The organism is Hyphomicrobium album (assembly GCF_009708035.1).
Lineage (GTDB): Bacteria > Pseudomonadota > Alphaproteobacteria > Rhizobiales > Hyphomicrobiaceae > Hyphomicrobium_A > Hyphomicrobium_A album.
In genome coordinates this window covers 1,282,778-1,735,977 of record NZ_WMBQ01000001.1, presented here as the reverse complement: position 1 = coordinate 1,735,977, position 453,200 = coordinate 1,282,778, and the positions used below count along the sequence as shown (strand labels likewise).

At 65.0% G+C, this 453,200-nt stretch carries 419 protein-coding genes, 7 tRNA genes, 1 other RNA gene and 1 pseudogene (1 of these 428 cut by a window edge); 227 read left to right on the top strand and 201 right to left on the bottom strand.

Annotation, left to right across the window (positions count from 1 at the left end; all coding sequences use genetic code 11):
• Together GIW81_RS08390 and GIW81_RS08385 are read left to right on the top strand one after the other, a co-directional pair.
• A protein-coding gene (locus tag GIW81_RS08390; protein ID WP_154738784.1) for a hypothetical protein crosses the window boundary here: on the top strand, window positions 1-1,649 show its 3' portion. The gene continues 691 nt to the left of window position 1, outside the view; 1,649 of the gene's 2,340 nt are visible here — the last part of the coding sequence; its start codon lies beyond the left edge, outside the window; its stop codon occupies window positions 1,647-1,649.
• A gap of 57 nt (window positions 1,650-1,706) precedes the next feature.
• Entirely contained in the window at window positions 1,707-4,016 is a 2,310-nt protein-coding gene (locus tag GIW81_RS08385; protein ID WP_154738783.1) for a DNA/RNA non-specific endonuclease, read from the top strand.
• Window positions 4,017-4,845: 829 nt separating this feature from the next.
• Here the strand turns inward: GIW81_RS08385 and GIW81_RS08380 are convergent.
• A complete protein-coding gene (locus GIW81_RS08380) occupies window positions 4,846-7,425 on the bottom strand; it encodes a S8 family serine peptidase (RefSeq protein ID WP_154738782.1) in 2,580 nt (859 codons plus the stop codon).
• Window positions 7,412-8,728, bottom strand: coding sequence for an AAA family ATPase (locus GIW81_RS08375; protein ID WP_210251915.1), 1,317 nt, complete (start codon window positions 8,726-8,728; stop codon window positions 7,412-7,414). Before GIW81_RS08375 ends, GIW81_RS08380 begins: the two co-directional genes overlap by 14 nt.
• A 347-nt stretch (window positions 8,729-9,075) precedes the next feature.
• On the opposite strand from GIW81_RS08375, the gene GIW81_RS08370 reads away from it, so the two are divergent.
• The 3 genes and pseudogenes from GIW81_RS08370 to GIW81_RS19040 form a co-directional block, all read left to right on the top strand.
• Window positions 9,076-9,690 (top strand): TRM11 family methyltransferase, encoded by a 615-nt coding sequence (locus tag GIW81_RS08370; protein WP_154738781.1) that lies wholly within the window; start codon window positions 9,076-9,078, stop codon window positions 9,688-9,690.
• Window positions 9,668-10,051, top strand: a complete 384-nt coding sequence (locus tag GIW81_RS08365; protein ID WP_154738780.1) for a tellurite resistance TerB family protein — start codon at window positions 9,668-9,670, stop codon at window positions 10,049-10,051. Before GIW81_RS08370 ends, GIW81_RS08365 begins: the two co-directional genes overlap by 23 nt.
• Window positions 9,990-11,039 (top strand): annotated as a pseudogene (locus GIW81_RS19040) (recombinase family protein); the annotation flags it as partial. The gene GIW81_RS08365 and the pseudogene GIW81_RS19040, both read left to right, overlap by 62 nt.
• Window positions 11,040-11,066: 27 nt before the next feature.
• On the opposite strand, the gene GIW81_RS19035 reads toward GIW81_RS19040, so the two are convergent.
• Window positions 11,067-11,321: a hypothetical protein gene (locus GIW81_RS19035; protein WP_229309118.1), complete on the bottom strand. Its 255-nt coding sequence runs from the start codon at window positions 11,319-11,321 to the stop codon at window positions 11,067-11,069.
• A gap of 271 nt (window positions 11,322-11,592) precedes the next feature.
• Window positions 11,593-11,669, bottom strand: a tRNA-Arg gene (locus GIW81_RS08355).
• Window positions 11,670-11,841: 172 nt separating this feature from the next.
• Between GIW81_RS08355 and polA the strand changes: the two genes are divergently transcribed.
• Window positions 11,842-14,820 (top strand): DNA polymerase I, encoded by a 2,979-nt coding sequence (gene polA, locus GIW81_RS08350; RefSeq protein WP_154738779.1) that lies wholly within the window; start codon window positions 11,842-11,844, stop codon window positions 14,818-14,820.
• Between the two features lie 140 nt (window positions 14,821-14,960).
• Window positions 14,961-15,050, top strand: coding sequence for a pyrroloquinoline quinone precursor peptide PqqA (pqqA, locus tag GIW81_RS08345; RefSeq protein ID WP_068459450.1), 90 nt, complete (start codon window positions 14,961-14,963; stop codon window positions 15,048-15,050).
• A 37-nt stretch (window positions 15,051-15,087) separates the two neighbouring features.
• Here pqqA (GIW81_RS08345) and GIW81_RS08340 read toward each other — a convergent pair whose 3' ends face one another.
• Window positions 15,088-15,474, bottom strand: a complete 387-nt coding sequence (locus GIW81_RS08340) for a c-type cytochrome (protein ID WP_195930471.1) — start codon at window positions 15,472-15,474, stop codon at window positions 15,088-15,090.
• A gap of 59 nt (window positions 15,475-15,533) precedes the next feature.
• Complete coding sequence (locus tag GIW81_RS08335; RefSeq protein WP_154738778.1) at window positions 15,534-16,841, bottom strand: polyhydroxyalkanoate depolymerase; 1,308 nt, start codon at window positions 16,839-16,841, stop codon at window positions 15,534-15,536.
• Between the two features lie 312 nt (window positions 16,842-17,153).
• On the opposite strand from GIW81_RS08335, the gene GIW81_RS08330 reads away from it, so the two are divergent.
• The 4 genes from GIW81_RS08330 to GIW81_RS08315 all read left to right on the top strand — a co-directional run bounded on the left by GIW81_RS08330 (window position 17,154) and on the right by GIW81_RS08315 (window position 22,335).
• Window positions 17,154-19,415, top strand: coding sequence for an AsmA family protein (locus GIW81_RS08330; RefSeq protein ID WP_154738777.1), 2,262 nt, complete (start codon window positions 17,154-17,156; stop codon window positions 19,413-19,415).
• A 253-nt stretch (window positions 19,416-19,668) separates the two neighbouring features.
• Window positions 19,669-20,229: an adenosylmethionine decarboxylase gene (gene speD / locus GIW81_RS08325; protein WP_154738776.1), complete on the top strand. Its 561-nt coding sequence runs from the start codon at window positions 19,669-19,671 to the stop codon at window positions 20,227-20,229.
• A gap of 75 nt (window positions 20,230-20,304) precedes the next feature.
• Entirely contained in the window at window positions 20,305-21,705 is a 1,401-nt protein-coding gene (locus GIW81_RS08320) for an SGNH/GDSL hydrolase family protein (RefSeq protein ID WP_195930470.1), read from the top strand.
• 126 nt (window positions 21,706-21,831) lie between these two features.
• Window positions 21,832-22,335: a cupredoxin domain-containing protein gene (locus tag GIW81_RS08315; RefSeq protein ID WP_154738774.1), complete on the top strand. Its 504-nt coding sequence runs from the start codon at window positions 21,832-21,834 to the stop codon at window positions 22,333-22,335.
• Window positions 22,336-22,400: 65 nt separating this feature from the next.
• On the opposite strand, the gene GIW81_RS08310 is transcribed toward GIW81_RS08315, so the two are convergent.
• The 3 genes from GIW81_RS08310 to GIW81_RS08300 all read right to left on the bottom strand — a co-directional run bounded on the left by GIW81_RS08310 (window position 22,401) and on the right by GIW81_RS08300 (window position 29,515).
• A complete protein-coding gene (locus tag GIW81_RS08310; protein WP_154738773.1) occupies window positions 22,401-23,846 on the bottom strand; it encodes a glutamate synthase subunit beta in 1,446 nt (481 codons plus the stop codon).
• Between the two features lie 81 nt (window positions 23,847-23,927).
• On the bottom strand, window positions 23,928-28,649 hold the full coding sequence (gene gltB, locus GIW81_RS08305) for a glutamate synthase large subunit (RefSeq protein WP_407658168.1): 4,722 nt from the start codon (window positions 28,647-28,649) through the stop codon (window positions 23,928-23,930).
• Window positions 28,650-29,068: 419 nt separating this feature from the next.
• Complete coding sequence (locus tag GIW81_RS08300) at window positions 29,069-29,515, bottom strand: Hsp20 family protein (protein ID WP_195930469.1); 447 nt, start codon at window positions 29,513-29,515, stop codon at window positions 29,069-29,071.
• A 272-nt stretch (window positions 29,516-29,787) separates the two neighbouring features.
• Here GIW81_RS08300 and GIW81_RS08295 point away from each other — a divergent pair, with 272 nt between their 5' ends.
• Both GIW81_RS08295 and GIW81_RS08290 read left to right on the top strand, forming a co-directional pair.
• A complete protein-coding gene (locus tag GIW81_RS08295; protein ID WP_154738771.1) occupies window positions 29,788-30,228 on the top strand; it encodes a hypothetical protein in 441 nt (146 codons plus the stop codon).
• Between the two features lie 93 nt (window positions 30,229-30,321).
• Entirely contained in the window at window positions 30,322-31,281 is a 960-nt protein-coding gene (locus tag GIW81_RS08290; RefSeq protein ID WP_154738770.1) for an alpha/beta fold hydrolase, read from the top strand.
• Window positions 31,282-31,287: 6 nt separating this feature from the next.
• Here GIW81_RS08290 and hisN read toward each other — a convergent pair whose 3' ends face one another.
• Window positions 31,288-32,091, bottom strand: coding sequence for a histidinol-phosphatase (gene hisN / locus GIW81_RS08285; RefSeq protein WP_324614937.1), 804 nt, complete (start codon window positions 32,089-32,091; stop codon window positions 31,288-31,290).
• Window positions 32,092-32,734: 643 nt separating this feature from the next.
• Complete coding sequence (locus GIW81_RS08280) at window positions 32,735-33,634, bottom strand: N-formylglutamate amidohydrolase (RefSeq protein ID WP_154738769.1); 900 nt, start codon at window positions 33,632-33,634, stop codon at window positions 32,735-32,737.
• A 318-nt stretch (window positions 33,635-33,952) separates the two neighbouring features.
• Between GIW81_RS08280 and cpdR the strand changes: the two genes are divergently transcribed.
• From cpdR to GIW81_RS08260, 4 genes are all read left to right on the top strand, one after another.
• Window positions 33,953-34,339 (top strand): cell cycle two-component system response regulator CpdR, encoded by a 387-nt coding sequence (gene cpdR, locus GIW81_RS08275; RefSeq protein WP_154738768.1) that lies wholly within the window; start codon window positions 33,953-33,955, stop codon window positions 34,337-34,339.
• A 72-nt stretch (window positions 34,340-34,411) separates the two neighbouring features.
• Window positions 34,412-34,486: transfer RNA gene (locus GIW81_RS08270), tRNA-Val, on the top strand.
• A 22-nt stretch (window positions 34,487-34,508) separates the two neighbouring features.
• Window positions 34,509-34,634 (top strand): type B 50S ribosomal protein L36, encoded by a 126-nt coding sequence (ykgO, locus tag GIW81_RS08265; protein WP_072369121.1) that lies wholly within the window; start codon window positions 34,509-34,511, stop codon window positions 34,632-34,634.
• A gap of 64 nt (window positions 34,635-34,698) precedes the next feature.
• Entirely contained in the window at window positions 34,699-35,409 is a 711-nt protein-coding gene (locus GIW81_RS08260) for a tetratricopeptide repeat protein (protein WP_195930468.1), read from the top strand.
• 3 nt (window positions 35,410-35,412) lie between these two features.
• Here GIW81_RS08260 and pyk read toward each other — a convergent pair whose 3' ends face one another.
• Window positions 35,413-36,858 (bottom strand): pyruvate kinase, encoded by a 1,446-nt coding sequence (gene pyk, locus GIW81_RS08255; protein WP_154738766.1) that lies wholly within the window; start codon window positions 36,856-36,858, stop codon window positions 35,413-35,415.
• Complete coding sequence (locus tag GIW81_RS08250; protein ID WP_407658167.1) at window positions 36,855-37,313, bottom strand: DUF1036 domain-containing protein; 459 nt, start codon at window positions 37,311-37,313, stop codon at window positions 36,855-36,857. Before GIW81_RS08250 ends, pyk begins: the two co-directional genes overlap by 4 nt.
• Window positions 37,314-37,661: 348 nt before the next feature.
• Here GIW81_RS08250 and GIW81_RS08245 point away from each other — a divergent pair, with 348 nt between their 5' ends.
• From GIW81_RS08245 to GIW81_RS08235, 3 genes are all read left to right on the top strand, one after another.
• Window positions 37,662-38,543, top strand: coding sequence for an N-formylglutamate amidohydrolase (locus GIW81_RS08245; protein WP_154738765.1), 882 nt, complete (start codon window positions 37,662-37,664; stop codon window positions 38,541-38,543).
• Window positions 38,540-38,854, top strand: a complete 315-nt coding sequence (locus tag GIW81_RS08240; RefSeq protein WP_154738764.1) for a DUF1244 domain-containing protein — start codon at window positions 38,540-38,542, stop codon at window positions 38,852-38,854. The genes GIW81_RS08245 and GIW81_RS08240 overlap by 4 nt, the downstream gene beginning before the upstream one ends.
• A gap of 129 nt (window positions 38,855-38,983) precedes the next feature.
• Entirely contained in the window at window positions 38,984-39,286 is a 303-nt protein-coding gene (locus tag GIW81_RS08235; RefSeq protein ID WP_154738763.1) for a DUF2312 domain-containing protein, read from the top strand.
• A gap of 18 nt (window positions 39,287-39,304) precedes the next feature.
• On the opposite strand, the gene GIW81_RS08230 is transcribed toward GIW81_RS08235, so the two are convergent.
• Together GIW81_RS08230 and GIW81_RS08225 are read right to left on the bottom strand one after the other, a co-directional pair.
• Window positions 39,305-39,700 carry a hypothetical protein gene (locus GIW81_RS08230; protein ID WP_154738762.1) on the bottom strand — a complete coding sequence of 132 codons (396 nt, stop codon included), beginning with the start codon at window positions 39,698-39,700 and terminating at the stop codon, window positions 39,305-39,307.
• A 24-nt stretch (window positions 39,701-39,724) separates the two neighbouring features.
• A complete protein-coding gene (locus tag GIW81_RS08225) occupies window positions 39,725-40,276 on the bottom strand; it encodes a bactofilin family protein (RefSeq protein ID WP_195930467.1) in 552 nt (183 codons plus the stop codon).
• Window positions 40,277-40,459: 183 nt separating this feature from the next.
• On the opposite strand from GIW81_RS08225, the gene GIW81_RS08220 reads away from it, so the two are divergent.
• The gene (locus GIW81_RS08220; RefSeq protein WP_154738760.1) at window positions 40,460-40,708 is read left to right on the top strand and encodes a hypothetical protein; all 249 of its coding nucleotides are present in this window, start codon (window positions 40,460-40,462) and stop codon (window positions 40,706-40,708) included.
• A 99-nt stretch (window positions 40,709-40,807) separates the two neighbouring features.
• The gene (locus GIW81_RS08215) at window positions 40,808-41,194 is read left to right on the top strand and encodes a hypothetical protein (RefSeq protein ID WP_154738759.1); all 387 of its coding nucleotides are present in this window, start codon (window positions 40,808-40,810) and stop codon (window positions 41,192-41,194) included.
• A 51-nt stretch (window positions 41,195-41,245) separates the two neighbouring features.
• Here GIW81_RS08215 and GIW81_RS08210 read toward each other — a convergent pair whose 3' ends face one another.
• Entirely contained in the window at window positions 41,246-41,602 is a 357-nt protein-coding gene (locus GIW81_RS08210; protein WP_154738758.1) for a hypothetical protein, read from the bottom strand.
• Between the two features lie 281 nt (window positions 41,603-41,883).
• On the opposite strand from GIW81_RS08210, the gene GIW81_RS19215 reads away from it, so the two are divergent.
• Both GIW81_RS19215 and GIW81_RS08205 read left to right on the top strand, forming a co-directional pair.
• Window positions 41,884-42,006 carry a hypothetical protein gene (locus tag GIW81_RS19215; protein WP_267873815.1) on the top strand — a complete coding sequence of 41 codons (123 nt, stop codon included), beginning with the start codon at window positions 41,884-41,886 and terminating at the stop codon, window positions 42,004-42,006.
• A 287-nt stretch (window positions 42,007-42,293) separates the two neighbouring features.
• On the top strand, window positions 42,294-42,575 hold the full coding sequence (locus GIW81_RS08205; RefSeq protein WP_154738757.1) for a hypothetical protein: 282 nt from the start codon (window positions 42,294-42,296) through the stop codon (window positions 42,573-42,575).
• 81 nt (window positions 42,576-42,656) lie between these two features.
• Here the strand turns inward: GIW81_RS08205 and pqqA (GIW81_RS08200) are convergent, their stop codons facing one another.
• The 6 genes from pqqA (GIW81_RS08200) to GIW81_RS08175 form a co-directional block, all read right to left on the bottom strand.
• Complete coding sequence (gene pqqA / locus GIW81_RS08200) at window positions 42,657-42,746, bottom strand: pyrroloquinoline quinone precursor peptide PqqA (protein ID WP_154738756.1); 90 nt, start codon at window positions 42,744-42,746, stop codon at window positions 42,657-42,659.
• A 186-nt stretch (window positions 42,747-42,932) separates the two neighbouring features.
• Window positions 42,933-43,373, bottom strand: a complete 441-nt coding sequence (locus GIW81_RS08195) for a hypothetical protein (protein ID WP_154738755.1) — start codon at window positions 43,371-43,373, stop codon at window positions 42,933-42,935.
• 67 nt (window positions 43,374-43,440) lie between these two features.
• A complete protein-coding gene (gene lspA, locus GIW81_RS08190; protein WP_154738754.1) occupies window positions 43,441-43,965 on the bottom strand; it encodes a signal peptidase II in 525 nt (174 codons plus the stop codon).
• Window positions 43,962-46,925, bottom strand: a complete 2,964-nt coding sequence (gene ileS / locus GIW81_RS08185; RefSeq protein WP_407658195.1) for an isoleucine--tRNA ligase — start codon at window positions 46,923-46,925, stop codon at window positions 43,962-43,964. The genes lspA and ileS overlap by 4 nt, the downstream gene beginning before the upstream one ends.
• Before the next feature lie 263 nt (window positions 46,926-47,188).
• Window positions 47,189-48,115: a bifunctional riboflavin kinase/FAD synthetase gene (locus GIW81_RS08180; protein ID WP_154738752.1), complete on the bottom strand. Its 927-nt coding sequence runs from the start codon at window positions 48,113-48,115 to the stop codon at window positions 47,189-47,191.
• Window positions 48,116-48,169: 54 nt separating this feature from the next.
• Window positions 48,170-48,604, bottom strand: a complete 435-nt coding sequence (locus GIW81_RS08175; protein WP_154738751.1) for a MaoC family dehydratase — start codon at window positions 48,602-48,604, stop codon at window positions 48,170-48,172.
• A 220-nt stretch (window positions 48,605-48,824) separates the two neighbouring features.
• Here GIW81_RS08175 and GIW81_RS08170 point away from each other — a divergent pair, with 220 nt between their 5' ends.
• Window positions 48,825-49,574, top strand: a complete 750-nt coding sequence (locus GIW81_RS08170) for a DUF1013 domain-containing protein (protein WP_154738750.1) — start codon at window positions 48,825-48,827, stop codon at window positions 49,572-49,574.
• Between the two features lie 402 nt (window positions 49,575-49,976).
• On the top strand, window positions 49,977-51,605 hold the full coding sequence (locus tag GIW81_RS08165; RefSeq protein ID WP_154738749.1) for an acyl-CoA synthetase: 1,629 nt from the start codon (window positions 49,977-49,979) through the stop codon (window positions 51,603-51,605).
• 105 nt (window positions 51,606-51,710) lie between these two features.
• Here the strand turns inward: GIW81_RS08165 and GIW81_RS08160 are convergent, their stop codons facing one another.
• On the bottom strand, window positions 51,711-51,893 hold the full coding sequence (locus GIW81_RS08160; protein ID WP_324614936.1) for a YdcH family protein: 183 nt from the start codon (window positions 51,891-51,893) through the stop codon (window positions 51,711-51,713).
• A 245-nt stretch (window positions 51,894-52,138) separates the two neighbouring features.
• On the opposite strand from GIW81_RS08160, the gene GIW81_RS08155 reads away from it, so the two are divergent.
• Window positions 52,139-52,360: a YdcH family protein gene (locus tag GIW81_RS08155; RefSeq protein ID WP_407658166.1), complete on the top strand. Its 222-nt coding sequence runs from the start codon at window positions 52,139-52,141 to the stop codon at window positions 52,358-52,360.
• Here the strand turns inward: GIW81_RS08155 and GIW81_RS08150 are convergent.
• Window positions 52,333-53,691, bottom strand: a complete 1,359-nt coding sequence (locus tag GIW81_RS08150; protein WP_195930466.1) for an MFS transporter — start codon at window positions 53,689-53,691, stop codon at window positions 52,333-52,335. The genes GIW81_RS08155 and GIW81_RS08150 overlap by 28 nt on opposite strands.
• A 158-nt stretch (window positions 53,692-53,849) precedes the next feature.
• On the opposite strand from GIW81_RS08150, the gene purE reads away from it, so the two are divergent.
• From purE to rpsU, 3 genes are all read left to right on the top strand, one after another.
• The gene (purE, locus tag GIW81_RS08145; RefSeq protein WP_154738746.1) at window positions 53,850-54,344 is read left to right on the top strand and encodes a 5-(carboxyamino)imidazole ribonucleotide mutase; all 495 of its coding nucleotides are present in this window, start codon (window positions 53,850-53,852) and stop codon (window positions 54,342-54,344) included.
• The gene (locus GIW81_RS08140; RefSeq protein ID WP_154738745.1) at window positions 54,337-55,425 is read left to right on the top strand and encodes a 5-(carboxyamino)imidazole ribonucleotide synthase; all 1,089 of its coding nucleotides are present in this window, start codon (window positions 54,337-54,339) and stop codon (window positions 55,423-55,425) included. The genes purE and GIW81_RS08140 overlap by 8 nt, the downstream gene beginning before the upstream one ends.
• Before the next feature lie 150 nt (window positions 55,426-55,575).
• Window positions 55,576-55,830: a 30S ribosomal protein S21 gene (gene rpsU / locus GIW81_RS08135; protein ID WP_154738744.1), complete on the top strand. Its 255-nt coding sequence runs from the start codon at window positions 55,576-55,578 to the stop codon at window positions 55,828-55,830.
• Between the two features lie 56 nt (window positions 55,831-55,886).
• Here the strand turns inward: rpsU and GIW81_RS08130 are convergent, their stop codons facing one another.
• Together GIW81_RS08130 and ald are read right to left on the bottom strand one after the other, a co-directional pair.
• Entirely contained in the window at window positions 55,887-56,741 is an 855-nt protein-coding gene (locus GIW81_RS08130; RefSeq protein WP_154738743.1) for an alpha/beta hydrolase, read from the bottom strand.
• A 188-nt stretch (window positions 56,742-56,929) separates the two neighbouring features.
• Window positions 56,930-58,048 carry an alanine dehydrogenase gene (gene ald, locus GIW81_RS08125; protein ID WP_154738742.1) on the bottom strand — a complete coding sequence of 373 codons (1,119 nt, stop codon included), beginning with the start codon at window positions 58,046-58,048 and terminating at the stop codon, window positions 56,930-56,932.
• A gap of 332 nt (window positions 58,049-58,380) precedes the next feature.
• Here ald and GIW81_RS08120 point away from each other — a divergent pair, with 332 nt between their 5' ends.
• Together GIW81_RS08120 and GIW81_RS08115 are read left to right on the top strand one after the other, a co-directional pair.
• Entirely contained in the window at window positions 58,381-59,118 is a 738-nt protein-coding gene (locus tag GIW81_RS08120; RefSeq protein WP_195930464.1) for an HAD family hydrolase, read from the top strand.
• A 133-nt stretch (window positions 59,119-59,251) separates the two neighbouring features.
• Entirely contained in the window at window positions 59,252-60,067 is an 816-nt protein-coding gene (locus GIW81_RS08115; RefSeq protein ID WP_154738740.1) for a hypothetical protein, read from the top strand.
• Window positions 60,068-60,073: 6 nt separating this feature from the next.
• Here GIW81_RS08115 and GIW81_RS08110 read toward each other — a convergent pair whose 3' ends face one another.
• The 4 genes from GIW81_RS08110 to GIW81_RS08095 all read right to left on the bottom strand — a co-directional run bounded on the left by GIW81_RS08110 (window position 60,074) and on the right by GIW81_RS08095 (window position 62,722).
• Window positions 60,074-60,361: a hypothetical protein gene (locus GIW81_RS08110; protein ID WP_154738739.1), complete on the bottom strand. Its 288-nt coding sequence runs from the start codon at window positions 60,359-60,361 to the stop codon at window positions 60,074-60,076.
• A gap of 115 nt (window positions 60,362-60,476) precedes the next feature.
• Window positions 60,477-61,580 (bottom strand): WD40/YVTN/BNR-like repeat-containing protein, encoded by a 1,104-nt coding sequence (locus GIW81_RS08105; protein WP_154738738.1) that lies wholly within the window; start codon window positions 61,578-61,580, stop codon window positions 60,477-60,479.
• 31 nt (window positions 61,581-61,611) lie between these two features.
• Window positions 61,612-61,881, bottom strand: a complete 270-nt coding sequence (locus GIW81_RS08100; RefSeq protein ID WP_154738737.1) for a MoaD/ThiS family protein — start codon at window positions 61,879-61,881, stop codon at window positions 61,612-61,614.
• A 16-nt stretch (window positions 61,882-61,897) separates the two neighbouring features.
• Window positions 61,898-62,722, bottom strand: coding sequence for a S1 family peptidase (locus GIW81_RS08095; protein ID WP_324615010.1), 825 nt, complete (start codon window positions 62,720-62,722; stop codon window positions 61,898-61,900).
• Window positions 62,723-62,931: 209 nt separating this feature from the next.
• On the opposite strand from GIW81_RS08095, the gene GIW81_RS08090 reads away from it, so the two are divergent.
• Window positions 62,932-64,116: a GGDEF domain-containing protein gene (locus GIW81_RS08090; protein ID WP_154738735.1), complete on the top strand. Its 1,185-nt coding sequence runs from the start codon at window positions 62,932-62,934 to the stop codon at window positions 64,114-64,116.
• A gap of 3 nt (window positions 64,117-64,119) precedes the next feature.
• Here the strand turns inward: GIW81_RS08090 and GIW81_RS08085 are convergent, their stop codons facing one another.
• The 9 genes from GIW81_RS08085 to GIW81_RS08045 all read right to left on the bottom strand — a co-directional run bounded on the left by GIW81_RS08085 (window position 64,120) and on the right by GIW81_RS08045 (window position 74,774).
• Window positions 64,120-64,860 carry a haloacid dehalogenase type II gene (locus tag GIW81_RS08085; protein WP_154738734.1) on the bottom strand — a complete coding sequence of 247 codons (741 nt, stop codon included), beginning with the start codon at window positions 64,858-64,860 and terminating at the stop codon, window positions 64,120-64,122.
• 140 nt (window positions 64,861-65,000) lie between these two features.
• Window positions 65,001-66,404 carry an NAD(P)(+) transhydrogenase (Re/Si-specific) subunit beta gene (locus GIW81_RS08080; RefSeq protein ID WP_154739584.1) on the bottom strand — a complete coding sequence of 468 codons (1,404 nt, stop codon included), beginning with the start codon at window positions 66,402-66,404 and terminating at the stop codon, window positions 65,001-65,003.
• A 37-nt stretch (window positions 66,405-66,441) separates the two neighbouring features.
• Window positions 66,442-66,849 carry a proton-translocating transhydrogenase family protein gene (locus GIW81_RS08075; RefSeq protein WP_154738733.1) on the bottom strand — a complete coding sequence of 136 codons (408 nt, stop codon included), beginning with the start codon at window positions 66,847-66,849 and terminating at the stop codon, window positions 66,442-66,444.
• Window positions 66,849-67,985, bottom strand: a complete 1,137-nt coding sequence (locus GIW81_RS08070; protein WP_154738732.1) for a Re/Si-specific NAD(P)(+) transhydrogenase subunit alpha — start codon at window positions 67,983-67,985, stop codon at window positions 66,849-66,851. Before GIW81_RS08070 ends, GIW81_RS08075 begins: the two co-directional genes overlap by 1 nt.
• Before the next feature lie 90 nt (window positions 67,986-68,075).
• On the bottom strand, window positions 68,076-68,219 hold the full coding sequence (locus GIW81_RS08065; RefSeq protein ID WP_324614935.1) for an aa3-type cytochrome c oxidase subunit IV: 144 nt from the start codon (window positions 68,217-68,219) through the stop codon (window positions 68,076-68,078).
• A gap of 132 nt (window positions 68,220-68,351) precedes the next feature.
• The gene (locus GIW81_RS08060) at window positions 68,352-69,194 is read right to left on the bottom strand and encodes a VHL beta domain-containing protein (protein ID WP_154738731.1); all 843 of its coding nucleotides are present in this window, start codon (window positions 69,192-69,194) and stop codon (window positions 68,352-68,354) included.
• 173 nt (window positions 69,195-69,367) lie between these two features.
• The gene (locus GIW81_RS08055) at window positions 69,368-70,726 is read right to left on the bottom strand and encodes an ABC1 kinase family protein (RefSeq protein WP_154738730.1); all 1,359 of its coding nucleotides are present in this window, start codon (window positions 70,724-70,726) and stop codon (window positions 69,368-69,370) included.
• Between the two features lie 54 nt (window positions 70,727-70,780).
• The gene (locus GIW81_RS08050) at window positions 70,781-72,694 is read right to left on the bottom strand and encodes a potassium transporter Kup (protein ID WP_407658165.1); all 1,914 of its coding nucleotides are present in this window, start codon (window positions 72,692-72,694) and stop codon (window positions 70,781-70,783) included.
• A 217-nt stretch (window positions 72,695-72,911) separates the two neighbouring features.
• Complete coding sequence (locus GIW81_RS08045; RefSeq protein WP_154738729.1) at window positions 72,912-74,774, bottom strand: M3 family oligoendopeptidase; 1,863 nt, start codon at window positions 74,772-74,774, stop codon at window positions 72,912-72,914.
• Between the two features lie 246 nt (window positions 74,775-75,020).
• Here GIW81_RS08045 and GIW81_RS08040 point away from each other — a divergent pair, with 246 nt between their 5' ends.
• From GIW81_RS08040 to GIW81_RS08030, 3 genes are all read left to right on the top strand, one after another.
• Entirely contained in the window at window positions 75,021-76,526 is a 1,506-nt protein-coding gene (locus GIW81_RS08040) for a sigma-54-dependent transcriptional regulator (RefSeq protein ID WP_154738728.1), read from the top strand.
• A gap of 302 nt (window positions 76,527-76,828) precedes the next feature.
• Window positions 76,829-78,619 (top strand): L,D-transpeptidase family protein, encoded by a 1,791-nt coding sequence (locus GIW81_RS08035; RefSeq protein ID WP_154738727.1) that lies wholly within the window; start codon window positions 76,829-76,831, stop codon window positions 78,617-78,619.
• A gap of 238 nt (window positions 78,620-78,857) precedes the next feature.
• On the top strand, window positions 78,858-80,405 hold the full coding sequence (locus GIW81_RS08030; RefSeq protein ID WP_229309117.1) for a DUF882 domain-containing protein: 1,548 nt from the start codon (window positions 78,858-78,860) through the stop codon (window positions 80,403-80,405).
• On the opposite strand, the gene GIW81_RS08025 is transcribed toward GIW81_RS08030, so the two are convergent.
• Window positions 80,386-81,348 (bottom strand): LysR substrate-binding domain-containing protein, encoded by a 963-nt coding sequence (locus GIW81_RS08025; protein WP_154738725.1) that lies wholly within the window; start codon window positions 81,346-81,348, stop codon window positions 80,386-80,388. The genes GIW81_RS08030 and GIW81_RS08025 overlap by 20 nt on opposite strands.
• Window positions 81,349-81,722: 374 nt before the next feature.
• On the opposite strand from GIW81_RS08025, the gene GIW81_RS08020 reads away from it, so the two are divergent.
• Together GIW81_RS08020 and GIW81_RS08015 are read left to right on the top strand one after the other, a co-directional pair.
• Window positions 81,723-82,103, top strand: a complete 381-nt coding sequence (locus tag GIW81_RS08020; RefSeq protein ID WP_154738724.1) for a hypothetical protein — start codon at window positions 81,723-81,725, stop codon at window positions 82,101-82,103.
• Window positions 82,104-82,206: 103 nt separating this feature from the next.
• Entirely contained in the window at window positions 82,207-82,458 is a 252-nt protein-coding gene (locus GIW81_RS08015; protein WP_154738723.1) for a hypothetical protein, read from the top strand.
• Window positions 82,459-82,559: 101 nt separating this feature from the next.
• On the opposite strand, the gene GIW81_RS08010 is transcribed toward GIW81_RS08015, so the two are convergent.
• Both GIW81_RS08010 and GIW81_RS08005 read right to left on the bottom strand, forming a co-directional pair.
• A tRNA-Ala gene (locus GIW81_RS08010) sits at window positions 82,560-82,635 on the bottom strand.
• A gap of 158 nt (window positions 82,636-82,793) precedes the next feature.
• A complete protein-coding gene (locus tag GIW81_RS08005; protein ID WP_154738722.1) occupies window positions 82,794-83,174 on the bottom strand; it encodes a TIGR02300 family protein in 381 nt (126 codons plus the stop codon).
• A 185-nt stretch (window positions 83,175-83,359) separates the two neighbouring features.
• On the opposite strand from GIW81_RS08005, the gene aroA reads away from it, so the two are divergent.
• The 12 genes from aroA (at window position 83,360) to GIW81_RS07945 (ending at window position 96,269) form a co-directional block, all read left to right on the top strand.
• Window positions 83,360-84,712, top strand: coding sequence for a 3-phosphoshikimate 1-carboxyvinyltransferase (aroA, locus tag GIW81_RS08000; RefSeq protein WP_229309116.1), 1,353 nt, complete (start codon window positions 83,360-83,362; stop codon window positions 84,710-84,712).
• The gene (locus tag GIW81_RS07995) at window positions 84,709-85,335 is read left to right on the top strand and encodes a (d)CMP kinase (protein WP_154738720.1); all 627 of its coding nucleotides are present in this window, start codon (window positions 84,709-84,711) and stop codon (window positions 85,333-85,335) included. The genes aroA and GIW81_RS07995 overlap by 4 nt, the downstream gene beginning before the upstream one ends.
• A gap of 186 nt (window positions 85,336-85,521) precedes the next feature.
• A complete protein-coding gene (gene rpsA / locus GIW81_RS07990; RefSeq protein ID WP_154738719.1) occupies window positions 85,522-87,252 on the top strand; it encodes a 30S ribosomal protein S1 in 1,731 nt (576 codons plus the stop codon).
• Between the two features lie 334 nt (window positions 87,253-87,586).
• Complete coding sequence (gene sppA, locus GIW81_RS07985; RefSeq protein ID WP_154738718.1) at window positions 87,587-88,546, top strand: signal peptide peptidase SppA; 960 nt, start codon at window positions 87,587-87,589, stop codon at window positions 88,544-88,546.
• Window positions 88,547-88,578: 32 nt separating this feature from the next.
• Complete coding sequence (gene ihfB / locus GIW81_RS07980) at window positions 88,579-88,872, top strand: integration host factor subunit beta (RefSeq protein ID WP_154738717.1); 294 nt, start codon at window positions 88,579-88,581, stop codon at window positions 88,870-88,872.
• A 20-nt stretch (window positions 88,873-88,892) separates the two neighbouring features.
• Entirely contained in the window at window positions 88,893-89,258 is a 366-nt protein-coding gene (locus tag GIW81_RS07975) for a hypothetical protein (protein ID WP_324614934.1), read from the top strand.
• 105 nt (window positions 89,259-89,363) lie between these two features.
• Window positions 89,364-90,017, top strand: coding sequence for a phosphoribosylanthranilate isomerase (locus tag GIW81_RS07970; RefSeq protein ID WP_154738716.1), 654 nt, complete (start codon window positions 89,364-89,366; stop codon window positions 90,015-90,017).
• A gap of 38 nt (window positions 90,018-90,055) precedes the next feature.
• Window positions 90,056-91,297: a tryptophan synthase subunit beta gene (gene trpB / locus GIW81_RS07965; RefSeq protein WP_154738715.1), complete on the top strand. Its 1,242-nt coding sequence runs from the start codon at window positions 90,056-90,058 to the stop codon at window positions 91,295-91,297.
• Between the two features lie 8 nt (window positions 91,298-91,305).
• Window positions 91,306-92,133, top strand: coding sequence for a tryptophan synthase subunit alpha (trpA, locus tag GIW81_RS07960; RefSeq protein ID WP_154738714.1), 828 nt, complete (start codon window positions 91,306-91,308; stop codon window positions 92,131-92,133).
• A gap of 167 nt (window positions 92,134-92,300) precedes the next feature.
• A complete protein-coding gene (accD, locus tag GIW81_RS07955) occupies window positions 92,301-93,389 on the top strand; it encodes an acetyl-CoA carboxylase, carboxyltransferase subunit beta (RefSeq protein ID WP_324614933.1) in 1,089 nt (362 codons plus the stop codon).
• Between the two features lie 101 nt (window positions 93,390-93,490).
• Window positions 93,491-94,834 carry a bifunctional folylpolyglutamate synthase/dihydrofolate synthase gene (locus tag GIW81_RS07950; protein WP_229309115.1) on the top strand — a complete coding sequence of 448 codons (1,344 nt, stop codon included), beginning with the start codon at window positions 93,491-93,493 and terminating at the stop codon, window positions 94,832-94,834.
• A gap of 115 nt (window positions 94,835-94,949) precedes the next feature.
• Window positions 94,950-96,269 (top strand): tetratricopeptide repeat protein, encoded by a 1,320-nt coding sequence (locus tag GIW81_RS07945; protein ID WP_195930458.1) that lies wholly within the window; start codon window positions 94,950-94,952, stop codon window positions 96,267-96,269.
• A 1-nt stretch (window position 96,270) separates the two neighbouring features.
• On the opposite strand, the gene GIW81_RS07940 is transcribed toward GIW81_RS07945, so the two are convergent.
• On the bottom strand, window positions 96,271-98,727 hold the full coding sequence (locus GIW81_RS07940) for an ATP-dependent helicase (protein ID WP_407658194.1): 2,457 nt from the start codon (window positions 98,725-98,727) through the stop codon (window positions 96,271-96,273).
• A gap of 441 nt (window positions 98,728-99,168) precedes the next feature.
• On the opposite strand from GIW81_RS07940, the gene GIW81_RS07935 reads away from it, so the two are divergent.
• On the top strand, window positions 99,169-103,128 hold the full coding sequence (locus GIW81_RS07935; protein WP_154738711.1) for an AsmA family protein: 3,960 nt from the start codon (window positions 99,169-99,171) through the stop codon (window positions 103,126-103,128).
• 16 nt (window positions 103,129-103,144) lie between these two features.
• On the opposite strand, the gene GIW81_RS07930 is transcribed toward GIW81_RS07935, so the two are convergent.
• From GIW81_RS07930 to fumC, 5 genes are all read right to left on the bottom strand, one after another.
• Window positions 103,145-103,411 carry a ribbon-helix-helix domain-containing protein gene (locus GIW81_RS07930; protein ID WP_229309114.1) on the bottom strand — a complete coding sequence of 89 codons (267 nt, stop codon included), beginning with the start codon at window positions 103,409-103,411 and terminating at the stop codon, window positions 103,145-103,147.
• Between the two features lie 2 nt (window positions 103,412-103,413).
• Entirely contained in the window at window positions 103,414-103,614 is a 201-nt protein-coding gene (locus tag GIW81_RS07925; RefSeq protein ID WP_154738710.1) for a DUF4169 family protein, read from the bottom strand.
• 3 nt (window positions 103,615-103,617) lie between these two features.
• On the bottom strand, window positions 103,618-103,935 hold the full coding sequence (locus tag GIW81_RS07920) for a CcdB family protein (protein WP_195930456.1): 318 nt from the start codon (window positions 103,933-103,935) through the stop codon (window positions 103,618-103,620).
• Window positions 103,935-104,174 carry a type II toxin-antitoxin system CcdA family antitoxin gene (locus GIW81_RS07915; protein WP_154738708.1) on the bottom strand — a complete coding sequence of 80 codons (240 nt, stop codon included), beginning with the start codon at window positions 104,172-104,174 and terminating at the stop codon, window positions 103,935-103,937. Before GIW81_RS07915 ends, GIW81_RS07920 begins: the two co-directional genes overlap by 1 nt.
• Before the next feature lie 77 nt (window positions 104,175-104,251).
• Entirely contained in the window at window positions 104,252-105,649 is a 1,398-nt protein-coding gene (gene fumC, locus GIW81_RS07910) for a class II fumarate hydratase (RefSeq protein WP_154738707.1), read from the bottom strand.
• 264 nt (window positions 105,650-105,913) lie between these two features.
• On the opposite strand from fumC, the gene GIW81_RS07905 reads away from it, so the two are divergent.
• The 3 genes from GIW81_RS07905 to GIW81_RS07895 all read left to right on the top strand — a co-directional run bounded on the left by GIW81_RS07905 (window position 105,914) and on the right by GIW81_RS07895 (window position 109,549).
• Window positions 105,914-107,722, top strand: coding sequence for a putative bifunctional diguanylate cyclase/phosphodiesterase (locus GIW81_RS07905; protein WP_154738706.1), 1,809 nt, complete (start codon window positions 105,914-105,916; stop codon window positions 107,720-107,722).
• Between the two features lie 156 nt (window positions 107,723-107,878).
• The gene (locus GIW81_RS07900) at window positions 107,879-108,298 is read left to right on the top strand and encodes a CopG family transcriptional regulator (protein ID WP_154738705.1); all 420 of its coding nucleotides are present in this window, start codon (window positions 107,879-107,881) and stop codon (window positions 108,296-108,298) included.
• A 57-nt stretch (window positions 108,299-108,355) separates the two neighbouring features.
• Window positions 108,356-109,549: an extracellular catalytic domain type 1 short-chain-length polyhydroxyalkanoate depolymerase gene (locus GIW81_RS07895; RefSeq protein ID WP_154738704.1), complete on the top strand. Its 1,194-nt coding sequence runs from the start codon at window positions 108,356-108,358 to the stop codon at window positions 109,547-109,549.
• A 1-nt stretch (window position 109,550) separates the two neighbouring features.
• Here the strand turns inward: GIW81_RS07895 and GIW81_RS07890 are convergent, their stop codons facing one another.
• Entirely contained in the window at window positions 109,551-109,859 is a 309-nt protein-coding gene (locus tag GIW81_RS07890; protein ID WP_154738703.1) for a YkgJ family cysteine cluster protein, read from the bottom strand.
• Window positions 109,859-110,065 carry a hypothetical protein gene (locus GIW81_RS07885; RefSeq protein ID WP_154739577.1) on the bottom strand — a complete coding sequence of 69 codons (207 nt, stop codon included), beginning with the start codon at window positions 110,063-110,065 and terminating at the stop codon, window positions 109,859-109,861. The genes GIW81_RS07890 and GIW81_RS07885 overlap by 1 nt, the downstream gene beginning before the upstream one ends.
• A gap of 192 nt (window positions 110,066-110,257) precedes the next feature.
• On the opposite strand from GIW81_RS07885, the gene GIW81_RS07880 reads away from it, so the two are divergent.
• From GIW81_RS07880 to GIW81_RS07850, 7 genes are all read left to right on the top strand, one after another.
• Window positions 110,258-111,187 carry an alpha/beta fold hydrolase gene (locus GIW81_RS07880; protein WP_229309113.1) on the top strand — a complete coding sequence of 310 codons (930 nt, stop codon included), beginning with the start codon at window positions 110,258-110,260 and terminating at the stop codon, window positions 111,185-111,187.
• 593 nt (window positions 111,188-111,780) lie between these two features.
• Entirely contained in the window at window positions 111,781-112,425 is a 645-nt protein-coding gene (locus tag GIW81_RS07875) for a dihydrofolate reductase family protein (RefSeq protein WP_154738702.1), read from the top strand.
• Complete coding sequence (locus GIW81_RS07870; RefSeq protein WP_195930454.1) at window positions 112,425-113,084, top strand: glutathione S-transferase family protein; 660 nt, start codon at window positions 112,425-112,427, stop codon at window positions 113,082-113,084. Before GIW81_RS07875 ends, GIW81_RS07870 begins: the two co-directional genes overlap by 1 nt.
• 71 nt (window positions 113,085-113,155) lie before the next feature.
• Window positions 113,156-113,608 (top strand): SRPBCC family protein, encoded by a 453-nt coding sequence (locus GIW81_RS07865; RefSeq protein WP_154738701.1) that lies wholly within the window; start codon window positions 113,156-113,158, stop codon window positions 113,606-113,608.
• Entirely contained in the window at window positions 113,589-113,936 is a 348-nt protein-coding gene (locus tag GIW81_RS07860; RefSeq protein ID WP_154738700.1) for an ArsR/SmtB family transcription factor, read from the top strand. The genes GIW81_RS07865 and GIW81_RS07860 overlap by 20 nt, the downstream gene beginning before the upstream one ends.
• A 106-nt stretch (window positions 113,937-114,042) precedes the next feature.
• Window positions 114,043-114,507 carry a (2Fe-2S)-binding protein gene (locus GIW81_RS07855; RefSeq protein WP_154738699.1) on the top strand — a complete coding sequence of 155 codons (465 nt, stop codon included), beginning with the start codon at window positions 114,043-114,045 and terminating at the stop codon, window positions 114,505-114,507.
• A gap of 11 nt (window positions 114,508-114,518) precedes the next feature.
• A complete protein-coding gene (locus tag GIW81_RS07850; RefSeq protein WP_154738698.1) occupies window positions 114,519-116,693 on the top strand; it encodes a xanthine dehydrogenase family protein molybdopterin-binding subunit in 2,175 nt (724 codons plus the stop codon).
• 47 nt (window positions 116,694-116,740) lie between these two features.
• Here GIW81_RS07850 and GIW81_RS07845 read toward each other — a convergent pair whose 3' ends face one another.
• Entirely contained in the window at window positions 116,741-117,025 is a 285-nt protein-coding gene (locus GIW81_RS07845; protein ID WP_154738697.1) for a hypothetical protein, read from the bottom strand.
• 141 nt (window positions 117,026-117,166) lie between these two features.
• Complete coding sequence (locus tag GIW81_RS07840) at window positions 117,167-117,919, bottom strand: hypothetical protein (RefSeq protein WP_195930453.1); 753 nt, start codon at window positions 117,917-117,919, stop codon at window positions 117,167-117,169.
• Between the two features lie 63 nt (window positions 117,920-117,982).
• On the opposite strand from GIW81_RS07840, the gene GIW81_RS07835 reads away from it, so the two are divergent.
• Window positions 117,983-118,717, top strand: a complete 735-nt coding sequence (locus GIW81_RS07835; RefSeq protein WP_195930452.1) for a DUF4241 domain-containing protein — start codon at window positions 117,983-117,985, stop codon at window positions 118,715-118,717.
• A gap of 110 nt (window positions 118,718-118,827) precedes the next feature.
• On the top strand, window positions 118,828-119,331 hold the full coding sequence (locus GIW81_RS07830; RefSeq protein WP_154738694.1) for a DUF302 domain-containing protein: 504 nt from the start codon (window positions 118,828-118,830) through the stop codon (window positions 119,329-119,331).
• A 5-nt stretch (window positions 119,332-119,336) separates the two neighbouring features.
• Here the strand turns inward: GIW81_RS07830 and GIW81_RS07825 are convergent, their stop codons facing one another.
• Together GIW81_RS07825 and ssrA are read right to left on the bottom strand one after the other, a co-directional pair.
• The gene (locus tag GIW81_RS07825) at window positions 119,337-120,041 is read right to left on the bottom strand and encodes an SspB family protein (protein WP_154738693.1); all 705 of its coding nucleotides are present in this window, start codon (window positions 120,039-120,041) and stop codon (window positions 119,337-119,339) included.
• 61 nt (window positions 120,042-120,102) lie between these two features.
• Window positions 120,103-120,475, bottom strand: a transfer-messenger RNA (tmRNA) gene (gene ssrA, locus GIW81_RS07820).
• Window positions 120,476-120,769: 294 nt separating this feature from the next.
• Here ssrA and GIW81_RS07815 point away from each other — a divergent pair.
• The 9 genes from GIW81_RS07815 to pssA all read left to right on the top strand — a co-directional run bounded on the left by GIW81_RS07815 (window position 120,770) and on the right by pssA (window position 128,504).
• On the top strand, window positions 120,770-121,453 hold the full coding sequence (locus tag GIW81_RS07815) for a CPBP family intramembrane glutamic endopeptidase (protein WP_154738692.1): 684 nt from the start codon (window positions 120,770-120,772) through the stop codon (window positions 121,451-121,453).
• Between the two features lie 31 nt (window positions 121,454-121,484).
• Window positions 121,485-122,279, top strand: a complete 795-nt coding sequence (locus GIW81_RS07810; RefSeq protein WP_154738691.1) for a thymidylate synthase — start codon at window positions 121,485-121,487, stop codon at window positions 122,277-122,279.
• 9 nt (window positions 122,280-122,288) lie between these two features.
• Complete coding sequence (locus tag GIW81_RS07805) at window positions 122,289-122,792, top strand: dihydrofolate reductase (protein ID WP_154738690.1); 504 nt, start codon at window positions 122,289-122,291, stop codon at window positions 122,790-122,792.
• 219 nt (window positions 122,793-123,011) lie between these two features.
• Complete coding sequence (gene hflK, locus GIW81_RS07800; protein WP_154738689.1) at window positions 123,012-124,133, top strand: FtsH protease activity modulator HflK; 1,122 nt, start codon at window positions 123,012-123,014, stop codon at window positions 124,131-124,133.
• 2 nt (window positions 124,134-124,135) lie between these two features.
• A complete protein-coding gene (gene hflC, locus GIW81_RS07795) occupies window positions 124,136-125,038 on the top strand; it encodes a protease modulator HflC (protein WP_154738688.1) in 903 nt (300 codons plus the stop codon).
• Window positions 125,035-125,220 (top strand): DUF2065 domain-containing protein, encoded by a 186-nt coding sequence (locus GIW81_RS07790; RefSeq protein WP_154738687.1) that lies wholly within the window; start codon window positions 125,035-125,037, stop codon window positions 125,218-125,220. The genes hflC and GIW81_RS07790 overlap by 4 nt, the downstream gene beginning before the upstream one ends.
• 130 nt (window positions 125,221-125,350) lie before the next feature.
• Window positions 125,351-126,805 (top strand): Do family serine endopeptidase, encoded by a 1,455-nt coding sequence (locus tag GIW81_RS07785; protein WP_154738686.1) that lies wholly within the window; start codon window positions 125,351-125,353, stop codon window positions 126,803-126,805.
• Window positions 126,806-126,849: 44 nt separating this feature from the next.
• Complete coding sequence (locus tag GIW81_RS07780; RefSeq protein WP_324614932.1) at window positions 126,850-127,563, top strand: phosphatidylserine decarboxylase; 714 nt, start codon at window positions 126,850-126,852, stop codon at window positions 127,561-127,563.
• A gap of 56 nt (window positions 127,564-127,619) precedes the next feature.
• The gene (gene pssA, locus GIW81_RS07775) at window positions 127,620-128,504 is read left to right on the top strand and encodes a CDP-diacylglycerol--serine O-phosphatidyltransferase (protein ID WP_154739574.1); all 885 of its coding nucleotides are present in this window, start codon (window positions 127,620-127,622) and stop codon (window positions 128,502-128,504) included.
• 13 nt (window positions 128,505-128,517) lie between these two features.
• On the opposite strand, the gene GIW81_RS07770 is transcribed toward pssA, so the two are convergent.
• The 6 genes from GIW81_RS07770 to GIW81_RS07745 all read right to left on the bottom strand — a co-directional run bounded on the left by GIW81_RS07770 (window position 128,518) and on the right by GIW81_RS07745 (window position 133,847).
• Window positions 128,518-130,509 (bottom strand): ATP-binding protein, encoded by a 1,992-nt coding sequence (locus GIW81_RS07770; RefSeq protein ID WP_324614931.1) that lies wholly within the window; start codon window positions 130,507-130,509, stop codon window positions 128,518-128,520.
• Entirely contained in the window at window positions 130,506-131,333 is an 828-nt protein-coding gene (locus tag GIW81_RS07765; RefSeq protein ID WP_229309111.1) for a sensor histidine kinase, read from the bottom strand. The genes GIW81_RS07770 and GIW81_RS07765 overlap by 4 nt, the downstream gene beginning before the upstream one ends.
• A 182-nt stretch (window positions 131,334-131,515) precedes the next feature.
• Window positions 131,516-132,223 carry a TonB family protein gene (locus GIW81_RS07760; protein WP_154738683.1) on the bottom strand — a complete coding sequence of 236 codons (708 nt, stop codon included), beginning with the start codon at window positions 132,221-132,223 and terminating at the stop codon, window positions 131,516-131,518.
• Between the two features lie 11 nt (window positions 132,224-132,234).
• On the bottom strand, window positions 132,235-132,690 hold the full coding sequence (locus GIW81_RS07755; RefSeq protein WP_154738682.1) for an ExbD/TolR family protein: 456 nt from the start codon (window positions 132,688-132,690) through the stop codon (window positions 132,235-132,237).
• A complete protein-coding gene (locus GIW81_RS07750) occupies window positions 132,690-133,334 on the bottom strand; it encodes a MotA/TolQ/ExbB proton channel family protein (protein WP_154739572.1) in 645 nt (214 codons plus the stop codon). The genes GIW81_RS07755 and GIW81_RS07750 overlap by 1 nt, the downstream gene beginning before the upstream one ends.
• Window positions 133,335-133,394: 60 nt before the next feature.
• Window positions 133,395-133,847, bottom strand: a complete 453-nt coding sequence (locus GIW81_RS07745) for a hypothetical protein (protein WP_154738681.1) — start codon at window positions 133,845-133,847, stop codon at window positions 133,395-133,397.
• Window positions 133,848-134,466: 619 nt separating this feature from the next.
• On the opposite strand from GIW81_RS07745, the gene GIW81_RS07740 reads away from it, so the two are divergent.
• Window positions 134,467-136,917, top strand: a complete 2,451-nt coding sequence (locus GIW81_RS07740; protein WP_154738680.1) for a TonB-dependent receptor — start codon at window positions 134,467-134,469, stop codon at window positions 136,915-136,917.
• Between the two features lie 338 nt (window positions 136,918-137,255).
• On the top strand, window positions 137,256-139,961 hold the full coding sequence (locus tag GIW81_RS07735) for a TonB-dependent receptor (RefSeq protein ID WP_154738679.1): 2,706 nt from the start codon (window positions 137,256-137,258) through the stop codon (window positions 139,959-139,961).
• Window positions 139,962-140,035: 74 nt separating this feature from the next.
• Here the strand turns inward: GIW81_RS07735 and GIW81_RS07730 are convergent, their stop codons facing one another.
• On the bottom strand, window positions 140,036-140,401 hold the full coding sequence (locus tag GIW81_RS07730) for a hypothetical protein (RefSeq protein WP_154738678.1): 366 nt from the start codon (window positions 140,399-140,401) through the stop codon (window positions 140,036-140,038).
• 207 nt (window positions 140,402-140,608) lie between these two features.
• Here GIW81_RS07730 and GIW81_RS07725 point away from each other — a divergent pair, with 207 nt between their 5' ends.
• Together GIW81_RS07725 and GIW81_RS07720 are read left to right on the top strand one after the other, a co-directional pair.
• Window positions 140,609-141,577 carry a 2-hydroxyacid dehydrogenase gene (locus GIW81_RS07725; protein WP_154738677.1) on the top strand — a complete coding sequence of 323 codons (969 nt, stop codon included), beginning with the start codon at window positions 140,609-140,611 and terminating at the stop codon, window positions 141,575-141,577.
• Window positions 141,578-141,584: 7 nt separating this feature from the next.
• The gene (locus tag GIW81_RS07720; protein ID WP_154738676.1) at window positions 141,585-141,956 is read left to right on the top strand and encodes a VOC family protein; all 372 of its coding nucleotides are present in this window, start codon (window positions 141,585-141,587) and stop codon (window positions 141,954-141,956) included.
• Here the strand turns inward: GIW81_RS07720 and GIW81_RS07715 are convergent.
• From GIW81_RS07715 to GIW81_RS07705, 3 genes are all read right to left on the bottom strand, one after another.
• Complete coding sequence (locus GIW81_RS07715) at window positions 141,953-142,402, bottom strand: YeeE/YedE family protein (RefSeq protein ID WP_154738675.1); 450 nt, start codon at window positions 142,400-142,402, stop codon at window positions 141,953-141,955. The two genes, GIW81_RS07720 and GIW81_RS07715, sit on opposite strands and share 4 nt — an antisense overlap.
• Before the next feature lie 3 nt (window positions 142,403-142,405).
• Window positions 142,406-142,846, bottom strand: coding sequence for a YeeE/YedE family protein (locus tag GIW81_RS07710; RefSeq protein ID WP_154738674.1), 441 nt, complete (start codon window positions 142,844-142,846; stop codon window positions 142,406-142,408).
• 122 nt (window positions 142,847-142,968) lie between these two features.
• Window positions 142,969-144,225 (bottom strand): glyoxalase superfamily protein, encoded by a 1,257-nt coding sequence (locus GIW81_RS07705; RefSeq protein ID WP_154738673.1) that lies wholly within the window; start codon window positions 144,223-144,225, stop codon window positions 142,969-142,971.
• A 291-nt stretch (window positions 144,226-144,516) separates the two neighbouring features.
• Here GIW81_RS07705 and GIW81_RS07700 point away from each other — a divergent pair, with 291 nt between their 5' ends.
• A complete protein-coding gene (locus GIW81_RS07700; RefSeq protein ID WP_154738672.1) occupies window positions 144,517-144,819 on the top strand; it encodes a DUF4389 domain-containing protein in 303 nt (100 codons plus the stop codon).
• A 602-nt stretch (window positions 144,820-145,421) separates the two neighbouring features.
• On the opposite strand, the gene GIW81_RS07695 is transcribed toward GIW81_RS07700, so the two are convergent.
• Window positions 145,422-146,759 (bottom strand): amidase, encoded by a 1,338-nt coding sequence (locus GIW81_RS07695; RefSeq protein WP_154738671.1) that lies wholly within the window; start codon window positions 146,757-146,759, stop codon window positions 145,422-145,424.
• Between the two features lie 285 nt (window positions 146,760-147,044).
• Between GIW81_RS07695 and GIW81_RS07690 the strand changes: the two genes are divergently transcribed.
• Window positions 147,045-148,238, top strand: coding sequence for a pyridoxal-phosphate-dependent aminotransferase family protein (locus GIW81_RS07690; protein ID WP_154738670.1), 1,194 nt, complete (start codon window positions 147,045-147,047; stop codon window positions 148,236-148,238).
• 21 nt (window positions 148,239-148,259) lie between these two features.
• Here the strand turns inward: GIW81_RS07690 and GIW81_RS18815 are convergent, their stop codons facing one another.
• The 4 genes from GIW81_RS18815 to GIW81_RS07670 form a co-directional block, all read right to left on the bottom strand.
• On the bottom strand, window positions 148,260-148,601 hold the full coding sequence (locus tag GIW81_RS18815; RefSeq protein WP_195930451.1) for a hypothetical protein: 342 nt from the start codon (window positions 148,599-148,601) through the stop codon (window positions 148,260-148,262).
• Between the two features lie 154 nt (window positions 148,602-148,755).
• Window positions 148,756-149,121 (bottom strand): response regulator, encoded by a 366-nt coding sequence (locus tag GIW81_RS07680; RefSeq protein ID WP_195930450.1) that lies wholly within the window; start codon window positions 149,119-149,121, stop codon window positions 148,756-148,758.
• A gap of 179 nt (window positions 149,122-149,300) precedes the next feature.
• On the bottom strand, window positions 149,301-150,344 hold the full coding sequence (locus tag GIW81_RS07675) for a twin-arginine translocation signal domain-containing protein (protein WP_154739571.1): 1,044 nt from the start codon (window positions 150,342-150,344) through the stop codon (window positions 149,301-149,303).
• A 123-nt stretch (window positions 150,345-150,467) separates the two neighbouring features.
• Window positions 150,468-151,166 carry a DUF1007 family protein gene (locus GIW81_RS07670; protein WP_195930449.1) on the bottom strand — a complete coding sequence of 233 codons (699 nt, stop codon included), beginning with the start codon at window positions 151,164-151,166 and terminating at the stop codon, window positions 150,468-150,470.
• Between the two features lie 129 nt (window positions 151,167-151,295).
• Between GIW81_RS07670 and GIW81_RS07665 the strand changes: the two genes are divergently transcribed.
• On the top strand, window positions 151,296-152,273 hold the full coding sequence (locus tag GIW81_RS07665) for a zinc ABC transporter substrate-binding protein (RefSeq protein ID WP_154738667.1): 978 nt from the start codon (window positions 151,296-151,298) through the stop codon (window positions 152,271-152,273).
• Window positions 152,274-152,345: 72 nt separating this feature from the next.
• Here GIW81_RS07665 and GIW81_RS19030 read toward each other — a convergent pair whose 3' ends face one another.
• Entirely contained in the window at window positions 152,346-153,371 is a 1,026-nt protein-coding gene (locus GIW81_RS19030) for a L,D-transpeptidase (protein ID WP_229309110.1), read from the bottom strand.
• A gap of 623 nt (window positions 153,372-153,994) precedes the next feature.
• Here GIW81_RS19030 and GIW81_RS07655 point away from each other — a divergent pair.
• The 3 genes from GIW81_RS07655 to GIW81_RS07645 are packed head-to-tail and all read left to right on the top strand — an operon-like array spanning window position 153,995 to window position 160,115.
• Complete coding sequence (locus GIW81_RS07655; protein WP_154738666.1) at window positions 153,995-154,831, top strand: ImuA family protein; 837 nt, start codon at window positions 153,995-153,997, stop codon at window positions 154,829-154,831.
• Window positions 154,749-156,290, top strand: a complete 1,542-nt coding sequence (locus GIW81_RS07650) for a Y-family DNA polymerase (protein WP_154738665.1) — start codon at window positions 154,749-154,751, stop codon at window positions 156,288-156,290. Before GIW81_RS07655 ends, GIW81_RS07650 begins: the two co-directional genes overlap by 83 nt.
• A 3-nt stretch (window positions 156,291-156,293) precedes the next feature.
• Window positions 156,294-160,115 carry an error-prone DNA polymerase gene (locus GIW81_RS07645; RefSeq protein ID WP_154738664.1) on the top strand — a complete coding sequence of 1,274 codons (3,822 nt, stop codon included), beginning with the start codon at window positions 156,294-156,296 and terminating at the stop codon, window positions 160,113-160,115.
• On the opposite strand, the gene GIW81_RS07640 is transcribed toward GIW81_RS07645, so the two are convergent.
• Window positions 160,109-160,561 (bottom strand): cupin domain-containing protein, encoded by a 453-nt coding sequence (locus GIW81_RS07640; RefSeq protein ID WP_154738663.1) that lies wholly within the window; start codon window positions 160,559-160,561, stop codon window positions 160,109-160,111. The two genes, GIW81_RS07645 and GIW81_RS07640, sit on opposite strands and share 7 nt — an antisense overlap.
• An 81-nt stretch (window positions 160,562-160,642) precedes the next feature.
• Between GIW81_RS07640 and ggt the strand changes: the two genes are divergently transcribed.
• The 10 genes from ggt to GIW81_RS07590 all read left to right on the top strand — a co-directional run bounded on the left by ggt (window position 160,643) and on the right by GIW81_RS07590 (window position 169,526).
• On the top strand, window positions 160,643-162,403 hold the full coding sequence (ggt, locus tag GIW81_RS07635; RefSeq protein WP_154738662.1) for a gamma-glutamyltransferase: 1,761 nt from the start codon (window positions 160,643-160,645) through the stop codon (window positions 162,401-162,403).
• 56 nt (window positions 162,404-162,459) lie between these two features.
• Entirely contained in the window at window positions 162,460-163,467 is a 1,008-nt protein-coding gene (locus GIW81_RS07630) for an FAD-dependent oxidoreductase (protein ID WP_154738661.1), read from the top strand.
• Between the two features lie 68 nt (window positions 163,468-163,535).
• Window positions 163,536-163,760 carry a sulfur carrier protein ThiS gene (thiS, locus tag GIW81_RS07625; RefSeq protein ID WP_267873814.1) on the top strand — a complete coding sequence of 75 codons (225 nt, stop codon included), beginning with the start codon at window positions 163,536-163,538 and terminating at the stop codon, window positions 163,758-163,760.
• 10 nt (window positions 163,761-163,770) lie between these two features.
• Window positions 163,771-164,592 carry a thiazole synthase gene (locus GIW81_RS07620; RefSeq protein WP_154738660.1) on the top strand — a complete coding sequence of 274 codons (822 nt, stop codon included), beginning with the start codon at window positions 163,771-163,773 and terminating at the stop codon, window positions 164,590-164,592.
• Window positions 164,589-165,221 carry a thiamine phosphate synthase gene (locus GIW81_RS07615; protein WP_154738659.1) on the top strand — a complete coding sequence of 211 codons (633 nt, stop codon included), beginning with the start codon at window positions 164,589-164,591 and terminating at the stop codon, window positions 165,219-165,221. The genes GIW81_RS07620 and GIW81_RS07615 overlap by 4 nt, the downstream gene beginning before the upstream one ends.
• A gap of 52 nt (window positions 165,222-165,273) precedes the next feature.
• Entirely contained in the window at window positions 165,274-166,329 is a 1,056-nt protein-coding gene (locus GIW81_RS07610) for a CHAD domain-containing protein (protein WP_210251914.1), read from the top strand.
• Between the two features lie 73 nt (window positions 166,330-166,402).
• Window positions 166,403-167,464 (top strand): ferrochelatase, encoded by a 1,062-nt coding sequence (gene hemH, locus GIW81_RS07605; RefSeq protein ID WP_407658164.1) that lies wholly within the window; start codon window positions 166,403-166,405, stop codon window positions 167,462-167,464.
• 148 nt (window positions 167,465-167,612) lie between these two features.
• Window positions 167,613-168,605 (top strand): SPFH domain-containing protein, encoded by a 993-nt coding sequence (locus tag GIW81_RS07600; protein ID WP_154738657.1) that lies wholly within the window; start codon window positions 167,613-167,615, stop codon window positions 168,603-168,605.
• A gap of 59 nt (window positions 168,606-168,664) precedes the next feature.
• A complete protein-coding gene (locus GIW81_RS07595; protein WP_154738656.1) occupies window positions 168,665-169,120 on the top strand; it encodes an NfeD family protein in 456 nt (151 codons plus the stop codon).
• 43 nt (window positions 169,121-169,163) lie between these two features.
• Complete coding sequence (locus tag GIW81_RS07590) at window positions 169,164-169,526, top strand: NfeD family protein (protein ID WP_195930448.1); 363 nt, start codon at window positions 169,164-169,166, stop codon at window positions 169,524-169,526.
• 16 nt (window positions 169,527-169,542) lie between these two features.
• On the opposite strand, the gene GIW81_RS07585 is transcribed toward GIW81_RS07590, so the two are convergent.
• Window positions 169,543-170,568 carry a KpsF/GutQ family sugar-phosphate isomerase gene (locus GIW81_RS07585; RefSeq protein WP_154738654.1) on the bottom strand — a complete coding sequence of 342 codons (1,026 nt, stop codon included), beginning with the start codon at window positions 170,566-170,568 and terminating at the stop codon, window positions 169,543-169,545.
• Window positions 170,569-170,762: 194 nt separating this feature from the next.
• Between GIW81_RS07585 and GIW81_RS07580 the strand changes: the two genes are divergently transcribed.
• Window positions 170,763-172,517 (top strand): outer membrane beta-barrel protein, encoded by a 1,755-nt coding sequence (locus tag GIW81_RS07580; RefSeq protein WP_154738653.1) that lies wholly within the window; start codon window positions 170,763-170,765, stop codon window positions 172,515-172,517.
• A gap of 3 nt (window positions 172,518-172,520) precedes the next feature.
• Here GIW81_RS07580 and galU read toward each other — a convergent pair whose 3' ends face one another.
• The gene (gene galU, locus GIW81_RS07575) at window positions 172,521-173,402 is read right to left on the bottom strand and encodes a UTP--glucose-1-phosphate uridylyltransferase GalU (RefSeq protein ID WP_154738652.1); all 882 of its coding nucleotides are present in this window, start codon (window positions 173,400-173,402) and stop codon (window positions 172,521-172,523) included.
• Between the two features lie 167 nt (window positions 173,403-173,569).
• Between galU and galE the strand changes: the two genes are divergently transcribed.
• The 3 genes from galE (at window position 173,570) to speE (ending at window position 176,978) form a co-directional block, all read left to right on the top strand.
• A complete protein-coding gene (galE, locus tag GIW81_RS07570; protein WP_154738651.1) occupies window positions 173,570-174,562 on the top strand; it encodes a UDP-glucose 4-epimerase GalE in 993 nt (330 codons plus the stop codon).
• Between the two features lie 114 nt (window positions 174,563-174,676).
• A complete protein-coding gene (locus tag GIW81_RS07565) occupies window positions 174,677-175,951 on the top strand; it encodes a lytic murein transglycosylase (protein WP_324614929.1) in 1,275 nt (424 codons plus the stop codon).
• Between the two features lie 100 nt (window positions 175,952-176,051).
• Window positions 176,052-176,978 carry a polyamine aminopropyltransferase gene (gene speE, locus GIW81_RS07560; RefSeq protein WP_154738650.1) on the top strand — a complete coding sequence of 309 codons (927 nt, stop codon included), beginning with the start codon at window positions 176,052-176,054 and terminating at the stop codon, window positions 176,976-176,978.
• Window positions 176,979-176,981: 3 nt separating this feature from the next.
• Here the strand turns inward: speE and GIW81_RS07555 are convergent, their stop codons facing one another.
• Complete coding sequence (locus GIW81_RS07555; protein WP_324614928.1) at window positions 176,982-178,172, bottom strand: glycosyltransferase family 4 protein; 1,191 nt, start codon at window positions 178,170-178,172, stop codon at window positions 176,982-176,984.
• Window positions 178,173-178,206: 34 nt separating this feature from the next.
• Between GIW81_RS07555 and GIW81_RS07550 the strand changes: the two genes are divergently transcribed.
• From GIW81_RS07550 to GIW81_RS07535, 4 genes are all read left to right on the top strand, one after another.
• Window positions 178,207-179,001 carry an alpha/beta hydrolase gene (locus tag GIW81_RS07550; RefSeq protein WP_195930547.1) on the top strand — a complete coding sequence of 265 codons (795 nt, stop codon included), beginning with the start codon at window positions 178,207-178,209 and terminating at the stop codon, window positions 178,999-179,001.
• A 79-nt stretch (window positions 179,002-179,080) separates the two neighbouring features.
• Complete coding sequence (locus tag GIW81_RS07545; protein ID WP_154738647.1) at window positions 179,081-179,368, top strand: hypothetical protein; 288 nt, start codon at window positions 179,081-179,083, stop codon at window positions 179,366-179,368.
• Window positions 179,369-179,574: 206 nt separating this feature from the next.
• Window positions 179,575-180,156 (top strand): HPF/RaiA family ribosome-associated protein, encoded by a 582-nt coding sequence (locus tag GIW81_RS07540; protein WP_154738646.1) that lies wholly within the window; start codon window positions 179,575-179,577, stop codon window positions 180,154-180,156.
• Window positions 180,157-180,228: 72 nt separating this feature from the next.
• A complete protein-coding gene (locus GIW81_RS07535; protein ID WP_154738645.1) occupies window positions 180,229-181,611 on the top strand; it encodes a YiiX/YebB-like N1pC/P60 family cysteine hydrolase in 1,383 nt (460 codons plus the stop codon).
• Here GIW81_RS07535 and GIW81_RS07530 read toward each other — a convergent pair.
• From GIW81_RS07530 to GIW81_RS07515, 4 genes are all read right to left on the bottom strand, one after another.
• Window positions 181,590-183,233: a hypothetical protein gene (locus tag GIW81_RS07530; RefSeq protein WP_154738644.1), complete on the bottom strand. Its 1,644-nt coding sequence runs from the start codon at window positions 183,231-183,233 to the stop codon at window positions 181,590-181,592. The genes GIW81_RS07535 and GIW81_RS07530 overlap by 22 nt on opposite strands.
• A 147-nt stretch (window positions 183,234-183,380) precedes the next feature.
• Window positions 183,381-184,256 (bottom strand): SDR family oxidoreductase, encoded by an 876-nt coding sequence (locus GIW81_RS07525; protein WP_154738643.1) that lies wholly within the window; start codon window positions 184,254-184,256, stop codon window positions 183,381-183,383.
• Window positions 184,253-185,347, bottom strand: coding sequence for a tRNA epoxyqueuosine(34) reductase QueG (gene queG / locus GIW81_RS07520; protein WP_154739567.1), 1,095 nt, complete (start codon window positions 185,345-185,347; stop codon window positions 184,253-184,255). The genes GIW81_RS07525 and queG overlap by 4 nt, the downstream gene beginning before the upstream one ends.
• Before the next feature lie 31 nt (window positions 185,348-185,378).
• Window positions 185,379-186,086, bottom strand: a complete 708-nt coding sequence (locus GIW81_RS07515; protein WP_154738642.1) for a glutathione S-transferase family protein — start codon at window positions 186,084-186,086, stop codon at window positions 185,379-185,381.
• A gap of 172 nt (window positions 186,087-186,258) precedes the next feature.
• On the opposite strand from GIW81_RS07515, the gene GIW81_RS07510 reads away from it, so the two are divergent.
• Window positions 186,259-187,083, top strand: coding sequence for an undecaprenyl-diphosphate phosphatase (locus tag GIW81_RS07510; protein ID WP_154738641.1), 825 nt, complete (start codon window positions 186,259-186,261; stop codon window positions 187,081-187,083).
• Between the two features lie 11 nt (window positions 187,084-187,094).
• On the opposite strand, the gene GIW81_RS07505 is transcribed toward GIW81_RS07510, so the two are convergent.
• From GIW81_RS07505 to GIW81_RS07485, 5 genes are all read right to left on the bottom strand, one after another.
• Entirely contained in the window at window positions 187,095-187,559 is a 465-nt protein-coding gene (locus GIW81_RS07505; RefSeq protein WP_154738640.1) for a PTS sugar transporter subunit IIA, read from the bottom strand.
• Between the two features lie 490 nt (window positions 187,560-188,049).
• On the bottom strand, window positions 188,050-189,588 hold the full coding sequence (gene rpoN / locus GIW81_RS07500) for an RNA polymerase factor sigma-54 (protein WP_154738639.1): 1,539 nt from the start codon (window positions 189,586-189,588) through the stop codon (window positions 188,050-188,052).
• A gap of 42 nt (window positions 189,589-189,630) precedes the next feature.
• On the bottom strand, window positions 189,631-190,482 hold the full coding sequence (gene lptB, locus GIW81_RS07495) for an LPS export ABC transporter ATP-binding protein (RefSeq protein ID WP_154739566.1): 852 nt from the start codon (window positions 190,480-190,482) through the stop codon (window positions 189,631-189,633).
• 99 nt (window positions 190,483-190,581) lie between these two features.
• Entirely contained in the window at window positions 190,582-192,561 is a 1,980-nt protein-coding gene (lptC, locus tag GIW81_RS07490; RefSeq protein WP_154738638.1) for an LPS export ABC transporter periplasmic protein LptC, read from the bottom strand.
• A gap of 146 nt (window positions 192,562-192,707) precedes the next feature.
• Window positions 192,708-193,328, bottom strand: coding sequence for a ribonuclease D (locus GIW81_RS07485; protein ID WP_154738637.1), 621 nt, complete (start codon window positions 193,326-193,328; stop codon window positions 192,708-192,710).
• Window positions 193,329-193,584: 256 nt separating this feature from the next.
• Here GIW81_RS07485 and GIW81_RS07480 point away from each other — a divergent pair, with 256 nt between their 5' ends.
• Window positions 193,585-194,016, top strand: a complete 432-nt coding sequence (locus tag GIW81_RS07480) for a hypothetical protein (RefSeq protein WP_154738636.1) — start codon at window positions 193,585-193,587, stop codon at window positions 194,014-194,016.
• A gap of 69 nt (window positions 194,017-194,085) precedes the next feature.
• Here GIW81_RS07480 and GIW81_RS07475 read toward each other — a convergent pair.
• Window positions 194,086-194,172, bottom strand: a tRNA-Leu gene (locus tag GIW81_RS07475).
• A gap of 124 nt (window positions 194,173-194,296) precedes the next feature.
• Between GIW81_RS07475 and GIW81_RS07470 the strand changes: the two genes are divergently transcribed.
• Window positions 194,297-195,280, top strand: a complete 984-nt coding sequence (locus GIW81_RS07470; protein ID WP_154738635.1) for a complex I NDUFA9 subunit family protein — start codon at window positions 194,297-194,299, stop codon at window positions 195,278-195,280.
• Window positions 195,281-195,391: 111 nt separating this feature from the next.
• Here GIW81_RS07470 and GIW81_RS07465 read toward each other — a convergent pair whose 3' ends face one another.
• Entirely contained in the window at window positions 195,392-195,661 is a 270-nt protein-coding gene (locus tag GIW81_RS07465) for a BQ00720 family protein (protein ID WP_229309109.1), read from the bottom strand.
• Window positions 195,662-195,793: 132 nt separating this feature from the next.
• Window positions 195,794-196,222, bottom strand: a complete 429-nt coding sequence (locus tag GIW81_RS07460; RefSeq protein ID WP_154738634.1) for an Hsp20 family protein — start codon at window positions 196,220-196,222, stop codon at window positions 195,794-195,796.
• 323 nt (window positions 196,223-196,545) lie between these two features.
• Between GIW81_RS07460 and GIW81_RS07455 the strand changes: the two genes are divergently transcribed.
• Complete coding sequence (locus tag GIW81_RS07455; protein ID WP_154738633.1) at window positions 196,546-197,946, top strand: M16 family metallopeptidase; 1,401 nt, start codon at window positions 196,546-196,548, stop codon at window positions 197,944-197,946.
• Window positions 197,947-197,972: 26 nt separating this feature from the next.
• A complete protein-coding gene (locus GIW81_RS07450; protein WP_154738632.1) occupies window positions 197,973-199,355 on the top strand; it encodes a M16 family metallopeptidase in 1,383 nt (460 codons plus the stop codon).
• Between the two features lie 12 nt (window positions 199,356-199,367).
• Here GIW81_RS07450 and ppa read toward each other — a convergent pair whose 3' ends face one another.
• Window positions 199,368-199,904: an inorganic diphosphatase gene (gene ppa, locus GIW81_RS07445; protein WP_154738631.1), complete on the bottom strand. Its 537-nt coding sequence runs from the start codon at window positions 199,902-199,904 to the stop codon at window positions 199,368-199,370.
• 238 nt (window positions 199,905-200,142) lie between these two features.
• Here ppa and mutL point away from each other — a divergent pair, with 238 nt between their 5' ends.
• Window positions 200,143-201,933 (top strand): DNA mismatch repair endonuclease MutL, encoded by a 1,791-nt coding sequence (gene mutL, locus GIW81_RS07440; protein ID WP_154738630.1) that lies wholly within the window; start codon window positions 200,143-200,145, stop codon window positions 201,931-201,933.
• Window positions 201,934-201,996: 63 nt separating this feature from the next.
• Here mutL and GIW81_RS07435 read toward each other — a convergent pair whose 3' ends face one another.
• Genes GIW81_RS07435 through GIW81_RS07425 form a run of 3 tightly spaced genes read right to left on the bottom strand, consistent with a single transcriptional unit; the run spans window position 201,997 to window position 204,011 of the window.
• Window positions 201,997-202,812 carry a class I SAM-dependent methyltransferase gene (locus GIW81_RS07435; RefSeq protein WP_154738629.1) on the bottom strand — a complete coding sequence of 272 codons (816 nt, stop codon included), beginning with the start codon at window positions 202,810-202,812 and terminating at the stop codon, window positions 201,997-201,999.
• A gap of 18 nt (window positions 202,813-202,830) precedes the next feature.
• Window positions 202,831-203,061: a (2Fe-2S)-binding protein gene (locus GIW81_RS19440; protein ID WP_154738628.1), complete on the bottom strand. Its 231-nt coding sequence runs from the start codon at window positions 203,059-203,061 to the stop codon at window positions 202,831-202,833.
• Window positions 203,058-204,011, bottom strand: coding sequence for a hypothetical protein (locus GIW81_RS07425; protein ID WP_154738627.1), 954 nt, complete (start codon window positions 204,009-204,011; stop codon window positions 203,058-203,060). Before GIW81_RS07425 ends, GIW81_RS19440 begins: the two co-directional genes overlap by 4 nt.
• A 132-nt stretch (window positions 204,012-204,143) precedes the next feature.
• Here GIW81_RS07425 and GIW81_RS07420 point away from each other — a divergent pair, with 132 nt between their 5' ends.
• Window positions 204,144-205,106, top strand: coding sequence for an AraC family transcriptional regulator (locus tag GIW81_RS07420; RefSeq protein WP_154738626.1), 963 nt, complete (start codon window positions 204,144-204,146; stop codon window positions 205,104-205,106).
• A gap of 139 nt (window positions 205,107-205,245) precedes the next feature.
• Here GIW81_RS07420 and GIW81_RS07415 read toward each other — a convergent pair whose 3' ends face one another.
• The 3 genes from GIW81_RS07415 to GIW81_RS07405 form a co-directional block, all read right to left on the bottom strand.
• Window positions 205,246-205,533 (bottom strand): hypothetical protein, encoded by a 288-nt coding sequence (locus tag GIW81_RS07415; RefSeq protein ID WP_154738625.1) that lies wholly within the window; start codon window positions 205,531-205,533, stop codon window positions 205,246-205,248.
• 23 nt (window positions 205,534-205,556) lie between these two features.
• Window positions 205,557-206,582, bottom strand: a complete 1,026-nt coding sequence (locus GIW81_RS07410) for a formylglycine-generating enzyme family protein (RefSeq protein ID WP_229309108.1) — start codon at window positions 206,580-206,582, stop codon at window positions 205,557-205,559.
• Between the two features lie 67 nt (window positions 206,583-206,649).
• Window positions 206,650-208,329: an arylsulfatase gene (locus GIW81_RS07405; RefSeq protein WP_154738623.1), complete on the bottom strand. Its 1,680-nt coding sequence runs from the start codon at window positions 208,327-208,329 to the stop codon at window positions 206,650-206,652.
• Between the two features lie 558 nt (window positions 208,330-208,887).
• On the opposite strand from GIW81_RS07405, the gene GIW81_RS07400 reads away from it, so the two are divergent.
• Together GIW81_RS07400 and GIW81_RS07395 are read left to right on the top strand one after the other, a co-directional pair.
• Entirely contained in the window at window positions 208,888-209,262 is a 375-nt protein-coding gene (locus tag GIW81_RS07400) for a phasin family protein (protein ID WP_154738622.1), read from the top strand.
• 43 nt (window positions 209,263-209,305) lie between these two features.
• Window positions 209,306-210,133: a transglutaminase-like domain-containing protein gene (locus tag GIW81_RS07395; protein ID WP_154738621.1), complete on the top strand. Its 828-nt coding sequence runs from the start codon at window positions 209,306-209,308 to the stop codon at window positions 210,131-210,133.
• 29 nt (window positions 210,134-210,162) lie between these two features.
• Here the strand turns inward: GIW81_RS07395 and rsgA are convergent, their stop codons facing one another.
• The 3 genes from rsgA to GIW81_RS07380 all read right to left on the bottom strand — a co-directional run bounded on the left by rsgA (window position 210,163) and on the right by GIW81_RS07380 (window position 212,709).
• Complete coding sequence (gene rsgA, locus GIW81_RS07390) at window positions 210,163-211,140, bottom strand: ribosome small subunit-dependent GTPase A (RefSeq protein ID WP_154738620.1); 978 nt, start codon at window positions 211,138-211,140, stop codon at window positions 210,163-210,165.
• Between the two features lie 157 nt (window positions 211,141-211,297).
• Entirely contained in the window at window positions 211,298-211,660 is a 363-nt protein-coding gene (locus tag GIW81_RS07385) for a hypothetical protein (RefSeq protein ID WP_154738619.1), read from the bottom strand.
• On the bottom strand, window positions 211,657-212,709 hold the full coding sequence (locus tag GIW81_RS07380) for a fatty acid desaturase (protein ID WP_229309107.1): 1,053 nt from the start codon (window positions 212,707-212,709) through the stop codon (window positions 211,657-211,659). Before GIW81_RS07380 ends, GIW81_RS07385 begins: the two co-directional genes overlap by 4 nt.
• A gap of 507 nt (window positions 212,710-213,216) precedes the next feature.
• Here GIW81_RS07380 and GIW81_RS07375 point away from each other — a divergent pair.
• Window positions 213,217-213,447, top strand: coding sequence for a hypothetical protein (locus GIW81_RS07375; RefSeq protein WP_195930446.1), 231 nt, complete (start codon window positions 213,217-213,219; stop codon window positions 213,445-213,447).
• A gap of 58 nt (window positions 213,448-213,505) precedes the next feature.
• Window positions 213,506-214,840, top strand: coding sequence for a metal-dependent hydrolase family protein (locus GIW81_RS07370; RefSeq protein WP_154738618.1), 1,335 nt, complete (start codon window positions 213,506-213,508; stop codon window positions 214,838-214,840).
• A 45-nt stretch (window positions 214,841-214,885) separates the two neighbouring features.
• Here the strand turns inward: GIW81_RS07370 and GIW81_RS07365 are convergent, their stop codons facing one another.
• From GIW81_RS07365 to adh, 5 genes are all read right to left on the bottom strand, one after another.
• The gene (locus GIW81_RS07365) at window positions 214,886-215,548 is read right to left on the bottom strand and encodes a hypothetical protein (protein WP_210251913.1); all 663 of its coding nucleotides are present in this window, start codon (window positions 215,546-215,548) and stop codon (window positions 214,886-214,888) included.
• 70 nt (window positions 215,549-215,618) lie between these two features.
• A complete protein-coding gene (locus tag GIW81_RS07360) occupies window positions 215,619-218,837 on the bottom strand; it encodes an amino acid permease (RefSeq protein WP_210251912.1) in 3,219 nt (1,072 codons plus the stop codon).
• A gap of 109 nt (window positions 218,838-218,946) precedes the next feature.
• Window positions 218,947-219,354, bottom strand: a complete 408-nt coding sequence (locus GIW81_RS07355) for a DUF779 domain-containing protein (RefSeq protein WP_154738617.1) — start codon at window positions 219,352-219,354, stop codon at window positions 218,947-218,949.
• A 19-nt stretch (window positions 219,355-219,373) separates the two neighbouring features.
• Complete coding sequence (locus GIW81_RS07350) at window positions 219,374-219,976, bottom strand: cysteine hydrolase family protein (protein WP_154738616.1); 603 nt, start codon at window positions 219,974-219,976, stop codon at window positions 219,374-219,376.
• Window positions 219,977-220,050: 74 nt separating this feature from the next.
• The gene (gene adh / locus GIW81_RS07345; protein WP_407658193.1) at window positions 220,051-221,586 is read right to left on the bottom strand and encodes an aldehyde dehydrogenase; all 1,536 of its coding nucleotides are present in this window, start codon (window positions 221,584-221,586) and stop codon (window positions 220,051-220,053) included.
• Between the two features lie 208 nt (window positions 221,587-221,794).
• Here adh and recR point away from each other — a divergent pair, with 208 nt between their 5' ends.
• The 3 genes from recR to GIW81_RS07330 all read left to right on the top strand — a co-directional run bounded on the left by recR (window position 221,795) and on the right by GIW81_RS07330 (window position 225,691).
• Window positions 221,795-222,400 carry a recombination mediator RecR gene (gene recR, locus GIW81_RS07340; protein WP_154738614.1) on the top strand — a complete coding sequence of 202 codons (606 nt, stop codon included), beginning with the start codon at window positions 221,795-221,797 and terminating at the stop codon, window positions 222,398-222,400.
• Between the two features lie 158 nt (window positions 222,401-222,558).
• A complete protein-coding gene (locus tag GIW81_RS07335; RefSeq protein ID WP_195930442.1) occupies window positions 222,559-224,550 on the top strand; it encodes a polysaccharide biosynthesis protein in 1,992 nt (663 codons plus the stop codon).
• A gap of 1 nt (window position 224,551) precedes the next feature.
• On the top strand, window positions 224,552-225,691 hold the full coding sequence (locus tag GIW81_RS07330; RefSeq protein WP_154738612.1) for a glycosyltransferase: 1,140 nt from the start codon (window positions 224,552-224,554) through the stop codon (window positions 225,689-225,691).
• Window positions 225,692-225,697: 6 nt separating this feature from the next.
• Here GIW81_RS07330 and GIW81_RS07325 read toward each other — a convergent pair whose 3' ends face one another.
• Complete coding sequence (locus GIW81_RS07325; protein WP_210251911.1) at window positions 225,698-226,162, bottom strand: ATP-dependent zinc protease family protein; 465 nt, start codon at window positions 226,160-226,162, stop codon at window positions 225,698-225,700.
• 182 nt (window positions 226,163-226,344) lie between these two features.
• On the opposite strand from GIW81_RS07325, the gene GIW81_RS07320 reads away from it, so the two are divergent.
• The 5 genes from GIW81_RS07320 to truA all read left to right on the top strand — a co-directional run bounded on the left by GIW81_RS07320 (window position 226,345) and on the right by truA (window position 229,457).
• Window positions 226,345-226,644 (top strand): hypothetical protein, encoded by a 300-nt coding sequence (locus GIW81_RS07320; protein ID WP_154738610.1) that lies wholly within the window; start codon window positions 226,345-226,347, stop codon window positions 226,642-226,644.
• Window positions 226,645-226,729: 85 nt separating this feature from the next.
• Window positions 226,730-227,242 (top strand): peptide deformylase, encoded by a 513-nt coding sequence (gene def / locus GIW81_RS07315; RefSeq protein ID WP_154738609.1) that lies wholly within the window; start codon window positions 226,730-226,732, stop codon window positions 227,240-227,242.
• Window positions 227,243-227,290: 48 nt separating this feature from the next.
• Window positions 227,291-228,214 (top strand): methionyl-tRNA formyltransferase, encoded by a 924-nt coding sequence (fmt, locus tag GIW81_RS07310; protein WP_154739562.1) that lies wholly within the window; start codon window positions 227,291-227,293, stop codon window positions 228,212-228,214.
• Window positions 228,215-228,334: 120 nt separating this feature from the next.
• Window positions 228,335-228,586 (top strand): hypothetical protein, encoded by a 252-nt coding sequence (locus GIW81_RS07305; RefSeq protein WP_154738608.1) that lies wholly within the window; start codon window positions 228,335-228,337, stop codon window positions 228,584-228,586.
• Window positions 228,587-228,674: 88 nt separating this feature from the next.
• Window positions 228,675-229,457, top strand: coding sequence for a tRNA pseudouridine(38-40) synthase TruA (gene truA, locus GIW81_RS07300; protein WP_154738607.1), 783 nt, complete (start codon window positions 228,675-228,677; stop codon window positions 229,455-229,457).
• A 6-nt stretch (window positions 229,458-229,463) separates the two neighbouring features.
• On the opposite strand, the gene folE is transcribed toward truA, so the two are convergent.
• Complete coding sequence (folE, locus tag GIW81_RS07295) at window positions 229,464-230,069, bottom strand: GTP cyclohydrolase I FolE (protein ID WP_154738606.1); 606 nt, start codon at window positions 230,067-230,069, stop codon at window positions 229,464-229,466.
• Window positions 230,070-230,357: 288 nt separating this feature from the next.
• Here folE and GIW81_RS07290 point away from each other — a divergent pair, with 288 nt between their 5' ends.
• The 4 genes from GIW81_RS07290 to GIW81_RS07275 all read left to right on the top strand — a co-directional run bounded on the left by GIW81_RS07290 (window position 230,358) and on the right by GIW81_RS07275 (window position 231,824).
• Window positions 230,358-230,753, top strand: a complete 396-nt coding sequence (locus GIW81_RS07290; protein ID WP_154738605.1) for a hypothetical protein — start codon at window positions 230,358-230,360, stop codon at window positions 230,751-230,753.
• Between the two features lie 219 nt (window positions 230,754-230,972).
• Entirely contained in the window at window positions 230,973-231,266 is a 294-nt protein-coding gene (locus GIW81_RS07285; protein ID WP_154738604.1) for a hypothetical protein, read from the top strand.
• 180 nt (window positions 231,267-231,446) lie between these two features.
• The gene (locus GIW81_RS07280; RefSeq protein ID WP_154738603.1) at window positions 231,447-231,617 is read left to right on the top strand and encodes a hypothetical protein; all 171 of its coding nucleotides are present in this window, start codon (window positions 231,447-231,449) and stop codon (window positions 231,615-231,617) included.
• Window positions 231,618-231,749: 132 nt separating this feature from the next.
• Window positions 231,750-231,824 (top strand) — tRNA-Thr (locus GIW81_RS07275).
• 126 nt (window positions 231,825-231,950) lie between these two features.
• Here GIW81_RS07275 and GIW81_RS07270 read toward each other — a convergent pair.
• From GIW81_RS07270 to GIW81_RS07260, 3 genes are all read right to left on the bottom strand, one after another.
• Window positions 231,951-233,423 (bottom strand): capsular polysaccharide export protein, LipB/KpsS family, encoded by a 1,473-nt coding sequence (locus GIW81_RS07270; protein WP_154738602.1) that lies wholly within the window; start codon window positions 233,421-233,423, stop codon window positions 231,951-231,953.
• Between the two features lie 469 nt (window positions 233,424-233,892).
• Window positions 233,893-234,333, bottom strand: a complete 441-nt coding sequence (locus tag GIW81_RS07265) for a hypothetical protein (RefSeq protein WP_154738601.1) — start codon at window positions 234,331-234,333, stop codon at window positions 233,893-233,895.
• Between the two features lie 48 nt (window positions 234,334-234,381).
• A complete protein-coding gene (locus GIW81_RS07260; protein WP_154738600.1) occupies window positions 234,382-235,137 on the bottom strand; it encodes an SDR family oxidoreductase in 756 nt (251 codons plus the stop codon).
• Between the two features lie 234 nt (window positions 235,138-235,371).
• Here GIW81_RS07260 and GIW81_RS07255 point away from each other — a divergent pair, with 234 nt between their 5' ends.
• From GIW81_RS07255 to GIW81_RS07215, 9 genes are all read left to right on the top strand, one after another.
• The gene (locus GIW81_RS07255) at window positions 235,372-236,949 is read left to right on the top strand and encodes a winged helix-turn-helix domain-containing tetratricopeptide repeat protein (RefSeq protein ID WP_324614926.1); all 1,578 of its coding nucleotides are present in this window, start codon (window positions 235,372-235,374) and stop codon (window positions 236,947-236,949) included.
• A gap of 270 nt (window positions 236,950-237,219) precedes the next feature.
• Window positions 237,220-238,314: a serine hydrolase domain-containing protein gene (locus tag GIW81_RS07250; RefSeq protein ID WP_195930440.1), complete on the top strand. Its 1,095-nt coding sequence runs from the start codon at window positions 237,220-237,222 to the stop codon at window positions 238,312-238,314.
• 634 nt (window positions 238,315-238,948) lie between these two features.
• Entirely contained in the window at window positions 238,949-240,838 is a 1,890-nt protein-coding gene (locus GIW81_RS07245; RefSeq protein ID WP_229309106.1) for a PQQ-dependent dehydrogenase, methanol/ethanol family, read from the top strand.
• Window positions 240,839-240,946: 108 nt separating this feature from the next.
• A complete protein-coding gene (locus tag GIW81_RS07240) occupies window positions 240,947-242,725 on the top strand; it encodes a quinoprotein dehydrogenase-associated putative ABC transporter substrate-binding protein (RefSeq protein ID WP_154738598.1) in 1,779 nt (592 codons plus the stop codon).
• Window positions 242,726-242,742: 17 nt separating this feature from the next.
• A complete protein-coding gene (locus tag GIW81_RS07235; protein WP_154738597.1) occupies window positions 242,743-243,591 on the top strand; it encodes a hypothetical protein in 849 nt (282 codons plus the stop codon).
• The gene (locus GIW81_RS07230) at window positions 243,588-244,418 is read left to right on the top strand and encodes a hypothetical protein (protein WP_154738596.1); all 831 of its coding nucleotides are present in this window, start codon (window positions 243,588-243,590) and stop codon (window positions 244,416-244,418) included. Before GIW81_RS07235 ends, GIW81_RS07230 begins: the two co-directional genes overlap by 4 nt.
• Window positions 244,419-244,449: 31 nt before the next feature.
• Complete coding sequence (locus GIW81_RS07225; protein WP_154738595.1) at window positions 244,450-245,004, top strand: c-type cytochrome; 555 nt, start codon at window positions 244,450-244,452, stop codon at window positions 245,002-245,004.
• A gap of 130 nt (window positions 245,005-245,134) precedes the next feature.
• The gene (locus tag GIW81_RS07220; protein WP_324614925.1) at window positions 245,135-246,409 is read left to right on the top strand and encodes an ABC transporter substrate-binding protein; all 1,275 of its coding nucleotides are present in this window, start codon (window positions 245,135-245,137) and stop codon (window positions 246,407-246,409) included.
• The gene (locus tag GIW81_RS07215; protein WP_154738593.1) at window positions 246,406-247,374 is read left to right on the top strand and encodes a PQQ-dependent catabolism-associated beta-propeller protein; all 969 of its coding nucleotides are present in this window, start codon (window positions 246,406-246,408) and stop codon (window positions 247,372-247,374) included. Before GIW81_RS07220 ends, GIW81_RS07215 begins: the two co-directional genes overlap by 4 nt.
• Before the next feature lie 56 nt (window positions 247,375-247,430).
• On the opposite strand, the gene GIW81_RS07210 is transcribed toward GIW81_RS07215, so the two are convergent.
• Window positions 247,431-247,940: a DUF3617 domain-containing protein gene (locus GIW81_RS07210; RefSeq protein ID WP_154738592.1), complete on the bottom strand. Its 510-nt coding sequence runs from the start codon at window positions 247,938-247,940 to the stop codon at window positions 247,431-247,433.
• A 251-nt stretch (window positions 247,941-248,191) separates the two neighbouring features.
• Between GIW81_RS07210 and GIW81_RS18810 the strand changes: the two genes are divergently transcribed.
• Window positions 248,192-248,365, top strand: a complete 174-nt coding sequence (locus tag GIW81_RS18810) for a hypothetical protein (protein ID WP_195930438.1) — start codon at window positions 248,192-248,194, stop codon at window positions 248,363-248,365.
• 3 nt (window positions 248,366-248,368) lie between these two features.
• Here GIW81_RS18810 and GIW81_RS07205 read toward each other — a convergent pair whose 3' ends face one another.
• From GIW81_RS07205 to GIW81_RS07195, 3 genes are all read right to left on the bottom strand, one after another.
• Entirely contained in the window at window positions 248,369-248,917 is a 549-nt protein-coding gene (locus GIW81_RS07205; RefSeq protein WP_154738591.1) for a hypothetical protein, read from the bottom strand.
• Complete coding sequence (locus GIW81_RS07200; protein ID WP_154738590.1) at window positions 248,904-249,110, bottom strand: TOBE domain-containing protein; 207 nt, start codon at window positions 249,108-249,110, stop codon at window positions 248,904-248,906. Before GIW81_RS07200 ends, GIW81_RS07205 begins: the two co-directional genes overlap by 14 nt.
• A 66-nt stretch (window positions 249,111-249,176) precedes the next feature.
• A complete protein-coding gene (locus tag GIW81_RS07195; protein WP_154738589.1) occupies window positions 249,177-251,627 on the bottom strand; it encodes a TonB-dependent receptor in 2,451 nt (816 codons plus the stop codon).
• Between the two features lie 141 nt (window positions 251,628-251,768).
• Between GIW81_RS07195 and GIW81_RS07190 the strand changes: the two genes are divergently transcribed.
• Entirely contained in the window at window positions 251,769-252,203 is a 435-nt protein-coding gene (locus GIW81_RS07190) for a winged helix-turn-helix domain-containing protein (RefSeq protein ID WP_154738588.1), read from the top strand.
• A 186-nt stretch (window positions 252,204-252,389) separates the two neighbouring features.
• Window positions 252,390-253,682, top strand: coding sequence for a UDP-N-acetylglucosamine 1-carboxyvinyltransferase (gene murA, locus GIW81_RS07185; protein WP_154738587.1), 1,293 nt, complete (start codon window positions 252,390-252,392; stop codon window positions 253,680-253,682).
• Between the two features lie 449 nt (window positions 253,683-254,131).
• Here the strand turns inward: murA and GIW81_RS07180 are convergent, their stop codons facing one another.
• Complete coding sequence (locus GIW81_RS07180) at window positions 254,132-254,326, bottom strand: DUF6494 family protein (RefSeq protein ID WP_154738586.1); 195 nt, start codon at window positions 254,324-254,326, stop codon at window positions 254,132-254,134.
• A gap of 154 nt (window positions 254,327-254,480) precedes the next feature.
• Here GIW81_RS07180 and GIW81_RS07175 point away from each other — a divergent pair, with 154 nt between their 5' ends.
• Genes GIW81_RS07175 through GIW81_RS07160 form a run of 4 tightly spaced genes read left to right on the top strand, consistent with a single transcriptional unit; the run spans window position 254,481 to window position 257,288 of the window.
• Window positions 254,481-254,921, top strand: a complete 441-nt coding sequence (locus GIW81_RS07175; protein ID WP_154738585.1) for a DUF2948 family protein — start codon at window positions 254,481-254,483, stop codon at window positions 254,919-254,921.
• A 41-nt stretch (window positions 254,922-254,962) separates the two neighbouring features.
• A complete protein-coding gene (hisD, locus tag GIW81_RS07170) occupies window positions 254,963-256,273 on the top strand; it encodes a histidinol dehydrogenase (RefSeq protein WP_154738584.1) in 1,311 nt (436 codons plus the stop codon).
• Window positions 256,270-256,767: a UPF0262 family protein gene (locus tag GIW81_RS07165; protein WP_154738583.1), complete on the top strand. Its 498-nt coding sequence runs from the start codon at window positions 256,270-256,272 to the stop codon at window positions 256,765-256,767. Before hisD ends, GIW81_RS07165 begins: the two co-directional genes overlap by 4 nt.
• Window positions 256,768-256,772: 5 nt before the next feature.
• A complete protein-coding gene (locus GIW81_RS07160; RefSeq protein WP_154738582.1) occupies window positions 256,773-257,288 on the top strand; it encodes an arsenate-mycothiol transferase ArsC in 516 nt (171 codons plus the stop codon).
• Here GIW81_RS07160 and GIW81_RS07155 read toward each other — a convergent pair.
• Window positions 257,248-258,681, bottom strand: a complete 1,434-nt coding sequence (locus GIW81_RS07155) for an adenylate/guanylate cyclase domain-containing protein (RefSeq protein WP_229309105.1) — start codon at window positions 258,679-258,681, stop codon at window positions 257,248-257,250. The two genes, GIW81_RS07160 and GIW81_RS07155, sit on opposite strands and share 41 nt — an antisense overlap.
• Window positions 258,682-258,683: 2 nt before the next feature.
• Window positions 258,684-259,382 (bottom strand): Crp/Fnr family transcriptional regulator, encoded by a 699-nt coding sequence (locus tag GIW81_RS07150; protein WP_154738581.1) that lies wholly within the window; start codon window positions 259,380-259,382, stop codon window positions 258,684-258,686.
• 242 nt (window positions 259,383-259,624) lie between these two features.
• Between GIW81_RS07150 and GIW81_RS07145 the strand changes: the two genes are divergently transcribed.
• The 3 genes from GIW81_RS07145 (at window position 259,625) to GIW81_RS07135 (ending at window position 260,837) form a co-directional block, all read left to right on the top strand.
• Window positions 259,625-260,368 carry a Maf-like protein gene (locus tag GIW81_RS07145; protein ID WP_154738580.1) on the top strand — a complete coding sequence of 248 codons (744 nt, stop codon included), beginning with the start codon at window positions 259,625-259,627 and terminating at the stop codon, window positions 260,366-260,368.
• 29 nt (window positions 260,369-260,397) lie between these two features.
• The gene (gene yacG / locus GIW81_RS07140; RefSeq protein WP_154738579.1) at window positions 260,398-260,640 is read left to right on the top strand and encodes a DNA gyrase inhibitor YacG; all 243 of its coding nucleotides are present in this window, start codon (window positions 260,398-260,400) and stop codon (window positions 260,638-260,640) included.
• A gap of 121 nt (window positions 260,641-260,761) precedes the next feature.
• Window positions 260,762-260,837, top strand: a tRNA-Phe gene (locus tag GIW81_RS07135).
• Here GIW81_RS07135 and GIW81_RS19025 read toward each other — a convergent pair.
• Window positions 260,800-261,876 carry a metallophosphoesterase gene (locus tag GIW81_RS19025; RefSeq protein WP_324615007.1) on the bottom strand — a complete coding sequence of 359 codons (1,077 nt, stop codon included), beginning with the start codon at window positions 261,874-261,876 and terminating at the stop codon, window positions 260,800-260,802. The two genes, GIW81_RS07135 and GIW81_RS19025, sit on opposite strands and share 38 nt — an antisense overlap.
• On the opposite strand from GIW81_RS19025, the gene GIW81_RS19350 reads away from it, so the two are divergent.
• Window positions 261,760-262,485, top strand: a complete 726-nt coding sequence (locus GIW81_RS19350; RefSeq protein ID WP_324614923.1) for a hypothetical protein — start codon at window positions 261,760-261,762, stop codon at window positions 262,483-262,485. The genes GIW81_RS19025 and GIW81_RS19350 overlap by 117 nt on opposite strands.
• Window positions 262,486-262,823: 338 nt before the next feature.
• The gene (locus GIW81_RS07125) at window positions 262,824-265,643 is read left to right on the top strand and encodes a CHAT domain-containing protein (RefSeq protein WP_154738578.1); all 2,820 of its coding nucleotides are present in this window, start codon (window positions 262,824-262,826) and stop codon (window positions 265,641-265,643) included.
• A 51-nt stretch (window positions 265,644-265,694) separates the two neighbouring features.
• Here GIW81_RS07125 and GIW81_RS07120 read toward each other — a convergent pair whose 3' ends face one another.
• Window positions 265,695-266,240: a LabA-like NYN domain-containing protein gene (locus GIW81_RS07120; RefSeq protein WP_195930436.1), complete on the bottom strand. Its 546-nt coding sequence runs from the start codon at window positions 266,238-266,240 to the stop codon at window positions 265,695-265,697.
• 321 nt (window positions 266,241-266,561) lie between these two features.
• On the opposite strand from GIW81_RS07120, the gene GIW81_RS07115 reads away from it, so the two are divergent.
• Both GIW81_RS07115 and GIW81_RS07110 read left to right on the top strand, forming a co-directional pair.
• On the top strand, window positions 266,562-267,548 hold the full coding sequence (locus tag GIW81_RS07115; RefSeq protein WP_154738576.1) for an IS1595 family transposase: 987 nt from the start codon (window positions 266,562-266,564) through the stop codon (window positions 267,546-267,548).
• Window positions 267,549-268,294: 746 nt separating this feature from the next.
• A complete protein-coding gene (locus GIW81_RS07110; protein WP_154738575.1) occupies window positions 268,295-268,471 on the top strand; it encodes a hypothetical protein in 177 nt (58 codons plus the stop codon).
• A 96-nt stretch (window positions 268,472-268,567) separates the two neighbouring features.
• Here GIW81_RS07110 and GIW81_RS19345 read toward each other — a convergent pair whose 3' ends face one another.
• From GIW81_RS19345 to GIW81_RS07085, 5 genes are all read right to left on the bottom strand, one after another.
• Complete coding sequence (locus GIW81_RS19345) at window positions 268,568-269,335, bottom strand: response regulator transcription factor (RefSeq protein WP_154738574.1); 768 nt, start codon at window positions 269,333-269,335, stop codon at window positions 268,568-268,570.
• A gap of 231 nt (window positions 269,336-269,566) precedes the next feature.
• Window positions 269,567-270,925, bottom strand: coding sequence for an HlyD family type I secretion periplasmic adaptor subunit (locus GIW81_RS07100; protein ID WP_229309104.1), 1,359 nt, complete (start codon window positions 270,923-270,925; stop codon window positions 269,567-269,569).
• Complete coding sequence (locus tag GIW81_RS07095) at window positions 270,922-272,844, bottom strand: type I secretion system permease/ATPase (protein ID WP_229309103.1); 1,923 nt, start codon at window positions 272,842-272,844, stop codon at window positions 270,922-270,924. Before GIW81_RS07095 ends, GIW81_RS07100 begins: the two co-directional genes overlap by 4 nt.
• 3 nt (window positions 272,845-272,847) lie before the next feature.
• Window positions 272,848-273,852 carry a hypothetical protein gene (locus GIW81_RS07090; RefSeq protein ID WP_195930435.1) on the bottom strand — a complete coding sequence of 335 codons (1,005 nt, stop codon included), beginning with the start codon at window positions 273,850-273,852 and terminating at the stop codon, window positions 272,848-272,850.
• Between the two features lie 72 nt (window positions 273,853-273,924).
• Window positions 273,925-274,779 (bottom strand): hypothetical protein, encoded by an 855-nt coding sequence (locus GIW81_RS07085; protein WP_154738572.1) that lies wholly within the window; start codon window positions 274,777-274,779, stop codon window positions 273,925-273,927.
• A 365-nt stretch (window positions 274,780-275,144) separates the two neighbouring features.
• On the opposite strand from GIW81_RS07085, the gene GIW81_RS07080 reads away from it, so the two are divergent.
• A complete protein-coding gene (locus GIW81_RS07080) occupies window positions 275,145-276,260 on the top strand; it encodes a type III polyketide synthase (RefSeq protein WP_154738571.1) in 1,116 nt (371 codons plus the stop codon).
• Window positions 276,261-276,569: 309 nt separating this feature from the next.
• Here the strand turns inward: GIW81_RS07080 and GIW81_RS19205 are convergent, their stop codons facing one another.
• The gene (locus GIW81_RS19205; protein ID WP_267873813.1) at window positions 276,570-276,704 is read right to left on the bottom strand and encodes a hypothetical protein; all 135 of its coding nucleotides are present in this window, start codon (window positions 276,702-276,704) and stop codon (window positions 276,570-276,572) included.
• A 216-nt stretch (window positions 276,705-276,920) separates the two neighbouring features.
• Here GIW81_RS19205 and GIW81_RS07075 point away from each other — a divergent pair, with 216 nt between their 5' ends.
• Together GIW81_RS07075 and GIW81_RS07070 are read left to right on the top strand one after the other, a co-directional pair.
• Window positions 276,921-277,139: a hypothetical protein gene (locus tag GIW81_RS07075; protein ID WP_154738570.1), complete on the top strand. Its 219-nt coding sequence runs from the start codon at window positions 276,921-276,923 to the stop codon at window positions 277,137-277,139.
• Window positions 277,140-277,436: 297 nt separating this feature from the next.
• Complete coding sequence (locus GIW81_RS07070) at window positions 277,437-279,431, top strand: polysaccharide biosynthesis tyrosine autokinase (protein ID WP_195930433.1); 1,995 nt, start codon at window positions 277,437-277,439, stop codon at window positions 279,429-279,431.
• A gap of 43 nt (window positions 279,432-279,474) precedes the next feature.
• On the opposite strand, the gene GIW81_RS07065 is transcribed toward GIW81_RS07070, so the two are convergent.
• Window positions 279,475-280,812 (bottom strand): polysaccharide biosynthesis/export family protein, encoded by a 1,338-nt coding sequence (locus GIW81_RS07065; RefSeq protein ID WP_154738568.1) that lies wholly within the window; start codon window positions 280,810-280,812, stop codon window positions 279,475-279,477.
• Window positions 280,813-281,203: 391 nt separating this feature from the next.
• On the opposite strand from GIW81_RS07065, the gene GIW81_RS07060 reads away from it, so the two are divergent.
• From GIW81_RS07060 to GIW81_RS07045, 4 genes are all read left to right on the top strand, one after another.
• Complete coding sequence (locus tag GIW81_RS07060; RefSeq protein WP_154738567.1) at window positions 281,204-282,424, top strand: glycosyltransferase; 1,221 nt, start codon at window positions 281,204-281,206, stop codon at window positions 282,422-282,424.
• Between the two features lie 239 nt (window positions 282,425-282,663).
• Window positions 282,664-283,647, top strand: a complete 984-nt coding sequence (locus tag GIW81_RS07055; RefSeq protein WP_195930431.1) for an alpha/beta hydrolase — start codon at window positions 282,664-282,666, stop codon at window positions 283,645-283,647.
• Window positions 283,648-283,844: 197 nt separating this feature from the next.
• A complete protein-coding gene (locus GIW81_RS07050) occupies window positions 283,845-284,603 on the top strand; it encodes a response regulator transcription factor (RefSeq protein ID WP_154738565.1) in 759 nt (252 codons plus the stop codon).
• A gap of 373 nt (window positions 284,604-284,976) precedes the next feature.
• Window positions 284,977-285,651: a sugar transferase gene (locus tag GIW81_RS07045; protein WP_195930536.1), complete on the top strand. Its 675-nt coding sequence runs from the start codon at window positions 284,977-284,979 to the stop codon at window positions 285,649-285,651.
• 364 nt (window positions 285,652-286,015) lie between these two features.
• Here GIW81_RS07045 and GIW81_RS07040 read toward each other — a convergent pair whose 3' ends face one another.
• Complete coding sequence (locus GIW81_RS07040; RefSeq protein ID WP_154738564.1) at window positions 286,016-286,948, bottom strand: glycosyltransferase family 2 protein; 933 nt, start codon at window positions 286,946-286,948, stop codon at window positions 286,016-286,018.
• A 532-nt stretch (window positions 286,949-287,480) separates the two neighbouring features.
• On the opposite strand from GIW81_RS07040, the gene GIW81_RS07035 reads away from it, so the two are divergent.
• From GIW81_RS07035 to GIW81_RS07025, 3 genes are all read left to right on the top strand, one after another.
• Window positions 287,481-288,524 (top strand): glycosyltransferase family 4 protein, encoded by a 1,044-nt coding sequence (locus tag GIW81_RS07035; RefSeq protein ID WP_229309101.1) that lies wholly within the window; start codon window positions 287,481-287,483, stop codon window positions 288,522-288,524.
• 8 nt (window positions 288,525-288,532) lie between these two features.
• Complete coding sequence (locus GIW81_RS07030) at window positions 288,533-289,480, top strand: glycosyltransferase family 2 protein (RefSeq protein ID WP_154738562.1); 948 nt, start codon at window positions 288,533-288,535, stop codon at window positions 289,478-289,480.
• A gap of 166 nt (window positions 289,481-289,646) precedes the next feature.
• Window positions 289,647-290,867, top strand: a complete 1,221-nt coding sequence (locus GIW81_RS07025; protein ID WP_154738561.1) for a glycosyl hydrolase — start codon at window positions 289,647-289,649, stop codon at window positions 290,865-290,867.
• Window positions 290,868-290,904: 37 nt separating this feature from the next.
• On the opposite strand, the gene GIW81_RS07020 is transcribed toward GIW81_RS07025, so the two are convergent.
• A complete protein-coding gene (locus tag GIW81_RS07020) occupies window positions 290,905-292,392 on the bottom strand; it encodes an oligosaccharide flippase family protein (protein ID WP_154738560.1) in 1,488 nt (495 codons plus the stop codon).
• Between the two features lie 263 nt (window positions 292,393-292,655).
• Here GIW81_RS07020 and GIW81_RS07015 point away from each other — a divergent pair, with 263 nt between their 5' ends.
• Window positions 292,656-293,942 (top strand): polysaccharide pyruvyl transferase family protein, encoded by a 1,287-nt coding sequence (locus GIW81_RS07015; protein ID WP_154738559.1) that lies wholly within the window; start codon window positions 292,656-292,658, stop codon window positions 293,940-293,942.
• Window positions 293,943-293,961: 19 nt separating this feature from the next.
• Here the strand turns inward: GIW81_RS07015 and GIW81_RS07010 are convergent, their stop codons facing one another.
• Entirely contained in the window at window positions 293,962-294,948 is a 987-nt protein-coding gene (locus tag GIW81_RS07010) for an NAD-dependent epimerase/dehydratase family protein (protein ID WP_154738558.1), read from the bottom strand.
• A 13-nt stretch (window positions 294,949-294,961) separates the two neighbouring features.
• Window positions 294,962-296,701 carry a GMC oxidoreductase gene (locus GIW81_RS07005; RefSeq protein WP_229309100.1) on the bottom strand — a complete coding sequence of 580 codons (1,740 nt, stop codon included), beginning with the start codon at window positions 296,699-296,701 and terminating at the stop codon, window positions 294,962-294,964.
• Between the two features lie 271 nt (window positions 296,702-296,972).
• Between GIW81_RS07005 and GIW81_RS07000 the strand changes: the two genes are divergently transcribed.
• From GIW81_RS07000 to GIW81_RS06985, 4 genes are read left to right on the top strand one after another with little or no spacing between them, the layout of a single operon-like run.
• Entirely contained in the window at window positions 296,973-298,673 is a 1,701-nt protein-coding gene (locus tag GIW81_RS07000) for a GMC oxidoreductase (protein ID WP_154738556.1), read from the top strand.
• Between the two features lie 7 nt (window positions 298,674-298,680).
• Complete coding sequence (locus GIW81_RS06995; RefSeq protein ID WP_195930428.1) at window positions 298,681-299,781, top strand: NAD-dependent epimerase/dehydratase family protein; 1,101 nt, start codon at window positions 298,681-298,683, stop codon at window positions 299,779-299,781.
• Window positions 299,782-299,816: 35 nt separating this feature from the next.
• On the top strand, window positions 299,817-301,127 hold the full coding sequence (locus GIW81_RS06990) for a glycosyltransferase family 4 protein (protein WP_154738554.1): 1,311 nt from the start codon (window positions 299,817-299,819) through the stop codon (window positions 301,125-301,127).
• A 20-nt stretch (window positions 301,128-301,147) separates the two neighbouring features.
• On the top strand, window positions 301,148-301,969 hold the full coding sequence (locus GIW81_RS06985; protein WP_154738553.1) for a phosphatase PAP2 family protein: 822 nt from the start codon (window positions 301,148-301,150) through the stop codon (window positions 301,967-301,969).
• Here GIW81_RS06985 and GIW81_RS06980 read toward each other — a convergent pair.
• The 5 genes from GIW81_RS06980 to GIW81_RS06960 form a co-directional block, all read right to left on the bottom strand.
• Entirely contained in the window at window positions 301,966-303,384 is a 1,419-nt protein-coding gene (locus tag GIW81_RS06980) for a hypothetical protein (RefSeq protein ID WP_154738552.1), read from the bottom strand. The two genes, GIW81_RS06985 and GIW81_RS06980, sit on opposite strands and share 4 nt — an antisense overlap.
• Before the next feature lie 198 nt (window positions 303,385-303,582).
• Entirely contained in the window at window positions 303,583-304,233 is a 651-nt protein-coding gene (locus tag GIW81_RS06975) for a PIG-L deacetylase family protein (RefSeq protein WP_154738551.1), read from the bottom strand.
• Window positions 304,234-304,236: 3 nt separating this feature from the next.
• On the bottom strand, window positions 304,237-305,043 hold the full coding sequence (locus GIW81_RS06970) for a glucose-1-phosphate cytidylyltransferase (RefSeq protein ID WP_154738550.1): 807 nt from the start codon (window positions 305,041-305,043) through the stop codon (window positions 304,237-304,239).
• Window positions 305,040-306,335: a class I SAM-dependent methyltransferase gene (locus GIW81_RS06965; protein WP_154738549.1), complete on the bottom strand. Its 1,296-nt coding sequence runs from the start codon at window positions 306,333-306,335 to the stop codon at window positions 305,040-305,042. Before GIW81_RS06965 ends, GIW81_RS06970 begins: the two co-directional genes overlap by 4 nt.
• 198 nt (window positions 306,336-306,533) lie before the next feature.
• Window positions 306,534-307,874, bottom strand: coding sequence for a glutamate-1-semialdehyde 2,1-aminomutase (locus GIW81_RS06960; RefSeq protein WP_407658163.1), 1,341 nt, complete (start codon window positions 307,872-307,874; stop codon window positions 306,534-306,536).
• 259 nt (window positions 307,875-308,133) lie between these two features.
• Here GIW81_RS06960 and rfbC point away from each other — a divergent pair, with 259 nt between their 5' ends.
• Window positions 308,134-308,685 (top strand): dTDP-4-dehydrorhamnose 3,5-epimerase, encoded by a 552-nt coding sequence (gene rfbC, locus GIW81_RS06955; protein ID WP_154738548.1) that lies wholly within the window; start codon window positions 308,134-308,136, stop codon window positions 308,683-308,685.
• Here rfbC and GIW81_RS06950 read toward each other — a convergent pair.
• Both GIW81_RS06950 and GIW81_RS06945 read right to left on the bottom strand, forming a co-directional pair.
• On the bottom strand, window positions 308,657-309,928 hold the full coding sequence (locus tag GIW81_RS06950; protein ID WP_154739553.1) for a DUF4910 domain-containing protein: 1,272 nt from the start codon (window positions 309,926-309,928) through the stop codon (window positions 308,657-308,659). The genes rfbC and GIW81_RS06950 overlap by 29 nt on opposite strands.
• A gap of 94 nt (window positions 309,929-310,022) precedes the next feature.
• Entirely contained in the window at window positions 310,023-311,066 is a 1,044-nt protein-coding gene (locus tag GIW81_RS06945; protein WP_324614922.1) for an NAD-dependent epimerase/dehydratase family protein, read from the bottom strand.
• 232 nt (window positions 311,067-311,298) lie between these two features.
• Between GIW81_RS06945 and GIW81_RS06940 the strand changes: the two genes are divergently transcribed.
• The gene (locus GIW81_RS06940) at window positions 311,299-312,057 is read left to right on the top strand and encodes a class I SAM-dependent methyltransferase (protein WP_154738546.1); all 759 of its coding nucleotides are present in this window, start codon (window positions 311,299-311,301) and stop codon (window positions 312,055-312,057) included.
• Window positions 312,058-312,078: 21 nt separating this feature from the next.
• On the opposite strand, the gene GIW81_RS06935 is transcribed toward GIW81_RS06940, so the two are convergent.
• The 3 genes from GIW81_RS06935 to GIW81_RS06925 form a co-directional block, all read right to left on the bottom strand.
• Complete coding sequence (locus GIW81_RS06935) at window positions 312,079-312,942, bottom strand: FkbM family methyltransferase (RefSeq protein WP_154738545.1); 864 nt, start codon at window positions 312,940-312,942, stop codon at window positions 312,079-312,081.
• Window positions 312,943-312,998: 56 nt separating this feature from the next.
• Window positions 312,999-313,934: a hypothetical protein gene (locus GIW81_RS06930; protein WP_154738544.1), complete on the bottom strand. Its 936-nt coding sequence runs from the start codon at window positions 313,932-313,934 to the stop codon at window positions 312,999-313,001.
• 165 nt (window positions 313,935-314,099) lie between these two features.
• On the bottom strand, window positions 314,100-315,527 hold the full coding sequence (locus GIW81_RS06925) for a mannose-1-phosphate guanylyltransferase/mannose-6-phosphate isomerase (RefSeq protein WP_154738543.1): 1,428 nt from the start codon (window positions 315,525-315,527) through the stop codon (window positions 314,100-314,102).
• Window positions 315,528-315,903: 376 nt separating this feature from the next.
• Here GIW81_RS06925 and xrtE point away from each other — a divergent pair, with 376 nt between their 5' ends.
• The 9 genes from xrtE to GIW81_RS06885 all read left to right on the top strand — a co-directional run bounded on the left by xrtE (window position 315,904) and on the right by GIW81_RS06885 (window position 325,163).
• Window positions 315,904-317,523, top strand: a complete 1,620-nt coding sequence (xrtE, locus tag GIW81_RS06920; protein WP_154738542.1) for an exosortase E/protease, VPEID-CTERM system — start codon at window positions 315,904-315,906, stop codon at window positions 317,521-317,523.
• Window positions 317,524-317,737: 214 nt separating this feature from the next.
• Complete coding sequence (locus tag GIW81_RS06915) at window positions 317,738-318,562, top strand: outer membrane protein (RefSeq protein WP_195930427.1); 825 nt, start codon at window positions 317,738-317,740, stop codon at window positions 318,560-318,562.
• A gap of 172 nt (window positions 318,563-318,734) precedes the next feature.
• Window positions 318,735-318,923, top strand: coding sequence for a hypothetical protein (locus GIW81_RS06910; protein WP_154738540.1), 189 nt, complete (start codon window positions 318,735-318,737; stop codon window positions 318,921-318,923).
• A 324-nt stretch (window positions 318,924-319,247) separates the two neighbouring features.
• Window positions 319,248-319,421: a hypothetical protein gene (locus GIW81_RS18805; RefSeq protein ID WP_195930425.1), complete on the top strand. Its 174-nt coding sequence runs from the start codon at window positions 319,248-319,250 to the stop codon at window positions 319,419-319,421.
• Between the two features lie 210 nt (window positions 319,422-319,631).
• Window positions 319,632-322,064 (top strand): sensor domain-containing protein, encoded by a 2,433-nt coding sequence (locus GIW81_RS06905; protein WP_195930423.1) that lies wholly within the window; start codon window positions 319,632-319,634, stop codon window positions 322,062-322,064.
• A gap of 105 nt (window positions 322,065-322,169) precedes the next feature.
• Complete coding sequence (cobT, locus tag GIW81_RS06900) at window positions 322,170-323,222, top strand: nicotinate-nucleotide--dimethylbenzimidazole phosphoribosyltransferase (protein WP_407658162.1); 1,053 nt, start codon at window positions 322,170-322,172, stop codon at window positions 323,220-323,222.
• Window positions 323,222-323,818, top strand: a complete 597-nt coding sequence (locus GIW81_RS06895; protein WP_154738537.1) for a histidine phosphatase family protein — start codon at window positions 323,222-323,224, stop codon at window positions 323,816-323,818. The genes cobT and GIW81_RS06895 overlap by 1 nt, the downstream gene beginning before the upstream one ends.
• Complete coding sequence (cobS, locus tag GIW81_RS06890) at window positions 323,815-324,558, top strand: adenosylcobinamide-GDP ribazoletransferase (protein ID WP_154738536.1); 744 nt, start codon at window positions 323,815-323,817, stop codon at window positions 324,556-324,558. The genes GIW81_RS06895 and cobS overlap by 4 nt, the downstream gene beginning before the upstream one ends.
• Before the next feature lie 56 nt (window positions 324,559-324,614).
• Window positions 324,615-325,163, top strand: coding sequence for a hypothetical protein (locus tag GIW81_RS06885; RefSeq protein WP_154738535.1), 549 nt, complete (start codon window positions 324,615-324,617; stop codon window positions 325,161-325,163).
• A 7-nt stretch (window positions 325,164-325,170) separates the two neighbouring features.
• Here the strand turns inward: GIW81_RS06885 and cobU are convergent, their stop codons facing one another.
• A complete protein-coding gene (cobU, locus tag GIW81_RS06880) occupies window positions 325,171-325,686 on the bottom strand; it encodes a bifunctional adenosylcobinamide kinase/adenosylcobinamide-phosphate guanylyltransferase (RefSeq protein ID WP_154738534.1) in 516 nt (171 codons plus the stop codon).
• A gap of 134 nt (window positions 325,687-325,820) precedes the next feature.
• On the opposite strand from cobU, the gene GIW81_RS06875 reads away from it, so the two are divergent.
• Both GIW81_RS06875 and bluB read left to right on the top strand, forming a co-directional pair.
• Window positions 325,821-327,128, top strand: a complete 1,308-nt coding sequence (locus GIW81_RS06875; protein WP_154738533.1) for a cobyrinate a,c-diamide synthase — start codon at window positions 325,821-325,823, stop codon at window positions 327,126-327,128.
• Window positions 327,125-327,781 (top strand): 5,6-dimethylbenzimidazole synthase, encoded by a 657-nt coding sequence (gene bluB, locus GIW81_RS06870; protein ID WP_154738532.1) that lies wholly within the window; start codon window positions 327,125-327,127, stop codon window positions 327,779-327,781. The genes GIW81_RS06875 and bluB overlap by 4 nt, the downstream gene beginning before the upstream one ends.
• Here the strand turns inward: bluB and GIW81_RS06865 are convergent, their stop codons facing one another.
• The 8 genes from GIW81_RS06865 to GIW81_RS06830 form a co-directional block, all read right to left on the bottom strand.
• Window positions 327,782-330,940 carry an efflux RND transporter permease subunit gene (locus tag GIW81_RS06865; protein WP_154738531.1) on the bottom strand — a complete coding sequence of 1,053 codons (3,159 nt, stop codon included), beginning with the start codon at window positions 330,938-330,940 and terminating at the stop codon, window positions 327,782-327,784.
• Between the two features lie 11 nt (window positions 330,941-330,951).
• Window positions 330,952-332,214 (bottom strand): efflux RND transporter periplasmic adaptor subunit, encoded by a 1,263-nt coding sequence (locus GIW81_RS06860; protein ID WP_154738530.1) that lies wholly within the window; start codon window positions 332,212-332,214, stop codon window positions 330,952-330,954.
• Between the two features lie 214 nt (window positions 332,215-332,428).
• Complete coding sequence (locus tag GIW81_RS06855) at window positions 332,429-332,836, bottom strand: DoxX family protein (protein ID WP_154738529.1); 408 nt, start codon at window positions 332,834-332,836, stop codon at window positions 332,429-332,431.
• An 84-nt stretch (window positions 332,837-332,920) separates the two neighbouring features.
• Window positions 332,921-333,559 (bottom strand): NrsF family protein, encoded by a 639-nt coding sequence (locus GIW81_RS06850; RefSeq protein WP_154738528.1) that lies wholly within the window; start codon window positions 333,557-333,559, stop codon window positions 332,921-332,923.
• Window positions 333,556-334,116 carry a sigma-70 family RNA polymerase sigma factor gene (locus GIW81_RS06845; RefSeq protein ID WP_324614921.1) on the bottom strand — a complete coding sequence of 187 codons (561 nt, stop codon included), beginning with the start codon at window positions 334,114-334,116 and terminating at the stop codon, window positions 333,556-333,558. The genes GIW81_RS06850 and GIW81_RS06845 overlap by 4 nt, the downstream gene beginning before the upstream one ends.
• Window positions 334,117-334,254: 138 nt before the next feature.
• Window positions 334,255-337,380 carry an efflux RND transporter permease subunit gene (locus GIW81_RS06840; protein WP_154738527.1) on the bottom strand — a complete coding sequence of 1,042 codons (3,126 nt, stop codon included), beginning with the start codon at window positions 337,378-337,380 and terminating at the stop codon, window positions 334,255-334,257.
• 5 nt (window positions 337,381-337,385) lie between these two features.
• Complete coding sequence (locus tag GIW81_RS06835) at window positions 337,386-340,496, bottom strand: efflux RND transporter permease subunit (protein ID WP_154738526.1); 3,111 nt, start codon at window positions 340,494-340,496, stop codon at window positions 337,386-337,388.
• 10 nt (window positions 340,497-340,506) lie between these two features.
• Entirely contained in the window at window positions 340,507-341,838 is a 1,332-nt protein-coding gene (locus GIW81_RS06830; RefSeq protein ID WP_324614920.1) for an efflux RND transporter periplasmic adaptor subunit, read from the bottom strand.
• Between the two features lie 319 nt (window positions 341,839-342,157).
• On the opposite strand from GIW81_RS06830, the gene GIW81_RS06825 reads away from it, so the two are divergent.
• Complete coding sequence (locus GIW81_RS06825; protein ID WP_154738525.1) at window positions 342,158-342,475, top strand: hypothetical protein; 318 nt, start codon at window positions 342,158-342,160, stop codon at window positions 342,473-342,475.
• Window positions 342,476-342,479: 4 nt separating this feature from the next.
• Here GIW81_RS06825 and GIW81_RS06820 read toward each other — a convergent pair whose 3' ends face one another.
• From GIW81_RS06820 to GIW81_RS19200, 6 genes are all read right to left on the bottom strand, one after another.
• A complete protein-coding gene (locus GIW81_RS06820) occupies window positions 342,480-343,757 on the bottom strand; it encodes an NCS2 family permease (RefSeq protein WP_154738524.1) in 1,278 nt (425 codons plus the stop codon).
• A gap of 88 nt (window positions 343,758-343,845) precedes the next feature.
• Window positions 343,846-344,286: a hypothetical protein gene (locus GIW81_RS06815; protein WP_154738523.1), complete on the bottom strand. Its 441-nt coding sequence runs from the start codon at window positions 344,284-344,286 to the stop codon at window positions 343,846-343,848.
• Window positions 344,287-344,342: 56 nt separating this feature from the next.
• The gene (locus tag GIW81_RS06810) at window positions 344,343-344,657 is read right to left on the bottom strand and encodes a hypothetical protein (RefSeq protein WP_154738522.1); all 315 of its coding nucleotides are present in this window, start codon (window positions 344,655-344,657) and stop codon (window positions 344,343-344,345) included.
• 172 nt (window positions 344,658-344,829) lie between these two features.
• Window positions 344,830-346,104 carry a GGDEF domain-containing protein gene (locus tag GIW81_RS06805; protein WP_154738521.1) on the bottom strand — a complete coding sequence of 425 codons (1,275 nt, stop codon included), beginning with the start codon at window positions 346,102-346,104 and terminating at the stop codon, window positions 344,830-344,832.
• Between the two features lie 154 nt (window positions 346,105-346,258).
• Complete coding sequence (locus GIW81_RS06800; protein ID WP_154739550.1) at window positions 346,259-346,498, bottom strand: GlsB/YeaQ/YmgE family stress response membrane protein; 240 nt, start codon at window positions 346,496-346,498, stop codon at window positions 346,259-346,261.
• A 173-nt stretch (window positions 346,499-346,671) separates the two neighbouring features.
• The gene (locus GIW81_RS19200) at window positions 346,672-346,950 is read right to left on the bottom strand and encodes a phenylacetaldoxime dehydratase family protein (RefSeq protein WP_267873812.1); all 279 of its coding nucleotides are present in this window, start codon (window positions 346,948-346,950) and stop codon (window positions 346,672-346,674) included.
• On the opposite strand from GIW81_RS19200, the gene GIW81_RS19010 reads away from it, so the two are divergent.
• Window positions 346,878-347,033: a hypothetical protein gene (locus tag GIW81_RS19010; protein ID WP_229309097.1), complete on the top strand. Its 156-nt coding sequence runs from the start codon at window positions 346,878-346,880 to the stop codon at window positions 347,031-347,033. The two genes, GIW81_RS19200 and GIW81_RS19010, sit on opposite strands and share 73 nt — an antisense overlap.
• A gap of 6 nt (window positions 347,034-347,039) precedes the next feature.
• Window positions 347,040-347,378 (top strand): hypothetical protein, encoded by a 339-nt coding sequence (locus tag GIW81_RS06790; RefSeq protein WP_195930544.1) that lies wholly within the window; start codon window positions 347,040-347,042, stop codon window positions 347,376-347,378.
• Between the two features lie 125 nt (window positions 347,379-347,503).
• On the opposite strand, the gene GIW81_RS06785 is transcribed toward GIW81_RS06790, so the two are convergent.
• Together GIW81_RS06785 and GIW81_RS06780 are read right to left on the bottom strand one after the other, a co-directional pair.
• A tRNA-Gln gene (locus tag GIW81_RS06785) sits at window positions 347,504-347,577 on the bottom strand.
• A gap of 111 nt (window positions 347,578-347,688) precedes the next feature.
• Window positions 347,689-348,519, bottom strand: coding sequence for a M15 family metallopeptidase (locus tag GIW81_RS06780; protein WP_154738518.1), 831 nt, complete (start codon window positions 348,517-348,519; stop codon window positions 347,689-347,691).
• Between the two features lie 186 nt (window positions 348,520-348,705).
• Here GIW81_RS06780 and GIW81_RS06775 point away from each other — a divergent pair, with 186 nt between their 5' ends.
• Both GIW81_RS06775 and GIW81_RS06770 read left to right on the top strand, forming a co-directional pair.
• A complete protein-coding gene (locus GIW81_RS06775; RefSeq protein ID WP_324614919.1) occupies window positions 348,706-349,920 on the top strand; it encodes a Ppx/GppA phosphatase family protein in 1,215 nt (404 codons plus the stop codon).
• An 11-nt stretch (window positions 349,921-349,931) separates the two neighbouring features.
• Complete coding sequence (locus tag GIW81_RS06770) at window positions 349,932-350,648, top strand: RlmE family RNA methyltransferase (protein WP_154738517.1); 717 nt, start codon at window positions 349,932-349,934, stop codon at window positions 350,646-350,648.
• A 9-nt stretch (window positions 350,649-350,657) separates the two neighbouring features.
• Here the strand turns inward: GIW81_RS06770 and GIW81_RS06765 are convergent, their stop codons facing one another.
• Window positions 350,658-351,344 (bottom strand): cupin domain-containing protein, encoded by a 687-nt coding sequence (locus GIW81_RS06765; RefSeq protein ID WP_229309096.1) that lies wholly within the window; start codon window positions 351,342-351,344, stop codon window positions 350,658-350,660.
• Between the two features lie 171 nt (window positions 351,345-351,515).
• Here GIW81_RS06765 and GIW81_RS06760 point away from each other — a divergent pair, with 171 nt between their 5' ends.
• Together GIW81_RS06760 and GIW81_RS06755 are read left to right on the top strand one after the other, a co-directional pair.
• Window positions 351,516-352,886 (top strand): sensor histidine kinase, encoded by a 1,371-nt coding sequence (locus tag GIW81_RS06760; RefSeq protein ID WP_154738516.1) that lies wholly within the window; start codon window positions 351,516-351,518, stop codon window positions 352,884-352,886.
• Entirely contained in the window at window positions 352,886-353,536 is a 651-nt protein-coding gene (locus GIW81_RS06755) for a response regulator (protein WP_154738515.1), read from the top strand. The genes GIW81_RS06760 and GIW81_RS06755 overlap by 1 nt, the downstream gene beginning before the upstream one ends.
• On the opposite strand, the gene GIW81_RS06750 is transcribed toward GIW81_RS06755, so the two are convergent.
• From GIW81_RS06750 to GIW81_RS06730, 5 genes are all read right to left on the bottom strand, one after another.
• A complete protein-coding gene (locus GIW81_RS06750; protein ID WP_154738514.1) occupies window positions 353,525-354,610 on the bottom strand; it encodes an AI-2E family transporter in 1,086 nt (361 codons plus the stop codon). The genes GIW81_RS06755 and GIW81_RS06750 overlap by 12 nt on opposite strands.
• A 27-nt stretch (window positions 354,611-354,637) precedes the next feature.
• Window positions 354,638-355,858 carry an HlyD family secretion protein gene (locus tag GIW81_RS06745; protein WP_154738513.1) on the bottom strand — a complete coding sequence of 407 codons (1,221 nt, stop codon included), beginning with the start codon at window positions 355,856-355,858 and terminating at the stop codon, window positions 354,638-354,640.
• A gap of 3 nt (window positions 355,859-355,861) precedes the next feature.
• Complete coding sequence (locus GIW81_RS06740; protein WP_154738512.1) at window positions 355,862-356,260, bottom strand: hypothetical protein; 399 nt, start codon at window positions 356,258-356,260, stop codon at window positions 355,862-355,864.
• Window positions 356,261-356,422: 162 nt separating this feature from the next.
• Window positions 356,423-358,723 carry an FdhF/YdeP family oxidoreductase gene (locus tag GIW81_RS06735; RefSeq protein ID WP_154739547.1) on the bottom strand — a complete coding sequence of 767 codons (2,301 nt, stop codon included), beginning with the start codon at window positions 358,721-358,723 and terminating at the stop codon, window positions 356,423-356,425.
• A gap of 281 nt (window positions 358,724-359,004) precedes the next feature.
• Complete coding sequence (locus GIW81_RS06730) at window positions 359,005-360,012, bottom strand: alpha/beta fold hydrolase (protein WP_154738511.1); 1,008 nt, start codon at window positions 360,010-360,012, stop codon at window positions 359,005-359,007.
• A 290-nt stretch (window positions 360,013-360,302) separates the two neighbouring features.
• Between GIW81_RS06730 and GIW81_RS06725 the strand changes: the two genes are divergently transcribed.
• Window positions 360,303-360,734, top strand: a complete 432-nt coding sequence (locus GIW81_RS06725) for a hypothetical protein (protein ID WP_154738510.1) — start codon at window positions 360,303-360,305, stop codon at window positions 360,732-360,734.
• Window positions 360,735-360,769: 35 nt separating this feature from the next.
• Here the strand turns inward: GIW81_RS06725 and GIW81_RS06720 are convergent, their stop codons facing one another.
• The gene (locus GIW81_RS06720) at window positions 360,770-361,591 is read right to left on the bottom strand and encodes an alpha/beta fold hydrolase (protein ID WP_324614918.1); all 822 of its coding nucleotides are present in this window, start codon (window positions 361,589-361,591) and stop codon (window positions 360,770-360,772) included.
• A 249-nt stretch (window positions 361,592-361,840) separates the two neighbouring features.
• Here GIW81_RS06720 and GIW81_RS06715 point away from each other — a divergent pair, with 249 nt between their 5' ends.
• Window positions 361,841-362,743, top strand: a complete 903-nt coding sequence (locus GIW81_RS06715; protein WP_324614917.1) for a LysR family transcriptional regulator — start codon at window positions 361,841-361,843, stop codon at window positions 362,741-362,743.
• Between the two features lie 39 nt (window positions 362,744-362,782).
• Here the strand turns inward: GIW81_RS06715 and GIW81_RS06710 are convergent, their stop codons facing one another.
• Window positions 362,783-363,745 (bottom strand): DUF808 domain-containing protein, encoded by a 963-nt coding sequence (locus GIW81_RS06710; protein ID WP_154738509.1) that lies wholly within the window; start codon window positions 363,743-363,745, stop codon window positions 362,783-362,785.
• Between the two features lie 356 nt (window positions 363,746-364,101).
• Here GIW81_RS06710 and GIW81_RS06705 point away from each other — a divergent pair, with 356 nt between their 5' ends.
• The 3 genes from GIW81_RS06705 to GIW81_RS06695 all read left to right on the top strand — a co-directional run bounded on the left by GIW81_RS06705 (window position 364,102) and on the right by GIW81_RS06695 (window position 367,108).
• Window positions 364,102-366,465, top strand: coding sequence for an EAL domain-containing protein (locus tag GIW81_RS06705; protein ID WP_154738508.1), 2,364 nt, complete (start codon window positions 364,102-364,104; stop codon window positions 366,463-366,465).
• 68 nt (window positions 366,466-366,533) lie between these two features.
• Window positions 366,534-366,734: a hypothetical protein gene (locus tag GIW81_RS06700; RefSeq protein ID WP_154738507.1), complete on the top strand. Its 201-nt coding sequence runs from the start codon at window positions 366,534-366,536 to the stop codon at window positions 366,732-366,734.
• Between the two features lie 164 nt (window positions 366,735-366,898).
• Complete coding sequence (locus GIW81_RS06695; RefSeq protein WP_154738506.1) at window positions 366,899-367,108, top strand: hypothetical protein; 210 nt, start codon at window positions 366,899-366,901, stop codon at window positions 367,106-367,108.
• Here GIW81_RS06695 and GIW81_RS06690 read toward each other — a convergent pair.
• Complete coding sequence (locus GIW81_RS06690) at window positions 367,105-367,344, bottom strand: hypothetical protein (protein ID WP_154738505.1); 240 nt, start codon at window positions 367,342-367,344, stop codon at window positions 367,105-367,107. The two genes, GIW81_RS06695 and GIW81_RS06690, sit on opposite strands and share 4 nt — an antisense overlap.
• 265 nt (window positions 367,345-367,609) lie before the next feature.
• Here GIW81_RS06690 and guaB point away from each other — a divergent pair, with 265 nt between their 5' ends.
• From guaB to GIW81_RS06660, 6 genes are all read left to right on the top strand, one after another.
• Complete coding sequence (guaB, locus tag GIW81_RS06685) at window positions 367,610-369,115, top strand: IMP dehydrogenase (protein ID WP_154738504.1); 1,506 nt, start codon at window positions 367,610-367,612, stop codon at window positions 369,113-369,115.
• An 18-nt stretch (window positions 369,116-369,133) separates the two neighbouring features.
• A complete protein-coding gene (locus tag GIW81_RS06680) occupies window positions 369,134-369,559 on the top strand; it encodes an MAPEG family protein (RefSeq protein ID WP_154738503.1) in 426 nt (141 codons plus the stop codon).
• Between the two features lie 4 nt (window positions 369,560-369,563).
• Entirely contained in the window at window positions 369,564-370,862 is a 1,299-nt protein-coding gene (locus GIW81_RS06675) for an RsmB/NOP family class I SAM-dependent RNA methyltransferase (protein WP_154738502.1), read from the top strand.
• A 185-nt stretch (window positions 370,863-371,047) separates the two neighbouring features.
• The gene (locus tag GIW81_RS06670) at window positions 371,048-372,985 is read left to right on the top strand and encodes a methyltransferase domain-containing protein (protein WP_154738501.1); all 1,938 of its coding nucleotides are present in this window, start codon (window positions 371,048-371,050) and stop codon (window positions 372,983-372,985) included.
• Window positions 372,982-373,434 carry a TspO/MBR family protein gene (locus GIW81_RS06665; protein WP_324614916.1) on the top strand — a complete coding sequence of 151 codons (453 nt, stop codon included), beginning with the start codon at window positions 372,982-372,984 and terminating at the stop codon, window positions 373,432-373,434. Before GIW81_RS06670 ends, GIW81_RS06665 begins: the two co-directional genes overlap by 4 nt.
• A gap of 64 nt (window positions 373,435-373,498) precedes the next feature.
• Entirely contained in the window at window positions 373,499-374,308 is an 810-nt protein-coding gene (locus GIW81_RS06660; RefSeq protein ID WP_154738500.1) for a hypothetical protein, read from the top strand.
• On the opposite strand, the gene GIW81_RS06655 is transcribed toward GIW81_RS06660, so the two are convergent.
• The 6 genes from GIW81_RS06655 to GIW81_RS06630 all read right to left on the bottom strand — a co-directional run bounded on the left by GIW81_RS06655 (window position 374,298) and on the right by GIW81_RS06630 (window position 378,815).
• Window positions 374,298-375,221, bottom strand: coding sequence for a leucyl/phenylalanyl-tRNA--protein transferase (locus GIW81_RS06655; protein WP_229309095.1), 924 nt, complete (start codon window positions 375,219-375,221; stop codon window positions 374,298-374,300). The two genes, GIW81_RS06660 and GIW81_RS06655, sit on opposite strands and share 11 nt — an antisense overlap.
• 141 nt (window positions 375,222-375,362) lie before the next feature.
• Complete coding sequence (locus GIW81_RS06650; RefSeq protein ID WP_324614915.1) at window positions 375,363-376,625, bottom strand: RNA polymerase sigma factor; 1,263 nt, start codon at window positions 376,623-376,625, stop codon at window positions 375,363-375,365.
• Window positions 376,626-376,702: 77 nt separating this feature from the next.
• Window positions 376,703-377,206 (bottom strand): VOC family protein, encoded by a 504-nt coding sequence (locus GIW81_RS06645; RefSeq protein ID WP_154738499.1) that lies wholly within the window; start codon window positions 377,204-377,206, stop codon window positions 376,703-376,705.
• Window positions 377,207-377,304: 98 nt separating this feature from the next.
• Window positions 377,305-377,739 (bottom strand): YciI family protein, encoded by a 435-nt coding sequence (locus GIW81_RS06640; protein WP_195930421.1) that lies wholly within the window; start codon window positions 377,737-377,739, stop codon window positions 377,305-377,307.
• 178 nt (window positions 377,740-377,917) lie between these two features.
• Window positions 377,918-378,307, bottom strand: a complete 390-nt coding sequence (locus GIW81_RS06635; protein ID WP_154738497.1) for a YciI family protein — start codon at window positions 378,305-378,307, stop codon at window positions 377,918-377,920.
• Window positions 378,308-378,404: 97 nt separating this feature from the next.
• Window positions 378,405-378,815, bottom strand: a complete 411-nt coding sequence (locus GIW81_RS06630; RefSeq protein ID WP_154738496.1) for a YciI family protein — start codon at window positions 378,813-378,815, stop codon at window positions 378,405-378,407.
• 206 nt (window positions 378,816-379,021) lie between these two features.
• Here GIW81_RS06630 and guaA point away from each other — a divergent pair, with 206 nt between their 5' ends.
• Window positions 379,022-380,581 (top strand): glutamine-hydrolyzing GMP synthase, encoded by a 1,560-nt coding sequence (gene guaA, locus GIW81_RS06625; protein ID WP_324614914.1) that lies wholly within the window; start codon window positions 379,022-379,024, stop codon window positions 380,579-380,581.
• 18 nt (window positions 380,582-380,599) lie between these two features.
• Here guaA and GIW81_RS06620 read toward each other — a convergent pair whose 3' ends face one another.
• Together GIW81_RS06620 and GIW81_RS06615 are read right to left on the bottom strand one after the other, a co-directional pair.
• Window positions 380,600-381,121 carry an SRPBCC family protein gene (locus tag GIW81_RS06620; RefSeq protein WP_154738495.1) on the bottom strand — a complete coding sequence of 174 codons (522 nt, stop codon included), beginning with the start codon at window positions 381,119-381,121 and terminating at the stop codon, window positions 380,600-380,602.
• On the bottom strand, window positions 381,099-381,464 hold the full coding sequence (locus GIW81_RS06615; protein ID WP_154738494.1) for an ArsR/SmtB family transcription factor: 366 nt from the start codon (window positions 381,462-381,464) through the stop codon (window positions 381,099-381,101). Before GIW81_RS06615 ends, GIW81_RS06620 begins: the two co-directional genes overlap by 23 nt.
• Before the next feature lie 223 nt (window positions 381,465-381,687).
• Here GIW81_RS06615 and GIW81_RS06610 point away from each other — a divergent pair, with 223 nt between their 5' ends.
• Window positions 381,688-382,044, top strand: coding sequence for an ArsC family reductase (locus tag GIW81_RS06610; protein WP_154738493.1), 357 nt, complete (start codon window positions 381,688-381,690; stop codon window positions 382,042-382,044).
• Between the two features lie 3 nt (window positions 382,045-382,047).
• On the opposite strand, the gene GIW81_RS06605 is transcribed toward GIW81_RS06610, so the two are convergent.
• The 4 genes from GIW81_RS06605 to GIW81_RS06590 are packed head-to-tail and all read right to left on the bottom strand — an operon-like array spanning window position 382,048 to window position 384,781.
• Window positions 382,048-383,079, bottom strand: a complete 1,032-nt coding sequence (locus tag GIW81_RS06605) for an LLM class flavin-dependent oxidoreductase (protein WP_154738492.1) — start codon at window positions 383,077-383,079, stop codon at window positions 382,048-382,050.
• A 30-nt stretch (window positions 383,080-383,109) separates the two neighbouring features.
• Entirely contained in the window at window positions 383,110-383,799 is a 690-nt protein-coding gene (locus GIW81_RS06600; protein WP_154738491.1) for a haloacid dehalogenase type II, read from the bottom strand.
• A complete protein-coding gene (ybaK, locus tag GIW81_RS06595) occupies window positions 383,796-384,287 on the bottom strand; it encodes a Cys-tRNA(Pro) deacylase (protein WP_154738490.1) in 492 nt (163 codons plus the stop codon). Before ybaK ends, GIW81_RS06600 begins: the two co-directional genes overlap by 4 nt.
• Before the next feature lie 23 nt (window positions 384,288-384,310).
• Window positions 384,311-384,781, bottom strand: a complete 471-nt coding sequence (locus tag GIW81_RS06590) for a GNAT family N-acetyltransferase (protein WP_154738489.1) — start codon at window positions 384,779-384,781, stop codon at window positions 384,311-384,313.
• A 104-nt stretch (window positions 384,782-384,885) separates the two neighbouring features.
• Between GIW81_RS06590 and GIW81_RS06585 the strand changes: the two genes are divergently transcribed.
• Together GIW81_RS06585 and GIW81_RS06580 are read left to right on the top strand one after the other, a co-directional pair.
• A complete protein-coding gene (locus GIW81_RS06585; protein ID WP_195930420.1) occupies window positions 384,886-385,227 on the top strand; it encodes a DUF4431 domain-containing protein in 342 nt (113 codons plus the stop codon).
• A 172-nt stretch (window positions 385,228-385,399) separates the two neighbouring features.
• Complete coding sequence (locus tag GIW81_RS06580) at window positions 385,400-386,818, top strand: amidase family protein (protein ID WP_229309094.1); 1,419 nt, start codon at window positions 385,400-385,402, stop codon at window positions 386,816-386,818.
• Window positions 386,819-387,018: 200 nt separating this feature from the next.
• On the opposite strand, the gene GIW81_RS06575 is transcribed toward GIW81_RS06580, so the two are convergent.
• The 7 genes from GIW81_RS06575 to GIW81_RS06545 form a co-directional block, all read right to left on the bottom strand.
• Window positions 387,019-387,261 (bottom strand): hypothetical protein, encoded by a 243-nt coding sequence (locus GIW81_RS06575; protein ID WP_154738487.1) that lies wholly within the window; start codon window positions 387,259-387,261, stop codon window positions 387,019-387,021.
• A 158-nt stretch (window positions 387,262-387,419) separates the two neighbouring features.
• Window positions 387,420-388,100, bottom strand: a complete 681-nt coding sequence (gene aat / locus GIW81_RS06570) for a leucyl/phenylalanyl-tRNA--protein transferase (protein WP_154738486.1) — start codon at window positions 388,098-388,100, stop codon at window positions 387,420-387,422.
• A gap of 94 nt (window positions 388,101-388,194) precedes the next feature.
• Window positions 388,195-389,535, bottom strand: a complete 1,341-nt coding sequence (gene accC, locus GIW81_RS06565) for an acetyl-CoA carboxylase biotin carboxylase subunit (RefSeq protein ID WP_154738485.1) — start codon at window positions 389,533-389,535, stop codon at window positions 388,195-388,197.
• Window positions 389,536-389,541: 6 nt separating this feature from the next.
• Window positions 389,542-390,006 (bottom strand): acetyl-CoA carboxylase biotin carboxyl carrier protein, encoded by a 465-nt coding sequence (accB, locus tag GIW81_RS06560; RefSeq protein WP_154738484.1) that lies wholly within the window; start codon window positions 390,004-390,006, stop codon window positions 389,542-389,544.
• 221 nt (window positions 390,007-390,227) lie between these two features.
• Window positions 390,228-390,668 (bottom strand): type II 3-dehydroquinate dehydratase, encoded by a 441-nt coding sequence (gene aroQ / locus GIW81_RS06555; protein ID WP_154738483.1) that lies wholly within the window; start codon window positions 390,666-390,668, stop codon window positions 390,228-390,230.
• Window positions 390,669-390,842: 174 nt separating this feature from the next.
• Entirely contained in the window at window positions 390,843-391,751 is a 909-nt protein-coding gene (locus GIW81_RS06550; protein ID WP_154738482.1) for a DsbA family protein, read from the bottom strand.
• A gap of 50 nt (window positions 391,752-391,801) precedes the next feature.
• Window positions 391,802-393,211, bottom strand: a complete 1,410-nt coding sequence (locus tag GIW81_RS06545; protein ID WP_324614913.1) for a M48 family metalloprotease — start codon at window positions 393,209-393,211, stop codon at window positions 391,802-391,804.
• Between the two features lie 210 nt (window positions 393,212-393,421).
• On the opposite strand from GIW81_RS06545, the gene GIW81_RS06540 reads away from it, so the two are divergent.
• Together GIW81_RS06540 and GIW81_RS06535 are read left to right on the top strand one after the other, a co-directional pair.
• On the top strand, window positions 393,422-394,636 hold the full coding sequence (locus GIW81_RS06540; RefSeq protein ID WP_154738481.1) for a pyridoxal phosphate-dependent aminotransferase: 1,215 nt from the start codon (window positions 393,422-393,424) through the stop codon (window positions 394,634-394,636).
• Window positions 394,637-394,753: 117 nt separating this feature from the next.
• The gene (locus GIW81_RS06535) at window positions 394,754-395,362 is read left to right on the top strand and encodes a Spy/CpxP family protein refolding chaperone (protein ID WP_154738480.1); all 609 of its coding nucleotides are present in this window, start codon (window positions 394,754-394,756) and stop codon (window positions 395,360-395,362) included.
• 75 nt (window positions 395,363-395,437) lie between these two features.
• Here GIW81_RS06535 and GIW81_RS06530 read toward each other — a convergent pair whose 3' ends face one another.
• Window positions 395,438-398,251, bottom strand: a complete 2,814-nt coding sequence (locus tag GIW81_RS06530; protein WP_154738479.1) for an Rne/Rng family ribonuclease — start codon at window positions 398,249-398,251, stop codon at window positions 395,438-395,440.
• Between the two features lie 771 nt (window positions 398,252-399,022).
• Between GIW81_RS06530 and GIW81_RS06525 the strand changes: the two genes are divergently transcribed.
• The 3 genes from GIW81_RS06525 to prfB all read left to right on the top strand — a co-directional run bounded on the left by GIW81_RS06525 (window position 399,023) and on the right by prfB (window position 404,321).
• A complete protein-coding gene (locus GIW81_RS06525) occupies window positions 399,023-400,309 on the top strand; it encodes an N-acetylmuramoyl-L-alanine amidase (protein WP_154738478.1) in 1,287 nt (428 codons plus the stop codon).
• Between the two features lie 167 nt (window positions 400,310-400,476).
• Window positions 400,477-403,059, top strand: coding sequence for a penicillin-binding protein 1A (locus tag GIW81_RS06520; RefSeq protein WP_154738477.1), 2,583 nt, complete (start codon window positions 400,477-400,479; stop codon window positions 403,057-403,059).
• Window positions 403,060-403,189: 130 nt separating this feature from the next.
• A protein-coding gene (gene prfB, locus GIW81_RS06515) for a peptide chain release factor 2 (protein WP_154738476.1) occupies window positions 403,190-404,321 on the top strand; the annotation gives its coding sequence in 2 pieces (ribosomal slippage) (window positions 403,190-403,258 and window positions 403,260-404,321; 1,131 coding nt in all).
• A 58-nt stretch (window positions 404,322-404,379) separates the two neighbouring features.
• On the opposite strand, the gene GIW81_RS06510 is transcribed toward prfB, so the two are convergent.
• Window positions 404,380-404,796 (bottom strand): hypothetical protein, encoded by a 417-nt coding sequence (locus GIW81_RS06510; RefSeq protein ID WP_154738475.1) that lies wholly within the window; start codon window positions 404,794-404,796, stop codon window positions 404,380-404,382.
• A gap of 464 nt (window positions 404,797-405,260) precedes the next feature.
• Between GIW81_RS06510 and GIW81_RS06505 the strand changes: the two genes are divergently transcribed.
• Genes GIW81_RS06505 through GIW81_RS06495 form a run of 3 tightly spaced genes read left to right on the top strand, consistent with a single transcriptional unit; the run spans window position 405,261 to window position 407,957 of the window.
• Window positions 405,261-406,220: a class I SAM-dependent methyltransferase gene (locus GIW81_RS06505; RefSeq protein ID WP_229309093.1), complete on the top strand. Its 960-nt coding sequence runs from the start codon at window positions 405,261-405,263 to the stop codon at window positions 406,218-406,220.
• Window positions 406,217-407,032 (top strand): TrmH family RNA methyltransferase, encoded by an 816-nt coding sequence (locus tag GIW81_RS06500; protein ID WP_154738474.1) that lies wholly within the window; start codon window positions 406,217-406,219, stop codon window positions 407,030-407,032. Before GIW81_RS06505 ends, GIW81_RS06500 begins: the two co-directional genes overlap by 4 nt.
• Before the next feature lie 4 nt (window positions 407,033-407,036).
• A complete protein-coding gene (locus GIW81_RS06495; protein ID WP_154738473.1) occupies window positions 407,037-407,957 on the top strand; it encodes a 50S ribosomal protein L11 methyltransferase in 921 nt (306 codons plus the stop codon).
• Window positions 407,958-407,960: 3 nt separating this feature from the next.
• Here the strand turns inward: GIW81_RS06495 and GIW81_RS06490 are convergent, their stop codons facing one another.
• Window positions 407,961-408,362 (bottom strand): hypothetical protein, encoded by a 402-nt coding sequence (locus GIW81_RS06490; protein WP_154738472.1) that lies wholly within the window; start codon window positions 408,360-408,362, stop codon window positions 407,961-407,963.
• Between the two features lie 285 nt (window positions 408,363-408,647).
• Between GIW81_RS06490 and GIW81_RS06485 the strand changes: the two genes are divergently transcribed.
• Complete coding sequence (locus GIW81_RS06485) at window positions 408,648-409,229, top strand: NnrU family protein (protein ID WP_154738471.1); 582 nt, start codon at window positions 408,648-408,650, stop codon at window positions 409,227-409,229.
• Window positions 409,230-409,393: 164 nt separating this feature from the next.
• Window positions 409,394-409,891 carry an MOSC domain-containing protein gene (locus tag GIW81_RS06480; protein WP_154738470.1) on the top strand — a complete coding sequence of 166 codons (498 nt, stop codon included), beginning with the start codon at window positions 409,394-409,396 and terminating at the stop codon, window positions 409,889-409,891.
• Window positions 409,892-409,916: 25 nt separating this feature from the next.
• Here GIW81_RS06480 and GIW81_RS06475 read toward each other — a convergent pair whose 3' ends face one another.
• The gene (locus tag GIW81_RS06475) at window positions 409,917-411,638 is read right to left on the bottom strand and encodes a L,D-transpeptidase family protein (protein ID WP_154738469.1); all 1,722 of its coding nucleotides are present in this window, start codon (window positions 411,636-411,638) and stop codon (window positions 409,917-409,919) included.
• A 209-nt stretch (window positions 411,639-411,847) separates the two neighbouring features.
• On the opposite strand from GIW81_RS06475, the gene panB reads away from it, so the two are divergent.
• The 11 genes from panB (at window position 411,848) to GIW81_RS06420 (ending at window position 421,292) form a co-directional block, all read left to right on the top strand.
• Window positions 411,848-412,759: a 3-methyl-2-oxobutanoate hydroxymethyltransferase gene (gene panB, locus GIW81_RS06470; protein ID WP_154738468.1), complete on the top strand. Its 912-nt coding sequence runs from the start codon at window positions 411,848-411,850 to the stop codon at window positions 412,757-412,759.
• A gap of 136 nt (window positions 412,760-412,895) precedes the next feature.
• Window positions 412,896-413,669 carry a tetratricopeptide repeat protein gene (locus GIW81_RS06465; protein ID WP_154738467.1) on the top strand — a complete coding sequence of 258 codons (774 nt, stop codon included), beginning with the start codon at window positions 412,896-412,898 and terminating at the stop codon, window positions 413,667-413,669.
• A 35-nt stretch (window positions 413,670-413,704) separates the two neighbouring features.
• Complete coding sequence (locus GIW81_RS06460; protein ID WP_324614912.1) at window positions 413,705-415,051, top strand: outer membrane protein assembly factor BamB family protein; 1,347 nt, start codon at window positions 413,705-413,707, stop codon at window positions 415,049-415,051.
• Window positions 415,052-415,143: 92 nt separating this feature from the next.
• Complete coding sequence (gene der / locus GIW81_RS06455; protein ID WP_154738465.1) at window positions 415,144-416,508, top strand: ribosome biogenesis GTPase Der; 1,365 nt, start codon at window positions 415,144-415,146, stop codon at window positions 416,506-416,508.
• A gap of 211 nt (window positions 416,509-416,719) precedes the next feature.
• The gene (locus GIW81_RS06450; RefSeq protein WP_154738464.1) at window positions 416,720-416,941 is read left to right on the top strand and encodes a hypothetical protein; all 222 of its coding nucleotides are present in this window, start codon (window positions 416,720-416,722) and stop codon (window positions 416,939-416,941) included.
• Between the two features lie 251 nt (window positions 416,942-417,192).
• Entirely contained in the window at window positions 417,193-417,669 is a 477-nt protein-coding gene (locus tag GIW81_RS06445; protein ID WP_154738463.1) for a DNA polymerase III subunit chi, read from the top strand.
• Between the two features lie 247 nt (window positions 417,670-417,916).
• Window positions 417,917-418,792, top strand: coding sequence for a 23S rRNA (adenine(2030)-N(6))-methyltransferase RlmJ (locus GIW81_RS06440; protein WP_154738462.1), 876 nt, complete (start codon window positions 417,917-417,919; stop codon window positions 418,790-418,792).
• 215 nt (window positions 418,793-419,007) lie between these two features.
• The gene (locus tag GIW81_RS06435; protein WP_154738461.1) at window positions 419,008-419,220 is read left to right on the top strand and encodes a cold-shock protein; all 213 of its coding nucleotides are present in this window, start codon (window positions 419,008-419,010) and stop codon (window positions 419,218-419,220) included.
• Window positions 419,221-419,373: 153 nt separating this feature from the next.
• Complete coding sequence (locus GIW81_RS06430; protein ID WP_154738460.1) at window positions 419,374-419,673, top strand: hypothetical protein; 300 nt, start codon at window positions 419,374-419,376, stop codon at window positions 419,671-419,673.
• Between the two features lie 152 nt (window positions 419,674-419,825).
• Entirely contained in the window at window positions 419,826-420,272 is a 447-nt protein-coding gene (locus GIW81_RS06425; RefSeq protein ID WP_154738459.1) for a hypothetical protein, read from the top strand.
• Between the two features lie 132 nt (window positions 420,273-420,404).
• Window positions 420,405-421,292 carry a hypothetical protein gene (locus tag GIW81_RS06420; protein WP_154738458.1) on the top strand — a complete coding sequence of 296 codons (888 nt, stop codon included), beginning with the start codon at window positions 420,405-420,407 and terminating at the stop codon, window positions 421,290-421,292.
• Between the two features lie 84 nt (window positions 421,293-421,376).
• Here the strand turns inward: GIW81_RS06420 and chpT are convergent, their stop codons facing one another.
• A complete protein-coding gene (gene chpT, locus GIW81_RS06415; RefSeq protein ID WP_154738457.1) occupies window positions 421,377-422,018 on the bottom strand; it encodes a histidine phosphotransferase ChpT in 642 nt (213 codons plus the stop codon).
• A gap of 253 nt (window positions 422,019-422,271) precedes the next feature.
• Here chpT and cysQ point away from each other — a divergent pair, with 253 nt between their 5' ends.
• The 3 genes from cysQ to GIW81_RS06400 all read left to right on the top strand — a co-directional run bounded on the left by cysQ (window position 422,272) and on the right by GIW81_RS06400 (window position 425,714).
• Window positions 422,272-423,093: a 3'(2'),5'-bisphosphate nucleotidase CysQ gene (gene cysQ, locus GIW81_RS06410; RefSeq protein WP_154738456.1), complete on the top strand. Its 822-nt coding sequence runs from the start codon at window positions 422,272-422,274 to the stop codon at window positions 423,091-423,093.
• 128 nt (window positions 423,094-423,221) lie between these two features.
• Window positions 423,222-424,079 (top strand): DUF1134 domain-containing protein, encoded by an 858-nt coding sequence (locus tag GIW81_RS06405; protein WP_229309092.1) that lies wholly within the window; start codon window positions 423,222-423,224, stop codon window positions 424,077-424,079.
• A 159-nt stretch (window positions 424,080-424,238) separates the two neighbouring features.
• Complete coding sequence (locus GIW81_RS06400; RefSeq protein ID WP_154738455.1) at window positions 424,239-425,714, top strand: coiled-coil domain-containing protein; 1,476 nt, start codon at window positions 424,239-424,241, stop codon at window positions 425,712-425,714.
• A 6-nt stretch (window positions 425,715-425,720) separates the two neighbouring features.
• Here GIW81_RS06400 and GIW81_RS06395 read toward each other — a convergent pair whose 3' ends face one another.
• Together GIW81_RS06395 and GIW81_RS06390 are read right to left on the bottom strand one after the other, a co-directional pair.
• Complete coding sequence (locus tag GIW81_RS06395; protein WP_195930419.1) at window positions 425,721-426,149, bottom strand: bactofilin family protein; 429 nt, start codon at window positions 426,147-426,149, stop codon at window positions 425,721-425,723.
• Window positions 426,150-426,447: 298 nt separating this feature from the next.
• On the bottom strand, window positions 426,448-426,735 hold the full coding sequence (locus tag GIW81_RS06390; protein ID WP_154738453.1) for a hypothetical protein: 288 nt from the start codon (window positions 426,733-426,735) through the stop codon (window positions 426,448-426,450).
• 278 nt (window positions 426,736-427,013) lie between these two features.
• Here GIW81_RS06390 and GIW81_RS06385 point away from each other — a divergent pair, with 278 nt between their 5' ends.
• The 3 genes from GIW81_RS06385 to GIW81_RS06375 all read left to right on the top strand — a co-directional run bounded on the left by GIW81_RS06385 (window position 427,014) and on the right by GIW81_RS06375 (window position 434,276).
• Window positions 427,014-428,957, top strand: coding sequence for a hypothetical protein (locus tag GIW81_RS06385; RefSeq protein WP_154738452.1), 1,944 nt, complete (start codon window positions 427,014-427,016; stop codon window positions 428,955-428,957).
• Between the two features lie 62 nt (window positions 428,958-429,019).
• Window positions 429,020-430,837 carry a GMC oxidoreductase gene (locus GIW81_RS06380; RefSeq protein WP_195930417.1) on the top strand — a complete coding sequence of 606 codons (1,818 nt, stop codon included), beginning with the start codon at window positions 429,020-429,022 and terminating at the stop codon, window positions 430,835-430,837.
• Between the two features lies 1 nt (window position 430,838).
• Window positions 430,839-434,276 carry an alpha/beta fold hydrolase gene (locus GIW81_RS06375; protein WP_154738450.1) on the top strand — a complete coding sequence of 1,146 codons (3,438 nt, stop codon included), beginning with the start codon at window positions 430,839-430,841 and terminating at the stop codon, window positions 434,274-434,276.
• 21 nt (window positions 434,277-434,297) lie between these two features.
• Here GIW81_RS06375 and GIW81_RS06370 read toward each other — a convergent pair whose 3' ends face one another.
• The 7 genes from GIW81_RS06370 to GIW81_RS06340 all read right to left on the bottom strand — a co-directional run bounded on the left by GIW81_RS06370 (window position 434,298) and on the right by GIW81_RS06340 (window position 442,124).
• Window positions 434,298-434,762 (bottom strand): aminoacyl-tRNA deacylase, encoded by a 465-nt coding sequence (locus GIW81_RS06370; protein ID WP_154738449.1) that lies wholly within the window; start codon window positions 434,760-434,762, stop codon window positions 434,298-434,300.
• Between the two features lie 185 nt (window positions 434,763-434,947).
• Window positions 434,948-435,166 (bottom strand): formate dehydrogenase subunit delta, encoded by a 219-nt coding sequence (locus GIW81_RS06365; protein ID WP_154738448.1) that lies wholly within the window; start codon window positions 435,164-435,166, stop codon window positions 434,948-434,950.
• A gap of 25 nt (window positions 435,167-435,191) precedes the next feature.
• Complete coding sequence (fdhD, locus tag GIW81_RS06360) at window positions 435,192-436,028, bottom strand: formate dehydrogenase accessory sulfurtransferase FdhD (RefSeq protein WP_154738447.1); 837 nt, start codon at window positions 436,026-436,028, stop codon at window positions 435,192-435,194.
• A gap of 55 nt (window positions 436,029-436,083) precedes the next feature.
• Complete coding sequence (gene fdhF, locus GIW81_RS06355; protein WP_229309215.1) at window positions 436,084-439,011, bottom strand: formate dehydrogenase subunit alpha; 2,928 nt, start codon at window positions 439,009-439,011, stop codon at window positions 436,084-436,086.
• 5 nt (window positions 439,012-439,016) lie between these two features.
• A complete protein-coding gene (locus GIW81_RS06350) occupies window positions 439,017-440,570 on the bottom strand; it encodes a formate dehydrogenase beta subunit (RefSeq protein WP_154738446.1) in 1,554 nt (517 codons plus the stop codon).
• Window positions 440,567-441,076, bottom strand: a complete 510-nt coding sequence (locus tag GIW81_RS06345) for a formate dehydrogenase subunit gamma (RefSeq protein WP_154738445.1) — start codon at window positions 441,074-441,076, stop codon at window positions 440,567-440,569. Before GIW81_RS06345 ends, GIW81_RS06350 begins: the two co-directional genes overlap by 4 nt.
• A gap of 127 nt (window positions 441,077-441,203) precedes the next feature.
• Window positions 441,204-442,124 carry a LysR family transcriptional regulator gene (locus GIW81_RS06340; protein WP_154738444.1) on the bottom strand — a complete coding sequence of 307 codons (921 nt, stop codon included), beginning with the start codon at window positions 442,122-442,124 and terminating at the stop codon, window positions 441,204-441,206.
• Between the two features lie 430 nt (window positions 442,125-442,554).
• On the opposite strand from GIW81_RS06340, the gene GIW81_RS06335 reads away from it, so the two are divergent.
• Window positions 442,555-443,313: a hypothetical protein gene (locus GIW81_RS06335; protein WP_154738443.1), complete on the top strand. Its 759-nt coding sequence runs from the start codon at window positions 442,555-442,557 to the stop codon at window positions 443,311-443,313.
• A 5-nt stretch (window positions 443,314-443,318) separates the two neighbouring features.
• Here GIW81_RS06335 and GIW81_RS06330 read toward each other — a convergent pair whose 3' ends face one another.
• The 4 genes from GIW81_RS06330 to GIW81_RS06315 form a co-directional block, all read right to left on the bottom strand.
• On the bottom strand, window positions 443,319-443,969 hold the full coding sequence (locus GIW81_RS06330) for a hypothetical protein (protein ID WP_154738442.1): 651 nt from the start codon (window positions 443,967-443,969) through the stop codon (window positions 443,319-443,321).
• A gap of 3 nt (window positions 443,970-443,972) precedes the next feature.
• A complete protein-coding gene (locus tag GIW81_RS06325) occupies window positions 443,973-445,274 on the bottom strand; it encodes a ParA family protein (protein WP_154738441.1) in 1,302 nt (433 codons plus the stop codon).
• A gap of 201 nt (window positions 445,275-445,475) precedes the next feature.
• Window positions 445,476-447,113, bottom strand: a complete 1,638-nt coding sequence (gene groL, locus GIW81_RS06320; RefSeq protein ID WP_154738440.1) for a chaperonin GroEL — start codon at window positions 447,111-447,113, stop codon at window positions 445,476-445,478.
• Window positions 447,114-447,257: 144 nt separating this feature from the next.
• A complete protein-coding gene (locus GIW81_RS06315; protein ID WP_154738439.1) occupies window positions 447,258-447,548 on the bottom strand; it encodes a co-chaperone GroES in 291 nt (96 codons plus the stop codon).
• 238 nt (window positions 447,549-447,786) lie between these two features.
• Here GIW81_RS06315 and GIW81_RS06310 point away from each other — a divergent pair, with 238 nt between their 5' ends.
• Entirely contained in the window at window positions 447,787-448,914 is a 1,128-nt protein-coding gene (locus GIW81_RS06310) for an FUSC family protein (protein ID WP_229309214.1), read from the top strand.
• A 1-nt stretch (window position 448,915) separates the two neighbouring features.
• On the opposite strand, the gene GIW81_RS06305 is transcribed toward GIW81_RS06310, so the two are convergent.
• A complete protein-coding gene (locus tag GIW81_RS06305) occupies window positions 448,916-449,209 on the bottom strand; it encodes a GYD domain-containing protein (RefSeq protein WP_154738437.1) in 294 nt (97 codons plus the stop codon).
• A 135-nt stretch (window positions 449,210-449,344) separates the two neighbouring features.
• Complete coding sequence (locus GIW81_RS06300; RefSeq protein WP_229309091.1) at window positions 449,345-450,091, bottom strand: SDR family oxidoreductase; 747 nt, start codon at window positions 450,089-450,091, stop codon at window positions 449,345-449,347.
• Window positions 450,092-450,501: 410 nt separating this feature from the next.
• Between GIW81_RS06300 and GIW81_RS19195 the strand changes: the two genes are divergently transcribed.
• On the top strand, window positions 450,502-452,211 hold the full coding sequence (locus GIW81_RS19195; RefSeq protein ID WP_154738436.1) for an EAL domain-containing protein: 1,710 nt from the start codon (window positions 450,502-450,504) through the stop codon (window positions 452,209-452,211).
• A 31-nt stretch (window positions 452,212-452,242) separates the two neighbouring features.
• Window positions 452,243-453,112 (top strand): TIGR01459 family HAD-type hydrolase, encoded by an 870-nt coding sequence (locus tag GIW81_RS06290; RefSeq protein WP_154738435.1) that lies wholly within the window; start codon window positions 452,243-452,245, stop codon window positions 453,110-453,112.
• The last annotated feature ends 88 nt before the right edge of the window (window positions 453,113-453,200 follow it).

Sequence of the window (453,200 nt, the reverse complement as noted above, 5' to 3'; positions counted from 1 at the left end):
GGCACTGGCCGCTGGTCGCCACCGCGGTGGCGCTAGCAGTCCTATTGTCCAGCCTCAATACACGGTTCCATGATGTGCGGGTCTACGAGAGTCCGCACTGGCTGGCTGCGCAACTGGCCGGCGACGCAAAACGCGATCCAGCAGCGGCAAGGCAGGCATTGCTGGCTGAAGCTCTCGACAAGTGGAGAGGCGCCAACGATTGCAAGGCCACAGTCGCCGATTGCCCGCGGGTTATGCTTGTGGCAGCTCAGGGCGGCGCAAGCCGTGCGGCCTTCCTGACGGCAACGGTGCTTGGAGCTCTGTTGGATGCCACCCGGGCTGAGCCATCGAAGTATGGGGACATCGGCCGCAGGATATTTGCGATGTCGGGAGCCTCGGGCGGGTCGGTGGGGCTCGCCCTAACCCGCGCCGCGCTCGCGGAGGGACACGTCGGCCAAACGCCTCCTTGCGGACGCGGCGATCCTATGTGGTTTGCAAACGAAAGCCGGGATCGTGATCCGACCAAGAGCTGGCGCGCATGCCTGCAAGTCCTTGCGGCGGGAGATTTCCTGTCCCCTACCGTCGCCGGCCTTTTCTTGCGAGACAATATCGCCATCCCCTCTCCAGCGGGGCCGGGCACCCTGTATCCTGACCGTGCCGTCTTGCTCGAACATTCACTCGAGCGACACTACAACGGCATCGTCCATGGTGATCCCACCCCATGCGGCGAGCCAAAAGACGAACGAGGGCTCTGCCGGGCCGTCGGCTATCTTGGCGGTCACGAGACCTCCGATTGGCTGCCCCTCTTGTTCCTCAACGCGACCTCCGTCGATACGGGCCGTCCGATCGTCGCGTCGGAGATCGAACTTGGTGATTCCGGCGGGGCGAGCCCGGCCATCGTGCTCTATCCATTTTCGCTGAACGTGTTCGAGTTGCTGAGCGCCAGGGAATTCGACAATCCGGCCGATGAAGTCGGACGCTACATCTACGGACTGGAGCGGGCGCCAGATTTGCGCCTCTCCACCGCTGCAGTGTTGAGTTCAAGGTTTCCTGTTATCTCCCCATCCGGCCAATTGAGACGCGGCCGGGGGCAATTGACCGCGCGGGCCGTTGACGGGGGGTACTACGACAATACCGGCCTGCATACGCTCCAGCCCATCATCGACGTCCTGATCGATCGCGGCTTGCGCGTCAGTGTCGTGTACCTGACCAATGACGCCTGGGACTACGAACCCGGCCTTGAGCGAAGAACGAACAGGGATGCCTACTGGTATCTGCCCGGCCGGCCATGGGCGTCGCTCAACAACAGGGTTGCCAAACTCTCGGAATCGCTTCTCTCGCGCCTGAGTGTCGACCCGTTGCAGACGCTGAATGCCGCGCGCACGGAAAGAGCCGAATTGCTTAAGGACGATCTCTCGACGTCGTTGACGGCCCTCGGTGAGAAGGCGAGCTTTCGCGAAATTCGGGTTTCGCAGCACGTCGTTCTCGATGACGATGATGTTTCCGGGCCCCTCTGCATCGATAAGCCCGGTCCATTGCTGATCGCGGGTAAGATGCCGATGAACTGGTGGCTTTCGCCGGTCGTCCAGCGCCTGCTCGATGCCCAGATGTGTGCAGGCGAGAACGATGTTGCCATACAGGGCATCCTCTCGGATTTGGAGAAGCACTAGCGAGACATTTGAAACAAGCCGTGCGCGGCGATTGCGATCATTCGTAGGAACCAAGCGATGGGACAGTTTGAAAGGTTTAAGGAGGCTCGCCGAGCCGCTCAGCAGGCAGCTCTAGGCCGGTGGATCGAGCGGACTGAGCAGCGCGAGCAGAACAAGCAGCAGGTCGCGGCTGCCGGCATCGGGGCTGCCGACTCACCACAGCGAAACGCGCGCTTTCAACTTCGCGAAGCGACGCTGGCGCAGGCGCGCGAGCTACGGGCGATAGGGCGCCTCCCGATCGGCATAGAACGAAAAATCGGCCCCACGCTTGATATCGTTTCCTTTCCGGAGAACGAAACGGCGCGCAAGGCGGGACGGCCTGTTGCGCGTGTCGTGTTGCTGGGCGGCGATGGCACGCAGGCGGAAGGCATAGCCACGGCGTTTCTGGCGAGCCCGCAGCTGTTGATGACCAATCACCACGTCTTTCCCTCACGTTCTGCCGCGCATGGAACGGGCGCCAACTTCCTGTTCGAACGCTCCGAGCGGGGTATTGAGACGGGTGTCACTTTTGAGATCGATCCCGACGCCTTTTATGTTGCCGATGAGGCGCTGGACGTTGCTCTCGTTGCCGTCAAGCCGCGCAGCGTCGATGGCCACTCCCTATCGGAATATGGGTCGATCACGCTTATCGAAGCGACGTCCAAGATTCTGATCGGCCAGCCCGTCAATATCATTCAACATCCGGAAGGCGGTCCCAAGCAGTATGCCGTCGCTCACAACAGGCTCGTTGATATTCTTGCTGCAGGCTTTCTCCACTACGAGACGGACACGCTTGAGGGATCTTCGGGCTCCCCCGCCTTCAGCAAGAGCTGGGAGCTGGTCGCCCTGCACCACGCTTCCATTCCGGAGTACCGGGACGGGCGCGTTGTCGCTGTCGACGGTGGATTCTGGGAGGAAGGGATGCCTGACGACAAGGTTCATTGGATCGCCAATGAGGGAACTCGCATCAGCGCCATCGTCAAATTCCTCGCCGGCCTGCAACTGGATAACCTGGCTCAGCAGGAAATGTTGGGCGACCTCTTAAAGACCACGACTGATCCCGTGGACGATCTTCTAAGCTTGCAGGGTGCAACCGCCGCGCCTCCACCCAACGTCATTGCATCCGATAGTTTCACCCGACTTGGAGTAAGCACGATGGCTCCCAATCAATTCACCTTCAGCGGCCCAGTAAACATTCATGTATACGCCGCTTCGCAGGCGGCTCCGGTCTCTTCCGTCCAGCAGGTTGCCACCGATGCTCAAAAGCTGATCGCTGTGGAGGCGCCCATCCGCTTTGACCGCGACTATCAGAACCGGGAGGGCTACGACCCGACGTTTCTCGATGCGGACAATCCGGACCTCCAAGTACCGGCGCCTAACGTCGTCAGCGAGCGGCTGGATGAGATCCTGACCGACAGGAAAGGCAAGCCCCTCGTTCTCAAGTATCACCATTTCGAGCTCGCGATGAATGAACGTCGCCGACTGCAGATGTGGTCCGCCGCGAACGTCGACTACGCCCCCGAGCGAAAGCACAAAGGGGACCGCAAATCTTTCGGGTCTGACAAGTGGGTGCCCGACCCCCGCATACCTGCCGCGGCGCAGATTTTTGACAGCGAATTCTACAAGCCAGCAGGCAACATTGATCGTGGGCACATCGTTCGCCGCGAGGACAATGCCTGGGGAGACGACGAGACGGAGATCGAGTTCGCAAATTCCGATACGTTTCATTGGACCAACTGCACACCGCAGCATGAGGCATTCAACCAGTCGAACCCCGCGCGCAACGACGCGGCGTACCGCGGCATGAAAGGCCTGTGGGGCGACTTCGAGAATTACGTCCAGAAGGGCCTAGGAGACGAGGACACAAAAGCCTGCATCTTGGCCGGTCCGGTTCTCGACAAACGTGATCCATCTGCTGACTTCGGCGCCGGAGCCATTCAGTACCCGCTAAATTTCTGGAAGGTCGTCGTCGTTGCCCCGCAAATTGACGGCATGCGCGTGCTTCGCGCCTACGGCTTTCTGCTCAGCCAGGCCGACGTCGTGGAACGCTTCGGCATCGAGGTCTTCCAGCCGGGCCGTTTCAGGCAACATCAGGTCTCCCTGCAACGCCTTACCGAGTTGACGGGCGTGTCCTTCGACGATGCCCTGCACGCTGCCGATCCCCTCAAGGGATCAGGGGAGAGAATCGACATTGTCGATGGAAGTGAAATTCGAGGCGTACGCAGAAAACTTCGGAACGGCAAAGAATCGCTCGGCCGGGCAAATGCGACTCCGCAAGAGTGGCCAAGACAGCAAGATGGCTCGAAGCTTGTTGCCAGCAAAACTGCTAAGGCCGCGGCACCCAAATAGCTTCGCCATACCGCTGCGATGCACAAGGCAAACGCGGGAAATCACGAGCAGGCGGCGGCTACTCCACGTCGAAGTGCGATGGCTGAACTGTGTCCCCTCTCCGGAACATACAGGAAGGTGATAGTGCGTTCCGCAAGATGTGTGCTGTATGACAGCACCATCTTCTTCGTCGGCTGCGGCCTCCTCGGCAAGGGGGCCCGCTGCGCGGCCCCCGTTGCATCCCCCCGGCCAAGCGGGCACCAGAACAAAACGAATCCACAACGGGCACGAATCGGCGCATATGTTCCGTCAAGCGAACTTCGACGGAGATTGATCATGGCCACCAGACGCGGTGAGAGCACGGGAAAGGCCGCTGCTTCAGCGGCATCGCGCACGCTTCGAAGCGCCACGGCAAGCAAGGCCGCCAAGTCCGCCGCGGCATCGGCTCTGACACAAGTGCGCAGCGCCGAGGTGACCGGCGCAAAGGTCGCGTCCAAAGCCGCGCGGACCCTCAGCAGTCCCAACGCCAGCAAAGCCGCCAAGTCTGCGGCTGGCTCCGCCCTCACACAGCGTCCCGGAAAACGGGGTCGCTAGCGTTGCGCCTAGGTGCGATGCCGCGCGTCCTAGACCTGTTCGCCGGGTGCGGGGACCTTTCCCTCGGATTCCAAGCTGCAGGGCAACGATTGCGGCTGCCATTGAGATCGATCCCGACGCCACCTGCTCGCATGAAGGGCCCCAACGCCTCGGCAATCCTGTCGTCGTGGACAATTGTGCTTGGTTTCTCTTGTCAGTGGGCACGTCATTTGCAGAGATCACTGCTTAGGGCGGCAGGCTCAGCTGCTTGACGCGGTCACGCCGCAACTTGGCGGACGCGTGCGGCAACCTGAATGTCAGCGAGGCTTATGCCACGGTTCACAAGGTGATTGCGCATTTCATCATGGACCGGAGCCATGCCTGCAATATCCCGGATCGTCAGCAACGCGGCGAACTTCACTCCTGTCCCCGGGAAAACATCGCCTTTGCGCACGAGCGGTTCGACCACAAGCTTCCAGTCTGAACTTGCCCCCCGGCCCTTTGGCATCGCTGCGTGCAGGCGCTTGACCGGAGACCATTTAACTCCGTTGCGGAGCATCTCCTTTTCGCGCTTGAGCATGCCCTGCAGCGTCGAGGTGCCATCGGCATCAAGCTGACCTGCCCACGAAATCTCGCCCGTATCCGGATCAATCACCTGCTGTCTTAAGTGGGCATCAAGCTCCACCCGCAGCGCCTCGTCGTTAAACGCACGGTCGATTGGGGGCGTGTAAACAACCGTGAGATCGACCGCGCCCCTGCACGCGGCTGCCGGTGTGACAAGGCTCTGGGGCCATGAGAAATCAAACTCGAGGATGCGCCCTGCCGGGAGTACTTGGTCAAAGACGATTGTGATCGCGCTGGGGTCGTCAACAAGCATGGCATCGGCACGCGGCGGAACGCCGTAGCCGACGAATTCGGGGGCGATGTGGGAGAGCTGTTTCCCCGTCAAGGAGTGTTCCCGCCTCGCTTGATGGATCATGAGGGCGTGCAACAATTCTCGGCTTGCGCGCCGAAGCAGGCGCTGATCAAGCGTTGCGAGCGTTACTCCGACGAGCGGCGCAGCGTAGCTGGTTCCAAGGCTATCGCACACCGTGCCATCGGGTGCGAGAGATGACAGGCCAGTGCGGTTGCCGGTGGCAGTATCAGGCGTTACCCCACCGATATGTGCAAGATCGGGCTTACGGGAGTAGCCTGTGCCGGGGCCGCGACGGGTGTATGTTGTGGGCAGAAGGACAGGATGATCGGCAAAACCCGGCGGATTGACGGCTCCGACAGTCAGCCCATGAAACGCTTCGCCGGGCGGGGTAATGGATTGAGGCTGGGATTGCCCGGCCAGCATTTGGACGGCAGCTCCTGCATCGGCAGGCCAAGGAGGGCGCGTATCTGCCCCAGTGAGGTTGCCAGCCGAGATAACGAAAATCACATCGTGCTTGCGGGCGATCGCGTCGAAGCCCTCGGCGTACACGGTATAGCTGCCGGGCTGGGGTCCGCCACAGGCGAAGGAGAAGTTGAAGACCCTGACGCCGTGCTTTGATCGAGCCTTCTCGATGCAGGTATCGAGCTGGTCGAGGAAGGCGTGGTGATCGATATAATACGTGCTTCGCAGATCGCGGCGCGGAAAGATATCAAGATCGTACAGCTTGACGCCTTGCGCCTCGACGTAGTCTGCCAAATGGGGATTGAGCTGGTATGCGCCTGCCGCAAGTCCCGCGATGAAAGTGCCATGGCTCACATTACGTTCGGCCTCCGGGACAAGGCCCAACGTCCCCGCAATCCAAGGGGTAAGGGCGGGCAATGCCGCTATACCGCCGTCGACTACGCCCAAAATTGGGTGATCGAAATCGGCTGCGGGCAATGAAAGGCTTGCTTTCGCCCCGAGGGGAATACTTGGGGAAGTGCCCTCATCGACGACGAATGGCATTTCAATCGAACGGACGAGCGTTTGCTCGGCAAGCGCATTCAGTAGTTTTCGATGCCGGGCCGGGTCCAGATCGGCAGCGGCCTCCGCAGCGGTCAGTTGGATACCTTCGAAAGCAGGCGCACCCGCCTCAGCGATCGCGGCCTCAAGCTCCCTTGGCAATTGAAGCACCCTGCGCGACGGATTGCTCAACAGCCGAACTGACAGTGCAAGCGTAGGCTGGAATAGGCGATCCCTAAGCGGCTCTGGTAGCACGGGCCGAACGATCATGCCGCCCGGTACCGCCGAAAGTGCCCCGAGCAGGGCCCGTATTGTCTTGGTGACTGCCCCGGAGCTCAAGAGCGAAGGATCAAGACGAAAAAGGTCGATAATATAAGAGCCGATCACATTCGGCTGCCGCAGTATTGCGAGCGCCTGATCGGGATCGAATTTTAGACGATCCTCGCGGGTATGCAGCCTCAAGTCGCCGATCGCGCCCAGTTCGCTGCGCACTTCGGATGCCCTCGGCTCTTCACGACCGGTCTTCTTATTGGTGACCATGCGAGGCGTTGACTCCGCCCTCTCTTCGATGAGATCGGATAACTCCTTAAGCGCGCGCGGCGTGCCTTGCACGATGAGCTGACCGTCGGCGTCCCCGCCGACGAGGGTAAACTTATTCGACGCGCTAAAGAGACGATCCAGCGGGCGATGGCTTTTTGCGAGTGCGCTCTCGCGCATGTCAACGTGGACGAAACCGACCGGCTCGCGTCGTTCTTGCAGTGTTTCGGCGAACCCTTCGAGATCCGCGCGGACGCGATTCTTATGCTGAGCGAATCCAACGTCATCTCCCGCAAAGAAGTCCTTGTGGCTGCCACCGGGGGGCCTGTCAGGCGTTTTCAAGAACCGGTCGCCATCGAGAACGACCTGCACCGGGCGAAGGGGTTGGTTATTCGTGTCCATTCGCCTTCTCCTGCTTGGTTCCTTGACGTGGAGACTTGCGTGAGGAACGCGATACGGTGCTCTGGGAAACACCAAGGAACTCGGCGCACTGGATCTGGTTGAGACCTGCAACCTCAAGCGCCGCAGTTAGCGCGGTGCGGGGACCTGTGACCGCACCGACCTGATCCGGAGCAAACTGCCGTGTATTGAGAACTACGAAGCGACGAAGCGCTGCGAGTAATTCGTCCGGGCGCACAGCGCCGTCAGCGCCGTCCGAGTGGAGGGCAAGATGACGCTTTACAGTTCTGGCCATGCCCGCGATGTCAGCTCCGCTTAGTCCCTGCGTGAGCCAAATCAGAAAAACGATCGCTTCCTTGGAGAGATCTAGGGGAGGGAAGAAGCGTGTAATCAGCCTTGCCCGCGCGTCCTCATCCGGTTTCGGGACTTCGATCCGCGCATCGAATCTGCGCCAAACTGCGCTATCGAGCAGGTGCTCGTGATTGGTCGCCGCTAAAGTGAAGCCCTTGCCTTCGCGGTCATCCAGACACTGCAGCAGAGTGTTGACGACGCGCTTGATCTCGCCAAGCTCATGGATATCGTCCCGCGCTTTGGCGATAGCATCAAATTCGTCAAGGAAGAGGACGCAGCGATAGCGATTGGCAAATTCAAACAGCGCCCCGATGTTACGTGCCGTGGTTCCCAGAAACGAAGATACAAGTCCGTCAAGGCGGACCTCCACACAGGGCAGATCGACTTGCCGCGCGATGTACCGCGCGAGTTCCGTCTTACCTACTCCCGGAGGGCCGTAGAGAAGGCATCTCGTGTTTGGGATTGCGCCGTACCGCTGCAATTGATCAAGGCGATTCCATTCATGCAGCAGGTCAGCGATCGCCTCCTGCATCGCTGGAACCAGAACTGGAGCAACTGTGCGAGCCTCGTCGGGGAAGCGAATGCGTACGAGGGGTGCAGACGTTTCCTTGTCGCGCGGAACGGCAGTGTTCTTTGTCAGGATCTCGCCCGGCAGATATCCACGCGCCAATTTGGCGCTCGCGCGCATCTCGTCGATCGAAAGCGGCTCGAGATCCTGCTTACGCTCGGTCGCTGAGAGAAGCCGACTGAGCTTGGCTGCCTGATCCTTATTCGTGGCGGCGATGGCGTCGCGAAGCCGCTCCACCTGATGCGATGCACGCGGACTGCGCGATTCGAGGGCTGCCCGGACGAGGGCAAGAACTATATCGAAATGCTCCATCGCGGCGTGGACCTGAAGGTTGCGTGTCATTGCATGAATATGCACGAGAGAGGTAAAAAATGCAATACACAACATAAATATGCATATTCTGGAAAATGTTATGCTGGGCGTCCCGCTGTCCTTCAGCCAGCGGCGGGCTGTCGTGAACCGGGCCTGCGCTGCGCTTGTCCCGGCCCTTCGGGCTTCCATCCCTGACGCGCAGTGAAGGGATAGGGAGGCGGCCCGCCTCCCTCCCTTGGTACGTCTTCTCCGCGCACTGACAGGGCCGCATCCCGGCGCAGGGCAAGTGTGCCCCGCGCGGATCTGCAGCCCGGTCATGCCGACAAGCCGCACCTACCCAACCTACCTGCTCTCGGCGAGGGCCAAGGGTTCATGCGAACCCCTCTTTCAATTTTGAAAGGGAAGAAGCCGAAGGAGATTTTATGGGCACCACCTTTTATTCCAGAACCAGCCGCCGCGATTACGGCGGCGCATACCGGGCACCCTTTGAGTTTTACCCCACCCCGCCGAGCGCCATCCGGGCCTTGCTGTCCGTCGAGAGCTTCGAGGGCGATATCTGGGAACCCGCCTGCGGTGATGGTGCCATCGCCAAGGAGCTTGTGCGCGCCGGGTACAATGTCATCGCGACCGACATCACCGATTGGGGCTATGGCAATCCCGGCTATGACTTTCTCAAAGCCGAGCGCGTCTACGCCCGCAACATCGTGACCAACCCGCCTTACGGGTCCGGCCTTGCCGACCAGTTTGTACGGCAAGCCCTGCGGTTCACGCGCGAGACGGGCGGGCGCGTGGCCATGCTGTTGAATATCGCCTCGCTCTGCCATCCGAAGCGACATGAAAGCTTTATCCGCAATCCACCCAGCACGATCTACGCCGTGGACGATTGCACGTGCTGGCCCTGCGGAAACCCGGCTCTGGCAACGCGCCGCACAACCGATCACCGCTATGTCTGGGTCATCTGGGATCATGCGCATACCGGGCCGACGGAATTTCGCTGGCTCTCGACCGCGCCGTTTGAAGATCGCACAGCGCACTAACGCTGAAAGCCGGGCGCGCGAACTTGCGCCCGCCTTCCGCCCAATTCCTGCGCGCGCGTCGCGTATCTTCCGCAATATGGAAAAGAATACCGCTGCCACCGTCGATCTCAATCAGTTCCGCCAGTACGTGGAGCACTGCGATCTGAGCGAGGAGGAAAAAACGGCGCTGCTTGAGGATCTCTGGTCCATCGTGCAGAGCTTCGTCGATGAGGCATGGGGGCTTTGCCCGACCCAGCATTTTGCCAATGACAATCAACAAAATACTACCGGCAAGCCGCTGGAAATGCTAGACTATCCGCATGCTGACAATTCGACCGAACCGACCGCTTCGCAAGCGGAGACCGTTACTAAGGAGCGCTGAGAACGACCGCGCCATGAGCGATATTCACCCCTCCAAAGCCGTCATTTACGCCCGCGTCTCCAGCGCTGCGCAGTTGCGCAAGGGCGACGGCCTTGGCTCGCAGGAAACCCGCTGCCGCGATTTCGCGCGCGCCAAGGGCTACGAGATCGCAGAAGTGTTCCGCGATGAAGGCGCTTCGGGCGGCATGATCGAGCGCCCCGGCATGCTGGCCATGCTGACCTTCCTCAAGAAGAACCGGAAAAGCGGCACGCATGTCGTGCTGATCGACGACATCAGCCGTCTTGCGCGTGGCCTGGAGGCGCATTTGCAGCTTCGCACGGCGATCTCCGCCGCAGGCGGCAAGCTGGAAAGCCCCTCCATTGAGTTCGGCGAGGATTCAGACAGCATGCTGGTCGAGAATCTTCTGGCCTCAGTCTCGCAGCACCAGCGCCAGAAGAACGCCGAGCAGACCAAAAACCGCATGCAAGCGCGCGTCGCCAACGGCTATTGGGCGTTCATGCCGCCCGTAGGCTACAGCTTTGGCCGCGTAGCCGGGCATAGCGGCAAGGTTCTCGCTCCCAACGAGCCGCTGGCATCCATTGTGAAGAAGGCGCTGGAGGATTTTGCCAGCGGCAGGATGGAAACGCAGGCCGAAGTGCAGCGCTATTTGCAGGCCGAGCCGCTCTTTCCCAAGAATCGCAACGGTGACGTCCACCCGCAGCGTGTGCCGGACCTGCTCTCGCAGGTTCTCTATGCTGGCTATCTTACGGTACCCCAGTGGGACATCTACCGCGCACCCGCCAAGCACGAGCCGCTCATCAGCTTTGAAACTTTCCTGAAAATCGAAGAGCGGCTTTACGGCGCGCCCAAGGTTGCGCCTTTGCGCGCGGACACCACAGACGACTTCCCCTTGCGCGGCTTCATCACCTGCGCCTGTTGCGAGCGTCCCATGACGGCGGCGTGGGCGAAGGGGAAGATGGGCAAGCACTACGGCTACTACTGGTGCTTCACCAAGGGCTGCACCGAAAGCCGCAAGTCAATCCGCAAGGAACATCTCGAATCGGCGTTCGACACGCTGCTCGACGCCATCAGGCCGACGCAGGAGCTGCTGTTCGCAGCCCAAGCCATGTTCAAGACGAGCTGGCACCAGCGCGAGAGCAACGCCAAGGAACAGGCGGACAAAGCGGCGCGCGAGCTGCAAGGCATCGAACGCAAGATCGAACAGCTTGTGATCCGCGTTGTCGAAACCGACAGCCGCACGCTGATCAACGCCTATGAGGCGCAGCTCCACAAGCTGCAGGACCAGAAGAACCTGCTGGCCGAGAAGGCCGCCTCCGGCAGGCGTTCGCGCAAACCCTTTGAGGAGACATTTCGAACTACCTTCGCCTTCCTCTCAAACCCGCGGATTTTGTGGGATTCCGGACGCATCGAGCATCGCAGGAAGCTCCTCAGACTCGTGTTTGGGGGACGGTTGAAATATGCACGGAATGGAGGACTTCGAACCCTCCAAACCACCACGCTTTTCAAGGCTTTGCAGACGATTTGCGGGGGTAAAAATGGAGTGGCGCACCCGAAGGGATTCGAACCCCTGGCCTCTGCCTTCGGAGGGCAGCGCTCTATCCAGCTGAGCTACGGGTGCTTGGAGCGCGCTTGATAGCGCATCCAGCTAGCCCGGGCAAATGGCCTTCCGTCGGCGGTGCGCCCATTTTCCGCGCGCCCGATCGTCCCCACATCTGTGCAGCGGGCGGGCTGACCCAACAGCACCGAGCGCCTATAGTTCGGCCCCACAGCCGGGGCAACAGATCCAATCCATGAGCGAAACGAAAAGCAAAGCCAAAAAGGCCGCGACCTCGACCGTGCCCGTCGGCGACCCGACGCCGGTCGCCAAGGGCAGCCACGTCTATCTGGTCGACGGATCGGGCTACATTTTCCGAGCCTTCCACGCCCTGCCGCCGCTGACGCGCCCGTCCGACGGGCTGCCGGTGGGCGCCGTGCATGGCTTCTGCGCCATGCTGTGGAAACTGCTGCGCGAGACCAAGGCGGCGGATGCGCCCACGCATTTCGCCGTCATCTTCGACGCCTCGGAGAAGACGTTCCGCAACGAGATCTACCAGGATTACAAAGCCCACCGCCCACCGGCGCCCGAGGAGCTGATCCCGCAATTCCCGCTCATCCGCGACGCGGTGAAGGCGTTCAACGTCGCCTGCATCGAGCAGCTGGGGTTCGAGGCTGACGACCTGATCGCCAGCTATGCTCGCCAAGTGGTCGACGCCGGCGGCGACGTCACGATCGTCTCGTCCGACAAGGACCTGATGCAGCTGGTGCGCCCCGGCGTCGTCATGTTCGACGCGATGAAGGCGAAGAAGATCGGCCGCGACGAGGTGCTCGAGAAGTTCGGGGTTCCCCCCGATAAGGTCGTCGATGTTCAATCTCTCGCGGGCGATTCGACCGACAACGTTCCCGGCGTGCCCGGCATCGGCGTGAAGACGGCGGCCGAGCTGATCAACGAATACGGCGATCTCGACGCGCTCCTGGAGCGAGCGGGCGAGATCAAGCAGCCGAAGCGCCGCGAGAAGCTCATCGAGTTCGCCGAGCAGGCGCGCATCTCCCGCGACCTCGTTCGCCTCAAGGACGACGTGCCGGATATGATTTCGGCCGACGCGCTGGGTGTGCGCGATCCCGAGCCCGCGACGCTGCTCACCTTCCTGCGCGACATGGAGTTCTCGACGCTGACGCGGCGCATATCCGAGGCGCTGGGTGCCGAGCCTCCGGCCCCGACGCCGGCCACGGCCGCCGCACCGGAAAAGGGCGGTAAGGCGCAGACACCGGGCGACAAGGACGCGACAGCCGCCGCCGAGTCTCCAGGCGCGGCAGTAGCCAAGGCCGCAGCGCTCGCCAAGGTGCCGTTCGATCGCACGAAGTACGAGACCGTCACAACCCGCGAGCGGCTCGAGGCGTGGATCACCAAGGCCTACGAGGCCGGCCGCGTCGCCTTCGATACCGAGACGACGTCGATCGACCCGATGGTCGCCGAGCTCGTCGGTTTCTCCATGGCCGTGGCGCCGGGCGAAGCCTGTTACGTGCCGCTCGGCCATCGGGCGAGCTCGGAGGCGTTCGACTTCGGCGCCCACGACGGCATCGTCCAGATCCCCGTCGTCGACGCGCTGGCGCTCTTGAAGCCGCTGCTCGAAGAGCCCGCGGTCCTCAAGATCGGGCAGAACATCAAGTACGACCTCAACGTGCTGGCCCAGCACGGCATCAACGTCGCGCCGATCGACGACACGATGCTGATGTCCTACGCGCTCGACGCGGGTAAGGGCACGCACGGCATGGACGATCTCGCCATGCGCCACCTTGGGCACGCCTGCATGACGTTCGAACAGGTGATCGCCCACGTGCCCGGCAAGAAGAAGTCGGAGCGGACCTTCGGCCAGGCGCCGCTCGACAAGGCGACGGAGTACGCGGCCGAGGATGCCGACGTCACGCTCCGCCTATGGATGGTGCTGAAGCCGCGGCTGACGGCCGAGCGCGTAACCACCGTGTACGAGACGCTGGAGCGGCCGTTGATCCAGGTCATCGCCGACATGGAGCGGTGCGGTATTCGCGTCGACGGCGCGATTCTCTCGCGGTTGTCCTCCACGTTCGCCCAGGGCGTCGCGCGCCTCGAGGAAGAGGTCAACCGCCTCGTCGGCCATAAGTTCAACTTGGGCTCGCCCCGCCAGCTGGGCGAATTGCTGTTCGACCGCCTGCAGCTTCCGGGCGGCAAGCGCACCAAGACCGGACAATGGGAGACGCGCGCCGGCTTGCTCGACGATCTCGCCGCCAACGAGGAGCTGCCCGACGACGCACGCAAGCTCATCAACACCATGCTCGAGTGGCGGCAGCTCACCAAGCTGCGCTCCACCTATACCGACGCGCTGCCGGCCTACGTGCACGGGGGCACCGGGCGCATCCACACGAGCTACGCGCTGGGTGCCACGACGACCGGGCGCCTCGCCTCGTCGGAGCCGAACCTGCAGAACATCCCCATCCGCACCAAGGAGGGGCGCGAGATACGCACGGCCTTCGTCGCCGCACCCGGGAAGAAGTTGATCTCCGCCGACTACAGCCAGATCGAGCTGCGCATTCTCGCCCACATCGCCGACATCCCGCAGCTCCGCAAAGCCTTCGACGAAGGCCTCGACATTCACGCCATGACGGCGTCGGAGATGTTCGGCGTGCCGGTCGACGGCATGCCGGCAGACGTGCGCCGCCGCGCCAAGGCCATCAACTTCGGCATCATCTACGGCATCTCCGCCTTCGGCCTCGCCAACCAGCTCGGCATCTCCAAGGAAGAGGCGGGGACCTACATCAATACCTATTTCGAGCGCTTCCCGGGCATCCGCGCCTACATGGACGTGACGAAGAAGGGCGCGCACGAGCGCGGCTTCGTCGAGACCATCTTCGGCCGCCGCATCCACTATCCGGAGATCAACACCAAGCACCCGTCCGTGCGCGGTAACCTGGAGCGTGCCGCGATCAACGCGCCCATCCAGGGCTCCGCCGCCGACATCATCCGCCGCGCCATGGCGCGTATGCCGGCGGCGCTGGAGGAAGCCGGGCTGAAGACTGCGAAGATGCTGCTGCAGGTGCACGACGAGCTCGTCTTCGAGGTCGCCGAGGCGGAGGTGCCGAGCACGTTGCGGACGGTGAAGAAAGTGATGGAGGGCGCCGCGCTTCCGGTCATCAAGCTCGCGGTTCCGATCCACGTCGACGCCAAGGCCGCCGACAACTGGGAAGCCGCGCACTAGTGCGTTACTGAGCATTGTAACGGCATCAGCGGGGCTTATATCTCACCCAAGAAAACGCGATTGGCACTTATGTAGGCGAGCGCTTACTTAATGGTCACAGGCCGGTCGGTTGTCGCCCGGTCGCTAGAGGAGGAAAAACCATGAAGGTTTGGACCAAGCCGGCAGTGCGCGAGCAGGAAGTTGGCCTCGAGGTCACTTCTTACATGCCTGCCGAGATCGACATCATCTAAGCCGATTTCGTCTTTTGGGACGGGCAAACGGCGGTCCTCACGGGCCGCCGTTTGTTTTTGGTGCCAGCGTCTTCAGGTAGGCGACGATCCGCTTGCGGATGGCCGGGTCGTCGATGCCGCTGTAGGGCGGGCTCATGCCGTTGCCGGGAACTACGGCGCCCGGGTCGGCGATCCACTTGTCGAGCGTCGCTTCATCCCACGTCACGCCGGAATCCTTCATCGACTGGGTGTAGCCGTAGCCGGCCTCGACGCCGGCCTTGCGGCCGACGACACCGTAGAGCGATGGCCCTAGGCGGTTGTCGTCTTTGACGAACGAATGGCACTCGCGGCAGTGATCGTTGAAGGTGATCTCGAGGTCCTCGCCCGATGCGCCCAGTGGCACCAGCACGGCCAACATCGCAGCGATGAGCGCAGGACGTCCCATAGGCGTCTCCCAGCAATTTGCCGGAGAGTGACCGAGAGACCCTAAAGCTCCGCTAAGGGCTAGACCGGCGAGACGGCCACCGCGGGGTGGTGCATGCGCCGCGCCGTGCGGCCCGTCGGGAGGTCGCCGCGCTCGTATTCGATGGTGCGGATGAACTCGCGGATGCGCGGCTGAATCTCAGTGCGCCAGCGGGTGCCGTTGAAGACGCCGTAATGGCCGACGCCCGGCTGCATGTAGTGCACCTTCTGGTCGTCCGGGATGTTGGTGCACAGGTCTTGCGCCGCCTGTGTCTGGCCGATGCCGCAGACGTCATCGCGCTCGCCCTCGACCGTCATCAACGCCGTGTCCTGGATCGCCGAGCAATCGACGCGCACGCCACGGTGCATCATCGTGCCCTTCGGCAGCGCGTGATCCTGAAACACGGTCTTGACCGTCTGCAGGTAGAACTCGGCGGTGAGATCCATCACGGCGAGATACTCGTCGTAGAAGTCCTGGTGCTGCTTGACCGAGTCGCAGTCGCCCTTGACGAGGTTGTTGAACAGGTCGACGTGCGCATTCATGTGCCGCTCGAGGTTCATGGTCATGAACCCGGTGAGCTGCATGAAGCCGGGATAGACGGGGCGCATGAAGCCGGCGTGCGGCAGCGGCACGGTCGAGATGACGTTGTTCTCGAACCACTCGATCGGCTTGCCCTCGGCGAGCTTGTTGACCCCGGTCGGATTGCGGCGCGTGTCGATCGGACCGCCCATGAGGATCATCGATGCCGGCTGACACGGATCGTCGATCGAGGCCATGTGCGCGACGGCGGCGAGCACTGGCACGGCCGGCTGGCAGACACCCATGACGTGGGTGTCGGGTCCGAGCACGCGGATGAACTCGATCACGTGATCGATGAAGTCGTCGAGGTCGAAGCGTCCCATGGCGAGTGGAATGTCGCGGGCGTCGACCCAGTCGGTGACGTAGGTCTCGTGGTCGGGCAGCATTGCCGCGACGGTGCCACGCAGAAGCGTCGCGTAGTGGCCCGACATCGGCGCCACGATCAGAACCTTCGGATCGTAGCGCTTGCCGGTGAGCGCGCTCTCGTCGCGCTTGAAGTGCAGGAGATTGCAGAACGGCGTCGACGCCACGATCTGCTCGCGCACGGCCACTTCGACACCACCGACGCGCGTCGTCTTCAAGCCGAACTGAGGCTTGCCGTAGCGGCGCGTGACGTTCTCGAAGAGCTCGCATGCGGCGGCGAGGTGGCGGCCGAATGGCGTCGCGGCCATGGGATTGCCTGGCCAGTCGAGCATGCTGCGCAGCCCGCTGACACCGAGGCGGAACGGCGACAAAAACGTATGAGCGAATTCATATGCGTAATAGTGCATTCGCCTGCCTTTGCTGCGTTGCAGCAGGGTGGGTAGCGAGCCTGGGAAGGCCAAGCGTCGACTACGAATTACCACACCGCTGTCGGACCCATCCTGCATAATATAAGGAGTTCGTCAGCCTTGCTGTTCCCTTTCGGACACTTCCCGCTGGTGGCTGCGGCTGAGTTGCCGCAACCTACCGAGGCCGGAATTGCCCGCGGATTTGCCGCAATGCACCGAAAATCGGCCTTTAACCTGGACCGCGGTGCCTCCACCTCAGCCTGACGGCGGCTGGTTCCAGCTACCGGGGCAAAGGAGCTATTCGAGTCTCACATGGCCAACACCCGCCCGCCTGCCCGGGGACCCCAGCCGCCGCAACGGCGCGATTCGTCTGCGCCCGGCCGATTGAGTGCCGACCGGCGCTATCCGGAGCCCCCGCATCGCTCGTCGCCGCTGAAGGCCATCCTGCTCTATGGCGGCGTGGCGCTGCTCTGCCTCGCGGTGGGCGCTGGGACCTTCTTCATCATGTCGCCCCCCACCGAGCTCATTCGCCGCGAGATCATCGCCGGCGTTAAGCGCGAGACCGGCCGCGATCTGACCATCGGCGGCGGCGCTTCCTTCACCATCTTTCCAGGGGTCGGCCTGCGCCTCAACGAGGTCAGCCTGTCGGCGCCTCCCGGCATGGGCGGCGAGCCGCTGGTCAAGATGGCGAGTTTCGACGTCGGCGTGCGGCTGATGCCGCTATTGCGCCAAGAGATCGTCATCGACCGGCTGGAGCTGAACGAGCCGGTGTTCTCGCTGCGTGTCGACGGCGACGGACGCCGGAGCTGGGACATGGCCGGCCTCGACCTGCCGATCCGCTTTGCCGGCGCCGAGCGCGGCACCGGCCTCGCCGACTTGATCGTCAGCCCGGCGGCAGCGGCACCACCCGAGGTCGCCGCCATGTCGATCGACGACATCCGCATCGCCAACGGATCGGTGCGCTACAACGACGAGCGCAATGGCGCCTGGGGTCGCTTCGATGGCCTCAACGCACGATTCTCTCTGGCGGCGATGGATCAACCGCTCACCGGCTCGGGCAGTCTCGTGGCCGATGGCGAGACCTTCGAGTTCAAGAGCACATTGACGTCGCCGTCGGACGTTGCCGCGGGACAGGCGGCGAAACTCACTTTCGCGGTCTCGGGAATGCCGCTTACGTTCAGCTACGACGGCACCGTGGGGCCCAACGACGGATCGGGGACGATCTCCGCCAACTCGCCCTCGCTCAGCGCGCTGGCGCACTGGTGGGGCAGCGAGGTGTCGACCGAGGCCGGCGCCGGCGAGGTCGCCTTTACCGCGCGCTTGGACGCAACGCCGGCCAGCGTGCACCTATCCGACATCAATCTGAAGGCGGGCCGCACCGCCGCGAACGGCTCCGTCCAGTTCGAGGAGCGTAAGGGCGAGCGCCCGCACGTGAAAGCCGATCTGAAGATCTCCGGGCTCAATGTTGCGGAGCTGCCGCTCGGAGCCGACCTGCGTGCCGGGCGTGGCGCGAGCCGCGCCGTGCCGGCGCCGTCGCCGCTCAGCCTCGACGCCGCGGAGCCGGCGCCGCAGACCGGCGAGCCCAACTCTATCGAGGATTTGCTCAACCAGCCCGGGCCGCGGGTGAAGGGCTATACGCAGCGCGCCGAGGGGTGGAGCACAGAGCCGATCAACATCAAGGCGCTCGGCCTAGCCGATGTGGACGCGCGCCTGACCCTGACCGACGTTGCGTACGGACGCACGCGCATCGACGCCGCGCAGGTGAACGTCGCCGTGAAGGATCTCGTGGCGAGGATCAACCTCGCCGAGGTGCGCCTCTACGACGGCAGGGGTCAGGGCGCGATCACCCTCGATGCATCCGCAAGTCAGCCGTCTTTCGTGTCCGATATATCGTTGACGGGCATCTCGGCGCGCCCGCTATTGCGCGATGCGGCGCAAGTCGACTGGCTGTCCGGCACCGCCGACGTCGCCTGGAAGGTTAGCGGCGCCGGCGCTACCGAGGCGGCGATCGTCGGCTCGCTCAACGGCAACTCGAAGGTGGCGCTCCGCGACGGGGCGGTGATTGGCTTCGACCTTGGCGGCGCCATGGGCGAGCTATCCGAGGGCAGCATCCCGAAGTTCGAGCACGACCCGGCGAAGCGGACGGACTTCCGTTCGCTGACCGGCACGTTCGCCATCGCCGGCGGGGTCGCTACCAACAACGACCTGAAACTCGACAGCCAGCATCTGCACGCATCCGGCGACGGCTCCGTCGACCTGCCGCAGCGCAGCCTCGACTACACGGTGCGGCCGAAGCTTGTCGCCAATCTCGGCGGCGACGGCGGAGACGCAAGCGCCATCGGCATCGAGGTGCCGGTGCGAATCACCGGCTCGTGGGAGAAGCCCGAAATCGCCCCGGACATCGGCGGTGCGATCAACAACCCCAACACCGTCGACGCGGTGAAGCAGATCGGCAAACAGCTCAAAGGCAAGAATGCCGGCGAGATCGTCAACGACCTCTTCGGCAAAGACGAGAGCGGCGGCCCGTCGAAGGCGGAAAAGCTACTCGAGGGCCTGTTTGGTGGCAAAGAGTAGGCTGCCGTTTTGCGCGCATGTCGCACTTCGCGAAGCGCTGGCGAAACTCGTCAGAAGCGCGTCCGCAAAAGCGTCGCGGGTGCGCTCTGAAATTTTTTGACCCCCGGGGCAAAATTTTTCTTGCGTAGGGGGGGGGTAGGCCTCATATGACCCCTCTCCGTTCGTCCACCTGCCCTTAAGGTCGAGGTTTTCCAGAAACCCCAAAGGTAAGGAGCGGACGGGTCACCTCTATCTGCTGGTTGGGGAGGGTCATATGGCCTTTAATGACACCCTCTTCCAATTGGGGATGGACTTGACTCGTTCAAGCACCGCCCAAGAGGAAGATCGTCGTGTAGCTGCGCATGTGGCGCACGAAGACAGGAAGGACTTCTTCATCGAGCGTGACGGTAAGCGCTACGCAGGCACCCACCTGTTGGTGGACCTGTTCGGGGCTCGTCGCCTTGATGATCTCGAGCACGTCGAAACGACGCTCAAGAGGTGCGTGGAGGCTGCGGGGGCAACCCTGCTGCACGTCCATCTGCACCACTTCACGCCCAATGGTGGCGTGTCGGGCGTCGCAGTACTGGCGGAAAGCCACATCTCCATCCACAGCTGGCCGGAGGCCGACTATGCGGCCCTCGACATCTTCATGTGTGGAGAGGCTCAGCCGCAAAAGTGCATCGAGATCCTGCGCGAAGCTTTCAGCGCCCGTGACGTGTTGGTGAAGACGCACCATCGCGGCTCGGAGCTGCAAGACCTGAAGTGGCAGGCCGCGCGCCCCAAGTTGGCGCCGGTCCGGTTGAAGGGCGAGAAGCGGTCGAAGCGCGCGGCTTAACAAGCCCCGCGGATTGGCCCTCCCCGCCTTTCCGGTCACGTTTCCGCCTTGTCCTTGGGCGACGCAATGGCAACAATGCCGTTGCGTCGCCCGAAGGATTCGGGCGGCCGGGTAACGCAGGGAACGAGCGCATTGGTCCGCGCCCTCATCATGGTTGCTGTCTCGGCCTTGCTGCTGGTGCGGGCAGTGCCCGCTTCCGCGCAGGAGCAGGGGCTCGGCGGCAGTTTCATCACCCCGTTTCCCGATAACGACGTCTATCAGGTGCAAGTCGTCGGCGACTGGCTGGCCGAAGGCCTGCTTAGCGGGCTCGTCGAGGCCTTCACCATCGGCCCGGGCGTCTCGATCTCGCGCAAGCGCTATGACCTCGCCGGCCTGATGCGCAGCGGTGCTCCCAACGACCTCGCCGCGATGGAGCAGACCTTCGGCACCGATCCGAGCCATATCGCCATCGTCATGGTCGGCGCGCAGGATCGCTACAGCCTCAACCGCCGGCGCGCGTCAGAGACCGACGACGCGTGGCGCCCCGAGTACGCCGCCCGAGTCGACCGGCTGATGAAGCTTCTCAAGAAGAACAATCGCGCCGTCTATTGGGTCGGCATGCCCAACATGCGTCGCTGGCAGGACAACGAGCGCGCGCAGCGGATGAACGACGTGATCCGCGAGCGCGCGTACCTCAACGGCGCCCGCTACATCGACGCTTACGCGAGCTTCATCGACGAGAGCGGCGGCTACAGCGACTGGGGCCCCGACATCACCGGCAAGATTAAGCGCCTGCGCGACAGCGACGGCGTGCACTTCACCCAAGCCGGCTACCTCAAGCTCGCCCACTTCGTCGAGCGCGAGCTGAAGCGCGACATTGCCCAGGCGCGCACCGAGCGGTCGATCCCGCTGGCGGGCGACCCGGCAGAGCAATCGCGCGTCAACCCGGACAAAGTCCGGCTGCGCGCGGAGAGCGAGCGCGCCCAGGCGCAAGCCAAGGCGGCCAAGGGCGGCGGCGGTGTCGCCGCACCTGCCGCCACTGCCGCAGACGGCGCCAAGGACCAGAAGCTGGAAACCGGCAAGGTCGACATCCGCGTGCCCGGCGCCGAGGGCACCGAGCAGATCGTCACCGTGGAGATCGTTCGGCCGGCCATTCCCGCCTCCGTCGTGGCGCTCGTCACGCGCAAGCAGAGCAACGATAAGGCGGCGCAAATGGGCGACGTGCTGATCGACCAGATTCCCGGCGGCCTGACGGTGATGAGCTCCATCGTCCCGCCGCGGGGCGCCGATGGCGGTCGCCGGCGCCTGTCGCCGACGCAGAGCCCGTATTTCCGGGTGCTGGAGAAGGGCGAGCGCCTGCCCTCGAAGCCCGGCCGCGCCGACGACTTCACCTGGCCGCGTCCGCAGGCCACCGCCGCAATGCGCGCCGAGCCGCCGCCGATGCCGGCCCCGCAAGGCGACACCGGAAACACCACCGGATCAGCCGAGCGGCGGTGAAGCGACCGCAACTCGCTCGCTCTCCCGCGACAGCTCGAATTGCAGCCCCTGTTACCTAGGGAACAATCGGCTGCTGGCGAGCCGGATAGATGGGGGCCCTCAAAACCTCATCAGCAAGGAGATACCATGCGCAAGTTGATGCTCGTGGCCGGGCTATCCGCCCTGTCGGCGTTCGGCTTTGTCTACTCATACCTTTCCGTCGCGGCGGCCGACGACGTGAAGGCCATCGCCATCGTCAAGAATGACGACGGCAAGTTCGTGTTTTCCGATACGAACGCCAAGATCAAGGAAGGCCAAGCCATCAAATGGGTGGCGGTCGATTCCGACGTTCCGCATCAGCTCGTTCCCGATTCGGAAGGCGACGTTTTGACTGATACCGGTGCATTCGACAGCACCAACCCTCCCAGCCAGAAGTTCGGGGCCGCCGGCACCATCCACTATCACTGCGCCGTTCATCCCAAGAGCATGCGGGGGACGATCACCGTCGCCGCGGCGGAGGCCCCTGCCGGGGAAGCGGCGGGCGCTGCCGAGCCGAAGACGGAGCCCAAGGTGCAGGCGGAAGAGCCGGCTGAAGAGGCCCCCGCTCCGAAGAAGCGGAAGGCCAAGCCCTCGTATGGGTACGGGTATTGATTGATTACGGAGGGAGCCGCGGGATCATCCCGCGCTCCCGCTTCACGGGCGTTCCGGCAGGGAAGTCAGCGCGGCAGCGTGCTCTTGCCCATCAGGAACTTGTCGATCGACTGCGCCGCCTGGCGGCCTTCCCGGATAGCCCACACGACCAGCGACTGGCCGCGGCGGATGTCGCCGGCGGCGAACACCTTCTTCTGGCCCGGCACCTTGTAGTCGCGCTCGTCGGCGTCGACGCCCTTGAACCGGCCGCGCGGCACCACCGGCAGGCCGAGATCCTTGACGACGTCGTCCTCGACCGGCCCCGAGAATCCCATGGCGAACAGCACCAGATCGGCATCGAGCGCCGCGTCCGAACCCGGGATCGGCTGCAGCTTGGAGTCCACCTGCACGTAGTGGAGCTTCTTCACCTTGCCGGCCTCGCCCGAAAAGCCCGTGGTCGATACCGAGTACTCGACCTTGGCGCCCTCGGCCTGGCTCGAGGAGATGCGCAGCTTGAGCGGCCAGTTCGGCCAGGAGAGCTCCTTGTTCTCCTTCTCCGGCGGCATCGGCATGATCTCGAGCTGGGTCACCGACTTGGCGCCCTGGCGGAACGACGTGCCGATGCAGTCCGAGCCGGTGTCGCCGCCGCCGATGACGATGACGTGCTTGTCCTTCGCCAGGATGTCCTTGGCGTCGGTGATCGCCGGCGGCGTCTCGCCGGCCACGCGGCGATTCTGCTGCGGCAGGAAATCCATGGCGTAGTGGATGCCGTCGAGGCCGCGGCCGTCGGACTTGGCGAAGAAGTCGAACGGATACTCCGAGCCGCCGGCAAGCAGCAGCGCGTCGTAGCTGCCCTCGAGCTCCTTCGTGGAGACCGTCTTACCGACGTGGACGTTGCAATGGAACGTAACGCCTTCGGCTTCCATCTGCTTCACGCGCCGGTCGATGATCCCCTTCTCCATCTTGAAGTCGGGGATGCCGTAGCGGAGCAGGCCGCCGGGCTTTGCATGCTTCTCATAGACGTGCACGTCATGGCCGGCGCGCGCCAGCTGCTGGGCGGCGGCGAGACCGGCGGGACCGGAGCCGACGATCGCAATCCGCTTGCCGGTTTTCGTCTCCGGCGGCTCGGGCACGACCCAGTCTTCTTCGAGCGCCCGATCTGCGATGGAGCATTCGATGCTCTTGATGGCGACCGGCACGTCATCGATGTTGAGCGTGCAGGCGGCCTCGCATGGAGCCGGGCAGACGCGGCCGGTCACTTCGGGGAAGTTATTGGTCGAGTGCAGGTTCTGCGCCGCCTGCTTCCAGTCGGCGTGATAGACGAGGTCGTTCCAGTCGGGGATCTGGTTGTTCACCGGGCAGCCGGTGTGACAGTAGGGGATGCCGCAGTCCATGCACCGCGATGCCTGGACCTTCGTCTCCTCCTCGCTCAGCGCTTGCACGAACTCGCGCCAATGCTTCACGCGCTCGGCGACCGGCGCGTACTTGCGCTCGGCGCGCTTGAACTCGAGAAAGCCCGTAACCTTGCCCATAACCATTCCCTATTCGCGGCGCCGGCTCCGTAGCCCCGGTGCCGCTGCCCCGGCCATCATTTCATGGAGAGGCGAAATTCTTCAAGCCTTGGCTGCCTTGAGACCGATCTCGATCCTCTCGAGGCCGTCCTTATCGGCTGCCTGCGCCTTGGCCATCTGGACGAGCGCCTTGCGGTACTCGACCGGCATGACCTTCTTGAATTTCGACATGTACGCCCGCCAGTCGGCGAGGATGGCCTTCGCTTTGGCCGAGTTGGTGTAGTGCGCATGCCGGGCGACGAGCGCGTAGAGCCGCTCGGCGTCGTGCTTGGTCATGTCGCTCATGACCTCCACGAGCCCGTGGCTTTCCAGGTCGCCCTGCTGGCCCATCAGGCGGCGCATGATCTCTTCCTCGGCCTCGACAGGCTCGAGCTCGACCATCGCCATGTTGCACTTGGATTCGAAATCGCCTGTCTCGTCCAACACGTAGGCGATACCGCCCGACATGCCGGCCGCAAAGTTGCGGCCCGTCGGACCGAGCACCACCACGACGCCGCCGGTCATGTACTCGCAGCCGTGATCGCCCGTGCCCTCGACGACCGCCGAGGCGCCCGAGTTGCGCACGGCGAAGCGCTCGCCGGCGATGCCGCGGAAATAGCACTCGCCGTTGATGGCGCCGTACAGCACCGTGTTGCCGACGATGATGCTCTCCTCGGGCTTGATCGAGGAGATGGCGTTCGGACGGACGATGATCTTGCCGCCCGAGAGGCCCTTGCCGACGTAATCGTTGCCTTCTCCGACGAGGTCGAGCGTGACGCCGCGCGCCGTCCAGGCGCCAAAGCTCTGTCCGGCCGTGCCGGTGAGTGTCAGCCAGATCGTGTCCTCGGGCAGGCCGGCATGGCCGTAGCGAGTCGCCACCTCGCCCGACAGCATGGCGCCGGTGCTGCGGTCGACGTTTACGATCGGCAGCTCGGCCTTCACGGGCTTCTTAGCGGTGAGTGCGGGCTGGCAGATCTCGATCAGCTTGTTGTCGAGGATCTTGTCGAGGCCGTGGTCCTGCGCCTCGCAATGATGGGTCGCAACCGACTTCGGCATACGCGGCTTGTAGAAGATCTTCGAGAAGTCGAGCCCCTTCGCCTTCCAGTGCTCGATGGCGCGGTCCTTGTCGAGGATCTCGGTCTGGCCGATCAGCTCGTCGAACGTGCGGAAGCCGAGCGCGGCCATGTACTCGCGCACCTCTTCGGCGACAAAGAAGAAGTAGTTGATGACGTGCTCGGGCTTGCCCTGGAACTTGGCGCGCAGCACCGGGTCCTGCGTCGCGACGCCGACCGGGCAGGTGTTGAGATGGCACTTGCGCATCATGATGCAGCCGGCGGCGATCAGCGGCGCGGTGGAGAAGCCGAACTCGTCCGCGCCTAGAAGCGCGCCGACGATCACGTCACGGCCCGTGCGCACGCCGCCGTCGACCTGTACGGCGATACGGCCGCGCAGGCGGTTCAGCACCAGCGTTTGATGCGTCTCGGCGAGGCCGATCTCCCACGGGGAGCCGGCGTGCTTGATGGAGGTCAGCGGCGAGGCGCCGGTGCCACCCTCGAAACCGGAGATGGTCACGTGATCGGCGCGCGCCTTGGCGACGCCGGTCGCCACGGTGCCGACGCCGACCTCGGAGACGAGCTTCACCGACACCCAGCCCTTCGGGTTGACGTTCTTCAGGTCGAAGATGAGCTGCGCGAGGTCTTCGATCGAGTAGATGTCGTGGTGGGGCGGCGGCGAGATGAGGCCGACGCCCGGCGTCGAGTGCCGGACCTTGGCGATCACCTTATCGACCTTGTGGCCGGGCAGCTGGCCGCCCTCGCCGGGCTTGGCGCCCTGGGCCATCTTGATCTGGATCATGTCGGAGTTGACGAGGTACTCCGTCGTCACGCCGAAGCGGCCCGAGGCGACTTGCTTGATCGCCGAGCGCATCGAATCGCCGTTGGGCAGCGGCTTGAAGCGGTCGACTTCCTCGCCGCCCTCGCCGGTGTTCGACTTGCCACCGATCCGGTTCATGGCGATGGCGAGCGTCGTGTGCGCCTCGCGGCTGATGGAGCCGTAGCTCATCGCGCCGGTGGCGAAACGCTTGACGATCTGGGTTGCCGGCTCGACCTCGTCGAGCGGCACCGGCTTGCGGCCGAGTGACTCCGCCGAGCGGATGCGGAACATGCCGCGCATCGTCATCAGCTGCTCGGACTGGTCGTTCACCTGCTTGGCGAACGAGCGGTACTTGTCGGGGACGTTGCCGCGCACGGCGTGCTGCAGATCCGCGACGACACTGGCGCGCCAGACGTGGGCCTCGCCACGCACGCGGTAGGCGTATTCGCCGCCGACATCGAGCGCGTTTTCGAGCACCGGCACGTTGCCGAAGGCTGCCGTATGGCGGTCGACGGTCTCCTGCGCGATCTCGCGCAGGCCGACGCCCTCGATCTGGGTGTGCGTGCCGGTAAAATACTTCTTCACGAAGCTTGTCCGCAGGCCGACCGCGTCGAAGATCTGGGCGCCGCAGTACGACTGGTAGGTCGAGATGCCCATCTTGGCCATCACCTTGAGGATGGCCTTGCCGATCGCCTTTATGTAGCGCTTCTTGACCTCTTCGGCCGAGATCTCCTCGCCGAGCTCGGGCAGCAACTGCTCGAGCGTCTCGAAGGCGAGGTACGGGTTGATGGCCTCGGCGCCATAGCCGGCGAGCGTGCAGAACTGATGCACCTCGTTCGCTTCGCCCGTTTCGACGACCAGACCGACCGAGGTGCGCAGGCCCTGCTTGATCAGGTGATGGTGCACCGCCGACGTCGCCAGCAGCGACGGAATGGGGATGCGGTCCGGTCCGACGTTACGGTCGGACAGAATGATGATGTTGTAGTCCTTGGAGCGCACGGCCTCCTCGGCCTCGGCGCAGACGCAATCGAGGGCGGGCGCCATGCCGGCCGCGCCTTTCTCGGCCGCGTACGTGATGTCGAGCGTGATGGACGAGAACTCGTTGTCCTTCACCTCGCCGATCTGGCGGATGCGCTCCAGGTCCTCGTTGGTGAGGATCGGCTGATACACCTCAAGGCGCTTCTGCTTGGAGGTGCCTTCCAGGTCGAGGATGTTCGGGCGCGGGCCGATGAACGACACGAGGCTCATGACGAGTTCCTCGCGGATCGAGTCGATCGGCGGGTTCGTCACCTGCGCGAAGTTCTGCTTGAAGTAGGTGTGCAGCAGCTTGGACTTCGACGACAGCGCCGAAATCGGCGTGTCCGTGCCCATCGAGCCGACGGCCTCCTGGCCGCTCTCGGCCATCGGCGTCATCAACAGCTTGATGCTCTCCTGCGTGTAGCCGAACGCCTGCTGCAGATCGAGCACCGAGACGTTCGACTTCTTCGCGGCAGCTCTCTTTTTCGGCAGCGGCAGGTCGGAGACGAGGATTTGGGTGCGCTTCAGCCACGTCTCGTACGGGTTCGACGCGGCGATCTCCGCCTTCAGCTCCTCGTCCGAGACGATGCGGCCCTTCTCCAGGTCGATGAGCAGCATCTTGCCCGGCTGCAGACGCCACTTCTGGACGATCGACTCCTCGGGCATCGGCAGCACGCCGGCTTCCGAGGACATGACCACGAGGCCGTCCTTGGTCACGAAGTAGCGCGCCGGGCGCAGCCCGTTGCGGTCGAGCGTGGCGCCGATCTGCCGGCCGTCGGAGAAGCACATGGCGGCCGGGCCGTCCCACGGCTCCATGAGACAGGCGTGGTACTCGTAGAACGCGCGGCGCTTGCGATCCATGAGCGGATTGCCGGCCCACGCTTCCGGAATGAGCATCATCGCGGCATGGGTGAGCGAGTAGCCGCCCATGACGAGGAACTCGAGCGCGTTGTCGAAGCACGCGGTGTCCGACTGCCCCTCATAGGAGATCGGCCACAGCTTGGAGATATCGTTGCCGTAGAGCGGCGAGGACACGGTCGCCTGGCGCGCCGCCATCCAATTGACGTTGCCGCGCAGCGTGTTGATCTCGCCGTTATGGGCGACGAAGCGATAGGGGTGCGCGAGCTTCCACGACGGGAATGTATTGGTCGAGAAGCGCTGGTGCACCAGCGCCATCGCCGACACGAACCGCGGATCCGACAGGTCGGTGTAGTAGGCCTTCACCTGGTAGGACAGGAACATGCCCTTGTAGACGAGCGTGCGCGACGACAGCGACACGGTGTAATGGCCGATGTCGCGGTTCTTGTAGGCCTGCACGATCGAGTTGGAGACGATCTTGCGCACGAGGAACAGCGCGCGCTCGAAGTCCTCCTGGTCGAGGATCGACGACGGACGGCCAATGAAGATCTGGCGGTGCAGCGGCTCGGTGCCGACCACCATCTCCGACAGCGAGGAGTTGTCGGTCGGCACGGTGCGCCAGCCGAGCAGCTCGAGACCCTCTTCCTTGACAACGCGTGTCCATACGCGCTCGCAGTGCGCGCGCAGACGCTCGTCGCGCGGCATGAAAATGTGGCCGACGGCATAGCGGCCCGGCGGCGGTAGCGAGAAGCCGAGCTTCTTGCACTCGTCCTTCAGGAAGTCGTGCGGAATCTGAATGAGGATGCCGGCGCCGTCGCCCGCAAGCGGATCGGCACCCACGGCACCGCGGTGCTCGAGGTTGGCGAGGATCTTGAGCGCGTCGGAGACGATCTGATGCGACTTGCGGCCGTTGAGGTCGGCGATGAAACCGACGCCACAGGAGTCGCGCTCGTGCGCCGGGTCATAGAGGCCCTGCGCCGGCGGCGGCTCGAAGCTGCCCATCGGCTCGTCTTCGCTCATGTCTTGCGCCTTCGTCATACTGCGACCTCGGGTACGGGACGCTGCAGCCTTCAATTATGCTCGGTTCGGACGGATCGCGGGCCGCGAACGACCGATTGATCGACCTCAGCCTGGGTTAGTCAAGAACGTAGAGGAAGCGGAGCGCTGGTGCCGGGGATATCGCCGCGGGCGGCTGGCGCCGGCCGGAGATGACGGCTGGCTCGCCAATGGGGCGCATCTCTACGAACACCTCGCTCGCTCCCGCCGGTCATGGCCGACGGCCAAGGCGCGAATAGGCGTCCCGGCCGCGATCCATAAAGGACAGGAGTACTGACCTTTCAGCCGAGCTTCGCAGATTTCTGCAGCCTGCACAAGCGTCGCAGCGGGCCGGCAAGAAAAGGCGGCCGCCGTACGTCGGCGACCGCCCGCGCGTGGCTTACGAGGAAGCTTGAAGCGGCTTACGCAGCGGCTTCGATCTGCTTGGGAGAACCAGATCCGATCGAGATCGTGCGCGGCTTCATCCGCTCAGGCAGGTTGCGCACGAGATCGATGTGCAGCAGGCCGTCGCTGAAATCGGCGCCTTTCACCTCGACGTGGTCGGCGAGCTGGAAACGCCGCTCGAACGAGCGCGCGGCAATGCCACGGTGCAGGAAAACGCGCTGCTTGTCGTCCGCGGCCTTCTGGCCGGACACGACGAGGGAGTTCTCCTTCACCTCGATGTTGAACTCGTCCTTGGTGAAGCCGGCGACCGCCATGGTGATGCGGTACTCGTTATCGCCGAGACGCTCGATGTTGTAGGGCGGGTAGCCTTCCGCCTCGAAGCCACCGGCGCTGTCGAGCATCTGGGCCAAACGGTCGAACCCGACGGTCGAGCGATAGAGAGGGGCAAAATCGAACTGTCGCATGAACATATCCTCCATGATTGAGCGACATGCAGTTGCGCCTGCCGGAACGGCCAGGCGGTCTTCTGATGCGCACCCCCGCGGGGCGTGCGCAGCCTTCTATTTAGGTGGAGCCGGAGGGCGTTCAAGCCGCCTCGGGCCGCGTGAGCGAGAGGGCAAGTGACTTTCTCGCAACGGAAAACCGGTCTGCCTTCAGGCGCGGTTCATGTTGGCGGCAGCACCCTGGCGGGGCTTTGGGAAGCAGCCACAACCATCCCGGTTCGAGGAGTTCCGTTATGCCAGCGTACGCCCGTTTCGCCGCGGCAATTGCGCTTGCCGTGTCCACTGCCGTCTTTGCTGCGCCCGCCACCGCAGCCGACCTTTATGAGCCTCCCTACGACGAGTACGGCGAGGGCCCGCCTCCCCCCGATCGCTACGCTGACGTTCCCGACGATTTCGAGCCGCCGTATCCGCCGCCGGCCTATGCCGAGTCGCGCTGCGTCCCGCGTGAGGTCGCCCGCGACCGCCTGCGTGCGGCCGGCTGGCGCGGCTTCCACGCGGTCGAGCCCCGCGACCGCGTCGTCCTTGTCAAGGCCCGGCGCCCGTCGGGCCGCATGTTCGAGCTGACCATCGACCGGTGCAGCGGCGAGGTGGTCGACGCTCGCCCCATCTACGGCCGCTGGGGCCGCTTTGCGGACGGCCCGCGCCGCCACTGGGACCGCCGACCGTACTACTGATACGCGCCCAACAGCGCCCCACAGCACCGTGGCCGCATCTCTTCGCCGCCTGTATGATAGCGGCGAAGAGTCGGCCAACGCTGAGGGGGCGCGATGCAGCTGGTATCGCTCGCTAAGAACCCGGTTCCGAGCGGGGGCGCCGTCGGAGCCTTCAAGGGCTATGACGGCGCGGAGCTGCGCTATGCGCGCTGGGATGCGACGCGACTGCCGCGGCGCGGCACCATCTGCCTGTTCGGCGGCAGGGCCGAGTTCATCGAGAAGTATTTCGAGGTCATCGCGGACTTGCGCCGGCGCGGCTTTGCCGTGGCGACGATGGATTGGCGCGGGCAGGGCGGCTCGCAGCGCATGCTGTCCAACCCGCACAAAGGTCACGTGCGCGGCTTCTGGGAGTACGACCGCGACCTCATCCGCTTCATGAAGGACATCGTCCTTCCGGATTGCCCGCCGCCGTTCGTCGGGCTCGGGCACTCAATGGGCGGTAGCATCCTCCTGCGCAATGCCACGATGCCCGGCCTCTGGTTCGAACGGATCGTCCTCACGGCGCCGATGGTCGCCATCAACGAGGCCTGCCTCGGCACCACGGCGTCGCGCGCGCAGACCTATGCCGAAACCATGTCGCTGTTCGGCATGTCCACCGCCTACGTGGTCGGCGGCTCCGATCAGGTCTACGCGCACCGGAAATTCGAAGGCAACGAGCTGACCTCGGACCCCGAGCGCTGGCAGCGCACGAAGGCGGTGCTCGATCTCGCGCCCGCGCTGGGCCTCGGATCGCCGACCGTCGGCTGGCTCAAGAGTGCCCTGCGCTCCTGCCGGATGCTCAATGCGCCCGATTTTCCGGCGCGCATCAACGTTCCGCTGCTCATGTTCGCCGCCGGCAACGACACCATCGTTTCAACGCGCGCGGTCGAGGACTTCGCCGTGCGCGCCAAGGTGTCATCCTGCATCCTTATGCCGGGATCGAAGCACGAGATCCTGCAGGAGAACGACGCCGTGCGCACCCGCTTCTGGGCGGCGTTCGACGCCTATCTCGGCGTCGAGATGAAGGTCGCCTGACCCGCGTCAGCCGCTCAGCACGGCCATTGCGGCCTCGTGCAGCCGTACGTCACCTGAGGCCACGATGCGTCCACCCGCGGTAGCCGGCTTGCCGTCCCAGGTGGTGACGCGCCCGCCCGCTCGCTCGATGATGGGGATGAGCGCGACAATGTCGTAGGGCTTTAGCCCCGACTCGACGACGAGATCGATGAAACCGGCGGCCAGCAGGCAGTAGCTGTAGCAGTCGCCGCCATAGCGAGTCATGCGCACCTGCGCCTTGAGGCGTCCGAAGGCGTCGGCCTCCTCTCCCGCAGCGAATAGGTCCGGATGTGTCGTCGATAGGATCGCGTCGGCGAGCTGGGCACACGGCCGCGTCGTGATCGTCTGCTCGCCGTCGGGCGTCCGCATGTAAGCGGCGGCCGCGTCCGACCAGTATCGCTCGCGGGTGAAGGGTTGATCCATCAGCCCGAGCACCGGTGTGCCCTCGTCGAGCAGGCCGATCAAAGTGCCCCACATCGGGGCGCCCATGATGAAGGCGCGGGTGCCGTCGATCGGGTCGACGACCCAGCGGTAGCGGGCGTCGGGACGCGTTTCCCCGTGCTCCTCGCCGACGAACCCGTGATCGGGCCAACGCTCGGCGACCGCCGCCGCGATGACCCGCTCGGCCGCTTCATCGGCCGCGGTCACCGGATCGAAGGCGCCTCCGGCGGCCTTGTTGGAAACCGTCAGCGCCGAGCGGAAGTATGGCCGGATGGTTTCTCCGGAGGCGTCCGCCAGGACGTGGGCGAAGGCTACGAGGTCTTGCAGGACGGGCTGCGTCTGTTTTGTCACAGTATTACACCCGACGGCGCGAACTCGTGGCCGAATAGAACTAAGCTCATTTCGGGCATAAGCTGCTTATCTACACCTTGCATGTTTATGACATGTGGCCGAGGATCAATAAGTGTTGCTAGCAGGCGACATTCTATCGGCAATACGCTCCGCCCGCTGTGGGGTTGGTTGATGGCGACTGCGAACAGGCTCATATCTCGATAGCGCGGTGGCGCTGGTCGATCCAGACTACCGTTTGCCCACTTGGGCGTTTCCTCCCTAGACTTGGGCCGTTCGTCCTCCGAACGGCCTTTTTTCATGCCGGGACGCCCGAACCGCACGAGCCCCTGTTTTTGGAAGGGCTGCTCTGCAAAAAATGCATTTGAAATTGCTGCGCCGCACCAGTAGCTTTTGCGATGCGACATCGCGAGCCCGGCTCGTGTGTCGTAGCCCTCCTTGGGCGTTTCCTCCCTAGACTTGGGCCGTTCGTGACCCGAACGGCCCTTTTTTCTTGCCTAGGCTCATCCCGAGCTACCAGGCCGGTCTAGGAAAACCCGACAAGCTCCAGCTTCATTTCCGCATTTGCCTCGCGAAGATCGCGAGAATTTGTGCGATGCAGCATGAAGTATTTGCATAGCTTATCTGAACATTTCAGTTGCGGGCGCTACTCGGCGGCGGCCCGATGCTCCAGCAGCGCCGGCAGGTCGTTGAGGAGCAGCGGCGTGAGGCTCTGCAGATCGTTTTGGAGCTTCGAGAAGCCAGCTGTCGGTCTCAGGGCTAGCTCATCGAGATATAGGCCCCGATTGATCTCGATCTGAACCGCATGGACGTCGCGCGCCGGGCGCCCGTAGTGCTCGGTGATATAGCCGCCTGCGTACGGCCGGTTCATGTGCACCTCGTAGCCAAACGCGGTCAGCGCCTCCTTGAGGAAGCGGGTGATCTTACCGTCGGCCGAGGCGCCGAAGCGGTCGCCGAGCACGATGTCGGGGCGCGGACCGCCAGCCGGCGCCATGGACGCCGACGGCATCGAGTGGCAGTCGATCAAGACGGCATAGCCGAACCGGCGGCGCGTCGTCTCGATGAGCTCCGCTAGCGCCGCGTGGAACGGAATGTAGAGCTGCTCGACGCGCGCCATGCCCCAGGCCAGCGGCAGCTTGTGGTGATAGATTTCCTCACCGTCGGCGACAATGCGCGCAATTGTGCCCAGTCCTCCGGCGACGCGCACCGACTGCGTGTTGGCATAGTCGGGCAGCGGCTCGTGAAAAAGCTCGGGGTCGAGCTCGTAGGGTTCGCGGTTAACGTCGAGGAAGGCGCGGGGAAATCGCGCGGCAATCATCGGCACGCCCGCGCGGGCCACGGGCTGGAACAGGTCGTCGACGAAGCAATCTTCCGATTTGCGCAGCGACAGCGGGCCTAGGCGCGAGAGAGCGACAAAGCTCGGCGGATACGTGCGTCCCGAGTGGGGGGAGCAAAGCACGAAGGGCGCGACCTGGACTTCCGGCGCGCACACGGCGAAGGGCGGCAGGAACTCCGCTGGAATCGGGGGGCCGTCGTGTGTGGGCATGCTTCTTGCGATGTCTCTCTCCGACTGCTCGGACGTTGCAGCCGCTCACATTGACTCGCCTGGCGGCGGCTCGACACCGAAAAATCGCACCGCCGGGACAATGCGTCTCAACAAACACATCACCCTTGCTCACTGTGCCTACGTCGTCTCAATATGTCCACCGGGGGACGGTAATGCTGGACGTCTCGTGCGGGGAGATTTCGAGACGGCTGCGGTGTTGCCGGGGCACGCTTCACCTCCCGTTTACCATAGTCGCACCACAGTCGCGCAGACGCCCGATGCCGGCCAATGCGTCAAACGGATAGTTCCAGAGTAGCCATGACCGCAAAGCCCTCAAGCGTAACGATATCCCGCATCCTCCTCGCCGAAGACGACGACTCGATGCGGGGCTTCCTAGTCCGCGCGCTGAAGAAGGCGGGCTACGATGTCATCGCCTATCCGAATGGCGAGGAGGCGTTCGAGCGGTTGAAATCGGAGCCGTTCACCCTGCTGCTCACCGATATCGTGATGCCCAAGATGGACGGCATCGAGCTGGCACGGCGGGCGAGCGAGCTCGATCCGGACCTCAAGATCATGTTCATCACCGGGTTTGCCGCGGTGATCCTCAACAGCGATTCCGCCGCACCCAAGGACGCGCGGGTGCTTTCCAAGCCGTTCCACCTCAAGGATTTGGTCCGCGAGGTCGACCGGCTTTTGGCCGCCTAAGCGCGGCCTGCGGGGGATCGCTCAATCTACTGTTGACCTTAGCGGGGGCGACCGCATAGAAACCCGCCTCTGGGGCGCGTAGCTCAGCGGTAGAGCACTACGTTGACATCGTAGGGGTCACAGGTTCGATCCCTGTCGCGCCCACCATCATTTGCCATCGGTGTTTGAGATGAAAGTCCGGAACTCGTTGAAATCGTTGCGCGGTCGTCATCGCGCCAACCGCCTCGTCCGTCGCAAGGGCAAGGTGTACATCATCAATAAGGTGCAGAAGCGCTTCAAGGCGCGTCAAGGCTGAGGCGCAAATTTCGCCACGCTTTGACGCTTACCTGACCGCATCCTATGTTTTGGGGATGCGCCCAATGCCACGCCTCGCCCTCCTTGTCGCCACCGCTGGCCTTTTGGCCGTGCCCGGAGCCCTGCTTGCCCAGGAGGCGCCCCCCGCGCCTGCGCCCCTGGAAGGCACCGAGGGCCTGAAGCCGCTTCCCGCGCCTCACAACAACCTTCCACCGATCCCGGCCCCGCCCGGCGCCACCTTCCCCGGCGTCAAGCCGAAGCAGGAATCGGCCAAGCCGCCGGTACCGCAGGACCGCGACTCGCTTCTCGCCGAGCTCTACACGCATCTCGCCCAGTCGCGCGACGCGGCCGACGCGGCGCCCGTTGCCGAGGCGATCGAGGGCATGTGGCTGCAATCGGGTAGCGACACCATCGGCGTGCTCATGGCGCGCTCCGCCAAGGCCATTACCGACCAGAAGAACGACTTGGCCCTGGAGTTCCTCGACGCCGTCGTCGAGTTGGCGCCTGATTACGCCGAGGGCTGGAACCGCCGCGCCTACGTGTACTTCTTGCAGAACAACTACGAGAGCGCGGCTGGCGACTTGCGCCGCGCGCTGGCGCTCGAGCCCAACCACTTCAAGGCGCTTGAGGGGCTCGCCCGCATCCTGCGTGAAACCGGTCAGAAGAAGGCGGCGCTGCAGGCCTACAAGCAGATCCTCAAGATCAATCCCTACCAGGAAGGCGCCAAGGAAGCCGTCGACGAGCTTTCCGTCGAGGTCGAGGGCCAGGGCATCTAGGCCCTAGCGGCCCTCGGCGACTGGCGCGCCGTTTTCATCGACAAATGCGATGCGGATCATGTTGGTCGCGCCAGGCGAGCCGAAAGGCACGCCGGCAGTGATCAGGACGCCGCCGTGCGGTTGCACGAAGCCCTCGTCGAAGGCGATGCGGCAGGCCTTGCTCACCATGTCGGTGAGCGTTGCAGGATCGCCGGTCATCACCGACTGGACACCCCAAACGAGCGATAGCCGCCGCGCCGTGGATTCCACCGGCGTCAGGCCCATGATCGGCAGGTTCGGCCGCTCGCGCGTCACCCGCAGCGCGGTGGAGCCTGTCGCGGTGTAGCAGACGATTGCCGACAGCTTCACCGTGTCGGCGATGGCGTGGGCGGCCGTGGCGATGGCGTCGGCGCCGGTCGGCTGCGGTGGTGTGGTCGTCGCATGGATGATGGCGTCGTAGCTCGGGTCGGCCTCCACCTCGATGGCGATGCGGTCCATCATCTGGATCGCTTCCAGCGGGAACTGGCCAATGGCCGATTCGGCCGAAAGCATCACGGCATCGGCGCCGTCGAACACGGCGGTGGCGACGTCCGAGACCTCGGCGCGCGTCGGCACCGGCGAGGAGATCATGCTTTCGAGCATTTGCGTGGCGACCACCACGGGTTTGCCGGCGGCGCGGGCCTTGCGCGTGATCTGCTTCTGCAGGCCGGGAACGCGCTCGACCGGCAATTCGACGCCCAGGTCGCCGCGCGCCACCATCAGTCCGTCGGAGGCGGCGATGATCGCGTCGAGGTCGACAATAGCCGACGGCTTCTCGATCTTCGCAAGAACGGCGGCGCGATCGCCGACGAGCTTGCGAACCTCGTGGACGTCATCGGCGCGCTGGATGAACGATAGCGCCAGCCAATCGACGCCGATCTTCAACAGATGCCCGAGGTCGGCGCGGTCCTTCTCGGTCAGCGGGCCGATGGGCAGCAGGGTATCGGGAAGGCTGATGCCCTTGCGGCTCGACAGAGCACCGCCGACCAGGACCTCGGCGGCGATCGAGTTGTTCTTCTTCTCGATGACGCGCATGCGCAGCTTGCCGTCGTCGAGCAGCAGCATGTGCCCCGGCTCGACCGCGGCGAAGATCTGCGGGTGCGGCAGGTAGACGGATTCCGAAGAGCCCGGTTTCTCGGTCCGCTCGAAGCGGAAGATGGCGCCGTCGTTGACGAACACGCGGCCGCCGGCGAATTCGCCGACACGGAACTTCGGACCCTGCAGGTCGGCGAGGATGCCGATCGGATGGCGATGGCGCTTGGCGACCCAACGCACGGAATTCTGCAGCGCGCGCGCCGTCTCGTGCGAGGAATGGCTCATGTTTATGCGGAACACGTCGACGCCCGCGAGGAACAGGCGCTCGATCATTTCCGTTGCGGACGAGGCAGGGCCTAAGGTCGCGACGACCTTGACCCGTCTTTTGCGTCTCATTTCTCACTCGCCTCGGGGTCGGTGAGGCGGATGGTCCACTCCTGCGACTCGCCCGTATCTACTTCGAAGAAACCGGTGCGCTTGAAGCCGCGCTGCTGGCAGTCCTGGACTCCGCGGATGGCAAACGACTTGTCGTCGGTGCACATGAAGTTGGTACCGACCCATTCTCCACCGCGGTCGTAATCTAGGGCGTGAACGTAAATAAACCGGCTGGGGACAGGGCCTTTGAGAAGTGTTTCGCACGTCTGAGAGGCAATGTTCCACCATCCTTCGGTGGCCCATCCTGTCGCATCCTGGTAGCCGATGGACACGCCAACGCGGCTGGCGGTCGAATTGCAGAGCTTCAGATCGGCGTGAGCCTCGGCGCCGAGGCTTGCGAGCAGCGGTAGCGCCAGGCAGGCGACGGCACGCAGTCGCCCCCGTCGCCAAAGCCGTTCTGCTCGTTGGGGCAACACGCCGGTTCGCTCCACTCGCCTATGCAAGTCGCTCCGCCCTGAGCAGGCGGCGCTCAAGTCCCGGCCGCGTCGTCTCAGCTGCGCAGGTATGGAATTTCCTAGGCAACTCAGATCGACAGGCGCGCTGGCAAGCCACAGGCCACACCAGCGCAGGCGCGACGTTTGTTTTCCAGGAACTTGGCGGCATTGCGATAGACCGAGCGTATCGTTCTGCCGATCCGCTGGCCCGTGCCCATTTCCCGGTACTACCGTCCCCCGGCGCTGGTTTGCGCAATCGCCCTCCGGCCGTCAAGCGGCGCTCCGACGCGGGTGGTTTTCGGCAGGGGTTTGCGAAGCTATATTCAGGGTATGCCCGATTCCGACGGTTGCGAGCCGTCCGCGCTCGCCGATCCCCTCGTCACAGACAGCTACGAATTGGTCCCGGGACGGCGCGACGCCGGCCTCATCCTGCTGTGCGATCACGCCGTGAACGCCATCCCCGGCGAGTACGGCACGCTCGGTCTGCCCGCCGGCCAGCTCGAGCGCCACATCGCCTACGACATCGGCGCCGCGGCGGTGACCAAGGACATCGCCGGCAGACTGAGCGTGCCCGCCATTTTCACGCGCTTCTCGCGCTTGCTCATCGACCCCAACCGTGGCCTCGACGATCCCACCCTCATCATGCGCATCTCCGACGGCGCGGTGGTGCCCGGGAACCGGCATCTTGACGCCGCCGAGCGCGACCGCCGCGTGGGCCACTACTACACCCCCTATCACCAGCGCATCGACGGCCTGATCGAGAGCTGTGTCGCCGCCGGTGTGCCGCCGGTGCTCCTATCCATCCACAGCTTTACGGAAAGCTGGAAGGACGTGCCGCGCCCCTGGCACGCGGCCATCCTCTGGGACCGCGACTATCGCTTCTCGGTGCCGTTGCTGGATGCTCTGCGCGAGCCGGGCGACATCGTCGTCGGCGAGAACGAGCCCTACGACGGCAAGCTCGCCGGCGACTGCATGTGGCAGCACGGCACGCGTCGCGGTCTCGCCCACACGATCATCGAGGTGCGCCAAGACCTCATCCGCACGCCCGAGGGCCAACGCGCCTGGGCCGAACGCATCGCGACGGCGGTGCAGGAGGTGTTCGCCAAGCCCGAGCTGCGCGAGGCCATGCATAGGGTACAATACTTCGGCTCGCATACCGACACCGAGGGCCCACCGCCCTATTCGAGCCTTGCCGAAAGGAGCCCCGCATGACGAGCATCGATCGCGCCACGGCGACGGAGCTCGAGGCAGCCGCATTCAGGCACCTCCTCGAGCATCTGCGCCAGCGCACCGACGTGCAGAACATCGACCTGATGAATCTCGCCGGCTTCTGCCGCAACTGTCTGTCCAACTGGTACCAGGAGGCAGCGGCCGAGCGCGGCATCGCGCTGTCGAAGGACGAATCGCGCGAGATCGTCTACGGCATGCCCTACAAGGAGTGGCAGAGCCGCTACCAGACCGACGCCCCGCCCGAAGCACAGGCCGCCTTCGCCAAGTCCCAAGCCACGGGGCACAAACCCTGATTGGCCGCGGTGTGACGCGTCTGCCTCAGGCACACAGCAAGAATCCTATGGATGGCTCGGTGCCTCGCCTTGAAGCGGCAAGGCGCCACCGATAGCGTTCGCCTTCATCAGTACGACGGGGAGGACGCGATGACGACGCTACAGGTCTCGGCGCAGAAGCAGCTGCGTCAGCTCGTCGAGCAGATTGAACGGCTCGAGGAAGAGAAGAAGGCGCTCGCCGGCGACATTCGCGACAAGTTCCTCGAGGCCAAGGGCCTCGGCTTCGACGTGAAGGTTCTGCGGCAGGTCGTGCGGCTACGCAAGAAAAGCGCCACCGAGCGCCAGGAAGAGGACGCCGTTCTCGAAGTCTACCTGCACGCGCTCGGCATGCTCGAGCAGATGGGCGGCGCCTCGCACGACGCGGCCATCGAGGCGATGATCGCCGCCGAGTAGAGCTTACTGCCGCGTCGCTCACATGCGGCGCGGCAACTCCGCCAGCTCGCGTCTCGCCAACTGGAACTTGCTTTCTGCATCGACGATGAACTTGGCGGTTATGGCCACCGCCTCATCCACCACGCGTGCGCAGCTCTCGGCGGTGATCCACTCGGTCATTTCCTGCTCGAGCACCAGCCGCATTTGCTGGTCGACCACCCAAGTCCCCACATGTTGGCGCGATGCCGCCCCGTTCTTGGTGTGGGCGACGAGAATCTCGTCGCCCTTTGAGATGAAAAACCAAGTCGGGAGCGGCTCGGCATTGAGGCGCTGCGCAAGTGCCTGCAGCACGGCTCGGCCGACTTCGCGCCTCGTGGCGTTGTCTTCGGCTTCGCGGCGTCTTTTTTCGCGTTCTGTCGTCAGCGCCTCTGCCAAAGTCGTCATGTCGTTCCCACCCTTTCAGTCGCCGCGGTCGCCCAAATGGCTCGGGGCGTCAAAACGGCTGTCCCCATTCACGCGTGCACGCTCGATGGTTTCCGGATCGAGCACCGGCATCAATTCACTGGCGTCCTTCGTCAGCTTCACGCGGCCGTCGAACTCGGCGCCCTCGGCGATCATGAGCTTTTGATGGGTGATGTCGCCCTCGACCTGGGCGCTCGCCTGCAACTTGACGGTCACAGCCCGGATCGAGCCGCGCACGCCGCCGCGCACCTCAATGGCTTCGGCGCAGACCATGCCCACGACCGAGCCTTCCTCGGTGATCACGACCTGCTTGCCGTGCACGTTGCCGCGCACGTCGCCGTCAACCTGCAGTTTGTTGGCGGAAATGATGGTGATCCGGTCACCGAGAATTGTGAGGTCGGTGCCGATGACGGACGTTCCGCTGGTCGAGGCCGTGGATTTCTCAAAAGGAGACGTCGACGGCCGAGCGGGCTGCGCAGCGGCTCCAAGCGGAGCAGGGCCTGGCTTGGGCTGGGGAAGGCCATTCTTGGTGGTATCGGTGTTGAACACGAGGTCACCTCCTACGCATTTGCGCGTCGTCCGCATGAACTTTCTGGTGCATTCCCCGCTGACGCCATTCGCACACACATCCGCGGCGAATTTTTGTCGAGATGGCGTCGGAAGCCGGTCGGCGCGGTCTCACAATTGCCCGGTCCACAGTCGAGCGTGCGTCCCGCAAGTGGAGGAACGCACGTGGACAAACACATCCTGGTCGATGAAACGCTCAGCTCGATCCAGCGCACGGCGCTGAAGATCGCGGCACTGCCGGCGGACGCCAGGGACGAGGCGCTCGACGTCGCGCACCACGCCTACGCCAATGCCATGCACGATATGGCAATGGACAATGTTGCGGCCGGTCGCTGGGTAGAAACGGTGATGACTGCCGTTCGCACGCTCATCAGTGAGATCGATCGCGACGGCGCTCCGGGGGTGCGCGCCTAGTCAAAAAAATGTGCGACGGGGCACGCGCTCCACCAATGCGGCGTTGATTGCGTGCGCGCTTGGGTTCACTATGCTCTCGAGTGAGCGCGGGTAGTGCCAATGCGTCCGCAACGATCGCAAGCCTTCCAATCGGACGCTTCCAGGAAGCTTGATCGGCTTGAGTTGATCGCCGCGCTACTGGAGCGGGACGCCAGCCACCATCGTGCATGGGTCGCCGAGCTCAGCGGTTTAACACCGACACGACCGCGCCGCTCCAAGCGGGCGATGGCCAATTGGGGCAAGTTCGCCGTCGCAGGCATCGCCGGTGCTCGCGCCACGCGGCGCCTTGCGGTCACCATCGTCACAATCGTCACCAGCAAGCGCCTGCGCGTGGCCGTGCGGGAGGCTCACGACTTCATCGTCGACTTTGCGGTTGTCCTCGGCGTAGCCATAACCGGGCTGGTCATCCTCACCGCGGCGCTTCTTCTCGCGGCACCCCCGGGCTGAGAGCCTGGGGGCCTAGGGGCTGCAATTGGTCTTTGAGGCGGGAACGGTTGCCTAGCCGCGCTCGTAGACCGCGGCGCAGATGCGATCATCGTCGAGCTTCTTGGCAAGATCGGTGGCCCCGCCCGGCGCCCGGCCGGCCTGATGATCGATGTGGCGCTGCTCGCACCACTGCCAGCGCGGATCCTCGCGCGAGGTGACAGGCTTCACCGGGTCGGCCTTGTCGATCGATCCGGTTTCGACTTTCGCCGGCTCGCGCTCCTCGTTGCGGGCGACGCTCCTCTCGACCTTGGCGCGGCGGTAGTGCTTCTGCACCGAGCTCGTGCGCATCATGTCCGCGGCACAGCCGGCGAGCACGACGGACGCGAGCGCGCCGAGCGCGATTAGGATCGATCGATTGGTCCCCAGCATGGGCCCGCCTCCAATGAGCTGCCGGCAAAGCCGTGACCGGGCAGCACATCTCCGGCTAACTGACTCGCGGGCCGCCTGACAGGGCGGTGGTACCCTGCGCCAGCGGCCGAACCACATTTGATGTGCAAATCCTGTGGGAATGGCTTCGGCGCAGCATCGCCGCCGCCGCGTTGCATGTGAGCGATTTCGCTGGCGCGGCCTGGGGCAAATCAGCGAAGGTGCAAAACTGCACCATACGGAGGAGTCGTCAGCGCGTGTTGATGGGCGAGGGGGAAAACGCCATGTCACGCAAAAGAACGCAGACACTGGAAGGTCTGACCGACAGTGCTGTCACCTGGTTCTTCGTCGGCCTGATGCTCATCGCCGCCATTGCCGCGGCTTTCGGGCAGGTGGTGAACAGCTGAGGGTGGCCCGTGGCCCGCTCTATTTTGTAGCGAAGGGCCGAACAGCAACCTTGCCGCGAGGCAGCGGCCGAGATTGCGCGTCACAATCACCGGTTGGCGCACTTTGGAATGCGGCGTAACCAATCATTTTTCAACGTGCCGCCCACGCAGCGCGAGCCGGTGACTTTGGCTCGCTCCTTGCGCTGCCGGACCGTTCTTGACGAATTCGATAGTGGTCCGCACTAGGGTCGGCCCGCGGCGCCCCCTGATGAGGCGCCCAACGAATACCGTCAATTGCGGAGAGCGACATGAGCCAGGATCCGATCGTAGACACCAGGAACAAACTCGACGACCTCGGGCAGCGCATACACGCGGCCCGGTCATCGCTTGGTGCACGCGGCGAGATCAGCGACGAGGCGGAGCGCGACTGGAAGATGATGGTCGAGAAGCACAGCGACATCCGCCGCAAGCTCGATGCGCGTCCCGATCATCCGGCAGGTGTCGTCGAGGGCATCGACTTCGACGCCGACATCCTGCGCACGTCGCTCGAGAAGTGGGTCGCAAAGGTCGAAGGCAAGTTCGACAAGTAGGCGCGCTTTACGCACTGGGCAAAAAAACACGGCGGTCGATTGCTCGACCGCCGCATCGTTACCGCAAAAAAATCGACAGCGTTAGATGATGTCGATCTCGGCCGGCATGTAGGAGGTGACCTCAAGGCCAACTTCCTGCTCGCGCACCTGCGGCTTGTTCCAGATCTTCATGGGTAGTTTCCTCCTTGAACGGAGGACGAAACTGGCGCTCCGTCCCCCCGCATGGGGTATAGGTTGCCGCACCCGGGGCCGCAACCGGATTCTTGCGCAATTGGTTATGGATATGGGCATCCGCTCGCTTGGCGAGCCTGCATCGCAGCGCAACAAATTGGCGGTGCAGGACTGAACCGGGAAGCGTTACTGGCTGCCGGTGTCTTCCTCGGCGTTCCACTTCTTGATCGCCGTCAGGACCGACCTACGGCAAGGGCCGAGCGGTCCTTCGACCATCGAGACCTCTTCGCCACGGCGCATCGGATCGTCGTAGTTCTTCTCGCAGTACTCGGCGTGCTGCTTCTCGAGTTCCTCGCGCGACTTTTGCTTGGCGGCGTCGGGATCGTTGATGCCGGCGATCTGTGTGGGGGGCGGTGCCTCTCCGGGTGCCGGCAGGCGATCAAGGGAAGGCGGGACCACCAGCGGCGCGCGCTCGGCGAGCTTGGGATCGCCGGATTTCTTTGCGTCGTTGAGGCCGACGGCGTCGAAGATGCCACCGTTGAGTTGGATATCGTCGGTGCCGCATCCGGCCATCGCCAGCGTAAGGCCGGCGGCAAGGAGCGGCAGAAGACGTGATCTCGGCGGCATGTCGTTCCCCCGTGGCGCCCTTTTCCCGCATCGTCGGTGCGGTAGCGCTCGACCCTAATCCCCTGCGCTACAACGGCTTTGCGGCGTCTTTGCGACTCGGTACCAGCGAGTCATATAGGAGCCCAATAACCCCGGCAACTATGGCCACATCGGCAATGTTGAAGACATACCAGTAGAAGCCGAAGGCGTGCAGGGAAAAGAAGTCGGCCACCCCCCCGAGCACCAGCCGGTCGATGGCATTGCCGATGGCGCCTCCCATGATCAGGCCCAGGGAAACGGCCAGGATCCGGCCCGTAGCCCCCTTGGCCAGCCACACCCACAGGGCCGCGGTGGCTGCCAGGCCGAAGGCTGCCAGCATGACCTGGCCCGCAAAACTCTCCTGGTCGAACAGGCTGTAGCTGATGCCGATGTTCTTCACGTAGACGAGGTCGAGGAAGGGAGCGACGTAGACCCGCCCCTTGCCGGCGATGTCGTAGACGTTGAGCATCCACCACTTGTGGGCCTGGTCGAGGATCAATGTGACCAGGAAGACGGCGAGGCCGAGCCCCGAGTAGGGACCCCACAGCCATCGCGCCGAGGAGTTGGTCGTCATGCGTCACCTTTCGCGCGGGCGTCGAACTCGCGCACCGCTTCGGCATCGCGGGGCGACAGATCTGGATACTCGGGATCGGCACCGACGTCGGGCACGATGCGCCAGGAACGCGCGCACTTCTTGCCTTGCGCCAGCTTCACGACGACACCCACCCCCGCCACATCCGGTAGCGCAAAGGCGCCTTCGGGCGGCGACTTGGCGATGAGACGAGCCGCGCTGGTGATGGAAACTTCCTCCAGCTCGACGCCTTCCAGCGCCCGCAGCAGCTCCTTGTCGGCGACGTAGACCTCGGGCGCCGCCTCGAGGCTCGAGCCGATGCGCTTGGCCGCGCGCTCCAATTCCAGCGCGCCGGTGATGACACGGCGCACGTCGCGTACGCGCTCCCACTTCTTGGCCAGCTCGTCGTCGCGCCACGCCTTCTCGAGCGTGGGGAATGTTTCGAGATGCACCGATCCCTCGCGGCCCGGTACGCGGGCGAGCCAGGCTTCCTCCGCCGTGAACGATAGGATCGGCGCCAGCCAGGCGACGAGGGCCTTGAAGATCTCGTCGATCACCGTCAACGCCGCGCGGCGCTTGGTGCTCGAATAGGGGTCGCAGTAGAGCGCGTCCTTGCGGATGTCGAAGTAGAAGGCCGACAGCTCGGTGTTCATGAACTGCGCCAGCACCGCCACGACCTTGCGATAGTCGTAGGTGTCGTAGGCGGCGCGGACTTCTGCATCGAGCTCGGTCAGGCGATGCAGCATCAGCCGCTCCAGCTCGAACTCGCGCATGTCCTTGAATTTGACGCGCTCGTCGTCGTCCAGGTGCGCCAGCGCGCCGAGCATCCAGCGCAGCGTGTTGCGCAGCTTGCGGTAGGTCTCGACGAAGTTCTTGAGGATGTCGGGGCCGATGCGCAGGTCGTCGGAATAGTCGGACGCGGCGACCCACAGGCGCAGGATGTCGGCGCCGGACTTGCTCATGACGTCCTGCGGGGCGACAACGTTGCCGTCCGACTTCGACATCTTCTGCGCCTTCTCGTCGAGGACGAAGCCGTGCGTCAGGACGATGTCGAAGGGTGCGCGTCCGCGCGTCCCGCACGATTCCAAGAGCGACGACTGGAACCAGCCGCGATGCTGGTCGGAGCCCTCGAGATACATCACGCGGTCCTTACCGCCGTCGCGCACGCGCTTGATGCCGGCGAGCGTCGGGAAGTGCTGCGGGTCCTCCAGCGTGAAGGCGTGCGTCGAGCCGGAATCGAACCACACGTCGAGAATGTCGCGCACCTGCTGCCACTCGTTGGGATTGTCGACGAGACCGTCGAGGAAGCGTTCTTTAGCGCCTTCCTCGAACCACACGTCGGCGCCCTTCTCGGCGAAGGCCGTCGTGACGCGCCCGATCAGCTCCTTCGACTTGCCGAACTTCGCCGACGGGATGACCTCGCCCGTTTCCTTGTTGCGGAACACCGTGATCGGCACGCCCCAGGCGCGCTGGCGCGACACGACCCAGTCGGGGCGCCCCTCGACCATGCCACGGATGCGGTTCTCGCCCGACTGCGGCACCCACTCCGTCTCCTCGATCGCCTTCGCGGCGAGCTGGCGCAGCGTCTGGTTGTTGCTCTTCGGGATGCCCTTCACCGGGCGGTCCATGGCGATGAACCACTGCGGCGTGTTGCGGAAGATCACCGGCTTCTTGGAGCGCCACGAGTGCGGATACTGATGCTTCAGGCGCCCGCGCGCGATGATGTTGCCGGCCTCGGCCAGCGCCTTGATCACCGCATCGTTGGCGTCGCCCTTGTCGCCCTTCTCGTTCAGGACGCGCTTGCCTTCGAAGCCCGGCGCATCCTTGGTGAAAACGCCCTCGGCATCGACGGTGAAGGGGATCGTGGTGTCGACGCCGCTCTCTTTGAGCTTCGCCGCGTTGGCGATCCAGATGCTGTAATCGTCGGCACCGTGGCTGGGCGCGGTGTGCACAAAGCCGGTGCCGGTGTCGTCGGTGACGTGATCGCCGTCGAGCAGGGGCACTTCGAAGCCGTAGCCGAGCTTGGCAAGCGGGTGCGCAGCGACGAGCCCAGCTAGTTGTTCCGACGAAACGTCGGCGCGCTTCTCCCAGGCTTCCACCTTTGCCGCCTTCATGACCTCAGCAGCGAGCTTGTCGGCGAGGATGTACTTGTCGCCAACCTTCGCCCAATTGCCGTCCGGCGCAGCCGTCACCTCGTAGAGGCCATAGCCAATCTTCGAAGAGAACGAGATGGCGCGGTTGCCGGGGAGGGTCCACGGTGTTGTCGTCCAAATGACAATCGAAGCATTCGTAGTAGCGTCGGCTTGCCGCGCCGCCGCGACGGCACTTGTTGCTGCAGGCACAGCCATCGCGTCGACCGGGAACTTCACCCAGATCATGTCCGACTGATAGTCCTGGTACTCGACCTCGGCCTCGGCGAGCGCGGTCTTCTCGACCACCGACCACATCACCGGCTTCGAGCCGCGATAGAGCGTGCCGTTCATCGCGAACTTCATGATCTCGCCGGCGATGATCGACTCCGCCGGATAGTCCATCGTCTTGTAGGGATGCGCCCAGTCGCCGATGACGCCGAGGCGCTTGAACTCCTCGCGCTGTACGTCGATCCAATGCGCCGCGAACTCGCGGCATTCATCGCGGAACTCGTTGATCGGCACCGCGTCCTTGTTGCGGCCCTTGGCGCGATACTTCTCCTCGATCTTCCACTCGATCGGCAGACCGTGGCAGTCCCAGCCCGGCACGTAGTTGGAATCGAAGCCGAGCATGCCCTGCGATTTGACGACGAGATCTTTGAGAATCTTGTTGAGCGCATGCCCGATGTGGATGTTGCCGTTGGCGTAGGGTGGCCCGTCGTGCAGCAGGAACTTCGGCTTGTTGCGGCCCTTCTGGCGCAGCAGCTCGTAAAGTCCCATCTCGCTCCAGCGGGCGAGCAGGCGCGGCTCGAGATCGGGCAGACCGGCGCGCATTGGAAAGTCGGTCTCCGGCAGGAACAGCGTCTTGCTCCAGTCGCGGCCTTCCTCGCCGGCCGGAACCGCCGCCTCGGCCTGCTTTGCCGCGTGCTCAGGTGCTGCCGCCGGGGCATTCGCAGCCGACTTCTGCTTCGCTTTGACGGCGTCTTTGCCGCCGCTGTCCTTCGCCATCGATCAGGTCTTCCCGGTTACAAGCCGGGGTTCTAGCAACATGGCGCCTGTATATCCAGGCGCCCCCTCGCCCCCGCCCATCGGTGAAATTAGTGGTCGGCCAGGATGTCGCGGATGCGTTCGCAGTCCGCCTGCATCTGGCTGATGAGCGCCTCGCTCGAATCGAACTTCCGGTCGCCGCGGATGAAGTCGACGAACTCGACGTCGATCTCGCGCCCATAGAGATCGCCATCGAAGTCGAGCAGGAACACCTCCAGCACCGGCATGCCGTTGTCATAGGTCGGCCGCGTGCCGAGGTAGGCAGCGCCGTCATGATGCTCGCCGGCGAGGTGCACCCGCACGGCGTAGATGCCATGCCCGAGCGCCGTGCCTTTCGGCAGCGGAATATTGGCGGTCGGGAACCCGAGGTCGGTGCCGCGCTTGGCACCGCCCACGACCGTGCCGTCGATCCGCCAATGGCGCCCCAAGAGCCGCGCCGCACCCTTAACGTCGCCCTGCGCGAGGTGCAGGCGGATCGAGCTCGACGAGAACACTTCGCCGTCCTCGGCCACGGGCGGAATGATCGTGACGCCGAAGCCGTACTTGGCGCCCGCGTCCTGCATCGTCTCTGGCGTGCCGCCGCGCTTGCGTCCGAAAAAGAAGTCGTGACCGATGACCACGTGCCGGGCACCGATGCCGTCGACGACGACGAGGGCGACGAAATCTTCCGCCGAGAGCGACGCGAGCTTGGCGTCGAACGGCAGCACGACCGCTAGCGCGAGTCCCGCGCGCTCGAACAGCTCGAGCTTCTGCTTGAGCGTCGTCAGATGGAAATGGGGCTCTTCCGGGTGAAAGAACTCGCGCGGATGCGGCTCGAAGATCAGCGCCCCGGCTGGCACGCCGAGCTCGCGGCCGATCGCTGCCGCCGCGCGCAACAGCGCCTGGTGCCCACGGTGCACGCCGTCGAAATTGCCGATGGCGATCGCGGCGCCGCGCGCCTCCGCCGGCACGTTCTTATAGCCTTGAACGACGAGCATCCCGCCTCCGCCGCGAACGCACGCATGCACGCAACCCCGTGGCCCGGGCCTCGCTCACGCCGGACGCGCCGGCACCATGAGCACTGCCTCGCCTTGCACCACCGGCTTGCCGTTGACGGCGCATACGCACTCGAACTTGGCGCGCTTCTTCTCGGGGACGAGCTCGGCGACCTTTACCGTGGTCACCACCGTGTCGCCGATCTTCACCGGCGCCTTGAAGTTCAGCGTCTGCGAAATGTAGATCGCGCCGGGGCCGGGGAGCTGCATGCCGAACACCGCCGAGATGTAGGCGGCCGACAACATTCCGTGGGCAATCCGCTCTTTGAACATCGTTGTCGCTGCATACTCGGCGTCGACGTGCACGGGGTTGCGGTCGCCCGAGACGTCGGCGAAGGCGCGGATGATGTCCGCCGTCACCGTATTGGAGTGGCTCGCCTCCTGGCCAACGCTAAGGTCTTCGAAATAAACACTCTTTGGCGTATTGCCCATGCTCAAGCCCTTCCCGTGCCCGATCCGCCCCAGCTGGTCGGCGGCGACACTATCCGTGCCTACATTAAGGGGCAACATGGCCCGCTAGTGAGGCTGCAACCATCGACCGAGGCTTGGGTTGCCGCCGGGGAGCGCGCAAGCTATAAGGCGCGCAATTCCCCAGTTGTCAGAAAATACTTGGCCCTGCGGACCGACGCAGGAAGCCGGAGGTTAAGCCCCCATGAGCGATCGCAAGCCCCTGATGCCCAAGGCGACGGCCGTTTGGCTCGTCTCGAACACGTCGCTGACGTTCGAGCAGATCGCCGCTTTCTGCGGCCTGCACGTGCTGGAGGTGAAAGGCATCGCCGACGGCGACGTGGCGCAGGGCATCAAGGGCCTCGACCCGGTCACCTCGGGCCAGTTGACGCGCGAGGCGATCGAGGAAGCCGAGCGCGATCCGTCCCGCGATCTGCACCTCGCCGAGCCGAAGGTGATCGTCCCCGAGACGCCGTCGCGCAAGGGGCCGCGCTACACGCCCGTGTCGCGCCGCCAGGACCGGCCCAACGCCGTGCTCTGGCTCCTGCGCAACCATCCGGAGCTGAAGGACAGCCAGATCATGCGTCTCGTCGGCACCACGAAGCCGACCATCACGCAGATCCGCGAGCGCTCGCACTGGAACGCGCCGAACCTGACGCCGCAGGACCCGGTGACGTTGGGTCTGTGCTCGCAGATCGACCTCGACGCCGAAGTGAAGAAGGCAGCGCGCCGTCTGGAGCGCGACCGCAAGGACAAGCCCGGCATGGAGAAGGCCGGCACGCTGCTGCCGACCGAAGAGACGACGCAGCCGGCGCCCGAGCGCAAGGTCGAGATCATGCAGCCCAAGCATGAGGAGCTGCGCGAGGAGACTGAGAAAGAGGAGCAGGCGCGTGTCTTCGCCAAGCTCAAGGAGCTTTCGGGCGGCGAGCGCACGGACGACGACGACCAGCAGTAACGGCGTCGGGCGCCTTATGCCCTGATGCTGGCGAGTGCCGACTTCACGTGCGCGAAAGGTCGCCCGTTCCTCGCCGGCAGCACGCGCTACTCGCGCGCTATGACACTACTCAAGTGCCCAAGGCACCAAGATCAGCAGCATCAGCAGGATCCACAATGCGATCGACTGCTGCTTCAGCTCGCTCATGGCCATCTCCCATAGCCGACCTGGCGATGCCCTGATGCTAGCGCCTTCCTTTCCGCAGCAAAAGCCGTCTCCAGGCAGAATCTGGAGGATAGGCACCGGCAGGCCGCACACGGATTAGGCAGCCGACATCGGCGTTGCCCGCACAGGCGGCTTTCGCTAGCGTTTTTTCGCCACTACCATTTCGCTGCAGTTCCCTCATCGAGCGCCCGGCCGGACATGCCATCCAACCCGTACAACGAGAATCTCGACAAGAATGCCGCCAACTACCAGCCGCTGACGCCTCTCCAGTTCCTGCAGCGCGCGGCGCTCGTCTACCCGAACCATACGGCGATCATCCACGGCCGACAGCGCTTCACCTACGCCGAGTTCTATGCGCGCTGCCGGCGGCTCGCCTCGGCGCTGAAAGCGCGCGGCATCAAGCCCGGCGACACCGTCTCGGTGATGCTCGCCAACACGCCGCCGATGCTCGAGGCGCACTACGGCGTGCCGATGACCGGCGCCGTCCTGCACACGATCAACACCCGCCTCGACGCGCCGATCGTCGCTTTCCAGCTCGATCACGCCAATTCCAAACTCTTCATCACCGACCGCGAGTTCGCGACCCTCTCCAAGGAGGCGCTGGCACTCGCGAAGGTGAAACCTATGGTCATCGACTACGACGACCCGGAATTTCCGCAGACGGGATGGCGGCTATCGTACGAGGAATACGAGAACTTTATCGCTGCGGGCGATCCGGCATTCGAGTGGCCGATGCCGGCCGACGAATGGGACGCCATCTCGCTCAACTACACGTCTGGCACCACTGGCAACCCGAAGGGCGTGGTGTATCACCACCGTGGCGCGGCGCTGATGTGCTACGCCAACAACCTCGAAGCCGGCATGGGGCAGCACCCGGTGTACCTGTGGACGCTGCCGATGTTTCATTGCAACGGCTGGTGCTTTCCCTGGTCGCTGTCGGCCGTCGCCGGCACGCACGTGTGCCTGCGCTGGGTGCGCGCCAAGGCGATGTACGACGCGATCGTCGAGCACACCGTGACGCACCTTTCCGGCGCGCCGATCGTCATGGCGACGCTGCTCAACGCGGCGCCCGACGAGAAATGCGAGATCCCGCATAAGGTGTCGGTCAATCACGCCGCGGCCCCGCCGCCGCAGTCCGTGCTCGACGCGATGACCGCCGCCGGCTTCCACCTCACCCACCTCTATGGGCTCACCGAAACCTACGGCCCCGCGGTGGCGAACGAGTGGAACCGCGAGTGGAACGAGCTCGATGACGAGGGCCGCGCCCTAAAGCGCACCCGCCAGGGCGTGCGTTACCTGGCGCTGGAAGACCTCACCGTCATGGATCCCATGACGATGGAGCGTGTGCCGGCGGACGGCGAGACCATCGGCGAGGTCATGTTCCGCGGCAACATCGTCATGAAGGGCTACCTCAAGAACCCGTCGGCCACGGATGAGGCATTCGCCGGCGGCTGGTTCCACTCGGGCGATCTCGGCGTGCTGTACCCGGACGGCTACATCCAGCTCAAAGACCGCTCCAAGGACATCATCATCTCGGGCGGCGAGAATATCTCGTCGATCGAGGTCGAGGACGTGCTCTACAAGCATCCGTCTGTCGCCTATTGCGCGGTCGTCGCCAAGCCGGACGAGAAGTGGGGCGAGACGCCTTGCGCGTTCATCGAGCTGCGCCCGGGGATGGCGGCGACGGCGGACGAGCTACTCGGCTGGTGCCGCGACCGGCTGGCGAAATACAAATGCCCGCGACACATCGTGTTCGCGGAGGTGCCGCGCACATCGACCGGAAAGATTCAGAAATTCAAGCTGCGCGAGCTGGCCAAAAACGCGTGAGCACTTAGCGGCCGGAAGGATCATCGGCCGGTGCAACGTTGACCAAAATCGCCGTACTGTGGGGAGGGAAGGCGAGCGGGGCCCGCTCGCCTGCCGCTCAATCGTCTAGTGTCGTGTCTCGCTGCCGCTGAGACGAGCGATCTCGTCCTTTAGCTTCAGCTTCTCCAGCTTCATTCGGTGGATTTCCAGGTCGTCCGAACCGGGGCGGGAGACCGCTTCTTCAATCCTACGCTCGAGAAGTTTGTGCTTCTCTGCTAGCTCCGCGATATGAGCTACAAGCGCCATCATGGTCCTCCATGGATGTTGAAGAGACAGCGTAGCGTGACAGAACATTGTGGCCTTGTCCAATGCCTGCCCTCGGTCGTGATCGCGTAATTTTTGATGAAAATAGCGGCATGAGCCTTAGTCGAACTTATCGCCGCGCGTGTGCAGGCAACCTCTACGAATAATGTACCGCGACGCGCGCGTATGACTTGCCATATACAAGGAACAAGCGGATATTCCGGCCGCTCGCGCGGTGTTTAAGAGGGGCATTGACCGGCCGGCCAATGAAGCGCATCGACGAGAGAGAGCTTCGGGACGAACTCGTCAAGCTCAGGGCGGAGCACCGCGAGCTCGACGACCAGATCATATTGCTCGAGGACCAGGCCTCGGCGGATCAGCTGCTCGTGAAGCGGCTGAAAAAGCGGAAGCTCGCCATCAAGGATCGCATGACCGCGATCGAGGATCAGCTTCTTCCCGATATCATCGCATAGGCAGGGCGCTGCGCCGTCGCCGGTTGGCCGCGGGAGCGCTCGCGTTTGCGGCTGCTGCGCGGATCGACGACGCTGCCCGGCAAGGGCATTCGGTACGTCTCCTTGAACGTCAGCACCGCGACGAAGGCGATGGCGGCGGCGCCCATGATCAGGAACGCCGGGGCGAGGTGATTGCCGCTCTTCTCGACGATCAAGGTCGCAGCGAACGGCGTGAGGCCGCCGAGAATGCCGAGGCAAAGATTGTAGCCGAGGGCCACGGCCGTGCAGCGCACGTGCGCGGGCGTCGCTTCGACGAAGAGCGCCGGCATCACCGCGCTGAACAGCCCGATGAACACGGCTGCTGCGAGCTGGCCCGACAGGACCAGTGCCGGTACCGGCTGGTTCATCAGCCAGAACAGCGGCCAGGCGGTGACGAGACCGAGTGCCGCCGCCGTCAGCATGACGGGTTTGCGGCCATACCGGTCGGACAGCCACGCTCCCAACAGATTGAATGGAATTAGTGCAGCCATGCTCAGACTGTTGATCTTGAGAGCGGTCGCCGGCGCGAAGCCATCGACGATCTGCATCGAGCTCACCAGGAAAACGAACAGCAGATAGAAGGGTACGGCATTGAACGACGCCGCGGCGGCGATGCGGGCGACGAGGCGCCAATGTTCCCGCAACGTCTCGACGATGGGCGCGCGCTCGGCCTTGCGCTCCGGTAGCGTTTCGGCGATGTGCCGGCGAAGGAGGTTGCCCATCAGGCCGATGCCGAGCCCGGCAATGAAAGGCAGGCGCCAGCCCCAGTCGGCGAGCGCTTCCGCCGGCATCACCGCGGCGAGGAGGGCGCCGACGCTCGACCCGAGGAGCAGTCCGGTGACCGCACCGATGCTAGCAAGGCTGCCCATGAGGCCACGACGACCCTCGGGTGCGCGCTCGATCAGGAACACCATCGAGCTTGGATATTCGCCGCCGAGCGACAGCCCCTGCAGCATGCGCAGAACGGTCAGCCCAATGGGTGCCAATACACCGATCGTTTCATAGGCCGGCAGCACGCCGATCAAGAACGTGGGCACGGCCATGGCCGTGATCGACGCGACAAGCGCCGTGCGCCGCCCGAAGTGGTCCGAGACATGCCCGATGAGGACGCCGCCAATGGGGCGCATCAGATAACCGATGGCGAAGATGCCGAACGTCGCCAGCAGCTGCGCGATGGGGCTTTCATTAGAAAAAAACTGGCGCCCGATCTCCACGGCAAAGAAGCCGTAGATGGCGAAGTCGTACCACTCGAGGACGTTGCCGATCATGCCCGCGCCGATGGCGCGACCGGTGGTCTGCTGATGCGTCTGCACTCTGTCCCCGCCGCCTCCGAAGACCGGCCGCGCCGGTCGAAGTGGGGAGACAGCCTGAATGGAGTTCATCTAAGAAAGCGCGAAAGACCACGAGACACTTGTAAACGCCGGTCTGCTCCTGTAAGCCCCCGGCTTTCTTTGGGCCGGACGCAGCAAAAATGAGCACCGGGAAAGCCGTCGTCGGCATCATAATGGGCAGCCAGTCCGACTGGCCGACGATGAAGAACGCGGCGCAGGTCCTCGACGAGCTGAACGTGCCCTATGAGGCGCGCATCGTCTCCGCCCACCGCACCCCGGACCGCCTCTATGAATACGCCAAATCGGCGCAAGAGCGCGGGCTGAAGGTGATCATCGCCGGGGCCGGCGGCGCCGCGCATCTGCCCGGCATGACGGCGTCGCTCACATCGCTGCCCGTGCTCGGCGTGCCGATCTCGACCACCACGCTCGGCGGCGAGGACAGCCTCTATTCGATCGTGCAGATGCCCGCCGGCGTGCCCGTCGGCACCTTGGCCATCGGCGCCATGGGCGCGACCAACGCCGGCCTGCTCGCCGCGCAGATCCTCGCCCTCTCCGACCCTCAGCTCAAGCAGCGGGTCGAGGCGAACCGCGCCGCCCGCACTGCCAAGGTCGCTGAGATTCCCAAGGATGCGTGAGGCACTTCCGCCGGGCTCGACCATCGGCATTTTGGGCGCCGGCCAGCTCGGCCGCATGCTCGCCGCCGCCGCTTCGCAGCTCGGCTTCAAGTGCCGCATCTATAGCGACGTGCCCGGCCCTGCCTCCGATGTCGCCGTGTCGACGACCATCGGCGCCTACGAGGATCTCGACAAGATCGCCAAGTTCGCCGCCGAGACCGACGTCGTCACCTACGAGTTCGAAAACGTGCCGGTTGAAGCGGCCGCCGCCGTGCAACGCGTGCGTCCCGTGCGTCCAGGCCTCAAGGCGTTGGAGGTGGCGCAGGACCGGCTGAAGGAAAAGCAGTTCGTCGCGTCGCTCGGCCTTCCCATCGCGCCGTTTGCCGCCGTGGCTGGCCCCGCAGATTTTGCGGCGGCGATGGCGAGCGTCGGCGTCCCGTCGATCCTCAAGACGCGTCGTATGGGCTACGACGGCAAAGGTCAGGCCTGGCTCCGGACCGACAATTGCCTGCCCCGCGGCTTCGAGATCATCGGCGAGGCGCCCGCAACGCTCGAAGCCCTGGTGCGGTTCAAGTTTGAAGTGTCCGTGCTGCTCGTGCGCAGCATCGATGGAGAGGTGCGGACCTACGACATCCCGCAGAACCACCACGATGGCGGAATCCTTCGCACTTCGACCGTGCCTTGCGTGCTGCCGCCCGCGCATCAGGCCCGTGCCCGCGACATCGCCGGGAAGATTGCCGAGGCGCTGGACTACGTGGGCGTCATCGGGGTGGAGATGTTCTATGTCGGCGAGGGGCCCGAGCCGCTGCTCATCAACGAGTTCGCGCCCCGCGTGCACAACTCCGGCCACTGGACGATGGACGCCTGCGCCGTCGGCCAGTTCGAGAACCACATCCGCGCCGTGGCCGGCTGGCCCCTCGGCCCAACGGACCGGCATTCCGACTGCCAGATGACGAATCTCATCGGTGACGACGTCCACGCCTGGCCGAATCTCGCCGCCGAGGCCAACGCCTGCCTGCACCTCTACGGCAAGCACCAAGCCCGCCCGGGCCGCAAAATGGGGCATGTGAACCGACTTTCCCCTGCCGGAAAGGGCCGCTGAACGGCCGCCCGCTCGTCCGCATGGACAATTTAACCGGCTTTTGCTAGTGATCCCGCCATCCTCAACGGCAAACGGGATGCCGGTGGCTCAGCCGCCGCACTGGATGCCGCGTTTTTCATTGGTCACAGGTCTGGCAAAGGAAGCAACCGCTTGCAGGTTCTCGTCCGCGACAACAACGTCGATCAGGCTCTCAAGGCGCTCAAGAAGAAGATGCAGCGCGAGGGCATTTTCCGGGAGATGAAGCTCCGCAACTATTTCGAGAAGCCCTCCGAGCGTAAGGCTCGCGAGAAGGCCGAGGCCGTCCGCCGCGCCCGCAAGCTCGCTCGTAAGCGTGCTCAGCGCGAAGGTCTGCTGCCCGGCAAGGCTCCGACCACGCCGACCGCTGGCGCCGGTCCGCGCCGCTAAGCCGCCTGTCATCGAGTTGCCGAGTGCGCCCTGAGCCCTGCTCACGGGCGCATTTGCTATTGCGCGGCGCCTTCGATGCGCTCGTCGGCCGCGCGCCTATGCGCTTTTGCCCTGAGGGCCTCGATCCAGCGGAACACCTCCTCGTATGACCCATAGAGGTGATGGTCCGAGTGACCGGCGCGCGTAAAGGTGGCGATCTCCTTCGGCGGGTTTGCCGCGGCGTAGACCGCCTTGCCCATCTCCACCGGGATGACGCGATCATCCTCGCCGTGCAGGACGAGAAGCGGCGCCTTCACCTTCGGTAGGAACCGCATCGTTTCGTAGCGGTCGAGCATGAACGGCCGCACCGGCAAGTAGGGATACGCAAGCGCCGCCACGTCGACGATCGACGTATAGGGCGCATCCAGCACCAGGCCGCCGACTACCACCTGGGCCGCAACCTGCACGGCAACACCCGAACCCAACGATTCCCCGTAGACGATGATGTCGTCTGGATCGATGCCATCCTCGATCAGCACCTGATAGGCGAGGAGCGCATCCGCGACATTGGCACGCTCGCTTGGCGTGCCCGTCGAACCGCCGTAGCTGCGATAGCTCATGAACAGCACACCGTAGCCGCGTGCCACGTAGCGGCGTACGCGCTCCGAGCGGCTGGCGAGGTTCCCGGCGTTGCCGTGGAAGTAGAGCAGCGTCGGTCGTCCCGGAGCAGCGGGCGCATACCAGGCGATCAGTCGCGCACCGTCGGGAGTGTCGATCATCCGTTCCACGACGCCGGGTAGGTTGAAGCTCGCCGGCGAGACGCGCTCGGGGTCGGGGAAGTACATCAGGCGCCGCTGCAACACGAAGGCAGCCACGGCCACCACGGCGTAGACGGCAAAGAGCCAGTACGCGAGCTTGATGATCAGCTGCATGCGGTTTCGATCAGCCCAGCTAAGCCGTCCCTGACGCTCTGCACACCCCGCATCAGCTTAGCCCGGGTGGACCGCTGCCGCGAACGCGACATCTAAACTCGCATAATAGCGTCGCATAACCCTTTGTCGCATCCCGACATTTCTATCGATCCCGCTGCAGGCGGTAACGTCCGCGGACCCCCATGCGTTCATTTGCCCAGTGCTCGGCTTGGGTCGAAGTAGGTGAGGCCCAATGCTTCGGCCACAGCGGGGTGGGTGACCTTCCCCTCATACACGTTGAGCCCCGCAAGCAGATGCGGGTCGGCGCGTAGCGCCCCCGCCGTTCCCTTGTCGGCCAGCGCAAGCACGAAGGGCAGCGTCGCGTTGTTGAGCGCGAACGTGGAGGTGCGGGCCACGGCGCCCGGCATGTTGGCAACGCAATAGTGCACGACGCCATGCGCAACGTAGCTCGGATTGGCATGCGTCGTCGGATGCGATGTCTCGGCGAAGCCGCCCTGATCGATGGAGATGTCGACGATCACCGAGCCGCGCTTCATCGCCTTGACGAGGTCGGTCGTGATCAGCTTTGGCGCCGCCGCCCCCGGCACGAGCACCGCACCGACGACGAGGTCGGCCTGCAGCACGTAGTCCTCGATTGCCTGGCGCGTGGAGAAGATGGTGTTGAGCGAAGCGCCGAACTGCTGATCGAGCGCGTACAGCCGCTCGATGTTGATGTCGATGCAGGTGACGAAGGCTTCGAGTCCCACGGCCATGCGCACGGCGTTGACGCCGGAGACGCCACCGCCGATCACCACGACGTTCGCCGGTGCCACGCCGGCCGAGCCGCCGAGCAGCATGCCGCGGCCGCCCTGCTCCATCTCCAGGCAGTGCGCGCCGGCCTGGATCGACATGCGGCCTGCGACCTCGCTCATGGGTGAGAGCAACGGCAGTCCGCCCCGCGCGCCCGTCACCGTCTCGTAGGCAATCGCCGTCACGCCCGAGCGCATCAGGTCCTCGGCTTGCGCCGGATCGGGCGCCAGATGCAGGTACGTGAAGAGCGTCTGACCCTGGCGCAGCATGGCGCGCTCGGCGGCCAGCGGCTCCTTCACCTTGACGATCAGCTCGCCGGTGGCGAACACATCCTCGGCGGTCGGCAGGATGACGGCGCCGACGCGGCGGTAGTCGTCGTCGCCGATGCCCATGCGCTCGGCCGCGCCGGCCTGCACGAACACCTCATGCCCATGCGCCACCGCCTCGCGCGCGCTCGCCGGCACGAGACCGACACGGTACTCGTGCACCTTCACTTCTTTCGGCACGCCGATGCGCATGCTGCCAGCCTTTCATCGATAAAGTTGTCGGCAGGGTATTGGTGCGGGCTCTAATGACAACGGCGATTGTGCCCCTGTCCCCAGACGTATCACTCACGCAAAAGATTTCGTACTGAGCAAATCCGCTGCGGCGATTTCGCGCCCTAAGAGGCTGCAAAGTATTGCAGATCGCTTACGCATCGTTATCTCTCATTTGGTCGAGTCATCGCCGGATCGTCACATTCAACCGTACGATGGTGTGTGCCGCGAGTGCCGCCGAATTTCGCTGGGCGCCAATGTTGCTGCAGCCTGCGCACGCCGCTGCCAAACATGAACGCTTCGAGGTATGCGTAATGCAGCTTCCCGCGGCACCAATCACGCCGACCGTCGTCTTCGATCTCGACGGCACGCTCGTCCACACGGTGCCGGATATCGCCGAGGCGCTCGACATCGCACTTGCGCCGTATGGCGTCGGCCGCACGACCATTGGTCAAGCCGCCAGCATGATGGGCGACGGTCTGAGTGAATTCTTCTGGAAGGCGATGGTATCCAAGCGCCTCAACCTTTCTGCGGTCGAGGCGGACGCGGCGCGCCGTCTCTTCATCGACACCTACGCCGCGTCACCGGCGACCCTGTCGCACGTCTACCCGGGCGTTCGCCCTTTGCTGCACGAGCTGCGCGAGCGCGGTGTGCACACCGCAGTGTGCACCAACAAGGTCGAGCACATCGGCTCCGACATCCTCGAGCGCTTCGACCTACGCCGCTACTTCGACGCTGTCGTCGGCTCGGGCGGCGACCGGCCGATGAAGCCCGACCCCCGCCCGATCATCGAGGCCGTTTCACGCGCCGGCGGCCGCATGGAGCGCGCCCTGCTCGTAGGCGACACCAGTGCCGACCACGGCGCCGCGATCGCCGCGCGCATTCCGCTGGTGCTGCTCGACTACGGCTACAGCCACGTGCCGATCAACGCGCTCACCTACGGCATCATCGTCGACAACCCGATGAGCCTGCACGACGCGGTGATGAGCTTCGTCGGCATGGAGCACTATCTCGGCCCCGACTCAGACCACCACCACCGCTCCGTCGCCTAGCTGGCCTGTTTCTGCTGTTCACACGGCCAGAACGGCGCCCATTTGCGGCCGCCGCCATCTTTTTGCCGAAAGTTGGTTGGCGCATAGCTCCCCAGCGGGACCGGTATCTCAATAGATATCAGGGGGGTAAGGCATGTTGTTTCCCGCTTGGCGTGCGCGTTCGCGCGCGCCCGTTGCCGATGATTCCGACTTCGACGAAGACGCGTACGCGTTCGAGTTCGAACCGGGTGAACGCATCTGCCCGCCGCGGTCGCATGGCGGCAGCAGCGTGCCCGGCGCCATTCTCATCATTGTTCTGATGCTCGCGGCCGGCTGGGGCTTCATGTATGCGCCAGCCGAATGGCTCGGCAGCTTCGGCGAGCGCGTTGCAGCCGTCGCAACGCTCTTCCGCACCACGCCCAATTCCGCAGTCACGTCCGACCCCTCGACCATCGCCACGGCGGATGCCGTTGTTCCCGCGGCGCCGATGCCCGAGGCGCAGGTGGCGGATGCGCCGCCCGTGTCCGGCGAAGCGGTCCCCAACGCGCCGCCGACGGACGCCGGCAAAGCCGTTGAGACGGGCTCCATCGACCCTGCTTCCGCCGCGCCGCCGGCACCGCTGCCGCCACCGCGCGTCGATCCCGGCGACCCGTACCAGAAGCGCGCGGTCGCCGTTGGCCTGCATCCCGACCTGTCGCGCGTGCTCTTGCGGCGCATGACGTCCACCGACTACCGCAACGCCGGCTATGCGATCGACACCGCCATCGCGAAAACCGCCGACGAGAGCGACTTCATCTGGCCCCGGCAGCGCAAGCCTGAGCAGGCGCTGTTCCGCGTGCACTTCGTGCGCGGCGCTGCGGTCACATGCCGGCGCTACGTGGTCACGGTGACGAAAGATGGATGGACGACCACGGCGCCGCCGATGGAGCGTTGCGGCGCAAAGGTCGCCGCCGGAAACCGGAGCGGATGACGATGGCTATTCGCGCGCGTCGAGCTGGCGCAGGCAGATTTCGCGCCACTTGCTCTTAGTGATGTGCGTGCCCTTGTCCCATGTGTCCATGCACTGGGAGAGCTTTTCATTGCGCGACGCGGTCGTCGTGGTCGTGGTGGTCGTCGTGTCGGTCGCCGTCGTTCCGTCGGCGCGATAGTTGCGCGTCCCCTTGCGCTGTGCCGGCTCGACGAGGGTGCCCGCATCCGGACCATCGGCGCCTAGAGGTGCGGCGAACGCGCCGCCACCGAGTGGTGCGGCCAGAAGAGCAATCATCAGGAATGGTCGGGCGAGAACCATGCTTAATTATAGCATCGCGCCGACGCGGCGGGCAGGCGGTGCGCCATCATGGTGAAGCGAACGGCAAGAACTGCGCCCAAAACGCCACGGCCTAGCCGAAGCGAACCGCGTAAATGGGCGGCAGGTGCTGCGAGACGTACTGCCAGCTGTCCCCTTGGGTTTCCGACACCCACAGGTTGCCGGTCGTGCTGCCGAAAGCGAGGCGGTTGCCGGACGTATCGATATCGAGCGCGTGGCGGAAGACGAGATCGTAGGCGTGGTCCTGCGGCAGTCCATCGCGCAGCGTCTCGAAGCTCTTGCCGCCGTCGCGCGTGCGCGTGACGACCACCTGGCCAGCAACCGGAATGCGCTTTTCGTCCTTGATGGCGGGCACGAACCACGCGGTATCGGCCTCCTCGGGATGCACGACGACGGCGAAGCCAAACACCGACGGTCCGGCCTCGGTGATCTCCTGCCAATGCCCGCCCCCGTCGTCCGAGCGGAAGATGCCGTTGTGGTGCTGCACCCACAGGCGTTCAGGGCGCGCGCGGCACTGCACGAGGCGGTGCGGGTCCTGGATGTCCGGATCGTACTGTTGCTCGGGCGGCATGAAGGCCGCGCGCATGCCTTCGCCCGAACAGTCCCAGGTCGCGCCGCCGTCGGCCGTCGTCCACACGCCGCCGCAGGAGACGCCGAGCTGCACGCGCCGGGCATCCCGCGGGTCGACGCAGATGGAATGGATGCCCGGCAAGTCGGCGCCGCCCCCGAACCACTTTTTGCGCTTGGGGTGATCCCACAGCGAGCGCACCAGCTCCCAGCTGGCGCCGTCGTCGCTCGAGCGGAAGAGCCCGCCGGGGATGGTGCCGCACCACAGCACGCCCGGCTCGTCGGGGCCGCCTGCCTCGAGCGCCCAGACCCTGACTGTCGACCAGGGGATGGGCTTGCCCCACATGTCCTTGTCGTCCTCGCCCTCCGGTTTTTCAGGATAGGTCGGCGTGGCGCATTCCTCCCACGCGCCGTTCCCATTGGAGCGATGCAGCTTCACGCCGAAATGTCCGTGGTCGAGCGCTGCGTAAAGGTGCCCGCTGCGATGATCCGCAAGCATGAGCGAGACATTGTCGGCGAGGAAGTCGGTGCGTTCTATCGACCAGCCGCTGCCCGTGCGGCAAAGCGTGAACAAGCCCTTGCGTGTCCCCACGAAGATGCGGTCGCTCATGGTTCCTCCCGCGTGTTTTTCGTTCGGTTTTTTAGCCGCCCGACAACGCCTGTAGCACGTAAATCTCGCCGTTTTCGCGAACGGGATCGGAAAGCGCGGCGCGATCCTCGATGCGCTTGCCGTCGACGAAGATCACCATGTGCTTGCGCAGCGCCGACTGGTCGTCGAGCACGTAAGCACGGGCACGCGCATTGCCGGCGAATGCGCCCTCGAGCGCCTCGCGCACCGTGGCAGCTTTCACCTCCACTGGAGGACAAGCGATGTGCCGCTGCAGCGTCGGCGTGAAGGTGACCCGCACCATCGATCGCTCCCAAGCGTCAGTTCGTCGGCCGTAGCCCGATGCGCTGCATGATACGCAGAACGGCCTGGCAGGGAACCAGGAAGGAGTGCCAATCACCTTTCTTTGTCGGATCGACGTCGTAGCGAAATCCGTTCTCCGGCGCGGCGGCGCCTTTGACGACGACGCCGACGAGTTCGCCCCGTGCATCGACGACGGGACCGCCAGAGTTGCCGGGGAGCGAATCCACGCTCGCCGCGATGTACATCGACTGGGTTCCGCGGAACTCGGCTTTCCCGAAGCCGACAAACTCGCCTTTGCTCCAACGCTTCATTTCCTGCGACAGCCGCAGCGAGCGGCGCTTGCTGACGCCCGGAAAGCCAATGGCGTAAACTTCCTGGTGCAGGGCGCGCTCGCAGGTGTCGCCGACCGGAAGCGGCGCTCCCGTGCGCAGCGCCCCGGCTGTCACCTTGATGACTGCCAGGTCGTAGGCGTCGTCGACATATACCAGCGCAATATCGCTCAACCGCGGTGGCCGGGCTGCGAGCGTGATGCCATCGCTCTCGAGGCGCGGCTGGTTGATGTTGTCGACGAGGTAGCGGTGCGGTTGCCGACAGTCCTCGATGGCGTGTCCGGCGGTGATGAAGAAGTAGTCCGTGCTCTTGCCGCGGGCCCCGCGCCCGATGAGGAAGGCCGTGGCCGTGTAGGCGTCGCCGCGGCCTTCGCAGACGAAGGCGTAGACGGAGCCCCAGGCGGCGCGCACGGCCGGCGGCCGGTCGTCGGTGAAGAACCCCTCGGCCGACAGGGCGGCGCTGGCCGCCGCCGCCATCAGCATTGCGATTGAGAAACGGGCACCGGCTCTCACGTGCAACCTTGGCTCTTCGTTATTGCGCAGTGGGCAAACGACGCCCGATCCGATCATTGTTCACATACACAACAGCGGGTCTGAACGGGGAAATTCTTAGGGGGACCGCGATAAGAGTGTTGCCGCCGCCCGTGCGGGCATCAGCCGGTCGCGCTCATTCTATCGGTGTCGCAAACCAGTTCTGCAGATTGTCCATCTAGAACTACCCCATGGAAATCGGGCTACCGGCCGCCATCGTCATCGCGGGCTTCACGTTCGCCGCCGCGGCGACGCTCCTGCTGCTTTCCTGGTTTCAGCGTCGCGACCTCGAGGCGCTGGGGGTTTGGGGGTTCGCATTCGCCGTCGGCGCCATTGCCGTCGCGCTCGTCGCTGCGCGCGGCCACATCCCCGACGTGCTGTCGATCATCTTCGCCAATACGCTGCTCGCCCTCGCATACGGCATGATGTGGAGCGGCGCCCGCCTCTTCGAGGGGCGGCAGGCATTTGTCGTCGAGTCGATGCTCGGCGCGCTGGTCTGGCTGATCGCGATGCTCATTCCGTCGCTGTACGGCTGGCCCGAAGCGCGCGCCTCGATCATGGCGACGATCGGCATTTCCTACACGCTGCTCACCGCCTGGGAGCTGTGGCGCGCCCGCGCCGACAAGTTGCATTCGCGTTGGCCGGCGATCGCACTGCTCCTGATGCACGCTGCGGCTCTGCCGACGCGCATCCCCTTGGTGGGGGAGTTGGCAGGTACACGCCCGACCCACACCGGTCTCATCGTGTTCGTGCTGCTTGAATCGATCCTGCTCGCCGTCGCCGGCGCCTACCTCTTCGGCAGCTTGGTGCGAGAGAGGATTGCCGCGCTCTATGAGCATGCCGCGTCGATCGATCCGCTGACCGGCGTCGCCAATCGGCGCGCCTTCCTTCACCAGGGCGCCCGTCTGGTTCAGCGCGCCGCGACCGAGGGGCGCCGGGTGTCGCTGCTGCTCTTCGATCTCGACAGGTTCAAGTCGATTAACGACGAGTACGGGCACGCCGCGGGCGACTCCGTCTTGCGGTCGTTCTGCGCCGTCGCCACGTCCCAGCTCCGCCCAGGCGATCTCTTCGCGCGTATCGGCGGCGAGGAGTTCGCCTGTCTGCTGGTCGACGTCGGGGCTAAGGACGCGCGCATCATCGCCGAGCGCGTGCGCTTCGCCTTTGAGGCGGAGGTGCAGCAAGGCAGCGAGAAGGGGTTCGGCGCCACGGTCAGCGCCGGACTGGCCGTCTCGGCGGCCGAATACTCCGACTTGCCGTCCCTGCTGATCAGCGCCGACCGGGCGCTCTATCTCGCCAAGAAGGCCGGCCGCAACCGCGTGGCCGAAGAGGAGCCGGGGCGCGCCGGCGCCGCCGATGCGGACATTAAGAGCGCCTGAGGGCTACTCGCCAAGCACGAACCGCAGGAGCCCGGCGAAGTCGGTCGACGTCGCATCCGGCGCCAGCCCGAGCTTCTCGGCCGGCAGATTGAAGCGGTTCACCCAATAGGTCGGATAGCCGAAGCTCTTGGCGCCGTAGGCGTCCCAGCCACCGAAGGCGGCGAAGGCGACCTCATCCTTTTTCAGTCCGAGGCGCTCCATGCCGAGTGCGTAGGCGCGCGGGTCGGGCTTGTACGTTTTGTTGACCTCGGTGCTCAGCAGCTCGTCGAAAAGATCGACGATGCCCGCGTGTTCTGCGTTGGCGCGCAGCATGCGCGGCGAGAAGTTGGCGATGGTGATGATGCGCACGCCCGCCGCCCTCAGCTTGCGGAGCCCGTCGACAGCGTCCGGCCACGGTTGCAGTGAGAGATACGCGTTGAGCAGGCGGTCGCGCACGTCCAGTGGCAGCGGCAGTTGCATCGCTTCGGCCGTATAAACGAGCGCGTCCTCGGTGACCTTGAAGAAATCCTCGTGCCGACCGGTAAGCGAGCGCAGAAACCCGTACTCGAACTGCTTGGCGCGCCACGCCTTGGTGAACTCCACACCTTTGCCGGGATAAGCCTTCTCTACCTCGGGCACGACGGAGTTCGGGTTGAAGATCACGAAGTAGTCGAAGGCGACCGCCTTGAAGCGCGGCGCGGCTTGCGCCTCGCTGCCGAGGCAGATGAGCGAAGCAATGAGCAAGGGGAAAATGTGACGGCGCATGAATGACCCGTGCGAAGTGGCATCCCGGCGCGCGGCCCGTGCGGTCATCCGCATGGCCAGCCGGTGCCAAGTATTCGTCCGGCGGCGCGTGTCGTTTCGTCGAAAGTTCGTGTTGAGGTGAGCGCGTGGCGCGCTCGCCACTAATGCGCGAGCGACTTGACGATCTCTTCCGTCATCTTCTTGGCGTCGCCCAGCACCATCACGGTGTTGTCGTTGTAGAACAGCGGATTGTCGATGCCGGCATAGCCCGACGCCAACGAGCGCTTGTTGAACAGCACCGTTCCCGCCTTCCACGCCTGCAGCACCGGCATGCCGTAGATCGGCGAGGTCTTGTCGGTCTCCGCCGCCGGATTGACGACGTCGTTGGCGCCGATGACGTAGACGACGTCCGCCTGCGGCATCTCCGAGTTGATGTCCTCCAGCTCGAACACTTCGTCGTAGGGCACGTTGGCCTCGGCGAGCAGCACGTTCATGTGGCCCGGCATGCGCCCGGCGACCGGATGGATGGCGTACTTGACCTCGACACCGGCCTTCTTGAGCTGATCGCCCATCTCGCGAAGGGCGTGCTGCGCCTGGGCGACGGCCATGCCGTAGCCCGGCACGATGATCACCTTGCTGGCGTTTTTCATCACGTAGGCCGCGTCCTCGGCCGAGCCAAGCTTGACCGGCTTCTGCTCGCCGCCGCCGGCCGGGCCGGCCACCTCGCCGCCGAAGCCGCCGAGAATGACGGAGATGAAGCTGCGGTTCATCCCCTTGCACATGATGTAGGAGAGAATTGCGCCGGACGAGCCGACGAGCGCGCCAGTAATGATCAACGCGATGTTCGACAGCGTGAAGCCGATGCCAGCCGCCGCCCAACCCGAGTAGGAGTTGAGCATCGACACGACGACCGGCATGTCGGCGCCGCCGATGGGGATGATGATCAGCACGCCGAACAGCATCGCCGTGAGCGTGATCGCCCAGAACAGCAGCGGGTCGCCGCCCGACAGGCAGAACAGGTAGATCAGGTAGATCAGCCCGCCAAACAGCGCGAGGTTGATGACGTGGCGTAGCGGCAGGATGATCGGCTTGCCGGACATCTTGCCCGACAGCTTGGCAAACGCGATGACCGAGCCCGTGAAGGTGATGGCGCCGATGGCGACGCCGAGCGACATCTCGATGAGGCTGGCGAAGTGGATGGCGCCGGGCTCGCCGATGCCGAAGGCACTCGGCGCGTAGAGCGCGGCGGCGGCGACGAACACCGCGGCAAGGCCGACCAGCGAGTGGAAGGCGGCGACCAGCTCCGGCATCGCCGTCATGGCGATACGGCGGGCAGTGACGGCTCCGACGAGGCCGCCGATGCCCAGGCCGCCGCCGAGCAGGATCCAGGTGAGCGGCAGCTGCGGGTTGGCCACCGCCAGCGTCGTGCCCATGGCGATGGTCATGCCCAGCATGCCGAAGTAGTTGCCTTGCCGCGACGTGGCGGGGCTCGACAATCCGCGCAGGGCGAGGACGAAGAGGACACCAGAGACGAGGTAGAGGCCGGCGACGAGATTGGGCGTCAGCATTACTCTCTTCCCCCGTGGGCGCGCGCTGTATCGATCACCGCTTGTCGCCCTTCTTCTTGTACATGGCGAGCATGCGCTGGGTGACGAGGAAGCCGCCGAAGATGTTCACGGCGGCCATCGCCAGCGCCAGCACGCCGAACGTCTTGGAAGCGACCGTCGAGCCGCTCATGAAGCCGTCGAGGCCACCGTGCTCCACCGCGACGGCGAGCAGGGCACCGACGACGATCACCGACGAGATGGCGTTGGTCACCGACATCAGCGGCGTGTGCAGCGCCGGCGTGACGCTCCACACCACGTAGTAGCCGACGAAGATCGCCATCACGAACACCATGAGCTCGTAGACGACCGGGTCGATGGCGCCGCCGATCCCCGTCGCGGCGTATGCCGGTGCGGCGGCGGTGAGAGCGGCAACGGCCGCGAGGGCGCGTAGGAATGTTTTCATCAGGTCGCTCCCTGCAGGCTCGGATGGACGATCGCCCCGTCGCGCGCGACGAGCGTGCCCTTGACGATCTCGTCGTCCCAATTGATCGCCAGCTTCTTTTCCTTCTTGTCGATCAGCGTCTCGAGGAAGGCATAGAGGTTCTTGGCGTAGAGGCTCGAGGCGTTGACGGAGATCTCGCCGGCAAGATTGAGTGGCCCATAGATGCGCACGCCGTTGTGCTCGACGATCTCGCCCGCCTTGGTCAGCTCGCAGTTCCCGCCGCGCTCGGCCGCGAGGTCGACGATGATCGACCCGGGCTTCATGCTCTCGACCATGGCGCGCGTAATGAGCCGCGGTGCCGGGCGCCCGGGAATGAGCGCGGTGGTGATGACGATGTCCTGGTTCTTGATGTGGTTGGCGACGAGCTCGGCCTGCTTGGCCTGGTACTCGGCCGACATCGGCTTGGCGTAGCCGGCGGCGGTCTGCGCCTGCTTGAACTCCTCGTCCTCCACGGCGATGAACTTGCCGCCCAGCGAGGCGACCTGCTCCTTGGAGGCGGGGCGGACGTCGGTGGCGGAGACCTGCGCGCCGAGGCGCCGTGCCGTGGCGATGGCCTGTAGGCCGGCGACACCGGCGCCCATGATGAACGCCCTCGCGGCCGGCACCGTGCCCGCCGCGGTCATCATCATCGGCATGGCCTGCTGGAACATCGCCGCCGCATCGACGACGGCCTTGTAGCCGGCGAGGTTCGCCTGGCTGGACAGCACGTCCATCGACTGCGCGCGGGTGATGCGCGGCATGAACTCCATGGTGAAGAGGGATGCTTTGCTGCCTGCCAGCGCCTGCAGCGCGGCGCGGTCGCCGTAAGGGTCGAGCATGGCGATGACGAGCGCGCCAGGCTTCAGCGCCGCAACATCTGCCGCGCTCGGGCGGCGAACTTTCAGGAGGATGTCGGCATCGCGCAAGGCGTCGGCGGCCGTGGGTGCGATCTCCGCCCCCTGGGCGCGCAGCGTCTCGTCGGAGAAGCGCGAGCGCGCACCGGCGCCCGCCTCGACCTTCACCGTCGCGCCGAGCCCGACGAGCTTCTTGACCGTCTCGGGCGAAACCGCAACACGCGGCTCATCCGCAGGCTCGGCCGTAACCGCTATGGTGACCATGCACTCGTCCGATCGCGTGGAGGTTTTCACACCGCCGGAACCGGGCGCCTCAAAACCGGCGCCGTGAACTCCAGCGCGCGGCGGTCTCTTCTAGACCAGGAAGTAGGCCATGCCGGCCATCAGCACCACGAGGAATACGATCGATATCTTCGTCAGCCGGATGAACTGCTTATAGGTCGCTTCGGCTTGCGGGTAGTCCATTTCCGGATTTCCGCCAGATAGATCGATCGCCACAGTGCCCCTCCCTCGGGATTTTTTGAGACTTGGCTCCCTCGTTACCTCAAGGGCGGCCGGCTATCAAGCGGGTACGCCCCGGCAATTAGTCCCCCAAGGTGCCGGTATAGTGGGCCTTTGCGGTCGCCAGCCTTAGCCTCCGGTCTCGTTCGGCTGGCATTGGCCGTAGGGGTTCCGGTACATGCCCGGCGGACAGGCCTTGGTCTTGTTCTTCGTGCCCTGGTCGCGTTGCGCTTTGACCTTTGGCGCACATTTGCCGTTGAGGTAGATCATTCCCATGTCGACGCACGCGGCTTTCGCGCGCTTTTCGACCGTCGCCTTCGACGGCTTGTCGGCGGCCTTTTTCTCAGTCTTCTTGGCGGGCTTTTCGTCGTCGTCCTTTTTCGCGTCCTGCAGCTCCTTCTCGGGGCGCAGACGTGCCACGGACATGGTGCCGTTGGGCAGAAAGAGCTGCCGGCAACTTCCCTCCTGATAGGCCGCGATCCACGGATGCGAGGCGAAGGTATCCTGAGTCATCTCCGCGCCGGGCTGCAACTCTGCGTACTCTTTTAGTGCACCCTTGGAGTCGATCCATTGGATGACGAGGGTCGCTTCCGACTCGTTGACGAAGCGGATCTTCACCGGCTCGTCGGAGCGCCCCGACTTGAGCTTGCCCGCCTGGGTGCAACTCAGCTCCTCCGCCGGCGGCGACGGTGTCGCTGCCTCGACGGGGGCTGGTGACGCGCCGCCCTCGATCTTCTTGAGGTAGGCGCGGGCCAGATCGGCATGAAAGCCCGTCGGGTAGTTGGTGAGGAAGGCGCTCCACGCCTCGGCCGTGCCGAGCTCCTTCGCGGCGTTGAATGCCTTCTCGGTCGCGTCCGGCGCCTGGGCATGTGCGGCCGGCCAGGTCCACGGCCCTGGGGCGCAAATTGGCGCCAACACGACGGCCGCGCCGAGCATGGCCGCACGAACGAAACGGGCCGGTACGGCTGACATGACGTTTCTCCCAGGTGGGTTTGGACGTAAGTCAGCATAACGGTTTTCAGGGTACGGTGGAATGAAAGAGGCCCCGGCCCGCGACAGCGGATCCGAGGCCGGTTCGTCCCTGCGGCCGAAGGGATACTGATGCTTGGGGCTCCGCAGAAAGCCCACGATCACCTGGTCGCCCACTACGTAGGAAGTGGCACGCCGGCTGCGGTGAAGGCCTCGCGCTGGCGCTCGGCGACGGTCGCCAGATCGAAGCCTTCGATCGTCTCGTTGAACAGCCGGTACCAGTTCTGCCGCGCGCCAAGGTGCAGGAACACGCCGCCCAGTCCGATCGCCGCGCGGTCCATGAATACGAACTCGCGTGGCACCTTCACCGGGCCCTTCTCGCGCAGGATGCGATGCACGGTGAAAGCTTCGCGCCGGCCGTACTCGCCCGGTGTCGTGTCTTCGGCGATTGTCCGCTCCCGATCGTCGAGCAACGGCCCATAGATGAAGCGCGCCCAGATGCTGAGCGCGTCGATCAGCTCGGTCGACAGCCCGCCGAACCCCCATGTCTCGTAGGCATGCACGATCAGGTCGCGGTTGCCGGCGAAGAGCCCGCGGTAAAGATCGATGACACCCTGCACGAACGGCACCGGGAAGCTGCGGATGCAGCCGTAGTCCAAGAGGTTGATGCCGGCCGGGCGCCCGCCTTCCTCGATGATCGTGTAATTGCCGAGGTGCGGGTCGCCGTGGATGACGCCGTAGTGACTGAAAGGGAACCACCAGGCGCGGAACATCGCCTGGGCGATGGTGTTCCGGTCCTCCAGCGGCGAGGGTTTGTAGTCGAGCAGCTTGCGGCCATCGAGCCACGTCATGGTCAGTAGCCGCTTGGTCGACAGCTCGGGCAGCACGTCTGGCACGCGGATGCGCTTTTCGTCGGCGAAGATGCCGGCGTACAGGCGCGTGTGACGCGCCTCCAGCTCGTAATCGAGCTCCTCGCGCAGCCGCGCCGAAATTTCCTTCAAAATCTCGCCCGTCTCCACCGCCGGGTTCATGCGGGCGTGGATGGCGAAGATGGCGCGCAGCTGCACTAGGTCGGCCTCGACCGCCGATGGCATGTCCGGGTACTGGAGCTTGATCGCCAGGGCGCGACCGTCGTGCGCCGTGGCGCGATGCACCTGCCCGAGTGAAGCCGACGCGGCTGCATTGAGGTCGAAGGCCGCAAAGCGCCTCGCCCAATCGGGTCCGAGCTCCGCCTGCATGCGGCGCTTGGCGAACGCCGGTCCCATCGGCGGAGCCGCCGACTGCAATTGCGCCAGCTCGCGCGCGTAGTCGGCAGGCAGCGCCTCGGGGATGGTGGAAAGGAGCTGCGCCACCTTCATCAGCGGGCCTTTGAGGGAGCCGAGCGCGGCGGCAAGCTCGGTGGCACCGCGGGCGCGATCATGCTCGACGCCGAACAGGCGCTCACCGGCCATGCGCGCGGCAATGCCACCCACGTTGGCGCCGACCTTCACGTAGCGCGCGGCGCGCGCCGAGAAGCGGTTCTCTTCATTGGCCATGGTGAACGGGATATCGGCATGCCGCGTCGCGGCGGCAAGTCTTGCCGGCGTGCGTCAGACCGCAACCTGCGTCCCGACCTCGACGACGCGGTCGGTCGGGATCTGGAAGTAGGTCGTCGCGTCCTGGGCGCTGCGGGCGAGCGCCACGAACAGCCGGTCCTGCCACGCGGGCATCTCGGATTTCGGCGTCGGCTTCAGGTTGCGGCGCGACAGGAAGAACGAGGTCGCGCTCATGTCGATGTTGAGGTCTTTGCGTCGGCAGACGTCGAGGATCTTCGGCACGCTCGGCGTTTCCATGAAGCCATAGCGGGCGACGACGCGGATGAAGGTGTCGGTGACGCGATCGACCGTGACGCGCTCATAGCGCGGCACACGCGGAATATCCTCGGTCTTGATGGAGAGGATGATGTTGCGCTCGTGCAGGATGCGGTTGTGTTTCAGGTTGTGCATCAGCGCGGTGGGTGCGGCGGTCGGATCGGCCGTGAAGAACACGGCGGTCCCCGGCACGCGGTGCGGGGGCTTGGCTTCCAGCTTGCGCAACAGCCAGTCGAGGTCCGCCTCGTTCTTGCGCGTCTGCTTGGCCAGCAGGCGGGCGCCGCGCACCCACGTCACCATGACGAGGCCGACGCAGGCCGCCATCAGCAGCGGCACCCAGGCGCCCTCGAAGATCTTCAGCATGTTGGCCGCGAAGAACGCCTGCTCGATGAACAGCAGCGGCACGATCAGCAGCGCCGTCTGCCATACGCTCCAGCCCCACAGACGCCAGATGAGGAAGAACGCAATCAGCGAGGTGATCACCATCTCGGCGGTGACGGCGACGCCGTAGGCCGCCGCAAGCGCACTCGAATTTTTGAACAGCAGCACCATGAACAGCACGGCAATGAGCAGCAGCCAGTTCACGCGCGGCATGTAGATTTGCCCGGCCATCGACTCCGACGTATGCGTGATACCGAGGCGCGGCAGCAGCCCCAGCTGGATCGCCTGCCGGGTCAGCGAGAACGCGCCAGTGATCACCGCCTGACTGGCAATGATCGTAGCCGCGGTGGCGAGGATCACCATCGGCACGAGCGCCCACTCCGGATAGAGCAGGTAGAACGGACTCGACAGGGCCGCCGGGTTCGAGAGCACGAGCGCGCCCTGGCCGAAGTAGTTCATCATCAACGCCGGCAGCACGAAATACAGCCACGCCGTCTGGATCGGCTTGCGGCCGAAGTGGCCCAAATCGGCATAGAGCGCTTCGGCGCCGGTGACGGCGAGGAACACTAGGCCAAGCACGGTGAGGCCGACGACCCCATGCTTCAGGATAAACTTCACACCATAGAGCGGGTTCAGCGCGACCAGCACATCAGGGTTGGCCACGACGTGGATGAAACCGCCGATGAACAGGGCGATGAACCACACTACGGTGATCGGGCCGAAGAACGCGGCGACTTGCGCGGTGCCGCGCGACTGGACGATGAAAAGTCCGATGAGGATGACGACTGTAAGCGGTAGCACCCAGTGGTCGAAGGCGGGTGAGACGAGATGCAGGCCCTCTACCGCCGATAGAACCGATATTGCCGGGGTGATGACGGCGTCGCCGTAGAAGAACGCCGCGCCCGCGATGCCGAGACCCATGATGACGGGGGCACTCCGCTTGGCGACGGACTGGCTCAAAGCCATGAGAGCGAAGATGCCGCCCTCCCCGCGGTTGTCGGCGCGCAGCAGGATGAAGACGTACTTCAGGGTCACGATCAGCAGCAGCGCCCAAGTGATCAGCGACAGCACGCCGAACACGGCTTCGCGGCCGGCGAAGCTCGTGGCCTTCGCGGCGTGGATGGCTTCCTTGAAGGCGTAGAGAGGGCTGGTGCCGATGTCGCCGTAAACGACCCCAATCGACCCGATGACGAGCGCCCAATACTTCTCGCCATGCACGGGGTCGGTGGAAGCCGGTTCGGCGCCCTTCGTCACCAACTGCGATTGTGCCACTTCGGCACTCCACGTATGGCTGGCTGCAGCGCAGCAATTGGCCGGCGCTTCTAGCCCCTAATGCGCGCTAAGGGAAACCCTTATTCGCTCGGGTCAACGCTTCATAGCCTTGACAATAGCGCTAGATTCTGAAGTTGGAGCAAAGCTCGCCCCGCGTGCTGCAACAATGTTGCTCTGCGCAAAATTCGCCGCTGGACAGGTAACCGGCCGCCTCCGATCAGCCGGCGGCATCAGCCGCGGCCAGCTCGTCTATCATGCCCTCGATGACTTTCAGGCCCTTGTTCCAGAACTCGGGCTTCGACGCATCGAGCCCGAATGGCGCCAGCAACTCGGAGTGATGCTTGGACCCGCCGGCTTTGAGCATATCGAAGTACTTGTTGACGAAGCCCGGGTGCGCCTCCTCGTAAAGACCGTAGAGCGAGTTCACGAGGCAGTCGCCGAATGCGTACGCATAGACGTAGAACGGCGAGTGCACGAAGTGCGGCACGTACGCCCAGAAGACCTCGTAGCCGGGCTTGAACTCGATCGCCGGACCGAGGCTCTCCGTCTGCGTCTCCAGCCAGATGGCGCCGAGTTGGTCCGGCGTCAGCTCACCCTGCCGGCGCGCCTCATGAAGCTTGCGCTCGAACGTGTAGAACGCGATCTGCCGGACCACCGTGTTGAGCATATCCTCGACCTTGCCGGCGATCAGCGCCTTGCGCTCGCGCGCGTCCTTGGTCTCCTTGAGCAGCGCCTTGAAGGTGAGCATCTCGCCGAACACCGACGCCGTCTCCGCCAGGGTCAATGGTGTCGAGGCGAGCAGCGCGCCCTGCGGACGCGCCAGCATCTGATGCACGCCGTGCCCGAGCTCGTGCGCAAGCGTCATCACGTCCCGCGGCTTGCCGAGATAATTCAACAGCACGTACGGGTGCACCGACGGCACCGTCGCCGCAGCGAACGCACCCGGTGCTTTGCCGGGTCGCGCCGGCGCATCGATCCACTGCTTGTCGAAGAACTCGCGGGCGACGTCCGCCATCTGCGGCGCGAAGTCGTTATAGGCGCCGAGCACCAGCCGCTGCGCCTCCTCCCACGCGAAGGCGCGCTCGGGGCGCTCGGGTAGCGGCGCGTTGCGATCCCAGTGCGACAGGCGCTCCTTGCCGAGCCACTTCGCCTTCATCGTGTAGTAGCGATGCGAAAGGCGCGGATAGGCGGCGCGCACGCTGGCAACCAGCGCATCGACGACCTCCGGCTCGACCTGGTTGGCGAGATGGCGCGCGTCCGCGACATCCTTGAAGCCGCGCCAGCGGTCGGAGATTTCCTTGTCCTTCGCCAGCGTGTTGGTGATCAGCGTGAAGAGCCGGACGTTGTCCTTGAACACCTTGGCGAGCGCTTCCGAGCCGGCTTGGCGCTTCTTCTCGTCGGGGCTCGACAACAGGTTGAGGGTCATCTCCAGCGCGAGCGGCTCGGGCTCGCCGGCAACGGGGAACCGCAGCGCCGCGATCGTCTCGTTGAACAGCCGGTTCCACGCCCCGCTCGACGTCTGCCCCTTCTCGTGGAACAGCCGCTCTAGCTTCTCCTCGAGCTGATACGGCTTTTCCTTGCGGATGTTGGCGATCCACGGCTTGTAACGGGCAAGGCGCGCGTTCTGCAGCGCCTTGTCCATCGTCGCGTCGTCGATCTGGTTGAGCTCGAGCTCGAAGAAAATGATGTCGGCCGCGATCGCGGTGAGCTTCTCGGCGATGTCGCCGTAGAACTTGGCGCGCTCCGGATCAGCCTGGTTGCCGGCGTAGTAGAGCCCGGCGAACGAGCCGAGCCGTCCCGTCAGCTCGACGAAGTGCTCGAATTCCTCGATGGCGAGCGCGAGCACGCCGCCGTCAGCGGCGAGCGACGCCAGCTTGCCGTAATAGGATTCCTTCAAGCGCCGCGCCTCGTCCGCGGCCCGTCCAAGGTCGCGCGCGATCTCCGGCGCCGTCGGCGAGGGGTAGAGGTCCGCCAGGTTCCACTCGGGCATCGGTCCGAGAGCGTCCGCCGCCTTCGCTGCCGCGCCATCGGGCGCATTGAAGGTGCGGGGCAAATCGAAGGCGCTGGCGTCAGATCGCATCATTGGCTCCGGGAAAACGGGGATTTTTGGCGTGTTGGTGCGCCGCTCGCCGCGGCACTTCCGTGACATAGGGGACGCAGCCTGCCCAAAAAAGGCTCAACCTGGGCTCTCTCGCAACAGGTTATTTACCCTTGTTGGGCAGTCTTGACTTGGTTGAGTGAGCTACCGGTGGCCGAGTGTCCAATCCTGAAGCAATTCGGGGGGTCCGACCGGGGCAGTCCGTTCAGGTTCGAGTCCGAGTCCCTCATGGTCAAGAGTCTACTTATCGTCGACGACGATCCCACGCAGCGCCGCATTCTTGAAGAGACGATCAAGCGGCTCGGGTTCGGTACTAAGACCGCCGGCTCGGGCGAGCAAGCCCTGCAAATTCTCGAAGGGCCCGAGCGAGGCGACATCTCCCTCGTGCTCCTCGATCTGGTCATGGGCGGCCTCGATGGCATGGGTGTGCTCGACAAGCTCAGCGGCAGGCCCGGCGTTCCTCCCATCATCGTGCAGACCGCACACGGCTCGATCGATGCCGCGATCAACGCCATGCGCGCCGGAGCCGTCGACTTCGTCGTGAAGCCGGTTTCGCCCGAGCGCCTCGAAGTTTCGATCAAGAGCGCGCTGAAGATCGAGGCCCTGGCTGGCGAGATTACCCGCATCAAGAAAAAGGTCGAGGGCACGCTCTCCTTCGCCGACCTCGTCGTGCGCGGCGAGGGCATGGAACGTGTCGTCGCGCTGGGCAAGCGCGCCGCCGCATCCAACATTCCCGTGCTCATCGAAGGCGAATCCGGCGTCGGCAAGGAGCTGATCGCCCGCGCCATCCAGGGCGAAAGCGAGCGCGCCGGCAAGCCGTTCATCGTCGTCAACTGCGGCGCCATCCCGGAGAACCTCGTCGAGTCGACGCTGTTCGGCCACGAGAAGGGCTCCTTCACCGGCGCCGTCGACAAGCGCATCGGCAAGTTCCAGGAGGCCGACGGCGGCACGCTGTTCCTCGACGAGATCGGCGAGCTGCCCCTCGACGCGCAGGTGAAGCTGTTGCGCGCCCTGCAAGAGGGCGAGATCGACCCGGTCGGCTCCAAGCGGTCGGTCCACGTCAACTTCCGCCTCATCTCGGCGACCAACCGCAACATGATCCAGTTGGTACGCGAGGGTAAGTTCCGCGAGGACCTCTACTACCGGCTCAACGTGTTCCCCATCTGGGTGCCCCCGCTGCGCGAGCGTCTCGGCGATGTTGCCGAGCTGGCCCAGCACTTCATCGCGCGGTTCGCCGCCGAGGAGGGCAAGCGCATCAACGGCATCAGTGAGGACGCACTGCGCCTCTTGAAGAGCTACCCGTGGCCCGGCAACGTGCGCCAGCTCGAGAACGCGGTGTTCCGCGCCATCGTGCTCGCCGACGGCACCGAGCTGACGGTAGCCGAGTTCCCGCAGATCGCCGCCCACGTCACGGGCTTCGATACGGCGGTGCCCGCTGCGCCCGCTCCGGCGCCGAGGGCTGGATCGTTCAAGGGCCCGGCGGTGTTGGGTGCCGAGGACATCATCCCGCAGACGATGGCCATCCGCTCCAACGGCGCTGACAGCGCACTCGGCATCCCGGTGGTCACGGAAGCCGGCGACATCCGTCCGCTCGACGAGATCGAGGCCGACATGATCCGCCTTGCCCTCGGCCGCTACCGCGGGCACATGACGGAAGTGGCCAAGCGTTTGAAGATCGGGCGCTCGACCCTCTACCGCAAAATGCAGGAATACGGCCTCGAGCCGCGCGCTTAGACCTAGGAAGCGCGCAGCTCCCGGCTCGTGAGACGCGCCGCGCGGCCTTCGGGTCGCGCGGCGTTGTCGTTTTTTACCGCCTCCCCCGTGTCGATACTCGCCGGAATCAAAGTCGCGGGGCTACTCACACGCGCCGCAAAGCCACGAAATTGCGGGTGGATGCCAAGATGACAAACGCGTGACGTCGCAATTGCGCAACAGTCATAGCGCAGCTTCGCGCCCTTGCGCCGCAGGCCATCCGCGCCAGTGGCCAGTGCACCGCGGCTCGGGTAGCGTGCCCGCGGGTACAGGTGGAGGCGAAGATGTTGCGTTGGCGTCCGTTGGCTCTGGGCATGGCCTCGAGCCTTCTTTTTGTGGCTGTGGGCGAAGCCCAGCAGGCGAAATCGCCCCGCGTCGCCACCGCCGAGCCGCTCCCCGCCGTAGCTCCGGCAGTCGCGCCCGCGCCCGCCCCGCAAGATCCTCTCGGCATCGCTCTCCAGCAGAAACTCACCGCGCCAGCGAAGGCGCGCGCCGACGAGGGGCAGGCGCGAGACCGCGCCGCGCTCGTCGGATTTTACGCCGCGCGCATCTACGCACCGATCTGGGTGACGACCAGTGGATTTAACGCCAAGGCGACGGCGGTCATCGCCGAGTTCGGCAAGGCCGACGACTGGGGTCTCGCCGCTACCGACTTCCCGCCGCCCGTGATCGTCGCTGCCGCCGGTGATGCGCCGTCACCCGACGCGCTCGCCAATGCCGAATTGGAGCTGTCGCTCGCCGCGCTCAAGTACGCCCGCTACGCGCGGGGCGGTCGTATCATCGATCCGGCGACGCAGCTGTCGTCGTACCTCGACCGCAAGCCGCAGCTGCTCGAACCCAAGGACGTCATCGAGAAGATCGCCGCAGCCGGCGAGGCGGATGCCTATTTGCGCGGACTAAACCCGCAGCACCCCGAGTTCGAGAAGCTGCGCCAAAAATACTTGGAGATGCGCAATGCCACCGCGGCTGCGCAGGTGGTCATGCTGCCGCCGGGCAAGGTGCTGGCACCGGGCAAGAGCGACCCGCAAGTGCCGCTGCTGCGCCAGCGCCTCAAGGTGGCGCTCGCCGATGGGGCCGACCCCAACCTCTATGACGACGTGCTCAAAGCAGCCGTTGTCGCCTATCAGACCGAGCAAGGCACGCGGCCGGACGGCTACGTCGGCAACGCCACGCGCGCGTTGCTCAACGACGTAGAAGAGTTGGGCCCCGAGAAGCTGATCGCCAACATGGAAGAGTGGCGGTGGATGCCGGAGGACCGCGGCGACCTCTACGTTACCGTCAATATCCCCGAGTTCACGCTACGCATCGTCAAGAGCGGCGCGGTCATCCACACCGAGCGCGTCATCACCGGCCTTGTCGACAAGCAGACGCCGGTGTTTTCCGAGACGATGAAGTCGATCGCCTTCCAGCCGCGCTGGAACGTGCCGAACTCGATCAAGGTCAACGAGCTCTATCCGAGCTTGGCGCGCGGCGGCACTTCGTTCCACCGCCAGGGCTTGCGCCTGTCGCGCAACGGCCGTGACGTCGATCCCGAGAGCGTCGACTGGGGCTCGACCGATATCCGCACCTACGACGTCTACCAACCGCCGGGCGCCAGCAACGTGCTGGGCGAGCTGAAATTCAACTTCCCAAACAAGCACACCGTCTACATGCACGACACGAACGCCCGTCAGCTGTTCGAGCAGCCGAGCCGCCCGTTTAGCCACGGCTGCATGCGCGTGCGCGAGCCGCGCCGCATGGCCGAGATCCTGCTCAACGAGGACAAGGGCTGGGACGCGGCGAAGATCGCTGACCTCATCGCCAATGGACCGCCCAACAACGAGGTGCCGATCGACCGCAAGATCGGCGTGCACGTCACCTACTTTACCGCCTGGGTCGACGAGCAAGGCGCGCTGCAGACCGCGCGCGACGTGTACGGGCACGAGCGGCGCATCAGCCAGGCGCTCTCCGGCCAGTGGGCGCAGATCGCCAAGGGGCCGAACCACCTCGCACCCGTGCGCGCGCCGGAGCCGGTCTACAGCGGCGGCTTCGGCAGCGTCGGCGATTTCATCAGCCAAGCGCTCGGCGGTTTCTAAAACTGCGCCAATTCCATTAAGCGCGACAGCGGCTTAAGCACGGGGAGCCTGCCCCGATATTGCCCTTTGAGAGCCGCCTTGCGCCCCCATTCCCCCCTTAGGAGGTTGGTTACCGATCATTAATGGTTGGGGATTAACCCTTAGGGAACGTGAATGCCGGTCGCACACCGGGATGCCCGTAAGCCGCTTTTGCGCAGGGTGGACCGCGACTGGTCAGGAACGGGGTGGCACGTTGGTATTGCGTAAGAAGGCTATCCTCGGCGGCCTGGCCGCTGCCATTTTGGGCATGAGCGCGGGCTCGCCCCACGTCGTCGCCGCCTTCGGCTCGACGCGCACGATCTCGTTCTTCCACATCCACACCAAAGAGACGCTGACCATCACCTACAAGCGTGATGGCAAGTACGATCGCGAGGCGCTGAAGAAGATCGACTGGCTGATGCGCGATTGGCGTCAGAACAAAGCGGTCGAGATGGATCCGCGCACCATCGACCTGCTCTGGGAAATGCACACGGAGCTGGGCAGCAAGGAGCCCATTCACGTCATCTGCGGCCACCGCTCCGAGGCGACGAACGAAATGCTGCGCAAGACCGTCGGCGGTCAGGCGAAGAAGAGCAAGCACATGACGGGGCAGGCAATCGACGCGGCGTTCCCCGATATTCCGCTGAAGCAGCTGCGCTGGTCGGCCGCCATCCGTGAGGTCGGCGGCATCGGCTACTACCCGACCTCCGGCATCCCGTTCGTGCACGTCGACACCGGTCCCGTCCGCGCCTGGCCGCGCCTGCCACGCAGCGAGCTGGCACTGCTGTTCCCCGACGGCCGCACCAAGCACAGCCCCGCCGACGGCGGCTCGCTGACCCGGGACGACGTTCGCAAGGCGCGCGCCAACAAGGATGTGGCGACGCAGGTCGCCGCCTACTTCGAGCTGCGCAATCATCAGAAGTCCGAGACCGAAATTGCCATGGCCGAGACCGGCGTCGCCCCGGATGCGCCGGTGCTGAGGGGTACACCCGCCGAGGCGGTGCGTCCGTCGCCGCCGGTTCGCGTCGCCATGGCCGAGGTCGGCCAATCCGAAACCGAACCACTTATCGCTCCGTCACCGAGGCTGGTGCTAGCTGCGCGTCCCGCCGTACCGCCGCCCTCCGATGTTGACCGGGGTCGTCTCGATCATCTGGTGACGCTCGCCTCGCTCGATCCGACAGACGCGCTCGTGGCGCCGCGCCGCCCGCCGGCGCCTAGCTCCGACGCCGATCGGCTGCGCCTCAACGAGATGGTGAGCACCGCAACGACGCAAGCGGCGCCACCTGCCCAGACACCCGCAGCGCAGGCATCCGCAGCGCAGGCATCCGCAGCTCAGGCACCCGCAGCGCGGGCCGCACCAACGGCAGCGCGCGTGGCGGCCCTCGACGTCGACAACGCCGCTCCGATCGAGCCGGCGAACGACAACAAGGGCCGCTGGGCACCGGCGCCCGAGTTCGACGAAGACCACCCCGAGGAGCTGGCCTACCGGCCGTTTCCGATCGCGCCGCTGCTGACCGAATCCGCCTCTGCCGACGACAAGGCACTGGTGAAGCTCGTGCACCCCGACCTGCAGCGCACGCTCGCGCTGCTCGACGACAAGCAGATCGTGCTGCCGATGCGCCTGCGCCCCGGCGACCAGGTCTCCGAGGTGATGTGGGCGCAGCAGTTCCAGGGACGGGCCGTCGATTTCGCTGCCCATGAGACGGACCAGAAGCGTGCCGCCGCGAGCGGCATCACCTCGCGTGCGGTCAGGACGTCGGCGCGTTGAGCGGACGGGTGTGACGCGGATTCTTCCGGCCCGGTGGAACGCAGCCGCGCGACCACGCAACTTTGATAAGCCGTCCCAACTCGCGGAAATCGCCCGAACGCGGCGACGTCGCCCGCCACGCAAGGCCGACGGTGCGATAGGGTTCGGGCTCGACGAAGCGCGTCACGCCGATATCGCGTCCGCGAATCTCCACGTTGAGGCACATCTCCGGCAGCAGGGTGATGCCGTAGCCGGCCGCCACCATTTCGACGATGGTCGACAGGCTCGACACGCCGAACGTGTTGACGGTCGAGACCTGCTGCAGATTGCAGTAGGTCAATGCCTGGTCGCGCAGGCAGTGCCCTTCCTCGAGCAGCAGCAGTCGCTCGTGCTCGACGAGGTCCTTGGTCGCGCGCACGCGGCTCGACAGCCGGCGCGACTGTGGCAGTGCCAAGAGGAAGCGATCGTCGAACAGCGACAGCGTTTCGAGCTCGGCCTGGACAATCGGCAGAGCGAGCAACAGCACGTCGAGCTTGCCTTCGATCAGTTCCTGCAAGAGCGGCAAAGTCTGCGTCTCCCGCACGTGCAGCTCGAGATTGGGATAGCCGTCGCGCAACAGCGGCAGTAGCGGCGGCAGCATGTAGGGCGCAATCGACGGAATGACGCCCAAGCGCAGCGAGCCCGAGAGGACGTTGCGGCAGTGCTTTGCGAACTCGATCATCTCGTGCACGTCGCCGAGGATGCCGGCGGCGCGGGCGGCGATTTCGCGCCCCTTGTCGGACAGCAGCACGCCGGCGCGCGTGCGCTCGACCAGCATGAGACCGAGCTGCTCCTCGAGCTCGTGAATCTGCATCGAGAGGGCCGGCTGGGTGACAGCGCAGGCCTCGGCCGCGCGTCCGAAATGCTGCTCGCGGGCGAGCGCATCGAAATAGCGGAGCTGCTTGAGCGTCACATGCGGGGGCATAAGAAACTCTGATCCGCGAGAGAACAATATACGATTAGAACTTATGTTGGGGGCTGTCTATATCAAGGCTGCACATTCGGCGCACGCCTGCGTGAGCGGGTCGGCGCGCCTGAAGAACCGGCGGGGCAGAGGCAACTCTTCCCCTCAGCCGCGGGCGCCTCGGCCGAGCGCCGAATCGGGCCGAGGCGCTCTTTTTTCCATCCCCCTGGTACGAGCCGCCGATGCGAAAGAATCCCCGCAGGGGTCGGAACTCCCGACTGGGTTAGCCGTTTGCGCACGACGCCATGACTTGGCCACGCGCTCGCCGCGCTGACGGCCAACGATTCAGTCACGGTATCCGTCACTTAGGGGTGGTAGCTGCATCGGGGGAAAAGATGCTGCTGGATATGATTGCGATCGTCATCCTTGCCGGGATGATGCTGATACCCGTCGTCAATATCTTCGCCGGAGTGATCATCGGGGCCGGATTGGGCGGCGCCGCTGGGGCCTGCGCCGGTCTGTCGCTTGCTCTCATAGTCACCGCAGGGGAGCGGGTGCTGGTCGCCTGGCTTGCCGCCGAGGCAAACGAGCACGGCGCGCGGAACTCTAACGTCGCTCGGGCGCCAAGCCGCATGACCGTCAGGCCCGCGGATGCGGTGCTTGCCACGGCCCAATCGGCAGAAGCGGTGCGGGATGACTATCTGCTGGAAACACCGATGTTCGTCCGCGCTATGGGTCGGGCGCCGCATGGCGCTCCGGCGTCACTTTCGGCTTGAGACCACGGGTGGCTCGTCGCATTCGGCGGCCTACGCCGGCTCGGGCATTGAACAATAGGCGTGCGCGAGCGTTCTGCCTGTTAGCCATGCAAGGAGGCGACGCATGCAGAAGTCGTATCTCGCCCTCGCCGGTGCGTTGCTACTCGGCTTACCGACCGCTGCCTCGGCTGGCGGCGTCACTGAAGGCGCCGAGCTCGAGCATGCCCGGGCCAACGCGCGTGCTGGCGGGCCGGTGAGTGAGCGCGACTATGAGCTGCTCGAGCGCTATGGGTGCTCCAGCGGTACACGCAGCCCGGCCTGCGGCAATTACTATGAGCCGCGACGCTACTACCGGGCACGCCGCCACCGCCGCTAGGCGACGCGCGGTTGGTACCGGCGAGCCCAAGGCGATCGCGACGGATGTCAGCGGTCGCCTAGCTGCGTGTCGCAGTGGGTAGGTCGTTAGATCGAGGAAATTGGTGGAGCCAAGCGGGATCGAACCGCTGACCTCTTGCATGCCATGCAAGCGCTCTCCCAGCTGAGCTATGGCCCCTTAATCGCATCGGCGCAATCGCCTGCCGAGCCGCGAGGAGCGGCTTCATTAGGCTGATCGACCTGAAAACTCAAGCCTCAATTTGGTTGTGAAGGCGGCACGGCAACGGCCCCCGCCGGCCCTCCGGAAACGGGCGCCGGAATGAGGCTGGACGCCGATCAGCGCTCTTCCTCGCCTCCGGCAGGACCGCCGACGATATCGGAGACGTTGCCGTCCTCCTCCTCTTCCTCGAGGAAGGTCTCGTCCGCCTCCGCGCCCGCATCGTCGGCCTCGTCCGTCTCGACATCGACCAGCGCTTCCTCGGTTTCGACCTCTGCGTCGGCTTCGGCCTTCACAGGCTCGAACTCGGGCTTCTTCATCTTGCGCTGCGCCCTCTCCTCCTGCGCGATGGCCGCCGCCGCCGTGGGCGAGTGGGCGATCGCGTACTTGCTGCCACAGATGGGGCAGAGGACCGGGCTGCGATTGAGATCGTAAAAGCGGGCGCCGCAATCGCCGTTCTGGCAGGTGCGCTTGGTCCCGCGGTCTTTATTGGTCGCCATTTGGAGCCAACCTTATTGGTGGTGTGGGGGGATTTTTTCGGGGCATGCCACATGCTTTCCGGCTTGTCAAAAACAAAGCTTGGGCGCCCCGCAGGCTGGCGTTGACAGGGGAAGGTCCCGTCGGCTCTATCGCTCGCGAACCCCGTGCCATCCTGCATTACACGCCAGCGCTGGAGCTTAGCCGCTTGCCCTCCGACACCGCGATCGCCACCCGGCCTCTGGCCGCGCACGCCGCCGGTCCATTAAAGGGCCGCGTCCGCGTCCCGGGCGACAAGTCGATCTCGCACCGGGCTCTGATGCTCGGCGCGCTGGCGACCGGCGTCACACGGCTGACGGGCCTGCTCGAGGCGGAGGACGTGCTCAACACCGCGAAGGCCCTGCAGGCGCTGGGCGCTCCGGTCGAGAAGATTGGCAACGAGTGGCACGTCAGGGGCCGCGGCGTCGGCGGCCTGCGCCAGCCCGAGGGTCCGCTCGACTTCGGCAACTCAGGTACCGGCACGCGGCTTATGCTCGGCATCATCGCCGGTCACGACATGACGGTTGAGATCGTCGGGGACGCTTCCCTCAGCCGCCGCCCGATGGGCCGCGTCCTCGCCCCGCTGATCGAAATGGGCCTAGAGATTGAAGGCGGCCGTGACCGGCTGCCGCTCGTGGCGCGCGGCTCGGCCAATCTCGTCCCGACCGAGTATGTGCTGCCGGTGCCGTCGGCGCAGGTGAAGAGCGCCGTTCTGCTCGCCGGTCTGCACACCGCCGGCGACACCAGCGTCATCGAGAGCGAGGCCACGCGCGATCACACCGAGCGCATGCTGCGAGCGTTCGGCGCCGACGTCCGGGTGCAAGAGCGCGACGGCAAGACGCGCATCACGGTGGCCGGCGAGGCCGAACTGCAGGGGCGCGACTTTGCGGTTCCCGCCGACCCCAGCTCGGCAGCGTTTCTGGCCGCTGCGGCGGCGCTGGTGCCTGGCTCCGACATCGTCATCGAAGGCGTGCTCGTCAACCCAACGCGCGTCGGCTTCTACGAGGTGCTGCGCGAGATGGGCGGCGACGTCACCTTTGTCGATGCGCGCGAGGAGGGTGGTGAGCCCGTCGCCGACATCCGCGTGCGCCATGCGCCACTCAAGGGCGTCTCAGTCGCGGCGCATCGTGCGCCCTCGATGATCGACGAGTACCCAATCCTCGCCGTCGTCGCCGCGTTCGCCGAAGGCGAGACGCGCATGGACGGCCTCGCCGAGCTGAAAGTGAAAGAAAGCGATCGTCTGACTGCCACCGTCGCCGGGTTGACCGCCAACGGCGTCATCGCGCGGGCAGAAGGCGACACCCTCACGGTGCGCGGCGCCCGCGAGGTACGCGGCGGGGGGAGCGTGGCCACTCACCTCGACCACCGCATCGCCATGGCATTTCTGACGATGGGTCTCGCCAGCCGTGACCCCGTCACGGTCGACGATATCGGCATGGTCGCCACCAGCTTCCCGCAGTTCGTCGCGCTGATGGAAAGCATTGGTGCCCGCTTCGGCGCCGGCCCGGGGCGGGCACGATGATCATAGCCATCGACGGGCCCGCGGCATCGGGCAAGGGCACGCTTGCCAAGCGCATCGCCGAGCACTGGGGGCTGCCCTGCCTCGACACCGGGCTGCTTTATCGGGCGGTGGCGCGCGACGTCGTGTTGCTTGGATTCCGCATCGACGACCCCTGGGCGGCGCTCATTGCCGCCCGTAGCCTGCACCCGGCAGAGCTGCTGGACCCGGACCTGCGCACCCCGCAAGCGGGGGACGCCGCCTCCATCGTGGCCCGCATCCCCCAAGTGCGGACCGCGCTCCTCGTCTATCAGCGGGCGTTCGCGACCCAGCCCGGGGGGGCGGTGCTCGACGGGCGGGACATCGGTACGGTCGTCTGCCCGGACGCTGACGCCAAGATCTATGTGACGGCCCGCACCGAAGTGCGCGCCAAACGCCGTTTCCTGGAGTGCCAGGGGCGCGGGGAAGGCGTCACCATTGAAGGAATCCTCGCCGATATACGGCGCCGGGACGAGCGCGACGCCTCGCGGGGCAGCGCCCCCATGCGGCCCGCCGACGACGCCGACTTGCTGGATACGTCAGACTTGGATATAGAGGCCGCATTCGACGCCGCTGTCGGATTGATCAAGAGGAAGATCGGCCAATAGGACGCCCGAAACGGGCCTCCAAATTCATATTGGCAGGGCCAACGGCCCATCACAGCGGCCCCGATCTCAAACACAACCGCCGGCAGGAGACTGTCCCCTCGCGCTCGTCGTGACGGAGGTCATTGCCGCATTCCGCATCCCGGGCCGCTCGCGGTCCCGATCAAACTTTCGAGGAGCTATTAACGCATGGCCGAAACCGCCGTTTCCAAGGACTTCAACCCCTCGCGCGACGAGTTCGCCGCGCTGCTCGCCGAGAGCCTTGCCAAGGAAGACCTGTTCGAAGGCAGCGTCGTCAAAGGCAAGATCGTCGGCATCGAGAAGGATCTCGCCGTCATCGACGTCGGTCTGAAGACCGAAGGCCGCGTGGCGCTGCGCGAATTCTCCGTCGGCGGCAAGGCCGACCTCAAGATCGGCGACGAGGTCGAGGTTTATCTCGAGCGCGTCGAGAACGCGCTGGGCGAAGCGGTGCTGTCGCGTGACAAGGCCCGCCGCGAGGAGAGCTGGACGCGTCTCGAAAAGATGTTCGAGAAGAACGAGAAGGTCTCGGGCGTCATCTTCAACAAGGTCAAGGGCGGCTTCACCGTCGATCTCGACGGCGCGGTGGCCTTCCTTCCGGGCTCGCAGGTCGACATCCGTCCGGTGCGCGACATCGGCCCGCTGATGCACCAGCCGCAGTCCTTCCAGATCCTCAAGATGGATCGCCGCCGCGGCAACATCGTCGTCTCCCGCCGCTCGGTGCTGGAAGAGACGCGTGCCGAGCAGCGCGCCGACATCGTCGCCCGCCTCGAGGAGGGCCAGGTCATCGACGGTCTCGTCAAGAACATCACCGACTACGGTGCGTTCATCGACCTCGGCGGCATCGACGGCCTGCTGCACGTCACCGACATGGCCTGGCGCCGCGTCAATCATCCGTCCGAGATCCTCAACGTCGGCGACACGGTGAAGGTGCAGATCATCCGCATCAACCCGGAGACGCAGCGCATCTCGCTCGGCATGAAGCAGCTGCAGGCCGATCCGTGGCAGTCGATCGAGGCGAAGTACCCGGTCGGCGCCCGCGTCAAGGGCACCGTCACGAACATCGCCGACTACGGCGCGTTCGTGGAGCTGGAGCCGGGCGTCGAAGGCCTGATCCACGTCTCCGAGATGAGCTGGACCAAGAAGAACATCCACCCCGGCAAGATCGTGTCGACCAGCCAGCAAGTCGAAGTGCAGGTGCTCGAGGTCGACGCCAACAAGCGCCGCATCTCGCTGGGCCTCAAGCAGACCCAGGACAATCCTTGGGAGTCGTTCCTCGCCGTGCACCCGAAAGGTTCGGAGGTCGAGGGTCCGATCCGCAACATCACCGAGTTCGGCCTGTTCATCGGTCTCGATGGCGGCGTGGACGGCATGGTGCACCTGTCGGACCTCGATTGGTCCAAGCCCGGCGACGAGGTGATCAAGGACTACAAGAAGGGCGACAACGTCAAAGCCGTCGTCCTCGACGTCGACAGCGCCAAGGAGCGTATCTCGCTGGGCATCAAGCAGCTCGGCGGCGACCCGATCGACAACCTGTCGAAGTACAAGAAGGGCGACACCGTCACCTGCAACGTCATTGCCGTGCAGGAGAATGGCATCGAAGTGAAGACCGCCGACGGCGAGCTCACCGCCTTCATCAAGCGCTCCGACCTGTCGCGCGACCGCTCCGAGCAGCGTCCTGAGCGCTTCAACGTCGGCGACAAGGTCGACGCCTTCGTCACCAGCGCCGACAAGGCCGCGCGCCGTCTGTCGCTGTCGATCAAGGCACTCGAGATCGCCGAAGAGAAGCAGGCCGTCGCGCAGTACGGCTCGTCCGACTCCGGCGCTTCGCTGGGCGACATCTTCAAGGCCGCCATTCGCAAGCGCGAAAACGAGGACGGCGAAGAGGAGAAGAAGGAGTAACCGCCCCTCGTTTAGGCGGTCACGACAACTCGGCGCGGCGGGGGAACACTCCGCCGCGCTAGTGTCCTGATCGCGAAATTCGTCTCAGTGTGCGGCGATGTCGGAACGAATTTCGCGATCTGAAGGACACTAGCCAAGTTAACGTTTCTAGTGTGATTCAGATCGAGAAGTCCGCTGCGCCACCCGAGCCGAGCGCGATGGAGCGGACTTCCCGATCATCACACTAGCATTTTGGCAAGGCTCGATCCGCGCATCCCTTGTCGGGTGCCTTTTCGTTGCCTAACGTCGCCGGCGGGGAGCGCCTTGGGGCGCTCGGACGCGCGCGGAGTATTGAATGACGGCTGAGATCGACACTGTGCTGGATCGGCGCCGACTGCGCCGCCGCCTGACCGTGTGGCGCTCACTGGCCATCGCCGCGGCGGTTCTGGCACTGTTCGCCATAGGGCTGAGCGGGGATCAGTGGTCGTCGCTCGGATCGAAGCAGATCGCCCGCGTCTCCATCTCCGGCACCATCACCGAGGACCGCGATCAGCTCGAGCTTCTGAAGAAGATCGCCGACAGCGACAACGCCGCCGCGCTCCTCGTCTACGTCAATAGCCCCGGCGGCACCACGACCGGCGGCGAGGCGCTGTTTGCGGCGCTGCGCGAGGTCGCCAAGAAGAAGCCGGTGGTGGCCCAGTTCGGCACCGTCGCCGCTTCGGCCGGCTACATCGTCGGGCTCGCCGCCGACCATATCGTCACCCGCGCCAATACCATCACCGGCTCGGTCGGCGTCCTCATTCAGTGGCCCGAGGTCAGCGAAGCGCTCGGCAAGATCGGGGTCAAGTTCAACGAGATCAAGAGCGGCGACCTCAAGGCCGTGCCGTCGCCTTTCGAGCCCCTCAACGCCGACGGGCAGAAGGTGACCCAGGCGATGATCGACGAGGGTTTCCGCTGGTTCCTGGGCCTTGTCGAGCAGCGTCGCGGCGTAAAGGCGGACGCCATTCCCGGCCTCACACGGGGGCGTGTATTCTCCGGCCGCGAGGCGGTTCAGCTGAAGCTCGCCGATTCAATCGGCGGCGAGGAGGAGGCGGTCGAGTGGCTGCGCACCGAGCGCAAGATCGACAAGAGCCTCAAAGTCGTCGACTGGAAGGTGCAAGCCGCGGGATCGCTGGGCCTTTTCAGCTCGATCGGCGAGGCGGCAGCGAGCTTTTTCAACAACACTACTTTGGGTCAAATGCTGGCCCGGGACCCGTCCCTATCGGGTCTTGGCCTTGACGGGTTTATTTCGGTTTGGCACCCTTCGGAAAAGTAATAGATTACAGTCATTTGGGGCGGGGCGGAGCGATGATTAAGTCGGAACTGATCCATAAGATCGCGAATACGAACCCTCATCTTTACCATCGCGACGTTGAGCGTATCGTCAAAGTCGTGTTCGATGAGATCGTCGAGGCGCTGTCGCGCGGTGACCGCGTCGAGCTACGCGGCTTCGGAGCGTTCACCGTGAAGCACCGCGCCGCGCGCCAGGGCCGCAACCCGCGCACCGGCAAGTCTGTGTCGGTCGCTGAAAAGTTCGTTCCGTTCTTCAAAACCGGTAAAGAGCTGCGCGATAGGCTCAACCGGGGCAAAGAAAGCCATTAGCTAATTTCGAGGCGTAGACTGTGCTGAGGCGGATCGTCTGGCTGCTCATCGCTTTTCCTGTCGGGCTCTTGCTCGTCACGCTCGCGGTGGTCAATCGCCACGAAGTACGCCTCGTGCTCGATCCCTTTCGCCCTGAGGCGCCGGTCGTCTCCCTGGCTATGCCGTTCTACGCCTACCTGTTCATTGCGCTGCTCATCGGCGTGCTGGTCGGCGGCACGGCGATGTGGCTCAGCCAGGCGCGGTGGCGCAAACATGCGCGCCATCAGGGCCGCGCGGCGACGCGATGGCATGCGGAGGCCGATCGTCTCACGCGCGAGCGCGACGCCGCTGTCGCCGCGGGTCCCCACGCCCCGACGCGCCCGCGCCTTGCAGCTACCGGCACCTGAGGCGTGACTGCGCCGTCACCGGCGATCCGGCGACACTATATGTAGACTGACAGCCGATGTCGCATCCGCGCGGGTGAGCCCGCCCCAACGATCTCGCACTAGGCAATGACCACCGAAGTCAAAATCTGCGGACTACGCAGCGAGCCGGCGCTCGACGCCGCGCTTGCGGGCGGCGCCGACTACGTTGGCTTCGTGTTCTATCCGCGCAGCCCGCGCAACATCGAGCCTGCCGCGGCGCGCGCTCTGGCCGACAAGGCGCGCGGCCGCGCCAAGATCGTTGCCCTGCTCGTCGATCCCGACGATGCGCTGCTCGATGACGTGATCGCTACCGTGGCCCCGGATATCGTCCAGCTGCATGGCGCCGAGACGCCGGGACGTGTGGATGAGATCGCTCGTCGCTTCGGCAAGCCGGTGATGAAAGCGGTGGCCATCGCGACGGCCGACGACGTGGCCGCAGCGCTCGAATATACCGGGCACGCCGACCGTATCCTGTTCGACGCCAAGCCGGTCCCCGGCGAAGCGCTCCCCGGCGGCAACGGCATAGCCTTCGACTGGCAGGCGCTTGCCGGGCTTGAGGGCCGCGTCGATTTCATGCTCGCCGGCGGCCTCACCCCCGGCAACGTCGGCGAAGCCATCCGGCTCACGGGTGCGCGCGCCGTCGATGTCTCGTCCGGCGTCGAAAGCCGCCCGGGCGAAAAAGACCCCGACCTCATCCGCCGCTTTATTCAGGCGGCAAAGATCGTTAAGCAGACCACCTGACGACCGCCCCGCGTACGGCACGGCCGCAAAGGATCATCATGGCGACGGCGACAGACAAGGCGAAGGACGCCAAGCTCAACACGTTCCGCGGCGGCCCCGACGAGCGCGGCCACTTCGGCATTTTCGGCGGCCGCTTCGTCGCCGAGACGCTGATGCCGCTGATCCTCGACCTGGAAAAGGCCTACGCCGACGCCAAGGCCGACCCGAAATTCCACGCCGAGCTCACCCATCTCAACAAGCATTATTCGGGACGCCCGAGCCCGCTCTATTTCGCCGAGCGCCTGACCGAACATTTCGGCGGCGCCAAGGTCTACTTCAAGCGCGACGAGCTCAATCACACGGGCAGCCACAAGATCAACAACTGCCTCGGCCAGATCCTGCTTGCCAGGCGCATGGGCAAGACGCGCATCATCGCCGAGACGGGCGCCGGTCAGCACGGCGTCGCCGTCGCCACCGTGTGCGCGCGCTTCGGGCTGCCGTGCGAGATCTTCATGGGCGCCACCGACGTGCAGCGGCAGAAGCCGAACGTCGCGCGCATGCACATGCTCAAGGCCAAGGTCAATCCGGTGACCAGCGGTGCCGGCACGCTGAAAGATGCGATGAACGAGGCGCTGCGCGATTGGGTCACCAACGTGCACGACACCTATTACATCATCGGCACGGCCGCCGGCCCGCATCCCTATCCGGAGCTGGTACGCGACTTCCAGTCGATCATCGGCAAGGAAGTGCGCGAGCAGATGCAGGAGGCCGAGGGCCGCTTGCCGGATACGCTCGTCGCCTGCATCGGCGGCGGCTCCAACGCCATCGGGCTGTTCCATCCGTTTCTCGACGACGAGAGCGTCAAGATCTACGGCGTCGAGGCCGGCGGGCACGGCATCGACGTGGAGAACGGCCATGCCGCCTCGATGACCGGCGGGCGCCCCGGCGTGCTGCACGGCAACCGCACATATCTTCTGCAAGACAAAGAGGGGCAGATCCTCGAGGGCCACTCGATATCGGCCGGCCTCGACTATCCGGGCGTCGGCCCCGAGCATTCTTGGCTGCGCGACACCGGCCGCGTCACGTATGTGCCGGCAACCGACAAAGAAGCGCTCGATGCGTTCCAGCTCTGCGCGCAGCGCGAGGGCATCATCCCGGCGCTCGAGCCGGCGCATGCGCTCGCCTACGTCCGCAAGCTCGCGCCGACTCTACCCAAGGACAACTTGCTGGTAATGAACATGTGCGGGCGCGGCGACAAGGACGTGTTCGCCGTCGCCGGCTATCTCGGCATGGAAATTTGATCAACGGCATGAGCAAAGAGACGCGCATCGATCGCCGCTTCGCCAAGCTGAAGCGTGACGGCCGCCCCGGCCTCGTCACCTTCGTCACTGCCGGCGACCCCGATTTTGTAACATCGAAGAAGATTCTCTTGGGGCTGCCGCAAGCCGGCGCCGACGTGATCGAGCTCGGCATGCCGTTCTCCGATCCGATGGCCGACGGCCCCGCTATTCAGGCCGCATCGCTGCGTGCGCTGAAGTCGGGGCAGAAGATGCGCGACACGCTGGCGCTCGTGGCCGAGTTCCGCAAAACCGATAACGACACGCCCATCGTGCTGATGGGGTACTACAACCCGATCTACGTCTATCCAGGCCCCGCGTTTCTTGCCGATGCGGTTGCGGCCGGTGTCGACGGACTGATCGTGGTCGACCTGCCACCCGAAGCGGACGACGAGCTATGCATTCCCGCCGCCCAAGCAGGTCTCAACTTCATCCGCCTGGCAACGCCCACGACCGACGCCAAGCGCCTGCCAACAGTGCTGCGTAACACCTCTGGGTTCCTCTACTATGTGTCGATAACCGGCATTACCGGTGCCGCTGCGCCTGATGTTAACAGTGTTCACACTCAGGTCCGGCGCATAAAGGCGGCCACGGCCCTTCCCGTGGCGGTCGGTTTCGGCGTAAAAAGTCCTGACCAAGCGAAGGCGCTGGGCGAGGTCGCCGACGCAGTCGTGGTCGGCTCGGCCCTCGTGGGCGCGATCGAGAAGAGTCTCGGCGCCGACGGCCGCTCCACTAGTAAGACGGTCCCGGCTGTCCTAGATTTGGTCGGCTCTCTGGCTGCCGCGCTGCGGGCCGCCTGAGCTCACCTGAAGCCGCAGTTAACCGCTTTAATTGCCGCAGTGCGGCAAGGCGCGAGAAAGCGCCATATTAGGGGGTCTTTCGGTCCCTGTTGTTAGGGATCGAGACCCATGAATGACAAGGCAAGCATCGCCGCCCGGTCCGGCCAAGTTGTCGAGAGGCGCAGAGCGTGAACTGGATTAACAACGTCGTCCGGCCGAAGATTCGCAGCTTCCTGACGACGAAGCGCGAGGTTCCGGACAATCTCTGGATCAAGTGCCCAGAGACGGGTCAGATGGTCTTTTACAAGGACCTCGAGGCCAATCAGTTCGTTGTGCCGGGGTCCAACTACCACATGCGCATGGGCGCCGACGTGCGCCTGCAGCACCTCTTCGATGGCGGCCACTACGATCGCGTCCCGGTCCCGCCTGTTGCACAAGATCCGCTGAAATTCCGCGACGGCCGCCGTTATTCCGAGCGCCTCAAGGACGCCAAGGCGAACACCGAGATGGAAGACGCCGTGCTCGTCGCCGACGGCAAGCTCGACGGACAAGCTATCGTCGCGGCCGCTCAGGACTTTCGTTTCATGGCCGGCTCGCTCGGCATGGCCGCGGGCGAGGCGGTGATCGCGGGCATGACGCGCGCCGCGGAAAAGAAATCGCCTTTCATCCTGTTCGCCGCTTCGGGTGGCGCGCGCATGCAGGAGGGCATCCTGTCGCTGATGCAGATGCCGCGCACGACCATCGCCGTGCAGCGCCTGCGCGAAGCGAAACTCCCCTACATCGTCGTGCTGACCGACCCGACCACCGGCGGCGTGACTGCGTCCTACGCCATGCTGGGCGACATCCACATTGCCGAGCCGGGCGCGCTCATCTGCTTCGCCGGGCCGCGCGTCATCCAGCAGACGATCCGCGAGCAGCTACCCGAAGGCTTCCAGCGCGCCGAGTACCTCCTGGCGCACGGCATGATCGACATGGTCGTGCACCGCCACCAGCTGCGCGAGACGCTGAGCCGCCTCTGCCACCTGCTCATGAACGAGCGGCCGGTGAAGACCGTCGACAAGAAGAAGCTCAACGGCAAGACGCACACCACAAACGGCAGCGGCGTCGAAGCCAATCTGATCGGCTCGCGCAACGGCTCGACCCCGGCGATAGAGCCGGAAATCGTCGGTCCCGAAGAGCGCTTCGATCCGGCGCGCATCGAGCATCACGAGCGCCAGCACGATGATGACGAGGACGTGCCGGCAACGCGCTCGCAGCGCCCAAAAGACAGACACTGATGCTCCGCAGCGTTCCATTGCCGCTTCCCGCGCGGTCCTCGATCGGCGGGCGCCTCCCGCTATCGCGGCCGACGCTGCGAGCGTAGCGGCGGGAGGCCGGCATGCCGACGAGCGCCAAGCTCCTCGCCGAGATGAAATTGCTCCATCCGCAGCTGATCGACCTATCGCTCGGCCGCGTCGAGCGTCTGCTGGACAAGCTCGGCAGTCCGCACACGAAGCTGCCGCCCGTCGTGCACGTCGCCGGCACCAACGGCAAGGGATCGGTCACCGCGTATCTAAAGGCGATGTTGGAAGCCTCCGGCGCGCGCGTGCACGTCTATACCTCGCCGCATCTGGTGCGCTTCCACGAGCGCATCGAGCTCGCTGGCGCGAGTGGCAAGTCGCTGCCCATCGGCGAGGAGACGCTCGTCGACATACTGACGCGCACGCAGGCAACGAACGGCAGCGACGACGTCACCCAGTTTGAGATCACCACTGCCGCGGCGTTCCTCGCCTTCGCCGAGCAGCCGGCCGACGTGCTGCTGCTCGAGGTGGGGCTCGGCGGCAGGCTCGACGCGACCAACGTCGTCGACCGCCCGGTGCTCGACGTCATCACGCCCGTCTCGCTCGATCATTCCGAAAAGCTCGGCGCCACGCTGGCCAAGATCGCGTTCGAGAAGGCGGGCATCCTCCGCTCCGGCGTGCCGGCGATCGTTTCGCAGCAGGAACCCGAGGCCGAGGACGTCATCCGTTCCGAGGCGTTGCGCGTCGGCGCGCCGCTCATCGTGTGGGGCGAGCACTTCGATGCCTACGAGCAGCGCGGGCGCCTGGTCGTACAGTCCGAGGAACTACTGCTCGACCTGCCTCTGCCATCGCTCATCGGCCGCCACCAGGTAGTCAACGCCGGCACCGCCGTCGCCGCCGCCTTGCGTCTCGGTCAGAGCCTGCCGCAACTCGGCCTCGGCGAGCGCGCCATCGAGCAGGGTCTCACAGCGGCGCGCTGGCCGGCACGCATGCAGCGTCTCGACGCCGGTCCGCTCCCGTCCCTGTTGCGGCCCGGCGCGGAGCTGTGGCTCGACGGGGGGCACAACCCTGCCGCCGGGCGCGCGCTCGCCCAGACCATGGCCGATCTGGAAGAGCGCTCGCCCAAGCCGCTACACCTCATAGTCGGCATGATGGGGCTGAAGGATGCCGGCGGTTTTCTCTCGGCCTTCCGCGGGCTCGCCAGCCACGTCGTCACCGTGCCCATCCCCGGTGCACACGAGGCGCCGCACGCACCCGAGACGCTCGCCGAGACGGCCCGCGAGGTCGGGCTCAAGGCGGAGAGCGCCACCGATGTCGCGGCCGCGTTGAAGCGCACCGATGCCTACGAGCCGGGGCCGAAGCGCATCCTCATCTGCGGCTCGCTCTACCTCGCCGGCCATGTCCTCGGCCTGCAGGAAGGCGTCGAGCCTCAGGCCAATTAGGGCTGCTAGGCTCCGCCGCCAAGATTCCACACTCAGTGCGACCTGTAACGCGGGTAACAGCCCGCGTTGCCGGTCCGCGTCTATTTGGGCGGCCGAATTTGCAACGAGCCGGAACATGTCTGCCCATTTTGAGGACGCCCGCGCACTGCCCGACCTGCGGCGCGCGCTGGCCCGCCCCAACCACGAGATCGAGCGCGATCCGAGCGACTCCGACGCCTATGTCGAGCGCGGCGCCGTGTACGAGAGCGCCGGCGACTGGGGGCGGGCGCTGCTCGACTACGCACGCGCCATCGAGGTCGATCCCGCCAACGTCGAGGCGCGCTTTTCGCGCGGCTACGCCCGTCTGATGCTCAGTGACTGGGAGGCCGCCGCCGCCGATTTCACCACGGTTTCCGTAGACGAGCCGGAGCGGCATCATGCGATTTACCTGCGTGCACACTGCTACGACTCGTGGGCCAAGCCCGACCTCGCCATCGCCGATTTTACCAAAGTCCTGCAGATGGTCCCCGAGCACGTGCACGCGCTCCTCGGCCGCGCCAGCGTTTACGAAAGCCTGGGCCGAACCGACGACGCATTCGCCGACTACGATGCGGCGCTGGCGATCGACGTGGGGCTCGCCGCCGCCTATTGCGGCCGCGGGCGCCTCTGGCGCGAGCGCGGCGATCTGGACCGCTCCATCGAGGAGCACACGCTGGCCCTGCGTATAGATCCGAAGACGATAAACGCTCTGAACGGCCGCGCGATTGCGAACGACCTGAAGGGCAACTTTCATCTGTCGTTCCCCGACTACGAGCGCGCCTTGGCGATCGATCCGGACAGCGCCTTTACCTACAACAATCGCGGCTACGCATTCCAGCTCATGGGCGACGACGACCGGGCACTCGCCGACTATTCGCGCGCGATTGATATCGAGCCCGTCTCTCCCATCTCCTATCTGAACCGCGCCGGCGTGCACTATCGGCGCGACGACTACGCCCGGGCGACCGAAGACTTCACCAAAGCCACCGAACTACCGCTGATCGAAGCAAAGCTCGGCAATGCCTTCGGCGGCCGCGCCAACTGCTGGCTGATGCTAAGCGAGTGGGATAAGGCGCTCGCCGATTACACGCGCGCCATCGAGCTGAACCCCGACTATGTCGACAACTACCGCTATCGCTCGCAGCTCTACGAGCACAAAGACGACTCCACCGCCGCGATTGCCGACCTCGATCGCGCCATCGCCATCGCCGGTGGCGACGCCGATCTCTTCAAGCGGCGTGCGTACATCTATAATTCGCTGGGTGACAGGCGGCGCGCCCTGTCGGATATCGACACCGCCATCGGCATGGATCCGAAGGATGCCGAGCTGTTTATCGGCCGCGGCATCATAAATCTGTGCCTTATGCGCCTCCGGTCGGCCGTCGCCGACCTGTGGTGCGCCTGGAAGCTCCTTTGAGCTAAGCGCGGTCGACGAAGCTGTCGACGACGCGCTTGCGGCCCGCCTCGTCGAACTCGATGGTCAGCTTGTTGCCGTCTACGTCGGTCACCGTGCCGGTGCCGAACTTCTGGTGCGTGACCCGCTCGCCGCGCTTGTAGCTCGCCTGCTCGCTGGACGAGGCGACAAGCTCGCCCTCGATGGTCTGCGGCCCGCGCTTTTTGCGCTGGTCCGCCGGGTTCCACTTCGTCGGTTGCTCACGCGTGCGCTCCTGCGCCCGCTGCCAGCCGGGCGTGTCGTAGTGGCCCTCGAACGGCTCGGCCTCATCGAAGCGGCTGCGGCCGTAGCCGGCGCGGCCGAACGTGCCGCCAAAATTCTGATACGCGCCACCGAACGGCATCTTCGCTTCCGCTACCTCGACGTGCGCCTCGGGTAGCTCGTCGACGAAGCGCGACGGAAGCGCCGACTGATAGAGCCCGCGGTTGCGCCGGTTCTGCGCGAACGACACCTTGGCGATGCGCTTGGCGCGCGTCAGCCCGACATAGGCGAGGCGCCGCTCCTCCTCCAGACCCGCCTGCCCGCTCTCGTCGAGCGAGCGCTGGTGCGGAAAGAGACCCTCCTCCCAGCCGGGCAGGTAGACGACCTCGAACTCGAGGCCCTTGGCGCCGTGCAGAGTCATCAGCGATACGCGCTGGCCGTCACCCGCCTGGTCGACGTCCATGACGAGGCTGACGTGCTCGAGGAAGCCCTCGAGCGATTCGAACTCGTGCATGAAGCGCACAAGCTCCTTGAGGTTCTCCAGCCGCGATTGCGCCTGCGGGCTCTTGTCCGCCTGCCACATCGCCGTGTAGCCGGACTCATCGAGGATCAGCTCGGCCAGCTCGGTGTGCTTCATGTGGCGGATATGGCCGCGCCAGCGCTCGAAGCTCGCCAGGAGATCGGTAAGCGACTTGCGGGCCTTGCCCGGTAGCTCCTCGGTTTCGACGATGAGCTGCGCCGCCTGGTACATCGGGATCGAGCGCGCCCGCCCCAGCTCGTGCACGCGCTTGACCGACGTGTCGCCGAGGCCGCGCTTCGGGACGTTGACGACGCGCTCGAACTTCAGGTCGTTCGCCGGATTGGCAGTTATCTCGAGATAGGCGATCGCGTCCTTGATTTCCTGGCGCTCATAGAAGCGCGGACCACCGATGACCCGATACGGCAGGCCGAGCGTGATGAAGCGATCCTCGAAGGCGCGCATCTGGAACGAGGCGCGCACCAAGATCGCCACCTCGTTGAGCGGCTGATTGGAGCGCTTCTGCATCGCCTCGATGTCGTCGCCGATGCTGCGCGCTTCCTCCTCGTCGTCCCACACCGCCGTGACCGTCACCTTCGTGCCGTGCTCGCCGTCGGTAAACAGCGTCTTGCCGAGGCGCCCCTGATTGGCCGAGATGAGCCCGGCGGCGGCGCCGAGGATGTGGCCGGTCGAACGGTAGTTGCGTTCGAGCCGAATGACGCGCGCCCCGGGGAAATCCTTCTCGAAGCGCAAGATGTTGTCGACCTCCGCGCCGCGCCAGCCGTAGATCGACTGGTCGTCGTCGCCGACGCAGCAGATGTTGGGCGAGCCCTGCGCCAACAGCCGCAGCCACAAATATTGGGCGACGTTGGTGTCCTGGTACTCGTCGACGAGGATGTAGCGGAAACGGCGCTGATAGTCGGCGAGCACGTCGGGGTGGTCGGCAAAGAGGCGGATGTTCTCCAGCAGCAGATCGCCGAAATCGCAGGCATTGAGCTCCTTTAGGCGGCGCTGATAGGCGGCATAGAGCTGCGCGCCCTTGCCGGCGGCAAAGCCAAACGCCTCTCCCGCCGGTACCTTTTCGGGTACCAGTCCGCGATTCTTCCATCCGTCGATCAGCCCGGCGAGCTGGCGTGCCGGCCAGCGGTCCTTGTCGAGGCCTTCCACCTCGATCACCTGCTTCAACAGGCGGATCTGGTCGTCGGTGTCGAGGATGGTGAAACCGGATTTCAGCCCGACGAGCTCCGCATGCCGGCGCAGGATCTTGACGCCAATCGAGTGGAACGTGCCGAGCCACGGCATGCCCTCGACTGCTCCGCCGACCAAAAGGCCGACGCGCTCCTTCATCTCCCGTGCCGCCTTGTTGGTGAAGGTGACGGACAGAACCTGGCCGGGGAAGGCGCGGTGCGTCGCCAGGATGTGGGCGATGCGCGTCGTCAGCACCCGCGTCTTTCCGGTTCCGGCGCCGGCGAGCACCAGCACCGGACCGTCGAGCGCTTCCACCGCCGCCCGTTGCTCAGGATTGAGCCCGTCGAGGTAGGGCGTGGGCGTGGTCGCTGGCGCGGCGCCCTGCAGGGCGCGCGCCGAGATCGACTGGCGCGCGGGGTGGGCCGGCGGCAGATCGAACGGCGGATCATCATCATTGCTTACGGGCGGGCTGCCCGCCGACTCTGCCGGTACCTGCGGACGCCCCGCGGGCGGCAGGTCAAACGGGAGTTCGTCCGCGTCCTCCGGTGGAGCCGCGTTCGCCAAATGTTTTCCGCTTTGCGCCATGCTTCCGAACTATAACACCCGGCCCCGCGCGGCAACGGTTGCGCTGCCTCCGCCCACACCCAGATATGGGGTTCGCAGCGGCCAAATGAACGCCCGGCGGCGGCCCGCGGAGACGCCAAAATCTCCCGCGTTGCCGCCATTTTTCTGTTGCTAGGCCGTGAAATCGTCCTTCCATCGTGATCAAGACGAGGCAAAGCGAATAAGCTAGAGTGCGCCGCGATCGAAGCGGGTGGCAGATGACGAGGCTGATCAGCCCGTTGCCGCGAATGGACGACATAAATTAGGGGCATGCCGGCGGGGCGCTGTCGCGTCATCAACGCCGCGATTTCTGGCAGAGAGGGCCGAATGCCGTTCGGGCCCCTGAAAGGTTAGATGAATAACGGGCTTCTTTATATTGCGGGGCTGATCTCGCTGGCCCTCGCGGCGCTGTTTGCCGTTCCCTATTTCATCGACTGGAACGGCTATCGCGGCGTGTTCGAGGAGGAGGCGACACGCATTCTCGGGCGCGAAGTCCGTGTCGGCGGCGACGTCAACGTGCGCCTGCTGCCGTCGCCCTACGTGAGCTTTGAGAAGTTGCGCATCGCCGACCCGTCCGGCACCACCGGCGAGCCGTTCTTCCGCGCCGAAAGCTTCACGATGCGCCTCTCCGCGCCGCCGCTCCTGAAAGGCATCATCGAGGCCAACGAGATCGTACTGGAAAAGCCGGTGCTGCGCCTCGCGGTCGATTCCGAAGGCGCCGGTAACTGGCGCAGCTTTTCCGTCGCGGCCGGGTCGCTGCCGTTCGTTCCTGCGGGCGTGACCCTGCAATCGGTCAAGATCGCCGACGGGACGGTGGCCTTCCACGGTCCGCGCGGCATCGGCTTCGCCGAGCTCGGCGGCCTCAACGGCGAGTTGAAGGCCGAATCGATTCAAGGACCGTTCGCGTTCAAGGGAACGACCAACTGGCGCGAAACCGAGCGCGAGGTGCGCATCGCCACCGGCACCACCGAGGCCGACGGCAGCATCCGCTTCAAGGCGACGGTTCGCGCAACTTCAGGCAACTCCGGAACGTACGCTCTCGATGGACGGCTTGAGGACCTCAAGGGCCGTCCGCGCATCGACGGCGAGATAACCGCCAAGGTGGAGCTCGCGTCGGAAACGTTCGCGGCGGCTGCGGAGCCTGCTCCCGCCGGTGTACGCGGCAAGAAGGAAGCGCCGCTTATCGACTTCAAGGCGCGCGTCGCCGGCGATGCAAAGGGCTTGCGCGTCGACGGCATCACGCTTTCCTTCGAGCACGTCGGCCAACCCCAGCTCATTGCCGGCTCGGCGACGGCGGAGTGGCAGGACAATCTCAATGTCGAGATGGCCTTGTCGTCGCGCTGGCTAGATCTCGACAAGGTGGCGACATCGCGCGAGAGCGCCGGCAGTCCGTTCGATACGGCGCGCAATTTCATCTCGGCGATGATGGAGGCGCTACCCAAGAATGCCGACAGCAAGGTCGCCTTCGACCTCGACCAGGCAACCCTCGGCGGCGACGCGGTCAGCAACATCAAACTCGAGGTCGCGCGCAAGCAGGGCGCGCTGCTGCTCAACAATCTGCGCGCCGGGCTGCCCGGCGGCGCCAAGCTGGCCATGGACGGCGCGGTCGCCGACGCTGCGACCGGGCAGGCTTTCAGCGGCGACCTGACCCTGCACGGGACGAGCCTTGCACGCTTCCTCGATTGGGCGACGAAGGACAAGGCGCTGGCGGAGGAGCTCCGCAACGATGGCCCCTTCTCGCTGCAAGGGCGCCTCGCTATGAGTGAGCGCGGCATCGACCTAACCGACGCGGGTGCCGAATTCGGCGGTCGGCCGATCACCGGTGAAATGCGTTACGCCAAGAAGGAGCGGCCGCGCCTTTCGGTGTCCCTGGAAGGCGCGGAAATCGAAGCGGGGGAGTTCTGGCCCACGGGCGTCGGTGCGTTCAAGCGCATCGTGGCGGGCGGGAGCGAAGCGCCGGGCGAGGCAAAGTTCGCCTGGCTCGATCCCAATACGACCGACCTGCACCTGCGGGTGCGCACCGGACAGCTCGTTGCTGGGCAAAGTCACTTGCGGGACGTCGACCTCGACGTCGGCATCGAGCAGGGGCGCCTCAGTCTGCGCGCTGGCAAGTTCGCCACCGAGGACGGCCTAAGCGTCGAGTTGCAAGGCGACGTCGCCGACGCTCTCAAGAGTCCGCGCGGGGCGGTCCAGTGGGTCGTCGCGGCGCCAACGCGTGAGACCTTTGCCACGCTGGTCGGTTTGTTCGACCTTCCCGAGGATGCGCGCCGCAAGGCGGACGCGTTCGCAACGCTTGCGCCCATGCGCGTCGCCGGCAGCTTGCAGCTCGGCGTGCGCAAGCCGGGTGCGGGCGACATTGCCGCCGACGGCCGGGTGCAGAACGGTGGCCGGCTCGTTGCCAGCGCGCTGCTCGATGGTGGCCTCGGTAATTGGCGTGCGGCCCCGGCAGATATCACGCTGACGATCGACAGCACCGACGTGGCGCCCATCGTCGCCAGCTTCGGCGCTCGCGGTTCGGGCGCACCGAGTGCGGCTGGCGCACCCCAACCCGGCGAGGTTTTCTTCAAGGCCGTCGGCACGCCTTCCAAGGGCATGACGGCGACCGCATCGGCCCAGGCCACCGGCCTGTTCTTCGGCTACGATGGCCGCATCACGCTCCCGGACGATGGCAGCCGCGCGTTCGACGGCGATCTGCGCATCTCGGCGCGCGCGCTGAGCGACGCGATGTCGGTCGCCGGCTTGGGCAGCGGTGCCGCGTTGAGCGAGACGCCGGTGGTGGGCACGCTCAAGCTCAGCTCCGCCAATCACGCCACCGAGCTGACACCGCAGGGTCTCAGCATCGGCGGCAGCAAGATCGACGGCAGCGTCGCCCTCTCCTACCCGAGCGAGGGGCCGGCTATCGTCACCGGTGATGTTTCTGTCGATGCCGCGTCGATCCCTTCGTTGCTCGGCATGGTTCTGGACCGCAAGCAGGTGGCCGAAGCGCCGGGCGCCGAGCCGCTTGCAGCCGGAAAGACGATCTGGCCGGAGCACGGTTTCGACTTTGCCGCGCTCGATGGCGTCGAAGGCAAGCTCAACGTCAACTTCGGCAGCCTCGTCCTGACCGATCGCATGCACATCCCCAACGCGCGTGCCGAAGTGGCGCTGGCGCCAGGCAAGGTCTCCATCGGCAAGCTCGAAGGGAAGGTGCTGGGAGGCAATCTCGCCGCTAACGTCGTCATTGAGCGGGCCCCGGGCGGCGCCAGCCTCAGCGGCGATCTAGCCATCGATGGCATGCAAATCCGCCAGACGGGCGCGGCGGGTGCGGACGCGGCGGCTCAGGCGTCGCTGTCGCTTCAGTTCACTGGTCGCGGATCGACGCCGGGAGCGCTCGTTTCCGTGGCGGCCGGCAAGGGCGAGCTGAAGCTCGGCGAGCTGAGCCTGCACGTGCCGACGCCGCTGGCCGTGGTCTCGACGTCCGAGGCGGTGTTGAGTGGCGGCGCCGGAGGCACCGGTGAGCAGCTCGTCACGGCACTGCGCGCGCAGATCGAGGCCAGCGAGGTCGCTGTCGGGCCGCGCACCATCCCCATCGACATTGCCGACGGTGCCGCCAAGCTGGCGCTCTTTGCCCTCGATTCACAGGCCGGGACGACGAAGGTCGAAACCACGGTCGACCTCGCATCGCTGGTCGTCGACAGCGCCTGGATCGTCGAACCGCGCGCCCCCGACGTGCCGCAGGCCGATAGGCCGCGCGGCGGCGCGCTGCCGAGCATCGGCGTCGTCTATACCGGACCGCTCGCCAATGCCTGGGCGCTCGACTCGCGCATCACCGCCGAGCCGCTTGAGCGCGAGCTCGCCATCCGCCGCATGGAGCTCGATGCCGACCAGCTCGAGCGCCTGCGCGATGCCGACTCCGAACGCGCGCGGCGTGACGAGGAGCGTCGCCGCGCCCTTGAATCCGATGACAGCGCGGCGCCGCCACCCGGTGCTCCGGTGCCGGTGGCGCCGGCCCCACAGGCCGCACCGATGTCCGGTGCGCTGCCGTCGGCCGACGCGGTGCCACTCGATCCGGCAGCGCCCTCGAGCGCCTCCGCAGCGCCGGCCATTCCGCCGAGCAGCGCCAGCGCGCCAGGGCTCGTCGTGCCGCCGGCCCCCGGGCAGGAAGGCCAAACATTCGGTGCAGCGCCCGTCGATCCCGCCACGGGGCTACCTGCGGAACCCGGCAGCACAACGCCGCAAGCAACCGGCACGGGCGTGTACCGGCCGCGGCGCCCGCCGGAGCGACAGCTGCAGGTTCGCGACCAGGTGATGCGCAACCTCAACCCGTCCAACTAGCCGGGGCTAAGGCAGATCAGCGCGCGATCGGCAGTGCACGTTTGCGGAAATAGTCGAGAATCCACACGCGCACGGCGCTCGATAGGCCCGCGTCGCCGCGTGTTTCGTCGATCGTGGCGACGAGACCTGCAAGCGTCCTCTTCTCCAGAGCGGCCGCCTGCTGCAACGCCTCCCAGAACGGCCCCTCCATCGAGATCGAGGTGCGGTGTCCCTTGATGGCGAACGAGCGCTTCAGCGGACGCATCAGCCGCCGCGAAGCTGTATCCTCGTCGGGCGCCGCCATTGTTATTCGCCGCGCTCGTCGCTGTCAGGTTCGCACCGGACGCCGTCGAGGCGCCGCTCCGCCAGGTCGCGCTCTGCCTCACTCGCTTTCCGCTCAGCCTTCGAGCGCCCGAACTTGGCGCGGTTCTCCTCGGCGCGCGCCTCGTCCGCGCGACGCTCCTTCGCCTTGCGGGCCTTGCGCAGGTTGATGATCTCGGCGGTCATCGGTCAGACACCCGTGAACAACATGTCTATGGCATCAATGATTCGGCGGTCCTCGCTGTCGACGTTCGCCACCCGCTTTTCGAGCTGCGTGCGCGGGATCGCGGCCATGTTCGGCGTAAGTAACACGTAGTCCTTGGACGCGATCCTGACCACCGGATAGAGGCGCGACTTGGCCATAGCCTTGCCCTTGGCCAATGGTGCCAATCCTGCCACTACCACCGACGCCGTCTCGGACGCCCGGTCGTGCTGAACGATCAGCAGCAGCGGAATTGCCGTGCGAGTCCTATCTGACGGGTTCTCGAACACATCAAACTGGCGCATCAGAAGGAGCGCCACTCGTCGCTGAGTAGGCCATGCTCTTCGACGAACTTGTTGTAAGCGCCGATGGCCTCGCGATTTTCGTCGCGCCATTTCTCGTGGAGCCGCTCGCGCAGCTCTCGCTCCAGCGCCTTTTCGAGCACGGCAGACATGTTCGTTCCCGCAGCCTTTGCCTCGGCCACGAGTTCGGCGTCGATCGAGAGATTAACGGCCTTCTTGCGGGACGACGGGCGGTTGTCCATCGTGTTTCCCCTACGCTTAATGCGCATTGTCCATGCGCATACTACTCAATGCCGGGATGCCCGTCAAAGCCGCTCGATCAGTCGGGCGCCAGCATCTTTTTCGGGTCGACGATTTCGTCGAACTCCTTGTCGGTGACGTAGCCGCCGCCCACCGCTTCGTCGCGCAGGGTGGTACCGTTCTTGTGCGCAGTCTTGGCGATCTTGGCGGCCGCATCGTAGCCGATCTTCGGCGCCAGCGCCGTTACCAGCATTAGCGACCGCTCGAGCCCCGCTTTGATGTTGTCCACGCGCGGCTCGATCCCGACCACGCAGTTGTCGGTGAACGAAACTGCCGCATCGGCCATCAGCCGCACCGACTGCAGGAAGTTGTACGCCATCACCGGATTATAGACGTTGAGCTCGAAGTGGCCCTGGCTGCCGGCGAAGGTGACGGCGGCGTTGTTGCCGAAGATCTGCACGCACACCTGGGTCAGCGCCTCGCATTGGGTCGGGTTGACCTTGCCCGGCATGATCGAGGAGCCAGGCTCGTTCTCCGGCAACGACAGCTCACCGAGACCGGAGCGCGGGCCGGAGCCAAGTAGGCGGATGTCGTTGGCGATCTTGAATAGGGCGGCCGCCATCGTGTTGATCGCGCCGTGGCTCATGACCATGGCGTCGTGCGCCGCCAATGCCTCGAACTTGTTGGGGGCGCTGGTGAACGGGAGCTGCGTGATCGCGGCGATACGCTCCGCGACTTTCTCGGCGAAACCCTTCGGCGCATTGAGGCCGGTGCCGACGGCGGTGCCACCCTGCGCCAGCTCCATCAGCGACGGCAGCGTCTGCTCGATACGCTTGATGCCGTTCTCGACCTGTTGCGTGTAGCCGCCGAACTCCTGACCCAGCGTGAGCGGGGTGGCATCCTGCGTATGCGTACGCCCGATCTTGACGATGTCCTTCCACGCCTGCGTCTTGTCGTTCAGCGCATTGCGCAGCTTGTGCAGTGCGGGGATGAGCCGGTGCACGATCTCCTCGGCGCAGGCGATGTGCATGGCCGTCGGGTACGTGTCGTTCGACGACTGGCTCATGTTGACGTGATCGTTCGGGTGCACGGGCTTCTTCGAACCCTGCTCGCCGCCCAGCATCTCGATGGCGCGGTTGGAGATCACCTCGTTGGCATTCATGTTCGACTGGGTACCGGAGCCCGTCTGCCAGACAACGAGCGGGAAGTGGCCGTCGAGCTTGCCCTCGATCACCTCCTGCGACGCCTTGACGATGGTTTCGCCGACCTTCTTGTCGAGCCGGCCGAGCGCCATGTTGGTCTCCGCGGCTGCACGCTTGACGATTCCGAGCGCCCGCACGATCGCCAGCGGCTGCTTCTCCAAGCCGATCTTGAAGTTGCCGAGCGAGCGCTGCGCCTGGGCGCCCCAGTATTTGTCGGCGGCAACCTCGATGGGGCCGAAAGTGTCGGTCTCGGTGCGGGTCTTCTTGGAGGTCATGGGCAGGTCCATTACGCGGGTTGGTCTGGGGCGCCATAGCACAGGGCGCGACCGTCGGCAGTAGACAGTTGGCTGCGGCTGTCGAAGTGCCGCTCGCCGGGCGCAGCCCACGAGACGTGTGCTCTGCTCATCTAGGCCATTCGAAGGCTGCCTGCTGCCCGAAAGTTAACGCAGCGCGCCAAATTGATAGCGCCCCGTAGGCTCTTCTTCCAGCTGTCATCTGTATGTTAGCGGACCGTCGCTGTACTGACGTTCGGGGGCGTTATGCCAATAGAAGAATCCAACAAACACGCCTCGCGTCTCAGCGTCGATCTCAGCCACAGTTTGCGCGCCTTCGAGGCGGCGCGAAGCGGCAAGCGCAGCAAGAAGGAGTTCGCGCAGCTTAATCGCTGGTTCGAAATCGCCTTGAACAACATGGGCCGCGGCTTGTCGATGTTCGATGCGGATCAACGCCTCATCGTCTGCAATAAGCGCTATCGCGACATCTTCTCGCTGCCCGAGTCGCTGACACAACCTGGAACGCCATTCGCGGAGATCGTGCGCTACCACGTAAAGCACGAAGGTGGCCGCGACGGGCCGGAGGAGCTGGCCGGCCAACGCCGGTGGATTGCGGCGCACGTGGCCGAGATGGGGCTCGGCAAATCGTTCTCCGGCACGCGACACTTGAGGGATGGCCGGACGATTCAGGTCAGCAACCAGCCGTTGCCGGATGGTGGCTGGGTGGATCTCTTGGAGGACATCACCGAGAAGTGCCAGGCGGAAGACAAGATCTCCTGGCTCGCCCGGCACGACACTCTTACCGAGCTTGCCAACCGCTTCCATTTTCGCGAGCAGCTCAGTGCCACGCTGAGCGCGGGACCGGACGATGGATTTGCCCTGCACGCGATCGACCTCGATCGCTTCAAGGAGGTGAACGATACGTTCGGTCATCCCGTGGGGGATGCACTACTGAAGAGCGTGGCGCGTCGCCTGCGCGAGGTGCTGCGCGGTCCCGACATCGTCGCCCGCCTCGGCGGCGACGAGTTTGCCATTATCCAGCGGGGGGCAACGACGGAAGAGCAGGCGTCGCATCTCGCCAACCGCGTCATCCGCACCATCACCCAGCCGCATTATATTCTCGGCCACACCGTGGAGGTCGGCGCGAGCATCGGCATCGCGTTGGCGCCGCACAACGCTGTCGACGCCGAGGAGATCGTTAAGGAGGCCGACATCGCCCTGTACGAAGCCAAGGCGGCGGGGCGCGGCACATATCGGGTTTTCCGCGGCGGCGAGGGCGAGCATGGCAGCCTGCGACGGTCGCTGGAAATCGATCTGCGCAGCGCGCTGAGCAAGGGCGAGCTCGAGCTCTATTATCAACCGATCTACGACGCGCGCACCGAGGACGTCGCCGGGTTCGAGGCGCTGATGCGCTGGCATCACCCGACGCTTGGCCTGATCGGCCCCAGCGACTTCATTCCGATCGCCGAGGAGACCGGCTTGATCGTCGATATGGGTGCCTGGGCGCTAAGGGTCGCATGCAAGGATGCGGCCGGTTGGAGCCGCGACGTGAATGTCACGGTCAACCTGTCGCCGGTGCAATTCCAGGGTGGCGACCTGGACCGAGTGGTCGCCGATGCGCTCGCCGATGCGGGACTACCGGCGCGACGCCTCGAGTTGGAGATCACTGAAGGATTGCTGCTGCGCGACGACTTCAGCACCAACGAGACACTGCGCAGCCTGCATGACCTCGGAGTGAGCATCGCGCTCGATGATTTCGGTACGGCGTACGCTTCGCTGAGCTACCTGCGCAGCTTTCCCTTCGACAAGATCAAGATCGATCGATCGTTTGTGCGCGATGTCACCCATCCCGAGCGGCGCGACTGCGTGGCGATCATCAACGCGGTAACCGGTCTTGCGCGCCAGCTCGAGATGAAAACTGTCGTCGAGGGCGTCGAGACTGCCGAGCACCTCACCACTGCCTTGAACGCGGGTTGCGACGAGGTGCAGGGGTTCTATTTCAGCGAGGCCGTTCCGGCCGGCGAGGTCGAAGGCCTGCTGGCGAACCGCCAAGAAGCCACGGCGGCGAGCTGCTAGCCTGCGCGACCACTACCAGGCTCTATCGAGCGCGGCCTGTTGCCGGGTGACGGCCTGCCCCTCGACGCTCCCGGGGAGGGATTAAAAGGGATACTTGCAAGTCCGGGCCGGAACGCCATATACCATCCACATGGATGTTCATGGGATGGCAAGCGGATGGCGACCAACGTTCGGGAACTGCGGCCAAAATCAGGGGACCTGGAAAAGGTCACAGTCAATCTCGGCTACGTCGATCTCGGCCACATCGACCTGATGGTGCATGAGGGCTTTTACTCGAACCGCACTGACTTCATTCGCACCGCGATCCGCAACCAGCTCGAGCGCCACTCCGACGTCGTCAAGCAAAGCGTCGCGCGCAATACGCTCGATCTGGGCCTACGCCACTACACGCGCGCAGACCTCGAGGCGATCCGCGCTTCACAGCAGACACTGGCTCTGCACGTCCTCGGGCTGCTGAGCATCGCATCCGATGTCTCACCCGAACTCGCCCGCGCAACAATTTCCTCGATCACCGTTCTGGGGGCGCTCCACGCGAGCGCGGAGGTCAAGGCAGCGCTGGCGGACCGCATACGTTAGCCGGCGCAGAGTTTCCGATTGGCTCCTCTCCTCGCATTGACCGACAGAAAGGTCCGCATGAAACCGATCAATCTCCGCGACATCACCGAGGCGACGCAACTGACCCGCGGCGGCCGCTTGAACGAGGCGGTGGCGCTGATCCAGAGCGTCCTGCGCGGCGGACGCCCCAGCGGGCCTGAGACAACTGCAGCGGCCGACGCCGCGATCTTGCTGCAGCCGCTTGAGCTCACCGTTGTGGACGCAGTGATGACGAACGTGGACAAAGCGACAGCTGCCACCGCTGCGCCGGCCGCCTTGTTGGGAATCCTCGGCCGTCTCGATACGGGTCTTCCTGGTCTGCGCAGCTTGCCGAGACGAGGGACGCCGGCGTCCGCCGATGTCGCCCCGGCCGCCGGCAACTACATCGCCGGTAGCTTTACTAGCGCCGCCGGAACGCGGGCGTACAAGCTTTATGTCCCCAGCGGCGGCATCGACGGGCCGCGGCCGCTGATCGTCATGCTGCATGGGTGTACGCAATCAGCCGATGACTTTGCCGCCGGCACGCGCATGAACTTTGCCGCTGAAGAGCACGGCTGTTTCGTGGTGTATCCCGAGCAACCATTGGCGGCCAATGCGCAGCGGTGCTGGAACTGGTTCAAACCCAGCGACCAGCAGCGCGACCTGGGCGAGCCCGCTCTGATCGCCGGCATCACGCGTCAAGTCGTGAGTGACTACAATATAGATGCGCAGCGCATCTATATCGCCGGGCTGTCGGCTGGCGGTGCCGCTGCCGCAGTCATGGGCGAAGCGTATCCCGATCTCTACGCAGCGGTAGGCGTACACTCGGGGCTCGCCTGTGGGGCCGCGCGCGATCTGCCGTCCGCGTTCGCCGCCATGAACGGCAATGGTCCTGCACGCGTCGGGACGCGCGTTGCAACCCGCGTTGTCCCGACGAGTCACGCCGTACCGACCATCGTGTTCCACGGTGATCGGGACACGACCGTGCATCCACGCAACGGCGCGGAGGTCATCGCGCGCGCCGGCGGCGAAGTGCAGACGGAACCAGAGGCGCAGCCGACACTCGGCCGGTTCACGCGTTCGATCCGCCGCGATTCCACGGGCCGCAGCATCGTCGAGCTGTGGGAGATCCATGGTGCGGGACACGCGTGGTCGGGCGGCAGTGCCGCGGGATCCTTTACCGATCCATCAGGGCCAGACGCCACCCGGGAGATGCTCCGGTTCTTTCTCGAGCATGCACGGCAAAGTGCTTGAGCTAAGGGGCAAGAGGCGTCAGACCGAAGCGATGGCGCGCCATCGTGCAGGCCTCATCGCCGGGCTGACACGCGCGGCACACGTCGGGCCGCTGAGCGTAAACGCTGCAAGATGTTGCGACGCCGACCTTGCCGAGAAGCGCGCAGCAACGCTCGCCATCGCAACGCATGCCGCTCATCGTGTCGGATACGAACTCAGGCGGCAGGCGCGCGATATCTGCATCATCCTCAAGGGTGAAGCGCGGCCAATCGGCAGAATAGGAGCAGCACGCTCCGCAAGCATTGCACGGCGACGGGACGACCGAACCCATCAATCGCGCAACATCGCCAGAGCCGAGCGGCGATCCGCCGGCTTCAGCTTGAGAAAGGCGGCACGGGCCGCCTTGATATCCTTCTCCGAGCCGCTTTCGGCCGCAGCCTTGAGCGCGAGCGTCGTCGGATGATCTGGGCTGCAGATGAAGGCGAGCGCCTTGGCAAGCTTCCCCATGGCGGCACGATCGATAATGGGCTCTTCCATGCGTGCGTCGTAGCGCATCTGCGAGCCCGGCGAAAGCGGGCTGGGCGGCTCACGGTAACTCGGCCGAGGCCGTGACGGCCGCCCTGGCGGCGATATGCATGACCGCCTCCCATATCCCACACCTGAAAAAGGCATTTGAGCACCGGGCGATCTCATCCCCAAGATGCTATTGCTGGATTACTGAAGCTTGCAATGAGCACGCCCACTAGTCCGATGACCTCGAACCCGTTTCCCGAAGGACTGATCGATGGTTTCGAGCGCCACCGCCTGCCCGGCGCCGGCCTGACCATTGACGCACTCGTGGGGGGATCGGGGCCGCCATTGCTGCTGCTGCACGGCTACCCCCAGACACGGGTCATGTGGCGGGCGATCGCGCCGGCGCTGGCGCAGCAGTACACGGTCGTGGTGCCGGACCTGCGCGGCTACGGCCGCTCCGACAAACCGGTCGGCGACGCAGAGCACATGACGTATGCCAAGCGGACGATGGCGCAGGATCAGCTGGCAACCATGGGGGCGCTGGGCTTCGACCGCTTCGCCATCGCCGGGCACGACCGCGGCGCCCGCGTCGGCTATCGTCTAGCGCTCGATCATCCGCAGGTCGTAACCGCGCTCGCCCTGCTCGATATCCTGCCCACCGCCGACGTTTGGGCGCGGGCCGAAGCCGACGGCGCCATGCGCATGTACCACTGGTTCTTCCTGGCGCAGGCCCGGCCGCTGCCGGAGACGCTCATCGGCGCCGCTCCGGACTTCTTTCTGCGCACCATCGTGCGCAGTTGGGCCGGCACGGGCTTCCAGTTCGATACCGCAAGCATGGAGGACTACGTTTCCTGCTTTAGCGACCCGGCGTCGATCCACGCGAGCTGCGAGGACTATCGCGCCGGCTGGGCCGTCGATCGTGTGCACGATGAGGCCGATCGCGGCGTTCGCCGAATCGCTGCACCTCTACTCGTCGTGTGGAGCGAGGATTTCAGCGTTGCCCGCGGTGAGCCGTTGAAGACCTGGTCCGCATGGGCCGATAACGCCGAGGGGCACTCTGTCCCCGGCGGCCATTTCGTATGCGAGGAGCGGCCGGCCGACGTTCTGGCGTCGCTGCAGCGCTTCCTTGCCAGAGCGCACGGTTGATTTCAGGCCCCACCGCGTCGAGGAGCGTAGCTCCGCCATAGACGGTGCCTCGCAACACCATCGTGCGGCTGATGTGTCCTTCGCCGCGCTGCCAGAGGCGGCTCCAGCGGCGGGCGGCGCGCAAGCTCGACCGATGCTGGCGGTGGCGGAAGCGAAGGCATGGGGGTAGCGGCAGCTGCATCGGTGCATGGCCGAAGGGGAGAGACGCGGGGTAAGAGAAGGCCCGACGTCGCGCCTGATGCTCGCCGATGCGCCGGCAGATCACGCCACGCCGCGACGCGCGGCGGCGCCGGCGCGCCAGCGTAAGGGATGGTGAAGTGTTGGACTCACCCGTCTTAGGCATCCGTTGCCTCGCGATGGACGTCGCATCTTTGTAGCGCATGAAAATGTTGGCGTCGATAATTTGTCGCGCGCATGTCGTAGGCGATGTCCAACCGCGTGACCGCAACGCTGTGGTCCCGCAAAGCGGATGCTGTAGCGCGCGCGTGAGCACGACAGGCGCGTCGACCCGCGCATATCCGACACTTGCGCGAGGATGTGCAAACGGACGATGGTCGGCGCTTACGACCGGTTAAGCAGAGGCACGCGCGCGCATGGCTAAACTTCGCGTTCATAATTTTGCCGTCTCGCTTGACGGCTATGGTGCTGGCCCCACTCAAAGCCTGGCCGATCCGCTGGGTGTCGGCGGTACGACGCTGCACACATGGGCGTACGCGACGCGCTTCTTCCAGAAGATGCTCGGCAATGAAGGCGGCACGACGGGCACCGACAACGGCTTCATGGAGCGCGGGATCGAGAACGTCGGCGCGTGGATACTCGGCCGCAACATGTTCGGGCCGGTGCGCGGCCCGTGGCCCGACGACTCTTGGAAGGGCTGGTGGGGCGACAACCCGCCGTACCATACCCCCGTCTTCGTGCTGACCCACCACCCGCGCCCGTCATTCACCATGGACGGCGGCACCACCTTCCACTTCGTCGACGGCATTCACGCGGCGCTGGGCCAAGCCTTCGCCGCAGCTGATGGCAAGGATGTCCGCGTCGGCGGCGGTGCCAGCACCATCCGCCAATATCTGACGGCCGGCCTGATCGACCAGCTGCACTTCGCCGTCGCTCCAGTGATGCTCGGGTCGGGAGAGCCGCTCTTTGCCGGTCTCGACCTGCCGAAAGTCGGCTACCAGGTCGTCCATCATGTGCCGACCGACAACGTCACACACGTCGTATTGGAGAAGGCTGTATAATGGTGTTGCAACTCTATGCCCATCCGTTCTCGTCCTACTGCCAGAAGGTGCTCATCGCCCTCTACGAGAACGACACGCCGTTCGAATTCCGCATGCTGGCACCGGACGAGAAGCGGAACTTGGTCGAATTCGCCAAGCTGTCGCCCATGCGCCGCATGCCGGTTCTGGTCGACGGCGAGCGCGCCGTAGTCGAGAGCAGCGTCATCGTCGAGTACCTCGATGTGCACCATCCCGGTCGCGAGCGCTTCGTTCCTCAGGAGGCGGACGCGGCGCTCGAGGTGCGCGGCATGGATCGCATGTTCGACAACTACGTGATGACGCCGATGCAGCGGATCGTCTTCGACTTCATCCGGGCGCCGGAGGTGCGCGACCCCAAGGGCGTCGAGGAGGCCGGCGCCATGCTGGATCGCGCCTATGCCTGGCTCGACGGCGCGATAGCGACGCGCACATGGGCGGCGGGAGAAACGTTCAGCCTCGCCGACTGCGCCGCGGCACCGTCGCTCTTCTATGCCGACTGGGTGCATCCCATCCCCGAGGGTCTCGCAAACCTGAGGGCCTATCGCGCGCGCTTGCTCGCGCGGCCGTCGTACGCGCGGGCCGTGGATGACGCGCGTCCCTATAGAGAGATGTTTCCGCCCGGTGCCCCGGACCGCGATTGAAAAAAGCGCAACGAAAGGGTTGCTCAATAGCAAAGCCGGTTGTATGGATGTGCGCAACCAGGAGGTTGCGTATGAGCGATCACATCGAAAAGACCATCGATCTCAAGGCGCCGGTGTCACGCGTGTGGAAGGCCCTCACCGACTATCGCGAGTTCGGCGCGTGGTTTCGCGTCAAGCTCGAAGGTCCGTTCGTGGCGGGCAAGGCTTCGGGCGGTCAGATCACTTATCCAGGCTACGAGCACGTGCGCATGCAGGTCGTCGTGCAGAAAATCGAGCCGGAACGCCTGTTCTCGTTCACCTGGCACCCGTACGCGGTCGAGCCCGACGTCGACTATTCCAAGGAGACGCCGACGCTGGTCGAGTTTACCCTCGAGCCGACGCCTACCGGCACGCTGCTGCGCGTGGTCGAAAGCGGATTCGACAAAATTCCCAAGCACCGCCGCGACGAAGCCTTCCGGATGAATGAGGGCGGCTGGGAGGAGCAGATGAGGAACATTGCACGCCATGTCCGAAAAGCGGCCTAGCAGCCTCGCCGCGCTCAAGACGCGTGCCACAGTGTTCGCCGCACTCGGCGACGAGACAAGGCTCACGGTCCTTTCGAAGCTGCTCAGTGGTGATCCGCAATCGATCTCGCGGCTCACCGAGGGGACGCACCTGACGCGTCAGGCGGTGTCGAAGCACTTGCGCGTCCTGGAGGATGCCGGCGTCGTGCGCAGCGCGCGCTCCGGGCGGGAAACGCTTTTCGAGTTGGAGGCGCGGTCCATCGACGATGCGCGCGCCTATCTCGATCGCATCGCGCGCCAGTGGGACGATGCCCTCGCGCGCCTCAAAACATTTGTCGAAAAGTCGTAGCGACCTCGAATAGATGCTGGTTGTCACTAAAAACGCCGAGGGGTGGCAACCCGTCGGCGCAACGCTATATTGACCTCAGCCAACCCCAGGCGAGGGAGTAGCCAGCATGATCAATCTCACCGTCAACGGCACGAAAGTTTCCGTGCCTGTCGAGGGCGATATGCCCCTGTTGTGGGTGATCCGCGACGTTCTCGGCATGACCGGCACGAAGTTTGGATGCGGCATCGGCCAGTGCGGTGCCTGCACCGTGCATGTGGACGGCGAGCCGCGCCGTTCCTGCCTGACACCGGTCTCTAACGTCGCCGACAGCGCCATCACGACCATTGAAGGCATCGGCGCAACCAAGAGCGGCAAGGCCGTGCAGGATGCATGGCTCGGACTGGAGGTCGTGCAGTGCGGCTACTGTCAGTCGGGACAGATCATGACGGCGGCGGCGATCATCGACATGATTCCCGAACCGACCGACACCGACATCGACCAGGGCATGTCGGGCAACATCTGCCGCTGCGGCACCTACGTGCGGATTCGCGAGGCCGTTAAGCAGGCGGCCAAGGCCGCCGCGAGCAAGTAGGGGGCGACGCCATGATATTGAAGGACTGGAAGCCCGAAACCGCTTCCCTTTCGCGCCGCCGCTTCCTGCAAGCGAGCGCTGCCGTTGGCGGAGGCATGCTGATCGGCTGGGTCGACGTCGCGGGCGCCGAGCCGGGCAGTGCGCCCGCCGCCGAGTTCTCCCCGAACGCCTTCATCAGGATCGGCCTCGACGGCAAGGTGACGGTCATCTCGCCGTCCATCGAGATGGGGCAGGGAACGTACACGGCGCTTCCGATGCTCGTTGCCGAGGAGCTTGATGCCGACATGGCGCAGGTCACCTACGGCATCGCGCCGCCGAGCGACAAGCTATACGGCAATCCGGCGGTTGGAGGCGCGCAGCTCACGGGCGGCTCGAACTCTGTGCGCGGCTTCTACAAGCCGCTGCGCGAGGCGGGAGCGGCCGCGCGGCAGATGCTGGTTGCGGCCGCGTCGGAGAAGCTGGGCGTCGATGCCACCGAGCTGACGACCGAGAAGGGCGAGGTCATCCACGCCAAGAGCGGACAGCGCATCGGCTATGGCGCGCTGGCCGACGCGGCGTCGAAGCTGCCTGTGCCCGACAAGGTCGTGCTCAAGGAGCCGAGCCAGTTCCGTATCATCGGCACACCTGTGAAGCGTCTCGACGCATCCGGCAAGGTCGACGGCACGGCCAAGTTCGGCATCGATGCGCAAGTGCCGGGCATGAAGGTCGCCACCGTTGCCGCCTCGCCGGTGTTCGGCGGGACTCTCGCTTCGGTCGATGAGGCGGCGGCTTTGGCGGTGCCGGGTGTGCGCCAGGTGATCAAGATCGACGACGCGGTCGCGGTGGTTGCCGATCACTATTGGGCGGCGCGCAAGGGTCTCGAAGCCGCCGCACCGAAGTTCAACGCCGGTCCGAATGCCTCGGTGACCACGGCGGATGTCGTTGCGGCGCTGGCCAAGGCTTCCGAGCGCGATGGCGCCGTCGGCAAGTCGGTCGGCGACGCCGCCGGCGAGCTAGGCAAGGCGGCGCAGCGACTGGAGAGCGTTTACGAGAATCCGTTCCTCGCCCATGCGGCCATGGAGCCAATCAACTGCACTGTGCACGTGACGCCCGAAGGTTGCGACATCTGGGTCGGCACGCAGGTCCCGGCCAACGCGCAGCTCGCCGCGTCGACCGCGCTCGGCATCGAGCGCGACAAGGTGCGCATCCACAATCACCTGCTGGGCGGCGGTTTCGGGCGCCGGCTGGAGTTCGACTTCATCGTCCAGGCGGTGCTCTTCGCCAAGCAGTCGAAGGACCCGATCAAGATCGTGTGGAGCCGCGAGGAGGACATCCAGCACGACATGTACCGGCCGTACTACTACGACCGCATCAGCGCCGGGCTCGACCCCAAGGGCGAGCTCATCGCCTGGAAGCACCGCATCGTCGGCTCGTCGATCATGGCGCGCTTCTTCCCGGCGGCGTTCCAGAACGACCTCGATTCCGATGCGGTCGACGGCGCGATCGAGCTGCCCTACGACATCCCGAACGTTTTCGTCGACTACGTGCGCGAGGAGCCACCCGGTATTCCCACCGCGTTCTGGCGCGGCGTCGGGCCAACCCGTAACTGCTTCGTCGTCGAGAGCTTCATCGACGAGCTGGCCGCGGCGGCAAAAAAAGATCCTGTCGAGTTCCGTCGCCAGCTGACGGCCAAACACCCCCGCGCGCGGCACGTCGTGGAGCGGGCAGCAGAGCTGTCGGGCTGGGGCACGCCGCTCGGCGAACGTAAGGGCCGCGGCATGGCGCTCTTGTTCGCCTTCGGCACCTATCTCGCCGAGGTCGCGGAAGTGAGCGTCAACGATAGCGGCGAAGTTCACGTGGATCGCGTCGTCTCCGTCGTCGACTGCGGTCAGGTCGTCAATCCCGATACCGTCAAAGCGCAGCTGCAGAGCGGCATCATTTTCGGTATCAGCGCGGCGCTGTGGGGCGAGATCACCTTGAAGAACGGCCGCGTCGAGCAGTCGAACTTCGACAACTATCGCGTGCTGCGCATCGACGAGGCGCCGAAGATCGAGGTTGAGATCGTCAACAACGGCGAAGCTCCCGGCGGCATTGGCGAGCCGGGAACCTCGGCGGTGATACCGGCAGTCGCGAACGCGGTGTTCGCGGCGACCGGCGTGCGCGTGCGCAAGCTGCCGCTCAAGGCGGATCTGCTACGCGCGACCTAAGCTAGGCGACGCGATGTGCGCCGCCCAGCTCGTTAGTGGCGCGGCTGCTACTTGGTGCCCGGCTGATCCTTCATGGCTTTTTCGGAAAGGCTGCCGCTGTCCGGCTTCGCGGTCGGCGTCGATGTGCTGCCACCCATCGTGCCCGGCTGGTCCTGCATAGCCTTGGTCGTCAGGTTGCCGTCCGACGCCTTCGCAGTCGGCGTAGAGGTGCTGCCGCCCATCGTGCCGGGCTGATCGTCCATCGCTTTCGTGGTCAGGCTGCTGTCTTCGGCGGCGAAGGCGAGTGATGCCGTCGCGGCGAGCGCGATTGCGCCAATGATGATCTTGTTCATGGCAATTTCTCCGTGCGGGGTTGCTTCCACGCAGAGAGTTACGGCGCCTCGCTAGCGTTGGTTACGCGCGAAATTTTGCCGGGTTGACGTAACAAATCCGCGGTCGCCGCCTACTCAAACCTGTTAACCGTGCGCACCCTATCATCCGGTCCACGCAGCGTCGGACACGAGCTGCTGCAGACGCGGATCCTCGATCTGAAAGAACCCCGTTTCGATCCGCTGCGTCACCTCGGGTCGCATGAGGAACGCGCCGATGGTGTCCGCCGCCTCGCGATGATTCTCCAAATAGGCGGAATGAAAGTATGTGCGACACGTCTCGCGCAGCACGCGCCCGCGCAGTGCCGCCATGTGGATGACGGCGCATGGGTCGTCGGCCGCATCCCACACAGCGAGGGTGCGCTGCAGATCGCCGTGGGCGGTGACGACGAGCGTCAGGACGTCACTGACGTCGAAGGCGAGCCGCCAGCCGACGGGCCATAGGACGAGGTCGGTACGCCCGAGGCTCGAACGCATGTACTCATCGAAAAAGCGATCGATGACGTCGCGCTCGCGATCCGGCCACTTGGTGCGCCAATGGGCGTAGCCTAGCCGGCGCAGACAAATGTCGATCCCGCCGTTGTCGGGCGGATCGTCAATCGCGAGCAGTTCGAGATAGCGCGGCAGGAAATAGCGCATCTCGCGCGCCACCGGCCCATCGTCCCAGCCATGCGCCGAGTTCGTATATTCGGCGAGCAGGTTGGAGGGGATGTCGCGCAGCGGCGTATTCAGCAAGCCGCGCTCGTTCTCCTCCGTCATGCAGCAATTGCAGTGGCAGACGCTGAGCGAATGGCGCACGCGATAGTCGCCGAAGACCTCATAAGCCTCCTCGATGACGGCGTGCAGCTGTGGTCGCATGGACAAAAATCCGGCGTAAGCCCATCCTCAGTACGACCTGAACGCATAGCACGCGGCCGGCCGATGCAACGTCTCCTGCGGTACATCACGTGGCTGTTCGCCGGAGTAAGCGCGGCGGCGCCGGTCGCTGGCGCCGGTGGCGCGCCGCCCCCCTACGCCCGCGCGTTCGACTTGGCATTCGTGCCGGGCTGGAAAGCGCAAGTCGGCGAGGACACGGTGGGTTTCCGCGTCTTCGAGGCGGGCCAGTTACGCCTGCCGAGCGGCAAGGTCATTGCCTGCGATCCGTTTGTGAATATGGATCGCCCCGCGTTCACGGTGTCGGTGCCGGCCGGGAAGTATCCGGTGCGGCTGGCGCTGGTCGAGGGCGGCAACGACGCTCGGCGCGTAGCGCTCGCGCGGCTCGCGATTTCCTCCGCGCTGGTAGTGCGCTGGGAGATGGCGCTCGTCGCCGGGCAAGACGCAGCGACCCTGAAGGTGGACGAGATCTTCGGCTATCCGGTGGATGCCGGCACCGGTAGCTTCCTCGATGCCGAGACGGGTGCTGCCGCGTCGCCGAAGATGATGGCGGACGAGGACATCGCCCAGGGCTGGATCACGCAGGGCGATAAGCTCACCGCTGGTCCCGGCACGCCGACGTTTCACCTCGATGTCGATATGGGGCCGGGCAACATCGTCATGTTCACCAGCGGCTGGGGCGACGGGTTCTATGCCTCTTGGTTCGGTTACGACGCGCAGGGCCGCGTAGCAGCGCTCGTCACCGATTTTGGGGTCGTCGATTGGGGGAAGGCAAAGTGGTAGGTGAGCTCTCATTGGGGTGCGCCAGCTGAGCAATCTCGGCCTCGGCGCCTCCATTAAACTGGCCGCAACCACTGCATCCACTAAATGGCGCCGCAGCGAGCGAGGCGCCCATGACCACAATGACTGGAACCATTGCGCGAACCGATGTTCCGACGGGCTTGCCGTACGACGAGCTGTCGCAACGCTTCGAGAGCACATTGGGGACTTGGCATCCGGCGACGGCGCAGGGATTTGTCGAGCGCCGCGCGCCGTGGCCGGACGTGGAGGCGGAGGCCGCGAAGATTGCCGGCAGCTTCGGGCTGATGATCATTGCGGCGATCAACCAGGGACAGCTCACGTCGCTATCCGGGTATCCGAAAAAGTGCCGCCTCTATCTCGTCGGTAACCCCGTCATCGCGACGCGGATTCTAGACATCGATCCGCTGGGGGCTCTGTACGTGCCGTTCCGCGTCGCGATCTACGCAGGTGATGGCAGCGGTGCGCGGATTTCATTCGATAGACCGGGCTCGTCTCTCGCAACGCTCGGCAACGCGACGATCGACGCGATCGGCCGTCAGCTCGACGACAAGATCGACGCGGTCGTGCAGGCAATCTGCGGCCGGGAAAGCGTTTAGAAAGACTACTTCTTGCGGAAGGCGTCGAGCCGCACGATCTGTGCGCCGCCATTGTCCTGCTTGGGCTTGTCGTCGCCTGCATCGTTGGCTTTGGCTGCTACGGGCTGCAGCGGCGTCGGCGCAGGTGCAGGCGCTTGCGGCTTGAGCTGTACAGGTGGCGCCGCGGGCGTCGCCCCGGCGGCCGGCTGCGGGCCGGGCGTTGGCGTCGCCGCGGCAGGCTCGCTCTTCTTGCGCGGAACGCGCGGTTTCTTCGGCGCGGTGGAGCGCAAATTGGTGCGACCGCCGTTGGCTCGCTCATTCGTACGGGCGCCGAAGCGTTGGCCCACGCTATCGCCCAACTCTGGCTCGGCGTTCGGATCTTCGAATTGCATGCCGTAGCGCACGGATGGATCGAAGAACACGCGGATGGCAGCGAACGGAACGACGAGGCGCTCGGGGATGCCGTCGAACGTCAGCTTCACCTCGAACCCGGAATCCGAAACGGACAGATCCCAGAAGCGGTGCTGGAGGACGATGGTCATTTCGGACGGATACTTGTCCTTCAAGCGCTTGGAGAGGACGACGCCAGAGGCGCCCGTATCGAACGAAATATAGAAATGGTGCTCCCCCGGCAGGCCCGTCTTGGCCGCCTGGACAAGGACAGTGCGCACGACGCCGCGCAGGGCGTCCTGGGCTAAGGCCTCGTAGTCGATCGTCGGCTCGGCCGCCATCGGTCTCGCTTATTGGTCCCCGGTCGTCCCTCTAGCACCCCGTCGGTGGCTCGAGAGAATAATTGGAGGGCTTCTGTTGCCCGGTGCCCTCCGGACCGCGCCTTACCCGGCTAAGGGTAAGGGCTTCAAGTTCAGGCTAATCGCACTGCATTACGCAGCGAGAGCAGCCTCAGCATAGTTGTCATTGGCAACTATTCTGAATGGCCCGATGACGGCGGAACCATGCCGAGCGAAAGCTAAGCCCTTTACACCTTCGTCGATCCTAGTTCGCCCCCATCAGATGCCCGCGCCGAGCTGTGCGCTACACGGGCATGTGGTGGAGGCGCCGGGTACTGCCCCCGGGTCCGATCGGCTTATTACGACCGCGTTTATCGCCATAGCCGGACGAATCCGGCCCGCTCAATATAGAGGCAGATGCGGCGGAAAAAAAGCCTGCTCCTCCCGGGACATGTGCAGGCCTCCCGCAACGCACTCCGCACCAAGCATTCGGTAAGCATGCCCGAGCCTGTCGCACACGGCTTTGCGGCGCGGCATGAACGACCAGATGCGTGTCGCCGCGGTCGTGCTATAGCGCAAGCATGGGAGTGCCGCGCGCTTGACTGCGGGGCCGGAAGTGGGAGCCGAAACTGACAGTTCCAGCGATAGAAGCCAGCGCGGGCGAGGCAACTCCAGCTTACGTCCCGCGCACTGGCTGGCCCGCGTGGGCGGTGCTTCCGGGGGCCGTGGTGATGGGGCTCCTCTCCATCGCCATCAGCATTGGTGCCTCACTGGCTGTGGTGTTCCTCAGCGGCCAGGCCGAGACCGGCTTGGAGACGGCTTTGATGTCGCCTCTACCTCTCGCGGTCGGACTCCTTGCGGGTCAAATTCCGCTGATCCTGCTCACTTGGGGAGCTGCCGGATTTTACTCATCCAATCGCTCCGAGATGCTCGCGCTGCGACCACCTCGCGGGGGATGGAAAGTGGCCTTCCTCGCTCTGATCCCGCTATTCGTTGTCACCGGCGCGTGGACGGCGCTGGTGGCCACGTGGAAACCAGAGGTCGTGGTGGGCGACCTGCGCCTTATCGGCGATTTGATCCAGAAGGAGCCGGTTCTGGCGCTGCTCGCAATTGGCATCGGCGCCCCCCTGTCGGAGGAGCTGTTGTTTCGCGGTTTCCTCTTCTCCGGGTTGGCCAAATCGCGGCTGGGTCTATGGGGCGCGGCCGGCATAACCTCTGCGCTGTGGACAGTCATTCACGGCTATTCAGTCTTCGGGCTCATAGAGGTGCTGGCGATCGGCCTCTATTTCTCGTGGCTGCTGGTGCGCACGGGGAGCGTGTGGGTGACGATTTTCTGCCACGCCGTCTACAACACGGCGATCGGTGTGGCGCTGTATTTCATCACGCTGCCGCCGGTACCGGTGCCGCCGACTTAGAGGGTCGGCGGAATCGCCCTATATTCAGACCATGCAGCAGTATCTCGATCTGATGCGCCGCGTGCGCGATGAAGGTGTCCGGAAGACGGATCGCACCGGCACCGGGACGCTGTCCGTTTTCGGCCACCAGATGCGCTTCGACCTCGCCGACGGCTTTCCGCTGGTGACGACCAAGAAGCTGCACCTGAAGTCGATCGTCCACGAACTGATTTGGTTCCTCGCCGGCGAGACCAGCACTGCCTACTTGAAGGCAAATGGCGTCACCATCTGGGACGAGTGGGCGGACGAGGACGGCAACCTCGGTCCGGTCTACGGCAAGCAGTGGCGGTCGTGGGCGACACCCGACGGCCGGTCCATAGACCAGATCACCGAGGTCATCGAGACGCTCAAGACCAATCCCGACAGCCGCCGCATGATCGTGTCGGCCTGGAACCCGGCCGACATTCCCGACATGGCGCTGGCGCCGTGCCATTGCCTGTTCCAGTTCTACGTCGCCGATGGCCGTCTCTCCTGCCAGCTCTATCAGCGCTCGGCTGACGTGTTCATCGGCGTACCGTTCAACATCGCCTCCTACGCCTTACTGACGCTGATGATGGCGCAGGTGACGGGCCTCAAACCCGGGGAATTCGTGCACACCTTCGGCGACGCGCACCTCTATCTCAATCACCTGGACCAGGCCGATGAGCAGCTGCTCCGCAAGCCGCGGGCGCTGCCGCGCATGGAAATCAATCCGGCCGTCACGTCGATCTTCAAGTTCAAGTACGACGACTTCAAGCTGGTCGGCTACGATCCCCACCCGCACATCGCCGCGCCCATCGCGGTCTAGGCAGCGCGCATGATCATCTCCCTCGTCGTGGCGGTTGCCGACAACGGCGTCATCGGCCGCGACGGAACGCTGCCGTGGCATATCTCGTCCGATCTCAAGACGTTCCGTCGCCTCACCATGGGCAAGCCGCTGATCATGGGGCGGCGCACGTTCCAGTCGCTGAAGAAGCCGCTCGACGGGCGCGACAACATCGTCGTGTCCCGCAGCGCCGGCTACAAGCCAGACGGCGCCATCATCGCCAGCGACTTCGACACCGCGCTCGCCATCGCGCGTGATTGTGCGAATAAACGTGGTGTCGACGAGATCGCCGTCATTGGCGGCACATCGGTGTTCGCCGCAGCGCTGCCCATCGCCGACCGTATCTACAAGACGGAGGTCCACGGCAGCCCCCCAGGCGACGCGCACTTTCCGACAATCGATTGGGGTGAATGGCAGGAGGCGGCGCGCGAGGCGCTGCCGCGCGGCCCGAACGACGATTTCTCGGCAACATTGATCGAGCTGCGACGCCGCTGATCGGTCAGCAAGGTAAAGGTTTGCCGGTACTTCGGCTCGCCGCCGCTTGAAGGTGCGACCCAGCCACCAAATCTAACGAGCGTGTTTGCGCTGCAGGGACAGCCTGTCCTATAAGCGAGACGCCAACCTTCCCGCCGAGAATAAGGGATGGGACCTGGCGGCCGAACCCTGCGGCCGCAGAGATGGCGCTACCCCCTAAAGGATTGAAGGACCTCTATAATGCCCTGGAATAATCAGAGTGGCGGCGGCGGCTGGAAAAGCGGCGGCGGCAACGGCGGAGGTCCGTGGGGGCAGGGGCCGAGCGGCGGTGGACAGCCGCCGGATCTGGAGGAAATGCTGAAGCGCGGTCAGGACAAGGTGAAACAGGTCATGCACGGCGGCGGCATCCCCGGCCCTCTCCTGTTCCTCGTCGCCGTCATCGCCTGCGCGGTGATCGCGTGGCAGGCGTTCACCTTCCGCGTCAATCCGGATGAGCTCGGCGTCGTCATGCGCTTCGGCAAGTTCGTCGAGAAGTATCCGCCTGGCCTCCACTTCCGCCTGCCCTATCCGATAGACGAGGTCCGGCTACCGAAGGTCACGCGCCAGAACATCATTGAGGTGGGCGTGCGCTCGACCGCCGGCCGCCTCAATGCCGGCGTGCGCGACGAGCGCGCCGAGAGCCTGATGCTCACGGGCGACGAGAACATCGTCGACATCGACTTCGTCGTCTTCTGGCGGATCCAGGACGCCGAGAAGTACCTCTTCAACATTCAGAACCCGGACACCACCGTGAAGGAAGTGGCCGAGAGCGCCATGCGCGAGGTCGTCGGCCAGTCCAACATCCAGCCGATCCTGACGCAGGAGCGACAGAAGACCGAGGAAGCCGTGCAGGCATTGATGCAGAGGACGCTCGACAGCTACGGCGCCGGTATTCAGGTCGACCAGGTGCAGCTGCAGAAGGTCGACCCTCCGGGTGAGGTCATCGATGCGTTCCGCGACGTTCAGGCCGCCCGCGCCGACAAGGAGCGTCTGCAGAACGAGGCCTATGCCTACTTCAACAAGGTCGTGCCGGAGGCGCGCGGCCAGGCCGATCGCATTCTACAAGGTGCAGAAGGCTACAAGCAGCAGGTCGTGAACGACGCCACCGGTCAGACGTCGCGCTTTCTGCAGGTCTACGATCAGTACAAGAACGCTCCAGAGGTCACACGCCGTCGCATGTTCCTAGAGACAATGGAAAAGGTGCTTGGCGGCACCGACAAGATCATCCTCGACAGCAAGGGCGGTTCTGGCGTCGTGCCGTATCTGCCGCTCGATAGGCTGCAACCCCGAGCGCCGGCCGCGACCACCGAGGAGGGCAACTGATCATGCGCGCGTTCCTCGCACTGCTCATCATCTGCGTCGGCCTCGCCGCCATCGCGATCTACGCCTCGGCCTTCATCGTGCATCAGAACGAGCAGGCGCTCGTGCTCCGCTTCGGCGAGCCCAAGCGCGTCGTCAACACGCCAGGCCTCAACTGGAAGGTTCCGCTGGTCGATAGCGTCGAGATCTACGACAAGCGCATCCTGGATCTCGACAGCCAGCCGCAGGAGGTGACTGCCTCCGACCAGAAGCGTCTCGTGGTCGACAGCTTCGCGCGCTATCGGATCGTCGATCCGCTGAAGTTCTACCAGACGCTGCGATATGAAGAGGGCGTGCGCTCGCGCCTCGGGCCGATCATAGATTCCGCCATGCGCCGTGTGCTGGGCGCCGCTACCTTCCAGGACGTCGTGCGCGACAAGCGCGAGGACCTGATGAAGCGCATCGCCAAGCAGGTGAACAAGGAAGGCAACGACTTCGGCCTGGAAGTCGTCGATGTTCGCATAAAGCGCGCCGACTTGCCTGAGCAGAACTCCAAGAGCGTCTTCGACCGCATGCGCGCCGAGCGTCAGCGCGAGGCCGCCGAGTTCCGTGCCCAGGGCACCGCCGAGGCCAACCGGATCAAAGCAACCGCCGACCGCGAGGCAACCGTCATCCGCGCTGAGGCCACCCGTAAGGGCGAGGAGCTACGCGGCGCCGGCGACGGCGAGCGCAACCGCATTTACGCCGAGGCCTACACCAAGGATCAGGAATTCTTCGAGTTCTACCGTTCGATGCAGGCCTATGAGAATGGCCTCAAGTCGGAGGACACGCGGCTGCTGATCTCGCCCGACAGCGACTTCTTCAAATACTTCACTGATCCGCACGGAAAGGCACCGGCAACGCCGGCGCCGCAACCGCCGCGGCAATGAGCGATCTCGTCGTCGGTCTAGGCCTCGTCCTGGTGATCGAGGGTCTCCTGTGGGCCCTCGTTCCCAATCTTGCCGCACGGCTCCTCGAAGCCGCCGCTTCCGTGCCGCAAAGCAGCCTGCGGATCGCCGGCTGGAGCTCGGTGCTGGTGGGGCTCGGCCTCGTCTGGCTGATACGCGGTTGAAGCGTTTCCCCGCCGCGTTGACAGGCGCCGCGGCTTGCCATCCACTTGCCGCGACCGCCCAGTATCAACTCGCGGGCAGAGACGACGCGTGCGGGTGTGGGCCGGCGATGCCCGGCAGGAGAAGAGATCCATGCAAGTGACGGAGGCGCGCGGTCGGGCGCTCGGAACGCTGATGCTTGCTGCGCTGTGCGCCAGCATCGGCGGCGCGCTGCCAAGCTTCGCCCAGACGCGCGGCCCTCAATCAGTGGCCCCTGTCGCAGAAGGGCTGATCGAGGCTGTCGTCAACATCTCGACCAGCCAGGCGATCAAGGGGCCGCAGGGGTTGCCGCTGCCGAGCGTGCCCAAGGGCTCGCCCTACCACGAGTATTTCGACGAGTTCTTCGACAACAAGAACGGTCGCTCCGCCCCCGACCGCATGGTCTCCTCGCTCGGCTCCGGCTTCATCGTCGACGGCAAGGAGGGCATCATCGTCACCAACAACCACGTGATCGATGGGGCTGAGGAGATTCAGATCAATCTGCACGACGGCTCGAAGCTCAAGGCCGAGCTGCTCGGCAAGGACACCAAGACCGACATCGCCATTCTCAAGGTCACGCCCAAGACGCCGCTCAAGGCGGTCAGGTTCGGCTCGTCCGCGGCGATCCGGGTCGGTGACTGGGTGATGGCGATCGGCAACCCGTTCGGCCTCGGCGGCAGCGTGACTCTCGGCATCATCTCGGCCAAGGCGCGCAACATCAATTCCGGTCCCTACGACGACTACCTGCAGACCGACGCCTCGATCAACAAGGGTAACTCCGGCGGCCCGCTGTTCAACATGGATGGCGAAGTGGTCGGCGTGAACACCGCGATCATCTCGCCAACCGGTGGCTCGATCGGCATCGGCTTTGCCGTACCCGCCGACACGGTCGCGCCCGTCGTGCAGCAGCTGCGCCAGTATCACGAGGTGCGGCGCGGCTGGCTCGGCGTGAAGATCCAGTCGGTTTCCGAGGAGATAGCCACCGCGCTGGGCATCCCCGAGAGCAGCGGCGCGCTCGTCGCGGCAATAACGCCCGACGGTCCTGCGGCCAAGGGCGGCGTCAACGCGGGCGACGTCATCATGCGCTTCGATGGCGAGGACGTGAACAGCATGCGCAGCCTGCCGCGGCTCGTCGCGCGCGCCCCCATCGACAAGACGGTACCGGTCGAGGTGCTGCGTAAGGGTGAGCGCAAGACGCTGCAGGTGACGGTCGGCCGTTTGACGGACGACGAGGAGAAGACGCTCGGGGGCGACGACAAGCCTGCCCCCGGCGGAGCTGAGGTGCTGGGACTCAAGCTCTCCCCCCTTACCGAGGCGCTGCGCAGCAAGTATGGCCTCGATGCCGGCGTCAAAGGCGCAATCGTTGACGGGGTCGACCCGAAAAGCCCGGCTGCCGCCAGCATCAAGCCAGGTGACGTCATCGTGCAGGCGGCAAACGAGCCGGTTGCCGGTCCGCAGGACGTTGCGCGTCGCATCGATGCGATCAAGAAGAGCAGCCGTAAGTCGATGATGCTCGAGGTGGAGGACGCCAAGGGCGGCCACCGGTTCGTCTCGGTCCCAGTGGAATAGGCGCCGCGGGCGCTGCACCCGATTGAAGCTTGAAGGAGCTGCACGTGTCGAACCGTCACGGCATCATCGATACCATCATCGACAGTCTCGCGCCGGTGAACCGCGACGGCCACAAGTTCATCGCCATCGCCGCCGGCTTGGCGCTGATCTTCTTTCTCGTCTGGCCGCCGCTCGCGTGGGTGTGCGTGGTCGCGGCACTCTACATTGCCTACTTCTTCCGCGATCCCGACCGCGTCACGCCGCAGCGCGAGGGGCTGATCATCGCCCCGGCCGACGGTCGCATCGCCGCCATCGAGACCGTGCAGCCGCCGACCGAGATGGGATTGGGCTCGGAGCAGCGGGTGCGCATCTCCACCTTCCTCAGCGTACTCGACGTCCACATCACCCGGGCACCCGTGTCGGGCCGTATCGTCCGCTCGATATACGTTCCCGGGTCATTTCTTAACGCTGCCGACGATAAGGCCAGCGACGAGAACGAGCGTCGCGTCATGATCATCCAGAAAACCGACGGTACGGAGATCGGCGTGGTGCAGATTGCTGGCCTGGTGGCCCGCCGCATCGTGCCGTTCCTGCACGAAGGTGATAGTGTCGGCGTCGGCGAGCGGCTGGGTCTCATCCGCTTCGGCTCGCGTGTCGATGTCTACCTGCCGGTGGGCAAGCACGCGCTCGTCTCCGTCGGGCAGACGGCGACGGCGGGCGAGACGGTGCTGGCGGATCTGCAGTCGGCAGAGCCGGAGCGTGTGGCGCGGCGGAGCTGACAATGGTCAAGGTGCGGCACTGGCGCATCGGGTATCGCGAGAAGAAAGGTTTTGGCATGGATCCGATCCTGCCCAGACTGGAACGCGAGACGCGCCGCAGGCGACGGTCGCCCATGTTCCATCATCAGCGCGTGCCGGTCCGCATGCTGGTACCGAACTTCTTCACGCTGCTCGGGCTTTGCGCCGGGCTGACCTCCATCCGCATGTCGATCGAAGGCCGCTACGAGCTGGCGCTGGCGGCCATTGTATTCGCGGCGATGCTGGATGGCATTGACGGACGCGTGGCGCGCCTCCTCAAGGCCTCGTCACGCTTCGGAGCCGAGCTCGACAGCCTCGCCGACTTCGTGAATTTCGGCGTGGCGCCGGCCTTCCTGATCTTTACATGGGGGCTTGGCGACTTGAAGAGCCTCGGCTGGATCTGCGTGATGATCTTCGCGCTCGCTTCGGCGTTGCGCCTCGCACGCTTCAACGTGGCGCTCGATGACGACAAGCCAAAATGGCAGACCGCCTATTTCAGCGGTATGCCAACCCCCGCGGCGGCGATCGTCGTGCTGCTGCCCGTCTACATCGAGCACGTCGGCTTCGGCGCGATACGTTCGACGCCGCTGATGCTGGATCTCGTGCTGATCTACACGCTGGCCATCGCCTTCCTGATGGTGTCGACGATCCCGACGTTCTCAGGCAAGTTGCTGGGCGAGCGCATCTCGCGCGAGTACGTGCTGCCGATGTTCATGTTCGCGATCGGTTTCGTGGCGCTGCTCGTCACCTATCCGTTCGGCACGCTGACAGGCGCCTGCCTCGTCTACCTCGCGACCATCCCGATCAGCTGGCGGCGCTATTCGCAGATGCTAGCGGCGACCCCGGTCCCGGCGCCCGCCGAGGAGAATCCGTCAGCGCCGCGCCGCGTCGTCGCTATCCGCGGGAATGAGCCGCCGCGCTGACGAGGTGGTGTCTTCAGCGCTGCTGGCGCTGGATGAGGCGATCGCGCAGCGACTTCAAAGCCGAGCCTGGCACGTCGTCGGCCGCCGCCTCCTGCGGCTGGGGCGCAGGCGCGCCAGGACCGGCGCTGTCGCGACGCAGCGTCGCCGGGCGGGTCGGCTGCTGATGCATCGGCCTCCCGGTACCGTAGCCTCCCCCGGGCGGACCAGGCTCGCGACGGGCGGGTGGCGGCACGTCGTGCCGACGCGATTCAGCGCGCGGAGGTTCTGTCGCCAACTCGGGCACATAGCCGTCGATGTAGGCGGGTGCAGCGAGCTCGCCGCCGGCGCCGATGTCGGATGAACGCCACTTCTCGACCACCTGCTCGAGGAAGCCTTCGTCGCCCACCGAACGCTGCCAGTGCTCGGTGAAGTGCGCCGTCGTCGAGCGTGGCAAGCAATCGGGCGGCAGCTCGTCGAACTTGATGCGCACCGGTAGCGCAACACCGTCGCCGAAGGCTAGCGCCTCGCGCTGCCCGAGTGACGGAAGGAATTCCAAGAGACCAGAGCCGGTGTCGGTGATTGCCGAGGTGACGATCGCCTGGTCTCGGTCATTCGACATGCGCAGCGCGAACACGGTGTTGCACTGGGAGAGGATGGTCGGATCGACCTCGGCCGGACGCTGCGAGACGATGCACAGCGCGACGCCGTACTTGCGGCCTTCCTTGGCGATCTTGGCGATCGCGCGTTTGCACGGCTCGAAGCCAAGGTGGTCGGTGGCCGGCACGTAGCGATGCGCCTCTTCGCAGACTAGTGTCAGCGGCACCTTGCCCTCGCTCCAGTGGGCGAAGTCGAAGGTCATACGGGCCAGCACCGACACGACGACGTTGATGATCTCGGTCGGTAGGCCGGTCAGCTCGACGATGGTGATCGGCTTGTTGTTGACCGGCACGCGGAAGATGCGGCTCAACACTTGCGTCATGCCGTCGTAGACTGTGAGCGAGCCGAACATGAACGAGTAGCGGCCGTCCTGCGAGATGGAATCGATGCGCGTCCGCAGTTGCCGGTAGGGCGACAGGTCCTTCTTGTTCTCGAGCTTGCCCATGCGCTCGTCGATGAGGCCGGTCAGGTCCGAGATGCGGTAGGGCACCGGCGTATCGACGGTGAAGCGGGCCTGCTCGGGCATCACGGAACGGCGCATCGCCTGGTTGTCGCGCGCCCGTCCGGCGCTGTAGCGCGCCTTGGCGATGGGAATGAGCTCCTGCAGGATCTCGATCTCCGCCTTGCGGCTCGGGTCGGAGATCAGAACCTCCACGACCTCCTCGAAATTCAGCAGCCAGAACGGAAGCTGCATGTTGCGGGGGCTGATGACCTCCGCCCACTCGCTGAAGGCGGTGGCGTATTCGTTGTGCGGATCAAGCAGCACGATATGCGCGTTCGGATTGCGCTCCAGGATCGCGCGCAGGATAAGTGCCGTGGTGCACGACTTGCCGGTGCCGGTCGTGCCGAGGATGGCGACGTGCTTGCCGAGCAGCTCGTCGACCCGGATCATGGCGGGGATTGTGCTGTCCTGGCGGATGCAGCCGACGCGCACCGAGCGGCTCGGCTCGCCGCAAAATGCCGCTCCGAGTTCCGCCTTGGAGGCGACGCGCACGCGGTTGCCGAGCGAGGGGTAAGCGGTCACGCCGCGCGCAAATATCGTCGCCTGCCCGGTTTTGTCGCGCCACAGCTCGCCGACGAGGCCGAGCTCGGCGATCCAGATTTCCGTATCGTCGTCGCGGTGGGCGGGAACCGGGACGCTCAATGCCGAGACGATGGCGAGCACCACGGTCTTTTCCGTGTCGATCGCCAGGAGTGTGCCCATGTCGGGGCGGTCCGCCGTGCGGACCTGCCCACCCTTGGTGCCGTCGAGCAGCACGATGGCCTTCGAGCCGGTCACCGACACGATGCGGCCGATGGACCGGTCCGTCACCTCGGGAGCGCGCGCCGTTTGCGGGACGGCAAGCTGCATTTCCATTGCGTCGCTCACGCTGCAGGCTCCTGATAGGTGGTACCGGGTGCCGCATCGACGTGGAGGATCGGAATGCTGACCTCCACCGACGTGCCCTGACCCTTCACGCTGCTGATCTTCAGTTCGCCCTTGTGCAGCTGCACGAGGGCGCGGGCGATGGGCAGCCCAAGGCCGGTTCCTTCGCGCCAGCGCGTGTGGCTGGCGTCGACCTGTCCGAATGGCGTCAAAGCGACCGCGATCTCGTCCTCGGTCATACCGACGCCCGTGTCGCGCACCGTGACGACGACCGCCGTCGGTCGCGCCTCGGCCATCACGCTCACGGAGCCGCCGCTCGTCGTGAATTTCAGGGCGTTGGAAATGAGATTGGTGAACACCTGGCGCAGGCGAACGTTGTCACCGCTGACCGGCGGCAGATTGCGATCGATGCGCTCGTCGAGCAGCACGTCGGCGTTCTGCGCCATGAGTCGGAATTGCGACGCGGAGGCCCTGAGCACCTCGCCGAGGTTCACCTCGCGCGCGTCCATCACGCACTTGCCGCTCTGAATTTTCGAGATATCGAGGATGTTGTTGATGACGGCCAGGAGATGCCCGGCGGCGTCGTGGATGAGGTTGGCGTAGTCGGCGACCTCGCTCGGCGCCAGGCGGCGGTGGTCTTGCTCGGAGAGGAGCTTGGAAAAGCCGATGATGGCGTTGAGCGGCGTGCGCAGCTCATGGCTCATGTTGGCGATGAACTCGGATTTGACCTTGCTCGCCAGCTCCGCCTCGACGCGTGCCGAGTGCTCCGCCACGCGCGCGCGATGACGCAAGATCGCATCGCCCAAAAGCGATGCGTACTCGTTCATCAGAGAGGCGCTCTTCTGGTGGTTGAGGGGGCCGCTGAACATTCGCCAAGAATTTGCTGTGGTCCTGGGCGAGGAACCTAGTCAGCGGGAAATAACGTCCGGTTAACCGGCGTCTGGAGATGAAACGAACAAAGCGTTTAGTCCCGTGCCGGGGCGGCACGCGGCCGTGTCTAAGGAGGCCGTCAGCGGGTGAGGAAGCGGAAGGGGACCTGCATCTCGAGCGGGCCGCTGGCGACCGTGCTCGGCAAGGGCGGAAATGGGGCAGCGCGCTCGAGGGCGGCGATAGCCGCTTCATCGAGCACCTTAGAGCCGGAGCTCTGCTGAATCGTGCGCGAGACTATCTCGCCCTGTTGATCGACGGTAAAGCGCAGCAGCACGGTGCCAGTCAGCTGAGAGCGGGGATTGACCTTGTTGCGGTGCAGTTTCTTGGCGACTTCGCCCATGTAGACGCGTCGTGCGGTGATGTCGCCGCCGCTCGCCTTCGAACCGACGCTCTGCTGCTCGGCCGCGACGGTCGGCGCGACTTCCACCGCCGACATTTCGACGGGCTTCTCTTCCTCGATCGGCTCGGCTTTCTCGATTTCCATAGGCGCCTCGGTCGGGGCCTCAGCTGCAGTGATGATGTCCTTGAGCTCTGGCTCCTTGGTCTCGACGGGCTCCGCCTTGATCGCCTCCTGCACGGGCGCGATGTCCATCGCCTCGACGACCTCCTCGGTGCCGCCCAGCATGGAAGAGCCCTCGATGGAGATGGTGAGTTCGGTGCTGAACGCATCGGCACCCTCACCCTCGTCGAAGGCGGTCATCGCCGGTTCTGAGGTGACGAAGGCGAGCCCAATGGCTGCATGCGCAGCGATTGAGAGCAGTACGGCTATGGGGCGAAGGATCTGCATCGCGCTGACTACTACGGTTGTCCCGCCGCTGCCTTAGGCTGCGCCTTGGCGAGCAGTGAGACGCGTGCGTACCCGCTCTCGCCGACAAGGGTCAGCACGTCCATCACGTCACCGTAGGCCGCTTTGGTGTCACCGCGCACGTACACGACGGAATCACCCTCGCTGGCGCGGATATCGCGCAGCCGTGGAACCAGCGTAGCGCGATTGACGAACTCGTCACGGATCTGCATTCGCCCGTCGGGCGTCAGTGTCACGACCATGGGCTTCTTGGATTGGCCGACGCGTGGAGCCGTGGTCTTCGGTAGCTCGACCGGGACGCCGGCAACCATGAGCGGCGCCGCGACCATAAAGATGATCAACAGCACCAGCATGACGTCGACCATCGGCGTAATGTTGATGTCCGCCATGGGCCGATAGTTGGTCTCGTCGCCGTCGTCGGCCGAGTTGAGATTGACGGAAGCGCCCATCAGATGCCCTTCCCAGCCCGCATCGGCACGACTGTCTCGGAGGCCGGCCGCGACAACCACTTTGCGAGCTGTGCGAGCGAGGATCCGGCGCGCGCTGCCAAGCGCCCGAGTGAGACCGAGATGGCGTTATAGGCCATGACGGCCGGGATCGCGGCGGCGAGGCCGAGGGCGGTGGCGAATAGCGCCTCGGCAATGCCGGGCGCCACGGTTGCGAGACTCGTATCCTGTTGCATGCCGATGGCGGTGAAGCTGTTCATGATGCCCCATACAGTGGCGAACAGCCCGATGAACGGCGCCGACGAGCCGATCGTTGCGAGGAAGGGCAGCCCGGCCTCCTGGCCCTGTAACTCGCTTTTCAGCGTACCGCGCATGGCGCGCTCGATGCGGGCACGCACGGCGGTTCGGTCTTCGCCGCGCGAGTCGCCGTCACTCAATTCTTCCTCGGCCGAGCGGAGCAGCTTCTTGACGAGGCCGCGCTCGGAGGATTCGCTGACGACACCGCTCCGAGCCACTGTCTCGAGCCGGCGCACTTGCCGGCGAAGCGACGAAAGTCGGATCATTTTCTCGAAGATAATCGCCCAGCAGGCGATAGAGGCTAGAGCCAGGCCCAGCATCACGCCTTTGACGACCGGGTCAGCCTGCATGAGCAGGCTGTAGAACGAGAACTCATGCGGAGCAGCGGCAAGTACAATCACTGTCGAACCCTACTTTGAGAATTGCGCCTTCGTTAGCGACTTAACCTTGAGGCGCGCCAGGCAATCATCTGCCTGGCCAGTGGCGGCCCGGCACTCAATGACGTCATTGACAAGGAAGCTGCCGATTTGGTCGCATTGGGTGCCTTCGAGATCGAACAGCTTCACGGAGCGCTTGTCCGGGCGCACCGGCGACAGATCGAGCGCCAAGCGGCGGCCGATGACACCGTCTGTCTGGAACAGCACGAGGTCGAGCTTGAAGGCGTCGTAGGTGGTGGACGTCGGATTGGTGACGACAACGTAGGCGCGGCAGCCCTTGTCGGACTTCTCGAGCTTGTTGAGCTCAAGGCTGACACCGTCACCGCTGTTTTCCGGCTGCGCCGGTGGGGTCGTGTCTTGTGCATGGGCAAACGCAGCGACGAAGCAGCACGCCGCGACGGCGGCGAAGATCGTTTTTTGATTCATTGCACTCACGGGTCGCAACCAGGTCATGGACTAGCTCGGCAGCTCAATATGGCGTCGTAGTTTGCCAGTGCCATCAAGCGCTTAATGGCATAAGCGAATTGTGCCTTGGCGCTGTGGTTCTCGATCATCGCTGGCTAGCGTGCATGCGGCTCGCGCATGAACGTTCTCCTCCCTCGGCTGCGTCTCGCGCACTGTCGCGCGGATCAGCTCTGTTTTTCTTGCCGCGCAAACCTGCGTCTTCCACTCTTCCATCGGTCGGCGTCGGTAACGAAGTAACACCGCGCAGATGAGCCCTGTCAAACACGGAAAAACACACCTTCGTGTCCGGGAAGTTCTCCCATAGCATTCGGGAATTATTCCCGATTTCGATGCGCAAAAGTCACACCGCCAGATCGCTATAGTGTAACGGGCCGCGCGAACCTTGACCGCAATGAGGCATCCGGATTTTTGTAGCGGCAGTTAATTACGTCCGTCGGCGAAAAATATTCCGGTCAACGGGAAAAACTTGCAGACGGCCGACGATCGGCGGGGAGGGGCGAGCGGTGGCAGCTCGAGGTAACTCCAGCCGGAAAATAGTCGGGTGAAATAGTCACCTCGCGTACTCTGGGGGAGTTGAGTGATGCGTACTGCGTCCGCGTCTGCGTCCGTATTGTGTCTTGTACTATTTGCGAGCTTCGCCGTTGGACCGGCGCTCGCCCAGGACGCAGGCGGCGCCGCCGCCTCCAGCGTTGAGGAACTGCCAGCAGTCGAAGTCGTGCAGGACACGCCTGCAAAGAAGGCCGCGCGCGCCAAGAAAAAGGCGCCCGCAGTGTCTCCGCTCAGCAGCGTCAGCAGCGCGCCGCCAGGCGTCTCTACGCAGACCGCGACCGGCGCGCCAACCGCAATCCCGGTCGCCGCACCGATCACTGTGCCGAGCGCAGTGACCAACGTCACCGACACCGACATCGAGCATGAAGGCACCGGCTCGATCCAGCAGACGCTCGTGCAGAAAGTGCCAGGTACCTTCATTTCCGACGCCGCCGGCAACATTTTGCGCGGTGAGCTGTCGTTCCGCGGCTTCGATGCGTCGCCCGTCAGCGGCCGCGCGCAGGGCCTCGCGATCTACCAGAACGGCGTGCGCATCAATGAGGCCTTCGGCGACGTGGTGAACTGGGATGCGATCCCCAGCAACGCCATCTCGTCCATGTCGGTGGTCAGCAACAACCCATCGTTCGGCTTGAACGCACTCGGCGGCGCCATCAGCATCCTGATGAAGGACGGCTTCTCCTACCAGGGCGGGGAGGTCGACTTGATGGCCGGTTCGTTCGGTCGCAAGCAGGTCGGCATCCAGGCGGGTGAAGCGTTCGGCAACGCCGGCGTCTATGTTGCCGGCGAGTGGTTCGAGGACGACGGCTATCGCGATTTCTCTGAAAGCGAAGTGCGCCGGTTCTACGGCGACATTGGCCTCAAGGGCACGTTCGCCGAAGTTCATTTCAATCTGACCGCGGCGGACAACCATTTCGGCGCCACCGCAGCCGCACCTGTCGAGTTGCTCGCGCGTAGCTGGAGCAATACCTTCACCTCGCCGCAGACGACTGATGTCGAAGTCTACATGCCGTCGTTGTCGGCCTCGGTGAAGGCGACCGACACGCTGACGCTCTCGGGCGTGGGCTACTACCGCCGCTTCAAGAATCGCGTTGTCGACGGCAACGTTACCGAGATCGAACCATGCCCAGCACCGGATGACGATGAACTGTGCCTCGAGGATGAAAATGTCTTCGATCTCAACGGCGACGACATCGATTCCGATATCGCCCCGGACGATCGGTTGGGCTCCATCGAGCGTCTAGCGACAACCAGCGAAAGCTGGGGCGGCGTGGTGGAAGGGCAAGAGAAGGCCAAGCTGTTCGGCCTATCGAACCTGTTTCTTGCCGGTGTTTCCTACGACCAAGGTAAGTCAAACTATAAGACGTCCAGCGAGATGGGCGTGATCCAGCCAAAGTACGTTGTTACGGGCACTGGCGTGTTCGTCGGCGGCGTAGAGCACGACCCGGATGAAGGCGATGAACTCGCCCCACGCAATCTCAACGCCGAGAACACCTATTGGGGTGTTTATCTCTCTGATGCGCTGGACGTGACCGACGAACTCACTGTCACGGTGGGAGGCCGCTACAATCGTGCGACGATCCAATTAACGGATTTGACGGGGAAGTTCCCTGACCTCAACGCCACCAACACATATGAGCGCTTCAATCCCGTGATCGGCGCCAACTACAAGCTGCTGCCTGGCATCTCGGTGTATGGCGGTTACTCGGAATCGAACCGCGCTCCGACGCCAGCAGAGCTCGGTTGCGCAGAACCAGAGAATCCCTGCCTCATCGAGAGTTTTCTGACGGACGACCCGCCGCTGAAACAAGTGGTTGGGCGCACGGCAGAGCTTGGCCTGCGGGGGCTAGGTGCCTCCTACGGCGGACGCTACACCTGGTCAGCCGGGCTGTTCCGTACGCTTGCCTCCGACGACATCCTGCCCATCATGGAGAACCAACGCATCTTCTTCGTCAATGCGGGTGATACGCTACGCCAAGGCCTCGAGTTGTCGGCAACCTACGAAACGCGCAATTGGACCGGCTATGCGTCCTACGCTTTCTTAGACGCAACGCTCAACACCTGTGACGACCCGAGCGGTGAATGCGCGTTCCTTGTAGCCGGCGATCGGCTGCCGGGAATTCCTCGACACCTCTTCAAGGTTGGTGCCGAGTATGCGCTCACGTCCGCGTGGAAGGTCGGGGCCGATGTCATCGTATCCGGCGACAGGCCGTACTTCCCGAACGAGGCCGGTGGTGGCGACTTTCTCGACGCCTATACCCGGGTCGACTTGAACACGTCCTACGACGTGACCAAAAACATTCAGCTCTACGGTCTCGTGAAGAATCTGTTTGACCAGAAGTACGGACTCTACGGCACGTACTTTGAATCCGGCGAGGTGAGCAACGTTGATAAGGCACTTGGCGGTGCAGGCTTCACCGATCCGCGGACCTTCTCACCTTCGATGCCCTTCGCAGCCTACGGCGGCGTCAAGGTGCGCTACTGATCACTACCTGACCGGACCAACCAACGACCACGGCAAAGCCCTCCTCACCCCCGTGAGGAGGGCTTTGCCGTTTCTTCCTGTCAGTGAGTTGTGCAGGACCTGTGCGTGGCGAGTGCGCAACTTTTGCGCAACGATACACAGTTGCTGACTCGTGTCGCGCTTGACGGCGGTATTGCCGCGCTACCCAATTCTTTGGGTGCGACAAAGTGAGTCGCGCGCCAAATCAAGCAAAAATCGGGAAAAATTCCCGGAAGCGCATAACGCAGTTTCCCAAGTCCAGTCAGTTGCGTCGCGAGGGAGTGAAGGCGGAAAGATCATTCGAGCTCTGAGGGGGCGACATGGCGGGTCGGCAAGTGCGGCGGCTGGTGCAGGCGGCGGGCGTAGCGGCCTTGCTATGTAGTCCAGCCAGCGCTCAGCAGGCGCCAACGACCACCCCGGCGCAGCAGACCCCGCCTTCCGGCGGCGGTGCGACCACCCCGAGCACCACGACCCCCAGCACCACGACGCCAGGCACGACCACCCCGGGTGCGGCAGCCCCGAACGCTGCGGCTCCGACTCCGGCACCGCCCGCCGCGACCCAATTGCCGCCCGTCGACATCATTCAAAAGAAGGCGCAACCCGCCCCCAAGACGGCCGCCAAAAAAGCTCCGAAGAAGCAGGCCGTCGCGCCGGCCCCGGCACCACCCTCTGAGGCGCCGCCGCAGCTCGACACGCCTGCCACCTATCAGCCGGGCGAGGGCGGTATCGACAGCGGCAGCGTGCAGATGTCGCCGGTTGAAGGCAGCGCCATCCCGATTGGCAAATACCCTGGCGCCGTCGGCCGCGGCAGCGCCGAGGACTTCAACCGCACCGGCTACACGTATGCACCGGAGGTGCTGCAGCAGACCGTCCCCGGCGTCATCCTCGAGGACGCGCAGGGCAACGTGTTCCAGCGCAACCTGCAATACCGCGGTTTTGAATCATCGCCGGTCAACGGCGTGCCGCAGGGCCTTGCCGTCTACCAGAACGGCGTGCGCATCAACGAGAGCTTCGGCGATATCGTCAACTACGACTTCCTGCCCGACAACGCCATCAGCGGCATGACCATCATCGGCGCCAACCCGGTGTTCGGCCTCAACGCCCTGGGCGGCGCGCTGACCATCATGATGCGCGACGGCTTCAACTATCAGGGCGCCGAGCTCAACGTGATGGGCGGCTCGTTCGGCCGCTACCAGGGTGGGTTGGCGGTTGGCGCCAACAGTGGATCGTGGGGCGGCTTCCTGGCCCTCGAAGGCATCCACGACGACGGCTATCGCGACTTCTCGGCCTCGCGCATCCGCCGCATGTACACGGACCTCGGCGCCAGGGGCGACGGCACCGAGTTCCATTTGAACTTCACCGGTGCGGCGAACTTCGTCGGCGTCACGGCGGCGGCGCCCGAGCAGCTCCTCGATCTCAACTGGGCAAACACCTTCACGTCGCCGCAGACCACCAAGAACCAGGTGGCGATGATCTCGGCCAACGGCAACATCGAGGTGTCGCCCACCTGGTCGTTGCAGGGCGTCGGCTACTACCGCTGGTTCAAGCAGTCGCACGTCGACGGCAACATCTCCGAGGCGGAGGAGTGCAACGGTATCCCCGGCGTGCTCTGCCTAGAAGGCGAGGACGACGATCAGCTTTTCGGCATCGGCCCGGGAGTCAATGCCGACGGCTCGATACCCGAGGACATCGCCGATCCGCTCGGCTCGCTCGACCAGACGTCGCAGGTCGCCAACAGCTTCGGCTTCTCGGGCCAGGCCGTGAACAAGGACTCCATTGCCGGCTACAAGAACCAGTTCCTGATCGGCGCCAGCTACGATCGCGGCAACGTCGCCTATGGCGCCACGTCGACCCTAGGCTCATTCGAGCCGAAGTTCGTCGTCAACAGCCTCGGCATTCTCCTCGTCGCGCCAAGCGAGGTGTCCCCGCGCGATCTGACGACGATCAACGACTACTACGGCGTCTATTTTTCCGACACGGTCGACCTGACGAGCGACCTCGCCTTGACCGTCGGCGGTCGCTACAATTTCGCCCGAGTGCAGATTCTGGACGATACTGGCACCCAGCCCCAACTCAACGGCGACAACACCTTCCAGCGCTTCAACCCGATGGTTGGCGCCACGTACCTGCTGAATCCCGGCCTGACGCTCTACGCCGGCTATGCCGAGGCGAACCGCGCGCCGACACCGGCTGAGCTCGCATGCTCGGATCCGGCCTTCCCGTGCTTGCTCGAAAGCTTCCTCACCGCCGACCCGCCGCTCGACCAGGTCGTCTCGCATACCTGGGAGCTCGGGCTTCGCGGCAGGATGCAGGGCTACAACAGCGAGCGCTTCGAATGGAGCGCAGGTCTGTTCCGCGCCCTGAACTCCGACGACATCTATCAGATTGCCGATGAGGTCTCTGGACGCGGCTACTTCGACAACGTCGGCGACACGCTGCGGCAGGGCATCGAAATCGGCGGCCGTTACACTGACGCGCGCTGGATGCTCTACGCCAACTATGCGCTCGTCCACGCCACGTTCCAGAGCGCCTTCATCCTGCCTTCACCCGACAACCCTCTCGCGTTCGAATGCGAAGAGGGACCCGGCTCTCCAGCGTCCGACGACGAACCCAACTGTCTGCAGGTCAACTCCGGCGATCGGATACCGGGCGTGCCGCTCAGCCGCTTCAAGACCGGCTTCGACTACCTCATCACGCCGGAGTGGAAATTCGGCGCCGACCTCGTCGCCGCCTCGAGCCAGTTCTTCTACGGCGACGAAGCCAACCTAAACGCGCCGCTCAGCGGCTACGCGAAGGTCGACCTGCACACCTTCTACGACCTGACAGAGAACGTTCAGCTCTACGGCCTAATCTACAACCTGTTCAACTCGCAGTACGGCCTGTTCGGCAACTTCTTCAATCTGGAAGCGGCGAACGAAGCCTCCGAGGCAAACCCGGCGACGGGCGACGACTTCTTCACCAACCCGCGCACCATTACGCCAGCGCCGCCGCTCGTGGCCTATGGCGGCATGAAAATCCACTACTGATCTACGGCTGTTCTCGCAGCCACTCCCGTGCGGGCGCTCCGGACAACCGGGGCGCCCGTCGCGCATTGGCGGTCCTACATCTGCGCGACGTAGGCACGTCCCTCAATGACATCGTACTCGCAGACGGGAGTCGTCTCGCCCTCGCCGAGCGTCAATACGACGTGCGGGTGCTTGAAGCGGGCGGGCCAGCGCGCGTTGCGCAACTGCCAGATCTGCACGTCGACGCCGGAGCGGCCGATCACCACGTCGACGGAAGCTGGCCGCGTCCATAGCGGACCGCCGATGCCGCGGAACAGCTGTTCGCTCTGGCAGGCGGCAATCGCCCGCTCGCGATAGGCAAGGATGAGCGCGTCCTGGGCACCGTCGCGGTACAGGCGGTCCTGGGCCCAGATTTTAGCGCCCGCCAGTAGGGCAAGCGCGACGACGAGAACTCTCAGCATGGCGGCGCGTATCACCGGCAAAAAGGGGCTGCGGCGGCGGCATGCCGCGGCGGACCACCGCGCGCGGGGCAGGGTCGAGTTTCCCTGGGCTTGGTGAATAAAGAGTTGCCGGGCGTGTCGCCGCGCTTGTCAGGGCCGCCCCATTGCGGCATGGATCGCGGCCAGTTTCACCGCCAATGCGCAGACCCGGGGGAAGGACACCGACCCATGAGCAAGAAGAAGATCCTCATCACTTGGCCTCTTCCCGAGGCCGTCATGGCTCGCGCCCGGGCCACCTACGACGTCATCGCGCATGGCGACAACCCCAAGATCACCGTCGACGAGATGCTGGAGACGGCCAAGTCGGTCGACGCCATCCTGTTGACGTTGAACGAAAAGTGCCCGGCGCCGGTCATCGAGCGCGTCCCCGACAACATCAAGTGCATCTCGACGTTCTCGATCGGCTTCGACCATATCGATCTCGAGGCCTGCAAGAAGCGCGGCATCAAGGTCGGCAACGCCCCGCACGGCGTTACCGTGGCCACCGCCGAGATCGCCATGCTGCTGCTGCTCGGGTCGGCGCGCCGCGCTTCCGAAGGTGAGCACATGATGCGCACGCGCTCCTGGCCCGGTTGGCAGCCGCTGCAGCTCGTCGGCCAGCGGCTCGATAACAAGAAGCTCGGCATCTACGGCTTCGGCAAGATCGGCCAGGCGCTGGCGCAACGCGCCCGCGGCTTCGACATGGAGATCCACTACTACGACATCTATCGAGCCAAGCCCGAGGTCGAGGCGAAGTACAACGCCACCTACCACGACAGCCTCGACAGCCTGCTCAAGATCTCGCAGTTCTTCTCGATCAACGCGCCGTCGACGCCGGAGACGCGCTACTTCTTCAACAAGGACGTCATCGAGAAGCTGCCGCAGGGCGCCATCGTCGTGAACACGGCGCGCGGCGACCTCGTCAAGGACGAGGACATGATCGCGGCTCTGAAGGCGGGGCGCCTCGGCTACGCCGGCCTCGATGTGTTCGCCGGCGAGCCCAAGATCAACGAGGGCTACTACGACCTGCCCAACACGTTCCTGTTCCCGCACCTCGGCTCCGCGGCGATCGAGGCGCGCAACCAGATGGGCTTTGAGGCGCTCGACAACATCGACGCGTTCTTCGCCGGCAAGGACATGCCGTTCAAGCTCGCCTGAGGCGCCGATGACGGTCCGTCTCACCCGCGTGATCCTTTACGTGCACGACGTTGACAAGCTGTCGGCCTTCTATCGCGAGGCCTTCGGCTTCGTGTCAGTGGAGGAGATCGCGGGCGAGTGGGCGGTTCTGCGGGCCGGTGCGGTCGAGCTGGCGCTGCACCGCGTCGGCGCAGCCTATCGCGGCATGACGCCTGCGGGCGACAGCAACGCCAAGCTGGTTTTCGCCATTGATGCGCCGGTCGCCGACAAGCGCCAGGCGCTTCTGCAACGCGGCGTGCCGATGGGTGAGACAAAGTCCTATGGCGCCTCGGGGCCGTTGTGCGATGGCCGCGATCCTGAAGGCAACGTGTTCCAACTCGTCGGAGCCGTCGCTGCCTAGTTTCCTGCAGCCTCGGCACGCTTTGCGCTGCCGCGTGGCCGATTCTGCAGTGCGCGGGCCAGCAGCATCCCCGTGAGCATCGCCGGTACGAATACCAGCGTGCCGGTGGCGAGCAGTGGCAGCGACACGATTGCCGGCCCCGGGCAGAACCCCGACAGCCCCCAGCCAATGCCGAACAACCCGGCACCGAGCAGAAGCCGCACGTCGATGTCGGTCTTGGACGGCAGCGACAGGGTGTCGGCGAGGAGCGGGCGGCCGCGTCGGAAGGCGAGGCGATACCCGGCGAATGTCACGACGATAGCGCCCAGCATGACGAAGGCGAGGCTCGGGTCCCAGGCTCCGAACGGGTCCAGGAAGTTCTGCACCTTTGCCGGATCGGCCATCCCCGAGACTACGAGCCCGAGGCCGAACAGCAGACCGGCGATGGCGCTGACGAGGATGCGCATGGTTCAATCGGCTCCCGGCAGTACGTGGCGGACGACGAGCACGGTGAGAAACGCCGTCGCCATGAAGGTCAGCGTCGCCACCAGCGAGCGCGCCGAAAGTCGCGACAGTCCGCACACGCCGTGGCCGCTGGTGCAGCCGCCGCCAAGAATGGCGCCGAAGCCGACCAATAGGCCGGCACCCGCGAGCAGGGGGAGGTTGCCGGACACCGTCTGCTGCACGGCGAGGCCGGTCGCCGCCGTGTAGAGGACGGGCGCGGCAACTAATCCGGCGATGAATGCTGCCGCGCCACCGACGCCCGGCTCGCCATAGGGCGGCAGGAGGCGTCCGAGGATGCCGCTGACGCCGGCGATGCGGCCGAGGAGCAGCATGAGAATCACCGCCGCAGCACCGATCAGCGCGCCGCCGAGCAGCGATTCAATGGGTGTGAAGGGCGTAGCGGGCATGGACCTCGACCTTTGCGGCGCGGCGCCAGCCGCGAGGATGGCGGGCCACCGCATATAGCGACCCGCCAATGGAAGGATAGGCCGCGCACGATCCTCACTTCAACCGTGCCGGCGGATCATCATCAATCGCAGAGCGGAGCGCTATCTGCGTTGTCCGTTGCGGCGCTTCCCATGCGCAGCCGGTGCCCATCGAGATCTTCGACATTCATCTCGCGCAGACCCCAGGGGAAATTCGTCGGCGGCTGACGAATGGTGGCCCCGTGCGTGCGGTATTCGTCGAACAGCAAATCGACATCCTGCACGAAGATGGAGACCCATGTGCCTGGCGAGCCCTGTCCGCCTTGGCACAGGAATAGCTTCACGCCGTCGCGGCTGACGCAGCCGAAGGTCGCTGGTGCTCCCCAGTCCCATTCCTTGCGGAACCCGAGCTTCTCGACATAGTAGGCAATCGACGCGGGGACGCTCTTCACGTTGAGGATGGGAATGGCCTCGCTGAAGCGATTGTCGCTCAACTCCTGGCGCTCGGCGCCTGCGCCGAGCAGCGCTTCGACGATCCGCCGGTCCGTCCGCGCCGTCGCGTCATTGAGGGGCGTCAATCCGCGATCGTCCTTGGCCTTTGGGTCGGCGCCGCGCCGCAACAGGAGCGCCACGATTTCCGGCTGGTTCTTCAAGACGGCGAAATGCAGCGGCGTGCGGCTATTTTCAAACCTGCTCATCCGTCGCGACACCAAACTTGCATCGGCGTCGAACACGCGCTCGATGAGGTCGGCGCGTCCGAGAACGATCGACGAGAAGACGGTCGGCTTGGCGCCCCGCGCCAGCAAATAGTCGGCGGCCTCGCGGCGCACGTGCTGGAAGATCGTTGCCCAGCCGATCACGCCTGCCTCGTGAGCGTCCCCTTCGCCGTCGATGTCGGCGCCGGCGCCCAGTAGACGTTCCACCACGCGCAGATGGCCACCCTGTGCCGCCCAATGCAGTGCAGTCGCCTGGTCGAGCTTGTCGCGCAGATTGACGTCGGTGCCGTGCGCGAGCAACACCTCGACGCAGTCGAGATGGCCGTTCTCGGCGGCGAGGTGCGACAGCGGAGTGCCCCATTGGCCGCCGGTGATCGATAGCTTGCGCGGGTGCTCATCGAGCAGGCGAGCCAGCTCGTGGGCGTCGCCCCTTACGGCGGCAGCTATGATTTGGCCATCGAGGCTGACGCTGTCGACGTGCTCCTTGAGCACGCGCCAGCTTGCAAATCCGTATTCTCTCGAAATGTCGAGCTGAGCTTGATGGAGCTTTGCGGAAGGGTCGCCGCTGCGGAGCCCGGCGAGACGCTCTTTCGCGGCCTTCTTGAGCCAAGCAAGGTCGGGACGCGGCGGAAGCTTGTTGGGCATCGGACACCTTCTTTCTGAAGCGCCCGGCGTCCGCGTCACGGGCAAGAAAGAAGATGCAACATTTTCTTGCAGATGGAGGTGGGTTCAACCCTTTACGCGGACCGTCGGTCGCCTCTCGACCGGGCGCAATTATGTGTGCCGCAGCGGGAGCTAGTCAATCGTCGGTTACTTTCGCGCTACCAGCAATCCGGGCTCAAATGGCCAACCAAGCTTGACAGGGGCAGACGCCGCGCGCTTGCTGGCGGCGCCGCAAGGTACCTTCCCCCGGTGCTCTAGACGGAGACAGCGAACATGGAACCGGATCAGACTGTTCCCGCAACAGAACAACGCAAGTCCAGTTTCGGCGACACCGCCATCTGGATGCGCGGCCTCTACATGCTCCTGCTCGTGTTGGCATTCGGCGTCGCCCAGATGCTGCTGTGCGTGACGACCATCGCGCAGTTCCTGTGGCTGCTTTTCAGCGGCGAGCCGAATGTGCAGCTCACGCACTTCGGCCGGTCGCTGGCCCGCTGGCTGGCTGACACGGCGCTCTTTCTGACGGGCGCCACCGATGTGAAGCCGTTCCCATGGGCGCCTTGGCCGCCGGCCAGTTGAGGCCGCCCTGTTGCGCGTGTAACAGCGCGCACCACATCGACCGACTATTGCTCCGCCCCTCGATGAGCGCGGTGGTCGCGCTCGACAATGATTGAGGAGCAAACAGATGTTGTCGATGATGGTTGCGTTTCAGGCTGCGATGACTCGTCCCGGCGAGCTTGCCAAGCCGGCACCCCGTCCGCAGCAGGCCGACAAGCCGAGCCGCTGACGCCACGCGCGCACGAGACGCTCGGCAAATGAAAGGGCGGATCGGCTGAGCCGATCCGCCCTTTGCTGTTTGCGCAGCGCGCCCTCAAAAAAAATCATGCCGGCCACTTGCATCGCGGGGGGGAGGGGCCATCTCAGTCCCCCTGTGAACGACGTCGCTTTCGCGAGCGCGATTGGCGCGCTCAAGTGGACCGTCGGAGGAGACTGAAGATGCAGTCCATGATGGTTGCATTCCGTGCCGCGATGACTCGCCCTGGCGAGATGCAGAAGCCGCGCCCCGCTGCTGAGCAGCCGCAGCCGCCCGCGAACAACGAGCGCTAAGTAGAGCTCGAGCACCGGCACGAAGGAGGACGGAGCGGCGCGGCTGCTCCGTCCTCAATTGTTTTTGGAGGCGCTCAGCCAGCCACCTCGGCCATCAGCCAGCGCGCCGTGCGCAGCAGGCGCGCATCGTCATGCCGTTGGCCGACGAGCTGCACACCAACCGGCATGCCACGCACCTGCAGCAGCGGCAGCGATACCGCGGGCATGCCCAGGTAGGTCCACAGCCCGTTCATGATCGGGCTGCCTGTGGCGCCCAGCCCGCGCGGCGCGGGACCCATCGCGGCGGGCGTAAGGATGGCGCTGAACGTTTTCAGCGCGGCGGCAAGGGCGCGATATGCGGGCTCGCGTCCGGTGATGGCACGCAGATATTCCTGGGCGTCGACAGCCCGCCCTTCGTTGAGCCGCTGCGCCAGCCCCGGCGATATGTGCTGCGGCGCCTCGTCCAACAGCGGGCCGTAGTAGTGGGCGTTCTCCGCGAGCTGCACGATGCGCTGCCACTCGACCACGTCCGCGAGCCGCGGAAGATCGAGTTCCACGATCCGATCACCGAAGCGCCCAACCAGCTCCGCAAATGCCACCTTCATGTCGGGGTCGGCATCCGTCCAGGGCGGCGGCTTGACGAACGCAAGCCGCGGCGGGATCGGCGGCCTCGCCCGTGCCGTGCCGACGAGGCCGGGTCGCGCGCGCCGGAAACTCGCCGCGTCCTCCGGATCGAAGGCGGTCATGCAGTCGGTGATGAGCGCAAGGTCCTCGACCGATCGCCCGTAAACGCCGACCGTGTCGAGCGTGTGCGACTGCATCAGCACGCCCGCGCGCGGTACGAGACCGAGCGTCGGCTTGAAGCCGTACACGCCGCAGAACGAAGCCGGCCGGATGATCGAGCCGGCGGTCTGACTGCCGAGCGCGGCCGGCACCATATGGTCCGCGACAGCCGCCGCTGAGCCGGCCGACGAGCCACCCGGCGTGTGCTCGAGGTTGTGCGGATTGCGCGTCCTCGCCGGCGTGAGCAGCGCCAGTTCCGTCGTTACGGTCTTGCCCAAGATCACCGCGCCCGCGGCGCGCAGTGCCGCGACGCACGCAGCGTCGCGCTCCGGTCGGCGGCCATCGAAGATCGGCGAGCCGTTGGCGGTGGGAAGATCGAACGTGTCGAAGATGTCCTTGATGCCGATGGGCACACCATGCAGCAGGCCCAAATGGTCGCCGCGGCGGATCGCAGCATCTGCCTCGCCCGCCTGCGCCAGGGCCAGATCCGCGTCGAGATACTCCCACGCTTGCACCTGCGCGTCGCGCGCGGCGATACGGTCGAGGCAGGCGGCGACCAGTTCCCCCGACGAAAGCCGCCCTTCGCGGATGGCCTCGGCCGCGGCTGCAGCGGTAAGGTTTGTCGGGTCGGAGTGGATCGGTCCGCTCATACTTTGGGCGATGCTCTTTGTGGCCCGTGGGCTCAGTGGCTGCGCGGTTCGTGCGGCAACCTGGCCACAGGGCTGCGGAGGCCGATTTCCGCACCCCTTAACTGCCGGGCGCAAACCGCTCAAACCCTGGGCTGACCGCTTGACGGGCCTTTGCTTTCCTACCTATAGCTCATCCCTTCGCCGATAAAAGAAAACCCCTAAGGGGTGCCTCGTTCGGTCGTGACCGGGAGTGGCGCTCTGAGGGGATTGTTGCGAGCTGCGTTGAGCATTGCGAGGGGAACGATAATGGCCAATCAGTCGGGCCGACATTTCCTGCAGATCCCTGGGCCGACCCCGGTCCCGGAGCGGATCCTCAGTGCCATGTCGCGGCAGATGCTCGACCATCGCGGTCCGACGTTCGGCGAGTTCGGCCTGAAGCTGCTGGCCGACGTCAAGACGATCTTCAAGACCCACAACCCGGTCATCATCTATCCCTCGTCCGGCACGGGCGCGTGGGAGGCCGGTCTTGTCAACACCCTCTCGCCCGGCGATCAGGTGCTGATCGTCGAGACCGGGCAGTTCGCCGTCCTCTGGCGCAACATGGCCGAGCGCATCGGTCTGAAGCCCGAGGTGATTCCGACCGACTGGCATTCGGGTGCCGACGCCAACAAAGTCGAGGCGCGCCTCAAGAAGGACAAGTCGCACGACATCAAGGCCGTGTGCGTCGTTCACAACGAGACGTCGACGGGCGCCCGCTCGTGGATCGACGAAATCCGCAAGGCCATGGACGCCGCGCACCATCCGGCGCTGCTGATGGTCGACGCCGTGTCGTCGCTTGGCGCGATGGACCTGCGCCACGACGAGTGGGGTATCGACGTCACCGTGGCCGGCTCGCAGAAGGGCTTGATGCTGCCGCCCGGGCTGTCGTTCACGGCCGTCAGCCAGAAGGCGCTCGCCGCCTCCAAGAAGGCCAAGCTGCAACGCTCCTACTGGAACTGGGACGACATGATCGCCATCAACGCGGCGGGCACATTTCCCTACACGCCGGCGATCGGCCTGCTGTTCGGCCTCGCCGAGGCGATCGCCATGCTGCACGAGGAAGGCCTCGAAAACGTCTTCGCGCGCCACGAGCGCCTCGCCGAGGCGACGCGCCGGGCCGTGCGTGGTTGGGGCCTCGATACGTGGTGCCGCGATCCGCGCTCGCACTCGCCGGCGGTGACCGCCGTGGCCATGCCGGAGTCGCATAACGCCGACGCCTACCGCAAGCTGGTGCTCGAGAACTTCAACATGTCGCTGGGCACTGGCCTCAACAAGCTGGCCGGCAAGGCCTTCCGCATCGGCCACCTGGGCTACACCAACGAGCTCACCATCCTCGGTGCGCTGGCGGGTGTGGAGATGGGGCTCGAGCTTGCCGGCGTTCCGCACGAGAAGGGCGGCGTCACCGCGGCGATGGCCTATCTTTCGGAAACGGTGCGGCCCGCAACCGCCAAGGCGGCGTAATTGCGGGCCCGTGGGCCGCTATCACCAATTAAAAAGGGTCTTGATAGAACTGGCTTTGACGGAAGCGGCTTTGATTGAATCGGCTTTGACGCCGGATTTCGGCACGTTCGACGGTCCGGAGTAGCCGACCGAGGCGAGTTCCACCTTGCAGCGCTGGCCGAGCTTCGCATAGCGGGCGATCACGCAGCTCTTCACTTCCGAGTACGTTGGCGTGCTGTCGATGCAGCCGATGCGGCGCACGTCGCTCTCGCAGGCGGCGCGCAGCGCCGGCGTCACCTCGGGCGGCAGCTTGGGTTCCTCGGCGAAGGCCATCGAGCCGGCCGACATAGCTGCACATACGACAAGAACGCGCGATCTCTGCATAACTTCCCCTCTTCAGTGTGCGAGGTGAACTACATGCAGAATGAAGCAGCAGAATGATGACGGATACAGGGTGTGCGGCAGCGGACCACACGCAAAAATCGCAAGCGGCCCCATGTTATCGAGCACGCGCGTCGTGCAAGCGGATTGAAGCGGCTTACTTTTTTCCGGGCTTGATGGCGCGGCCGAACGCTTCGGCGATACGCGCGCTGCAGAGGTCGTCCTTGTGGATAACATCGTTGGCGCCGCCGGTGATAAGCCGCGTGCGCGCGGCAAGCGAGCTGTCATTGCAGACAACAATCACGGGTCCAGCGTAGCCGGCGCGGCGAAGTTCGGCGGTGGAGCTCTCCGCGTCGGTAGATGGGCAGCCCATCTCGACAATGAAAACGTGGGCCGGCTGATGTTCGGCGAGGCTACCGAGCGCGGTGTCGAGCGAGGATGCCCGGCGTATCGGTACGTTGTAGCCCAGCAGCACGCGCAGCGTGGCGGTGAGGTGCTCGGCATCCGCCGGCGCGTCCGTCACGATAAGGACGTCATGCGGCAGATGCTGCCGCGCGTTCCGCCACGCGCTCAGATGTTTGATTGATATCTTCGTCGCCTCCGCGCAATCGGCGGCCCCCAGGCGCCCCACACGAGGTCACAGCAGAGCAGGGCCCTCTCGGCAGTACGTCGCCGGTGCGGCTGGCGTTACATTCCAACATATTAGACTGTGGCGTCGTCCGGACCGAAGGCAGCGTGCCGGAAGGCGGTGTAGCTGTCGCTGATGCGGCGCGTTCTCGCGTCAGTGCCGGCGGCATGGGCAACGACGGCGTCGGCGACCCGGCGGATGGCGTGCGCCAGCTCGGCGGCAATGGGCCAAGTGCGTTCGGCAGAGGCGTCGGGGAGCAACATGCGCCGGTGCGCGTCCTCCTCGGCCAGCGACTGCTGATATTCTCCGGCGGTCGCGGCGGCGAACATCGCCTGCTCAGCCGGCCCGAAGTTGTCCCACAGCGCGCGGCGCACGCCGAGGAAGAACGCCGTGCCGTGGCGGTTGAAGCTGGTGCCGGCCGAGTGAGACGCCACGCCCGGCAGGCCGAGCGCATAGCTGATGATGGCGCCGCCGCATTCGGCGGCGAGAACATCGCCGCGCTGCATGGCGCCCGCTAGCTCTCCGGGCTCCAGGGTCACCGGCTCGAGGCCGAGCCCGCGTCCGACGTCGCGTGCCAGACCCTGCAAGTGCGCTGTGCGGCCGGCGAGTGCGGCCATGCTCTCGACGCGCTCGGTCGCAAGCAGGTAGCTGTGACGGCCCGTATGCGCGGCAAGCAATGGCTTCACGCCGAGCTCGCCGGCGAGGTCGTCCCACAGCGCCTGTCCACCGCCGACCGAAACCCACGTCTGCAAATGCTGCGGGCTCATGCCGCGATCGCCCGGCAGACCTGAGAAGAATGCAAGCCCGCGTTGGGCGTCGGGGGCGTCGCCAAAATAGAGGTCGGCGTCGCCCGCGCTGACGGCCGAGAGGCCATCGGCGACGGCAAACGTCGGGACGATGCGATACCGGCCACCGCTCAATTGCATGATGCTTTGGCCGAGACGATGCGCCCAGTCGGCTGGGCCGGCGTAGCCCTCGGCCCACGGCATGGCGAGGCGAAGCTCGTGCAGGTCCGCGGCGACTGCGGGAGCAGCGAGTGTTGGCTGCGCCGTGGCGGACGCAGCTGTTGCCGCGGCGGCAGCCGCACCCGTGGACTTCAGGAATTCGCGCCGGTCCATCGAGCCTATCCCCTCTCGGCAAGCGTCGGCCGCATCAAAGCCGATCGGCGTGTCATTGACAACGGGGAGCACCTTGGACGGTGCGGTCCGGCACAATTGGTAACCGTAAAGTCCGCCAGGGTCCTAGGACTTGGCGCACTCGATGGCGACGCTCCTGCTCGAGCCGATGCTGACCGAGCCGCCACCGCTCATCGGGCCGCTGCTGCCGGGCTGCTGCGCGTTCTGGCCGAGCGCGCTTGAGAACGCATCGCTCAACTGCTGCGTATCGGCGTCTTCGGGCGGCTCGTGGATCGTCGGCTTGCAGGTCGTTGGGGCGTTGGCGCTGAGCTTGATCGGATCGGCCTCGGCGAAGTCGAAAGCGATGAAGTAGCTGGAATCGAACACCGCGAAATTAAAGCCCGTGGCGTCCGCCGGCACTGGTTGCTCGAGCGGCAGCGTGAAGTGCAGCGTGAGGATGCCCTTGTCGGTGTACTCCAGCCAGTAATCGACCGGCGGATTGAATTTGAGCGGCTTGTCGCCGAGCTTGGCGAAGGTGAAGTATTCGAACTCTTTGAGCCCGTCGATGTTGACCTGCGCCAGCTCCTTCAGCTCCTCGCGGTCGTACTTGCCGTCGCCGTTCTTATCGAGACCTTCGATCGCCTGTTGCGTGTAGATCTCGTCGAACGTCCACGCCTGCTGCAGGCCCGTGATGGCCGCTTTTTCGTAGAGGACCGTCTCCTTCATCGTCACCCACACGTGCGGATGGGCGAGCGCCTGCGAGGTCGCGCCGCTCAGACCGGCGACCGCCGTCGCCATGGCGAGTATCGATGTCGGGGCGCGCAATTCGCTTCTCCTCTCGGATGCCGGCAGCCAGTCCAGGGGATGGAGCAGGAACGTGGCGGTTGCGTGATGGCCGGCGCTGGAATAGGTTGCACCGGATATTATCACATCCACCAATCGATGGATATTCGCATGGCAGGCGCCCCCTGGACGCTGGGACAGACTGTGCTCGGCGCGTTCGCCGCCAGGTTGAGGCAGGTTGTCCTCGCTACCGCGCTTGTCGCTGTCCTCGGCCCGGCGATGGCCCGTGCCGAGGTCACCGACGTCGTCGTCACCATCAAGCCCATCCATTCGCTGGTCGCGCAGGTGATGCAAGGGGTCGGCGTCCCGGTGCTGCTGGTCGACGGGGCCGCCTCGCCACATAGCTTCTCTCTCCGGCCGTCGCAGGTGCGCGCCATCAATAGGGCGGGGGTGTTCATCCGCGTGTCCGAGCGGCTGGAGCCGTTCACCGGCAAGATCGTTCGCTCCCTTCCGGACGACGTGCAACTCGTGACCCTCGCCGACATGCCGGGCGTCAGGCTGTTGAGCCGGCGCGAGGACGGCAGCTTCGACGACCACGTCCATGTCGCCGGCGACAGCCACGACGCGGTGAAGGACAGTCACCTCTGGCTCGACCCGGACAACGCCAAGGTCATCGGCAATTACGTCGCCGGCGTGCTCAGCGCGCGCTATCCGCAGCATGCCGAGCGCTTCAAGGCCAACGCCGAGCGGTTGCGTGGCGAGATCGACGCGCTGACCAGCGAGCTCGAAGCCGTGACGCAGCCGCTGCGCGACCGGCCGTTCGTCGTCTTTCACGACGCCTACCAGTATTTCGATGCGCGCTTCCGCCTCGATGCCGTCGGCTCGATCACCGTGAGCCCCGAAGTTCAGCCGAGCGCCAAACGCCTGACCGAGCTGCGCCGGAAGATCCGCTCGCTCAAGGCCGTGTGCGTGTTCGCCGAGCCGTTTTTTCAGCCGGCTCTCGTTGCTGCCGTCATCGAGGACACCGATGCGCGGGCCGGGACGCTCGACCCGGAAGGGTTGAGCCTCGAGCCCGGGCCACGCCTCTACTTCCAGCTGATGCGCAATCTCGCCGCCAGCTTGAAATCGTGCCTTACCCCGGCGACCTGAGCCGGCGGGCACAAACGAAAAGGGCAGCGCCTTGGTGCTGCCCTTTGCAATTTCATTGCGCGCGATCTGAGCTTAGAGCGCGGCGCTCTTGCCGGGCTCGGCCGACTGAGCCGACGTCGCCTTCTTGGCGTCCTCGGCCGCCTTCTTGGCGGCTTCGGCGGCGGCGCGGGCAGCCTCGGCAGCCTTGGCTGCAGCGGCGGCGGCGCGCTCCGCAATGGCCACGGCGTCCTCGTGTGGCGCCGGCTTCTTGTGCGCCTCGGCCTTCTTCACCGGCTTCTTCTCGAGCGGCTTCTCGGCGGCCGCGGCGAGTGCCGCCTCGTCGGCCGACGGATCGACGGCAGGAGCGCCCATGTCGTTGGCGCCCGTGTCGCTGGTCGCGGCGACCGTCTCGACGTTGGCTGCGGGCGTACGCATGCGGATGCTGCGCGGCGGCGCCTTGTAAGTCGGTGCCTCGGCAGCGGCGGCGGCCATCGGGTTATACGGAGCCGGCTCGTCGCCAGACGCCACGGCCTGGCTGTTGAAGCGCTGCCACGTCACCGTCACCTTGGTGCCGACGGGAACCTTTGGATAGAGGTCGAGCACGTCGTCGTTGAGCATGCGGATGCAGCCCTTCGACACCGCTTGGCCGATCGTCCACGGGGCGTCGGTGCCGTGAATGCGATAGGTGCTGGAGCCGAGGTACATGGCGCGCACGCCGAGCGGGTTCATCCGGTGGCCACCGGGGACCCACAGCGGAAGCTTCGGGTTCTCACGCAGCATCTCGGGCGTCGGACGCCACGATGGATTGATGCGCTTGTCGGTGACCGAGGTCGTGCCCTGCCAGCGGCTCTGCTCGCGCGGCACGGCGATCGGGTAGCTCGTGGCCGTCCCTGCCTTGGTGATGAGGTACAGCCGGCGATCGCCGAAGCTGACGATGACCTGGCCGGCGGTATATTTCTGATCGAACGAGACGGTTTGCTTGCCGCCGCCCCATTCCTGACTGCCGCCCCAAAGGAATTCGAACAGACCCTGGGCATGCGCCTGGGACGTCGCGATGGGAACAATGGCAACGGTGAGGGCTGCCACGGCAATAGAACTCATCAGACCGCGAGATGGCATTACTGAATGGCTCCGGAGGTTCGCTCAGTTGGTAGGGAGCTTGAGGGCGATATGGTGAATGCCACGTATATATCAGTCCCACTTTGTCGCGGCAGAGCATGCAGGACACAGTTGTGGTCGTATCGCACCTGCGAGCACGCTTTCAGGATTTTCCGCTCTAGCTGTTTCCTGGATGCACGGCCAAGCGCCTGAAAACCCGGCAAATCGGCGCCTAAGGGTGCGGCATCCCCGTCGCCTGCCGAATCGATTCGCCTGTTGGCAAGATCTCAGCTGTGGAAAATTTGCATCTTAGTGCGGGGGTGGCTGCAACCTTTATTCTCCCCTTTTGTTCCCTGTTTGATCTTGACCCGAAACCTCACCCAGTCTAGAACAAAAAAAGAACGCAGCGGCATTCGAGCTGCCGTTGCCTCGGTTGTTGCGAGAGCGTTCCAATGCTGCAGAGGGTCCCACCCCCCACCCCACCGTCCGACCTTCTGCAGCGGATCTCGCGGCCAGAGCCAAGCCCCAGTGCGTGTCCGCGTAACGGGTTGCGTAGCGTAAGGCTTGGCGGCTCTAGCCCAAACCGGAACGGCGAGTCCCTCCTCGCCGTTCCGGCGGGCCAGCTACCGCACAACAAGACGAATGTGCTCGCCGATTTGCGCACGCGCATCACGCAGCTGGAGCGTGGCGCTGCCTGCCTCGCCTCCTCATCCATTGCACCTCAGCAAGATCAAGCGCCGCGCCTATGGACGCTCGGAGACGCTGATCTCGACCAGCGTCTTGGCGGAAGCCTCGATGCGCTTTCTCTGCACGAGCTGAAGCCCGAGCTATTCGGACCGGACGCGGGAGCGGGCTCCAGCGCCGGCAACTGGGCGGCCGCGCTCGGCTTCGCCCTGCGCCTCGCGGTGCGCCGCCTGGAGAGCATGGAAGCTTCGCAAGGCGGCGCTTCCCGTATCCTGTGGTGCTGGCCGTCCGCGTTTGCGCGCGAGCTCGGCGCCCCGCACGGGCATGGCCTTGCCGCGCTCGGACTTAAACCTTCCGCCTGGCTGTTCGCCGAGACGGCGCGCGCCAGCGATGCTTTGTGGGCCATGGAGGAGGGCCTGCGCTCCGAGAGCCTCGCCCTTGTCATCGGCGTGGTGGACGAGGCGGAGCTGACGCCCGCGCGCCGCTTGAGCCTGGCGGCGGCAGAGCATTCCACGCCCTGTCTCATCGTCACCGATCCGCGGCTGTCGCCTGCGGGATCGACCGCCACCCGCTGGCGGGTCGGGTCGCGCCAAAGCGCCTCGCATCCCTTCGACGGGGCTGCGCCGGGGGCTTCGCACTACGCCGTCGCCTTGGAACGTTGCCGGCATCGCCCGCTGACACGCGAGCCTGTGCCCTCTCTCTTGGAATGGTCGGATGAAACGCATCGTTTCCGTGTGGCTGCCACTGTGGCCCATCGAGCGGATGCACCGCGCGCAGCCATCGCTGGTTCCCGGTGAGGCGCCGCTCGCCCTGGTCGAGGCGGGCACGCACGGCATCCGCATTACCGCCGTCAACCCGCAAGCGGCGGAGCAAGGCGCGCGCATCGGTCAGGCCCTCGCCGATGCGCGCGCAGCTTTGCCCGCGCTGTTGACGCAACCGGCCGATCGGCGCCGGGACCGCACGGCGCTGTTGCGCCTCGCCCGCTGGTGTGGCCGCTACGGTCCCAACCGCAACATCGACGGCGATGACGGCCTGTGGATCGACATCACCGGCGTGGCGCACCTCTATGGCGGCGAGAGGCAACTCGTCGGCGATCTCATCGACAGGCTGTCGCGCTTTCATCTGACCGCACGCGTCGGTCTCGCCGATACGCTCGGCGCCGCGCACGCGTTGGCCCGCTTCGCGCCGTCACCGGCGATCGCCGCGGAAGGCGAGGCGGAAGCCTGCCTCGCGCGGTTGCCGGTCGAAGCGCTGCGGCTCGCACCCGATACGGTGCTGCTCTTGAAGCGACTCGGCCTCAAGCGCATCGGCGATCTCTATCGTCTGCCGCGCGCCGCCCTGCAGCGCCGCTTCCGTTCGGCAAAGGGCGTCGAGGCGGTGCTGATGCGGCTCGACCAGGCGCTGGGCGAGCGCTCCGAGCCGTGCCGGCCGCTCATCGAGCCGCCGGCCCTCTATGTGCAACGCTCATGGCCCGATCCGCTCATCTCGCCCGAGCAGCTCGAAGCCGAGACGGCGCGGCTCGCCGAGGAGCTTTGCACTCATCTGGCATCGCGCGGGCTTGGCGCCCGCCGGCTCTGCCTGTCGCTCTATCGCGCCGACGGCAGCATCGCCGAGGCCCGCGCCGGCCTGAGCGCGCCATCGTGGACGCCCGAGCACATGACCGGGCTCCTAAATGAGAAGCTCGCCGCGCTCGATGCCGGTTTCGGCGTCGAGGTCATGGTGCTGGCGGCGGTTCAAGTGGAGAAGGCGCCCGTTGAGCAGGGTGCGCTCGCGCCGCGCTTGCAAGGCGACGCTCGAGGCGATGCGGCGCAGCTCGTCGATCGTCTCGCCAATCGCCTCGGGGCATCGCGCGTGACGCGCCTCGAGGCGCACGCCAGTCATATCCCCGAGCGCAGTGAGGCGCGCGTTGCCGCGCTCAGTCACGCGCGCGAGCTTGCCTGGCCGCTGCCGCCCGGACCGGCGCGTCCGCCGTTGCTCCTGGAGCAGCCGGAGCCGATTTGCGTCATCGCCGAGGTGCCGGAGGGTCCGCCGGCGCGGTTCACCTGGCGGCGCGTCGAGCGGCGCATCCTCAAGGCGCAAGGCCCGCAGCGCGTGGCGCCCGAATGGTGGGACGAGATCGCCGCCAGGAAGAGCGGCACGCGCGACTACTACCGCATCGAGGATGAGGGCGGCGCCGGCTACTGGGTGTTCCGCGAAGGCATTTACGGGCGCGACGAGGAGCTACCGCGCTGGTTCCTGCACGGGCTGTTCGGATAGCGCATGGCAAAGAAGCCCACAGCCGCCCGCTACGCCGAGCTGCAGGTGACGACCAACTTCTCGTTCCTGCGCGGGGCCTCGCACGGCGAGGAACTGGTGGCGCAGGCGCATGCGCTCGGTATGGAGGCGATCGCCGTCACCGACCGCAACACGCTCGCCGGCATCGTGCGCGCGCACCTGGCGGCGAAGGAAGTGGGCTTGAAGCTGATCGTCGGCGCGCGCCTCGACCTGCAGGACGGCCCTAGCCTCTTGTGCCTGCCGCGCGACCGGCAGGCGTACGGGCGCCTGTCGCGGCTGATCTCGCTCGGGCAGATGCGCGCCAGGAAGGGCGAGTGCACGCTCTTTCTCGCCGATGTCGCAAATCACGCCGAGGGACAGATCTTCATCGCGCTGGCCCCCGACGACTGGGACTGGCGCGCACTTATCGCCGCCGATGATGAGGCGCCGCCCACCGCCGCCATCCTGCCTTTCCCTAACGCAAAAACTTCCCCCTCTCCCTGTTCTTCACGGGGAGAGGGTCGGGGTGAGGGGCAGAAGTGCGCGTCGACACAAGCGGTTGCCCCTCACCCTAACCCTCTCCCCATGCCGAGTGGCATGGGGAGAGGGAATGCGACTACGTTCGAGGGGGAGCTACAGCGGGTGAAGGCGGCGTTGGGCGACGGGGCCACGCTCTACCTCGCCGCGAGCCACACCTATCGCGGCGACGACCGCGCCCGCATTGCCGCGCTGGCGGCGCTCGCTGAGCGCTGCGCAACGCCGCTCGTCGTCACCGGCGACGTGCTCTATCACGCGCCGCACCGGCGCCCGCTACAGGACGTCCTCACCTGCGTGCGCGAGAAGACCACCATTCAGGAAGCCGGCCTCAGGCTCGAAGCCAACGCCGAACGGCATCTCAAATGGCCGATGGAAATGGCGCGCCTCTTCCGCGGGCACGAGGACGCCCTCGCCCGCACGCTGGAGATCGCCGTGGCCTGCACGTTCAGCCTCGACGAGCTCGTCTACGAGTATCCCGACGAGCCGACCCCGCCGGGCAAGACGCCGCAAGCCTATCTCGAGGAGCTCGCCTGGGAGGGCGCCCACTGGCGCTTCCCCGACGGCATTCCGGAAAAGGTGCACGGTCTCATCGTGCGCGAGCTGCGGCTCATCGATCAGCTCAACTACGCGCAATACTTCCTCACCGTGCGCGACATCGTCCACTTCGCCCGCTCGCAGGGCATCCTCTGCCAGGGTCGCGGCTCGGCCGCCAACTCGGTCGTCTGCTATTGCCTCGCCGTCACTGCGGTGAACCCCACCGAGATCGACGTGCTGTTCGATCGCTTCGTCTCGCCCGAGCGCAAGGAGCCGCCCGACATCGACGTCGATTTCGAGCACGAGCGGCGCGAGGAGGTGATCCAGTACATCTACGCGCGCTATGGCCGCGACCGGGCCGGCCTCGCCGCCACCGTCATCTCCTACCGCGCCCGCTCCGCCGTGCGCGACGTCGGCAAGGCGATGGGCCTGTCGGAGGATACGGTCGCCGCCCTCGCCGGCATGGTGTGGGGCACGTCGGGCGGCGGCGAATTGCCCGAGAAGCACGTGTGCGCCGCCGGGCTCGACCCGAAGGACCCATTGCTGGCGCGCGTGCTGGAGCTTGCCTACGAGCTGATGGGTTTTCCGCGCCACCTCTCGCAGCACGTTGGCGGCTTCGTCCTGACGCGCGGACCCCTGGTCGAGGTCGTGCCCGTCGGCAACGCGGCGATGGACGACCGCACCTTCATCGAATGGGACAAGGACGACATCGCCGCGCTCGGCCTGTTGAAAGTCGACGTGCTGGCGCTCGGCATGCTCACCTGCATCCGCAAGGCGTTCGACCTCATCGAGCAGCACGAGGGCACGGCGGTGACGCTCGCCACCGTGCCGCGCGAGGACGAGGCCGTCTACGACATGCTCTGCAAGGCGGACTCCATCGGCGTCTTCCAGGTGGAAAGCCGGGCGCAGATGAACATGCTGCCGCGCCTGAAGCCGCGCTGCTTCTACGATCTGGTCATCGAGGTGGCGATCGTGCGCCCCGGTCCCATCCAGGGCGACATGGTGCATCCCTACCTGCGCCGCCGCGACGGCGTGGAGGTGGAGCACTATCCCTCGCCGTCACCCAAGTGCGGCGACAAGGACGAATTGCGCAACATCCTCGGCAAGACCAAGGGCGTGCCGCTGTTCCAGGAGCAGGCGATGCGCATCGCGCTCGTCGCCGCCAAGTTCTCCGACGCGGAGGTGAATGAGCTCAGGAAGGCGATGGCCACCTTCCGCCGTCGCGGCACCATTGGGCTCCTGGAGGAGAAGATGGTCTCGCGCATGGTGGCGCGCGGCTACGACAAGGACTTCGCGCAGCGCTGCTTCAACCAGATCAAGGGCTTCGGCGAGTACGGCTTCCCCGAGAGCCACGCGGCGAGCTTCGCGCACCTCGTCTACGTGTCGTCGTGGATCAAGTGCCACCATCCGGCGGCGTTCGCCGCGGCGCTTTTGAACTCGCAGCCGATGGGCTTCTACGCGCCGGCGCAGATCGTGCGCGATGCGATCGAGCATGCCGTCGAGGTGCGCGCCGCCGACGTCAATCTGTCGGACTGGGACAGCACGCTGGAGAAAGACAATGCCGGGCGCCCGGCGATGCGCCTCGGCCTGCGCCAGATCGACGGCCTGCAGGAGGAGGAGGTGAAGAAACTTACTGCAGCACGCACCTCTTACCCTCTCCCCAGCGGGGAGAGGGCTTCGCGCCATGACCTTAGGCCCGGGAGCGAGAACTTGACTCTGGCAACGAATGAAACGTTAGGGCCTAAGTCATCAGGCGCGAAGGGTGAGGGGGCACAAACGCCGCCGAGCGGAGGAACCCCCTCACCCGGTTTGCCATGTGACTCGCTCCCAAGAGGTCGCAAATCCCAGCAAACCGCCCTCTCCCCCGTCATGGTGGAGCCATGCTTCGCATGGACGGGGAGAGGGGAAGTGGGGGCGGCTCTGCCGAGCATCAAGCCGTTTCGCGACGTGCACGACCTATGGGCGCGGGCACGGGTCAAGCTCGTCACGCTCGAGAAGCTCGCCGCGGCAGACGCCTTCCGCTCCGTCCAAGCGGAGCTTGGCTTCGCCAAGACGGGCCTCGACCGCCGCCAGGCGCTATGGGAGGTGAAGGCGCTGGGCGCCGCCGAGCCGCTGCCGCTGTTCTCCTGGAGCGAGACGCGCGAAGCCGCCGCCGAGGCGTTCGTGCAGCTGCCGCAGATGCGGCTCTCCGAGCACGTCGTCAACGACTACCAGACGCTCAGGCTATCGCTCAAAGCCCATCCGATGAGCTTCCTGCGCGAGCGTTTCGCCGGCCGCCGCGTCATCGCCTGCGATGAGCTGCGCGGCATCAAGGACGGCGCCTATGTCTCCGTCGCCGGCGTCGTCCTCGTGCGCCAGCGCCCCGGTTCGGCCAAGGGCGTCGTGTTCATGACCATCGAGGACGAGACGGGCATCGCCAACGCCGTGGTGTGGGCGAAGACGCTGGAGCGCTTCCGCAAGGAGGTGATGGCCTCGCGTCTCATCGTGATCCACGGCCGCGTGCAGCGGCACCAGGACATCATCCACGTCGTCTCGGCCAGGCTGGAGGATCGCTCCGACTGGCTGCAGCTCCTGTCAGCCGAGGCAGCCACCATGAAGGCCCCGCTCGCCAATGCGGACGAGGTGCTGCGCCCCGATCCGGGATCGGCGCACCCGGCGAAATTTCCCGCCGACCCGAACGCCGACAAGATGCATCCGCGCTGGGCGAGCCATCCGCGCGACGCGCGCATCATCCCCAAATCGCGCGATTTTCACTGAGGCTTATAGTCTGGCAGCATCTCAGTGTCGGGCACGCCATTGGCTCCCATGAACACCGCCAGGATGCGCGCCGGAAATTTTCCCGTATTGCGGCCGTTGTGCGGGATGTCGATCGCCTCCATCAGCGCATCGCCCTGCCGATAGACATGCGTTCCCTTGCCCGCGTACTTGACCGTTACTTCGCCTTCGAGGATGTAGCCGAACATCGGCACGTCGTGCTGGTGCCAGCCCGTTTCCTCCCCCGGCAGCATGGTGACGATCGCCGAGACGATTTTCGCAGGCGACTGCGTGGGATAGGCGATGGGCTGGGAAAGGATCGTCTGCCCAGTGTCGAGCAGGGGCTTGACCGTTTCGCGGCCGATGCCGCGGTCTGACTGGGCGACGAGCAGCGCCGCGCTGAGAAAGACCGCGGCCAGCGGCCACATGAAGTATCGCGTATTCGACATCGGCCGGTTCCTCGCAACGCCCATTGTGCTCCGCGTCATGATGGCGGAAGTTGGTGAACAACTCTCGCCGCCCCGGTGCTCATGCTCCTCCGCCCGCTCAATTGCCTTCTCGCGCCGCTCCTCGCGATCCTGTTGGCTGCCTCGGCGGAGGCGCAGCTTCTCGACCCGCGCAGCTCACCCGAGGCGGCGACCGGCGAGCAGACGCATGAATTGGCGATCGGCAAACGCCACATGGTCTCTGCCGCCAACGCACTCGCCGCCGAGGCGGGACGCGAGATGCTGCGCGCCGGTGGCTCGGCCATCGACGCGGCGATCGCGACGCAGCTTGTCCTGAACCTCGTCGAGCCGCAGTCGAGCGGCATCGGCGGCGGCGCCTTTATTCTCTACTGGGACAAGGCGAAGGCGGAGCTCAAGGTCTACGACGGGCGCGAGACCGCGCCGGCGTCGGCGACTCCCGACCGCTTCCTCGTCGACGGCAAACCGATGCCGTTCAACAAGGCGGTGCTGTCGGGGCTGTCCGTCGGCGTGCCGGGGCTCGTGCGCCTGCTCGAGGACGTCCACAAGCAGCACGGCAAGCTGGCCTGGGCGAAACTGTTCGAACCGGCAATCCGCCTCGCCGAGGGCGGCTTCGAGATCTCGCAGCGGCTGCACGTTCTCCTGCGCCTCGACGGCCCCGACAGCTTTGTGCCCGCGGCGCGCCGCTACTTCTTCACCGATGGGGGCAGCGCGCTGCCCATCGGGCACCGGCTGCGCAATGCGGAATTCGCCGCGACTTTGCGGGCGATTGCGGCAGGTGGCGCCAACGCTTTCTACGAGGGGCCGATCGCACAGGCGATCGTCGACGCGGTGGCGGCGGCGCCGACCGCGCCGGGCGGCATGACGCTCGACGATCTCAAGAACTACCGGGTGAAGGAGCGGCCGCCACTGTGCGTCAGCTACCGCGCCCACGAGGTGTGCGGCGTCGGTCCGCCGTCGTCCGGCGGGCCGACCGTGGCGCAGACCTTAAAGCTGATCGAACCGCTCGACATCGGCACGACGCCGGACGCGGCGCTCAACGCGCGGGCCGTCCATCTCATCACCGAGGCCGAGAAGCTCGCCTTTGCCGATCGCAACAAGTACGTCGGCGACCCTGACTTTGTCGCCGTGCCGGACGGATTGCTCGATGACGCCTACATCGCTGAGCGCCGCAAGCTGATCGACCCGCAGCGGGGTGTCGACAAGCCGAAAGCCGGCGAGCCGCCCGGTTTGAAGCGCCAGTCGTTCGGCGTCGATGCAACAATCGAGCGCTCCGGCACTAGCCACATCTCCATCGTCGACGAAGCCGGCAACGCCGTGTCGATGACGACGACGATCGAAGGCGGCTTCGGCTCGCATAATTGGGCCGCGGGCTTTCTGCTCAACAACGAGCTGACGGATTTCTCCTTCGCTCCGGTCGATGCGGCCGGTCAGCCCGTCGCCAACGCGGTGGCGCCCGGCAAGCGCCCGCGCTCGTCGATGGCGCCGACCATCGTCTTCGACACGCAGCGCAACGTCGAAGCCGTCCTCGGCTCGCCCGGCGGCAGCCGCATCATTCTTTACGTCTTGAAGACGCTGGTCGCATTGCTCGACTGGGGCCTCGACGCGCAGCGGGCAGCCGACCTCACCAACTTCGGCAGCCAGGGCAGCGGGCTGGAGATCGAGCTCGACTGGGCGGCCGTGCCGCTCGGACTGACGTTGCGGCCGCTCGGGCACCGGATCGTGCCGTCGCTGATGAACTCCGGCATCCACATCGTCATGCGCCGCGACGGCCGCCTCGAAGGCGCCGCTGACGCACGTCGGGAAGGCGCGGCGCTGGGGGATTGAGCCGATTGGCGCGGCGTGCGAACGGTAGGCGCCCGCTCGCCCCACAGAAGTGGCCCATGCCCGCTCCCTCACGTTCCATCACGGTGCTCGGCGCCGGCATCCTCGGCCTTTGGCAGGCGCTCATCCTGGCGCGCGCCGGCCATCGCGTGCGCCTCGTCGAGGCAAGCGAGGAGCCGTTCGCCGACTGTGCGAGCCTCTATGCGGCGGTGATGCTCGCACCCGACCGCGAGGCGGAGAACGCGCCGCCCATGCTGCGCCAGCTCGGCCGCGAAGGTGTCGGCTTGTGGAAGGGTTTCTATCCGCAGCTCAAAGCGAACGGCAGCCTCGTCGTCGCGGCGGCACGCGATCGCGGCGAGCTCGATCGCTTCGCGCGGCGCACGCAGGGGCATCGGCTCGTCGATGCCGGCGAGCTCGCGAACCTGGAGCCCGACCTGCACGACCGGTTCACGGCGGCGCTCTATTTTCCCGAGGAAGCGCACATGCCGGCGCCGGCGGCGCTCGCCTTTATGCTGGCCGAGGTACAGCGGGCCGGCGTCGAGATCGCCTTCGGGCAGGCGGATGCCGGAGACGGCGCCGATTTGGTCGTCGACTGCCGCGGGCTTGCCGCGCGCGATGCCCTGCCCGATCTGCGTGGCGTGCGCGGCGAGCGCATCCTGATCCGCACCCGCGAGGTCAAGTTGCGGCGGCCGGTGCAACTCCTGCACCCACGCGTGCCGCTGTACGTCGTTCCGTGGGACGAGGGCCTCTACATGATCGGGGCGACCCTGATCGAAAGCGATGAGGCGGGGCCGATGACCGTCCGCTCGGCGCTGGAGCTGCTCGGCGGCGCCTATGCCGTGCATCCGGCGTTCTCCGAGGCGGAGATCCTTGACCTCGGTGCCGCCGTGCGCCCCGCGTTTCCCGACAACGTTCCGCGGGCACTCGTGCGCGATAGCGGCCGGCGCATCTACGTCAATGGCGCCTACCGGCATGGCTTCTTGCTGGCGCCGGTTCTGGCAAGGGCGGTCGCCGCCTATATAGAAGACGGCACCGCCTCGGAGCTGGTGGTTACGAGCGGCCTCTGAGGTTTGGCGGTTGAAGGCGAAGGCAGTAGATCAACGGGATCGAGCCATGCCGTTGCAGGAGCTGAGACTTGACGGCCGGAACAAGGGTTGAAGTACGCACGATCATCGTCAACGGCGAGGCCGTGATGACCGCCGCGGCGACGCTCGCCGATCTCGTGGCGGAGCGAGGCCTTGGCGGTGCGCGCGTGGCAACCGCGCGGAATGGCACCTTCGTGCCGGAGAAAGCGCGCGCATCGACGCTGCTGTTTTTCGATGACCACGTCGAGATCGTCTCGCCCCGGCATGGCGGCTGAGTAGAAACACATGAACGCCCCCCAACTTCCAGCCAAGGCAACGACCGGTCTCACCCTCTACGGGGTGGAGATGACCTCGCGCATGTTGATCGGCACGGCGCAGTATCCCTCGCCCAGCGTGCTGGCGAGCGCGGTGGAAGCGTCGGGTGCCGGCGTCGTCACCGTATCGCTGCGCCGCGAGCAGGCGCGCGGCCGAACCGGCGAGCGGTTCCTGGAGCTGATCCAAGCGCTCGGCGTGCGCGTGCTGCCCAATACCGCGGGCTGCCACACAGTGAAGGAGGCCGTTACTACGGCGCAGATGGCGCGCGAGGTGTTCGGAACCGATTGGATCAAGCTCGAGGTGATCGCCAACGACGACACGCTGCAGCCGGAGGTGTTCGGCCTCGTCGAGGCGGCGGCGGCGCTGACCGCCGACGGTTTCAAGGTGCTGCCCTACACGATCGAGGACCTGTCTGTGGCCGAGCGGTTGCTGCGCGCCGGCTGCCAGGTGCTGATGCCGTGGGGCGCGCCGATCGGCACCGGCCGCGGACTCGCCAATCCCTATGCGCTGCAGAGCATGCGCGCCTACTACCCGGACGTGCCGCTGATCATCGACGCGGGTATCGGCGCGCCGTCCCACGCCGCGCAGGCGATGGAGATGGGCTTCGACGGCGTGCTCTTGAACACGGCGGTGGCCCGGGCCGGCGATCCGGTGCGCATGGCGGCGGCCTTTGCCCGCGCCATCGAGGCGGGCCGCGCGGCCTTCGAGTCGGGTCTCATGGGCGTGCGCGACATGGCGCAGCCGTCGACGCCCGTTGCCGGAACGCCGTTCTTCGACCTCGACCGCAAATGACGGCGGCCGGCGGCCTCGATGTTTTCTATCCCATCGTCCCCGATGCCGGCTGGGCCGCGCTGCTTGTACCGCTCGGCGTGCGCACGCTACAATTGCGCCTCAAGGATGCCTCGCCGGCAGACGTGCGCCGGCAGATCGGCGAATGCCTGGAGCTGACGCGCCGCCACGGCTGCCAGTTGATCGTCAACGACTACTGGCGCGAGGCGATCGGCGCCGGCGCCGATTATGTGCACCTGGGGCAAGAGGATCTCGCCGCCGCCGATGTCGCCGCCATCAAAGCGGCGGGCCTGCGGCTCGGCATTTCCACGCACAGCGAGGAAGAGCTTGAAATCGCTCTTGCCGCCGAGGCGGACTATGTCGCGCTGGGTCCGGTCTACGAGACGAAGCTCAAAGTCATGAAGTGGGCGCCGCAAGGGCTGGCGCGCGTCAGCCAATGGAAGGCCCGTATCGGCGCCCTGCCGCTCGTCGCCATCGGCGGGATAACGCCCGAGCGCGCCGACGGCGCAATCTCTGCGGGCGCCGACAGTGTCGCCGTCATCACCGACTTTGTGACAGCGCAACATCCTGTACAGCGGGTGCAATCCTGGCTAGCCTGGGCGGCGGAACGGCGTGCTCACGGTCCGAGTTAGCGTGTCGCGGGTGATCCTTTGACGTGCACGCGCGCTTGCATCGCGGGCGGTCGTGGTCGAAGAATGGAGCGGAGCTGTACGGTTTATATCGGCGTCGAGTACAGCCGCGCGCGGACAATGCATGGCGTTTCGTTTCAAGCTGGGTGAGCCCTTCGACGAGGGCAGCCGACGCATCGCCGTCGAGCAGATCGAGCGCGCGCAAAGCTCGCTGCACGACAAGCGCGATCAGGCCGTCTCTGTGCATGAAGCGCGCAAGTCGCTCAAGCGTTTGCGCGCCTTGCTGCGCCTCGTACGCCCGGCGATGGGCGAGCAGGTCTTCAGGGCAGAGAACGGCCAGCTGCGCGACATCGGATTAAGTCTGTCCGGGGCGCGCGACCGGCACGTGCTGCTGGAAACCGTCGACAAGCTCGAACGCGCGGGTCGTCTCGGGCGCAAGGGGCTGGCCGATACACTGCGCCAGACGATTGCGGCGGCCAACGGCGAAGGCACACCGCTCGGCACGCGAGGAGCACTTGCCCGGCTCGCCGAGGCCAAGAAGCGCCTCGCCGATATGCAGATCGCGGGCACGGGATTCGAAGTCGTGGCCCCCGGCCTGGAGCGCTCCTATCGCCGTTGCCGCCGCGCATTCTCAGCGGCCTATCGCGAGCCGAGCGACGAAGCCTTCCACGAGTGGCGCAAAGGCGCACAGGCGCATTGGCGGCAGATGACACTCTTGTCACGCGGGTGGCCCGACTATCTCGGCGCGCGGGCGGCCGAGGCCCGCAATCTTTCGCAACTCCTCGGTGACGATCACGACCTCGCGGTGCTGGTGGCCTTCGTCCATTCGGACGCCGGGGCTGGCCTACGTGGCGAGCAGGCCGCCTTGATCGAGCGTGCCGCACGCGAGGGTCAGGATCAGTTGCGTCTGTCCGCCCGGCCGTACGGCGAGCGCCTGTTCGCCGACGGACCGAAGCGCCTGTGCCGCAACATCGGCGTGTATTGGAAGGCCGCCTTCGACGCCAAGGAGCACGAGGTCGACGCGGACCAGTCGCGTCCGGCTCAGCCGGCACAGCGGGTTCGCCGGCAGAGCGCGCCGCGCCGACGGGCGGCTGCTCACCCCAAGGTTTGAGGTTTCGCCTCGGCAGTCCATATTGGCTGCGTTACCCCAGTCCCCCCGCCGGTAGCCGAAAGCCGAGCCAGTCGTGAACGAGACCAAGCCGACCGCCGTCTTACAGCCCGACATCGATCATCGCCCCGCCGACCACCCGAAGGCGCGAAGTGGGCGCATCGGCGTGCTTCTGCTCAACCTCGGGACGCCCGACGGCACCGACTACTGGTCGATGCGCCGCTACCTGAAGGAATTCCTGTCGGACGAGCGCGTCATCGAACTGCCGCGCTGGAAGTGGTGGCCGATCCTCAATCTCATCATCCTCACCGTGCGCCCCGGGCGCAAGGGCAAGGACTACCAGACGATCTGGAACAACGAGCGCGACGAAGGCCCGCTGAAGACGATCACCCGCTCGCAGGCCGAGAAACTCGCCGCGGCGCTGGGCGACCCGGAACGCATCGAGGTCGACTTCGCCATGCGCTACGCCAATCCGACGACCGACAGCCGTATCCGCGCGCTGCTGGAAAAGGGCTGCGACCGCATCCTGCTGCTGCCGCTCTATCCGCAGTACGCCGCGCCCACCACGGCGACCGCCGCCGATCAGGCGTTCCGCACCTTGATGAAGATGCGCTGGCAGCCGGCCGTGCGCGTGGCGCCGAGCTATCACGACGACCCCGCCTACATCGAGGCTCTGGCGACGTCGATGCGCCGCGATCTCGCCAAGCTCGATTTCACGCCCGAGGTAATCATCGCCACCTTCCACGGCATGCCGCAGGCCTATCTCGAAGCCGGCGACCCCTACTACTGCCATTGCCAGAAGACGTCGCGGCTGCTGCGCGCCGCGCTCGGCTGGCCCGAGGACAAGTGGCTCACCACCTACCAGTCGCGCTTCGGCAACGATCCCTGGCTGCAGCCCTACACGGACGAGACGGTGAAGCGGCTCGCCGCGGAAGGCGTGAAGCGGCTGGCGCTGGTCGCGCCGGGCTTCTCGGCCGACTGTCTCGAGACCCTGGAGGAGCTCGACGGCGAGAACCGCCACTATTTCGAAGACGGCGGTGGCGAGAAGTTCGCCTACCTGCCCGCACTCAACGACAGCGACGAGGGCATTCGCGCGATCGAGGCGGTCGTGCGCCGCGAGCTTTCCGGCTGGCTGTAGCGGCAACACGGCTTGCCGCGCGCCAAGTTCATGCGTAGCTTGCGCGCTGTTCCATAAGTAACTGCCGGCGAACTATTTTTTTACCTTATGTTTGCCTCCGCGCGCTATCGTGCGCATTAGCCCACCTGTGTCATCTCTCGGGGATCCCATGGAACCTGAAGTCCTGAGCCCGTTTTCCGGCGGCTTTGAAATCTTTGGCGTGCTGCTCGTCGTTCTCGCCATCGTCATCCTCTGGTCGACGGTCAAGATCGTCCCGCAGGGCAAGAACTACACGGTCGAGAATTTCGGCCGCTATACGCGGACCCTGGCGCCCGGCCTGCACATCCTCATCCCGGTGATGGAGCGCGTCGGCCACCGCATGAACATGAAGGAGCAGGTGCTCGACATTCCGAGCCAGGACGTCATCACCCGCGACAACGCCATGGTGCGCGTCAACGGCGTGACCTTCTTCCAGATTTTGAACGCTGCGCGCGCTGCCTACGAGGTCGACGCGCTCGAGCCTTCGATCATCAACCTGACGATGACCAACATCCGCACCGTCATGGGTTCCATGGATCTCGACGAGCTGCTTTCCAATCGCGATCAGATCAATGCCAAGCTGCTGCAAGTCGTCGATCAGGCCACCGAAGCCTGGGGCATCAAGGTGACGCGCATCGAGATCAAGGACATCGATCCGCCGCGCGACCTCGTCGACAGCATGGCGCGGCAGATGAAGGCCGAACGCGAGAAGCGGGCGCAGATCCTCGAATCGGAAGGCCTGCGCCAGGCGGCGATCCTGCGTGCCGAGGGCGAGAAGCTTGCCGTCGTGCTGGAAGCAGAAGGACGCCGCGAAGCTGCCTTCCGCGATGCCGAGGCGCGTGAGCGCGCCGCGGAAGCGGAAGCGAAGGCTACACAACTCGTCTCCGACGCCATCGCTAAGGGCAACGTGCAGGCGATCAACTACTTCGTCGCCAACAACTACGTGAAGGCGCTGGAATCCCTCGCCAAAGCTCCGAACCAGAAAGTCATCCTGATGCCGCTCGAGGCGTCGGCGGTGATCGGCTCGCTGGCCGGCCTGGCGCAGATTACTGGCGAAGCATTCGGCGGCGGACCGTCGGGGCAACCTGCGCCTGCGCCGCGCGGTAGCGTCCCGCGCGCGTAGCGATGGCGGTCACCCGCCGTCCCTTGCTATGCTGTGGCATTGCATTGGAGATGTAGGCCATGGGGTTGTCCGAATTCTTCTGGAATCTCGGCGCTTGGAACTGGTTCATCGTCGCCGTGGCGCTATTCGCTCTCGAATCGGTGGTTCCGGGCGTGCACTTCGTCTGGTTTGGCGTCGCGGCGGTGATCGTCGGGGCGCTCGGGCTCACGCTCGACATCGCATGGGAGTGGCAGTTGATCACCTTCGCCGTCATTTCTTGCATCACTGTGTTCTTCGCGCGCCGCTATGCGGCGCCCGACGTGGCTCGTAGCGACGAGCCCGACCTCAATGCGCGCGCGGTGCAGTACGTGGGCCGCGTCGTGACTGTCGAGCAGGCGATCGCCGATGGTCGCGGCAAGGTGCGCGTCGGCGACACGGTGTGGAACGCCCAAGGTTCGGACGCCCCGCAAGGCGCGCGGGTGCGGATTACCGGCACCAACGGTACCTGCCTTCTCGTCGAACATGCCCTCAACTGAGCCAGACCGGCGTCCAAGCGCCATCATCTGGCTCCTCGCCGTGATGAGCCTTTTGCTCCCCATTGCCGGCGTTGCCGCTGCCGTCTACGGCATCTACCTGACAGCCAACGGCAACATGCTCGGCTGGGTGTGGCTGCTCCTCGGCGTAGTTCTGCTCGTCGCCGATCTCGTCATCGACCAGAAGTGGTACGGCTGGATCCGCTCCAGCGAGCCCGATCTCAACCGCCGCGGTGCGCAGCTCGTCGGCCAGGTCGTGGTTGTCGTCGATGCCATCCCGCGCGAGGGTCGCGGCAGCGTCAAGGTCGCCGATACTGTCTGGCCGGCCGAAGGCGTCGAGGCGCCTGTAGGCGCGCGCGTGCGCATTTCCGGGTGCAAGGATACTGTGCTGAGGGTGGGGCCAGCCTAAACGGCTGGTCGCCCGCTTAGGCGATGCCGGCGCGCAAAAGGTCGTGCACGTGCACGATGCCGACCGGCTTGCCGCGCTCGACGACGAACAGCGCCGTGATGCGCGAGGCGTTGATCAGTTCCAGCGCTGCCGATGCGAGCATGCCGGGCTTCACCGTCTTCGGCGCGCACGTCATGATGTCGACGGTGCGCCGGCGAACAAGGTTTTCACCCATGTGACGCCGCAGGTCGCCGTCGGTGACGATGCCGATGAGCTTGCCCTTGGCGTCGACGATACCAAGGCAGCCCAGGCTCTTCTGCGTCATGATTACCAGCGCCGCGCTCATCGGCACGTTGTCGCGCGCCAGCGGCATGCGATCGCCCGCGTGCATGACGTCGGAAACATATTTGAGGCTGGCACCCAGCGAACCGCCGGGATGAAACGCCTTGAACTCTTGCGGGGTAAAACCCTTGGCTTCGAGCAGCGCCATGGCGAGGCAGTCGCCGAGGGCGAGCTGCATGGTGGTCGACGTGGTCGGCGCCAGGCCGTGCGGGCAGGCTTCCTTCGAGCGCGGCAGCTCCAAAACGATGTCGGAGTGCTGGCCGAGCGCAGATTCGATGCGCGAGGTGATGGCGATGAGTGGCACGCCGTAGCGCCGCGAATAGGTGATGAGCGGTTTCAGCTCGACGGTTTCGCCGGACCACGACAGCGCGAGCAGCACGTCGTCCGGCGTGATCATGCCGAGGTCGCCGTGCGAGGCCTCCGTGGGGTGCACGAAGAAGGCCGGGCGGCCCGTCGAGGCGAAGGTGGCAGCGATCTTCTGGCCGACATGGCCGCTCTTGCCGATACCCGTGACGACGACGCGACCCTTGGCAGCGCGCAAGATGCGCAGCGCGTCGGCGAAGGCGGGGCCCATCGGGCCGGTCAGCGACTCGCGCAGGCGGTTGAGTCCCTCGCATTCGAGGTCGAGCGTCCGCAGTGCGGATGCAACCGGAAGACGGCTCAGCTTTTTGCTGGCCTCGACCGATCCAAACTTGCGCAATGGCCCCTCGGCCGCCGTCATTGGCTTCAAACCCCCGATGCCCCAGCGACACGTAAGTCTTAACAGCTTCTTACAATTCTTTGGGGCTGTCCAGCCTCGGGCGCACGCCGTTCACCGGCCATCCCCGCAAACTAAACAGACCGTTAACCGACGCTCTCTAGCGTCATTCGCGAGCAAGTACGGCGTTCGCGTGATGTGCCTCATGGGAGCGCTTTTTGACTGGCGAGCGCAAGATCGTCGGGATGGTACTTGGCTTCGCCGCAGTCGTCGGCGTTGCGCTGATGCTCGTCCCGTGCCAGGCAACCGCCCAAATCCTCGACCCTCCGGGAGCAGGGGCCTCGGGCCCCCCGCGTCGGCCCCAGCTCCGCCCTAGCCTTCCCGACGATCCAGACCCCACCGAGGAAGACCGCCGTGCGTTCGACGATGGCCGCTTCGGGCCGAACGAGATGGTGCCGGCCCCGGTAGCCGCCATCCCCCAGGACGGCGACGAGGCGCCCGGCCAAGCTGCTGCTGAGGCGATTGGCGAAGCGGACGAAGAGATCGCCGAGGATGGCGGTGGGCTGGCGGAGGATGCGACGCAGCGCACCCGCATGGCCATACCGCAGGACGGCGATCCTGTTCCCGTCGTCGAGGCACAGGCGCCGCAGGATGGCGTCATCGATCTGAGCGAGCCGACCGCTCCCGTCGAGGGCCAAGAGGATATCACCGAGGCGGACATTCGCTCGCCGGAGGATATCCGGGCATTCGTCAATGAGCCGGGCGGCTACGACCCGCTGCTGCTCGAGGCGGAAGAGATCAACCCCGTGTTCAGCCCGAGCAACTTTCAGGGCTTCGCGCTCGATCCGTTTCCGCCGATCGGCACCAAGATCGGCAGCTTCCTGCTGTTCACGACGGTGGAGAGCGATGTCGACTACAACAGCAACATCTTCGCCTCGCCCGACGCCGAGGGCGACACCGCGCTTGAGGTGCGCCCGGCGGCGCGGCTGACCTCCAACTGGAGCCGGCACGCGCTGGAGTTCCGAGCGAGCGGCGATTTCAGCTTCCATGACCGATTCCCCTCGGAAGACGATCGCGCCTACCTGGTGGAAGCGCTGGGGCGCGTCGACGTCACGAGCTTCACGAACTTCCAGGGTTTTGCGGCGCACGAAGAGGCGCAGGAAAGCCGCTCCGCCATCAACGCGCTGTCGGCGGGCACGCGTCCCAACATCGTCGTCGACCGGCTGCGCGGCGCGTTCAATCAGCGCTTCAACCGGCTGACGGTGCAGTTGCGCGGTGCCAAGATCGACACGTCCTACGGCGACGACCTAATCGCCGGCGTGGTGGAGAGCAACGCCGATCGCAACTTCACGCTCTATGAGCAGGCGGTCCGCCCCAAGTGGGAATTCTCGCCTTACTTCTTCGTGTTCTCCGACATCTCCTTCAACCAGCGCGACTACGACGTGCCGGCCGATACGGACGGCATCATGCGCTCCTCGTCGGGCCAGCGGTACAGGGCCGGCGTGTCGTTCGGCGACGTCAGCCAAATCCTGCGCGGCACCATCAGCCTCGGCTACGGCGAGCAGACGCCGAACAGCCCCGAGCTTCCCGTCATCGACGGCCTGCTGCTCGATGCGGACCTCGCCTGGCAGATATCGCCGCTCACCGTGCTGAATTTCACGGCGACGACCGAGGTGGCCGAGACGATTACCGCCGGCTCGGGCGGCGTCATGGAGCGCACCTACGGGCTCGAGGCGCGGCACGCTTTTACACGCTACGTCGTCGGCAGCGTCGGCGTCGGCTACATGACGCGCGATTTCGTCGGTGCCGCCATCACCGAGGATCAGTTCACGGCCGGCACCGGCGTCGAGTACTACATGAACCAGTGGGCCGTGCTCTTCGCCCGCTACCAGCATACCGACTTCCAGAGCACGCAGCCCGCCAGCAGCTACACGGTGGAAGAGGTGCAGGCGGGGGTGCGCCTGCGCCACTAGCGGCTAGACGAGCTTGGCGATGCCCGCTTTCAGCGCCGGGGCCAGGTCCGGGCGCTGCAGCCCGTAGGCGACGTTGGCGAGCAGGAAGCCGATCTTGGTGCCGGTGTCGTAGATCGTGCCGTCGAAACGCACCGCGTGATAGGGCTTGCCCGCCTTCTGCATGGCGAGCATGGCATCAGTGAGCTGGATCTCGCCGCCGGCGCCGCGCTCCTGGGTGGCGAGCACGTCGAATACTCCCGGCTGCAGGATGTAGCGCCCGGTGATGTGCAGGTTCGACGGCGCCGTGCCCGGCTTGGGTTTCTCCACCATCTGCGTGATGCGCGAGACCTTGGCGCTCTTATCCTCGACGCCGACGATGCCGTACTGGTGCGTCTCGCTGTCGGGCACCGGCGATACCGCGATGTGATTGCCGCCGTACTCGTTGTAGGCCTCGATCATCTCGGCGAGGCACGGCTTGTCGCCGTAGTGGAGCATGTCTGGCAGCAACAGCGCGAACGGCTCGTCGCCGATGATGTCGCGCGCACACCACACGGCGTGCCCGAGGCCGAGCGGCGCCTGCTGGCGCGTGAAGCTGGTGCGGCCCGCCTCCGGCAACGCCTCGGCGAGCGCCGCGAGCTCGTACTTCTTGCCGCGCTCGCTGAGCGTCGCCTCGAGCTCGGGCTGGCGGTCGAAATGATCCTCGATCGCGCTCTTGTTGCGGCCGGTCACGAAGACGAAATGCTCGATCCCGGCGGAACGCGCCTCGTCGACAACGTGCTGGATCACAGGCCGATCGACCACGGGCAGCATTTCCTTCGGCACCGCCTTGGTCGCGGGCAGGAAGCGTGTGCCGAGTCCGGCCACGGGGAACACGGCCTTGCGGATACGCTGCGGGGAAGCGGGCATGGGAAACTCCGAAACTGCGGTCCGTTAACGGGTGGGAGAACTGGTGCGGTTCTTGAATGGCGCGATGCAGCTCTGTGTATGCACCTGAATCAATGCATAGTTAACACTGGGCGATGGTAAGGTGCGCCCCCGAGCGGTCGCGGCATTCTGGAAGGTACTAAGTAGCGATGACCATCCTCGTCACCGGCGGTGCCGGCTACATCGGCAGCCATATGGTTCTCGAGCTCCTCGATAGCGGGGAAAGCGTCGTCGTCCTCGACAACCTGTCGACCGGGTTTCGCTGGGCCGTGCCGCCCAATGCCACGCTCGTCGTCGGCGACATCGGCGATCAGGAGCTCGTCCGCAGCATCGTGCGCAAGCACGGCGTAAAATCGATCATCCACTTCGCCGGTTCGATCATCGTGCCGGAATCGGTCGTTGATCCGCTGGGCTACTATCACAACAATACCGTCAAGTCGCGCGCCCTCATGGAGGTCGCGGTCGAGATGGGCATCGAGAACTTCATCTTCTCCTCGACGGCGGCAGTCTACGGCATGCCGAAGGAAATTCCGGTGCGCGAGGATGCCGCGCTGGCGCCCATGTCGCCCTACGGCTCGTCGAAGCTGATGACCGAAATCATGCTCGCCGATACCGCGCGGGCCCACAATTTCCGCTACGTGGCGTTGCGCTATTTCAATGTCGCCGGCGCCGACCCCAAGGGCCGCTCTGGCCAGTCGACCCCGCAGGCGACCCACCTCATCAAGGTCGCGTGCGAGACGGCGCTCGGAAAGCGCTCGCACATGGAGGTGTTCGGCACCGACTACCCGACGGCCGATGGCACCTGCATCCGCGACTACATCCACGTGACCGACCTCGTGCGCGCCCATATGGCGGCGCTCCGGCACCTGCGTGCCGGCGGCCAATCCGAGGTATTCAACTGCGGCTACTCGAAGGGCTTCTCGGTGCTGCAGGTCATCGAGGCGGTCAAACGCTCGTCCGGCGCCGACTTCGAGGTGCGTTTGTCGCCGCGCCGCGCCGGCGACCCGGCGGCAATCGTCGCCGCCTCCGACAAGATCCGCATGCACCTGGGCTGGCGGCCTGAGTTCGACAGCCTCGAAACGATCACGGTGCAGGCGCTCGCCTGGGAAGCGCATTTGCAGCAGTTCAAGCACGCGAGCTAGCCTGAGGGCGCTCGCAGGGCCGCAAAATTGCCCGGAAAATACGATGACGAGGGCTCCTCTGCGTGCGCGTCGCGCGCATGTGGGCCAACAGCGAAGCATTCGCGGGAGGATCGCGTGGTGATCAGCAGCATGGCAACGTCGCGCCGCCGGTTGAGTTCGGGCGCGTCGGCGCTGCTCGGTGTCGCACTCGTTCTGTTGGTGGCGGCATCGCCCGCCCGCGCCGATGCGTGGAGCGACTTCATCGCCGGCCTTTGGCCCGACGCGCAGAAGGAAGGCGTGTCGCGCGCCACCTTCGATGCGGCGTTTCGCGGCGTAACACCGGATTATTCGCTACCTGACCTCATCGTCGCCGGCAAGAAGCGCGACGACAACGCCGGCCAGGCCGAGTTCACCAAGTCGGCGTTCGAGTACCTCAACCCGAAGTACCTTTCGACGCTCGCCGTGCAGGGACGCAAGTTCCTCAAGGACCACGAGCGCGACATTATCAATATCGAGAAGAACACCGGCGTCGATCGCTACATCATGGTCGCGATCTGGGGGCGCGAGACGGCGTACGGCAGCCACAAGCTGCCGCATGACGCGATTCGCGTGCTGGCGACGCAAGCCTTCACCGGCCGCCGCAAGGACGAGTTCCGCCTCGAAATCATCGCCGCGCTGAAGATGCTGCAGGCGGGCGTGCCGCGCTCCAAGATGCGTGCTTCCTGGGCCGGCGCCGTCGGCCTCACGCAGTTCATGCCCACCGAATATTTCAAACACCTCGAAGACGGCGACGGCGACGGCAAGGCCGACATTTTCGACAGCGTACCCGACGCGCTCGCGTCCGCCGCCCGCCAGCTCGCCAACAAGGGCTGGGTGCGCGGGCTGCGCTGGGGCTACGAGGTCAACATGCCCGCCGGCGGCGACTGCTCGCTCGAAGGCCCGCCCGGCGAGCGCACGATCGGCGAATGGCAGAAGCTCGGCTTCGAGCGCACCGGCACCAAGCCGTTCCGCCCCGACGAGGCCGGCATCGGCGCCTACCTGATGATGCCGTCCGGCGCCTATGGGCCCGGCTTCCTCGCCACGCAGAACTTCAAGGTCATCCGCCTCTACAACACGTCCGACCTCTACGCGCTGTTCGTGGGCGACCTCGCCGATCGCATCGCCGGCGCCGGCGGCTTCCACGTGCCCGCGGCGCAGGTGGCGCAGCCGCGCACCGCGCAGGTGAAGGAGGTGCAGGAGCGGCTGCAGGCGCTCGGCTACCCGATGGACAAGATCGACGGCAAGATCGGCTCCAATACGCGCCGGCAGGTCGGCACCTATCAGAAGTCGGTCGGCATCAAGATCGACTGCTGGCCGACGGAGGCGACGCTTGCGCATCTGCGTTCCAACGCCGCGCGCACCCCGCAGTAAGACCCCGGCTAATCGACGCTAGAAAAATCTGCGGCGCGTGCTATGCCCGAAGCGCCGGCGCCCTCGTTGCGGCCGGCATTATAGTCGCGCAGGAGACCGTATGGATCGCTGGGTCGAGGAGACGTTTCATCCCCATTGGCGCGTGCGCCTCGCGGCCGACGAGGTGCTGCACGAGGTGAAGACGGACCACCAGGACCTGGTGATCTTCAAGAACCGCACGTGGGGCACGGTACTGATGCTGGACGGCGTCTGCCAGCTCACGACATCGGACGAGTTCATCTACCACGAGATGATGGCGCACGTGCCGTTGATGGCGCTCGACAAGCCCAAGCAAGTGCTGGTCGTCGGCGGCGGCGACGGCGGTGTCTTGCGCGAGGTCCTGAAGCATCCGAGCGTCGAAAAGGCGATGCTCTGCGAGATCGACCGCGAGGTGATCGACACGGCGCTGAAGTACTACCCGGAAATCCCCGGCAACACTTTCGACGACGAGCGCAGCGTCGTGGTCATCGCCGACGGCCGCAAGTTCGTCGCCGAGACCGACGAGCGCTTCGACGCCATCATCGTCGACTCCTCGGAACCGATAGGTCCATCGGCCGCGCTGCACACGCCGGAGTTCTTCGCCGCCTGCAAGCACGCGTTGAAGGACGATGGCATCCTCGTCACCCAGAACGGCCTCCCGTTCCTGTTTCCCGATCAACTACGCGACACCACGCACGCCTTCGCTGGGCTGTTCGACCACGTGGCGCCCTACATGTGCACGCAGCCCTGCTATTTCGGCGGCCCCTTCGCGCTCAACTGGGCGTCCAACGAGGACGATCACCTCGACATCACCGCGAAGAAGCTGGCGAAGCGCCAGGAGAAGCGCGGCATCGAGACCCGTTATTGGACGCCGGCCGTGCATCTCGCGGCGTTCGCGCTGCCGCGCTATGTCGAGACGGTGGTCTGGCAGGCGATCTTCGACGGCCGCAACGACCGCGCGAAGAACGGCCGCGGCAAGAATAAGAACGACAAGAAGGCGCGGGCTTAGGCGTCAGGTCGGCTCGGCCATGTGCGTGCCGAGCAGGCTGTCGTAGACCTGCAGCGTCTGCTGCTTCATCTGCTTCAGCGAAAACGACTTCAAGACGTGGTTGCGAGCGCGCGCCCCCATGCGTGCGCGCTCCTCCGGCGACATCGACGACGCCTCGGCGATTGCCGCCGCAAGCCGCTCGGCATCTTCCGGCGGCACGAGCCAGCCCGTCGCCCGCTCCGGCTCGACGCCGGGCCGACCGAGCACCGTCTCGGGCGGAGCGCCAATGTCGGTGGCAATGACGGGCGTGCCTATCACCTGCGCCTCGGTGGCGGCACGGCCGAACGCTTCCGGCTCGACCGAGGCGACGACCGCCACATGCGCCGCGCAGAATGCCGCCGCCATGTCGTCCTCGTGACCGACGAGCAAAACGCGGTCTTCGAGCCCGGCCGCCTGGATTTGCTTCATCAATGCCGACCGGTAGGCGTTGCGCCGCTGGGCGTCGCCGGCAAGCACGAACACGACATCGTCGAGGGAACTCTGCTTGGCCAGCTGCGCGGCCGCCGCGATGACGAACTTCTGGCCCTTCCACGGCGTCAGGCGCGCAGCGTGTAGAACCACGCGCTTGTCGGGGGCGACGCTCCAGCGGCGGCGCACGGCGGCGACGCGGTCTGCCGCCACGTTCGCCGGATCGAACAACCGCCCGTCGACACCGCGATAGATGACGTGCAGCCTGGCGCGCGACGTGCCGTAGCGCATGCGGATGAGGTCGGAGGTGTAGTGCGAGTTGGCGATCACCGCGTCGCCGCGCGCCATCACGCTGTTATAGAGGCGCTTGATGTCGGATTTTTCCGAGTAGGCGCCGTGGTAGGTGGTGACGAACGGCACACCGGTGCGGCGCGCCGCCAGCAGCGCGCTCCACGCCGGGGCGCGGCTGCGGGCATGAATGAGATCGACCCCGTCGCGGCGCACGACGTTGGCGATGCGATGCACGTTCCATAGGAGCCGGAGCGGGTTCTTGACTGCGGCAGGGAAAAATTGCACCTCGGCGCCGGTATCGCGCAGCCGCTGCACCAGGCGTCCGCCCTCGGTCAAGACGATGCAGTGGCCGCCGGCCGAATGCACGGCGTCGGCTATCTCGATGGTGGACAGCTCCGCTCCGCCGGTATCGAGCTCGGGGATGATCTGCAGTATGGTCGGGCGCTTCTCGGCCACGCGCTTTTCTCCGGCGACAAAGAGGTTCTTTAGATTGAGTGAGAGCGAACCGCAATTCCTCGACTTAGGGGCGGGCGAAACTGCCCCCGCGCGACGCATCGCCTACCGGTCCGATCCGGCTCCCGCCGGCGGGATCGGGCTGTTCTGGCTGTCGGGCTACAAGTCCGACATGGCGAGCACCAAAGCGACGGAGCTTGCCGGCTTCGCACGGGCCAACGGGTACGGCTACACCCGCTTCGACTATTCCGGTCACGGCGTCTCGAGCGGCAAATTCGAGGACGGCACGATCGGCGCGTGGCTGGAGGAGGCGGAGGCGGTGTTTCACCGCCTCACCGAAGGCCGCCAGATCATCATCGGCTCGAGCATGGGCGGGTATATCGCGCTGCTCTTGCTCCGGCGGATGATGGCGGTGGCGCCGGACGACGCGGCGCGCATCGCCGGCCTCGTGCTCATCGCCCCGGCGTGGGACATGACCGAAGAGCTCATGTGGAAGCAGTTCAACTTCAAGGCGCGGCGCCAATTGGAGGAGACCGGCGTCTTTCATCAGCCGTCGGAATACGGCGAGCCCTACGCGATCACGCGGGCCCTGATCGAGGAGGGGCGCAGTCATCTCATGGCGAAGAAGCCGTTCGATCCCGGCCGCCCGATCGTCATCCTGCAGGGGCGGCTCGACACGGCCGTGCCCATCGGCCATGCCCGTGCGCTCTTGCGGTTGATACAAGGCGGCTGGGCAGAATTGATCGAGATTCCCGACGGTGAGCACCGCCTTTCGCGGCCGCAGGACTTGTCGCTGCTTTTCACAAAAATAGACGAGGTGGGAAGGCGTTAGCCTCCCTCTATTTGGGCATCGACAGGCGCCCCGGTCCGTGGAAAGCTACCCTGGTGTTTGCGTTACAGCGAGTTCCGCCATGAAGCCAGTGGGCCTTGTCGCCCTCACGGTGGCGTCTCTACTGCCGTTCTATCCGTTCACCGCCGCGGCGGGTGCAGGTGCCGGAGGCGGTACCAGCATGGAAGTAGAAAAACCGGCCGCTGCTCCGGCCGAGCCTGAAGGCGGCTACCGGCCCCGCTGGGCCGATCCCAATGCCAAGCCGCCCGAGCCCGGAATAGAGAACGACCCGACGCCGTTCGACCCCGCCGATGTCGACGCCAATACCGACTCGCTCAACAACAACCTCAGCCCGATCAATCCCGACTGAGACGCGCGATGCGGCTTCTGCCGCATTGCGTGAACCTCGGAAGGTTTGATGCGTTGCCCAGAATGGGGATCGCAGAAATTCAGGAGCTTCCGCCACATTTCAACAGATTGCGCGCCGTCAAAGATCATGGGCGCGCCATAGGTCGACCACGAGCGAACGCTTTGATCGGCCCACTACTTCGTGACGGTCCGAAACCGGAGAGAACGATGGAAAGACCCCTGCAGATCGCATTCAAGAACGTCGACAGTTCCGCTTCATTGGAGGCACTCATTCGCGAACGGGTGGAGCGGCTGCAGCGCTTCCACCACAACATCACCGGCGCCCGCGTCGTCGTCGAGATACCGCACCGTAGTGCCGAGGGTGCCAAGCCGCCGCTCGGCATCGTCGTCGAGGTCGACATTCCAGGACGCAACCCCGTGATCGGCAAGGGCGAGCAGGAACGACGCGAGGTGAAGGGCGACAGCACCGCCATCGTCAATCGCGTCTTCGAGGCGGTCGAGCGCCAACTCGAGCAGATTGCCGCCATCCGCAAGGGCGAGGTGAAGCAGCACGGCTCTGCCGGCGACACCGGCGTCGTGGTGCGGATATTCCCCGACCAGAGCTATGGCTTCATCGAGGTGAAAGATTCCCCCGACCTCTACTTCTCCCGCGATGTCTGCGGCAACAGCTCGTTCGAGGAGATCAAGGTCGGCTCCCTCGTTCACGTGACCCGTGCCACCGCCGAGGGTCCGATGGGGCCACAGGCAAGCTCCGTAAAGCTGATGGGCGCCAGTCGTAGTCCTTCATGATGTGGCCAACATGCATCCGTCGCTTTTCCCCGGCATGCTAGGAAGTGTGCAGAGGACTAGGGGAGGGACCGGATGCTGAATACGACAGCCGGCCGGCGGCTTGAGGACGACCTCGCGGTCATCGAGGAGATCGCCGCGCGGCCGGCGGCGACGGCCAAGGAACTCGCCGCCAATCTCACCGCGCTCTACGAGGCGACGTTCAACGTCGCCCTCGATCGCTACGACATGCAGACGTTGCTGCGTTCGGCTCCCGAGATCGCCCGTTCGATTTTCGCGATGCGTCTGCGCCTGCGCGATCAGGTCGCCGACTGGCACGCGCGCGGCTTCCTGACCCTCGCCGGGCAGCGCGCGCTGCGCAACGCGCTACGCATCGCTCGCTACGCCACCGACATGCTCGGCGAGCTCAACATCCGCTACGCGCAGCTCGGCCCGGACGAAAAGACTCTGCGCGGCTTCAGCGGCCGCAACCTCAACACCTTTGTCAATCCGGCGTTCGAGACGGGCCACGATCTCGACTTCCGCTCCGGCGATCTCCTCTTGATGCGCGGCATGCATCACAACAGCGCCGCCATCGCGCGCATCGGCGACGTCGACAGCCAGTTCAGCCATCTCGCCATCGTGCACACCGACGAGAGCGGCAAGCATTGGATCGTCGAGGCGCTGATCGAAGCCGGCTCCGTCATCAATCCGCTGTCGTACACGCTCGAGCACGGCCTCGGCCGCTGTGTGCTGTTCCGCCACCGCGACAAGAACCTCGCCGCCCGCGCCGCGGCGCTCATCCATGACGTCGTGCGCAAGACCGGGGAGAAGGGTGGCAAGCACATCTGGTACGACTTCACGATGGAGCTCGGCGGCGACGCGGAGCTGTTCTGCTCCAAGCTCGTACGCAAGGCATATGGGCTCGCCAGCGACCAGAAGTATCTGCTGCCGACGTTCACCACGCGCTTCGACATGAAGAACCGCGACTTCGTCGAGCGTATCGGCGTGACGGCGAGGGAAACCTTTGCACCGGCCGACATCGAGCTCGAGCCCGACTTCGACCTCGTCGCCGAATGGCAGGACTACCGCGTCACCTCGCGCCTGCGCCTGCAGGATCTGCTGATGGACCGGCTGTTCCTTTGGATGGAGCAGCACGGCTATCGCTTCAAGGAGGACCTGCCGATCAAGCTGGTCGGCATCTTCGGCCAGCTCTCGGGGCAACTGTCGACGCGCGCCAAGGACCTCATCGCCGACGTGGTGCCGAAAGTGCCGCCCAACATGAAGCGCTCGACCATCCAGGCGGTGGCGATGTTGCACAAGACTGCGGAACCGTTGCTCGCCGAGCTGCAGGCGATGGAGCGGCGGAGCATTGACCGCACCGGCCGCCCGCTGCACGCCCGCGAGGTGAACGATTTTCTCGAGGCGAAGCGGCAGGCGGCGAACGGCGAGATCGGCTACCTCGTCGGCAAGACCTGAACGGTCGACTTCCAGTCGCCGTACGAGGCGGAGCGTGCCGCGGGCAAACCTTCGTTGAGCACGCGCTCAAGGCCGTTTGCACCGGCGGCCTCGGCCACCGCCTCCGGCACGATCCAGGCGCGATAGCCGCTCGTCACCACCGGCGTTGAGCACGACAGCGCGCCGGCGGTTGTAGTGCAAGTGCGGTCCGCCTCGACGTTGCGGATCTCGCGCCGGTCATGACGCAGGAAGCCCATGTCGACCGGCTGGATCGTCGTCATCGGGCCGGGAAGCGTCACGCCGCGATAGACGCACGTCGTGTCGTTGCGGCAGACGCCGGCATTGCGGCCGAGCGTGTTGCCCGGTCCGAGCGCCTGCCCACGCCGCATCACGCTTGCTACTGCTCCGGCACCGTTGCTCACGTAGCAGCTGTCGCCGACGCACAGCACCGGGTTGGCCGTCATGCGCTTGCCGCCGAAACCGTGCCTGCGGGGCTGCATGATGACCAGTACAGTGACGCGCTGCGGATAGGTAGCCGCGGCGGTGACAGGCGGCTCGTCGAAGAACGGCGAGCTGCGGTCGGGCTCGGCCGCGGGTCCCCCCAGGCCGTTGCGCGTTTGGCGGTTGCGTTCAAGAGCCTCCGCGGTGCGCGCTTCGCGTGCCTCGCGGGCGAGGCGGAACTTCTCGGCGACGCGCCGTGCCTCCTCCTCGCGCTGCAATTCGAGCGCGGTGCGCTGCTGAGAATCTTCGATCTCCTTGATGCGCCGCTGCTCGGCAACGCGCGCCTCTTCCTCGGCACGGCGGATCTGCTCGACCAGGCGAGCCTCCTCGGCCCGGCGGCTATCCTCGGCTTCCCGCGCCTGGCGCTTCAGCTCGGCAACGCGCTTCTCTTCGGCGATGCGCGTCTTCTCGGCCTCTTCCGCCTGCCGCTTGATCTCGGCGGTGCGCTTCTCCTCGGCTTGGCGCTTCTCTTCCGCCACGCGGACTTCCTCCGCACGGCGACTTTCTTCCGCTACGCGCGCCTCTTCTGTCTTGCGCTTCTCTTCGGCGACGCGCGCTTCCTCGGCCTTGCGCTTGTCCTCGGCGACGCGGCGCTCCTCTTCGGCTCGCCTTTCGTCGGCGAGCCGCTGCGCCTCGACTTCTTGCGTCAGTCGTTCCGCTTCCGCGCGGCGCTTCTCTTCAGCCTGATGCTCGAGCTCGTTGCGCTGTTTTTGTGCTTCCTCGGCCATGCGCTGCGCCGCGGCACGCGCTGCCCGGCGCTCGTTCTCGATGCGCTGCTGCTCCTCACGCGCAAACTGCTCGCGGCGGCGCGACTCCGCCTCTTCCTCGACCGCGCGCATCATCTCCGCTTCGTCGGTGGCGCGCTGCTCCGCAGCCTTACGCTCGGCAAGCGCTTTCGTCTCGGCACGCTGCTTCGCTTCCGCTTGGGCGTTGGCCTCCGCCTGAGCTTTGGCTTTGGCCTGCGCTTCCGCTTTCTTCGCCTCGTCGGCGCGCTCGCCTTCCTCGGCAGCGCGCGAGAACTTGTCAGCCAGCTGGTGAGCGGCATTCTCTTCGGCGGCGGCGAGCTGGGGGCTATACATCCAGCCTGATAGCGCCACGGCGCAGATCGCGCCGCGACTGAATACCTTCGCTGCCAACCGCATGACGTCCTCGCAACAGACAAATGGCCGGGAACTCGGCGCTCCCGAGGGCCGCAGCAAAAGCGCGACCGGATTTCGCCAATAAAGCGAGGGGCGCTTGAACGGCGGCTGAACGGCGCCGTTCGTCCGCATGGCGAAGCTGGGGATTGTTCAGGGGCGCGTTTCGCCGGCGAGGATGGCGCGTAGGCCTTCGCGATACGTCGGGAATTTTAGAGCGACGCCAAGCTCTTGGCGCAGCCGCGCATTGCTGACGCGCTTGTTGTCGGCATAAAAGCTCGCCGCCATCGGTGACAGCTGCGCGTCAGTGAACGGCACTTCCGGTGGGGGCGGCATGTGCAACAGGCCGGCGGCGAAGGCGATTACGTCCTGTGGTGGCGCTGGCTCGTCGTCGGCGACGTTGTAGGCATTCGTCGCGCCGCGCCCGGCGATGCCGGCGCACACCGTCGTGGCGATGTCATCGACGTGGATGCGGTTGAACACCTGTCCCGGCTTGACGATGCGGTGTGCGGTGCCCTCGCGCAGGCGGTCGATGGCGCTGCGACCGGGTCCGTAGATGCCGGCGAGCCGGAAGATCTGTACGCGCACGTTGTGGGCGTCGGCGAGCGTCAGCCAGTCCTGCTCGGCGGCGACGCGCCGGCGCCCACGTGCCGACGTTGCGTCGGTCTTGGCGGTCTCGTCGATCCAGGCGCCGCCACTGTCGCCGTAGACTCCCACCGTGGAGAGGTAGCCGATCCAACTCAGGGCGTTCGCGCGCTCGATGTCGCCGCGATGCTGACACAGCACTGGATCGCCATCGGCATCGGGCGGCACGGAAACGAGTATGTGCGTCGTGCCGGCGAGTGCGTCAGCAATGCCGGCTCCGGGTGCGGACCCGTCGAACACGAACTCTTCATAGCCGGCTGCAGCGATGGCGTCGGCACCCTCGCGCGTACGTGCCGTGCCGGCAATCGTCCAGCCCTCGCCTGCAAGCCGCCGCGCCACGCGCAAGGCGCTGTAGCCGAGACCGAAGCAGAACAGCTTCTTCATACTACCTGCCACTCGGCGCGGACATCGCTGTCGGCCTCGCGCGCCAAATGCCGGTGACGCAGGCTTTCGCCGATGCCGTCCCCCGTCAGCTGGCGCATCGCCCATACCGCCATGGCGCGCACGAGCGGCGAATGATCGGTCAGCAGCACCTCGACGTGCGGCAGCAGTCCCGCATCCCCCGAATTGCCGGCGGCGATCAGCACGTTGCGCAGGAAGCGGTCACGCCCGGTGCGTTTCACCGGCGTGCCCGCAAAGCGCGTGCGAAACGCCGCGTCGTCGAGCTGGAGAAGCTCGGCGAGGGGTGGGTTGTCAGTCTCGGCGCGCGCGTGAAAGCGCGCCTCGCGCGCCGCGGCGGCGAACTTGTTCCACGGACATACGGCGAGGCAGTCGTCGCAGCCGAACACCCGATTGCCCATCGCGCGCCTGAACTCGGCGGGGATATGCCCCTTGTGCTCGATCGACAGGTAGGCGAGGCATCGGCGCGCGTCGAGCTGGTAGGGAGCCGGGAATGCGGCGGTCGGACACACGTCGAGGCAGCGCCGGCAGCTACCGCAGTGGTCCGCTTCCGGCGCATCGGGCGGCAGCTCGGCGGTGGTGAAAATCGCGCCCAAGAACAGCCACGACCCGTGCTCCCGCGACACCAGCATGGTGTTCTTGCCCTGCCAGCCGAGACCGGCGGCAGCGGCGAGTGGCTTCTCCATCACCGGCGCCGTGTCGACGAACACCTTCACGTCCGCGTGGCTTTCGTTGGCGAGGCTCGAAGCAAGCCGCTTGAGCTTGCCCTTGAGGATGTCGTGGTAGTCCTTGCCCTGCGCATAGACGGAGATGGCGCCGCGCTGCGGCTGGTCGAGCGCATCGAGCGGGTCGGCTTCGGGCGCGTAGCTCATCCCGAGCATGACGATGGAGCGCACCTCCGGCCACAGCTGTGCCGGGCTGCGGCGGCGCTCCGCGTGCGCCGCCATCCACTCCATATCGCCGTGGCGTCCGGCCTCGAGAAACGCCGCGAGGCGCTCGCCGGCGCCTTCGACGGCATCGGGCGTCGTCACGCGCACCGCGTCGAAGCCGAGTGCGGCGGCCTCGCGCAGCAGCATGTCCTTGAGCGCGGCCGTCACGATGGGGCCGTCAGAAATCGAGGTCGGCGTAGTGCGCGGCAGGAAGCGCGCCGGGCACGCGGTCGGCCAATATCGTGCGGAACGCGCGCCGCGACTTGAGGCGTGCGTACCAGACCTTGGCGACGGCAAACTCCTCCCATGGCACTTCGCCCAGATAATCGACCGACGACAGATGCGCGGCCGCGGCCAGATCGGCGAAGGAAAGCTCCTCGCCACCCAGCCAGCGCCGGCGATCCGCCAGGTAGCTGATATAGCTCATATGGTAGCGCAGGTTGGTGCGGATGGCGCGCAGGAAGTCGACGTCCGGCGTGCCTGCGGCGTGAGGTTGCAGGCGATTGTAAACCTTCTCCTGCAGCAGCTCGTGCGTGACTTCCCGGTTGAACTTGCCGTTGAACCAGTCGATCAGGCGGCGCACCTCGGCGCGCTGGGCGCGGTCGCCCGGCAGGAGCGGGAAGGGCTCGTCGGCATCCCCGTCCTCCTGCACGGGAGCAGAGTCCTCGGCGAGAAACTCGGAAATGGCATAGATGCCGCAAAGGGGGATCTCGGCACCCTCCATCTGCAGTACGGGCAGCTCGCCCGCGGGGTTGACGGCCAGAAATTCGGGGCGCCATTCCCACGGCCGCTCCTCGACGAGTTCCACCTCGATGTTGAGCTCCGCGAGCGCCAGGCGGGCGGCGCGCGAGAACGGACAGAGCCGGAAGTGCGTCAGTGTGTGCATTGCTCGGCTACCGTCGTTGTTCTTGATTGCGGCGTGGGTGTCGCTGGTACTGCCCCGCGGCGCATAAGACAATCGGCTCGTGTGGCGCGGAAGTGGCACCGCGCACGCGCAATTCCTGCTAATCCTCCCCGCCGCACAGAAAAGTCCAAGGCGAACAGGTTACGGGGCGACCATGCCGATCTGGGAAGTGATCCTGCTTGGCCTCATTGAGGGCCTCACCGAGTTCCTCCCCGTTTCCTCCACCGGCCATCTCCTGCTGACCGAGCACTTCCTCGGCGTCTGCACGCCAGGCAAGACGTTCGAGGTTTTGATCCAGCTCGGCGCGATCCTCGCCATCCTGAGCGTCTACTCGGTGAAGCTGACGCGGATCGCCACAGCTCTGCCCTATGATCCGCGCGCGCGCCGCTTCGTGCTGAGCGTGCTCCTCGCCTTCCTGCCCGCCGCCGTGATCGGCGCGGCCGGACACAGCTTCATCAAGAGCGTGCTGTTCGAAACGCCCATGCTGATCGCGGTGATGCTCGTCGTCGGCGGCGTGGTGCTGTTGTTCGTCGACCGCATGCAGCTCAACGTGCGCTACACGAACGCGATGGATTTCCCGCCCGCGCTCGCCTTCAAGATCGGCGTGCTGCAGTGCCTGGCAATGATCCCCGGCGTGTCGCGTTCGGGCGCTACCATCGTCGGTGCGATGCTGCTCGGATCGGATAAGCGGTCGGCGGCGGAATTCTCGTTCTTCCTCGCCATGCCGACCATGGCGGGCGCCTTTGCCTACGACCTCTACAAGAACTGGTCGATCCTGCAGACGGGCGACATCGCCAATATCGCGCTGGGCTTTGTCACCGCGTTCATCGCCGCGGTGTTCGTCGTTCGCTACCTGCTCGACTACGTGAGCCGGCACGGCTTTGCGCTGTTCGGATGGTGGCGGATCATCGTCGGCACGGCGGCCATCGTCGCCATGCTCGCCCTCGGCAATACGTCGGGATGCCCGGTAGTGCCCTAGTTCGGCGCTACTTAAGCGGCGTGCGAGGGAACGGGCCGCGCCAGCGCCATGCGGAGGCCGGCAACGTCGGACGCATTGCGCAGCGCGTCGATCACCGACGGCTCGCGCACCACGCGCGAAATGCTGGCCAGCGCCTTCAAGTGATCGCCGCTCGCGTGATCGGGCGCGATCAGCAGGAAGAGCAGGTCGACGGGCTGGTTGTCATGTGATTCAAAATCGATCGGGGCATCGAGGCGCGCGAACACGCAAAGGATGTTGCGGATTCCCCCGAGCTTCACGTGCGGAATGGCGATGCCATGCCCGAGGCCGGTGGAGCCGAGTCGCTCACGCTGCAGCAGCGCGTTGAAGATCTCGCGCTGATCGAGACCGGACCGTTCCGCGGCAATCGTCGCCAGCTCTTGCAGGGCGTGCTTTTTGCTCGTCGCCTTCAGGGATGCAATGATGCCGTCGGATGCCAGCAGGTCGCAGAGATCCATCGTCAAATCCTGTTCCAACCTGTTGCGAAGCGCCGCCGGCTGCCTCCCCGGAGGGCGTGAGCCGCGTCAGCGATTCTAACAATTCTACCTATACGCTCGTGCCCCCGCACGTACCCTCGTGTGCCCTTGGCTGCGCTATCCCCTTGTCCGCCCGCAGCGGCCCCGTTGAGAACCAAAAAGATGGCACTCCCAAGGTGGACTGCACAGGATTCTTGCAGTGCATCTCCCATCAACGTCTGGCTAAGTCGCGGGTTAACAGGGCTTTTTCTGCCCGCAACGGCCCCGCCTTTTGCCATAATCGGAAAAAAGTCCTCCCGCTCCAAGGCTCACCCCGGAATTGCGGTGCAAGAACGGGGCCACGCCCCAGTTGCGCTGTGAAGACAAGCGGTCGAAGGCCTACCCAATGTAAGGCCGGGCCGCGCGGTTCGAGGCTATAGAGCACTCCGGAGCGGGGCACAAGCTGCGGCCGATCACGTTTAGACAGGGGCGGCTAACCTGGCCCGACGCGTTCGATAAGCCGCTTGTCGCGCCGCCGCTGCACGGACGAGGGGATGCGCATCGCCTCGCGGTACTTGGCCACCGTGCGCCGCGCGATGTCGATGCCGTCGCTCTTCAATTTCTCGACGATCTTGTCGTCGGACAGCACGCTTGCCGGCGTCTCTCCGTCGATCATCTGCTTGATGCGATGGCGCACCGCTTCCGAAGAGTGGGATTCGCCCTCCATGTCGGCCGACGCGATGGCCGAGGTGAAGAAATACTTCATCTCGAATATGCCGCGCGGCGTCGCCATGTATTTGTTGGAGGTGACACGCGACACCGTCGACTCGTGCATCGAGATCGCGTCGGCGACGGTGCGCAGATTGAGCGGCCGCAGGTACTGCACGCCGTGGGTGAAGAAGGCGTCCTGCTGGCGGACGATCTCCTCGGCGACGCGCATGATTGTGCGGGCGCGCTGATCGAGGCTCTTCACCAGCCAGTTGGCGGTCTGCAAGCATTCCAAGAGGTAGTTGCGATCGGCCGCCGAGCCTCCCCCCTTCGCCACGGTGGCGAGATAGGTGCGATTGACCAGCACGCGGGGCAGCGTCTCGCTATTGAGCTCGATGATCCAGGTTCCGTCCGGAGCGCCCCGCACCAGCACGTCCGGCACCACCGGCTGCATCTGCACCGAGCCGAACTTCAGGCCCGGTTTGGGGTTGAGCTTCTTGATCTCGGCGACGATCTCTAGCAGCTCGTCCATCTCGCAGCCGACGACCTTGCGCAATGCCGGCAGATTGTGTCCCGCCAGCAGGTGCAGGTTCTCCAGGAAGCGGGCGACGATCGGGTCGAAGCGGTTCTGCTCCTTGAGCTGCAGCGCCAGGCATTCGGCGAGCGAGCGAGCGAACACGCCGGGCGGGTCGAGCGTCTGCAGCGCCGCCAGCACCTTCTCGACGACCTCCTGCGGGGCTCCGAGCCTCTCGGCGATGACGGCGAGATCGGCGCCGGGCAGGTAGCCCGCCTCATCGACCAAGTCGACGAGGTGTTGCCCGATCAGTCGCTCCACCGGATCCTTGAGGACGAGCGGCACCTGCGCGCTCAGGTACTCGCGCAGCGAGACGTCGTTGGCGAGAAACGCCTCGATGTTGACGTCGTCGCCGGACGCGGTGCCGCGCTGGCGCAGCGATGCCCAGCCTGATCCCTGCTCGGCGCCGTTCATCTGGTCGGACGGCACGCTCTCCGGATAGACGTTCTCGTACTCGGTGTCGAAGGTCCCCTCCGGATCGGCCACTGGCTTATCGAGGTCGACCCAATCACCGTCGGCGGCCGGCGCCGCCTCTTCGCTCTTGGCGAACTCGGCTTGCTCGACCTCGGTACGCACCGGCGCTTCGGCGCCGTCGTCGGCCTCAAGCAGCGGATTGCGCTCGAGCTCGGATTCCACGTATTGCGCCAGGTCCATGTTCGACAGTTGAAGCAGACGGATGGCCTGCTGCAGCTGGGGTGTCATCACCAGCTGCTGGCCTTGCCTCAGCTCCAGCTTTGTCGAAAGCGCCATGCGCTCGTCCGGGTACTCGGTTACCTGATGCCGCTGTCGTAGTCAGCGCGCGTTAACGAACATATCTCCGAGGTAGACCCGCCGCACGTCGTCGTTGGCTATGATTTCTTCGGGCTTACCTTGCGTCAGAACCTGACCGTCGTAGATGATGTAAGCCCTGTCTATCAGGCTAAGCGTTTCGCGGACGTTATGGTCGGTGATCAGGACGCCGATGCCCCGGTCGGTCAAGTGCCGCACCAACTCCTGAATGTCGCTGACGGCGATCGGGTCGATGCCGGCGAACGGCTCGTCCAAAAGCATGAACGACGGGCCTGAAGCCAGCGCCCGGGCGATCTCGCAGCGGCGCCGCTCGCCGCCCGAAAGCGCGATCGACGGGGATTTGCGCAGGTGGGTGATGCGGAATTCTTCCAAAAGGCTGTCGAGCTTGGCGCGCCGCTTCTTCGCCGACGGCTCGACGATTTCCAGCACTGCCATGATGTTCTTTTCGACCGACAGTCCACGGAAGATCGACGCTTCCTGCGGCAGATAGCCGATGCCGAGCCGCGCCCGCCGGTACATGGGCAGCCGAGTCACGTCCATGCCGTCGATGGTGATATTGCCTTTGTCGGCGGGGACGAGGCCGGTGATCATGTAGAACACGGTCGTCTTGCCGGCGCCGTTCGGGCCCAAAAGACCGACCGATTCACCGCGGCCGACCGCCAGGCTGACGCCGCGCACGACGAGCCGTTTTTTGTAGCTCTTCTGGATGTGGTGGACGGTCAGCCAGCCTTCGCCGCCGAGCTGGGGGGTGCCGCCGTTGAGGGCGCCCTGCTCCTGATAGCCGTGCGCCTCGCCGCCCCACTCGCCGTAGGGCTCGGGCTGGGCGCGCTTGGAGCCGAAGGAAAGAATTTTCAGCACGGTATCGAGAAACCTTAAAATGGGGCGTCAACGGCCCCGCAGCATGGTGCGCCGATCGGAAGCCCTGTCAATCGGCGACTTGGCCGCGCTCAGCCGTCATTCGGAAGGGCCATTGGGGCCCCAAGCTCCTGCGGATCCAGCGCCTTCGCTAGCACCGGTCGGCGGCTTCTTTTCGGCTGCCTTCTTGTCGCGAGGGTAAAAAATTGCGCTCGGACGGCCAGTCGTACCGGGCCGCATGGTAAAGCCGGTCGCGTTCTTGGCATCCGGCGGGGCGGCGGTTGCCGCCCACGCACCGCTCGCGTCGCTGTCGATCACGCTCTTGCCGGTGAGCATGTCGATCCTCAGCTTGGTGCCACGCACCACGTTCTTGTCCTGCGTCAGGATCACGTCGCCGCCGAGGATGACCTCGTTCTTCTTGACGTCGTAATCGGCCCAGTCGCCCGTCGCCTTCTGCCCGTTCTTGGAGGTGACGATCACCGCGCCGCGAGCCTCGATGCGCGAGATTTGTGCCGGGGCTTTCTTGTCGGCCGGACCGGCGGCGGTCTCCGCGAGGCCGGCGGCGCCCGTGTAGTAGGCGCGCAGCTCGGACGTGCGCACGACGAAGTCTCCCTGCACCGCGTGCACGTCGGTCTTGAAGACGGCCTGCTTGCTGCGATCGTCGACGTCCAGACGGCCGGCCTCGACATCGATCGGCGCCGTCGGGTCCGTCTTGAACACGCCCATGGCGCCGGTAGCGGCACTGGCCGTCGCGTCAGCGAGCTGCTTCACTTTCTCCTTGGCGCTCTGCGCCTCGTTGGCTTCACCGCGATAGAAGCGCGTGAAGATGCGGCCCGGCTCTCCGCCGGCGCCGGCGGGCGAAGTCAGCTGCGTGCGGCCCGTGGCGCGCTCGACGTAGAGCCGCTCGCCTTTGAGCTGGTTGCGCCCTTGGGTGGCGACGACGCTGCCGGTCAACAGAATGGTGTCGGCCTTCTGGCTGACGGTCACCTTGTCGGCGGTCGCGCCGCGTCCTTCGCCCGAAGTCATCTCGACGTCGCCGTTGACGACGGCGATCTGGTTGGCGGCGTCGTAGTCGAGGCTCGCGCCCGTGACACGGTCCTGCGGCGCGCGCGTCATGACGACGGGCGACTTCGAGACGATGCGCTCGATCTTGGCCCCGTCGCCAGGCATTGCGCCCGTATCCTTGCTGTCGCCACCGGCGTATTTGACCTGCAGTTCGGCTGTTTCCAGCGCCGCGCCCGCCTGCTGCGCCCTGACGTGGCCGGTGAAGATCGCGGTCTTGCCGGTGTCGTCGATGTCGAGGCGGTTCGAGGTGATATCGATCGGACCTTCGCCACCGCCGAGCAGCGGTGCTGCCGCCGGCTTCGCCGCCGCCGCGCCGCTTGCGGGCGCACCTTCATTCTTCGGAGGGATGAGGTGCGCCTTCACGTCGTCGATGAAGGCAACCTCGCGGGTCTTGTTCAACAGCCGCATCTCGTTTGAGCGAATGGTGCCCGATGGCATGTCGACGAGGACGGGCTCTTTGGAGAAGATTACGTTGTCGTCGGTGAGGATGGTGGCGCGCGACAGCTTCGCCTTCATGCCGCTTTCGGCGACGATATCGATGCCGCCGGAGAGCTCGAGCTTGTTCGTCTTGGTGTTGAACTCGCCGTGCGCTGCGGTGAGCTTCGTCTTCGATTTCTTGGCATCGGTCATGTCGCCGGTGATGTCGTTGAGGCGCACGAACTCGGTGTTGACGAGATCCTGTACGGCGGTCTTCGCCCTGACGACGTACTTGCCCCCGTCCTTGTTGAACCCCTCGTAGGTCGGGTTATCCATCGTCAGGTTGTCGGGGATGATGCGCGGCATCTCGAGTTTCGGCAGAGAAGCGACCCAGCCGGTGGTGTTGAAGATCATCAGGAAGTAGACGACGATAACGCTGGCGCCGGCCGTGGGCAGCGACCAGCGCATGGCGCGCACCAGTAGCGTGTGGCGTCGCGCGCGCACGAAATTGCGCGCCCGATCGGCGGCGGTCGAGCCGGCGAACGCGTCGATGCCCGTCCAGTTCTCTCCAGGGGCCAAATTGGTCGTCGTTGCCATACGCCCCTCAGCCGGCGGCGGATGCGGCTAGATCGCCGTCAATTGGGGTTATATTGGGACTAGGGGCCCCCACAAAGGCGGTGTTTCCACGCCCGCGTGCCGGCCGCGGTGCGCTGGGACTTCTCAGCCACGGATTCCCCGTAACCTCAATGTGAGAAAATGTCGTCCTCTCCGAAGCCAGCGAGGTCGAGCTTGGCGCGCGTCGGCAGGAAGCCGAAAGCGGCGTCGGCGTAGGCTTGGCGCCCGTCGCGGGCCAGCATGGCGTCGAGCTTGGCCTTGACGGCATGCAGGTGGAGCACGTCCGAGGCGGCATAGGCGAGCTGCTGCTGGGACAGCTCGCCGGCGGCCCAGTCCGAGCTCTGCTGCTGCTTCGACAACTCGATCCCGGCCAGCTCGGCAACCAGGTCCTTGAGCCCGTGGCGGTCCGTATAGGTGCGCACCAGCTTCGAGACGATCTTGGTGCAGTAGATCGGCGCGGTGACGACGCCGAGGTACTTCTCCAGCACGGCGATGTCGAAGCGGGCGAAATGGAAGATCTTGAGGACCGCCTTGTCGGTCAGCAGCGCCTTGAGATTGGGAGCCGAATAATCGCGGCCGTCGAACTGCACGAGGTGAGCCGTTCCGTCGCCCGACGAGAGCTGGACGAGGCAGAGGCGGTCGCGGTTGACGTTCAGTCCCAATGTCTCGGTATCGACGGCGACGCTCGGCCCGAAGCTGAGCCCGGCGGGCAAGTCGTCCTTGTGCAGGACGATCGAAGATTTGGCCATCGTTGTAGAGCCCTTGCATGGAGTGGGCTGCGATGGGCAGCCAACTAGAATACGCCCGAAGGCTTTAACTATGGTTCACCTATCGAATTCGCCCGGCGCTGCGCAAGTGCGGCGGCAGCGATGAAATTGCTACTCCCCGTGATGGCGCTTGCGGAGCGGCCTAAGCAAGGCAATAACCAATCGGCTGGGCGCCTCTGGCTTCGGCCACCGAAGACTTGCTAGCAAGCGACTATAGAGCGTTCAGGGAATCCCGACCGTGGCCAGCACCATCCGTCTATTCGCGCTGTTTGCAATCATGTCCGTCCCCCTATGGGCGGGAGCGTCCACCGCCCAAGCGCAGGAACTCGATGCGCTCTTTCTCGGCGGCTACTGGTGCAACACGGAGACGGACGCGAAGACGGAGAACATTCCCCGCAACCGCAACTTCCTGCTCAGCCGGCGCATCGACGGCACGTCGGAGACCGATTTCACCGAGCGGCTGATCGACATCGTCGGCGACATCCGCGGTCACCGGATCGTCCTCGCCCAGATCCTGAAGAACAAGGACGGCACCGACTGCAAGACCAATTGCACGATCGCGGAGCGGATCGTGCACAAGGACATGCTCGAGGTGGGTGACTGGAATTCGAACACGGGCGTCTTCAAGTCGAACTCGCCGCGCGAATACGTCCACCGCTGCGAGAAGTAGGCGCGGCCCTGACGCGCCGCAGCCGGCCACTCAGGCGCCCTCGCGCCGCCATCGATCCTGATTGTAGGATGGTGCCCAGGAGAGGACTCGAACCTCCACACCCTTGCGGGCGCCAGCACCTGAAGCTGGTGCGTCTACCAATTCCGCCACCTGGGCACGGAGGCGATCAGTTAGAGAGCGCCGCGGCCCTTGTCAATTAGGCAGCGTGCGGCGGCGCGCATCCTTCCGGCACCGGCAAACCTCGTGTATCTCTGGCCCATTGCGCAACCGGAGACGGACGATGGCGGATCGGCTGGACGATCGGGGCCTGGCGACGGTTTTTGGCGGCTCGGGATTTGTCGGCCGCTATGCCGTAGCCGCACTCGCCAAGCAGGGCTGGCGCGTGCGCGCCGCCGTGCGCCGGCCGGACCTCGCCGGCTTCCTGCAGCCGGCCGGTTTCGTCGGGCAGGTCGCGCCCGTGCAAGCCAACGGGCGCTACCCGCATTCGGTTGAGCGCGCCGTCAGCGGCGCCAAGGTCGTGGTCAACGCGGTCGGCGTGCTGACGAGCGGCGGCAAGCAGACATTCCAGGCGATCCACGTCGACGCGCCGCGGGCGATGGCGAAAGCTGCGCGCGAGGCCGGCGTGCGCCACTTCGTTCACATCTCGGCCATCGGCGCCAATCGCAAGTCGGCGTCGCGCTATGCGCGCTCGAAGGCCGAGGGCGAGGCGGCGGTGCGCGAGGAGTTCCCCGGCGCCGTCATAATCCGCCCGTCCATCGTCTTCGGTCCGGAGGACGAGTTCTTCAATCGCTTCGCCGCCATGGCGCGTATCTCGCCGCTCTTGCCGCTGATCGGCGGCGGGCGGACGCGCTTTCAGCCGGTATTCGTCGGCGACCTCGCTACCGCCGTCGCTGCCTGCGCCGCGGGCGACGCGAAGCCCGACACGATCTACGAGGCGGGCGGACCTGAGGTCCTGTCGTTCCGCCAGCTGCTCGACCTGACGCAGGAATGGGCGGGGCGCAGCCGCGGGTACCTGCCGCTACCGTTCTGGCTGGCGAAGCTGCAGGCGATCCTCACCTGGCCGCTGCCCAACGCGCTGCGGCCGGTGACGCTCGATCAGGTGCGCATGCTCCAGCGCGACAACGTCGTCAGCGCCGAGGCCAAAAGCGAAGGCCGCACGCTTGCGGCGTTGGGCGTTGCAACGCCGCACGGCGTTGCCGCCATCGTGCCGACGTACCTCGCGCGCTTCCGCGCCCGCGGCCAATTCTCCAACTATCGCAGCTAGACTTAATCCCCGCCGACTTATCCCCGGGCCCAACGAAAAAGGCTCCGGAACATTCCGGAGCCTTGAGGCTGGTACACGCGGTTCATGCACCGAGTGCACGAGGTGCATGCATTAGTGGACGCTGGCGATCTCGAGGTCGTCGTCGATCGCGTGACCGATGGCGGCCTGGCGCGTGTCGGTCAGGGCGAGGGGAGTGCCGTCGGCGGCGTGCAGCGAGAACAGATTGATGCCCTTCGGCAGTCCCTCGATGGTCGGGAACATACGGCTCGCTTCGTCCGCGGTGAGCGTCTTGATGTAGGCGACAACGCCGCCGCCGAGCGTGGCGAGCTCATGCTCGGTCATCACTTGACTGGCATAAATGGTCTTGTCGGCTTCGGTCATGACGCAACTCCTTCTGCAAGCCGGGCCCGGCACACCGCCATCGGAAATCAGCGGTGGGCGTATCGGCGTCCCGGGTCTGCGCCCATCGCTAAAACGCACGATGTGGCAGTCTCGATGCAACGCTGACGCAAGTTATTTTCTGTCGCTGATCTCGATCGTCCGCACCAGGCGCTCCGGCTCCAGGCGCTTCAGGTCGATTGCGAGCAGCCCATCGGACAAGTCAGCGGACTTTACCTCGATTCCCTCCGCTAGCACGAAGGTGCGGGTAAATTGTCGCGCCGCAATGCCGCGATAGAGGTAATTGCGCGTCTTCTCTTCGGTCTGCTTGCCGCGCACGGTCAACTGACTGTCGGCGAGCGTGATCTCGAGTTGATCGCGCGTGAACCCGGCGACGGCCAGCGTGATGCGCAGCGTGTCCCCTTCGCCGTTGGACGCGTCGACGCGTTCGACGTTGTAAGGGGGGTAACCGTCGCTCGATCCCTTGTTCGCCCGATCGATAAGGCGCTCGATCTCCTCGAAACCCAAAAGCAGCGGGCTCGACAGTAGGGAAATGCGCGACATTCTCAGAAAGTCCTTCTTAAGCGACCTTCAACTTTGGGCGGAGCCTCTTAACTTTGGCCTCCGTCGGCGCCAGCCTCGCTGCTCGAGCGCTGGTTCTCCGTGAGAACATATGGGCGACAGCCGCAATCCGTTCAAGCCGTCGGAGTGAGGCTCGACAGGGGCTCCGGCACCTTCTTCACAGGCCTCCGCAGATGAACACGATGTCATTTGACAAGGGGGGTGCGAACCCGAAGATGACAGCCCCAGCGACTGTTTCGCCGAGCCGACGACGAGTGCGGTTCACGTCCCTCAACGCGTCCGCGACCTAGATCGGGGTTACATCGATGCTCAAGCTCGGCGTCAGCCGTCCGACAATCACAGCCATGGCCCTATTCATGCTCGCATTCGCCCACCAGACTGTCTCCGCCGAGCCCCGCGCTTCCGAGTTCAAGCTGTCGAACGGGATGGAGGTCGTGGTCATCCCCGACCACCGCGCTCCCGTCGTCACGCACATGGTGTGGTACAAGGTCGGTGCAGCCGACGAGCCGAAGGGCGTCTCCGGCATCGCTCACTTCCTCGAGCACCTGATGTTCAAATCGACGGACAAGATCGCCGTCGGCGACTTTTCCAAGATCATCTCCAAGCTCGGCGGCCAGGACAACGCGTTCACCGGCCAGGACGTCACCGCCTACCACCAGCGCATCTCCAAGGATCAGCTCAAGACGCTGATGGAGATGGAGGCCGACCGCATGACCCACCTGCGCCTCACCAATGACGAGGTGGCGACGGAGCGGCAGGTGATCATCGAGGAGCGCCGCTCGCGCATCGACAACAATCCCGGCGCCCGGCTCGACGAGCAGATGAATGCGGCCCTCTATCTGTCTCACCCATATGGCGTGCCGGTTATCGGCTGGGCGCACGAGATGGCGAATCTGTCGCGCGAGGATGCACTGCGCTTCTACAAGCGGTACTACGCGCCGAACAACGCTATCCTTGTTGTTGCCGGCGACGTCACGGCCGAGGAGGTGAAGCGCCTCGCCGAAGAGACGTACGGAAAGATCCCGGCAAATCCGGAGGTCGAGACTCGCGCCCGTCCTCAGGATCCGCCGCACATCGTGCCGCGCCGCCTGACGTTGAAGGATCCGCGCGCGGGCAATGCCTCGTTCCACCGCTACTATGTCGCGCCGAGCTACGTGACGGCCAAACCCGGCGAGGCCGAAGCGCTCGATCTCTTGATGAAGATCCTCGCCGACGGAGCGACGAGCCGCCTCTATCGCAAGCTCGTCGTCGAGGACAAGCTCGCGGCGACGACCGGGGGTGACTACTCCGGCTACAGCCTGGATTCGGGCGCCATCTCGCTCTACGCCGTATCGGGCAACGGCGATCTCAAGGCGGTCGAAGCCGACGTCGACAGCGTGCTCGACGAGATCCGTACGAACGGCGTCACCAAGCTCGAGCTCGAGCGCGCCAAGAAGTCGTTGCTCGCCGACTACATCTACGACAGCGACAACCAGGCGAACCTCGCCCGCCGCTACGGGTGGGCGGTCGCCATCGGCCGCTCCATCGACCAGGTCGAAGGGTGGCCCGCCGCCCTCTCGAAGGTAACCGCCGACGACGTGAAGAAGGTCGCCGACGAGTACTTGGACGCGCGTCGCTCCGTAACGGGCTGGCTGCTTCCCGAGCCCGATGACGGCAAGGCAGCCGGCGAACACGTCGAGAAGCCCGTTGCGCACACGCGCTCCTGATGCCCGCAAAGCCAAGAGGCTATGATATGGTCGCAGCCCGTCCCCTGCGCTCTACGGCTTGGCGCGTCGCGTCCCGCCGCATGGGCATCGCCGCGTCGCTTGCCACGCTTGCCGCCGCATTCGTCGCCACCTTCAGCCCTTCTGCGAACGCCATGAAAATCCAAACCGTGAAGAGCCCCGGTGGCATCGAGGCGTGGCTCGTCGAGGAGCACGCTGTGCCGATGATGGCCATGCGCTTCGCCTTCGACGGCGGCAGCTCGCAGGACCCGGCCGGCAAGGAGGGTGTCGCCAATTTCGTCACCGCCATGCTGGACGAAGGCGCCGGCGACCTTGTCTCGCGCGACTTCCAGGAGCGCATGGAGGATCTGTCCATGCGCATGAACTATGAGGAGGCGAAGGACGCCTTCTACGGGAATTTCGAAACGCTCACCGCCAACCGCGACGAGGCTGCGAAGCTCTTGAAGCTGGCGCTGACCAAGCCGCGCTTCGATCAGGATGCAGTGGAGCGCATTCGCCAGCAGCTGCTCGCTTCGCTCGCCTATGCCGCGCGCGATCCCGACAAGGTGGCGCAGAACGAATGGTACGCCGTGGCCTTTGCCGGTCACCCGTATGCGCGCCCGGCCAACGGCACCGAGGCGACGGTCGGCAAGATGACCGGCGCTGACCTCGAGAGCTATCGTAAGCGGGTGTTCGCCAAGGACACGCTGAAGGTCGTGGCCGTCGGCGACATCACGCCGGAGCAGCTCGGCAAGCTACTCGACGAGGTGTTCGGCGATCTGCCGGACAAGGCCGAGCTGGCGCCCGTCGCGAAAACCAATCCCGTCTCCGGCGGCCGCCAGACGGTGGTCGACATGAACGTCCCGCAGTCGGTGGCGGTGTTCGGGCTCGGCGCCATGCCCCGCAAGGACCCCGACTTCATGGCGGCGTTCGTCTTGAACCAGATCCTCGGCGGCGGCGGTTTCGCATCGAAGTTGATGGAGGAGGTGCGCGAGAAGCGCGGCCTCGCCTACTCGGTCTACACCTACGTCTATCCCTTCCAGCACACCTCGATCTTCTCGGGCGGCGTCGCCACGCGCAACGACATGATGGGGCAGTCGCTCGACATCATCCGCGCCGAGCTGAAGAAGATGGCGGATGGCGACGTCAGCCAGACCGACCTCGACAACGCCAAGAGCTATCTGATCGGCTCGTATCCCTTGCGCTTCGACACCAACGCCAAGATCGCCTCGCAGCTCCTCGGCTTGCGCATGGATGGCTTCGGGCCGGAATACGTCGACAACCGCAACGCCATGGTCGCGGCGGTGACGCTCGACGACCTGAAGCGCGTTGCCAAGCGGCTGCTCGAGACACAGAACCTGATCGTCACTATCGTCGGCAAGCCGACGCTGCAGCAGGCGAAGAAAGGCTGAGCCGAGCCAGGTTCAGCCGTTCGACTTCTTGGCGCGCTCGATCGCCTCGCTGATCAGCCGCCGCGCCTCGCCGGAATCGCCGAGGTGGTCGATCTTCGCCCACTTGCCGGGCTCCAGATCCTTGTAGTGCCCGAAGAAGTGCTCGATCTGCTGCACGGTGATCTGCGGCAGGTCGGTGTAGTTCGCCACCTTGTCGTAGCGCATCGTTGTTTTGCTGCTCGGCACGGCGATGATCTTTTCGTCGCCGCCGCCCTCGTCGCGCATGACGAGCACGCCGACTGGACGGCAGTTGATAACGGCGCCGGGGACAATGGCGCGGGTGTTGCAGACGAGGACGTCGATCGGGTCGCCGTCGAGCGACAGCGTGTGCGGCACGAACCCGTAGTTTCCGGGGTAGCGCATCGGCGTGTAGAGGAAGCGGTCGACGAACAGCGTGCCCGACGCCTTGTCCATCTCGTACTTGATGGGCTCGCCGCCCACGGGCACCTCGACGATGACGTTGATGTCGAGGGGTGGGTTCAATCCGATCGCAATGGCGTCGAGCCGCATGGGTTGTTCCAATTCATGACTTCGGGCGCCGGCGCCGCCGGCACGCATTCAACTCTTGGCGCAAAGTGGTGGACGAATGCCGCACATCAGATAACAGCGCCACTGCGACGCGTCGCCTCGCAACCCCTCGTTTTGCCTCGGACATTAGTACACAGGGAGCTGCAACCCGGCCCGTTCGGCGCGTCGTAGCGAATCGGCGGATGCGCTAGCCTCCTGGCTTCGCAGGGAGAAGGCCCGAATGCCCATCCGCCAGCTTTCACCGGAGACCATAAACCGTATCGCCGCCGGCGAGGTCATCGAGCGGCCGGCCAGCGTCGTCAAGGAGCTGGTCGAGAACGCGCTGGACGCCGGTGCCAGCGAGATCGACGTGGTCACCGCCTCGGGCGGCCTGGCGCTGATCCGCGTCACCGACGACGGCGCCGGCATGCCGCCGGAGGATCTCGTCCTGGCGGTCGATCGCCACGCCACCTCCAAGCTGTCCGAAGAAGACCTGTTCGACATCCGCACGCTCGGGTTCCGTGGCGAGGCGCTGCCGTCCATCGGCTCGATAGCCCTGCTGACGATCCAGTCGCGCCGGCGCGATGCGGCCGATGCTTTTGCGCTGAGCGTCGATCGAGGCGCCAAGGGCGCGGTGAAACCTGCCGCCGGCAATAACGGCACCTGCGTCGAGGTGCGCGATCTCTTCTCCAGCGTGCCGGCACGCCTGAAGTTCTTGAAGTCCGAGCGCGCCGAGAACCAGGCGACGTCCGAGGTGATCAAGCGCCTCGCGATGGCGCATCCGCAGGTGGGGTTCACGCTCACGACGGGTGAGCGCATGGGACTGCGCTACCTGCGCGAAGTCGAAGGCGACGTGGGGCTGCTGCAGCGCTTAGGCCGCATCATGGGGCGCGAGTTCATGGACGACGCGGTTCCGGTTGCTGCCGCGCGCGACAGGCTCGCGGTCAGCGGCTTTGCCGGCCTGCCGACGCTGCACCGGCCCGACGCCGCGCAGCAGTTCCTGTTCGTCAACGGGCGCCCAGTCAAGGACAAGCTGCTGATCGGCGCCGTGCGTGCCGCCTACGGCGACCTCATTCCCCGCGGGCGCCATCCGCTGCTGGCGCTGTTCTTGACGCTGCCGCCCGACGAGGTGGACGTGAACGTGCACCCGGCGAAGGTCGAAGTGCGCTTCCGCGACGCCGGCCAGGTTCGTTCGCTCATCGTCAACGCGTTGGGCGCGGCGCTCTATGCAGCCGGTCACCGCGCCGCTGCCGCCAACGGCAGCGCGACCCTGCAGGAGCTGCGCCCCAACGTCGTGCCGTTCGAGCGGACGCGGCCCGGTTACTATCCGGCGGCGCGCAGTGGCGTCGGTCTCGGGCTCGCCGAGGCCATGCAGGCGCCGCTCGACGTCATGGATACGCCAAGCGCCGATACGCGCGCTTTCACGGTGCCCGTCGCCGAGCAGCTGCTCGATCGCCCGCTGGGCGCCGCCCGAGCGCAGCTGCATGAAAACTACATCGTGGCGCAGACGCGCGACGGCATCGTCATCGTCGACCAGCACGCGGCGCACGAGCGGCTCGTCTACGAGCGTCTCAAGGCGATGCTGGCGGCCGGCGGCGTCGCGCGCCAGGGCCTTCTGGTGCCGGTCGTCGTCGACCTCGACGATAGCGAGATCGGCGTGCTGGTCGAGAAGACCGAGGAGCTGACCGAGCTCGGCCTGGTGCTCGAGCCGTTCGGCGCTGGCGCCGTCATCGTGCGCGAGGTGCCCGCGCTGTTGGCGCATGCCGACATCGCCGCCCTCACACGAGATATCGCCGCCGACATCCTGCGTGAGGGAGCAAGCAGCGCCTTGAAGGAGCGGCTGCTGGCCGTCTGCGCGACCATCGCCTGTCACGGCAGCGTCCGCTCGGGGCGGCGGCTGGCGCCCGACGAGATGAACGCGCTGCTGCGCGACATGGAGGCGACGCCTTATTCAGGCCAGTGCAACCACGGGCGCCCGACGTACGTCGAGCTGAAGCTCGCCGACATCGAGAAGCTGTTCGGGCGCCGCTGAACGCCTCACCCCTGCCGGAATTGGCAAGGGTCGCGTCCGCTGGAGCCGAAATGGCGCTGAGTCCTAAGCGATCCGTACCGTCACGCGAAGGAAAGTTGCAGGGATCGACGTGGCGTCCTTCCGTGAACTGGTGTTCTGGGTCTCGAACAGCGCATCCAATTCCTTCTTTAGGTCGTCGGCGCGTCCGTTTTTCTCTGCCGCCTCGAACGCATTCATGGTGGGGCCGTAGTAGCGTCGGAATGCATTCACGGCCTCGGATGGCGCGCTTGCGAAGTTGAACACGTACGTATCCTGGACGAACGACACGTTGTCCGGCGGGACACCGGCGCTTGCAAATCGCTCGATCACGTTGTCCTCGATTCCCCACGTCATGGGGCTGATGAACCCCTCAGGTGGTGGCGGCGCGTAGGCGGCACTGATTTTCAGGATCTGCGCGACCAGGGTCGGATCATTGGGAATCCAGTTTCCCATGATGATCCGGCCGCCGGGGCGAGTCACACGCACCATCTCCTTCGCGACATCGAGCGGCTTCGGGGCAAACATGGCGCCGAAGATGCTGACGACAAGGTCGAACGTTTTGTCCTGCAGTTCGGCCAGATCAGTCGCATCGCCTTCCTGGAACCGGAGGTTCGTGAGGCCCAGCTCCCGGGCACGCCGGTTCCCCGCCTCGACAAGGTTGCGGGCGATATCCACGCCAAGCACGTCGGCGCCAAGTTTCGCCGCAGGTAGCGCCGTCGTGCCGTCGCCACAGCCAAGGTCCAGGACCTTGAGCCCGTTCTTGACCCCGAGCTTGCCGACAAGCGCCTCACCGCTCTCGCGCATGCTTGCGGCAATGCGTGTGAAGTCGCCTTTTTCCCACAGGGCCTTGTTTTGATTCATTGGGCTCTCCCATCCATTTTATGGCGCTGGCCGCCGCGCGACATCAGCGGAGTTCAAGATCGGGAGCCGACACGCAGCTGCAGCATCGGCTTTGCTCTCGAGGATCGCTTCTATTGTGCTGAAGCACCGCCCGCACCTTGGTCGGCAATCGAGAGAGAAATGCACCTGGGTCACGCGCAGGCCGTTATTCCGATTGGCCACTGCACGTACTTGGCTATCACTGAGGGCGTTGCAAGAACATATGATCACGACACGACCTCGGGGCTATTGGCGAGCGTGGCGAGCGCAGCCTGAATCCGCTGACCCTGGCTTTCGGTGATGAGGCTGGCCAATACCTTGCCGAACTGTGGGTGCTGGGCCCCCGAGTGGATGTATTGCCAGCGGTATGCGTTGAGGAATGCAGCCTTTATGGCCTGCTCCTCGGCCTCGTCGACCGCACGTCCGCACTTCATTGCGAAGTAACCTGCATCGGCGTTGGCTTGGCCTTGCAGGACGCCGTCCACCGCGCCGACCAAGTCGATGAACTCATCGACTGCCCGGTTGCGTTCCTCCGCCGTTAGATCGGCGTCGTGGCGCACCCACTCGAGTTCGTCGAGGATCGCGTGCTGGCTTTCCTCCCTCCAGTGATAGAGGAAGACGTCCTTAAACAGTTCGGAGAGTTCGCTGTCGGGGTCTATGCTCTGGCGATAGTGGAGCTGAGTGAAAAGCTCGATATCCAGCGTCAGCGCCAGGACCGCCCAGGTGCTCTTGCCGAGCACGGCGTGGGCGACGGCGTTGGGGTCGACGTCGAAGCGATAGCCGCCGGGCAGGACGTCGCCGATCATCGTGTCGATGCGGCGGAACAGTGCTTGGTGCTTCAACTCCTCGTCGCTGAACCGAACCAGCGCCTCAAGTGCAACCTGGTCGCCGAACCAGTGATCGTGGCTCAGTTCGAGGACCTTGGCATTGATGAAGCGCTCGACCAGCCCAAAGACATTGGCGTAGGTGCGGCCCTGGATCTGGCTCACGAACCTCTTTTCATCAGTCGACAGGGTCGTGAACGCATTGGCCAGGGAAAGCCCGTCCGGAAGGAACTTATGGGCAACATCGAAGCGGCGCCCCCGGATTACGTCCTCGTCTATATCCCAACGCATCCGCTTGGACGTCTCAATGCACCGTGCATACCGTTCGCTGTGCGGAACTTTGTCGATCGCATTCATTTTCGGTTTCCTCTCCCTGAGCGTATGCCGTCAGCTGAAGCTGCCAATTCGTACGCCGGCAGGCGGTTGAGGCTCTATGACGGCCCCACCGGGAGACATGACCGAAACACCGGATGCTAGTAGAAGGCAGACATGGACGCGTTGTCCGACGTCTTGAAGGTAGCGAATTTAACCGGCGGCGTGTTTTTGCACGCCGAGTTTTTCGCGCCGTGGTGCGTGGCGGGACGTCTCTCGCCCGAACACTGCGCGCCTGCACTCGGGCCGGCGTCCCACCTGATCATTTATCACTACGTCATCGAGGGTAGCTTTCGCATCCGCGTCGAGGGTGAGGATGGAAACGAACTCGTGGTCGGGGCCGGGGAGGTAGTTCTACTGCCGCGAAATGATCTGCATCTTATCGGCAGCGATTTGAGCGTCGCGCCAGTAGTGGGCAGTGATATTATTCACCCGCCGAAGGACGGCGGGCTGTTCTCCATCCACCATGGGGGCTCCGGCGAACGCACGCGAATGATTTGCGGCTTCCTCGGTTGCAATAGCGCCAAAGGCAATCCCGTTATCTCTACCCTGCCGCCGCTGCTCAAGCTCAACGTCGAGCAAGGTGGAGCGGCGGAATGGATACGCTCAACCTTCCAGTACGCTGCTGAAGAAGTGTCCGCCGGCCGCGTGGGCTCCGAGACGGTGCTGGCGAAGCTGTCGGAACTGTTGTTCGTAGAGGCGGTGCGCCGTTACGCGGAAACCTTGCCGGATGGCCAGGCCGGGTGGTTTGCCGGTTTGCGCGAACCCTTCGTGGCGCGGGCATTAGCGCTGCTGCATCGCGACACCACTCGCCGTTGGACCGTCGATGACCTTGGCCGCGAGGTAGGCCTGTCACGCTCTGCACTGGCCGATCGCTTCATTCGTCTGATTGGCGTGCCGCCGATGCACTACGTCGCCAGTTGGCGCATGGAAGTCGCGGCTCAGAAGCTTCGCAAAACAAATGCGTCCCTCGCACAAATTGCCGAGACGGTGGGCTATGATTCCGAGGCCGCATTCTCCCGTGCGTTTAAGAAGGCATTCGGCACGGCGCCAGCCACTTGGCGACGTTCGAATAGCTAGCCAGGTCAAAACTCGACGCCTTGTTCAGCGAGTCGGCGGAGCAGATGTGGAGGGAAGTTCAGCCAATAGTCCAAAGCGGACGACGTGGACGGAGCGTCCGCGACGGCTACACGCGACCCATACCGGCATAGCCGCCCCTCTATGGTTCTTCCGGGAAGTACCGCAGAGTTTTCCGGCAGCTTGCGGCCCATTCCTCCTTCGTCATCTGGGTCTGCGGCCCCCATTGGTTCATGCATTCGGCAATCTCCTTGGAGGTTTCCGGATCTTGCTTCTTGGAGTCCTGCAAGATCTTCTCGGCCTCGTCCGGCACCGCCTGCTTTGGCGGGTCTGCTTGAGCAAGCTCGAACGCGAAGACGCGTCCACCGGGCGTGCCAAGCGCGACGATGAGAGCGATTGCAAATGCACGTTGGACCAAGGAGTAGAGCATTTCACCGACTCCTCTATTTGTGCCTATGGCCCTCGGGCATTCAGCACCGTGCGAAACCCGATGTGGCCGGCGCTGAGATCGGCCTCTTGCGGCTGGCGCGCACTCGACCGGTAACGTGAGCAGAAATTGGGAGCGCAAAGGTAGGAGCCGCCCTTGATAACCTTGCTAGGGCTTGCTCCAGGCGTGAGGCGCACCCGCAGTATATTGGGCCCGGTTGGATTGACGACCGGTTCGCGTGGATGGCCGGGCACGTACCAGTCGTTCGTCCACTCCCAGACATTGCCGATCATGTCGTAGAGCCCGTAGTCGTTCGGCGGAAAACAGCCGACTGGCGCGGTGCCGGTATAGCCGTCCTCTCGCGTGTCGAAGGCGGGAAAGACGCCCTGCCAGCTATTGGCAGTAGGCTTGCCGTCGGCGTCGAAGGCTTGGCTCCAATCATCGCCCTGTTTACCCCCGCGTGCGGCAAACTCCCATTGCGCCTCGGTGGGGAGTTCGCGCCCGCGCCAGCGCGCATAGGCGAGCGCGTCCTCGTAGGCGACATGCACTACGGGATGGTTCTCCCTCCCCTTGATGGAGGAGCGTGGCCCTTCCGGTGCACGCCAGTTGGCGCCATTGACATATTTCCACCACTGGGTGCGGCCCCGCTGATCAAAGGTGGTTGGCTGAATGAACAGCACCGACCCCGGCGCGTAGAGGCTCTGACGCGTCTTGGGATTGACCCCACGCTCAGCGATCGTCTTGTATCCCGTGGCTCCGACGAAGCTCGCGAACTGGGCGTTCGTCACCTCGTGCTGGTCGATCCAAAAACCATCGACCTTGACGACATGACTGGAACGTTCTTCGGCGCGTTGCCGGTCGGAGCCCATGACGAAGCTGCCGCCCCCGACGAAGACCATGCCGCCCTTGTCGCCCTTGTCTTGCGGGAACCCGCGGTAACTCGCACAGCTTGGTTGAGCTGAATTGGCGTTGCCGACGAGGAAAGCCAGCGCTCCAAGGGGACCTAGGAGCCCGATATAGGCGATACGGAGAACGTCGCCCACGCAACTCATGGCGATGGCTCCAGTAGCTCGAGCGAGAAACGGGCGCCTCACTCAAGTGGGGCACCCGTTGATCAGGTCACTGGCCCATCCCGGCCGGAGGCTTTTTGAGCTGGTTCATCACCTGATCGAGATTGTAGCTCGCCGGGTCCTGCATCGGCGGGAACTCCTTGTAGGTTTCGAGTTCCTTCAGCCACAGTGATTGTCCGAGGGGCAGCATGTTCCAGTCATAGATGTACGCCGTGGCCGCTCCACCGAGAGCGCCGCCCAAACCCAGTATCGTCTTCGGCCGATCACCCACGGAGGTCTCGAAGGGATCGCGCTTGATGTTGGCGACTTGCGCCCAGTGATAGGGAAGAGCACCGGCGACAAAGCCCTCGGGTGACTGCGACACCATCGTGAAGTAAATCTTCCAGTTCTTGTAGCGGACCGCCGACGGGTCCTTGCCGGAGTAGTAGAAGAAGGTATCGCGCGCCGACTTTTCGGATTTTCCGGTGAGATAGTCGATCTGGTTGACACCATCGAGCGTGGTCTTGACGATGCCGGGATAGGCGCCCTTCTCGATCTGAGCCTTTAGCTCGTTGCCCTTGGCACCGCCGGCGATGTCAACGAACGTCGGCAGCCAGTCGAGCGACGAGAAGATGTCGTTCTTGATCGTGCCTGGTGCGATGTGGCCAGGCCAACGAACGAGCATCGGTGCACGCATGCCGCCTTCCCAGGTGGTCAGCTTGCCGCCCTGGAAGGGCGTTGTGCCGCCGTCGGGATATGTGATGGTTTCGGCACCGTTGTCGGTCGTGAAGACCACGATCGTGTTGTCGAGCTGGCCCATCGCTTCGAGCTTCTTGAGCACGAGGCCGATGTTGTCGTCCATCTGCTTCATGCCGGCTTCGTTGACGCCCCAGTCCTTGCCGCCGGGCTCACCCACCATGCCCATGTACTTGTCGGACAGCACGGTGGTGATGTGCATGCGCGCGGGGTTGTACCAGACGAAGAAGGGCTTGCTGGTCTTCGCGGGATCGTTGCGGTCGAGGAAGTCGATGACCTTGGCCGAGATCTCCTCATCCACCGTCTTCGAGCGGTCTAACGTGAGCGGACCCTCGTCCTTGCAGGTCTGGTTCGCCGAGGTCCCGTCGGAGGACTTGCACCAGATCACCGGCCGCGGCGGTGTCAGGCACACGGACGTCGCGGGATCCACAGCGCCGGCAACCTCAGGCAGGCCGGGAACTGGCGTGTTTTTGCACGGCGGAGCCACGGTCTGCTCGGTAGGCGTCTTGTTGATGTCGGGGAAGCTGACGCCCTGCATCGCGTCGAGATGATAGAGATAGCCCCAGAATTCGTGGAAGCCATGCGCGGTCGGCAGAGCGTCGGTGTGATCGCCGAGATGGTTCTTCCCAAACTCGCCGGTGTTGTAGCCGAGATCGCGCAGGAACCATGCGATCGCCGGGGTGCCGGGTCGCAAATAGGATGGGCTGCCCGGAAGCTGCGGAGGGATCATGCCGGTTCGCAGCGGATGCATGCCGGTGAAAAAGGCATTGCGGCCCGCCGTGCAGCTCTGCTCGGCATAGTAGGTCATGAAGATCGCACCTTCTCGTCCGATGCGATCGATGTTGGGTGTCTCTCCGACGGCAAGACCGCGGTGATAGATGCTTGGCTGCATCCAACCGATGTCGTCTCCCATAATGAAGAGGATGTTGGGCTTGTTTGTTTGGGCGATGGCCGACGGGCCAATCGCTGACAAAGCGATTGCTGCGGCGCTCATTGCCGTCAGCGCAAATAACTTGAGCAATCGATGCAATGTTAGCACGGGGCGCCTCCGTGATTTGAGACGCCGGCTTAGCGTTCCCCCCGTGCGATGCCCACGAATCGTCAACCGGCGAGCGACCTAAGGCAGAGCGCTACAATGATCGAAATAGTTTCTGCACTGAAGGTCCCGATTGTGAATTGAGGCCCCATGGTAAACAATCGCTGGCTCGGTTCGTTTGAAATCGCTCGCCTAGACGGCGCCTATGGCTCTGTTTGCATGGCCGTCGCATTTCTGGGGGCCCCATAGCGGAAGAGAGTGTGCGGTCAAGTCTCAGCCCTGTTGAGAATGAGCGTCAGCCCGCGCAGCGAGCTGTTGAAGAACTGAAATCTCGATAATCTGCCGGTCGTTCATGATGATGACGTCCATGTTGGCCGTCAGGTCGCCGCCGCGCACCGTACCAAGCAGGCAGAAGGCATCCTGAGTATTTCCGTGCTATCCTGGGGGCTCAGGGCACCAAGCGGCTAGCTACGCGGTCTACGCGAGGGCTCGAATTCAAATAATGAAGTGGAGCACATGGCAAACAACCAGCCCTTTGACATCCCCCAGCAGTTTCGCGACATCGCCGAGAAGAACGTTGAGCAGGCAAGTGCGGCGTACGGCCAGTTCATGAACGCGATGACGCAAGCCATGAGCATGTGGTGGGGCGCGATGCCGCCCAACGAGATGACGTCCGGCTTCAAGACCGTTCAGGACCGTGCGGTGCGTTTCGCCAAGCAGAACGCCGACGCCGGTTTTGCTCTGGCGAGCTCCTTGGCCAATGCCAAGGACATCCAGGACGTCATCTCGCTGCAGACCCACTACGCCCAGAGCCAGATGCAGACGTATGCTCTGCAGGCCCAGGAGTTGGGGCGCTTGATGGCCGACGCCGTCAAGAAGGGACCGGCTTGAGCGACGCGCGGCTTCAAGAGGTTTGGAAAAACAGGATGGCGAGATGAAACTTCGTGTCGGCTACGAACTGCAGTACGCGTTTCCCCAACCGACACCCGCCATCTTGATGCTCAACATTCACTTCTCGCGCGTGGCGAACCTAGCGGCTCCCGACAGCGTCATCGTCAATCCCGCCGTGCCGATCTCCGGCTATCGCGACGGGTTCGGCAACTGGTGCTGCCGGATCGTCGCCCCGAAGGGCAAGGTGAGCATCTCGACCAACGCTGTCGTCACCGACACGGGAAAGCCCGATACGGTCGTCCCCAACGCGGCCCAGATTCCGGTCGAGGATTTGCCCGAAGAGGCGCTCGTCTTTCTGCTCGCCAGCCGCTTCTGCGACAGCGATCAGATGCTGGATCTGGCGTGGAAGCTGTTTGGCCGCGCAAAGCCCGGCTGGGGCCGCGTGCAGGCCATCTGCGACTTCGTCCATAAGCATATCGAGTTCGGCTATGCGCATGCGCGGGTGACGCGGACGGCGTCGGAAGCTTATGCCGAAAAGCAAGGCGTCTGCCGCGACTACGCGCATCTCGCCGTGGCCTTCTGTCGAGCGCTGAACATCCCGGCCCGCTATTGCACCGGTTATCTTGGTGACGTCGGGACACCGCCGCCGTATCCGCCCGGCGATTTCGCGGCGTGGTTCGAGGCTTACATCGGCGGTCACTGGTACACATTCGATCCGCGCAACAACGTGCCGCGCATCGGCCGGGTACTGATCGCGCGCGGACGTGACGCTGCCGACGTCGCCATGACGACGACCTTCGGACCCAACACGCTCGAAAGTTTCAAGGTGTGGACGGACGAGGTTTCCGAGTCCTCGGCGCGGGTGAACTGAGCTGTCCCTTGTCCATCCGACGGCGGTGCCTACCGCGCGCTGGATTTTGTCTCGCGCGCCCGCTGCACGTAGCCGGCGACGCGTTCGGCATCGAGCTCGCCGCGCGCAACAGCCGCCCGCACCGCACATTTAGGCTCGGCTTCATGGCGGCAATTGCTGAACTTGCATTCGAGCGCCAGCGTCTGGATGTCGTCGAAGTTGCCTCCGCTATCATTGCCTGGAAGCCACCGCTCGACGCCGCGCATGCCCGGCGTGTCGATGATCGAACCGCCGTGCGGACGCAGGAACAGCTGGCGATGCGTCGTCGTATGGCGACCGCGGCTATCGTGCGCGCGAACTTCCTGCGTCGCTTGTGCCGCCCGCCCTAGAAACTGGTTGGTCAGCGTCGACTTGCCCACACCCGACGAGCCGATGAGGCCGACGGTGCGATTGCCGGCGAAGTATTGCTCGATCTCGGCGATGCCGTCGCCGCTGCGGGCGCCGATGGCATGCACGGGAACACCCGGAGCAATGGTGGTGATCTCACCGGTCATCCCGGCTACGTCATCGCTGAGATCCGACTTGTTGAGAACGATTACCGGCGCGGCGCCGCTATCGGCGACCAGCGTCAGCAGCCGCTCGAGGCGCGGTAGATTGAAATCGCCGTCCGGCGCCGTGACGATGAAAACGACATCGACGTTGGCCGCCAGCAATTGCGGCCGCTCTTCGCCCGAGGCCTTGCGAACCAGAGCGCTCGTCCGCGGCAGCACTTCCTCGATGCTCGCCGAGCCGTCGCCGGTCGCGAGCCGCAACGCTACGAAATCGCCGACGCCGGCCAGATCCGAGCGCTGCACGGCCGCATTCCTGAGGCGGCCGGTCATCTCGGCCGAAAGTTCGATCGCCTCAGTGGCGACCCTGAAGTGGCTGCGGTGCTCGCCGACGACACGTCCAGGTATCAGGCCAGCCGCGGCGCGCACGGCGAAATCCGCCTGCCGCTCGCCGCTCCAGCCCAATGCCTCAAATGTCATGCTTGCACCTCGGCGCGGCGGAAATTCTACGGACTGCCGCAAGGTACACGAGCGCAGTCGCCTCGCGAGGCCGCTCGGGTTCGCTCGCGAGAGTGAGCCTCAAACAACGTCCCCGCCTGCAATAATCCATGAATGATCGAGGATGTTCGCCGAAAGCTTAGCCCGCCTTCACCTGACCCGGTCTTAATCCCAGGCGCGCAATCTCATTGCGCGATAAGGATCGCCTGGTCGTAAGGGTGGCGTCCTTTCCGGCGTCGGCGTGCGCACGGATCGCCAGTAGGGCTCGGCGCTCGTCCGGCTCAGAAACGTAGTAGCTTTCGGTCGTGGGCGCGGACTTCGAGTATCCGCCTTTAGCGCTTGCCGTCTTCCGCGTTACCGTTAGATCGGCGAGCCATCCATAGACGCCGCCGAACGGCACGGGCTGTTTGCTGACCATCAGGCGAGCCTGACACCCTTCCGCGCGCCGCACAATGAAGTCCTGCACAAAACGACGTTCCCGATAGCTAGGTGCAGCGTTCACGCCGCGACCTCGGCGTCGGAAGAGTGTAAACTGTGGCGGCGAAGGTCTTTGAATGAGATTAGCCGCTTTGCGTCCTCGTCCCACAACACCAGACGAACGGAGTCCAGGCTTTCCCGGATCGTTAATCGGCTCGTTTCGTTGAGCTCGGGATGATCGCGCAGGACTTCCGGCAGCCGATAGAACGGAATGCGGCTGCACAGATGATGCACGTGGTGCACGCCGATGTTGCCGCTCAGCCAACGCAAAACCGGTGGCAGGTCATAGTGCGAGCTGCCGTGTAACGCCGCCTCCTGCATTTTCCAATCCGCATCCTCGGCCCAGGACGTTTCCTCGAACTGGTGCTGCACGTAGAACAGCCACACGCCCATCGAGGCTGCGAGAAGCGTGATCGGCAAGTGCACGAGCAAGAAGGGCCCGGCGCCGACCAGCCAGATCATGGCGGTGATTAGCGCCGCGGTAGCAGCGTTGGTCGCCATCGTGCTGATCCATGGCTCCCAACCTTTGCGCATATATCCGATCGGCAGCCGGTGCCGCACAAGAAACAGATAGGCAGGGCCAATACCGAACATGACGAGCGGGTGACGGTAGGCTCGGTAACAGAGCCGCCGCCAACGCGACCGCTGCAGATATTCGCGGACGGTAAGCGTATCGATGTCACCGATGCCCCGCTCATCGAGGTTGCCGGAGCTGGCGTGATGCGTGTTGTGGCTGCGCCGCCAAGCGTCGTAGGGCGTCAGGGTCAGCGCGCCGATCGCCCGCCCTACCCAGTCATTGGTGCTCCGCGTTCGGAAAAAAGCGCCATGACCGCAATCATGCTGGACAACGAAGAGGCGCACGAGCAAGCCCGCTGCGGGCAGGGCGAGGAGCAGTGTAAGTCCGTAGCCGAGAGGAAGCACCGCCCACATCAAGAGCCAGGCCAGACTGAAGGCGGCCACTGTAACAGCGAGTTCGAAGGTGCTGCGCGCGGCGCTCGGCTCACGATAGCGATTGAGAAGAGAAGCCCACTCGCGTGCGCTCCTCGCAACACCGGAAGATATTTCGTCGGTCAATGGGTATCCTTGCCTGGTCGCGCGCGGGCCATCGTCGGTCGAGCCGCGCAATGCAGAGCGGGTTATAGCAGGAGTGCGGGGGGGCGATGGAAGGTCTATTGCGCGCACTTCTTATTCGCGCTGCGGCCATTGGCCCGTCATAGGGCGCACCGAAATGGCAGGAAGACATGGCGTTTTTGTGCGCAAGGGCAGCCGCCCCGCGGGGAGCGGCGATGCTCGTTTCTACCATCGATGCCGTCGAGCCGTGGCCATTTAGCCTCGCCCGGGTACATCATGCTGAAGCGAGTTGGCAGTAGGCTGACTGGCGCTCGTCAATTTGGGTGCGTCGTCGAAGAAGGGGCGCTGGCCGATCTGCTCTGATGCGGAAGCCGCGTTGCGTCACCTCGCCGGTCATATCGCCGCCTAGGTTATAGACGAGTTCGGACGCTTCAAGAACTCGGCTCAACCAAGCAACAAAATGAAAGGTCTAAAGTGATGAAAGTCCGGACCCTAGCCACCGTTGTCGCGATGGGATTGGCCGCGCCGGCATTTGCCGGGGGAATACATTGCGACGAGGATATAGCCGCCGTCGACAAGGCGATGGCAACCGCCAAGCTGAGCGATGCCGACATGGCGAAGGTCAAAGCCGCGCGCGCGAGCGCTGAAGAGATGCACATGGCCAAGAAAGACGAAGAGTGCGAGAAAACGCTGGCCGAAGCGCTAGCGCTCCTGGGGATTGAGGACACCCATGGTCACTAGCATGACGGTCTAGCATTCCTAGATGAGTTGAGCGCAAGGGGCTCGACAGGAGAATCCGATGTTCTGCCGGACTTCGACCGTTGCCGCCGTGCTTTGTCTCGTACATACCGCGCACGCCGCTGAGTCACCCGCACTCACAGTGTTCGAGAACGTTCGCATCTTCGACGGCAAGAGCGAGCAGCTCAGCGCCAATATGAACGTTCTCGTCCGCGGCAACACGATCGAAAAGATCTCAAAAGACCCCATTCCGATCGATGGGAACTCCTCGGCGAAGATCATCGCCGGTGGTGGGCGTACGCTCATGCCGGGGCTCATCGACGCGCATTGGCACGCGATGCTTGTTCGGCCCACTCCGGCAGCGTTGCTCGTGGATGACGTTGGTTACATGAACTTGGTGGCGGGCGCCGAGGCTACGGACACGTTGATGCGCGGGTTCACCACCGTTCGCGACGTGGGCGGGCCATCGTTCGGACTGAAGCGCGCCATCGACGAAGGCATCGTCGCCGGCCCGCGCATTTATCCATCCGGCGCTATTATCACCATCACCAGCGGTCACGGCGACTTCCGTCACGCGCATGACCTGCCTCGCGTCCTCGGCGCCCCCCTGTCGCGGCAGGAGCAGACCGGCGCCGCCATGGTCGCCGACAGTCCGGATGAAGTCCGCGTGCGCGTGCGCGAGCAGCTTCTGCAGGGCGCGTCGCAAATCAAGCTGACGGCGGGCGGTGGAGTTGCCTCACCCAACAGCCCCCTCGACGTCTCCACATTCACGGAGGACGAGCTGCGCGCCGCTGTCGAGGCGGCGGAGAACTGGGGAACCTACGTCACCGTGCACGCCTACACGCCGGTTTCGATCCAGCGCGCCATCGCCGCGGGCGTGAAGTGCATCGAGCACGGCCACCTTATGGACGAGCCGACGGCAAAGCTGATCGGGGAGCGAGGCATCTGGCTAAGCACGCAGGCGTTTCCGGACGAGCTGGCCGATGCGTTTCCGCCGGGGTCGCAAGAACGGGCCAAGGCGTTCGAGGTGTTCGCCGGCACCGACCAAACCATCGCGCTGGCCAAAAAGTACAAGCTCAAGATTGCTTGGGGCACAGACATCCTATTTTCCCAAAGGCTCGCGCAGCGCCAGGGCGAATTGCTGACGAAGTTTGCTCGCTGGTATACCCCCGCCGAAACGCTCGCCATGGCGACTGGAACCAACGGCGAGTTGCTGGCCATGTCCGGGAAGCGCAATCCCTACCCGGGCAAGCTCGGCGTCGTCGAAGAAGGGGCGCTGGCCGACCTGCTGCTGATCGACGGCGATCCGCTTGCCGACATCAAGTTGATCGAGGACCCGGCGAAGAACTTCGTCGTCATCATGAAGGACGGGAAGATCTACAAGGATACGCTCTAGACAGCGCAGGATTCCGAAGTCGCACCGAAATGGCAGGAAAGATGCTCAGCCCTTTTTGAGGATGAGCGTCAGCCCGCGCAGCGAGCTGTTGAAAAACTGGATCTCGACAATCTGCCGGTCGTTCATGACGATGACGTCCATGTTCGCCGTCAAGTCGCCGCCGCGCACCGTGATGCGGAAGCCGCGCTGCGTGACCTCGCCAGTCATGTCGCCGCCGAGGTTATAGACGAGCTCGTTCCACGTGCCGCTGAGCTTGCCGTCCTTGGCGATGACGTTGCTCTTGACTTCGACCTTGCCGCCGGCCGACGCGCAGCGGATGTTCTGCTTCAGCTCGTTGCCGGTGCCATTGACGAAGTAGGTGGCGCGGCACTTCACCGACTCCATCTTGCCTTCCGCCATGCCGATGCGGCCCTCGCCCACCCAGCGGCCCGGGAGCTCGGCAAACGGGGCGTCCTTCTTGACCGGCGCCGGACGCGGCGGCTCCTTCGCGCTCTCGTCGATGGTGCCATCGTCGATGGGGATGTCGGCACCGTCCTCGATTTCGATCGTTTCTTTATCAGTGGTGGCGGCGGGAGCGTCTTGCGCAGCTACCGGGCCGGCCGCCGAAAGACAGAGCAGCAGGGCGAGGGGAAGGTGGGACGGCTTCATGTCGGTCCGTAGGAGATTGGCGTTGGGAAGCGAGTTGGCGCCGGCTGACTCGCGCCGCAATGTCGTTGTGATCGGGCAGAATTCCTAGTGCGGCAGGGCCACACGCCGGCATGGAAGCGGCGTGCACCCCTCATCCCGCCTGGGCCGCGTGGTGATTTGAGCCGTCCCCGTCCACAATCCCCACATAGGCGCTGATCGGCATCGGGTGGCCGACGAGGAAGCCCTGAATCTCCGTGCAGCCTTCCTGCCAAAGAATTGAGCGTTCGGCCTCGGTTTCGACGCCCTCGGCGATCACGGGGATCCTCAGCGCCTCGCCGAGGCCGATGATCGACCGGACGATGACCGCCGACTGGGCGTTGGTCTCGATGCTCGACACGAAGCTGCGGTCGATCTTGATCTTGTCGAAGGGGAATGACTGCAGCGACGACATCGAGGCGTAGCCGGTACCGAAGTCGTCCATAGCGATTTTCACGCCGAGCGATTTCAGTCGGCGCAGGACCGACAGCGCACGGGAGGGATCGTCGAATATGACGCCTTCGGTGATCTCCAACTCCAACCGGTCCGGCGACAGCCCCGTGTCCAACAATGCGAGGTGTACGAGGCTGGCGAGGTCGCCATAGCGGAATTGGATGGGGGAGAGGTTTACTGAGATCTGCAGCGGCTCGCGCCACGAAGCGGCCTCGCGGCAAGCTTCGCGAAGCGCCCAGGCGCCGATCTCGACGATTGTGCCATTCTGCTCGGCGAGCGTGATGAACTCCGTCGGCGGCACCATGCCCCGCGTCGGGTGATTCCAGCGCGCCAGTGCCTCGAACCCGAACACGCGGCCGTCGATCTTTGCCTGCGGTTGATAGTAGAGCAGCAGCTCCTTGCGATCCAAGGCGGAGCGCAAGTCGAGCTGCAGGGCAAAGCGGTCGCGCAGACGCCGGTCGAGATCGGGGTCGAAGAAACGAACTGTTCTGCGTCCGCTTTCCTTCGCCCGATAGAGCGCCGCGTCGGCATTGGCGAGCAGGGCGAACGTGTCGGCCCCGTCGTTGGGATAGACGGCGGCGCCGATGCTGAGGCCGATGGGGATGTGCTGTCCCTGGATGTCGAACGGTGTCGAGACCGCCTGCAAGAGACGGTTGGCCAGGGCTTGCGCCGCCAAGGGCTGCTCGCGGATTGCGGAAATCAGGGTGAATTCGTCGCCGCCGATACGGGCGACGAACGAGCCGTTGGCTGCAACTTCCAGGCGGCGCGCTATCGCGCAAAGCAATTCGTCCCCGACAACGTGGCCGAACACGTCGTTGGCTTCCTTGAAGTGGTCGAGGTCTACGGTCAATACCGCGAAGCTTTCGCCCCGCGACTTGGCGCGGTCGAACACTTCGGTGAGTTCGGCGGCAAGCAGGGTGCGATTGGGCAGATTGGTGAGTGGATCGTGGTGCGCGAGGTGCGCGATCTCGGCGTGGCGCGCAAGAAGCTCGGCGCGAGCCTTGCGCATGTTCTCGCGTGCCTCGTCGAGGCCATAGGCGGCGTCCTTCACCCGCTCTTGCATGACGTTGAAGTTGTCGGCCATCTCGCCCAGTTCGTCGTTGGAGTTGGGCTTCACCGGCACGATGTTGACGGACGCATGGGCCGCGTCGAGGTCTCCCCTGCCGAGCGCGCGCATCGCAACCGAAAAGTCATTAAGCGTTCCGGAGGTGAGCCGCTTGGCCGCTGCGCTGACCTCCTTCGCCGAGTAGGTGATCATACCCGGCAGAACCAGCCCGACGCTGATGGTGAGCAGGGCGACGACGACAAAAATATCGGCCAGCACCGACACGAGCTCGGGGTGGTGCGTTGTGGAAACCGTGTTGACGGCCAGAAGGTAGGCAATGCCGTCGAGGACGAGCACCAGCACCATGGCGCCGGTGAGCTTGACGTGCAGCGTCTGCGCCAGCGCCGGAAGGCCTTCCCGGCGACGATCCTCGATCACGCGCCAGGCGTAGAGCGCCGCGCCGGAGTAGGCCAGGAACAGGCCGAATACGACCGTCGGGAGACCAAACTGCTGGAAGCCGAGGATGGCGGATACGAGCCAGACGCCGGCGGCGAACACGCCGAGCATGATGGTGCCGCGCGGCGCGCGGTAGGGCCGCTCGGCATGCGGCATGTCACGGCGCAACAGCCATGCCGCGATGTTCGGCATGCAGATGCCGATTAGATACGTGAAATTGGCGGCAGCGATCATCCAAATCGGGTCGCCCATGAGTAGGAAGATGATGGCGACGGCTGCAGTCAACGAGGTAGCGGCCCACGGGCAATCGGTTTTGGCGATGCGCAACGAGAGGAACCGCGGCAGAAGGCCGTCGTCCGCCAGCTGCGACATGGTACGGGCAGCGCCGGCGAGCGGCTGCAGCGTGCCATGAAACATGTTGAGCACGATGAACCAGATCGCCGCCGCTTTGGCGAAGTTGCCGAGCAGCGGCGCGAAGGTCGGGCCGAGCACTGTGGCGAGGTCACGGCCGAGCGCCCCGGGGCCGAGCACGCCGAGCCACACCACCGGCAGCAGGATGAAGTAGATTCCGGCCATGAAGGCGGAGGCGAGCATGGCGCGCGGCACGTTGCGATTGGGATCTTTGGTCTCGCCGACGTGACTTGCGGCCGCTTCGAAGGCAGGTGCCGTGAAGCCGATCAGGTAGAGCCCGGCCATGACCGAAGTCAGATCGCCGAACCAGCCCTCAAATGGGGTTGTGAGGTGAAAGGTGAAGGCTTGCTGCCAGTCGACCTCACCCGCAAAGATTGGAATGAGACCTGACAGAAAGGCGAGCGTCGCCGAGGCCGTCGCGATCGGGATCGCCAGCCGGGCGACCCACTTGATCCCGCACAGGTTCACGAACGTGAACAGCAGAACGATGCAGATGGCGAACGGTTCGACCGGCAGATGGGGAAAGTACCAGTGCTGGAACGCTGCCGCCGAGAGAAGCGCAGTCAGCCCGCACGTCGGAATCCAACCCCACCAGTAGCAGGTGCCGGTGAGCACCGAGAGCACGGGGTTATAGGGGCGGAAGGCCTCGGCGCAGGCCGCCGAGATACCGCCGACGCGGTTGGGCCACATGAGCACCAACTCGGTCCAAGCCGGTGCCGCGGCCCAGCCGAGCAGCACGCCGACGATGAGCAGCGGCACCGCGGCGCTGCCCTGTCCGAGGATCGTACCCTGGCCGATGAAGAGCGCACCGATGATGAAGATCATCTGGTTGCTGCCGCCCATCGCCAAGGCGCTGGTGCCAAACCACCCGAGCACGCGTGGATGTGGCGGCGTCGGAGTGATGACGTGGCCGGTATCGCTCATGAAGACGCTGCGCCCGTGGTTGCGCGGCTTCTGGCGACCGCGCATTGCTGCGTCTTTGAAACTGCCTAAAGCGCGTTATTTATTCGCGTTTGCAGTAACTCCAATTTTATCGGATTAGCCGTGTACGTTGTTTTGTTGGGATGCTGAGGGTTCGTTAAGCACGCTGCGCGGCCACCATCGCGCCGGGCCCGCGTGGGGGCGCCCCCATGCGATCGAGCGCGTCGGTCTCCTCTTCGGTGTAGACGCGCGAGCGCGTCAGGAAGCGCAGTCCCTCGGGGGCCTCCAGCGAGAAGCCGGAGCCGCGCCCGGGTACCGCATCGATGATGAGGTGCGTGTGCTGCCAGTATTCGAACTGCGGACCGGAGATATAGATCGGGCAGCCGGCGATCTCGCCGAGGTAGACGTCTCGCTCGCCGATCTTGAACTCGCCCCGCGGGTAGCACATCGGCGCGCTGCCATCGCAGCAGCCGCCCGATTGATGGAAGAGCAGTGGCCCGTGCTGCGCTGCGAGCTTCTCGATCAGCGCCGTGGCCGCCGGCGTTACCGTGACCCGCTCGACCATGCTCGCGATCTCCTGTTTCTTACGCCGGGATCTTGTCCTGCGAAGGTACCACGATGGCAAAGATATCCGCCAATGCTGCCAGGGCGCCCGTGTGCATCGCTGCCGCCGGCACCACGCCACCATCCGGGTTCGGCAGGGCCCGCGTCGCCGTCGCGTTGCCGACGACCGTAGCACGGTAGCCGTGGTTGAATGCGGCGCGTGCCGTGGAGTTCACGCACACGTGCGTCATGAATCCGGCGAGGACGAGGTCGGTGACGCCGCGCTTCTTGAGCTCTGCGTCGAGGTTCGTCTGCTCGAACGAGCTGGGATAGGCCTTGATGATTACGGGCTCGCCTGCACGCGGCGCGACGACATCGGCAATGGCGCCGATCGGTGCGCGGACGTCGTATGGCGAGCCGGGTCCCGCGTCATGCTGGATATGTATGATTGTCGTGCCGGCGTCGCGGGCGCGTTGCAAAAGCTTGGCGCACTCATTGAGCGCCGGCTCGACGCCTTCCAACTGCATGATGCCTTCCCGATAGGTGTTCTGGCAGTCGATCAGCACTAGCGCCGATTTGGCGAGCGACGCCGGGGTGTCGGGCAGCGCCAGCAGCGAGCGCAACGTGGGACGGGCTTCAGTCATTCATGGTCTCCATCACGACAACAGCGCGACCCGAGGGCCGCGCTGTCCGCAGGAACAAGCGTCGACGGCCTGGCTCAGAAGAAGCCGAGCGCCTTCGGGCTGTAGCTCACCAGCATGTTCTTGGTCTGCTGGTAGTGGTCGAGCATCATCTTGTGCGTCTCGCGGCCGACGCCGGACTGCTTGTAGCCACCGAACGCCGCGTGCGCCGGGTAGAGGTGGTAGCAGTTGGTCCACACGCGGCCGGCCTTGATGCCGCGGCCCATGCGATAGGCCGTGTTGCCGTCGCGCGACCACACGCCGGCGCCGAGGCCATAGAGCGTGTCGTTGGCCATGGCGAGCGCTTCCGCCTCGGTCTTGAACTTCGTCACGGCCAGCACCGGCCCGAAGATCTCCTCCTGGAAGACGCGCATCTTGTTGTGGCCCTCGAGCACGGTCGGCTCGACGTAGTAGCCGTTCTCGAAGCCGGAGCCGATCTGCGCGCGCTTGCCGCCGGTCAGCACCTTGGCGCCTTCGCCCTGGCCGATGTCGATGTAGGCGAGGATCTTCTCGAGCTGGTCGGAGGACGCCTGGGCGCCGATCATCGTGTTCGGGTCGAGCGGGCTACCCTGCACGACCTTCTTCACGCGCTCGATCGCGCGCTCCATGAAGGCGTCGTAGATGCTCTCCTGCACCAGCGCCCGCGACGGACAGGTGCACACCTCGCCCTGATTGAGGGCGAACATCGTGAAGCCCTCTAGCGCCTTGTCGAAGAACGCGTCGTCCTCGTTGAACACGTCGGCGAAGAAGATGTTCGGCGACTTGCCGCCCAGCTCCAGCGTGACGGGGATGATGTTCTCCGACGCGTACTGCATGATGAGGCGGCCGGTCGTCGTCTCGCCGGTGAAGGCGATCTTGGCGATGCGCGGGCTCGAAGCGAGCGGCTTGCCGGCCTCGACGCCGAAGCCGTTGACGACGTTGAGCACGCCGGGCGGCAGCAGGTCGCCGATGAGGTCCATCAGCACCATGATGGAGAACGGAGTCTGTTCGGCCGGCTTAAGGACCACGCAGTTGCCGGCGGCGATCGCGGGGGCGAGCTTCCACACCGCCATGAGAATGGGGAAGTTCCAGGGAATGATCTGGCCGACGACGCCAAGCGGCTCGTGGAAGTGATAGGCGATGGTTGTTTCGTCGATCTCCGACAGCGAGCCTTCCTGGGCGCGGATGCAGCTGGCGAAGTAACGGAAGTGGTCGACGGCGAGCGGCAGGTCGGCGGCCATCGTCTCGCGGATGGGCTTGCCGTTGTCGATCGTCTCGACGGTGGCGAGCGCCGGAAGGTTCGCTTCCATGCGATCGGCGATCTTGAAGAGGACGGCGGCGCGAGCGGCGGGAGCGGTCTTGCCCCAGGCATCGGCGGCAGCGTGCGCGGCGTCGAGCGCCTTGTCGATGTCCTCGGAAGTGGACCGGGCGATCTCGCAGACGAGCTCGCCGGAGATCGGCGTGCGGTTCTCGAAATACTGGCCCTTCGTCGGCGCTACCCACTGGCCGCCGATAAAGTTGTCGTAGCGGTTGCGAATCTTGATGCTCTGGCCGACGCGGGCTAGCGCGGCAGATGGAGTCTCGGGCTTTACGATCAGCTGCATGTATTCCTCCCGGGAGCGAGGGTTATGAAACCCTACTTGTGTATGGCCGCAAGTTACCCCAAGAGACAGGGCAAACCAAAGGCGTCCGGGTATTGGAAAATAGTGCAAATGCGTGGCGGCTTTTATTGATCGAGGTCAACCGCGCGCGCTTGTTGCGAGCGCTTTTGCTTATGAGCGAACAAGCGTCTAAGTCAGCTGCATGACACGCAAAGTCTCTGGACCTGAAATAGAGCGCATCGTGCAGTTGCTCGGGCGGCTGCCCGGGCTCGGTCCGCGTTCGGCACGCAAGGCGGCGCTGGCGCTCATCAAACGGCGCAACGATCTGCTTGTGCCGCTCGCCGGCGCACTCGCCGAGGCGGTAGAGAAGATCGTCGAGTGTCCCACGTGCGGAAACCTCGACACCGTTTCGCCATGCAGCCTGTGCGAGGATCCGCGTCGCGACCGCTCGCTGATCGTCGTTGTCGAGGAGATCGGCGATCTTTGGGCGCTGGAGCGCGCCGGGGTCGTGAACGGGCTCTACCACGTTCTCGGGGGGCATCTGTCGCCGCTCGATGGCGTCGGCCCGGACCGGCTCAATATTTCGGGCCTGGTGCAGCGAGCGGCTTCTGGCGAGGTGCAGGAGATCGTTCTCGCCCTCAATGCCACCGTCGAGGGGCAGTCGACGGCCCACTACCTCACGGAACAACTGGCGCCGACGGGGGTGGTCGTAACCCGTCTGGCGCAAGGCGTCCCGGTCGGCGGCGAGCTCGACTATCTGGATGAGGGCACGCTCGCTGCGGCAATCAAGTCACGCAAGCGCCTCTAGGTGAGGCATCTGCCCCACACTTGCCCAAAAATGCGGTGATATCTTGGGCAGCCACCGGCGCCCGGGAGATACACCCTTGTGCCTTCTGATACTCTCGACGGCTGGTTGTTGGGCGGGCGCATTGCGGCCCGTCATCAGAGAAGCGCATTAGGGGCATGATGAGCGAAGAACGTCCGCATCATCCGGTTTCGGCTGAGTGGCGTTCGCGGCTGCTCGAGCTGCCGCGCCTCAACAAGCGCCTGATCCTCGTTGCCATCGACTTTCTGCTCCTCAGCTTGTCGCTGTGGATCGCGATCTCGATCCGCTACAACACGCCCTACTTTCCGTCCGATTGGTTCATGGCGTTGGTGCTGATGGCCGGTCCTGCCATCACCGTGGCGACGTTCAGCCTTTCGGGTCTGTACCGCTTCGTCACCCGCTACCTCGGCTACCGGGGCCATACTCGGATCATCGGCTGCATCTGGCTATCGGTGCTGATCTGGTCGCTGGTGGTGCTCATGTCGGGGCAGTACGGCATTCCGCGCTCGGTCGTCCTGGGCTACGGCATTCTCGCGACGCTGCTTATCGCCGGAAGCCGCGAGGTCGCCGGCATGATCCTCGAGAGCGCCGGCATTCGCCTCGCCGAGCTGCCGGCGAGCGTCGAGCGCACGCCGGTGGTCATCTACGGCGCCGGACAGCTCGGTGTGCAGCTGCTCGAGGCGCTGCGGCGGGGAAATTCCCGCGCCGCGGTGGCTTTCATCGACAGCGAGCCGTCCATGTGGCGCCAGTACATTGGCGGCCTCAAGGTCTATCACCCCGACAAGCTCCCGCAGCTGATCGAACGCCACCACGTCAAGGAAGTTCTGGTCGCGCTGTCGGATGAGCGGCGCCGCGAGCGCCGTCGCATTCTCAAGGATCTCCAAGGTCACCCGCTCGAGGTCATGTTGCTGCCGGCCATGGAGGACATCACCTCCGGGCGCGTGAGCGTGACCGATCTGCGCCCGCTGGAGGTCAACGACCTGCTCGGCCGCGACAAGGTTCCCCCCAACGCCGATCTCCTGCTGCGCAAGACGCGCGGCAAATCGATCCTCGTTACCGGAGCCGGTGGCTCGATCGGCGCGGAGCTGGTGCGGCAGCTCTTGAAGAATGGGCCGCGCCGCATCGTGCTGCTCGATATTTCCGAGGCGGCTCTCTACCAGATCGAGGACGAGATCGCGGAGACGGCAAAGACGTTGCGCCCCGAGATCCCGCGTCCGGAGATCGTCAGCGTTCTCGGGTCGGTGCTCGACGCCGAGCAGCTTCGCGATACGATCGTCAACAACGGTGTCGAGGTCGTGTACCACGCGGCGGCCTATAAGCACGTCCCGATCGTCGAGCAGAACCCGATCTACGGCCTGCGCAACAACACGTTCGGAACGGCAGTTCTGGTCGATTGCGCCAAAGCGGCGGGCGTTGAGCTGGTCGTTCTCATCTCCACCGACAAGGCAGTCCGTCCGACGAACATCATGGGGGCGAGCAAGCGGCTGGCCGAGCTGGTGCTGCAAGGTGCCGCCGCCAACGGCGGCCCGACCATCTTCACCATGGTCCGCTTCGGCAACGTGCTCGACAGCTCGGGGTCGGTTGTCCAGAAATTCCGCCGGCAGATTCGCGCCGGCGGCCCCGTGACCGTCACCCACCCCGAAATCATTCGCTATTTCATGTCCATTCCCGAGGCGGCAGAGCTCGTCATCCAGGCCGGCTCCATGGCCGAAGGCGGCGATGTGTTCGTCCTCGATATGGGTGAGCCGGTGCGCATCGACGATTTGGCGAGGCTGATGGTTCGCCTGTCGGGCTACGAGGTACGAAGCGCCGAGCACCCCGACGGCGACATTGCCATCGCGTATACCGGGCTGCGCTCGGGCGAGAAGCTCTATGAGGAGCTGCTCATCGGCGCCAATACCAAGGCGACCGAGCACCCGCGCATTTGGCGCTCGGACGAGCCGTTCCAGCCTTCCGACGAGCTGGCGCGAGAGCTCGAGATCCTCAAGGCGGCGATGAACGAGCGTGACTTCGACACCATGCACGCCGTGCTCCTGCGCAACGTCGAAGGCTACAGCGCCACCGCGTCGATGCCACCGAGCGAGGACGGATCGCCTGCGGTGTGGACGCCGGCGTCGCGGACCCTGCACTGACATGGCGATGCCCGCTACGGTGCCGGTAGAGGCGGTGCAACGGATCGCGGTCGTCTGTCCTCCGGGAACGCCGCTTCTGCAACTGCGCGACGTCTTGATCGGCGAGGCGCTGACGCGCGGTCGCAAGGTCTTGGTCGTGGCGCCCGAGTTCAGCGGTGCGGAAGTGCGCAGCTTGAGCGATCTCGGCGCCGAGCACGCCACGTTCGTGCCCGATGCGAGCGGCCTCAAGCTGTTCTCCGACTGGAAGGCGATCGCCGGCTTGAAACAAATTCTCGGCGAGTGGGCGCCGCATGTCGTGGTCGCGTGCGGTTCGCAGACCATGATCTACGGCGCGCTGGCGGCGAAGGCCGTCGGCGTCGGACGCATCGTTCTGATCGTTGACTGCTTGCCCGAGCATCGCTTCACCGGGCCGCTCGCAGCCGACGAGATGCCCGCCTGGCGCTATGGCCAGGCGCTGCGTGCGGCCGACGAAGTCGTGTTCCACAATCGCGACGACCTGGCACTGCTCAAGAAGCTGGCCCTCGTCCCTGACGAACTGTCCGCCACGGTCGTGTCAGGCGGTGGCGTCGATCTCGAGCACCAGCAGGTGCTGCAACTTCCGCCGCTCGGCCACGGTCTCGTGTTTCTCATGATCGCCAGCCTCGATTGGCGGCGCGGGATCAAGGAATACTGCGAGGCGGCCAAGATCCTGCGCGCACGCGCGCCAGCGCTGCGCTGCCTGCTCGCCGTGCTTCCGGACGAAGGCGCCAAGGCGATCGACATGGCCGAGCTGGCGCTGCAAGCGAACGTCGAATACGTCGGGCTCGCCGAGGATCACGCCGAACTGCTGACCGAGGCGCATGTCTTCGTCTACCCGGGCTGCGCCGAGGGCATGCCGCGACCGCTGCTGCAGGCGCTCGCCGCCGGTCGCCCGATCGTCACGACGAATGTCGCCGGCTGCCGCGACACCGTCGACGAACGCGTCAATGGCGTGCTGGTGGCGCCACGCGATCCCGAGGCGCTGGCCGAGGCGATGGAAAGCTTCTTACGGCGCCCCGACCTCATTCCCGCGATGGCGCGCGCAAGCCGGGGCAAGGCGGAGCGCTTCGACAGCGTCGCCGCCGTCAGGCGCACGATGCTCGGCGTCGTCGGGATCGAATAGCGACCCTCAGAATCCCGCATAGAGCTGGTAGCTGAGCTTCGGCTGGCGAAACGACGTCGCGCAGTCGATGAGCATGTCGGAACGGATCGCCTGGCGGCCGATCAGCATGCGATACGTCATGTGCTCCCGGTTCGTGAGCGTGATCTCGATCGGCCACTGCCGGCCGCCGATACTCAATGGTGTCAGGATCACGTAGCGCAGCTCACGCACGCCGTTCGAGCTGACGACCTCGCGCCGGTCGACGACGTCGGACGTGGCCGACACTTCAAGCCCGCCGACATCAGGACTTGGACGGACGGAGAAACGGACCCGCGGGTGCTTGGGTGTTCCGTAAGCCTCTATGTAATGGGTGTGCAGGGCCGAGGTCTTGGCGCCGGTGTCGATCTTGGCCTTGAGCGCCGGCAAGCCCAGTTCGGGCAGGGCGACCCACTCCTGCCAACCCACGATCAGACGCGACGCATCCGAAAGCACGGCTGTTATTTCCCGGCCAAACTGCGATCCGCCCGAAATGTTAGCCGTTCTCCTTGAAATGCGCATCAGTTTCCATTGACGCGCCTTCGAAGAGGCGCAGACTCGGCCTCAAATCCGCTCGTTTCGGCGGCCCTGATTCAGCCCTGGTCAGTGGCCCGGCGCCGTCCTTGAGGAGAGACAAAATGCGCAACAAATTGCTGGTGCTGGCAATGGCCAGCCTCCTGCCATTCGCGACAGCCGCGCTCGTCACGGCTGCCGAGCCGCCGGCCGACTCAGGGATGGCGACCGAGCCGGAGGATCCCAACGCCGCCCCCTATCCGCCCGACGGCGTAACCGATCCGAACGTCGATTATCCGACGGATGCCCCGGAGGGTACCGATCAGGGCGAAGCCGCGACCGACCCGACGCCCCCGGCTGCCGCCACCGCCCCCCCGCCGGCCGCCGCGCCGCCCCCCGCCGCCGCCAACAAGAAAGCTCCGTAGGACTGACCATACATCTCAAAGCCGCGTCTTTGCGCGCTGCCGCGATGTGATTGACCGTCCTGGCGGACTTCCCTATTTCAGGCGCATGTCCAAGCTGTCGATTATCACCCTTCCGGACCCCATCCTGCGCAAGCTGTCGACCCCCGTCGAGCGCGTCGACGACGAGTTGCGTCAACTGGCCGACGACATGCTGGAGACGATGTACGCGGCTCCCGGCGTCGGTCTCGCAGCGGTGCAGGTGGGCATTCCGCGGCGTCTCGTGGTGATCGACGTTGCCGACGAAAACGAGCAGCCCAACCCGCTGGTATTCATCAATCCCGAGATCGTCGCGCTCGGATCGGAGATGCGCCAGCACGAGGAAGGCTGCCTGTCGATCCCCGACTTTCGCCTCGAGATCGAGCGCCCGTCGACCTTGACGCTTCGCTATCTCGATCGCAACTGGAAGCCGCAGGAGCTGGATGCGGAGGGGCTTCTCGCCACCGCCATCCAGCACGAGATCAATCACCTCGACGGTAAGCTCATCATCGACTTCCTTTCTCCGCTGAAGCGCGACATTGTGGTGCGCAAGTTCAAAAAACAGGCGCGTGCGGCAACCTGAGCCGGCACGCCGCGCACCTCTTCAATACTGGCCGGTACCTCCATGTCCCTGCGCATCGTCTTCATGGGAACGCCGGCGTTTGCCGTACCTACGCTGGCCGAGGTCATCGGCGCGGGGCACACGATCGTCGCTGTCTATTCACAGCCGCCGCGTGCGGCCGGGCGCGGCATGGCCGAGCGCAAGTCGCCGGTGCAAGTCTTTGCCGGGTCTGCCGGCATCGAGGTCCTGACGCCGGCCTCTTTGAAGGGGGCGGAGGAGCAGGCGGTGTTCGCCGCCCACGCAGCCGACGCCGCCGTGGTCGTCGCCTACGGGCTCTTGCTGCCCAACGCGATCCTCACCGCTCCTAAGCACGGCTGCTTCAACCTCCATCCGTCCAAGTTGCCGCGCTGGCGCGGCGCGGCGCCGATCCAGCGGCCGATCATGTCCGGCGACAGCGAGACGGCGGCGATGGTGATGCGCATGGAGCAGGGGCTCGATACCGGCCCCGTGTGCCTCGCCGAGCCGGTCGCCATCGGACCCAATCAGACGTACGGCGACATGCACGATATCCTGGCGCAGCGCGGTGCATCGTTGATGGTGCGGGCGCTGTCGGCGCTGGAGCGCGGCACGCTCGACTGCACACCCCAACCGGACGAGGGCGTCACCTACGCCAAGAAGATCGACAAGGCGGAGGCGCGCATAGACTTCACCAAGGGCGCGCGCGAGGTGCACAACCTGATCCGCGGGCTTTCGCCGTTCCCCGGCGCCTGGTTCGAAGTGGGGGCGGAGGGCAAGTCCGAGCGCATCAAGGTGCTGCGCGCGTCGCTGGCGGAAGGCGCAGGGGCACCGGGCGAGGTGCTCGACGACCAGTTGACGGTGGCCTGCGGGGCCGGCGCGGTTCGCTTCGTCGAGCTGCAGCGCGCCGGTAAGAAGCCCATGCCGGTCGCCGAGGTGCTACGCGGCTTCCCTATCCCGCCTGGCACCCGCCTTTAAGCGGCGCTCAGGCGCCGGCACCCTTAGCCATCATCGGCTTACATGCGCGCGCGCCGTTGTGCGCCCGGTGTTCATTCGTTAATATTCGTTAGTAGTCAAATGATTGTACGGAGTTGTTCGATGCGTTTCTTAGCTGTCATTCTGCTAGTAGCCTCCGCCTCGGCAGCACTTGCCCAGCAGACGACACGCATCGAGACCCGGCCGTACTACGGCGCCGTCGTCACCATCGAGCACGGCGTGCGCGTCTATCGACCGGTGCCCCCCACCACCCACTTGATCGTCAATCCCGACGGCGCCACGCCGCTCGAGATCAATGCCGGTGCCGGGACCTCGGTGCGCCGCAGCTCTACCACGACCAACACCGACCGCTGACGTCGGCCGCGCCGCGGCTTGAGGCGGCGGCGCTGGGCGGCTAGGGATGGGCGGCACGCAGCTCGGCGTGCGGCATGCAGAATTTCCTATGCCTCGCTATCGCATAACCATCGAATACGACGGCACCCCGTTTCTCGGCTGGCAACGCCAGGCGGACGGCGCAACCGTACAGGGCGAGCTCGAGAATGCGCTCTTCCGCTTCACTGGGGAAACGGCGGCGGTGCGCGGCGCCGGCCGCACCGATGCCGGCGTGCACGCGCTGGGGCAGGTCGCGCATTTCGACCTCGGCAAGGAGTGGGAGCCGTTTCGCATCCGCGAGGCGATGAACTTCCATCTGCGCCCTTCGCCGGTGGCGATCATCGACTGCACGCAAGTCGGCGACGACTTCGACGCCCGCTACAGCGCCACGTCGCGCCACTACCGCTATCGCATCCTGGCGCGACGTGCGCCGCCGGCGCTCGAACGCAGTCGCGTGTGGTGGCTGCCCGTCGACCTCGATGCTCAGGCGATGCATCGCGCTGCGCAGGCGCTACTCGGCAAGCACGACTTCACGACGTTCCGCGCGGCCCAGTGCCAGGCGAACTCGCCGCTCAGGACGCTCGATCGGCTCGACGTCTCGCGTTACGCCGACGAGATCGTCATCCAGGCGTCGGCGCGGTCCTTCCTGCACAATCAGGTGCGCTCCATGGTCGGCAGCCTGAAGCTCGTCGGCGAGGGGAAGTGGCGGCCGGACGATCTCAAGGCCGCTCTCGACGCCCGCGACCGCACGGCGTGCGGCCCGGTCGCCGCCGCCTGCGGGCTTTATCTCGAGCGCGTGGATTACGACGTCCGGCCCGATGCGACCACCGAGGTGGCCCCGGACGACGACTGAACTAGATTACTCGATGATCGACAGGAATTCTTGGCGCGTCACCGGGCTGTCGCGGAACACACCGAGCATGCGGCTCGTCACTAGGTCGGTGCCAGGCTTCATGATGCCGCGCGCCGTCATGCAGAAGTGCTCGGCCTTGAGCAGCACGCCGACGCCCTGCGGCTGCAGCACCGTATCAATCGCGTTGGCGATCTGTGCCGTCATCTTCTCCTGGATCTGCAGCCGCTTCGCGTACACCTCGACGATGCGCGCGAGCTTGGAGATGCCGACAACGCGTCCGTTGGGGATGTACGCCACCCAGGCACGGCCAATGATCGGCGCCATGTGGTGCTCGCAGTGGCTCTCAAAGCGGATGCCGCGCAGGACGATCATCTCGTCGTAGCCTTCGGTCTCCTCGAAGGTCGTCGACAGGATCTGCTCGGGGTCCTCGTTGTAGCCGCGGAAATACTCCTCGAACGCCTTGGTGACGCGCTTGGGCGTGTCGCGCAGGCCGTCTCGATCCGGGTTGTCGCCGGTCCAACGCAGCATCGTGCGCACGGCAGCCTCGACTTCCGAGCGGCTGGGGCGATCGTCGGACTGGTCCACGGAGGTCTCTTTGTGCTTCTTCTGCAAGGTGCGCTCTAGGGTTAGGGGCGGCTCTTATGCGTTTGTGGCGAGCCGGGCAAGTTGGTATGCCGCGGCAGCATAGCGCAACCGGTTGAGTTTCTGCTCAACCCGAAGGCTGCATTACAAGCATTGGCCATATATGGGGGTTCTGCGGGCGCCCCCAAGGGCGGCTTGCCGGGCAACTGAGCCATGCAAGTTTGGCGCATGCAACTTCGCGGCAACGCTCGCCGGCTATTGGGAAAGCTGACCAGTTCGTAAGCCGTCGACCTGGGCCGGCGGTGGCAAATTGCGGGCATGTCGCCCGTCCGTCTTCTGTGCGCGCTGCTGCTCGCCGCCGTGGTCCTCCTCGACCCGGGGATGGCGCTCGCCGGCGGGCTCGTCGACGAGCTCAAGATCGGCGTGCTGTGGCACGACGTGCCAGGACTATGGAGCGGTTTCCAGGCGGAGCCGGGCTGCGCCGACATCGACATCGAAGCGCTGCTGTCGCCATCGGTCGCCTTTCTCGGCGGCACCATCCGGCCAGCGCTCGGTCCGCGCGTTCATCTCGACCATCGGCGCGACGAGCGACATCTACGTCGATGCGCGCTGGCAGTACAAAACGCCGTCGGGAGTTTTCCTACCGCTTTTAAGCTCCTAGCAAGGCGTTTGCGACGCGCATCTCCGCGTGCGCTCGTGCGTGCGGACGCGTGACGGCAACGCCGCAAAATAAGGCCTTTCCTGCATAGTTGCGAATGCCATTCGAAATGCGTTCGACGTGGTTTGCATTCGTTTCAATTGTCGGCATCAAGCGAGCGGAACTTTAGGGGTTTAAGCCTATGTTTTGCGCATCGGACGGTGGCACGTTCGGGGCGCTTGGAAGACAGGCGTTCGCAAGTCACAGGTGCAATCCTTTTGTGGAGTTGAAACGTCATGTCGACCACCAAGATCATCGCTGCTCTCGCTGCTACGGCCATGGTTGGCCTGTTCACCGCCACGGCTTATGCCGAGTCGATCCCGCAGGAAGAGATCAACCAGTACAGCGGTTCGGACAAGCCGGACGTTGACGCTGGCGCCTCCAAGGGCTCCGACGAGTCGATCGTCAAGCAGGAGCAGAACCAGTTCGGCAACGAGCCCGCCAAGGACCTCGACGCCAACCGTCAGGGCGCCGGCGGCGAGAGCCTGCCCCAGATGGAGCAGGAAGGCATTCCGGGCGGCGATCGCTAAGCTTCGCCCCCTCTCTATCTAGCTTCTCTCTCAGACGGCCGCGGTGGCATTCGCCCCGCGGCCGTTTGCATTTTTGGCGGCCGGTTGGCTTCGCGATTTTGCCAAATTCTCGAAGGAGATAAGAGGTCGCGTGCGACGTTCCGGCGGGAACCGAGGCTTCACTCGCTGAGTTGGTCACCCATGCAGGTAGCAACCGAAATGCCCTACTGGATGCGCAGCATCGGCCGTCATTTGCGGGCAAAATGCTCGGCGGAGCCGAAGCTGCCCTTCGAGGTGCGGCTCAATCTGCTCAAACTGGTGCGCGTCGAGGGGGAGATGCACGTTCTGCACGTCTACTCCGGCCTGTTCTGAGGGGCGCCGGCGGCCACGCAACCGCTTGAATCCGGGACCGGTAGCTTTTTGCGCCTTGCCATCGATGGCCGCCCCGATTACACCGGCAGCGCTCTGCGCATTCCCGCCTTCGGCGGGCCAGGGTCCCCAGGCGCTGCGGTAGCTCAGTGGTAGAGCACTCCCTTGGTAAGGGAGAGGCCGAGAGTTCAATCCTCTCTCGCAGCACCATCCCCAGCCCAAGCCCACATTTCCTTGGCGTCGCCGAGCCGATCACGACCGCGACTGTTGCTGATGCGCAGCGAGATCGATGTTCCGGGCGGAGGCCGCGTTCTCCGTCTTGCGGCGCTGAATGAATTACGACGGCTTCAGATATCGCCCCATTGCGCGCTTAGCTGTCGCTACATTTTCACCCATATCGAACGAGACACCGGCTACTCGCGCATCCTCAGGCGTCAGGCACAGCATCTCGCAATCAGTAAGAAATCGGGCGAGGAAGTCATCGATCATTTCGTTGCTGATCAACACCCCGGCGAGGATTCGCCGAACTGCAGCTAAGCAATCCTCGTCCTTGTCGACCTTGAAAACACCCGGGGCACCTTGATACCAAGCCTCGCCGAAAACCACCGCTGGCTTCTTTCTCACCACTGCTTCCCATCCGACCGTCCCATTCACGCTGGCGACAAAAAGAGAGCCGTCGAGAAGCGCGAAGTGATCGGAGGAGAGCGGGGCAAAGCAAACACCCCTGATCTTGGAGAGGCGTTCGTAGTAGTTCGCGTCACGGCCAAGGTAGTTGTAATGATCGAAGTCTAGAAGCTGCGCCGGATGCTCCTTCACAACGATTGCGCAGTCGTCAGGGAGATGGTGCGCGAGGGTCGAAACCGCCAGGTACTGATCGACAAATCTTCCGCCTAGAGGGCTCGTGGTGTTCTCGGGCTGAAAGTTGAGCAGAAAATACACGTAGCGCGACGGCCTGCTGAAGTTCCGTGTTCGAGCCTGATAGTCGGCAGTTAGCGCGCGCCATTCGGCCGCGACGATCTTGTGCTGCGACAGGGCTCTTAGCTCCTCGAGTCGCAGACGCCGCAAGACTCTAAGTGCGGTCCCCACCTTGCGTGCCGCGATCCAGGGCATCGCAGTCAGTCTGTCGAGTTTCGCTGCCCAGCCGGACGGTTTCGGACCGCCGAATTTGTCGAGTGCTTCCTTGGTATCGATAGGAATGGCATGTACATAGTCCTGCCGAATTCTCGCCAGGTACTCCTTGACCGGCTTGGTGTGCTCCGCACCTTGTGCACCCCCGGTGTGCTCGATGCCCCGCGGGGTATAGTCGGTGGAAAGGAAGCAGACGCCGGGAAGCCGCGTGTAATTGAAAACTAGCGTCTGGATATTGCGGCTCTTGCAGATTGCGTAGAGGACAAAATCCGACACTTCGTGAGGTGCGCTGCCGAAAATCGCGACGTCGAATTTTCGCCGATCAATGATCTCTGCCCAGAAGCACAGCAGAAAGTGATAGAGATATTTGCGTTGCGCATGGGTATGCGTCTTGAGCGGATCGAGGCGATCCATCATCGGGTAGACGTACTTTTCCGACCACGCGATCTCGTCGAGCAGGTCTATGGTGAGATAGCTGAGATCGGCTCCCTCGAAGGTACCCTCTAAGCCAGTTGCAATTAGCGCTCCGTGGTCGACGTGTAAGCACGACGACCCCGAATCTTGACTGCGGGGGGCGCCAAAAACTGCCAGAACCACCTTCTTGAGCCGCCCCTCCCGCTCGAGCTCATTTACGGCGTCGGAAATGACGCCGACGGTCGAGCAGAGTAATACCTTCGTCATCGCTCGCCTTGGTCAAATCCCTGAGGTTGTCGCAGTGGGGCGCACCGCGTTGCCTAGGCTTTCAGTAACGGAACTGCGAAGACCGCCAGTGTGCTCGATGCCGCGCGATATAATCGAAGCACTCGACAAATTCGGCGCTCCGAAAGCATCGGGCTGGGGTCTACCCCCGTCCCGCGTAGCGCAGGGAACCATTCTCGAAATTGGTCCAACATTCAAGTGTGGCGCCTGGATGAACGCCTTCGCATGGTAAAGCGAACATCCCAAGCAAGCGTCTCTCGCACCTCAAGCCGGCGACGGGCCGCGTCAGCAGCGCGAAAGGCGAAGCCGCGAACTGGGGGCACTTCACCTAGCCCCGCGACCGGCGAGAAGGCGTCTTGGAATTGGAATTCATCCGCGAGCGACAAGCCACGCTGACGCGCTCGCTTACCGTTTGTCGCCGCCTATGTGAGCCGTTGCTGGGCCACACGACCTAGTGCTCGGCCGTCGCGGCCGGTTGCCGAGACCCCATCGCCGGTCCGCGCGACTGAGCGATCGCCCAGAGCGTCAGCGAGAGGCCGACAATCGCGGGCAACGTCACCGCCGGAAAGTCGCGCGGAATCGCGGAGGCAGAGCAGATCCCGACCGCCACCTCCCAGAAGTGGAACAGGGCATGACCCGTGAGCCACAGCGAGGCTGCGCCCCAAAGGGCCACGCGCAGGTGCGGCCGCGCGACCCCAACGAGAAAGGCGCTCCCGAGCAACAGGAAGATGAGCCCGATGTCGCGCACGAAGTGCTGATTGAACGGCCCGGTCGTCGTCACGCCGGGAACGGCCAAGTACCAGTCCTCCGGCGCGACCAGCATATAGACGCCGTTGGCCAGCGCGGCGACGCCGAGCGCGACGGCGAGGGCAAGACAGAATGACTTGAGCATCGGATATCTCCAGGTAAGAGCGAGCCGCGGTGCCAAGTGCCGCGTGGACTAGGCGTGGGCCGACGAGCGGCTCAGCCAGTCTGCGAAGCGAATGGACCCCAACACCGGGCCGTCGCCGGGTGTCAGCGACTTGTCGTTGAGTTCGGTACCGAAGTAGCGGGCGTGCACGTCGGCGATCACCTTGCGGCCGTCTCCCTTGATCGCCAGATGCTGCCGGGCGAGCGCATCGAGGGGGATCTTCTCGGGGCCAGCCACCTCGACGATCCCGTTCACCGGATTGCCCAAGGTCACTTCGGCCAGCGCAGCCACGACATCGTCGGAGGCAATGGGCTGCAGGAGAGCCGGCGACAAATGGATTTCGTCGCCCTTGGCCGCCGACTGGACGATCCCGCTGACGAACTCGAAGAACTGGGTCGAGCGCAGGATCGTGTACGGAATTTTCGAAGCCTGGATGAGCCTCTCTTGCGCCATCTTGGCGCGAAGGTACCCGCTTTCGGGGAGGCGATCGGCGCCGACGACCGACAGAGCCACGTGGTGGCGGACACCGGCGGCCGCCTCGGCGGCCAGCAGATTGCGGCCGGCCGTTTCGAAAAACTCCAACACCGCCCTATCCTCGAACGACGGCGAATTGGCCACGTCGACGACGATGTCGGCGCCGGAGAGCGCCTCGGCCAGACCTTCGCGCGTGATCGTGTTGACGCCTGAGTTCGGCGATGCTGCCAGAACCTCATGGCCCTTGCCGCGCAGCAGTCCGACGAGCTTCGATCCGATGAGGCCGCTGCCACCGATGACGACGATTTTCATGAAACATCTCCCAAAATGACGCCGCGAGGGTGCTGGCGTCTTCTCCTGGGCTGAGATTGCCCCCGGGGGCGCGGAAAGGCTTTGTCGCGGCCTTGGAAAGCTCTTGGGTTTACCTTGGAATTACGTCCAAGGCGTAGTCCAGGGGCACGGCGACCGTGTAAATCGAACCCGTGCTAAGCAAGGGGCGCTCGGCCGGCCTCGAAATACCGGACCTGCGGCTCACGGAGCGCTGACGTGCAATTTATCTTCGCCGATTGCGTGCTCGACCCCGATCGGCGCGAGCTCACGCGCGCTGCAGAGACGGTTGCCATCGGCCCGCAAGTCTTCGACTTGCTGCTCTATTTCATCCAAAACCGCGACCGCGTCGTCAGCAAGGATGACATCCTCGAAGCCATCTGGGGCGGGCGGATCGTCTCGGAATCGACGCTGACGAGCCACATCAACGCGGTTCGCAAGGCCATTGGCGATAGCGGCGAAGAGCAACACCTGGTTCGCACGGTTCCTCGCAAAGGATTTCGCTTCGTCGGCGATGTCAGGGAAGCGCAAGCTTCCGACAGTCCCTCGGCGAGCGGCAATGACGCAGCGCCTGCTCCAGCCCGCGCGGCGCTTGCCCTTCCTAGCAAGCCGTCCATTGCCGTCCTGCCGTTTCAGAACTTGAGCGGCGACCCGGAGCAGGACTATTTCGCCGACGGAGTCGTAGAGGAGATCATCACGGAGCTGTCGCGGGCACGCTGGCTGTTCGTGATCGCGCGCAACTCGAGCTTCACCTACCAGGGCCGCGCGGTGGACGTGAAGCAGGTGGGGGAGGAGCTCGGTGTCGGCTACGTGCTGGAAGGCAGTGTGCGCAAGGCCTCTGACCGCGTCCGCATCACGGGACAGCTGATCGACGCCACTACCGGCGGTCACCTTTGGGCGGAACGGTACGAGGGAACACTCGACGACATTTTCGAGCTGCAGGATCGGATCGCTGCGAACGTCGCCGGTGCGATCGCCCCGCAGGTAGAGCTCGCCGAGATCGAACGCGCCAAGAGCAAGCCGCCCGCCAGCCTCAATGCCTACGACTGCTACCTGCGCGGGCTGGCGCACATGAATCGCGGGACCAGGGAGTCCGTCGCGGAGGCGTTGCCGCTGTTCCATCGAGGCATCGAGCTCGACCCCGAGTTCGCTGCCGCCCACGCCATGGCCGCCTGGTGCATCTTCTGGCGCAAGGTCAACGGCTGGATGGAGGATCGCCCGCACGAGATTGCCGAAGGCGTTCACCTGGCGCGCCGCGCGGTTGAAATGGGCCGGGACGACGCCGTGGCGCTCACGCGCGGCGGTCACGCACTCGCCCATCTCGCCGGCGATCTCGATAGCGGTATCGCGTTGCTGGATAGAGCGGTCTTCCTCAATCCCAACTTGGCGTCCGCCTGGTTTCTCGGCGGCTTCCTGAGAACGTGGCACGGCGAATCCGAAAGCGCCATTGAGCACTTCGAGCGTGCCATGCGGTTAAGCCCCGTCGACCCCGAACTCTATCGCATGCAGGCTGGCATGGCGATGGCGCACCTCTTTGCCGGGCGCCTGGACGCCGCGTCCACCTGGGCGGAGCAGGCCTACAGGAATTTGCCGAGCTTCCTGATGGTCGTGGCGACCATTGCCGCGACGCGAGGGCTGGTCGGGCGACAGGAGGAAGCGCAACGCGCCATGGAACAGTTGCGGGCGCTCGATCCCACGCTGCGCATCTCCAATCTCACGGACTGGCTCCCGATCCACCGCCCGGAGCATCTCACCAAATTCGCCGATGGCTTGCGGAAGGCGGGCCTTCCCGAGTGAGGGCTGAGGCCGCGGATCAGAACCGATAGTTGATGCCGATCTTGCCGGTGTGCAGCTCGATATCGTTTGCGGCCGCACGGCCGTTGACGGTATCCGACGTACCTGCGACGGCGCCATTGCGGACCGTTAGTCGTCTGACACCGACTTCATCATGGTTTACCAGTGGCTAGTCCCCTCCGCAGGTTTGCCACCGGCACCCGCCAGTTGTTGCCCCCGCCCCGGCTGGATTATTCTCGCTGCATGGACCGCCGCGCCAGGATCACAATCGGCTTGGTTGCGCTTCTGCTCATTCCGGAAGCAGCACTCGGCGATTGGTCGACCTACAAGTCATCCCGGGTCGATAGCCTCATTCAGCAATTCATGACACCGCGTCCGGGCCGCGCGAGCGCGCCGGCATTGTCGATCGCGATCGGCATGGGCGGCGAGCCAGTGCTGGCAAAAGGCTTCGGCGAGGCGCACGGCGATGTCCCGGCAAGCGCGACCACCGTCTATCATATCGGGTCGCTGACCAAGCAGTTCACCGCCGCGGCGGTGCTACGTCTGATCGAGAGTGGCGCCCGAGCGCCGCTGTCACAAGCGCCTTTGACGCTCGAGACGCCAATGCGCGACGTATTCGAAGGCGTCGAGAGGTGGACGGCGGCGGACGAGCCGCCGATCACCGTGCGTAGTCTGCTGACGATGACGTCCAACCTGCCGAACTTCACGCTCCATCCGCCGCGCGAGGTCGATCCGTGGGGCGCCGTGGAAACGCCGCGCCTGCTCGCAGCGCTGAAGAAACTGCCGCCGCACGGCTGGCCGAACACGTTCGAGTACAGCAACACGAGCTACTTCCTGTTGGCGCGCGTCATCGAAGCGTCAGCGCCGCGGCCGATGAAATCCCGTGACTTCGTGCGCGCGGAAATCATCGACCGCGCCGGACTGAAGCGCACCGGCTTTGTCGACGACTATGCCCCCGGCTCGGACGTGGCGCAGCCGCACTACCGGCGGCGCCCGGCATTCGCGCAGCCGAATTGGCTCGACGGCTGCGGGGACATGGCGAGCAACGTGCTCGATCTCTTTCACTGGAATAAGGAGCTGATGGACGGCGGCATCGTCAGTGCGGAGGGCCGCGCGGCGATGTTCTCCGATGCGGCGCGCGTCGATCCCGTCATGTACTACGGCATGGGCTGGTTCGTCGGGCATGACGGCGAGTGGGACAGCTATCACCACTCGGGCTCGGTGCCGGGCTACACGTCTTACAATGCCGTCCTGCGCAATCGGCGCTCCGGCGAATGGCTGTCGGTCACGTTGCTCACCAACAGCGACGGCGTCGATGATCTCGACCGACTGGCCGACGAAGTGATCGATGTCGCGCTCGAGCGCTAACCAACTTTCGACGTCTGAGACTCCCTCTCGACAACGTGATGCTCGTGCAAAGGTGCGAAATTGCACGTTTTTGCAGGGAAAATGCAGCGCTCGGGAATGAAGTGCAATGCACTCGGGCGAACATTGCTAGCGCCCGCGGGAATGCCTCCACTGGTCGCCTTGGCATCGCTTACGTACGGTCGGTGCTGCCACGCTCTGCGGCCGGGCGTCGAGATGACCGTTCCTTCATTTGGGTTTTCTCGGCGCCTGGCCGCTCTTTTTTATCTCCCCTCGACTGTGCGAACCGCGTGAAGCGCGGCGCTTGCGAGCCGCGTTGAACGTCGGCTTCAAGAGATCGTGAAGGGGAAAAGTTTGCCGGAGCGCGCGGGAACTCATCCCCTATCTCCGGGCAAATCCGGCACCTAATGTTATAACGCCGCGCTACCTTAATGGAGTGGATCCGAGCAGGCATTTACGCCGTGCCGGGTGCCTCCGCATTCGACAAGTCGCAGCCTACGGGCATGCGACTGGGGGTGGAGCCGCTGGAAAGAGCAATCGTCTACGCCGGGGACCTCACGGTCACCGAACGGGTGAACTCGTGCTCGCATGCGGCTCGTTGGATAGCGCGCAATAAGCGTGGATACGGAGGAAGCGCATGCACATCACGAGGAAAGGGGCCATCCGTCTTGCCGGCGGAATCATGGCCGCTTTGATCGGCCTTGCCGGACCCGGCATGGCGAACGAAGAAATTGAGAAGCGGGCGAAAGACCCGAACACCTGGCCGGCACCGGGCCGCGACAACAAGCTGACGCGGCACAGCCCACTCAAGGACATCAGCGCCGACAACGTCGGCAAACTGCAGATGGCCTGGTCGCAGTCGACCGGGGCGCTGCGCGGTCATGAAGGCCAGCCGCTCTTTATTGATGACGTCGGCGGCAAGCCGATGATGTTCTTCATCTCCGGCTGCCCGAACATGGCTCAGTGCAACATCGCACAGGGTCTCGACCTGTCTGATCCGGACAATCCCAAGCAGATCTGGAACTACGTCAAGAAGGACGATCGCGACGAGTCCGCCGTGCCGCGCGCCTGCTGCGACACGGTCAACCGCGGCGCGTCCTACGCCGACGGCAAGCTCGTGTACGGCACCCTCGACGGCTACGTGATCGCGCTCGACGCGGCCACCGGCAAGGAAGCCTGGGTCGTCAAGCACGCCTGGCCGGAGAAGGGTGAGACCATCACATCGGCTCCGCTCATCGCCGAGAACCTCGTCATCATCGGCTTCGGCGGCGACGAGTTCGCAGCCCGCGGCCGTGTGACGGCCTACAATCTCGCCGACGGCAAGAAGGTGTGGGAGTGCCACTCGACAGGCTCCGACGCCGACCTTTGCTTCTCCAACGACACCAACAAGGCCAACCCGCATTACGGCACGGCCGGCAAGGAACTCGGGATCAAGACCTTCCCGAACGAGGACTGGAAGATCGGCGGCGGCGCGGCTTGGGGCTGGTACAGCTACGATCCGGAACTGAAGCTGGTCTATTATTCGACCGGCAACCCCGGTCTGTGGAGCCCCAGCTATCGCTGCCCGGGCAAGACCCACGAAGAGTGCAACACGGGCGAGTACGACAACAAGTGGTCGATGACCATTTTTGCCCGCAAGGTCGACACCGGCGAGGCCGTCTGGGCCTACCAGATGACCCCGTTCGATCAGTGGGACTATGACGGCGTCAACGAGAACATTCTTGTCGACATGAAGGTTGACGGTAAGGACCGCAAGGCCCTCGTCCACTTCGACCGTAACGGTTTCGCTTACGTCATGGATCGTGCCGACGGCACGCTGCTGCGCGCCAACAAGTACGTGACCACGGACTGGGCCGAGAAGGTCGACCTGAAGACCGGTCGTCCGATCAAGGTCCGCGAGCACTCGCCGCTCGAGCTTGGCCGCAATGTTGCGGCGTGCCCGTCGGCGATGGGCGGCAAGGACCAGCAGCCTGGCTCGGTCGATCCGAAGGATCCGACGAAGTTCTATATGCCAACCAACAACTGGTGCATGGAACTCGAGCCGCAGGAGCGCACGCACACGCAGCAGGGCACGGTCTACGTGTTCGCCAACGTGTACATGTTCCCTGAGAAGCCCGGCACGACCGGCAAGCTGAAGAAGTTCGACGTGCTCACCGGCAAGGCGGACTGGGAAATCCCGGACCCGTATCCGAACTGGGGCGGCAGCATGGTGACCGACGGCGGCCTGGTGTTCTACGGCTCGCTCGGCGGTGACTTCCGTGCTGTGGACCGCAACTCGGGCAAGGTGCTTTGGCACCGCAAACTCGCCTCGGGCATCATCGGCAACCCGATCACCTACAAGGTGAAAGGCAAGCAGTATGTGTCGATCCTCGCCGGTATCGGCGGCTGGATCGGCGTGCCCGTGACGGCCGGCCTCGATCTCAACGACAAGTTCGGTGCGATCGGCGCTACCGCCATGACCAAGGCTGCCAACCTCGACAAGATCCCTCAGGCTGGCACGCTCTTCACCTTCCGCGTCTATGACTAAGGAAGGCCGCTAACGCCTGGGCGCCCGGTGCTGAAAAGCACCGGGCGCTTTTGGCGCTCACGCATAGCTTTGCTCGGCGCGCCACGTGCGCGGAGCACTCCAGCAAGAGTGCATGATTTGAAACGCGGCTCATCTCACCTGCTTCTCGGTGCAGTCCTGTTCGTCGGCGCCATCGTGCCGGCGCTTGCCGCCCGGGACATGCAGAAGAACTTCAACGAGCTGACCTCCGCCGAAAAGACGGCTGCCAAGCGCGCGGCCAAGAAGATGTACGAGGAGAAGTCGCTCAAGAGGCTCGTGGTGTGTGCCGATCCCGGCAACATGCCGCTCTCCGACGTCAATCAGGCCGGCTACCAGAACAAGATCGCCGAGGTGATCGCCAAGAAGCTCGGCGCCGGTCTTGAATACTTCTGGCGCCCGTATCTTGAACGCGGCCTGACGCGTGAGACGTTCGACACCAACATGTGCGACGTGCTGCTCGACCTGCCCGCGGTCTATGAGCCGGCGCTGACGACGATCCCGATCTACAAGTCGACCTACGCCATTGTCTATCGCAACGACCGCGGTTTCGCCTTCAAGGATTTCGACGACCCGGCGCTCAAGGGCCTCAAGATCGGCGTCTTCCAGACGTCGAGCATCCGCCAGGTGATGACCAAGAAGGGCCTCGCGCCCTATCTCAAGCTCAAGACGCTGAGCCACAACGCCGACCTCCATCCCGAGAACCAGCCGTGGCGGCAGGTGCAGGAGGTTATCGACGGTACGCTCGACGTCGCCGCCGTATGGGGACCGTTCGCCGGGTGGCTCAAGACCATGAAGGGTGAGCCCATCACCCTGCAGCCGGTCAATCTGTGGGAAGACATCGTGCCCATGGAGTACGAGCTCGCCGCCGGCGTGCCCAAGACGGACGCCAAGCTAAAATATCTGCTCGATCTGGCGCTCGAGGACTCCAAGGCCGAGATCGAGAAGATCCTCACCGACTACGGCGTACCGCTGGTCCAATGCAGCACGTGTTTGGTGCAAGGCAACCTGCCGTCGCATGGTGCCTACATCAAACCTGCGTCGCTGGAGTACAAGGCGAAGCCCGAGTCTGCATCTCCCGATCAGGTCGTGACGGAGCAGAAGCTGGAAGCCTGGCTGGCGGAGGGCGCCGATCTCACGCAGGAGCTATCCAACGCCGTCCTCGCCAGCGACCAGACCCGCATCCGATTCCTGGTCAAGAAGGGCGCCGACATCAACGCGCGCGATCCGCAGGGCTACGCCCCGGTACATACCGCCGCGCGCAAGCGTCACCCGGAGCTGATCGCGCTGTTCGCCGAGCTGGGCGCCGACCTCAACGAGCCCGACGGCGACGGCATGACGCCGCTGCAGCATGCGGTGATGCGCAACCACGTGCCCAGCGTGAAGATGCTGCTGGAGCGCGGTGCCGACATCGAAAAGAAGAACACGGTTGGGTACTCGCCGCTCGCCCTGGCCATCGCCGAAGCGAAGTTCGAAGTCGCGAAGGTGCTGTTGGAAGCCGGCGCTCATATCGACGCTGCCGCGGGACCCGACGCGCTGACGCCGCTGATGATCGCCTCCAGCCAGGTCTCGCCGGGCGAGGGCGCGATCTTCCTCCCGGAGAGCACCCGCCCGATCGACCTCGCGCGCGACCTGATCAAGCGCGGCGCCGACGTCAACGCCCAGTCGAAGTCGGGCGTGACGGCGCTGATGATCGCCGCGGCCCGCAACGTCGCGCCGATGATCGGTCTCCTCATCCAAGCCGGGGCCAAGGCCGGCCTCAAGTCGGTCCAGGGGCAGACGGCGGCGGACATCGCGGACCAGAACGGCGCCGAGGCGGCCGCCAAGGCACTAAAGCTGATCGGCAAGGTCTCGGACGAGGACGGCCACTAGTGCTGTTGGGTGCGCCAATGCTGCGGTCTCTCTGCGTCATCTGCACGGCTTTTTCGGTGCTCACGGCCGACGCGCTCGCCGAGCCGGTCGCGCCTACGGTCGTGGCGGAGGCCCAACCGACTCCTGCAAGCAAGGATTTCCGCGAGGAGGACGTGGTCGCCGCGCTGAAGGCGGTCATCGCCGAGCGCTCGAAGGATGGCGCCTTCGTCTTCCACGATCCGAAGACCGACGCCGACCTGAAGCTCGTCTTCGACGAGGTGAAGCTGGTGCGTGGGATGCGCGGCTACGGCTGGTTTCCGAACGTCATCTTCCACGACGCCAGCGAGCCGAAGAAGAAATACGCCGTCGACTTCTGGTTCAGACCGAACGGCGACAAGCTGGACCTCGTCGATATCCGCGTTCAAAAGGGCCCCCGTCGCGAAGGCGACGGCTACACGATGATTACGCGCCTGCCCGTCGCCTGGTGGTGGCTGCCCGTGTCCGAGCATCCCGGCGACGCCGAGATCGTCCGCCACTGGCAGGTCATGAGCGCCGTACACAGCGAGATCGCGGCGAAGCGCAACGAGGACGGCGTCTACTTTCTCAAGGACGAGAAGAACGGACAGACGATCCCCCTCGAATTCATCGAGATCCACCAGCCCATCCGTCGCCTCAAGAAGGACGGCCGCTACTTCGCCTGCACCGATTTCCGCAAGCGCGGGACCACCGACGAGTACTACGACGTCGACTTCTGGGTCGACGACAAGGACGGCAAGCTGAAGGTCGGCGAAGTGCGCATCCACAAGGTGCCTGTCCAGGAGGACGGCCTGTGGAGACAGGAGTTCCGCTACAAGTTCGACGGGCTCGACACCGAGGACGTCAAATGAGCGGTGGTGCGTTCGGTGACATGAGCCGCGGAGTAGCCCGCGCGGCAGCCGCCGCCGCTGCCATCGCGGTAGGCGCCGCGGCAGCGGTGGGGGTGCCCCGCGAATTTTCCGATGAAGAGGTGACGGCTGCGGTCAAGGCCGTCATCGCCGAGCGCAGCAAGGATGGCGTCTTCTCGTTTTCCGATGCCCGTACCGGCGATGCGCTCGCGCTCGTGTTCGAAGACGTGCGCATCGTCCGCGGCCTGCCGGTGTTCGGCTGGTTTCCCAACGTCAGCTTTCACGATCATGCGACTGGAGCGAAGAAGTACACGCTCGACTTCTGGCTGAAGCCCGATGGCGATCGGCTGAAGCTCGTCGACATTCGCGTGCACAAGGCGCCGCGGCCAGACGGCGCCGGATGGATGAGCGTCACGCGTCCGCCGCTGGCGTGGTGGTGGCTGCCGACGATGAAGCGCGCGAGCGCCGTCGCGGGCATGCCGGCTTGGCAAGTGATGGGCGCCATCCACGCGCAGGTCGCCGATGGCGCCGTGACCGATGGCATCAACCTCAAAGATGCAAGCGGCGAGGAGATTTCGCTGCAGCTCGTCGACATCGAGCAGCCGGTGGGAAGGTCGAAGACGGATGGCAGGTATTTTGCCTGCGGTGTTCTTCGCAAGTTTGGAACAGAGGCTACCTTTTATTCGACCCCGTATTGGCTCGATGCCAAGACGAAACTAGTAACCGCTGGAAGCGCCAAGCGATTGGTGGAGCCGCTTACCGGCGGAAGCAAAGCGGCATCAGAACCGCGCTGTGATGTCGGAGGGATCGCCTTCGACATCGTCGACTGACACGACTGGGGAAACAGAACAGGACAACTCGATGTACAGGTTATTGGGCAAGGCAGCAGCAGCACTCGCGCTGGGCGCTGTCATTGCATACGTCCATCCGATCTCGGCCGCGGACCAGAATGCGCCGCCGGTTCCGCCCAAGCAGGCGGAGGGGCCGGCGCCCGAGCCGCTTTCCATGGACGAGTTGAAGAAACCCATGAAGCCGCTCGAGCGCGCCAACATGGCCGCCAAGGGCACGCTGAAGAATCCCTACACCGACAACCCGGAAGCAATCGCCCAGGGCAAGAAGCTCTACTTCGGCAAAAGCTGCAACGGCTGCCACGGCGGCGGCGGCGGCGGCGGTATGTGCCCGCCGCTCACCAACACGGTGTGGGTCTATGGCGATACCGACGACACGCTGTTCCGCCTCATCTCGATGGGATCGGACGAGCTGAAAAAGCACGGCTACTCGCGCAAGGGCACCGAGGGCGTCGTCGGTCCGATGCCACCGTTCGGCGAGCTCATCGATAGCGACCAGGATGTGTGGAAGATCATCGCCTGGATCCGCACCGTCTTCGCCGGTGGCCCCGAGCGCCGTCACTGGTGATCGAAGCGTGGATGGCCTGCGGTCGCCCTGCCGGGTGCCGCAGGCCGACGCGCGAACCTGTGATTTGCCCGTTCGGCGCGGGCTGGCTTACAGGAAGAATGATAAGTTATAACATATCCAGATGGTGATCGTGCCGGTATCCGTCCCATGTGTTGTCCGCCGCGCCGCCGGCGCAGCATGCGTCGTGCTCCTCCTCGTTGCGGCCGCAGCGCGCTCCGTCGCCGAGCCGAAAGCGGCGCAGCCCGGCGATCCTCCGTCGCTGACGACGACCATCGTCTACCTGACCAAGGACTATCAGGAGCCGCCGCCCCTCTCGCTCGTCGACAAGGAGGTCAAGGACAAGGGCATCCAGGGCGCCCGCATCGCGTTGGAGGAGGACAACCGCACGGGCCGGCTGCTCGGCCAGCACTACGATCTCCTCGAAGCGCTGCTGCCCGCGAACGGTAGTCCGGTCGAGAAGGCGAAGGAGCTGCTGGCACAGGGCCACGGGATCATCGTCGCCGACCTCGAGGCGCAGGATCTGCTTGCCGTTTCCGACCTGCCCGAGGCAAAGAACGCGGTGATCTTCGACGTGCGCACCAGCGACGACCTACTGCGGCAGGAGCAGTGCCGCGCCAACGTGTTCCACATTCCGCCGAACTGGGCGATGCGCGCCGACGCGCTGGCGCAATACCTGGTGTGGAAGAAGTGGCGCCGCTGGGTGCTGATCGTCGGCAAGTCGCCGGCGGACCAAGGCTACGCCGCTGCTATCCGCCGCGCCGCCAACCGCTTCGGCGCCAAGATCGTCGAGGAGCGCCCCTACGCATTCGAAGCGGGGCAGCGGCGCACCGACACTGGACATCAGCAGATCCAGACGCAGATGCCGATGCTCACGCAGGGCGTTCCCGACTACGACATCATCATCGTCGCCGACGAATCCGACGTGTTCGGCGACTACGTCCTGTTCCGCTCCGCCGAGCCGCGGCCCGTTGCCGGCACGCACGGGCTCGTCGCCGTCGCCTGGCACCGCTCGTTCGAGGAGTACGCCGGGACGCAGATGCAAAACCGGTTCGAGCGCAAGGCGGGGCGCATCATGACCGAGCGCGACTACGCCGCATGGCTCGCCGTGCGGATCGTCGGCGAGGCCGTGACCAGGACCGGCAGCAACAGCCTCGATGCGGTGCGCGCCTACATCCTGTCCGACAAGTTCGAGGTCGCCGGCTTCAAGGGCCAAGGCATGAACTTCCGCCATTGGGACTTGCAGCTGCGCCAGCCGATCCTGCTCGCCGGGCCGCGCGCGCTCGTCTCGATCTCGCCGCAGGAGGGGTTTCTGCACCCCAAGTTCCTCACCGACACGCTCGGCTTCGACCTGCCGGAGACCAAGTGCAAGCTGCCGGCGGCAGCTGCGACGAACGGGAGTAAATGATGCGACGGCTTCTCGCCCTGCTTGTTGTGCCGCTGACGATTGCGCCGGCGATGGCCGATACCCTGTTCATCAGCAACGAGAAGGACAACACCGTCACGGTCCTCGATTCCGAGACGCTGAAGCCGATCAAGACGATCCCCACGGGCAAGCGCCCGCGCGGCCTCGCCATCTCGCCGGACTTCAAGGAGGTCATGGTGTGCGTCGGCGACGACGACCGGCTCGACGTCATCGACACCGAGAAGCTCGAGGTCGTGCGCACGATGGGCACCGGGCCCGATCCGGAGCTGCTCGACATCGACCACAAGGGCGAGAAGGTCTACGTCGCCAACGAGGACGACGGCTACGTCACGGTGCTGGAACGCGCCAACGGTAAGGTGCTGGCCGAGATCGAGGTGGGCGTCGAGCCGGAAGGCATGTCGGTGAGCCCCGACGACAAGATCGTCGCCGCCACGTCGGAGGCGACGAGCATGGCGCACATCATCGATACGTCGACCTACGAGGTGCTCGCCAACATCCTGGTCGACACACGGCCGCGCGTCGCCACTTTCACGCATGACGGCAAGCACGTGTGGGTGTCGGCGGAGATCGGCGGCACCGTCGCGGTGATCGACGCGGCGACCTACAAGATCGTCAAGAAGATGCACTTCCACATCGACGGCGTGCGCCCGGAGCTCATCCAGCCGATGGGCATCATCTTCTCCAAGGACGGCAAGCAGGCGTTCGTCGCCATCGGCCGCGCCAACCGTATCGCCGTCATCGACACCGCGACGTACGAGACGACGAACTACATCCTGGTCGGGCAGCGGCCGTGGCACATGGCGCTGTCGCCGGACGGCAGCAAGCTCTACTCGGCGAACGGGCTCACCAACGACCTAACGGTTATCGACACCGCGACGTTGAAGGCGGAGAAGTCGGTGCCGGTAGGCCGGCTGCCGTGGGGCGTGGTGATCAAGCCGAAATCGTAGAGCGGCAAAAAACGGCGCGCGCCCCTACGCGCGCCGCGTTTCCTCGGTAAGCGGTTCTACTGCACCATCACCTTGGTGCCGTCGGTGCCCATCGCCTCGCCGGCTTTCAGGTCGCCGCACGATTCGCCCAGGTATTTGCCCTGCTGCTCGATCACGCGCTTGATCGAGATCGATTGCGAGTCCTGGAAGCCGGACGTCGTGGAGCTGATCTTCACGTCGAAGGTGTTCTGAAAGTCGCCGCGCATCTCGGTCAGGCTCTCGACGTCGCGCCCGTTCATCTTGCACGTAGCGTCGATGACCACCTTGTCGCCGTCCTTCTTCACCTCGTACTTGGTGCAGCTCGACTTGTGCTCGGCGTCGCTGGCCACGGCGGTGTTGCGCTCCATGTCGCCGTCGATGCAGATGGTCAGCGTCTGCTCGTGCTTTTTGCCGCCCTCTTCCATGACGGTCTTCTGCTCCCACTTGCCCGCCTTGCGGAGCGGCAGCGGCGTATCGGCGGCGAGCGCCGCGGCGCCGTGCAAACCGATGCATGTTGCGGTGAGGAGAATTGCAGACGTCCACTTCATCGTTTCGTCCCTACGTTATTGTGTAACGGCGTATCTTCCCCGCGCAGGAACTGATGGCAAGCAATGAGCGCACGCGGTGCGGTCTCTCACGCGATATTGAAGTCTGCACTCCAGACACGCCGCGCGTGCGCCAGCGAAGGCGGGAACTATCGGTGGCTTGCGACGGGAAAAAGACCCGATCGGCGTTGCCGGCGGGAGCCGCACGCGATTATTGTCCCGGCGTCCGTCGCGCCGATGCATGGATATCAATGATGAGCAGCAACGACGCAAAGAAGGGCGGTGGCAACAGCCGCGCCGCACGGCTCGAGGCGCAGCTGCGCGCCAATCTCAAGAAGCGCAAGGAGCAGGCGCGGGCCCGTGCGCGCGACGCCGACGCCCAATCTCGAGACGCCAAGGATGCGGCGCCGGAAGGCGGCGAGGAGTAGGCGCTACTCGACCGGCCGGATGCCGACCTTGATCGTATCGGCGACGGCGTTGCTGATCTGCAGCGCGACCGGCGCGGCGCCGAGCATGAAGCGCACGCTCTTGCGCAGCCCCGGGCAATTCTTGGCGCCGGAGTGATCGGAAGCGTCGAGCGTCTTGCCCTCCTGCACCAGGTCTATCCAGCCTTCGCCGGACAGCGTCACCTGGTAGACGCCGGGCTTTTCCGGAGCGGCGAAGGCGACGAGGCCAACGAAGCCGTCGTTCTTCTTCTTCGCCGGCTGAACCGTGAAGGCGACATCCTTCGCGGGCACAAGCGCCAGGGCGAAGGCTTGCTCCTTCAGTGGTCCGCGGGCCGCGCCGGAAGCGGCCTTCTCGAGCGCGGCGGCATCGAAGGCGGCACGCTCCTTGTCGAGCGGCCACTTGAAGGCCTCGCAACCGCCGGACATGCCCTTCTCGGGGGCAGCCTTGGGCGCCGCATCCTGGGCGAGCGCCGGCAGCGCGAGCAGTGCTAGCGCGACGGCGAACGCGACGCCGCGCAACTCAGTCGACCGCAACCATGACATCCGATGACTTGATGACGGCGGAGGCCGTCATTCCCTTTTTCAGGCCGAGATCGTCGACCGATTCATTGGTGATCGAGGCGGTGACGATCGCGCCACCGACGTCGATGGTGACGTGAGCGGTCGTCTGGCCTTTTACAATGTCGACGATCTTGCCTTTGAGGATGTTGCGCGCGCTGATCCGCATTTGCCTTGTCTCCTGCCGACTGGGGCGCCCGGGCCGTGAGTTTAGCCCGGGCGGCGCTGCTCGCCATCAGAACTTGGCGCGGGCCGTGGCATAGAACTGCCGGCCGGCCTCGGGAAAGCCGTCGGCGAACGCGTAGTTCTGGTCGAGCAGGTTGGTGACGCCGACGGCGGTGGAGAAGTTCTCGGTAAAGTCATAGTCGGCGCGGAAGTTGAGCAAGGCGTAGGAGCCGATGTTGACGTAGCTCGGACGGAGGTCCCCGGGAACGACAGACTTGGCGCAATTGCCGTTGGTCGCGGAGATAGTGGCCGGGTTGTTGCCTCCGGTCGCAACGAGCGTTGACGCGCAACTGGTAACGAGCGCCGTGCGATCACTGGCGACCTCAAGGCTGGGCGTCAGGGTGAGCTGATTTGTGGCCTTCCATGCCAGATAGAAGAAGGCTTTGTTCCGCGGCAAGCCCTCCATCTGGGTCAATGCGACGGCGTTTCGTGTTGCTAAATCTGTGCCTACCGGAAGGCTCGCGGCGGCGCCCGCGAAGTCGAGATCGCGGTCGATGTAGGTGTAGTTGCCGCCGACGCGCAGCGTGCGCGTGGCGTCCCAATCGGCCGAGATCTCCGCGCCGTGGTAATGGCCGTGGGGCTTGATGCCGACGATGGAGGCCATGCCGTTGGCCGCAGTGAAGGCGTTCTGGATGCTGTCCTCGATGTCGGAGTAGAAAACCGCCGAGGAAACGTGCAGCCCTGGAAACAGCGTGTCGCTGACGCCGACCTCATAGTTGGTCGCGCGTTCTGGCGGGACGTTGGGATCCGGGGTCTTGGCGTCGAAGCGCGTGCTGTAGCGTTCAAACAGCGTGGGAAAGCGCGTCCGGCTCGAAACATCGGCATGGACTCTTCCGTCGCGACTGTAGTGATAGATCGCGGCCGCCTGCCAGTTCCAGGCATCGATACTCGGCTTGGCAGATGGTGAGTCGACTCCATTCTCCTTGAACTCAAGCACCTCGTTCGTGTCGTAGCTCACGCCGCCGACGATATCGAGATACCGGGTGGCGTGGAACGTGTCCTCGACGGCGAACGACCAGCCCTCCTCAGCTTGGCGTTTGAATCTTACTGCAGTCGCCGTCGGCGGCGCGTAGGTGTAGTTGATATTGTGTTCGTCGTGGGTGTCCTTGCGAAAATGGATCGCGCCTTTCAACGTGTTCATCGGAATGAGGTCGGTGCCCATTTCGATAAAGCCGCCGACAGAACTGTCCTCGTAAGGACTGTCGACGGGCTGATTGGTGTATGAGGGGTTGATGAAGAACGAGACCGTGTTCTCGAAGGTGTTGTAGTAGGCGTTGGTCTTTATGTACGAGGCATCGCCGAGCTTGGTCTTCGATAGGAACGACAAGCTCGAAGTATCCCAGGCGGGCCAGGTCCAATAGCGCACGTTATTCCCGTTGTTGTTGGCGGCTGAGAACGTCGGATTGAAATAGCCCTGCACGATCTGGCGGTTGACATGCAGCGGGGAGTTCTTCTCGCCCGCCTGCTTCGTGTAGTTGATGCTGTACTCGTCGCTGGCGTTGGGTGTGATGCCGACCTTGGTGTTGATGCGCCAGTCGCGGAAATCCGAACGGTCGCGGTTGCCACCATCTTCGTAGGGGAACCCCTGGGCGATGCCGTTGGCGTAGCCCAGAGTGCCGGGGCCGGCGGGCGTGAAGCTGTTCGACATGTCGAAGTGGTCTTGGTCGACGAGCGTGCCGCTGACTTGCGCGTAATAGCCCTTCTGGCGCGTGCCGGTGTAGCCGTACATGCTCCACTGCCCCATCGAGCCAAGGTCGCCGTCGAACACGCCGCCGACGCGGGCCTCGAGCTCATACTCCTTGGTCGGCTTGCGCGAGACGAGGTTGATGGCGCCGCCTTCGCCGCCGGGACCATTCAGCACCGAAACATAGCCCTTGGCGACCTGCACTTCGGCGAGGTCGGGCGTCAGGAAGCGGTTCATGTCGATGCGGTTGTCGGCCGGCAGGTAGACGCGCACGCCATCCATATAGAGCGGCACCTGGAAGCGGTTGAAGCCGCGCACGAAGATGTCGCCTTCGTTGCGCGAGCCGCTCGAGTTGATCGAGGGGGCACCCGTGCTCAACCATGTGACGCCCGGCAGGAGATTGACCGCTTGGCCGAGCGACTGCCTGTTGAACGTGTACATCGCCTCATTGGTGATCGTGGAACCGCCGATCATGTCGAGCTGGCCGAGCGTATAGACACCGGCGCCTCGGGTTTCGCCGGCCCCCGTGGCTTCGCCCTCGGCGGGCGCCGGTTCGGTCGCGGCGGGTGCGGTGCTCACAGTGGCTTTCTTTTTTGCGACCCTGCGGGCGATCGGCTGGGAGGGAGCCTCGACCACGACCGGCGGAAGCGGCGTCGCTTGATCGGCGGTCACATCACCGCCGGACGTCATGGCGGCGGCATCTTGCGCTGTCGCTGGCGCGGACATAGCAAGGCTCATCGCGGCGCCACACAGCGCCACGTACGCAAACTTGGACACGGAATACCCCCGATACGCAGTACGAGCGTCCGTTATATCCGACGAGATACAGCGCACAACAAGAATTCACTGTTGCGACCCTAAGTCGTCGGCCAAGTGTGACATCGGAATGATGCTGCGACGGATCAAGGAGGCGGAGCGATGAGCGAAGCAGCGAAGAAAGCGAAGCGCGCGGCAGGCGCATCACGCGCGAAGTCTGCAGGCGCGCCAGGGGTTAAGAGCAAGCGCAAGCCGGAGCGGGCGTTCCCCTACGTGCGCATCCTCATCGGCGAGATGGTGCTCGGCCCGGGCAAGGTCGACTTGCTGGAAGCGATCGGCCGCACCGGTTCGATCTCCGCCGCCGGTCGCGAACTCGGCATGTCGTACCGCCGCGCGTGGCTGCTCGTCGACGCATTGAACCACATGTTCCCCGACACGCTGGTGTCGGCCTCGCCCGGTGGCTCGCGCGGCGGCGGCGCCAAGCTCACCGACTACGGGCGTGGGGTGGCCGCTGCCTATCGCCGCGTCGAGGTCCGGGCGCGCGCCGCCATGCGCGAAGAGATGGCCGCCTTCAATCTCGAGATTGACCCGGATTAGACGCCCGGACGGTCGCGGGTGACACAATAGCAACCCGATGTCGGCATAATCACATCGCGAGCCCAACGGGGACAGCGTTAAGTCACGGGCGCGACAGATTATTCCGCCACACTTGCTGACGGCCGTGCGAAGCGCGTAATCATTCGTCTTGAACTGCCGGCGCCCGCCGGCGCGAGGGGACATTGCATGGATCGAATCAAGATCATCGGCGGCCAGAAGCTCAACGGAACGATCCCGATCTCGGGCGCCAAGAATGCGGCCCTGCCGCTGATGATCGCCAGCCTGCTCACCGCCGACCGGCTGACGCTGAAGAACGTTCCCAACCTCGCCGACGTCAATTTGCTCGCCCGCATCCTGCGCAATCATGGCGTCGACCTGGCGGTGGACGGCAAGCGCCCCGGCCCCGCGCAGCACATCGGTGAGACGTTCCATCTCTCGGCGCGCGACATCGTCGATACGGTCGCGCCCTACGAGATGGTGAGCCGCATGCGCGCCAGCTTCTGGGTGCTCGGTCCGCTGCTCGCCCGCTGCGGGCAGGCGAAGGTATCGCTGCCCGGCGGCTGCGCCATCGGCACGCGTCCGGTCGACCTGCACTTGATGGGCTTGAAGGAGCTCGGCGCCGACATCGAGATCGAGGCCGGCTACGTCATCGCGACGGCCAAGGGCGGATACTTGCGCGGCGGCCGCGTGGTGTTTCCAAAGGTTTCGGTGGGCGCTACCCACAACGTGCTACTCGCTTCGGCGCTGGCACGCGGCGAGACGGTGATCGAGAACGCGGCGCGCGAGCCGGAGATCGGCGACGTGGCCGAGTGTCTCGTCAAGATGGGCGCCAAGATCGAGGGCATCGGCACCTCGACGCTGCGCATCCAGGGAGCCGACCGCCTGGAGGGCGCCGTGCATTCGGTGCTCGCCGACCGCATCGAGACCGGAACGTTCGCGATGGTCGTGGCCGCCACTGGCGGCGACGTGACGCTCGAAGGGGCGCGGCCCGAGCTTCTGAAGACGGCGCTCGATACGCTGGCGCAGACCGGCGCCGAGGTGCGCGAGACCAACAGCGGCATCCGCATCACCCGCAACGGTCACGGCCTCGAGCCGGTGACGGTCGAAACGCAGCCGTTTCCCGGGTTCCCGACCGACCTGCAGGCGCAGCTCATGGCGCTGATGACGACGGCGAAGGGCACGAGCGTCATTCGCGAGACGATCTTCGAGAACCGCTTCATGCACGTGCAGGAGCTGGCGCGGCTCGGCGCCGACATTCAGCTGCACGGCGACACGGCGACCGTGAAGGGCGTCAAAGGTCTCACCGGCGCCCCGGTCATGGCCACCGACCTGCGCGCCTCGGTGTCGCTGGTCATCGCGGCGCTGATGGCCGAGGGCGAGACGATGATCAACCGCGTCTATCACCTCGATCGCGGCTTCGAGCAGCTCGAGCAGAAGCTGTCGCGCTGCGGGGCGCATATCGAGCGCCTAACCGGCTAAGCAGCGACCGGCCAAGCACCGGTAGCTTCGGCAGATTGCGCCTTCAGCATCTCTATTGCGCCTGTTCCACCAGGAACAGCGGCGCCCCCGTGTCTCTCGTACATTCCGCTCCGTGAACAACCCGCGGCGCAAGCCGCTGACCGACGGAGTGACTGTTTCGAGCAGTGCTACTGAGTTTGATCGAGGTGCGCGGCGGGGCTTCCGCTCCGTCGTCCCGCTGAACGCCCTTGATCGGCGGGCCCCGGAGTTTGCGCCGGGGCCCGCCCACTACTTATCGAAAGCAAGTCGCGCACCATGCCCATGCACGTCCTGACAGTCGCGATCGTCGCCTCCTTGCTCGTATGCGCAATCGGAGGGGCGTCGCTCGTGCGCAGTGCGCGTGACTATCCCGGCCATGCTGTGGTCATGGACGTTCACTGACCGGTGATTGCGGTGGCTGCGCCCGGTCGTCAGCCCAGGTCGATCTCGCCGTCGACTTGATGTCGCAGGTCGGTACCCTCGGCCGTCAGCACCATCTGTACGCGCAGCTTGCCGTCGCCGCCGAGGTCGCGCTCGCGCACCAGGCGCTCGATCTCGCGCTGCGAGGTTATGCCCACCTCCTTGAGGAAACGGCGCAATGATTGATTGAATCGGTCGTCGTCCATGACGCATCCCTTTTAGTTTTCGGCGGGCTCCGCCCCGGATCTGCCCCTACAACGGGGCGCCCGACAGGTCGGTTGCACCACTGCGGCGCCGCCGCTATCAACGTTTAGTGCTCGTGAAAAAAGCAGGCCATCCGAGCGACCGGGAAGCCAGCGTATGCAAGACTTGAAGCTGATTGCCCTCGATCCGGAGGATCTGCGGGTCCTTTCCTGCCACCTCCAAGATGCGGTGATCCGCGTCGGCGACATGGCATTCTTAAAGCACGACATGCGCTTTGCCGCGATTGCCAATCGATTTGATTGGGAGAATGCCGCGACGGCGGGGGTCGGCGAATTCCAGCGTCGGCGCACGGGGCTGCGGTTCGAGAGGGTCAAAGCGGCTCGCATCCAGGGGTTTGATCCGCGGCGCAAGGATCAGGTGCTCGCCCTGCTGGCCCTGACCTTCGAGGCGGGCGAGGACCCCTCCGGCGTGGTGCTGCTCCACTTTGCGGGGGGGGCGGCAGTGCGGCTCGAGGTCGAGTGCATCGAGGCCGAGTTGCGCGACCTCGGTGCCGCGTGGGGCACGCGCAGCAAGCCCGTACACGCGAGCGAAGACTGATCGACGGTACCCCAAGGACGGCCATCGGCCGAGGACCACGAATGCCCAAGTGGCTGAAAACGACTGATCCGGGTTTCGATGCGGCGTTCGCCGCCTTCCTCGGGGAGAAGCGTGAGTCCTCCGCCGACGTCGGCGCGGCGGTCGCGGCGATCATCGACGACGTGCGCGCTCGCGGCGACAAGGCGCTGATCGACCTGTCGAAGAAGTTCGACCGCGTCGACCTCGCGGCGCTGGGGTTGCGCGTGTCGCAAGGCGAATTGCACGCCGCGCGCAAGGCCTGCAGCACGGAAACGCTCGATGCGCTGCAGATCGCTGCCGACCGTATCGCCGAGCATCACGAGCGCCAGCTACCGATGAACGAGCGCTACACCGACGAGGTGGGCGTGGAACTCGGCTGGCGATGGACGGCGGTGGAATCCGTCGGTCTCTACGTGCCGGGCGGCCTCGCGTCCTATCCGAGCTCGGTGCTGATGAACGCCATACCGGCGAAAGTCGCGGGCGTGCCGCGCGTCGTCATGGTGGTGCCGTCGCCGAACGGCGAGCTCAATCCCCTGGTTCTGGCGGCCGCGCAGCTCGCCGGCGTCGAGGAAATCTACCGCATCGGGGGCGCCCAGGCCGTCGCCGCGCTCGCCTACGGCACCGAGACTATCGCGCCCGTCGCCAAGATAGTCGGCCCGGGCAATGCCTACGTTGCCGCCGCCAAGCGTCTCGTGTTCGGCACCGTTGGCATCGACAGCATCGCCGGTCCGTCCGAGGTGCTGGTCATCGCGGACAAGCACAACAACCCCGAATGGATCGCCGCGGACCTGCTGGCGCAGGCCGAGCACGACACTGCCGCGCAGTCCATCCTGATGACGGACGACGCCCAGTTCGGCCGTGCGGTCGAAGCTGCGGTCGGGCGCCAGCTCAAGACGCTGCCGCGCGGCAACATCGCCGGCGAGAGCTGGAGCGTGTTTGGTGCCATCATCGAGCTTGCCTCGCTCGACGAGGCACCGGCGCTCGCCGACCGTATCGCCGCCGAGCATCTTGAGATTGCCACGGTCGACCCAGAGGCGCTGAGCGACCGCATCCGCAACGCCGGCGCCATCTTCATCGGCGCGCAGACCCCGGAAATGATCGGCGACTACATCGCCGGCTCCAATCACGTGTTGCCGACATCGCGCACGGCGCGCTTCTCCTCCGGCCTCGGCGTGCTCGACTTCATGAAGCGCACCTCGCTGTTGAAGCTCGACGGCAAGGCGCTCGCCGCGCTGGCGCCGCCTGCCATGGCGCTGGCGCGTGCCGAAGGGCTGGAGGCGCACCGCCTGTCCGCCGAGATCCGTCTGAAGTCTCCGAGCGGGCGCCCGTCATGAGCAATGGCGACGCTGCGGCCGAACTGCCGAAGTCCCGGCTCATCGCCATAACCCTCGATGAGAAGTCGACCGCCACGACCAACTCGAACATCGAGCACGAGCGCGAGGTGGCGATCTTCGACATCCTGGAGGGCAATTCGTTCGCGCTCGAGGGCCGCGACGAGGGGCCATACAAGCTGAACCTCGCGCTTATCGAGGATCGCCTGGTTTTCAACGTCACCAACGAGGCGGACGCGGCCGTCATCACCCACATGCTGTCGCTGACGCCGCTAAAACGCATCATGAAGGACTACTTCATGATCTGCGAAAGCTATTACGAGGCGATCCGCTCGGCGCCGCCGTCGCGCATCCAGGCGATAGACATGGGGCGGCGCGGGCTGCACGACGAGGGCAGCCGCACGCTTCTGGAACGTCTCAGCGGCAAGATCACCGTCGACCTCGATACGGCCCGCCGCCTGTTCACGCTGATCTGCGCGCTGCACTGGAAGGGATAGCGGCCATGTCTCGCGAGCTCGCGAGCGGCGGCACGGTCGATACCTCGGCTCCCCAGTCCGCGGCGGCGGATGCGCGCGAGCTTCCCTGTGCGGTTCTCTTTGCCTGCACGACCAACGCCGTGCGCTCGGTTATGGGGGCGGAGATCCTGCGTCACCTCGCCGGCAAGCGGGCCTACGTGGCCTCGGCCGGCGTGCGCGCGGGCGAGACCGACCCGTTTGTCACCGCGGTGATGGACGAGATCGGCATCGATGTGTCGCAGCATACGCCCAACACGCTGCGCGACCTGCACGATACCTCGTTCGACCTCATCGTCACGCTGTCGCCGGAGGCGCACCATCAGGCCCTGGAGCTGACGCGCACAATGGCCGTCGATGTCGAGTACTGGCCGACCATCGACGCGACAGTCATGGCGGGACAAGGCACGCGCGAGCAGACGCTGATGCACTATCGCGGCGTGCGCGACCAGCTGTTCGAGAAGATCAAGAAGCGGTTCGGGTTCGAGGGAGGTCCGACGGTGTGACCGGGGCTTCCGGCGCATCGGCGGGCGACGTCCTCTCACCGAGCAGGAACCACGTCTCCTGTGCGCCGATGCCCTTGATCTCGATTGGACCGCGCGCCTCGTAGCGGAAGTCGTCGCCGAGCTTCGCGCGGCACCCCGGACAAATGAGGATGCGGCCGGGCGAGGATTGCCCCTCGAGGCGGCTCGCCAGGTTTACCGCGTCGCCCCACACGTCGTAGCTGAACTTGCGCGTGCCGATGACGCCCGCCATCACCGGTCCCGACGCCATGCCGATGCGCAGGTTGATGTTGAGTCCGCTATCCGAGCGGATGCGGGCAACCGTATCGAGCATGGAAAAACCCATGCGCGCGAGCCGCGCCGTGTGATCCGGCACCGGCTCGGGAAGGCCGGCGACCACCATATAGGCGTCGCCGATGGTCTTGATCTTTTCCACGCCGTGGTGGACGGCGAGCTTGTCGAACTCCGACACGATGCGGCTCAGCATGTCGACGGTGGCATCGGCGCCGAGCCGCCGGGCGAGCGCGACGAAGCCCGAGATGTCGGCGAACATGATGGACGCGTCGTCGATGCTGTCGGCGATGAGGCCGCCCGGATTGGCCTTGAGCCGCTCGACGATCGGGTCGGGCAGCACGTTGCGCAGCACCGCGTCGGTCTCCGCTTTCGCCTGCTCGGCGAGGCTGAAGGCGTAATAGACCGAGGCGGCGATGAGCGCGAAGGTGGTGATGGCGCCCTGCGTATAGAGCGAATCGATCACCGCCTGCTGCTCGGGCGTTACCGGGCCGACGACGGGGAATGTGTACCAGACATAGAGGTGCAGGCCGAGCGCGAGCAGGATGACGCCGGCGACGAGCCACAGGCGCTGCAGGCCGAAGATCACGAACGCAGCGGCCGCGGCGATGAGGTACTGCAGGTGCCCGCCACCCTCGCGGCTGAAGAAGCTGGCGAATCCCAAGAGCGCGACGAACTCCACAGCGACGAGCAGGAGACCGCCGGCGATCTCGTTGAGGCGATGCGCAAATGGCACCAGCAGCACCGTCGCGACGATCGCCATGTTCAAGTAGATCATCGACGCGTAGGTCGTGAAGTCCGTCGTCGCCTGCTGGATCGCGTAGAGCAGCGTCGTCGCCGCGATCAGGTAGCACATGACGTTGAGGATCTTGAGCCGCCGGCGCACGTCGGGCGGATACGACGCCGTTCCCGCGGCGGCGAGGCGACGTCCGAGCGCACGGACCCGCCGCATGAACGCGTTGTTGGTCAGCGGACGCAGCAGTGCGCCGAGGCGAACTTTCATCGCGTGCAGCGGAGACGACGTGCGACCACGGACGGCGCGGAGCTGCTCCTGCAGGCGCTGCGCGCCCGAGGACTTTTCGGACGACGGGCGAGGATCAGGCATCCCTACTCGGCGCCGGCAATGGCTTGCAGCTCCTCGATGTCACAGACGATCTTCGAGCCGTTACGCTCCAGCGCGCCGCTCGACTCCAACATCGACAAGGCCGTGTTCACCTTCGGGCGGCTGGCTCCGATGAGCAGAGCGAGCTCGCTCTGTGAAATCGGCAAATCGATGGTCACGCGGCCTTCCTCACTGTCGGGGGCCTTGGCGCGTGCGGCGGCGAGGAAGAAGCGGGCGAGGCGGCCTTCGATCGGGTAGAGAGCGATGGCTTCGAGCTGCTGGTCGGCCTCGCGGATGCGCGAGCACAGGAAGCGCACCGCGGCATCTGCCACGTGCGGCTGCGTCTCCATCAGCCGCTTCAAGGCGGGCTTCGACAGGCTGAGCGCGCTGACCTTGCCGACCGCGGTGGCATCCGCCGAGCGCGGGCCGCCGTCGAGCATGGCGATCTCGCCGAAGATGGCCCCGGCCTCGGCGTGCGCGAACGACAGCTCGCGGCCTTCCGCCGTCAGCACCGAGAGGCGCACCCGTCCCGACACGACGAGATAGATCTCGCGGCCGGCGTCGCCGCGCGCGAAGATCACCTGGCTCGGGTCGAAGTTGACCTCGCGCATCTCCTCGGCGACGGCGTGGCGCTCCGCCTCGTCCAGCGACCCGAAAAGAGGTGTGCGCCCGAGAAGTTCGACAATCGCTGTCTTGGCAATCATGATAAAAGCCCTTCCGGCCCGGTCGCCCGGTGATTTAGCCCGAAAAGTCCCCGCTCTGGCAACGTCCGATTGACCACTTGCTTTTCAAATGCCGCCTTTGCAATGTCACAGCGACCCGTAGCCGTGCGTCAGCAACTCGAAACACCGAGGAATGGCCCGCTCACGGAGCCCATAGCTACCCGATATCCGCCCCACGGGGCCGGTAGCGTCGCCCCAACCTCATCCACCAAGGTGATGTCTCGATGACCGCCAAGGCCGCTTTCCTTACCGCGCTGAGCCGTACCGACCACCCGCGGCGTGACACGCTGCGCCGGGAGCTCGCCAAGGAGAACGCCGGGCAGCCGGAGAACGCCGCCCGCCCGACGCTGGTTTTGGCGAGCGCCAGTCCGCGCCGGCTCATGCTCTTGTCCCAGGTCGGCATCGAGCCGGATGCGCTGCGCCCGTCCTCGATTGACGAATCGGCACGGCGCGGTGAGATGCCCCGCGCCTACGCCGCCCGCATCGCCCGCATGAAGGCGGAGGCGGCGCGCGACCAGATCGCCAACGACAAGGACATCGCCTCGGCCTACGTGCTCGCCGCCGACACGGTGGTGGCGGTCGGCCGCCGCATCCTGATGAAGCCGTCGAACATCGAGGAGGCGGCGAACTGCCTGCAGCTGCTCTCGGGCCGCGCGCATCGCGTTCTGACAAGCGTCTGCCTCATCACGCCCGATGACCGCATCCGCCACAAGATCGTCGACACGCGCGTGCGCTTCAAACACCTCGCTCGCGAGGAGATCGAATCCTACATCGCCTCGCGCGAGTGGCGCGGCAAGGCCGGCGGCTACGCCATCCAGGGCCTCGCCGGCTGCTTCGTGCAGAAGCTCGTCGGCTCCTACACCAGCGTCGTCGGCCTGCCGCTCACCGAGGTGGTAACAATGCTGGCCGGCGAGGGCTTCCCCATACACTTCGCCTGGGTGCGCGCCGCCGAGCTCGACCCTACATAGAGGGCAAGGCTCTAGAGGCATAAGTGGTGATGGCGAACAAAGACCCTTCAACTGCGAGCTACGGCCGCTGCCCGATCTGCGGGGACGCGGCCGAGACCGCGTTCCGCCCGTTCTGCTCGGCGCGCTGCCGCGACGTCGACCTCGGACGTTGGCTGGGAGGCGGCTACGCCATTCCCGGCGGCCGGGAGGAAGCGGACGAGGACGGGACGGATGCCGACCCCTTCGGCGAGCGCGACGACAAGCGGCGCGATGGCGGCGGCGACCCTGACTGAGGGCTAAAATTGCCGCGCTGGCGCTTGAACTTGCTGCGGCGGCCGAGGCCCTGGACAGGGCGCGGGGGGCTCACTATAACGGCCGGGCTTTGGCGCCGGGGACGTGTCCGCCGAAGCAAATGCCCAGGTAGCTCAGTTGGTAGAGCACGTGACTGAAAATCACGGTGTCGCTGGTTCAATTCCGGCCCTGGGCACCACCCCTTCAACAACCGACCTCTCATATTCCGGAGTCTCGCCCGGCACGTCGACCCGTTGCGGGACAAGCAACCTGAGACAGTTGTCGGCACCGATCTCCAAGGTGTGAATGTAGAAGTAGGTGCTGGCGTCGTTCTTGGATTCCATGACGGGCGATGGCGCCGAGACAATGACGAGACCGCCGCACTCACCGATCCAATCGATGTGCCGGTGCCCGTGCATCAAGATCGCCCGCTTCGCCATGGGCATCAGGCGGCGCAAGAACCAGTTTCCGTTGACCAGCGTCGTCCCGATCCTCTCCGACAGCACTTTGGCGGCGCGCGGATACTCGACCGGATGGTGGTGCAGCCCGATGAGCCAGCACGCTTTCGGGTGCTGCGCGAAAACCGCGTCCATGGCCTTGGCCTGCGCTGCAGAGATCATCCCGAGCGCGTTGGTGAAGGAGAAATGCGAGTCCGTGTTGGAGTTGAGGAGGACGATGCCCAGGCCGTCCTCGCGGTCCGGCGGCACGACCATGGGAAACACGTCGTCCCACAGGTCGGATGCCGCGGTAGAGAAGTAAGGCCGCCCGCGCGCGGCAAATCTCGACAGCTCGGCGGCGTGCGGGCGCAGCGCCTCCGTGAGTGTCTTGCCGATACGCTTTCCATCCGGGTCCACCACATGCACGCGCGATCCCTGCACCCCCTCGATGGCGGACAACGCGCGGATCTTGCGGAGGCGGCTGTTGGGACCGATCGAAAGGTCGAGCCGCGCCGGATTGGCGCGATCGACGATGTTGATGTCGTGGTTGCCGGGCAGCATGAGTACGCGCGCGGCGATGTCGGGATGGGCGGCCAGCGCGTCGAGGAACTCCGCCCATTCGCCTGAGCGTCCGGCGTCCGTCGCGTCCCCCGAGATGAGGACAACGTCGAGAGGCGCTGATGTGTGAATGTCTTCGAGCAAACGCAGCAACCGGCGAAAGCGATCATCGCCCTGCGGGCCCGACCTGCCGCTCTCGATGCGAAATCCATAGCGCTCACCGACGACATGGACGTCGGACAAGTGCGCGACGCGCCATGTCCGCGCACCGGGTGTCGGCGCCGAAAACTGCGGCAAATCCCGCGGCGGCGGCATCGCCGCATCCGCCAGTCCCCAAGCGAGTGCAGCGACCGCGAGATAGGCGCTGACGACGACCAAGGTGTTGGCGAGCGCGACCCCGGCGAGGTTCTTGAGGGCGAGCAGATCGCCCATCTCGCCGCTCCAGCGCGATGCCGGCCACGCCATGCTCAATACCCACAGCGCCAGCGCGCTGATCAGCAGGCCCGACGCGGCCGCAGACCACGACCGAAACCGCTCTCGGCGGCGAGCTGCAGCGCCTTCCGGAAGCATGCGCTCGGCGAGGTGGCGGAGAGATTCGCGGCCCAATATGTAGGCGGGCTCGATGACGAGGGCGTTCAGCGACCAAAAGCTGCTCTCGGCGAGACGGAACAGCCGCCGGCCGAACAGCCAGCCCATCGCCGCCACGGTGACAAAGAGTGCGATAGGCACGATGCCGATCAGCGCCGGCGTAAGTTTACCGGCGAGCTTACCGGCCCACGCTGCGGCGATCAGCGGCACGAGCCCAACGATCACGGCAGGAACGATGAACAAGATGAGCCAGGCGACGATTAGCTTAGCGAGGCTGATCTCGCCGAGCAGGCTGCCCGCCATGGACAACAGTGAGTTGGACTTGGTGCTCGACGCATCGTCTTCGATGTCGCCGTGCCGCGGATCAACCAACGGCTGCATGCGCCCAATCCTTGAGTAGCCTTGGTCGGCATTTCGAGGCGACCGGCGCGCGATCCTAGCTCACTGGCGACGCTGCTGCATCAGGCACCTACGCTACCCATAACAAGCGCTGGGCGGCGGGCCCTGTACGATCCACGAGCCGACAGCGGATAGCCGCCACGCTGGTGTCACTGTTGCGGCCTACCCGTGCGGGCGTCTGACGCATTCAAGCGGAGGGCGTTATGCGGCACTCACTCATGCTCGTCGCGGCCCTCTGCGTCGCGGTCGGAACCGTTCAAGTTTCGGCGCAGCAAAGCGATTCTCTTCAGGAGCAGAGTGCCTCCGATCTGGCTGGCGCGTATGAGGCCTGGAAACAGGCCAGCGATGCTGAGGAGAAGATAAGCCTCGGCGAACGCGCGCTCGCGCTCGAGCCAAAGGTCGAGGCATGGTCTCTTTCCATCCCGCGTCTACGCCTCAAGGCGGAGCTCTCGGCCGGCCTCGGCACCCTCTACGTCACCCGCGCACGGGGCGTGGCCGCCGACAACCTGGAAACGGCGATCGGATTTCTGCAGGCCGCCCTGGCGACGTGGACGCGCGAAGCCGACGCCCAGGACTGGGCAGGGGCGCACAATGCGCTTGGCATTGCCTACTGGCAGCGCGTTCGCGGCGAGCGTGCCGACAACCAGGAGACCGCGATCGCGCACTTTGAGGCGGCGCTGACCGTCTTCACACACGAGACTGTGCCAGAACAATGGGCGCAGCTGCAGAACAATCTCGCCGCCGTCTATTGGAGCCGCATCCGGGGCGACCGGGCGCAGAACGTGGAGGAGGCGATCGCGCGCTTCGAGGCGGCGCTCGGCGTGTTCACGCGCGAGACGGACCCCGGCCAGTGGGCAGCGGCGCAGAACAACCTCGCCAACGCCTTTGGCAAACGCTTGCGCGGCGACCAGGCGGACAATCGGGAGATGGCGATCGCGCACCTTGAGGCAGCGCTGTCGGTGTTCTCGCGCGATACCCATCCCGACCAGTGGGCGCAGGCGCAGAACAACCTCGCCATCGCCTATCTCGGCCGCATGCGCGGCAACGTCGCCGACAACCAGGAGAAGTCCATCGCGTCGCTCGAGGCGGCGCTCGGCGTGTTCACTCGCGACGCGACGCCCCAGAAATGGGCACAGGCCCGGCACAATCTCGGCAAGACCTATGCCGACCGCGTTCAGGGAGATCGGACCGGCAACCGCCAGAAGGCAATTGCGAACTTCGAGTCGGCGCTCACCGTGTTCACGCGCGATGCCGCCCCCCTCGACCATCTGCGTACCTCACGGCTGCTCGGCCGCGTGCTGCTCGAGTCGGAAGAGTGGACGCGCGTTGCCCCTGTCCATGCGAGCGCGCGCGAGGCGTTCCTGCTCCTGTTCGGACAAGGCGCTTCGGAAGCGGAGGCGCGCGCGCTCATCGCCGATGCGGGTCCGCTGTTTGCCGATTCCGCCTACGCGGCCCTGCAGCGCCGCGAGACCGAAAAGGCCTTTGAGCTGGCCAACGAGGGGCGTGCACGGCTCCTCGCCGTCGCCCTGAAACTGCAGACGATCGATCTCCCCGCCGATCAACGTCTGCGGCTCGATGAATTGCGCGCGGCCATACGGGCCGGACAAGAGGCGGCCGACGCGGCGCAAGGTACCGAGCGTGCCGTCGCTATCGACCGGCTGATCGGCCTGCGCCGCGAGTTGTTCGCCATCGTTGACCAGGGCGGCAAAGGTGGCGGGGCGCGGACGTCGGCGCTGGCCGAGGCACGCCGCATCGCCGCTGCCGGCGGCGCCGCCGTCATGCCGGTGGTGACCGACTTCGGCACCAGGTTGTTGGTCGTGACCGCGGCCAAGACCGGCGAGGATGTCACCGTTGTCGACGTGCCGGGGCTCACCACGATGCGCCTCGCCGAGCTGCTCATCGGACAGAAGGATGCGCCCCACAGCGGCTGGATCGGCGCCTATTTCGTCAACTATATGGATGGCCCCGAAGCGAAGCAGCGCTGGCCCGAGTGGATCGCCGCCATTGACCGCATCGGGCCCGAGCTTTGGGGCTTGTTCGGCGGCAAGCTCGACGCGGCGCTCAAGGAGCGCGGCGTCAAGCGCGGCGCGCGGCTCGTGTGGTTGCCATCGGGCTGGCTCGGCATCCTGCCGCTCGGCCTCGCGCAAGACTCGGCGAGCAAGCGTCGGTTCGCCGACGACTACCAGATCGCCTATGCGCCGAGCCTCGACGCGCTCAGCGCGGGGCAGACACTCATCGCCAACCCGAGACGCGCATCGCTCGCGGCCGTCGTCAATCCGACCGGCGATCTGCCCGGCACCGAGAAAGAGGGCGCGCTCGTTGCCGCCCACTTCGCCAGCGCCGATCGCACCGTGCTCGAGGGCGAAGCGGCAACGCCCGACGCTGTCATCGCTGCCCTCAAGGGCAAGACCCACTGGCACTTCGCCTCGCACGGCACTTTCTCGTGGGCCGACGCGCGCCAGTCGGCGCTGCTCATGCACGACGCAGCGCCGCTGAGCGTGGGACGCCTGCTTGAAACCGAGGGCCTCGGGCGGCCGCGGCTCGTCGTGCTCTCGGCCTGCGAGACCGGCCTTTCCGACATCACCAGCAGCCCCGACGAGTTCATCGGGTTGCCCGGCACCTTCACCGCACTCGGCGCGGCCGGTGTGCTCGGAACGCTGTGGCCGGTCTCGGACGCAGCAACGGCGCTGCTGATGGCGAAGTTTTACGATCTGCACCTGGAGGCAGGTCTTGATCCGCCGGCGGCGTTGAGCGGGGCGCAGGCGTGGCTGCGCGCCGCGACTAGCGACGATCTTAACGGCTATGCCGAGGTCGCGGCGGCTCGCGGACGGCTGCAACCCGCCCAGCTCGCTTCGCTCGCCGAAGAACTGAAACCGACGCATGCGCGCCGCGCCGCGCCGCTCGACGCCACGGCGGCAGGAGGCAATGAAACCGGCGCGGTGCATACTCCATCGCCGCAACGTCCGGCACGTCCCTATGGGCATCCCTATTACTGGGCCGGGTTCATCTATACGGGGCAGTAGAAGAGGCCGGGCAGCAGCGTGCACGCGAACGGGGGGTGGAAATTTTAACCATCATTGCTTTGGCGTCGTGCTGCCAACGGGCAGCCGAATCTGATCCTTGAGCTCCGCGAGATCGACGTACTGATCGGCCTGGCGTCGCATCTCATCCACGACAAGCGCCCCTGTCGCTAGCGTCGAGACTACGGTTACGCGCTTGCCCTCCTCTTGTAGGGCGAAGACCAGGGCCTTCAATTCGGCGCGTCCCGAGAAGAGAATGACGTGGTCCAGCGCCCGCCCAAGCCGGATGGCATCGACGGCGATCTCAACATCCATGGCGCCACTGGCACACGGCTGGCCCGCAATTCTGCGCCTCGTCGCTTTGGTGCTGGTCGAGTAGCCGTTGTACTGAAGCCAATCGATCAGCGGGCGCATCGAGCATTCACCGTTGTCGTCTTCGCTCAGCGTCGCATAGAAAACCGTACGTATCAGTTTGCCGCGCTCCTGGAACAGCGAGCGCAGCCGCTTGAAGTCGACGGAAAAGCCAAGCGCGCGACTGGCGGTTAAGAGGTCCGCGCCGTCGATGAAGATCCCAAGGCGTTCCTGCGGGGAGATGAGCATGGTTGGGGTCCGCAAAAATTGCCTCAACGCCAGACCCGGACCGAAGCTGGCAGGCAGCGCCAACGCCCGGTCCGGACCTGACGGGTGCCGGTTGATTGCAATCAGTGCCGGCCGGCCGCGCTGAAGTCGGGACCCTTGATAAAGATGGGTTCTTCGACATTCGGGAGCACGCGGTCGCTTCCCCCCGCGAGCACGGTGCGCGCAGGAGGGGGTCCTGCCCATCCCCGATTTCGGGGAGACTTCAAGCCGCTATTCCGTAGTTGACAAACCCAGCACTTCTGGCTAATTTGGCTCAACGATCAAATCGCGAGCCACAAGCCCATGTCGATCCTCACTAAATCGCACTTCCACGACGAGGCGGCAGCCTTCGTTGAATTAGAGACGATCCTGTGGGCCGATGGCCCGGTCTGTCCCCACTGCGGCGGCATGGATCGCGTCTACACGCTCAAGGGCGTGCGCTCCAAGCCGAGCAAGAAAAACCCCGAGGGCGTCGAGCGTCACGGTCTGAAGAAGTGCGGCCACTGCCGCAAGCAGTTCACCGTCCGCGTCGGCACCATTTTCGAGGACAGCCACGCGCCGCTGCACAAGTGGTTCCAGGCGATCCACCTGCTGTGCTCGTCCAAGAAGGGCATCAGCAGCCACCAGCTGCACCGCATCCTTGAGGTTCAGTACAACACCGCTTGGTTCATGGCGCACCGAATACGCGAAGCCATGCGCGTTGGAGGCCTTAAGCCTCCCATGGGTGGCGACAGCGGCATCATTGAAGTGGACGAGACCATTTATGGGCGCACGTCGACGCACCCCAAGGGCCGTGCGCGCGGGCGTGGGTTCTACAATGCCATCCACAAGAACGTCGTGCTGTCGCTCGTAGAGCGCGGCGGCACGGTGCGCAGCTTCCACGTCGAGGGCAGCACCATCAGTCAGGTGATCCCGGTCGTGAACGAGAACATCGCCAAAGAGGCGTCAGTCATGACGGACAGCGCGCCAATCTACACCAACAGACTGGGCGACTTTGCCAGCCATGACCGCGTTGATCACAGCAAGGAAGAATACGTCCGCTACGAGGACGGGCGCCCGGTGGTCCACACGAACACGGTCGAGGGCTATTTCAGCCTATTCAAGCGCGGCATGCGCGGTGTCTACCAGCATTGCTCAGAGAAGCACCTGCACCGCTACCTTGCGGAGTTTGACTTCCGCTACAACAACCGCTCGGCGCTTGGCGTTGAAGATACGGAGCGCGCTCTGAAGGCTGTCGCTGGCGCAAAGGGCAAGCGGCTGACGTATCGACAAGCTGACCCGATCAGATAGGTAGTCCAACGCGGGTTATGGGTGACATGGTGGGTGTGCATGGCGGGAATAATTCCATTATTCGACTCCTTTCCCAAGGAGGCGCACCACATCGGCCGCATGTTGGCCGGATACGGCGAACTGGAATTCGAACTGCACTCCTGCTTGGCAAATGTTTTAGATGCGGAGACCGCCCTTCGCGTACTTTTTCGAACGCGGGGTGAGGAAGGCCGATTGCAGATAGCCGACGCGCTCATGCGTAAGCCTTACGCATCAAAAGGGCTCAAAGACCCATACGAAACGATGTTAGGGGCATTTCGCTGGTGCAAGGGTACGCGGAATCGTTACGCACACTGCCATTGGTACCCGCGGGACGACATCCTAATGTTCTACAATTCGGAAGACGCCGCCTCTACCGCTGCGACTGACACCGCTCGCTTCAAACTCTATCCCGTCGACGCGCCTCTGCTAGAGAAGCAAGAGGCATACTTTGCGTACACGCTCGATCTTCTAATATATCTGCGAGACGCTTACCCAAAGGGGGGTGCCTTTGCGTTTGAGAGGCGATTGCCAGAACCGTTAGCACAACCGCTTCCGCATAATCGGCCAAGCTAACTAGGCCACCGGAAGACGCATCGATCAAAGACTGACGCCCGAGACCGAATGCCTCGGGATGCTGGCTGCACCACTCCGCCGCTAGTTTTTGCAGGTCACTCATGACGCGCCCCCGCATGGCGGCACGCCCGCAAATCACCTAGACTGTCGCCATGGCCCAACGCAAAGCGACCACCGACGACGGCAAGAGCCAGCGCCAGAAGTTTATCGACGCAGCCAAAGAGCATGGCGCCGATGCCGACGAGGGCACGTTCCGGCGTGCCGTGCGCACGGTCGCGACGGCTCCCGCCGTCAAGGCCAAGAAGCCTTCCGGCACTCGCAAACGCTGATCTGATCCCGCGCGGGACTAGGCACTGAGGGTTTGGAGCCCCCAGCCCAATAACCCTAGCTCGGCGGCGTGGGTTTGTAAAATACGTAATAACCCTTCAAGCTATCAATTGGAGCCGGATGGCTTGGGCCACGGCATGCGTGCGCTCGCGGACGCCGAGCTTGACCTGGGCCTTCTTCAGGTGGCTCCGGACGGTCTCTTCTCCCAGACCGAGCAGCTGCGCGATCTCACGCATCCGCTTGCCGGAAGCCATAAGACGCAGGACAGCGAGTTCGCGCGGCGTAAGCGAGGAGCTGTTGCCGAGCCGCTTGATGGAGGGAGCAGCCAAGCGCTGCAGACGTATGGCAGCGAAGTTGGCCCCAAGAAAGAGGAGGGCCCGTTGTTCCGGTGTGAGATTGGCGAGAACGTGGCGCGACCAATAGACGACCAGCCAGCGGCCGCCAACGGGGCATGAGAGACGGTCGCGCATGCCGTACTTGAGGGCCAACTCGAATGGCCAGCGATCGACACCGAGTGGCTCGAGCCGCGACATCGTCTCCGACATCGTAAACGGAGCAAGTGCCAGGCGCGCCAGCATCTCGCCCGGCCCAGGCGACTGCCGCATCATGTCGCGCTGCTCTTCCCACCAGCCCTTAGGTGCGCTGTCGTGCACGAAGACGGTCTTTCCCATTTCGAAGCTGCTGAGATCGCCCCACCGTAAAGGCAGCAACAACGCACCGAGCATTCTGATCTTGCACGTGGCGTTCGTGACCTCATCGAGAGCGTTCAGGACCTTCTCGGGCGTATCGAGCGAGTCGACGGAATTCGTATACTGCAAGAGCCGGCAGGAAAGCTCAGAGTTGGCTTGTGTTAGGGGCGCTGCCACTGCTCAGCTCCGAATGCCGATCACCGACTTTGTCGAACGCTCGCAGACCATCTGGTCGCAAGGGCAAGGGGGAGTGGCGACGTGCACCGCTACTTCTTAGCCCCAAATCTGCGGGGACACACTTAAGAAAGGATGTGTAAGGAGGTTTTTTGGGAGCACGCGGCGCCGCATCGCTTCAAGATACGCTGTTCTTTTTCGGCGTCATGCCCACGGGCATTCGCCGAGGGTTGGCTAGTGCTCGCGGAAGGCGCGCGAGAAGCTGTCGAGGATGGGCCGCAGCATGTACTCGAAGAACGTGCGCTCGCCCGTCTTGATGTAGACGTCGGCGGGCATGCCCGGTGTGGGATTGAAGTCGCCGATCTTCTTGTGCACATCGGTTTCGTCGAGCTGCACGCGAACGATGTAGGACTGGTGATGGAAGGGTACGAGGCTGGCCGGCGCCTGCGATTGCTGGTCGGCGATTGCGTCGGCCGACACGTAGACGACTCGGCCGTTGATGACCGGCGTCAAACGCTGATTTAGCGCGGTCAGACGCACCAGCGCCGCCTGGCCGTCGTGCACGTGCGAGATGTCATTGGGGCTGACGCGTCCCTCGATGACGAGCTTGTCGTCGACCGGCAGCAGCTCGAGGATGATGGCGCCAGGTGCCACCACAGCACCGCGCGTGTGGTAGTTCACGCGCACGACGACGCCGCGATCGGGCGCGCGCACGTCGACGCGCTCGAGTACGTCGCGACCCGCGCCAATCTGCTCGCGCACGTCGTCAAGCTCGGTCTCCGTCGCCCGCAGCTCCTCGACCGCCTTCTGCATCGCCGCCGATCGCAGCTCGGAGATTTGCTGTTCGGCGCGGGCGATCCGCTCGCGCGAATCCGCAATGCGGCCCAGAAGCTCGCCGCGGGAGCCAGCCAAGTCAGCCTCGGCGCGTCGCAGCGCCATGACCTCGGTCTTGCGCGCCAGCTGGCGGTCGAGCAGGTCCTGCTTGTCACGCAGCTCCTCGGAGAACAGGGTCAAGCGCTTCTCGACCGCTTGCGTCTGCGCTTCATAGCCGCCGATCGATTCCTTCAACGCCGCAACTTCCTTGCGCAGCACCTGCTCCTCGTCGGCCTGGTTTTGCCGCCGCGCCTTCAATTCCACCTGCTGCCGCGCGAATATCTGCGTGACCTCTGGATCGTCGGTGTAAGCGCTGAGCGCCGCCGGCAGGGTAAAGCCGTCCTTGCCGTCGATCTGGGCTTCCAGACGCGCCTGCGTGGTGAGGAGCCGGTACTCGCGCAGCACCAGCCGTCGCAGCTTGGCCTTGGCGGGCGTGTCGTCGAGGCGGACGAGTGTCTGGCCCGCCTCCACGCGCTCGCCCTCGCGCACCAGCATCTCGCGAATGATGCCGCCTTCCAGATGCTGCACCTGCTTGTTCTGCCCGGTGGCGACGAACGAGCCGGAGGCCACGACCGCGCCGTCGAGTGGAGCGAGCGCCGCCCACAGGCCGAAGCCACCGATCCATGCGCCCAGGATGGCTAATCCAACCAATGTCGGCCGGCGTAGACCATCGGCTACGTGCCGCTGCCAGTCGTCGAGCGCTGTCGGTGTCGCAGTCATGCCGGCGCTGCCTGACTTGCGGCAGCGGTTGGCCGGGCCTCCGAGCTGGGCGGCACCACGCGATGCAGAACCTTCGAGGGCGCACCATAGGCTTCCGGCCGGCCGTTGCGCAGAACCAGCACGCGGTCGACGGAATTCAGCAGCGCCGGCCTCTGGGTGATCACGACGACGGTCACGCCTTTGGCCTTGGCGCGCTGCATGGTCTCGCTCAACGCCTGCTCGCCGACGGCGTCAAGATTCGAGTTCGGCTCGTCGAGGACGATCACCGCCGGATCTCCGAACAGCGCGCGGGCGAGGGCGATGCGCTGCTTCTGGCCGCCGGACAGCGGCGCTCCGCCCTCCTGCAGCACAGTCTCGTATCCTTGCGGGAGTTGGCAGATCATGTCGTGCACGCCGGCGACGACCGCTGCCTCGTAGACCTTCTCGTCGGGCAGGTCACCGCGCATGCGGCAGACATTCTCTCTGATCGTGCCGGGAAACAGCTCGACCTCCTGCGGCAGGTACCCGGTGAAGGTGCCGAACTGGCGACGATCCCAATTGCGCAGCTCCGTTCCGTCGAGGCGCACGTGCCCCGCCGTGGGCGGCAGGCACCCGACAAGCAGCTTAGCCAGGGTCGACTTGCCCGAGCCGGACGGACCGACGATGGCCAGCGACGTTCCCGGCGCGAGGTCGATTGAGACGCCGTTGAGCGTCGGCTCCTTGACGCCGGGCGGGATGTACAGCAGACGCTCGGCGACCACGCGCCCCTTGGGGCGTGGCAGCTGCAGGCGCGGCGGCTCACGTGTGAAAACCTCCACCGCCGCGACGACTCGATTGTATGCGGCATGCGCCTGGACCACGCTGCGCCAGCCCTCGATCATGCCTTCAAGCGGCTGCAAGGCGCGGCTCGCAATGATCGAAGCCGCGATCATCATGCCGCCGGTGATCTCGCCTTCTAGCGCCAGGAAAGCGCCCCAGCCGAGCACGAGGATCTGCGTGATGAGGCGGAGGAACTTGGAGACGCCGGTGATCCAGAAATTGCGGTTCAGCGCGGTGCCCTGCACCGTCAGCGCGTTCGCATGCTCATTTCCCCAGTGCTGAATGCTCTCCTGCAGCATGCCCATCGCATTGATCACCTGCGAGTTGCGCGCCAGCGCCTCGGCACGGTCGTCGGCGCGGGCGGCATGCTGTCCGGCCCGGCCGAGAGGCGCCGAGGTGGCACGCTGATTGAGGAGGGCGATCACGGCCAGAACGGCGCCGGCGATCAGCGCGATTACACCCAGCTGTGGGCTAATGAGGAACACCGCCGCGAAATAGAGCGGTGCCAGCGGCGCGTCGAACAGCAACAGCATCACGGGGCTGGACAGGAAGTTGCGCACCAGATGCAAGCTGCGCACGGTTTCGGCAGGTGCGCTGCCGACGTGCGGGATACTGATGACGCTCGCCAGCAGGTGGCCGCCAAGGATGGTCTCCAGCCGATTGGCAAGCGCACCGAGCACCTGACGCCGGCAGATATCGAGCAGCGACAGCACGGCGAGAAAGGCAACCGCCAGCATCGACAACATCAACAGGGTGTCGATGCTGCGGCTGGTGAGCACGCGATCCGACAATTGGAAGAGGTAGATCGGCACCGTGAGCATCAGCAGGTTCACGAACACCGAAAACGCCGCCACGACGATGAACGTGCGCCGCGCCAGTGCACGCCATTCCTGCAGTGGCATACGTGCTGGTGGTGGCGCTAAATTCTGCGGCTCGTCGGCGATCGAAGGGGGCCCCTGCGGCGATCCAACTTGCTCTGCCGCCCCGGTCCACAGTTTCGCGGTCTCGCCCAGCAGGAAGCGCAGGCGCGCTGTGCGTTGCCGCGCCCCGGCGATCACCGTTTCGATGGCGCTCGCCGCCAACCCTCCGAACGACTGCGAATCCGCCCCGGGTGTTTCCATGGGTTACGCCAGTATGTCGGAAGCCGTCCGCATCACGGCCTGATCGATGTGGAGCGCGTCGGAGGTGCTGTGATCGACACCGGGAAGATGGTTGAACGCCCACGCGTCAAGGCCGCCCGCAATGTCGCTGTCGACGGGGGCTTCGTTCGCGGATGCGCCGGCATCCGAGCCACCGAGGCTCAATGCAATCCCGTAGTTGGTGTACCCGCCGGAATCGGACACGAGCGCGGGGGAATCGGATGGCGCGCCGAAGCTGAAGTTGATTTGGCCGGGCGAGCCGACACCTGGCCCTTGCGCATCGTCATGCCCGCCGTCCAGACCGATGAGCGACGTTGCCGGGCTCAATGCCGGCAGAAGGTGGTCGGTCGCATTGACCAGCGCGTCGCCAAGGTTCCCAAGCAAGCCGCCGACCAATGGCAGGCTCGAGAGGACCTCGGAAATTCCGCCCAGTAGGCCCTGCGCGGCGTCGTTCATATCGAGGCTGAGGCCGAGATCGAGCGGCTCGCCTGATGCATTGAACGCCACGAAGGCCCCGTCGCTCCTTTCTGAGGTAAGGGACGCTTCGTCGGCAGACATCGGATGGCCGAAGCCGCCACCCCCCGCCGCGCCGCCGCCGTGCGCGAACCCATCGGCGATGGGCGCAATCTTCGCCTCGCCGAGTTCGCTCGACAGCGGCGTCGGTGCGTAAGCGGGCAGGGTCGGAGCATGCTGATAAGTTATTGGCTCGGGGGCCTCAGCGGCCGTTGAGACGCTTATATTCGGTAGATTGTTGGCGATTGGTGCGGTTGCGCCGCTCGCGTGGTCCGCACGGCCCAACCCCTCGTCGCCCGCGTGCGCGGAGGTAGGCAAAATCCCATCGCGGCCCGCCATCTCAGCAAGAAAAAATGCCCAGGTGAGGAAGCTCGCCCAACGCCGACGGCCACCTAGGTCACTGGTATCACGCACGTCTCGCGTTGGAATGGGTCCTGCCGTTTCCGAAACACGTCGTGCGTTTGCCGCGGCCGCCATGACACGCTCCATCCTGAAACTAGAGGAATGACCGGCGCGACGATCGCGCCGGCCATCGTTTCGCTAGGGCCGTTAGGTGGTGACGTTGTCGAGCGCCTGACCGATGTCGAGGCCGGCCACGTCGATGTTGAGATCGCCGGTGAGCCCGCCGAGATCGAGCGGCAGATCGGCGCCGCCGAGGAGGCCGCCCAATTCCGCGCCACCGAGGATGTTGCCGAGCTCGGCACCCCCTACGGTCGCATCGGCGACGCCGGGTGCGTGTGCTTCGGCAAGGTTGTCGCCGTTGAGCGCGTCGACCTCGATGCCGCTCGAGCCACTGCCAATGCCGTCGGTCAATTCGCCGAGGAGGCTGCCGCCACCGTCGAGCAGGTTGCCGAGCTCGGCGCCGCCAACCGTCGCATCGGCGACGCCGGGGGCGTTCACTTCAGCGATGTTGGTGCCGTCAAGCGCGTCGATCTGGACGCCTTGGAAACCGTCGGTCGCACCGGTCAGTCCGCTCACGATGCCGCCCAGTCCGTCACCGGTCACGCCATCGACAACACCGGCCACACTGCCGTCGCCGACCGTGGCATCGAGCAGCCCCGGCGCATGCGCGTCAAGCAGGCTTCCCGAATTGACGGCATCGACTTGCACGCCATCGAGCGTGCCGCCGAGGAGGCCACCTACATTGGTATTGGCGTTGATGAGGCCGTCGCCGTCACCGTCGGTGTCGCCCGCGTTGATGCCGACGCCGCCATTCGAGCCCTCGACGCTTCCGATGCCGTCGGCGCTCGAAGTGTCATTGCTCGCGATAGGAGGGGGTGTGTTGGAGCTGGAGCCCGTTGTGCCGTCGTCGGGCGAGGCGTTTGAGGGAGCGTCACTTGACGAAGACGAATCCGACGGCGAGCCACTAAAGCGATAGGCGCCCGGATGGGTGTTTTGTTCCATGGTTCTCCTCCAGTCTGTTGGGCCGGAATTCCGGCGGACCCCCGAATTGATCCCGATCGCCACAGAGCGATGCCTGACGGGGTGACTGGTGGAGCAAATGGCTGGTTGGTTTATCGCGTTCCTGTGCAACCCGAGTTAGGGTTCAAATGGAGTGCAGGCGATCGGCGCATTTCGTTTCAGTTTAAAGGAATGGAAACCGTGCCGCGAGCATAGTCCCCCCGTCGCGCGCGTGGACTCAAGGCCGACATTCCGAGCCGGATGAAAGGGGGACTACACCATATGTCCCACCTTTGCTGGCGCTCAGTGCACGGATTTAGCATGCTGGGTCACGCATCCCTGCGTGTGCATGCATTCGGGTTTGGTAAATGACGGTACATGCTGAACTCGTTGCCGCCCGACGTGCTCCCGCATCCGCGGTCGGAGTCAAAGTCGAGATCGCATCCATCGCCACCGCCGTACCGAAGTACGTGACCGGACAGGAAGAGGTCTCCGAGCGCGCCCACAAGATCTATCCGCAGTACGCCCGACTCGATTCCCTCTACACCAATACCGGCATCGAGCGGCGCTACTCGGTCGAACCGAAAGAGTGGTACCTCCGGACCCACACCTGGGAGGAGCGCACCGAGACGTACCAGCGCAACGCCCTCGACCTCCTCGAACAAGTGGCGGTGCAGGCCGTGGCGGAGGCCGGGCTCGCCTTGCGCGACATCGACACGATCGTCACCAACACCATCACCGGCCTCGCTATCCCGACCCTCGAAGCGCGGTTGATGAACCGGCTTGCGTTCCGCCCCGATGTGCAGCGCTTGCCGATGTTCGGGTTTGGTTGCGGGGGTGGTGTTGCCGGGCTTGCCCGTGCCGCGCGCATGGCGCAGGCGCAACCGGGCTCGAACGTGCTGTTCCTGACGATCGACCTATGCTCGCTTTGCCTGCGCATCAACGATCCCAGTCTCACGATGTTTGTCGCCGCCGCGCTGTTCGGCGACGGGGCAGCCGGGGTCGTGTTGCGTTGCCCCGGCGGTACGCAGGAAGCTCGCGGCCAAGATGGTCCCGTGCGCGCCCGCATCGGTGCCATCGGCGAACACTTCTGGTCGAAAACCGAGCACATCATGGGCTTCGACATCAAGGACGACGGCTTCGGCATTGTGTTGAGCCCGGAACTTCCCACCTTGATGCGCGAGCGGTTGGGCGAGGGACTAATTCCGTTCTTTGTCCGCGAAGGGCTCATGCCGCAGGACTTCGCCGGCTTCCTCCTGCATCCCGGCGGCAGCAAGGTGCTCACCACGGTGGAAGATACGCTCGGCATCGAGCGTGACCGCCTCCGCTACTCCTGGAAGGTGTTGAAGGAGTACGGCAACATGTCGTCGGCGACCGCGCTGTTCGTCCTCAAGGAAGCTCTGGCCGACAAAGCCCAAGGACGATTTCTGCTGGCGGCATTCGGCCCCGGGTTCTCCGGATACTTCATCGTTCTCGATCTCTAGGCCGTGACTGGCGAGCGTACGAGCGTGAGTGAAGTGACGTTCACTGAGCGCTGAGCGTTGGTCACCCCGTCCGGGCGCTCGCCGATGCGCAGCGCGATGAGCAGGCCGGACGGCCGATTGCCGATACAGCACCGCCATTGGCATGCGATCGTTCCCTGGCCGTCAAACACGACAGTCGAATCAGATGTAAACTGCGCCTCACGCGGTTGAGCGATCGCTCGACTACACGCGAATTTGGCACGCGTAGCGCATCGGTTGCGGAGCGGGCAATGGGAGCGTGACATGCGACCTTGGACTGTCAGTCTAGCTTCAGCTGCCGTAGGTTTCGGATTGGGCTGGCTTACGCGGCCCCTGGTCGAAGGGCGAGGCGCGTCGCTTTCGATAGACGAGGTGATCCACCACGCGCTCGTCGACGAGGATCGACTCCTCCAGGCAGCTGCGCATCTGACCATCGCGCACGTCACGATGTTCGGCTTGGCGTGCGCCCTGTTGGGATATGTCGCGGCGCGAATGAGCAGCTGAACTCAGCCACCCCGCCCCGACCACTGCAGATGGCCTCTCAGAAAACAGTGGGCAATGTCGATCGCACGGCAACTGAAGCTGGTTCGCTATCCAGGAAGGGCGATGCTTGTCCGCTCGAACTAGTGGCGGATCAGATAAATGGCGCAAGGCGTCGCGCTGGCAGATCGCATCAGAGCTGAAAAGCTCAAAGAGCAGATACGCGTGCTCGAGAAAGAGCAGGGCGAGATCGCTGCTCGGTTTGCAAGTTACGACACCAGTTCTGCAACAGAGCGCCGCGCGGCCCATCTCGCCTTTGCCGAAAATCGCGCAATGATTGGCCGGCTCAGTCAGGAGCTGCTCAGGCTCGTGTGCATCTAGGGCGCCGCTGCAGATAGCGCACGCCTCAGGCGAGCGCAGCGCTACGCCGAAAGATGTAGCCGGTGCCGGAAGGTGTAGTAGCGGCATGGCTCGGTCATCTTGTGGCCGTCGCTGCCGATTGACTAGCCTTGGCGCACGTTCGTTCTCGAAAGCCGTCCGAGAACTGGCCGCAAGGCGCGGGGTCATGGTCGCGCGTGTAGTTCGATCCATGAATTCATCACTGCGGCCATCAAGAGGAGAGGAATCGGCCCCTCCGCAAAGTTCGAAATGAGCCGTAACACAGCAGAGTTGGGTCCCATGCAGGAGCAGTACATTTCCGCTCGGATACCGACGCCCGTCCAGGCGTCGAACCATCAGCCAGAAAACTTCCTCGTCACACATGCGGACATCAAGCGCTTTATCAAGCGCTACTCGTCGCTGCTTAAATGGTCCACGGCCATCGGTATCTTGTTGGGCGCGGCCTATGCGTGGTCGGCTGTCCCCCTGTACACCGCCCATGCTCAGATCATCATCGATCCGAGCCTGCCTAAGTCACTTACGGACGCGCGCGACAACATCTTTGGCCTCGACAATGCGCAGGTGGAGAGCCAGATCCAGGTGATCCGCTCCGAGAGCATCGCCCAGGCCGTCGTCAAGAAGCTGAAGCTCAATGAAGACCCAGCATTCAGCGGCGTCTCCTCCTCGATACTTACCTATCCATTTCGACTGTTAAATGGGGCTCCCGAGCCGGATGCCCTCGCCCGTGAACGCCTGGCGTTGGCACGCTACAAGAATGGCCTGGAAGTGCGGCGTGTCGGGCTCTCCTACTCCATCGACATATTCTACAGCGCGCCGCACCCCGATCTCGCCGCCAAGTTAGCCAATGCTACAGCCGATGCCTACATCGCCGATCAAATCAACGCGCGCGGGCTAGCAGCGCGCCAGGGCGGCCTCTGGCTGGAGGAGCGGATTGATCACTTGCGCAAGGAGATGAATGCAGCGGCTTTGCAGGCGCAGGAATTTCGCGCCAAGCGCGACTACCGCATTTCGCCCAGAGCTGGTGCGGAGGGGCTCCCAGCTGCTCCCCGCGAGCCTGTCGAAACCCGTCAAAATACTCTCGAAGAGCTCGATTCCACGGCTCAGACGTTCCGGCGCATCTATGAGAGCTACCTATCCGCATATACGGAATCTGTACAAAAGCAGTCCTATCCCATCAGCAACGCCCGCGTGATCACCGAGGCTTCGGCGCCCACCACCAAGAGCTACCCACGGACCAAGCTCATCTTGCTATTCGGCGGCCTGATGGGTGCACTGGCCGGCTTCGGCATAGCCTTCTGCCGGGCACAGCTCGACCGTAGCGTCGCGGGTGCGCGCCAGGTTCGCGACGAGCTCGGGCTCGAATGCCTCGCCATGATCCCGAGTTTCGTAGACCTCCGGCCTCCGTCGCCGGTGACGCGTCTCAGCGCCGGACTGGCGCTGGCGCAGCGGCCGTCTGACCTCGTTCGCCTTCTCCAGCGCGGAGCGAAGTCGATCGTCGGGCGCGTGAATGCCTGGTTTATGGGGTCTGCAACGACCGAAGAGGCAGCTCAAGAGACCAGCCGCGCGGACCTCTTGTCGGTCGTTACCTTGCCCTTCTCCATTTTCAGCCACGCCATGAAGCGGCTGAGGACAGCCATCGCGATCGCCGCTCGAGGCAGGCAGCTACGGAGCATTGCCGTTACCTCGACACTTCCGGGCGAAGGAAAGTCGACGATCGCGGCAAACTTGGCCGCACTGTTCGCGGCATCGGGCGTACGCACACTTCTCATCGATGGTGATATGCGTAGGGCATCATTGAGCCGCGCCTTTGCGCCGGACGCGGAACAGGGGTTGCAAGAAGTCCTCAATGGTGAGTGCGCGCTGAAGGACTGTATCGTCCGTGTCGACGGCAGCGACTTAGATCTGCTTCCGCTCAGCATCGCGGGACTGACCAATTCGCCGGATGCGGCGCCGACAGTCGAACTTGCCGAGCCGTTGCTCGCCGAGATGCAGAAATCCTACGACTTCATCATCTTCGAGCTTCCACCGCTCAGCGCGAGCCTCGACGGCCTCGCCGTCAGCTCGCTGGTGGATGGCACAATCGTCGTTGCCGAGTGGGGCCGCACACCCTTGCCGCTGCTATCTGAATCCATTCATTTGCTGCGTAACGCAGGGGCCAATATCGCCGGTGTGGTGATCAATAAGATCGATACATCGACCCCCGATAACGGCGATCTCGCGGGCAACTACTTCAGCTACTCCTACGCGCCGGCAAACGTCGAACGTCTGCGCTGATCCGATGCAGACGGACTTGCGCTGACTTGGCGCCTCTTTGCCGCTAACGCCGGTCCGGCAGGGAGACGTCAGCGGATGCGGTTGGCGAGGAGTCCGTCAGATCACCCGATACCCGCGGACGGGGATACTTGCGCGGCTGCTCGACGATGATCGTGTCGCCGGGCTGCACCGCCTGGTCCTGCGAGACCACTTGCTCGCTCGATTTGCCGCCACTCCGCCTGACGATCGTGAAGACGGGTTGCGCTTCCTGCCCCTCCTCCGCCACCAGGGCCTGCGGAGCCAGGACCTCGGACTCGTGCAGGAGGCTGGCCGATGTCTCCATTCGGCTGCTCAGCTCATCAAGACGCGATTGCGACTTCTGCAGCTCCGCTGAGAGTTCAGTGTTGCGCTTGGCGAGCAGCTCGGCCAGTGCGACCTTGGTCTTGCTGCCCTCCTGACGCGCCCGCATCAGGTTCGTTTCGAGGCGTAGTCTGTCTCCATCCACCTGCGCCATGTTGCGCTCCAGGGTTAGCTTGCGCGTAGCGGGGGTGAGTCCCTTCTTGAAAAGATCCTGGACTATCTGCAGCTCGGTGCGGACGGAGGCGACCTCCGTTTGGTGAACCTCGAGCTGCTTCTCGAGCGAGGTCGCCTCCTTCTGAAGAAACGCCTCCAATTGCCGAAGTGCCGTCACCTGCGTGCGATACGCCTCGCGCCGCATGTCGAAAACCAGCTTTTCCTGGTTCAAGACGCGATTGAGCTCGGGCGTGACGAGGCGTCCCTCCAGTTCTGCCGGCCATTTCAGCGTGGCTGCGTCTGCAAGCTCGGCCTGCAGGCGCACCATACGGGCACGTAGAGACTGCGATTCCAGAGCGTAGGAATGAAGGTCGCCACGCGCGGCAATCGCTTCGCGTTGCAGGCGGGCGGGAGAGGTGCGGGGGCGTCCGCCGGCCAGGGCATAGGCCTCGAGCACGTTGAGGTCGGGGCGGTAAGGATATTCCCCAGGCTTCTCGACAGCGCCGACGACGTAGAAGGGCCGGAAGTGCACGATCTCGACGGTCACGTCAGGGCTGGCGACAAGACCCATACGATCCCTGAGACGCTCCCCCAGATCGCGTTGCAGCTCTGTCGTAGTCTTGCCATTCGCGGGCACATCGCCTAGCAGCGGGAGAGATAAGCTGCCCGAGCCGCTCACAACGTAGTCGGCCTTAAATGCGGTCCATTCATATACTTCGTCGCGCGAAGGCCGCCACTCGTAGACTTTCACGCGGACTTGGTCCTGCGGTCCGAGCTTGTACTCGGGCTCAGGAGCCTGAGGCGCAGCATCTCGCGCAACGGTGCGGGTAACGGGTAGCGCGCACAGGCAAAGCGCCACGACGAGGATTGATCGTGTGAGTTTCTGCATTGTCACGTCTCTGATCCTTTTGCGATGAGAGGCTGGGCCGCGGCGTTCGTCTTCCCGCGCTGGCGGCAACCAGGTTTCGGCCTGAGCCAAGTCTATCGGGAGGCCCCTCTCCAGCGAGCACGCACAAAAGGTTGAAGCCCGTGATGGGTGAATGCCCAGCGATCAAACTTCCTACCACTTCCGCGCGCGAGCCCTCGCACAAAGGCTTATCTCCGACCTCCTTCCAGCGCGATCTTGAGCCGAGTTGCTCGCCCTACCTCCGTTGGTCGGCTTGCTGATCCGAACGTCTCTAAAATACTTTCCATCGCAGTTTCGGCTTCGTCGCAGAATTGCGGCTAGTCGCCGGAGCGCGAGGGGAAGAAGCCCATGGTGGGGTCGATGAGACGCGGAAATGGATAGCGTACTTGGCGGGAGCCGGCACAATTCGCAGATTGCCGCCGGGATGCGCATAGCCATCGTGCATGATTGGTGTCCAGACTTTCGTGGCGGCGAAAGGGTTCTGGCCGAGCTCTGCAAGCTCTTCAAGACCGCTGAGGTCTTCACGCTATTCGACTTCCTTCCGGATGAAATCAAGCAACAGCACTTCGCCGGGGTCACCTTCCATACCTCGATTGCCAATCGGATTCCGAAGGTCAGAAAGTTCTACCGAGCCCTATTTCCGATCTGCCCGTTGCTGATCGAACAGTTCGACGTCACCCAATATGATGCGGTCATTTCCTCTTCTGCGGCTTACGCAAGGGGAGTGCTGACGCGCCCTGACCAACCCCATCTGTGTTACGTGCATAGCCCGATCCGCTATGCGTGGGATGAGCAGTTTTCCTACCTTCAGCAGGGCAACCTTGGCTTCGGTCCCAAGGGGCTCTTGTTCCGCTACCTCATGCACCGGCTGCGACTATGGGATACGCGCACCGCGCACGGGCCGGACCTCATGCTGGCGAATTCCAGCTACGTGCGGGCCCGGATAAGGCGGGTCTATGGCCTCGATGCTCGCGTCGTCTTCCCGCCGGTGGATGTTGACGAAGCGGCACTCTGTACGGACAAAGACGACTACTACGTCACGGCCGCCTTTCTCGCTCCGTACAAGCGCACGGACCTTGTCATCGACGCCTTCAATGCCATGCCGACCCGAAAACTGCTCGTAGTCGGGGATGGGCAGCAGGCCGCCAAGCTCAAGGACCGCGCCGGCCCGAACATCTCGTTCGCCGGATATCTGCCGCGCGCTGAGTACATCGAAGCGGTGTCGCGAGCACGCGCGCTCGTTTTCGCCGGATGCGAGGACTTCGGCATCGCACTGGCCGAGGCGCAGGCTTACGGCACCCCTCTCATAGCTTTCGCGCGCGGCGGGGCGATGGATATCGTGCGGCCACTTGGCAGGACCGGCGAGCCAACCGGCGTTTTGTTCGAACACCAGTCGGTGCAGTCCGTCATCGATGCGGTGAAACGATTCGACGTCAACGCCGAGCAAATCCAGCCGCTTGCGTGTCGAAAGAACGCGATGCGTTTCAATCCCGAGCGGTTCGCACGCGAAATCTACTCCGCTTTCGCTGCGACAATGTCCATGCATGAACCGTCTGGTATCGACGCGCACGTCAATCAAATTGCCGCAGAGTGATCGCATCCTGTTCAACAACAAGGAAACAAAAGGGATGTCGTCGTCGACCCAACACAAACCGCCAAGCCGTCCTGCGCGAGCGCTGCCAGCGCGCGAACAATACCCTTGGAATCTTGCCCTGCTGCTAGTCTGAAAGGCTTGGCGTGTTCTTGGATAATAAGAGTACCGCAAGAGGCTATATGCATTGGCAGGCTGCATCGTTCAGTACAACGGGGCCGCATGCCCTAGGGACGACGGGCTTGCGTCTTCGCACCCGCGCGGAGGAAGGGCGTTGCACGACCTTGCAGGTGCGACTTTGGTATCCAATTGACCAGACGGAGCCGACGCGCGCGCGCGCACTTGCACAGTTCCTGTATCGTTTGCGGCATTTTCGTTTGGCGCCGGCATGGCATGGAGCCGAGCCCACGCGCGAGTTGGGCCGCTTACCCCTGATAACGTATGTGCACGACATCGGCGGTCGCCACGAGGCAAATTCTCATCTGCTCGCCGATCTTGCCAGTCACGGTTTCGTATTGGCCGCGATACACGATCCCTTCGGCCGCCGCATTTCGCAATACAGCCTTCGACGATCCGAGCCGTCGACGAGCGACGGTGAGCAACGATCACTGGCTCATGGCGTGAAGACTGCGTCGGTCCTGCTCGATGCACTCGAGGAACTGGAGCAAGGTGACCGGACAGTCTGGGGCAACTGCATCGATTTGAAGAATGTCGGTATCATGGGATATGCGCTTGGCGGGGCGGTTGCCGCAGAGGCCACTCATTCCGACAAGCGATACGTGGCGGCTGCAAATCTGGCAGGACCAATCAGCGCCCGCCTGGTGACTGTGCCCTATTTGGCAATGCTCCCAGACTTCCAGAGCGCACATCCGACATCGTCGCTGCCTGCGCCGATCAACGCCCGCGAGGCTCTGCACTATCGACGCGCCCGCCATCAAGCGCGCCTACCCCAAGGGCACGTCATTCAAATCGAGGGGACGCGCAAAGAACACTTCGGTGGGTCGATCGGCAGTGCTTCGATAGTGCCCGGTACTCAGCAGCCGGTCGATCCCCCGAAGCACGCGCGGACGATCGTCGAAGCTTACACGGCGGCTTTTTTCGGCACGTATCTGCAGAATCATAAGCACCCGCTTATGTACGTAAGACACTCGCCATACTCGGAGGTGCGCTTCCTGCCGCCTTCCACACCGCGCCGCATCGACTGGCCACCAGGGGCGACGCAGTAACTTTAAAAAGTCTTTCCCAACTTCCGCCGTCCCACTTTACGCGCGTATCCCGCCGACTAGCCAAAAGGGGTACACGCACAGACTTGCCAAGCCAACGAGAAGTACTCTATTCTTAACAAATGCTTACGCCGATTGCTTAAATCACATTCGGATTGGTAATCGCCAACCTGGAATGTCCCAGCCCCGGGTGGAAGATCATGACGAGCCAGCTCTTCCGCGAATACGACGTCGAGGGGACCGTTAGCGGAGATAAGGTTGATACTTCTAATCACACACCTTCTCGCAACGGGTCGGCACTGAAGAGCCTGCCGATTGCCATCATAAATCGGCAGCTGCTCTCCAGTGAGTGCCTGGCACGAGCCATCTGCAGCAGCACTGATCTGCAAGTCTTGAGTTTCCCCACGCTTGACGATTGGCTGCACCAGCAGGTGCCCGTCTCGCTACTTGTTCTGTGCCAGACGCGGCTGACTCAGGCTGAAGCTATGAAGGAGATCGAGCGTTTGGCGGAGCTCTCCGCTCAATCGATCAAATGTCCGGCGGTCATACTTTCCGACAACGAGGACCCGGATCTGATCGTTCGCATGCTCGGTCGCAACATCCGAGGCTATATCCCAACGAGCCTGCCGATCGACATCGCGATACAGGCGATGGAGCTGGCTCGTGCCGGCGGCGTTTACGTCCCTGCCAGCAGCCTCATCGCTGCGCATCGGGTGCAAGAAGATCCTTCGGCGGCTACCCACAAAGCCAACGGCATGTTCACCGCACGCCAGGCTGCGGTCGTCGAGGCGCTCAGGCGCGGCAAGGCAAACAAAATCATCGCCTACGAACTCAACATGCGCGAGAGCACCGTAAAGGTGCACGTTCGCAACATCATGAAGAAGCTCCACGCCACGAATCGGACCGAGGTTGCGTATCTTGCCACCCGCCTGCTCAGCGGCGAGGAAGTCACACGCTAGCCCGAGCTCGTGATCGACGACGACGGATGTGAGTCTGAACCCATCCGTCGTCCTCCCGCCTCCCAAAGCATGTACTCCGCGCACTGAGCCTACTTCGTTTGGGCGCCTTGTGACGGCGCGCAGTATTGCGGGAAGATCGCACGGGAAAATTGCTGCGGCAGCTAAATCCGTGTCCGAACGAACTTACCTTTTGCAAGAAGTCGGAAGCTGCGAAGCCGCTGCTTGCGGTGACGCATTGGCGATCACGTTGCGCGATGATGCGCGACATCGCGAGTTCGTAACGACGGAGCAACCGAGCGACGCACGTGCGAGCCAGTGGCTGCTTCGGCAATCGGCTAACGAGCCTGTCTTCGCGCCGCGCGAGTCAGACCGCCTGACGCTCGAGCCGAAGCTTTCATCTATTGCAACGACCACGGCACGGTTGAGCAGCAGGCCTATTGGCGGCCTAACCAAGCGAGCGCTCGACATCGCCGTCGCGTCGGTGGCTTTGGTGCTGCTCGCACCGCTACTGCTGCTTGTGGCTCTATTGATCCGACTGACCATGGGCAGCCCGGTCATCTTCTCACACGCGCGCCTAGGCTATGGCGGACGTTCGTTCGCGTGTCTGAAGTTCCGCACGATGGTCAACGACGCGGACACGGCCCTGCAGGATCACCTCGTCCATAACAGTGCCGCGCGGGAGGAATGGCAAATCGATCGCAAGCTGCGTATCGATCCCCGCGTCACGCGTCTCGGAAGCATCCTGCGGCGCTCGAGCATTGATGAATTGCCTCAGCTTTTCAATGTTTTGATGGGGCAGATGAGCTGCGTGGGTCCGCGTCCGATCGTTGCCGAAGAGATACCTCGCTACGGCCTGGCTTGGGAGGACTACACCAAGGCAAGTCCGGGTATGACGGGGCTCTGGCAGGTGAGCGGGCGCAATCGCTTGAGCTACCGCACCCGCGTCGCCCTCGACCGTAGGTACGTGCGCCGTTGGTCGGCGATGCGCGACGTATGGATTTTAGTGCGGACAGTTCCCGCCGTGCTGCGGACGGAGGACACCGCATAGCCGCGGGTCACCCGTGGGGCAGGAATCGGCCGCGGCCCAGCTGCTCAACGACGCGTTGATAGCAGGAGACCGACAAGGTAAGCGGATTGCTGCACCGCTAGTAGCAGGACCAACACGCCTATCGCCCGCAGCGGCGTCCAGTCGAAGATCACGGCGACTGCGATGGTGCCAACGACGACCAGCAACGCAAGGACTAGCATCACCGTCACCTTATAGCGCATCCCCGCTAGCAGGCCGATCCCCGCAGCAGCAAGGCATGCCCACAACAAAGTCGGCCCTCCGAGCGTCCAGGAGCTACGAGTCTCTCTACGGGACAATCTGCTGCTCTCCCGGCGATTTGCAATAGCAATCGCGGTCTACCGACCTAGACAGGCTTTCCGCTCTGCAACTTGCACCGGGCAGCACTTGGCACGCTCCCTGAGGAGCCGATCTTTAAAATGTACTCCGGCTCGATCCGGCCCAGCATTGCGTGCGACGCAGCCAAGAAGTTTCCCCTGAGGCGCCCCCACCTATCCACATGCGCCTCCTGCCATAGGCTCCTGATCAAGTTCGCGATTACGTTGCGGATCATGAGGTTCATCGCGAATGAAAAGGGCACGGTCCCCTTCCTCACCAAATAGATCGGGTTCATCACCTGCGAATACCCGAGCCGCTCGCCGCTTACCCGGCCCCCCGACCTCACCCCCAGGTGTACCCCCAGTACGTGCCGCAACTCGACGACACGCCCATTGCGGCGAAGCTGGCTGGTAAAGTCGATGTCCTCCAGCCAGCCATACAGCGGCAGCCGTTCGTCAAATCGCAATTTGCCGACCACACTGGCACGGACGGACATGTTGCAGCCGTAGGCGCCCACATGCTCGACCACGAGGGGCTCCTGAGGACGATCGGTGGCAGAGCGTAGCGCCGCGAGCCCTGTTTCCCAGTCGAGCCCAGTTCCCCGTGCTCCGTCGGCCACGACGTGCCCCATGACAACCGACCAATTTGGGTTGGTTTGAAATGCCGCGGTAACCTGCGCAAGGTAGTCGTCGGCGGGAATGAAATCGTCGTCGAAGAAGCTGACGATATCCGCTCGGCCCAATGCCAGGTCCAGGGCGGTGTTGCGCTGGACCGTTGATCCGATAGGGCCAAAGACGTGCGTTACAGCGAACCGGCGCCCTTCGTAGGGATCGACGTGCGATGCATCCGGCGCAGAGATGATTACTTCATCGGGCGGGCGAGTCTGCGATTCTAGGTAGCGCACGAGTCGACCGACCTGCGCCCTTCTGCCAAGGGTCGCTATGATCACGATAAGCTTCATGGGCGCTTCTTGCCGGTCCTGGTTCACTCCCGACGAAGGCCGGGCGGGGACAGGCTAGGTCCTCGCGGCCCTAAGCGCATTCTCCGAATTGGTCTTAGGCCTACCTAAAGAGAGCTAGCTGGCGTGCGCCGCGTGAAGGCCAATCGGTGTTAACCACCGAGACCGTCGAGCGTTCTGGTGTGTACCACAAATGGCGTGGTTACCAGGGGCACCGGCGGTCAGTACCATTCACGTCTGAGGAAGCCGTCGCGGCCGGGCTGCGCGATACCCGCGAGCCGAAAGCGCAGTCGAGTAGTCACGTCAGATGAGTCTCGTCAGTCGGTCATTCTTGAGCTCAGCTCGCGTCTCCGGCGCCCGGACAGGGCCCCTCAGCTCCCTAACGCGGGTTGCCAATCTGTGGTCGGGATACCGCCAAGGTAAGGATCGTTCTCGATCGGTCCGGCATTGGGCGATCAACGGGGATTACGTCGCACTCCGGCCGACCGGCGTCGCACGCTATGCCCGTGAGGTCACGCTACAGCTCGATGCGCTCATGGCCGAGCGGCACCCGCTCACGCGCGGCCTGCATCTCGAGCTGATCGTCCCTCGTAAATCCGATACCGGCCTGACACACATTCCCACGCGCCTCGTTCGCGAGTTCAAGTATCCGAGGCTGCCGCAGTTCTGGGTGCAGGCCCAGCTACCGTTCTACGTGAAGGGGGGGCTTCTCAGCTTCTGCAATCTGGCACCGGTCACCGTGAGCCGGCAAATTGCCTGCATTCACGACCTCCACACGCGCCTGATGCCCGAAAGCTTTGGGCGCCTGTTTCGGTTGGTCCACCGCATCATCCTTCCCCTTCTCGGACGGCGGGCTGCGCGCATTACGACGGTGTCGGGGCTGTCACGCCAGCACCTGGCCGATTACGGCGTCGCGCCGCAATCAAAGATCGTCGTAACCTATAACGGTGCCGATCACGCCAAACGGTGGGTGGCCAGCCGATCGCGCCTGGTAGACGCCTCTACGCGGCCCTACGTGGTCTGCCTCGGGCGCGACCTTAGGTATAAGAACACCGAGCTCATGGTTCGGCTCGCACCGTTTCTCGACGAGATGGGCTTGGATCTTTTGATCGCCGGCGATGTCGATCTGTCGGCGTATTGTCGCGACGGTGCGCGCCCTACGGACAATGTCCGGCTGCTGGGTCGTATTGATGACGATGAGTTCGCCCAGGTCCTCAGCCGGGCGCTTTGCTTCCTGTTCCCCTCGCGAATTGAAGGCTTCGGGCTGCCGGCGATCGAAGCAATGGTGCACGGCTGCCCTGTCGTCGCGTCGACGTCACCGTGCCTACCCGAGATTTGCGGGGACGCGGCACTCTTCGCCGATCCGGACAGCATCGGCGAGTGGTTGGAGGCCATAGCGAAGCTGAGAGGCGACAGGGCTTTGAGAGCTCAGCTTGTCGACAAAGGCGTTGCACGCGCCGCCGCCTATTCCTGGAGGAAGATTGCCGAGCTCTACCTTAAGCTCATGGCCGAGGTGGATGGCGTTGAGCATCTCGGACTTCCCTCTACGCATGCGCTGGTCAGCGCCCAGCACGGATAAGGGTTGAGATGCCAAGCGTAGATATTGTGGTGCCTTGCTATCAACACGGTCGCTTCTTGCGCGACTGCGTAGAAAGCGTCCTATCGCAAGACGTGGAGCAGCTGCGCGTCATTATCATCGACAACGCATCGACCGACGATAGCGTCTCAGTTGCGCACGACCTTGCCCGCGAGGACGCTCGCGTTGAGATTGTCGCGCACCCGCGCAATTTGGGGTCGCATGCTTCGTTCAACGAAGGCATCGATCTCGCCTCCGCTGACTACGTCATGGTGCTTTGTGCGGACGACATCCTGTCGCCGGGCAGCCTTCGCCGGGCGGTGACCATCATGGAGCAGCACCCGGAAGTAGCCTTCACCCATGGTACAGACGTCCATTGGCGCACGCATGAGCCGCTTCCGGATCTCAGCACCGCCGACAACTCGTCGTGGCACATTCAATCGGGACACGATTTCCTTTTGGATCGCTGCCGGGCGCCGGAACTCTACCTTGCATTTGGGATGGTTCTTGTACGGACCTCGGCGCAGAAAGCCGCGGGCTACTATCGGCCGGCGCTCCCGCACTCGGACGATTTCGAAATGCTGCTGCGGTTGGCATGCCTCGGCGCAGTTGCATTCACTCCAGCCGTGCTGGGAATCAAAAGAATTCATGGCGAGAACCGAAGCCAAGAGGCGCTGGCCGCGCGGTGGCTTACCATCACCCGGCTGCACGCGGCGTTGGAAAGCTTCTTCGGCCACGAAGGGAAGCGGCTGCACGATTGGCCCCGACTGCGTTTGCTGGCTCAGCGCAGTCTTTGCGAGCGTGCCTATTGGTGCGGGGTGAAGGAGCTTGTGCGCGGTCGCAAGGATGCATTCAGCTTCTTCAAGCTAGCCTTCCAGCTCGATCCGCGTGTCGCCCTCATTCCGCCGCTTGGCTATTTGGCGCGGTTTGATTGGAGCGCCATGTCGTTCCGCAATTGACCCTTCCCGAGGGCGATGCCCAACCGGTTCGGCGCATATGAGACGACCCTGTGGAGATTCTGCAGTGCGTAAGGCATTCGCGATAGTTCTGGCGCTCGCCATCGTCGGCGTTGCGCCTCGGCATGATGTCTCGGGTGCTGCGGCAGCTGGAGAGGCGACGGGCACCTTGAGTCACAGCGCCGATGCCTTTCTCAGCTCGGTCGGCATAAACATTCACATCGATCAAGGCTACGCGCCGCAGTCTTACGTAGAGCCGCTCAAATACCTGGGCGTCCGCGCCGTGCGCACGGGCGCCGGGCGTGTGACTGGCTCTGTTTATGTCGCACGGCGCACCGGCGTGCTCGTCGACATTTTTGCCAACGGTGGTCCCGTCGACAGCTTCATGGCGGCAGCCCGGCAGCTCGCCGCGGCCAACGCCCTCCTGGCGCTGGAGGGGCCCAACGAACCAAATAACTTCCCGCTCACCTACGATGGCAAGAGAGGTGGCGGATCCGGCACGTGGCTTCCGGTAGGCGAGTTCCAGCGCGACGTCTACGCGGCAGTCAAGGCTGATTCCGAGCTCCGCAATTTTCCGGTCTTCTCGCCCTCTGAGCCCGGTGCTCAGACGGACAACGTCGGCCTGCAGTTTCTGACCATTCCCGAGGGAGCGGATGCGCTGCTGCCGCCAGGGACGCCATTCGCCGACTTCGCCAACGTCCACAACTACGTTATCGGAAACGGTGAGAGATACGGGGACAACCAAGCTTGGAATGCTGCCGATCCGACGTTGAACGAGCGTTGGGACGGGCTCTACGGCAATTTCGGTGTAACTTGGGGCAGGGGCTACAAGGGATACACCAACGAGGCGCTCGCCACACTGCCGAGAGTCACGACGGAGACCGGTTGGGACAGTGTGCGCGGCCCGGGCGGAGAACGCACGCAAGGCACCGTCCTGGTGAACACCTACCTCGCCCAATATAAGCGAGGCTACCGCTATACATTTATCTATCAGCTGCGCGACGACGAAGGGGGACAAGACCACTTCGGCGTCTTCGACAAGGATTCACGCCCCAAGCCGGCCGCCACCTTTATCCATAACCTGACGGCAATCCTTGCCGATCGCACTCCGATCGCACACCCGGGTCGTCTCAACTATTCGATCCCTAACCAACCGGCCACCGTGCACGATTTGCTTCTGCAGAAGAGCGACGGGACGTTTGCGCTTGTCGTGTGGGGCGAGAAGGTTACCGGTGCGGATAGCGTAGTGGTGGATCTCGGCGGCGAACGCGCCTCCGTCAAAGTGTATGACATCACCGTAGGGACTGAGCCGATCTCGACCCTGCGCAATGCGCGATCGGTTCCCGTGTCGCTAAGCGATCACGCGCTGATCATCGAGGTCGCGAAGTGACTGTGAACCCTCACCGCGCGGCGAGCCCGCTCCGACCTCATCCCTTCTGAAGCGCCGCGGCCCTTACCGCACGGGGTATGAAAGCAAGCCGGGAGGCCAGGTGGCCCGCTGCCTGCTGCAACTCGCTCAGTAAGTCGTGGCCGGTAAAAACGATGCCGGCTAGCCACCCGGCGCCCGCAAGGACGGACGCTTCAAGTGCCTCCAGGACCGTTAGGTTCCACCCATCCCCCACGACGATCAACACGGCTATTGGCCCAATAGCGGTCGCACCAGTCACGATGAGACTTTTACGCAATGCCGCGGCAAGCTCCATCCACCTGATGTCGAGATGCTTGCGAACGAATTGCAACGAGACGAACGCTTGGAACGGTATGGCAAACAGGAAGCTCAATGCGGCGGCCTTCAGACCGAAGAAGGCAGCGACCGTGAGCACCAGAGCCGACACCGGCCAAATAATGAGGCCGCGTTTGAATGAGTCGCGGACGGCCCCTACCGAGAGGAAGACTGGATAGTTCAGCTGGAAGCTGAAAGAGAAAAGGTTCGCGATGGCCATGATCTGCACGTATGGGACGATGGTCATCCACTGCGGGCCAAATATTAGACCGACTGTGGGCTCGGCCAGAAGAGCGAGCACTACCAAGGCCGGCCATTGGATGCCGGTGATAAGCGAGACCGCGTTCAGGTAAGGGGTTTTCAATGTACGCCCATCCCGAACGATCTCGGAGAAGGCTGGAAGAATGACGGACGTCGCGCCCAACAGGAAGACTTTGTCCGGCAGCTGGCACAACATGACGCTGCGATTGAAGAACGCGACCGCGTCAGCGGAGACGATCCGGCCCAGCACTAGGTACGGCAGCATTTCGTAAACCCGGTGCAAGAGGATGTTCGTGCCGTTGTAGCCCCCGAACGTCAGCAAGCCCCGCCACCCTCGGAAGAGAGGCTTGAAGATTCTGTGGTCGGGGTAGAGGGCGAGGGCTAGCGCCGCACCAACGCCGGCACTGACGAGGTTCGCCCAGGCAAAGCTCATGTAGCTGAGCCCTGCCAGGGCCAAAGCAACCGTAGTCGTCGAGGTCGCGACTGCGATTGATCCACTGATCAGCGCGACTCGTGCAAATGCCATCTCCCGGCGCAGAAGCGAGACAATAGTGGCCGGGGCCGCCTCGAAGATCACGGAGAGCGACAGTACTTGCAAGAAGGGCGTCAGCCTCGCGTCGCCGTATAGGTTGGCGACCCACGGGGCCGAACTAAAAAGCACGCCTGCAATGACGAGCGTAATCAGCAGCAACATCGAGAACGATTTGCGGATCTCGTCCAACGAGAGCTGTTGATGCTGAATGAGGAAATTCGGGCTGGCGAACTCACGCGCCGCCGCGAAGAATCCGACTACGGCGAGGCCCACCAACGAGATGCCGATCTCGTCAGGCCTTAGCAGGCGCGAGACCACCGCCACTGTCAGAAAGCTGACAGTCAGTGTGAAGTACCGCTCGCCTGTCGCCAGAAGTAGAGCTCGTCGAAGCTGGCTCATTCCACCCAGATTTAAGTTTGTTGCGGGGAGGGGCCCATCCGCGACGCCGCGGAGCGTTCCATCCTGATTACAGCGGCACGCGCCGCACGCTAACCCAGACAATATCAGGCGAGGGGGATCGAAAGGCGTAGGGCAGTCCTCCATGCCACCCAATTTGACTAGCTTTGCATCGGTGTCGCCAGCCACCTAGCTTCCGGTCGGGCGTGACTGCCTGCCGGATCCGTGCGGCCGGCGCACGCCGCCATCCAACGGTCAATGCGTCTATGCTCGGCACCGCAAAATCGATCCTCGCCTACGCACCGCGCGGCGAGAGCCTTTCCGGCCTATTGGGCAACGAGACGGTCGGGGCATCGACGCGAGCGCCGGCCATCGCTCTTTTCGGTCTCTTCGGCTGCGGCAATTTCGGCAATGACGGGTCGCTCGAAGCGATTCTGAACCTGCTGCGGCGCGTGCGGCCCGACGCGCGGCTTACCTGCATATGTGCCAACCCCGACCTCATCCGCGACCGGTTCGACGTGAGTGCGCTGCCGATCAGCGGCGCCCACGTCGCCGACGCTCATGCCCAGCGTATAGGTGGCTGGGCGCGCAAGATCGTCGAAAAGCTCCGTGATGTGCTTTCCACCATACGTTCCGCACGGAAGTTCGATCTGGTGCTGATACCGGGAACGGGCATTCTCGATGACTTCGGCGATCGGCCCAAAGGCATGCCCTGGAACATTCTCAGGTGGTGCCTGGTGTCGCGACTGCTCGGGGCCAAAGTCGCCTTCGTATGTATCGGGGCAGGGCCTATCGGCCATCCGCTGAGCCGTTGGATGATGAAGACGGCGGGACAGCTGGCACACTATCGATCCTATCGCGACGTGCTGTCGAAGGACTTCATGACCGGCATCGGCGTGAAGACCGGTGCTGATCCGGTTTTTGCCGACCTTGCGTTCGGCCTGCCTCCCCCGCTGCATCGCGAGCGGCCGGACGCTGAGCGCCTGGTCGTCGGCGTCGGCGTCATGAGCTACTACGGCTGGTACTCGTTTGCCGAGGCTGGGGCGGAAACGCACTGGCAGTACATCGATAAGCTAGCCGCTTTTGTGCGCCATATCTTGGGCCGCGGTCATCGTGTCCGCCTGCTGATTGGCGAGACCGCGGACGATGGGGCCGTCAAAACTCTGATGTCGCGCCTGCGATCGAAATCGCCGGCGATCGCAGAAGAAGATCTAGTTGAAGCCCCGGCAAGCTCACTCCACGACGTTATGCGTCAGATGCAGGAGACGGACGTCATCGTGGCGACGCGGTATCACAATATCGTTTGCGCCTTGAAGCTAGCCAAACCGACCATCTCGTTGGGTTACTCCAAGAAGAATGATGTCCTCATGGCGCAGGCGGGCCTCGGGGCCTATTGCCATCACATCGAGAGCTTCGAGGTCGACCAGCTCATCGAGCAGTTCGAAAGCATCTCCGCGCAGCGGACCCAGTGCGCGGATGCGGTGCGCGCGTACCGCCAGATCGCGGACAGCCGGCTCGCTGAACAAGAAGCGATGTTGCGCACGTTTCTCTAGTGGACGTCGCCCGCTGCCGCTAGGGAACGGCTTGCGGAAGCGTGTTCCCCTTCAGGCCTTCGACACGACCAAAAAGCGATTGCTCGACCGCTGCCTCGATGCCCGTGGGGAACCGAAAACCTGTGGCGCAAAGCTTGTCGTTGGCAAAGCGCAGCATTCCCAACGGATAACGGATTTCCAGCGTGCGCGAGAGGGACCAATTCTTCGCCATGTCGGCGACGATGGGCAGTTCGAACGGCACGCTGTATCTCGGATCGTGCGTCATCTCGTAGGCACGAGCGAACAAGTCGCGGAACGTCCCGCAAGCGTCTTCGCAAATATTGTAAGCCTCGATACGATCACGGCCGTCCTGCAGGCCTCGGCGAAGCAGGTGCGCGATCGCGGAGGCAACGTCCGACGCCAGCACGTACTGGGTGCGCCGGTAAAGGCAAAGGACTTTGCGGTACGCGCTCCAGTCGGCCGCTTCGAGGATACGCTGCAAATCCGCGACCACGGTCGGGCGAAGAAGATCGACCCGCAACGTCGGCGCGGCCCCGCGCAGCGCCAGCTCTGCCATCGTCTTCGTGCGGGCATATTCGAGCATGTATGGCTCGGCGAGGTACTGTTTTGCCATGGGCCGCGCGAGATCGATAAGAGGCGTCTGCTCATCAACGCGACGTGTGCGCGGAGAACCATAGACGACGATAGAGCTTGCGTGCCCGAAGTAGCGTGCCCCGCTCGCCGCCGCCGCTTCGGCCAAGCGGCGTGTCGCATCGACGTTGATGCGCTCCATCTTGCCGATATCCGAGAGTTCCGCAGCCAGATGAATGACTGCATCGCACCCGTCGACAAGAGGGTCGACTTCGAGACTCTCGAGGAAGTTCCAACGCCGCCAATCCACACCGGGAACGTTGCCGGGCGCGCGCACGTATTGACCGCGCACCAGGTAGCCCGCCCCGATCAGCGCCGGCACTACGAAGCGTCCGATCGATCCGGTTGCACCAGTGACAAGTACTGTCGGCCTCAATCAAGTCTCCCAATCAACTGTTTTGCCGGGCGGCCGCCGTATGCTTCAGGTGGTCCGACAGGCGAATGGCCAGCGCAAGGATCATCAGCGTCGGATTTGCGTGACCACCGGTGGGAAACACCGATGCGCCGGCGATATAGAGTCCGCTGACCCCATGAACGCGACAATCACTGTCCACGACTCCCTGCTTGGGATCATCCGCCATGCGCGTCGTGCCCATGGTGTGGGCCATGTCGATGACGGCCGCGTCATCGAGACTATTTTGCTTTACCCACGCATCCAGAGCGGGCGGGGGCAATCCGACCCGGTCGAATTCCCGCGACATCTGCTGGCCAAGTCGCGCCAAGGACCGCCGTGCGTCGCGATCTATCTTCCAGTTGATCTTCGCGCGGGCGACACCGAGTTCATCCTTCGTCTCCGAGAGGGTGATGCGGGAGTCGGGATCGGGCTTCTGCTCGCTGATGCCCTCGACGATCAATCCCGTCAGCTTGTGCGGGATGCCGCGATTGAGGTGCTCTCGCGCAACGAGATTGGGGTTTAGCCTGATCGCGGCATTGACAACCGTCGTCTTCACGCGCTCCGGCAACAAACTGCCCTGAAGGGCCTTCATGCCGACGCCCTTGGCGAGGAGACCCGGACTTCGCGCCAGGGCAGCCAAGTCAGCCCCAATCGCAGCCGACTTGCGGGTAAGCAGCCGTTTTAGGGCCTCGAGAGGATCATCTGGAGCGCGTTCCTCCAGGATATAGAGAGCGCAGTTGAGTAAGCCCTCCTGTTCCTGGACCGAGCGCGGCAACGCCAGCCCATGCATGTACATGTGGGTGCGTCCCGCCTGCGAGAGGCCATAAAAGCCAAAGCGATCCACAACCCTTGCCGCATCGGCTGCGTCGTAGCGGCCGAGGCGCGCACTCGGATGATCGAGGAGGAATCGCCCCACGACATCGTGATCGTTTCCGATTCCCGCCTGGCAGATTTGATTGGATGCCATAAGAAGTCGGGCGTTCTCGACCCCGCTCGCCGCCAGAACGCATACTTTCCCGCGCACGCGGGCCCGAACGCCTTCCAAGCACGCGACCTCTACGCCTTCGAACTTGCTGCCGGTGTCGTTCGTCAATATGCGCGTCACGGTCGCGTTGAGCAGCGTGCGCACGTTGGCTGCATCTTCCCGCATGAACTCTGGGCCGAAGCGCATCACGTCGAGGCGGTCGATCCGAGAGCGGGCAAACTGCCAAAAGAAGGGACGCAGCGCTTCAGCATCGAGTTGCGGCTCCGGAGGGCGGCAGCCCATTAGTGACCACAGACCGTCGCCACTTACACTGGGACCGAGGTTCAGTTGCTCAGCGGCGCGATCTATGTGCGGCTCCAGATCGGCGCGTGCTAACGGCCAGCCGGAATACGGAACCCACGACCGCGGTTCGAAATCCAGGCTGTCGAACGCGGCAGACTTCCCTGCCCAGGCATGGGATGAGCCTCCAAGAACTCTGCAACGCACCCCATACGGCTGCTCTGCAGGCGACCATGACTGAGCGCTGGCACCGTGAAATGCCGCACGGCGCTCAATCTGAACCTCCATGCTGGGCTGGCCGACGCTCTCGACCCGGTTCAGCGCCCCGATGCGTGCGTCTTCCTCAAGGCGCCCGCTTTCGAGGACCAGCACGCGCGTTTGATGCCCAAAGAATTCCCGCGCGACGGTGAGACCTGCCGGACCGCCACCAATGATGATCAGATCGGCTTCGAGCTCGCGCCCGTTTCCCAAGCGCGCCAAATCCAGAGTCTGCAGGATTTTGCCCTTTCCGAGCGCCGCTGTGCTGACCAGGAATCTCCTGGAATCCGGGCGCGCATCAAGGTCAGCTTTCTGCCCCGGGGCCTCCCAAAGGAGTACATAGCTATCGCCTTTTAGGCGCGTTCTTCGGGTGGGGGACGAGTGTTATCGATGTTACGGCAGTCGACGTCTGCCGCATTGCACCCTGTCGGGTCGCCCGCTCCCGAGCCGCGTATCCGCACCGTTAATCAATCCGCGAGCAGCGATGATTCACGACCTGGAGCAGCTTGGCGATCGAACCGATGTAGCGTTCGACCTCTGCGTGATTGGCGCCGGACCTGCAGGCATAACCATCGCGGATGAATTGCGCGGCAGCGGCCTTAAGGTTTGTCTTGTCGAGTCCGGTGGCTTGCAAGAGGAGGCCGCGGCGCGCGACCTGCTCCTGGGCGAGAGTGTCGGCCATCCGATGGATTTGGATCACGGCCGTCACCGGGTGTTCGGCGGAGCCGCCACGCGCTGGGGCGGGCGTAGCGCGACCCTCGATCCCATCGACCTTCAATGCCGTGACTGGGTGAAGAACTCGGGGTGGCCAATCGATTACGCGCACCTTGGTCCCTATTACGAGCGCGCCAAGCGGGCCAGCAACTTCAAGCACCCATGGGCACCCTTCGAGCAGGTCCAGAGCGCGCTTGGCATCCAACTGCCAACTCTCGCCTCTGGCGACCTCGACCCATTTGTTTGGCGCGTGGCTTCTCCCGACTGGGATCCAACGCTTCAGTCATACCTGTCGCTTGGATATCGCAGTGTCTTCGACTGGGGGAAGGTATATCGCGGCAGGCTCGCGGCCGACCGCGATACATTCGTCCTCCTCCATGCAAACGTGACGACGTTTCACGACACTGATGACGGAGCACGGGTCGAGGCGATCACCGTCAGGTCGCTCGGCGGGAAGTCGATGACAATCCGCGCGAGGGCCTTCGCGTTGTGCTGTGGCGGAATAGAGAACGTCCGGCTGCTGCTCAATGCTCCGCCCCGGCTGCTCAATCGCGTCAATCAATTCGATAGGCTGGGGCGCTACTTCTCCCAGCATCCTCGCGGATGCATCGCGACCATCGATGCCGATGAAGCGAACGCCAAAGCGCTTCAGCATCTCTACAACACGTTTCTGCGTCCCATGAGAGACGGAGAGGTTCAGTATGAGACGGGGTTTGCGATTTCCGAACGGGCGCAACGCGAACACCAGCTCCTGAACTCAAGTGCGGCAATCTACTATCACGCGCGCCCTGATACCGTTTGGGAAGCGTCGCGGCGCGTGCGCGACGCGGTCAAGAGCGGCAACATCGATCGCAGCACCTTCCGCGATCTGCAGCGCGCCCTAGTCGGCGTCGCCGCAGAGATACCCAACATTGCACGAAGGTTCGTGCTTGGCAGATCCGTGATTCATCGCGATCCGCTGATCTCGATCTGCATCGACTTGGAGCAGGAGCCGGACCCGGAGAGCAGGATTACGCTGAGCGCGGACCGTGATGCACTCGGCATGCGGCGCGCCAAGGTCGACTGGCGCATCGCCGAGAAGGAAAGACGGACGGCCCGCTATTTCGGGAAGTTCGTAGGCTTCGAACTGGAAAGGCTCGGGTTCGGCCGCGTCCGGCAGGCTGATTGGCTGTCCAGCTCGGATGCCATCTCTGTCGACGATCTTCGAGGCACCTATCATTTCTTGAGCGGCACGCGCATGTCCCGTCACCCGCGCGACGGGGTCGTAGATGAAAACTGTCGCGCCCACGGAGCGGAAAATCTTTATCTCGCCGGCACGTCCGTTTTCACTACCGGCGGACACGCCAACCCGACGCTCACGATCGTGGCTCTGGCCATTCGGCTGGCCGATCACCTTCGGGCCGAACTTCGCAACCGCGCCACGGCGCATGGCCGCGTCCCAACACTCGCTGCCGTCGCCGCTGCAGAGTGAGAATGCAATGAGCTCGTCGACCATCCTCGTTACGGGAGCTGCCGGGTTTATCGGCAACTCTGTGACCGACGCGCTGGTGCGCAGCGGCGCCGGGATGGTGCGCGCCGGTGTGAAGTCATTGCAGCCCCATTCAGGTCTGCCCCGGCTCCCGGTTCAGACGATCCATTGCGACGTCATGGATCGCGCATGCCTCATGTCGGCCATGGAGCGGGTCGACGTCGTGATCAATTGCATTCGCGACGATGCAAAAACCGCCACGACGGTCGAAGGCACAGGCCGCATCCTGGAATGCGCTGCCGCAAGCGGAGTGAGTCGGCTGATACAGCTCAGCTCCGTAGCCGTCTACGGCGGAGCCACCGGAACGATCTCGGAAGAGACGCGGCCCGTGCCGCCGCTCAGCGAATACGGTGCGGCCAAGCGTGCAGCCGAGGAGCTGTGCAGGAGCGCGGCCGGCGAAAAGCTGCATGTTGCCGTTGTTCGGCCCTCGCTCGTCTATGGGCCTCATGGGGAAGAGTGGACTGCCAGATTCATCCGCGCAATCGCCTCGGGCCGTCTCGCTCAGCTCGGCGTGAACTGCGATGGGGAAGCCAACCTAATCTACGTCCGCGATCTGGCGATGCTTGCCGCCAGGCTCGCCATACACGAGACCCCGCACTACTGCGTCTACAATGCCAACGGCGTTGAGATACCGACGTTTGCCGAATACTTTGACCTGCTGAGCCGCGCAATTGGCAGAGGACCTTTTATCCCGCTGGCCGTGCAGCCGGCTCTGAGCGCCATTAGGCGACAGGCGCGCCGCGCCGGCCTCTACGCCCTGACCAAGCAGGCTGGGGTCGCGAGGAGCATCTTTCCCCGAAGCGATACCATCGCGGCCGTCGTGCGGAGCGTAGAGAAGGTAGCTTTCGAGCGCCTCGGAGACCTTTCGGCGGACGACTTCACGAAGCGCCGACGCTACGTGATCGATCGGGTCAAGGAGATCGGCTTCGTGCCGACGACCTCGTTGCAAGAAGGCATAGCCGCTTCGGCTGAGTGGGCCTTCGCGCAGGGCCTGGTAAGTACACGGGCCGCGCCAGCAGAAGGCGTCCCGCCCATTCTTCAACTGCATTGAGGAGCCGGAACGATGTCGATCCGGACGGCAATCAGATGAAGACGCAGGCCATCGAGCGTGTTGTCGTCATCAACGACGATTGCATCCGCAGCGGCGGCGCCGCGGGCGTCATGCTCACATCCATCGAGCAGCTGCGCAGCCGCGGCGTGCCTACGACGCTCATTACTGGAGACAGCGGCGATAACCCAGATCTCGCCCGTTTGGATGTTGAGCTCATCGCGCTCAAAGGTCGCCACATCCTGGAAGGCAATCGCATCGGTGCCGCTCTGCGCGGCCTGTATGACCCGTCCATGGCGGCTGCGGTTGGCAACTGGATTGCTACCAGGGATACGCCGGGCACGATCTACCACCTCCACAACTGGCACAAGGTTCTCTCGCCGTCCGTCTTCGTCCCGCTCCGGAAAGTGGCGTCGCGCCTCATCATCTCGGCGCACGACTATTTCCTGACATGCCCCAATGGCGGTCACTATTTCTTCCGTCAAGGCAAAGCCTGCAACCTGTCGCCCATGGGACCTGCATGTCTCGCGGCCTCATGCGACAAGCGCAACTACGCGCACAAGCTCTACCGGACGGCGCGCACCGCCGTGCGCCAACTTGCGTTCGGCCTGGGCAAAACGCCAGCGACTGTGCTGGTCGTCCACGATGGGATGATCCCACTATTCGAGCTCGGCGGGATTGACCGCCGCACGATGCACGTTCTGCGTAACCCCGCCACGCCGTGGACCGCCTCGAGGGTTGCCGCCGAGCAAAATCGTCAATTTCTCTTTGTCGGGCGCCTGGAAGTGGACAAAGGCGTATTGCTTCTGGCGCGCGCCGCACGGCGTTCGGGAGTTTCGCTACGTATCATTGGCACAGGTCCCCTAGGCCACGTGCTTAGACGAGACTTCCCGGAGATCGAGCTGACAGGTTGGAAATCAAAACAGGAAATCGCCGAACTCTGCCGGGAGGCGCGGGCCCTCATTATGCCGAGCCGTTGGCGCGAGACCTTCGGCCTCGTGGCACTCGAGGCGGCGATGAGCGGTATCCCGATCATCGCATCGCGCGCCGCTCTCATCACTGACGACCTTGTCCGCCTGCAGTTCGCGGTGCCCTTCCAGTCCGACGACGAAGACGAGCTGGCCCGAGCGATGGCAGCCCTTGTGAAGGACGATGCAGGTGTAGCGAAGATGAGCAAACATGCGTTCGAAAACGCACGCTTCCTGGCGCCGTCGCCCGAGGCTTGGTGCAGCGAGCTGCTCGCGCTCTATGAGCACAAGCTTGCCGACGCCAATCGGCAAACTGTCGACCGGCTCACGCCCGCGAAGCAGCCTTCTCCATTCACTTTGACGCATGACATGTGGCGATAGCGCGGATCGGAGTGCCGCCAATGCTGTCTCAGAGAGGCAATCACAAACGGACCTCAAGACCATCCTCTTCCGTTGTGGTGGCCGGACACGCCGGCGACAACCGGATGGCGCGATCTGAAGGCACGTCTGGCGTGGCACCGGCGCGCCAAGCAAACACCGCTGGACTGTCCGCTTTCGATTGGCGCCGCGCCGCCGAGATACGTGTCATTGGGGCCCTGCTGTTTTTGTCCTTGCTGCTTCTTGGCCTGCTCATGATTGGCAGCAGGGCGTTGACGGGGGACGCAATGGTCTACGACTGGGCGATCGTGCTAGCCTTGCGCAATCCTCTCAACATAACCGATCCGCTCGGACCGGATTGGTTCGAATCCATCACGGTGGACCTAGGCTACCTCGGCAGCGTGACGGTAGTGGGCGCGATAGCACTGGCGGTCATGGGATACTTTCTGTTGGTACGCAGGCGCGACCTCGCCATTCTCGTGTTCGCGGCAGTTAGTGGCACGGCCATCGTGACCACGTTGCTCAAGCTCGCGGTCGCCCGTCCTGGAATCAATCTGGCGATGATGAGGTTTGAGACCTCCACATTCAGCTTCCCCAGCGGCCACGCAGCTTTGTCAGCTGCCATCTACCTCACCCTGGCGGCACTCATTGCGCGAGCCCAATCTCAGCAACTCGTGAAGTACTACGTCTTGGGCCTGGCCTGCGCGTTGACGCTCATCATCGGCGCCAGCCGCGTCTTCAACACGGTGCATTTTCCGACCGATGTATTGGCTGGCTGGTCGGTCGGGGCGGCGTGGACGCTCGTCTGCCTCTTCGCCATTTCAGCTCGATCGGCCTGGCGCTAGGCCCGCTGCGGAGCCGCCATCATCACGATCGGCGCCGCGCTGCGTGCACGAGCGGTGACACTGCTGGCCACAGCCAGGGCAATGAAGAACACAAGCCCCGGATCGGCGGCCCCTCCACCTATGGATGCAGCCAAAAGGGAGCCTAGGGCGGCGGCTCTCACACTCAGCACGGTGGCGCGGGTATCGGAACTCAAGGAAGCTGCGTGTCGCTTGGAGCGGATGATCTCCCAAGTCAGCAGCCCGATCATCGTCGAGCCAATCACGCCGAACTGAGAGATCACAGATATCACCCAACTCGAGGCGCGCGAGCTGCCGAGACCTATGCCAAGTCCCATTGTCTCGTAGACCGACACCAGGCTCTGGTAGTTCCAATAGGCGCGCTCGTAGCCTGAAGCGGATGAGGCCTTGTTGAAGACCATCGCATCGAACAGGCCCCACAGCGGCGCGAGGGTTCGCGCGCTGTAAGCCTCAACGCCGATCGTGACGGCTAGTACCCCGATACCAACGCACACAAAGCCGATCTCGCCGGCCTGCAGTCGGTCTTGCAGTAGGGCGCGTGCCAGGGAGACGCCGAAGACCACGGCGATGATCACGCCGGCGATGTACGCCGTGGTCGATGTGCAGAGCGTGAGAAGAACGATGAGCAGCACGGTAAGCGAGAGCGCGAATTTGCTTCGCGTCTGTCTCCAGTATGTGAACGTGAACGCCAGCAGCAGGATCGTCGCAGAACCAAATGCCGAGGCCTCCGAATACGTGCCGGCAATCCTCCAAAACCCTCCTACGTCCACGATCGTCGCCATGGCGTAGGAAGCGGACCTTATCGGGGAGAGGATGTCTTCTATGCCGGCGAACTTACCGAAAAGGTCGAGGAAGCCGGCCGACACATGCAAAGTGGCCCAAACGAAAAACCCCTGCCTGATTGCCTTAAGCGTGTTCGGCCGCCGCAATACAATGCTGAGGGCAAAGAACGCCAGCGCACCAAACACGAAGTAGAGGGTCTGCGTTACGTTGCCCGCGACGGGCTCCAGGGTCGTTTCGACAATGCCAGCCGATGTCACCCCAATGCGCTGCGGAACGAAGACCGTCGCCTCTCCCGCAAATAGACTTGGCAGTAAGATAGCACCTGCGACGGTGTAGACGCTGAGGAGCAAGACCAGCCAGGCGATCGGTTGTTGCACGAATACGCGTTGCAGATCGCGCGGCCAATTGCGCCGCAGTACGATGGATCCGAGCAGGATCATAAGCAGTGCGACGAATACCATCGGCGACGAACCGCCCAGGGCCGGCAGGGTCGCGATAGCGGTCGAGCCGAAGGCCAGCGAGGCGATTAGAGCGACGATGGAAGGCATCTCGAAAAAGCGCGCCACCCCCAAGATGGCGCAACAGACCAGGATGCCGGCGAGTGACGGTTCCATCAGGTCATAATTTCTCTGACAAATCTGCTCGCAACGCCGAACTGCGGATTCTCACAGCTTGAGTGTCGGTCTCGTCTGGCGTCGCAACAAGGATGAAAAAGTATGTAGAGCGGCAGATTCAATCGCCTGCCTAGTACTTTGGAGGTAGGAGCTGCCCAATGCCGACCAAGACAACGCCGACGACGTAACGTTTGCTGATCACGCCAGGACGGCCTTCGACAGCACAAAGGCCTCTGCGGCACGCTCCGGCGCCCTGCTCTCCATGCCTCTCAAGCGCGCCAGCGCGCGGAATGTCTCCGGATCGAACCAGTCTTTCGAGCGCTGCGTGGCGAAGTGCTCGTTCAGCAGTTCTATTTTGCGCTCCAACGTCGCCTGCCTCAGCGGCTGGTAAAGATTCGGCCGGCCGAGGTCTCCGTCCCACTTCGGTATCTCGTACTCGAGGATGAGGTGGTCGCGGAACGAGTTCCAGGTCAGCTGCGCGACTTGGCGATGGTCCTGGTGCGCGTCGTCACGGCGATGCGTAAGGATCACGTCGGGCGCGGCACCCCGCTTGAGCTCCTCGAAGCAGTCTTTGAGCGCTGCCTGAAACGGGAAATAACCGTCGCGGAACTCGTAGAGTGAAATCTCGCGGTGCGAGGCACCCTTTAGGAATCCGTCGGCCGACTTTGTGGCTTCCTCTGCACGCGCCCCCGGCGCGCTGAACACGACCCAACGCACGTCCAGAGCGATGCCGTTCTCGATCCAGTTGAGGATCGTACCCCCGGCACCGATCTCGATGTCATCCGAATGCGCGCCGAGGCACAATACCCGGATCGGCGCACCCGCTCTGACTAAACCCAGTCCAAGCATTGATCAGATCGCCAGCGTTGCCGGCTTGAGGCTCAAATTCTCGGCCTTGCACCAGGGCATTTCACCACGTTCGACAAGATCCTCCAGGATCTGCCGATCTCGTAGCGTATCCATGGAACGCCAGAAGCTCTCGTGCCGGTAGGCCATGAGCTGGTTGTCGGCGATCAGCCGGCTGAAGGGTTCGAGTACCAACTCCTCGCCCTCGCGCATATAGTCGAAGATCTCCGGCCGCATGATGAAGTAGCCGCCGTTGATCCAGATGTCGGAGCGATCGGATGAATGGAAGGCGGCGACAGAGCCGTCCTCTCCCATATCCACGAGATGGTAGGTAAGCGGGGGCCGCACAGCGAGGAAGCACGCGATCTTGCCGCTCTTCTTGAACGTCTCGACCATGTGATCGAGGTTCAAATCCGCCAGCCCGTCGCTGTAATTGGCGAGGAACATTGGCTCGTTCTTGACGTGATCGCGAACCGCCCAAAGGCGTTGCCCAATGTTGCGCCACATGCCGGTATCCAGCAGGGTGACGCGCCACTCGGACTCCACTTTGCCAAGCAGCTCAACGTTCGAGCCAAAGCCCGTTACCACGCAGTCGAGATGGTTCTGCGGCTTGTAGTTGAGAAAGTACTCTTTGATGGTGTTCGCCTTGTATCCAAGGCACAACACGAAGTCCCGATGCCCGTACTGGCTATAGTACTGCATCAGATGCATCAGGATCGGGCAATTGCCGACCGGTACCATCGGTTTGGGAATGTTCTCGGAATACTCGCGGATGCGGGTGCCAAGACCGCCGCAGAATAGGACGACCTTCATGCCTCCAGCTCCTTAGGATCGATGAGTTTCACGGTGGGTATCGGAACGATGAACTTGGCGCCCCACTCCGCCACATGCCGCATCTGCCGTACGATCTCGTGCTCCAAGTTCCATGGAAGGATGAGGATGTAGTCTGGCTTTGCAGCTTCGATCGCCTCGACCGGCAGGATCGGAATGTGCATTCCAGGCGTGAACCGGCCGTGCTTGTATGGATTGCGGTCGACCGTGAAGTCGAGGAAGTCGGGACCGATGCCGCAGTAATTGAGGAGCGTGTTGCCCTTGCCCGGCGCGCCGTACCCGCAGATGGACTTGCCGGCGTTCTTGGCGTCGATGAGAAACTGCAACAGCTCGCGCTTGGTCCTTTTCACCTTTTCGCCGAACGCCTGATAGGCGGCGACGTCGAGTAGGCCTTCGTCCTGCTCGCGCGCGATGAGCGCGTCGACGGCGGGAGTGACCATATGCGCGGAGTCGCGGTGCGCGAGATATACCCGCAAGGATCCGCCATGCGTCGGCAATTCCTCGACGTCGATGACCTTCAAGCCATGCTTGGCAGCCAGGTGCACGATTGTGATGAGCGAGAAGTACGAGAAGTGCTCGTGGTAGATGGTGTCGAACTGGTTCCCGTCGATCAGTTTGGCGACGTGCGGAAATTCGAGGGTCACGACGCCTTGGGGCTTGAGCAGGATGGCGATGCCCGCGACGAAGTCATTAAGGTCCGGAACCTGGGCGAGAACGTTGTTGCCGACGATGAGGTCGGCTTGGCGCCCCTCGGCGGTGAGCTCACGTGCGAGGCGTGTACCAAAGAAATCGGTGAGCGTCGGGACACCTTTGGCGACCGCGCTTTCGGCAACGTTCTCCGCCGGCTCGATGCCTAGCACCGGCACGCCCAGCGGCAGGAAGTGCTGCAAAAGATAGCCGTCGTTGCTTGCCAGCTCTACCACGAGGCTGTCGCCCGTGAGGCCGAGCCGCGACTTGATCATCTCGCAGTAGCGCCGCGCGTGATCGACCCAAGTCGTGGAGTACGATGAGAAGTATGCGTACTCTCGGAATATGTCGCTCGGGCTGACGTACTCTTTCAGCTGCACAAGGAAGCAGTTGTCGCAGACATAAGCGTGCAGCGGAAAGAAGGGCTCGACCCCGTCCAACTGATCCGCGCGCAAGAAACTCTCGCACAGCGGAGACATGCCGAGGTCGACCAAATCGTGTGCGAGCTCCTCGCCGCACAGGCGGCAAGGTCCGCCAGTCGAGGGCGCAACCGCTCCGCTGACGTTCAACTTTGTTTGGACATTCATGTCGCTGGACCGCTTGGATTGGGTGTTTGCAAATGCTCGTGGCCGTGTTGCGGCGCAGAAGTATGTCGTCTCAAATTACGCAACTGCTCACACGGCAGGTACGGCGCCATTCGAGGTAGGGATTAATTTTTGGCCTACGCCTTTCCTTTGGTATGGGGGTAGCGGAACACTGCCGTGCCCACGCACTTAGGCCGGCAATCACCCCGCCGGGGCGGCATTGTGGCTGCGCATGACGGGCTGTGACGGCGGTCCGATGAGGAAGCGATCAACGCCTCCGTCGAGGGCCTTGGCGTAAACAGCCAGCGCCGCATCGATGGCCTCGAGGGTGCGCTCGATGTCCTCATCGGAGTGCGAGTAGGAGACGACCAGCGATGGCATGAGTACGCCGCGTCTGATCGTCTCCTGCAGGAACAGGGTGCGCATAGCCTGAGAAGGACGTCCTTCACGATCGCGCGTGGCGAAGAGGAGGCAGGTCGGCTTCCCCAGGAACTCCACGTAGTTCTCCAGTCCATGCCCTCGAACCAGAGCCGAGCCCTGTTGGCGCAGGCGTTCACCCTGCCGAATGAGATGCTCGATGACGGGCTCATTCTTGTACGTGCGCATGGTGGCAATCGCCGCCGCGAGAGCGTGCGTCTCCGCACCGTGCGTGGTCGAAAGCAGAAAGACACGAGGCCGATCGAAATGACCGAGACCGCCGAGGCGCATGAACTCGCTGCGCCCGGCTAATGCGGATACTGAGAAGCCATTGCCAAGCGCCTTGCCGAATGTCGAAAGGTCGGGGACGACGCCGTAGGCTTGCTGAGCGCCGCCTACGGCCCAGCGGAAGCCGGTAACCATCTCATCGAGAATGAATAGCGTGCCATCGGCGTGACAAAGCTCCCGCAGCTCGTGCAAGAATCCGGGGGCCGGTTCATCAACGCGCGCTGCCTCGAGGATCACCGCCGCAATGCGTCCAGGGTGTTTGTCGAATAGCGCGCGAACCGACTGAAGATCGTTGTACTTGAAGGTGACCGTCAGAGCCTTGATTTGCTCGGGGACGCCGGCGTTCATTACGGTCGTTCCGATGAACCAGTCATCGCTCGAGAAGAACGGGTGATCGCCGCAGATCGCGATCAGGTCGCGGCCCGTATGGGCGCGAGCCAGTTTCACAGCTGCCGATGTCGCCTCCGAACCGGACTTGCAGAACTTCACCATCTCGGCGCCCTCGATAAGATCGAGGAAGGTCTCGGCGCACTCGACCTCTATCGACGCAGGGCGCGTGAAATTGCAGCCGCGGCTCATTTCGGACTGCGCCGCTTCAACAACCGGCCCGAAAGCGTGCCCTAGGCCCACAGCGCGATTGCCCATGCCGTATTCAATGTACTCGTTGCCGTCGATGTCCCAGACGTGGGAGCCGAAGCCGCGGGCGATGAACGGGGGGGCGACCTGGGGATACTGATCGTCCCCCTTCGCGTAGGTATGGCATCCGCCGGGGATGAGCTCGTGGGCGCGCTTCTGAAGACGCCGAGAAGCGCTCATGTCGCTGCTACGAATGCTCACCTGAAACCTCCTAGCCGTGGGCTAAGGCTCGCATTCCTGCATCGCAGCATCCAGGATGCCGCTCGGACGATGCGGAGCCGCAATGCTGCGTAGCTCTACGCCTTTTGGCGTAGGCGCCTTTGCACCCGTCGGCAGAGAAACGCACCGATGCTTGGCTGCCGGATCGCCGCGGCGTTCTCATCCACCCGATGGCGGTACTGCGCGCCGCGCCTGGCGGGTCTAAAGTACTTTTGATCGAAATCTCGCCGGCCGGAACCTCATGCGATTCCTCGAGACGAAGTTTTGCGACGCCTGGCTCATTGAACCTGAGCGCGTTCACGATCATCGCGGATACTTTGCCCGCACCTTCTGCCACCGCGAGTTCAAGCAGCGCGGGCTGGAGACGGCATTCGTTCAACACAGTCGTTCGCTGTCGGCCAAAGCAGGAACGCTGCGCGGCATGCACTACCAATTGCCGCCGCACGCCGAGGTCAAGCTCGTGAGCTGTTATTCGGGCGCCGTATGGGACGTCATCGTCGACTTGCGACGGGCGTCGAGAACATACCGCCAGTGGCAAGCATTCGAGCTGTCCGCAGAGAACGGGCGACAACTCTACATCCCGACCGGCTTCGCGCACGGATTCCAAGCGCTCAGCAACGACGCGGGCGTCAACTATCTCATCTCGTCGTATTACGAGCCGGCAGTCTCGACGGGCGTCCCCTACGACGATCCAGCGATTGGCATCGAGTGGCCGCTTCCCGTTACGGCCATCTCGGAGCGCGATTTATCGTGGGCGCCGTTGACTAGCCGCGAGACGGCTCCCGTTCCCTGAGCAGTGCGGCGCCTCTCAGCCGCTCCGCCGCTTGCCAGATCGTTGCGAAAGGCAAGTCGGCCCGTTCGGCGATGTCGAGCAGCGAATGCTCACCATCGCTGAAGTTTAGCACCCATAACATCGCCATGTTGCTCTGCGCCGCGTTCTTGTCGCCTCCCACCGTCGCGTAAAGGCCGCGGGCGCCGAGCGCAGGCTCGCACTTCGGCTGCGCGTTTATCATCAAGCGGTCGCGCTCGAGGATGTCGATCGCCGTGCGCACGAGCTGATAGGAGTGCTCAAGATGCTCCGGCGCGACCAACCCGAGACCATCGGCTGAGGTGTGATACTCGGGAAAGGTTCCGTGCTCGCTTCGCTGGAACAATCCGACCGGAAGGTTGAACCCCGGCGAGCAATACTGTCGCTCGTCATAACCATAGGGGCTGAAGTCGCGCACGACTGGCGCGGCGGCATTCTGCTTGAGGACATGCATCATCGCGCGGTCGATAAGCGCGTCGCCGCGACGACTTTTTTTGTACGTCGGGCCGCCGCCGTCGCCGACGCAGGAAACCACGAGCCCATGCTTGATGCGACCGACGCGCTCTTCGTTGAGGGCGAGCCAAGTGATCGCGCCGATCGTGCCTGGCGCAAACAGGAAGCGGTAGGTGTATCGCCGCCGACGCTGCGCTAGCTCCTCGGCGAGCAGTGTCAGGAGGGCAAGCCCCGAGCAGTTGTCATTGGCAAGGGACGGATGGCAGATGTGCGCCGAGAGAAGAACTTCGTCGTCGCTCTCTCCGGGCAAGACGCATTCGCCGTAGGTAAGACTCCCGTTTTCGAGCGTGGACTCTACGACGGCGGTGTAATCACCGGGCGGCAGCGCGTCCAGTGCATGCTGGCTCATGCAGAAGCCCCAACGTTCCTCGTAGTAGGAGGTCCGGTAGGGCACCAGATCCGGCTGATCCGGCAGCGTGTAGATATGCGACCTGAGCGTCTCCAGCGGCAGGACCTTGCGCACCGGGATGCTGTAGTTCAGCACGTGCAGATTGGAGTCGCGAAACTCGTGCACGCGTTCGCCGCTGGCATTGGCGATGTACGCGTCGGTGATGTTCCATTCGCGGGGCACGACCCAATCGAAGACCTTCGTGCCCGAACGCACTTCGGTGACCTTAATCGGGATGTGCTTGCCGATAAGGGCCAGCGACTGGCGCACGCCACTGCCGGTGATGCTTCGGCATATTGGATACAAGGCTTCGACGAGCGCATACATGCGCTTGCCGAGCCCACCCTCCGCGACAGGCGAAGCTGTCACGTGTGGCTTCGGCGCGTGCGCCGCGGTGCTGGCGCAGTCGCGATCGCTCGGATCAGGCCGCAGCACGTCCAATGTGCCTCAACGATTCATCTATGACGCCGTCCGCCATCAGCTTCCTTATGTGGCCGATGCGCTGATAGCGCGGCCCTTCGAACTCTTCGAGTGTGACGCCGGAACGCCGATACGCCTCGTAGAGCTGTTCGGCGCCCATTCGCGCATTCCAGTGCGGCTTGAACGCCGGAAGCGCCCGCTGGATCTTCTCGAAGCTGACGCGATAACAGCGCGTATCCGGTCCGGCATTCTCGGCGAAGTCCAACCGGCAACCCGGGACGACGTCGGCAACGATGCCTGCAATGTCACGGATGCGATAATTCTGGTCGGTGCTGCCCACGTTGAAAGCCTCGTTGAACACCTTGTCTCGCGGTGCGGCGAGCGCAGCGATGAAGGCGCGTGAGATGTCCTCGATGTGGACGATGGGGCGCCACGGCGAGCCATCCGACTTGAGGTAGATCCGCCCTGTCGTAACGGCCCAGGCGACGAGGTTGTTGAGAACAATGTCGAAACGGATGCGCGGCGACAGGCCATATGCAGTCGCCGGCCGCAGATAGACCGGGCAGAAATTGTCATCCGCCAGTGGTGCAATGCCCCGCTCGGCTTGCACCTTCGATTCGCCATATGCGGTGACCGGGTTGAGCTCCGCCTCCTCGGTGACGAGTTCGTCGCCGGCTTGTCCGTAGTTGCTGCACGAGGAAGCGAGCAGGAAGCGCGCGACGCCCGCCTGCTTGGCAAGCTTAGCCAAGCGGACGCTGGCGCGGTGGTTGATGCTGTGAGTCAGATCGGCGTTCAGGTTGCCGAGCGGGTCATTGGAAAGGGCAGCGAGATGGATGACCGCATCGACGCCCTTTAGGTCACCTTTCTCCAGATCGCGGACATCCTTGATGAGGCTCGGAACATCGGCCATCTCTCCGCCCGCATCGAAGGTGCAGCGGCGGTATAGATCGCTGTCACAGCCTACGACGCTGTGCCCCGCCTCGAGGAGCATCGGCGCCATGACGCTGCCGATGTAACCACGATGTCCCGTGAGTAAGACCTTCACTATGCGAACTCCGCCGTTGCCTGACTGTACTTGGCTTTCGGGTGCACATTGCATGCGTCCGCTGCGATCTGCCTAGCAACGAATTAGGTCAAATAGCACCCGGGCGCCTGCGCTGGGCACCTACCACTTACGGCGTATCCGGGGTTCGGGCGCCGCTGAGTACGACTTTTTGCATCCCGGTGCGAATTTCAAAGAATGTGTAAAAGCGAGGCTCCGGCGAGAAGGTGATGCCATGCTGAATGCCGAGCAACTACGCGATGCTCCCCTGAATGCGCAGGTCGAATTTTGGAATCGGTGGAATGCCGAGGGGCGTGAAGCGGCGATCGCTCAGGTATCCGTCGATCAGCGAGACGTGATCGTCGGCTGGCTCGAGGGAATGGGCCGACGCGATCTTAAGATTCTCGAGGTCGGATGCGGGGCAGGATGGCTTTGCGGCAGCTTGACGAGATACGGCTCGCTGACCGCTACCGACCTGTCGAACGAGGTCCTGCAGCGCGCAGCTAAGCGTTTGCCGGACGTGAAGTTCATAGCGGGCGATTTCATGTCGCTCGACTTCGAGAGCTCAGGCTACGACGTGGTTGTGTCTTTAGAAGTGCTGTCGCACGTCGCTGACCAGCCCGCCTTCATCCGGAAGATGAGCTCTCTGCTACGGCCTGGTGGGTTCTTGATGCTCGCAACGCAGAACCGCCCGCAGCTTGAGCGCAACGACATCCCGAACCCGAAACCTGGACAGATCAGACTATGGGTGGACAGACACGAGCTGGCAGGTCTTATCGGCGCTGAGCTCGAAATCCGGTCCCTCTTCTCCCTCACGCCCCAGTGCAACAGGGGCGTTCTACGGGTCATCAACTCAAGCAAGCTGCACAGTGCGATGGCGACGGTCGGTCTGGGTCAAATTGGCCGAGCGGTCAAGCGATTGCAGGAAAACACGTGGCTCGGTTGGACACTGATGTGTTTGGCGCAGAAGCCGCAAGCGGCCCCAGCTGAGTAGAAGCGCGAAGGTTAGCCTCAATCACGCGGACACGACTCTCAACATCGTGTCGCGCTCCGGCAGAGTCTTCAGGTTACCTGCGGGCGAGGACAAACTCGAATCGAGGAAGACCAGGACGTCTCCCTGAACGAGAGTGTCGACTTCCTTTCCGGAGATGGCCCGAAAGAGCGGCGTGAGGCACCCACCTCCGACGCGATCGTAGTCGTGCGGTTCCACGATGACGCACGGCGCCGCGCGGATAGTCTGAGGGGATGCGTCGCACACCTGCCGTTCCGAGCCCTCGATGTCGAGCTTCAGAATCAAGACGCGGCTCCGGGGCACCTGACGTAAGAGTTCCTCGATCCGCCAGGAGGGGATTCCCCCATTGTTCCTGCTCGGAACGGTGCTTATAGACCAGCCGCCCGACGTTTCGCGTTTAAGGTCTACCCCGCTCTCGTCCTGCCAAAGCGCCCCATGCACGGGCCTGATGTTCTCGTGCTGCGCAGTATTTTGCACAAGCATCGCAAAATTATCCGGGTCAGGTTCGACGGCCAGAACCACCGCTTCAGGAAACCTATTGGCAAAGTAGACAGACGCATAACCGACGTTGCCGCCGCCATCGATGATGACAGGAACGTCGCCTGCCACCCGCCACGCCTTGGCCAAGTCATTCAGGCGTTCGATGACCCTGCCGCTAAGTTGATAGTCCTCCCAGCCGAATACCTGCGCGGCTGCAAACAGGTCGCTCTGTGTCGGACGTACCATCACCTTGTCGCGCGAGGCATCGCGCAGGCGAACCGCAGTTGGACGCGCAAGACCGGCAGTACGTCGCGCGAGAATATTCAAGGCCGAGACAACGCCAACGGCCTTGATCAACCCTTCAATGTGCTGGAGCGGACTGGGCAACAGAAATTACTCCAACTTCGAATGGGGCTATCGATTGAGGAGGACGTTCCGGCGTGTCACAGCGATTGAGCGTCTAGACGCTGTAGCAGACGGGGATTCCACGCAGCTCGCAAGGCACGAGGCACCAGTGCCGCCCGCGGCGCGATGCGACGGGCCACTCCGGTGGCGTTTATGATCCGCGCCCAAAGCATCAAGCGATTGGCTCCGCCGGCCCACTCGATGTAGGCGCGGAGCACAGCGGCCGTCTGGTCGTCGGCAGAGGGTTTGGCGCGGAGGATGTCGAGAAGCGTCCCTGCGATCGACGGTGGGAGATATGCGGTGCGGCCTTCGACCAGATGACCGAGGAGAGCTGCGAGGGCGAGCAGCTCGTGCGCGTAGCCGTGCTCCGGGTATACATAGGCGCCGTTCAGTCGCGCGCTGATCGAGGCGACGACCACGTCGGCGAGAGTCAGCGGCCAATCGATGAGCGGTGCGTCAACGCCCTGAGGCGCGGCACTCCCTAGCGCATCGCTCAGCATTCGGTTTGTGTAGGCGAGGGCGACCAACTCAGCGATGAGCCAATCGGGCAGGCGACCCTGGTCACGGCCGGGCGCGGGCGCGCGGCTATCTCGTAGGGTGGTTGAGCGCCGATGCGCGTCGATGCTCGACAACAAGCCACTGGCAACGAGACGGTCGTGTATCTCGGCGGCAGCCGCAGGGTCCGTTAGACCAGACCTTCGCGCGATCAGACGGGAGGCTGCATCGGCGCGTGCGGTGAGCGTCCTGGTCAAGTAGTCGATCGGGCCGCGCCGCGCCGGCTCGGCATGGCGGCCAGTTGGCCAGTTGCAAAGCGAAGGCAGCAGAAAGACGAGCTCGTCGTCGGTCACGCTAGCCCATTCGGCGGGGTACCACGCGGTCGCCAGTGACTGATCGACAAGCTCCGCACCCCACACATCGTCTGCTGCCCGTGTGCGGTTGGAGTCCTCGCTCAATTCGTTGGCGTGCCACAGCATTCGTAAAGTCGCCACTAGCGGTGTTGCCCCTCAGCCTGCACGATCTAGCTAACATGCGGGCTGCTGGCGGAGGACCTCGCCAAACGAGGTAGGCGCTACCTCTGCGGGCGCCACGAAACCGGCACTTGCTGTCGCGTCTGCTGGGAAGGTGACGCTTCGCCGGAGTTAGCGCGTCTCGTCAGCGGCACGATGATAGATGTCATCGCTGCGGACGATGTCGTCTTCGCCCAGATAGCTGCCGAGCTGTACTTCGATCAGTTCGAGGTCGACCTTGCCGGGGTTCTCCAGCCGATGCCATTGCGTCGACATGACGTAGACGCTCTCGTTTTCCTGCACCAGTTTCGTGCAGTCGCCGATCGTCACCTTGGCGGTTCCGCTTACGACCACCCAATGCTCGGAACGATGATGGTGCATTTGCATCGACAGCCGGCCACCCGGATTGACGTGCAGCAGTTTCACCTGAAAGCGCGGCCCTAAGCTCAGCGTCTCGAAATAGCCCCAGGGCCGGTAGTTCCGCAGGTGCTGCGCATGTTCCTTGCGGTTGAGATCCTTCAAACGCGCGACCAGACTGGATACGTCCTGCGCGCGCGCCTTGTCGGCGACCAGCAGCGCGTCCGGCGTGTCCACTATGATCAGATTGTCGACACCTATGGTCGCGACGAGGGAGCGGTCGCTGTGAACTATGGAATCGCAGGTGTCGATGAGAACCGCGTCACCTTCGACGGCATTGCCCGCGGCATCGTGAGGGGAGCTCTCCCACAGCGCCGACCAGGAGCTGACATCTCCCCAGGCAAAGCCGATTGGCAGGACGACGGCCGCCTTCGTTTTCTCCAAGATCGAGGTGTCGATGGACACGGTCGGAGAGTTGGCAAATGCAGTCGGATCGAGGCGCAGGAAGCCTAAATCTTCGGTCGCGCCGGCGACGGCGGCGCGAGCGGCACTAAGCACGGCGGGTGCGAGGTGTTCCGTCTCCTCGATGAGCGTTCGCGCCTTGGCAACGATAATTCCGCTGTTCCAGAGAAAGGCAGGATCGGCAGCGAAGCGCGCCGCCGTTTCCGGTTCGGGCTTTTCACAGAAGGCTTCGATCGCGTAGCAGCCGTCCTCGAGCGCTTTGCCGCGCCGGATATATCCGTAGCCCGTGTGCGGCCCGCTGGGAGGGGTGCCAAACAGAACGATCTTGCCGCGTTGGGCGAGGTCGGTCGCCCGGACCAACGCATCGCAAAAGGCGGTCGTATCTCCAATCAAATGGTCGGTAGGGAGGATAGCGAGGAGAGCATCGTTGCCCTGCCTCGCGGCCACGAGCGCCGCGGCCGCGACCGCCGCTGCAGTGTTTCGCGCCACGGGCTCCAACAGAATCGCCTGCGCTTCGACGCCGCCAGCTGTCAGCTCCTCGCGGACAAGAAAGCGATGGTCGCTGTTGCAGACAATGATCGGTGCGGCGAAGTCCGCTTTATGCCCCAGCCGGCGCAACGTTGCTCCGAGCAAGCTGCTTTGGCCATCGAAGAAGCGAATGAACTGCTTTGGGTACATGGTACGCGACAACGGCCAGAGCCGCGCGCCAGTGCCGCCGGACAATATTACTGGGATGATCATGCGACTTGCTCGGCTGGGTGGCTTTCAAAAGACAAGCACGCGCACGTGGGCCCGTGACGATGCAAGTCCTGCACATGCTGCAGCGTCATCCTGGAGTGGCCGCGGCGCAATTGTGCACTTTGGCGTACGGGCCGGGCTGTTCTGAAGTGCGGGGATCTGCCGTCCGGGCTCACGCTCAGTGCCCGATAGGTGGCCCTCCAAGTAGGATCGTTGATGCCCGCGCGCCTGTTTCCTTGCCTGCCCTGCGAGGGATCCGAGGCGAAGGGAAGGGGGGCCTATACCCCATTTGATTTAGCGTTCTGCTTTTGGCGCGCTTTCGCCTCACGCATGGGAGGCGCATTAGAGGCCAAAAGCTAAGTGGCGAGACCGGCTTACCATGCAACACGCGACTGTGGTTCACAGGGAAAAATCGAACCGTGGGCGGCTGGTTGCATTCGGGGCGCTGACCCTGGTCGAGATCTTCCTGACCTCCTACGCCTTCAATTTCCCAACCGGCCTTCCCGAATGGATCAATCCCGTGACCATCGCGAAGGCATCCGCCCAAGCTGCGCTCGTCGCTCTCGGCGTCCTGGTGCTGATCGCATGGCCAACGCGAGAGAGGATCGCGAACGCCTGGTCCTCGGCCATGCGGGACTACAACTGGCGTGCCAGCGTCGTCGTTAACCTCGCGCTGTTCGCCGCGCTTCTCGCCGCTACGGTGGCTTTCTCCGAACTGGTGGCGCGGTCCGCGAGCCCGCCCTGGCACTGGTTCGCCCTATATTGTCTTTTGCTCCTTGCAACTGCTTCGTCGCTTGCCACCCTCGCTGCACCACTCAGTTTCTGGCGAGGACTCGTGCGCGATATGCCTACGCAGATCGCAACGGCGGCGATCAGCGGCATCCTCCTAATCGTGGCCGGCAGGCTCGCGTTGGAGAGCTGGAGCAGTCTCGCCGGCTGGACCCTCCATGCAGCGCATTGGATATTGAGCCTCTATGAAACCGACGTCCTACTCGATGTCGGCCGCAGCATCCTCGGCGCCGGCGATTTTCATGTCCGTGTCCTCAAGGAGTGTTCGGGATACGAGGGCATCGGCCTCGTTACGGCGTTCCTGGCTTTTTACTGCTGGCTAATGCGGCGCCAGTTGCGCTTTCCGCATGCGCTGCTGCTCATCGTGATCGGCATCGTAGTGTCTTGGACGTTGAACGCACTGCGTATTGCCCTACTGATAAGCGTCGGCCGGCACGTTTCGCCCCAAGTCGCGCTTGACGGGTTCCATTCCCAGGCTGGATGGATCGCCTTCCTAGGCATCGCCATCGGCCTGATGGCGGTCTCCATCTGGTGTCCATTTTTCCGCGCCGAGCCCAAGAGATTGGTGTCAGCTGCGCGACCGGCAAATAGCCTGATGCTTGCGCTGCTCGTGCCATTCATGGCCCTGATGGCGACAAGCATCGTCGCCTCGCTCTTCGCGCCGCACGATCATTGGCTCTATTTCTTGAAGGTCGCGGCGGTTGGGGGCGCTGTGTGGTACTTTCGCGGCGTATATGCGTCATTGCCGATAGCGCTTTCGCCCGTCGCGCTCGCCGTTGGCGCCGGCATCGGCCTGGCCTGGGTGCTGACCGATCCGGGCAACGACGGTGGAACTGAACTTGCGGCATGGATCGCGACGCTGCCGGCATGGCTCGCGGCACTCTGGCTTGTCTGTCGTGGCATCGGCACCGTGATGCTCGTGCCAGTGGCCGAGGAGCTGGCGTTTCGCGGCTACCTGCAGCGGATCCTGATCTCGCGCGATTTCGAACGCATCGCCCCTGGCCATTTTACCTGGCTGTCGTTCGTCCTCACGTCGCTGCTGTTCGGCTTGACGCATCAGCGCTGGATGGAGGCGGCGATTGCCGGCGCGCTTTATGCGCTCCTCGTCTACCGCACCAACCGGCTGTCGGACGCGATCCTGGCGCATGCGGCGTCGAATGCCGTCATTTTCGTTTGGGCAGTCGCGGCGCACCAGTGGACGTTGCTCTGATCGGCCGGGCACACGCACGCTCGCGTCCTCTGCGCTATGTAGCACCCGTCTCACGCCCCGAAAGTGTGGGATAAAAGCATCGTACACAGGTATTTAGCCGCTATCAGTGCGTTCACTGATCGACCGCTCGCCGCGAATCTGTCTTTGGGTGTGTGCATCCTGTGGGTAAGCGTCGTGTTGCTTGTGAATGATCTCAGCAGAACTGAGGCTCCCAATGACGCGCAAGCTTTCGCTCACGATTCTCGCCCTCGGCTTCCTCGGCACCACAGCCTGGGCCGACGGTATGGTTCAACCCACCGCCGCTCCCTGTTGCGAAGCGCCGTTCGCCGGAGCCTATATCGGCGCCGCTGTCGGCTATGCGCGCCAACGAAACGAAGTCACCTTCCTGTCACAGATCGCTAACGGCCTTCAGTTTAGGGACAGCGACGACTCGTTCACGTTCGGCGGGTATGTCGGCTACAATTGGCAGCGCTGCTGTAGCCCGTTCGTCTTCGGCATAGAGACGGATTTCAACTGGCAAGACGCCTCGCCCACGGCGTTCGACCGTGAGCCGCCGGGCGCCGGCGGTTTCGCCGAGACCACCAGTTTGGAAAGCAAAATCAATTGGTTCGGTACGCTTCGCGGCCGAGCCGGTTATGTGGTCCACGACCACCTATTGCTCTACGCCACGGGCGGCCTCGCTTATGCAAACGTCGATCACAGGTTCAACGACGACTGCGTTGGCTGCGGCAATCCGGGTTTCGCTGTACTCCCCGCCGATTTCGGCCCATTTGCGCAGTCCAACGATAAGACGAAGGTTGGTTGGACGGTAGGCGGTGGCGCGGAATTGCTGCACGACACTCGCTGGGTCCTTCGCGCGGAAGCGCTGTATGTCGACCTCGGGAGCGAGACACATACGTATACGGTTCAACCCATCAACCCGCTGTTCCCAGGGCCTGCGGTCACGAGGGCTGAATGGGACGATCAGTTCTGGGTAGCCCGGCTCGGCGTCGCCTATAAATTCGACAGTCCGGACTGCTGTGCGGCGCCGCTGAAGTAGGGGCCGTCGAGGTCCTCGCTTCTTGCAATTTCTGATCTAGGCGGCCCCCTCCCTACTGGGTGGGGGCCTACGCCTTACTGGGGTGTGGTGTGTCACCACCCCAAGATCGACCATGTCTCCAAGCGGCGACCCCCCGTGTCCCCCCGCGCATGCGCCGCGATAGGAGAATGACATGAAATTCAAAACGATGTTGGGCGCGGCTGCCCTCCTTTCGACCATTGGGATCAACCAGGCGTTCGCCGCTATCTTCGATATCCCTCCGCCCATTCCGGAGTTCGATGGCTCGAGCGCGATTGCAGTGATTGCGCTGCTCGCAGGCGTCGCGGCCGTTGTCGTCGCCAGGGCGAGAAGCAAGGGCTAAAGCCCTTGCGGGTAGCGAGCGCTGCTCAACCGAATTTGGTACTTGCGCGGAACGTGCCGCACGTAGGGATGCGAAGTCGCGCCAAGCTCGCTTCGATATTGCTCACAAAAAAGGACGCCGCTCCGGGGGTGGGAGTGGCGTCCTCAAACAGGCCACCTGTTCTAGGGGGGACAGAGGGACGGTGGCCGACGCCATATTAGTCCGATGGCTGAGCGTCCGATACTTACGGATTGTCATTCCGCAAATAGAGTTAAGCCGGTGGGTTGGAACTCTCGGGCTCGTCGCGACGTTGCTTGCCGCACGCCGCTATGAGGAGCGAGACGGGTGGCAAAGATCAAGAAGAGTGGGGCCGCGCGCGTGGCATCTACCGCGCCGGCGCCGGGCAAGAAGCGATCGTTCGAACCCGACCGTAAAGGCGAGTCCAGCGCTGGGGCGCTGGCGAGCAAGGATAAGAAGCGAGCGGTAGCCGCCAGCCGTGGCGGCAGCAACACCCGCTAAGCCCCTGATTATGAACGCATCACGCGTCCAATCCTCCGAACACAACCATAGATAAGAACAGGTTAAGGATTGCGGGCTCTAATGGGCCAAAACGGGGCTCGGAGCGTCCGCGTGCTGTCCAAACTGGTAGGCGACTGGCGTGCGAGGCTACACGGCCGGGGCGAGGGGCAATCCTCGTCCTCCAATTCGCGAGGTAGTGCGCGCGCGGACTTGTCGTCGAGCCGGCTCGACGGATACCGCCAGGCCCTCGAAGAACACTTCTGCATCACCGTCACCGATACGACCGGGCGCATCCTCGAAGTGAACGACCGCTTCTGCAAGGTGGTCGGCTTCAGCGAGGCCGAGCTCGTTGGTCAGCACTACGAGCTGTTGAGCTCCGGCAAGCGCATGAGCGAAATGCTCGAAGCGATGTGGGAGACGGTGATGTCGGGAAAGACCTGGCGCGGCGAGCTTTGCGATCGCGCCAAGAACGGGACCGACGTCTGTTTCGAGTCGATCGTCATTCCGCGGTTCGATGCGCGAGGAGAGATCGAGCAGTTCACCACGATCAGCACCGACATCACGCCCATCCGCGAGCAATCGCAAGCGCTGCAGGCGATGATCGATAACTTTCCCGGTGGCATCGCGCTCATCGATCGCGACGTCAACCTCGTCGCCTGCAACAAGCTGTACCGGGTGCTACTCGACCTGCCGGACCGGTTGTTCGCCAGCTTGCCGATGCGGCTCGATACGCTGGTTCGCTTTCGCGCCGAGCGCGGCGACTACGGCCCGCTGCCCGTCGATGACGCGGTGACAAGCAGGCTGAAGGTCCTGCTCAGCCCCGTGGCGATCGAGACCGAGCGCAACGAGCTGTCGGGGCGCGTTCTCGAAGTGCGCAGCGTTCCGGTGCACGGTGGCGGCCACCTCAATACCTATGTGGACGTCACCGATCGCCGGCGCGCCGAGAACGAGTTGAAGGTCGCGCACTCGACGCTCGAAGCCTTCATCAAGCACGCGCCTGCCGCCGTCGCCATGTTCGACACCGACATGCGCTATATCGCGCACACGGACCGTTGGCTGCACGACTACAATCTCCCCAACGAGCCACTAATAGGCCGCAGTCACTATGACGTTTTCCCCGAGGTGCCGGAGCACTGGAAGGTGAAGCACCAGCGGATTCTCAAGGGCGCGACGGAAAGCTCGCCCGAGGAGCTGTTCAAGCGCGCGGACGGCTCGACCAATGTCATCCGCTGGGAGGTGCGGCCGTGGCACCTGGAGGACGAAAGTATCGGCGGCATGATGATGCTGACCGAGGAGATCTCCGAGCGCAAACGGCTGGAGCAGGAGCTGTGGCGGCTCGCCAAGCAGGACAGCCTCACCGGGCTGCCGAACCGCTTGCTGTTCAACGAGCAGCTGGAATCCATGCTGGTCAAGGCAGCCGAGAATTCGCAGCGCTTTGCCGTCGGCCTAATTGATGTCGACCGCTTCAAGGAGACGAACGACATCCTCGGCCACGCGGCGGGCGACGAGCTCCTCAAGGAGGTGGGCGCCCGCCTGCAGTTCGCCGTGTCGCCCTACGGCTCCGTCGCTCGCCTCGGCGGCGACGAGTTCGCCGTGCTGATCTGGATGCACAGCGAGCAATCGGCGCTGGCCGGCGCAATAGACGCGATCTTCGAGGCCCTAGAGCCTGCCATTACTCTGGGCGGCGTCAAACATCGCTGCACCATAAGCCTCGGCCTCAGCCTTTATCCCTCGGACGCGACGGGCGCGAGCGAGCTGCTCAAGAATGCCGACCTTGCGCTTTATCGCGCCAAGGATCTGGGCCGCGATCGCTACCAGTTCTACGTGCCCGAGATGCGCGCCTCGTTCGAGAGCACCTACAAGCTGCATCGCGACATCCAGCGCGCCCTGCACGGCGGAGAGCTCGATCTCCTCTATCAGCCGATCATCTCGTTCGAGCCGGATGCGCCGACCTGCTTCGAGGCGCTCCTACGCTGGAACGATCCGCGCCGCGGCTTGCTGTCACCCGCGGAATTCGAGGAGATTTTCGACGATCCGAAGTCGGCGTCCGACATCGGCAAGTGGGTCATCGACCGGGCACTGCGGCAGGCGGCAGCGTGGGAGCGCGCCGGCGTCGAGTTCGGCCGCATCGCCATCAATGTCACCTCCGCTGACTTCGCGTTAGGCACCTTCGCCGACTTTGTCAGCGCGAAGATGCGCGAGATCGGCGTGCGGCCGGAGCGGTTGTGCATCGAGGTGACCGAGCGTGTTTTTCTGGGCCGCAGCGCAAGCGGGGTCGCGGCGGCGCTGCAGCAGCTGCACGACATGGGCGTCGAGATCGCTCTCGATGATTTCGGCACCGGCTTCGCGTCGCTGTCGCATCTGAAGAAGCTTCCCATCGACCGGCTCAAGGTGGACCGGTCCTTCGTGCGCGACATGGAAACCAACCCCGACAACCTGGCGATCGTGCGCACCATCGCTCACCTGGGCCAGAGTTTGGGGATCAAGGTGACGGTCGAGGGGGTCGAAACGCAGTCGCAGCTGACGCTGCTGCGGGCCATGGGGTGCACCACCATGCAGGGGTATCTGTTCGCCAAGGCGATGAGCGCCACCCAAGTTCGCGCCTTCGTTCGTGGCGAGCACGCCGTCAGCGCCTCGGCCTGAGCCTGTTGCGCTCCCACACGTATGCGATGTGCACCAAACCTCCTTGACGCGCCGCGCCGCTTCCTCATGCTGCGCCGCCGATCATTGAGACTGGAGGCGGTTCGAGTGGAGTGGTTCGAAACTGACTGTCCGCAGCCGTCTGAGGCGCATCGTGCCGCCGCCGAAGCGCGCCAGAACGTATTGACCAAGCCGCCGGGTTCGCTCGGCGTGCTGGAAGCACTGGCGATCAAGCTGGCGGCGCTGCAGGCGACGGATCGCCCCCGTGCCGCACGCGCACCGATCGTCCTGTTTGCCGGCGACCACGGTGTCACCGCGCAGGGCGTCTCCGCTTATCCCGCTGACGTGACGGTGCAGATGCTGCACAACTTTGCCGCCGGTGGCGCAGCGATTGCGGTACTGGCACGTGAACTCGGCGTGAAGCTGCATGTCGTCGACGCCGGCACGCTGTCCGAACATGACGTCCCGGGGGTGACCACCGACAAGCCGCGGCGCGGCACGCGCGACTTCTCGCACGAGGCGGCGATGACCACCGACGAGCTGTCGTTCGCGCTGAAGGCGGGGCGCCGCGCGGTCGAGCGGGCGAGGGCGGGCGGCGCGGATATCGTCATCCTCGGCGAGATGGGGATCGGCAACACGACATCTGCAGCGGCCATCGCCGCGTCGCTGCTGGGCGTGCGCGCGGGTGACGTGGTCGGGGCGGGCACCGGCCTCGATGCTGCCGGAGTGAACCGCAAAGCCGAGGTGATCGAGGCGGCCTTGGCCACGCATGGGCTCAGAGCCGCCGATGTCCCGGCTGCGCAGGTGCTGAAGTGCGTCGGCGGGCTGGAGATCGCGGCCCTTGCCGGTGCGATGATCGCCGCCGCGCAAGGCCGCATCCCGGTGCTCGTCGACGGGTTCATCGTCTCCGTGGCAGCGCTCGGCGCTGTGCGCCTCAACCCGTCGTGCGCGCCGTGGCTCATCTATTCGCATCGGTCGCTTGAGCGCGGCCACCGGGTGGTCCTCGATGCGCTCGCGGCCGAGCCCCTTCTCGATCTCAAGCTGCGCCTGGGTGAAGGCTCGGGTGCCGCGGCGGCCCTGCCGCTGTTGCGGCTTGCCTGTGCGCTGCATTCCGAGATGGCGACCTTTGCCGACGCACACATCTCCGGCCCGGAGTCATGATGCTGATCGACCTCATGCGGCACGGGGAGACGCAGATGCCCGGCAGACTGCTGGGCCGCACCGATCCGCCGCTGTCCGAGGCGGGATGGCGGCAGATGGAGCGGCAGACGGCAGGTCGGTCGTGGGACGTCGTCGTTGCGTCGCCTCGCCGGCGGACCGAGGCGGGGGCCGCGCGCGTGGCGGCGAAACGCGGCAGGACACTGCGCATCGATGCGGACTGGGCGGAGCTTGACTTCGGCGCCTGGGATGGGCGTCTGCCGGCAGACGTGCGCGCCGACCCGGAGGCCGCCGAGGCATTCGCCGCATTCTATGGCTCGCCCGACGCGGCCGCCCCGCCCGGCGGCGAAACCTGGAGCGCGCTCGTCGCCCGGGTTGCGCGCGCCCTCGATCGCGTGCTGGCCGAGCCCGCCGCGTCGACCGCGCTCGTCGTCACGCATGCCGGTCCGATGCGCGCGACGCTCGCCCTTACTTGCGCCATTCCGTTCGCCAATCTTTGGGCGTTCAGCATCAAGCCCGGGACGCGGATCACGCTGCGCGCAGGACGTGATAATACGGCGGGGCTGTGGGGGGAGATCGTCGAGGTCGTGCAGCCATGAACATCAAGGCGCAGCTCCGTTCCTTCTCGCACGCGCTGCAGTTCCTCACCCGGCTGCCGGCGCCGCGTATCGACGTGTTCGACCCCGTCGACCTCTCGCGTTCGGCGCTGTGGTTTCCTGTCGTCGGTGTTGTCGTCGGCGCCATCGTCGGGGCGGCACTCTGGCTCGGCGCTTTGGCCTCGCCGGCAGTCGGCGCCTTGCTGGCGCTGCTTGCCTGGGTGTGGGTGACGGGCGGGCTGCATCTCGACGGTCTGGCCGACGTCACCGACGCGCTGGCCGGTGCGCACCGCTCGCCCGAGCGCTTCCTGCAGATCCTGCGCGATCCGCACGTCGGTGCCTTCGGCGTCATGGCGATCGGCCTGCAGCTCATCGCCAAGCTGGTGCTGCTGGCCGAGATTGCCGGGGGCCGCAGCGAGGCGCTTATTCCCTTGATCCTCGTGGCCGCCTGGGCGCGGCTCGGTGCGCCGTTCTGGAGCCTCGTGGTGCCGCCGCTGGCGGACGGATCTGGACAGCGCTTCGCCTGGGAGATCGACCCGCGCATCGTCGGCGCGGAGGCCGCAGTCTTGGCACTGCTCAGCATTTTTCTGGCGCCGATGCTGCTCGCCGCCCTGCTCGTGATCCCGGCGATCGCCGCCTACTGGCGATACCGGGTAGGCGGAATTACCGGCGACTGCCTGGGTGCCAGCGTCGAAGTGACCGAGACCATCTTGCTGCTTCTCATTGCCCTGCGAATGGCATAGCTTCCGGCCAACGCGCCCGCTGCGCAAAAAATTCCGGGATTAGGGGAATTCGGGACATGCAAGCTTCCACCGGTGGCGCCGAGCGCCGGCTGATTTGGATCGGGTTTCTGACCGTCGCGACGCTGCTGGCGACGGGCGTCTTTGCCTGCGCCATTCCGTTCGCCGCCCTGGCGGCCCTGGCGGCGCTCGACACCGAGCACAACGACGGCCCGCTGCTGGTCGGCGCCGTTTGGCTCGCCAATCAGGTGTATGGCTTTGCCGTTCTGGGCTATCCGCTGGAGGCGCAAGCGCTCGGCTGGGGCTTGTTCATGGGCATCGGTGCCATGGCGGGCTACTACGCGGCGCGCGCGGCCGTGACCGCACTCTCGCCCTACGGCATCGTGGCGATGCTGCTCGGCTCGCTGGTGATGGCGTTCCTTGCCTATGAGGCGGCCCTGTTCGTCGCGTCGTACGTACTTCCGCGCGGCGAGGGTGCCTTCAACTACGACGTGATGGCCTATGTCAGCACGGTCGAGGCGATTGCGTTCGTCGTCCTGCTGATCGCGCACCGTCTGGCCGTGGCTACCGGGCTCATCGGCCGCAACGCCGTCGAGCGGACGATCTGAGCACCGCTCACTTCAAGTTGAGAGTTAGGCCGGCCGCCATGAAGATCACGCGGTCGGCTGCTGCTGCGACGCGCTGATTGAGCCGGCCCTGCGCGTCGCGAAACGCGCGACCGAGCGGCGTGTCCGGCACGATGCCCAACCCGACCTCGTTCGATACCACGACCAGCGGGCCCGGCGCGCAGGCCAGCGCCGCCAGCAGGGCTTCGCTCTCGGCATCCACATCTCGGCCGGCGAGCATGACATTGCTCAGCCAGAGGGTGAGGCAGTCGACGAGCGCCGGCCTGGTGAGCCCGGCGACGGCGGCGGCCAGGTAGAGCGGCGCGTCGAGTGTCTGCCAGCTCGCGTTGCGCCGCGCGCGGTGGTGGGCGATGCGCTCGGCCATCTCGGTATCCCACGCCTCGGCCGTAGCGACGTAGGTCCAGGGCGGGGCCGTACGCCCGACAAGCTCCTCGCCGTAGCGGCTCTTGCCCGAGCGTGCGCCGCCGAGCACGAGGGTTAGACGAGGCAGCTGCAGTTCGGGCATGGAGGCAAATTCGGTTGACGGGGGAAGCGGGCAACTCTTATCAAACCGGCAAAGCTTTCCGGCAAGGGAAAAGCGAATTTCGGCAGCGGGCACCGCAACTTAGTTTTCATGCCGTGCCTTGAGGCAAACGAGCGATGTCGGCAAATCCCCGCGGCCTGATCATCGCCGCGCCCGCTTCGGGCTCCGGCAAGACGACGGTGACGCTCGGCCTGCTCAGGGCGCTGCGCCGCCGTGGCATCGCCGTGCAGCCCTACAAATGCGGCCCTGACTATATCGATACGGCCTTCCACAGCGCCGCGGCCGGACGGCCGAGTTTCAACCTCGATACCTGGGCGATGCGGCCGGAGCTCATTGCGCAGCATGCGCGCGGCGCGGCGGCGGGCGCGGAGATCTGCATCGCCGAAGGCGTCATGGGTCTCTACGATGGGGCGGGCGCGCCGGGCATCTGCGGCAGCGGGTCGACGGCGGATCTCGCTGCCCTCACCGGCTGGCCGGTGGTACTGGTGCTCGACGTCGGCGCGCAAGCGGAGACCGCTGCTGCGATCGCGCTAGGGCTTACGACCTATCGGCGGGACATCGCCTTCGCCGGCGTCGTACTCAACATGGTTGGCACCCCCGGACACGCGGCGATGATCTCCGCGCCGATGGCGCGCATTGGGCTGCCGGTACTCGGTACCGTCCAGCGCCGGCCCGACATGACGATGCCGGAGCGGCATCTGGGTCTCGTAACGGCCGGAGAGACGGCAGCGCTGGAAAGCCGGCTCGACATCATGGCGGAGGCGGTTAGCGCCGGGACCGACCTCGACGCGGTGCTCGCCGCCGCGCGGCCGCTGGCGCTTGCCCCTTCCGCCGCAACGACCGACCTGGCACCGCCTGGCCAGCGCGTCGCGCTCGCCCAGGACCGCGCGTTCTGTTTCACCTACGCGCACATCCTCGCCGGCTGGCGGCGGGCGGGCGCCGAGATCGTGCCATTCTCGCCACTCGCCGACGAGGCGCCGGCGCACGATTGCGACGCCGTATGGCTACCGGGCGGCTACCCGGAGCTGCACGCCGACACACTCGCGGCGGCTCAACGCTTTCGCAGCGGAATGCACGACGCCGCGCAGCGCGGCGTGCCGATCCACGGCGAGTGCGGCGGCTACATGGTGCTCGGGGCCGGGCTCGAGGACGGCAAGGGCGTGCGCCACGCGATGCTCGGCCTGCTAGGCGTCGAGACGTCGTTCGCGGCGCCGCGCATGCACCTCGGCTATCGGCGGGCGCGCGTCATCGCGACGGGCGCGCAGCTCGTCGGACACGAGTTCCACTTTGCCAACGTGCTGGCGAACCCCGACGAGCCGTTGGCCGACATCCGCGGTACGGACGGCGCGCGGGTCGCCGAACGCGGCTCGCGGCGCGGGGTCGTGACCGGCAGTTTCTTCCATGTCATCGATGCCGCCGCATGACCGGTCCTGGCAAAGATGCTCCGCCGCAGTTCGACGAGGCGTTTCGCGCCGCGCTGCGCGACCTCGTCCTATGGCGCCGCGATGTCCGCCGCTTCCGCACCGACTCCGTCGATCCGGAACTCGTCGTGTCGCTGATCGAGCTGGCGGCGCGTTCGCCGTCGGTCGGCTTCAGCCAGCCGTGGCGCTTCGTGCTGGTGGAAAGCCCCGAACGGCGTGAGGCGGTGCGTGCGTCCTTCGCCCGCGCGAACGCCGAGGCGCTAAACACCTACGCCGACGAGCGGCGCGGCCTCTATGCCAGACTGAAACTGGAAGGGCTTGGCGCCGCACCTGTGCATCTGGCGGTGTTCGCGGACGAGACCACCGAGGCCGGGGCCGGGCTCGGCAGCCGCACCATGCCCGAAACGCTGCGCTATTCGGTGGTCGGCGCCATCCAGACTTTGTGGCTTGCGGCGCGCGCGCACGGGCTCGGTGTCGGCTGGGTGTCGATCCTCGAGCCCGAGGCTGTGGCGCAGGCGCTGGAGGTGCCCGCCGCGTGGCGGTTCGTCGCCTACTTGTGCCTCGGCTGGCCGGCGGAGGAGCACGTCGATCCGGAGCTCGAGCGCCACGGTTGGCAGCAGCGCGTCGACTTGGAGTCTCTGATCCTGCGTCGCTGATTACTCGGCCGGGGCGGCAAGCGCCTTCGGCTCGCGGCGCCGCGTCGAGAGGCGGCGGATCACCACGTAGAACACCGGCGTGAAGATAAGGCCGAAGATCGTTACGCCGATCATGCCCCAGAATACGCCGGTCCCGAGCGCGATGCGCATCTCGGCACCGGCGCCGGTGGCGATGTAGAGCGGCACGACGCCCAGCGTGAAGGCGAGCGAGGTCATCAGGATGGGGCGGAGGCGCAGCTTGCAGGCCTCGACGGCCGCGGTGACGGTGTCGCGGCCCTGGTCCTCGAGCTGGCGCGCAAACTCGACGATGAGGATGGCGTTCTTCGCCGCCAAGCCGATCAGTACGATGAAGCCGATCTGGGTGAGGATGTTGATGTCCTGCCCGTGCAACCGGACGCCGAACAACGCGCTCAACAGGCACATCGGAACGATGAGTATGATGGCGAGCGGCAGCGACCAGCTCTCGAACTGCGCCGCAAGCGTGAGGAACACGAACACTACGGACAAGACGAAGATGTAGTAGCCGGTGCTACCGACCTTCGCCTCCTGATACGACAGGTCGGTCCATTCGTAGGTGATGCCTTCGGGCAGTTCCTGTTTGGCGAGCTCAGACAGCATCTGCATCGCCTGGCCCGTGCTGACGCCCGGCTGGGTGGCGCCGTTCACCTCCACGGTCGGGTAGAGATTGTAGCGCGGGACGCGGTCGGGGCCGGAGATGTGGCGGAAGTTGACGAGGTTGGCGAGCGGCACCATCTGGCCGCTGTCGTTGCGCACGCGGATGCGCGCGATGTTTTCCGGCTGCAGGCGGAAGCCCGCGTCGGCCTGCGCCGTGACGCGGAAAGTTCGCCCGAACATGTTGAAGTCGTTGACGTAGGCGGAGCCGAGGTAAACGCGCAGCGCCTCGAAAATCGCCTCCAGCGGCACGTGCAGCATCTGCGCCTTCGTGCGGTCGACGTCGACGTAGAGCTGCGGTGTGCTTGTCGAGTATGTGGTGAAGGCGTTCTTGATGCCGGCCATGTCGTTGGCGGCGGCGATGAAGTCGTTGGCGACCTTTTCGAACTCGCCGGGAGTCATATTTGCGCGGTTCTGCAGGCGCATGGAGAAGCCCGTCTGTCCGCCCATGCCGCGCACTGGCGGCGGGATGGTGACGGTTGTCTTGGATTCCTCGATGGCACTCAGCTTGGCGGTGAGGTCGTCGGCGATCTTGTCGGCGGTCAGCCCCTTGGCAAAGCGCTCGCGCGCGTCGTCCATCACCGCGTTGACCATGCCGAGGTTGCTCGAGTTGGAGCCGGTGGAGCCGGAGCGGCCGGTGTACGTCGAGGTGTGCTTCACGCCGGGCGTGTCGAGCACGATCTGGTTGACGCGGCGGACGACGTCATCGGTTCGCTGCAGCGAGGCGCCTTGCGGCAATTGCAGGGATACGGTGATGATGCCGCGGTCCATCTTGGGGATGAAGCCCGTCGGCGTGTGCACGAGGAGCCAGCCGGCGAGGCCGAGCAAACCGGCGTAGAGGGCCAGCACTAGTGGCGAGATGGCGATCGCGCCGCGGATCAGACGGGCATAGCCGGCAGCAAGCTTGTCGAAGGCCCAGTTGAACGCCCCGAAGAAGGCGTGCACCGGCCGCATCAGCAAGCTGTCCTGCTCGTGTCCGGTGTGCGGCTTCAGCAGAATGGCGCATAGCGCCGGGCTCAAGGTGAGCGAGTTGAAAGCGGATATGATGGTCGCCGTGGCGACGGTTACCGCGAACTGGCGATAGAAGGCGCCGGTGATGCCGCCGATGAAGGCGGTCGGCACGAACACGGCCGAAAGCACGAGCGCGATAGCGATGAGCGCCGCACCGACCTCGTTCATCGTGATGCGCGTCGCTTCCGTCGGCGACAGACCCTCGGCGAGCTTGCGCTCGACGTTCTCCACCACGACGATCGCGTCGTCGACGACGATACCGACCGCCAGCACCAGGCCGAACAAGGTCAGCATGTTGATGGAAAAGCCGAGCCCTTCCATTACCGCGAAGGTGCCGATCAGCGATACGGGGATGGCGACCAGCGGGATGACCGTCGCCCGCCACGTCTGCAGGAACAGCAGCACGACCACGACGACGAGGAACACCGCCTCCAGGATCGTGAGGTAGAGCTCGGAGATCGACTCTTCGATGAACTCCGTCGGATTATAGATGATGCGATACTCGAGCCCCTTGGGGAAGCGCTCCGCCAGACGCGCCATCTCTGCCTTGATGAGCCTCGCCGTCTCGATGGCGTTGGAGCCCGGCTGCTGCGTTATCGGCATGACGGTCGCAGCGTAGCTGTCCTGGTAACCGTAGGTGGTGTAGCTCAGCGCTCCGAGCTCGACGCGGCCGACGTCCTTGACGCGCACGACGCGGCCGTCGGTGCCCGTCTTCAGGACGATGTTCTCGAACTCGGCCGGCTGTAGCAGGCGCCCCTTCAGCTGCAGTGACATTTGGAAGGCGCCCATGTTGGGCTGCGGCGGCTGCCCAAGCGCACCGCCGGCGACCTGCAGGTTCTGGGCGCGCAACGCCGACATCACCTCGTCGGCCGTCATGCCGCGCAGCGCGATGCGCTCGGGGTCGAGCCAGACGCGCATCGAGTACTCGCGCGAGCCGAAGAGCGTGACGTCGCCGACACCGGGGATCCGGGCCAGCTCATCCTTCACGTTGAGCAGCGCGTAGTTGGAGATGTAGACCTGGTCGTAGGTGCGATCCGGCGAGACGAGGTGGACGACGAGCAGCAGGTCGGGCGAGCGCTTGTTTACCGAGATGCCGTTGCGGCGCACCTCCTCCGGCAAGCGCGGCTCGGCCACCGCGATCCGGTTCTGGACGAGCACCTGCGCCTTGTCGATATCAGTGCCGACGTCGAAGGTGACGCTGAGCGACATGTTTCCGTCGTCGGTCGACTGGGAATACATGTAGATCATGCCTTCAACGCCGTTCACCTCCTGCTCGATGACGGAGGCGACCGTGTCAGCGACGGTTTGTGCGTTGGCGCCCGGATACGAGGTGGTCACAGAGATGGTGGGCGGCACGATCTCGGGGAACTGCGCCACCGGCAGCGTCAAGTACGCGATCGTCCCGACGATGAGGATGACGAGCGAGACGACGGAAGCGAAGATCGGGCGGGCGATGAAGAAATGCGAAAAGCGCATCGTCGTTCGCCTCAGGGCTTGGTGACGGCAGCGCCGTCACCAGCGGCATCAGACACCGTCAGCGGCGCGCGACGCGGCGCGATCTTCTGCCCAGGGCGAACACGCTGCTGGCCGCGCAGGATCACCCAGTCGTCCGGCTCGAGGCCCTTGCGGACGATGCGCATGCCGCCGTCGAGCGGCCCGAGCTCCACGACGCGCCGCTGCGGGACGTTGTCTTCGCCGACGACGTAGACGAAGCGGTTGGCCTGGTCGGTGCCGATGGCCTCGTCGGGCAGTAGCAGCGCATTGTACTCGGGCGAGCCCTGCAAGCGCACGCGCGCGAACATGCCGGGCGAGAAGAGCCGGTCGCGGTTGGCGAGCTTGGCGCGGGCGCGGAGGGTGCCCGTGGACTGATCGAGACGGTTCTCGAGGAAGTCGAGCTTCGCGTCGTGCGGGAAGCCCGTCTCGTCGGGAAGGCCGATCCCGACGCTGGCGCCGAGTATGCCGGCCGAGCCCTTGCCGCTCGCCTGCGACAGGCGTTGGTACTTCAGCGCGTTGTTCTCGCTGACGTCGAAGTAGATGTAGATGGGATCCTGCATGACGATGGTGGTGAGGATCGTCGAGCCGGTGTCCGCCCCGCCGCCGCTCACAAAGTTTCCCGGCGTGACGAGGGGGCGGCTGATGCGGCCCGATATCGGCGCGGTGATGCGGCAGAAGCTCAATTCCAGCTCAGCCGCCTTGACGCGCGCCTCGCCGATCTTCACCAGCGCCTCGGCGTCGCGCACGATGTTCTCGCGGTCGTCGAACGCCTTGCGGGAGATGTAGTCGCTCTTCAAAAGCGGACGGCCGCGCTCCACGTCGAGCTTGGCGTTGCTGACGCTGACCTTGGCCTGGTCGAGCTGCGCCTTCGCCTGATCGAGCGCGCGCTCGAAGGGGCGCGGGTCTATGGTGAACAGCAGCTCGCCTGCTTTCACGTCCTCGCCGTCGGTGAACTTGACCTCGGTGAGATAGCCCGATATCCGCGCGCGCACGTCCACCGATTCAACCGCGTCGAAGCGGCCGGTGAACTCGTCCCACTCGATGACTTTGCGGGAGATGGGCCGGCTGACCGTCAGCTCCGGCAGCTTGCCTGCCGATTGTTTGGCGGCGGGAGCTGTGCTGCTGCCGAGAGAGGCGACGGCGTTCTTTATATCCGCGAAGCCCGACTCGACGCTGCGTCCACGCATCGGTCCGAGCGCTGCGATGATCGCAGCGACAGCCACAACGAGGATCAGCACGACGTAGCTCGGACGCATTACCGCTCCCAGATCAGGCTGCCCCCGGGGCAGCCCTAGTTTACGCCTTTCGGCGGCTGGAATCCGAACGAGCTTACCCCCGCAAAGGTAAATCGGCCGACCCCCGTCTCTCGTTTCAAGCGAGTTTGCGGGCGCCCCAACCCTGGATCGGGGCGCCCGGTGCCCGTCTTCGAATTATGAACGGCCGGAAAACCGGCCAGCCAGCATGCAACGGCTAGGCGACCGCTTTTCCGTCGCGCGCCGCATCGAGGCTGAAAGCGCCCGGTCCGGCGGCCGCGATGTAGAGGAATACGAAGCAGAAGAGGATGGCCGCATCGCCACCGTTGAGCACCGGATAGGTGTTCTGCGGGGCGTGTGCGATCCAGTAGGCGGAGGCCATCAGACCGCTCAGAACGAAGGCGACGGGGCGGGTGAAGAGGCCGATGAGCAGCAGCAGGCCGCCGAAGGTCTCGAGCATGCCGGCGAACCAGGTCAGCTCGAACATTTCAGGTTGCGGGCGCGACGGCGGCGGGAAGCCGAACAGCTTCTGGGTGCCGTGCTCGATGAAAAGTATGGCGGCGACGATGCGCAGTACGCCCAGCAACCGCGGAGCCCAAACGGTCTCGAGTTCTTGTCGCGTCATTGGTTACCTCTTCCTGTCTCCATCCCTAGGAGGAAAGAGCGTAACCATCTGTGCGGGGGTGCTCAACGGGAATGCTGGCAGCTGCTACCAGCGTAGGAGGCGCGTACCGAGCGCGGCGCCGACCGCTGCGACGAAGAGGGTCGCCAGCACATACCAGGCTGCGAGGAACATCGGGCTGTCGTTCTGGCAGTGGGTCGCATAGAAGGTCGCCGCGATGCCGGCGGCGACGAGCCCGGCGACGGCACCGGCAAGCGCGGGGTGCGTGGTGGCGCCCTGGCGCATGACGAGGAGCATAGCAATGAGCGGCAATGCCGCGAGGATGGGGACGTAGACGATGCATCCCCACGCGTTGGTTCCAACCATCGTGTCGAACCACGTGCTCGACGGAATGGCGAACATCTCGGTAACGACGCCAAGGGTCAGCACCAGGGGTGCGCCAAACAGTAGGAGCCAATCGAGGCCTGGAATGCTCTGTGGCCGCGCCAGCCGCAGCATCAGCGCCAGGGCGGTGCCCAGCAGCGTCAGGCTGAATGCCCATTTCAGCAGGAAATGCCACTCGCCCATCGCCGACATGAGGTCGGGGCGAACGGGCAGGAGCGACAGGTAGAGCAAGGCGGTGACGACGACGCCGACGCCCACACCGATCCACACGGTGCGCGCGATGGGGGCGCGCCCCGTCTCGGCGTCGGCGGCAATGGCGTTGATCAGGTCGTCGGTCTTCATTCGTCGTTGTCTTTCCGATGCCGTGCACCGAGTGTCTTCAGGCCGCGGTGCAACGCGACGCGCACCGCGACTTCCTTCATCTGCATGCGCTGGGCCACATCGCGGATCGATTGACCGTCGAGCCCGATGGCCCGCACGACCTCCCGCTGTTTGCCCTTTAAACCTTCCACGAGCCTTTCCGCGTCCTGGCGATCTACGCCGCTGGTGTTGTCCTCGGCCGCCAATGTGTCGAGAACGCTATCGATCGGTACTTGGATGCGACGTCCTCGCCGGCGCAATGCGTCGATGAGCTTGTGACGCGCGATAGCGCGGACCCACGGGCCGAGAGGCTGGGACGCGTCCCACGTGTTTCGTTTCAGATGTAGCGCGAGCAATGTCTCTTGCACCACGTCCTCGACATCTCCGAGAGGCGCCCCTGCCTGAGCGAAGCCGCGGCGCACCGCACTACGCAGGCTGAGAGACAGCGATTGAAGCAGCTCACGATAGGCTGCTGCGTCGCCATCTATGGCTGCCCGCATCAAGGCGGCCCATTCCTCCTCGCGCTGCGTTTGAGCCACTAAGCTCCTCGTAGACCGTTCGCTGCCCCGCCCGAATTCGTTACAGCAAGGACCTGGTGCGGCACTTGCGCGGCGGAAGGGCTGTATAGCCCTCCGTATCAGGACAAACGGTGCCCGGCAATCCGTAACGGAGCGTGACTAATTCGGAGCTGGGGCGGGCATGGTTTCCGCCGGCCGGGGGGCTCCGCCGAGGCGGCGGTGCAGCCGGTCGAGCAGGAGGTAAATGACCGGAGTCGTATACAACGTGAGCATCTGCGATACGATCAGTCCACCGATGATGGTGATGCCGAGGGGCCGGCGGATCTCCGAGCCGGGACCGACGGCGATGGCGAGAGGAATGGCGCCCAAGAGCGCGGCTAGCGTCGTCATCAGGATGGGACGGAAGCGGGCGAGGCACGCTTCGTAGATGGCTACGGCAGGCTGCAGCCCGCGCTGGCGCTCGCCGTCGAGCGCGAAGTCGACCATCATGATGCCGTTCTTCTTGACGATGCCGATCAGCAAGATGACGCCGATCAGCGCGGTCATCGACAGCTCGATGCCGCCGACATAGAGGGCGAGCAGAGCGCCCAATCCGGCGGACGGCAGCGTGGAGATGATGGTCAGCGGGTGCGCCAGGCTCTCGTAGAGCACGCCGAGCACGATGTAGACGGCGACCAGCGCAGCCAGGATCAGGAGCGGCTGCTGCGAGGCCTGTTCGGCAAAGGCGCGGGCATCACCGGCCATCTCGCCGCGCAAGCCGGCAGGCGTATGCAGCTCGGCCATCGCCTGGTCGATGTCGCGCAGCGCGCGGTCGAGGGTGCTTCCCGGCGCAAGATTGAAGCTGAGCGTTACCGCCGGGAACGGGCCCTGGTGGTTGACCACCAGCGGCGTCGTGCCTTCGCTGACGCGGATAACCGCCGTGAGCGGCACCTGCGGCCCGCCGTTGGAGCTCGGCACGTAGATGTTCTTTATGTCGGACGGATCGCGCTGCAAGCGCGGGTCGACTTCGAGGATGACGCGATACTGGTTGCGCTGCGTGTAGATGGTGGAGATCTGCCGCTGCGAGAAGGCGTTGTTGAGCGCGCTGTCGATGTCGGCAATGCGCACGCCGAGACGTGCCGCCGCGTCGCGGTCGATCTTCACGTCGAGCTGCAGGCCGCCCGCCTGCCGGTCGCTCGAGACATCGACGATGGAGGGGATGGTCTTCATCCGCTCGAGCATCTTCGGCGCCCACTCGTTGAGCTCGTCCAGGTCGGGGTCCCACAGCGTATATTGATAGAGAGAGTCGCCCTGGCGGGCGCCGACGCGGATGTCGCGCGAGGCGAACATGCGGGTTTCGAGGCCATTGATGTTGGCGAGCTTGGTGCGCATGCGATTGATGACGCGCGACGTGGACTCGCCGCCGCGCTGGTCGAGCGGTTTCAGGTTTATGAACATGCGTCCGCGGTTGGAGCTGGTGCCGCCCGGGCCTCGCCCCGTCCCGCCGATCGACGAGCCGACGTGCTCGACGGCGGGGTCGCTCAAGATGATGTCGAGCGCCTTCGCCTGCAGTTTGAGCATCGCCTCGAACGAGATATCGGCGGAGGCCTCCGTCGATCCCATGATCAGGCCGGTGTCGTCCTCGGGGAACATGCCTTTGGGGATCTGCACATAAAGGTGAACCGTCAGTACGACGACACAGAGAAGGGAGAACAGCGTCACCGCCTGATGCCGCAGAGCGACGCGCAGCGTGCGCGCGTAGGCCGAAACCATCCAGCCGAGCACGCCTTCGACGACGCGGTCGAAGCGGCGCACCTTCTGTTCCTTGTGCGGCTTCAGGAAGTGCGCGCAGATCATCGGCGTGACCGAAAGCGACACCACGACCGACACGGCGATGGCGACGACCAGCGTCACCGAGAACTCGCGCAGCATGCGGCCGGCGACGCCGCCCATGAACAGCACGGGGATGAACGCCGCGACCAGCGACACGCTGATCGAGATAACGGTGAAGCCGATCTGGCGCGCCCCGACGAGGGCCGCTTGCATCGGCCCCATGCCCTTCTCGATGTTGCGGTAGACGTTCTCCAGCATGACGATGGCGTCGTCGACGACGAAGCCGACGGCAATGGCGAAGGCCATGAGCGTCAGGTTGTTGACCGAATAGCCGAGCAGCCACATGGCAGCGCAGGTGCCGGCCAGCGACAGCGGCACGGTGAGGCCGGCGGCGACGGTGGGCGTCATGCGCCGCAGGAATACGAACACCACCATCATGACGAGGGCGATGGCGAGCAGCAGCGTGAACTGCATGTCGTGCACGCTGGCGCGGATCGTCTTGGTGCGGTCGGTCAACTCCTGGATATCGATGCCAGCCGGTATCCAACGCTGCAGGTTGGGCAGCAGCTCTTTAACGCCATCGACCGTGTCGAGGACATTAGCGTCCGGCTGTTTGCGGATGATGAGCAGCACCGCCGGCTCGCGGTCGAACATGGCGATGGAACGGGTATTGAGTGAGCCGCTGGCGACGCTCGCCACGCTGGACAGTCGCACGATGTTGCCGGCACCGGTCTTCAGGACGATGGCGCCATAGTCCTTCGGATCGCGCAGCTGCGTGTTGGTGTCGATCGTCATGGTCTGGGCGTCGCCCTCGACGACACCGACGGGGGTTATCGCGTTGGCGGCGGCGATGGCGCTGCGCACCTCCTCCATGCTGAGGCCCATGGAGGCCAGCAGCGTCGGGTTGACGCGCACGCGGATGGCCGGCTGCTCGGCGCCGCTGACCTCCACCTGCGCCACGCCCGGCACCTGCGAGAGGCGCTGGGCGACGACGGTGTCGGCGGCATCGTAGAGGGCGCTGGGCGTCATGCTCTTCGAGGTCATCGCCAGGATGAGAACGGGCGAGGAGGAAGGATTGTACTTGCGAAAGGTGGGGACCTGCGGGAGGTCGGGCGGCAGGTCGGCAGCGGCGGCGTTAAGCGCGGCCTGTACGTCGCGGGCGGCCCCGTCGATATCGCGCGATAGGTCGAACTGCACGGAGATGCTGGCCGAGCCCTGCGAGCTCACCGAGGTCAGCTCGGTAATGCCGGCGATCTCGCCGAGCCGCCGTTCGAGCGGCGCGGCGATGGTCGACGCCATGGTCTCGGGGTCGGCGCCAGGGCGGCTGGCCTGGATGCGTAGCGTCGGGAAGTCGATGGCCGGCAGGCTCGCCACCGGCAGCTCGAAGTAGGCGGTGGCCCCCAGAAGGAACAGGCCGGCGGCCAAGAGGCTGGTGCCGATCGGTCGCAGGATGAAGGGGGCCGAGAAGTTCATGACGCTTACTCGGCGGGGAGGTTGGCGCTGGCCGCCGCATGCGCCGGGGCACCGGAGATGCGGGCGCGCAGCCGCTCCATGGCGAGGTAAATGACCGGGGTCGTGTAGAGCGTCAGTAGCTGGCTCAAGAGCAGGCCGCCGACGATGGTGATACCGAGCGGGTTGCGCAGCTCCGAGCCGACGCCGCTCTCGATGGCGAGCGGCAAAGCGCCGAACAGCGCGGCGAGGGTCGTCATCATGATGGGCCGGAAGCGCAGCAGTGCCGCCTCGACGATGGAATCGCGCGGGTTGAGGCCGCGCTCGCGCTCGGCGTCGAGCGCGAAGTCGATCATCATGATGGCGTTCTTCTTGACGATGCCCATCAACAGGACGATGCCGATCAGCGCCACCAGCGACAGGTCGAGGCCGGTGAACATCAGCGCCAGCAGGGCGCCTATGCCGGCCGACGGCAGGGTGGTGAGGATCGTGAACGGATGGACGAAGCTTTCATAGAGCACGCCCAGCACGATGTAGATCGTCACGACCGCGGCGAGGATCAGCCACGGCTGGCTGCGCAGCGAGGAGGCGAACTCGCTGGCGTCGCCGAAGAAGCTGCCGGTGACAGATGAAGGCATCCCGATTTTTTCTTCGGCGTCGCTCATGATCCTAACCGCGTCGCTCAGCGCCGCGTGCGGCTCGAGGTTGAAGCTGATCGTCTCGGAAGGGAACTGGTCCTGGTGGCTGACGGCGAGCGGCGCGGTCGTGTAGCTGATCTTGGCGATCGCCGTGAGCGGAACCTGGCTGCCGTTCGACGAAGGGATATAGAGGCGGTTCAGCCGCGACGGGTCGCTGCGGAATTGCGACATCGCCTCGAGCACGACGCGGTACTGGTTCGCCTGGGCGTAGATGGTAGACACCTGCCGCTGCCCGAAAGCGTCGTTCAGGGCGTCGCTCACTGCCTGCACCGTGACGCCGAGCCGGCCCGCCACCTCGCGATCGACGTCGATACGCGCGCGCAGGCCCGTGGTCATCGTCTCGAGGTTCACGTCGCTCAGTGCCGGCGACAGCTTCAGTTCGGCGCCGAGCTTCTGCGTCCATTCCTTCACTTCCGCCGCGTCGGTGCTGACGAGCGTGTACTGATATTGCGCGCGGCTGGTGCGGGTGGCGATCTGCACGTCCTGCACCGGCTGGAAATAGACGGTGACGCCGGGGATGGTCGACACCTCGCGCTCCAGCCGGGTGATCACGTCGGCGATGAGCAGTTTGCGTTCGGCGCGTGGCTTCAGAGTGACCTTGATGTGCGAGACGTTGGGCGTGGGGTTGAGCTGGCCGACGCCGACGACCGACACGACGCCTTCGACGGCCGGGTCTTTGCGTATGGCCGCCGTCACCTCGGCCTGCAGGCGAGAGATCTCGGTAAAGGAGACCTGCGGCTCGGCCTCCAGCACCGCAGTGATGAGGCCGGTGTCCTGCGCCGGCAGGAAGCCCTTGGGGATGGCGACGTACATCCACACGGTGATGCCGACCGTGAGCACGGTGATCCACAGCGTTGCCGTCTGGTGGCGCAAGACCATTTCGAGGCTGCGCCGGTAGCCTTCCACCACGGCGTCGAGCATCCAGTTGAAGGCGCGGCTGACGAAATTGCCGCGGCTCTCCGGCTCATGCTTCAGGAGCTTCGCCGCCATCATGGGGGTCAGCGTCAGCGAGACGATCGCCGAGACGACGACGGCGATCGTCAGCGTCAGTGCGAACTCCCGGAACATGCGGCCAACGAGGCCGGTCATGAACAGGAGCGGGATGAAGACGGCGATGAGCGACACGGTGAGCGAGATCACCGTGAAGCCGATCTCGCGGGCGCCATCGAGGGCGGCTTGGAGCGGCTTCTGCCCCTTCTCAATGTGGCGGACGATGTTCTCGATCATGACGATCGCGTCGTCGACGACGAAGCCGGTGCCGATGGTCAGCGCCATCAAGGACAGGTTGTCGAGTGAGAAGCCGCAGAAGTACATCACCGCGAAGGTGGCGATGAGCGACACGGGTAGCGCCACGCCGGCGATGATGGTGGCGCGGCCGGAGCGCAGGAACACGAGCACGACCATCACGATGAGGGCGACCGACAACAAGAGGGTGAACTGCACGTCGTGAATCGAGGCGCGGATCGTGTCGGTGCGGTCATGCACTAGCGTAAGCTTCACGCTGGTCGGTAGCGCCCGCTCGATGCGCGGCAGCTCCGCCTTCAGGCGATCGACGGTCTCGATGACATTGGCGCCGGGCTGGCGCTGCACGTCGATGATGACGGCAGGCGTGCCCTGGTACCAGCCACCGACCCGGGCGTTCTCCAGCCCTTCCTCGACCGTCGCCACGTCCTTCAAGCGCACGGGCGCCGCGTTGCGGTAGGCGACGACGATCTCGCGGTAGGCCTCCGCCGAAGAGATCTGATCGTTGGCGGCGATGGTGTAGCTCTGCGCCGGGCCGTCGAGCGAGCCCTTCGGCCCCGAGACGTTGGCCGAGGTCACGGCGGTGTTGAGATCCGAGATGCTGAGCCCGTAGGAGGCGAGCCGCGCCACGTCCGCCTGGATGCGCACCGCCGGGCGGATGCCGCCTTCGACCGACACGTGACCGACGCCGGTCACCGTCGACAGCCGCTGGGCGATCAGCGTGTCGGCGAGATCGCTCAGCTCGCGCATCGAGACGATGTCGGAGGTGATGGCGAGCGTGACGACGGGCGCGTCGGCCGGGTTCACTTTTGCGTAGGTCGGCGGATAGGGGAGGTTGCGCGGCAGCGTCGAGCCGGCGGCGTTGATCGCAGACTGCACGTCCTGGGCGGCGGCGTCGATGTCGCGCCCGAGGTTGAACTGGAGTGTGATCTGACTGAGGCCGTAGGAGCTGGTCGAGGTCATGGTCGACAGCGCCGGGATCTGCCCGAACTCGCGCTCGAGCGAGGCGGTGACCAGCGTCGACATGGTCTGCGGGTTAGCGCCGGGGAGCTGCGTCGAGACCTGGATGGTCGGGAAGTCGACCTGCGGCAGCGACGACACGGGCAGCCAGAGGTAGCCGAGCGCGCCGCCCAAGACGGTGGCGAAGGCGAGGAGCGAGGTTGCGATCGGCCGCGTGATAAAGGGGGCAGACACACTCATGGGGCGACGCTCATTGCGTGGCGGCGGGCGGGCTACCCGCTTCCCTCCGGCGCCGGCCGTCGCCGCGCTTGCCTTCGCGCTTGCCCTGGCGGAAATCGCCGCGCAGGTCGCCCTGCATGTTGGCGGGCGTGCTCGGGTTGATCGATGCGGTGTCGCCGGCCGGCGGAGTGGCATTCTTCGCCTGCGGGGTGCCGCTTCCCGACGCGCCAGTGGGTTTACTGTCCTCGCCGACCTTGACCTCGGCGCCGTCCTTCAAGCGCGCGAAGCCGGTCGTCACCACCAGGTCGGAGGCCGCCACGCCCTTGCTGACGACGGCCAGGCTCTCGTCTTGCTGGACGACGGTGACATTGCGCACTCCGGCCTTGTTGTCGCTGCCGACGACGTAGACGAACGTCCCGTCGGGGCCACGCTGCACAGCCGAGGTCGGCACGACGACCACCTGCTCGAGCGTATTCAACAACAGACGGACGTTGACGAACTGGCCCGGCCAGAGTTGCAGATCTTTGTTCGGGAAGTCCGCCTTCAAGCGGATGGTGCCGGTCGTCTGATCGACCTGATTGTCGATGACCTGCAGTTCGCCCGTGTCGAGAACGTTGTGGGAGTCAGTTTCCAGCGCCTCGACCTTCAGGGCACGCTTGGCGACCGCGCGGTTGATGTCGGGCAGGTCCTGCTGCGGCAGCGTGAACAGCACCGAGATCGGCTGCACCTCGGTGATGACGACGATGCCGGCGTCGGAGGCACGTACGAGGTTGCCGACGTCGATCATGCGCATGCCGGTGCGGCCCGAGATCGGCGCCACGACGCTGGCGTAGCCGAGGATGGCCTGAGCGTTCTCGATTGCCGCCTGGTCCTGCTTGATCTGCGCCTCGAGCTGGACAACCAGCGCACGCTGGGTGTCGACGGTCTTGGCGGCGATGACGTTGGCGGAAAGGGACGTGTAACGCTCCAGGTCGCGGCGGGCGTTGGCAAGCAGGCTTTCGTCGAGGGCCTTCTTGGCGATCGCCTGGTCCAGCTGCGCCTGGAAGGTGACGGGGTCGATCTGGGCGAGACGGTCACCCTTCTTGACCTCCTGCCCCTCCTTGAAATCGATCGAGAGGATCTTGCCGTCCACCTGGGGGCGGACCGTGACCAGGTTGCGCGCCTTGGCCGAGCCGACCCCCTCCAGCCAAACCGGCACGTCGGCCAGCTTGGCCTGGGTGGCGAGCACCGGCACGGGGCCATCCGCCCGCGCCCAGCGGCGTCCGCGGGCCGGCTGGTCGCCGCCTTGGGTAAAATACAGGGCAGCCGCCGTCACGGCCCCTATCACCAGGGCAGCGAGCACCGATTTGAAGAAGCGTCCCACCTACGGATCCTGTCCTAGCCCCGCCCAGAGCAGCGGCCGCAAAACGGCAATACTGCGGCGCCTGGCAGCAAAACGGACGGTAGGGCTAAAAGCCGTCGTTCGGCGGGGTCCCCTACGCTGTGTTTGTAACAGAGGGTGGGGAGGGCCCGGCAGAAATCTCGGTTCAGCGAGGGGTGGGCTGCCCGGCAACACTCGGTCCGCATTTTAACCAGAGCTGCGCCGCGCCGCCGGCTGATCAACAGCTCGTCACGTCCACCCCATTGGCGGCAAACTGTTTCTGCGCTCCTATAGGGGGTAGCGTTCTGTGGAGGAAGCTTCGATGGGCAAGCGGTCGCGTTCCGACGGGGTCGTGTGGCGACCGGCGCGAAGCCGCCTCCAGATCCCCCTCATCGCGCTGTGCATCGCCGCCCTGGTCGCGCTCATCGGTTACATGAACGCCGGCGTCTATGACGAGACCCTGAGCGTGGCGCCAGGCACCGCAGCCATCGACGTGCCGGGGCACAAAGCTGCGCTGCGCGATGCCACTTTCTCGGCCGAGCCGCGTTCCGCCCCGCTGCCGCGACAAGCCGCGGCTCCGCGGCGTACGCCGTCGCCGCGCGGCGAGGTTCGCGAAGCCTCCGTCGACGCCATGCACTGACGGATCACAGCAGCGCGAAGCGCAAGACGAACAGCACCGCCAGGATGACGACGGCGACGCGGAGCTCAGCCCAGCGGCCGGCGAGCGCCTTGATGCCGGCGTAGGCGATGAAGCCGAAGGCGATGCCGTCGGCGATGGAGAAGGTGAGCGGCATCGAGATGATCGTCACCGCGGCGGGCAGGTACTCGGTCGGGTCGTCGAACTCGATGTCCTTCGCTGCCGCCATCATCAAGCAGCCGACGAATATTAGAGCTGGCGCCGTGGCGAATGCCGGGATCGAGGCGGCGAGCGGCGCGAAGAACAGCGTCGCCAGGAACAGGATGGCGACCGTTACCGCCACAAGTCCGGTACGCCCGCCCGCGTTCACCCCGGCGGCGCTCTCGATGTAGCTGGTGGTCGTCGAGGTGCCGAGCGCGGCGCCGGCCATCGCTGCGGTGGAATCGACGACGAGCGCGCGCTCCAAGCGCGGCACCGAGCCGTCCGGCAGCATCATGCCCCCGGCGCGCGCCACTGCGAGGATTGTGCCGGTGTTGTCGAACAGCACGACGAAGAAGAGCGTCAGCACCACGGCGGCCATACCGATGTCAAAGAGCGACGCGAGATCCATCTTGAGGAATACCGGCGCGATCGGCGGCGGCAGCGAGGCGACGCCCGAGAACGGCGCGAGGCCGAGCAGCAACGCGGCGACGTAAGCGGCGACGATGCCGATCAGGATGGCACCGTGGATGCGGCGTGCGTCGAGCGCCGCGATGAGGATGAACGCGGCGACTGCGATGGCGACGGCCGGCGTCTTCAGGTCGCCGAGGGTCACCAGCGTCACCGGATCGGCGGCGATGAGCCCGGCGCCCTTCATGCCGATGACGGCGAGGAACAAGCCTATGCCGACCGAGATCGCCATTTTCATCGACCGCGAGATGCTATCGATGATCCACTGGCGCGCCGGCGTGATGCTGACCAGAAGGAACAGAACGCCGGAGGCGAACACGGCGGCAAGCGCCGCCTCCCAGGGAACGCCCAGGCCCTTGACCACCGAGTACGTGAAGTAGGCGTTGAGGCCCATGCCGGGCGCCATGGCGATGGGGAAGTTGGCGTAAAGGCCCATCAGCGCCGACCCGAACGCGGCGGCGAGGCAGGTGGCGACGAACACCGCGCCGCGTTCCATGCCGGCCTCGGCGAGGATCGTCGGGTTGACGAAGGCGATGTAGACCATCGTCACGTAGGTGGTGAGGCCGGCGAGCAGCTCGGTCCTGACCGTCGTGCCGTTCTCCTGCAGCTTGAACATCGCGCTCCCCGATCCGGGCCATTCCGCCTCTCTTGTAGCGGGCGCAACGTCCTACGGAAAAGCCGATGACGCGATGTGACGTCTGTCACTACAGGCAAATGCCGTGATACTCGGCATCAAGTTCGGCGATCCGGTCCGCTTCGTCAGCTCGCCAGGCGACATTCCATACAAGGCGGCAAGCAAAGCTCCCGCCTGGCCCAGGCGTCAGGGTAAGGAGATTGGGGAGACGGGGGCCATGCTTCAGCCAGAAGCTGTCGTGGTAGACGTTCTCCGAGGAAAACCCTTGCTGAGTGAGCTCCTTGACGAACTCGGCCGCCGGAGTGCCGATAGGGAACCGGCCCAAAATCCGGGACGGAAATGCCTGGCTCGCGAGCGCAAATTCGGGCGGTAGGTCGGCGGCCAACGGCGAGCGCCGCGCAAATTGATATTTGTCCCACGCCTCATCCGCCATCAACAATCCGATGGACGCAGCGGCAATACCGACAAGGCCGGCCAGACCCACCAGCAGATATGAGATTATTCTCAGCACGCTCGCCTCCCCCCATCCCAGCGGCGCTTATATCGGGCGCGCGCAAGGTGCAGCCTCTACATCTTAGGCGTGGTGCCGCTGAAGAATTCACGGGGCATGCCGGGCGGCGTCGCTGCCGGCTGTTGCTGGGCCTGCGCTTGTCCCGCCTGCATGCGGCGCTTACGCGCGGCGGCGGCCTGAGCGGCCAAGCGCTTCTCGTCCTTGTCGGGCGCGCGCTTCACGCAATAGAGGGTCGCCGCCCTCATCGACGCGCGCTTGCGCATCTTGTCCGCGGCTTCCCGGCAAATCTCCATGGTCGGAAACCTGGAGGTCGACATGCGCTTGGGCCCGGAGCCGACTGCCATCACGATATAGAGCGTCGCTGCGTCCATGCTCATTCCCCCCTTACAGAACTCCGCCGGCGGAGGTGGCGCCATTGGCGCTGCGCGGCGGAGCCTGCCTTCTAGCATCGGTGGATGCCAAGACGCGATGCTTCCATGCACCGCACGTCAGTCCAACTTCGACACGCTGATTCGGGCGAAACTTGCGGCCCGCGATCCGCTGCTAGGCGGCGTCGGCGCCCGTTCCCCGGTACCGTCGCGACAAACGTTGCGCCGGTAGAAGCGGACCGCGCTCACCATACCACACGGAGTCGATTTCGCGTTCCTCGTGCTGCAACCCCTCCTGCGGTCCGATGACCTGCACGCGATTGCGTCCCGCCTGCTTGGCGGCATAGAGCGCCCCATCGGCGCGGTGGAAAAGCGCCCCGATGTCGCAAGCGATGTTGTCGTGCGCCGCGACGCCGATGCTCACGGTGCCGCCGACCGGCATGCCGTCGATGAACGAGGCGGCGTGGGCGAAGGCGGCGCGCACGCACTCGGCCTTGGCCGCGGCGACGCTCAGCCCCGTGCCCGGCATTATGGCGGCGAACTCCTCGCCGCCGAGGCGCCCCATGGTGCAGTCGGGATCTAGCTCGTCGACGAGCGTCTGGGAAAAGAGCTGGAGCACGCGGTCGCCGAACCGATGGCCGTAGGTGTCGTTGATCTTCTTGAAGTGATCGAGGTCGAAGAGCATGACCGAAAGGGGGTCTTCCTTGCGAACTCTATCTTGCAAGACCACGAGATCGGCCGCCTCGAACAGCGCGCGGCGGTTGGGTAGGCCGGTCAAAGGGTCGGTAAGCGCGAAGAGGCGCTGGCGCATCTCCTGCCGCTCCTTGACCATGGCGAGGATGACGAAGGCGAGCGCGACGCGGCCGAGGAAGGCGATGACGATTACGACTGGGAACCAGTGGCTGCCGTAGACGTGCGACACGTCCTTGATCGGCATGGTCAGCGCCAGCGGCATCCACGTCAGATAGCCCGCACCGATGAGAGCCAGAAGAAGACTCGCCGGCCAGCGCGAGGCCAGCCGCTCGGAGTGCGCGCGCGCGAACTCGAACGCCGTCATCAGGAACAGCGCGGCCAGCAGCGTCGAGGAGAGTATGAGCCTGCCGTTCAGCGATTGGGCGACGCCGAAGGCGGAGGCAATGACGAAGCCGGAGGGCCACACGGCGACGAGCAGCGGATTGAGCGATCGGCCGTTGAACTCGCGCACCGCCATCCACATGATGGCGGCGGACAGGATCATCAGCGCCTGGCCGAAGGCCACCAGCTGTGGGCTATTTGAGAGGGAAGCGGCGGCAGCGAACCCGATACCCGAGGCCATGACCAGCTGGGCGACACCCCACCAGCCGATGAGCGGGCTAGATCGTTCCTGCCACCAGACGAAGCACAGTACGAGTCCGACGATCGTCGTCGCGGAGAAAGTGACGACCGAGATGGTGGGCAGGTCGAGCGTCATTGGTGCCCCAAGGTGTGATCCGATGACGGATCATTGCGCGAGGCATTCTGTGGCGACGAGCATTTATGGCTTGTCTAGAAACTAGGTGAAATTGGAAGCATCGCAGGAATGCCCAAATTGCACCGCGGGTGCCTGGATTTTCGCGTCGGCTGTATCAGCGGCGCATGATGCCGAGCAGCACCAGGAGGACGACCGCGCCCAACGTCGCCGCCAGGAAGTTGCCGCCGGTCGTCGTCGGAATAATTCCGAGCTTGGGCAGGATCAGGCCGCCGATGCAGGCGCCGACAATGCCGATGACGATATTGCCGACGAGGCCAAAGCCGTAGCCCTCGACGATCCGCCCGGCCAGCCAGCCGGCAAGCGCTCCGATAAGCAACCAGCCAAGAAACGACATCGGTGCAAGTTCCATGCGGCTCTCCGTTTGGTCCGTGGGAATCGATCGGCAGCCGCAACCTACTAGTTCGTCATGCCGGCGTCATCGGCGGCGTATGTTGCGCCGCCACGAGCTCTTGGGGAGCGAGGGCCGCCGCGCAAATGGCGGAAATGGCGGCCGCCCGACGCCTCATCTCAAACTGCGCGCATCAGCCCCGTGTTGGGGTGGCAGTTGATGTACTCGTAGTGCTGCGCGTCGGCGTCGAACACCGACACCTCATGATACAGCTTCAGGTTCGGGAGTTTTTCCACCAGCCTCATGAAAGTGCCGAAGATCCGCAGATGCGTATGGTGCGATTCCGCCCAGCTCTCGAGATGGGCGCACGGCGAAGATGGCGCTCGTGACCGCGATGACCGTCTTCTACGCCGCTGTCTTCTTCTTCTCGCAGAGCATGCTCGGGTGGGCGGCGGCAACCGCCGTCCCGGAGCGCTTCCAGGTTCTGTGGACGCGCGTCGTCGAACCCAACCCCTCACAGCAGTTGCCGGGCGAGATCTAGCTGTGGGTGGAGGAGCTGGATGAGCGCAACATCGCCAGCGGTGAACCACGCGCATTCGTCGTGCCATATTCGCCGACGCTGGCCGAAAAGGTCTCGACGGCGCAGGTGGAGATAAAAAAGGGCAACCCGCAAGCCGGCACCCGCCAGGCTTTTGTCCCAACTTATGGAGCTGGCGGGGGCGCGCCGGCCGGTGTCAACATCAGGGACGTGTCGCAGGGCGCGATGCCGGGCGGTGATCCATCTGGCGGCGGGCTCTTCGATCCAGCCGCGCCGGGCGGTCAATCAAAAGCCATCGACCTCATTCCGCTACCAAGGCCGCTGCTGCCTCCGAAAGACGACCCCTGAAACGCCAGGGGTTCGTCGGCCACGACACGAGCGGTTGTGCGCATCTCAGTTGCCGGTCAATAAGTCGTACCGACAGACATGGGCTCTAGGCCCGAATGCATTGAGTTTTCGTGACAAATTAATGTTGGCTGGGGGACTAGGATTCGAACCTAGACAGGCAGAGTCAGAGTCTGCAGTCCTACCATTAGACGATCCCCCATTGCCGGGATCCGCGGCGGCACGTGGCCGCCGGAGGGGCGCATATAACAGTAACCCCGGGACCTCGCAACCGCTGGCGCGCCAACGCCTTTCGCCGCCGGTGATAAGTGCATCACGGGGCTGATGGCTGCGGCGCCTTCGCGGTGGGCCCGGCGCCGCCCTTCACGCCGATGAGTTCGGGACGGTACTCGAAGTGCATGGTGTCGTAGTGATACCAGCGGCCGCCCCAGATGAACCCATGCTTCTCGAAAATGCGGACGATCTCCATAGGGATCTCGTTCCTGTAGAGAAGTGCTCCGTCCTTGCCCGGCTTATCGTTGCGCCAGTAGTTCGAGCGCTTCAGCGCGATGTCGATGGCGATGGCGTGCCCGTGGGCGGAGACGCGGTTGGTGCCGGCGATGACGCGGCAATTGTAGGTGCCGGCGGACGGCGTGAGGAAAACGTCGAACGACGGCGCCAGCGCGTCGAGCTCGCGGCTCGCTGCGGCGAGTGCGGCCGCCGCGCCGTTCATTTTGTTGAACGGCAGCTTCTGTTTCGCCTTGGTTGGTAGCCACTCGACCGTCGTCAAATTCCCCTCGACCGCGCCCTTGCGGCAGTCGCCGTAAACCTTGTCGAAGAAGGCGGCGGTGCGCGCGCGGCCCGGGTCGATGTCCTTCGCCGGCGGCTTCGCTGCGGCGCCGACCGGATAGGGGATGGCGAACATGTCCGCGACGTCGGGACTATCGAGCCATTGCTCGAACGGCTTGTCACCCTTGCCATCATTGAGCGGCATGCGCGTGCCGTCGCGCCAGACGAGATCGTTGCCGTCGATACGCTCGAGCAGCCCGGGATAGGCCTCGAGCAGACGCGCGCGGTCGGCTTGGCTGAGCTCGGCGCCATGGCCGATGCCCGGCGCCAGCAGGGCCAAAACAACGCCGATCGAGAGGCAGGCAAAAGGGTGCATCGGTTAAGTCTATTTCAGCTACGGGGCGGCGAGGATAGCCCGATCTTGCCGGATGCGCTTTACCGCCTGCCTTTTGCTGCTTAGACTGCACACAAGTGTCATCCAGGAAGACGCCTGATGACGCGGCCGAATTGCAAATGTTTGCATCGAGTTACGGCCGTATGCCAGGCGCTGGAGCGAGGGATTGTGCAGGGCTATCCCGACGAGGGCGGCGCCTCCGAAGCGCCTGACGGCATGGCCAGCGGCGAGTTTCCCGCCGGGCTCTCCCCACAGTATTCCCCCATCGCTCAATCCGGTTCTCCGACAGCGCATTCGAACGGCGCCGGCGGCGGCAACGTGGCCGCTGCGCAGCTCGCCCGCGACGCGCGCCCCGAGGGTGTCTATGGCGCGCTTGACCTCGGCACCAACAACTGCCGGCTTTTGCTGGCGCGCCCATCGCGGCGCGGCTTCCGCGTCGTCGACGCGTTCTCGCGCATCATCCGTCTCGGTGAGGGCGTGAGCCAGACGGGGCGGCTCTCCGAGCCGGCCATGGCGCGCACCCTCGACGCGTTGAAGGTTTGTGCCGCGAAGCTCGGCCGCGCCAAGGTGCGCCGCTCGCGGCTCGTTGCCACGGAAGCCTGCCGCGTTGCCGAGAATGGGGGCGAGTTCCTCGCCCGTGTGCGGGACAAGCTCGGGCTCGAGATCGAGATCCTGACGCGCGAGGTCGAAGCGCGGCTCGCCGTGTCGGGGTCCGCCGCGCTCATCGATCCGACCTGCGACTACGTTCTCGTCTTCGATATCGGCGGCGGATCGTCCGAGCTGATCCTGCTCGATCTCACGCGCCGCAGCCGCCAGCGTGACCGCCGCTTCGCCGGACGCCTCGACGCGCAGCACTGCATGGTCGCCTGGACCTCGCTGCCGATCGGCGTCGTCACGCTGGCCGAACGCTTCGGCGGCCGGCACGTGGCGCCCGAAGATTTCGAGGCGATGGTCGCCGAGACGGTGCGCCTGCTGCGCGACTTCGAGGCGCAGCACAGTGTCGCCGAGCGCACCGCGGGGCGCCGCATGCACATGCTGGGGACCTCGGGCACCGTCACCACCGTCGCCGGCATACAACTCGGCCTGACGCGCTACGACCGCAACCGCGTCGACGGCTGCTGGCTCAGCGTCGGCGACGTGCGCGGCGTCACCACCGATCTGCTCGGCCGCAGCTACGAGCAGCGCATCGCCGAGCCCTGCATCGGCCGCGACCGCGCCGACCTGGTGCTCGCCGGTTGCGCCATCCTCGAAGCCATCCTGCGCATGTGGCCGTGCGAGCGCCTGCGCGTCGCCGACCGCGGGTTGCGCGAGGGTATCCTGACCACGCTGATGGTCGAAGACGGCGTTCTTTTGCCGGTGCGCCGCCGGCGCCGGCCGGCCTAGAGGCAATAAACATGACGAAGAAGGCTAGCGGCTCCAGCAAGGGACCGGGCGGCGGGCAGCGGCAGATGCACGTGCGCCTCAAGACGGCGCGCAAGCATCGCCCGTCGTCGCAGCGCTGGCTCGAGCGGCAGCTCAATGACCCTTATGTCGCGGCGTCCAAGCGTGATGGCATGCGCTCGCGTGCCGCCTACAAGCTGAAGGAGATCGACGACAAGCACCGTCTCTTGAAGCCGGGTGCGGTCGTGGTCGACCTCGGTGCTGCACCGGGCGGCTGGAGCCAGATCGCGGCGGAGCGCGTGCAGTCCGTCGCCGGCAAGGGCCAAGTGGTCGCCATCGACTATCTCGCCATGGAGCCGCTGCCGGGCGTCGAGGCGATCGAGCTCGATTTCACTGCCGAGGGCGCCGAGGCGCGGTTGAAATCGATGCTGCGCGACGGCCGCGCCGACATCGTGCTCTCCGACATGGCTGCGCCGACGACAGGCCACACGCGCACTGACCACTTGCGCATCATGGGTCTCGCTGAATCGGCCGCCTACTTCGCCTGCGACGTGCTGCGGCCGGGCGGTGCGTTCGTCGGCAAGGTGCTGCAAGGCGGCACCGAACGCGAGCTGCTCGACCTGTTGAAGAAGCGTTTCGCCAAGGTGCAGCACGTGAAGCCGCCGGCGAGCCGCGCCGACTCGGCCGAGCTCTACGTGCTCGCCACCGGCTTCCGTCCGGAGAGCACGTAGAGACCTGTCCTATTTCTTGCGCGGGTCATCGGCCGGATTGATGTAGACGAGATCGAACGGCCCGACCGCCGCGACCTGGATGATCGTTTCCTCGTCCGTCGTCCAAACGTAGTGCGCATGATTGGCGGGGAGAGCGAGCATGCCACCGGCCTTCAGCATTTTGCCCTTCGTCAGATCGGCCTTCTCGCCCATGCCGCTTCCCATGCTGCCGGACAGCACCGTGACGGTTTCGAACCCCGGATGCGTGTGGGGAGGAACGACGTAGTTGGGCGGAAACTTTATGCGGAGGATGAATAGCCCCGGCTTTGCTGGATCGCCGTGCAGAAGGACGGTCTGTGCGCCTTTCGGGAACGCCGGATCGTCTTTGAAGGTGATCGACTCCGGCGTCAGCTCGCGCGCTTCGTTCATGTTCGGTGTGTCGTGCGCGAGGGCCGCACCTGCGAGCGCCATCAGCCCGGCAGCGACAAGACTTTTCTTCATGACGATCTCCGTCTCCTTCTCCATTGATATCGAGGGCGTGGATGCGCAGCGGGCGGATGCGCTCGCCAACAGGGCTTCGACCGCATCCGGTTCAACCGGCTGAGTGCCCCATTGCAGGGCAAGCCCGGCAAAGGCCGCGAGGGCGATCGCCAGCGTTCCGGCCAGCGGAATTCTCCAGCGTGGCGCCCCTGCCTTGCGATACGCGACCCGAAGCATTCGCCAGTCTCCCCGGCACCTCTGCGGTAAGGATTGGCCGGCCAGAGCACCCGGCCAATGGAGGATCCCCCGCCGTGCCTTGGGCAAATTTCCTGACGTTTGCCGGCGCCCCTTCACAGGCCTGCCCGGCGCCCATAGCCTGACCGAAGGATTGTGAGGCGAGGAAGCGGCATGGACCTGAAGTGGCTGCTGGTGAGGCGGATCACCCTGGTGGCGCTCGCCTGCCTCGTCGCCGGCTCGGCGCTCGCCATCTACCTGACCGCACGTGAGGCCCAGCGGCACAACATCGAGCTGGCGGACATGGTCGGCCGGCAGCTCGACCTGCAACTGTCCCGCATCGGCCGGTCGACCGACCTCCCTGCGCGTTTCCCCGATTGGGATCTAGTCGCGGGCTTGTCGCTGCAGCCGGGTCAATGCATCGAGCTGCGCGGCGTCGATGGCGCCCTCAAACGCTCGAGCTGCGCCGGGATTGATGCAGCGACAGTCAGCGCGCCCCAATGGTTCCTCGGCGCCTACAGGTCGCTGCTCAACGGCGGGCTCGCCGCTACGCGGCCGGTCTCCTATCGCGGCGAGCCGCAGGGCACCCTTGTCGCCGCGCACGATCCGGTGGCGACGGCCGGGCAGGCCTGGGCGACGATCGCGCCCCTGCTCGGCTTTGCGGCGGTGTTCGTGGCGGCGCTGTGCGTCGTGACCTATCTCGTAATTGATCGCGCGCTGCTGCCCACCATGGAAATCCTCGCGGGTCTGAACCGCCTGGCTCGCGGCGACCTTGCGTGCCGCCTGCCGGCGTTCCGTCTGGCCGAGCTCAACCGGATCAGCGAGGTGTTCAACGGTCTATCCGCGGAGCTGAGCAAGGCGACGACCGAGCGGACCGAGCTTGCGCGCCGCCTTGTCGATACGCAGGAGCAGGAGCGGCGCCACATCGCGCGCGAGCTGCACGACGACATCGCCCAGAAGCTCTCCGCACTCAGCGCCCGCGCGGCGTGCGTGCGGACCGCCGCGCAGCACGAGGCGCCGCGCGTGGCAGGCGAGGCGAGCGAGCTCGAAAAGATGGCGGCCGAATTGATGATATCGCTGCGCCGGACGCTCACCTACCTGCGGCCGCAGGAGATCGATGACCTGGGGCTGGTGCAAAGCCTCAAAGCCCTGGTCGCCCAGCACAACCAGAATGCAGGCGGATCGACGTGCTACTCCATAGAGGCGGACGGCGAAGTGGAGCATCTCCGGGCGGAGACGAGTGCACACGTCTACCGCATCGTGCAGGAGGCGCTGACCAACGCTTCCAAACACGCCAAAGCCCGCAACGTCAGGGTGCTGCTGAGCCGGCATGCTGAAACAGGCAACGAAAAGATCACGCTCTCGGTCGTTGACGACGGAGGGGGTCTATCTGCCGACGACAAGCCGTCTCCTCCCGCGGGATCCGGGATGATCGGCATGCGCGAGCGCGTCGTTGCGTTGAGCGGCCGGTTCGACGCCGGCCCGCTGCCGAGCGGCGGCTTCCGCCTGCACGTAGAGTTTCCGACGCTGCAGCGAGGGGCGTAATGGCGGCGAGCATTCGCATCCTGCTGGTCGACGATCACGCCGTGGTGCGCGAGGGCTACCGCCGGCTGATCGAGATGCAGCCGGGCATCGCCGTCGTCGCCGAGGCAGACGATGCCGCCTCCGGCTACCAAGCCTTCAAGACCTGCAATCCGGACGTCGTCGTCGCCGACATCTCGATGCCCGGGCGAGGCGGCATCGACCTTGTCCGGCAGATACGCCAGCGCGACCCCGACGCCCGCATCCTCATCTTCACCATGCACGCGAGCGCCACCTACGCGCAGCAGGCGTTTCGCGCCGGTGCGCGGGGCTATGTGACGAAGAGCAGCCCGCCCGACATGCTGGTGAGCGCGATCCGCAGCGTGTTCGCGGGTCGGCCCGCCCTTTGCGCGGAAATCAACGCCGCCATCGCCACGAACCGGCTGTGCGGCGAGGCTTCCGCTGTGGACGAGCTGTCGCCGCGCGAGTTCGAGATCCTGCGCATGATCCTCGAGGCCAAATCGACGGACGAGATCGCCGCCGCCTTCAACCTCAGCCCCAAGACCGTGGCCAACTACCACTACGAGATCAAATCTAAGCTCGGAGTTCGCTCCGATATCGAGCTCGTCTATCTCTGCATGCGGCAAGGGCTGGTCGAGCCGCTATCTCTGTGAGTTCGGAATGGGGCCGGGCGGCTGCACGTCGATGCGGCCGTCCTTGGAGAGCAAGACGGCTACCCAACGCCAACTCGGCACGTTGGCGCACACGATCATCATGAGCATCATGATCGGCACGCACAGGAACATGCCGACCACGCCCCAGATCGTTCCCCAGAAGGCGAGCAGCAGAACGATGGCAAAGGAGCTCATGTTGAGCGACCGGCCGGTGAGCATGGGGTCGACGACGTTGCCGATGATCAGCTGAATGGCCGTGAGCCCGATACCGATGGTGAAGAACGGCACGAGCGTGTCGAATTGAACGAGCGCGAGCACGGTCGGAAAAATTACGCCGATGACGGAGCCGATGTTGGGAATGTAGTTGAGGAAGAAGATCAGCAGCGCCCAGGTTTCGGCGAAGTCGACACCCAAGCCGCGCAGGACCGCGTAGCTTAGGAGCGCGGTGAGAAGGCTGATGAGCGTCTTGATCCAGATGTAACGGCGAATGCCGCCGGAAATCGCCGACAGCATCTTGTCGGTGTCGCGCGCCTGGCCCGCGTCCGGAAATAGCGCGGCGATCTTCTGGCTCACATAGCGCCGCTCGCCCATCAGGAAGCCGACGTACAGCACGATGAGGATCGCGTTGAGGAGCAACGACTGCGCGGTGACAAAGAGACCGGCCGCGTGCCGCGTCAGATCGACTCTCCCGATCACCTCCCTGACCTTCGCCGAGTAATCGGGACCGAGCCATAGCGCCAGATCCGCAGCGATGGACTTCAATCGCTCCCCGTAGTGCGGCCATGCTTCGGCGACGGCGCCACCCTGGGCGAGGAGGATGTTGACGATCAGGTAGACGAAAAAGCTCACCGCGGCGATCGCGAGCAATGCCGCGATCGAGCGTGGAAGCCGCACGCGGCCGATGCCGACGCGCCGGAAGCCGTCGATCAGGGCCTCCAGCAGGTTCCACAGGAGGACGGCGATGGCGAGCGGGATGAGGAACGAGCGGCCCAGCACCAGCCCGGCGATGACGACGCCGACGGCGATGATCGAAATTCCGATGCTGCGGAGTTTTTCACTGTCGGCCGACGCCATTCATTCCACTCCGCAGAGCCAGGCGCGTCAGTGCCCCTGTAGGACCAGCGTCCTAACCGGTAGCAGCAAGGCTTGGGCGCGCAGAATGAGGGCGTGCACCACGCCGACCGTGTCGACCATGTGAAGAAATAGGCTGTGGAAGAAGCCGAGATCCTCCTTCTCCAGCCGGTCGTGATTGTTCGTGTAGGCATTGGCGATGCAGCTGGAGCCGGGCGTCACGCCATCGAGCCCGCCCTCGTAGAGCGGCTCCAGGAAAACCAGGAGCGTGCCGGGTTTGGCCAGCTGCTGCACGTCGATCAACTGCTCGGCCGAGCGGAACTGGCCGGAAGCGATGTAGTCCTGCACTCCGGTGACGACCATAGGAATAATGACCATGGGCTTGGAGGCACAGGTGGCTTCCGCGGGCATGCCGACCCGCATCACTTGCGCTTCGATCTGGTTGAAACCGGCGGTAAGTTGCTGGCGCCCGGCCTCTGCGGGGATCAGCAGGCCCGCCGGGCGCATGAACGGATTGACGATGTCGCCGACGCGCAGCGTGAACTGCTCTACCAGGCCCGAGAACCCGGCATATACGACGGTCTTGTCGAGTTCGACCTGGGCCTGCTTGAGGGCGGCATCGGCGCTGGCCTTCTGCGCCGGCAGCAAAGTCGACAGGCGCGTCTCGGCGGCCTGCTTGGCGGCGTCGGCGCCGGCAACCGCACCCTTGCGCCCGTCGAGCATGACAGTGAGACGCTCAATTTCGCGCTCGGCGACGACGCCGGCGTTGCGCTGCCGGAGTTCCTGCTTGGTGTCGAGCTCATCCTGCGCCTGCTGCAGGGCGCCTTTCGCCTCGATGATCTTGCCTTCCGCGGCGGCGATGTCGGCCTGCGCCATGACCATCGCTGCATCCACCTCGACGATCCGCCGCTTCGCCAACTCGAGGTCGGCCTCTTGTTTGGTGCTGTCGAGTTTGAAGATCGGGGCGCCCTTCTCGATCTTGTCGCGCCACTTGACGAAGATCTCGCTCACGCGCCCGTTGGTCTCGGGCAGGATCGCCACCGTGCGGAACAGCGGCGCCGCGGAAGTGGTCGAGGGATGGTAATAGAAGATGATGGTGATCAGAACGACCGTCAGCATCAGGCAGGCGGTTAGGCCCCAACGCAGCTCGTACCAGATCGAGTACATCGTGATCTGGCGGCCCTGCCAATAACGCCGGAAGAGGAAGTCGGGCAGGATCGTGAACAGCGAGCAAAGCGCGACTTCGAGCATGGGCTAGGCTCCCGGCTCGGCGGGCGTCGCGGGTTTCGGCGGGTCTTGCGGAGGTTCGGCGCTGCCACCGTTCGCCAAGCGCCCGAGCGAGTCTGCCATGCTTCGCAGCGGCGTCTGGAAATCGGGCAGATCGATGAGCGCCAGCAGCAGTGCCACCACCCAGAAAAGGTGGACGTGCGTGAACAGCGACAGCAGGCAGAGGACGGCGACGATTTCGAACTGGAGCTTCTTGTGGCCGAGGCGCTCGGGCAGCGAGTGCAGCCGGAAGAACACGACGCCAAGGCCGAACACGATGAGCAGCAGCATGATCGTGGTGATCGTGAACAGCACGTCGGATTCGCCCGGCGCCGTCAGAAACCACGGCAGGTGATGCGACGCGGCAGGGTGTTGCGCTGCTGTCAAAGCCGCCCCCCCAGGACGCCTTCTGGCGTTCTCAGGGAACGATAGGTCGGCCCGGATGGACACACAAATCACAAAAGCGGCGGAAGACTTCCGTGTCTGTCTATTCGCCGCCGGCCCGAGGCATCTAGTCCCTTCAGCAGCGCGGGCGAAGCGGTCGCGGTCCTAGATCTGGGGCGCGGCGCGCTTCACGGCGACCGGGACCGACTTGTACGAGGGCGTGCCGCTGCGCCGGTCGTAGTTGTCGATGGCGATGAGGCTGTTGGCTTCTGGATAGTACGTGGCGACGGAGCCTGCTGCGATGTCGAAGGCCACCGCCGTCAAACCCGACAGCGTGCGCGCTTCCTCCCCTTCATTGCAGAGCGTTTCGATGTCGACCACGTCGCCGTGCTGCAGTCCACGCGTTTCGAGGTCGGCGGCATTCATGAAAATGATGTCGCGGCGTCCGGTGATGCCGCGATAGCGATCATCGAGGCCGTAGATCGTCGTATTGTACTGATCGTGACTGCGCACGGTCGCGAGGATGAGGGCGCCCGGCTGCTCACAACGCGGGTCTTCCTCCAGCCCGCCGACCACGAGAAACTCGGCCTTCCCCGATTTCGTCTTCCATACGCGCTCGGAAGCGGGAACGGACAAGCGGAACCCGCCGGGTTCGGCGACGCGCTTATTGAAATCCGAGAAGTCCGCGAAAACCGCCTCGATCTTGTCGCGGATGCGGCCGTAGTCGGCGATGAGCTCGCGCCAGTTGACCTTCGTGGCAGGTATCGTCGCAAGCGCCATCTCGGCCACGATGGCCGGCTCCGACTTCAAGTGTTCCGACGCGGGTTTCAGTCCACCCGACGAGGCATGCACCATCGCCATGGAATCTTCGACCGTCACGCTCTGCCGCCCGGTCGCCTGGATGTCGAGCTCCGTCCGACCGAGGCACGGCAGGATGATGCTTTCCTTGGCGATGAGCAGGTGCGACCGGTTCAGCTTGGTCGCGATGTGCACGGCAAGGTCGAGCTGGCGCATCGCCGGGAAGGTCACGTCAGGATCGGACATCGCGACCGCCAGATTGCCGCCGAGACAGATGAGAGCCTTCGAATGGCCATTGACGATCGCCTCGATGGCCTCCACCGCGTTGTGGCCCTTGGCGCGCGGCACCTTGATGGGGAAAGTCGCTTCGAGATTGTCGAGCAGCTCCTTCGACGGTATCTCGGTGATGCCGACGGTTCGGTCGCCCTGCACGTTGGAGTGCCCGCGCAGCGGACAGATGCCGGCGCCTTCCTTGCCGATGTTGCCGCGCATCATCAGCAGGTTGGCGATCTGGTTGACATTCGATGTGCCGTGGCGGTGCTGCGTGATGCCCATGCCGTAGCAGATGATGACGCGCTCGGCCTCGGCGTAAACCTTGGCCGCCGACTCGATGTCGGCGCGCGGTAGCGCCGAATAGCGCTCGATCTGCTTCCAATCGGTCGCGTCGATGTTGGCGACGAGTGCGTCGAAGCCCCGCGTGTGCTCGGCAATGAACTCGCGATCGAGAATGCCCTGCCTGCCGGCCGTGATTTCGGCGCGGTCCATTTCGAGCAGGGCCTTCATCATGCCCTTGAGGACGGCGACGTCGCCGCCAATGCCGACCTGGTAGTAGGACGAGGCGATGGGCGTCGAGCCGAGCGTCACCATCTCGAACGGGTTCTGAGGGGCCTGGAAACGCTCGAGCCCGCGTTCGCGCAGCGGGTTGAACACCACGATCCTGCAGCCGCGCTTGGAGGCCTCGCGTAACGTGGCGAGCATGCGCGGATGGTTGGTGCCGGGGTTGTGGCCGATGCAGAAGATCGCATCCGCGTGGTCGAAATCCTCGAGCGTCACCGTGCCCTTGCCGACGCCGATCGAGTCCGGCAGTCCGACGCTCGTCGCCTCGTGGCACATGTTGGAGCAGTCGGGGAAGTTGTTGGTTCCGTACTCGCGCACGAAGAGCTGGTAGAGGAATGCTGCTTCGTTGGAAGTGCGGCCCGAGGTGTAGAACTCCGCCATGTTTGGATCGGGCAGCGCCTGGAGCGCGCCGCCAATACGCGCAAACGCTTCCTCCCAGGCGATCGGTTGATAGGTATCCGTGGCGTGGTCGTAGGCCATCGGATGCGTCAGCCGGCCCTCGCCCTCCAGCGCGTAGTCGGACCAGTTCCACAATTCGGAGACCGTGTGCGCGGCGAAGAATTCAGGCGTCGTGCGCTTGCTCGTTGCCTCCCACGCCACCGCCTTGGCGCCGTTCTCGCAGAACTCGAAGGACGAGGTATGCCGCGGGTCTGGCCAAGCGCAGCCGGGACAATCGAAGCCGGTCGGCTGGTTCATGGACAGCAGGCTGCGCACGTCGCGCGGCACTGCCATCTCGTGGCTCAGCGCCTTGGCGACGGCCTTGAGAGCACCCCAGCCGCCGGCCGGACCCTTGTAGTCTTCGACGCCGGCAACGGCGTGCTTGATCGTCATGCGGCGCACGCCCTTGAAGGGCTGGTCCGTCATCCTCGGCTTTTGATCGAAGGTCTCTGCCGGAGCAGGTTTGCCGCTGCTGCGGGGCGGCTGCTGGTGTTCGCTGTCGATGCCGGAAATTCGGTGGGGATTGGTGGACATGCTGGACTCCGGCGGGGACGGGCTACCTATTGAACATGTGCGGCCGCACCCGGGGACACAAGGTTTGGCGACAGAGTGAACCCTGGGTCACTTCCCGAGGTTCAAATGTAAAGGTGCAGTTCGGCTGAACTGGTATGCGATTACCGCTTAGCGGCCGCCGGCAGCGCCTCCAGCCCCTTCAGCAGCGCGGCATTGAAGCGAGCGCGGTCCTCGACCTGCGGCGAGTGGCCGAGGTCATTGAAGGTGACGAGCGACGATCCCTCGATGCGCTTCGCCACCGCCGGCGCCAGGGCCGCATAGTTCCCGAGCGACTTGGCGGCCTCGGGCGGGGCACGGTCCTTGCCGAGCGCGGTTGTGTCCTTCATGCCGATGAGCAACAGAGTCGGCACCTTGATCTTGTCGACCTCGTAGATCACCGGCTGCGACAGCACCATGTCGGTGGTCAGCGCCTGGTTCCAGGCGACGAGATCGCCATCCTTGCCGAGATACATCGATGCCAGCATGTCGACCCAGCGGTCGTACTCGGGCTTCCACTTGCCGTCGTAGTAGACCTTCTGCTGGTACATCTTGATGCTCTCGCGCGTGGTCTTTTTCTCCTTGGCGAAGAGTTCATCGACGGTGGCGAGCGGCACGCCCTTGGCCTTCCAGTCCTCCAGCCCAATCGGATTGACGAGCACCAGCGCGCCCGTGTCGGCCGGGTACATCAGCGCGTAGCGCATGGCGAGCATCCCGCCCATCGAATGGCCGAGCACGATCGGCGTCTCGACCCTCAGGTGCTCGAGCAGCGCGTGCGTGTTGGCGGCGAGCTGGTGCAGGCTGAACTGGTAGGCGCGTGGCTTGGCGGAGCGGCAGAAGCCGACCTGGTCGGGGACGACGACGCGATACCCGGCGTCCGACAGCGCCGGGACGACGCCCTCCCAGGTGGCGCCGCAGAAGTTCTTGCCGTGCAGGAGGACGACCGTGCGCCCGTTCGGCCGCGCGGCGGCGACGTCCATAAAGGACATCCATAGATCCTGTTCCTGCGAGCGGAAGTCGAAGCGTTGGACGGGGTAGGGGTAGGTGAAGTCAGCGAGGTAGGGGTCGGCGCGCAGTTGAGACGATGACATCGCCAGCGCCGCGAGAAGCACGGCGACCAGTCTCTTCCTCATGTTCGGCATCGGTCCTCGGCATGGTCGCAGCATATGGCGGACGAGAGGATATCACCGCCCGATTCCCCCGCCGATGTGGCCTCGCTGAAGGGCCGTCACAAGACTGCGACATAAGAGAACGGAGTTCCTGAGGGAACAGTCGGCGCCCTCGCTCCTTAACCAACATGAACCCAGCTGTGGCTCGGCATCGATTGTTCGGAGAATTTCATCGGTGCAGAAGCCGCGAGCTTAAGGACTTTGTGATGGGGATCAGGTAACATGCTTCGCGCGCTGAAGAGAGGCTCACGGTAATGCGCTTTCCGTGTCTCGTTCGAACCAGTCTTGCAGCTCTTGCCCTTGCGGCGTTGCCTGTCTCGCTGGCGCATTCTCAGGACGATACGTTCGCGATTGCGCCCCAGCAGGTCGTGACGCTCGGCGGCGGCGACGGCGACAGCTTCGCGGTCGAGCAGATTTCGCGCCAGGACAACGTCGTCACCGTTCTCCTCCGCCCGATGGGCGAGGGATGCACGTTCCGCTTCCCCGTTACGGTCGGGCGCAGCGTGCAGCTTCGCGCCGACACGCCTGGCGGCCAGTCGCTGTTGTGCAAGGCGACGCTGCAGCCGATCACCGAGGACGGCACGGCGAGCTTCGGCGCCGAGTGCAACGAGGTGCCCGTGTCGCGCGAGCGCAAGTGCCCGGCTGGGGGTGACACCGCAGCGATCGAAACCTACCCGCAGCAGTAGCTTGCCAATTTGCAGCCGCAGCCTCCGGCGGAGGCTTAGGCGGCGAGGAACCGCTGCAGCTCGTGGATGAAAGTTTCTGGCGCCTCCTCGGCAACGAAATGCCCGCTGTCCTCGACGACGACGGCGGTCAGCCGGTCGGCCTCGCCCTTGAGAGCATCGGCAAGCTTGTTGCCCACGCCGAAGCGACCCGTGATGGCCAAGACCGGCATCGCGAGCTTGCGCCCGCGCAGGGTGGCGGCGAACGGCGCGTCATCACGCAACGCGCGGTAGTAGTTGAAGCCGGCGGTCATGCCTCCCGGGGCCGCATAGTGACGGGCGTACTCGTCGATTGCCGCCTCGCTGATGGCATCCCTGCGATGCGACCATGCCTTGATCTGCGCGCTGATGTATGCGCGCTCGCGCCCCCGCGTGAGCATTTCCGGCATCTCCGGCGCCATGTGGAATCCATAGTGCCAAGCGCCGCCGCGGAGCGCATCCATGTTCTCGGTTCCCGGCAGAAGACAGTCGACAAGCACCAACCGCGCCACCGCATCCGGAAAGAGATGAGCCAGAACGTATCCGGCCTTGCCCCCCATGTCGTGCCCGACGACAGCTGCCGGCGAGGCGCCGGCGTGGGCGATCAGGGCGCGCAGGTCTTCGGCGATGGTCCGCTTGTCGTATCCGCCCGGCGTCCGTTCGGAGAGCCCCGTGCCCCGGAGATCGGGAGCGATCACCCGGAACCGCTCGGCGAGCCGCGGGATGATCGCGTGCCACGCGTACCAGGTCTGCGGCCACCCGTGCAGCAGGATCACCAGCGGGCCTGCGCCGGCGGCGATGTAGTGCAGCTCCACGTCGTTAAGGCGTACGTAGCGGCTCACTGCTCCTGCGGGTAATCCCGTCGACCCTACGGACGCGGGTCCAGCTTCTTGTGCAATTTCGGCCGAACGAGCCGCCGCGCCGGCTGCCATGCTGGCGAGCAGGGTGCGCGACAATCCAAGAACAAGCGAGCGGCGGTCGGTAAGCATGTAGGCCTCATCGACTGAGCTTCGTGCTCTCGCCATCATGCCGTTGGCCGCTGATCCGTCCACGTGTTATGGCTTCATGATATCCATAACCTGGAGTTATGCGTGGACGTCACCGCCGCTTTACGGGCTTTCATTCGCACGATCGAGCGCGGCTCCATTACCGCCGCGGCACGCGACCTCGGTGTCTCGCAGCCCGCGGTCAGCAAGCTCATCCGCAATCTGGAGGCCCATACGGGTGCGCGCCTGCTCGAGCGGTCGTCGCGTGCGGTGAAGCCCACGCCGATCGGGCTCGTGCTCTATGAAGCAAGCGGCAACTCTCTGGCGACGATCGATGCTGCCCTGGAGCGGGTTCGCAGCGACATGGGCGAGATCAAGGGAACACTGCGCCTGCACGGCCCGGTCTGCCTCGGCGAAAGCCACCTGCAGCGCATTGTCATGGACTTCCAGCGCCTCCACCCCGGTGTTGCCGTGGAGCTGACGCTGGAAAACCGCAGCGTCGATCTCGTGCACGAAAATATCGATCTTGCCGTCAGGATCGGCCGCCCGACGGAGCAAAGTTACATCCTGCGCAAGATCGGCCTGATTAGGCGGATACTGGTGGCGGCGCCGGCGTACCTGTCGTCGCGTGGCGCGCTGCGCAATCCAAGACAGCTCGCCGACCACGATGTCATCGTCACCGATGCCGTCCTGTCGCGGCAGGGCATGCTGGCGCTCTGCAAAGGGGGGCAGCAGCTCGCCGTACCGGTATCCCCGATTCTCAAGACCAATAACGCCCAGGTGCTTATTGCCGCGCTGATCGCCGGCCGTGGTGTGGGACCGGTGCAGCTTCCGCTGGTGACAAACGAGCTGAGGACCACGCAGCTAGTGAGAGCGTTGCCGCAGTACGAGGTGAGGCCGAGCGAGCTTTACGTCGTTTATCCGACCTCGCGTTTCCTCAGGCCGGCGGTGCGCGCCTTCGTTGATTTCGCCGGACCGGCCCTGAAAGCGATCGACGGAATTACATGACACTCAACGCGGCTCCCTCGTGGCCATCGGGTGCACGCGTCAGTGCCCGGCTTGGCGCTTGCGGAAGGGCGCGCCGCCGATCGCCACGACGGCGGCCGTGACGGCGCCTGCGACGAGCCCGACGATCGCCGATCCCGTTGCCGTGACCAGCCAGGAGGCGACGCCGCCTGCCAGCGGCACGGCGCCAGCCACCGCCTCGGCGATGTGGTGGATGACGTGCTCGGGCTGGACGATGCCGAACTCGGCGAGGCCGTGGACGAGGATGCCGCCGCCGACCCACAGCATGGCGAGCATACCGATGAGGCTCAGCGTTTCCAGAAACGCGGGCATGCCGTAGACGAGCGCGCGGCCGATGGGACCGGAGATTGCGCCGTTGCGCTTGACGAGGCGCACGCCGAGGTCGTCGGCCTTCACGATCAGCGCGACGACGCCATACACGGCGACGGTGATGAAGATGGCCACGGCGGCGAGCACCAGCGCTTGGGTGACAAGATCGGGCGCGGTGATGCTGGCCAGCGCAATGGCCATGATCTCGGCGGAGAGGATGAAGTCGGTGCGGATGGCGCCGGCGACCTTTTGATCCTCGAGCGCCGTGTCGCCCTTTGCCAGCTCGGCGACGACCTTGAGGCCCTGCTCGGTCTCGCTCCGGGCCGCAAGCAGGTGATGCACCTTCTCGTAGCCCTCGAAGGCGAGGTAGAGGCCGCCGAGCATCAAGAGCGGCGTGATCGCATCGGGGAAATAGGCGCTGAGCAGCAGCGCGGCAGGAAGCAGGAACAGCAGCTTGTTGCGCAGCGAGCCGATCGCGATACGGCCGACGATCGGCAGCTCGCGCTGCGCGGCGAGGCCGGTGACGTAGCGCGGGGTCACCGCCGCATCGTCAATGACGACCCCCGCTGCTTTGGCGCTGGCCTGCACGGCCTGGCTCGCCGCGTCATCCAAGGTCGCGGCCGTGAGCTTGGTCAAGGCGACCACGTCGTCCAGCAGTGCCAGCAGGCCGCTCATCGTCGGCAATTCCCCCAGTTGAGGCCCCCAAGTATCCGGAAGCCCGGTGCCCGTCAAAGGCGCTGGAGTCTACAGAGACGCCGATGTGCCTTCCCGACCTGATGACGGGAGCAGGGAGAGCGTTCCGTACCGGGGTGAATGAATGTTTCCCGTCATTCGACGTACGCTTGCGCGCGTTCCAGCACTTTCCACTACGCTAAGTGGAAATGTTTCATATCGAGCCACGGCGAAAGCGGCGAGAAGGTGCAAGTCGGACAATCTGCTATCGGATAAACGCTGAATAGTTTTGCGCGGGTTATGACTCTGCTACGGCGGTCCGCTCGGCGGCCGCATGGTTGGTCAACTGGGGTCGCCCCGTGTACCGCGTTTACGGCTGCATCATCGACCAGCACGACATCCGCCTCGTATTGCTGGCGGCAATCATCTGCGCGCTCACCGCCGGCACGACGTTCGGCATCTATTCCCGGGTCGCGCACGCCCGCGGCTCGCTGCGCACGATGTGGCTGCTGGTCACCGGCGTGTGTGCTGCGAGCGGCATCTGGGCGACGCACTTTGTGGCGATGCTCGCCTACGAGGACAACATCCCCACCGCCTACGATCCGGGCCTGACTGCCGGCTCGCTGGTCATAGCGATTATCGCCACGACCGCCGGTTTCGCCGTATGTGCGCGCGGAGGCGTGCGGCACGCGGCGATAGGCGGCGCGATCATCGGCCTCGGCATCAGCCTCATGCACTTCACCGGCATGAAGGCGCTGATCATCGGCGGTACCCTCGAATGGGGCTGGACGTATGTCGCCGTCGCCGTGATCCTCGGAATCGCGCTCGGCTCTGCCTCCGTCGTGGCGTACGAGAAGCTCTCTGCAGGCCGGCTCGGCATAGCGGCTGGCGCAGTCCTGCTGACGCTCGCCATCTGTGCGATGCACTTCACCGCTATGGCGGCGGCGATCATCATGCCCGATCCGACGGTGACGGTGTCCACCGGCTTTTCCGCCGACGCCACCATGCTGGCGCTGGCCGTCACCGGCCTGGTCGGATTGGTGATCTTTGCCGGGATCATCGTGGCCGTCATCGATCACCGGACGCAGCAGGTCAACATCGACCAGGTGCGCGAGCTCGTCGACGCAGCAAGCGAGGGCATCCTCATTTGCCATGACGGCATCATCGTCAATGCCAATCGCCGGATCGCCGAAATGTGCGGCCGGCCGGTCAGCGAGCTGGTCGGTAAGCATGCGACAGTCGACCTGCTGCACGGTCTGCCATTCGCCGATCTCGCGGCGGCGAGCGAGACAGAGGCGGCGATCCGTAGTGCAGATGGCAAGCTGACGCCCGTCGAGGTCATCCGGAGACCGTTCCGCTCCGGAGTGCACTCGAACGAGGTCTATGCCATCCGCGACCTCAGCGAACGCTACCGGAGCGAGGCCAGGATCGCGCACATCACACGGCACGACCCCATCACCGACCTGCCGAACCGCGTGCTGCTCCGTGAGCGCCTGGAGCCGGCGCTGACTACGCGCCGGCGCGACGAGCATGTCGCCGTACTGTGCCTCGACCTGTCCCGGTTCAAGTCGGTCAACGACGCTTTCGGCCGGCCCGTAGGCGACGCCCTGTTGCGCAAGGTGGCGCGCCGGCTGCTCGGCTGCGTGCGCGAGAGCGATACCGTGGCGCGGATCGGTGCAGACGAGTTCGTCATCATCCAATGCAGTCCCGACCCTTGGCGGCACGCGGCCGATCTCGCCGAGCGCGTCATAGAGGTTATCGGCGCGCCATACGTCGTGAAGGGCCACGACATACGCGCGGCGACGAGTGTCGGGATCGCTGTCCCACTTTCCGAAGGAGTCTCAGCCGACGACCTGATCGGCCAGGCGGAAATGGCATTGCATGCGGCCAAGGCAATTGGGCGCGGCAGCTACTTGTTCTTCGAGCCGGAAATGAATGCGCGGGCCCATGAGCGCCACGAGATGGAGCGCGACCTGCGCCAGGCTCTTCAGCGGGGCGAGCTGGAGATGTTCTATCAGCCATTCGTCGATCTGGAGCGGATGGAAGTGTGCGGGGCCGAAGCGCTGATGCGCTGGCGGCATCCCGAGCGCGGGCTCATCACGCCCGACCGCTTCATTCCGATCGCCGAGGAGACGGGGCTCATCATTGAGATGGGCGCATGGGCGCTGCGCGAAGCCTGCGCCGAAGCGGCAAGCTGGCCGTCGGGTATCAAGCTCGCGGTTAATCTGTCGCCAGTGCAGTTCACCAGTCCGCGCCTGGTCGAAACCGTATGCGAGGCGCTGGGCGACAGCGGGCTCGCCGTCGATCGGCTCGAGCTGGAGGTGACCGAGTCGGTGCTGCTGCAGGACAGTCAGCCGACGCTCGCCGCTCTGTGCCGGTTGCACCATCTTGGGATTGGCATCTCGATGGACGACTTCGGCACCGGCTACTCGTCGCTGAGCTACCTGCAGAAGTTCGCCTTCGACAAGATCAAGATCGACCGCTGCTTCCTCTCCAATGCCCAGCCGAAGGAGGCGCAGGCGGTCATCCGGGCGATCTGCGGCTTGGGCCACGCGCTGCAACTCGCCGTGACGGCGGAGGGCGTGGAAACCGCAGAGCAGCTCGAGCTGGTGCGTGCCGAGGGCTGTATTGCCGCGCAAGGCTACTATTTCAGCCCGCCGGTCACCGCCGAAGCTCTGCGCGCCATGCTGCCGGCTTCGGGGAAAGCCGCCCACGCCGCCTGACATCTCCGCGATGTGGAACCCGGCGCCTCGTTGCGCTCTTTCCTTCTTCCACCGCATTGGAGAGGACCATGAAGGAGTATGTGAGGGCCGTGCGTCACGACACGCTGCGCGCCATCGACAACGCCGATCGCCTGGTGCAGTCGCTGGGGGACAAGGAAGCGCCGGGAACGAACAAGCTACGCAAGGCGACCGAGCGCTTCGCCCGGCATCTCAAGGAAGAGCTGGCCACGTGGGACGCGAAGTATAAGAAGGCTCGCGCAAAGGCTTGAGACGCGGCTGGGTTGATAGCGCGAGCGATTCGCTTGCCGTCGGTTTCCGGCGGGTGCGGCCCCGAGTTCACAGGCTACGTTAACGTTTGACGGAACCCGGCGCCTCGGCCCCGAGTTTGTTCGGCAGAGATAAGTTCGTCCGTGTCCGTTCTACGGGTTTAGCCATGCGCCGCCTGATGATGATCTGCCTGTCCGCCCTTTCCGCCTCGACGGCCTGTTTGGGCATCCTATTCCTCTACGCGCTGGTGGCTCCCACCAACCCGCTGCCGACGGCCGCCGTGACTTCCGGTCATGCCTATGCCTGGACCGGCCCTGGGGAGCCGCGTGTCATAAATCTCGCGGGCGATGTCGCTCATCGGGCGCCGGGGCTCTAGACGCCGGAACCGTCGTGCACGCACTTGGCGGTGAAGCTCGTTTCGGCCGCGCCGTGCAGCTTCTTCGCTTTGGCATCCGCCCCGCACTTCGCCGTTACGTCGGCCGTGCACTTCTTTATAAAACTGATCTGAGCTGCCCCGTTGAGGCTTTTTGCCGTGGCCTGCGCCGAGCAGGTGTCGGCAAGTGCCGGGCCGGCCAGGCAAACGAGGGCAGCCAGAATAATCAATGCTCGCATGGCGTCCTCCTGGGGGTTCGGTGGTGGCCAGCATCATCCCCGCGACCGCCGAAAACAATCGTTGGAATACATACAAATACGTAAGCTCGCCGGTGCGCGAGGCGATGCCGGGGTGCACCCTTCGTAAAGCGTGTCCACCGCCGCCCAACCCGTCGCAGGCCGGCTCGCTTCCCTCGCCACGACTCCGGTGGTATAGGGCTGCCGACATCGTTCCCGCGCTGGGCCCGGAACCTTGTCGCCCCAGCCCTCAGGAGACAGCCGCAAGATGGCCGCACGGAATGGCCCGCTCACCATCGATTCCGCCGTCGCGCTGACGTTCGACGATGTCCTGCTGGTGCCCGCCGCTTCCGAAATACTGCCCAGCCAAGCCGACGTCTCAACACAGATCACCCGCTCCATCCGCCTGAGTATCCCCGTCGTATCTTCCGCGATGGACACGGTCACCGAGGCGCGCCTCGCCATTGCCATGGCGCAGGAGGGCGGCATCGGAGTCATTCATCGCAACCTGACGCCCGAAGAGCAGGCGCGGCAGGTGGCGCTGGTGAAGAAGTACGAATCCGGGATCGTCCTGAACCCGGTGACAATCCCTCCGGCCGCATCTCTGCGCGAAGCGCTAGCCATCATGGCCGAGCATGGCATCTCCGGCGTTCCTGTCGTCGAGACGCCGAAGAGCGGCTCCGACAAGGGCCGCTTGGTCGGCATCCTGACCAACCGCGACACCCGCTTTGCCACCAATCTCGATCAGCCGGTCTCCGAGCTGATGACCAAGGAAAAGCTGATCACGGTCGATCGGTCTGTCTCTCAAGAAGAGGCGAAGCGGCTGCTGCACTCGAACCGCATCGAGAAACTGATCGTCGTTGACGACAGCTACCGGTGCATCGGCCTCATCACCGTCAAGGACATCGAGAAGGCGCAGAAGCACCCGCACGCTTCCAAGGATGCCGAGGGGCGCCTGCGCGTCGCCGCCGCCACGACCGTGGGCGAGGACGGCTTCCACCGCACCGAGCTGTTGATGGCCGCGGGCTGCGATCTGATCGTCGTCGACACCGCGCACGGCCACTCGAGCCGCGTGCTCGAGGCGGTGAACCGCATCAAGAAGCTGTCGAACCGCGTCCAGGTCGTCGCCGGCAATGTCGCCACCGCCGAGGCCACGAAGGCGCTGATCGACAACGGCGCCGATGCGATCAAGGTCGGCATCGGCCCCGGCTCGATCTGCACCACGCGCGTCGTTGCCGGTGTCGGTGTCCCGCAGCTGACTGCGGTGATCGATTGCGCCTACGAAGCCTCCAAGCAGGGCGTGCCCGTCATCGCCGACGGCGGCATCAAGTATTCCGGCGACGCCGTGAAGGCGCTGGCCGCCGGCGCCTCATGCGTGATGATCGGCTCGCTGCTGGCCGGCACCGACGAAGCGCCGGGCGAGACCTATTTCTATCAGGGCCGCACCTACAAGGCTTACCGCGGCATGGGCTCCATCGGCGCCATGGCGCGCGGTTCGGCCGACCGCTACTTCCAGCAGGAGGTGAAGGACTCGCTGAAGCTCGTGCCCGAAGGCATCGAGGGTCAGGTGGCCTACAAGGGGCCGGCAGAGAACGTGCTGCATCAGCTGGTCGGCGGCCTGCGCGCCGGCATGGGCTACCTCGGCGCCAAGACGCTCGCCGACCTGCGCGCCACCGCCAAGTTCATCCGCGTGTCGCCGGCGGCGATCCACGAGAGCCACCCGCACGGCGTCCTCATCACCCGCGAAAGCCCGAACTATCCCGGCAACGTCTAACATCCAGGAGCACCGGCAATGACGGTTTCCGACCTCTTGTTGCCGGTATTCGTCGAGGTCGGCCTGACCTTCTTCCTCATGTTCTGGATGGGCATTCTCCGCCGCCGGGCGCTGAGCTCGGGCGCCGTGAAGCCATCCGACATCGCGCTGCGCCAGCCCGCCTGGCCGCCGCGCACGCTGCAGGTCGCCAACTGCTTCCACAACCAGCTCGAGCTGCCGATGCTCTTTTACGTGGTGGTAGCGTTCATCCTCATTACTTCCACCAACAGCTTAGTGTTCGTGCTCCTCGCCTGGATTTTCGTGCTGTCGCGACTGGTGCATGCCTACATCCACACCGGCGCGAACGACGTCCTGTCGCGCTCGATGGCGATCGGCGTGAGCGCCCTTGCGCTGGTGGCCATGTGGGTGATCTTCGCCATCCGCATCCTCGTCACCGGAGCTTAGAGCCATGCGCGCAGGCGCGCGGATCGCGGCGGCGGCGGAAGTCCTCGACGACATCCTCAACCGACACAGGCCAGCGCCAGCGGCGTTGGCCGATTGGGGCAAGGCGCACCGCTTCGCCGGCTCCGGCGACCGCGCCGCCATCGGCACGCTCGTGTTCGACGCCCTACGCCGCCGCGCCTCGCTCGCCGCCCGCATGGGTGCCGATACGCCGCGCGCGCTCGCGCTGGCGGCCGCACCTCGCGCGCTGGGGCTCACCGCCGAGCAGGTGACAGCGGCAGCCGACGGGTCGGAGCACGCGCTGGCGCCGCTGTCCGACGCCGAGCGGGCCGGGCTCTCCGCCGAGCTGCCGGCGGGCACGCCGGCTCACATTGCCGGCGACTTTCCCGAATGGCTGCTGCCGTCGTTCGAGCGCGCTTTCGGTCCTGCCGCGGCCGAGGAAGGTGCAGCGCTCGCTGCACGTGCGCCGGTCGACCTGCGCGTCAACGCTTTGAAGGCCACCCAGGAGAAGGTTCTGAAGGCGCTGGAGCGTTACGGGGCGACTCCGACGGCGCTGGCGCCGACCGGGGTGCGCGTGCCCGCCCCGGAAGGTGCCGGCAAGGCGCCCCACCTCGAGGCCGAGACGGCGCACGGCAAGGGCTGGTTCGAGGTGCAGGACGAGGGCTCCCAGCTCGCCGCGCTGCTCGCCGGTGCCGGGCCGCGCATGCAGGTCCTGGACCTGTGCGCCGGGGCCGGCGGCAAGACGCTGGCACTTGCCTCGGTGATGCAGAATACCGGCCAGATCTACGCCTATGACGCCGACAAGAAGCAGCTCCGCCCCATCTTCGAGCGGCTGAAGCGGGCCGGCGCGCGCAACGTGCAGGTGCTGGATGCCGGGAACTTGGCGGCGCTCCAGGCGTTGGGTCCGCGCTTCGACCTCGTGCTCGTCGATGCTCCCTGCACCGGCTCGGGCACCTGGCGGCGCAAGCCCGATGCCAAGTGGCGGGTGAAGGCTTCGAATATTCCCGAGCGCATCGCCGAACAGGTGAGCGTGCTCGACGTCGGCGCCGGCCTCACCAAGCCCGGCGGCACGCTCGCCTATGTGACATGCTCGGTACTGCCCGAGGAGAATCGCGACCAGGTAGCAGATTTTCTCAAGCGCCACGCCGACTTTTCAGTCGAGCCATTTACCACGGCCTGGGGCGCACGCGTCGGCGGTGAGCCGCCACGCTCGGCCGACGGCGCCGAGGACACTCTGCAGCTCACCCCGGCGCGACACGCTACTGACGGATTTTTCATCGCCCTCCTGCGTCGACACCAACAGTGATCGGCGCGGCGCGCGGTGTGGGGCGGAAAAATCAAAGTTGCCTCTTGCAAAGTCGCAATTGGCAAATAAGTTCGCGAAACATCGAGGCCAGAGGGGCCTAGTTTTTTTGTTCGGCCGATCGCCGGCTGACGGGGGCAGAAGAGGCCCTGAGCCAGAGCGCGGCCCTTTGAGGACAGACGTCCATCATGGCATCCCTTGCCAAGGCGAAGCGCCCCAAGCGCCCGACCCCGCGCTCATGTCTCGGTCCGGTTGCGGATCTTGAAGCGCATCTGCCCGCCGAGTGGTGGCGCAAGCTTTTCAACGCCCTCTATGTGAAAACCGACGGCGATGTCGTCGAGAACAACGAGAACACGCGCCGCGACGTCGACTTCATCCTCGCTGCCGCGCCGGTGCAGCCGCACAGCCAGATCCTCGACCTGTGCTGCGGCCAGGGGCGCCACTGCCTCGAGCTCGCTCGCCGCGGGTTCAAGAACGTCACCGGTGTCGACCGCTCGCGCTACCTCGTGCGGCTCGCCAAGAAACGGGCGCAGAACGAGCGCCTGCAAGTCGTGTTCAAGGAAGGCGACGCGCGCAACCCGCGCTTGCCGGAGACGAGCTTCGACTGCGTCGCCATCATGGGCAACTCGTTCGGCTACTTCTCCAACAAGCAGGACGACGAGAAGGTGCTCGCCGCCGTCGGCAAGATACTGCGTCCCTCCGGCCAGCTCGTGCTCGACATTACCGATGGCGCCTATATGGCCGATCACTTCGAGCGCCGCTCGTGGGAATGGATCGACGAACACCATTTCGTCTGCCGCGAACGCTCGCTGTCCAGCGACCGTGACCGGCTGATCTCGCGCGAGGTCATCGTGCACGACGAGCTGGGCGTCATCGCCGATCAGTTCTATGCCGAGCGCCTCTACACGCGCGAGACCATCGGCAAGCTGATGGAGAAGACCGGCTTCCGCAACGTCCGCCATCACGGCAATGCCGAGGCGCTGTCGGATCGCGATCAGGATCTCGGCATGATGGCGCGCCGTATCCTTCTGTCCGCCGACGCCCCGCAGCTTCCTGCTCGCAAGCGCGGCAAGGTGCAACTGATCGACGTGACGGTGGTCATGGGCGATCCGCGTCTGCCCGACGCCGTAAAGCGTGGCGGTGCCTTCAACGCCGAGGACCACGACACGATCCGCCGGTTGAAGGACGCGCTGTCGGAGCTGCCGGCCTACAAGTTCCGCTACCTCGATAACCACGCGACGCTCGACCGCGACCTGACGGAGTTGCGCACCGACCTCGTCTTCAACTTGTGCGACGAAGGCTTCAACAATGACCCGTTCAAGGAGCTGCACGTCCCGGCGATGCTCGAGGCGCTCGACCTGCCGTATACCGGTTCTGGCCCGCCCGCCCTCGCGGCCTGCTACGACAAAGGTCTCGTGCGCGCCGTCGCGATGACGCTCGATGTGCCGGTTCCGCTCGAGACGCACGTGCGTCCGGGCGACCAGGGCGCCACGCTGCCGTCCGTGTTCCCCGCGCTGCTGAAGCCCAACTACGGCGACAGCTCCCAGGGCATCACGGCAGACGCCGTCGTCCGCAACGAGAAAGGGCTGCTCGACTACCTGGAGCGCCTGCGCGTCGCGTTCCCGAAACGGCCGGTGCTGGTGCAGGAGTATCTGACCGGCGCCGAGTATTCGGTGACGCTCGTCGGCAATCCTGACCAGGGATTGCGCGCTTTGCCCATCCTCGAGGTCGACTTCACCAAGCTCGACCCGAAGCTGCCGAAGATCCTCGGCTATGAGTCGAAGTGGGAGCCCGAAAGCCCCTACTGGACGCAGGTGTCCTATCACGAGGCCGACTTGTCGGAGCTGCAGCAACAGCAGCTCGTCGAGCACTCGGCGCGCCTGTTCGAGCGGCTCGGTTGCCGCGACTACGCGCGCTTCGATTTTCGTGCCGACTCCAAGGGCGAGATCAAGCTGCTCGAGGTGAACCCCAACCCCGGCTGGTGCTGGGACGGCAAGGTTAACCTCATGGCGGGCTTCGCCGGCATGCGGTACTCGGAGCTGCTCGGGCAGATCCTCGGAGCGGCGGTCGAGCGCCTGTCGGTCGTCGGCAAGAGCACGGCTCCGCAGGTCGAGGCGGCACAGTGACGAGATACACAGGGCTGTTCGTATTCCTGGCGCTGGTCGCAACAGCCGCGTACTTCGGCATGACGTACGAGCCGGGGCCCTTCTACGCCGCCCTGCAGAAGCCTGCCTGGACGCCGCCTAACAACTGGTTCGCGCCGGTTTGGACGGTGCTCTACGTGATGATCGCGCTGGCCGGATGGATCGCCTGGCGAGCGCAAGGCTTCGGGCCGCTGCTGTGGCTGTGGCTCTTGCAGCTGTGTCTCAACGGCGCGTGGTCTTACCTGATGTTCGGCGAGAAGCAGATCACCTCGGCGCTGATCGACATCTCCGCGCTGTGGTTGGCGATCCTGACCTTCATCGTCGTCGCCTGGCCGGTCCGCCGTTCGGCCGCGCTGCTCTTCGTGCCGTATCTGCTGTGGGTATCTTTCGCGGCGGCCCTCAATTTCGAGATCTGGCGCCTCAACAGCTGAAGAGCGCCCGCTATCGGTCGTCGTGTTGCGTTGCTAGATTTGCGCGACAACTCGGGGGGCGCAGATGACCTTGCACGCGGGAACACCTTCGCCGGCCGCGGTCGCTTGCGGCGATTGCGGTGCACCGGCCTCCGGCAATTTCTGCTCGTCCTGCGGCGCGGATCTGCGCGCAAGCTCCCTGTCGTTCCTCGGCCGCACCGCTGCGCCCGTGCGGCGCAGCTTTCCCGCCGTCTACCTGAAGATCCTGCGCGCGCCGATCCGCCAGACCGTCGCCTTTGCTGAGGATCCGAGTTATCGCGGCTACGTCTCGTTCGCCCTAGCCGGCATCGCCCTCTACGTCCTGCTTATCGTCCCGATCGTCATCCAGCAGGTGGCGCCGCCCGGGACAAATGTCAGCGAGAGCCTGCTGACGCTGATGAAGATCCTGTCGCAGGTGGGCGTCTACGCCGGCATAGTCATAACGTTTCTGCTGGCCTTCCTCGTCTTTCGCCTGTTCTCGCGGGTGAAGCGGCCGCTCCACGCCTACTTCAAGCTGTACGCCATCGCGCTCGGCTTCGTGGCGCCGATTTACGGCGTCTACGAGTTCGTCGCGCGTTCCGTATTGGGCGGCGTAGGCACGTCGTCGATCAGCGCGCAGATAACGCTCGACGACTGGCTGAAGCCGACGGCATGGGCCTCGATAGCGCTGATGGTTGCCATGCTCGTCTACTTCATCGGTATCCACCGGCGCTTCTGGGACATGCCTGTCTGGAAGGCGGCGCTGCTCTATATGCCGGCATCGTACGTGGCGAACGTCATCAGCTACCAGATGATGTGGTACGTCGGCTGGTACTCGGCCTACGTCCTGTCGGCCGCGGGCATCGTCAAGATTTGACGCCCGGTGCGGGCGGCGCGTCGGCGATTGCCGCCAGATCGTCTTCGACCGCCCAACGGCCGGCGCGCGGCGTCTGCGTCCCGTGCTCGGCGAGGATCTGCTCGAATTCGGGGCGCGGGATGGTGCGGAAGCCCATGGCGCTGATGGTCGGCGTGAAGTCTTTGCCGTCGTTCAGCACGAAGCCCCACTTGGCGAGGTGGTGGTTGAGGCAGCCGAAGCCGATCTTCGAGGTGTTGCTCTCGCGGCTGAACTGCGATTCCGTATAGAACACGCGCCCGACGGCAATCCCGTAGCCGCCGCCGACCAGGCGATCGTCCGCGCTCCACACCTCGAACGAATGGGCGACACCCATGTCGTGCAGCGCCGAGTAAAGGCGCATGATCTTGGGCGTGATCCAGGTGAGGAGCGGGCGCCCTTTGCGGGGCTGCGCGCATGCCTTGACCACCTCCTCGAAGGCTTCATCGAACGTGACGCGATAGGTGCCGCGGCGCATCAGGCGCTTGGCATCCTTGGAGTGGCGGAAATCGGCGGGGGTGAGGACCATGCGCTCGCTGCGCGTCCACCACTTGAGCGGCCCTACGTGGGCCCAGGGGAAGAAGCCGCGGCGCGCCGCCGCGATGATGGTCTCCGGGCTGATGTCGCGGCAGACGCCGGCGAACGTGTCGGGCCGGGCGTGCGTCGTGGCCTCGCTCGGCACGCGCGTGCCGCCGCGAGCCATATCGGTCGCCATGTTCCAGAGCAGGTAGGGAACGTCGGGGAGGCGCTTGGGCTGGCAGGCGTAGGCGGTGCCCATCACCCAGCGGATGAGCTTCTCCTTCGGCGATTCGCGGAACAGGCGCCGGCGGAGCGCGGCCGTGCTCTCCTCGTCATCCTCGGCGATGATTTCCAGGAACGTTCCGGCGACGTTGGCCAAGGCTTTCCTCCCGATGCTGGTTGCCGTGGCGGTGGCAGCGGCAAGCTGCGCGCCTGGGGCTTACCAATCTCCAAACAAGTCGCGTGCCAGTCCGCCTGGGAGGTGCGGGACCGCAGGTAGGGTTAATAACGGCGCGATTTCTCAGCTTGCGCAGTCGGCGGCGCGTTGAAGCAGCAGCCGGCGCTCGCGCTCGTTTTGCGTCATTCCGGCGGCGCGTTCGAATTCGGCACGCGCCTCGGCCGCTCGCCCCAACTTGGCCAGGAGATCGCCGCGCACGCTCGGCAGCAGGTGATAGTCCCTGAGCAGCGGCTCGGTGGTGAGCGCATCGACGATCTTCAGCCCGGCTTCCGGTCCCATGAGCATAGACAACGCGACCGCGCGGTTGAGTTCGACGATGGGCGAGGGCATGACCTCGCCGAGCGCGCCGTAGATCCCGACGATGCGTGCCCAGTCGGTTTCCTCCGGCGTGCGGGCGCGGGCATGACAGGCGGCGATGGCGGCCTGCAGCACGTAAGGGCCCGGCTCGTCGTTCTGTGCCTCGGCACGCGTCAGGGCCGCCAGCCCGCGGCGAATGAGGAGCCTGTCCCAGCGAGCGCGATTCTGATCGAGCAGCAGCACCGGCTCGCCGTCGGGTCCGCGGCGGGCAGCGAGGCGCGAAGCCTGCAGCTCCATGAGCGCGACGAGGCCGTGCACCTCGGGGTCGGCCGGCGCCAGCTCCGCCACGATACGGCCGAGGCGCAGCGCTTCCTCGCACAGCTGCGGCCGTGTCCAGTCGCCTCCGGCGGTCGCCGCGTAGCCCTCGTTGAAAATGAGATAGACCACCGAAAGAACCGCCGCCAGCCGCTCGTCGCGTTCCTCCCCGCGGGGAACCTCGAAGGGGACCCGCTTCTCTGCCAGCGTCTTCTTGGCGCGCACGATGCGCTGCGCGATCGTCGCCTCCGGCACCAGGTAGGCGCGGGCGATCTCCTCCGTCGTCAGGCCGCCGATGAGGCGCAGCGTCAGCGCCACCTGCGCGTCGGGGCCGAGCACCGGATGGCAGGAGGTGAACACGAGGCGCAACAGGTCGTCGCCGATGTCGTCGTCGAGAGCCGCGTCGAGATCGGGCATCCGGCCCTCGCCGTTGACGGCCAGCTCGTGCTCGAGCTCGGTGTGTTTGCGGTCGATCAGCTTGGCGCGGCGGAAGCGGTCGATGGCGCGGCGCTTGGCGGCGGCCATCAGCCAGGCGCCCGGCTTGTCGGGAATGCCGGCCTCAGGCCACTGCTCCAGCGCCGACACCAGCGCGTCCTGCGCCAGCTCCTCCGCCAGGCCGACGTCGCGCACCATCCGCGCCAGGCCGGCGATGAGCTTTGCCTGCTCGATGCGGAACACCGCCTCGATGGCGCGATGTGGATCGGTAGCCGTCACGGCTACCGATCACAGCATCATCGCATCGCCGCTGCAAGCGCCGCTACTCGCGTCGGGCGTTAAGGCGGTCTTCGGCGCTATTGGCTCGCGCCCTCGAACGCGCGTTCGAGCTCCGCGATGTCGTACTTCCTCATCTGCAGGAACGCCTTGGTCACGCGCTCCGACGCCTTGGGGTCCGCATCCGCCAGCATCCTCGCGAGCGGGGCCGGAACGACCTGCCAAGAGACGCCGAACTTGTCCTTCAGCCAGCCGCAGTGGCCTTCCTTGCCGCCCGCGCTGAGCTTCTCCCAGAAATTGTCGATCTCCTGCTGCGTCTCGCAGTGAACCTGGAAGGAGACGGACTCGTTGAACTTGAAGTGCGGGCCGCCGTTGAGCCCAATGAATGATTGTCCGGCGATCTCGAACTCGACGGTCATGACCGACCCGGCAGCCTTGCCGTGGATCTCGTGGCCCTCCTTTCCGTAGCGAGTGATCTTTCCGACCTTCGCATCCTTGAAAATCGAGGCATAGAAGTTCGCTGCCTCTTCGGCTTCAGTGTCGAACCACAGGCAAGTCGTGAGCTTGCGCGCTGCCAGCTTCATGATTGGCTCCTCTTGGTTGGATGGAGACCTTGCTGCGCTACCGCTCGCGCGGACGATTGCGAGGCGCAGCAAAGCCGTCGTTAGTGCGCGGCCCGGCGCTACCTATGCCGGGCGTTCTTTTCCATCTGCGCGCGGGTCTTCGCTTCGCGCGCCTGCTCCTCGGCCGTGAACACGTCGGATGGGAAATCCGATGCCTCGATGATCGGGCGCAGCTCGCACTGACCCTGGCCGAACACCTCAAGGAAGCGGCGCGTCCACTTTTCCGCCTCTTCCATCGAATCCACCTGGAGCAGCGCGTACGACGCGACCAGCTCCTTCGATTCCGTGAACGGCCCATCGACGACGCTGAACTTGCCGTCCTTCAGGCTGACGCGCTTGCCGTACTTGGTCGGCCGCAGCCCGTCGCCCGACAGGATGACGCCGGCGTTGGTGACCTCTTCGAGGAAGGCGCCCATGCGCTCCATCTGGTCCTTCGTCGGCGGCTGGCCGGCTTCGCTCGATGGGTCGGCTCGCAGCATGCCCAAAACCTTCATGATCCTCTCTCCATCTGTTGGCGGTGGAGAGCCGGGTCGCTGCCCGGCTCTGCACTGTCGTCGAACGGCGCAGCGTGGAATCGACACGCCGCGCAGATTTTTTCCGTTACGACTTGAGCTGCTGATCGAGGCGGCTGACAATCCGGGACGACGCAGCATGGGGACGATGTTCCGGGCCCTAGGCAGCCTGGACGTCGGGACAGCCGGGCCCCTCGAACATCTGCCTGACCTCGGTCTCGCCTTCCCATTCGGGCCAGTGCTTCAGATGGAGTTCCATGAACCGCATGGTCAATTCCATGGCCTCCTCCTTGGACTGGACGTCGAAGACCGCGTAGCCGCCGATCACCTCCTTGGCTTCGCTGAACGGACCATCCGTGACGCTCAGCTTGCCGCGCGATTGCCGCACCCGGTAGGCGCCCATGGCGGTTGGCAGCAGCCCGCCCATATCGACCATGGTGCCGGCCTTGGTCATTTCCTGGCCGAGCTCGTTGATCGCGTCCATGAGTGCCTGAGGCGGCGGCCCGAGGCGGTAATTCTCGGACGACTTCACCATCGACATGAATCGCATTTGTCATCTCCCGTCAGTTTGAGGGGCGGGGGCTCACCCCGCTCTGCTATCCCGTCGAACGGCGCGCCGCCAATTCGACATCCGCGTGCGAATTTTCCTACGACTTCAGTTCCTGCTCGAGCCGGCGGTGGTGATCGATGGCCGGGCTCTCGCCGAAATCTTCGAGCTCGAACAGCTGGCGGATCTCGATCTCGCCGTCGTCCTCGTGCGGATTGGGGCAGCGCTTCATCCACTCCACCGCCTCGGCGAGGTTCTTCGCCTGGATGATCCAGTAGCCGGCAACCAGCTCCTTGGTCTCGGCGAACGGGCCGTCGACGACCGACCGCTTGTTGCCGGCGAAGCGCACACGAGCGCCCTTGGAGCTCGGCTGCAGCCCGTTGCCGTCGAGCATGACGCCCGCCTTGACCAGCTCCTCGTTGAACTTCGCCATGGCGCCGAGGAGCTCCTCGGACGGCATCTTTCCAGCTTCCGAGTCCTTCGACGCCTTGACCATCACGATGAATCGCATCGTTGTTCTCCTCCTGAGTGCGTTGACGAGCCGGGCTCACCCCTCGCTCTACAGACACGTCGAACGGCCCGCTGCGAAATCGACATGCCCGTGCGATTTTTTTTGGACCCTTGGAATTGCTGGCAAATCGCGGCGCCAGCGCGCCTTGACGCTCCACCGGCCGGGTGATCTATGGGGCCGCTCAGGGCATTAACCTTGGACGTTCCGTGACCGACACCGTTCTGATCATCGACTTCGGCAGCCAGGTGACGCAGCTCATCGCCCGCCGGGTGCGCGAGGCGGGGGTCTATTCCGAAATCGTCCCCTTCAACCAGGCCGAGGCGGCGATGGCCCGGCTGAATCCGAAGGCGATCGTGCTTTCCGGCGGCCCGGCGTCGGTGACGACCGACGGCTCGCCGCGCGCCCCGCAGGCCGTGTTCGAGAGCGGCCTACCCATCCTTTCCATCTGCTACGGCCAGCAGACGACGGCGGTGCAGCTCGGCGGCGTCGTCGAGGGCGGGCACGCGGCAGAGTTCGGCCGCGCCGAGGTCGACATCAAGGAAGCCTCGGCGCTGTTCGACGGCGTGTGGGAGGTCGGCAAGCGCTACCCTGTGTGGATGAGCCACGGCGACCGCGTCACGCGCCTCCCCGATGGGTTCACCGTGAAGGCGACGAGCGAGAACGCGCCGTTTGCGGTGGCGACCGACGAGAAGCGGCGCATCTATACGACCATGTTCCACCCCGAGGTGGTGCACACGCCGGACGGCGCCAGGCTGCTTTCCAATTTCGTGCACAAGATCGCCGGGCTGAAGAACGACTGGACGATGGCGCACTTCCGCACCGCCGAGGTCGCGAAGATCCGCGCCCAGGTCGGCAAGGCGCGTGTCATCTCCGGCCTGTCGGGCGGCGTCGATTCAGCCGTCGCCTCGGTGCTGATCCACGAGGCGATCGGCGACCAGCTCACCTGCATCTTCGTCGACCACGGACTGCTGCGAAAGGACGAGGCAGAGGAGGTCGTGCGCCTGTTCCGCGGCCACTACAACATCCCGCTCGTTCACGTCGACGCGCGCGAGCGCTTCCTTGCCGCGCTGGCGGGGAAAAGCGATCCGGAGGCCAAGCGCAAGACCATCGGCGCGCTGTTCATCGACGTGTTCGACGAGGAGGCAAGAAAACTCGGCGGCGACGCAGCACCCGCGCAGTTCCTCGCCCAGGGCACGCTCTATCCCGACGTCATCGAGAGCGTGTCGTTCACCGGCGGCCCCTCGGTGACCATCAAGTCGCACCACAACGTCGGCGGCTTGCCCGAGCGCATGAACCTGAAGCTGGTCGAGCCGCTGCGCGAACTGTTCAAGGACGAGGTGCGGGCGCTCGGCCGCGAGCTGGGGCTACCCGAGCACTTCGTCGGCCGCCACCCGTTCCCTGGTCCGGGCCTCGCCATCCGCATTCCCGGCGAGATCACCGAGGAGAAGCTGGCGATCCTGCGCCAGGCGGACGCCATCTACCTCGACGAGATCCGCAAGGCGGGGCTTTACGACCAGATCTGGCAGGCCTTCGCCGTGCTGCTGCCGGTGCGCACCGTCGGCGTCATGGGTGACGCGCGCACCTACGACTTTGTCTGCGCGCTGCGCGCCGTGACGTCGACCGACGGCATGACCGCCGACTATTACGACTTCCCGCATTCGTTCCTCGGCCCCACGGCGACGCGCATCATCAACGAGGTGCGCGGCATCAACCGCGTCGTCTACGACATCACCTCGAAGCCCCCCGGCACGATCGAGTGGGAGTGAGGGCGGCGAAAGCGGCAATCACCGCCCCAAGCTCCCGCCCAGGGTGACGAGGAACTCGTCCAGTTGGTCGAGCTGCTCGGGCATCCCATCCGCCGCCCCGGAGGCGAGCTCACCGTCGAGAGCTTCCTTCGAGGGATAGAGGTCGTGCTTGACCAACAGCGTCTGGCCGCCCATTTCCTCGAAGGTCAGCGTGGTGATGGCTCCCCCCTCATCACCTTCCTCATTGGTCCAGACGAGGCGCGAGTGGGGGGTCACTTCGATGTACTTGCCGAAGACCTCCATCACCTTGGAGCCACCGACGCCGAACACGAGACGGTACTTGCCCCCGACGCGGACATCCATCTCGCAGGAAAGCAGGGACATGCCCATCGACTTCGGTACCCACCAGCGCTTGAACAGCTCGGGCTTGCTCCACGCCTCGAACACGATGCGCGCCGGGGCGTTGAAGGTCCGCGTGACGACTAGCTCACGCTCGGACTTCCGTTCCACCGTCGTGCGGTTCTTCCCGGAGGTGGGATCACCCTCTCCTTTTGCGTCCATCGGCCTTTTCCTTCTGTTTCAGTTCCTCGACAACCTTGTCCAACTCGTCGAAGCGTGAGGCCCAGAGCTGGCGGTACGCCTCGATCCATGCAGTCTCTTCCGCCAGTCGGCGCGGGCCGAGCTTGCAGGTCCGCACGCGCCCGACCTTCTCCGTGGTGACGAGCCCCGCCTGCTCCAAGACGCTGACATGCTTCTTCATGCCCGTGAGGGTCATGTGGAACTTCTCGGCAAGGTCCGTGATCGAAGCGTCTGCACGTCCGAGCTGCTCCAGAACGCCGCGTCGGGTGGCGTCCGAGAGCGCGGCGAACGAGGCATCGAGACGGGCTGTCGGATACTGAACCATGTGGTTCAGTATCTAACGCACGGATTGGCGGCATGCAAGGGGGGGGCCGAGCGCGCGCTGAGTTACCGGCCGCCTTCACTCGGAAATGCAGATTCGATCGACTCGGCGATGCCCAGGTCCTAGGCCGCCACACCGTCTTGGTGCGGCGGCTTAACGCCATTGCGGTCAGTCAGCCGCAGTTTATACGGGACGCGTCTTGCGCTGATGAACATCGGGCCCGGACATGAAGCCAGTGACCATCTACGGTATCCCCAACTGCGACACGATGAAGAAGGCGCGCGCCTGGCTCGAAAGCCATGACGTTGCGTACGACTTCCATGACTACAAGAAAGCCGGGATTGACCGGCAGCGGCTCGAGACGTGGAGCAAGAAGGTCGGCTGGGAGACATTGCTCAACCGTGCCGGCACGACCTTCCGCAAGCTTTCCGACGCCGACAAAGAGAGCGTGGACGAGCGCAAGGCGATCGACCTGATGCTGGCGCAGCCCTCGCTCATCAAGCGGCCGGTGCTCGATCTCAGCGCCGGCAAGCTGCTCGTCGGCTTCAAGCCCGAGATCTACAAAGAAGCTTTCGATCGCTGAGCTTCACGCAAGCATTTCGCGCACCAGCGGGATGACCTTGCTGCCGTAGAGCGTGATGCACTGCATCAGCTTCTCGTGCGACAGCATCCCCGCGCTGTACTTCAAATCGAAGCGCGACGCGCCGAGCATCTTGGCTGTCGCGGCAATCCGGCGGGCAACGGTTTCCGGCGCGCCGACGTAGAGTGAGCCGTGCTCCGCTTCATGCTCGAACTCGGCGCGGCGCATCGGCGGCCAGCCGCGTTCGGCGCCGATCTGATCGCGCATGCGCTTGTAGTCGGGCCAGAGCTCCTCGCGCGCCTGCTCGTCGGTCTCCGCCACGTACCCCGGTGAGTGGATGCCGATCGGCAAGACGGGTTGGCCGAATTCGCTGAGGGATGCGAGGTAGAGCTCGGCATAGGGTTTGAAGCGCTTGGGATCGCCACCGATGATGGCGAGCATGAGAGGCAAGCCGTACCGCGCCGCGCGGATGACGGATTCAGGACTCCCGCCGACGCCGATCCACGTTTTCAACGTTCCGCGCTCGATGGGCGGAAAGACGCGTTGGTCAGTGAGCGGTGGCCGCGTTTCGCCGCGCCAGGTCACGGCCTCGTCGCGCACAAGCTTCACGAACAGATCGAGCTTCTCGGAGAACAGCTTGTCGTACTGGCTCAGCTGAAAGCCGAACAGCGGAAACGACTCGGTGAAGGACCCGCGCCCGAGAATAACTTCGGCGCGACCGCTCGATGCAGCGTCCAATGTCGAAAAGCGCTGGAACACGCGTATAGGATCATCCGAGCTGAGGACCGTCACGGCGGAGCCGAGGCGGATGCGGCTCGTTCGCCCGGCGATGGCGGCGAGGACTACATCGGGCGCCGATATGGCAAAGTCGGCGCGGTGGTGCTCGCCGACGCCGAAGAAATCGACGCCCAGCTGGTCTGCAAGGACGGCCTCTTCGACCACATTCCGAATGACCTCGGCGTGCGACAGCGGTTGGCCGCCGGCATTCTTGGTGACGTCGCCGAACGTATCCAGTCCCAGCTCAATCGCTTGTGCCATGCGTGCCCACGGAGAATGCTTCGGCGGCGGCTACTTCGGCGGCGGTGCGAGAAGCTCGGGCAGCTCCGACAAATCCCGGATCTCGCGGTCGGGCGCGCCCGGCAGCCGCTCCGGACGATGGCCATAGCGGTTGCACCAGACGACACGCAGCCCGAAGTTAGAGGCGCCGTAGGCGTCCCAGGCGTTCGACGACTGGAACGACACTTCGTCCGCCCGCAGACCGAGCTTTTCCAGTCCGTAAGCGTAGACACGCGGATGGGGCTTGAAGACTTGTACGGCATCGACCGACAGGACGGCGTCGAACAGATCGCTGAGGCCGGCGGCGCGAACCGCCGAGTCGAGCATCGTCGCCGAGCCGTTCGAGAGGATCGCCGTCCTGAACCCTGCCTTGCGTAATTGCGCGAGGACGCTCGGCACCTCAGGAAATGGCGCCGGCGTGAGATAAAGGTCCATCAGCTTCCCGTGCAGCTCGGGCGACGCGATGTCGAGGCTGTCGAGGGCGAAGGCCAGCGCGTCCCCGGTGACTTGCCAGAAATCAGCGAAGTTGCCCTGCAGCGACCGCAGCCAGGTGTACTGAAGCTGCCTTTCCCGCCAGAGCGTGGTGAGCGCCCCGAGCTTCTGGTCGGGCACGTCCTGACAGCGAGCTGCTGCCGACGCGAAGTCGAATAGCGTGCCGTACGCATCGAACACACAGGCCTTGATGCCGTCCAGCCGCTTCATGTCGGGTCTCCTGATTGCGCCGCCAGCCCGGCAGCTATGGCATCGAGCACCTTAACCGCGTCCTTCGGGGCGAGCTTCACCTGCAGCCCGCGCTGCCCCGCGTTAATGAATACGTACGGATGCGCGAGAGCCGCCTCCTCGATCGCCGTCGGCGTCTTACGCGCCTGCCCGAACGGGCTGATGCCGCCGACTTTGTAGCCGGTCACGCGCTCCGCGTCCGCTGGCTTCATCATCTGGGCGCTCTTGCCCCCGAACGTGGCGGCGAGCTTCTTCATCGACACCTCGCGGTCGGACGGCACGACGGCGCACACTGGCTTGCCGTCGACCAGCGCCATCAGGGTTTTCAGCACGCGGTCCGGAGGCTCGCCCAGGGCCTCGGCCGCCTGCATCCCGGTGCGTTGCGCCTCGGGGTCGTAATCGTAGCTGTGCACCTCGAAGGTGACGCCCTGCTTGGCGAGCGTCTGCGTGGCGCGTGTGGTCTTCGCCATGGGGTACCGGAATTGGCTTGCCGTCAGAGCATCCTGCCGAAGCAGAGCGTCCCTTCATAGGGGTGATCGCCGTAGGGCGCGATGGGCGCGAAACCGAGGCTACGGTAAAGGTTGATGGCCTGTTTGAGCTGTGGAAGCGTGTCGAGCTTCATCTCGCGATAACCGCGCTGCCGCGCCGCTTCGATGACGGCGACAGACAATGCCTTGCCGAGGCCGGTTTGGCGCGCCGCGGCCTGCACGTAGAGCCGCTTCATTTCGCAGATGCGATCGTCGATGGGACGAAGGCCGATGCAACCCAGGGCGGCGCCGTCGGCGCCACGCGCAATCAGCAACACGCCCTTGGGCGGCGCATAGTCGCTCGGCAATCCCGCGAGCTCCGCCACGAACCCCTGCAGGGCAAGGTCGACGGGCAGCTCGGCGGCATAGGCGTGAAACAGCTTCGCGACATCGGCTAGGTCGTTCGCGCCGGCTTCTACGATACGGTAGGTCTGCATGCGGGCTTGGCTAGCGCGGGCGGCGGAAGGGGGCAAGCGGCCGTGCTATAGGAGGGCCACGGATCGGTCTCGGAGTGACGGCGATGTGGCGTCGAGGAGTGGGCTTGCTGTGCGCTCTTGTCATGGCGGCGGCGCCGTGCGCCGCGCAGGACGCCTGCTACGCCGCCGGCGAGGACGGCGCGATCGCCGAAGGCCGGCTGATCGAGCGCGACGACGCGATCATCCTCAAGCTGCCGAAGCCCATCTGCCTCAAGGGCTGTGAGGACAGCGACAATGTTCCGGCCAGCGGCGAGATCCACGTCTATGCGCTCGATGATGGCTTGCAAAAGACGTTGCGCTCCCTGATCGGCAAGGACGTGCACCTGCGCGGCAGCTTCATGGGCGCACACACGCAGCATCACAAAGCGCCGATCGTCATGCAGGTGCAGGAAGCCGACGAGATTTGAGGCTGGCGGCGTTGAGCGCCAAGCTAGGCGCGCGCTGACCGGGGCCGTCCGGTTCTTCATCCCAGCTGGATATGGGGCCAAGTCTTTCAAGTTCAAGAATTGCAAGTCCCAAAACTCCCATGGGAAAAAGCCCGCCTAACGCGCCGTTTTCGCGCGTAGGCCAGAGGAGCCAATGATGCAGCAATTGAATGTTGCGCTCGCGACCGCGAGCGCAAAGGAGCTGGCTGCGGCCGTCCGCACGAAATCCGTCAGCGCGCTAGAGTTGACCGACGCCGCGATCGCGCGAATTGAGTCTCTCGACGGTCCGATCAATGCCGTGGTTGTGCGGGACTTCGACCGCGCGCGCGACCAGGCGCGGCAGGTCGACCTGGCCGTAGTGAAGGGCGCCGACCTGCCGCTCGCCGGCGTCCCCATGACGGTGAAGGAGAGCTTCAACGTGGCCGGACTGCCGACCACGTTCGGGCTTGAGTTCGCCAAGGACTACCGCCCCACCGAAGACGCAGACGCCGTGCGGCGATTGAAAGATGCGGGCGCGATCATTCTGGGGAAGACAAATGTCCCAGCGGGCCTCACGGACTACCAGAGCGACAACCCCGTCTACGGCCGGACCAACAACCCGCATGACCTGTCACGTTCGCCCGGAGGCTCCTCGGGCGGGTCCGCGGCGGCGCTTGCGGCGGGCATGGTCCCCCTGGAGCTTGGGAGTGACGCGGGAGGCTCGATCCGCGTGCCGGCGTCTTTCTGCGGCGTCTTCGGACACCTCGCGTCGTTCGACATCATTTCCCTTGAAGGTTTTGGGCCGCCAGGCGGGGGCATGATCGCCCAGGGCCGTAGCTGGGCAGCCGCGGGCCCGATGGCGCGCACCGCAGACGACCTCGCGCTCGCCCTGGGCGTGCTGGCCGGTGTGGAAGGGCGCAACGCCGTGGCTTACCGGCTGGCGTTGCCGCCGCCACGGCACAACGGGCTCGGAGACTATCGCGTGTTCGTCCTGACCGAGCACCCGACGGCGTCCGTCGACAGCGAAATCGTCGCCGCCATCGACGCGCTGGCGGCCAATCTGGAACGGGCCGGCGCCTCCGTGTCGCGACACAGCGAGTTGTTGCCGTCGCTGGCCGAGTCCCAGGCTCTGGTCGAAAGGTTCACCGAAGTCGCCCGGGCGCGCATGCCGTCTCTCGGCGGCCCACCCCCCAAGGCGACGGTCAAGGACTACGTCGACTGCATCACCGGGCAGGAAGTGATCCGGCGGAAGTGGGACGTCTTCTTCCAGTCCTTCGATGTGGTCATCGCTCCTTGCTATTCCGTGCCGGCCTTTCCCCATTTCGCCGAGCAGGATCCCTGGCCGGGGCTGAAGCGGACCCTTCGCATCGACGGCGTCGATGTCGCCTATGCGCCGCAGCACGCCTGGCCGCTGATGGCCGGCATGCCGCAACTCCCGGCGACGGCCGCGCCGATCGGGCGCACGCGTGACGGGTTGCCGATCGGCGCCCAATTCATCGGGCCGTTCTTGGAGGATCTGACGACCATCGCGTTTGCCGGACACGTATCCGCCGAGTTCGGATTGACGGCTGAGATCGCGGCAGCCGGGCGATAGTGCGGTCGGCCGGCGAGATTTGAACGGGGTAGCCCCAAAAAAATGTGCCCTCCAGCCAGGGGGAGGGCTGGAGGGCTGGCCACGGCCGGAGTGGACGGGGGAGGCAAATCCGGCCGGGAAATCGGGGCCTGCAAATCGGGTGCTGGCAAATCGGGTGCTGCGCGGCGTTCCTCTGGAATACGTACGGCGCAGCGCAAAGGTTACTGGTCGGCGACCTCCTCGATCAGGTTCATCAGGGTGTCGATGACCTCCTTGGAGCTGTCTTCATCCTTAACGGCCCTCGACACGAGGTTGTCGCCGCCGGTGGCGGCATCGAGTGCGGCGGCATGCTGCTGAGCGGCGAGTAAAGCGTCGGTCTCGTCGGCGTGCGCGGCGACGGCGCCAAGGGCGACGGCAAGTGCGGCGGTGCCGGCGAGTAGGGCGGCTTGCAGGGATGATCTCATGGCGTTCTCCTGTCCCGGTTGAGAGCGCGCCGCCCAATATACGGCGGCGCGCCCCGTGAGCCGCGGTCCCGGTTAAGGTCAGCCGGCTCGAGATGATGAGTAGGACAGGGGGAAGGCCGCCGCTGTTCCGTGCGGAACACCGGTGGCGGGGCGGGCTATCAGGGCGCCGCGGCGTTGGCTTCGAGAACCGCCAGCACCTGATCGGGGCTCGCATCCAGGGGCAGGGCGTGGAAGTCGGCCTCGACGTCGAGCGCCTTCTCCAAGAGCCGGTGGAACTCCTCGCGGTTCAGCTCGACGGTGCCGAACTGGCGCAGGTGATCGGTGACGAACTGCGTGTCGAGCAGCCGGAAGCCGCCGTGTGCGAGCCGCGCGGCGAGGTACACGAGCGCGATCTTCGAGGCATCGCGTTCGTAGGAGAACATGCTCTCGCCGAAGAAGGCGCCGTTGAGGGCGACGCCATAGAGCCCGCCGACCAACCGGTTGCCGTCCCACACCTCGACAGTGTGGCAGTGCCCGAGCCTGAACAGATCGCGATAGAGGCCACGGATGCGCTCGTTGATCCACGTGGAGCGGCGCCCGGGGCGCGAGGCGGCGCAGCCTTCGATGACGCCCTCGATGTCGGTGTCGATTTTAACGGCAAGGGGCGAGGTGCGGAGCGTGCGGGCCAGGCGGCGCGGTATATGCACCGCATCGAGCGGAAGGATGCCGCGGTGCTGTGGCTCGATCCAATAGAGGGCCGGGTCGTCGGCGCTCTCCGCCATAGGGAAGATGCCGCAGGTATACGCCTTCAGCAGCACCTGCGGCGTGATCTCGATGACGATGTCGTCGCGCGAAGCCATATGGTCCGACGGCTAAGGGCCACCCATTCCTAGTGACCGAGCCTAGCGTGAAAACATTTCTGGCACTCGTCAATCACCTGTGTCGGCGACCAAACTATGACTTGGCCAGGTATTTTTCGAGCCAATGGATGTCGTAGAGGCCGTTGGCGATGTCGGGCTGCTGGATCAACTCGTTGAACAGGGGGATGGTCGTCTCGATGCCATCGATGACGAACTCCGACAGGGCGCGCTTCAGCCGCATCAGGCATTCGTTGCGCGTCTTGCCGTGCACGATCAGCTTGCCGATGAGGCTGTCGTAGTAAGGGGGGATGCGATAGCCCTGGTACACGCCGGAATCGACGCGCACGCCGAGGCCGCCCGGCGGATGCCAGTAGGTGATCTGGCCGGGCGAGGGGCGGAAGGTGCGCGGGTTCTCGGCGTTGATGCGGCACTCGATGGCGTGGCCGGAGAAGGTGATGTCCTTCTGCTTGAACGAGAGCGGCGCGCCCGACGCGACGCGGATCTGCTCGAGCACGAGGTCGATACCCGTAACCGCCTCGGTCACCGGATGCTCGACCTGCAGGCGGGTGTTCATCTCGATGAAATAGAACTCGCCGTCTTCGAAGAGGAACTCCACCGTGCCGGCGCCGCGGTACTTGATCTGCCGCATCGCCGCCGCCACGGTCTCACCGATTTTCTGGCGCGCGGCGTCGTTGAGTGCCGGCGACGGCGACTCTTCGAGGATCTTCTGGTGGCGGCGCTGCAGCGAGCAGTCGCGCTCGCCCAAGTGGACGGCGTTGCCCTGGCCGTCGCCCAGCACCTGGATCTCAATGTGGCGCGGCTTCGTAAGATACTTCTCCATGTAGACTTGGTCGTTGCCGAAGGCGGCCTTCGCCTCGGCGCGCGCTGTCGATAGCGCCATGCCAAGGTCGGCGGCCGACTGCGCCACCTTCATGCCGCGGCCACCGCCACCGGCGGTGGCCTTGATGAGCACGGGGAAGCCCATGCTCTTGGCGATCTTCATCGCCTCGGTCTCACTATTGACCGCTCCGTCGGAGCCGGGAACGACGGGAATGCCGAGCTTCTTGGCCGTCTCCTTGGCCTCGATCTTATCGCCCATGATGCGGATGTGTTCCGACGTCGGGCCGATGAAGGTGATCTGGTGCTCCTCGAGGATCTCGGCGAAGCGCGCGTTCTCCGACAGGAAGCCGTAGCCGGGATGAACGGCGTCGGCGCCGGTGATCTCGCAGGCGGCGAGCAGGCGCGGGATGTTGAGATAGCTCTCGGCGGCGGGGGGCGGACCGATGCAAACGCTCTCGTCGGCGAGGCGGACGTGCATGGCGTCGGCGTCGGCGGTCGAGTGCACGGCGACGGTGGCGATGCCGAGCTCCTTGCACGCGCGCTGGATGCGCAGTGCAATCTCTCCGCGATTGGCGATGAGGACTTTGTCGAACATTCGCTCTTATTCGATGATGACGAGCGGCTCGCCGAACTCGACCGGCTGACCGTTCTCGATGAGGATCGCCGTCACCTTGCCCGAGTGGGGAGCCGGGATCTGGTTCATGGTCTTCATGGCTTCGATGATGAAGAGCGTGTCGCCCTGCGTCACCTGCGAGCCGACTTCGATGAAGGTGGGGGCGCCGGGCTCGGGAGAGCGGTAGGCGGTGCCGACCATCGGCGACTTGACGGCGCCGGGGTGCTTGGCGGGATCGGACTTGGCGGCGGGAGCAGCGGCGGCCGGAGCGCCGGCGACGGCCGGCGGCGCGGCGAACGTCGACTGCACGTTGAGCGTCCGCGCCACGCGCACCTTGAGCCCGCTCTTCTCGATCTCGATCTCGCTCAGACCGGTATCGTTGAGAAGCTCGGCGAGCTGCCGGATCAATCGCTGCTCGTCGCCCGAGTTGTCGCCCTGATCCTTGGCCGTCATGCTTCGCTTTTCCTTCTTGTGCGGCTTTGACTTCCGCCCGTTACCCTTAGCCACGACGCTAGTGTCCCCATTCGGAAGTTCGCCAGAGTTCGCTGCTGGGATCGGGAGCGAACTTCGGAATGATAAGGGACACTAGAAATATAGACTTGCTAGTGTGATTCAGATCGAGAAATTCGCTCGCTACCTGGCCGTTCATGATTGCGAATTTCTCGATCATCACACTAGGCCGCAAGCAAATCGGCCAGAGCTTCGAGCGCCAGCTCGTAGCCCTTGGCGCCGAGACCGCAAATCACGCCCTTCGCACCATGCGAGATGTAGGAGTGCTGCCGATACGGCTCGCGGCGAAAGATGTTCGACAGATGCACCTCGATGACCGGAAGCTCGGCGGCCTGCATGGCGTCGAGCAGCGCGATCGAGGAGTGTGAATAGGCCCCGGCGTTGAGAATGATGGCGGCCGCCTTGTCGCGCGCCTCCTGCACCCAGGTGACGAGCTCGCCTTCGATGTTGGACTGACGGAAATCTATGGTCAGGCCCAACGCCTTGGCGCGTGCCTCGGCCTTCTTGCGCACGTCGTCGAGCGAATCCGACCCGTAGATGGCGGGCTCGCGCAGTCCCAGCATGTTGAGGTTGGGTCCATTGAGGACGTAGATCGGCTTGGCCATGAGGTCCTTGCTGCGGGGGATCGGTGCCGCCTGGGGTCGGTCCGCAGGCGACGGCCCCCCATCTACCAGCTTTCCGCAAGCCGCGGAAGGGCGCCCGCGGCGCCGCACCGGGAGAAGCTTAAGAGCCTCGCCCGGCGGCGCAATTCGGCGCCGGGCGACGACGTCAGGAATAGATCAGCAGTAGGAGCAACCGGATTTGCGCAGCTCCGTCACGTGCTTCCCCAGCTGGTCGTAGAGATCCTCCGGTGCGCCGGGAACGGCCCGGTCGCCGACCAGGAAGTGCGGCGTGCCGTTGACGCCCATTTTTTTGGCAAGGGCCTCGGACTTCTTGATCTCGGCCTCGACCTCGGGCGACGCCATGTCCTTCTTCAGCTTGTCGATATCGAGGCCGAGCTTGGTCGCGATCGCCAGTGCGTTCGCCTCGTTCATCACGCCCTTGGCCTCGAGCATGGCCTTGTGCACCTCCCAATACTTGCCCTGCTTGCCGGAGGCGATGGCGACACGCGAGGCCTCTTCCGAGCCCTTCGACAGGATCGGCAGCTCCTTGAACACGACGCGCACGTTGGGATCCGACTCGACGAGCTTAATCACGTCGTGCAGGCCGCGCTTGCAGTAGCCGCAGTTGTAATCGAAGAACTCGACGACGGTGATGTCGCCGTTGGGATTGCCGGCGAGGTCGGCTTGCGGATCGCGGTAGATCTCCTTCGCGTTCTCGGCGATGGCGACCTTGAGCTTCTCGGCCTGCTCCTTCTCCATCTTCGCCTCGAGCGCGGTCTGCGCCTCAAGGAAGATCTCCGGATTGGTGATCAGGTAGTTCTTGACGATCTTCTCGATCTCTTTGCGCTGCGCACCGGAGAAGTCGGTAGCCGCGGGCGGCGGAGCTGGGGTCGCGGATGCGGCAACGGCGGTAGCGGCCGCGGCGGCGGCGACATCGGGCTCGCCCGGCTTGGTCGTGGGGCCGGTCACCGCGCCTTGGCCGAGATATACGAGGCCGGCGAGAAGTGCGATGGCGGGGATGACGAGCCACACGGCGCGCTGCTCGGAAAGCACGTGCAGAAGCGGGGGACGGGGATTAACGGACATGCGGTGGCCTCTCGATCGTGTCGCTGCAGCGCGGCTTGGGCGGGCGGCGATCAGGTCTGCGGTTTGTAGTTGACGATGTCGTCGTTCTTGAGCCATTCGGGCGTGCCTGAGCGCAGTTTCAACTGCGCGCGCTTGGCGAAGAGCTGCGCTTGTTTCAGGTCGCCTTCGATGAAGTAGGCCTGCGCGATCATCGCATCGGCCTCGGGTCGTTTCCCCTGCTTATAGTAGCTATTGGCCAGGAGCCGATAGGCTCTGGAATTCTCGTCGTCAATCAACGATTTGCGCAGAAGGCCGACGGACTCGGTTACCGCGGCCTCGCCTTGGTCCTCCTGCAGGGCGCCGGCGAGCTGAACTTGGATAAGGCTCGAGTTCGGGTCGAGCTTCAAGGCCTGGCGCAGGGCAGGGATCGCCTCGCGCGTTCGCCCGGCACGCATCAACAGGTCACCCTTTGCCTCCCAGAAGTAGGGATAGCTCGGGCGCGAGGCGATGAGGGCGTCCGTTTGCGCCAGCGCCGTCTCGAGCGCGCCCGGACCGCCGCGGAAAAAGCTCGCCAGTGCCCGCGCATAGCGTGCGGGGAGCGTCTGGTCGGTTTCCGGGTAGCGGTTGTACACGACGTCGGGTTTTTCGAGGTAGCCCGACAGCTTGGCGCGCATCAGGTCATGGCGCAGCTGCAGCTCGGGACCATCCTTGACCGCGTAGTAAGGGCTCGTTTCCACGAGCGTGCGCAGGCGCGCAAGGCGGTCCAGCGAGAGCGGATGGCTCCGGGCGAAAGCTTCCTTCTGCGCGTCCGAGATGTATTCCTGCGCGGCGAAGCGCTCGAACGTCGCCAGCATGCCGCGGCCGGATTGCTTGGTGGCGTTGAGGAACGTCAGGCCCGCCTGGTCGGCAGCCGATTCCTGCTGCCGCCGCTCGGCGAGCAGCGAGCGCATGATGACCTCGCCGCCGCCGAACATCACGCCCTGGCCGGCGCCGCCGAGGCCGTCCGAGCCGGAAACGCCGCCTGCAACCATGAGGCCGATGCCGAGGATCTGCGCAAGCAAGGCGCGCGTCTGGTCTTTGGCGATGCGCGCACGCAGCGCCGCCATGTGGCCGCCGGTGATATGGCCCGTTTCGTGAGCGATGACGCCGATCACCTCGTTGGGCGTGTTCGCCTGCATGAGGGTGCCGGTGTGGACGAACACGTTCTTGCCGTCGAGCACGAAGGCGTTGAACGCGTCATTCTGCACGATGCGCATCTTGATGCGGCCCGAGCCGAGACCGGCCGCTTTGAACAGCGGCTTGGCGTAATCGCTGAGGACGCCCTCGATTTCGCTGTCGCGGATGAGCGGCAGTCCCTGGGCCACTGCGGGGACTGTCATGCCGATCGTTGCTGTGGCGATAAGGCTGCCGAGTGCGGCGACTTTCGGCCACGTCCTCTTCGCAAGTGACGGCATCGACATCGGCAGTGGGACCTTGCTCACTACAAGGGATTTCCAGTGGTTAGGTGGACCCTAGTTAGGGGTCTGTCCGGCGTCAACGCAAGCCTGGATGGCGCGGGGCTGCGGGCCTATAAGCCGGGTTGCGACGTGTAATTTTCACGTTGCGCAGCCGTATAATAGCGAATGCGGCAGGCAAGATTGGGGCGGCGACGGAGCTACTCCCGATCCTTGCACAGATGTAATGGAAGGCCGATGGCGGAAACGACGACAGAACGGCTGGCGGCGGCAGCGGCGGTGATCGCGCCAAGCGTGCCGGCGTCGTCACGCAGCGCCATCCCGAGCTTCATCGTCATGGACGTGATGCGCGCAGCGCTGGCGGCCGAGAATGCCGGGCGCAGCATCATCCACATGGAGGTCGGGCAGCCGGGAACGCCGGCGCCGAAAGCGGCGCGCGCGGCGGCGATGCGGGCGCTCGAAAGCGATACGCTCGGTTACACGATGGCGCTTGGCAACGACGCGCTGCGCCTGCGCATCGCCCGTCACTACCTCGATTGGTACGGCGTGCGCGTCGAGCCCGAACGCATCGCCGTCACAGCCGGCTCGTCGGCGGCTTTCGTGCTCGCGTTCCTCGCGCTGTTCGACGTCGGCGAGGCGGTGGCGCTCCCGTCCCCTGGCTATCCTTGCTACCGCCACATCCTGAGCGCGCTCGGCCAGCGCTCGGTTCTGATCGAGACAGGACCGGCGACGGAGTGGATGCCGACCGCGGAGGACGTAGCGCGCGCGGCGCGCCGCGATGGGATCAAGGGGCTGCTCATCGCCAGTCCGGCCAATCCGACGGGCAGCATGATTTCGCCCGAGCGCTTGCAGGAGCTGACTGCCGCCTGCCGCGCGCACGGGGTGCGGCTCATCTCCGATGAGATTTATCACGGCCTAACGTACGGCCACGCCGCGGCGACGGCGCTCGCGCATGGCGAGGATGCCATCGTGATCAACAGCTTTTCGAAATATTTCTCGATGACCGGCTGGCGCATCGGCTGGATGGTCGTGCCGCAGGACCTGATGCGCCCGATCGAACGCCTTGCGCAGAACCTCTACATCTCGCCGCCAGCGATTGCGCAAGCGGCGGCGCTGGGTGCGTTCGGTGCCGGCGACGAGCTCGAGGCGAACCGTAGCGCCTATGCCGCCAACCGGGCGCTGCTGCTCGAGGAATTGCCGAAGGCGGGCTTTGCCAATTTCGCGCCGGCGGACGGCGCCTTCTACCTTTACTGCGATGTGAGCGACATCACCGAAGACGCTGCGGCGCTCGCGGGCACGCTGCTGGTCGATGCCGGCGTGGCGGTTACCCCCGGCATCGATTTCGACGCCGAGCGCGGCAACCGCTTCCTGCGCTTCTCCTATGCGGGGACGAACGCCGACATGGCCGAGGCAGCGCGCCGGTTGATCGCCTGGGCGCAGCGCCGCCGGTAACCCTTCCCTTACCCATTGTCGACCGTGCCGACGGAACACCGCGGCGCCCCCCGTTCCTTTGCCCAACAGCGGCGCAAAGCCAAGCGCGGCTGCCGAAACGGATCAGGAGTAGCCCCTATGAACAATCTGTCACGTGCGCTCGCCGTCGCCCTGATGGCCGCGACGATCCCCGCCACCATCGTGCTGGCACAGCAGGCGACCCCCGCCGACCAGCCGGCCGTCGAGAAGACCGACGGCGGTCGCCGCGGGCCGTCCCCCGAGACGCAGGCCCGCCTGCAGGATGGCCGCATCGCCATGGCCAAGGCGGCACTCAAACTTTCACCCGATCAGGAGAAGCTGTGGGTGCCGGTCGAGGAAAAGATCCGCGCCAACTACGAGGAGCGCAGCAAGCGCCGCGAGGCCTGGCAAGCGAAGCGCGAGGAGCGTCGCGCGGAGAAGAAAGCCCAAGGCGATGACGGCAAGAAGGGCGAGCAGCTGGCGCTGCCGGAGCGCATCGAGAAGCGCAGCGAGCGCCTGACCAAGCAGGCCGAGCGGCTGAACGCCCGCGCCGCCAAGGCCAAAGAGTTCGCTGAGGTTTTGAAGCCCCTGTACGCCACCTTCAGCGAGGACCAGAAGGCCGTTGCCGGCCGCGTGCTGAACCACTTCGGTCAGGACGGTAAGGGTCAGCGCGGCTCGCGCTGGGCGATGGGCGGCGGTCGTCACGGTCATGGTTTCGGCCGCGACTAATCGGGATCGCTAACCGACAAAAGAAAAGCGCAGGTCACCAACCGGTGGCCTGCGCTTTATTCGTTTGGCGGTGGCTTACTTGCGCTGCCACCAGCCCTTGCGAGTGGGTGACGACGCCGTTTCCTCGGCCACCTGCTCGCCGACGACGATCCGCTCCAGCTTCGGCTCGCTCGAGCCGCTGCGCCGGCGCGGTGCGGGCGGTGGTGCTGCTACGGGCTCGGGGGCAGGTTCGCGACGCGTCTCCGGGGCAGCCGCTTCCGGCGCCCGGCTTTCTCGGCGTACTTCCTTGGCCGGTAGATTCTCGTTGCCGTCCGCGGGGAGGTTGGGGAAGTCGGCAATCGCCTCGTGGCGCCCAGCGTTCATGTCGTCGCTGCCGCCGTCTTCGGATGCCGCGTGGTACTCGGGCTGGTCGCCGCCGCCGTTCTGGGGCTGCCCCTCGGCACCGCGCTCGCCGCGCTCGCGACCGCGACGGCCTCCGCGGCGCCCGCGGCGACGGCTGCGGCCACCGCGCTCGCGCGCGCCGCCTTCCTCGTCGCTGCGCGGCTCGCGCGCCTGGACTTCCTCGCCGTGATCGTGGCCGTTGTGCTCGTGCCCGTTGTGCTCGTGGCCGTCGCCACTTTCGGCGTCGAACTCGGCGATCTCCTCGACGTTGCCGCGCGGCTCGTCCGCGAAGCGCTCACCGCCTTCCTCACGATCGCGTCCGCGTCCGCCGCGGCGCCGACGCCGACGCCGGCGTGAGCCGGCTTCCTCGTCGCCACGCGCGCGGGGTTGGTCACGGTCGCCGCGCTCAGGGCGATCGCCGCGAACCGATGACTCGCGGCCCTGCTGGGGCTGCTCGCGTGCTTCGAACTCGCCGCCCTCGTCGTCGCCTTCGCCTTCGAAGCCCGACTCCATGTTGACGACGTTGCGCTCGATGCGCCGTTGCGGCTGCGCGGGAGCTGCACCCTTCTCGATGGTGAAGTTGGCGCCGGCGAGCTTGTCGGAGCCCGTCACCATGATCGGCAGGCCGAGGCGCGCCTCCATGTCGTTGATGAAGGGACGCTTGTTGTTGAGGATGTAGAGCGCCACCGACGGCGTCGTCGTGGCGATGAGCGACGCGCGGGCGCCGGCCATGATGGCATCTTCCAGTCCGCGCAGCACCGCCAGCGCGACCGATTCCGTCGAGCGGATGATGCCGGTGCCCTGGCAGTGCGCGCACTGCGAGGTCGAGCCCTCGAGCACGCCGGTGCGCAGGCGCTGGCGCGACATCTCGAGCAGGCCGAAGTGGCTGATGCGCCCGACCTGGATGCGGGCGCGATCGAAGCGCAGGGCTTCCTTCAACCGGCGTTCCACCGCGCGGTTGTTGCGCTTCTCCTCCATGTCGATGAAGTCGATGACGATGAGGCCGGCGAGGTCGCGCAGCTTCAGCTGGCGGGCGATCTCGTCGGCCGCCTCGAGGTTGGTGTGGTGTGCCGTCTCCTCGATAGAGAACTCGCGCGTCGCCTTGCCGGAGTTGACGTCGATGGCGACCAGCGCTTCCGTCTGGTTAATGACCAGATAGCCGCCCGAGCGCAGCGTCACGTACGGGCTGAACATCGCGTTCAGCTGCCGCTCAATCTGGAAGCGCGTGAAAAGCGGTTCGGGCTCCTGGTACTGCGTGACGTTCTTGGCATGGCTCGGCATGAGCATGCGCATGAAGTCTTTGGCTTCCCGGTGGGCTTCGCCGCCAGCGACGATGACCTCGTCGACGTCCTTGTTATAGAGGTCGCGGATCGACCGCTTGATCAGGTTGCCTTCCTCGTAGACGAGGCTCGGCGCCTGGCTCTGCAGCGTCAGGTCGCGCACGCTCTCCCACAGGCGCAAGAGGTATTCGAAGTCGCGCTTGATCTCCTGCTTGGTGCGGGCGGCTCCGGCGGTGCGGATGATGAGCCCCATGCCCTCCGGTACCTCGAGCTCCTGGGCGATGGCCTTGAGGCGCTTGCGGTCCTGAGGCTGGGTGATCTTGCGCGAGATGCCGCCGCCGCGGGCGGTGTTGGGCATCAGCACGGTGTAGCGGCCGGCGAGCGACAGGTAGGTGGTGAGGGCGGCGCCCTTGTTGCCGCGCTCTTCCTTCACGACCTGAACCAGGATCACCTGGCGGCGCTTGATGACCTCTTGGATCTTGTAGCTGCGCGGACGGCGGCGGGGACGCGAGGGGAGTTCCTCGAGTGCATCGCCGGCGCCGACCTGCTCGACGCGCTCGACCTCAACCGGGGCGGCGTTGGCCTCGACCTCGGGGGCGCCGTTCCCGTCCGTGGCGCGGGCGACGTCACCGTCGGTCGCGTCAGGAGCGGCCTCCAGAGTATTCTCGTTGGCGGCGAGCGAGTTCTGCTCGCGCTTCTGGGCCGGCTCTTCGTGCACGGTGTCGTCGGCGGGGACGGCCTCGGCGATGGTCCGGTGCGAGGGCTGCTCGCCCTCGTCCTCGGCATCGTCGCCCTCTTCCGGCGGCGGGTTGCCGCCCTCGAGCGGCTCGATGTCGTCGATCGTCTCCTCATCCTCGGCGGGGGAGGGGGACGACGCGCGTCGGCGGGCAAGCGCCTCGGCATGGGCGTCGACGGCTGCTTCCTCCTCGGCCTCGGCCGCAGCCTCCTCATCGAGGAGAGCCTGGCGGTCGGCCATGGGGATCTGGTAGTAGTCGGGATGGATTTCGTTGAAGGCGAGGAAGCCGTGGCGGTTGCCGCCGTACTCGACGAAGGCAGCCTGCAGCGACGGCTCAACGCGCGTCACCTTGGCGAGATAGATGTTGCCGCGCAGAAGCTTGCGTGCGGCGGATTCGAAGTCGAATTCCTCTACGCGGCCGTTGCGCAGGACCACGACCCGGGTTTCCTCCGGGTGGGTGGCATCGATAAGCATCTTGTTGTTGTTGGACATGTTCGTTGATCCTTGGCGCGCCAGCAGGGCTGCCTGCCGCCTCGGGCCGCAGTTCGAGTGCGAACTGGGTCACGGGCGGTGAGGCGCCGGTCTCGGGCGCGCTTCATTGTTGGCGATGGTTGATGAAAAGTTGGGGATGGCGCGGCACGCAGCCTTCCGCCGCCGGACGATGCCGGACGCGCTCCGCGCGAGTTGCGCGCTGGAGCTTGCAGATTGCTGGTGCCGAAGTTCAGCATTCCAAGTTCTTTCAATGGCATGCGAGAGAGCGAGGGATCGCGCTCCCGCGAGGTGCCTCATATCGGCGAGGCGCCGGGCGGTACTCCGCCTGCTCCGTCCGCCTGCCTTTCCCGGGCGAATGACGGAGCGCACAAGTGGTGATTGCCAGTCTCGAGAGGTTTGCGTCGCGCCGGGCGCAAGCTTGGCCCTCAGGCTCAAGGCTCCGCCGTCCGAAAGACCCGGAGCGTATGCTTGCGGGCGCAGGGCGAACCACTCGATCGTCGGTCTGCAGCGGCGGCGACCGCGGGGAGCGGCGAACCGGCGCGAGCGAGAGGACGGTTGCCCGTTCAACTCGATCTTGCGGCGCACAATTGTCCTAGCAAGAGCGCCGCTGCATCAACGAACTAGAAAGTACGGGTTCGCCGGTAGGCTTGCAAGCATGTTATAAGGCGCTTGGCGCAAGCCTCCCGGCCAACTCCATGCAATTTGAGGGAAAATCAGAAAAGGTTTGGTTAAAGTGGGGCCTGGGGAGGCTTTGCTACGGGGCGGAGGGGGATGCAGAAGCAGCTGCAACATAGCGCTCGTCCGAGGCGTTGGCTGGCGGGCGTTCTGATCGGATTGGCGCTCGGGCATTGGCTCATCGTTCCGATGCCGGCGACGGCCGAGCCGATGAGTATTCACCGCAAGGGTGCCGCGGTCGAGGCGAAGAGCGCCGAGGTGAGCGGCGATGCGCGGGAGACGACGTTCCGCCTCGCACTGTCGGCCGGTGTGCGGGCGGAGATATTTACCCTCGCCAATCCCTATCGGGTGGTGATCGACCTTCCCGACGTTGCCTTCCATCTTCCCGACGGCACGGGCGAAAAAGGACGCGGGCTCGTCTCTGCATTTCGCTTTGGCCTGCTTGCCGAGGGTAAGGCGCGCGTTGTCCTCGACACCACGGGTCCGGTGGTCCTCAAGCGCGCCGACATGACGCCAACCGGCGGCAAGGCCGTGGAGCTCAAGATTGCGCTCGCACAGACTTCGGCCCAGTCGTTCGGCGCGGGCACGGGTGCAGCGAAGGCAGGTGCAGCGAAAGCCGAGGCGCCTCCCCCGCCGGAAACGCGGGCTCCCCCGGCTTTAAAACGGGATCGCATCAAGCCGGTCATCCTCATCGATGCGGGCCACGGCGGCATCGACCCCGGCACGATCAGTGCCGGCAATCTGAAGGAGAAGACGATCGTCCTCGCCGTCGCCCATGCCCTCAAACAGCAGTTGGCGGCTGGCGGCCGTTATGACGTGCGGATGACGCGGGCATCCGACGTTTTCATCCCCCTCGACCAGCGGCTCAAGATGTCGCGCGATCTCGCCGCCGATCTGTTCATTTCGCTGCACGCCGATGCCATCGCCCAGAAAGGCGCGGCGCGGACCGTGCGCGGCGCCACCGTCTATACGCTCTCCGAACAGGCTTCGGACGAGGAGGCGCAGCGTATGGCTGACAAGGAGAACAACTCCGACGCGGTAGCCGGCTTGCAGACGGCAAAGTTCCAGGAGGAGGGCGAAGTCCGCAACATCCTGATCGACCTATTGAAGCGGGAGACGTCCAATTTCTCCGCCGACTTCTCCAACACGCTGGTCAAGGGGTTGGGGACAAGCATTTCCCTCGCGGGGCGTCCGCAGCGTTCGGCGGCGTTCAAGGTGCTGCGTCAGGCGGACACGCCCTCGGTCCTGGTCGAGTTGGGCTATATGAGCCACCCCGAGGACGAGAAATTGCTCAATTCGGCGGCCTGGCAGCGACGCGTTGCCGTGGCAATAGGCACGGCGATCGACTCTTATTTTTCGAAGCGTACAGCCAAGGCGCGATGAACCGACCCCTGCATCGCCTGCACGTTAGGTAAACCCAGGTGAGCGACGACTTGATGCCACAATCCGTGTTAATGTGCCTGCTTCGCGACGTCGCCTCCCTGTCGCCAACGGGCCCGCGCGGAATGCCAGATCAACCGACCACGCACGATCAACGGAATTAGAGGTTGATGCGCGAGCCCCTATACCCGCCGGATCCGATCTATCCGCACGATCCGCCGCCGGCTCCACGCCGGCGCAAGCGGCGCAAGAGCCTGCTCCTGAGCCTGCTCGGCTTCACGTTCGCGGCCGGCGTCGTCGTGTTCCTCTGCGCCGCGGCGGGCGCAGGCTATCTGCTGTGGAAGACCTCGCAGGATCTCCCCGACTACGAGAGCTTGGCGAAGTACGAGCCGCCGGTGATGACGCGCATCCATGCGCATAACGGCGCGCTGATCGCCGAGTATGCACGCGAGCGGCGCATCTTCGTGCCGATCAACACCATTCCGAAGCGCGTGATCGCCGCCTTCCTGTCGGCGGAGGACCGCCGCTTCTACGATCACGGCGGCGTCGATTTCCAGGGCGTCGCGCGCGCGGTGTTCAAGGTGATCGAGTCGAAGATCCAAGGCAGCGACCGGCGTGCGGAGGGCGGCTCGACCATCACCCAGCAGGTCGCGAAGAACTTTCTCCTGTCCAGCGAGCGCTCGATGCAGCGCAAGCTCAAGGAGGCGATCCTCGCCATCCGCATCGAGCGCGCCTACTCGAAGGACAAGATCCTCGAGCTCTACCTCAACGAGATCTATTTCGGCATCGGTGCCTACGGCATCGCCGCCGCGAGCCTCAGCTATTTCAACAAGGAGCTGCAGGATCTGACGGTCGAGGAGGTCGCCTATTTGGCGGCGCTCCCGAAGGGTCCCAACAACTATCACCCGTTCCGCCGCGAGAAGCAGGCCCTGATCCGCCGCAACTGGATCATCGGCCAGATGCACGAGAACGGCTACATCAGCGCCGAGGAAGAAGCGGCGGCGAAAGAGAAGCCGCTCGGCGTCAACCTGCGGCAGACCGGGGCGCATATCTTTGCGGCCGACTTCTTCGCCGAGGAAGTGCGGCGCTCGCTGCTCAATCAGTTCGGCGAGGACAAGCTTTACAACGGTGGCCTGTCGGTGCGCACCACGCTCGATCCGCGGCTGCAGCAGGCGGCCCGCCGCTCGCTGATGGACGGTCTGGTGCAGTTCGACCGCACCAAGGGCTGGCGGGGTCCGAAGACCCACCTCGATATTGCCGGCGACTGGGGCAAGGCGCTCGACGTGGTCGAGAGCCCGAACGATATTCAGCCCTGGCGGCTCGGCGTGGTGCTGAAGGTCGAGCCGACGAAGATCACGGTCGGCCTGCGTCCCGAGAAGCAGCAGGACGGCTCGCTCGTCGGCAAGCGCGAGGCCGTCGAGGTCGCCTTCGAAGAGATGAAGTGGGCGAAGACCAAGAAGGGCGCGCCCAAGGCTGCCGGTGACGTCGTCTCGCCGGGCGACGTGATCTACGTGGCGCCGAAGAACCCGGACGACGTCGGCGGCGTGTGGTCGCTGATGCAGATCCCCGAGGTCGGTGGCGGCATCGTCGCGCTTGATCCCAACACGGGACGCGTGCTCGCCGTGGTCGGCGGTTTCTCGTTCGCCATGAGCCAGTTCGACCGCGCCATCCAGGCCAAGCGTCAGCCCGGCTCCGTGTTCAAGCCGCTCGTCTACGCGGCGGCGCTCGACAACGGCTACAAGCCGACATCGATCATTCTCGATGCGCCCATCGAGATCGAGCAGGGTCCGGGCCAGGACATCTGGAAGCCGGAGAACTACGAGAAAGAGCACTCGGCCGGCCCTTCCACGCTGCGCTTCGGCGTCGAGCACTCCCGCAACCAGATGACCGTGCGCCTGGCCCAGGACCTCGGCATGCCGATCATCACCGACTACGCGAAGCGCTTTGGGGTCTATGACGATCTATTGCCGGTGCTGTCGATGTCGCTCGGCGCCGGCGAGACGACGCTGCTGCGCCTCACCACCGCCTATTGCTCGATCGCCAACGGCGGGCATCAGGTGCGCGCGACGCTCATCGACCGCATCCAGGACCGCTGGGGGCGCACCGTCTGGCGCCACGATCAGCGCGTGTGCGAGAGCTGCAAGTCCGACGCGTGGAACGGCCAGGAAGAGCCTGAAATCCCCGACGACCGCGTGCAGCTCATCGACCCGCACACGGCCTACCAGATGACCTCGATCCTCGAGGGCGTCATCCAGCGCGGCACGGCGACGTCGCTGAAAGCGCTCGAGCGGCCGCTCGCCGGCAAGACCGGCACGACCAACGAAGAGAAGGATGCGTGGTTCGTCGGCTATTCGCCCGACCTCGTCGTCGGCGTCTTTATGGGCTACGACACGCCTGTTCCGATGGGCAAGGGCAACACCGGCGGCAAGGTGGCCGCGCCCGTTTTCGGCAGCTTCATGAAGACGGCGCTGGCCGATCAGCCGGCCGCTCCCTTCCGTATTCCGCCGGGCGTCAAGCTGGCCCGCATCAACCTGCGCACGGGATTGCGTGCCGGCGAGGAAGATCCGCAGAGCATCATGGAGGCGTTCAAGCCGGGCGAAGAGCCGGACGATGCTTATTCCGTGATCGGCTTCACGGATCAGGGTACGGGGGCGATGCCGGGACGCGACGACGAAAGCTCGGCCGACGACGCCTACGATTCCTCGCCACGCAGCAGCCCGGGATACGGCTCGGGGCGGGGCGGCCTGTGGTGAAAAGTCTGCTGAAACGCGGCGCCTGAACGGGCGGGCACGCCACTGCGGCGTGCCTTCGCGTTTACAGTCGCGCCCGCCGCGACTATATCACTTGCAAACATCCTGAAATCGCATCGCCCCGGAGACCACAATGCGTGCCGAAGCGCAAAAGCTCGTCGAATCCATCAAGGAGGCCCTAGGTCTCCTGCGGAGGCATCTTTGACTGGGATACTGCCCAGCAACGACTTGCCGAGCTGAATAAGCGCGCGGAGGATCCGAGCCTCTGGAACGATAGCAAGGCGGCGCAAAAGGTTATGCGCCAGCGCCAGCAGCTCGAGCGTTCGATCAATACCTATCAGGAGATGGCGCGCGGTCTCGACGACGGCGTGACGCTCATCGAGCTCGGCGAGGCGGAGGACGACGACGCCTCGATCGCCGAAGGCGAAGCCATGCTCAAGAAGCTCGACGAGGAGGCGCAGCGGCGCAGCGTCGAGGCGCTCCTGTCGGGCGAGGCGGACGGCAACGACGCCTACGTCGAGGTGCACGCCGGCGCCGGCGGCACGGAGAGCCAGGACTGGGCGTCGATGCTGGCGCGCATGTACATGCGCTGGGCGGAGCAGCGCGGCTACAAGGTGTCGACGCTGGAGGAGAGCCCCGGCGAAGAAGCGGGCATCAAGTCCGTCACCATGGAGATCAAGGGCGAGGGCGCCTACGGCTGGCTGAAGACGGAATCGGGCGTGCACCGGCTGGTGCGCATCTCGCCCTATGACGCCAACGCGCGCCGCCACACGAGCTTCGCCTCGGTGTGGGTTTACCCCGTGATCGACGACGATATCGACATCCAGATCAACGAGAGCGAGTGCCGCGTCGACACGTATCGCTCGTCCGGCGCCGGCGGCCAGCACGTCAACACGACCGATTCAGCCGTGCGCATCACCCACATCCCGACCGGCATCGCCGTCGCGAGCCAGCAGGAGCGCTCGCAGATCAAGAACCGCGCCATCGCCTGGGCGATGCTCAAGTCGCGACTCTATGAGCTCGAATTGAAGAAGCGCGAGGACAAGGCGAGCGCCGAGGCCGCCAGCAAGACGGAGATCGGCTGGGGCCACCAGATCCGCTCCTACGTGCTGCAGCCCTACCAGCTCGTGAAGGACCTGCGCACCGGCACGCAGAGCACCAACCCGGACGCGGTGCTCGACGGCGAGATCGATCCGTTCATCGAGAGCGCATTGGCGCAGCGCATCAAGGGCGGCGCGCAGGTCGAGGTCGCCGACATCGACTAATCACGAAGCGAGAATGTGAATGGTCCGGTGCGGCGCCCGCACCGGACCCGCAACGCGCTTAGGTGAGGCCCATCACGCACACCTTCGCCGAGCCCTTGAAGTTCGGCTTGGCGCGATAGGTCATCTCGATGCGGTCGATGACGCGCTCGCCGCGGCCCTTCAGATCGAGCGCGCGGGTCTGGCCGCCGTCGCGGATCTCCGAGCGCACCGCGATGTCATCCGGCGCGCCGTTGCCGTACACCACCCTAAGGTCGTTCATGAAGACGGTGTTGCCCGACACCTCGAGGCGGATGGCGCTGAACTTTCCGTCGCGACGGCCAACGCGGATCACGTCGCGGTCGACGAGGAAGCCGACCTTCTGACAGCCGAGCTGCTCCCAGTGGTCGGGACCGCGGTCGCGCGCGAAGCTCGGCTGAGCGGCGAGTGCAGCGAGACCGAGAGCACCAACGAGTACGGCGGCGCGTTTCAGATGCATGTGTCATCTCCCGTTTGTTTTTTGCCGCCTGCGCGGCACGGGGAATGAACGCGGCGGACTTGCCGATCCGTTGGCGATTTCGCCGCCTACTCGCCACGCATGTGTTGCGCTCGCCGCGAGTGGATCAGGGCAAGTGCTTGGCGGACCGGAAATGTCACAGGGAGGCCGCCGCGCGTGACAGGGACGTGCGGCAAACTGCGCAGGGTTGCGAGGGAAGGGCCGCGCGAGGTGGTCCAGTGCTGCGGCGTTACCACGAATACACTGGACCACGATGCTTGCGGCCGGTGGGAGCCTTAGGGGGGACGTGGGCTCGCCAGCTGCTAGTACTGTAACGCCCGGTGGCAAATATTCCGTCGCCGTCCGGGCATTCCGCGCTTAACGCCGACTTCCATATGCCCCGAAACCTGACGCGCACATGAACGCTTTGCCCTAAAGCGTGAAAAGCGCTTTTCAGGCGCGATACGATGCGCCAAACCCATCCTATGGCCCACGAGCACCACCGCCGCCGCGATAACGTTGCCAGCGCCTCTGCGCCGGGCGCCGTCGAGGCGCGGCTGCAACTCATCGAGACGGCTGGTTTCGGCGACTACGCGCTGATCGACAGCGGCAACGGCCGCAAGCTCGAGCGCTTCGGCACGGTCGTCGTCGACCGGCCCGAGCCGCAGGCGCTGTGGACCCCGAGCGCGGGCGAGCGCGCCTGGAAGAACGCCAACGCTGTGTTCGCCGGCGACGACGACGAGGACAAGGGCCGCTGGCGCATCGACAAGCCGGTGCCGGAGAGCTGGCCGGTGAAGGTCGGCGCGGCGACGGTGCTGTGCCGCCTGGCAAGCTTCCGCCACATGGGCCTCTTCCCCGAGCAGGTGCCACATTGGCAGTGGATGCTCGAGCGCCTGGCGGAAAAGCGCGAGCCGGCGCGCGTGCTGAACCTCTTCGCCTATACGGGTGCGGCTTCGCTCATGGCCGCCGCGGCTGGTGCGCACGTCACGCACGTCGACGCGTCGAAGAAGGCGATCACCTGGGCGAAGGAGAACCAGGCGGCGTCGGGGCTTTCGGCGGCACCGATCCGCTGGATGCTCGACGACGCGACGAAGTTCGTCGCCCGCGAGGTACGGCGCGGCAAGACCTACGACGTCGTGCTCGTCGATCCGCCGAAGTTCGGCCGCGGCCCCGAAGGCGAGGTGTGGGACCTGTTCACCAGCCTGCCGCCGCTGATGAAGGACGTCGCCGCGCTCTTGGCGCCGCAGGCCTCGCTGGTGCTCACCGTCTACGCCATCCGCGCTTCGTCGCTCGCCTTCGAGCAGCTTTGCCGCGAGGTGCTTGCCGGACGCGGCGGCACGTTCCAGTCGGGCGAGCTCGCCATTCGCGAGGAGAACGGCACGCGCGCCGTACCGACGTCGCTCTTCACCCGCTGGTGCGGGGCATGACGGTTCAGCCGAAATCGATCACCAGCCTGCAGAACGATCGCATCAAGGCGATCCGCGCGCTGGAGATGCGTAAGGAGCGCAAGGAGACCGGGCTGTTCGTCGCCGAGGGCACATCGTTGCTCGTCACCGCGCGCGACAACGGCTTTGTGCCGGAGACGCTCGTCTATCGCACGGGCAGCGCCACGGGTGGCATCGCGCAAGGTCTTGTCGCCTGGGCGCTGAAGTCGGGCGTCGAGTGCCTGGAGGTTTCCGAGGCGGTGCTCGGCAAGCTCTCCACGAAGGACAATCCGCAGAGCATGCTGGGCGTGTTCAAGCAGCGCTGGATCGAGCTGCCGCCAGCGCCGCGCATCGAGCGCGACGCGGTGTGGCTGGCGCTCGAAGAAATTCGCGACCCGGGCAACCTCGGCACCATCCTCCGCACCGCCGATGCGGTCGGCGCGGCCGGCATCGTCCTCATCGGTGCGAGCTGCGATCCCTATTCGCACGAGTGCGTGCGCGCGACGATGGGCTCGGTGTTCGCCGTGCCGCTGGCGCGGGTGCAGCGCGAGGCATTCGTGCGCTGGCTCGGCGGCTGGCAGGGCGACGTCGTCGGCACGCACCTCGAGGCCGACCAGGACTTTCGCAAGGTGAAGTACCGTGCGCCCACACTCTTGCTCATGGGCAGCGAAGGGCCAGGGCTGTCTGAGCCGCTGACCGCCGCCTGCACGCGCCTCGTCAAAATTCCGATGGCCGGGCAACTCGACTCGCTGAACCTGGCGGTCGCGACCGCGCTCGTCCTCTATCAGATCCGCAGCCCACACCTGACGCTATAATCTCATGCGCATCGAATATCATCGGACGCTCATCGCCGACCGCGTGCGCAACCAGGCTTTCGAGGCGGCGCTGCGCGCGGTCATCAAGAAGGGCGAGACGACTGTCGCCGACATCGGCACCGGCACCGGGCTGCTGGCCCTGATGGCGGCGAAGCTTGGCGCACGCGAGGTGTTCCTCTACGAGACTGCGGAGGTGGCCGGCGTCGCGGCTAAAGTCCTGAAAGCCAACGGCGCGCGCAATTGCCATCTCATTCCCTGCCACTCGACGGAGATGGTCGATCCGCCGAAGGTCGATGTCGTCGTGTCGGAGACGCTGGGCAACTTCGCGTTCGAAGAGCACATGATCGAGACGCTGGCGGATGCGAAGAAGCGCTTCCTCAAGCCTCGCGGCGTCATCATCCCGCGCAGCCTCGAGCAGTTCGTCGCGCCGGTGGTCAGCGACCGCATCCACAAGGAGTTCGCCGCCTGGGACGAGACCGGCTTCGATCTCTCCGTCGCGCGCACGATGAGCCTCAACAACATCTACGTCCGCACGCTAAGGGCCAACGAGCTTCTCGAAGCCAAGGCATGGGATTCGATCGCGTTCGGCAGCGATGCCCACTCCACCCGCAAAGGTGACGTGAGTTGGACGTTGAAAAACGGGGCGACCGTCTATGGCTTCGCCCTGTGGTGGACGGCGGAGCTGGTGCCCGGCATCACGCTGTCGACCGCGCCGGATGCCCCGCGCACCCATTGGGAGCAGCTCTATTTTCCCCTGCTGGAGCCCATCGGGGCCAAGGGCGGCGACAAGATCGGCGCCAGCCTGAAGTCGCGCACCTCGCAAGACGGCGGCACGCACGTCGCGTGGACGGCGACGCATTGCGACGCCAAGGGCCGCGAGACGTCGCGCCAGGCGCTCAATCTCGATAAGGGCTTTCTGCCCTAGGTCTCAGATGTGCAGCAGCAGCGACGCCGAGGCGACGATAGCCCCGGCAATGCCGAGCGTCGTCACCCACGCGATGGCATGCCGCCGGCGCTCGGCGCGTTGAGCGCTGCGCGCCTTGTCGAGCCACTGAGCGCTGGGGGGCGGCGCCGCCGCGTACCCCAGGTCGTCGATCACTTCCTCGATCGAGCGTTCCTCTTGGGCGACGGGCGGCGGTTCGGCGACGTCCGGCACCGCCGCAAGGGGCGTTGCTCGCACGGCCGCGGCGGGCGTCTTGGCGTTCACCGCATCGACACGGCCAAGGCGGCTCATCAGCGGCCTATGGCGCATGGCGCGCGCGATGTCGTCGGCGAGCTGGCGATCGTCGGCGCCGTCGAAATCGGGTTTTACTTGAGCGTGTGCGGCCATGGCCGGTTCTCCTTCGAAGTGGAAGGCATCGGACGCATTCCGCAACTGGGTACCGGCTACAAGACGCAAGTGAGGCCTGCCGGATCGATCTACCGGCTGACGCACGGGTACGCGGGGTGACTGCATGAAGCACCTCGAACGCTGGACAAGGCACTGGTCCCCGCGACCACGGACGATCGAGCGCACTAGCGGCCGAACCGTCCGAACACTAAAAAAGCCTACCGAGATGGCCGCAGCGTGGCAACGATGGGGCCGGCGCGCGAGAAAATTCCTGGGGAGGACGCCATGCTAGTGATGGTAATCGGACTGATCTTGTTCTTTGCGGTTCACTTGGTGCCCGCCAACGTCGAGTTGAAGAACGGGTTGATCGCGCGCTTCGGACCCGGCGGCTACAAGGCGATTTTCGGGGTTTTCTCGCTCGTTGGCCTCGCGCTGATCGTGCTCGGTTTCTACAAGCTGCAGCTTCATCCGGGTAAGAATCCGATCCTCTGGGATCCGCCGACCTGGTCGCGCCACCTCGCCCTGGCCCTGATGCTGCCGGCGATGATCGCGCTCGTCGCGACGTACATCCCCTCGCATATCCACGTCATGCTGAAGCATCCGATGCTGGTGGCCATCAAGATCTGGGCGCTCGCCCACCTTCTGGCCAACGGCAATCTCGCGGCGCTCATACTGTTCGGCAGCTTCCTCGCCTTCGCCGTCTATGACCGCATCTCGGTGAAGAAGCGCGGCGATCTGGGCCCGCTCGGCAAGGGCAGCGGACCGTGGATCAACGACGTGATCGTCGTGGTGCTCGGCGTGGCGCTCTACGCGCTCATCGTCCTCTACCTGCACGAGCTCGTCATCGGCGTCTCGCCGCTGGCGTGATGATCGAGAGGTCCGCGACGTCGCGCTAGGCTGGGTTCAGTAAGCGGACTTCTCGATCTGAATCACGCCAGAAACATCTACTCTCGCTAGTGTCCTTCAGATCGCGAAATTCGTTCGGAGCCCTCCGCAAGATGAGACGAATTTCGCGATCAGGACACTAGTGCATGACGGGCAGACTGATCGGCATCGCCTGGCGTCCAGCACGGTTCGCGCCGATGCAGACGGTCGACGCTGTCGAGATCAGCCTGGAAGCCGGCGTTGCCGGGGACCACAAGGGCGCGAAGTTCAAGCGCCGCGCCGTGACCATCCTCGCCCGCGAGGATTGGGAGGCGGCGCTGGCGCAGCTGGCCGCGGAAGGCGATCCGGGCGCGCTCGATCTAGATTGGACGATGCGGCGCGCCAATCTTCTGGTGGAGGGCGTCCGCCTGCCGCGGGCCATCGGCGCGACGTTGCGGATCGGCGCGGCGCTGCTCGAGGTCACCTATCCGACGAGCCCGTGTGCGCGCATGGAGGCAGCGCGCAAGGGTCTGCTCAAAGCGCTGCACCCCGAATGGCGTGGCGGCGTGACCTGCAAAGTGCTCGAGGGTGGCCGCGTGTCGATCGGTGATGAGGTCGCCGTCGTAAGCTCACCGCCGGAGCGGCACATCAAGCTGCCAGGATGACAGCCCGACGCGCCGCCCGGCGAATTTAGTAGTAGCGCGTCTCGGCGCTGTCCGGACGGCTGCGCCACGGCTCGACCACGAACTCGGTACGCGCACTCGTCTCGCGGCTGAGGCCGTAGTCGGAAATGATGAACGAGGAGCCAGGCTTCATCAGCTCGGCGAGCTGCTCGGCGGTCTCCTTCGGCATCTGGATGCGCTCCAGCGCCGCGGCAGCGTCCGCGTCATGACTGGCCGCCACCACCGGCGCCTCGTCGTCGTGGCGGCGCTTCTTGCGGCGGATGTACTGCGCGGTCTCGGAGGGCTTAAACGTAACCGAGTTCCAGCGCAGTGCCTTCTCGCCGTCGGTGAAATGGGTGGCGGTGAGCACGTGCGTGCCGAGCGGCTTGTCGGCGGCGGCGATGGTCACCGGCACGTCGAGGACCTGCACGAAGCCGAGCTTGGCGATGAGGCGGCCGGTCTTGCGGCTGATGAAGACCGAGACCGGATAGTCCTTGCGGGCATCGAGCGCGTCGGCGGCGACGAGCGTGGCCTTGGCGCCTTCGAGCACCTCTTCCGCGTGCCTCACGTCCTCGGCGGCGACCTTGCGTGCCTTCTCGAGCGCACCGGCGTCGGCCACGGCCTGCTTGGCCTTGGCAGACTGCGTTTCGGCGACTCGCTTGGCGGCAACGGCGGCGTCGGCGTCGTCGAGCATCTTGGTCTCTTCCGTCTCCTCCTCGGCCTTCTGCTTGTCGAGCGTTGCAGCATCGAGGGTGGCGACGTCGACCTTGGCGAGCTTGGCGGTGAGATCCTTGAACTTGTCGGCTGCCTGGTCGGCGGCCTTGGCTGCCTTGCGTGCGGCCTCGGCAAGACGGCCTTCCTCGCCGCGCTCCTTGCGGATCAGGTCCTTGCCGTCCTGCACGGCCTTGGCGGCGGCGATCGCCTGGTTCTGGGCAGCCGTCTTGGCATTCTCCGCTTCGGTGATGGCCGACACGAGCCGGTCGCGCTCGGCGGCGCGCCGGGCGGCGGCCATGCCGCGCGTGCGCGTGCCATCGCCGGCCGTAGCGGGGCTTACGCCGATCATATTGGAGGCGCCCGGTGCCGCGGCGTTCTGCACGACGTTGTCGGGAGGCAGCGGTGCGACCAGGTGCGGGCTGTTGAACTCCGCCGGGGTCGGATCCTCATCAGTGATGATGACGCGAGCGCCGACGTCGGTGATGCCGAACAAGCTGCGCGCAAAGCTATAGGGGAGGCGGATGCAACCGTGTGAGGCGGGGTAGCCTGGCAGGTCGCCGGCGTGCATGGCGACGCCGGAGTTGGTCACACGCTGCATGAACGGCATGGGCGCGCCGCCATAGAGGTTGGAGTAGTGATAGCGGTTCTTCTCGAGGATCGAGAAGATGCCGGTCGGCGTCGGGTTCGACGCCGTGCCACTGGAGATCGGCGACTTGGCGATGACCTTGCCGTCGTCGTAGACCGTGACCGTCTGCTTCCCGATCGACACCACGAGCACCAGGGGACCGGTCGGCTTGGGCAGCGCGGTCGCCGGCTTCTCGTCCGTCGGCTCGACGTAACGGGGAGCGGCACGGCGTTGGCGGCGCGGCTTCTGTTGCCAAGGAGCTGTGTTACCCCATCCCCAGGGATAGAACTGGGCCTCGGCGCGTTCCGGCGTTGCTGCAACCAGCAATCCGGCGGCGAGGAAAATGGCTACTGTGGAGAGACGGAGGCTGCCGGAAATGGCGCCAGCGTTGATTTTCACAATCGTTTGCACGGAAGGCCCCCAAACGGAATTTGCGAAGTGTCCTGGAAGAGATCGTTCTATATGATGATTTTAACCCTAAATCTTCGTTAGCAAGACGCTGAAAAGGAACTCCTTTCGAAGATCGATTGCAAGGCGCGGCAGCCGCGCCACTGGTTTGCGGGGCTGAGGATCACTAGGTTGCCGCGACGCCAGTCCATAAAGAGAGTATCCTTCAGTTCATGTCGGTTCACAGCACCCAGAAGCGCTTGATGGCGCCCGATATTGCGGCGATGAAGCGCCGCCAGCCAATCGTCGCCCTCACCGCCTATCATGCGCACACGGCCGCGATCGCCGACCGCTATTGCGATTTCCTGCTCGTGGGCGACAGCCTCGGCATGGTTATGCATGGCTATGAGACAACCGTTCCAGTTCCCCTTGACCTCATGATCATGCACGGGCGCGCCGTGGTGCGCGGCGCCCGGCGCGCGCTGGTCGTCGTCGACATGCCATTCGGCTCCTACGAGGAGAGTCCGGCCGTCGCCTTCAGAAACTGCGCGAAGGTCATGAAAGAGACCGACTGTGGCGCTGTGAAGATCGAGGGCGGCCGGCGCATGGCGGAAACAATCCGCTATCTCGTCGATCGCGGCATTCCGGTGATGTCGCACATCGGCCTCACGCCCCAGTCGGTGAACGTGATCGGCGGCTTCAAGGCGCAAGGGCGGCAGCGCGAGGAATGGGCGGCGATCGAGGAAGACGCGCGCCAGGTCGCCGAGTCCGGTGCCTTCGGGATCGTGCTCGAAGCGATCACCGAGCCGCTCGCCGCGCGCATCACGGCCTCCATTCCGATACCGACCATCGGAATCGGCGCCTCGCTCGCCTGCGACGGCCAGATCCTGGTCATGGAGGACATGCTGGGTTTGAGCCCGCGCGTACCGCGCTTCGTCAAGAAGTTCGGCAAGGTCGGCGAGGTCATCGAGGACGCCATCCGCACGTATGCAGAGGACGTGCGGACCCGCGCGTTCCCCACCCCCGAGCATACCTATGCAATGCAGGACGGGGCGCCCTCAAAGGAGCGCCGCGCGCCCGAGCGGGTCGGGGCAAACACCGGCAGGGCCACGAAAAAGTCGAAAACCCCGAGCAGCAAAGCGTAACGAGCGCCTTCCCTCGGCACCCCGGCCGATCAATCGCTTGCGCGGGGGATGCCGTCGGTTATGTATGCGGCATCCAGAAGCCCACCGGGCCTCTGTCAAGAAACGCGCCAAGGGCAAGGGCTGAAAAGAGCAAGCGATGGCACAACAGGACGACGGTCTTCTCCGCGAAGTCGAGGAAGAGCTGAGGCGCGAACGCCTCGAAAAGATCTGGAAGGAGTACGGCACCTACGTCCTCGCGGCCGCAGCCGCGGTGGTGTTTGGCGTGCTCGGCTTCAAATACTGGGAAAGCCATCGGCTCGCCGCAGCGCAGGAGTCCGGCGCGCGCTACGAGGACGCGCTGATCCTTCTGAACGACAAGAAGGACGGCAGCGCCGAGAAGGAATTCGAGAAGATCGCAGGCGACGGCGCCGGCGGATACCGTTCACTGGCGCAACTGCAACTCGGTGGCGCGCTCGCCAAGCAGGGGAAGAAGGCAGAAGCGCTCTCCACATACGAGGCACTCGCCAACGATGCGGGCGCCGATCCGATGCTGCGCGAGTTTGCAAAGATCCAGGCGGCTGGCCTGCGTCTCGGGGAGGCTGACTTTACCGAGATGGAGAATCGGCTCACCCCTCTGATGGCTGAAAACAGCGCGTGGCGGTACAGTGCACGGGAGCTGCTGGGCTTGGCCGCTTACAAGGCCGGCAAGACGACGGAGGCGCGCACGCTGCTGACGCCGTTGTTCATCGATCAATCGACGCCGCAGAGCATCAGCGAGCGAGCACAGATCGTGATGGCCGAGATCGCTGCCGGAGAGATCGCCAAGAAGGCCGACGCGCCGGCACCGGCTGCCGCGCCGGCAAAGTCTGAAAGTCCGCCGGCTGCTACGACACCGCCGGCGCCCACGATGCCGCCGGCCAAAAAGGACTGAACGGGGGATTTATGAGGGGTGGGACGCGGAGCGGTGTGGTTGGTGCAGGGCTCTGCGCCGTCGTGCTGCTTGCCGGCTGCGCCGGCGACGGACCATCGCTCCCTAAGCTCGCTAACCTGAACCCCTTCGCCGAAAAGCAGGTGGCGCTTCCCGGTAAGCGCGTCCCCGTCATGCAGGCGGTCGGGCCGGAGACGGGCGAGCTTGCCGCTGCTTTCACCCCGATCACGCTGCCGGCGCCGCGCGTCAACGAGAACTGGACGCAGCCGGGCGGTGACGCGAACAACGCCCCCGGAAATCTCGCGTTCGGCGGCGCCGCCAACGTCGTGTGGAGCGTCGACATCGGCGAAGGCTCGGGCAGCAGCGGACGTCTGACTGCACGGCCGATCGTGCAAGGCGACCGCGTCTATACGCTCGACGCGGAGGGCAACGTTGCCGCCTTCTCGACTTCAGGCGGCTCGGCCATCTGGCGCGTATCGCTCAAACCGAAGCGCGAAAGCAGCGGGCCTTGGTATTCATTTGGCGGCAGTAGCAGTGGCGGCGGCTACGGCGGCGGTCTGGCGTTCGACAACGGGCGCCTGTACGCGGCGAGCGGCTACGGCAACGTCGTCGCCATCGATCCGCAAAACGGCAAGGCGATCTGGGAGAAGCAGCTCGAGGCGCCGATCCGCTCCTCGCCGACGGCGGCCGGAGACCGGGTTTTCGTCATATCGCTCGATGGTCGCTTCTTCTGTTTCGCCGGCGCCGACGGCGGCGAAATTTGGTCGGCCCGCGGCGTGCCCCAGCAGGCGAGCCTCATAAACAATGCGAGCCCTGCGGTCGACGGCAACATCGTTGTCGTGCCCTATCCGTCGGGCGACCTCGTCGCGCTCAACGTGGCCGACGGCACGACCGCTTGGTCGGAAAATCTCGCGCGCACGCGCACCACGTCGCAAGTTGCATCGATGAGCGACGCGGCGCGTCCCGCGATCGACAGCGGCACCGTATTCGCGGTTGGCCATGCGGGCCGCATGATCGCCACGCAGGCGGCGAGCGGCGAGCGGCTGTGGTCGATCAACGTGCCCGGCACCCAGACTCCCTGGGTGGCGGGCGGCAGTGTGTTCGTGGTCGATACGCAAGGACAGCTCATGGCGCTGTCGCGTAGCGACGGCAAGACGCAATGGGCCACGAAGCTGCCGGGCAACGGTGCGTGGGCGGGGCCGACGCTCGCCGGCGACCATCTCTGGCTCACGTCGACGGGGGGCACCTTGGTCAGCGTCGAAGCGACGACGGGCAAGGTCACCGGGCAGAAAGAGCTGGGCGGGGCCTTCTATATCGCCCCGGTCGTCGCGCAGGGTCGCATGTACGTCCTGAGCGACAGCGCCACGCTCATGGCGCTCAACTAGCTTAACGGATCCGTTGGGGGCGCCGCTCTATCTTCGGAGCGGCGAATGCGCGATAAGCGCCGCTTCCCATCAGCCCCGGTCCGTCGTCCTCCATGTCCTCACCTCCCGTCATCGCTATCATCGGCCGGCCTAACGTCGGCAAGTCGACGCTCTTCAACCGGCTGACCGGCAAGCGCAGCGCGCTCGTCTCCGACATGCCGGGGCTTACGCGCGACCGACGCGAGGAAGAGGCGGACCTTGCCGGCAACCTCGTGACGATCGTCGATACCGCCGGGCTCGAGCAGGCGAAGCGCGGGTCGATCGCCGAGCGCATGCGCCAGCAGAGCGAGGCGGCGCTGGCCGCTGCCGACCTCGTGTTGTTCGTCATCGATGCGCGCGAGGGCATCACGTCCGACGACAAGTCGTTCTCCAAACTGGCGCGCGCATCGGGCCGTCCGATAGTGCTGGTCGCCAACAAGAGCGAAGGCCGAGCCGGCGAAGAAGGCTTCTATGCCGCCTACGAGCTCGGCTTCGGCGAGCCGGTCGCGATCTCTGCCGAGCACGGGGAAGGGCTGAGCGATCTCGTCGGCGAGATGCTCGCCGCGCTGGGTCTCAAATACGTGCGGCCGGGCGAGGACGCGGAAGAGCCGCCGGCTACGGCGCGACCGATCCGCGTGGCGATCGTCGGGCGCCCCAACGCCGGCAAGTCGACGCTCGTCAACGCCATCCTCGGTGAGGAGCGGATGATCACCGGCCCGGAGCCGGGGCTGACGCGCGATTCCGTGCCGAGCGATCTCGAATGGTTGGGGCGCAAGGTGCGCCTGTTCGACACCGCCGGCTTGCGCCGCAAGGCGAAGATCACGGAGGCGGCGGAGAAGCTCAGCGCCTCCGATGCCATTCGTGCCATCCGGTTTGCCGAAGTCGTCGTGCTGCTGATCGACGCCGAGCGCCCCTTCGAGCATCAGGACCTGACGATTGGCGATCTCGTCACCGAGGAGGGACGCGCGCTCGTCATCGCCGTCAACAAGTGGGACCTTGTCGAGGACAAGCAGAAGACGCTCAAGGAGCTACGCGAAACGCTCGGCGAGCGGCTGTCGCAGGTGCCGGGCGTGACGCTGGTGCCGCTGTCGGCGCTGAGCGGCCGTGGCGTCGACAAGTTGGCAAAGGCGGTGCTCGACGCCTACGACAGCTGGAACCGGCGCGTTCCAACTCCCAGTCTCAACCGCTGGCTTGAAGAGGCGCTGGCGCGTCACTCGCCGCCTGCCGTCAGCGGCCGGCGCATCAAACTGCGCTACATCACGCAGCCATCGACGCGACCTCCGACGTTCGTCGCCTTCTGTTCGCGTCCCGAAGACTTGCCGAAATCATACATCCGCTACCTCACCAACAGTCTGCGCGAGGCGTTCGACCTGCCCGGCGTGCCGCTGCGCCTGAACCTGCGCAAGGGTGAAAATCCGTACGCTAAGCATAAGCGCTGATGGCATTTTTTGCGGCGGCGCGGCCCTCCGGTCACTGTTCTTGATTGAGGTGCTGAGCTAGCTTGGATTCGCGGTGCTGCAGTGGGGATGCAGCCCGTGGGCGCAAGCCCGAGGGGAAGCTCAAAGAGAGAAACTGGGATCAATGCACAGGTGCTCACACGGCCGGGCGCGCCCGGTGATACGTGCAGCCGCTGCGGGTGTGGCTGCTCTCATGGCGTTTGCTGCCGGCTCGACGGCGGATGCCTACTCGGCGCGCGTCAACTCTGCATGCGAGCGTGACTACTATCGCTTCTGTGCGAAGTACTCGATCGGCACGCCCGAGCTGCGCAGCTGCATGCTCGCCTCACGCCGCAGCCTGTCGCGTCGCTGCGTGGACGCGCTCGTCGCCGCCGGCGAAGTGCCCAAGCGCTATCTGACCAGCGTGAAGCGCTGACCCGATCTGTCGCTCTGAGATTTATCCAAGCTTTGAGGGAATGCAGCGGACGGGAGGGGTGGCGAACCCGAAGATGCCACCCAGCTCACCGCCCGCACGGACGACAGCCGCACGTCTGGCGCCGTTCCGGACCCCGATAAGTAGGTAACGGACTAGCGTGGCGCAAGGGCAAATCGCCCTTGCGTCGCAGCATGCAAATTGCCAAGCCATGCATGGCGTGCATCGCGCTTTGCGGTGAGTATAATTCCCGCATGACACCCGAGCAGGCGACGCCGACCTCCACCGAAGTTCTGTTCTACCACCTCGAGCAGCAGACGCTCGAGAAGGTGTTGCCGACCCTCGTCGAGAAGACGCTCGAGCGCGGCTGGCGGGCGGTGGTGCAGGCCGGATCGCAGGAACGGCTCGCGGCCATCGACCTGGCGCTGTGGACGTATAGGGAGGACAGCTTCCTGGCCCACGGTGCGGCGAAGGAAGGGTATTCCGCTGACCAGCCCGTCTACCTCACCACGACGGGCGAGACGCCGAACGGGGCTGGCGTCCGCTTTCTCGTCGACGGCGCGGAAGCCGAGAGCTTCACTGGCTTCGTGCGCATCGTCTACCTGTTCGACGGCAACGACACGGATGCGGTGAAGGTCGCGCGCGCGCAGTGGACGGCGGCCAAATCGGCCGGCTGCCCGGTCACCTATTGGCAGCAGAGCGCGGCCGGGAAGTGGGAGCGTAAGGCCTGAGCGTTGCCGCGGACAAAAAAAGCCCCGCGGGGGGAGCGCGGGGCTTCGAGTTCAGGAGGAGACGGGGAGCTAACCCGCAGAGCGCGTCAGGAGCGTTGGGCCTGCCGTGCTCTGATGGGGTAATAGTGCCAGCCGCACGGGGCCCGCGCCGTTCCGCAGGGAACAGGGTCGAAAGAATTTCGGAAAGCTGCCGCATCCACATCCCGGCAGGCTGACAAGCGGTGCCGCAGGTGCCGAAGCGAGCGCCATGAACTACCGTCACGCCTACCACGCCGGAAATTTCGCCGACGTCGTCAAGCACGGCGTGCTCGCGCTGGTGATCGAGCACCTGAAGCTGAAGACGGCGCCGTTCCGCGTCATCGACACCCACGCCGGCATCGGACTGTACGATCTCTCCTCCGAGCCGGCGCAAAAGACCGGCGAATGGCGCGACGGTATCGGCCGGGTCATGGAGGCCGGGCTGGCGCCGCCGGTAGCTGACTTGCTCGCGTCCTACCTAAGCGTGGTTCGTGAGCTGAATGCCGACGGCGCACTGCTGCGCTATCCGGGCAGCCCGCTCATCGCGCGGGCGCTGATGCGCGACGTGGATCGCCTCATCGTCAACGAGCTGCATCCCGAGGACCAGCAGGAGCTCAAGGCTCTGTTCGCGCGCGACCGGCAGGTGAAGGTAATGGAGCTCGACGCGTGGACCGCGGTGAAGGCGCTGCTGCCGCCGCCGGAGCGGCGCGGCGTCGTTCTCATCGATCCGGCGTTCGAGGAAGCGGGCGAGCTCGATCGGCTGGTCGTGGCGCTGAGCGAGGCGGCGAAGCGTTTCGCCGGCGGCACCTACCTGCTCTGGTATCCGATCAAGGAGCTAAGGCCGGTCGCCGCCTTCCGGCGCAACGTCGCCGCCCTCGCTCTGCCGAAAGCTTTGGCGATCGAGCTGATGATCCGTGGCGGCGAGGACGAGACGCGTCTCAACGGAGCGGGGCTCATCGCGGTCAACGCGCCGTTTACGCTGGCGACCAATCTCAACGTCCTGCTGCCCGAGTTGGCGCGCTTGCTAGCGCAAGGAAAGGGCGCCGGTTTTCGCCTCGAGGAGCTTGGAAGCGAGGCCGCCAAGGGGGGATCGTCTGCTCTCTGACGCTTGCCTCGTGAATCTTTTTCCCGGATACTTTGCGCGCTCGGGGAGCGGTCGACCCGGCGGAGACTGCAAGTAGCTTTTGAGAATGTTGCGCGCATGTCGTTTTCCCGCGCTTTTCCCCCCCCGCATTGCGAACAGTTTCCCGAGCTTCCCCCGGTGCGGTCTCGCTTGAGCCGCGCCGTTTTTGTTGACTGCGCACGTAAGGAGATTTCGCGATGCGCCAGAGCGGCACCGTAAAATTTTACAACTCGCAAAAGGGCTACGGTTTCATCAAGCCCGACGATGGCGGCAAGGACGTTTTTGTCCACGTGACGGCCGTCGAGCGCGCCGGCATCGGCAACCTCGACGAGGGGACACGCATCTCCTTTGACACCGAGCCCGACAAGCGCGGCAAGGGTCCGAAAGCGGTCAATCTGCAGTCGTCCTGACGCCCAGCCGGCGCCGTGCGTGCCGACACATGGCGTCACCGGGCGGCAACGATCCCCTAGCTTTTTTTGCTGCACGCGCGTCAGCGATGGGCAACGGCGCGCGTCTGCGGCAATCTTCGGCCATTGTTTTTGCGATGTCCGGGGAGCTTACCGATGATCAAGTTGTCCTGCGCGGCCGCATTGGCCGTCACCGTCGTCTTCGCTGGCTTTGCCGGCACCGCCGAAGCCGCCTGCTTCAAGAAGACCGCCTCAGGTACGGCGGGCTCGATCGACGGCGCCAAGTTCCAGGTGAAGGAGGCGATCCTGCAGTCGTTCGACTGGAGCGTCTGGGCGGCGTTCATGGCGACCGGCTCGACCCCCGGCTACAGGGTCACCTCTAACGGCTACAAGTGCTCGCCGGGCGGCCTCGGCTACAACTGCCGCGGCACCTCGACGATCTGCAAGACGGGCTGAGGTTCGCGGCGCACAACGGTCTTGCGCCGAATCAGCACAATTTTACCGGGCTCGTTAACCATTCTCTCGTAGCTCGCGGCGATGATTGTTGCTCCGGCAGGGCCATGTACGCCCGGCTGGAGCGTCGGCACGCGTGCTGCCCGGCGTGGTCAATGGGTTACAGCGGCGGGCAAAACGCCGACCGCCAGGGAGAATTGCGCGTCGTCGAGGCGTTTTCCGTTATCTTCAGCCCCCATATGGGGTGGTTAGAACCAACAAGGACTTGGATCATGAGCCTTATTCGCGTGTGCACGGGAGGCATCGTCGCCGCCGGCATCCTGATGCTTGCCACCCTGGGCGGGGCTGGCGACTATCTCGTGCCCGGCGCTTACGCTGCTGAAAGCACTCAGAAAAAGAAGCCCCGTCGTGCCTACAGCAATCGCCAGGGCACGGTCGAGCAGGGCTCTTCGCCAGCAGAGATCGCCCGCTACTTCCAGCTCTATGGCGGCTACATCGACCCCTACATCAACAAGCAGTCGCCGGGCGGTCCGTTCGACAGCGGCTTCTTTTTCGATTCGGGCATCGGCCCCAATGGCGGTGATTCACCCTACATGAATTGATCCGTCTAAGTGCCGCGCTCACGCTGCATTTATCCTGCACATGTTTGCAGGCCCGAAGTCTAGGCATGGGCCTGGTGCCCTATTATAAGGCTTTGGAATCGGACTTTTTGTCCGTTCGACGGGGGATTTCCAATGCGCGCTAAGCCATCGCTCGCCTTAACGTCGGTGCTCCTGGCGCTCACCGCGCTGTCGTCGCCGGCCGATGCCGCCTGCAAGAAGTTTGGCTTCACGGTCAACGACTACGGCAAGGAAGGCCCGACCAACGACGCCAAGAACCTGCTCGACAAGCACATCTCCGAGTGGGCGGCGCAGAACGGCGTCAGCGCCTACCAGACGGGCAAGAAGAGCGTCAACTGCGAGCTCTTCCTCGACGTCGTTCTTTTCGACGAGCACACCTGCACCGCCTCGGCGACCGTCTGCTGGGGCGACGGCGTGAAGCCGAACAACAAGACCGGTCAGCAGTCCGCTGCCGCCGAGACGACCCCCACCGAGGAGAGCGGCGATCACCCGCCGGCGCCGATGCGCAAGGCCGAGGCGATGGGCGTCGCTCCGCAGCAGGCCGCTGCTGCACCCGCAGCTGAAGCTGCGACGCCCGCTGCGGCTGCTGCAGACAACACGCCACCGGCCGCGCCCGTAGCGCCGGTCGAGCAGGCCGCGGCACCGGCCGAGACCTCGCCTGCCATCCCGGCTGTCCAGACAACCGCTCCTGCCGCTCCGACGCCGTCACCGACCGGCGCCGCCGTCGAGACAGGCGCGCTACAGGCAGGCGCTGGCATGACCGCGATCAGCAAGCCTGCGGCCGCCGGTTTGCCCGAGAAGGATCGCGCCGCAGCTGCCGCTGCCGCCGCTTCGGCCGCCGCCGCCGCCGAGCGTGCAGCCGTTGCTGCCGAGACCGCTGCCAACGCCGCCAAGGAAGCGGCCGCTGCCGCTGTCGCGGCGAGCGCGGCAAGCAAGGGCACCGCTTCGGTTCCGCCGCTGGATCACGCGTCTACGGGCGGAAAGCCACCTCACAACGAGTAGCGCGCACCTCGCGCTCCAACGCCAAACAAGAACGCCCGCGCTTCAAGCGCGGGCGTTTTGCTTTTGATCGTCGCCGAGCTGCAATCAGGCCGGCTTGGCAGAGAGCAAGATGTCGGCGCCGTCCTGGAGCACCGCGAGCCGCATGCCCGCCGTCGCGGCCAGCCGCCACGTGTAATAGGCCTGAATGGTCATCGCATCGAGCGGCGGGGCGTGCTCCCCGGCGATGAACTCGGCGAGATGCAGGGGCGCGCGAGCGTTGGTGCCGCGACAGCGAACAAGGAAGCTCGGGTTCTCCAGCGTGCCGGCCATCTGCACCTCGATGTCGCCGCCGCGCGGGAGTGCCGTGACCGCGCTCGCCACCATGTTCAAGAGCAGCTTGGCCTTGTCCTTGGGCATGTGCCCCGGCACTGCCTTCCAGATGAGGTTGTGCTTTCCCTTGCCGATGAAGCCGCGGGAGATCTGTTCGGCGGTGCCGAGATCGATCATGGCCCCTGCCGAGCCGGCGGCGCCGAAGGCGAAGCGGCAGAACTGCAGGCGCGCCGAGGCCTGCTCGGTCACGTTGCGGATGACGTCGAGGGCGTAGTTCTTCGCCTCCTGGTCGTCGTCCTCATCGAGGATCTCGAGACCGTTGTAGATGGCGCCCACGGGGCCGATCACGTCGTGACAAATCTTACTTGAGATGAGTGCAGCGAGTTCAAGGTCGGTCGGATTGGCGCGCTGGCCCATCGATGCCCCCTAGTTGATGTCGCAGATCCGAACGCCGGAGCGGCCAACGATCCCGTCGTACTTGGGATGCTCATGCGAGCGAACTAGGGCCGCCTTGCGCAGTGTTCATGCCTTCTGTTACACGCGCCGCAACCAGCATGCAAAGGTTTGCCTCTATACTCTGCATCTCGCGTCTGCGAAGGAGATGCTGCGCGACCCGAGCCGCCGCCGGCCGGCGCACAGCCGGGCAAGCGAATCAGGGTACGAGCGATCAATGAAGCTAGAGGATTACCGCGGCCTGGTCGAGGCGTTGCTTCCCGCCGTTCTAGCCGCCGGTCGCATCGAGATGCGTCACTTCAAATCCGGCGTCGAGGTTTCGACGAAGGCCGACACCACGCCCGTCACCGTTGCCGACCACGAGGCCGAGGAAGTGCTGACGACGGCGCTGCACCGCGCCATGCCGGGTGTTCCGGTGATCGCCGAGGAAGCGGTAGCGGCGGGCCTCATCCCGGCCACCGAGGACGCGTTCTTTCTCGTCGATCCGCTGGATGGTACGCGCGCCTTCATCAAGGGCAGCCCCGAGTTCACGGTCAACATTGGCCTGGTCGTGGCCCAGCGGCCCGTGTTCGGCATTATCTACGCGCCGGCACTCAACGAGCTTTACGCAACCGTGGGCACGAGGGAGTCCGTGGAGGCTGAAATCACACCCGACGACACCGCAGAAACATTGACCTCGGCCAAGCTAACCCGGCTCGCCACCCGGGAGCCCGACCGCGAGGCACTCGTGGCGTTCGCCAGCCGCTCGCACGCTTCGCAGAGCACGGACGAGTTCCTGGAGCGGCTGCCGATCGCGGAGAAGCGCAAGGCGAGCTCTTCCTTGAAGTTCTGCCTCATCGCCCGGGGCGAGGCCGATCTCTATGCGCGGCTCGGACAAACGAGCGAGTGGGATACCGCGGCAGGGCACGCGATCCTCGCGGCGGCGGGCGGATGCGTCACCACGCTCGATGGGCAGCCGCTGCTCTACGGCAAGCGTGACGGGGGGTTCGCCAATCCCCATTTCATTGCCTGGGGGCGCGAGCCGTTGCTATCGACCTAGGCCGCGGCAACTGCCGCAATAAGGCCACAGTGCATTAGCCCGTACGGCCACACTTTCGTAATAGTTTGCGCCGATGGAACCCCCAAGGAGGCACCCCGCATCAGACGCGGGCTCCCGGGCGCAACCGAATGGACAAGACCATGGCGCTGCTTAGTGGCGGACGGCGCTCCGCCCTCTCCCTTGCCCTCGCAACTTCCCTTGCTGTCGTGACCGCGCTGGTCGCGCCGTCGGCGTTCGCGCAGGAGAGTACCTACGGACCCTATTCCGGAGGCCGAACGGGCGACGATGCCTACGTGCCGCCAGCCAACGATTCCTATTCTCCACCCCCCAACGAGGCACCCCCGCCAAGCCAGGCTCCATATCGCCCAGGTGGCGCCTATAATGAGGGCGACAACTACCGCCGCTACGATGGCGACCGCGCCGCGGCGGAGCCGGGCTATGGCGAGCCATATCGTCCGCCGGGCGAGCCCTACGACGAGCGCGGCGGCCCGCCGCCACGGGACGACGGTTATTCGCAGAACGAGATCATTGATGCCGGCGGCCGCTTCTTCGGCTCGGTCAGCAAAGGCCTCGCGAGCGTCGTCGAATACGCCTTCCGCAAATCCGGGCGCCCCAACGGCTACATCCTCGGCACCGATGGAGGCGGAGCCTTTGTCGCCGGCCTGCGTTATGGTGAAGGCACGCTCTATACCAAGGATGCCGGCGCCCATAGGGTTTTCTGGCAGGGTCCGTCCATCGGCTATGACTTCGGCGGCGAGGGCTCGAAAACCATGGTGCTCGTCTACAATCTGCAGGATCCCTCGCAGATTTATGAGCGCTACGCCGGCGTCCAGGGCTCGGCCTATCTCGTCGGCGGTGTCGGAATCCAGTACCAGACGCACGGCAACGTCACGCTCGCCCCAATCCGCTCGGGTATTGGTTTACGGCTAGGTGCTAACGTTGGTTATTTGAAGTATACCCGCTCCCCAACGTGGAATCCATTTTGAGTCGCCGCGCGACTTCGCAGGGAAGCTACGGGTGGAGACGCGCGGAATGAAAGCATTGCGCACGCAACTTGCCAGTCAGATAATCTGCACCCGGAGGCTTGGCCAAGCGGGAGGCGAGGTGTGCGCATTGTCTAGCTGTGCGAAGTTGGGGACGCGGGCGTGATCACGATCGAGATGGTCATGCTGGCGGCGTTGGGCTTCCTCACGGCGGCGCTCTTGGCGCTGTTCATCTCGCCGCTGTATCGCGGCCGCGTCGCGCGCCTCACCACCGACAAGTTGAAGCGGTCGATGCCGCTCACCGAGGCGGAAATCCGCGCCGACAAGGACCGGCTGCGCGCCGAATTCGCCATCCGCATTCACAAGCTTGAGACCAAGGTCGAGGAGGCGGCAGAGGCCTCCGCCCGGCAGATGGTCGAGCTCAATCGCCGCGACGCCACGATCAGCGAACTGGAGGGCGAGCTCGCCGGCCAGCGCACGTCGCTGGAGGAGCACGAGAACGCCCGCCGCGTGCTCGAGCAGACAATCATGGACCGCCTGCCGAAGGTGGAGCACCGGCTCGCCGAGGCGCGCAAGCTGCTCTTCCAGCGCGACCGCGAGATCGTGGCGCTGACGCAGTCCAGCGAGAAGCAAGCGCGCGCCCTCGAGGAAGCGACGCAGATCAACACACAGCAGACCGACGAAGTGCACCGCCTCAAGGCGGCGCTGAACACGCGCGCATCGCGCAACCGCGAAGGCTTCGGCGATCCTCGCTACGACGGCGAGGTGGCGCTGCGCACCGAGATAGAAGCGCTGCGTGCCAAGACGCGCGACCAGACGGCGCTCATCGCCCGTCTGCAATCGCTGGTGGCGCGTGCCGGTCCGGCGGCGGAAGCAGTAGACGCTTCGGCCTCCAACGGCTCGGGTGACTCCATGCGCCCGCCCAAGGTCGTTGGCCGCAAGCTCGCCTTCTCCGAAACGCCACCGCCGCTCACGAGCGCCGACAGTGGAGCGGAAGGCCCCGACGCACAGACGCTCGCCGAGATCCGCCGCTTGAAGTCGGTGAACCAGGACCAGGCGGCCGAGCTCTCTCGTCTCAAGGCGGCGCTCGGCACCTATGAAGCCGCCGACCACGACGATCGTGGCGTCAAGGAAAGCAAAATCGCAATGAAGGCGCGGCTCTCCGCGCTGCAGGCGCTCACCGACGAGCAGAACGGCACGATCCAGGCGCTGCGCGCCGAGTTAGCCGCCGGCAACGAGAAGCTGGCCCGGCAGGCTGCCTACTTCATGGAAGAGATGCGTCGCCTCGGTTCGGGCACGGTGCCGGCCTCCGGCCCGGCGCGGCGCGGGGCCCCGGAGGCCGACGCCAAGCGACCGCTCGCCGAGCGCATCAACGACCCGCGGGTTGCGCGTCTCGTGCGCCGCGGCGGCGAAGGCGAAGCTGCGCCGGAGAATCCCGAGGCGGCTCCGGCTGCCGAGCAGCGTCGAAGCGGCTTCCTCAAGGCGCTCGATGCGGCGGCGCTTCCGGCCGAGACCCGGGTGGAGCACGCGTCTGACGCGACAGATGCAAATGCCGCCGCCGGTCAGCCCGAGATCAAGCGCACGCGCAAGGCACGGCTGCTCGACCGCATCACCGGTCTCGACAAGAACTCCGCCTGATAGAAGCTACGCGTTCGGATCGCGGTGCGCGTTGGCATCGAGCACCGGCTGCCAGTCGCTCTGGTCCTTCGCGCTGCGCACGCGGCCGTCGAACTGGGCGCCCTCGGCGATGACGAGATTTTTCTGAATGATGTCGCCGGTGATGCGCGCCGTAGCGTAGAGCGCCACCGTCTCGCCGCGCAGCTGCCCGTTGACCTCGCCGTGGACGGAGAGATTGCGCGCGCTCACCGTGCCGGTGACCTTGCCGGTCTCGCCGACGGTGACGTCGTCGCCATGGATGTCGCCCGACACCTCTCCGGCGATAACGAGCGCGCTCTGGCAGACGAGCGTTATCCTCTGGCCGACGATCGCGAGGTCGGAGCCGATCACGGAGGCCGGCTTCGACGGCGTCATCATCGGCGACGATGCGGATGCGAAATCGCGGGGCGGAGTCATGGGGCTCGGCGACGCGCCAGGCGGGGTCGGTGGTTTCTGATCATTGTTAGTTCCGCGGCCGAACACGACGCACCTCCTACGCTTGGCCCTAAGTGGCCAATCGCAACGGAGCATGTGGGGATGAGCGAATTATGTCGAGGAATCTTCATACTCGTGTTGTTGCCCGTCAGCCGCTCGCAGCGGCGCGTTTGGGTTTAACGTTAATCCCGACGCGTGCAAAATCTGCCGCCGAATGAGGGTCGCGACCGCGCGCGCAGAGGGCACGCGCAGCCGGGGTCCCGCAGCTTAAGTTACGGGCTCAGGACTTGCAGACGTCGATCCACGACAGGCACGTGTAGCCGTCGCCGTCCTTCTTGCACTTGTAGCGCTCGTTGCGGAACGTATCGGTCTGGATCGGCCAATTGCCGCTGAGCTGGGCGACGATCTCCCAGGCCTGGAATTTGGCCATGTCCTGCGTCCAGGCCCAGCCTTTTCCGCGCTTTGTCACGCACCGGCCGGCCTCGGCGGACGTGACGAACCCAGTGGCCGGGACGAGCAGCCCGCCAGCGGCCAGACACAATGCGATCGCCGCAGCTTTCCCCTTCATGGTCGTTCTCCTACGCACACCACTACGCTCCCGCCTCCAGGCGTAAGTCGGCGTCCAGCAACCGGCAATGCCGCGGCCGCCACACCGGGGCGGCAATCGCCCGACGGATAGTCTTTGTGCAGAGCGAGTGGGGGTAGATGTGCGTTCGAGCGGCAACACTCGCCGCCACGCCGCCGCCGCCATTCTGGACTCCTCTCAGTAGCCACCCTAGACTCGTTCCAAGTAGAGCGGGCCGGGGGGCTCGGCTCGATAAGAACGTATGCGTGGGGGAGTTCGGCATGGCCGACGGGTCGGGGGAGATCGATATCAAGGCGCTTCCCAAGATGGTGCGCTGGTACAGCCCCGCTCATCTTGTCAGCACCGGCTGGCGCTCGATCGTATCCGAGTTGTTTGGCCAGTACGCCGACCAGCGCATCATGCAGGCGACGATCGACGGCTTCGCGCCGGAGATCATGAAGACGGTCGTCGGCCGCTATAACTATTCCGACCTGCGCGCCCTGGGTGATGGCAACACTGTGTGGGTGGACTACATCGCCGACCTCGGCGACGGCTTCGATTCCACTTTCGCCATGGCCTCGCTGGTCAGCCAGCCGCAGATCACGCTCGACGGCGTCGGCTCGTTGCCGGCCGCCAAACTGCTGATCATGGGCGGCGATCAAGTCTACCCGTTCCCGACGCGCACCGAGTACCGCGAACGTTTCGCCATGCCTTACACGACGGCGCTGCCGCCGGCGCCCGACGGCAGCTGGCGACGTCTCCTGTTCGTGCTGCCGGGCAACCACGACTGGTACGACGGGCTCTCGTCCTTCGATCACATGTTCTGCAAGGCGCGCTTCGGACACGCCGCGGAGAACCGCATCGGCGGCTGGCTGTGCCCGCAGCACCGCAGCTACTTCGCGATCCGTCTGCCGCACAACTGGTGGATCTGGGGCGCCGACATTCAGCTCGCCCAGTATCTCGACGCCGGCCAGATCCTCTACTTCGAGGGGGTGGCCGAGGCGATGAAGCAGCATCCGACCGAAGCGCCCAAGCTCATCCTGTGCACTGCAGAACCGAGCTGGAACTACGACAAGGACGAGAAGCTGCAGGGCGAGGACAACCTATCGACCATCACCAAAATCGCCACGGACGCCGGCGCGCGCATCGCAGCCGTCGTTGCCGGCGACCTGCATCACTACAGCCGCTACTTCTCCAAGGAGACCGGTGCCAGCTTCTTCACGGCCGGTGGCGGCGGCGCCTACTTCTCGCCGACGCACTACCTGCAGGACGAGCGCCGGGTGGCGTGGGGCGGCAAGAAGCTGAACCTCAACCTGCGCTGCAAGATCGAGGACGGCAAACCGACCAACGAGCCCTCGTGCTGGCCGACGCGCGCCAAGAGCCGCCGCCTCAGCCTGTCGACGCTCGGCTTCCCGTTCCGCAACTACGGCTTCGCCGTCGCGCTAGGCGTCATCTACTGGGTGATGATCTGGATGTTCGCGACGACGCCGGTGAACGGCACCGCGGTCGGGCTGACGCTGATCCAGGATCCGAATTTCCACTGGTGGCCGGGCATCTTCATGCTGGCGCCCCTGGCGGCGGCAACCAACGTCATCCTCGGCATATGGTGCCTCATCCTATGGGCCGTGCTCTACGGCTACGCTGACGGAGCTTGGGGCAACAAGGCGCGGGTGGTGCTGGGCACGCTCCACTGGATGGCCCACATCGCGATGATGATCGCGCTCTACTACGCAGTCTCCTATTTTTCGTTCTGGCTCGTCGATACGGTGTGGCCGCAAGCCCGCGAGATGTTGCAGAACCTCGAGCTCAAATCCTCGCCCGACGTCCGCGAGCTGCTGCGTACCATCGTCATCTTCCCCGTCACGATGATCTTCCTCGGCGGCATCGGCGCCGGCTTCGTGTGGGGCGCCTATCTCACCATCAGCTGCCTGATGGGGCTGCACTGCGATCAGGCGTTCGCGTCGATGGGCATCCCCGACTTCAAGAACTTCCTGCGCATGAAGGTCGAGCCCAACAAGCTGACCATCTACCCGATCGGTCTGCGGCGTACACCGCGGCGCTGGGCGTGGCGCAAGTCCAAGGACCGTGGCTTCGGCGATGCGACGGGTCCGGCAATCGTTCCGGCACGGCCGTTGCGCCCGGCCCTCATCGAGGGGCCGATCGAGATCCGAGTGGGCGATTTGAAGCGTCGCGAGCCGCAGCAACCGACGGCGGCGGTCGTCTGAGAATGAAAAGAAGGGACGGCCCGTACGTTCGCGTCGCGGGACCTGGGGGAGATGTAAGGCGTATGCAGGCGCGGCTGTCGATGCCCGCATCGAAGCTCAAGGCCCACTACGACGTGATCGTGGTGGGCTCGGGCTATGGCGCCGGAGTCGCCGCCTCGCGTCTCGCCCGTTGCGGCAAGAAGGTCGCGGTGCTGGAGCGGGGCCGCGAATTTCTCCCCGGCGACTTCCCCGAGGGCATGGCGGCGGCCGCCGCCGAGACTCAGATGACCGGTGCGCACGGGCGCGTGGGCTCGTCCACCGCACTGTTCGATATCCGCTCCGGCAAGGACATCAACGTACTGATGGCCTGCGGCCTGGGTGGCACTTCGCTCATCAACGCCAACGTCTGCCTGCTGCCGGATTCGCGCGTGTTCGACGACACCGCGTGGCCGGCCGACGTGCGCCGCGACCGCCTGCTGGCGGAAGGCTTCGTGCGCGCTCGCCACATGCTGCGCCCCGAGGTCTCGCCCAACATGGCTTCCTACGAGAAGGTCAAGGCGCTGCGCATCGCCGCCTCGGCCTTCGAACGGCCGCTGACGCCAATCCCCGTGCACGTCACCTACGAGGACGGCCCCAATGCGGCGGGCGTCGAGCAGGCGGCGTGCACCGAATGCGGCGACTGCTGCGGCGGCTGCAACATCGGCGCCAAGACGACAGTCGCCTGCACCTACATTGCCGACGCCAAGGCATTTGGCGCCGAGGTGTTCACCGGCGTGCGCGTGTTGTCGCTGTCGAAGGACGAGCAGCACGGCTGGCGCGTCTGGGCGATGCCGACCGACGCCGACACGCCACGCGGGCATAAGTTTTTCGTGACCGCAGATATCGTTGTGCTCGGCGCCGGCACGCTCGGCTCGACGGAGATTCTCCTGCGCTCGCAGTCGGAGGGGACCCTGGCCCTCTCCGATTGGCTTGGCAGCCGCTTCACCTCGAACGGCGACGCCATCGCGCTCGCCTACAACAACGACGTGCCGGTGAACGGCATCGGGGTCGGCAATCCGCCGAAGGCCCAGGTGCCTCCCGTCGGCCAGGCGGTCAATGCCCTCATCGATCTGCGCCACACCAAGGACGTGCGCGATGGCCTCGCCATGTGCGAGTGCGCGCTGCCGAGCGCGTTCGCTTCGGCGCTGCCGGCGCTGCTTGCGCCGGGCGCCGCCGTGTTCGGTGAGCAGGAGGAGCGCAGTCTCGGCGACAAGCTCGACGAGATGGAGCGCACGACCGACAGCCTCATCAAGGGCGCCTACCAGGGCGCCGTGCACAACACGCAGACATTTCTGGCGATCGGCCACGATGCCGGCAACGGGCTGATGCGCCTCGACGACAATGATCGCTTGGAGCTGGTGTGGATGAACGGCCCGCAGCAGCGCGTCTTCCAGCGCATCGAGGAGATGCTCAAGACGGCGAGCCACGCGACCGGTGGCACCTACATGCGCAATCCCGTGTCGGAGCAGGTGCTGGGCGGCAACCTGATGACCGTGCATCCGCTCGGTGGCTGCACCATGGGCGAGTCGCGCGCCAACGGCGTCGTCAACCATAAGGGGCAGCTTTTCGATGCAAGTCGGGGTGCCGCGCCCGATGCCGTGCACGAGGGTCTGTATGTGTGCGACGGTGCAGTGATCCCGTGTCCGTTAGGCATCCACCCACTCTTGACCATCACCGCGCTCGCCGAGCGTGCCATGATCCTGCTCGCGCGCGATCGGGGTTGGCACATGCGCGAGGACGCAGCGCCGGTGCAGGCGGTAAGTGCCGCGCCCGCGCAGCAGCCTGAAAAGGCCAGGGAGCGGAACCTCGCCTGGTTCGCGCGCTGGCGCCGGCGCACCCCCGCGCCGGTGGAGGGAGAGTGACATGCGCCGCTTGTCGAAGTCGGTCGCCGATCTGAAGCTGCGCTACGACGTCGTCGTGGTCGGCTCCGGCTATGGCGGCGGCGTCGCCGCCTCGCGCATGTCGCGCGCCGGCAAGAGAGTGGCCGTTCTCGAGCGCGGGCAGGAGTTCGCCATCGGCGACTTCCCCGACCGCATGATCGAGGCGCAGGAGCAGTTCCAGGTGTCGCGCGACGGCACCCGCGTCTCCGGGCCCCCCACCGGGCTTTACGATCTGCGCCTCGGCAAGGACATCCATGCCTTCATCGGCTGTGGTCTCGGCGGCGGCTCGCTGATCAACGCCAACGTCTCGCTGCCGCCCGATCCGCGCGTGTGGGAGGATCCCGTCTGGCCCCCGGAGATCGCTCAGGACCAGATGCGTCAGGAAGGTTTTACGCGCGCCATGGAGGTGCTGCGCCCGGTGCCCTATCAGGGCCCGGCGCTCGATAAGCTCAACGCGCTGGGCGTCAGCGGCAACGCCCTGCGCACGGACGTGGTGCGGCCGCCGATCAATGTCACCTTCGAGAAGCAGGTGAACTACGCGGGTGTCGAGCAGCCCGCCTGCACGATGTGCGGCGACTGCTGCTCCGGCTGCAACGTCGGCTCCAAGAACACTGTGCAGGTGACGTACCTCGCCGACGCCTTCCACCACGGCGCCGACATCTTCACCGAGATGCGCGTGACGCACGTGCGGCAGGAGCGCGGCCGCTGGCGCGTGTTCTTCGAGCCGCTGGGCCACGAGCGCGAGAAATTCGCCGCGGCCGACCAGTCGGTCACTGCCGACGTGGTCGTGCTCGCCGCCGGGACGTTCGGCTCGACCGAGATCCTGCTGCGCTCGCGCGCCGAGGGCGTGCCGGTTTCCGACATGGTGGGCGAGCGGTTCACCGGCAACGGCGACGTGCTCGCCTTCGCCTTCAACAACGACGTCCCGGTCAACGGCATCGGCGTGGGCGAACCGCCCGTGGCCGACACCGGCCCCGTCGGGCCGTGCATCACGGGCCTCATCGATCTGCGCGGCACCGACAAGCTCGAAGACGGCATGGTGATCGAGGAGGGCTCGATCCCCTCGTCGCTGGCGCCGATCCTGCCGGCATTGTTCACCGTCGGCGCCGACAAGTTCGGCGACGATACAGACCGCGGTGTCATCGACCTCATCGCCGAGCGGGCACGTCGCCGGCAGAGCCTGCTGTTCGGCGCCTACCAGGGCGCACTCAACCGCACGCAGACCTATCTTGTCATGAGCCACGACGACGGCAACGGCCGCATCGAGCTCGACGAGAAGGGCAAGGTCAGGGTCGTCTGGCCGAAGGTGGCCAAGCAGTCGATCTTCGAGAAGGTCGATCGCAACCTGCGCAAGGCGACGCAGGCGACGGGCGGCAACTACACGCGCAACCCACTCACAGAGACGATCCTCGGCAACAACCTCATCACCGTGCACCCGCTCGGCGGCTGCGTGATGGGCCGCGATGCCAAGAGCGGCGTTGTCAATCACAAGTGCCAGGTGTTCGACGCGCGTCCCGACGCGGCCGAGGGTTCTGTCCTCAGCGGACTCTACGTGTGCGACGGCTCGGTCGTTCCGCGGCCGCTGGGCGTCAACCCGCTCCTGACGATCAGCGCCCTCGCCGAGCGGGCGATGATCCACCTTGCCGCCGATCGCGGCTGGCAGTTCTCCGAGGAGCAACGCTTCGACTCGCCGATGCTGATCGCCTCGCCGCACGGGAGAGAGACCATTCGACCGGCCGGCGTCGAGTTCACCGAGCGCATGGCGGGCTTCATCTCGCCGTCGATCACGCTGCCCTATGAGACGGCGGCGCGGCGCGGCAAGGAGGAAGGGCACGCCTGCAGCTTTACCGTGACGGTGATCGTCGACGACGTCGACCAGTTCGTCTCCAACGCCCAACACGCAGGACGCATCGTCGGAACCGTGGAGTGCCCGGCGCTGTCGCCCGATCCGCTCGACATCTTCGATGGCCAGTTCAATCTGATGCGCGTCGACGAGCACACGGTGGAGACCAAGCGCTTCGACTACCGCTTCTCGCTCGGCGCGCGCGACGGCTCGGAATACTATTTCAACGGCCATAAGGTCGTGCGTTCCGACGCGACGCTCGACCTGTGGCGTGATACGACGCGTCTCAACGTCGACATCGGCAAGGGCGCTCAGGGACAGCTCGGCCATATCGCGCGCGGCCTCCTGGAGATCGCACCGTCCGATTTCTACGTGCAGATGCAGACCCTGCGCGGCACCGGAGGGCGCGATGCCGCCGATCGCATTCGCGCCGTCGGCAAATTCGGCACCTTCTTCAGCCGCGAGCTGTTCGACACCTACGGCGGCGTGCTGGCCAGAAGCGGGCGCTATGACGTCTACAACCCGCGCAAGAAGCGCTCGCTGCGCGTACCGGAGCCCGAGGTTCACCTCGTGCGCACCAACGACAGCAAGATCCTCAAGCTGACGCGCTACCGCGGCGGCAACAAGGGACCGCTCATCTTAACGCACGGGCTAGGGGTATCGAGCCTGATCTTCGCGATCGATACCATCGACACCAACATGCTCGAGTACATGGTTGCGGAGGGCTACGACTGCTGGCTGCTCGACTATCGCGCCAGCGTCGACCTTCCGTACGCGCGCGAGCTGTGGAACGCCGACGACGTCGCCGTGCAGGACTATCCGGCGGCGTTCGCCAAAGTACGCGCCGTCACGCGCTCGTCGACCGTGCAGGTGATCGCGCATTGCTTTGGCGCCACCACATTCACCATGTCGCTGCTCGCCGGACTCGAGGGCGTGCGCTCGGCGGTCATCTCGCAGATCTCGACCGACTACGTGGTGCCGTCCTTTCCGCAGCGCATGCTCGCGTTTATGCGCGCTCCGCAGCTGTTCGAGATGCTGGGCATCGACGTGGTCAACGCGCGCGCCACCAACGCCGACCCGTGGCGCGAGTGGATTCTCGACAAGGCACTGCAGGCCATCGTGCCGGTGCCGCGCTCCGAGCGCACGCAGGAGGCCACGAGCAACCGGATCACCGCACTCTACGGACGGCTCTACAACCTCGAGCAGCTCAACAACGCGACGATCACGTCGGGCCTGGCGGAGATGTTTGGCGAGGCCAACATCGAGGCCTTCACGCAGCTGGCGCTGTTCGCGCGCCGTAAGCGGCTGCTCGATGCGGACGGCAAGGATGTCTACCTGCCGCACCTCGACCGGATGGCGCTGCCGATCCTGTTCGTGCACGGCGCCGATAACGCGTGCTTCAAGCCGGAAAGCACGGCGCGCACGCTGGAGCGCCTCGCCCAGGTCAACGGCCGGCAGCTCTACGAGCGGCATGTGATCCCGGGCTACGGTCACATCGACTGCATCTTCGGCAAGAACGCGGCGCGCGACATCTACCCGCTCGTTGCCGCGCATCTCGAAAAGACGGCGAGCATCTAGCGGCTGTCAGCCTATCACCGCCTACGCGGCGATGCGCGCCCGGCGCACATCCTGCATGATCGTGCGGAACGCCTCACCCGACATGTGCACCAGGCTGCGGTGGTCGCCGCCTTCCAGGTAGATGTCGGGCTGCGTGTCGAAGCTCTCGTCGACGAAGGCGTCGACGGCGTAGGCCTCGGGCACGGGGGGCACGGCGCCCAGATCGCAATCCGGGAAGAGCTCGCTGATCTCCTCCTCGGTGGCGAGGTTCACGCGGCAGTGCAGCGCACGTTCGATGACGTCGAGGCGCACGCGCGCCGTCGCCGGCACGACGGCGATGACGAAGCCGCCCTCGCGCGTGAGCACCACCCCCTTGGCGATGCGCTCTCCCGGTACGTGCGTGGCGCGCGCGGTGTCGAACGCGCAGTGCGTGCGCTTGTGGAGCATGACGTCGTACGGGACGTGATGATCGTCGAGGTATTCTTGCAGCGTCAGTGCGATGCCCATGGCTGTCTCTCCTGCCACATTCGCGGGCTGCGCCTTAGCCGCGGCAAGCGATGCCGGCAGCACGCGGTTAGGTGAAGGATATTCCCGCACATAGGCGCCCGCAAGCGGGCTCACCGGGAGCGGTAGCCTTGGCTAATCAAGGCTTTCGCGCTGCGGTCGACTTTGCTGCTTTGCAGTGTGACGGCTCAGGACTTCGCCTTCGCCTTGGGGGCGATGGCCGCAGTCACCAGCGGCGAGAGGTCCTCGGCGCCGCCAGCGATGTATTCGTCGAGCTGCTGGCGCATGCGCGGAGTCCAGGCATTCCTGATGTGGCCGGCAATGCCGGTCAACGCTTCGGCGCGCGGATAGGCTTCGAAATAGGCCGCGATCTGGTTGGCCATGCGGATCATGTCGCGGTTTTCCATGCGGTCAGTGCTTTCCGGCTTTGTTTCAGGAATTGAGGACGACCACGCCGTCGCCAGCGAGCGAGGCGACGAACAGGCGCGCCTTGCGGGCGATATCGAGCGCCAGCGCCGTCGGCGCCGAGACAGTGACGAGGGCGCCGATGCCGAAAGTGACCGACTTCTGCACCAGCTCGAAGCTGCAGCGGCTGGTCATGACGACGAAACCGGTGGCGAGGTCGGTACCGGTATCCGCAAGCACGCCGATCAGCTTGTCGAGCGCGTTGTGGCGGCCGACGTCCTCGCGCACGTGCACGATCTCGCCGCCGAGCGTCGCCCAGGCAGCGCCGTGCACGGTGCGATTGAAGCGGTTCATGATTTGCCGTTTCGGCAGCTCGCGCGCTGCCTTGAGCATCGCCTCGGGCGCGGGGCGGACCGTGTGCGCCACTGGCTCGGTCACGCGGACGACGTCGTCGATCCTTTCGACGCCGCACAGACCGCAGCCCGAACGGCCCTCAATGGTGCGGCGCGGCATGCGCGCTTCGGCGAGCGCCTCCTCGTCGACGGCGACGTCGATTGCCCAGCCGTTCTCCACCGGCATGGCGATGATGCCGAGAATGTCGCTGCGGTTTTGGAGGACCCCCTCGGCGAGCACGAAGCCCCGACCGAAATCGGTGAGGTTGGCCGGTGTCGCCATCATGACCGTGTAGGGCTCGCTGTTGATGAGCAGCGCGACGGGAACTTCCTCGGGGAGCTGCCAGGTGACGGGCGTCTCCTTGCCGGCCGAGTCGATGCTGACGCCATCGGCCGGAACGGAGCAAAGCGCGGGACTTGCATCCCGCGCTTCGGCTAGCTCCGTCTCGGCGATCTTGGCAGTGGCGCTCATCGGTAGATCATGGCGCGCGATACCTCACACACGCGTGACGCTCGCGCGCCCGCCGTTACTCCGCAGCAATAAGCGGCTTGTCCTTCTCGATGCGCTTGTTCTCGCGCTCGCGCTCCTCCCACTCGTCCTGCCACTCGGACGGACGGTTGGAAGGTGTTACCTGCACCGCCGTCACCTTGTACTCGGGGCAGTTGGTCGCCCAGTCCGAGTTCTCGGTGGTGATCACGTTGGCGCCGCTGATCGGGAAGTGGAACGTGGTGTGGACGACGCCAGGCGGCACGCGGTCGGTGATCTTGACGCGCAGCGTCGTACCGCCGGCGCGGCTCGTGACCGAGGTCAGCGAGCCGTCCTTGATGCCCCGCACCTCGGCGTCGCTCGCATGCATCTCGAGGATGTCCTCGTCGTGGAACACGACGTTCTCCGTCCGCCTGGTCTGGGCGCCGACATTGTACTGGCTGAGGATGCGGCCGGTGGTGAGGATGAGCGGGAAGCGCGAGTTGGAGCGCTCTGGTGTCGGTACGAACTCGGTGAGCATGAACCGGCCCTTGCCGCGCGTGAATTCGTCGATGTGCATGACCGGGGTACCTTCCGGCGCGTCGTCGTTGCACGGCCACTGGACGCTGCCGCGCTCGTCGAGCATCTTGAAGGAGATGTTCTTGAACGTCGGCGTCATGTGGGCGATCTCGTCCATGATCGCCGCCGCCGACGTGTACATCATCGGATAGCCCATTGCGGTGGCGAGGCGGCAGACAATCTCCCACTCGGCCATACCCTGCTTCTCGCGCATCACCGGCCGCACGCGGTTCACGCGGCGCTCAGCATTGGTGAAGGTGCCATCCTTCTCCAGGAACGATGTGCCCGGGAAGAAGACGTGCGCAAAGGCGGCCGTCTCGTTGAGGAACAGGTCCTGCACGATCAGGCACTCGAGCGACTCGAGCGCGTGCTCGACGTGGCTGGTGTTGGGATCCGACTGGGCGATGTCCTCGCCCTGCACGAACAGGCCCTTGAAGGTGCCGGCCGAAGCCTCGTCGAACATGTTCGGGATGCGCAGGCCCGGCTCGGGGTCGAGCTTGACCTTCCATTCCTTCTCGAACAGGCGGCGCGTCGCCTCGTCGGAGACGTGACGGTAGCCGGGGTACTCGTGCGGGAACGAACCCATGTCGCACGAGCCCTGCACGTTGTTCTGACCGCGCAGCGGGTTCACGCCCACGCCCTCGCGACCGATGTTGCCGGTCGCCATGGCGAGGTTGGCGATGGCCATGACCGTGGTGGAGCCCTGGCTGTGCTCGGTGACACCGAGGCCGTAGTAGATGGCGGCGTTGCCGCCGGTAGCAAAGAGGCGGGCGGCGCCGCGAATCTCTTCGGCCGGCACGCCGGTTACAGCTTCGAGCGCCTCGGGCGAGTGCTTCGGATTGGCGATGAACTTCTCCCAGCGGGCGAAGGCGTCCTTGTCGCAACGGGCAGCGACGAAGCTGCGGTCGACAAGGTGCTCGGTGACGACGACGTGGCTCATGGCGTTGAGCACGGCGACGTTGGTCGAGGGCTGCAGCTGCAGATGGTAGTCCGAGCTGACGTGTGGGCTCTTCACGATGTCGATGCGGCGCGGATCGACGACGATCAGCTTCGCCCCTTCACGCAGGCGCTTCTTCATGCGCGACGCGAACACCGGGTGGGCGTCGGTCGGGTTGGCGCCGATGACCATGATGACGTCGGAAAGATCGACGCTCTTGAAGTCCTGCGTGCCGGCCGACTCGCCGAACGTCTGCTTCAGCCCGTAGCCGGTGGGCGAGTGGCAAACGCGGGCGCAAGTGTCGACGTTGTTGTTGCCGAAGGCGGCGCGGATCATGCGCTGCACGACGTAGACTTCCTCGTTGGTAGTGCGCGAGGAGGTAATGCCGCCGATCGAACCCTTGCCGTACTTCGCCTGCACCGCCTTGAACCTATCGGCGGCGTACTGGATCGCCTCGTCCCACGAAACTTCACGCCACGGATCGGTGATCTTCTCGCGAATCATCGGATTCATAACGCGGTCTTTGTGCGTGGCGTAACCGAAGGCGAAGCGGCCCTTGACGCACGAGTGGCCCTCGTTCGCGCCGCCATCCTTGTAGGGCATCATGCGGACCACGCGCTCACCCTGCATCTCGGCCTTGAACGAGCAGCCGACGCCGCAGTAGGCGCAAGTGGTGACGACGCTGTGCTCGGGCTGGCCGTGCTCGACGACCGACTTCTCGATCAGCGTCGCGGTGGGACAGGCCTGCACGCAGGCGCCGCACGACACGCACTCGGACTGCAGGAAGTCGTCGTCCTGACCGGCGGAGACGTGCGAGGCGAACCCGCGGCCGTCGATGGTCAGAGCAAACGTGCCCTGCACTTCCTCGCAAGCGCGGACGCAGCGCGAGCAGACGATGCACTTCGACGGCTCGAACTGGAAGTAGGGGTTCGACGTGTCTTTCGCCTGCCACAGCGGGTTGGCTTCGCCATTCGTGCGGGCGAACACATGGTTCTCGCCGTCGTAGCCGTAGCGCACCTCGCGCAGGCCGACCGCGCCGGCCATGTCCTGCAGCTCGCAGTCGCCGTTGGCGGCACAGGTGAGGCAGTCCAGCGGGTGGTCCGAAATGTAGAGCTCCATCACGCCCTTGCGGATGCGGGCGAGACGATCGTTCTGCGTCGTCACCTTGATGCCGGGAGCGACCGGTGTGGTGCACGAGGCGGGCGTGCCGCGGCGCCCTTCGATCTCGACGAGACACAGGCGACACGAGCCAAACGCGTCGAGGCTGTCGGTGGCGCACAGCTTCGGCACCATGATGCCGAGGTCGGCCGCGGCACGCATGATCGACGTGCCTTCGGCCACCGTCACCTCGCGGCCGTCGATCTCCAGCGTCACCGTCTTGTTATTGACGGCGTGCACCGATTTCGTGCCGAAATCCTTCTCCTTGATGAGCGTAAGTGGCTGGGTCTCGCTCGTCATGGCGTTGCCTCGCATCTTGTTCATTCGGCCGCCTCGGCACGCACCGGGCGATTGAAATCTTCAGGGAAATGACGCAGTGCGCTCATTACGGGCATGGGGGTTAACCCGCCCATGGCGCACAAGGATCCATCCGTCATCGTATTGCAGAGATCTTCGAGGATCTCGATGTTCTTCTCGCGTTCGATACCGGCCATAATGCGATCCATGGTCTCGACGCCACGCACCGAGCCGATGCGGCAGGGCGTGCACTTTCCGCAAGACTCAATCACGCAGAACTCCATGGCGAACCGCGCCATGTGCGCCATGTCGACCGTATCGTCGAACACGACGATGCCGCCGTGGCCGACCATCGCGTCGACCTTCACGAACGCTTCGTAGTCCATCGGCGTGTCGAGCTTGCCGTTCGGCAGGTAGGCGCCGAGCGGACCGCCGAACTGAGCGGCGCGCAGAGGGCGTCCCGACAGCGTGCCGCCGCCGTAGCCTTCGATAAGCTCGCGCGCGGTGACGCCGAAGGCCTTTTCGACGAGTCCGCCCTGCTTGATGTTGCCGGCCAGCTGGAAGGCGAGCGTGCCGCGCGATTTGCCGACGCCGAAGTCGCGGTAGTACTCGCCACCCTTGTCGAGGATGATGGGCACCGAGGCGAGGCTCAGCACGTTGTTGATGACGGTGGGCTTGCCGAACAGACCCTCGATCGCCGGCAGCGGCGGCTTGTAGCGCACCAGGCCGCGGCGGCCCTCGAGGCTTTCCAGCATCGAGGTTTCCTCACCGCAGATGTAGGCGCCGGCGCCCATACGCACGTACAGCTCGAAGTCGTGCGGCGAGCCTTGGATCGTGCGGCCGAGCCAGTTGGCCTCGGTAGCGATGCGGATCGCCTCGCGCAGCGTGGCGACCGCGTGCGGATATTCAGAACGGACGTAGATGTAGCCCTTGGTGGCGCCGACGGCGATGCCGGCGATCGTCATGCCCTCGATGAGACAATACGGATCGCCTTCCATAAGCATGCGGTCGGCGAAGGTGCCGCTGTCGCCCTCGTCGGCGTTACAGCAGATGTACTTCTGGTCTGCCTTGGCATCGTGGACCGTCTTCCACTTGATGCCGGTCGGGAAGCCGGCGCCGCCGCGACCGCGCAGGCCCGAGGTGGTGACCTCGCCCACGATGTCGATCGGCGCCATGGTCAGCGCCTTGGTGAGGCCCTCGAAGCCGCTATGCGCGCGGTAGTCCTCGATCGACAGCGGATCGGTAATGCCGCAGCGCGCGAACGTCAGGCGCTCCTGGTTCTTGAAGTAGGGGATTTCCTCGGTGAGCCCGTGCCCGAGCTTGTGCTTCTCGCCCTTGAGGAAGTTGGCCTTGAAGAGACCCGGCACATCCTCTGGCTTCACGGGGCCATAGGCGACGCGGCCCTTCGGCGTCTCGACCTCGACCAGCGGCTCGAGCCACAGCATCCCGCGCGAGCCGTTGCGGACGATCTCGATCTTGGAATTGCGCTTCTTGGCTTCGGCGGCGATCGCCTTGGCAACGGCATCGGCGCCCATCGAAAGGGCGGCGGCATCGCGGGGAACGTAGACCTTGATCATGCGGCGGCTCCGCGATCGAGGTCGGCAATAATGCTGTCGAAGCGCTCCTTGTCGACACACCCGTAGAGATCGCCATCGATCATCATGGCGGGGGACAGTGCGCAGTTACCGAGACAATAGACGGCCTCGAGGCTGAACTGGCCGTCGGCGGTCGTCTCGCCGAACTTCACTTTCAGCTTGTCCTCCGCATGCCGGCAGAGGTTCTGCGTGTGCATGGCCTGGCAGGCTTCGGCGCGACAGATCTTGATGTTGTGGCGCCCGCCCGGCGTGCGGCGGAACTCATGGTAAAAGGTCAGTACGCCGTAGACTTCGGCGCGCGAGCGATTGAGCGCGTTGGCGATCACGGGGAGCGTCTGCTCGGGCACATAACCGAGCTCGTGCTGCAGGTCGTGGAAAATTTCGAGCAGCTCATCCGGGCGGTTGTCATGTGCGGCGCAAATGGCGAGCGCGGTTACATCGGCTCCAGCCGGCGCTTCAATCTTGACTTCTGTAGTAGACTTTGACATTCAGTGGTGCCTTTACGGCTTCTGCCCCAGCAGCCTGTCTTCTCTCAACTTGCAACCATCCGATCAAATCGGCCGTCTCGATGTGTCAATCGAGCTGGCCAATGCTGCATTGCAACAATCGGGGAAGCTAGGCGTCGACCCGTTCGTCGAAGTTTACGGGCGTCAGCAGGGCCGCCGTTTCCCGCAATGCCTCGATAAGCGGTGACAGCGGATCACGGGCGGCAACCACAAGGCCGACGCTGTGCTCAACTGTCGGTGCGTCGAGCGGAATGGCCTTTACGCCCGACATCGTCCCCAACACGTCTAATATATATTGCGGCATGATGCTCGCCAGCCCCATCAAACGTACATTCGAACACAAATTGATGACGGAGTTCGTCTCCAGCCGCGTATTTGGGTGACACCTCGCGGTTTCGAAGGCGCGGTCGATGATCCGCCGGTTCTGCATGTTGGGGGTCAGCAGGCAGAGCGGCTCGTCCGCGGCTTCCTGCCAGGTGACCGACGCTCGGTTGGCCAGCGCGTGCGTCTCGGGGATGAACAGGCAGTATCGCTCGATGTAGAGCGGCGTGGCCAGCAATCCGTCGATTGGTTCGTTGTCGAGGTAGGTAATTCCGACGTCGATGGAGAAATCGGCGAGAGCGCGCAGGATTTCCTCCGAGCTTTGCGACAGTACGGTGAAGTCGATGCCCGGGTGGATGGCGCGGATCTTCTTGGTGAGCAGCGGGATCATTGGCAGCGCCGAGGGGATGCCGCCGAGAACGAGGCGTCCCGACAGTCCGCTCTCGTGATCCTTGAGGTGTCCCAGCTCCTCCTGCATGGACTGCCAGTCCTTCAGGATGACATGCGCCCACTTGAGGACCCGCTCGCCTTCCGGCGTGAGCCCGCGGTAGCGCTGGCCGCGCTCGACGATCGGCACCTCCAGCTCCAGCTCGAGCTGGCGGATGCGCCCCGATAGGGTTGGCTGGGTCACGTTGCAGGCGGCCGCTGCGCGCGTGAAGTGTTTTTCGCGAGCGAGCGCGGCAAGATAGTGAAGCTGTCGGATGTCCATCGTGCCCCTCCCGAGGCAACGGTCGCTATCGCGTGGGGGATTACGCCTGTCGGAATGCCGGCCCGCGGCCTGCCGGCTCGCCTCGCCGCTGCCATGATCATCTAGCCAACGCCTGCGAAACGCAATGCGAATGCGGTTTTCTCCGCTGCATTCAATGGTGCTGGCGCGCCATGTTATTGCCTTCGAGCGCTTTAATATTTCTTCTCGGACGAAGCGGACGCCGTCGCGGAAAACGATCCGCGCGGGAGCGGGGCAGAGCTCTCTCAGGGCGCGCCGACTTCGACGGCTCGGCAGGTGACCTCGAACGGTCGCAAAAAAGCCTGCGGGCAACTCAGGGTGGGTGGGACAGAAAAAGTCCCCCGTGTGGTAAATCAGTCGGCGAACCTCCGTTCGCCTTGTAACCGGCCGTGACGGCTGGGGGGTATAGCGTATGAACAATCACGACCGCGCGCGCCTCTTTGGGACGTTGCTCGCAACGACCCTCGCTTCGACTGCCTTCGCAATGGAGCCGACCCCGTCTCCGGCTCCTTTCTCTCCGGCGCCTGCCGTTTCACTCCCAGTCTTCCTGGACGTCGCGCGCCTGCCGGATATGCAGGAGGCTTGGCGCGCCCGCTTCAGCGACGCCGACACGTCGCAGGCGACTGCGGCGACCGTGACGCCTGTCGCCGCCGCCAAGCCCGACACTTCCGTTCTTAATACCTCGCGCGAGGCGATCTCGCGCGCCGAGCAGGTGAGCCGCGAGGCAGCCGCCGTCCGGTCGCGCGCCGAGGAGCTGAGCCGCCGGTTCACCGTCGACCCCAACGCTACCTCCGACCCGCCAGCCGCCGAGCAGCCAGCTCCGACCGAGACCGCGGCGATCGGCCAAGGCGCCAGTGAGGTGCCCGCAGCCAACGACCAGGTGCTGGCGCCGGCTGACGGCGAATTCACTGCTGTCGAGCCGGCGGTTGAAGTTCCAGTCAAGAAGCAGGCCGCGGCGACCGATGCCCCGGTCATCGAGGACATGGCGACGGTCCCGCCAATGGGCGTCACGCGCAGGCCGACGGCACCTTCGCTTCGTCAGGCCGCGCAGTCTGCCGCGCGCCGGGCATATGTCCCCAAGCCGGTGGCGGCCGATGCGTCGACCAAGCCGGAAGAGGACCCGATGATGCCGACGGAGCTGCGTGCCTTCGGCTGGGCCTCCCAGCCGTAGGCAAGTCAAACCGCGATCTTCTCGATGCGCCGGTCGCGGCTGGCCTGCAGGGCGTCCTGAAGTTGACGATTTTTGATCGCCTTCAGGGCATCTGCCGCGGTTTTGAATGACCGATCCGATCCTAAGAAGCGATGAGCTATGGCCACTAGGTCGGGCTTCTTAAGCTTCGCGCCCGCGATCTCGGCGATCGTCGCATCGAACTCCGCGTTGTCCAGCCGGTGGCGCACGAGCCTGTCAGCGAGCTTCTCAATCGCGGTCGCGTCGTGACCCTGAGGCGCCCTTCGTTTCTTGACAGGCGGGGGAGCGAGGATAGCGGATTTGATGTCGGCCGCGAAAGACTTCGCGCCCTCCACCTGTTCACCCGCGAGGAGCTTGAGCACGGCTGAGCAATCACTGTTGGCCTTTGCCCCGGCAGCCGCAAGCACCGAACCGATCCGTGTCAACTGCCCCGCGAGTGCACAGGGATACTCCGCGGTGCGCTTGACCGACTTCCAATGCTTCTGAATGGCTGGGACGACCTTGGAGACAGGTAGCTCGCCTGCAGTGGCGATAGCCTCAGCGAAGAGACGCAAGTTGGTCGCGCGACCGGCCGAGCCTTCCTCTTCGATGAGGTCGGCAAAGGAGGAAAGGGTTTCGCCAAACTCCCTAGCCTTCATGGCTTAGCGTCCTTTCAACGGCGCACGTCGGGCAACCTCATCGGCCAGTGCCTCAAACATCGGGCGAGTCTGTGGCTCCTGCAAGTATGCGATCCCTTCCTCTGTGGAGTAGGCGACTTTCTGTGTGCGTCGCATGACTGCATCCCGAATAAAGAAATTCTCATTAGAATTCATGGCATTGCGGACATTTGTCTCGGCTGAGTCTGCGGCAGGCGCGGCCGCAGTGGGCAGATAGTCAACGGAGGTCATCGTTCCAACGATACCTGCAAGCTTGAGGATCGGGTTGATCGGCTGCAGTCTTCTAACCTGTTTTGCGAAGGTCCCGACCGCTATCGCCGAGACGTGGTCGACGACAGTTGGCACGAAAAGGTAGTTACTGGCGCATAGACCGTTGAGAAATCCTGCAGTCATTCTCGGCGGCGCGTCAATTATGACCCGTTCGTAGGTGTTCTGGACATGTTCAGAGAGAATGGCCCGCGCTAAGCGATACCGAATGTCGTCCTTTGAGTCGGCTAGTACCCATGAGTACTCCATGTTCCGCTCGAGCTTTTCGAATGAATACCAACAGGAGACGTAGTCCAGCTTGTGATGTGCTTTGCCCTCAACAATTGCGCTTCCGCTCCAAAGTTCTGGCAACTCATCTCTGTGCAGTAGGTCGACCGCGGAAGGGAACTCTGTAGGGCGCTGTCTCGACTGGGCCAACATTAAGCTCGTAAGTGAACCCTGATAGTCGAGATCGATGGCGAGTACTCGCTCCCCTCGAGCGGCGTAACATGCAGCGAGGTTGGCACTTAGGGTCGTCTTTCCAACACCACCCTTCTGATTGGCGAATAGGCATACTGGGATGCTGTCACCCAAACGTCTAACGTAGTCATCCATTCGCAGACCAGGACTGGTCGACCAAAACTCAGCCGCATCGCCCTGGCTTGCAGTGCGGACGAGCGCAACTTTCCGACTTAAGCTTGTGATCTCGTCGCGACATCCCCTCAGATGTTCGTCGGCGGGCGCGCGGCTCTCAATCGCGAAAGCGAGGTTGCGTTCCAACAAACGCGCTTTGGTCTCCGCTTCGTCCTTTGCCTCGATTGATTGGCGCGTTATTTCTCTGAGTTCGTCGGCCTTGGTTTGTAGATGGTCAATGTCTCGACGGCAGTTCTTGAAGAGCCAAACGAAGATACCGAACGCAATGAGCGTCCCGACGCCAGCCAACGACAGGCCGAATTCGATCCAGGGCCTTATGGTATCGAGCCAGTATTTGGCGACGACTACGCACTGCGCGATCTCGTCGGGAGATTCCCATCCACACATGTACGCACCCCTGGGCTCAACTACTTCAAGTTGAGCCCAAGGGGAAATAAGTACAATCAGCAATGCGCCAACGGAATGGTATTCCGGGCGCGCAATTGTTTCGCTGCAACAATCGATGGCCGACTCGCCAAGCCTGAAAGTGAAAAAGCCGCCCGCAGTTTCCTGCGCGCGGCTTCTTCTATTCGTGCCGGGTGGCCGGCGTTACATGCCCATGCCGCCCATGCCGCCGTGTCCGTGCGAATGGCCGTCGCCGCCATCCTTCTTCGGCGCCTCGCCGATCGCCGCCTCGGTGGTGATCAGCAAGCCGGCGACGGACGCCGCGTCCTGCAGCGCCACGCGCACAACCTTGGCGGGGTCGATGATGCCCTTCTCGAGCATGTCACCGTACTCATCATTCTGCGCGTCGTAGCCGAACGACTGCCCCTTCGTGTCGAGGATCTTGCCGACGACGATCGAGCCTTCCACGCCAGCGTTGCTGGCGATCTGGCGGATGGGCGCCTGCAGGGCGCGCTTGATGATGCCGATGCCGGCTTCCTGGTCGGCGTTGTCGCCTTTGACGTTGATGGCACTGGCGGCCTTGAGCAGCATCACGCCGCCGCCGGGCACCACGCCTTCCTCGACCGCGGCCCGAGTGGCGTTCAGCGCGTCGTCGACGCGGTCCTTACGCTCCTTTACCTCGACCTCGGTCGCACCGCCGACGCGGATCACCGCGACGCCGCCGGCGAGCTTGGCCAGACGCTCCTGCAGCTTCTCGCGGTCGTAGTCCGAGGTGGTTTCCTCGATCTGCGCCTTGAGCTGATTGACGCGGGCCTCGATGTCTTTCTTCTTGCCGGCACCGTCGACGATCGTGGTGTTTTCCTTGGTGATCGACACGCGCTTGGCGCGGCCCAGCATGTCGAGCGTCACGTTCTCGAGCTTGATGCCGAGATCTTCCGAGATCGTCTGGCCACCAGTGAGGACGGCGATGTCCTCGAGCATGGCCTTGCGGCGATCACCGAAGCCGGGGGCCTTGACGGCGGCAACCTTGAGGCCGCCGCGCAGCTTGTTGACAACGAGCGTCGCGAGCGCCTCGCCCTCGACCTCTTCGGCGATAATGAGCAGCGGGCGACCCGACTGGACGACTGCCTCGAGCACCGGGAGAAGCTGCTGCAGGTTCGACAGCTTCTTCTCGTGGATGAGGATGTAGGGATCCTCGAGCTCAGCGATCATCTTCTCGGCATTGGTCACGAAGTAGGGCGAGAGATAGCCGCGGTCGAACTGCATGCCCTCGACGACTTCCAGCTCGGTCTCGAGGCCCTTGGCTTCCTCGACCGTGATGACGCCCTCGTTGCCGACCTTCTGCATCGCTTCGGCGATCATCTCGCCGATGGCCTTCTCGCCGTTGGCCGAGATGGTGCCGACCTGGGCGATCTCGCCCGAGTTCTTCACCTTCTTGGAGCGCTTGGCGATCTCCTCGATGACCTGAACGACGGCCTTGTCGATGCCGCGGCGAAGATCCATCGGGTTCATGCCGGCGGCGACGGCCTTGAGGCCCTCGCGCACGATCGCCTGGGCCAGGACCGTTGCCGTCGTGGTGCCGTCGCCGGCAAGATCGTTGGTCTTCTGGGCAACCTCGCGCACCATCTGCGCGCCCATGTTCTCGAACTTGTCCTCGAGCTCGATCTCCTTCGCAACCGTCACGCCGTCCTTGGTCGTGCGCGGGGCGCCGAACGACTTCTCGATGACGACGTTGCGGCCCTTGGGACCGAGCGTGACCTTCACCGCATTGGCGAGGGTGTCGACGCCGCGGAGCAGACGCTCACGGGCATCGGCGGCAAAGCGGACTTCTTTGGCAGCCATTGGATTTCCTTGGAGTTTGGGGCTCGGATCGAGCGAATAGCGACTAGAGAGCAGCGAGTCGGGATTGCGAGGCTCAGCGGGCAGAGCGAAGGGAATTGCGAGCGGCGGACTATTCGCGGCTCGCTACTCACTCGCTGTCTTCGCTTACTTCTCGAGCACGCCCATCACGTCGCTTTCCTTCATGATGAGCAGGTCCTGGCCGTCGATCTTGACCTCGGTGCCGCTCCACTTGCCGAACAGAACCTTGTCGCCCTTCTTGAGGCCGATCTCGATCAGCTTGCCGCTCTCGTCACGGCTGCCGGGACCGACGGCTACGACCTCGCCCTGCTGGGGCTTCTCGGCGGCGGTGTCGGGGATGATGATGCCGCCGGACGTCTTCGTCTCACTGTCGACGCGCTTGACGACGACGCGGTCATGCAAGGGACGGAACTTCATGGGAAATATTGCTCCAGATGGCAGCTCGGCCGGAGGGGCCGGCGTCTTTGATGGCGCGTTAGCACTATATCGCAGAGAGTGCCAAGCGTGCCGAGGTGATACGCGCCGGCGCCATCGCCTGTCAAGAAAGGGCGAGCGGCTCCACGACGCGCGGGTGCCATAGCGGCAACGTGGCGAACGAGCGGTTAATTTCAAGGCTCGAAGCGATCGATTCGGAGGGACGGCTTTCGTGATCGACATGACCTCGTGGCTCGGCTCGCGCGCCGAGATGTGGCCGCGGCTGCGCCTCGCCATCCAGACGACCATCGCCGCCTGCGTGTCGTATGTGATCGTGGATGCCATCGGCATGGCGCAAGGGTTCTGGGCAGTGATGACTGCCATTTTGGTGACGCAGGCCAATGTCGGCGCGTCGTTGGGCCTGGCGACCGAGCGGTTCGTCGGCAGCTTGCTCGGCGTCGTCGTCGGCGGCGTCGTCGCCGTCCTCCTTGCCGACGCGCAAGAGCTGAAGTTCGCCGGGCTTGCGGTGACGGTACTCGTGCTCGGCTTCTTCGCGGCCCGCCGCCCGTCGCTGCGCATTGCCTGTGTCACGGCCGCCATCGTCGTCCTCGGCGATCCCAGCCTCGGGCCGCCCATTTCCTCGGCCGAGAACCGCATGATCGAGGTGGCGATCGGCACCGTCGTCGCCATCCTCACCACGCTCTTGATATTTCCATCGCGCGCCGGACCACTGTTCGCCGAGCACGTGACCCGAACGTTCACGCCGCTGTTCGAGGTGGCGCGGGATACACTTGCCGCGGCGCTGGGCCAGCCACTCGACATTGAGGGAATGGGCGCGCAGGGCACGCGCATCCGCGCTGCCTTTGCCGAAGGCGACACCCTCGCCCGCGAAGCGCGCGTCGAGGTCGCTAACTATGTCGCTGACAGCCCCGACCCCGAGGCGATCCTGCGCGCCCTGCGCCGCACGTGGCACACCGAGATCATGCTCATGCGCGCGGTCTATCAGCCGCTGCCCCCGGTCGCAGTGAAGATCTTAGGACCCCAGATCGAGGAGTTGCGCGCGGCCCTCGACGATGTGGCGAAGCATCTTGCGGGGCCTGCCACCTGCTACACGGCGCCCAATCTCGCCGCCGTCGAGAATGCGCTGGCCGAGATCGAGCATCGGTTGGAAGAGATGCGCGCCAAGGGCGAGACGCGCGAGATGTCGATGGACGACATCATCCGCGTGATGGCCTTCGACTTCGCGCTCGGACAGCTGCGTCTCAACCTACGCGACATTGCCGAGCGCGCGCCGGAGCTTGCCGCGTTTGCCGGATCGACCTATCCGCTGTTGCGGTGGCTGCAGCGCCTTCCGGCAAAATGGACGTAGCTCAGACCATCTTGCCGAGAACCTTCTGCATCTCGGGGAACGAGAAGGCGCGAAGCGTCTCGGAACGGACGTAGCCGCGCGACGCGACGCTCAGCATCAGGGCCGTCGAGCTCTCATCGTCCGGCGCATCGCAGACGACGACAATGTCGTGCCTGCCGAGGGTCCAATACATGTCCTTGACGGTTACGCCGCTGCTCTTCGCCATTTCCTTGAAGGCCTCTGCCCGCGCAACCGTCTCCTTGACGTTGCGGATGCCCTGTTCCGTGAAGCTCGCGAGCACAACGAAAGTGGCCATGGGATCCTCCTTGGCGGGTCTCCCTCTTGATACGCCCCTGCCACATCGTTACGGCTGCAGCGGATAGCTGTCCACAGCGCGCGATTCGCCAGCCGTGTGGGCTGCAGCCGGATTTCTGGTCGAAAGGTTGACGTCTCAGCAGCCGCGCCGGGCGACGCCGGCCGCGTCGAAGACCTGGCCAGTCAGCGTGCGGCCCGGTCGGGAGGCGAGATACAACGCGAGGGCGGCGATATCCGGTTCGCTGGTAAGTGCGGCGCCGGCGCCCGCCACAGTGGAGGAAGGGCCGACGGCATTGACGCGAATGCCCTGCGGCGCCCACCGCTCGGCTTCGCCGCGGGTTACGGCTGCCAGCGCGGAGCGGACGATCCCGGCGAGAGCGCCCTCGGCTGCGGTGCGCGGCGCCGGCATGGTCATGACGTTGAGCACAAGGCCTTCCGACAGCGTCAGGCGCATGCGGTTGGCGACGATGCGCGTCACGTGCACCGGCAACATTAGCTTTTCGGAGACAAGCTCCTCGATGTGCTCGATGCTTGCACGGCCGCGCATATCGGCGGCGGTGATGGGGATGAGGTTGACGACGACATCGAGACCGCCGAATGCCTGAGCGGCGGCTTTGGCGAAGCGGATCGAAGCGTCGGAATCGCCGCAGGCGTCGGTGAACAGCTTCACCTCGCTGGCCGTCTCGGCCAGCATCGTCGTAACGGCGTCGAGCTCAACGGACGGCGCAGTGGCGTGCAGCACAAGACGGCCGCGGTGATCGGCGAATTTGCGGGCGACATCCACGCCGCTAGTCGGCGAAAGGCCGGTGATCAGCGCACGAACGCCGGCAAGCTCACCATAATATGACGCACTCGAGTCGCGACCCATCACCGTCATCAGCATGAGCATTCCCTTTGAATTTACGCCGGGACTTGTGGGAACGCCCCGACACCACTGATACCACGTCGATTCGCCTAACGAGTTCTAAACAGCACCCCGATTCCGGTCGGCCGGAGGCCGGCATGCGGCGCGACTGAGGCGTGCGATGGCAATCCCCGGGCATATGGGTAGTTCCCCGTGGCACGGCGATTGCCTGTGGACGAATCGCGCGCGCGGCGATGTGGCCGATTTTTCTCAGCAATGCGCATCGCCACGCGCCGGACACGAATCGACGCGTTGTTGAGAAAGCTGGTGAAAGTGGCCGCGCCGTCATTGCGCGGCGGGGGTGCGGGCGAAAAGCTCGCAGGGATAACGAATCGGCAAGGGGGCGTCGTCACTCTTCCATGGCGAGCATCGAAAACAGCGAGGGCGGGATGCCGAAGCACAGTGGCATGGCCGATCTCATCGTCAAGGGGGCCATCGCGCTGGTTACAGCGGCCTTCTTCGTCGGGGCCTATCTGCAATTCCAGGTCTCATTCTGGATGGCGCTCATCGGAGCGCTGTCGGTCTACATCACGCTGCTGATGGGGCATGCCGTCATGCGCCGCCGCGAGCGTGAGACAGATTTGGTCTCAGTGGTGGAGCGCCTCGAAGACGAGGTCGCGCGCCTGAAGACCGGCGCGGTGCCTCCTGTCGCATCGCGCCAGCAGCGTGCGCCGAACATGGCGCCACCGCCGCTCGCCAAGGCGCCGCCGCCTCCGCCAATGCCACCGATTGCTCCGCGGGTAGCCGCGCCGCCGTCCCCGCCCGTGGCCGCATCGCCGACGCTCCCGCCTCCAGCGGGGCGGACGCCGCGCATCTTCCGCAGCACCGAGCCGGCGCCGGTTGCCACCGCGCCCGAGCGCGAACCGCGCTTGTCCGCACCGCCGCGGCAGGAGCCGCAGCTTTCCGTATCGCCGTCACCCGCTGCATCGGACGCTCCGTTGGTGCCGACGCTGCCGGATTGGTCGTCGCCGCCGGCCGCGCCGATGGCACCCGCTAAAGGGGCGCACGACTACTGGCCCGGTCGCCAAACGAAGCCGACCCTGGCCGACGGACCGCGGGTAGAGCTGCCGCCGCTCGCCGCCGACCGCGAGACCGACCTCGACGCGGTGCATGGCATGATCAAGCGTCTCGCCGACGAGGTGGACGTGGGCGCTGAGCCGATGCTCGAGGGTCTGCCGCCGCAGCGCCAGGAGAGCGCCCTGCGCGCCTCGCTCAACGCACTGCAGACTACCGCCAACGCGATGCGCGCGACCAAGAAGAAGGACGGCCTGCCGCTCGCGTCTTCCGCGCCGCGCGCCGGTGCCCCAATGCCGCCGCCGATCATGCCTGCGCATACGCGCCTGGCTTCGCTCGCCGAGGCGGTGTCGGCCGGGCGGATCGACGTTGCTTTGGCGCCGATCGTCGGCCTTGCCGATCACCTGGTGCACTACTACGAGGTCGTGGCCTCGCCGCGCGACGAGCGCGGAGTGGCGATGTCGGTGACGACGCGCGAGCCGCAGCTTGCCCTCGCGGGCCTGCTGCCGATGCTCGACAGCGCCCGCCTACGTCAGGCGGCCGGGGTCGCCCGGTCGTTCGCCGAGGAGGGACGCCAGACGTGCCTGTTCGTCCCGGCGACGGCGGTGTCGCTCGCCAACGACAGTTTCCTCGACGAGCTGGCCGACGCGTTCCGCGACCGTGAGGCGCTGGCTAGCGATCTGGTGCTGACGTTCGCGCAGGCGGACGTACGGACGTTCGGCGGCTCCGAGTGGAGCGCGCTGACCGACATGCGCGATCTGGGCTTCCGCTTCGGCGTCGAGGACGTCACCGACTTCGACTACGAGTTCACCGCGCTGTGCGCCGCCGGCTTCGCCTTCGTGAAGCTCGATGCCGCGACGCTGCTGGCCGGCCTCGCCGCTCCGAACGGCACCATGCCGGGCGACGAGGTGTGCCGTAACCTCAGCGAGCTGGGCCTCACCCTCGTTGTCGCCAACGTCGATGACGAGGTGACGCGCGATCGTGTGGCCGAGACCGGCGTACCTCTCGGCCAGGGAGCGCTGTTCGGCGCGCCCGTGCCTGTGGCAGGCGACGGCTATGCCGTCGCCGATGACGCAGCCGCTTGAGATTTACGCGGGCGGCGGCTAGGCAAGTGCCATGCCGCCCGCGTCCCTTCCCGACTCCGCCATCCCGCTCATCCAATCGATCGCGCCGCTTGCCGGCGTGACGAGGGCGTGGCTGACCGATATCTGGGGCGTGATCCACAATGGCGTGAACCCGTTTGCGGACGCCTGCACCGCCTGCGCCAATTTTCGCGCCGCCGGCGGGATCGTCGTCCTCGTCTCCAACTCGCCGCGTCCGCATGACAGCGTCGCCGCACAGCTCGACGATATCGGCGTGCCGCGTGAGGCGTGGGACGCCATCGTCACCTCTGGCGACGTCGCGCGCACGCTGATCGGCCGCTATGCAGGGGGCCCCGTCTATCACATCGGCCCGCAGCGCGACCTCGCCACCTTCGCCGGGCTGGATATCAAGCGCGTTCTCCCCGAAGCGGCCGAGGTCATCGTCTGCACCGGCCTATTCGACGACGAGTGCGAGACGCCCGACGACTACGCCGCGACCCTGGCTGCGTGTCGCGCACGCAACCTGCCTATGGTCTGCGCCAATCCCGACCTCATGGTCGAGCGTGGCGGTCGCATGATCTATTGCGCCGGAGCCATTGCGCGCGCCTACGAGGAACTGGGCGGCAGGGTCGAGTACGCCGGCAAGCCGTATCTGCCGATCTACGAGCTGACCTTCGCGACGCTCGAAAAGCTGAAACCGGGCAGCAGCGACAGGGCACGGCTCCTGGCGATCGGTGACGGCATCGGGACCGATATCGCCGGGGCCGCAGCGGCGGGTGTGCCCTCGGTGTTCGTGGCGAGCGGGGTGCATGTCAAAGGCGGGCTCGACGGCGAGGCCATCGCCGCGCTCTTCCCAGCCGGCACGCCGCGTCCCATAGCGGCCATGCCCACGCTCGCCTGGTAGCTTTGGCGCCCTGACTGTTATCCCCGTACATCGCGGCTCGCCTAAAGTTGCGGCGGCCCATCTCAAAGACGCGGGGTGCAGACGTGCG

Coding starts and splice junctions, on each gene's coding strand:
- GIW81_RS08385 (WP_154738783.1), top strand. CDS start 1,707: ATGGGACAGTTTGAAAGGTTTAAGGAGGCTCGCCGAGCCGCTCAGCAG.
- GIW81_RS08380 (WP_154738782.1), bottom strand. CDS start 7,425: ATGGACACGAATAACCAACCCCTTCGCCCGGTGCAGGTCGTTCTCGAT.
- GIW81_RS08375 (WP_210251915.1), bottom strand. CDS start 8,728: ATGTTGTGTATTGCATTTTTTACCTCTCTCGTGCATATTCATGCAATG.
- GIW81_RS08370 (WP_154738781.1), top strand. CDS start 9,076: ATGGGCACCACCTTTTATTCCAGAACCAGCCGCCGCGATTACGGCGGC.
- polA (WP_154738779.1), top strand. CDS start 11,842: ATGAGCGAAACGAAAAGCAAAGCCAAAAAGGCCGCGACCTCGACCGTG.
- pqqA (WP_068459450.1), top strand. CDS start 14,961: ATGAAGGTTTGGACCAAGCCGGCAGTGCGCGAGCAGGAAGTTGGCCTC.
- GIW81_RS08340 (WP_195930471.1), bottom strand. CDS start 15,474: ATGGGACGTCCTGCGCTCATCGCTGCGATGTTGGCCGTGCTGGTGCCA.
- GIW81_RS08335 (WP_154738778.1), bottom strand. CDS start 16,841: ATGCACTATTACGCATATGAATTCGCTCATACGTTTTTGTCGCCGTTC.
- GIW81_RS08330 (WP_154738777.1), top strand. CDS start 17,154: ATGGCCAACACCCGCCCGCCTGCCCGGGGACCCCAGCCGCCGCAACGG.
- speD (WP_154738776.1), top strand. CDS start 19,669: ATGGCCTTTAATGACACCCTCTTCCAATTGGGGATGGACTTGACTCGT.
- GIW81_RS08320 (WP_195930470.1), top strand. CDS start 20,305: ATGCCGTTGCGTCGCCCGAAGGATTCGGGCGGCCGGGTAACGCAGGGA.
- GIW81_RS08315 (WP_154738774.1), top strand. CDS start 21,832: ATGCGCAAGTTGATGCTCGTGGCCGGGCTATCCGCCCTGTCGGCGTTC.
- GIW81_RS08310 (WP_154738773.1), bottom strand. CDS start 23,846: ATGGGCAAGGTTACGGGCTTTCTCGAGTTCAAGCGCGCCGAGCGCAAG.
- gltB (WP_407658168.1), bottom strand. CDS start 28,649: ATGACGAAGGCGCAAGACATGAGCGAAGACGAGCCGATGGGCAGCTTC.
- GIW81_RS08300 (WP_195930469.1), bottom strand. CDS start 29,515: ATGCGACAGTTCGATTTTGCCCCTCTCTATCGCTCGACCGTCGGGTTC.
- GIW81_RS08295 (WP_154738771.1), top strand. CDS start 29,788: ATGCCAGCGTACGCCCGTTTCGCCGCGGCAATTGCGCTTGCCGTGTCC.
- GIW81_RS08290 (WP_154738770.1), top strand. CDS start 30,322: ATGCAGCTGGTATCGCTCGCTAAGAACCCGGTTCCGAGCGGGGGCGCC.
- GIW81_RS08280 (WP_154738769.1), bottom strand. CDS start 33,634: ATGCCCACACACGACGGCCCCCCGATTCCAGCGGAGTTCCTGCCGCCC.
- cpdR (WP_154738768.1), top strand. CDS start 33,953: ATGACCGCAAAGCCCTCAAGCGTAACGATATCCCGCATCCTCCTCGCC.
- ykgO (WP_072369121.1), top strand. CDS start 34,509: ATGAAAGTCCGGAACTCGTTGAAATCGTTGCGCGGTCGTCATCGCGCC.
- GIW81_RS08260 (WP_195930468.1), top strand. CDS start 34,699: ATGCCACGCCTCGCCCTCCTTGTCGCCACCGCTGGCCTTTTGGCCGTG.
- pyk (WP_154738766.1), bottom strand. CDS start 36,858: ATGAGACGCAAAAGACGGGTCAAGGTCGTCGCGACCTTAGGCCCTGCC.
- GIW81_RS08245 (WP_154738765.1), top strand. CDS start 37,662: ATGCCCGATTCCGACGGTTGCGAGCCGTCCGCGCTCGCCGATCCCCTC.
- GIW81_RS08240 (WP_154738764.1), top strand. CDS start 38,540: ATGACGAGCATCGATCGCGCCACGGCGACGGAGCTCGAGGCAGCCGCA.
- GIW81_RS08235 (WP_154738763.1), top strand. CDS start 38,984: ATGACGACGCTACAGGTCTCGGCGCAGAAGCAGCTGCGTCAGCTCGTC.
- GIW81_RS08215 (WP_154738759.1), top strand. CDS start 40,808: ATGCGTCCGCAACGATCGCAAGCCTTCCAATCGGACGCTTCCAGGAAG.
- GIW81_RS08210 (WP_154738758.1), bottom strand. CDS start 41,602: ATGCTGGGGACCAATCGATCGATCCTAATCGCGCTCGGCGCGCTCGCG.
- GIW81_RS19215 (WP_267873815.1), top strand. CDS start 41,884: ATGTCACGCAAAAGAACGCAGACACTGGAAGGTCTGACCGACAGTGCT.
- GIW81_RS08205 (WP_154738757.1), top strand. CDS start 42,294: ATGAGCCAGGATCCGATCGTAGACACCAGGAACAAACTCGACGACCTC.
- pqqA (WP_154738756.1), bottom strand. CDS start 42,746: ATGAAGATCTGGAACAAGCCGCAGGTGCGCGAGCAGGAAGTTGGCCTT.
- GIW81_RS08195 (WP_154738755.1), bottom strand. CDS start 43,373: ATGCCGCCGAGATCACGTCTTCTGCCGCTCCTTGCCGCCGGCCTTACG.
- lspA (WP_154738754.1), bottom strand. CDS start 43,965: ATGACGACCAACTCCTCGGCGCGATGGCTGTGGGGTCCCTACTCGGGG.
- ileS (WP_407658195.1), bottom strand. CDS start 46,925: ATGCGCGCCGGTCTGCCCGATCTCGAGCCGCGCCTGCTCGCCCGCTGG.
- GIW81_RS08180 (WP_154738752.1), bottom strand. CDS start 48,115: ATGCTCGTCGTTCAAGGCTATAAGAACGTGCCGGCGGAGGCGCGCGGC.
- GIW81_RS08175 (WP_154738751.1), bottom strand. CDS start 48,604: ATGGGCAATACGCCAAAGAGTGTTTATTTCGAAGACCTTAGCGTTGGC.
- GIW81_RS08170 (WP_154738750.1), top strand. CDS start 48,825: ATGAGCGATCGCAAGCCCCTGATGCCCAAGGCGACGGCCGTTTGGCTC.
- GIW81_RS08165 (WP_154738749.1), top strand. CDS start 49,977: ATGCCATCCAACCCGTACAACGAGAATCTCGACAAGAATGCCGCCAAC.
- GIW81_RS08160 (WP_324614936.1), bottom strand. CDS start 51,893: ATGATGGCGCTTGTAGCTCATATCGCGGAGCTAGCAGAGAAGCACAAA.
- purE (WP_154738746.1), top strand. CDS start 53,850: ATGAGCACCGGGAAAGCCGTCGTCGGCATCATAATGGGCAGCCAGTCC.
- GIW81_RS08140 (WP_154738745.1), top strand. CDS start 54,337: ATGCGTGAGGCACTTCCGCCGGGCTCGACCATCGGCATTTTGGGCGCC.
- GIW81_RS08130 (WP_154738743.1), bottom strand. CDS start 56,741: ATGCAGCTGATCATCAAGCTCGCGTACTGGCTCTTTGCCGTCTACGCC.
- ald (WP_154738742.1), bottom strand. CDS start 58,048: ATGCGCATCGGCGTGCCGAAAGAAGTGAAGGTGCACGAGTACCGTGTC.
- GIW81_RS08120 (WP_195930464.1), top strand. CDS start 58,381: ATGCAGCTTCCCGCGGCACCAATCACGCCGACCGTCGTCTTCGATCTC.
- GIW81_RS08115 (WP_154738740.1), top strand. CDS start 59,252: ATGTTGTTTCCCGCTTGGCGTGCGCGTTCGCGCGCGCCCGTTGCCGAT.
- GIW81_RS08110 (WP_154738739.1), bottom strand. CDS start 60,361: ATGATTGCTCTTCTGGCCGCACCACTCGGTGGCGGCGCGTTCGCCGCA.
- GIW81_RS08105 (WP_154738738.1), bottom strand. CDS start 61,580: ATGAGCGACCGCATCTTCGTGGGGACACGCAAGGGCTTGTTCACGCTT.
- GIW81_RS08100 (WP_154738737.1), bottom strand. CDS start 61,881: ATGGTGCGGGTCACCTTCACGCCGACGCTGCAGCGGCACATCGCTTGT.
- GIW81_RS08090 (WP_154738735.1), top strand. CDS start 62,932: ATGGAAATCGGGCTACCGGCCGCCATCGTCATCGCGGGCTTCACGTTC.
- GIW81_RS08085 (WP_154738734.1), bottom strand. CDS start 64,860: ATGCGCCGTCACATTTTCCCCTTGCTCATTGCTTCGCTCATCTGCCTC.
- GIW81_RS08075 (WP_154738733.1), bottom strand. CDS start 66,849: ATGAAAACATTCCTACGCGCCCTCGCGGCCGTTGCCGCTCTCACCGCC.
- GIW81_RS08070 (WP_154738732.1), bottom strand. CDS start 67,985: ATGGTCACCATAGCGGTTACGGCCGAGCCTGCGGATGAGCCGCGTGTT.
- GIW81_RS08060 (WP_154738731.1), bottom strand. CDS start 69,194: ATGTCAGCCGTACCGGCCCGTTTCGTTCGTGCGGCCATGCTCGGCGCG.
- GIW81_RS08055 (WP_154738730.1), bottom strand. CDS start 70,726: ATGGCCAATGAAGAGAACCGCTTCTCGGCGCGCGCCGCGCGCTACGTG.
- GIW81_RS08045 (WP_154738729.1), bottom strand. CDS start 74,774: ATGCGATCTGACGCCAGCGCCTTCGATTTGCCCCGCACCTTCAATGCG.
- GIW81_RS08040 (WP_154738728.1), top strand. CDS start 75,021: ATGGTCAAGAGTCTACTTATCGTCGACGACGATCCCACGCAGCGCCGC.
- GIW81_RS08035 (WP_154738727.1), top strand. CDS start 76,829: ATGTTGCGTTGGCGTCCGTTGGCTCTGGGCATGGCCTCGAGCCTTCTT.
- GIW81_RS08025 (WP_154738725.1), bottom strand. CDS start 81,348: ATGCCCCCGCATGTGACGCTCAAGCAGCTCCGCTATTTCGATGCGCTC.
- GIW81_RS08020 (WP_154738724.1), top strand. CDS start 81,723: ATGCTGCTGGATATGATTGCGATCGTCATCCTTGCCGGGATGATGCTG.
- GIW81_RS08015 (WP_154738723.1), top strand. CDS start 82,207: ATGCAGAAGTCGTATCTCGCCCTCGCCGGTGCGTTGCTACTCGGCTTA.
- GIW81_RS08005 (WP_154738722.1), bottom strand. CDS start 83,174: ATGGCGACCAATAAAGACCGCGGGACCAAGCGCACCTGCCAGAACGGC.
- GIW81_RS07995 (WP_154738720.1), top strand. CDS start 84,709: ATGATCATAGCCATCGACGGGCCCGCGGCATCGGGCAAGGGCACGCTT.
- rpsA (WP_154738719.1), top strand. CDS start 85,522: ATGGCCGAAACCGCCGTTTCCAAGGACTTCAACCCCTCGCGCGACGAG.
- sppA (WP_154738718.1), top strand. CDS start 87,587: ATGACGGCTGAGATCGACACTGTGCTGGATCGGCGCCGACTGCGCCGC.
- ihfB (WP_154738717.1), top strand. CDS start 88,579: ATGATTAAGTCGGAACTGATCCATAAGATCGCGAATACGAACCCTCAT.
- GIW81_RS07970 (WP_154738716.1), top strand. CDS start 89,364: ATGACCACCGAAGTCAAAATCTGCGGACTACGCAGCGAGCCGGCGCTC.
- trpB (WP_154738715.1), top strand. CDS start 90,056: ATGGCGACGGCGACAGACAAGGCGAAGGACGCCAAGCTCAACACGTTC.
- trpA (WP_154738714.1), top strand. CDS start 91,306: ATGAGCAAAGAGACGCGCATCGATCGCCGCTTCGCCAAGCTGAAGCGT.
- GIW81_RS07950 (WP_229309115.1), top strand. CDS start 93,491: ATGCCGACGAGCGCCAAGCTCCTCGCCGAGATGAAATTGCTCCATCCG.
- GIW81_RS07945 (WP_195930458.1), top strand. CDS start 94,950: ATGTCTGCCCATTTTGAGGACGCCCGCGCACTGCCCGACCTGCGGCGC.
- GIW81_RS07935 (WP_154738711.1), top strand. CDS start 99,169: ATGAATAACGGGCTTCTTTATATTGCGGGGCTGATCTCGCTGGCCCTC.
- GIW81_RS07930 (WP_229309114.1), bottom strand. CDS start 103,411: ATGGCGGCGCCCGACGAGGATACAGCTTCGCGGCGGCTGATGCGTCCG.
- GIW81_RS07925 (WP_154738710.1), bottom strand. CDS start 103,614: ATGACCGCCGAGATCATCAACCTGCGCAAGGCCCGCAAGGCGAAGGAG.
- GIW81_RS07920 (WP_195930456.1), bottom strand. CDS start 103,935: ATGCGCCAGTTTGATGTGTTCGAGAACCCGTCAGATAGGACTCGCACG.
- GIW81_RS07915 (WP_154738708.1), bottom strand. CDS start 104,174: ATGGACAACCGCCCGTCGTCCCGCAAGAAGGCCGTTAATCTCTCGATC.
- fumC (WP_154738707.1), bottom strand. CDS start 105,649: ATGACCTCCAAGAAGACCCGCACCGAGACCGACACTTTCGGCCCCATC.
- GIW81_RS07905 (WP_154738706.1), top strand. CDS start 105,914: ATGCCAATAGAAGAATCCAACAAACACGCCTCGCGTCTCAGCGTCGAT.
- GIW81_RS07900 (WP_154738705.1), top strand. CDS start 107,879: ATGGCGACCAACGTTCGGGAACTGCGGCCAAAATCAGGGGACCTGGAA.
- GIW81_RS07895 (WP_154738704.1), top strand. CDS start 108,356: ATGAAACCGATCAATCTCCGCGACATCACCGAGGCGACGCAACTGACC.
- GIW81_RS07890 (WP_154738703.1), bottom strand. CDS start 109,859: ATGGGTTCGGTCGTCCCGTCGCCGTGCAATGCTTGCGGAGCGTGCTGC.
- GIW81_RS07885 (WP_154739577.1), bottom strand. CDS start 110,065: ATGGAAGAGCCCATTATCGATCGTGCCGCCATGGGGAAGCTTGCCAAG.
- GIW81_RS07880 (WP_229309113.1), top strand. CDS start 110,258: ATGAGCACGCCCACTAGTCCGATGACCTCGAACCCGTTTCCCGAAGGA.
- GIW81_RS07875 (WP_154738702.1), top strand. CDS start 111,781: ATGGCTAAACTTCGCGTTCATAATTTTGCCGTCTCGCTTGACGGCTAT.
- GIW81_RS07870 (WP_195930454.1), top strand. CDS start 112,425: ATGGTGTTGCAACTCTATGCCCATCCGTTCTCGTCCTACTGCCAGAAG.
- GIW81_RS07865 (WP_154738701.1), top strand. CDS start 113,156: ATGAGCGATCACATCGAAAAGACCATCGATCTCAAGGCGCCGGTGTCA.
- GIW81_RS07860 (WP_154738700.1), top strand. CDS start 113,589: ATGTCCGAAAAGCGGCCTAGCAGCCTCGCCGCGCTCAAGACGCGTGCC.
- GIW81_RS07855 (WP_154738699.1), top strand. CDS start 114,043: ATGATCAATCTCACCGTCAACGGCACGAAAGTTTCCGTGCCTGTCGAG.
- GIW81_RS07850 (WP_154738698.1), top strand. CDS start 114,519: ATGATATTGAAGGACTGGAAGCCCGAAACCGCTTCCCTTTCGCGCCGC.
- GIW81_RS07845 (WP_154738697.1), bottom strand. CDS start 117,025: ATGAACAAGATCATCATTGGCGCAATCGCGCTCGCCGCGACGGCATCA.
- GIW81_RS07840 (WP_195930453.1), bottom strand. CDS start 117,919: ATGCGACCACAGCTGCACGCCGTCATCGAGGAGGCTTATGAGGTCTTC.
- GIW81_RS07835 (WP_195930452.1), top strand. CDS start 117,983: ATGCAACGTCTCCTGCGGTACATCACGTGGCTGTTCGCCGGAGTAAGC.
- GIW81_RS07830 (WP_154738694.1), top strand. CDS start 118,828: ATGACCACAATGACTGGAACCATTGCGCGAACCGATGTTCCGACGGGC.
- GIW81_RS07825 (WP_154738693.1), bottom strand. CDS start 120,041: ATGGCGGCCGAGCCGACGATCGACTACGAGGCCTTAGCCCAGGACGCC.
- GIW81_RS07815 (WP_154738692.1), top strand. CDS start 120,770: ATGGGGCTCCTCTCCATCGCCATCAGCATTGGTGCCTCACTGGCTGTG.
- GIW81_RS07810 (WP_154738691.1), top strand. CDS start 121,485: ATGCAGCAGTATCTCGATCTGATGCGCCGCGTGCGCGATGAAGGTGTC.
- GIW81_RS07805 (WP_154738690.1), top strand. CDS start 122,289: ATGATCATCTCCCTCGTCGTGGCGGTTGCCGACAACGGCGTCATCGGC.
- hflK (WP_154738689.1), top strand. CDS start 123,012: ATGCCCTGGAATAATCAGAGTGGCGGCGGCGGCTGGAAAAGCGGCGGC.
- hflC (WP_154738688.1), top strand. CDS start 124,136: ATGCGCGCGTTCCTCGCACTGCTCATCATCTGCGTCGGCCTCGCCGCC.
- GIW81_RS07790 (WP_154738687.1), top strand. CDS start 125,035: ATGAGCGATCTCGTCGTCGGTCTAGGCCTCGTCCTGGTGATCGAGGGT.
- GIW81_RS07785 (WP_154738686.1), top strand. CDS start 125,351: ATGCAAGTGACGGAGGCGCGCGGTCGGGCGCTCGGAACGCTGATGCTT.
- pssA (WP_154739574.1), top strand. CDS start 127,620: ATGGATCCGATCCTGCCCAGACTGGAACGCGAGACGCGCCGCAGGCGA.
- GIW81_RS07765 (WP_229309111.1), bottom strand. CDS start 131,333: ATGAACGAGTACGCATCGCTTTTGGGCGATGCGATCTTGCGTCATCGC.
- GIW81_RS07760 (WP_154738683.1), bottom strand. CDS start 132,223: ATGCAGATCCTTCGCCCCATAGCCGTACTGCTCTCAATCGCTGCGCAT.
- GIW81_RS07755 (WP_154738682.1), bottom strand. CDS start 132,690: ATGGGCGCTTCCGTCAATCTCAACTCGGCCGACGACGGCGACGAGACC.
- GIW81_RS07750 (WP_154739572.1), bottom strand. CDS start 133,334: ATGCAGGCTGACCCGGTCGTCAAAGGCGTGATGCTGGGCCTGGCTCTA.
- GIW81_RS07745 (WP_154738681.1), bottom strand. CDS start 133,847: ATGAATCAAAAAACGATCTTCGCCGCCGTCGCGGCGTGCTGCTTCGTC.
- GIW81_RS07740 (WP_154738680.1), top strand. CDS start 134,467: ATGCGTACTGCGTCCGCGTCTGCGTCCGTATTGTGTCTTGTACTATTT.
- GIW81_RS07735 (WP_154738679.1), top strand. CDS start 137,256: ATGGCGGGTCGGCAAGTGCGGCGGCTGGTGCAGGCGGCGGGCGTAGCG.
- GIW81_RS07730 (WP_154738678.1), bottom strand. CDS start 140,401: ATGCTGAGAGTTCTCGTCGTCGCGCTTGCCCTACTGGCGGGCGCTAAA.
- GIW81_RS07725 (WP_154738677.1), top strand. CDS start 140,609: ATGAGCAAGAAGAAGATCCTCATCACTTGGCCTCTTCCCGAGGCCGTC.
- GIW81_RS07720 (WP_154738676.1), top strand. CDS start 141,585: ATGACGGTCCGTCTCACCCGCGTGATCCTTTACGTGCACGACGTTGAC.
- GIW81_RS07715 (WP_154738675.1), bottom strand. CDS start 142,402: ATGCGCATCCTCGTCAGCGCCATCGCCGGTCTGCTGTTCGGCCTCGGG.
- GIW81_RS07710 (WP_154738674.1), bottom strand. CDS start 142,846: ATGCCCGCTACGCCCTTCACACCCATTGAATCGCTGCTCGGCGGCGCG.
- GIW81_RS07705 (WP_154738673.1), bottom strand. CDS start 144,225: ATGCCCAACAAGCTTCCGCCGCGTCCCGACCTTGCTTGGCTCAAGAAG.
- GIW81_RS07700 (WP_154738672.1), top strand. CDS start 144,517: ATGGAACCGGATCAGACTGTTCCCGCAACAGAACAACGCAAGTCCAGT.
- GIW81_RS07695 (WP_154738671.1), bottom strand. CDS start 146,759: ATGAGCGGACCGATCCACTCCGACCCGACAAACCTTACCGCTGCAGCC.
- GIW81_RS07690 (WP_154738670.1), top strand. CDS start 147,045: ATGGCCAATCAGTCGGGCCGACATTTCCTGCAGATCCCTGGGCCGACC.
- GIW81_RS18815 (WP_195930451.1), bottom strand. CDS start 148,601: ATGCAGAGATCGCGCGTTCTTGTCGTATGTGCAGCTATGTCGGCCGGC.
- GIW81_RS07675 (WP_154739571.1), bottom strand. CDS start 150,344: ATGGACCGGCGCGAATTCCTGAAGTCCACGGGTGCGGCTGCCGCCGCG.
- GIW81_RS07665 (WP_154738667.1), top strand. CDS start 151,296: ATGGCAGGCGCCCCCTGGACGCTGGGACAGACTGTGCTCGGCGCGTTC.
- GIW81_RS19030 (WP_229309110.1), bottom strand. CDS start 153,371: ATGCCATCTCGCGGTCTGATGAGTTCTATTGCCGTGGCAGCCCTCACC.
- GIW81_RS07650 (WP_154738665.1), top strand. CDS start 154,749: ATGAAACGCATCGTTTCCGTGTGGCTGCCACTGTGGCCCATCGAGCGG.
- GIW81_RS07645 (WP_154738664.1), top strand. CDS start 156,294: ATGGCAAAGAAGCCCACAGCCGCCCGCTACGCCGAGCTGCAGGTGACG.
- GIW81_RS07640 (WP_154738663.1), bottom strand. CDS start 160,561: ATGTCGAATACGCGATACTTCATGTGGCCGCTGGCCGCGGTCTTTCTC.
- ggt (WP_154738662.1), top strand. CDS start 160,643: ATGCTCCTCCGCCCGCTCAATTGCCTTCTCGCGCCGCTCCTCGCGATC.
- GIW81_RS07630 (WP_154738661.1), top strand. CDS start 162,460: ATGCCCGCTCCCTCACGTTCCATCACGGTGCTCGGCGCCGGCATCCTC.
- GIW81_RS07620 (WP_154738660.1), top strand. CDS start 163,771: ATGAACGCCCCCCAACTTCCAGCCAAGGCAACGACCGGTCTCACCCTC.
- GIW81_RS07615 (WP_154738659.1), top strand. CDS start 164,589: ATGACGGCGGCCGGCGGCCTCGATGTTTTCTATCCCATCGTCCCCGAT.
- GIW81_RS07600 (WP_154738657.1), top strand. CDS start 167,613: ATGGAACCTGAAGTCCTGAGCCCGTTTTCCGGCGGCTTTGAAATCTTT.
- GIW81_RS07595 (WP_154738656.1), top strand. CDS start 168,665: ATGGGGTTGTCCGAATTCTTCTGGAATCTCGGCGCTTGGAACTGGTTC.
- GIW81_RS07590 (WP_195930448.1), top strand. CDS start 169,164: ATGAGCCTTTTGCTCCCCATTGCCGGCGTTGCCGCTGCCGTCTACGGC.
- GIW81_RS07585 (WP_154738654.1), bottom strand. CDS start 170,568: ATGACGGCGGCCGAGGGGCCATTGCGCAAGTTTGGATCGGTCGAGGCC.
- galU (WP_154738652.1), bottom strand. CDS start 173,402: ATGCCCGCTTCCCCGCAGCGTATCCGCAAGGCCGTGTTCCCCGTGGCC.
- galE (WP_154738651.1), top strand. CDS start 173,570: ATGACCATCCTCGTCACCGGCGGTGCCGGCTACATCGGCAGCCATATG.
- speE (WP_154738650.1), top strand. CDS start 176,052: ATGGATCGCTGGGTCGAGGAGACGTTTCATCCCCATTGGCGCGTGCGC.
- GIW81_RS07545 (WP_154738647.1), top strand. CDS start 179,081: ATGAAGCCAGTGGGCCTTGTCGCCCTCACGGTGGCGTCTCTACTGCCG.
- GIW81_RS07540 (WP_154738646.1), top strand. CDS start 179,575: ATGGAAAGACCCCTGCAGATCGCATTCAAGAACGTCGACAGTTCCGCT.
- GIW81_RS07535 (WP_154738645.1), top strand. CDS start 180,229: ATGCTGAATACGACAGCCGGCCGGCGGCTTGAGGACGACCTCGCGGTC.
- GIW81_RS07530 (WP_154738644.1), bottom strand. CDS start 183,233: ATGCGGTTGGCAGCGAAGGTATTCAGTCGCGGCGCGATCTGCGCCGTG.
- GIW81_RS07525 (WP_154738643.1), bottom strand. CDS start 184,256: ATGAAGAAGCTGTTCTGCTTCGGTCTCGGCTACAGCGCCTTGCGCGTG.
- queG (WP_154739567.1), bottom strand. CDS start 185,347: ATGCTGCTGCGCGAGGCCGCCGCACTCGGCTTCGACGCGGTGCGCGTG.
- GIW81_RS07515 (WP_154738642.1), bottom strand. CDS start 186,086: ATGCACACACTGACGCACTTCCGGCTCTGTCCGTTCTCGCGCGCCGCC.
- GIW81_RS07510 (WP_154738641.1), top strand. CDS start 186,259: ATGCCGATCTGGGAAGTGATCCTGCTTGGCCTCATTGAGGGCCTCACC.
- GIW81_RS07505 (WP_154738640.1), bottom strand. CDS start 187,559: ATGGATCTCTGCGACCTGCTGGCATCCGACGGCATCATTGCATCCCTG.
- rpoN (WP_154738639.1), bottom strand. CDS start 189,588: ATGGCGCTTTCGACAAAGCTGGAGCTGAGGCAAGGCCAGCAGCTGGTG.
- lptC (WP_154738638.1), bottom strand. CDS start 192,561: ATGGCAACGACGACCAATTTGGCCCCTGGAGAGAACTGGACGGGCATC.
- GIW81_RS07485 (WP_154738637.1), bottom strand. CDS start 193,328: ATGGCCAAATCTTCGATCGTCCTGCACAAGGACGACTTGCCCGCCGGG.
- GIW81_RS07470 (WP_154738635.1), top strand. CDS start 194,297: ATGGCGGATCGGCTGGACGATCGGGGCCTGGCGACGGTTTTTGGCGGC.
- GIW81_RS07465 (WP_229309109.1), bottom strand. CDS start 195,661: ATGACCGAAGCCGACAAGACCATTTATGCCAGTCAAGTGATGACCGAG.
- GIW81_RS07460 (WP_154738634.1), bottom strand. CDS start 196,222: ATGTCGCGCATTTCCCTACTGTCGAGCCCGCTGCTTTTGGGTTTCGAG.
- GIW81_RS07455 (WP_154738633.1), top strand. CDS start 196,546: ATGCTCAAGCTCGGCGTCAGCCGTCCGACAATCACAGCCATGGCCCTA.
- GIW81_RS07450 (WP_154738632.1), top strand. CDS start 197,973: ATGGTCGCAGCCCGTCCCCTGCGCTCTACGGCTTGGCGCGTCGCGTCC.
- ppa (WP_154738631.1), bottom strand. CDS start 199,904: ATGCGGCTCGACGCCATTGCGATCGGATTGAACCCACCCCTCGACATC.
- mutL (WP_154738630.1), top strand. CDS start 200,143: ATGCCCATCCGCCAGCTTTCACCGGAGACCATAAACCGTATCGCCGCC.
- GIW81_RS07435 (WP_154738629.1), bottom strand. CDS start 202,812: ATGAATCAAAACAAGGCCCTGTGGGAAAAAGGCGACTTCACACGCATT.
- GIW81_RS07425 (WP_154738627.1), bottom strand. CDS start 204,011: ATGAATGCGATCGACAAAGTTCCGCACAGCGAACGGTATGCACGGTGC.
- GIW81_RS07420 (WP_154738626.1), top strand. CDS start 204,144: ATGGACGCGTTGTCCGACGTCTTGAAGGTAGCGAATTTAACCGGCGGC.
- GIW81_RS07415 (WP_154738625.1), bottom strand. CDS start 205,533: ATGCTCTACTCCTTGGTCCAACGTGCATTTGCAATCGCTCTCATCGTC.
- GIW81_RS07410 (WP_229309108.1), bottom strand. CDS start 206,582: ATGAGTTGCGTGGGCGACGTTCTCCGTATCGCCTATATCGGGCTCCTA.
- GIW81_RS07405 (WP_154738623.1), bottom strand. CDS start 208,329: ATGAGCGCCGCAGCAATCGCTTTGTCAGCGATTGGCCCGTCGGCCATC.
- GIW81_RS07400 (WP_154738622.1), top strand. CDS start 208,888: ATGGCAAACAACCAGCCCTTTGACATCCCCCAGCAGTTTCGCGACATC.
- GIW81_RS07395 (WP_154738621.1), top strand. CDS start 209,306: ATGAAACTTCGTGTCGGCTACGAACTGCAGTACGCGTTTCCCCAACCG.
- rsgA (WP_154738620.1), bottom strand. CDS start 211,140: ATGACATTTGAGGCATTGGGCTGGAGCGGCGAGCGGCAGGCGGATTTC.
- GIW81_RS07375 (WP_195930446.1), top strand. CDS start 213,217: ATGGGATTGGCCGCGCCGGCATTTGCCGGGGGAATACATTGCGACGAG.
- GIW81_RS07370 (WP_154738618.1), top strand. CDS start 213,506: ATGTTCTGCCGGACTTCGACCGTTGCCGCCGTGCTTTGTCTCGTACAT.
- GIW81_RS07360 (WP_210251912.1), bottom strand. CDS start 218,837: ATGCGCGGTCGCCAGAAGCCGCGCAACCACGGGCGCAGCGTCTTCATG.
- GIW81_RS07355 (WP_154738617.1), bottom strand. CDS start 219,354: ATGGTCGAGCGGGTCACGGTAACGCCGGCGGCCACGGCGCTGATCGAG.
- GIW81_RS07350 (WP_154738616.1), bottom strand. CDS start 219,976: ATGACTGAAGCCCGTCCCACGTTGCGCTCGCTGCTGGCGCTGCCCGAC.
- recR (WP_154738614.1), top strand. CDS start 221,795: ATGACACGCAAAGTCTCTGGACCTGAAATAGAGCGCATCGTGCAGTTG.
- GIW81_RS07335 (WP_195930442.1), top strand. CDS start 222,559: ATGAGCGAAGAACGTCCGCATCATCCGGTTTCGGCTGAGTGGCGTTCG.
- GIW81_RS07330 (WP_154738612.1), top strand. CDS start 224,552: ATGGCGATGCCCGCTACGGTGCCGGTAGAGGCGGTGCAACGGATCGCG.
- GIW81_RS07320 (WP_154738610.1), top strand. CDS start 226,345: ATGCGCAACAAATTGCTGGTGCTGGCAATGGCCAGCCTCCTGCCATTC.
- def (WP_154738609.1), top strand. CDS start 226,730: ATGTCCAAGCTGTCGATTATCACCCTTCCGGACCCCATCCTGCGCAAG.
- GIW81_RS07305 (WP_154738608.1), top strand. CDS start 228,335: ATGCGTTTCTTAGCTGTCATTCTGCTAGTAGCCTCCGCCTCGGCAGCA.
- truA (WP_154738607.1), top strand. CDS start 228,675: ATGCCTCGCTATCGCATAACCATCGAATACGACGGCACCCCGTTTCTC.
- GIW81_RS07290 (WP_154738605.1), top strand. CDS start 230,358: ATGTCGCCCGTCCGTCTTCTGTGCGCGCTGCTGCTCGCCGCCGTGGTC.
- GIW81_RS07285 (WP_154738604.1), top strand. CDS start 230,973: ATGTCGACCACCAAGATCATCGCTGCTCTCGCTGCTACGGCCATGGTT.
- GIW81_RS07280 (WP_154738603.1), top strand. CDS start 231,447: ATGCAGGTAGCAACCGAAATGCCCTACTGGATGCGCAGCATCGGCCGT.
- GIW81_RS07270 (WP_154738602.1), bottom strand. CDS start 233,423: ATGACGAAGGTATTACTCTGCTCGACCGTCGGCGTCATTTCCGACGCC.
- GIW81_RS07265 (WP_154738601.1), bottom strand. CDS start 234,333: ATGCTCAAGTCATTCTGTCTTGCCCTCGCCGTCGCGCTCGGCGTCGCC.
- GIW81_RS07260 (WP_154738600.1), bottom strand. CDS start 235,137: ATGAAAATCGTCGTCATCGGTGGCAGCGGCCTCATCGGATCGAAGCTC.
- GIW81_RS07245 (WP_229309106.1), top strand. CDS start 238,949: ATGCACATCACGAGGAAAGGGGCCATCCGTCTTGCCGGCGGAATCATG.
- GIW81_RS07235 (WP_154738597.1), top strand. CDS start 242,743: ATGCTGCGGTCTCTCTGCGTCATCTGCACGGCTTTTTCGGTGCTCACG.
- GIW81_RS07230 (WP_154738596.1), top strand. CDS start 243,588: ATGAGCGGTGGTGCGTTCGGTGACATGAGCCGCGGAGTAGCCCGCGCG.
- GIW81_RS07225 (WP_154738595.1), top strand. CDS start 244,450: ATGTACAGGTTATTGGGCAAGGCAGCAGCAGCACTCGCGCTGGGCGCT.
- GIW81_RS07215 (WP_154738593.1), top strand. CDS start 246,406: ATGATGCGACGGCTTCTCGCCCTGCTTGTTGTGCCGCTGACGATTGCG.
- GIW81_RS07210 (WP_154738592.1), bottom strand. CDS start 247,940: ATGAAGTGGACGTCTGCAATTCTCCTCACCGCAACATGCATCGGTTTG.
- GIW81_RS18810 (WP_195930438.1), top strand. CDS start 248,192: ATGAGCAGCAACGACGCAAAGAAGGGCGGTGGCAACAGCCGCGCCGCA.
- GIW81_RS07200 (WP_154738590.1), bottom strand. CDS start 249,110: ATGCGGATCAGCGCGCGCAACATCCTCAAAGGCAAGATCGTCGACATT.
- GIW81_RS07190 (WP_154738588.1), top strand. CDS start 251,769: ATGAGCGAAGCAGCGAAGAAAGCGAAGCGCGCGGCAGGCGCATCACGC.
- murA (WP_154738587.1), top strand. CDS start 252,390: ATGGATCGAATCAAGATCATCGGCGGCCAGAAGCTCAACGGAACGATC.
- GIW81_RS07180 (WP_154738586.1), bottom strand. CDS start 254,326: ATGGACGACGACCGATTCAATCAATCATTGCGCCGTTTCCTCAAGGAG.
- GIW81_RS07175 (WP_154738585.1), top strand. CDS start 254,481: ATGCAAGACTTGAAGCTGATTGCCCTCGATCCGGAGGATCTGCGGGTC.
- hisD (WP_154738584.1), top strand. CDS start 254,963: ATGCCCAAGTGGCTGAAAACGACTGATCCGGGTTTCGATGCGGCGTTC.
- GIW81_RS07165 (WP_154738583.1), top strand. CDS start 256,270: ATGAGCAATGGCGACGCTGCGGCCGAACTGCCGAAGTCCCGGCTCATC.
- GIW81_RS07160 (WP_154738582.1), top strand. CDS start 256,773: ATGTCTCGCGAGCTCGCGAGCGGCGGCACGGTCGATACCTCGGCTCCC.
- GIW81_RS07155 (WP_229309105.1), bottom strand. CDS start 258,681: ATGCCTGATCCTCGCCCGTCGTCCGAAAAGTCCTCGGGCGCGCAGCGC.
- GIW81_RS07150 (WP_154738581.1), bottom strand. CDS start 259,382: ATGATTGCCAAGACAGCGATTGTCGAACTTCTCGGGCGCACACCTCTT.
- GIW81_RS07145 (WP_154738580.1), top strand. CDS start 259,625: ATGACCGCCAAGGCCGCTTTCCTTACCGCGCTGAGCCGTACCGACCAC.
- yacG (WP_154738579.1), top strand. CDS start 260,398: ATGGCGAACAAAGACCCTTCAACTGCGAGCTACGGCCGCTGCCCGATC.
- GIW81_RS07125 (WP_154738578.1), top strand. CDS start 262,824: ATGCGGCACTCACTCATGCTCGTCGCGGCCCTCTGCGTCGCGGTCGGA.
- GIW81_RS07120 (WP_195930436.1), bottom strand. CDS start 266,240: ATGCTCATCTCCCCGCAGGAACGCCTTGGGATCTTCATCGACGGCGCG.
- GIW81_RS07115 (WP_154738576.1), top strand. CDS start 266,562: ATGTCGATCCTCACTAAATCGCACTTCCACGACGAGGCGGCAGCCTTC.
- GIW81_RS07110 (WP_154738575.1), top strand. CDS start 268,295: ATGGCCCAACGCAAAGCGACCACCGACGACGGCAAGAGCCAGCGCCAG.
- GIW81_RS07100 (WP_229309104.1), bottom strand. CDS start 270,925: ATGACTGCGACACCGACAGCGCTCGACGACTGGCAGCGGCACGTAGCC.
- GIW81_RS07095 (WP_229309103.1), bottom strand. CDS start 272,844: ATGGAAACACCCGGGGCGGATTCGCAGTCGTTCGGAGGGTTGGCGGCG.
- GIW81_RS07090 (WP_195930435.1), bottom strand. CDS start 273,852: ATGGCGGCCGCGGCAAACGCACGACGTGTTTCGGAAACGGCAGGACCC.
- GIW81_RS07085 (WP_154738572.1), bottom strand. CDS start 274,779: ATGGAACAAAACACCCATCCGGGCGCCTATCGCTTTAGTGGCTCGCCG.
- GIW81_RS07080 (WP_154738571.1), top strand. CDS start 275,145: ATGACGGTACATGCTGAACTCGTTGCCGCCCGACGTGCTCCCGCATCC.
- GIW81_RS19205 (WP_267873813.1), bottom strand. CDS start 276,704: ATGCGCAGCTGCCTGGAGGAGTCGATCCTCGTCGACGAGCGCGTGGTG.
- GIW81_RS07075 (WP_154738570.1), top strand. CDS start 276,921: ATGGCGCAAGGCGTCGCGCTGGCAGATCGCATCAGAGCTGAAAAGCTC.
- GIW81_RS07070 (WP_195930433.1), top strand. CDS start 277,437: ATGCAGGAGCAGTACATTTCCGCTCGGATACCGACGCCCGTCCAGGCG.
- GIW81_RS07065 (WP_154738568.1), bottom strand. CDS start 280,812: ATGCAGAAACTCACACGATCAATCCTCGTCGTGGCGCTTTGCCTGTGC.
- GIW81_RS07060 (WP_154738567.1), top strand. CDS start 281,204: ATGGATAGCGTACTTGGCGGGAGCCGGCACAATTCGCAGATTGCCGCC.
- GIW81_RS07050 (WP_154738565.1), top strand. CDS start 283,845: ATGACGAGCCAGCTCTTCCGCGAATACGACGTCGAGGGGACCGTTAGC.
- GIW81_RS07040 (WP_154738564.1), bottom strand. CDS start 286,948: ATGAAGCTTATCGTGATCATAGCGACCCTTGGCAGAAGGGCGCAGGTC.
- GIW81_RS07035 (WP_229309101.1), top strand. CDS start 287,481: ATGGCCGAGCGGCACCCGCTCACGCGCGGCCTGCATCTCGAGCTGATC.
- GIW81_RS07030 (WP_154738562.1), top strand. CDS start 288,533: ATGCCAAGCGTAGATATTGTGGTGCCTTGCTATCAACACGGTCGCTTC.
- GIW81_RS07020 (WP_154738560.1), bottom strand. CDS start 292,392: ATGAGCCAGCTTCGACGAGCTCTACTTCTGGCGACAGGCGAGCGGTAC.
- GIW81_RS07015 (WP_154738559.1), top strand. CDS start 292,656: ATGCTCGGCACCGCAAAATCGATCCTCGCCTACGCACCGCGCGGCGAG.
- GIW81_RS07000 (WP_154738556.1), top strand. CDS start 296,973: ATGATTCACGACCTGGAGCAGCTTGGCGATCGAACCGATGTAGCGTTC.
- GIW81_RS06995 (WP_195930428.1), top strand. CDS start 298,681: ATGAGCTCGTCGACCATCCTCGTTACGGGAGCTGCCGGGTTTATCGGC.
- GIW81_RS06990 (WP_154738554.1), top strand. CDS start 299,817: ATGAAGACGCAGGCCATCGAGCGTGTTGTCGTCATCAACGACGATTGC.
- GIW81_RS06985 (WP_154738553.1), top strand. CDS start 301,148: ATGCTGTCTCAGAGAGGCAATCACAAACGGACCTCAAGACCATCCTCT.
- GIW81_RS06980 (WP_154738552.1), bottom strand. CDS start 303,384: ATGGAACCGTCACTCGCCGGCATCCTGGTCTGTTGCGCCATCTTGGGG.
- GIW81_RS06975 (WP_154738551.1), bottom strand. CDS start 304,233: ATGCTTGGACTGGGTTTAGTCAGAGCGGGTGCGCCGATCCGGGTATTG.
- GIW81_RS06970 (WP_154738550.1), bottom strand. CDS start 305,043: ATGAAGGTCGTCCTATTCTGCGGCGGTCTTGGCACCCGCATCCGCGAG.
- GIW81_RS06965 (WP_154738549.1), bottom strand. CDS start 306,335: ATGAATGTCCAAACAAAGTTGAACGTCAGCGGAGCGGTTGCGCCCTCG.
- rfbC (WP_154738548.1), top strand. CDS start 308,134: ATGCGATTCCTCGAGACGAAGTTTTGCGACGCCTGGCTCATTGAACCT.
- GIW81_RS06950 (WP_154739553.1), bottom strand. CDS start 309,928: ATGTATGCGCTCGTCGAAGCCTTGTATCCAATATGCCGAAGCATCACC.
- GIW81_RS06940 (WP_154738546.1), top strand. CDS start 311,299: ATGCTGAATGCCGAGCAACTACGCGATGCTCCCCTGAATGCGCAGGTC.
- GIW81_RS06930 (WP_154738544.1), bottom strand. CDS start 313,934: ATGCTGTGGCACGCCAACGAATTGAGCGAGGACTCCAACCGCACACGG.
- GIW81_RS06925 (WP_154738543.1), bottom strand. CDS start 315,527: ATGATCATCCCAGTAATATTGTCCGGCGGCACTGGCGCGCGGCTCTGG.
- xrtE (WP_154738542.1), top strand. CDS start 315,904: ATGCAACACGCGACTGTGGTTCACAGGGAAAAATCGAACCGTGGGCGG.
- GIW81_RS06915 (WP_195930427.1), top strand. CDS start 317,738: ATGACGCGCAAGCTTTCGCTCACGATTCTCGCCCTCGGCTTCCTCGGC.
- GIW81_RS06910 (WP_154738540.1), top strand. CDS start 318,735: ATGAAATTCAAAACGATGTTGGGCGCGGCTGCCCTCCTTTCGACCATT.
- GIW81_RS06895 (WP_154738537.1), top strand. CDS start 323,222: ATGCTGATCGACCTCATGCGGCACGGGGAGACGCAGATGCCCGGCAGA.
- cobS (WP_154738536.1), top strand. CDS start 323,815: ATGAACATCAAGGCGCAGCTCCGTTCCTTCTCGCACGCGCTGCAGTTC.
- GIW81_RS06885 (WP_154738535.1), top strand. CDS start 324,615: ATGCAAGCTTCCACCGGTGGCGCCGAGCGCCGGCTGATTTGGATCGGG.
- cobU (WP_154738534.1), bottom strand. CDS start 325,686: ATGCCCGAACTGCAGCTGCCTCGTCTAACCCTCGTGCTCGGCGGCGCA.
- GIW81_RS06875 (WP_154738533.1), top strand. CDS start 325,821: ATGTCGGCAAATCCCCGCGGCCTGATCATCGCCGCGCCCGCTTCGGGC.
- bluB (WP_154738532.1), top strand. CDS start 327,125: ATGACCGGTCCTGGCAAAGATGCTCCGCCGCAGTTCGACGAGGCGTTT.
- GIW81_RS06865 (WP_154738531.1), bottom strand. CDS start 330,940: ATGCGCTTTTCGCATTTCTTCATCGCCCGCCCGATCTTCGCTTCCGTC.
- GIW81_RS06860 (WP_154738530.1), bottom strand. CDS start 332,214: ATGCGTCCGAGCTACGTCGTGCTGATCCTCGTTGTGGCTGTCGCTGCG.
- GIW81_RS06855 (WP_154738529.1), bottom strand. CDS start 332,836: ATGACGCGACAAGAACTCGAGACCGTTTGGGCTCCGCGGTTGCTGGGC.
- GIW81_RS06850 (WP_154738528.1), bottom strand. CDS start 333,559: ATGAAGACCGACGACCTGATCAACGCCATTGCCGCCGACGCCGAGACG.
- GIW81_RS06840 (WP_154738527.1), bottom strand. CDS start 337,380: ATGAACTTCTCGGCCCCCTTCATCCTGCGACCGATCGGCACCAGCCTC.
- GIW81_RS06835 (WP_154738526.1), bottom strand. CDS start 340,496: ATGAGTGTGTCTGCCCCCTTTATCACGCGGCCGATCGCAACCTCGCTC.
- GIW81_RS06825 (WP_154738525.1), top strand. CDS start 342,158: ATGGGCAAGCGGTCGCGTTCCGACGGGGTCGTGTGGCGACCGGCGCGA.
- GIW81_RS06820 (WP_154738524.1), bottom strand. CDS start 343,757: ATGTTCAAGCTGCAGGAGAACGGCACGACGGTCAGGACCGAGCTGCTC.
- GIW81_RS06810 (WP_154738522.1), bottom strand. CDS start 344,657: ATGGACGCAGCGACGCTCTATATCGTGATGGCAGTCGGCTCCGGGCCC.
- GIW81_RS06805 (WP_154738521.1), bottom strand. CDS start 346,104: ATGACGCTCGACCTGCCCACCATCTCGGTCGTCACTTTCTCCGCGACG.
- GIW81_RS06800 (WP_154739550.1), bottom strand. CDS start 346,498: ATGTCGTTTCTTGGCTGGTTGCTTATCGGAGCGCTTGCCGGCTGGCTG.
- GIW81_RS06780 (WP_154738518.1), bottom strand. CDS start 348,519: ATGCACCCTTTTGCCTGCCTCTCGATCGGCGTTGTTTTGGCCCTGCTG.
- GIW81_RS06770 (WP_154738517.1), top strand. CDS start 349,932: ATGACGAAGAAGGCTAGCGGCTCCAGCAAGGGACCGGGCGGCGGGCAG.
- GIW81_RS06765 (WP_229309096.1), bottom strand. CDS start 351,344: ATGCTTCGGGTCGCGTATCGCAAGGCAGGGGCGCCACGCTGGAGAATT.
- GIW81_RS06760 (WP_154738516.1), top strand. CDS start 351,516: ATGGACCTGAAGTGGCTGCTGGTGAGGCGGATCACCCTGGTGGCGCTC.
- GIW81_RS06755 (WP_154738515.1), top strand. CDS start 352,886: ATGGCGGCGAGCATTCGCATCCTGCTGGTCGACGATCACGCCGTGGTG.
- GIW81_RS06750 (WP_154738514.1), bottom strand. CDS start 354,610: ATGGCGTCGGCCGACAGTGAAAAACTCCGCAGCATCGGAATTTCGATC.
- GIW81_RS06745 (WP_154738513.1), bottom strand. CDS start 355,858: ATGCTCGAAGTCGCGCTTTGCTCGCTGTTCACGATCCTGCCCGACTTC.
- GIW81_RS06735 (WP_154739547.1), bottom strand. CDS start 358,723: ATGACGATCAAGCACGCCGTTGCCGGCGTCGAAGACTACAAGGGTCCG.
- GIW81_RS06730 (WP_154738511.1), bottom strand. CDS start 360,012: ATGAGGAAGAGACTGGTCGCCGTGCTTCTCGCGGCGCTGGCGATGTCA.
- GIW81_RS06725 (WP_154738510.1), top strand. CDS start 360,303: ATGCGCTTTCCGTGTCTCGTTCGAACCAGTCTTGCAGCTCTTGCCCTT.
- GIW81_RS06710 (WP_154738509.1), bottom strand. CDS start 363,745: ATGAGCGGCCTGCTGGCACTGCTGGACGACGTGGTCGCCTTGACCAAG.
- GIW81_RS06700 (WP_154738507.1), top strand. CDS start 366,534: ATGAAGGAGTATGTGAGGGCCGTGCGTCACGACACGCTGCGCGCCATC.
- GIW81_RS06695 (WP_154738506.1), top strand. CDS start 366,899: ATGCGCCGCCTGATGATGATCTGCCTGTCCGCCCTTTCCGCCTCGACG.
- GIW81_RS06690 (WP_154738505.1), bottom strand. CDS start 367,344: ATGCGAGCATTGATTATTCTGGCTGCCCTCGTTTGCCTGGCCGGCCCG.
- guaB (WP_154738504.1), top strand. CDS start 367,610: ATGGCCGCACGGAATGGCCCGCTCACCATCGATTCCGCCGTCGCGCTG.
- GIW81_RS06680 (WP_154738503.1), top strand. CDS start 369,134: ATGACGGTTTCCGACCTCTTGTTGCCGGTATTCGTCGAGGTCGGCCTG.
- GIW81_RS06675 (WP_154738502.1), top strand. CDS start 369,564: ATGCGCGCAGGCGCGCGGATCGCGGCGGCGGCGGAAGTCCTCGACGAC.
- GIW81_RS06670 (WP_154738501.1), top strand. CDS start 371,048: ATGGCATCCCTTGCCAAGGCGAAGCGCCCCAAGCGCCCGACCCCGCGC.
- GIW81_RS06660 (WP_154738500.1), top strand. CDS start 373,499: ATGACCTTGCACGCGGGAACACCTTCGCCGGCCGCGGTCGCTTGCGGC.
- GIW81_RS06645 (WP_154738499.1), bottom strand. CDS start 377,206: ATGAAGCTGGCAGCGCGCAAGCTCACGACTTGCCTGTGGTTCGACACT.
- GIW81_RS06640 (WP_195930421.1), bottom strand. CDS start 377,739: ATGAAGGTTTTGGGCATGCTGCGAGCCGACCCATCGAGCGAAGCCGGC.
- GIW81_RS06635 (WP_154738497.1), bottom strand. CDS start 378,307: ATGCGATTCATGTCGATGGTGAAGTCGTCCGAGAATTACCGCCTCGGG.
- GIW81_RS06630 (WP_154738496.1), bottom strand. CDS start 378,815: ATGCGATTCATCGTGATGGTCAAGGCGTCGAAGGACTCGGAAGCTGGA.
- GIW81_RS06620 (WP_154738495.1), bottom strand. CDS start 381,121: ATGGACGCAAAAGGAGAGGGTGATCCCACCTCCGGGAAGAACCGCACG.
- GIW81_RS06615 (WP_154738494.1), bottom strand. CDS start 381,464: ATGGTTCAGTATCCGACAGCCCGTCTCGATGCCTCGTTCGCCGCGCTC.
- GIW81_RS06610 (WP_154738493.1), top strand. CDS start 381,688: ATGAAGCCAGTGACCATCTACGGTATCCCCAACTGCGACACGATGAAG.
- GIW81_RS06605 (WP_154738492.1), bottom strand. CDS start 383,079: ATGGCACAAGCGATTGAGCTGGGACTGGATACGTTCGGCGACGTCACC.
- GIW81_RS06600 (WP_154738491.1), bottom strand. CDS start 383,799: ATGAAGCGGCTGGACGGCATCAAGGCCTGTGTGTTCGATGCGTACGGC.
- ybaK (WP_154738490.1), bottom strand. CDS start 384,287: ATGGCGAAGACCACACGCGCCACGCAGACGCTCGCCAAGCAGGGCGTC.
- GIW81_RS06590 (WP_154738489.1), bottom strand. CDS start 384,781: ATGCAGACCTACCGTATCGTAGAAGCCGGCGCGAACGACCTAGCCGAT.
- GIW81_RS06580 (WP_229309094.1), top strand. CDS start 385,400: ATGATGCAGCAATTGAATGTTGCGCTCGCGACCGCGAGCGCAAAGGAG.
- GIW81_RS06575 (WP_154738487.1), bottom strand. CDS start 387,261: ATGAGATCATCCCTGCAAGCCGCCCTACTCGCCGGCACCGCCGCACTT.
- aat (WP_154738486.1), bottom strand. CDS start 388,100: ATGGCTTCGCGCGACGACATCGTCATCGAGATCACGCCGCAGGTGCTG.
- accC (WP_154738485.1), bottom strand. CDS start 389,535: ATGTTCGACAAAGTCCTCATCGCCAATCGCGGAGAGATTGCACTGCGC.
- accB (WP_154738484.1), bottom strand. CDS start 390,006: ATGACGGCCAAGGATCAGGGCGACAACTCGGGCGACGAGCAGCGATTG.
- aroQ (WP_154738483.1), bottom strand. CDS start 390,668: ATGGCCAAGCCGATCTACGTCCTCAATGGACCCAACCTCAACATGCTG.
- GIW81_RS06550 (WP_154738482.1), bottom strand. CDS start 391,751: ATGTCCGTTAATCCCCGTCCCCCGCTTCTGCACGTGCTTTCCGAGCAG.
- GIW81_RS06540 (WP_154738481.1), top strand. CDS start 393,422: ATGGCGGAAACGACGACAGAACGGCTGGCGGCGGCAGCGGCGGTGATC.
- GIW81_RS06535 (WP_154738480.1), top strand. CDS start 394,754: ATGAACAATCTGTCACGTGCGCTCGCCGTCGCCCTGATGGCCGCGACG.
- GIW81_RS06530 (WP_154738479.1), bottom strand. CDS start 398,251: ATGTCCAACAACAACAAGATGCTTATCGATGCCACCCACCCGGAGGAA.
- GIW81_RS06525 (WP_154738478.1), top strand. CDS start 399,023: ATGCAGAAGCAGCTGCAACATAGCGCTCGTCCGAGGCGTTGGCTGGCG.
- GIW81_RS06520 (WP_154738477.1), top strand. CDS start 400,477: ATGCGCGAGCCCCTATACCCGCCGGATCCGATCTATCCGCACGATCCG.
- GIW81_RS06510 (WP_154738475.1), bottom strand. CDS start 404,796: ATGCATCTGAAACGCGCCGCCGTACTCGTTGGTGCTCTCGGTCTCGCT.
- GIW81_RS06505 (WP_229309093.1), top strand. CDS start 405,261: ATGCGCCAAACCCATCCTATGGCCCACGAGCACCACCGCCGCCGCGAT.
- GIW81_RS06500 (WP_154738474.1), top strand. CDS start 406,217: ATGACGGTTCAGCCGAAATCGATCACCAGCCTGCAGAACGATCGCATC.
- GIW81_RS06495 (WP_154738473.1), top strand. CDS start 407,037: ATGCGCATCGAATATCATCGGACGCTCATCGCCGACCGCGTGCGCAAC.
- GIW81_RS06490 (WP_154738472.1), bottom strand. CDS start 408,362: ATGGCCGCACACGCTCAAGTAAAACCCGATTTCGACGGCGCCGACGAT.
- GIW81_RS06485 (WP_154738471.1), top strand. CDS start 408,648: ATGCTAGTGATGGTAATCGGACTGATCTTGTTCTTTGCGGTTCACTTG.
- GIW81_RS06480 (WP_154738470.1), top strand. CDS start 409,394: ATGACGGGCAGACTGATCGGCATCGCCTGGCGTCCAGCACGGTTCGCG.
- panB (WP_154738468.1), top strand. CDS start 411,848: ATGTCGGTTCACAGCACCCAGAAGCGCTTGATGGCGCCCGATATTGCG.
- GIW81_RS06465 (WP_154738467.1), top strand. CDS start 412,896: ATGGCACAACAGGACGACGGTCTTCTCCGCGAAGTCGAGGAAGAGCTG.
- der (WP_154738465.1), top strand. CDS start 415,144: ATGTCCTCACCTCCCGTCATCGCTATCATCGGCCGGCCTAACGTCGGC.
- GIW81_RS06450 (WP_154738464.1), top strand. CDS start 416,720: ATGGCGTTTGCTGCCGGCTCGACGGCGGATGCCTACTCGGCGCGCGTC.
- GIW81_RS06445 (WP_154738463.1), top strand. CDS start 417,193: ATGACACCCGAGCAGGCGACGCCGACCTCCACCGAAGTTCTGTTCTAC.
- GIW81_RS06440 (WP_154738462.1), top strand. CDS start 417,917: ATGAACTACCGTCACGCCTACCACGCCGGAAATTTCGCCGACGTCGTC.
- GIW81_RS06435 (WP_154738461.1), top strand. CDS start 419,008: ATGCGCCAGAGCGGCACCGTAAAATTTTACAACTCGCAAAAGGGCTAC.
- GIW81_RS06430 (WP_154738460.1), top strand. CDS start 419,374: ATGATCAAGTTGTCCTGCGCGGCCGCATTGGCCGTCACCGTCGTCTTC.
- GIW81_RS06425 (WP_154738459.1), top strand. CDS start 419,826: ATGGGTTACAGCGGCGGGCAAAACGCCGACCGCCAGGGAGAATTGCGC.
- GIW81_RS06420 (WP_154738458.1), top strand. CDS start 420,405: ATGCGCGCTAAGCCATCGCTCGCCTTAACGTCGGTGCTCCTGGCGCTC.
- chpT (WP_154738457.1), bottom strand. CDS start 422,018: ATGGGCCAGCGCGCCAATCCGACCGACCTTGAACTCGCTGCACTCATC.
- cysQ (WP_154738456.1), top strand. CDS start 422,272: ATGAAGCTAGAGGATTACCGCGGCCTGGTCGAGGCGTTGCTTCCCGCC.
- GIW81_RS06405 (WP_229309092.1), top strand. CDS start 423,222: ATGGACAAGACCATGGCGCTGCTTAGTGGCGGACGGCGCTCCGCCCTC.
- GIW81_RS06395 (WP_195930419.1), bottom strand. CDS start 426,149: ATGACTCCGCCCCGCGATTTCGCATCCGCATCGTCGCCGATGATGACG.
- GIW81_RS06390 (WP_154738453.1), bottom strand. CDS start 426,735: ATGAAGGGGAAAGCTGCGGCGATCGCATTGTGTCTGGCCGCTGGCGGG.
- GIW81_RS06385 (WP_154738452.1), top strand. CDS start 427,014: ATGGCCGACGGGTCGGGGGAGATCGATATCAAGGCGCTTCCCAAGATG.
- GIW81_RS06380 (WP_195930417.1), top strand. CDS start 429,020: ATGCAGGCGCGGCTGTCGATGCCCGCATCGAAGCTCAAGGCCCACTAC.
- GIW81_RS06375 (WP_154738450.1), top strand. CDS start 430,839: ATGCGCCGCTTGTCGAAGTCGGTCGCCGATCTGAAGCTGCGCTACGAC.
- GIW81_RS06370 (WP_154738449.1), bottom strand. CDS start 434,762: ATGGGCATCGCACTGACGCTGCAAGAATACCTCGACGATCATCACGTC.
- GIW81_RS06365 (WP_154738448.1), bottom strand. CDS start 435,166: ATGGAAAACCGCGACATGATCCGCATGGCCAACCAGATCGCGGCCTAT.
- fdhD (WP_154738447.1), bottom strand. CDS start 436,028: ATGAGCGCCACTGCCAAGATCGCCGAGACGGAGCTAGCCGAAGCGCGG.
- fdhF (WP_229309215.1), bottom strand. CDS start 439,011: ATGCGAGGCAACGCCATGACGAGCGAGACCCAGCCACTTACGCTCATC.
- GIW81_RS06350 (WP_154738446.1), bottom strand. CDS start 440,570: ATGATCAAGGTCTACGTTCCCCGCGATGCCGCCGCCCTTTCGATGGGC.
- GIW81_RS06345 (WP_154738445.1), bottom strand. CDS start 441,076: ATGTCAAAGTCTACTACAGAAGTCAAGATTGAAGCGCCGGCTGGAGCC.
- GIW81_RS06340 (WP_154738444.1), bottom strand. CDS start 442,124: ATGGACATCCGACAGCTTCACTATCTTGCCGCGCTCGCTCGCGAAAAA.
- GIW81_RS06335 (WP_154738443.1), top strand. CDS start 442,555: ATGAACAATCACGACCGCGCGCGCCTCTTTGGGACGTTGCTCGCAACG.
- GIW81_RS06330 (WP_154738442.1), bottom strand. CDS start 443,969: ATGAAGGCTAGGGAGTTTGGCGAAACCCTTTCCTCCTTTGCCGACCTC.
- GIW81_RS06325 (WP_154738441.1), bottom strand. CDS start 445,274: ATGTGTGGATGGGAATCTCCCGACGAGATCGCGCAGTGCGTAGTCGTC.
- groL (WP_154738440.1), bottom strand. CDS start 447,113: ATGGCTGCCAAAGAAGTCCGCTTTGCCGCCGATGCCCGTGAGCGTCTG.
- GIW81_RS06315 (WP_154738439.1), bottom strand. CDS start 447,548: ATGAAGTTCCGTCCCTTGCATGACCGCGTCGTCGTCAAGCGCGTCGAC.
- GIW81_RS06310 (WP_229309214.1), top strand. CDS start 447,787: ATGACCTCGTGGCTCGGCTCGCGCGCCGAGATGTGGCCGCGGCTGCGC.
- GIW81_RS06305 (WP_154738437.1), bottom strand. CDS start 449,209: ATGGCCACTTTCGTTGTGCTCGCGAGCTTCACGGAACAGGGCATCCGC.
- GIW81_RS06300 (WP_229309091.1), bottom strand. CDS start 450,091: ATGCTGATGACGGTGATGGGTCGCGACTCGAGTGCGTCATATTATGGT.
- GIW81_RS19195 (WP_154738436.1), top strand. CDS start 450,502: ATGCCGAAGCACAGTGGCATGGCCGATCTCATCGTCAAGGGGGCCATC.
- GIW81_RS06290 (WP_154738435.1), top strand. CDS start 452,243: ATGCCGCCCGCGTCCCTTCCCGACTCCGCCATCCCGCTCATCCAATCG.